At 66.1% G+C, this 459768-nt stretch carries 404 protein-coding genes, 4 tRNA genes and 5 pseudogenes (2 of these 413 only partly in view); 209 read left to right on the forward strand and 204 right to left on the reverse strand.

All coding sequences use genetic code 11. From position 1 onward, the window contains the following. The 4 genes from V6W80_RS12900 to V6W80_RS12915 form a co-directional block, all read right to left on the reverse strand. Window positions 1-337: the 5' portion of a sugar ABC transporter substrate-binding protein gene (locus tag V6W80_RS12900; protein ID WP_338544458.1), read on the reverse strand. 629 nt of this gene lie to the left of the window's left edge; only the first 337 of its 966 coding nucleotides appear in the window; the start codon lies at window positions 335-337; its stop codon lies beyond the left edge, outside the window. 15 nt (window positions 338-352) lie between these two features. After that, the gene (locus tag V6W80_RS12905) at window positions 353-709 is read right to left on the reverse strand and encodes a hypothetical protein (protein ID WP_338544459.1); all 357 of its coding nucleotides are present in this window, start codon (window positions 707-709) and stop codon (window positions 353-355) included. A gap of 4 nt (window positions 710-713) precedes the next feature. Further along, a complete protein-coding gene (locus V6W80_RS12910) occupies window positions 714-1940 on the reverse strand; it encodes an SfnB family sulfur acquisition oxidoreductase (protein ID WP_338544460.1) in 1227 nt (408 codons plus the stop codon). A gap of 239 nt (window positions 1941-2179) precedes the next feature. Then, on the reverse strand, window positions 2180-3166 hold the full coding sequence (locus tag V6W80_RS12915) for a GlxA family transcriptional regulator (RefSeq protein WP_338544461.1): 987 nt from the start codon (window positions 3164-3166) through the stop codon (window positions 2180-2182). Window positions 3167-3273: 107 nt separating this feature from the next. Between V6W80_RS12915 and V6W80_RS12920 the strand changes: the two genes are divergently transcribed. After that, entirely contained in the window at window positions 3274-3822 is a 549-nt protein-coding gene (locus V6W80_RS12920) for a cysteine hydrolase family protein (protein ID WP_160922649.1), read from the forward strand. Here V6W80_RS12920 and V6W80_RS12925 read toward each other — a convergent pair. Continuing rightward, window positions 3807-4454: a transferase gene (locus V6W80_RS12925; RefSeq protein WP_338544462.1), complete on the reverse strand. Its 648-nt coding sequence runs from the start codon at window positions 4452-4454 to the stop codon at window positions 3807-3809. The genes V6W80_RS12920 and V6W80_RS12925 overlap by 16 nt on opposite strands. A 278-nt stretch (window positions 4455-4732) precedes the next feature. On the opposite strand from V6W80_RS12925, the gene V6W80_RS12930 reads away from it, so the two are divergent. Together V6W80_RS12930 and V6W80_RS12935 are read left to right on the forward strand one after the other, a co-directional pair. Continuing rightward, window positions 4733-6178 (forward strand): aldehyde dehydrogenase family protein, encoded by a 1446-nt coding sequence (locus tag V6W80_RS12930; RefSeq protein WP_338544463.1) that lies wholly within the window; start codon window positions 4733-4735, stop codon window positions 6176-6178. Between the two features lie 325 nt (window positions 6179-6503). Then, window positions 6504-7049, forward strand: coding sequence for a ProQ/FinO family protein (locus V6W80_RS12935; protein ID WP_257705880.1), 546 nt, complete (start codon window positions 6504-6506; stop codon window positions 7047-7049). 168 nt (window positions 7050-7217) lie between these two features. On the opposite strand, the gene V6W80_RS12940 is transcribed toward V6W80_RS12935, so the two are convergent. The 8 genes from V6W80_RS12940 to V6W80_RS12975 form a co-directional block, all read right to left on the reverse strand. Beyond that, complete coding sequence (locus tag V6W80_RS12940; protein WP_338544464.1) at window positions 7218-8774, reverse strand: UxaA family hydrolase; 1557 nt, start codon at window positions 8772-8774, stop codon at window positions 7218-7220. Window positions 8775-8787: 13 nt separating this feature from the next. Further along, the gene (locus V6W80_RS12945; protein ID WP_338544465.1) at window positions 8788-9798 is read right to left on the reverse strand and encodes a zinc-binding alcohol dehydrogenase family protein; all 1011 of its coding nucleotides are present in this window, start codon (window positions 9796-9798) and stop codon (window positions 8788-8790) included. Beyond that, window positions 9798-10982, reverse strand: coding sequence for a mannonate dehydratase (gene uxuA / locus V6W80_RS12950; RefSeq protein WP_338544466.1), 1185 nt, complete (start codon window positions 10980-10982; stop codon window positions 9798-9800). The genes V6W80_RS12945 and uxuA overlap by 1 nt, the downstream gene beginning before the upstream one ends. A gap of 1 nt (window position 10983) precedes the next feature. After that, on the reverse strand, window positions 10984-12417 hold the full coding sequence (locus tag V6W80_RS12955) for a mannitol dehydrogenase family protein (RefSeq protein WP_338544467.1): 1434 nt from the start codon (window positions 12415-12417) through the stop codon (window positions 10984-10986). Continuing rightward, window positions 12414-13691 carry an MFS transporter gene (locus V6W80_RS12960; RefSeq protein ID WP_338544468.1) on the reverse strand — a complete coding sequence of 426 codons (1278 nt, stop codon included), beginning with the start codon at window positions 13689-13691 and terminating at the stop codon, window positions 12414-12416. The genes V6W80_RS12955 and V6W80_RS12960 overlap by 4 nt, the downstream gene beginning before the upstream one ends. Window positions 13692-13760: 69 nt before the next feature. Then, window positions 13761-14789, reverse strand: coding sequence for a Zn-dependent oxidoreductase (locus V6W80_RS12965; protein WP_338544469.1), 1029 nt, complete (start codon window positions 14787-14789; stop codon window positions 13761-13763). 14 nt (window positions 14790-14803) lie between these two features. Then, on the reverse strand, window positions 14804-16015 hold the full coding sequence (gene manD, locus V6W80_RS12970; RefSeq protein ID WP_059315154.1) for a D-mannonate dehydratase ManD: 1212 nt from the start codon (window positions 16013-16015) through the stop codon (window positions 14804-14806). A gap of 4 nt (window positions 16016-16019) precedes the next feature. Beyond that, window positions 16020-17003, reverse strand: a complete 984-nt coding sequence (locus V6W80_RS12975; RefSeq protein WP_338544470.1) for a sugar kinase — start codon at window positions 17001-17003, stop codon at window positions 16020-16022. A 300-nt stretch (window positions 17004-17303) separates the two neighbouring features. Between V6W80_RS12975 and kdgR the strand changes: the two genes are divergently transcribed. After that, on the forward strand, window positions 17304-18086 hold the full coding sequence (kdgR, locus tag V6W80_RS12980) for a DNA-binding transcriptional regulator KdgR (RefSeq protein WP_026083874.1): 783 nt from the start codon (window positions 17304-17306) through the stop codon (window positions 18084-18086). Window positions 18087-18565: 479 nt separating this feature from the next. On the opposite strand, the gene V6W80_RS12985 is transcribed toward kdgR, so the two are convergent. The 18 genes from V6W80_RS12985 to leuC all read right to left on the reverse strand — a co-directional run bounded on the left by V6W80_RS12985 (window position 18566) and on the right by leuC (window position 36695). Beyond that, a tRNA-Asp gene (locus V6W80_RS12985) sits at window positions 18566-18642 on the reverse strand. Window positions 18643-18680: 38 nt separating this feature from the next. Next, a tRNA-Val gene (locus tag V6W80_RS12990) sits at window positions 18681-18756 on the reverse strand. Between the two features lie 80 nt (window positions 18757-18836). After that, window positions 18837-19604 (reverse strand): SDR family oxidoreductase, encoded by a 768-nt coding sequence (locus V6W80_RS12995; protein WP_017641286.1) that lies wholly within the window; start codon window positions 19602-19604, stop codon window positions 18837-18839. Next, complete coding sequence (locus V6W80_RS13000; RefSeq protein WP_338544471.1) at window positions 19601-20812, reverse strand: O-succinylhomoserine sulfhydrylase; 1212 nt, start codon at window positions 20810-20812, stop codon at window positions 19601-19603. Before V6W80_RS13000 ends, V6W80_RS12995 begins: the two co-directional genes overlap by 4 nt. Window positions 20813-20822: 10 nt before the next feature. Further along, window positions 20823-22331, reverse strand: a complete 1509-nt coding sequence (purF, locus tag V6W80_RS13005; RefSeq protein WP_017641288.1) for an amidophosphoribosyltransferase — start codon at window positions 22329-22331, stop codon at window positions 20823-20825. Window positions 22332-22413: 82 nt separating this feature from the next. Further along, the gene (locus tag V6W80_RS13010) at window positions 22414-22959 is read right to left on the reverse strand and encodes a CvpA family protein (RefSeq protein WP_017641289.1); all 546 of its coding nucleotides are present in this window, start codon (window positions 22957-22959) and stop codon (window positions 22414-22416) included. A 54-nt stretch (window positions 22960-23013) separates the two neighbouring features. Beyond that, on the reverse strand, window positions 23014-23673 hold the full coding sequence (locus V6W80_RS13015) for an SPOR domain-containing protein (protein WP_338544472.1): 660 nt from the start codon (window positions 23671-23673) through the stop codon (window positions 23014-23016). Window positions 23674-23676: 3 nt separating this feature from the next. Next, the gene (folC, locus tag V6W80_RS13020; RefSeq protein WP_338544473.1) at window positions 23677-24969 is read right to left on the reverse strand and encodes a bifunctional tetrahydrofolate synthase/dihydrofolate synthase; all 1293 of its coding nucleotides are present in this window, start codon (window positions 24967-24969) and stop codon (window positions 23677-23679) included. Continuing rightward, window positions 24969-25838 (reverse strand): acetyl-CoA carboxylase, carboxyltransferase subunit beta, encoded by an 870-nt coding sequence (gene accD / locus V6W80_RS13025; protein ID WP_017641292.1) that lies wholly within the window; start codon window positions 25836-25838, stop codon window positions 24969-24971. Before accD ends, folC begins: the two co-directional genes overlap by 1 nt. Window positions 25839-26049: 211 nt before the next feature. Then, window positions 26050-26679, reverse strand: a complete 630-nt coding sequence (locus V6W80_RS13030) for a phosphoribosylanthranilate isomerase (protein WP_338544474.1) — start codon at window positions 26677-26679, stop codon at window positions 26050-26052. 54 nt (window positions 26680-26733) lie between these two features. Continuing rightward, entirely contained in the window at window positions 26734-27585 is an 852-nt protein-coding gene (truA, locus tag V6W80_RS13035; RefSeq protein ID WP_017641294.1) for a tRNA pseudouridine(38-40) synthase TruA, read from the reverse strand. Window positions 27586-27656: 71 nt separating this feature from the next. Further along, the gene (locus V6W80_RS13040) at window positions 27657-30335 is read right to left on the reverse strand and encodes a FimV/HubP family polar landmark protein (protein ID WP_338544475.1); all 2679 of its coding nucleotides are present in this window, start codon (window positions 30333-30335) and stop codon (window positions 27657-27659) included. A gap of 123 nt (window positions 30336-30458) precedes the next feature. Further along, window positions 30459-31454, reverse strand: a complete 996-nt coding sequence (locus tag V6W80_RS13045) for an aspartate-semialdehyde dehydrogenase (RefSeq protein ID WP_338544476.1) — start codon at window positions 31452-31454, stop codon at window positions 30459-30461. Between the two features lie 78 nt (window positions 31455-31532). Next, window positions 31533-32645, reverse strand: coding sequence for an aspartate-semialdehyde dehydrogenase (asd, locus tag V6W80_RS13050; protein ID WP_007158663.1), 1113 nt, complete (start codon window positions 32643-32645; stop codon window positions 31533-31535). 57 nt (window positions 32646-32702) lie between these two features. Then, window positions 32703-33785 (reverse strand): 3-isopropylmalate dehydrogenase, encoded by a 1083-nt coding sequence (gene leuB, locus V6W80_RS13055; protein ID WP_093251898.1) that lies wholly within the window; start codon window positions 33783-33785, stop codon window positions 32703-32705. Between the two features lie 19 nt (window positions 33786-33804). Further along, complete coding sequence (locus tag V6W80_RS13060; RefSeq protein ID WP_017641298.1) at window positions 33805-34569, reverse strand: class I SAM-dependent methyltransferase; 765 nt, start codon at window positions 34567-34569, stop codon at window positions 33805-33807. Between the two features lie 45 nt (window positions 34570-34614). Beyond that, window positions 34615-35259, reverse strand: coding sequence for a 3-isopropylmalate dehydratase small subunit (gene leuD / locus V6W80_RS13065; protein ID WP_173147769.1), 645 nt, complete (start codon window positions 35257-35259; stop codon window positions 34615-34617). Window positions 35260-35270: 11 nt separating this feature from the next. Next, complete coding sequence (gene leuC, locus V6W80_RS13070; RefSeq protein ID WP_338544477.1) at window positions 35271-36695, reverse strand: 3-isopropylmalate dehydratase large subunit; 1425 nt, start codon at window positions 36693-36695, stop codon at window positions 35271-35273. A 141-nt stretch (window positions 36696-36836) separates the two neighbouring features. On the opposite strand from leuC, the gene V6W80_RS13075 reads away from it, so the two are divergent. Then, entirely contained in the window at window positions 36837-37712 is an 876-nt protein-coding gene (locus V6W80_RS13075) for a LysR family transcriptional regulator (RefSeq protein ID WP_338544478.1), read from the forward strand. Window positions 37713-37944: 232 nt separating this feature from the next. Here V6W80_RS13075 and V6W80_RS13080 read toward each other — a convergent pair whose 3' ends face one another. From V6W80_RS13080 to edd, 12 genes are all read right to left on the reverse strand, one after another. Next, window positions 37945-38118: a DUF1289 domain-containing protein gene (locus tag V6W80_RS13080; RefSeq protein WP_081594595.1), complete on the reverse strand. Its 174-nt coding sequence runs from the start codon at window positions 38116-38118 to the stop codon at window positions 37945-37947. Window positions 38119-38210: 92 nt separating this feature from the next. Beyond that, on the reverse strand, window positions 38211-39611 hold the full coding sequence (locus V6W80_RS13085) for a carbohydrate porin (RefSeq protein WP_338544479.1): 1401 nt from the start codon (window positions 39609-39611) through the stop codon (window positions 38211-38213). A 221-nt stretch (window positions 39612-39832) separates the two neighbouring features. Then, on the reverse strand, window positions 39833-41044 hold the full coding sequence (locus V6W80_RS13090; RefSeq protein ID WP_338544480.1) for an AGE family epimerase/isomerase: 1212 nt from the start codon (window positions 41042-41044) through the stop codon (window positions 39833-39835). A gap of 40 nt (window positions 41045-41084) precedes the next feature. Next, a complete protein-coding gene (locus V6W80_RS13095) occupies window positions 41085-41990 on the reverse strand; it encodes a carbohydrate kinase family protein (RefSeq protein WP_017641305.1) in 906 nt (301 codons plus the stop codon). Window positions 41991-42118: 128 nt separating this feature from the next. Further along, on the reverse strand, window positions 42119-43219 hold the full coding sequence (locus V6W80_RS13100) for an ABC transporter ATP-binding protein (RefSeq protein ID WP_338544481.1): 1101 nt from the start codon (window positions 43217-43219) through the stop codon (window positions 42119-42121). Window positions 43220-43230: 11 nt separating this feature from the next. Beyond that, window positions 43231-44061, reverse strand: coding sequence for a carbohydrate ABC transporter permease (locus V6W80_RS13105; RefSeq protein ID WP_017641307.1), 831 nt, complete (start codon window positions 44059-44061; stop codon window positions 43231-43233). Beyond that, window positions 44054-44971 (reverse strand): carbohydrate ABC transporter permease, encoded by a 918-nt coding sequence (locus tag V6W80_RS13110; RefSeq protein ID WP_338544482.1) that lies wholly within the window; start codon window positions 44969-44971, stop codon window positions 44054-44056. The genes V6W80_RS13105 and V6W80_RS13110 overlap by 8 nt, the downstream gene beginning before the upstream one ends. A 141-nt stretch (window positions 44972-45112) precedes the next feature. Beyond that, entirely contained in the window at window positions 45113-46375 is a 1263-nt protein-coding gene (locus V6W80_RS13115; protein ID WP_338544483.1) for an ABC transporter substrate-binding protein, read from the reverse strand. 123 nt (window positions 46376-46498) lie between these two features. Beyond that, entirely contained in the window at window positions 46499-47947 is a 1449-nt protein-coding gene (locus tag V6W80_RS13120) for an ATP-binding protein (protein WP_338544484.1), read from the reverse strand. Next, window positions 47937-48677, reverse strand: a complete 741-nt coding sequence (locus tag V6W80_RS13125) for a response regulator (RefSeq protein WP_017641311.1) — start codon at window positions 48675-48677, stop codon at window positions 47937-47939. Before V6W80_RS13125 ends, V6W80_RS13120 begins: the two co-directional genes overlap by 11 nt. Before the next feature lie 262 nt (window positions 48678-48939). Then, window positions 48940-49917: a glucokinase gene (locus V6W80_RS13130; protein WP_064309577.1), complete on the reverse strand. Its 978-nt coding sequence runs from the start codon at window positions 49915-49917 to the stop codon at window positions 48940-48942. Then, window positions 49914-51743, reverse strand: coding sequence for a phosphogluconate dehydratase (gene edd / locus V6W80_RS13135; RefSeq protein ID WP_257705863.1), 1830 nt, complete (start codon window positions 51741-51743; stop codon window positions 49914-49916). Before edd ends, V6W80_RS13130 begins: the two co-directional genes overlap by 4 nt. 136 nt (window positions 51744-51879) lie before the next feature. Between edd and gap the strand changes: the two genes are divergently transcribed. Further along, window positions 51880-52884 (forward strand): type I glyceraldehyde-3-phosphate dehydrogenase, encoded by a 1005-nt coding sequence (gap, locus tag V6W80_RS13140; protein ID WP_338544485.1) that lies wholly within the window; start codon window positions 51880-51882, stop codon window positions 52882-52884. A gap of 244 nt (window positions 52885-53128) precedes the next feature. On the opposite strand, the pseudogene scpB reads toward gap, so the two are convergent. Further along, window positions 53129-53869, reverse strand: a pseudogene (scpB, locus tag V6W80_RS13145) (SMC-Scp complex subunit ScpB); the annotation flags it as partial. A 138-nt stretch (window positions 53870-54007) separates the two neighbouring features. On the opposite strand from scpB, the gene V6W80_RS13150 reads away from it, so the two are divergent. Then, window positions 54008-54994, forward strand: coding sequence for a GlxA family transcriptional regulator (locus V6W80_RS13150; protein WP_338544486.1), 987 nt, complete (start codon window positions 54008-54010; stop codon window positions 54992-54994). A 64-nt stretch (window positions 54995-55058) separates the two neighbouring features. Continuing rightward, a complete protein-coding gene (locus V6W80_RS13155) occupies window positions 55059-55208 on the forward strand; it encodes a DUF1272 domain-containing protein (protein ID WP_338547426.1) in 150 nt (49 codons plus the stop codon). A 154-nt stretch (window positions 55209-55362) separates the two neighbouring features. Here the strand turns inward: V6W80_RS13155 and V6W80_RS13160 are convergent, their stop codons facing one another. The 5 genes and pseudogenes from V6W80_RS13160 to V6W80_RS13180 form a co-directional block, all read right to left on the reverse strand. Then, window positions 55363-56274, reverse strand: coding sequence for a bestrophin family protein (locus V6W80_RS13160; protein WP_338544487.1), 912 nt, complete (start codon window positions 56272-56274; stop codon window positions 55363-55365). Beyond that, the gene (locus V6W80_RS13165) at window positions 56271-56753 is read right to left on the reverse strand and encodes a GNAT family N-acetyltransferase (protein ID WP_160922680.1); all 483 of its coding nucleotides are present in this window, start codon (window positions 56751-56753) and stop codon (window positions 56271-56273) included. Before V6W80_RS13165 ends, V6W80_RS13160 begins: the two co-directional genes overlap by 4 nt. A 49-nt stretch (window positions 56754-56802) precedes the next feature. Next, entirely contained in the window at window positions 56803-57327 is a 525-nt protein-coding gene (locus tag V6W80_RS13170) for a chromate transporter (protein WP_184287459.1), read from the reverse strand. Further along, window positions 57324-57875: a chromate transporter gene (locus V6W80_RS13175; protein ID WP_093251952.1), complete on the reverse strand. Its 552-nt coding sequence runs from the start codon at window positions 57873-57875 to the stop codon at window positions 57324-57326. The genes V6W80_RS13170 and V6W80_RS13175 overlap by 4 nt, the downstream gene beginning before the upstream one ends. Window positions 57876-57888: 13 nt before the next feature. Then, window positions 57889-59255, reverse strand: a pseudogene (locus V6W80_RS13180) (gluconate:H+ symporter). A 185-nt stretch (window positions 59256-59440) separates the two neighbouring features. Here V6W80_RS13180 and V6W80_RS13185 point away from each other — a divergent pair. Beyond that, window positions 59441-60073: a cyclodeaminase/cyclohydrolase family protein gene (locus tag V6W80_RS13185; RefSeq protein WP_338544488.1), complete on the forward strand. Its 633-nt coding sequence runs from the start codon at window positions 59441-59443 to the stop codon at window positions 60071-60073. A gap of 6 nt (window positions 60074-60079) precedes the next feature. After that, entirely contained in the window at window positions 60080-61333 is a 1254-nt protein-coding gene (locus V6W80_RS13190; RefSeq protein ID WP_338544489.1) for a DUF2254 domain-containing protein, read from the forward strand. A 10-nt stretch (window positions 61334-61343) separates the two neighbouring features. Here V6W80_RS13190 and V6W80_RS13195 read toward each other — a convergent pair whose 3' ends face one another. Beyond that, window positions 61344-62282, reverse strand: coding sequence for a cation diffusion facilitator family transporter (locus tag V6W80_RS13195; RefSeq protein ID WP_093251969.1), 939 nt, complete (start codon window positions 62280-62282; stop codon window positions 61344-61346). A gap of 228 nt (window positions 62283-62510) precedes the next feature. Between V6W80_RS13195 and V6W80_RS13200 the strand changes: the two genes are divergently transcribed. Both V6W80_RS13200 and V6W80_RS13205 read left to right on the forward strand, forming a co-directional pair. Then, entirely contained in the window at window positions 62511-64217 is a 1707-nt protein-coding gene (locus V6W80_RS13200; RefSeq protein ID WP_338544490.1) for an amidase, read from the forward strand. A gap of 205 nt (window positions 64218-64422) precedes the next feature. Beyond that, entirely contained in the window at window positions 64423-64965 is a 543-nt protein-coding gene (locus V6W80_RS13205) for a nuclear transport factor 2 family protein (protein ID WP_338544491.1), read from the forward strand. 37 nt (window positions 64966-65002) lie between these two features. On the opposite strand, the gene V6W80_RS13210 is transcribed toward V6W80_RS13205, so the two are convergent. After that, window positions 65003-65632: a TetR/AcrR family transcriptional regulator gene (locus tag V6W80_RS13210; RefSeq protein ID WP_338544492.1), complete on the reverse strand. Its 630-nt coding sequence runs from the start codon at window positions 65630-65632 to the stop codon at window positions 65003-65005. 173 nt (window positions 65633-65805) lie between these two features. On the opposite strand from V6W80_RS13210, the gene V6W80_RS13215 reads away from it, so the two are divergent. Beyond that, the gene (locus V6W80_RS13215) at window positions 65806-66951 is read left to right on the forward strand and encodes an MFS transporter (RefSeq protein WP_338547428.1); all 1146 of its coding nucleotides are present in this window, start codon (window positions 65806-65808) and stop codon (window positions 66949-66951) included. Window positions 66952-66981: 30 nt separating this feature from the next. On the opposite strand, the gene V6W80_RS13220 is transcribed toward V6W80_RS13215, so the two are convergent. Genes V6W80_RS13220 through V6W80_RS13240 form a run of 5 tightly spaced genes read right to left on the reverse strand, consistent with a single transcriptional unit; the run spans window position 66982 to window position 73594 of the window. Further along, complete coding sequence (locus V6W80_RS13220; RefSeq protein ID WP_338544493.1) at window positions 66982-68523, reverse strand: APC family permease; 1542 nt, start codon at window positions 68521-68523, stop codon at window positions 66982-66984. 58 nt (window positions 68524-68581) lie between these two features. Continuing rightward, window positions 68582-69328 (reverse strand): gamma-glutamyl-gamma-aminobutyrate hydrolase family protein, encoded by a 747-nt coding sequence (locus V6W80_RS13225; RefSeq protein ID WP_338544494.1) that lies wholly within the window; start codon window positions 69326-69328, stop codon window positions 68582-68584. A gap of 45 nt (window positions 69329-69373) precedes the next feature. Beyond that, window positions 69374-70651 (reverse strand): NAD(P)/FAD-dependent oxidoreductase, encoded by a 1278-nt coding sequence (locus tag V6W80_RS13230; RefSeq protein ID WP_093251988.1) that lies wholly within the window; start codon window positions 70649-70651, stop codon window positions 69374-69376. Between the two features lie 55 nt (window positions 70652-70706). After that, on the reverse strand, window positions 70707-72200 hold the full coding sequence (locus V6W80_RS13235; protein WP_338544495.1) for an aldehyde dehydrogenase: 1494 nt from the start codon (window positions 72198-72200) through the stop codon (window positions 70707-70709). Between the two features lie 11 nt (window positions 72201-72211). Next, on the reverse strand, window positions 72212-73594 hold the full coding sequence (locus tag V6W80_RS13240; protein WP_064309592.1) for a glutamine synthetase family protein: 1383 nt from the start codon (window positions 73592-73594) through the stop codon (window positions 72212-72214). A 203-nt stretch (window positions 73595-73797) separates the two neighbouring features. Between V6W80_RS13240 and V6W80_RS13245 the strand changes: the two genes are divergently transcribed. Together V6W80_RS13245 and V6W80_RS13250 are read left to right on the forward strand one after the other, a co-directional pair. Next, window positions 73798-74685, forward strand: coding sequence for a LysR family transcriptional regulator (locus V6W80_RS13245; RefSeq protein ID WP_338544496.1), 888 nt, complete (start codon window positions 73798-73800; stop codon window positions 74683-74685). Between the two features lie 295 nt (window positions 74686-74980). Further along, a complete protein-coding gene (locus V6W80_RS13250; protein WP_017641334.1) occupies window positions 74981-75193 on the forward strand; it encodes a hypothetical protein in 213 nt (70 codons plus the stop codon). A 201-nt stretch (window positions 75194-75394) separates the two neighbouring features. On the opposite strand, the gene V6W80_RS13255 is transcribed toward V6W80_RS13250, so the two are convergent. The 3 genes from V6W80_RS13255 to V6W80_RS13265 form a co-directional block, all read right to left on the reverse strand. After that, the gene (locus V6W80_RS13255) at window positions 75395-77197 is read right to left on the reverse strand and encodes an ABC transporter ATP-binding protein (RefSeq protein WP_338544497.1); all 1803 of its coding nucleotides are present in this window, start codon (window positions 77195-77197) and stop codon (window positions 75395-75397) included. Window positions 77198-77282: 85 nt separating this feature from the next. After that, complete coding sequence (locus V6W80_RS13260; RefSeq protein WP_338544498.1) at window positions 77283-78590, reverse strand: ATP-binding protein; 1308 nt, start codon at window positions 78588-78590, stop codon at window positions 77283-77285. After that, window positions 78591-78833, reverse strand: a complete 243-nt coding sequence (locus V6W80_RS13265) for a hypothetical protein (RefSeq protein WP_338544499.1) — start codon at window positions 78831-78833, stop codon at window positions 78591-78593. Between the two features lie 249 nt (window positions 78834-79082). Between V6W80_RS13265 and V6W80_RS13270 the strand changes: the two genes are divergently transcribed. The 3 genes from V6W80_RS13270 (at window position 79083) to V6W80_RS13280 (ending at window position 81623) form a co-directional block, all read left to right on the forward strand. After that, window positions 79083-80540 (forward strand): efflux transporter outer membrane subunit, encoded by a 1458-nt coding sequence (locus V6W80_RS13270; RefSeq protein WP_338544500.1) that lies wholly within the window; start codon window positions 79083-79085, stop codon window positions 80538-80540. Window positions 80541-80650: 110 nt separating this feature from the next. Further along, window positions 80651-80866: a hypothetical protein gene (locus V6W80_RS13275; protein ID WP_160922692.1), complete on the forward strand. Its 216-nt coding sequence runs from the start codon at window positions 80651-80653 to the stop codon at window positions 80864-80866. A 340-nt stretch (window positions 80867-81206) separates the two neighbouring features. After that, a complete protein-coding gene (locus V6W80_RS13280; RefSeq protein ID WP_257705846.1) occupies window positions 81207-81623 on the forward strand; it encodes an NUDIX hydrolase in 417 nt (138 codons plus the stop codon). An 86-nt stretch (window positions 81624-81709) separates the two neighbouring features. Here V6W80_RS13280 and V6W80_RS13285 read toward each other — a convergent pair whose 3' ends face one another. Both V6W80_RS13285 and V6W80_RS13290 read right to left on the reverse strand, forming a co-directional pair. Further along, window positions 81710-84157, reverse strand: coding sequence for a YbcC family protein (locus V6W80_RS13285; protein ID WP_338544501.1), 2448 nt, complete (start codon window positions 84155-84157; stop codon window positions 81710-81712). After that, window positions 84154-85680, reverse strand: a complete 1527-nt coding sequence (locus V6W80_RS13290) for an NADH-quinone oxidoreductase subunit L (protein WP_338544502.1) — start codon at window positions 85678-85680, stop codon at window positions 84154-84156. Before V6W80_RS13290 ends, V6W80_RS13285 begins: the two co-directional genes overlap by 4 nt. 103 nt (window positions 85681-85783) lie before the next feature. Here V6W80_RS13290 and V6W80_RS13295 point away from each other — a divergent pair, with 103 nt between their 5' ends. Next, window positions 85784-86650, forward strand: a complete 867-nt coding sequence (locus V6W80_RS13295; RefSeq protein ID WP_257705843.1) for a LysR family transcriptional regulator — start codon at window positions 85784-85786, stop codon at window positions 86648-86650. A 100-nt stretch (window positions 86651-86750) separates the two neighbouring features. Here the strand turns inward: V6W80_RS13295 and V6W80_RS13300 are convergent, their stop codons facing one another. Together V6W80_RS13300 and V6W80_RS13305 are read right to left on the reverse strand one after the other, a co-directional pair. Next, the gene (locus tag V6W80_RS13300; protein WP_093252045.1) at window positions 86751-87620 is read right to left on the reverse strand and encodes an NAD(P)-dependent oxidoreductase; all 870 of its coding nucleotides are present in this window, start codon (window positions 87618-87620) and stop codon (window positions 86751-86753) included. Window positions 87621-87635: 15 nt separating this feature from the next. After that, on the reverse strand, window positions 87636-88256 hold the full coding sequence (locus tag V6W80_RS13305) for an RraA family protein (protein WP_093252049.1): 621 nt from the start codon (window positions 88254-88256) through the stop codon (window positions 87636-87638). Between the two features lie 97 nt (window positions 88257-88353). Here V6W80_RS13305 and V6W80_RS13310 point away from each other — a divergent pair, with 97 nt between their 5' ends. Next, entirely contained in the window at window positions 88354-89253 is a 900-nt protein-coding gene (locus V6W80_RS13310) for a LysR family transcriptional regulator (RefSeq protein ID WP_093252054.1), read from the forward strand. A 73-nt stretch (window positions 89254-89326) separates the two neighbouring features. Here V6W80_RS13310 and V6W80_RS13315 read toward each other — a convergent pair whose 3' ends face one another. Next, on the reverse strand, window positions 89327-90700 hold the full coding sequence (locus tag V6W80_RS13315) for an MFS transporter (RefSeq protein ID WP_338544503.1): 1374 nt from the start codon (window positions 90698-90700) through the stop codon (window positions 89327-89329). Between the two features lie 360 nt (window positions 90701-91060). Between V6W80_RS13315 and V6W80_RS13320 the strand changes: the two genes are divergently transcribed. Then, window positions 91061-93076 carry a peptidase U32 family protein gene (locus V6W80_RS13320; RefSeq protein WP_338544504.1) on the forward strand — a complete coding sequence of 672 codons (2016 nt, stop codon included), beginning with the start codon at window positions 91061-91063 and terminating at the stop codon, window positions 93074-93076. Window positions 93077-93553: 477 nt separating this feature from the next. Further along, window positions 93554-94696: a mechanosensitive ion channel family protein gene (locus tag V6W80_RS13325; protein WP_338544505.1), complete on the forward strand. Its 1143-nt coding sequence runs from the start codon at window positions 93554-93556 to the stop codon at window positions 94694-94696. A gap of 108 nt (window positions 94697-94804) precedes the next feature. On the opposite strand, the gene V6W80_RS13330 is transcribed toward V6W80_RS13325, so the two are convergent. After that, a complete protein-coding gene (locus V6W80_RS13330) occupies window positions 94805-95509 on the reverse strand; it encodes a glutathione S-transferase family protein (protein WP_338544506.1) in 705 nt (234 codons plus the stop codon). 307 nt (window positions 95510-95816) lie between these two features. On the opposite strand from V6W80_RS13330, the gene V6W80_RS13335 reads away from it, so the two are divergent. Both V6W80_RS13335 and V6W80_RS13340 read left to right on the forward strand, forming a co-directional pair. Then, window positions 95817-96449, forward strand: a complete 633-nt coding sequence (locus V6W80_RS13335) for a pyridoxamine 5'-phosphate oxidase family protein (RefSeq protein WP_338544507.1) — start codon at window positions 95817-95819, stop codon at window positions 96447-96449. Window positions 96450-96490: 41 nt separating this feature from the next. Next, a complete protein-coding gene (locus V6W80_RS13340) occupies window positions 96491-97051 on the forward strand; it encodes a DUF1993 domain-containing protein (RefSeq protein ID WP_017641349.1) in 561 nt (186 codons plus the stop codon). An 80-nt stretch (window positions 97052-97131) separates the two neighbouring features. Here V6W80_RS13340 and V6W80_RS13345 read toward each other — a convergent pair whose 3' ends face one another. Beyond that, window positions 97132-97689 (reverse strand): NUDIX domain-containing protein, encoded by a 558-nt coding sequence (locus V6W80_RS13345; protein ID WP_338544508.1) that lies wholly within the window; start codon window positions 97687-97689, stop codon window positions 97132-97134. Window positions 97690-97831: 142 nt separating this feature from the next. Between V6W80_RS13345 and V6W80_RS13350 the strand changes: the two genes are divergently transcribed. Further along, window positions 97832-98584, forward strand: a complete 753-nt coding sequence (locus V6W80_RS13350) for a DeoR/GlpR family DNA-binding transcription regulator (protein WP_064308543.1) — start codon at window positions 97832-97834, stop codon at window positions 98582-98584. A gap of 24 nt (window positions 98585-98608) precedes the next feature. On the opposite strand, the gene feaR (V6W80_RS13355) is transcribed toward V6W80_RS13350, so the two are convergent. The 3 genes from feaR (V6W80_RS13355) to V6W80_RS13365 form a co-directional block, all read right to left on the reverse strand. Continuing rightward, a complete protein-coding gene (gene feaR / locus V6W80_RS13355) occupies window positions 98609-99550 on the reverse strand; it encodes a transcriptional regulator FeaR (protein ID WP_017641352.1) in 942 nt (313 codons plus the stop codon). A 115-nt stretch (window positions 99551-99665) separates the two neighbouring features. Further along, window positions 99666-100241, reverse strand: coding sequence for a DUF3156 family protein (locus V6W80_RS13360; RefSeq protein ID WP_338544509.1), 576 nt, complete (start codon window positions 100239-100241; stop codon window positions 99666-99668). A 1-nt stretch (window position 100242) separates the two neighbouring features. After that, the gene (locus tag V6W80_RS13365; protein WP_017641354.1) at window positions 100243-101742 is read right to left on the reverse strand and encodes an APC family permease; all 1500 of its coding nucleotides are present in this window, start codon (window positions 101740-101742) and stop codon (window positions 100243-100245) included. Window positions 101743-102104: 362 nt separating this feature from the next. On the opposite strand from V6W80_RS13365, the gene V6W80_RS13370 reads away from it, so the two are divergent. The 7 genes from V6W80_RS13370 (at window position 102105) to V6W80_RS13400 (ending at window position 108535) form a co-directional block, all read left to right on the forward strand. Then, window positions 102105-103403 (forward strand): NAD(P)/FAD-dependent oxidoreductase, encoded by a 1299-nt coding sequence (locus V6W80_RS13370; protein WP_338544510.1) that lies wholly within the window; start codon window positions 102105-102107, stop codon window positions 103401-103403. 25 nt (window positions 103404-103428) lie between these two features. After that, the gene (locus V6W80_RS13375) at window positions 103429-103794 is read left to right on the forward strand and encodes a cupin domain-containing protein (protein WP_017641356.1); all 366 of its coding nucleotides are present in this window, start codon (window positions 103429-103431) and stop codon (window positions 103792-103794) included. A gap of 2 nt (window positions 103795-103796) precedes the next feature. Then, a complete protein-coding gene (locus V6W80_RS13380; RefSeq protein ID WP_184287378.1) occupies window positions 103797-104450 on the forward strand; it encodes a LuxR C-terminal-related transcriptional regulator in 654 nt (217 codons plus the stop codon). Between the two features lie 88 nt (window positions 104451-104538). Beyond that, the gene (locus V6W80_RS13385) at window positions 104539-105351 is read left to right on the forward strand and encodes a molybdenum cofactor biosynthesis F family protein (protein WP_338544511.1); all 813 of its coding nucleotides are present in this window, start codon (window positions 104539-104541) and stop codon (window positions 105349-105351) included. Then, window positions 105348-106139, forward strand: coding sequence for an SDR family NAD(P)-dependent oxidoreductase (locus V6W80_RS13390; protein ID WP_017641359.1), 792 nt, complete (start codon window positions 105348-105350; stop codon window positions 106137-106139). Before V6W80_RS13385 ends, V6W80_RS13390 begins: the two co-directional genes overlap by 4 nt. 1 nt (window position 106140) lies before the next feature. After that, window positions 106141-106908: an SDR family oxidoreductase gene (locus V6W80_RS13395; RefSeq protein WP_093252122.1), complete on the forward strand. Its 768-nt coding sequence runs from the start codon at window positions 106141-106143 to the stop codon at window positions 106906-106908. A gap of 130 nt (window positions 106909-107038) precedes the next feature. Then, window positions 107039-108535 carry an aldehyde dehydrogenase family protein gene (locus tag V6W80_RS13400; protein WP_338544512.1) on the forward strand — a complete coding sequence of 499 codons (1497 nt, stop codon included), beginning with the start codon at window positions 107039-107041 and terminating at the stop codon, window positions 108533-108535. Here the strand turns inward: V6W80_RS13400 and feaR (V6W80_RS13405) are convergent. After that, entirely contained in the window at window positions 108532-109482 is a 951-nt protein-coding gene (feaR, locus tag V6W80_RS13405) for a transcriptional regulator FeaR (protein WP_338544513.1), read from the reverse strand. The genes V6W80_RS13400 and feaR (V6W80_RS13405) overlap by 4 nt on opposite strands. A 206-nt stretch (window positions 109483-109688) precedes the next feature. Between feaR (V6W80_RS13405) and hpaB the strand changes: the two genes are divergently transcribed. Together hpaB and hpaC are read left to right on the forward strand one after the other, a co-directional pair. Further along, window positions 109689-111251 (forward strand): 4-hydroxyphenylacetate 3-monooxygenase, oxygenase component, encoded by a 1563-nt coding sequence (hpaB, locus tag V6W80_RS13410; protein ID WP_017641363.1) that lies wholly within the window; start codon window positions 109689-109691, stop codon window positions 111249-111251. Between the two features lie 11 nt (window positions 111252-111262). Further along, a complete protein-coding gene (hpaC, locus tag V6W80_RS13415) occupies window positions 111263-111772 on the forward strand; it encodes a 4-hydroxyphenylacetate 3-monooxygenase, reductase component (RefSeq protein ID WP_017641364.1) in 510 nt (169 codons plus the stop codon). Here the strand turns inward: hpaC and hpaA are convergent. Further along, the gene (hpaA, locus tag V6W80_RS13420) at window positions 111769-112704 is read right to left on the reverse strand and encodes a 4-hydroxyphenylacetate catabolism regulatory protein HpaA (protein WP_017641365.1); all 936 of its coding nucleotides are present in this window, start codon (window positions 112702-112704) and stop codon (window positions 111769-111771) included. The genes hpaC and hpaA overlap by 4 nt on opposite strands. Window positions 112705-112829: 125 nt before the next feature. On the opposite strand from hpaA, the gene V6W80_RS13425 reads away from it, so the two are divergent. From V6W80_RS13425 to hpaI, 8 genes are read left to right on the forward strand one after another with little or no spacing between them, the layout of a single operon-like run. Further along, window positions 112830-113492, forward strand: coding sequence for a fumarylacetoacetate hydrolase family protein (locus V6W80_RS13425; RefSeq protein ID WP_064308553.1), 663 nt, complete (start codon window positions 112830-112832; stop codon window positions 113490-113492). Beyond that, window positions 113489-114277: a fumarylacetoacetate hydrolase family protein gene (locus V6W80_RS13430; RefSeq protein ID WP_338544514.1), complete on the forward strand. Its 789-nt coding sequence runs from the start codon at window positions 113489-113491 to the stop codon at window positions 114275-114277. The genes V6W80_RS13425 and V6W80_RS13430 overlap by 4 nt, the downstream gene beginning before the upstream one ends. A gap of 2 nt (window positions 114278-114279) precedes the next feature. Continuing rightward, complete coding sequence (gene hpaE, locus V6W80_RS13435) at window positions 114280-115740, forward strand: 5-carboxymethyl-2-hydroxymuconate semialdehyde dehydrogenase (protein ID WP_064308555.1); 1461 nt, start codon at window positions 114280-114282, stop codon at window positions 115738-115740. Window positions 115741-115800: 60 nt separating this feature from the next. Further along, entirely contained in the window at window positions 115801-116724 is a 924-nt protein-coding gene (hpaD, locus tag V6W80_RS13440) for a 3,4-dihydroxyphenylacetate 2,3-dioxygenase (protein ID WP_093252146.1), read from the forward strand. A gap of 22 nt (window positions 116725-116746) precedes the next feature. After that, window positions 116747-117148 carry a 5-carboxymethyl-2-hydroxymuconate Delta-isomerase gene (locus V6W80_RS13445; RefSeq protein ID WP_064309040.1) on the forward strand — a complete coding sequence of 134 codons (402 nt, stop codon included), beginning with the start codon at window positions 116747-116749 and terminating at the stop codon, window positions 117146-117148. A 43-nt stretch (window positions 117149-117191) separates the two neighbouring features. Next, complete coding sequence (locus tag V6W80_RS13450) at window positions 117192-118499, forward strand: MFS transporter (RefSeq protein ID WP_064309039.1); 1308 nt, start codon at window positions 117192-117194, stop codon at window positions 118497-118499. Window positions 118500-118502: 3 nt separating this feature from the next. Then, the gene (hpaH, locus tag V6W80_RS13455; protein ID WP_017641372.1) at window positions 118503-119306 is read left to right on the forward strand and encodes a 2-oxo-hept-4-ene-1,7-dioate hydratase; all 804 of its coding nucleotides are present in this window, start codon (window positions 118503-118505) and stop codon (window positions 119304-119306) included. 9 nt (window positions 119307-119315) lie between these two features. Next, the gene (gene hpaI, locus V6W80_RS13460) at window positions 119316-120113 is read left to right on the forward strand and encodes a 4-hydroxy-2-oxoheptanedioate aldolase (protein ID WP_338544515.1); all 798 of its coding nucleotides are present in this window, start codon (window positions 119316-119318) and stop codon (window positions 120111-120113) included. Here hpaI and hpaR read toward each other — a convergent pair. Further along, window positions 120110-120574 (reverse strand): homoprotocatechuate degradation operon regulator HpaR, encoded by a 465-nt coding sequence (gene hpaR, locus V6W80_RS13465; RefSeq protein ID WP_338544516.1) that lies wholly within the window; start codon window positions 120572-120574, stop codon window positions 120110-120112. The genes hpaI and hpaR overlap by 4 nt on opposite strands. Window positions 120575-121263: 689 nt before the next feature. Between hpaR and V6W80_RS13470 the strand changes: the two genes are divergently transcribed. Further along, window positions 121264-122922, forward strand: a complete 1659-nt coding sequence (locus V6W80_RS13470) for a methyl-accepting chemotaxis protein (RefSeq protein WP_017641375.1) — start codon at window positions 121264-121266, stop codon at window positions 122920-122922. 134 nt (window positions 122923-123056) lie between these two features. On the opposite strand, the gene V6W80_RS13475 is transcribed toward V6W80_RS13470, so the two are convergent. Together V6W80_RS13475 and rlmE are read right to left on the reverse strand one after the other, a co-directional pair. Continuing rightward, a complete protein-coding gene (locus V6W80_RS13475; protein ID WP_338544517.1) occupies window positions 123057-123428 on the reverse strand; it encodes a hypothetical protein in 372 nt (123 codons plus the stop codon). A 363-nt stretch (window positions 123429-123791) separates the two neighbouring features. After that, window positions 123792-124412 (reverse strand): 23S rRNA (uridine(2552)-2'-O)-methyltransferase RlmE, encoded by a 621-nt coding sequence (gene rlmE / locus V6W80_RS13480; protein WP_017641377.1) that lies wholly within the window; start codon window positions 124410-124412, stop codon window positions 123792-123794. A 245-nt stretch (window positions 124413-124657) separates the two neighbouring features. On the opposite strand from rlmE, the gene V6W80_RS13485 reads away from it, so the two are divergent. From V6W80_RS13485 to V6W80_RS13500, 4 genes are all read left to right on the forward strand, one after another. After that, window positions 124658-126307, forward strand: coding sequence for an NAD(P)/FAD-dependent oxidoreductase (locus tag V6W80_RS13485; RefSeq protein WP_338544518.1), 1650 nt, complete (start codon window positions 124658-124660; stop codon window positions 126305-126307). Then, window positions 126307-127038, forward strand: a complete 732-nt coding sequence (locus tag V6W80_RS13490; protein ID WP_338544519.1) for a TrmH family RNA methyltransferase — start codon at window positions 126307-126309, stop codon at window positions 127036-127038. The genes V6W80_RS13485 and V6W80_RS13490 overlap by 1 nt, the downstream gene beginning before the upstream one ends. A gap of 111 nt (window positions 127039-127149) precedes the next feature. Next, window positions 127150-127641 (forward strand): DUF4126 domain-containing protein, encoded by a 492-nt coding sequence (locus V6W80_RS13495; RefSeq protein ID WP_160922723.1) that lies wholly within the window; start codon window positions 127150-127152, stop codon window positions 127639-127641. Window positions 127642-127943: 302 nt separating this feature from the next. Next, a complete protein-coding gene (locus V6W80_RS13500; protein ID WP_338544520.1) occupies window positions 127944-128261 on the forward strand; it encodes a hypothetical protein in 318 nt (105 codons plus the stop codon). A gap of 274 nt (window positions 128262-128535) precedes the next feature. On the opposite strand, the gene V6W80_RS13505 is transcribed toward V6W80_RS13500, so the two are convergent. The 5 genes from V6W80_RS13505 to V6W80_RS13525 all read right to left on the reverse strand — a co-directional run bounded on the left by V6W80_RS13505 (window position 128536) and on the right by V6W80_RS13525 (window position 137182). Beyond that, the gene (locus tag V6W80_RS13505; protein ID WP_093252171.1) at window positions 128536-128973 is read right to left on the reverse strand and encodes a hypothetical protein; all 438 of its coding nucleotides are present in this window, start codon (window positions 128971-128973) and stop codon (window positions 128536-128538) included. Window positions 128974-129622: 649 nt separating this feature from the next. Beyond that, the gene (locus V6W80_RS13510) at window positions 129623-130201 is read right to left on the reverse strand and encodes an AraC family transcriptional regulator (RefSeq protein ID WP_173147851.1); all 579 of its coding nucleotides are present in this window, start codon (window positions 130199-130201) and stop codon (window positions 129623-129625) included. 84 nt (window positions 130202-130285) lie between these two features. After that, window positions 130286-135508, reverse strand: a complete 5223-nt coding sequence (locus V6W80_RS13515) for a trifunctional serine/threonine-protein kinase/ATP-binding protein/sensor histidine kinase (RefSeq protein WP_338544521.1) — start codon at window positions 135506-135508, stop codon at window positions 130286-130288. Window positions 135509-135756: 248 nt separating this feature from the next. Beyond that, entirely contained in the window at window positions 135757-136125 is a 369-nt protein-coding gene (locus V6W80_RS13520) for a response regulator transcription factor (RefSeq protein ID WP_017641385.1), read from the reverse strand. Between the two features lie 58 nt (window positions 136126-136183). Further along, window positions 136184-137182 carry a response regulator gene (locus V6W80_RS13525; protein WP_338544522.1) on the reverse strand — a complete coding sequence of 333 codons (999 nt, stop codon included), beginning with the start codon at window positions 137180-137182 and terminating at the stop codon, window positions 136184-136186. A 579-nt stretch (window positions 137183-137761) separates the two neighbouring features. On the opposite strand from V6W80_RS13525, the gene V6W80_RS13530 reads away from it, so the two are divergent. Next, entirely contained in the window at window positions 137762-138763 is a 1002-nt protein-coding gene (locus tag V6W80_RS13530) for a LysR family transcriptional regulator (protein WP_338544523.1), read from the forward strand. Here V6W80_RS13530 and V6W80_RS13535 read toward each other — a convergent pair. After that, window positions 138760-139221 carry a Rid family hydrolase gene (locus V6W80_RS13535; protein ID WP_338547430.1) on the reverse strand — a complete coding sequence of 154 codons (462 nt, stop codon included), beginning with the start codon at window positions 139219-139221 and terminating at the stop codon, window positions 138760-138762. The genes V6W80_RS13530 and V6W80_RS13535 overlap by 4 nt on opposite strands. Window positions 139222-139491: 270 nt before the next feature. Here V6W80_RS13535 and V6W80_RS13540 point away from each other — a divergent pair, with 270 nt between their 5' ends. From V6W80_RS13540 to V6W80_RS13550, 3 genes are all read left to right on the forward strand, one after another. Continuing rightward, entirely contained in the window at window positions 139492-140178 is a 687-nt protein-coding gene (locus V6W80_RS13540) for a hydrolase (RefSeq protein WP_338544524.1), read from the forward strand. 66 nt (window positions 140179-140244) lie between these two features. Further along, window positions 140245-140808 carry an antibiotic biosynthesis monooxygenase gene (locus tag V6W80_RS13545; protein WP_338544525.1) on the forward strand — a complete coding sequence of 188 codons (564 nt, stop codon included), beginning with the start codon at window positions 140245-140247 and terminating at the stop codon, window positions 140806-140808. A 72-nt stretch (window positions 140809-140880) separates the two neighbouring features. After that, window positions 140881-142275 carry an OprD family outer membrane porin gene (locus tag V6W80_RS13550; RefSeq protein WP_338544526.1) on the forward strand — a complete coding sequence of 465 codons (1395 nt, stop codon included), beginning with the start codon at window positions 140881-140883 and terminating at the stop codon, window positions 142273-142275. Window positions 142276-142528: 253 nt separating this feature from the next. Here the strand turns inward: V6W80_RS13550 and V6W80_RS24075 are convergent, their stop codons facing one another. Beyond that, the gene (locus tag V6W80_RS24075) at window positions 142529-142744 is read right to left on the reverse strand and encodes a diguanylate cyclase domain-containing protein (protein WP_430707719.1); all 216 of its coding nucleotides are present in this window, start codon (window positions 142742-142744) and stop codon (window positions 142529-142531) included. 104 nt (window positions 142745-142848) lie between these two features. Here V6W80_RS24075 and V6W80_RS13555 point away from each other — a divergent pair, with 104 nt between their 5' ends. Together V6W80_RS13555 and V6W80_RS13560 are read left to right on the forward strand one after the other, a co-directional pair. After that, window positions 142849-143277, forward strand: coding sequence for a nuclear transport factor 2 family protein (locus V6W80_RS13555; protein WP_064309037.1), 429 nt, complete (start codon window positions 142849-142851; stop codon window positions 143275-143277). Window positions 143278-143947: 670 nt separating this feature from the next. After that, the gene (locus V6W80_RS13560) at window positions 143948-144169 is read left to right on the forward strand and encodes a hypothetical protein (protein WP_093252208.1); all 222 of its coding nucleotides are present in this window, start codon (window positions 143948-143950) and stop codon (window positions 144167-144169) included. 163 nt (window positions 144170-144332) lie between these two features. Here V6W80_RS13560 and V6W80_RS13565 read toward each other — a convergent pair whose 3' ends face one another. From V6W80_RS13565 to V6W80_RS13575, 3 genes are all read right to left on the reverse strand, one after another. Continuing rightward, window positions 144333-144548, reverse strand: coding sequence for a hypothetical protein (locus V6W80_RS13565; protein WP_256204539.1), 216 nt, complete (start codon window positions 144546-144548; stop codon window positions 144333-144335). Between the two features lie 223 nt (window positions 144549-144771). Next, the gene (locus V6W80_RS13570) at window positions 144772-145458 is read right to left on the reverse strand and encodes an LrgB family protein (RefSeq protein WP_338544527.1); all 687 of its coding nucleotides are present in this window, start codon (window positions 145456-145458) and stop codon (window positions 144772-144774) included. Then, window positions 145451-145747, reverse strand: coding sequence for a CidA/LrgA family protein (locus V6W80_RS13575; RefSeq protein ID WP_177323666.1), 297 nt, complete (start codon window positions 145745-145747; stop codon window positions 145451-145453). The genes V6W80_RS13570 and V6W80_RS13575 overlap by 8 nt, the downstream gene beginning before the upstream one ends. Before the next feature lie 386 nt (window positions 145748-146133). Between V6W80_RS13575 and V6W80_RS13580 the strand changes: the two genes are divergently transcribed. Then, the gene (locus tag V6W80_RS13580; protein WP_338544528.1) at window positions 146134-147324 is read left to right on the forward strand and encodes an amino acid aminotransferase; all 1191 of its coding nucleotides are present in this window, start codon (window positions 146134-146136) and stop codon (window positions 147322-147324) included. 18 nt (window positions 147325-147342) lie between these two features. Here the strand turns inward: V6W80_RS13580 and V6W80_RS13585 are convergent, their stop codons facing one another. After that, window positions 147343-147990, reverse strand: a complete 648-nt coding sequence (locus V6W80_RS13585) for a TetR/AcrR family transcriptional regulator (RefSeq protein WP_338544529.1) — start codon at window positions 147988-147990, stop codon at window positions 147343-147345. A 143-nt stretch (window positions 147991-148133) separates the two neighbouring features. Here V6W80_RS13585 and V6W80_RS13590 point away from each other — a divergent pair, with 143 nt between their 5' ends. The 5 genes from V6W80_RS13590 to V6W80_RS13610 all read left to right on the forward strand — a co-directional run bounded on the left by V6W80_RS13590 (window position 148134) and on the right by V6W80_RS13610 (window position 153060). Next, window positions 148134-149396 (forward strand): serine hydrolase domain-containing protein, encoded by a 1263-nt coding sequence (locus V6W80_RS13590; protein WP_430707720.1) that lies wholly within the window; start codon window positions 148134-148136, stop codon window positions 149394-149396. Window positions 149397-149523: 127 nt separating this feature from the next. Further along, on the forward strand, window positions 149524-150858 hold the full coding sequence (locus V6W80_RS13595; protein WP_338544530.1) for an alginate export family protein: 1335 nt from the start codon (window positions 149524-149526) through the stop codon (window positions 150856-150858). Window positions 150859-150896: 38 nt separating this feature from the next. Beyond that, a complete protein-coding gene (locus V6W80_RS13600; RefSeq protein WP_338544531.1) occupies window positions 150897-151385 on the forward strand; it encodes a DUF3237 domain-containing protein in 489 nt (162 codons plus the stop codon). A 77-nt stretch (window positions 151386-151462) separates the two neighbouring features. Then, a complete protein-coding gene (locus V6W80_RS13605; RefSeq protein ID WP_338544532.1) occupies window positions 151463-152635 on the forward strand; it encodes an MFS transporter in 1173 nt (390 codons plus the stop codon). A 170-nt stretch (window positions 152636-152805) separates the two neighbouring features. Next, window positions 152806-153060, forward strand: coding sequence for a DUF2790 domain-containing protein (locus tag V6W80_RS13610; protein WP_064309029.1), 255 nt, complete (start codon window positions 152806-152808; stop codon window positions 153058-153060). A 137-nt stretch (window positions 153061-153197) separates the two neighbouring features. On the opposite strand, the gene V6W80_RS13615 is transcribed toward V6W80_RS13610, so the two are convergent. Continuing rightward, window positions 153198-153392 (reverse strand): hypothetical protein, encoded by a 195-nt coding sequence (locus V6W80_RS13615; protein ID WP_017641404.1) that lies wholly within the window; start codon window positions 153390-153392, stop codon window positions 153198-153200. Between the two features lie 230 nt (window positions 153393-153622). Between V6W80_RS13615 and V6W80_RS13620 the strand changes: the two genes are divergently transcribed. Beyond that, the gene (locus V6W80_RS13620; protein WP_026083883.1) at window positions 153623-154594 is read left to right on the forward strand and encodes an endonuclease; all 972 of its coding nucleotides are present in this window, start codon (window positions 153623-153625) and stop codon (window positions 154592-154594) included. A 56-nt stretch (window positions 154595-154650) separates the two neighbouring features. Here V6W80_RS13620 and V6W80_RS13625 read toward each other — a convergent pair whose 3' ends face one another. The 6 genes from V6W80_RS13625 to V6W80_RS13650 form a co-directional block, all read right to left on the reverse strand. Continuing rightward, window positions 154651-155883, reverse strand: coding sequence for a glutamate carboxypeptidase (locus V6W80_RS13625; RefSeq protein WP_338544533.1), 1233 nt, complete (start codon window positions 155881-155883; stop codon window positions 154651-154653). Window positions 155884-156093: 210 nt separating this feature from the next. Then, on the reverse strand, window positions 156094-157038 hold the full coding sequence (locus V6W80_RS13630; protein WP_338547435.1) for a dienelactone hydrolase family protein: 945 nt from the start codon (window positions 157036-157038) through the stop codon (window positions 156094-156096). Window positions 157039-157385: 347 nt separating this feature from the next. Then, a complete protein-coding gene (locus tag V6W80_RS13635) occupies window positions 157386-159110 on the reverse strand; it encodes a nitrilase-related carbon-nitrogen hydrolase (protein ID WP_338544534.1) in 1725 nt (574 codons plus the stop codon). Between the two features lie 3 nt (window positions 159111-159113). Continuing rightward, window positions 159114-160595, reverse strand: coding sequence for a purine-cytosine permease family protein (locus V6W80_RS13640; protein WP_338544535.1), 1482 nt, complete (start codon window positions 160593-160595; stop codon window positions 159114-159116). A gap of 99 nt (window positions 160596-160694) precedes the next feature. Continuing rightward, window positions 160695-161297 carry an ANTAR domain-containing protein gene (locus V6W80_RS13645; RefSeq protein ID WP_184287290.1) on the reverse strand — a complete coding sequence of 201 codons (603 nt, stop codon included), beginning with the start codon at window positions 161295-161297 and terminating at the stop codon, window positions 160695-160697. Next, window positions 161294-162370, reverse strand: a complete 1077-nt coding sequence (locus tag V6W80_RS13650) for a transporter substrate-binding domain-containing protein (protein ID WP_338544536.1) — start codon at window positions 162368-162370, stop codon at window positions 161294-161296. The genes V6W80_RS13645 and V6W80_RS13650 overlap by 4 nt, the downstream gene beginning before the upstream one ends. A gap of 586 nt (window positions 162371-162956) precedes the next feature. On the opposite strand from V6W80_RS13650, the gene V6W80_RS13655 reads away from it, so the two are divergent. From V6W80_RS13655 to V6W80_RS13680, 6 genes are all read left to right on the forward strand, one after another. Continuing rightward, entirely contained in the window at window positions 162957-163925 is a 969-nt protein-coding gene (locus V6W80_RS13655) for a helix-turn-helix domain-containing protein (RefSeq protein WP_160922740.1), read from the forward strand. 65 nt (window positions 163926-163990) lie between these two features. Further along, window positions 163991-164917 (forward strand): SphA family protein, encoded by a 927-nt coding sequence (locus V6W80_RS13660; RefSeq protein ID WP_338544537.1) that lies wholly within the window; start codon window positions 163991-163993, stop codon window positions 164915-164917. A 10-nt stretch (window positions 164918-164927) separates the two neighbouring features. Continuing rightward, window positions 164928-166145 (forward strand): MFS transporter, encoded by a 1218-nt coding sequence (locus V6W80_RS13665; RefSeq protein WP_093252237.1) that lies wholly within the window; start codon window positions 164928-164930, stop codon window positions 166143-166145. Window positions 166146-166165: 20 nt separating this feature from the next. After that, window positions 166166-167614, forward strand: a complete 1449-nt coding sequence (locus V6W80_RS13670; protein WP_338544538.1) for an amidase — start codon at window positions 166166-166168, stop codon at window positions 167612-167614. Window positions 167615-167852: 238 nt separating this feature from the next. Further along, window positions 167853-170321: a PAS domain-containing protein gene (locus V6W80_RS13675; protein ID WP_338544539.1), complete on the forward strand. Its 2469-nt coding sequence runs from the start codon at window positions 167853-167855 to the stop codon at window positions 170319-170321. A gap of 244 nt (window positions 170322-170565) precedes the next feature. Continuing rightward, entirely contained in the window at window positions 170566-171705 is a 1140-nt protein-coding gene (locus V6W80_RS13680; RefSeq protein WP_178121400.1) for an NAD(P)/FAD-dependent oxidoreductase, read from the forward strand. 35 nt (window positions 171706-171740) lie between these two features. Here the strand turns inward: V6W80_RS13680 and V6W80_RS13685 are convergent, their stop codons facing one another. Then, the gene (locus tag V6W80_RS13685) at window positions 171741-172742 is read right to left on the reverse strand and encodes a membrane dipeptidase (protein WP_338544540.1); all 1002 of its coding nucleotides are present in this window, start codon (window positions 172740-172742) and stop codon (window positions 171741-171743) included. A gap of 65 nt (window positions 172743-172807) precedes the next feature. Next, a complete protein-coding gene (locus V6W80_RS13690) occupies window positions 172808-173068 on the reverse strand; it encodes a hypothetical protein (protein ID WP_160922747.1) in 261 nt (86 codons plus the stop codon). A 259-nt stretch (window positions 173069-173327) separates the two neighbouring features. Here V6W80_RS13690 and cydP point away from each other — a divergent pair, with 259 nt between their 5' ends. The 6 genes from cydP to V6W80_RS13720 all read left to right on the forward strand — a co-directional run bounded on the left by cydP (window position 173328) and on the right by V6W80_RS13720 (window position 178862). After that, a complete protein-coding gene (gene cydP, locus V6W80_RS13695) occupies window positions 173328-173471 on the forward strand; it encodes a cytochrome oxidase putative small subunit CydP (RefSeq protein ID WP_017641416.1) in 144 nt (47 codons plus the stop codon). 33 nt (window positions 173472-173504) lie between these two features. After that, window positions 173505-175118, forward strand: coding sequence for a cytochrome ubiquinol oxidase subunit I (locus V6W80_RS13700; RefSeq protein ID WP_338544541.1), 1614 nt, complete (start codon window positions 173505-173507; stop codon window positions 175116-175118). Between the two features lie 10 nt (window positions 175119-175128). Next, window positions 175129-176268, forward strand: coding sequence for a cytochrome d ubiquinol oxidase subunit II (gene cydB / locus V6W80_RS13705; protein WP_338544542.1), 1140 nt, complete (start codon window positions 175129-175131; stop codon window positions 176266-176268). A 25-nt stretch (window positions 176269-176293) separates the two neighbouring features. Further along, a complete protein-coding gene (gene cydX, locus V6W80_RS13710; protein ID WP_007158843.1) occupies window positions 176294-176410 on the forward strand; it encodes a cytochrome bd-I oxidase subunit CydX in 117 nt (38 codons plus the stop codon). After that, window positions 176397-176693 (forward strand): cyd operon YbgE family protein, encoded by a 297-nt coding sequence (locus V6W80_RS13715; RefSeq protein ID WP_338547437.1) that lies wholly within the window; start codon window positions 176397-176399, stop codon window positions 176691-176693. Before cydX ends, V6W80_RS13715 begins: the two co-directional genes overlap by 14 nt. Window positions 176694-176900: 207 nt before the next feature. Beyond that, entirely contained in the window at window positions 176901-178862 is a 1962-nt protein-coding gene (locus V6W80_RS13720; protein ID WP_338544543.1) for a methyl-accepting chemotaxis protein, read from the forward strand. A gap of 81 nt (window positions 178863-178943) precedes the next feature. On the opposite strand, the gene V6W80_RS13725 is transcribed toward V6W80_RS13720, so the two are convergent. Continuing rightward, window positions 178944-180929 (reverse strand): sigma-54-dependent Fis family transcriptional regulator, encoded by a 1986-nt coding sequence (locus V6W80_RS13725; protein WP_338544544.1) that lies wholly within the window; start codon window positions 180927-180929, stop codon window positions 178944-178946. 232 nt (window positions 180930-181161) lie between these two features. Here V6W80_RS13725 and V6W80_RS13730 point away from each other — a divergent pair, with 232 nt between their 5' ends. The 3 genes and pseudogenes from V6W80_RS13730 (at window position 181162) to V6W80_RS13740 (ending at window position 183894) form a co-directional block, all read left to right on the forward strand. Beyond that, a complete protein-coding gene (locus tag V6W80_RS13730) occupies window positions 181162-182127 on the forward strand; it encodes a Gfo/Idh/MocA family oxidoreductase (protein ID WP_338544545.1) in 966 nt (321 codons plus the stop codon). Window positions 182128-182132: 5 nt separating this feature from the next. Then, on the forward strand, window positions 182133-182921 hold the full coding sequence (locus tag V6W80_RS13735; protein WP_338544546.1) for a TIM barrel protein: 789 nt from the start codon (window positions 182133-182135) through the stop codon (window positions 182919-182921). A gap of 46 nt (window positions 182922-182967) precedes the next feature. Further along, window positions 182968-183894: pseudogene (locus V6W80_RS13740) on the forward strand (sugar ABC transporter substrate-binding protein). Window positions 183895-184086: 192 nt separating this feature from the next. Here V6W80_RS13740 and V6W80_RS13745 read toward each other — a convergent pair. The 7 genes from V6W80_RS13745 to V6W80_RS13775 all read right to left on the reverse strand — a co-directional run bounded on the left by V6W80_RS13745 (window position 184087) and on the right by V6W80_RS13775 (window position 193744). Further along, window positions 184087-184701, reverse strand: a complete 615-nt coding sequence (locus V6W80_RS13745) for a TetR family transcriptional regulator (protein ID WP_173147902.1) — start codon at window positions 184699-184701, stop codon at window positions 184087-184089. Window positions 184702-185039: 338 nt separating this feature from the next. Next, window positions 185040-186326, reverse strand: coding sequence for a beta-ketoacyl-ACP synthase II (gene fabF / locus V6W80_RS13750; RefSeq protein WP_338544547.1), 1287 nt, complete (start codon window positions 186324-186326; stop codon window positions 185040-185042). Window positions 186327-186490: 164 nt separating this feature from the next. Next, window positions 186491-187951 carry a DHA2 family efflux MFS transporter permease subunit gene (locus V6W80_RS13755; protein WP_338544548.1) on the reverse strand — a complete coding sequence of 487 codons (1461 nt, stop codon included), beginning with the start codon at window positions 187949-187951 and terminating at the stop codon, window positions 186491-186493. Between the two features lie 73 nt (window positions 187952-188024). Then, window positions 188025-188831 carry an oxidoreductase gene (locus V6W80_RS13760; protein ID WP_338544549.1) on the reverse strand — a complete coding sequence of 269 codons (807 nt, stop codon included), beginning with the start codon at window positions 188829-188831 and terminating at the stop codon, window positions 188025-188027. Between the two features lie 38 nt (window positions 188832-188869). Next, entirely contained in the window at window positions 188870-191938 is a 3069-nt protein-coding gene (locus tag V6W80_RS13765; RefSeq protein ID WP_338544550.1) for an efflux RND transporter permease subunit, read from the reverse strand. Beyond that, a complete protein-coding gene (locus V6W80_RS13770) occupies window positions 191935-193050 on the reverse strand; it encodes an efflux RND transporter periplasmic adaptor subunit (RefSeq protein ID WP_338544551.1) in 1116 nt (371 codons plus the stop codon). The genes V6W80_RS13765 and V6W80_RS13770 overlap by 4 nt, the downstream gene beginning before the upstream one ends. Before the next feature lie 76 nt (window positions 193051-193126). Continuing rightward, a complete protein-coding gene (locus V6W80_RS13775) occupies window positions 193127-193744 on the reverse strand; it encodes a TetR/AcrR family transcriptional regulator (RefSeq protein ID WP_017641432.1) in 618 nt (205 codons plus the stop codon). 98 nt (window positions 193745-193842) lie between these two features. Between V6W80_RS13775 and V6W80_RS13780 the strand changes: the two genes are divergently transcribed. Continuing rightward, window positions 193843-195294 carry an efflux transporter outer membrane subunit gene (locus V6W80_RS13780; RefSeq protein ID WP_338544552.1) on the forward strand — a complete coding sequence of 484 codons (1452 nt, stop codon included), beginning with the start codon at window positions 193843-193845 and terminating at the stop codon, window positions 195292-195294. 181 nt (window positions 195295-195475) lie between these two features. Beyond that, window positions 195476-196108 carry a LysE family translocator gene (locus tag V6W80_RS13785; RefSeq protein ID WP_338544553.1) on the forward strand — a complete coding sequence of 211 codons (633 nt, stop codon included), beginning with the start codon at window positions 195476-195478 and terminating at the stop codon, window positions 196106-196108. Here V6W80_RS13785 and V6W80_RS13790 read toward each other — a convergent pair. After that, window positions 196105-198672, reverse strand: a complete 2568-nt coding sequence (locus V6W80_RS13790) for a bifunctional diguanylate cyclase/phosphodiesterase (protein WP_338544554.1) — start codon at window positions 198670-198672, stop codon at window positions 196105-196107. The genes V6W80_RS13785 and V6W80_RS13790 overlap by 4 nt on opposite strands. Window positions 198673-198986: 314 nt before the next feature. Between V6W80_RS13790 and xdhA the strand changes: the two genes are divergently transcribed. Genes xdhA through guaD form a run of 4 tightly spaced genes read left to right on the forward strand, consistent with a single transcriptional unit; the run spans window position 198987 to window position 204964 of the window. Continuing rightward, window positions 198987-200426, forward strand: coding sequence for a xanthine dehydrogenase small subunit (gene xdhA, locus V6W80_RS13795; RefSeq protein ID WP_338544555.1), 1440 nt, complete (start codon window positions 198987-198989; stop codon window positions 200424-200426). Beyond that, window positions 200419-202818, forward strand: a complete 2400-nt coding sequence (gene xdhB / locus V6W80_RS13800) for a xanthine dehydrogenase molybdopterin binding subunit (protein ID WP_338544556.1) — start codon at window positions 200419-200421, stop codon at window positions 202816-202818. The genes xdhA and xdhB overlap by 8 nt, the downstream gene beginning before the upstream one ends. Beyond that, complete coding sequence (gene xdhC / locus V6W80_RS13805) at window positions 202815-203639, forward strand: xanthine dehydrogenase accessory protein XdhC (RefSeq protein ID WP_338544557.1); 825 nt, start codon at window positions 202815-202817, stop codon at window positions 203637-203639. Before xdhB ends, xdhC begins: the two co-directional genes overlap by 4 nt. 20 nt (window positions 203640-203659) lie before the next feature. Beyond that, a complete protein-coding gene (gene guaD / locus V6W80_RS13810) occupies window positions 203660-204964 on the forward strand; it encodes a guanine deaminase (protein ID WP_184287212.1) in 1305 nt (434 codons plus the stop codon). Window positions 204965-205119: 155 nt separating this feature from the next. Here the strand turns inward: guaD and V6W80_RS13815 are convergent, their stop codons facing one another. Beyond that, window positions 205120-206217 (reverse strand): NADH:flavin oxidoreductase/NADH oxidase, encoded by a 1098-nt coding sequence (locus V6W80_RS13815; protein WP_064309006.1) that lies wholly within the window; start codon window positions 206215-206217, stop codon window positions 205120-205122. A gap of 92 nt (window positions 206218-206309) precedes the next feature. On the opposite strand from V6W80_RS13815, the gene V6W80_RS13820 reads away from it, so the two are divergent. Beyond that, window positions 206310-206633, forward strand: a complete 324-nt coding sequence (locus tag V6W80_RS13820; protein ID WP_017641441.1) for an ArsR/SmtB family transcription factor — start codon at window positions 206310-206312, stop codon at window positions 206631-206633. Window positions 206634-206811: 178 nt separating this feature from the next. Then, the gene (locus V6W80_RS13825; protein ID WP_184287206.1) at window positions 206812-207858 is read left to right on the forward strand and encodes an SGNH/GDSL hydrolase family protein; all 1047 of its coding nucleotides are present in this window, start codon (window positions 206812-206814) and stop codon (window positions 207856-207858) included. Window positions 207859-207927: 69 nt separating this feature from the next. Here V6W80_RS13825 and uraH read toward each other — a convergent pair whose 3' ends face one another. Next, window positions 207928-208299, reverse strand: coding sequence for a hydroxyisourate hydrolase (gene uraH, locus V6W80_RS13830; protein WP_257705780.1), 372 nt, complete (start codon window positions 208297-208299; stop codon window positions 207928-207930). 214 nt (window positions 208300-208513) lie between these two features. Here uraH and puuE point away from each other — a divergent pair, with 214 nt between their 5' ends. The 4 genes from puuE to V6W80_RS13850 are packed head-to-tail and all read left to right on the forward strand — an operon-like array spanning window position 208514 to window position 211459. After that, entirely contained in the window at window positions 208514-209422 is a 909-nt protein-coding gene (puuE, locus tag V6W80_RS13835; RefSeq protein WP_184287200.1) for an allantoinase PuuE, read from the forward strand. Beyond that, window positions 209419-209931: a 2-oxo-4-hydroxy-4-carboxy-5-ureidoimidazoline decarboxylase gene (gene uraD, locus V6W80_RS13840; protein ID WP_184287197.1), complete on the forward strand. Its 513-nt coding sequence runs from the start codon at window positions 209419-209421 to the stop codon at window positions 209929-209931. Before puuE ends, uraD begins: the two co-directional genes overlap by 4 nt. 23 nt (window positions 209932-209954) lie before the next feature. Further along, a complete protein-coding gene (gene alc, locus V6W80_RS13845; RefSeq protein WP_017641446.1) occupies window positions 209955-210962 on the forward strand; it encodes an allantoicase in 1008 nt (335 codons plus the stop codon). Continuing rightward, on the forward strand, window positions 210959-211459 hold the full coding sequence (locus V6W80_RS13850) for an ureidoglycolate lyase (RefSeq protein ID WP_338544558.1): 501 nt from the start codon (window positions 210959-210961) through the stop codon (window positions 211457-211459). Before alc ends, V6W80_RS13850 begins: the two co-directional genes overlap by 4 nt. On the opposite strand, the gene rarD is transcribed toward V6W80_RS13850, so the two are convergent. From rarD to V6W80_RS13865, 3 genes are all read right to left on the reverse strand, one after another. Continuing rightward, window positions 211456-212364 (reverse strand): EamA family transporter RarD, encoded by a 909-nt coding sequence (gene rarD, locus V6W80_RS13855; protein ID WP_338544559.1) that lies wholly within the window; start codon window positions 212362-212364, stop codon window positions 211456-211458. The two genes, V6W80_RS13850 and rarD, sit on opposite strands and share 4 nt — an antisense overlap. Then, window positions 212361-213212 carry an EamA family transporter gene (locus tag V6W80_RS13860; RefSeq protein WP_064309002.1) on the reverse strand — a complete coding sequence of 284 codons (852 nt, stop codon included), beginning with the start codon at window positions 213210-213212 and terminating at the stop codon, window positions 212361-212363. The genes rarD and V6W80_RS13860 overlap by 4 nt, the downstream gene beginning before the upstream one ends. Before the next feature lie 74 nt (window positions 213213-213286). Then, window positions 213287-213877 (reverse strand): DUF3060 domain-containing protein, encoded by a 591-nt coding sequence (locus V6W80_RS13865; protein ID WP_338544560.1) that lies wholly within the window; start codon window positions 213875-213877, stop codon window positions 213287-213289. Between the two features lie 172 nt (window positions 213878-214049). Between V6W80_RS13865 and V6W80_RS13870 the strand changes: the two genes are divergently transcribed. The 3 genes from V6W80_RS13870 to V6W80_RS13880 all read left to right on the forward strand — a co-directional run bounded on the left by V6W80_RS13870 (window position 214050) and on the right by V6W80_RS13880 (window position 217533). Next, window positions 214050-214940 carry a LysR family transcriptional regulator gene (locus tag V6W80_RS13870; RefSeq protein WP_064309000.1) on the forward strand — a complete coding sequence of 297 codons (891 nt, stop codon included), beginning with the start codon at window positions 214050-214052 and terminating at the stop codon, window positions 214938-214940. A 62-nt stretch (window positions 214941-215002) separates the two neighbouring features. After that, on the forward strand, window positions 215003-215557 hold the full coding sequence (locus V6W80_RS13875) for a peptidylprolyl isomerase (RefSeq protein WP_026083888.1): 555 nt from the start codon (window positions 215003-215005) through the stop codon (window positions 215555-215557). Between the two features lie 104 nt (window positions 215558-215661). Next, a complete protein-coding gene (locus tag V6W80_RS13880; protein ID WP_017641453.1) occupies window positions 215662-217533 on the forward strand; it encodes an ABC transporter ATP-binding protein in 1872 nt (623 codons plus the stop codon). On the opposite strand, the gene V6W80_RS13885 is transcribed toward V6W80_RS13880, so the two are convergent. Continuing rightward, the gene (locus V6W80_RS13885) at window positions 217488-218105 is read right to left on the reverse strand and encodes a hypothetical protein (RefSeq protein ID WP_017641454.1); all 618 of its coding nucleotides are present in this window, start codon (window positions 218103-218105) and stop codon (window positions 217488-217490) included. The two genes, V6W80_RS13880 and V6W80_RS13885, sit on opposite strands and share 46 nt — an antisense overlap. Window positions 218106-218219: 114 nt before the next feature. Here V6W80_RS13885 and V6W80_RS13890 point away from each other — a divergent pair, with 114 nt between their 5' ends. The 3 genes from V6W80_RS13890 (at window position 218220) to V6W80_RS13900 (ending at window position 220631) form a co-directional block, all read left to right on the forward strand. After that, window positions 218220-218477: a hypothetical protein gene (locus V6W80_RS13890; RefSeq protein ID WP_017641455.1), complete on the forward strand. Its 258-nt coding sequence runs from the start codon at window positions 218220-218222 to the stop codon at window positions 218475-218477. Window positions 218478-218583: 106 nt separating this feature from the next. After that, window positions 218584-218940: a 6-carboxytetrahydropterin synthase QueD gene (gene queD, locus V6W80_RS13895; protein WP_017641456.1), complete on the forward strand. Its 357-nt coding sequence runs from the start codon at window positions 218584-218586 to the stop codon at window positions 218938-218940. A 224-nt stretch (window positions 218941-219164) separates the two neighbouring features. After that, a complete protein-coding gene (locus V6W80_RS13900; protein ID WP_017641457.1) occupies window positions 219165-220631 on the forward strand; it encodes an inorganic phosphate transporter in 1467 nt (488 codons plus the stop codon). Between the two features lie 424 nt (window positions 220632-221055). Here the strand turns inward: V6W80_RS13900 and V6W80_RS13905 are convergent, their stop codons facing one another. After that, window positions 221056-221265: a hypothetical protein gene (locus tag V6W80_RS13905; protein ID WP_338544561.1), complete on the reverse strand. Its 210-nt coding sequence runs from the start codon at window positions 221263-221265 to the stop codon at window positions 221056-221058. 423 nt (window positions 221266-221688) lie between these two features. Between V6W80_RS13905 and V6W80_RS13910 the strand changes: the two genes are divergently transcribed. From V6W80_RS13910 to V6W80_RS14060, 31 genes are all read left to right on the forward strand, one after another. Further along, window positions 221689-223920, forward strand: a complete 2232-nt coding sequence (locus V6W80_RS13910) for an NADP-dependent isocitrate dehydrogenase (protein WP_338544562.1) — start codon at window positions 221689-221691, stop codon at window positions 223918-223920. Window positions 223921-224048: 128 nt separating this feature from the next. Beyond that, window positions 224049-224501: an NUDIX hydrolase gene (locus V6W80_RS13915; protein WP_338544563.1), complete on the forward strand. Its 453-nt coding sequence runs from the start codon at window positions 224049-224051 to the stop codon at window positions 224499-224501. Window positions 224502-224529: 28 nt separating this feature from the next. Then, entirely contained in the window at window positions 224530-225612 is a 1083-nt protein-coding gene (mnmA, locus tag V6W80_RS13920; RefSeq protein ID WP_202401791.1) for a tRNA 2-thiouridine(34) synthase MnmA, read from the forward strand. Then, a complete protein-coding gene (gene hflD, locus V6W80_RS13925; RefSeq protein ID WP_338544564.1) occupies window positions 225609-226229 on the forward strand; it encodes a high frequency lysogenization protein HflD in 621 nt (206 codons plus the stop codon). The genes mnmA and hflD overlap by 4 nt, the downstream gene beginning before the upstream one ends. Before the next feature lie 83 nt (window positions 226230-226312). After that, window positions 226313-227683 (forward strand): adenylosuccinate lyase, encoded by a 1371-nt coding sequence (gene purB, locus V6W80_RS13930; protein ID WP_017641462.1) that lies wholly within the window; start codon window positions 226313-226315, stop codon window positions 227681-227683. A gap of 58 nt (window positions 227684-227741) precedes the next feature. Beyond that, window positions 227742-228920: a cupin domain-containing protein gene (locus tag V6W80_RS13935; protein WP_338544565.1), complete on the forward strand. Its 1179-nt coding sequence runs from the start codon at window positions 227742-227744 to the stop codon at window positions 228918-228920. Between the two features lie 12 nt (window positions 228921-228932). Further along, window positions 228933-229463, forward strand: coding sequence for a hypothetical protein (locus V6W80_RS13940; protein ID WP_093252342.1), 531 nt, complete (start codon window positions 228933-228935; stop codon window positions 229461-229463). Next, entirely contained in the window at window positions 229460-230221 is a 762-nt protein-coding gene (locus V6W80_RS13945; protein WP_338544566.1) for a secretin N-terminal domain-containing protein, read from the forward strand. Before V6W80_RS13940 ends, V6W80_RS13945 begins: the two co-directional genes overlap by 4 nt. Before the next feature lie 259 nt (window positions 230222-230480). Continuing rightward, window positions 230481-230894, forward strand: coding sequence for an NADH-quinone oxidoreductase subunit A (locus V6W80_RS13950; RefSeq protein WP_007158885.1), 414 nt, complete (start codon window positions 230481-230483; stop codon window positions 230892-230894). A gap of 10 nt (window positions 230895-230904) precedes the next feature. Further along, window positions 230905-231579: a NuoB/complex I 20 kDa subunit family protein gene (locus V6W80_RS13955; RefSeq protein WP_007158886.1), complete on the forward strand. Its 675-nt coding sequence runs from the start codon at window positions 230905-230907 to the stop codon at window positions 231577-231579. A 51-nt stretch (window positions 231580-231630) separates the two neighbouring features. Then, window positions 231631-233415 carry an NADH-quinone oxidoreductase subunit C/D gene (gene nuoC, locus V6W80_RS13960; protein ID WP_338544567.1) on the forward strand — a complete coding sequence of 595 codons (1785 nt, stop codon included), beginning with the start codon at window positions 231631-231633 and terminating at the stop codon, window positions 233413-233415. Between the two features lie 2 nt (window positions 233416-233417). Continuing rightward, window positions 233418-233918 carry an NADH-quinone oxidoreductase subunit NuoE gene (gene nuoE, locus V6W80_RS13965; RefSeq protein ID WP_017642310.1) on the forward strand — a complete coding sequence of 167 codons (501 nt, stop codon included), beginning with the start codon at window positions 233418-233420 and terminating at the stop codon, window positions 233916-233918. Further along, entirely contained in the window at window positions 233915-235264 is a 1350-nt protein-coding gene (gene nuoF, locus V6W80_RS13970) for an NADH-quinone oxidoreductase subunit NuoF (RefSeq protein ID WP_093252346.1), read from the forward strand. Before nuoE ends, nuoF begins: the two co-directional genes overlap by 4 nt. A gap of 138 nt (window positions 235265-235402) precedes the next feature. Further along, entirely contained in the window at window positions 235403-238120 is a 2718-nt protein-coding gene (gene nuoG, locus V6W80_RS13975) for an NADH-quinone oxidoreductase subunit NuoG (RefSeq protein WP_338544568.1), read from the forward strand. Then, a complete protein-coding gene (nuoH, locus tag V6W80_RS13980; protein ID WP_017642307.1) occupies window positions 238117-239127 on the forward strand; it encodes an NADH-quinone oxidoreductase subunit NuoH in 1011 nt (336 codons plus the stop codon). Before nuoG ends, nuoH begins: the two co-directional genes overlap by 4 nt. A 10-nt stretch (window positions 239128-239137) precedes the next feature. Then, entirely contained in the window at window positions 239138-239686 is a 549-nt protein-coding gene (gene nuoI, locus V6W80_RS13985; protein WP_017642306.1) for an NADH-quinone oxidoreductase subunit NuoI, read from the forward strand. Between the two features lie 9 nt (window positions 239687-239695). Next, entirely contained in the window at window positions 239696-240208 is a 513-nt protein-coding gene (gene nuoJ, locus V6W80_RS13990) for an NADH-quinone oxidoreductase subunit J (protein WP_017642305.1), read from the forward strand. A 25-nt stretch (window positions 240209-240233) separates the two neighbouring features. Beyond that, a complete protein-coding gene (nuoK, locus tag V6W80_RS13995) occupies window positions 240234-240542 on the forward strand; it encodes an NADH-quinone oxidoreductase subunit NuoK (protein ID WP_007158894.1) in 309 nt (102 codons plus the stop codon). Further along, window positions 240539-242386: an NADH-quinone oxidoreductase subunit L gene (nuoL, locus tag V6W80_RS14000; protein ID WP_338544569.1), complete on the forward strand. Its 1848-nt coding sequence runs from the start codon at window positions 240539-240541 to the stop codon at window positions 242384-242386. The genes nuoK and nuoL overlap by 4 nt, the downstream gene beginning before the upstream one ends. A gap of 27 nt (window positions 242387-242413) precedes the next feature. Continuing rightward, window positions 242414-243946, forward strand: coding sequence for an NADH-quinone oxidoreductase subunit M (gene nuoM / locus V6W80_RS14005; RefSeq protein ID WP_338544570.1), 1533 nt, complete (start codon window positions 242414-242416; stop codon window positions 243944-243946). A 7-nt stretch (window positions 243947-243953) separates the two neighbouring features. Continuing rightward, on the forward strand, window positions 243954-245405 hold the full coding sequence (gene nuoN, locus V6W80_RS14010; RefSeq protein WP_017642302.1) for an NADH-quinone oxidoreductase subunit NuoN: 1452 nt from the start codon (window positions 243954-243956) through the stop codon (window positions 245403-245405). A gap of 150 nt (window positions 245406-245555) precedes the next feature. Beyond that, window positions 245556-247589 carry a M13 family metallopeptidase gene (locus V6W80_RS14015; RefSeq protein ID WP_338544571.1) on the forward strand — a complete coding sequence of 678 codons (2034 nt, stop codon included), beginning with the start codon at window positions 245556-245558 and terminating at the stop codon, window positions 247587-247589. Between the two features lie 73 nt (window positions 247590-247662). Then, window positions 247663-249333, forward strand: coding sequence for a bifunctional protein-serine/threonine kinase/phosphatase (locus V6W80_RS14020; protein ID WP_338544572.1), 1671 nt, complete (start codon window positions 247663-247665; stop codon window positions 249331-249333). Between the two features lie 63 nt (window positions 249334-249396). After that, on the forward strand, window positions 249397-250641 hold the full coding sequence (locus tag V6W80_RS14025; protein WP_338544573.1) for a nitrate- and nitrite sensing domain-containing protein: 1245 nt from the start codon (window positions 249397-249399) through the stop codon (window positions 250639-250641). 236 nt (window positions 250642-250877) lie between these two features. Continuing rightward, complete coding sequence (locus tag V6W80_RS14030; protein ID WP_338544574.1) at window positions 250878-252203, forward strand: CmpA/NrtA family ABC transporter substrate-binding protein; 1326 nt, start codon at window positions 250878-250880, stop codon at window positions 252201-252203. Window positions 252204-252235: 32 nt separating this feature from the next. Beyond that, a complete protein-coding gene (gene ntrB / locus V6W80_RS14035; protein ID WP_160924456.1) occupies window positions 252236-253081 on the forward strand; it encodes a nitrate ABC transporter permease in 846 nt (281 codons plus the stop codon). Window positions 253082-253287: 206 nt separating this feature from the next. Next, complete coding sequence (locus V6W80_RS14040; protein ID WP_184287133.1) at window positions 253288-254088, forward strand: ABC transporter ATP-binding protein; 801 nt, start codon at window positions 253288-253290, stop codon at window positions 254086-254088. Between the two features lie 239 nt (window positions 254089-254327). Next, window positions 254328-255074: a uroporphyrinogen-III C-methyltransferase gene (gene cobA / locus V6W80_RS14045; RefSeq protein WP_338544575.1), complete on the forward strand. Its 747-nt coding sequence runs from the start codon at window positions 254328-254330 to the stop codon at window positions 255072-255074. A 61-nt stretch (window positions 255075-255135) separates the two neighbouring features. Beyond that, window positions 255136-256155: a ligase-associated DNA damage response exonuclease gene (locus V6W80_RS14050; protein ID WP_338544576.1), complete on the forward strand. Its 1020-nt coding sequence runs from the start codon at window positions 255136-255138 to the stop codon at window positions 256153-256155. Then, a complete protein-coding gene (locus tag V6W80_RS14055) occupies window positions 256152-257873 on the forward strand; it encodes an ATP-dependent DNA ligase (RefSeq protein ID WP_338544577.1) in 1722 nt (573 codons plus the stop codon). The genes V6W80_RS14050 and V6W80_RS14055 overlap by 4 nt, the downstream gene beginning before the upstream one ends. Before the next feature lie 72 nt (window positions 257874-257945). Then, on the forward strand, window positions 257946-258980 hold the full coding sequence (locus V6W80_RS14060; protein WP_338544578.1) for an FUSC family protein: 1035 nt from the start codon (window positions 257946-257948) through the stop codon (window positions 258978-258980). On the opposite strand, the gene V6W80_RS14065 is transcribed toward V6W80_RS14060, so the two are convergent. Beyond that, a complete protein-coding gene (locus V6W80_RS14065; RefSeq protein ID WP_338544579.1) occupies window positions 258920-259405 on the reverse strand; it encodes a hypothetical protein in 486 nt (161 codons plus the stop codon). The two genes, V6W80_RS14060 and V6W80_RS14065, sit on opposite strands and share 61 nt — an antisense overlap. A 3-nt stretch (window positions 259406-259408) precedes the next feature. After that, complete coding sequence (locus tag V6W80_RS14070; protein ID WP_338544580.1) at window positions 259409-259846, reverse strand: GNAT family N-acetyltransferase; 438 nt, start codon at window positions 259844-259846, stop codon at window positions 259409-259411. Between the two features lie 350 nt (window positions 259847-260196). Here V6W80_RS14070 and V6W80_RS14075 point away from each other — a divergent pair, with 350 nt between their 5' ends. From V6W80_RS14075 to V6W80_RS14095, 5 genes are all read left to right on the forward strand, one after another. Continuing rightward, entirely contained in the window at window positions 260197-260976 is a 780-nt protein-coding gene (locus tag V6W80_RS14075; RefSeq protein ID WP_064308980.1) for an ABC transporter substrate-binding protein, read from the forward strand. A gap of 102 nt (window positions 260977-261078) precedes the next feature. Then, window positions 261079-261819 carry an ABC transporter permease gene (locus V6W80_RS14080; protein ID WP_184287087.1) on the forward strand — a complete coding sequence of 247 codons (741 nt, stop codon included), beginning with the start codon at window positions 261079-261081 and terminating at the stop codon, window positions 261817-261819. Next, a complete protein-coding gene (locus V6W80_RS14085) occupies window positions 261816-262526 on the forward strand; it encodes an ABC transporter permease (protein ID WP_064308978.1) in 711 nt (236 codons plus the stop codon). Before V6W80_RS14080 ends, V6W80_RS14085 begins: the two co-directional genes overlap by 4 nt. Window positions 262527-262563: 37 nt before the next feature. Beyond that, window positions 262564-263676: a succinylglutamate desuccinylase/aspartoacylase family protein gene (locus V6W80_RS14090; RefSeq protein WP_257705749.1), complete on the forward strand. Its 1113-nt coding sequence runs from the start codon at window positions 262564-262566 to the stop codon at window positions 263674-263676. 34 nt (window positions 263677-263710) lie between these two features. After that, window positions 263711-264475: an ABC transporter ATP-binding protein gene (locus V6W80_RS14095; protein WP_160924480.1), complete on the forward strand. Its 765-nt coding sequence runs from the start codon at window positions 263711-263713 to the stop codon at window positions 264473-264475. 81 nt (window positions 264476-264556) lie between these two features. Here the strand turns inward: V6W80_RS14095 and V6W80_RS14100 are convergent, their stop codons facing one another. Continuing rightward, window positions 264557-264688, reverse strand: a complete 132-nt coding sequence (locus tag V6W80_RS14100; RefSeq protein WP_256204554.1) for a hypothetical protein — start codon at window positions 264686-264688, stop codon at window positions 264557-264559. Between the two features lie 465 nt (window positions 264689-265153). Here V6W80_RS14100 and V6W80_RS14105 point away from each other — a divergent pair, with 465 nt between their 5' ends. Then, window positions 265154-265879, forward strand: coding sequence for a TorF family putative porin (locus V6W80_RS14105; protein ID WP_338544581.1), 726 nt, complete (start codon window positions 265154-265156; stop codon window positions 265877-265879). A 16-nt stretch (window positions 265880-265895) separates the two neighbouring features. On the opposite strand, the gene V6W80_RS14110 is transcribed toward V6W80_RS14105, so the two are convergent. Next, entirely contained in the window at window positions 265896-270239 is a 4344-nt protein-coding gene (locus V6W80_RS14110) for a DEAD/DEAH box helicase (protein WP_338544582.1), read from the reverse strand. Between the two features lie 53 nt (window positions 270240-270292). Further along, window positions 270293-271237 (reverse strand): NAD(P)-dependent oxidoreductase, encoded by a 945-nt coding sequence (locus tag V6W80_RS14115; protein ID WP_338544583.1) that lies wholly within the window; start codon window positions 271235-271237, stop codon window positions 270293-270295. A 206-nt stretch (window positions 271238-271443) separates the two neighbouring features. Here V6W80_RS14115 and V6W80_RS14120 point away from each other — a divergent pair, with 206 nt between their 5' ends. The 4 genes from V6W80_RS14120 to V6W80_RS14135 all read left to right on the forward strand — a co-directional run bounded on the left by V6W80_RS14120 (window position 271444) and on the right by V6W80_RS14135 (window position 276964). Then, the gene (locus V6W80_RS14120; protein WP_338544584.1) at window positions 271444-272670 is read left to right on the forward strand and encodes a maltoporin; all 1227 of its coding nucleotides are present in this window, start codon (window positions 271444-271446) and stop codon (window positions 272668-272670) included. Between the two features lie 97 nt (window positions 272671-272767). Next, the gene (egtB, locus tag V6W80_RS14125) at window positions 272768-274051 is read left to right on the forward strand and encodes an ergothioneine biosynthesis protein EgtB (protein WP_338544585.1); all 1284 of its coding nucleotides are present in this window, start codon (window positions 272768-272770) and stop codon (window positions 274049-274051) included. 3 nt (window positions 274052-274054) lie between these two features. Then, a complete protein-coding gene (gene egtD / locus V6W80_RS14130; RefSeq protein ID WP_173147962.1) occupies window positions 274055-275017 on the forward strand; it encodes an L-histidine N(alpha)-methyltransferase in 963 nt (320 codons plus the stop codon). A gap of 114 nt (window positions 275018-275131) precedes the next feature. Beyond that, window positions 275132-276964, forward strand: coding sequence for an EAL domain-containing protein (locus V6W80_RS14135; RefSeq protein ID WP_184287067.1), 1833 nt, complete (start codon window positions 275132-275134; stop codon window positions 276962-276964). A gap of 55 nt (window positions 276965-277019) precedes the next feature. Here V6W80_RS14135 and V6W80_RS14140 read toward each other — a convergent pair whose 3' ends face one another. Next, on the reverse strand, window positions 277020-278339 hold the full coding sequence (locus V6W80_RS14140; protein WP_017642269.1) for a DEAD/DEAH box helicase: 1320 nt from the start codon (window positions 278337-278339) through the stop codon (window positions 277020-277022). Window positions 278340-278389: 50 nt separating this feature from the next. Beyond that, complete coding sequence (gene prmB, locus V6W80_RS14145) at window positions 278390-279304, reverse strand: 50S ribosomal protein L3 N(5)-glutamine methyltransferase (protein WP_338544586.1); 915 nt, start codon at window positions 279302-279304, stop codon at window positions 278390-278392. Between the two features lie 111 nt (window positions 279305-279415). Here prmB and V6W80_RS14150 point away from each other — a divergent pair, with 111 nt between their 5' ends. Together V6W80_RS14150 and V6W80_RS14155 are read left to right on the forward strand one after the other, a co-directional pair. Beyond that, window positions 279416-281182, forward strand: coding sequence for a thiamine pyrophosphate-requiring protein (locus V6W80_RS14150; RefSeq protein ID WP_338544587.1), 1767 nt, complete (start codon window positions 279416-279418; stop codon window positions 281180-281182). Window positions 281183-281251: 69 nt separating this feature from the next. After that, window positions 281252-281575, forward strand: a complete 324-nt coding sequence (locus tag V6W80_RS14155; RefSeq protein WP_160924488.1) for a hypothetical protein — start codon at window positions 281252-281254, stop codon at window positions 281573-281575. On the opposite strand, the gene V6W80_RS14160 is transcribed toward V6W80_RS14155, so the two are convergent. Genes V6W80_RS14160 through V6W80_RS14170 form a run of 3 tightly spaced genes read right to left on the reverse strand, consistent with a single transcriptional unit; the run spans window position 281576 to window position 284285 of the window. Then, entirely contained in the window at window positions 281576-282445 is an 870-nt protein-coding gene (locus tag V6W80_RS14160) for a rhomboid family intramembrane serine protease (protein WP_338544588.1), read from the reverse strand. It abuts the gene before it with no gap. Then, window positions 282442-283401 carry a metallophosphoesterase gene (locus tag V6W80_RS14165; RefSeq protein ID WP_173147978.1) on the reverse strand — a complete coding sequence of 320 codons (960 nt, stop codon included), beginning with the start codon at window positions 283399-283401 and terminating at the stop codon, window positions 282442-282444. Before V6W80_RS14165 ends, V6W80_RS14160 begins: the two co-directional genes overlap by 4 nt. Then, entirely contained in the window at window positions 283401-284285 is an 885-nt protein-coding gene (locus V6W80_RS14170) for an NAD(+) kinase (protein WP_007158929.1), read from the reverse strand. The genes V6W80_RS14165 and V6W80_RS14170 overlap by 1 nt, the downstream gene beginning before the upstream one ends. Before the next feature lie 40 nt (window positions 284286-284325). On the opposite strand from V6W80_RS14170, the gene V6W80_RS14175 reads away from it, so the two are divergent. Beyond that, window positions 284326-285306: a DUF1853 family protein gene (locus V6W80_RS14175; protein WP_338544589.1), complete on the forward strand. Its 981-nt coding sequence runs from the start codon at window positions 284326-284328 to the stop codon at window positions 285304-285306. Here the strand turns inward: V6W80_RS14175 and V6W80_RS14180 are convergent. The 3 genes from V6W80_RS14180 to V6W80_RS14190 form a co-directional block, all read right to left on the reverse strand. After that, window positions 285279-286202: a 1-aminocyclopropane-1-carboxylate deaminase/D-cysteine desulfhydrase gene (locus tag V6W80_RS14180; protein WP_257705739.1), complete on the reverse strand. Its 924-nt coding sequence runs from the start codon at window positions 286200-286202 to the stop codon at window positions 285279-285281. The genes V6W80_RS14175 and V6W80_RS14180 overlap by 28 nt on opposite strands. A gap of 11 nt (window positions 286203-286213) precedes the next feature. After that, window positions 286214-287527 (reverse strand): chromosome partitioning protein ParA, encoded by a 1314-nt coding sequence (locus tag V6W80_RS14185; protein WP_177323674.1) that lies wholly within the window; start codon window positions 287525-287527, stop codon window positions 286214-286216. Window positions 287528-287813: 286 nt separating this feature from the next. Next, window positions 287814-289835, reverse strand: a complete 2022-nt coding sequence (locus V6W80_RS14190) for an NADPH-dependent 2,4-dienoyl-CoA reductase (RefSeq protein ID WP_338547439.1) — start codon at window positions 289833-289835, stop codon at window positions 287814-287816. Window positions 289836-290064: 229 nt separating this feature from the next. On the opposite strand from V6W80_RS14190, the gene V6W80_RS14195 reads away from it, so the two are divergent. Then, window positions 290065-291087 carry a carbon-nitrogen hydrolase family protein gene (locus V6W80_RS14195; RefSeq protein ID WP_338544590.1) on the forward strand — a complete coding sequence of 341 codons (1023 nt, stop codon included), beginning with the start codon at window positions 290065-290067 and terminating at the stop codon, window positions 291085-291087. Next, entirely contained in the window at window positions 291084-292118 is a 1035-nt protein-coding gene (locus tag V6W80_RS14200) for an AraC family transcriptional regulator (RefSeq protein ID WP_338544591.1), read from the forward strand. The genes V6W80_RS14195 and V6W80_RS14200 overlap by 4 nt, the downstream gene beginning before the upstream one ends. Before the next feature lie 34 nt (window positions 292119-292152). On the opposite strand, the gene V6W80_RS14205 is transcribed toward V6W80_RS14200, so the two are convergent. From V6W80_RS14205 to V6W80_RS14215, 3 genes are read right to left on the reverse strand one after another with little or no spacing between them, the layout of a single operon-like run. Further along, on the reverse strand, window positions 292153-292944 hold the full coding sequence (locus V6W80_RS14205) for an ABC transporter ATP-binding protein (RefSeq protein ID WP_338544592.1): 792 nt from the start codon (window positions 292942-292944) through the stop codon (window positions 292153-292155). Beyond that, on the reverse strand, window positions 292938-293930 hold the full coding sequence (locus V6W80_RS14210) for an ABC transporter permease (RefSeq protein ID WP_064308952.1): 993 nt from the start codon (window positions 293928-293930) through the stop codon (window positions 292938-292940). Before V6W80_RS14210 ends, V6W80_RS14205 begins: the two co-directional genes overlap by 7 nt. Then, on the reverse strand, window positions 293911-294996 hold the full coding sequence (locus V6W80_RS14215) for an ABC transporter substrate-binding protein (protein ID WP_338544593.1): 1086 nt from the start codon (window positions 294994-294996) through the stop codon (window positions 293911-293913). Before V6W80_RS14215 ends, V6W80_RS14210 begins: the two co-directional genes overlap by 20 nt. A 472-nt stretch (window positions 294997-295468) precedes the next feature. Between V6W80_RS14215 and V6W80_RS14220 the strand changes: the two genes are divergently transcribed. Further along, window positions 295469-298000 carry a mechanosensitive ion channel domain-containing protein gene (locus tag V6W80_RS14220; RefSeq protein ID WP_338544594.1) on the forward strand — a complete coding sequence of 844 codons (2532 nt, stop codon included), beginning with the start codon at window positions 295469-295471 and terminating at the stop codon, window positions 297998-298000. Window positions 298001-298005: 5 nt separating this feature from the next. Further along, window positions 298006-298746 carry an NUDIX hydrolase gene (locus V6W80_RS14225; RefSeq protein ID WP_338544595.1) on the forward strand — a complete coding sequence of 247 codons (741 nt, stop codon included), beginning with the start codon at window positions 298006-298008 and terminating at the stop codon, window positions 298744-298746. Here V6W80_RS14225 and cysE read toward each other — a convergent pair. From cysE to V6W80_RS14240, 3 genes are read right to left on the reverse strand one after another with little or no spacing between them, the layout of a single operon-like run. Further along, the gene (gene cysE / locus V6W80_RS14230; protein WP_338544596.1) at window positions 298728-299516 is read right to left on the reverse strand and encodes a serine O-acetyltransferase; all 789 of its coding nucleotides are present in this window, start codon (window positions 299514-299516) and stop codon (window positions 298728-298730) included. The genes V6W80_RS14225 and cysE overlap by 19 nt on opposite strands. A 15-nt stretch (window positions 299517-299531) precedes the next feature. After that, window positions 299532-300098, reverse strand: a complete 567-nt coding sequence (locus tag V6W80_RS14235; protein WP_338544597.1) for a GNAT family N-acetyltransferase — start codon at window positions 300096-300098, stop codon at window positions 299532-299534. Window positions 300099-300107: 9 nt separating this feature from the next. Next, window positions 300108-300650: a helix-turn-helix domain-containing protein gene (locus tag V6W80_RS14240; RefSeq protein ID WP_017642250.1), complete on the reverse strand. Its 543-nt coding sequence runs from the start codon at window positions 300648-300650 to the stop codon at window positions 300108-300110. A gap of 644 nt (window positions 300651-301294) precedes the next feature. Here V6W80_RS14240 and V6W80_RS14245 point away from each other — a divergent pair. From V6W80_RS14245 to V6W80_RS14280, 8 genes are all read left to right on the forward strand, one after another. Continuing rightward, window positions 301295-301495, forward strand: coding sequence for a general stress protein (locus V6W80_RS14245; protein WP_017642249.1), 201 nt, complete (start codon window positions 301295-301297; stop codon window positions 301493-301495). Between the two features lie 204 nt (window positions 301496-301699). Further along, window positions 301700-303505, forward strand: a complete 1806-nt coding sequence (locus tag V6W80_RS14250; RefSeq protein ID WP_017642248.1) for a methyl-accepting chemotaxis protein — start codon at window positions 301700-301702, stop codon at window positions 303503-303505. Window positions 303506-303507: 2 nt separating this feature from the next. Beyond that, on the forward strand, window positions 303508-303963 hold the full coding sequence (locus V6W80_RS14255; protein ID WP_017642247.1) for a chemotaxis protein CheW: 456 nt from the start codon (window positions 303508-303510) through the stop codon (window positions 303961-303963). Then, window positions 303960-305207, forward strand: a complete 1248-nt coding sequence (locus V6W80_RS14260; RefSeq protein WP_338544598.1) for a protein-glutamate O-methyltransferase CheR — start codon at window positions 303960-303962, stop codon at window positions 305205-305207. The genes V6W80_RS14255 and V6W80_RS14260 overlap by 4 nt, the downstream gene beginning before the upstream one ends. Continuing rightward, a complete protein-coding gene (locus tag V6W80_RS14265; protein ID WP_338544599.1) occupies window positions 305204-305731 on the forward strand; it encodes a chemotaxis protein CheW in 528 nt (175 codons plus the stop codon). Before V6W80_RS14260 ends, V6W80_RS14265 begins: the two co-directional genes overlap by 4 nt. Beyond that, window positions 305728-307908: a hybrid sensor histidine kinase/response regulator gene (locus tag V6W80_RS14270; RefSeq protein ID WP_338544600.1), complete on the forward strand. Its 2181-nt coding sequence runs from the start codon at window positions 305728-305730 to the stop codon at window positions 307906-307908. The genes V6W80_RS14265 and V6W80_RS14270 overlap by 4 nt, the downstream gene beginning before the upstream one ends. Continuing rightward, the gene (cheB, locus tag V6W80_RS14275; protein WP_338544601.1) at window positions 307905-308942 is read left to right on the forward strand and encodes a chemotaxis-specific protein-glutamate methyltransferase CheB; all 1038 of its coding nucleotides are present in this window, start codon (window positions 307905-307907) and stop codon (window positions 308940-308942) included. The genes V6W80_RS14270 and cheB overlap by 4 nt, the downstream gene beginning before the upstream one ends. A 96-nt stretch (window positions 308943-309038) precedes the next feature. Continuing rightward, the gene (locus V6W80_RS14280) at window positions 309039-310067 is read left to right on the forward strand and encodes a GGDEF domain-containing response regulator (RefSeq protein WP_017642242.1); all 1029 of its coding nucleotides are present in this window, start codon (window positions 309039-309041) and stop codon (window positions 310065-310067) included. An 18-nt stretch (window positions 310068-310085) separates the two neighbouring features. Here the strand turns inward: V6W80_RS14280 and V6W80_RS14285 are convergent, their stop codons facing one another. Together V6W80_RS14285 and V6W80_RS14290 are read right to left on the reverse strand one after the other, a co-directional pair. Continuing rightward, a complete protein-coding gene (locus tag V6W80_RS14285; protein ID WP_338544602.1) occupies window positions 310086-311000 on the reverse strand; it encodes a diguanylate cyclase domain-containing protein in 915 nt (304 codons plus the stop codon). A gap of 6 nt (window positions 311001-311006) precedes the next feature. After that, complete coding sequence (locus tag V6W80_RS14290; RefSeq protein WP_338544603.1) at window positions 311007-317576, reverse strand: response regulator; 6570 nt, start codon at window positions 317574-317576, stop codon at window positions 311007-311009. A gap of 205 nt (window positions 317577-317781) precedes the next feature. Here V6W80_RS14290 and V6W80_RS14295 point away from each other — a divergent pair, with 205 nt between their 5' ends. Next, the gene (locus V6W80_RS14295; RefSeq protein WP_338544604.1) at window positions 317782-319887 is read left to right on the forward strand and encodes an NAD(P)-binding protein; all 2106 of its coding nucleotides are present in this window, start codon (window positions 317782-317784) and stop codon (window positions 319885-319887) included. Here the strand turns inward: V6W80_RS14295 and V6W80_RS14300 are convergent. Genes V6W80_RS14300 through ccmA form a run of 10 tightly spaced genes read right to left on the reverse strand, consistent with a single transcriptional unit; the run spans window position 319813 to window position 327521 of the window. Further along, window positions 319813-320748 (reverse strand): hypothetical protein, encoded by a 936-nt coding sequence (locus tag V6W80_RS14300; protein ID WP_160924506.1) that lies wholly within the window; start codon window positions 320746-320748, stop codon window positions 319813-319815. The genes V6W80_RS14295 and V6W80_RS14300 overlap by 75 nt on opposite strands. Further along, window positions 320745-321929 (reverse strand): c-type cytochrome biogenesis protein CcmI, encoded by a 1185-nt coding sequence (gene ccmI, locus V6W80_RS14305; RefSeq protein ID WP_338544605.1) that lies wholly within the window; start codon window positions 321927-321929, stop codon window positions 320745-320747. The genes V6W80_RS14300 and ccmI overlap by 4 nt, the downstream gene beginning before the upstream one ends. Next, window positions 321929-322378 (reverse strand): cytochrome c-type biogenesis protein, encoded by a 450-nt coding sequence (locus tag V6W80_RS14310; RefSeq protein WP_017642237.1) that lies wholly within the window; start codon window positions 322376-322378, stop codon window positions 321929-321931. Before V6W80_RS14310 ends, ccmI begins: the two co-directional genes overlap by 1 nt. Next, on the reverse strand, window positions 322375-322908 hold the full coding sequence (locus V6W80_RS14315; RefSeq protein ID WP_338544607.1) for a DsbE family thiol:disulfide interchange protein: 534 nt from the start codon (window positions 322906-322908) through the stop codon (window positions 322375-322377). The genes V6W80_RS14310 and V6W80_RS14315 overlap by 4 nt, the downstream gene beginning before the upstream one ends. Further along, window positions 322908-324869, reverse strand: coding sequence for a heme lyase CcmF/NrfE family subunit (locus V6W80_RS14320; RefSeq protein ID WP_338544608.1), 1962 nt, complete (start codon window positions 324867-324869; stop codon window positions 322908-322910). Before V6W80_RS14320 ends, V6W80_RS14315 begins: the two co-directional genes overlap by 1 nt. Further along, a complete protein-coding gene (gene ccmE, locus V6W80_RS14325; protein WP_338544609.1) occupies window positions 324866-325321 on the reverse strand; it encodes a cytochrome c maturation protein CcmE in 456 nt (151 codons plus the stop codon). The genes V6W80_RS14320 and ccmE overlap by 4 nt, the downstream gene beginning before the upstream one ends. Next, a complete protein-coding gene (ccmD, locus tag V6W80_RS14330) occupies window positions 325318-325494 on the reverse strand; it encodes a heme exporter protein CcmD (protein ID WP_338544610.1) in 177 nt (58 codons plus the stop codon). The genes ccmE and ccmD overlap by 4 nt, the downstream gene beginning before the upstream one ends. After that, window positions 325491-326237 (reverse strand): heme ABC transporter permease, encoded by a 747-nt coding sequence (locus V6W80_RS14335; protein WP_338544611.1) that lies wholly within the window; start codon window positions 326235-326237, stop codon window positions 325491-325493. Before V6W80_RS14335 ends, ccmD begins: the two co-directional genes overlap by 4 nt. A gap of 10 nt (window positions 326238-326247) precedes the next feature. After that, window positions 326248-326919 carry a heme exporter protein CcmB gene (gene ccmB, locus V6W80_RS14340; RefSeq protein WP_231354887.1) on the reverse strand — a complete coding sequence of 224 codons (672 nt, stop codon included), beginning with the start codon at window positions 326917-326919 and terminating at the stop codon, window positions 326248-326250. Beyond that, window positions 326916-327521, reverse strand: coding sequence for a cytochrome c biogenesis heme-transporting ATPase CcmA (gene ccmA, locus V6W80_RS14345; RefSeq protein WP_064308937.1), 606 nt, complete (start codon window positions 327519-327521; stop codon window positions 326916-326918). Before ccmA ends, ccmB begins: the two co-directional genes overlap by 4 nt. A 107-nt stretch (window positions 327522-327628) precedes the next feature. Between ccmA and V6W80_RS14350 the strand changes: the two genes are divergently transcribed. Next, on the forward strand, window positions 327629-329203 hold the full coding sequence (locus V6W80_RS14350; RefSeq protein WP_338544612.1) for a flagellar hook-length control protein FliK: 1575 nt from the start codon (window positions 327629-327631) through the stop codon (window positions 329201-329203). After that, window positions 329200-329514 (forward strand): EscU/YscU/HrcU family type III secretion system export apparatus switch protein, encoded by a 315-nt coding sequence (locus tag V6W80_RS14355; protein ID WP_295460947.1) that lies wholly within the window; start codon window positions 329200-329202, stop codon window positions 329512-329514. The genes V6W80_RS14350 and V6W80_RS14355 overlap by 4 nt, the downstream gene beginning before the upstream one ends. 421 nt (window positions 329515-329935) lie before the next feature. On the opposite strand, the gene mazG is transcribed toward V6W80_RS14355, so the two are convergent. The 5 genes from mazG to V6W80_RS14380 all read right to left on the reverse strand — a co-directional run bounded on the left by mazG (window position 329936) and on the right by V6W80_RS14380 (window position 336375). Continuing rightward, window positions 329936-330781, reverse strand: a complete 846-nt coding sequence (gene mazG, locus V6W80_RS14360) for a nucleoside triphosphate pyrophosphohydrolase (RefSeq protein ID WP_338544613.1) — start codon at window positions 330779-330781, stop codon at window positions 329936-329938. Between the two features lie 68 nt (window positions 330782-330849). Beyond that, the gene (gene relA, locus V6W80_RS14365; RefSeq protein ID WP_093252518.1) at window positions 330850-333090 is read right to left on the reverse strand and encodes a GTP diphosphokinase; all 2241 of its coding nucleotides are present in this window, start codon (window positions 333088-333090) and stop codon (window positions 330850-330852) included. 63 nt (window positions 333091-333153) lie between these two features. Beyond that, the gene (gene rlmD, locus V6W80_RS14370) at window positions 333154-334518 is read right to left on the reverse strand and encodes a 23S rRNA (uracil(1939)-C(5))-methyltransferase RlmD (RefSeq protein ID WP_338544614.1); all 1365 of its coding nucleotides are present in this window, start codon (window positions 334516-334518) and stop codon (window positions 333154-333156) included. Beyond that, the gene (gene cysM / locus V6W80_RS14375; RefSeq protein ID WP_017642224.1) at window positions 334505-335404 is read right to left on the reverse strand and encodes a cysteine synthase CysM; all 900 of its coding nucleotides are present in this window, start codon (window positions 335402-335404) and stop codon (window positions 334505-334507) included. The genes rlmD and cysM overlap by 14 nt, the downstream gene beginning before the upstream one ends. Window positions 335405-335484: 80 nt before the next feature. Continuing rightward, a complete protein-coding gene (locus tag V6W80_RS14380) occupies window positions 335485-336375 on the reverse strand; it encodes an alpha/beta hydrolase (RefSeq protein WP_173148021.1) in 891 nt (296 codons plus the stop codon). A 211-nt stretch (window positions 336376-336586) separates the two neighbouring features. Here V6W80_RS14380 and V6W80_RS14385 point away from each other — a divergent pair, with 211 nt between their 5' ends. Then, complete coding sequence (locus tag V6W80_RS14385) at window positions 336587-339355, forward strand: response regulator (protein WP_017642222.1); 2769 nt, start codon at window positions 336587-336589, stop codon at window positions 339353-339355. Between the two features lie 4 nt (window positions 339356-339359). Here V6W80_RS14385 and dinB read toward each other — a convergent pair whose 3' ends face one another. From dinB to V6W80_RS14400, 3 genes are all read right to left on the reverse strand, one after another. Then, on the reverse strand, window positions 339360-340457 hold the full coding sequence (dinB, locus tag V6W80_RS14390; protein ID WP_017642221.1) for a DNA polymerase IV: 1098 nt from the start codon (window positions 340455-340457) through the stop codon (window positions 339360-339362). 93 nt (window positions 340458-340550) lie between these two features. Beyond that, window positions 340551-340784, reverse strand: a complete 234-nt coding sequence (locus V6W80_RS14395) for a hypothetical protein (protein WP_017642220.1) — start codon at window positions 340782-340784, stop codon at window positions 340551-340553. 32 nt (window positions 340785-340816) lie between these two features. Beyond that, window positions 340817-341134, reverse strand: a complete 318-nt coding sequence (locus tag V6W80_RS14400) for a hypothetical protein (RefSeq protein WP_017642219.1) — start codon at window positions 341132-341134, stop codon at window positions 340817-340819. A 173-nt stretch (window positions 341135-341307) separates the two neighbouring features. On the opposite strand from V6W80_RS14400, the gene V6W80_RS14405 reads away from it, so the two are divergent. From V6W80_RS14405 to V6W80_RS14425, 5 genes are all read left to right on the forward strand, one after another. Continuing rightward, the gene (locus V6W80_RS14405) at window positions 341308-341454 is read left to right on the forward strand and encodes a hypothetical protein (RefSeq protein ID WP_017642218.1); all 147 of its coding nucleotides are present in this window, start codon (window positions 341308-341310) and stop codon (window positions 341452-341454) included. 91 nt (window positions 341455-341545) lie between these two features. Beyond that, window positions 341546-341622 (forward strand) — tRNA-Met (locus V6W80_RS14410). Window positions 341623-341812: 190 nt separating this feature from the next. Further along, the gene (gene mprF, locus V6W80_RS14415; RefSeq protein ID WP_064308235.1) at window positions 341813-344470 is read left to right on the forward strand and encodes a bifunctional lysylphosphatidylglycerol flippase/synthetase MprF; all 2658 of its coding nucleotides are present in this window, start codon (window positions 341813-341815) and stop codon (window positions 344468-344470) included. A 7-nt stretch (window positions 344471-344477) separates the two neighbouring features. Next, the gene (locus V6W80_RS14420) at window positions 344478-345752 is read left to right on the forward strand and encodes a virulence factor family protein (protein WP_338544615.1); all 1275 of its coding nucleotides are present in this window, start codon (window positions 344478-344480) and stop codon (window positions 345750-345752) included. 238 nt (window positions 345753-345990) lie between these two features. Continuing rightward, the gene (locus tag V6W80_RS14425) at window positions 345991-346296 is read left to right on the forward strand and encodes a hypothetical protein (protein ID WP_082900435.1); all 306 of its coding nucleotides are present in this window, start codon (window positions 345991-345993) and stop codon (window positions 346294-346296) included. A gap of 46 nt (window positions 346297-346342) precedes the next feature. Here V6W80_RS14425 and V6W80_RS14430 read toward each other — a convergent pair whose 3' ends face one another. Further along, window positions 346343-348184 (reverse strand): potassium transporter Kup, encoded by a 1842-nt coding sequence (locus V6W80_RS14430; protein ID WP_017642214.1) that lies wholly within the window; start codon window positions 348182-348184, stop codon window positions 346343-346345. 306 nt (window positions 348185-348490) lie between these two features. Between V6W80_RS14430 and rimO the strand changes: the two genes are divergently transcribed. After that, entirely contained in the window at window positions 348491-349816 is a 1326-nt protein-coding gene (rimO, locus tag V6W80_RS14435; RefSeq protein ID WP_093252824.1) for a 30S ribosomal protein S12 methylthiotransferase RimO, read from the forward strand. A gap of 7 nt (window positions 349817-349823) precedes the next feature. Here rimO and cadR read toward each other — a convergent pair whose 3' ends face one another. The 3 genes from cadR to V6W80_RS14450 form a co-directional block, all read right to left on the reverse strand. Continuing rightward, window positions 349824-350294 carry a Cd(II)/Pb(II)-responsive transcriptional regulator gene (gene cadR, locus V6W80_RS14440; protein WP_017642212.1) on the reverse strand — a complete coding sequence of 157 codons (471 nt, stop codon included), beginning with the start codon at window positions 350292-350294 and terminating at the stop codon, window positions 349824-349826. 188 nt (window positions 350295-350482) lie between these two features. Next, window positions 350483-350662 (reverse strand): hypothetical protein, encoded by a 180-nt coding sequence (locus V6W80_RS14445; RefSeq protein ID WP_017642211.1) that lies wholly within the window; start codon window positions 350660-350662, stop codon window positions 350483-350485. 169 nt (window positions 350663-350831) lie between these two features. Continuing rightward, window positions 350832-352235: a hypothetical protein gene (locus V6W80_RS14450; protein WP_338544616.1), complete on the reverse strand. Its 1404-nt coding sequence runs from the start codon at window positions 352233-352235 to the stop codon at window positions 350832-350834. Window positions 352236-352371: 136 nt separating this feature from the next. Between V6W80_RS14450 and V6W80_RS14455 the strand changes: the two genes are divergently transcribed. Continuing rightward, window positions 352372-352623: a CsbD family protein gene (locus tag V6W80_RS14455; RefSeq protein ID WP_017642209.1), complete on the forward strand. Its 252-nt coding sequence runs from the start codon at window positions 352372-352374 to the stop codon at window positions 352621-352623. Between the two features lie 80 nt (window positions 352624-352703). Here V6W80_RS14455 and V6W80_RS14460 read toward each other — a convergent pair whose 3' ends face one another. The 3 genes from V6W80_RS14460 to tesB form a co-directional block, all read right to left on the reverse strand. Then, a complete protein-coding gene (locus tag V6W80_RS14460) occupies window positions 352704-353072 on the reverse strand; it encodes a response regulator (RefSeq protein WP_017642208.1) in 369 nt (122 codons plus the stop codon). Window positions 353073-353097: 25 nt separating this feature from the next. Beyond that, entirely contained in the window at window positions 353098-354546 is a 1449-nt protein-coding gene (locus V6W80_RS14465; RefSeq protein WP_338544617.1) for an ATPase domain-containing protein, read from the reverse strand. A gap of 112 nt (window positions 354547-354658) precedes the next feature. Then, window positions 354659-355519: an acyl-CoA thioesterase II gene (gene tesB, locus V6W80_RS14470; protein WP_017642206.1), complete on the reverse strand. Its 861-nt coding sequence runs from the start codon at window positions 355517-355519 to the stop codon at window positions 354659-354661. A gap of 170 nt (window positions 355520-355689) precedes the next feature. On the opposite strand from tesB, the gene V6W80_RS14475 reads away from it, so the two are divergent. The 7 genes from V6W80_RS14475 to V6W80_RS14505 all read left to right on the forward strand — a co-directional run bounded on the left by V6W80_RS14475 (window position 355690) and on the right by V6W80_RS14505 (window position 363565). After that, on the forward strand, window positions 355690-357306 hold the full coding sequence (locus V6W80_RS14475) for a histidine kinase famiy protein (RefSeq protein ID WP_093252545.1): 1617 nt from the start codon (window positions 355690-355692) through the stop codon (window positions 357304-357306). Next, window positions 357303-357935 (forward strand): exopolysaccharide biosynthesis protein, encoded by a 633-nt coding sequence (locus V6W80_RS14480; protein WP_338544618.1) that lies wholly within the window; start codon window positions 357303-357305, stop codon window positions 357933-357935. The genes V6W80_RS14475 and V6W80_RS14480 overlap by 4 nt, the downstream gene beginning before the upstream one ends. Next, window positions 357932-358858 (forward strand): histone deacetylase, encoded by a 927-nt coding sequence (locus V6W80_RS14485; RefSeq protein WP_184286948.1) that lies wholly within the window; start codon window positions 357932-357934, stop codon window positions 358856-358858. The genes V6W80_RS14480 and V6W80_RS14485 overlap by 4 nt, the downstream gene beginning before the upstream one ends. Before the next feature lie 12 nt (window positions 358859-358870). Further along, window positions 358871-359647, forward strand: coding sequence for an NYN domain-containing protein (locus tag V6W80_RS14490; protein ID WP_017642202.1), 777 nt, complete (start codon window positions 358871-358873; stop codon window positions 359645-359647). Between the two features lie 154 nt (window positions 359648-359801). After that, window positions 359802-361043: a zinc-dependent alcohol dehydrogenase gene (locus tag V6W80_RS14495; protein ID WP_160924524.1), complete on the forward strand. Its 1242-nt coding sequence runs from the start codon at window positions 359802-359804 to the stop codon at window positions 361041-361043. Window positions 361044-361096: 53 nt separating this feature from the next. After that, window positions 361097-362341 carry an NAD(P)/FAD-dependent oxidoreductase gene (locus V6W80_RS14500; RefSeq protein ID WP_338544619.1) on the forward strand — a complete coding sequence of 415 codons (1245 nt, stop codon included), beginning with the start codon at window positions 361097-361099 and terminating at the stop codon, window positions 362339-362341. 108 nt (window positions 362342-362449) lie between these two features. Further along, window positions 362450-363565 carry an FUSC family protein gene (locus V6W80_RS14505; protein WP_338544620.1) on the forward strand — a complete coding sequence of 372 codons (1116 nt, stop codon included), beginning with the start codon at window positions 362450-362452 and terminating at the stop codon, window positions 363563-363565. Window positions 363566-363583: 18 nt separating this feature from the next. Here V6W80_RS14505 and V6W80_RS14510 read toward each other — a convergent pair whose 3' ends face one another. Then, window positions 363584-365476 carry an alkaline phosphatase family protein gene (locus V6W80_RS14510; RefSeq protein ID WP_338544621.1) on the reverse strand — a complete coding sequence of 631 codons (1893 nt, stop codon included), beginning with the start codon at window positions 365474-365476 and terminating at the stop codon, window positions 363584-363586. Window positions 365477-365614: 138 nt separating this feature from the next. On the opposite strand from V6W80_RS14510, the gene V6W80_RS14515 reads away from it, so the two are divergent. After that, window positions 365615-366925, forward strand: a complete 1311-nt coding sequence (locus V6W80_RS14515; protein WP_338544622.1) for a DEAD/DEAH box helicase — start codon at window positions 365615-365617, stop codon at window positions 366923-366925. A 456-nt stretch (window positions 366926-367381) separates the two neighbouring features. Here V6W80_RS14515 and cysS read toward each other — a convergent pair whose 3' ends face one another. Both cysS and V6W80_RS14525 read right to left on the reverse strand, forming a co-directional pair. After that, entirely contained in the window at window positions 367382-368767 is a 1386-nt protein-coding gene (cysS, locus tag V6W80_RS14520) for a cysteine--tRNA ligase (protein WP_338547440.1), read from the reverse strand. Then, entirely contained in the window at window positions 368767-370455 is a 1689-nt protein-coding gene (locus tag V6W80_RS14525) for a glutamine--tRNA ligase/YqeY domain fusion protein (protein ID WP_338544623.1), read from the reverse strand. Before V6W80_RS14525 ends, cysS begins: the two co-directional genes overlap by 1 nt. Window positions 370456-370601: 146 nt before the next feature. On the opposite strand from V6W80_RS14525, the gene V6W80_RS14530 reads away from it, so the two are divergent. From V6W80_RS14530 to V6W80_RS14540, 3 genes are all read left to right on the forward strand, one after another. Next, the gene (locus V6W80_RS14530) at window positions 370602-371096 is read left to right on the forward strand and encodes a peptidylprolyl isomerase (protein ID WP_007158996.1); all 495 of its coding nucleotides are present in this window, start codon (window positions 370602-370604) and stop codon (window positions 371094-371096) included. After that, on the forward strand, window positions 371093-371821 hold the full coding sequence (gene lpxH, locus V6W80_RS14535; RefSeq protein ID WP_338544624.1) for a UDP-2,3-diacylglucosamine diphosphatase: 729 nt from the start codon (window positions 371093-371095) through the stop codon (window positions 371819-371821). The genes V6W80_RS14530 and lpxH overlap by 4 nt, the downstream gene beginning before the upstream one ends. A gap of 184 nt (window positions 371822-372005) precedes the next feature. Next, a complete protein-coding gene (locus V6W80_RS14540; protein WP_338544625.1) occupies window positions 372006-372818 on the forward strand; it encodes an HDOD domain-containing protein in 813 nt (270 codons plus the stop codon). Window positions 372819-372892: 74 nt separating this feature from the next. Here the strand turns inward: V6W80_RS14540 and V6W80_RS14545 are convergent. The 13 genes from V6W80_RS14545 to aroC form a co-directional block, all read right to left on the reverse strand. After that, a tRNA-Ser gene (locus V6W80_RS14545) sits at window positions 372893-372982 on the reverse strand. 533 nt (window positions 372983-373515) lie between these two features. Next, a complete protein-coding gene (locus V6W80_RS14550) occupies window positions 373516-374253 on the reverse strand; it encodes a proteasome-type protease (RefSeq protein WP_017642191.1) in 738 nt (245 codons plus the stop codon). Between the two features lie 96 nt (window positions 374254-374349). After that, on the reverse strand, window positions 374350-375150 hold the full coding sequence (locus V6W80_RS14555) for a transglutaminase family protein (protein WP_093252582.1): 801 nt from the start codon (window positions 375148-375150) through the stop codon (window positions 374350-374352). Continuing rightward, entirely contained in the window at window positions 375147-376100 is a 954-nt protein-coding gene (locus tag V6W80_RS14560) for an alpha-E domain-containing protein (RefSeq protein WP_017642189.1), read from the reverse strand. The genes V6W80_RS14555 and V6W80_RS14560 overlap by 4 nt, the downstream gene beginning before the upstream one ends. A 62-nt stretch (window positions 376101-376162) precedes the next feature. After that, window positions 376163-377572, reverse strand: coding sequence for a circularly permuted type 2 ATP-grasp protein (locus V6W80_RS14565; RefSeq protein ID WP_338544626.1), 1410 nt, complete (start codon window positions 377570-377572; stop codon window positions 376163-376165). Between the two features lie 257 nt (window positions 377573-377829). Beyond that, a complete protein-coding gene (locus V6W80_RS14570) occupies window positions 377830-378171 on the reverse strand; it encodes a ribonuclease E inhibitor RraB (RefSeq protein WP_017642187.1) in 342 nt (113 codons plus the stop codon). A 104-nt stretch (window positions 378172-378275) separates the two neighbouring features. After that, window positions 378276-379127: a polyamine aminopropyltransferase gene (speE, locus tag V6W80_RS14575; protein WP_338544627.1), complete on the reverse strand. Its 852-nt coding sequence runs from the start codon at window positions 379125-379127 to the stop codon at window positions 378276-378278. Window positions 379128-379223: 96 nt separating this feature from the next. Then, window positions 379224-379436 carry a PLD nuclease N-terminal domain-containing protein gene (locus V6W80_RS14580; RefSeq protein WP_026083979.1) on the reverse strand — a complete coding sequence of 71 codons (213 nt, stop codon included), beginning with the start codon at window positions 379434-379436 and terminating at the stop codon, window positions 379224-379226. Between the two features lie 105 nt (window positions 379437-379541). Continuing rightward, the gene (gene mtnC, locus V6W80_RS14585; protein ID WP_338544628.1) at window positions 379542-380228 is read right to left on the reverse strand and encodes an acireductone synthase; all 687 of its coding nucleotides are present in this window, start codon (window positions 380226-380228) and stop codon (window positions 379542-379544) included. Further along, complete coding sequence (locus V6W80_RS14590; protein ID WP_017642184.1) at window positions 380225-380776, reverse strand: 1,2-dihydroxy-3-keto-5-methylthiopentene dioxygenase; 552 nt, start codon at window positions 380774-380776, stop codon at window positions 380225-380227. Before V6W80_RS14590 ends, mtnC begins: the two co-directional genes overlap by 4 nt. Continuing rightward, complete coding sequence (locus V6W80_RS14595) at window positions 380773-381387, reverse strand: methylthioribulose 1-phosphate dehydratase (protein ID WP_017642183.1); 615 nt, start codon at window positions 381385-381387, stop codon at window positions 380773-380775. Before V6W80_RS14595 ends, V6W80_RS14590 begins: the two co-directional genes overlap by 4 nt. A 196-nt stretch (window positions 381388-381583) precedes the next feature. After that, the gene (locus V6W80_RS14600) at window positions 381584-382747 is read right to left on the reverse strand and encodes an MFS transporter (protein ID WP_338544629.1); all 1164 of its coding nucleotides are present in this window, start codon (window positions 382745-382747) and stop codon (window positions 381584-381586) included. 14 nt (window positions 382748-382761) lie between these two features. Beyond that, complete coding sequence (gene aroC / locus V6W80_RS14605; RefSeq protein ID WP_160923530.1) at window positions 382762-383853, reverse strand: chorismate synthase; 1092 nt, start codon at window positions 383851-383853, stop codon at window positions 382762-382764. 135 nt (window positions 383854-383988) lie between these two features. On the opposite strand from aroC, the gene V6W80_RS14610 reads away from it, so the two are divergent. From V6W80_RS14610 to V6W80_RS14670, 13 genes are all read left to right on the forward strand, one after another. Continuing rightward, a complete protein-coding gene (locus V6W80_RS14610; protein ID WP_338544630.1) occupies window positions 383989-384957 on the forward strand; it encodes an alpha/beta hydrolase in 969 nt (322 codons plus the stop codon). A gap of 42 nt (window positions 384958-384999) precedes the next feature. Then, the gene (locus V6W80_RS14615) at window positions 385000-385779 is read left to right on the forward strand and encodes a hypothetical protein (protein ID WP_064308257.1); all 780 of its coding nucleotides are present in this window, start codon (window positions 385000-385002) and stop codon (window positions 385777-385779) included. Between the two features lie 125 nt (window positions 385780-385904). Beyond that, window positions 385905-388283, forward strand: a complete 2379-nt coding sequence (locus tag V6W80_RS14620) for a penicillin acylase family protein (RefSeq protein WP_338544631.1) — start codon at window positions 385905-385907, stop codon at window positions 388281-388283. A 244-nt stretch (window positions 388284-388527) separates the two neighbouring features. Then, window positions 388528-389724 (forward strand): CmpA/NrtA family ABC transporter substrate-binding protein, encoded by a 1197-nt coding sequence (locus V6W80_RS14625; protein ID WP_064308259.1) that lies wholly within the window; start codon window positions 388528-388530, stop codon window positions 389722-389724. 11 nt (window positions 389725-389735) lie between these two features. Continuing rightward, window positions 389736-390308, forward strand: coding sequence for an ANTAR domain-containing response regulator (locus tag V6W80_RS14630; RefSeq protein ID WP_017642176.1), 573 nt, complete (start codon window positions 389736-389738; stop codon window positions 390306-390308). A 68-nt stretch (window positions 390309-390376) separates the two neighbouring features. Further along, the gene (locus V6W80_RS14635) at window positions 390377-391624 is read left to right on the forward strand and encodes an acid phosphatase (RefSeq protein ID WP_338544632.1); all 1248 of its coding nucleotides are present in this window, start codon (window positions 390377-390379) and stop codon (window positions 391622-391624) included. A 966-nt stretch (window positions 391625-392590) separates the two neighbouring features. Further along, a complete protein-coding gene (locus V6W80_RS24080) occupies window positions 392591-393157 on the forward strand; it encodes a methyl-accepting chemotaxis protein (RefSeq protein ID WP_430707809.1) in 567 nt (188 codons plus the stop codon). Further along, window positions 393154-393876 carry a hypothetical protein gene (locus tag V6W80_RS14645; protein WP_338544634.1) on the forward strand — a complete coding sequence of 241 codons (723 nt, stop codon included), beginning with the start codon at window positions 393154-393156 and terminating at the stop codon, window positions 393874-393876. The genes V6W80_RS24080 and V6W80_RS14645 overlap by 4 nt, the downstream gene beginning before the upstream one ends. 74 nt (window positions 393877-393950) lie before the next feature. Beyond that, a complete protein-coding gene (gene alaC, locus V6W80_RS14650; protein WP_338544635.1) occupies window positions 393951-395192 on the forward strand; it encodes an alanine transaminase in 1242 nt (413 codons plus the stop codon). Between the two features lie 94 nt (window positions 395193-395286). Then, window positions 395287-395481, forward strand: coding sequence for a hypothetical protein (locus V6W80_RS14655; RefSeq protein ID WP_064308263.1), 195 nt, complete (start codon window positions 395287-395289; stop codon window positions 395479-395481). Next, window positions 395481-396236: a hypothetical protein gene (locus V6W80_RS14660; protein ID WP_338544636.1), complete on the forward strand. Its 756-nt coding sequence runs from the start codon at window positions 395481-395483 to the stop codon at window positions 396234-396236. Before V6W80_RS14655 ends, V6W80_RS14660 begins: the two co-directional genes overlap by 1 nt. 123 nt (window positions 396237-396359) lie before the next feature. Next, the gene (locus V6W80_RS14665; RefSeq protein WP_064308265.1) at window positions 396360-396875 is read left to right on the forward strand and encodes a DUF4142 domain-containing protein; all 516 of its coding nucleotides are present in this window, start codon (window positions 396360-396362) and stop codon (window positions 396873-396875) included. A gap of 388 nt (window positions 396876-397263) precedes the next feature. Further along, window positions 397264-398475, forward strand: coding sequence for an MFS transporter (locus V6W80_RS14670; protein WP_064308266.1), 1212 nt, complete (start codon window positions 397264-397266; stop codon window positions 398473-398475). A 38-nt stretch (window positions 398476-398513) separates the two neighbouring features. On the opposite strand, the gene V6W80_RS14675 is transcribed toward V6W80_RS14670, so the two are convergent. The 6 genes from V6W80_RS14675 to V6W80_RS14700 are packed head-to-tail and all read right to left on the reverse strand — an operon-like array spanning window position 398514 to window position 405927. Beyond that, a complete protein-coding gene (locus V6W80_RS14675) occupies window positions 398514-399086 on the reverse strand; it encodes a GNAT family N-acetyltransferase (protein ID WP_338544637.1) in 573 nt (190 codons plus the stop codon). After that, window positions 399083-399619: a GNAT family N-acetyltransferase gene (locus V6W80_RS14680; protein ID WP_338544638.1), complete on the reverse strand. Its 537-nt coding sequence runs from the start codon at window positions 399617-399619 to the stop codon at window positions 399083-399085. The genes V6W80_RS14675 and V6W80_RS14680 overlap by 4 nt, the downstream gene beginning before the upstream one ends. Beyond that, window positions 399616-401268, reverse strand: a complete 1653-nt coding sequence (locus V6W80_RS14685; protein WP_338544639.1) for an ABC transporter ATP-binding protein — start codon at window positions 401266-401268, stop codon at window positions 399616-399618. Before V6W80_RS14685 ends, V6W80_RS14680 begins: the two co-directional genes overlap by 4 nt. Beyond that, window positions 401265-402722: an ABC transporter permease gene (locus tag V6W80_RS14690; RefSeq protein ID WP_338544640.1), complete on the reverse strand. Its 1458-nt coding sequence runs from the start codon at window positions 402720-402722 to the stop codon at window positions 401265-401267. The genes V6W80_RS14685 and V6W80_RS14690 overlap by 4 nt, the downstream gene beginning before the upstream one ends. A gap of 5 nt (window positions 402723-402727) precedes the next feature. Continuing rightward, the gene (locus V6W80_RS14695) at window positions 402728-403705 is read right to left on the reverse strand and encodes an ABC transporter permease (protein WP_338544641.1); all 978 of its coding nucleotides are present in this window, start codon (window positions 403703-403705) and stop codon (window positions 402728-402730) included. Then, window positions 403702-405927: an ABC transporter substrate-binding protein gene (locus V6W80_RS14700; RefSeq protein WP_338544642.1), complete on the reverse strand. Its 2226-nt coding sequence runs from the start codon at window positions 405925-405927 to the stop codon at window positions 403702-403704. The genes V6W80_RS14695 and V6W80_RS14700 overlap by 4 nt, the downstream gene beginning before the upstream one ends. An 87-nt stretch (window positions 405928-406014) precedes the next feature. Between V6W80_RS14700 and V6W80_RS14705 the strand changes: the two genes are divergently transcribed. Continuing rightward, the gene (locus V6W80_RS14705) at window positions 406015-406521 is read left to right on the forward strand and encodes a cupin domain-containing protein (RefSeq protein ID WP_093252828.1); all 507 of its coding nucleotides are present in this window, start codon (window positions 406015-406017) and stop codon (window positions 406519-406521) included. Between the two features lie 180 nt (window positions 406522-406701). Here the strand turns inward: V6W80_RS14705 and aroQ are convergent, their stop codons facing one another. The 6 genes from aroQ to V6W80_RS14735 are packed head-to-tail and all read right to left on the reverse strand — an operon-like array spanning window position 406702 to window position 411007. Further along, entirely contained in the window at window positions 406702-407145 is a 444-nt protein-coding gene (aroQ, locus tag V6W80_RS14710) for a type II 3-dehydroquinate dehydratase (RefSeq protein WP_173148063.1), read from the reverse strand. Window positions 407146-407153: 8 nt separating this feature from the next. Continuing rightward, a complete protein-coding gene (aroE, locus tag V6W80_RS14715; protein ID WP_338544643.1) occupies window positions 407154-407972 on the reverse strand; it encodes a shikimate dehydrogenase in 819 nt (272 codons plus the stop codon). After that, complete coding sequence (locus tag V6W80_RS14720) at window positions 407969-409201, reverse strand: CaiB/BaiF CoA transferase family protein (RefSeq protein ID WP_338544644.1); 1233 nt, start codon at window positions 409199-409201, stop codon at window positions 407969-407971. The genes aroE and V6W80_RS14720 overlap by 4 nt, the downstream gene beginning before the upstream one ends. Next, the gene (locus V6W80_RS14725) at window positions 409198-409656 is read right to left on the reverse strand and encodes a MaoC family dehydratase (RefSeq protein ID WP_338544645.1); all 459 of its coding nucleotides are present in this window, start codon (window positions 409654-409656) and stop codon (window positions 409198-409200) included. The genes V6W80_RS14720 and V6W80_RS14725 overlap by 4 nt, the downstream gene beginning before the upstream one ends. An 8-nt stretch (window positions 409657-409664) precedes the next feature. Then, on the reverse strand, window positions 409665-410060 hold the full coding sequence (locus tag V6W80_RS14730; RefSeq protein ID WP_338544646.1) for a VOC family protein: 396 nt from the start codon (window positions 410058-410060) through the stop codon (window positions 409665-409667). Continuing rightward, the gene (locus V6W80_RS14735; protein WP_338544647.1) at window positions 410057-411007 is read right to left on the reverse strand and encodes a ketopantoate reductase family protein; all 951 of its coding nucleotides are present in this window, start codon (window positions 411005-411007) and stop codon (window positions 410057-410059) included. Before V6W80_RS14735 ends, V6W80_RS14730 begins: the two co-directional genes overlap by 4 nt. A 93-nt stretch (window positions 411008-411100) precedes the next feature. Between V6W80_RS14735 and V6W80_RS14740 the strand changes: the two genes are divergently transcribed. Continuing rightward, entirely contained in the window at window positions 411101-412009 is a 909-nt protein-coding gene (locus V6W80_RS14740; RefSeq protein WP_338544648.1) for a LysR family transcriptional regulator, read from the forward strand. A gap of 66 nt (window positions 412010-412075) precedes the next feature. Here the strand turns inward: V6W80_RS14740 and V6W80_RS14745 are convergent, their stop codons facing one another. The 4 genes from V6W80_RS14745 to V6W80_RS14760 all read right to left on the reverse strand — a co-directional run bounded on the left by V6W80_RS14745 (window position 412076) and on the right by V6W80_RS14760 (window position 413661). Beyond that, window positions 412076-412522 carry an Hsp20 family protein gene (locus tag V6W80_RS14745; RefSeq protein WP_017642155.1) on the reverse strand — a complete coding sequence of 149 codons (447 nt, stop codon included), beginning with the start codon at window positions 412520-412522 and terminating at the stop codon, window positions 412076-412078. 129 nt (window positions 412523-412651) lie between these two features. Beyond that, complete coding sequence (locus V6W80_RS14750) at window positions 412652-412810, reverse strand: hypothetical protein (protein WP_017642154.1); 159 nt, start codon at window positions 412808-412810, stop codon at window positions 412652-412654. Further along, a complete protein-coding gene (locus V6W80_RS14755; protein ID WP_338544649.1) occupies window positions 412807-413391 on the reverse strand; it encodes an alpha-ketoglutarate-dependent dioxygenase AlkB family protein in 585 nt (194 codons plus the stop codon). The genes V6W80_RS14750 and V6W80_RS14755 overlap by 4 nt, the downstream gene beginning before the upstream one ends. A gap of 3 nt (window positions 413392-413394) precedes the next feature. After that, entirely contained in the window at window positions 413395-413661 is a 267-nt protein-coding gene (locus V6W80_RS14760; RefSeq protein WP_338544650.1) for an aspartate-semialdehyde dehydrogenase, read from the reverse strand. Window positions 413662-413911: 250 nt separating this feature from the next. Between V6W80_RS14760 and rapA the strand changes: the two genes are divergently transcribed. After that, a complete protein-coding gene (gene rapA, locus V6W80_RS14765; RefSeq protein ID WP_338544651.1) occupies window positions 413912-416746 on the forward strand; it encodes an RNA polymerase-associated protein RapA in 2835 nt (944 codons plus the stop codon). Window positions 416747-417014: 268 nt separating this feature from the next. Here the strand turns inward: rapA and dhbA are convergent, their stop codons facing one another. The 4 genes from dhbA to V6W80_RS14785 are packed head-to-tail and all read right to left on the reverse strand — an operon-like array spanning window position 417015 to window position 421462. Then, window positions 417015-417770 carry a 2,3-dihydro-2,3-dihydroxybenzoate dehydrogenase gene (gene dhbA / locus V6W80_RS14770; RefSeq protein ID WP_347344049.1) on the reverse strand — a complete coding sequence of 252 codons (756 nt, stop codon included), beginning with the start codon at window positions 417768-417770 and terminating at the stop codon, window positions 417015-417017. 10 nt (window positions 417771-417780) lie between these two features. Then, window positions 417781-418644, reverse strand: coding sequence for an isochorismatase family protein (locus V6W80_RS14775; protein WP_257705684.1), 864 nt, complete (start codon window positions 418642-418644; stop codon window positions 417781-417783). Window positions 418645-418652: 8 nt separating this feature from the next. Beyond that, window positions 418653-420278, reverse strand: a complete 1626-nt coding sequence (locus V6W80_RS14780; protein ID WP_231354834.1) for a (2,3-dihydroxybenzoyl)adenylate synthase — start codon at window positions 420276-420278, stop codon at window positions 418653-418655. Further along, the gene (locus V6W80_RS14785; protein ID WP_338544652.1) at window positions 420275-421462 is read right to left on the reverse strand and encodes an isochorismate synthase; all 1188 of its coding nucleotides are present in this window, start codon (window positions 421460-421462) and stop codon (window positions 420275-420277) included. Before V6W80_RS14785 ends, V6W80_RS14780 begins: the two co-directional genes overlap by 4 nt. 283 nt (window positions 421463-421745) lie before the next feature. On the opposite strand from V6W80_RS14785, the gene fepB reads away from it, so the two are divergent. Then, the gene (gene fepB, locus V6W80_RS14790) at window positions 421746-422714 is read left to right on the forward strand and encodes a Fe2+-enterobactin ABC transporter substrate-binding protein (RefSeq protein WP_338544653.1); all 969 of its coding nucleotides are present in this window, start codon (window positions 421746-421748) and stop codon (window positions 422712-422714) included. A 216-nt stretch (window positions 422715-422930) separates the two neighbouring features. Here fepB and entS read toward each other — a convergent pair whose 3' ends face one another. Next, the gene (gene entS, locus V6W80_RS14795) at window positions 422931-424160 is read right to left on the reverse strand and encodes an enterobactin transporter EntS (protein ID WP_160923502.1); all 1230 of its coding nucleotides are present in this window, start codon (window positions 424158-424160) and stop codon (window positions 422931-422933) included. A gap of 126 nt (window positions 424161-424286) precedes the next feature. Between entS and fepD the strand changes: the two genes are divergently transcribed. From fepD to V6W80_RS14810, 3 genes are read left to right on the forward strand one after another with little or no spacing between them, the layout of a single operon-like run. Next, complete coding sequence (fepD, locus tag V6W80_RS14800; protein WP_338544654.1) at window positions 424287-425282, forward strand: Fe(3+)-siderophore ABC transporter permease; 996 nt, start codon at window positions 424287-424289, stop codon at window positions 425280-425282. After that, window positions 425279-426277 carry an iron-enterobactin ABC transporter permease gene (fepG, locus tag V6W80_RS14805; protein ID WP_338544655.1) on the forward strand — a complete coding sequence of 333 codons (999 nt, stop codon included), beginning with the start codon at window positions 425279-425281 and terminating at the stop codon, window positions 426275-426277. The genes fepD and fepG overlap by 4 nt, the downstream gene beginning before the upstream one ends. Further along, on the forward strand, window positions 426274-427080 hold the full coding sequence (locus V6W80_RS14810) for an ATP-binding cassette domain-containing protein (RefSeq protein WP_338544656.1): 807 nt from the start codon (window positions 426274-426276) through the stop codon (window positions 427078-427080). The genes fepG and V6W80_RS14810 overlap by 4 nt, the downstream gene beginning before the upstream one ends. Here the strand turns inward: V6W80_RS14810 and V6W80_RS14815 are convergent. From V6W80_RS14815 to V6W80_RS14840, 6 genes are all read right to left on the reverse strand, one after another. Next, a complete protein-coding gene (locus tag V6W80_RS14815; RefSeq protein ID WP_338544657.1) occupies window positions 427077-431015 on the reverse strand; it encodes an enterobactin synthase subunit F in 3939 nt (1312 codons plus the stop codon). The genes V6W80_RS14810 and V6W80_RS14815 overlap by 4 nt on opposite strands. 11 nt (window positions 431016-431026) lie before the next feature. Continuing rightward, entirely contained in the window at window positions 431027-431233 is a 207-nt protein-coding gene (locus tag V6W80_RS14820) for an MbtH family protein (RefSeq protein WP_160923498.1), read from the reverse strand. Window positions 431234-431254: 21 nt separating this feature from the next. After that, entirely contained in the window at window positions 431255-432508 is a 1254-nt protein-coding gene (gene fes / locus V6W80_RS14825; RefSeq protein WP_338544658.1) for an enterochelin esterase, read from the reverse strand. 83 nt (window positions 432509-432591) lie between these two features. Then, a complete protein-coding gene (locus V6W80_RS14830) occupies window positions 432592-434781 on the reverse strand; it encodes a TonB-dependent siderophore receptor (protein ID WP_338544659.1) in 2190 nt (729 codons plus the stop codon). A gap of 288 nt (window positions 434782-435069) precedes the next feature. Further along, on the reverse strand, window positions 435070-435333 hold the full coding sequence (locus V6W80_RS14835) for a hypothetical protein (RefSeq protein WP_173149213.1): 264 nt from the start codon (window positions 435331-435333) through the stop codon (window positions 435070-435072). Window positions 435334-435636: 303 nt separating this feature from the next. Then, window positions 435637-435918, reverse strand: coding sequence for a hypothetical protein (locus V6W80_RS14840; RefSeq protein ID WP_017642136.1), 282 nt, complete (start codon window positions 435916-435918; stop codon window positions 435637-435639). A 1103-nt stretch (window positions 435919-437021) separates the two neighbouring features. Here V6W80_RS14840 and V6W80_RS24085 point away from each other — a divergent pair. The 3 genes and pseudogenes from V6W80_RS24085 to V6W80_RS14850 form a co-directional block, all read left to right on the forward strand. Further along, window positions 437022-437369 (forward strand): annotated as a pseudogene (locus V6W80_RS24085) (methyl-accepting chemotaxis protein); the annotation flags it as partial. Between the two features lie 201 nt (window positions 437370-437570). Continuing rightward, window positions 437571-438275: a methyl-accepting chemotaxis protein gene (locus V6W80_RS24090; RefSeq protein WP_430707810.1), complete on the forward strand. Its 705-nt coding sequence runs from the start codon at window positions 437571-437573 to the stop codon at window positions 438273-438275. A 14-nt stretch (window positions 438276-438289) separates the two neighbouring features. Beyond that, a complete protein-coding gene (locus tag V6W80_RS14850) occupies window positions 438290-439210 on the forward strand; it encodes a substrate-binding domain-containing protein (RefSeq protein ID WP_093252682.1) in 921 nt (306 codons plus the stop codon). A 91-nt stretch (window positions 439211-439301) separates the two neighbouring features. Here V6W80_RS14850 and V6W80_RS14855 read toward each other — a convergent pair whose 3' ends face one another. The 3 genes from V6W80_RS14855 to V6W80_RS14865 all read right to left on the reverse strand — a co-directional run bounded on the left by V6W80_RS14855 (window position 439302) and on the right by V6W80_RS14865 (window position 443580). Then, complete coding sequence (locus V6W80_RS14855) at window positions 439302-442346, reverse strand: autotransporter domain-containing protein (protein WP_430707811.1); 3045 nt, start codon at window positions 442344-442346, stop codon at window positions 439302-439304. Between the two features lie 302 nt (window positions 442347-442648). After that, window positions 442649-443173, reverse strand: coding sequence for a GNAT family N-acetyltransferase (locus V6W80_RS14860; protein WP_338544662.1), 525 nt, complete (start codon window positions 443171-443173; stop codon window positions 442649-442651). 149 nt (window positions 443174-443322) lie between these two features. After that, entirely contained in the window at window positions 443323-443580 is a 258-nt protein-coding gene (locus V6W80_RS14865) for a DUF1654 domain-containing protein (RefSeq protein WP_338544663.1), read from the reverse strand. 634 nt (window positions 443581-444214) lie between these two features. Here V6W80_RS14865 and V6W80_RS24095 point away from each other — a divergent pair. From V6W80_RS24095 to V6W80_RS14875, 3 genes and pseudogenes are all read left to right on the forward strand, one after another. Beyond that, window positions 444215-445144, forward strand: a pseudogene (locus V6W80_RS24095) (methyl-accepting chemotaxis protein); the annotation flags it as partial. Window positions 445145-445345: 201 nt separating this feature from the next. Next, window positions 445346-446050 (forward strand): methyl-accepting chemotaxis protein, encoded by a 705-nt coding sequence (locus V6W80_RS24100; protein ID WP_430707812.1) that lies wholly within the window; start codon window positions 445346-445348, stop codon window positions 446048-446050. Window positions 446051-446224: 174 nt separating this feature from the next. Further along, window positions 446225-448216, forward strand: coding sequence for a putative bifunctional diguanylate cyclase/phosphodiesterase (locus V6W80_RS14875; protein ID WP_338544665.1), 1992 nt, complete (start codon window positions 446225-446227; stop codon window positions 448214-448216). 211 nt (window positions 448217-448427) lie between these two features. On the opposite strand, the gene V6W80_RS14880 is transcribed toward V6W80_RS14875, so the two are convergent. Both V6W80_RS14880 and V6W80_RS14885 read right to left on the reverse strand, forming a co-directional pair. Next, window positions 448428-448826 (reverse strand): hypothetical protein, encoded by a 399-nt coding sequence (locus V6W80_RS14880; RefSeq protein ID WP_160923489.1) that lies wholly within the window; start codon window positions 448824-448826, stop codon window positions 448428-448430. 245 nt (window positions 448827-449071) lie between these two features. Beyond that, a complete protein-coding gene (locus V6W80_RS14885; protein ID WP_338544666.1) occupies window positions 449072-449551 on the reverse strand; it encodes a hypothetical protein in 480 nt (159 codons plus the stop codon). Between the two features lie 372 nt (window positions 449552-449923). On the opposite strand from V6W80_RS14885, the gene V6W80_RS14890 reads away from it, so the two are divergent. From V6W80_RS14890 to V6W80_RS14945, 12 genes are all read left to right on the forward strand, one after another. Further along, on the forward strand, window positions 449924-450808 hold the full coding sequence (locus V6W80_RS14890; protein WP_430707721.1) for a ParA family protein: 885 nt from the start codon (window positions 449924-449926) through the stop codon (window positions 450806-450808). A 1-nt stretch (window position 450809) separates the two neighbouring features. Beyond that, window positions 450810-451511, forward strand: coding sequence for a DUF2786 domain-containing protein (locus tag V6W80_RS14895; RefSeq protein WP_338544667.1), 702 nt, complete (start codon window positions 450810-450812; stop codon window positions 451509-451511). After that, complete coding sequence (gene dnaB / locus V6W80_RS14900) at window positions 451508-452920, forward strand: replicative DNA helicase (RefSeq protein WP_338544668.1); 1413 nt, start codon at window positions 451508-451510, stop codon at window positions 452918-452920. The genes V6W80_RS14895 and dnaB overlap by 4 nt, the downstream gene beginning before the upstream one ends. Next, a complete protein-coding gene (locus V6W80_RS14905; protein WP_338544669.1) occupies window positions 452917-453507 on the forward strand; it encodes a hypothetical protein in 591 nt (196 codons plus the stop codon). Before dnaB ends, V6W80_RS14905 begins: the two co-directional genes overlap by 4 nt. A gap of 364 nt (window positions 453508-453871) precedes the next feature. Then, complete coding sequence (locus tag V6W80_RS14910; protein ID WP_338544670.1) at window positions 453872-454195, forward strand: hypothetical protein; 324 nt, start codon at window positions 453872-453874, stop codon at window positions 454193-454195. A gap of 1 nt (window position 454196) precedes the next feature. Next, entirely contained in the window at window positions 454197-454586 is a 390-nt protein-coding gene (locus V6W80_RS14915) for a hypothetical protein (protein ID WP_338544671.1), read from the forward strand. Further along, window positions 454583-455452, forward strand: a complete 870-nt coding sequence (locus V6W80_RS14920) for a DNA adenine methylase (protein ID WP_338544672.1) — start codon at window positions 454583-454585, stop codon at window positions 455450-455452. The genes V6W80_RS14915 and V6W80_RS14920 overlap by 4 nt, the downstream gene beginning before the upstream one ends. After that, complete coding sequence (locus V6W80_RS14925; protein ID WP_007160909.1) at window positions 455449-455688, forward strand: hypothetical protein; 240 nt, start codon at window positions 455449-455451, stop codon at window positions 455686-455688. The genes V6W80_RS14920 and V6W80_RS14925 overlap by 4 nt, the downstream gene beginning before the upstream one ends. Then, window positions 455685-455963, forward strand: a complete 279-nt coding sequence (locus V6W80_RS14930) for an Arc family DNA-binding protein (RefSeq protein WP_338544673.1) — start codon at window positions 455685-455687, stop codon at window positions 455961-455963. Before V6W80_RS14925 ends, V6W80_RS14930 begins: the two co-directional genes overlap by 4 nt. Then, entirely contained in the window at window positions 455960-457708 is a 1749-nt protein-coding gene (locus tag V6W80_RS14935; protein WP_338544674.1) for a ParB family protein, read from the forward strand. The genes V6W80_RS14930 and V6W80_RS14935 overlap by 4 nt, the downstream gene beginning before the upstream one ends. Window positions 457709-457745: 37 nt before the next feature. Continuing rightward, entirely contained in the window at window positions 457746-458522 is a 777-nt protein-coding gene (locus tag V6W80_RS14940) for an STY4526/YPO1902 family pathogenicity island replication protein (RefSeq protein WP_093256025.1), read from the forward strand. Beyond that, window positions 458519-459768, forward strand: the 5' portion of a protein-coding gene (locus V6W80_RS14945; protein WP_338544675.1) for an STY4528 family pathogenicity island replication protein. The gene runs 46 nt beyond the window's last position; 1250 of the gene's 1296 nt are visible here — the first part of the coding sequence; it begins with the start codon at window positions 458519-458521; the stop codon falls past the right edge of the window. The genes V6W80_RS14940 and V6W80_RS14945 overlap by 4 nt, the downstream gene beginning before the upstream one ends.

Here is a 459768-nt window from a genome sequence, read left to right on the forward strand (position 1 = left end):
CGGCCGCCTGGATGCGTTTCAGCCAGGGGTCTATCACGCTCAGGGTACCGAGGGTCTGGATCACCGCATCCGGTTTCTGGGTCACCAGGGTCTGCAGCTGGGTCACCAGGTTCTTGTCGTTACGGCCGGCGTCCAGGGTAATGGGCGTGCCGCCCAGCCGCTTGACCTCTTCCACCTGGGCCTGGAAGGCCTTGAGATCGAAGTAGTGGCTGGTGCCGGTCATGCTGATGGCGATGCGCTTGCCGGCCAGCGAGGGGACCTCATCCGCAAACGCGAGGGCGGTGGTAGCCAGCAGCGGCAACAGCAGGAGGGTACGGAACAGGGTACGAAGGGCCATGGGAATCCTTTCTTTTCAGTCGCTGATGTTCAGGTGGTGCTCACCCAGGAGGCGCTTGAGGTCACGGGAGGCCGGGCCGGCTGAGCGGTGCGCGACGGTTTCTGCCAGCCATTCCCGCTGTAGGTCGGCGGCTAGCTGGCGGGCACTGTCGGCGGCCAGGCGGGCCTGGATCTGCCGTACCGGTCCGTCCTCGGCGGCGCTGGCACGTTGCAAGGCGCGCGCCGCGGCCAGGCGCACCTGGAGATCGCCGACCGCGGCGATCACCAGCGGGTCCTGGGCGCGCGAATCCTTCGGCAGTTCCTGTCGCAGTTGCTGGAGGAGTTGTTCGGCGAAGGTCAGTTCTTCGTGGGTGACAAGGGCGAGATCGGTCATGGCATCAGTTCCAGGCGTGACGCGGCGGCTCGACGCCGTTGAGCAGATAGTTGCCGATCAGGTGGTACTTCCAGCGCACCGGATCGTGCAGCGTGTGGGTGCGGGCATTGCGCCAGTGGCGGTCATGGCCGAAACGCGCCGAGACGCTGCGGGTGCCGCCCAGTTCGCAGAGGCGATTGGCGGCGGCCAGGGCGATCTCGGTGGAGGCGACCTTGGCCTGTCCCACCACTACCGAAGCCTCGGCGACGCTGGCCGCGGACGGCTCCGCCAGCGCCCGGTCGACGGCCACGCCGGCGTCTTCCAGCAAGGCCTCGGCGGCGGCCAGCCGCCAGCTCAGGTCACCGATCAGCGCCTGGCTCAGTGGGTCTTGCCAGCCATGCGCGAGCCCACTGTCGGTCCAGGGCCGCGCCAGCCGGGCGGCGGCCAGGGCGGCAGCGAAGGCGCCGCGGGCGATGCCGACGTCCACCGCCGCCTGGATGATCTGGGAGACCGGACCATCCGCCGTCGGCCGCTCGAATGCCTTCCAGGCGGGCAATACCGCGCTGCGCCGAACACTGACGCCCTTGAGCTGCACCCGACCGCTGGCGGTGGTGCGCTGGCCGAAGCCGTCCCAGTCGTCGATCACCGTCAGGCCGCCGGCATCGCGCGGCACCAGCGCGAGATGGGCCAGGCCCGCCTCGTCCAGTGCCACCGTGGGAACCACGTGCGCAAAGAGGGCACCGGTGCAATAGGCCTTCTCCCCATCGATCCAGGCGGTATCCCCGGTGAAGCGGATACGCGTCTCGAACTGGGTGACGGTCTTGCTGCGCGCCTCGGAGAAGGCATTGCCGAAGCGATAGCCCTGGAGCACCAGGCCGAGGTAGTGGCGCTGCTGGTCCGGGCTGCCGGTCAGCAGCAGGTTGTTGACCACGCCCAGATGATTCTGCGGTAGCTGGCCCAGAGAGGGATCGGCCGCGGAGATACGGGCGATGACTTCGGCGACGGTGCCGAATCCCACCCCCGCGCCGCCGAACGACCGCGGTACGGTGATGGCCCAGAGACCACTGGCCGAGAAGCGCTCGATCTCGGCCCAGGGCAGGCGTCGCTCCTGGTCACGACTGAGCGCATCGCGAGCGAAATCCTCCGCCAGGGCAGCCGCAGCATCGAGTGCCTCGGCGGCGTCGCGCAAGCGCGTGGCAGGACGTTCGGGGACGGCACGGGGAACGGTATTGTGCGAGGTGGCGACGGCCATGCAGGGACTCCCTTGGAGGTGACCCCCGAGCTGGAGCACAAGCTATGCCATCGGCGAAAATCAAAAATTATCAGTGACTTATATTAAAACCTGGGCATCTGGAAGTCGCTGACCAGACACCTCGGCAGACAACTGTTGCCCGAGGGACAGCCCGAAGGCTGTGGCTGGAACGTCTCTCCTGGATCCAACCAACGAGACCAGACCGAACGCGTCTTTTGGCGGCATGACGCGCCCATACCTCACCGCCCGCCCGCAACACCCCCGAACCGCCGCCGATAATCTCCCGGGCTCAGGCCCACGACGCGGGTGAACACCTTTCTGAAAGCCCCCGGATCGCTGTAGCCCACCTCCCAGGCGACCCGTTCGAGGGGCAGCCGGCTGGTCTGCAGCAATTCCCGGGCGCGCCCGACGCGCAATTGCTGGCCGTAAGCGGTGGTGGTCATGCCGGTGGCCTGCCGAAAGCGGCGCAGCAAGGTGCGCGGTTCGAGTCCGGCGCGCTGGGCCAGGGTGTCCAGGCCGAGGTCCTGGGCGCCGGTTTCCTGCAGCCACTCCTGCACGGCGAGGACGGCGCTGTCGCCATGGCTCAGGCGCGGCGAAAAGGCGCTGTAGTAACGCTGCTGTCGCCCCGGCGGGTCGATGACCAGGATGCGCGCGGTGTCGAGCATGCGCTTGGCGCCCAGGTAGCGATCGACCAGGCGCAGGCCGAGGTCGGTCCAGGCCATGAGACCGCCGGCGGTGACGAGGTCCTCGCCATCGATGAGCAGTTGATCAGCGTCCAGACTCACCCTAGGGAAACGGGCGGCGAAGCGCTCGACATGGAGCCAGTGGGTGGTGGCGGTGCGGCCGTCGAGCAGACCGGTTTCCGCCAGCAGAAAGGCGCCGGCGCAGATCGAGGCCAGACGCACGCCCGCGCCATGCTGCTGGCGCAGCCAGTCACGATAGGGCGCGGCCGCAGCCGGTGTGATCGGCTCCGCCAGACTGGGCGGCAGGATCAGCACGTTGGGTGAGCCGCTCGTTGCGGGCAAGGAGTCGTAGACCCGCCTGGGCGCCGCGTCGCCCTCCTCCAGCCGCCAGTGGCTGACCCGCAAGCGGGGCCGCTCGGCATCCTCCGCGGTGCCCGTGAAGCGCCCGGCGATCTCGAACAGATCGGTGAGGCCGTGCACCGTCGCCAGTTGCACACCCGGATAGAGCAGCAGACCGAGTTCGATCGGCGGTTGATCGTGCATGTGTCGCTGGCACCCCTGAAGTTGTCGGCCGCGCCCCTTCGCCGGCAGGTGGGGCTGGCCAATCATGGCCGGACCTGAAAGCCGAAGCATCTTCCGAGGAGCTGGACATGAGCAAGCACGCCGTTGTCGTCATCGATCTGCAGAATGAATACCTCCCCACCGGCAAATTGCCCCTTACCGGTATCGAGACCGCAGTCGCCAATGCCGCCCGGATCATCGCCCACGCCCGTGACCAGGGCGTTCCGGTGATCCATGTGCAGCATCAATCGCTCAGCGCCGAGGCGCCGATCTTCGTGCCCGGCAGCGACGGCATCGAGATCCAGGCCACCGTCGTGCCCCAGGCCGGCGAGCCGGTGGTGGTGAAGCACTATCCCAACGCCTTTCGCGAAACCAACCTGAAACAACTGCTGGACCAGCGCGGTATCGAGTCCTTGGTGGTGGTGGGTGCCATGAGCCATATGTGTATCGACGCCGGCGTGCGCGCCGCAGCCGACATGGGGTACGCCGTGACCGTGATCCACGACGCCTGCGCCACCCTGGATCTGGAGTTCGGGGGCGTCAGGGTGCCGGCGGCCCAGGTGCATGCCGCCCTGATGGCGGCGCTGGCCTTCGCCTATGCGACCCTGGAAGCCACCGACGCCTATCTCGCCGACTGAGAGGACGCCGCGCCCGCGGCGGCGTCCGGCACCCCATGGTCGATCAGCCCCAGCCGCGCGACTCGGGTGCCTGACGGTAGCAGGGCGCCCGGCGCGATGACCGCATTGGCGCCCAGGCGACAACCGTCGCCGATCAGGGCGCCGAACTTGACCACCCCGGGGTCGATCACCTGGTCACCGTGGCGGATGCGGATGAGCGCGCCGTCACTTTCGTTGCGGTAGTTGGCAACGACGGCACCCGCCTCCAGATTCACCCCACTGCCGATCAGGGAATCCCCGACGAAGTTGAAGTGGGCGAGCTTGCTGCCGTCCAGCAACAGGCTGCTCTTCAGCTCGCAGGCCGGGCCTACCACGCAGTGGCTGCCGAGACGGACGCCCCCGCGCAGATAAGCGCCCGCGGCCACCAGGGTGCCGGGACCGACGATGACCGGCCCCTTGAGCACGGCACCAGGCTCCACCACCGCCGTCTCGTGGATGACGCTATCGCCCTGGCGGCGATAGCCGGGACCGAGCCGTGCCAGCAGCGCCCGGACGTGGTGCTCGCAGGCGCTGGTAATCGTCCAGGGCAGAGCGGGCTCCAGGCCCAGGCTGGGCCAGGCGGCGATAAAGCGACTGATATCCAGGTCAGGCATGACGGCCTCGGCAGTGGCGGGAAGCCCTGGATTCTGAACCAGGCCATGGCCGGATGCCCGCACCGGCCGGCGAAAGATTCAGCCGTCGCGCAGGCGCCCCAGATGATCGCTGAGCATGGCCGCCAGGATGCGGCAGGCTCTGGTTGCAGCGCACCGCGATCAGACCAGCGCCTTGCTGGCCCTGCTCGAACTCGGTGCGGCTGGCGCTGGCCGCGTCCAGGCTGAATACTGCCGTCGTCTCCGAGTCGCTCCCTCCCTGCCCTCTGCGGACTGCTGCCATGAACGCGCCTTTGCCCGATCCCGCTCCCGCCCAGGTCGACATCGACACCCTGCACCTGCTGTTCACCGCCCAGGGACCGCGCGCCCTGGCTCTGCGCGACTCCACCGCCGCCGAGCGCCTGGCTTTGCTGCACCACCTGCACGGCGCCCTGGTGGCCCGGCGCGGGGCGCTCTATGCGGCCTTTCGCCAGGATTTCGGCAAGCCCGAGGTGGAAGTGGAGCTTTCCGAGATCATGCCGGTACTGGAAGAGATCCAGCACGCGCGGCGCCACCTGCGGCGCTGGATGAAGCCACGGCGGGTGCGACCGACCCTGACCTCCCTGGGTTGCCCGGCGCACATCCATAGCCAGCCGCGCGGGCGCTGCCTGATCATCGGCCCCTGGAACTATCCGGTCTCCACCCTGCTCGGCCCGCTGGTGTCGGCGCTGGCGGCCGGCAACACCGTGATGCTCAAGCCCTCGGAATTCACCCCGGCGGTCAATGCGGTGCTGCGCGACCTGCTGGCCGAGGCCTTCACCCCGGACAGCGTGGCCTTTTGCGAAGGTGACGTCGCCACCGCCGAGGCGCTCTTGGCGCTGCCCTTCGATCACTTTTTCTTTACCGGCTCCACGGCCGTGGGCCGCCTGGTGATGCAGGCTGCCGCCCGCCACCTGGCCTCGGTGACCCTGGAACTGGGCGGCAAGTCGCCGGCGATCATCGACGCCAGTGCTGACCTGAACGCCGCCGCCGAGCTGTTGCTCTGGGGCAAATTCCTCAATGCCGGCCAATCCTGCATCGCGCCGGATCATGTCTTCGTCGCCCGCCACCTGCTGCCAGCGTTCGAGGAGCGCTGTCGCGCCCTGCTGGTGCAGCGCTACGGCAGGGACGCCGCCGCCAGCCCCGACTACGCCCGGCTCATTCACGAGCGCCACGCCAGCCAGCTGATCGGGCTGCTCGACCAGGCCCAGGCCGCCGGCGCGCGGTTGATCCACGGCGGCGCGCACGATGCGGCAGGATGCTATCTCGCACCGACCCTGCTGGACTGCTCGACCATCGACAGCCCCCTGGACAGCCAGGAACTCTTCGGTCCGCTCTTGCCGGTGATCGCCTATGACGATCTGGAGGAGGTCCTGCAGCGCATCGATGCCGGCGCCAAGCCCCTGGCACTCTATCTCTGGAGTCGCGATCGCGCGGTGCAGCGGCGGGTCGTCGCGCGCACCAGCTCCGGCAGCGTCGGCCTGAATCTGTGCATGCAGCAGTACACCCAGCTGCACCTGCCCTTTGGCGGTGTCAATCACTCCGGCAGCGGCAGCGCCCATGGCCAGGCGGGTTTTCGCACCTTTTCCCACGAGCGTAGCGTGCTCGCCGCCGGTCCGCTGCTGGCCGTTCGTCTGCTGTTGCCGCCCTATTCGCCGTTCAAGCTGCGGCTGGCGCAATGGGTGTCGCGCCTGACCGGAGGCGGCTAGGTCCAGTACGAGAAGTGCCTGCGCATTGGCGATGCTTCGTTGAAAAACGCTTCGAAATGCTCATTTACCGCACCTAAACTGCGCTTCCTCAGCCTTTTTCGCCTCGCCTCCCCTTCGCTCGGCGACTTTCGTACAGGACCCGGAAAACGCCCAGCAGGGCACACCATCCGCCGGGAATGACGCTTCCAAGGATGCACGAGTGGCGAACCACCCCTTAGAATGACGGACCGCCAGCCTTGGCCGTGCCAATCTGCAATCGGCGCGGTCCAAGCCCGGCATGGGTTACCCTTGCACGTGAATTCTATTTGGAGCGGTGAGCTGAACGATGGGCTTTGAGCAACTAGCTGAACTACGCGACCGCCTGCGGGCCGAAAAAGCGCAGGTAAAGACCGAGAGCAATGAGCGGCCGGCGCGGAGACCTTCACCGAAAGCCAAGCCCCGCGAGCAGAAGCCCCGCGAGCAGGATCCGGTGGTCGAAGGCATCCGCCGGCTGCAGAAGCACTTCCCGCTGGCCTTCCCGGTCAATCCCGCACCCAAGGTGCCGCTCAAGGAAGGCATCCTCAAGGACGCCGAGCAGCACCTGGAGCGCCTGGGCATCACCGGTGACCAGCTCAAGCAGTCGATCGCCACCTGGTGTCGCGGCACCCGCTACTGGGCGGCCATGACCGAAAACGCCCCACGCCTGGATCTGGATGGCCAGCCAGCCGGCACCGTGACCGCCTCTCAGGCGGTCTATGCCAAGCAGCAGGCACGCCGCCAGCGCGCCCAGGCCCGCCGTGAGCAGGCCAAGACCAAGGCGGAAACCGCCGCGCCCGCCGAGGGTGAAGCGGCTGCAGCCGTCGCCGCTCCCGTGGACGACGCCTCGGCCTGACGGCAGCTCCGCGCCTGACCCGGGACACGGCTCCCGACGGCGTGCGACCTGATAGGCGCCCCGGTCAGCAGGACCGGGGCGGCCTTGCTGCCGTTCGCTTGATTGACCTGTGCAGCCCCGAGCCGCACCTGGGTCGCGTCGATGTGACCACCGCCCCACAGGCTGCGCTCAGGTCGTGGCACCCAGTTGCCAAGGCACGAACTCGTTCTGCCCATAGCCATGCAACTCGCTACGGCTACGCTCTCCTGAGGCCAGGGCCAGCAATCGCTCGAAGATGAAGGTGCCACGCTCTTCCAGGGTGGTGCTGCCATCGACCAGGCCGCCGCAATCCACGTCCATATCGTCGCGCTGGCTCTCCCAGAGCCGGGTATTGGTGGCGATCTTGAGCGATGGCGTCGGCGCGCAGCCATAGGCGGAACCGCGTCCGGTGGTGAAGGCGATGAGGTTGGCACCGCCCGCCACCTGGCCGGTGGCCGAGACCGGGTCGTAGCCGGGGGTGTCCATGAAAACCAGACCGGGGCTGCGCACCGGTTCGGCATAGCCGTAGACCGCCATGAGATCGGTGGAGCCGGCCTTGATCACCGCGCCGAGGGATTTCTCCAGGATGGTGGTGAGACCACCCGCCTTGTTGCCCGCCGACGGATTGTTGTCCAGGCTGGCGCCCGCACGGGCGCAATAGTCCTCCCACCAGCGGATGCGCTCCACCAGTCGCTCGCCTACCGCCGGGCTGGCGGCGCGGCGGGTGAGCAGGTGTTCGGCGCCGTAGATCTCCGGGGTTTCCGAAAGGATCGCGGTGCCGCCGGCGGCCACCAGCAGATCCACCGCGCGGCCCAGCGCCGGATTAGCACTGATGCCTGAATAGCCGTCCGATCCGCCGCATTGCAGACCAAGGATCAGATGCCGGGCGCTGACCGGCTCGCGCTCCACCTCGTTGGCCGCAGGCAACAGGGCTTTTACGGCTTCAATGCCGCGAGCAACGGTGGCGGTGGTACCGCCGCTGTCCTGGATGTTGAGGCTGCGCAGCCCCGCATGCTCGGCGAGACCCTGGTCAGCCAGCAGCGTGGGGATCTGGTTGGCCTCGCAGCCCAGGCCGATGAACAGCACGGCGGCGAAATTGGCATGGGCCGCGTAGCCGCCCAGGGTCCGGCGCAGCACCGCCATGCCCTCTCCCTGGGTATCGATGCCGCAACCGACGCCATGGGTCAGGGCTACCACGCCGTCGACATGGGGATAGGGCTGCAGCGCCTCGGGGTGGACGTCGCGTCGAAAGTGGTCGGCCACCGCTCGCGCCACCGTCGCCGAGCAGTTCACCGAGGTGAGGATGCCGATGTAGTTGCGGGTCGCCACCCGACCATCGGCACGGACGATGCCCCGGAAGCTGCGCTCGATCGGCACCGGCGCGCCACGGGCCTCGATGCCGAAGGCATGCTCCCGGGTGAAGTCGCCCATGGCGAGGTTGTGCACGTGGACGTGGCTGCCCGCGGTGATGGCCTCCCGGGCGAAGCCGATGATCTGACCATAGCGTCGTACCGGCTCGCCCACCGCTATAGGGCGCACGGCAACCTTGTGACCGGCAGGCACAGGTTCGCGAACCTGCACCCCCTCCTCCGGCAGTTCCAGGCCCGGCACCAGTGGCTGGCGGGCGATGAGCACATCGTCCTGGGGATGCAGGCGCAGGGTGGCGCGGGTGGCCGCTGCGGCGCCGCTACGGGTGATCAGTTCCATGTCCGTCTCCGCTTCAGCATTCGATGAGGGCCTTGACCACGCCCTCGGCAGGATCGAGCAAGGGTGGGAAAGCCTCGGGCACATCCTCCAGGCGCAGTCGGTGGGTATTCAGTGCCTGGGTGGGCACCAGCCCGCGCCGGAGACAATCGTGCACGTGGCGGAAATCCTCGGCGGTGGCGTTGCGGCTACCGAGCAGGGTCGCCTCGCGCTTGTGAAATTCCGGATCGGCAAAGCTCAGGTTGCCCTGGACGATGGACACCAGCACGTACTTGCCGCCATGGGCAATGAAGGCGAAGCCGCGCTCCATGGCGCGGGGATTACCGGTGGCGTCGAACACCACATCGAAAAAATCACCGCCGGTGAGGTCGCGCAGGCGCGCCTCGTCATCCTCGCCAAGCGCGACCGTGGCCTGCACCCCCAGATGCTCGGCGCAGAAGGCCAGGCGATCGGTACGGCCGTCCAGCACCGTCACCCGCGCCCCGCGCAGGCGGGCGAACCGCGCCACCGCCATGCCGATGGGACCGGCGCCCACCACCAGCACCTGCTGCTGGGCGGCCACCTCACCACGCCGCACCGCATGGGCGCCAATGGCGAGAAACTCCACCATGGCCGCCTGGTCGGCATCCAGGCCATCCGCACGGAACAGTGCGCTGTGAGGCAGGCTCAGGTAGCCGGTCATGGCGCCATCACAATGCACGCCCAGGACCTGGATGCGGGTGCAGCAGTTGGTCTTGCCCTGGCGGCAGGCCACGCAGTCGCCACAGGAAAGATAGGGCATCACATAGACCAGATCGCCCTCGGCGAGGCCCGAGTCGGCTTCGGTCTCGGTCACCGTGGCGGAGATCTCGTGGCCCATGACCCGCGGATAATTCAGGTAGGGCTGATTGCCGGAAAAGATGTGCAGGTCGGTGCCGCACACCCCGACCCGCTCGATGCGCACCAGGGTTTCGCCCGGGCGACGCGAGGGCTTCTCCCGCTGCTCGGCGCGCAGCAGACCAGGCTCCTGACAGACGATGGTCAACATCAGTGTCTCTCCTCTTCCAGGCGCCGCACGGCCTGTTCCACGCCGCGCAATTCGGCCAGGCCCTTGAGCCGGCCGATCAGCGAGTAACCCGGATTGGTCCGTCGGCCCTGATCATCCAGCAGTTGGTGACCGTGATCCGGTCGCATCGGCAGGCGCGCACCGCCTTCGCGTTCGCGGCGACGCTCCTCGCGCACCAACTCGCGGATCACCCCGACCATGTCCACGTCGCCATCCAGATGATGGGCTTCGTGGAAGCTGCGTGGATCTTCCTCACGGCGGGTCGCCCGCAGGTGGACGAAGTGAATGCGCGAGGCGAACTGGCGGGCCATGGCTACCAGGTCGTTGTCGGCGCGCACGCCATAGGAGCCGGTGCAGAAGGTCAGGCCGTTGGCGGGGCTGGGCACCGCCTCCAGCAGCCACTGGGCGTCGGCGGCGGTGGAGACCACGCGGGGCAATCCCAGCAGCGGCCGGGGCGGATCGTCCGGATGCACCCCCAGGCGGATCCCCACCTCTTCCGCCACCGGCACCACGGCCAGCAGGAAGACCGCCAGGTGCTCACGCAGGCGCGCGGCGTCGATCCCGGCATAGGTGGCCAGCAACTGTCGGAGGTCGGCGACCGAATAGCCTTCCTCGGCACCGGGCAGCCCGGCGATCAGCGTGCGTACCAGCTCTTCGCGACCGGCCGCGTCGAGACCGTCGTGATGGCGACGCGCCCGTTCGATCTCCGCGGCGGAGTAGTCCGCTTCGGCCCCGTCCCGCTGCAGGATGCAAAGGTCGAAGGCGGCGAAGGCATCCTGATCGAATCTCAGCGCCCAGCCGCCGTCGGGTAATCGATGGGCCAGCTGGGTGCGGGTCCAGTCCAGCACCGGCATGAAGTTGTAGCAGACCACGTCGATGCCGCACTGGGCGAGGTTGCGCAGGCTCTGCCGGTAGTTGTCCAGGTAGCGCTCGCGCCCCGGCAGGCCACGCTTGATGTCCTCGTGCACCGGGATGCTTTCCACCACCGACCAGCTCAGACCCGCCGCCTCGATCAGCGCCTTGCGCTCGGCGATGGCCGCTACCGGCCAGACCTCGCCATTGGGAATCTCGTGCAGCGCCGTGACGATGCCGGTGGCACCGGTCTGGCGGATATCGGCGAGGGAGATGGGATCGCGCGGGCCGAACCAGCGCCAGGTATGTTCCATGTCAGACTCCTTGATCGGTCAAGTCGGCGATGGCTGCGCCTATGCCCGCCTCGGCGATGCGCCGATGGGCCCGCTGCACCGCTTCGCGGAAGGCGGCCTGCTCGGCCAACGCGGGCGGAAAGACCTCGGCCAGCGCCAGGACGGCATCCACCCGCGCCATGCCCTTGGGCAAGGCGGCCAGGGTGGCGCGCAGGGGATCGTCCAGCGCCGCGCCCTCACCTTCACCAAAGTGAATCCAGGCCGCCACGCCGAGGGCGGTACAGGAGAAATCACCGCCCTGCTCCAGCAGCCGCTGGGCCCCCAGCAGCCAGCGCTGGGGCAGCTTCTGCGAGCCGTCCATGGCGATCTGCCGCAGCCGGTGCTGCAGGGCATCGTTGCGAAAGCGTGCGACCAGGGCTTCGGCATAGGCATCGAGGTCGACACCGTCGGGCATGTCCAGGGTCGGCGTCGCCTCGCGACTCATGTAGCGGTGCACGAGGGCGGCCAACTGGCGGTCGGCCATGGCCTCGGCCACGGTGCCATGGCCGGCCAGACTGCCCACATAGGCCAGTAGCGAATGGCTGCCATTGAGCAGCCGCAGCTTCATGGTCTCGAAGGGACGGACGTCCGCCACCATCTGCACCCCTTCGTGCTCCCAGTCCGGGCGGCCCTGGGGAAAGCGATCCTCGATCACCCACTGGCTGAAAGCCTCGCCCACCACCGCAGCGGGATCGTCACAGCCAAGGTCGCGCAAACGGGCGAAGGCGGCCTCGTCCATGGCCGGCACGATGCGATCGACCATGCTGCAGGGAAAGGCCACCTCGGTGGCGATCCAGGCCGCCAGGTGGGTGTCCTGGGCCTCGGCCAGGGACATCACCGCCTGGCGGGTGCGCTGGCCGTTGTCCGGCATGTTGTCGCAGCAGAGCACGGTGAAGGGAGCGATGCCCGCGGCACGGCGCCGGCGCAGCCCCTCCACCAGCAGGCCGGGCGCCGTACGCGGTGCGCGCGGTTCGGCCAGGTCGTGGACGATGCCCGGATCGTCGCGACGCAAGGCGCCACTGGCCGGGCTCAGGCAATAGCCCTTCTCCGTCACCGTGAGGGTGACGATGCGCACCTCGGGATCGGCCAGGCGCGCCAGCAGGGCTTCGCGGTCGGCTCCGCCGTCACCGGCATAGAGCACTTCGCGCAGGGCGCCGATTTCACGCAGCACCCCCTCGCGTTGGTTACGGTACTCCGCCACATGATAGCGACCGCCGCTGGCCTGCAAGGTCTCCACGAGGGCCCGCCCGGATCTCAGGTTGGCGCTGCACAGGCCCCAGGCGCCGCCACCGTGGCGGGCCAGGTTGCGCTCCAGGTAGACCGCCTGGTGGGCGCGATGGAAGGCGCCCAGGCCCAGGTGGACGATGCCGATGGCCGGCACCGGATAGCGCGAGGGAATGCGTTCGAAATCGCTCATCGGACGCCTCCCGCCGCCAGCTCGGCCGGTGCGTCAGCCGGCCGCTCGGCCAGTGGCTTGACGAAGCGCGCCACGCACAGCGAACCGATCACGGTCAGGGCGCCGGCCAGCAGGAAGGCACTGGTGAAGGCGCCGGTGAATTGCACCAGGTAGCCGGTCACCGCTGGGCCGATGATGCCCGAGGTGTTGGCCAGGAAGTGCATGAAGCCACTCACCCCGCCCACCCGTGCCGCCGGCACCGTGTCCTGGATGATCGCCCAGTAGATGGCGCCGGTCAGGTAGAGGAAGAATACCGAGAGCGCGACCAGAGCCACGGCGGCATAGAGGGTGCTGACCAAGCCGGCCACGGCGATGCACAGGGCACAGGCCAGCAGACAGGTCACCAGCACCACCTTGCGGGAGAACATCAGCCGGCCGGTCTTGCGGAATACCCAGTCGGACAGGTAGCCACCCACCGCCAGGCCAATGAAGCCCAGCACCCATGGAATGACCGTGGCGATGCTCATGTCCTTCACGTTGAGGCCGTAGGCCTGGATCAGGTAGCTGGGGAACCAGGTCAGGAAGAAGAACAGCGTGTAGTTGTAGGCGAAGAATGCCAGGGCGGTGAACAGCACCGTGGGCTGGCGCAGGTAGTACTTGAGCGGCCGCACCTCGGTATCTACCACGGCCACGGCGCGCTCCTCGGCGGCGATGTCGGCGGCCAGCTGGCCGGTCGGCTTGTCCTTGATCCAGAGGTACCAGACCACCGCCCAAACGAAGCCGATCAGCATGATGACGACAAAGGACACCTTCCACCCGTAGGCCACCGCGATCACCCCGACGATGGGGCCGGAGATGGCACCGCCCAGGGGCGTGCCCGACATCGACAGGCCCAGGGTGCGTCCGCGGTTATGAGGCGTGTACCAGTTGTTGACCATCTTGCTGGTGGAAACGCTCAAGGGACCCTCGGCCATGCCGAACAGCACCCGGATCACGATCAGCGCGGCGAAGCCCGAGGCTAGCACCGTGAGGCCGCTGAACGCCGACCAGAGCACCATCGCCAGTAGCAGCGTGGTCTTGGCGCCGTAGCGGTCGGCGGCCCAGCCACCAATGAAGTTGAACGCCGCATAGCCGACGAAGAAGGCGCTGAACAGCAGCCCCATCTCCCCGGCGCCCAGCCCGAAGTCCTTCTGGATCAGCGGCGCTGCTACCGACAGCGCCGAGCGATCCAGATAATTGACGACCCCCGCCAGAAACAGCATGACGAGTACCAGTCCACGACCTTGTCCAGCCATTTGTTACCTCCCGCTCATTGTCTTTATTCGGTAAGGCATCAGAGAACTCCCCGAGGGGGAGCGTGTTTTTCAGGCGTTACCACCCCACTGCACCAGCACCTTGCGCGTCTGCTCGGGGTGCTTTTCGATCAGCTCGATGGCGGCCGGCATCTCCTGGCTGGCCACCTGGTGACTGATCAACGCCGCGGCATCCAGTTTGCCTGCCGCCAACAGCTCGATGACCCGCGGAAAACGCCCGTTGTTGAGCCGCGAACCCACCAGGGTCAATTCCTTCTTGATGATCTCCAGCTGCACCAGCTCGCTGGGCGTGGAGCTGAAACCCAGCAGGCCGATGCGCCCCGCCGGCGAGGCCAGGCGAACGATCTCTGGCAGCAGGGCCGGATGGCAGGCCGCATCGACGATCAGGGGTACGCCCTCGCCACCCGTGGCCTCGCGCAGCGCCGCTTCCACGTCGGTATCGCGGCCGTTGAGGGTCCGCGTCGCCCCCAGGGCGCGGGCGGTGGCCAGGCGATCATCGAGTACGTCGGTGACGGTGATGTCTTCGATACCCAAGGCACGGCCCATCTGCACCAGGGTCAGGCCGATCACACCCGCGCCATAGATCAGCAATGAATCGCCGGGAAAGACCTGCATCCGCTCCAGCACATTCAAGGCGATACTGTAGGGCTCGACCAGCGCGGCCTGCGCCAGCGGCAAACCGGGCGGCAGGCGATGGGCATTGACCGCGGGTACGCAGACCTCCTCGCTGAAGCCGCCATCGCGATGCACACCCAGCACCTGCAGGCGACTGCAGACGTTGGGGCGGCCGATGCGGCAGGGATAGCAGCTGCCGCAGGCGATCACCGGATCGACGCAGACCGGGTCGCCCACCGCCAGGCCGCTGACGCCCTCGCCCACCTCGCGCACCACGCCGGCGAATTCGTGGCCGGTGACACGGGGAAAGCGCACGAAGGCGTTCTGGCCGTGGATGATGTGCATGTCCGAGCCGCAGATGCCGGCATAGGCCACCCCGACCCGGACCTCGCCGGGCGCCAGCGCGGGCACCGCGACCTCTTCGATGCTGAATTCGTGGGGTGCTCTGACCTGAAAGGCTTTCATCCTGGATTCCTCGCTCACCAATGCCACAGGGTGCCGTCCACCAGCCGGTTCACCGGCAGGCTGGCGCGTTTGTAGGGATAACGGGCGGCGAGGTCCTCGTCGATGTCCACGCCGTGGCCGGGCACCTCGCCCGGGGTGAAATGGCCGTCCTCGAAGCGATAGGCATGGGGAAAGACCTCGTCGATGCGCGCCTCGTGGGGCATGTGCTCCTGGATGCCGAAGTTGGGTACCCAGGTGTCGAAGTGCAGCGCCGCACCCATGCACACCGGCGACAGGTCGGTAGCGCCATGGAAGCCGGTGCGCACCTGGTAGAGCGCCGCCAGGTCGGCGATGCGCCTCATGTGGGTGATGCCGCCGGCATGCACCAGGGTGGCGCGGATGTAGTCGATCAGCTGCTCCTGGATCAGCTCGCGGCAGTCGTGGATGGAGTTGAACACCTCGCCCACCGCCAGCGGCGTGGTGGTGTGCTGGCGAATCAGCCGGAAGGCCTCCTGGTTTTCCGCCGGGGTGCAGTCCTCCAGCCAGAACAGGTTGTACTCCTCGACACGCTTGCCCAGCCGGCCCGCCTCGATGGGCGTCAGCCGGTGGTGCACGTCGTGCAGCAGGTGCAGGTCGTCGCCGAAGCGCTCACGTACCGCGGCGAACAGCTTGGGGACATGGTTCAGGTACTTGGCGGTGTCCCAGACGTGCTCCGCCGGCAGGTCGCTGTCGGCGGGTTCGTAGCGCTCGCCCTCGCGCTTGGCGACGCCGTAGGTGGTGGGGATACCCGGTACCCCGCACTGCACCCGTACCGCCCGGTAGCCCTGCTCGACATGGCGCGCCACCTCGTCCAGGCAGCTTTCGATGTCCTTGCCGGTGGCGTGGCCATAGACCATCACCCGCTCGCGGCTCTTGCCGCCAAGCAGCTGGTACAGCGGCAGGTTGGCGGCCTTGGCCTTGAGATCCCAGAGCGCCACGTCTACCGCAGCGATGGCGGTCATGGTGACTGGGCCGCGCCGCCAGTAGGCCCCGCGATAGAGGTACTGCCAGATGTCTTCGATGCGGTGGGCGTCGCGGCCGATCAGGGCCGGCAGCACGTGTTCCTCCAGGTAGGCCACCACCGCCAGCTCGCGGCCATTCAGGGTAGCGTCACCCAGGCCGTAGAGGCCTTCGTCGGTGACGATCTTGAGCGTGACCAGATTGCGGCCGGGACAGGTGACGATGACGCGGGCTTCCGTGATCTTCATGGGTTCAAGCCTGGGCAGTGAGAGAAAGAGACAGGGCCGGCATTGCCGGCATGGCCGCGCGCGGGATGAGCGCGCCAGGATGCTGGATGACCGTGGCGGCAAGGCGATGGCCCCAGCGGGCGGCCACGTCGGGCGTACCACCCTGGAGGCGGCAGGCCAGGTAGGCAGCGCTGAAGGAATCGCCGGCGGCCGTGGTGTCGACCACCCGGGCGACCGCTTCGCCATCCACCTCCTGGCGCCCCTGGCGATCCTGCACCAGGCAGCTGCGCGCGCCCCGCTTGAGCGCGACCTCGGCCACCCCCCACTCGGCGTACTGGGCGAACAGCGCGGCTTCGTCAGCGAAGCCGAACAGCGCGGCGTCGTCCTCCCAGGTCACCAGCGCCAGATCGGTGAGCTGCAGCAGCCGCTGGTAAGCCGTGCGCGCGGCTTGAACGCCTGCCCACAGCCGTGGCCGGTAGTTGTTGTCGAACACAAGGCGGGTACCGGTGGCGCGTGCTTCACGCAGGGCGGCGAACAGCCGCTCGCGCCCGGTATCGGTCAGCACCGCGAGGCTGATGCCACTGAGATAGAGCACCTGATAACCGGCCAGCGCCGCCAGCAGGGGCTGGGCGTCGGCGCCGTCGAAACATTCGCGTGCCGCCGCCTCGCCCCGCCAGTACAGAAAGCGCCGCTCGCCATCGGCGTCGGTCTGGATCAGATAGAGGCCCGGCAGACGTCCGGGCAGCACCCGTACCCGCTCGTCCCCTATGCCCTCCTCACGCCAGCAGGCGCGCATGGCCTGGCTCAGGCTGTCGTCGCCCACCGCGGTGAGGTAATCCACCTGCACCCCGGCGCCCCCCAACAACCGCCGCAGATAGACAGCAGCATTCAGGGTATCGCCGCCAAAGGCCTGGCCCAGCTGGCCATCCATCTGGCTGCGCAACTCGACCATGCATTCACCGATGAGGCCGATGCGGGTGATGGGAGTCGCTAGGAAGGCCGCGCTCATGCGTCCTTGCTCCAGGCCGTAGACGAACTTTGCACCCTGGCGACAGGCGAAGATCCGCACCTGATCAGAGCGCGAAAAGACAAAGAGACAACCAGCGGCTGGCGTACGGGCATCATGACTGTGGACCTGGCTATTGTTCTTGTTCGATCCGGCGACCTGGGCCACCGAAGGGGACGGTCACCGTCGTCGAGCTACTTTCGGGACAGTGTTCCGTTTTGCTGGACCCAGTGTTGCTGGCAATTCCCGCATCCGTCAATCAGAATGGAACACTGTTCCACCAAATAGGCGACCGGCGGTCTCATGGAAAAATCGACTTCTCTCGGCAACGACATGGTCAGTGCGGTCGGACGTACCCTGGCCGTACTGGAAGCCCTCGGCGAACGCGAGGACGACTGCGGCGTCTCGGAGCTGGCGCAGCAGCTGGACCTGTCGAAAAGCACCGTCCACCGCTTCCTGCAGACGCTCAAGGCCCTGGGCTATGTGGTGCAGGATGCCGAGGACCGCTACCGCCTGAGCGTCAAGCTGTTCGAACTGGGCGCCCGCGCCCTGCCGCAGCTGGAACTGGTCCGCGAAGCCGAATCGGGCATGCGCCTGCTCAACGACCTCACCGGCGAGACCGTCCACCTCGGCATCTTCGACGAGGGCGCCATCGTCTATGTGCACAAGCTCGACTCGCGCTACACCCTGCGCATGTATTCGCGCATCGGTCGGCGGGCACCGCTGTATTGCACCGGGATCGGTAAGGTGCTGATGGCCTGGCGGCCGGAGGCCGAGGTACGGCAGATCCTCGCCCAGGAGACCTTTGTCCGTCGCACGCCCAACACCCTCGACAGCCTGGCTGCCTACCTGACGGAACTGGCACGCGTCCGCGCGTTGGGTTTCGCCGAGGACCACGAGGAATTCGAAGACAACATGAGGTGCCTGGCGGCGCCGATCCGCGATCGCTTCGGCCAAGTCATCGCCGGCCTGAGCGTCTCCTTTCCCTGCTTCCGCTTTCGTGAAGACCTCAAGGCCGAATACGTCGAGCAGATGCTCGCCACCACGGCGCGCATCTCGGCCCAGTTGGGTGCCCCGGCGCGCTAGCGCCGTCGGAGAACAGGTCCTGATGGCCGAGGACATCGATCCCGCTAAGGGCGCCAGCCAGCCGTCCAGCGCCAGCAACGAGGTGCCGCGCCGGTCTCAGGTCGGGGGTGGCCGAATTCGCGATCGGCACGAGGCCACCGGCCTGCCCTGTAGCAGCCGCCGAAGCGCCGCCAACGCCGTCGTTCCTCTCCGGCAGTGGACCCTCGACGGTTTCCCGCACCTGGCCAGACAGCCCTCGGCCGGTAGCCCGGTGAGGCGGCAGAGGCTGCGAGAGATTTGCCGGGCCGTGCGGCCTTTTCAGTCGACAGGGAACCGTTCTTGCTGGGGGCTATGACATCCGACGCTCATGCCAAACGCGCTTGCCGCGACGCCTGCTGGCAAACGGTAGGCACGGCTTTTTTCCAGGCACAAAAAAAGCTGCCCTAGGGCAGCTTCTATTGTGTCGTTCGGGCAGTTCAGAGGACCCAAAACAACTCATATGGCGCGGCGGACGGGACTCGAACCCGCGACCCCCGGCGTGACAGGCCGGTATTCTAACCGACTGAACTACCGCCGCGCAGTGCGTGTACCTTGCGGAACACTTCCCGAAGAGTTTGGTGGCTGATGACGGGATCGAACCGCCGACCCCCTGCGTGTGATGCAGGTGCTCTCCCAGCTGAGCTAATCAGCCATCCCCTTCGGGTGACGCGCATTCTCCTCGTAGCCCCTTGATCCGTCAAGGAATTTTCCAATTTTATTTTCTACGAGGCGCTATTCCCGATAGATCATCTTGCGGGTCATGCCGCCGTCCAAGGTGATAGCCTCACCGCTGATGAAACCAGCGTTGCCGCTCAGCAACCAGGCCACGCAGGCCGCGACATCTTCCACCGTCCCTACCCGCCCGACCGGATGCTGCTCATGGTCGGTGGCGGACAGCGGCTCGGCTTCGCGGACATGGGCATCGCGCGCATCGATCCAACCCGGGCAGAGGGCATTCACCCGCACTTCCGGGCCCAGGCTGATGGCGAGGGCATGGGTCAGGGCCAGCAATCCGCCCTTGCTCGCGGCATAGGCCTCGCTGTGGGGCTCGGACTGCCGGGCTCGAGTCGAGGCGATGTTGACGATGGCACCCTGCTGCTCGCGCAGATAGGGCGCGCAATGCTTGGCCATCAGCATGGGACCGTCCAGATTCACGCCGAGCACCTTGCGCCACTCCGCCAGCGCCAGGCTTTCCAGCGGCTGGCCCTGAGCGGTGGCGAGACCGGCATTGTTGACCAGGGCGTCCAGCCGACCGAACTGGCCGATCACCTGGGCGACGGCGGACTCCACCTGACTCTCGTCAGCCACGTCCAGGGCGACGAACAAGGCGCGTTCGCCGAGGGCAGCAGCCACCTTGGCGCCGCGCTCCTGCTCGATGTCGGCCACCACTACCCTCCAGCCTTCGGCTACCAGCCAGGCGGCGATGCCCAGCCCGATCCCCCGCGCCGCACCCGTGACCAGGGCGACGCGCAGTTCTACCGGTGCGAACGTCAGACTCATAGCGCCGCCAGTCCGCGGGCCAGATCCTGCCGCAGGTCACCCAGGTCTTCGAGACCCACGGCGATGCGGATCAGGCTGTCGCTGATCCCGGCGTTGGCGCGCTCGGCGGGCGACAGCCGCCCATGCGAGGTGGTCGCCGGGTGGGCGATGGTGGTCTTGGTATCGCCCAGATTGGTGGTGATGGAAATCATCCGAGTGGCATCGATGAAACGCCAGGCAGCGTCGCGCCCACCGGCCACCTCGAAGCTCACCACAGCGCCAAAGGCCGACTGCTGACGGCAGGCCAGCTCATGCTGCGGATGGCTTTGCAGGCCGGCATAGTGGACCCGCTCGACGCCGGGCTGGCCTTCCAGCCAGCGCGCCAGCTCCAGTGCGGTCTGGCTGTGCGCCTGCATGCGGATCTTCAGCGTCTCCAGGCCCTTGAGGAACAGCCAGGCGTTGAAGGGGCTCAGGGTCGGTCCGGCGGTACGCAGGAAGCCCACCACTTCCTTCATCTGTTCGGCACGGCCAGCGACCACGCCGCCCATGCCGCGGCCCTGGCCATCGATGTACTTGGTCGCCGAATGGATGACGATGTCGGCACCCAGCGCCAGCGGCTTTTGCAGCGCCGGGGTGCAGAAGCAGTTGTCGACCGCCAGCAGCGCGCCCTGGGCATGGGCGATCTCGGCCAGGGCGGCGATGTCCACCAGCTCGGCGAGGGGATTGGACGGGGACTCGACGAAGAACAGCCGGGTATTGGGCTTGCAGGCCGCCTGCCAGGCATCGAGATCGGCCAGCGGCGGATAGTCCACCTCGATACCGAAGCGCTTGAAGTACTTTTCGAACAGGCTGATGGTGGAGCCGAACACGCTGCGCGAGACCAGCACATGGTCGCCGGCGCTGCACAGGCTCATCACCATGGCCAGGATGGCCGACATGCCCGAGGCGGTGGCCACCGCCTGCTCCGTGCCTTCGAGGGCCGCAATGCGGGTCTCGAAGGTACGCACCGTGGGATTGGTGTAGCGCGAGTAGACGTTGCCCGGCACCTCGCCGGCGAAACGCGCCGCGGCATCCGCGGCGGTCCGGAACACATAGCTGCTGGTCAGGAACAGGGCTTCGCCATGCTCGCCTTCCGGCGAGCGCTGCTGCCCTGCCCGCACCGCCAAGGTCTCGAAGGCCGCGCCCTCGAGATCACTGTCCAGGCGTCCGGCATCCCAGTCTTGGCTCATGTGCAGCTCCTTAGTCGTTGTAGAGATCGATGATGGCGCTGACCGCCTTGTGCTTGCCCTTGGCCGCGTCGTTGCGCGCCTGCTCGATCCGATTCAGATAGGCGGCATCGACGTCGCCGGTAATGTACTCGCCATCGAACACCGCGCAGTCGAACTGCTCGACCTTGGGCGCCTTGCGGGTACGCACGGCTTCCTGCAGGTCCTGCAGATCCTGGTAGATCAGCCAGTCGGCGCCGATCAGCTCGCCGACCTCCTCGGTGGTGCGGCCATGGGCGATCAGTTCGTGCACGCTAGGCATGTCGATGCCGTAGACGTTGGGGAAGCGCACCGCCGGGGCCGCCGAGCAGAAGTAGACCTTCTTGGCGCCGGCTTCGCGGGCCATCTGGATGATCTGCTTGCAGGTCGTGCCGCGGACGATGGAGTCATCCACCAGCATCACGTTCTTACCGCGGAATTCCAGCTCGATGGCGTTGAGCTTCTGGCGCACCGACTTCTTGCGCGCGGCCTGGCCGGGCATGATGAAGGTCCGACCAATGTAGCGGTTCTTGACGAAGCCCTCACGGAACTTGACGCCCAGGTGGTTGGCCAGCTCCAGCGCCGCGGTGCGGCTGGTGTCCGGAATCGGGATGACCACGTCGATGTCGTGCTCGGGTCGCTCGCGCTGGATCTTCTCGGCGAGCTTCTCGCCCATGCGCAGGCGGGCCTTGTAGACCGAGATGCCGTCGATGATGGAATCCGGGCGCGCCAGGTAGACGTGCTCGAAGATGCAGGGCGCGTAGTGCGGATTCTGCGCGCACTGGCGGGTGTAGAGACGCCCGTCCTCGGTGATGTACACCGCTTCGCCCGGCTCCAGGTCGCGGATCAGGGTGAAGCCGAGTACGTCGAGGGCGACGCTTTCGGAGGCGATCATGTACTCCACGCCGTATTCGGTGTGGCGCTGACCGAAGACGATGGGGCGGATGGCGTTGGGATCGCGGAAGCCGACGATGCCATAGCCGGTGATCATGGCCACCACGGCGTAACCGCCACGGCAACGCTCATGAACCTCGGAAACCGCGGCGAAGACGTCGTCCTCGGTGGGCTGCAGCTTGTTGCGTACCGCCAGCTCGTGGGCGAAGACGTTGAGCAGCACCTCGGAGTCGGAGGTGGTGTTGACGTGGCGCAGATCGGATTCGTAGATCTCGCGGGACAGTTGCTCAACGTTGGTCAGGTTGCCGTTGTGCGCGAGGGTGATGCCATAGGGCGAATTCACGTAGAACGGCTGCGCCTCGGCGGAGCTGGAGCTACCTGCGGTGGGATAGCGCACATGGCCGATGCCCATGTGGCCGACCAGGTGCTGCATGTGCCGCTGCTGGAAGACATCCCGGACCAGGCCGTTGTCTTTGCGCAGGAAGAGTTTACCGTCCAGGCTGGTGACGATACCGGCGGCATCCTGACCGCGATGTTGAAGGACGGTGAGCGCGTCGTACAACGACTGGTTGACGTTAGTCTTGCCCACGATACCTACGATGCCACACATGTGACGCGACCCCACTGTTTCAAGTGATGCGACGGCGAACCATCGCAGGATGACCCCGGCAGTGCGAGGCCTGGAAAAGCGTTCAAGGAGCCTTGGGCCCCAGCTGCGGCAGCAATTGCAGACTGGGCATGGGCGTCGCGCCCAGCCATTGGCCGGCAAAGCCCAACAGCAGATTCTTCGACCAATCGGCCACTAAAAGAAAATGTGGAACCAGCACCGACTGTTGCCACCAGCCATCCTGCTGGACCGGCCCCAGGCTCAACAGGCCCACGGCCACAGTGATCAACAGCGCACCGCGGGCGGCGCCAAAGGCCATGCCGAGAAAGCGATCGGTGCCCGACAATCCGGTGACGCGGATTAATTCGCCAAGCAAGAAGCTCACCAGGGCACCGACGAGCAGCGTCAGCACGAAGAGAATGACACAGGCGGCGATCACCCGTCCGGAAGGCACCTGAATATAGTCGACCAGGTAGTTGGACAGCGCCCCGCCGAAGACCCAGGCCACGCCACCGGCCACGATCCAGGTGGCCAATGACAACGCTTCCTTGACGAAGCCGCGCCTGAGACTGATCAGGCAGGAAACGATGACGACGGCGACGATCGCCCAGTCCACCCAGGTGAAGCCCACGGCAAGGTCCACTTACAAAAAGGCCCTGCATTCTAGCAGAGCCTTGTGACCGGGTTAACCGCGCTCCGGCTGAAAGCGTACGACGAAACCCTTGACGCCATTCTGCTTGTTGAGCTGATCGCGCAGGCGATCCGCCTCACTGCGCTCTATCACCGGCCCGACGAAGACGCGATTCATGCCATCGGCAGTCCGCACGTAGGCGTTGTAGCCCTGGCTGCGCAGCTTGGCCTGCAGGGCATCGGCGCTGGGCCGGGACGACAGACTGGCGAGCTGCACCGACCAGCTGTTGGGCAGGTTGGCCGCACCTAGGCGCGAGTCCGGCTTGGCCGCCGGCGCCGGGGTAGCCGTCGGTGCCACGGGAGCACTGGCCACGGGCGCAGGGGTGGCAGGCGCCTTGGCGACCGGCGCGGCAGGCTGGGGCGGCGGCGCCGTCACCGGGGCATTCTGCGCCGGCGCCTGACCGGAGGTACCGGCGATGGGCGTCTGCGGCTTGCCGAGCGGCTTGGCCGGCTCGTCCGGCACCACCACCACCGGCGGCGCCTCGGGCGTCTGCACCGGCTGAACCTCGGTACTGGGCACGGTGGGCGAGGCCGGCTGGGGCGGCGCCTCGACCGCTACCTTGCGGGCGTCGTCCTGGCGATTGAAGAGCATGGGTACGAAGATGATGATCAGCGCCAGCAGTACCAGCGCGCCTATGACTCTTTGCTTGAGCATGGGTTATGCCTCCGCGGATTCGGATAGGGAAGAGAGCTGCGCGAGGACCTCGGCGACGCTGTAGAAGGAGCCGAACACCACCACCTCGTCGGCTGCCGAACTGGCCGCCAGCTGGGCTTCGAAGGCCGACAGCAGCGAAGCATGGGCCTCGGCCCGGGCACCCTGCGCCCTCAGGATGGCGGCAACCTCGGCGCCGTCGCGACTGCGCGGCGTCGGCAGACTCGCCACCGCCCAGTCGGCGAACAGCGCCGCCAGGGGCGCCAGGATGCCGTCCAGGTCCTTGTCGGCCAGGACGCCGAACACCGCACGCCGCACGCCGGCGACCGGCTTCATCGCCAGGCGCCGGGCCAGGTACTCGGCGGCGTGGGGATTGTGGGCCACGTCCAGCAGGACATTGAGGGTTTCCCCTGCCCGCTCGACCTGGCGACGATCGATCCGACCGGTCATGCGCGTGGCCTGGAGGGCCACCGCGATCCGCTCCGGCAGCCAGGGCTGGTCGAGCAAGGCGTAGGCCTGCAGGGCCAGAGCGGCATTTTCCATGGGCAGATCCAGCAGCGGCAGGCCCGGCAGCGCCAGGTCATTGCCCTGGGCATCGCGCCCGCGCCAGAACCAGCTGGCGCTCTCGATCTGCAGATCGAAGGCTTCCCCGCGCAGCAGCAAGGGGGCACCCAGGCGTTCGGCGGCTGCGGCCAGCGGCGCGGGCGGCTGCAGATCGCCACAGAGGGCCGGCTTGCCAGCGCGGAAGATCCCGGCCTTTTCCACGGCGACGCTGTCGCGGGTATCGCCCAGCCATTCGGCGTGATCCAGGCCGATGCTGGTGACCAACGCCAGATCGGCGTCGATCAGATTGACCGCATCCAGGCGCCCGCCCAGACCGACTTCGAGAACGGCGACGTCCAGCCGGGCGCGCTCGAACAGCCAGAAGGCGGCCAGGGTACCCACTTCGAAATAGGTCAGGCTGATCTCGCCCCGCGCGGCTTCCACCGCGGCGAAGGCGGTGCAGAGCTCGCTATCGCTGGCGAGGGTGCCGTCCACGTCGACGCGCTCGTTGTAGCGCACCAGATGCGGCGAGGCATAGACGCCCACCCGCTGCCCGCTGGCGCGCAGCAGGCTGGCGAGAAAGGCACAGGTGGAGCCCTTGCCGTTGGTGCCGGTCACGGTCACCACCCGCGGGGCCGGCCGGGTCAGGCCCAGCCGCTGCGCGACCTCGCGCACCCGGTCCAGGCCCATGTCGATCGCCGACGGATGCAGCTGCTCGAGATAGGCCAGCCACTGCGCGAGGCTGCGCGCAGCCATCAGGCCGCCGGAACCGGCTGGTGCTGGAAGGTCGCCAGCAGACGCGCCAGGCGATCACGCAATTCCTTGCGCGACACGATGAGGTCGACGGCGCCATGCTCCAGCAGGAATTCGCTGCGCTGGAAGCCTTCCGGCAGCTTTTCGCGCACGGTCTGCTCGATCACGCGCGGGCCGGCAAAGCCGATCAGCGCCTTGGGCTCGGCGACGATGACGTCACCCAGCATCGCCAGACTGGCGGAGACGCCACCGTAAACCGGATCGGTCAGCACCGAGATGAAGGGGATGCCCTCTTCGCGCAGGCGCGCCAGCACCGCGGAGGTCTTGGCCATCTGCATCAGGGAGATCAGGGCTTCCTGCATCCGCGCACCACCGGAGGCGGAGAAGCAGATCAGCGGGCAGCGCTGTTCCAGGGCCACGTTGGCCGCACGCACGAAACGCTCGCCGACCACGGCGCCCATGGAGCCGCCCATGAAGGAGAATTCGAAGGCGCAGACCGCCACCGGCATGCCCTTGAGGGTGCCACGCATGGAGATCAGGGCGTCTTTCTCGCCGGTTTCCTTCTGCGCCGCAGTGAAGCGATCCTTGTACTTCTTGCTGTCGCGGAATTTCAGCCGGTCCACTGGCTCCAGCTCGGTGCCCAGCTCTTCACGACCTTCGGCGTCGAGGAAGATGTCCAGGCGGCGACGCGCGTTGATACGCATGTGGTGACCGCACTTCAGGCACACGTCCAGGTTCTTTTCCAGCTCCGGACGGTAGAGGACCGCTTCGCAGGCCGGACACTTGTGCCAAAGACCTTCCGGCACCGAACTGCGCTTCACCTCGGACCGCATGATGGAAGGAATCAGTTTGTCGACCAGCCAATTGCTCATGCATCTCTCTCCACTTGCATGGGCTCCCAGCGCGGCCTGGGCCACGCCTTCCTTGAGCATCTGTAATAGGTTCGGCAGCGCCCGCTGTATCCCGGGCCGCTACCCTGTTGTCGCATGCCGGCCCCCTGGGGGCCGGACGGCAGACCCACCAGGGGCGGATCCGCTTGAATATGTCGCAGGTGTGGACGGCGACCACCTGACGAGGGTCACATCAGGCGACCGCGGCACCTCGCACGGCCGCCACGAAACGCGCGATCTCGGCGGCATCCTTGATGCCCTTGGCCTGCTCTACGCCGCCGCTCACGTCCACGCCATAGGGCCGGGACGCGGCGATGGCCGTGGCGACGTTGTCCGCGTCCAGACCGCCCGCCACGATCAGCGGCAGCGAGGGTTCCTGCGGTACCCGCGTCCAGTCGAAGGCCTGACCGGTCCCCCCAGGCACGCCGGCGACATAGGTATCGAGCAGCAAGCCGCGGGCGCCGGCGTAGTCACCGGCGATGGCGGCGAGGTCGATGTCCTCGCGCATGCGCAGAGCCTTGATATAGGGACGGCGGTAACGGGCGCATTGCGCCGGCGTCTCGTCGCCGTGGAATTGCAGGAGATCCAGGGGCACGGCATCCAGCGTCTCCTCGATCTCGCAGGGCGAGGCATCGACGAAGAGCCCGACGGTGGTCACGAAGGGCGGCAGCGCCGCCACGATCTGACGTGCCTGGGCAGCGCTCACCGCGCGCGGGCTGCGCGCATAGAACACCAGACCGATGGCATCGGCGCCGGCAGCCGCGGCGGCCAGCGCATCCTCGACCCGGGTGATCCCGCAGATCTTCACTCGAACGTTAGCCAAACCGGAATGACCTCGTTCCAAATCGATGGATGTTAGCAGACCACCCGCGCAGCGTCAGCCTTGGGGGTCATCCAGCTCGGGGATATGCCCCAGGAACAGCGGCCCCAGCGGCCGCTTGGGCACGGGCGTGCTTTCGGGATATTCGGCGTCCACCAGGTAGAGGCCATAGGGATGGGCGGTAACGCCACCCAACCGTCGCTCCCGCGCCGCCAGAACCTCGCTCACCCACTCCACCGGCCGCTCGCCACAGCCCACCGCCATCAGCACTCCGGCGATATTGCGCACCATGTGGTGCAGGAAGGCATTGGCGCGGATGTCGAGGACGATCAGCCGCCCGCTCTGCCAGAGACGCAGGTGGTGGATGGTCTTGATCGCCGACTTGGCCTGGCAGGCCTTGGCCCGAAAGGAGGTGAAGTCATGAGTACCGAGCAGCACCTGGGCCGCCTCGCGCATGGGCTCGATGCGCAGCGGACGATGATTCCAGGTGACCTCCTCGGCGAGGTGGGCGGGCCGGATCGGGTCGTTGTAGATCACGTAGCGATAACGCCGTGCCATGGCGCTGAAACGGGCGTGGAACTCGTTGCTGACCGGCTTGACCCAGGTGACGCTGATGTCGGACGGCAGATTGGCGTTGGTGCCCATCACCCAGGCCTTGAGCGGCCGCGCGACGGGGGACTCGAAATGCACCACCTGGCCAGTGGCGTGTACCCCACAGTCGGTACGCCCGGCGCAATGCAGCGCGATGGGCGCCGCGGCAACCTCGGACAGGGCGTCTTCCAGGGTCTCCTGAACGGAGCGCACGCCCGGCTGCTGGCGCTGCCAACCGCGATAGCGGGCACCCTTGTACTCCACGCCGAGCGCAATGCGCTGGGGCGGAACGATGATGGTGGGGTCTAGAAAATCCAAGGCGACGGCCAGGCGAAAAAAAGGGGAGGCAGCTTATAGCGCCTCCCCTCCTCTGCCAAGCCCGGCCGCGGTCAGCTGAGCTGGGCGATGATCTCCCGCGCTTCCTGCTGTTGTCCGGCATTGCCCTCGGCCAGCACCTCATCGAGGATGTCGCGGGCACCCTCGGGATCGCCCATGTCGATGTAGGCGCGCGCCAGGTCCAGCTTGGTGGCGGTCTCGTCTTCACCGGAGAGGAAGTCGAAGTCGTCCAGACCGTCGCCACCGCCCGTGCCGCTGGTGGTCTCGGCATCGAACTGGCGCGAGGCCTCCTGCAGGCGGGCGGCGAATTCTTCGTCGCTTTCGCGTTTGGGCGCCGGCTGCTCGTCGTCGAAATCGGACAGGTCGAAACTTGCTGGCAGCTCGGCGTCGGCGGTCCGCGTAGCGGGCGCATCCAGCGGCTCGTCGAAGGCCGAACTAGCGTTCGAACGCTCGAGCGGCTCGTCCTGTACCGGATCGCCCTGCCGCTCGAATTCGCTGAAGTCCAGGGCGAAGTCGTCGTCCTTGGCGGCCGGAGTGGTCGCCGAGGTAGCTGTGGGTTCGGCATCGAAATTGAGATCGAAGTCGAAATCGTCGCGGGAGTCGGCGGCCTTGGCCTGGGCATCGGCGAAGGCTTCGCCAAACAGCGGCTCCTCGGCCGGACCAGCCGGCTGATTCGACTGGGTGTCCTCGCTGCCGAAGTCATCCAGGGACAGATCGAAGTCCTGGCTGTCCTCGGTGGCCGAGAAACCCTGATTGCGGGTCTGCTCCTCGCTCAGTTCGTGGGCGGCGGCCAGGGCAGCCGCCCCGACCGTGGCCGAGGCCACCGCCACGGTGGCCATTGCCGGATAGCGCGACTTCAGGTGCTCGACCGCCGGCTGGGCGCCACCGATCTCCTTGAGTTCGCGCTCCTCGCGCTGGAAGCCATCCTTGTCGCCCATCTCGGCATAGACTTCCATGAGCTTGAGGCGCAGATCGGCGCGATGGGGCTCCTGGTCGCTGGCCTTCTTGAGCACCTCGGCCGCCTGACTGAAGCGACCATAGGCCATGTAGATGTCGGCCTGACCCAGGGCGTCGTCCTGGGCGTCGGCGTCCTGCGCGCCGTCCTGGGTACCCTGCCCCAGTTCCAGGCCGGCGAGTGCGTGGTGGTCGCCAAGTTCGGGATCCGCCTCGAACACCGTATCGTTGCGCGCGGCTTCGGCGTCACGCTCACGCTCGGCTTCCTTCACCGCATTGCGACGCGAGTTGATCATCAGCAGGACCAGCAGCGCCAGCAAGGCGCTGCCGCCGATGATGCCGAGCCACAGCGGGTTGCTGAGGATCTCGTCGAGGAAGCTGTTGGTCGCCTCGGTCGGTTCGGTCGCCGGGGTGCTTGGCGTGACCGGAATGACCTTGGGCTCGCTGGCAGCGGGCGGTGCCGCGCCGGTACCTGCCTCGCTGGCGGGCGGCGTGGTGGTCGGTGCGGGGGTGCCCTCGGCTGGAGTGACCGGGGTCGCCGCCGCCGGCTCCTGAGGCGCCGGCGTGGCGGTGTTCTCGGCCGGCGCGGGCGTGACCGGAGCCGCGGCTTCAGGCGATGCCGGCGGCTGGGCCGGCTGGCCCGCGGCCTGGGGATTGGCCATGTTGGCCTGCATCCGCGCCAGTTGGGCGTCCTTGAGCTGCATGATCTTCTGCAGCTTGTCGAGCTGCGACTGCAGATCGCCGAGGCGGCTCTTGAGTTCTTCGTTCTCGCGGCGGGTAGTGTCCAGGCTCTCCTGGGTCACCGCCAGGCGATCGGCCAGGGCCTGGTCACCGCCCTTGCCACCGGCGGACTCGCCGGCGCGACCGGAGGGCTGACCGGAGAGCAGCTTGAGGTTGTCCTTGGGCGCGGCGGGTGTCGACGTCTCGTTGCCACTCGGCTGGGCCGATGCATCTACCTGCCGGCGTGGCGTCCCCGCGGAGGCGCTGTCGCCACCCTGCTTCCAGGCGCGGGTCTGGCGGGCGATCTCGGCCACCGCCTCACGCTGGGGCCGCGCGCCGGCCTGAGCCTGATCGGGCAGGCGCAGCACCTGACCGCTTTTCATCAGGTTGATGTTGCGATCGATGAAGGCGTCGGGATTCAGGTCCTGGATCGCCAGCATGGTCTGATCGACGGTGACGCTGGACGCCGGGCGATTGCGCGCCGCCACTTCCCAGAGGGTATCGCGCCGCTCGGTGGTGTAGGTGCCAGGCGCCTGGGTCGCGCTCGGCGCCGGCGCGGCAGGGGGCGTGGCCGGACGCGGCGCACTCGGCGAGGTGGTGCGCGCCCGCGGTGCGGCTGGGACCTGAGGTGCGAACGGCGCTGCCGCGGCCTGGGGGGTATAGAGCGGCGGATCCAGCAGCACCGTGTACTCGCGCAGGATCCGGCCACTCGGCCAGTTCACTTCGAGCAGGAAGTTGAGATAGGGCTCGCGCACCGGGCGCGCCGAGGTCACGCGGATGACGGTGCGCCCGTTGCGCACCTCCGGCGTGAACTTGAGATCGTTGAGGAAGAAGGCGCGGTCCACCCCAGCCTTGCCGAAATCCTCGGCGGAGGCCAGATTGGGGCGCAATTCGGCGGCGCCAAGGTCGCGCAGGTCCGACAGATCGATGGTGGCATCGAAGGGCTGATTGAGGGCGGAATTGAGGTGGATCTCCCCCAGGCTGAGGGCCTGGGCCGCGCCAGACATCAAGGCGCTCGCCGCTGCAATTGCCCGCACCAGTTTCTGAACTCGAACCATGACCGTCCCTTTTTAGAAGCTGTCGATCGCGCCACCGTGCGGGCGCCTGTGTCCATCGCTGCGTGCCATGTCCACCGCCCCTTTGCTCAAGCCAAAAGGGCGAAGCATTTCACGAAGTATCTTTTAGGCCGACTGTTTAAGCAACAATTCGGCCAGTTGAACGGCTGTGAGCGCCGATAATCTGACGTTGTCCACCACCAGCCAACACTCCAGTCGTCGAGCATCCCGTGGATGCAATCGGACGCGCCCTACCAACACCTCTTCCCGCCCAAGGGCATCGCCTACCGCGGACGGACAATCGAGCTCTTCGTCGAGCGCCAGGCCTGGCTCGTCCCCCAGGGCTTCCAGCACCTGCTCCAGTTGCCAGGGCGCCCGGGCCCTCAGGCTCAGCGCCAGACTGTCGCCAAAGAACACCGGCGCCTGCAGCGCGGTGACATCCAGTACCGGCAAGGTCTCGCCCAGCACCTGCTCACATTCGTCCAGCAGGCGATGTTCCTGGGCAGTATAGCTATCCGCGGCCGGCGCACCGGTGCGACCGAGCAGATTGAAGGCCAGCTGGCCCTCGAACAGCCGTGCCTCGACCGGCCGGCCATTGAGCAATTCGGTGGCCTGACGCGCCAATTCCTCGACGCCGCCACGGCCAGCGCCGGACGCCGCCAGGCAGGCGGTCAAGGAAGCGTCACCTAGGGTATTGAGGCGGGCCAGCACCGCTGCCACGCTGGCGGCCGCCTGGGTGGCTGCCAGGGGCACCCCAAGCCAGGCGGCGGCAGAGAGATTGTCCAGATGCTCGCCGTTGATCCGGGGCAGTACGGAGCGCGCGGCCGAGGCGCCACTGAGATCCAGCACGGCGCAACCGGCGGCGGTGAGTTGCGGCCTGAGACCTTCCACCACGGTGGCCGGTACGGCGAGGATGACGATGCCGACCTGGGCGAAATCGAAGCCGTCAACGCTGGTGACGCGCAGGTTGCTGCCTCGGAACGGCAGATTCTGACCTGCCGACTCACCACTGGCGAGCAGGTGCAGCCGGCCGAGGGGCACGTCGCGCTCGTCAAGGAGTTCGCGAATGGCTTCGCCATGGGCACTGGTGGCGCCGATGAGGGCGATATCTCTGGCAGTCATGATGGGAACGGTCCGCAACGAAAGAGGGCCGCACTTTACTGGCGGCCCTCCTCCCTAAGCAAACGTTTAACCGTCAGCTCACTGTTCGAGCAGGATTCGCAGCATCCGCCGCAGCGGCTCCGCGGCGCCCCACAGCAGTTGGTCGCCAACGGTGAAGGCGCCCAGGTACTGAGAACCCATGTTCAGCTTGCGCAGCCGGCCGACCGGTACGCTCAGGGTGCCGGTCACGGCAGCCGGCGTCAGATCGCGCATGCTGACGTCGCGGTTGTTCGGCACCAGCTTGACCCAGGGATTGTGCTGGCTGATCAGGCCGTGGATGTCGGACAGCGGCACGTCCTTGTTGAGCTTGATGGTCAACGCCTGGCTGTGGCAGCGCATGGCGCCGATGCGCACGCAGATGCCGTCCACCGGGATGGGATTCTTGAAGCGGCCGAGGATCTTGTTGGTCTCGGCCTGGGCCTTCCATTCCTCGCGGCTCTGGCCGTTGGGCAGTTCCTTGTCGATCCAGGGGATCAGGCTGCCGGCCAGGGGAACGCCGAATTGCTCGGTGGGGAAGGCTTCGCTACGCAGGGTCTCGGCGACCTGGCGGTCGATGTCGAGGATGGCGCTGGCCGGATCGGCCAGGCTGTCGGCGACGGCGGCGTGGGTCGCGCCCATCTGGCGAATCAATTCGCGCATGTTCTGGGCACCGGCGCCGGAGGCCGCCTGGTAGGTCATGGCGCTCATCCAGTCCACCAGACCGGCTTCGAACAGCCCGCCCAGGGCCATCAGCATCAGGCTGACGGTGCAGTTACCGCCGATGAAGTCCTTGCGGCCATCGGCCAGGGCCTGGTCGATGACGCGACGGTTGACCGGGTCCAGCACGATGACGGCGTCATCCTGCATGCGCAGGCTGGAAGCCGCGTCGATCCAGTAGCCTTTCCAACCGGCCTGGCGCAGCTTGGGGAACACCTCGCTGGTGTAGTCGCCGCCCTGGCAGGTGAGGATGACGTCGAGGGTCTTGAGTTCGTCGATGCTGTAGGCATCCTTGAGCGGTGCCACGCCCTTGCCAATGGCCGGGCCTTCGCCGCCGACGTTGGAAGTGGTGAAGAACACGGGCTCGATCAAGTCGAAATCCCGCTCTTCGAGCATGCGCTGCATGAGCACGGAGCCCACCATGCCACGCCAACCGATCAGACCTACACGTTTCATCGCTACTGCACCTTTGTTGTCTTGGAGGACGGCCGCCTCCCCTGGCGGCCGATCAGATTAACGCCTAACGAGCGCCGCTACTACTGCTTCGCCCATCTCGCGGGTACCCACCCGCTGCTTGCCTTCCGACCAGATGTCGCCGGTCCGCAGGCCCTGATCCAGCACCTGGCCCACCGCCGCCTCGATGGCCTCGGCCGCCGCGGCGGCGCCGAAGGTGTATCTGAGCATCATGGCCACCGAGAGGATGGTGGCCAGCGGGTTGGCGACGCCCTGGCCGGCGATGTCGGGCGCCGAGCCGTGGCAGGGTTCGTACATGCCCTTGTTGTGGGCATCCAGGGACGCCGAGGGCAGCATGCCGATGGAGCCGGTCAGCATCGAGGCTTCGTCGGAGAGGATGTCGCCGAACATGTTGTCGGTGACGATGACGTCGAACTGCTTGGGTGCCCGGACCAGCTGCATGGCGGCGTTGTCGACGTACATGTGGCTGAGTTCGACGTCGGGATAGTCCTTGGCCACCTCCTCCACCACTTCGCGCCACAGGCGGCTGGATTCGAGGACGTTGGCCTTGTCCACCGAGCACAGTTTTTTCCCGCGCAGACGGGCCATGTCGAAGCCGACGCGGGCGATGCGGCGGATCTCGCCTTCGCTGTACGGCAGGGTATCGAAGGCCTGGCGCTCGCCGTTCTCCAACACCCGGGTCTCGCGCGGCGAGCCGAAATAGATGCCGCCGGTCAGCTCGCGGACGATGAGGATGTCCAGGCCGGAGACCACTTCCGGCTTGAGGGTCGAGGCCTCGGCCAGTTGCGGATAGAGGATGGCCGGACGCAGGTTGCCGAACAGGCCCAGGGCGGAACGGATCTTCAGCAGACCGCGCTCGGGACGGATGTCGCGCTCGAGCTTGTCCCACTTGGGACCACCCACGGCGCCCAGCAGCACGGCATCGGCGGCGCGGGCACGCGCCAGGGTCTCGTCGGCCAGAGGCACGCCGTAGCGATCGATGGCGGCGCCACCCAGGTCGTCGTGGACCAGCTCGAAGCCGAGGTCATGGTCGCGATTGACCGCTTCCAGCACCTTGACCGCCTCGGCCATGATTTCCGGACCGATGCCGTCGCCCGGCAGGATGAGGATCTGCTTGCTCATTGTCTTTTCCTGTTCCAAATCAGATGGGCTGGGCCCAGAGAACCATGACGTCGACGCTGAAGGAGCCGTCGCGGTCGATTTCGAAATACTGGCGGACTTCCTGACCGATCTTGTTCTGCAGGCTGCGGATGGCCTGGCACTGCGGCTCGGGCGTACGCATGCGCCCGGTCCAGCTGGCGAAGTCCAGGCGCAGGCGCTGGCGGCGGCAGCGGGTCACGCCGAGGCGCGCCATGTCCAGCAGGCGGTGCCACTCGGCCAGGGAGTAGTTACGCACATGGCTGATGTCGCGCAGGATCTCCACCGTCTGAAGGTAGGTGTCCAGGCGCGGGTTGGCCGGCGAGACCACGTCGATGATGGCCATTTCGCCACCGTGTCGCAGCACCCGGCGCACTTCGCGCAGGGCCGCGCCGATGTCGCGCCAGTGGTGCGCCGAATAGCGGCTGAAGACGAAGTCGAAGCTGGCGTCGCCGAAGGGCAGGTGCTCGGCCATGCCGGGCTGGACGCTGATGTTGTCCAGGCCCTGCTCGGCGGCGGTGCGCTTGACCACCGAGAGCATTTCCTCGGCCAGATCCAGGGCGACCACCTGGCCGGCCACAGGCGCCACGTTGTAGCTGACGTGACCGCCACCGCACCCGAGATCCAGCACCTTGGCGCCTTCGCGCTGGGCCACGGCGTCACGCAATTCGGCGAGTTCGGCGCCCTGGGCATGGACGGTACTGGTCAGGTAGGCCTCGGCGGTGGCGCCGAATTGCTGCTGTACGTGTTGCTCGTGGTCACCGCTCATGAAGCCTCCGGAAAGAGCGCCGACCTTGAGGGCCGGCGACTGGGTTCAGGCGCTGGGGAACATCCAGGGACTGCTCTGGCGATAGCGGGCTTCGAAACTCCCGATGGCGTCGGCATCCTGCAGGGTCAGGCCAATGTCGTCCAGGCCGTTGAGCAGGCAGTGCTTGCGAAAGGCATCGATCTCGAAGGACAGCGCCACGCCATCGGGACGGCGCACGGTCTGGCTCTCGAGATCGACCACCAGCTGGTAGCCCTCGCTGGCTTCGACCTGACGGAACAGGTCGTCGACGTCGGCATCGCTGAGGATGATCGGCAAGAGGCCGTTCTTGAAGCTGTTGTTGAAGAAGATGTCAGCGAAGCTGGGCGCGATCACCGAACGGAAGCCGTAGCCATCCAGCGCCCAGGGCGCGTGTTCGCGGCTGGAACCGCAACCGAAGTTTTCCCGGGCCAGCAGGATGCTGGCGCCGGCATAGCGCGGCTGGTTGAGCACGAACTCGGGGTTGAGCGGGCGCTTGCTGTTGTCCTGGCCGGGCTGGCCGACGTCCAGGTAGCGCCACTCGTCGAACAGGTTCGGGCCGAAGCCGGTGCGCTTGATCGACTTCAAGAATTGCTTGGGAATGATCTGGTCGGTATCGACGTTGGCGCGATCCAGGGGTGCGACCAAACCGGTGTGCTGGGTAAAGGCTTGCATGGTCAGGCTCCTCAGGCGGTGGCGAAGTCGCGGACGTCGACGAAACGACCGGCGATGGCAGCGGCGGCGGCCATGGCCGGGCTCACCAGGTGGGTACGGCCACCGGCGCCTTGCCGGCCTTCGAAGTTGCGGTTGGAGGTGGACGCGCAGTGCTCGCCACTCTCCAGGCGGTCGGCGTTCATCGCCAGGCACATGGAGCAGCCCGGCTCGCGCCACTCGAAGCCGGCTTCGATGAACACCTTGTCCAGGCCTTCGCGCTCGGCCTGGGCCTTGACCAGACCGGAGCCTGGCACCACCAGTGCCTGCTTGAGGGTCGCGGCGACCTTGCGGCCCTTGGCCACGGCGGCAGCGGCGCGCAGGTCTTCGATGCGGGAGTTGGTGCAGGAGCCGATGAAGACGCGATCGAGCACGATGTCGGTGATCGGCTGGTTGGCCTTGAGGCCCATGTATTTCAGGGCGCGTTCGATGGAACCGCGCTTGACCGGATCGGCTTCGCGGGTCGGATCCGGCACCTGCTGGTCGACGGCCAGGACCATCTCGGGCGAGGTGCCCCAGCTGACCTGCGGCTTGATCTGGGCGGCGTCGAGCTCGACCACGGTATCGAAGTGGGCATCGGCATCGGATACCAGGCCACGCCACTCGGCCACGGCGGCCTTCCAGACGGCGCCGGTGGGCGCGAAGGGACGACCCTCGACGTAGTCGATGGTGGTCTGGTCCACCGCCACCATGCCCACCCGGGCACCGGCCTCGATGGACATGTTGCAGATGGTCATGCGCCCTTCCATGGACAGGGCGCGGATGGCGCTGCCGGCGAATTCGATGGCATGGCCGTTACCGCCGGCGGTGCCGATCTTGCCGATGATGGCGAGAACGATGTCCTTGGCGGTCACGCCGAAGGGCAAGTCGCCTTCCACCTTCACCAACATGTTCTTCATCTTCTTAGCCACCAGGCACTGGGTGGCGAGCACGTGCTCGACCTCGGAGGTGCCGATGCCATGGGCCAGAGCGGCGAAGGCGCCGTTGGTAGAAGTATGGGAGTCACCGCAGACCACGGTCATGCCGGGCAGCACGGCGCCCTGCTCCGGGCCGATGACGTGAACGATGCCCTGGCGGACGTCGTTCATCTTGAACTGGGTGATACCGAAGTCGTCGCAGTTCTCGTCCAGGGTGCGGACCTGGATGCGCGAGGTCTCGTCCTTGATGGAGTCGAGGCCTTCCTTGCGATCCGGGGTGGTGGGCACGTTGTGGTCGAGGGTCGCGAGGTTGGCGTCGAGGCGCCAGGGTTTGCGGCCGGCCAGACGCAGGCCTTCGAAAGCCTGGGGCGAGGTCACTTCGTGGATGATGTGGCGGTCGATGTAGAGCAGCGCCGAACCGTCGTCGCGCTGCTTGACCAGATGCATATCCCAGAGTTTGTCGTAGAGCGTCTTGCCAGCCATGGGTGGATTCCTCATCAGGCGTGGAACGGCACGGGCCTTTGCATGCCCTTGGTGCTTGTGGGGTCAAAGATACCGCGCTAGGCTCGCATGAAACAAATTCATCTTTTTCATGAAGCGCATAACCAACAGGAATTCGACGTCTTGGACCTCGCCAATCTCAATGCCTTTGTCGCCATTGCCGAAACCGGCGGCTTTTCCGACGCTGGCGAGCGTCTGCACCTGACCCAACCTGCGGTCAGCAAGCGCATCGCCGCGCTGGAGCAGCAACTGGGGCTGCGATTGTTCGACCGCATCGGGCGGGAGGTCAGCCTGACCGAGGCCGGACGCGCCCTGCTCCCCCGCGCCTATCAGATTCTAGGCGTGATCGATGACACCCGACGCGCCCTGACCAATCTCAATGGTGCCATCGGCGGCCGGCTGACGCTGGCGACCAGTCACCACATCGGCCTGCACCGGCTGCCGCCGATCCTTAGACGGTTCACTCGGGAGTATCCCGAGGTCGCCCTCGACATCCGCTTTCTGGATTCGGAAGCGGCCTACGACGAGATCCTGCATGGGCGGGTGGAGCTGGCCATCATCACCCTGGCACCCCAGACCGCGGCGCCGATCAAGGCGGTGCCGGTGTGGAACGATCCCCTGGATTTCGTGGCGGCGCCCGAGCATGCGCTGGCAAACCAGAAGGAGGTCAGCCTGGCCGATGTGGCGCGGCACCCGGCGGTGTTTCCCGGCGGCAATACCTTTACCCGCCTGATCGTCCATGGTCTGTTCGATGCCCAGGGACTGACACCCAACATCGCCATGAGCACCAACTACCTGGAAACCATCAAGATGCTGGTCTCCATTGGCCTGGCCTGGAGCGTCCTGCCGCGGACCCTGCTGGACGATCAGGTACGCCGGCTGCCGCTGCCGGGAATTCAGTTGGAGCGGCGCCTGGGGTACATCCTGCATACCGAGCGCACCCATTCGAATGCGGCGCAGGCGTTCATGGGATTGCTGGATGAGGTGGAGGGGAAGTAACGCGTTCAGCGTATACCTATTGATTAGGCATGCGTTTCCGGCATTGGCAATCGCGGCCATGGGCCGCTCCTACAAGTACGAAGCTAACCTGTAGGAGCGGCCTATCGCCGCGATCAGCGCCGTAGGTTGGGCTGAGACGGCTTTATCGTCGAAGCCCAACAACGCGGAGTCACCCTGGGCAACGTTGGGCTTCGCTGCGCTCAACCCAACCTACGGTGCCGTCAGGAACGCATCAGCCCTTCTTGAGTTTCTTCAGGCGCTTCCTAGACTTGTCGATGACTTCCTTGCGCTCGCGGTCCTTCAGCTCTTTCCATCCCTTGATCTCTGAGCGTTTGCGGCCACATCCCTGGCAGACGTCGTCTTTGATCTTGCACTGGCTGATGCAGGGACTTTCGACCTTACCCACGGCAACCTCGGAAATGAAAAAGGCCCTGCAGTATAACCACTGCAGGGCCCTGTCCAGCGCCATCGGGCAGGATGGCGGGCTATGGGGGCGATTTAGAAAACCGCTTGAACCTTCAGGCCGCCCACCACGGCATTGTCGACCTCACGTACACCACCTGGATTCTTGATGTACTGGAGGTTGGGACGCACGGTCAGCCAGTTGGTCACGTGCACGCCGTAGTAGATCTCGGCGTCGTACTCGTTGTGCTGCAGCGGCGTGAAGGCCGGATCGTTGTAGTCGGTGGCATCGGCGGCCTGGTTGAGGGCGCGCTGATTGTCGCGGAAGTCGCTGTTGGTGCTGATGCGCGCGATGCCGAAGCCGATGTCATCCTTGGGACGACCGTCGAAGGGGCCCTTGTAGACCAGGCCGGCCTGCACGTAGTTGCTGACCTTGTTGACGTCCTTGGCATGGGCGGTGAAGTTGGCGAACACCGACAGGCCACGGCTCGGGTCATCGTTGTGCGCGGTGATCTGCTGGCGCGCCACGACCCAGTAGCCGTGCTTGCTGGAGTGCTCCTTGTAGTCCAGCCCGGTGAGGGCCGCGGAGTTGCCATTGACGTCTTCGTAGACGTCGTTGGCATCGGCAGTGCTGTAGTAGTAGCCGACGCGGTATTCGCCCGGCAGGCCGTTGACCTTGGGCGACCAGACCATTTCCACCGGCAGGACCGCACCCTTGGTGCCGCTGCTGTTGAGCTTGAAGCCGTTGCCGGTTTCCAGCAGCGACGGATTCTGCTCGTAGGCCCCGACCTGGACGAACAACTCGGGGGTCAGGCTGTACTTGACGCGCAGGGCCCACTGACTGACCGGCCAGTTGTACCAGATGCCTTCCCAGTTACCGACCTGGGAACCGCAGAACGCCAGGTTCTGGAAGTCGCACTCGAAGGAGTTGAAGTCCTCGCCTTCGCCGAAGCGACCAGCCTTGATATCCAGGCGACCGTCGAAGAAGCCCTTGGACAGCCACAGCTGGGTCAGACGCCAGGTCTGGCCACGGCCATAGACTTCCTGCACCGAGGAGTAGCCGCCGACGCGCGGATCGGTGATGCGGTCGTCGGTGAGGTTGCGGCCGTCACGGGAGGTGATGGCCAGCTTGAACACCGAGTTTTCCCAACCGGCGATCTTGTTCATGTCGCCCCACAGGCCAAACATGTACTGCGAGCTCCAGCGCCCGGTGCGATCGTCGTCGTAGCCGCCACGCAGGTTGGTCGCGCCCTCGCCCACGTATTCGAGCTTGATGTCCCAGCCCTTGTCGCGCAGGTCCTTGCGCACGCCACCCCAGTCACCGGTCATGGTGTTGCCCAGCGGCTCGAAGGCGGCCTCGGTGTTGTTGACGCCACTGAAGTTGCCACCCGGATTGGCCTGGGGCGCCGCCTGGGCACCCGCGGCGACCGCCAGGGCCAGCAGCGATACCAGGGGCAGTGCGCGCCCCGGACGATTCTTGTGGTTTTGCTTGTTCATTACTGAGATCCCTTTTTATTGAAGTGATGACACCCAGGGCACGAAACCCGCGTCTCTAATACTTAGAACCTATTCAAAGTCTGCTGCGCGTCGGCCAAACGGCGTTGAAAAGGGCCTGGAAGGCCAGCTCCGTCGGAATGCTCATTTACCACTCGTAAACTCCGCTTCCTCAGCCCTTTTCGCCTGGTTTGGCTCTAGCTCGCGAGACTCTGAACAGGCTCTTACGGCAGGACGTTGAGGACTTCGTAACAGGCACCCATGGTGTGGTAGTCGACCTTGCCGGCCGGACTCTTGTCGTCGGAGTACTTGTGGTTCCGACGGTCGAGCAGGCGCCACCACGCGCCGTGCTCGTGATCGATGAAATGCTTCCAGCTGTAGCGCCAGAGCGCCTCATAGTGTTCCCAATAGCGGGCCTCGCCACTGCGCTCGGCCAGCAGCGCCGCGGCGGCCAGGGCCTCGGCCTGCACCCAGAAATACTTGTCCGGATCGCAGGGTGAGCCGTCCGGGGCGAAGCCGTAATAGAGGCCGCCGTGCTCGCCGTCCCAGCTCAGGCGCCAGGAGATATCGAACAGCGCCTGGGCGCGCGGAAGCAGCCAGGACTGGGGGCGATGGCGTTCGAGGATCAGCAGCAGCTTGGCCCATTCGATCTGGTGCCCCGGCTGGAAACCCCAGGGCCGGAACAGGTTGGCCGGATCGTCGCGGTTGTAGTCCCAGTCGATGGACCAGTCGCTGTGGTAGTGCTCCCAGACCAGGCCACCGGGGACCTCGTCGGCCACCCCGCCCTGCCCTTGGGTCAAGGCCGCCTGGCGCTGGGTCATGTTGCGCGCCAGGGTCTCGGCGCGATCCAGGTAGCGCACCTCGCCGCTGGCTTCGAAGGCGGCCAGCAGGGCTTCGCAGGCGTGCATGTTGGCGTTCTGGCCGCGATACGGGGCCACGGTCTGCCAGTCGGCGCTGATCTCGTCGACATAGAGGCCATCGGCTTCACGCCAGAAATGGGTTTCCAGGGATTCCCAGGCTTCGCTCAGCCAGCCACGCGCCTCCTCGATCCCGGCGAGCAGGCCATGGGCATAGGCCAGCACCACGAAAGCCAGGCCGTAGCAGTGATTGGTGCCATCCACCACGGTGTCGCCGTCGAGCAGCCAGGCATAGCCGCCGTTGGCCTGGCGATGCCGCTCGCGCAGGTACCTCAGGCCATGACGGGTCGCATCCAGGTAGGCCGGATCGCCATAGTGCCGGTAGGCCATGGCGAAATCGAAGACGAAGCGGGTACTGGAGACCAGATGGCGGGTCTGGCGGTCGTAGACCGTGCCGTCGTCCTTGAAGAAGTGATAGAAGCCGCCTTGGGGGTCGACACAGCGGGGATGGTAGAACGCCAGGGTGTGGCGGACGTGTTCCAGCAGGGTGTCGCGACGACGAAAATCGGGGAAGTCCATCGGGTTTCCTTGGCGGCTATTGTTGTTGTGGGAAAGCGGTCTAGTGAGGGCTCACCTGCAGCAGGGCTTCGACATCGGCACGGGTCGGCGCATAGGCGCCGGCATGGCGGCAGGACACCGAGGCACTGGCCGCGGCGAATCTCAGGCGCTGCTGCAGGTCGGTCAGGCCCAGCAGGCCCGAGGCCAGCCAGCCGGCCATGGAGGCATCGCCGGCGCCCACGGTATCGACGACGTCCACGGCGATGGCGGGCTGCTGCCATTCGCCGTCCGGGGTATAGAGCACCAGGCCGTGCTCGCCACGGGTGAAGAGAATGCGGGCCTGTGGATTGAGGGCGCGCAATTCGTCCAGCGCGGCGCGCTCGTCCAGGCCCGGATAGATCTGGCGGATATCTTCGTCGGACAGCTTGATGTCGTCGGCCAGGCGCACCAGTTCGGGAAAGGTCTGCTGGCGATAGCGATCGTCCATCAGGTTGCGCCAGTTGGGATCGTAGCTCAGGCGCTTGCCAGCGGCCTTGGCCTGGCGCGCCAGGTTCAGCAGGGTATCGGCCAGCGGATAGCGGGCCAGGCTGATGCAGCTGAAATGGCAGACTTCGGCGGCCTCCAGCCAGCCTTCGGGCAGCAGCGCCGGATCGAACTGAAGATCGGCTTCGCCAGCGAAGAAATAGCGCGGCGGGCGGCTCGACGGCACGATGGCCACCAGCGGGTCGGCGGCGACGCGCTGGAGGAAGCGGGTATCGAGACCGGCGGTTTCCGATTGCCAGGCGATCTCGTCACCCAGGCCATCCTGACTGATGGCACCACCGAAGGCGCTTGTCACGCCCAGCCGGGCCAGGCCACGCGCCACGTTCCAGGGGGCGCCGCCTGGATAACCCCGCCATTCGCCAGGATTACCCTGGACGATGTCGGTGAGGGCTTCGCCAAAGACCACAACGCGGGGTAGTGCCATTCTTGTTCTCCTGTCTGTCACGGCAGCCGGGAGTCGATCCCGAGCCTTTGGTAAGGCCGCAACCCGACCTCAGGCGCGGCGGCGGGCGGACCTTACCACTGCTGTAACGTTTCAGCCATGAACTCCGTTCAAGAAAGTCGGCGACCGCTGGCTGGATCGAACAGCACCGCCCGTCGCGAATCGATCCGCCACAGCACCTGGTCGCCGGCCCGCGGCGCTTCACCCGGCGCGACCCGGCAGCAGACCTTGGTGCCGTTCCATTCGGCGTACAGCAGGGTGTCCGGGCCGGTCGGCTCGACTACCTGGATCCGCGTCAGGATGCCTGGCACCGCGTTGTCCGCCGGATGCGCCGACTGGATCTGCTCCGGACGCACCCCAAGGATAGCCTCTCGGCCAGCCAGCGCCGGATCCAGTTCCGGCAAGTCCACTTGGCTGTCGCCGGTGTCGCCGGTGACCCGCGCGACCACCCTGCCCTCACGGGCTTCGAGACGCACCGGCACGAAGTTCATCGGCGGCGAGCCGATGAAACTGGCGACGAAGAGGTTGGCCGGATCGTTGTAGATCTCTTCAGGGGTACCGAACTGCTGCACCTCGCCATCCTTCATCACCGCGACCCGATCTCCCAGGGTCATGGCTTCGATCTGGTCATGGGTGACGTAGACCGTAGTGGTCTGCAGGCGCTGGTGCATCAGCTTGATCTCGGTGCGCATCTCCACCCGCAGCTTGGCGTCGAGGTTGGACAGCGGCTCGTCGAACAGATAGAGCTTGGGCCGGCGCGCCAGGGCACGGCCCATGGCCACCCGCTGCTGCTGGCCACCGGAGAGCTGCGCCGGCTTGCGCTCCAGCAGGTGCTCGATCTGCAGCAGCTTGGCCACGCGCGCCACCTCGGCGTCGATCTGCTCCTTGGGCGTCTTGCGGATCTTCAGGCCGAAGGCGATGTTCTCGCGCACGGTCATGGTCGGATACAGGGCGTAGGACTGGAACACCATGGCGATATCCCGGTCCTTGGGCTCGACCTGGGTGACGTCCTCGCCGTCCAGGCAGATGGCGCCGCTGCTGATGTCTTCCAGGCCGGCGATGGCGTTCATCAGGGTGGATTTGCCACAGCCGGAGGGGCCCACCAGGATGAGGAACTGACCCGCGTCGATGCGGATGTCGATGCCCTTGAGGGCTTCCTGGGCGGCGTTGCCGTAGGTCTTGCGTACGCTTTTGAGTTCGAGAGCTGCCATGGTGGCCTTCCTTATCCTTTGACCACGCCCGAGGTCAGGCCCCGGACGAAATACTTGCCAGCGAAGATGTAGACCAGCAGCGTCGGCAGCGCGGCGATCATGGCGGCGGCCATGTCGACGTTGTATTCCTTCGCGCCGGTGCTGGTGTTGACCAGGTTGTTCAGGGCCACGGTGATGGGCTGCGACGAGCCGCTGGCGAACACCACGCCGAACAGGAAGTCGTTCCACACCTGGGTGAACTGCCAGATCAGGCTGACCATCACGATGGGCGTGGACAGCGGCAGCAGGATCTTGAAGAAGATGGTGAAGAAGCCCGCTCCGTCCAGCCGCGCTGCCTTGATCAGGGCATCGGGGATGCCCACGTAGTAGTTGCGGAAGAACAGCGTGGTGAAGGCCAGGCCGTAGATCACGTGCACCAGCACCAGGCCGGCGGTGGTGTTGGCCAGGCCCAGCTGGCCGAGGGTGAAGGACATCGGCAGCAGGATCACCTGGAAGGGAATGAAGCAGCCGAACAGCAGCAGGCTGAATAGCAGATTCGAACCGCGGAACTGCCACTTCGACAGGGCGTAGCCGTTGAGCGCGCCGATGAAGGTGGAGATGATCACCGCGGGCACGGTGATCATGAAGGAGTTCCAGAAGTAGCTGTGCACCACGTCCCAGGCCTTGAGCCAGCCGATCACCGTCCAGTCCAGGGGCAGGCTCAGCAGGTTGCCGGTGCGGACATCGTCCGGGGTCTTGAAGCTGGTCAGCAGCATCACCAGCAGCGGTACCAGATAGACCGCGCAGGCGATGATCAGGGTGGCGTGGATGGCCACGCGATTGACGTTCAGAGCCTTAGCCATTTCGCTTGCTCCGCAATTCCGAGTAGAGGTAGGGCACCAGCACCGCTAACACCGCGCCGAGCATCAACACCGCACTGGCCGAACCCAGGCCCATCTGGCCGCGGGTGAAGGTGTGCTGGTACATGAACACCGCCGGCAGGTCCGAGGCGTAGCCGGGACCACCCGCGGTCATGGCCATGACCAGGTCGAAGCTCTTGATGGCGATGTGGGCGAGGATCATCACCGCACTGAAGAACACCGGCCGCAGGCTCGGCAGGACGATGCGCAGGTAGATGATGGGCAACCCTGCCCCGTCGACCTGGGCGGCGCGCAGGATGGAGGAATCCACACCGCGCAGACCAGCGAGAAACATCGCCATGACGAAACCCGAGGCCTGCCAGAGGGCGGCGATCAGCAGGCAGTAGATGACCCGGTCGGGGTCCACCAGCCAGTCGAAGCGAAAGCCTTCCCAACCCCAGTCGCGCAGCAGCTTGTCCAGGCCCATGCCGGGGTTGAGCAACCACTTCCAGGCGGTGCCGGTGACGATCATCGACAGCGCCATGGGATAGAGGTAGATGGTGCGGATGAAGCCTTCGCGGCGGATGCGCTGGTCCAGCAGGATGGCGAAGAAGACGCCGATGGCCAGGCTCAACAGGATGAACAGGCCGCCGAAGATCGCCAGGTTCTTGCAGGCCACCAGCCAGCGGTCGTTTTCCAGCAGCCGTGCGTATTGGGCGAAACCGGCGAAATTGTAGCTGGGCAGGAAGCGCGAATTGGTAAAGGAGATCACCGCCGTCCACAGCATGTAGCCATAGAGGCAGACGACCATGGCGATGGCCGTGGGCGCCAGCACCAGCTTGGGCAGCAGGCGCTGCAGCCGGTCCGGGCGTCGGCTGACCGCCGTCGCGGGAAGAGTTTCGGTAAGAGCCATGGAGGCGTTCTCAGGGGTGGTATTATCTGGGCGTCAGGCATTTGGATGATCGCGGCCATGGGCCGCTCCTACAGCCGACGATTGGCCTGTAGGAGCGGCCTACGGCCGCGATAAACAATCCTTACCGATGGCTGTTTGCGCTTACTTCGCGGCCTGGATGGCGGCGACCAGTTGCTCGGTGGCCTTCTTCGGATCGGCGTTGGCGTCGTTGAAGAAGTTGGTCACCACGTCGAAGATCGCACCCTGCACATAGCTGGTGTTGGCCATGCTGTGCGCCATGCTCGGCTCGGCCTTGCCCTCGGCATTGGCCGCCTGGAAGTCCTTGGCGGACTGCTGGGCGCAGCTGTCGAACTTGGCCAGGTCGATGTCGTTACGCACCGGGATGGAGCCCTTGTTGAGGTTGAAGACCTCCTGGAAGGGCTTGTCGATGACGGTGCGCACCAGATCGTCCTGGGCCTTCTGGTTGTCCTTGTTCTTGATCTTGAACATGGCCAGGGAGTCGATGTTGTAGATGAAGTCGCCCTGGGTGCCTGGCATGACCACGCATTCGTAGTCGACGCCCGGCTTCTTGCCGGCGGCGGTGAATTCGGCCTTGGCCCAGTCGCCCATGATCTGCATGCCGGCCTTGCCCTCGATGACCATGGCGGTGGCCAGGTTCCAGTCGCGACCGGCGGCGTTGGGATCGACGTAGCCCTTGATGCGCTTAAAGGTCTTGAAGACCTCGACCATCTTGTCGCTGCGGATGGTGTCGGCATCGGTCTGCACGAAGACCTTGTCGTAGCCTTCCGGGCCCATGATGGCCATGACCAGGGATTCGAAGATGGTGCCGTCCTGCCAGTTCTGACCACCGTGGGCCAGGGGCACGACGCCAGCGGCCTTCAGCTTGTCGGCGGCTTCGAAGAATTCGTCCAGGGTGGTGGGGACCTTGGCGCCGGCCTTCTTGAAGACGGCGGGGTTGATCCACAGCCAGTTGATGCGGTGGATGCCGGCCGGCACGGCGACGTACTCGCCGTCGTGCTGCATGGTCTGAGCCACGCGCTTGGGCAGGATGGTGTCCCAGTTACCCTGCTTGGCGATGTCGCTGATGTTGGCCAGGAAGCCCATGCTGGCCCACTCCTGGATGTCGGGGCCTTTCAGCTGGGCAGCGGACGGCGGGTTGCCAGAGACGGCGCGGGTCTTGAGCACGGTCATGGCGGCTTCACCGGCGCCACCGGCCACGGCGAAGTCCTTCCAAGTATCGCCCTGCTTCTGCATCAGTTGCTTGAGCACATCGACGGCGCGAGCCTCGCCACCGGAGGTCCACCAGTGCAGCACCTCGACCTCACCGGCATGGGCGGTCAGGGGGGCAGCCAGCGCGGCGCAGGAAAGGGAAACGGCGAGAGCGAGACGATTCAATGCCTTCATGAGGGGTCGTTCCTTGTTGTTTTTTTATTGGAGCTGGGCCGAGTCTAGTCAGACGACTGCGACCGTGGGTAACGAAGGGAAGGCGTTTTGTCACGAGCTGGTGACATAGCGGTAGGGTCCTGCCTAGCTGCGCGGTAGGGTCAGGGTCACCCGCAGACCGCCCTCGCGGCGGTTGCGCAGCTCCACCTCGCCGCCATGGGCGTGGGCCAGGTTGCGGGCGATGCCCAGGCCCAGGCCGTAACCCTGGCGGTCGGTGGCCAGGCGGACATGGGGCTGGAACACCTGCTCCAGCTCCTGCTCGGGCACCCCTGGCCCTTCGTCGTCGACATGCAGGACGAAGGCATGACCGTCGTCCTCCACCTGCAAATGAGCGCGATGGCCATACTTGAGGGCGTTGTCCAGCAGATTGCCGATGCACCGCTTGAGCGCCAGGGGCTTGCCCAGCAGGGTGCCCTGGGCTTCTCCGGTGAGGCATACCCGCGGGGGCTGCTCCTGGGTGAAGGGCTCCACCAGCTGCACCAGCAGCGCCTGCAGGTCGACCGGCTCCAAGTTCTCGTGAATGTCGGTGTCCTTGACGCACTGCAGGGCGCCCTTCACCAACAGATCCAGCTCGTCCAGATCACGCACGAGCTTGGCCTGCATCACCTCGTCGTCCACCAACTCGGCGCGCAGGCGCAGCCGGGTGATGGGGGTACGCAGGTCGTGGGAGATGGCGCTGAACAGCTGGGCGCGCTCGTCCAGGTAACGAGCGATGCGTTCACGCATGGCGTTGAAGGCGCGGGTGACCTCGCGGATTTCCTGGGCACCCTCCTCCCGCACCGGCGGTGTATGCACCTCCAGCGACAGCTCCCGTGCGGCGCGCGACAGGCGTTTGAGTGGGCGACTCTGCCAGCGGATCAGCAGGCCGATGAACAGCAGCAGGAAGGCGCTGCTGAAGACCATGAACAGCAGCTGCTGCAGGGGCAGCCAGGACTCGTCCAGGCTGTAGTAAGGCGCCGGCATCAGGGTCGCCAGATACACCCACTCCCCTTCGCCGATGCGGATCTGGGTCACCAGCACCGGCGGCTCCAGCGGCTCTAGACTCAGGGCATAGTGCGCCCAGGAGCGCGGCAGTTCGTCGAGCGCCACCGCACCGTTGAACAGCCGCAGCTGCTGCGGGCCGATGAATTCCACGTACATGGGCATGGTGGCGCCCAGGCGTTCGCGCAGCACCGCTTCGACCTCCTGCAGCACGGCGCGACGCCCTGGGGTCGCGGGGAGTGCCTGCATGGTCAGCGGCTTTTCGTTGAGCGAGACGAAGAAGCGTGTGCCGCCCATGTTGCGCAGCTGTTCCAGCACCAGCGGCCGATAGGCCGGTGGCAGCAGACTGAAATAACGCACGCTGGCGGCGATGGAATAGCCCAGGCTGCGGGCCGCGGTCTGCAGGCCCTGGTTGCGATCGCTGCGCAATGCGGCCGACCAGAACAGCGCCGAGGCGCCTTGGGCCAGGAGTACCGCCAGCAGGGTCAGGAGCAGCATCCGCGCCAGCAGGGAACGCGGCACCAGCCGCGCGAGCGGACCGCTACACCGCATCGGCGACCAGCCCGCTGACCTCGGCGGCGAGCAAATACCCGGAACCACGCACGGTACGGATCAGCCGCGGCGACTTGCCGGTGTCTCTCAGACGCTGACGCAGGCGACTCACCGCCATGTCGACGATGCGTTCCAGCGGCAGCACCTCGCGGCCCCGGGTGGCATTGGCGATGGTGTCGCGGTCGAGGATTTGCTGAGGATGATCGAGAAACAGCTTGAGCAGGGTGAAATCGGCGCCCGACAGGATGACCTCCTCGCCGTCGCGGTGGAACAGCCGATGACTGACCGGATCCAGGCGCCAGTCGTCGAAGGTCAGCAGACCGGTAGCCACCGGACGCGTTTCGCCAAAGCCGGCCCGGCGCAACAGCGCCTTGATGCGCGCCAGCAGTTCGCGGGGGCTGAAGGGCTTGCCCAGATAGTCGTCGGCGCCCAGCTCCAGGCCAATGACCCGATCCGCCTCGTCGGAACTGGCGGTGAGCATGATGATGGGCACTTGGCGGCAGCTCGACTGCTCGCGCATCCAGCGGCAGAGGGCGAAGCCGTCTTCGCCGGGGAGCATGACGTCGAGGATCAGCAGGTCGGGGACGAAGTCACCCAGCGCCCGGCGCAGCTCGCGGCCATCGCCAACGGCGCGCACCTGATAGCCGGCACGGGTGAGATAGGCGTCGAGAAGCTCACGGATTTCCCCGTCGTCGTCGACGACCAGGAGGGATTTGCCCAGGGTGGACATGGCGATGTTCGCTCTTGTTGTCTTGGCCGGAGGCCAGCTACCGGTAGTGCCGGCAGCATACCGGGGTCGGGCGACCTTGAGTAGTCGCCCACCCCGGGGTGGATCAGAGCCTGTTCAAAGGATCGCGAGCTAGAGCCAAACAAGGCAAAAATGGCTGAGGAAGCGGATCGGACCCGCGCTCGGGTTTACGAATGGTAAATGAGCATTCCGAAGCCATTTTTAACGCAGTTTGGCCGACGCGCAGCAGACTTTGAACAGGCTCTTAGACCTGTCGCGCCTCGGCGATGGTTTGATCCAGGGCGACGCCGGCACCGAACAGCCCCGGATACTCGGCGGTCACCAGCCAGGCCGGGATGTCCTTGAGGTAGGCGCTGCTGGTCTTGCCCTTGTCAGCGAAGGCATGGGCGAAGGCCCCGCTCTGGAAGCGCTCGACGAAGCGCGGCAGGATGCCACCGGCAATGTAAACGCCACCCAGGGCGCCCAGGGTCAGGGCCGCGTTGCCGGCGACCCGCGCCAGCCAGATGAAGAACTGCTCCAGCACGGCATCGGCATAGGGATCGCCCTTGAGCGCCAGCTCGCAGATGTCCGCCGCGCTGTGCAGGGCGGCGGTCCGGCCGTCCAGTTCGCAACTCGCGTGATAGAGGTTGACCAGGCCGCTGCCGGACACCACGCGCTCCGCGGAGACGTGGTTGCCGAACTGGCGCTTGAGGATCTTCCAGATATCGAATTCACGCTGGGTGTTGATCGGCAGGTCGACGTGACCGCCCTCGCTCGGCAGCACGATCCAGCGATCCTTGCCGCTGGGCACCAGGCTGGCGAGACCCAGGCCGGTGCCGGGACCGATCACCAGGCGCGGGCGGGTCGGCAAGGCGATGCCGTCGCGCACCTGGACCGAGTCCGCCGGATCCAGGCGGGCGATCGCCCAGGCCATGGACGTGAAGTCGTTGATCAGCAGCAGATGGGTCAGGCCCAGCTCGCGGCAGAACTGCTCGCGCTTGATCACCCAGTGATTGTTGGTGAAGCGGAAGTCACCCTCGCCCACCGGGCCCGCACAGGCGAGGCACACGGCGGTGATGTCATCCAGCGCCACGCCGGTCTGCGCCAGGTACTTGCGTACCGCGTCTTCCGGACAGGCGTAATCCGCACAGGCGAAGACCTCGATGGCCTCCAGGCGACCGTCACGCCACAGGGCGAAGCGGGCATTGGTGCCCCCGATGTCGCCAACCAAAGCCAAACTCATTTCAGCGCCTCCAGGCTGGAAGTAAATGCACTGGCACCCGATTCAGCCGTGCTCATGGCGCCGCGCATGAAGGCGAACAACTCACGACCACAGCCTACCCCGGTGCCCTGGGGCGCTTCGACCGTCTGGCGGGCCATCCATTCGTCCGCCGGGACCAGAATCCTCAGCTCTCCGGTACGCCCATCGACACGGATGAGATCGCCGTCACAGACCTTGGCCAGCGGACCGCCGTCGATGGCTTCCGGGCAGACATGGATCGCCGCCGGAACCTTGCCCGAAGCGCCGGACATGCGGCCGTCGGTGACCAGAGCCACCTTGAAGCCGCGATCCTGCAGCACGCCGAGGTAGGGGGTGAGCTTGTGCAACTCGGGCATACCCAGGGCCTTGGGTCCCTGGAAGCGTACCACCGCGACGAAGTCGCGCTCCAGTTCGCCGGCCTTGAAGGCGGCCGCCAGTTCGCTCTGGTCATGGAAGACCCGCGCCGGGGCCTCGACCAACTGATGTTTGGGCGCCACGGCCGACACCTTCATCACGCCGCGGCCGAGGTTGCCCTGCATGACGCGCAGGCCGCCCTCTTCGTTGAACGGGCGGCTGGCCGGCCGCAGGATGTCTTCGTCCAGGCTCTCGGCGCGGCCGGTGCGCCACTCCAGCTTGCCGTCCACCAGGAAGGGTTCCTGCAGGTAGCGCGACAGGCCGCGGCCCATGATGGTGTTGACGTCTTCATGCAGCAACCCGGCTTCGAGCAGGGTGTGCACCATGAAGTTGACGCCACCGGCGGCGTGGAAATGGTTCACGTCGGCCTTGCCGTTGGGATAGACCTGCGCCAGGGTCGGGGTCACCGCCGAGATCTCGGCCATGTCGTCCCAGGTCAGCTGGATGCCGGCGGCCTGGGCGATGGCTGGGATGTGCAGGGTATGGTTGGTCGAGCCACCGGTGGCACTCAGGGCGACCACGGAGTTGACGATGGACTTCTCGTCGACGATCTCGCCCAGCGGCATGAAGTTGCCGCCCTGATGGGTGATGCGGGTCACCTGGCGCGCCGCCTCGCGGGTGAGTTCGTCACGCAGCGGGGTGTAGGGATTGACGAAGGAAGAACCCGGCAGGTGCAGGCCCATCACTTCCATCACCACCTGGTTGGTGTTGGCGGTGCCATAGAAGGTGCAGGTGCCGGGGCTGTGGTAGGACTTCATCTCCGATTCCAGCAGCTCTTCGCGGGTCGCCTTGCCCTCGGCGAAGGCCTGGCGCACGCGCGCCTTCTCCTTGTTGGAGATGCCCGACGGCATGGGGCCGCCCGGGACGAAGATCATCGGCAGATGGCCGAAGCGCAGCGCGCCGATCATCAGGCCAGGAATGATCTTGTCGCAGATGCCCAGCAGCAGCGCGGCGTCGAACATGTTGTGCGACAGGGCCACCGCGGTGGACATGGCGATGACTTCGCGACTCGCCAGGCTCAGCTCCATGCCGGCCTCGCCCTGGGTCACGCCGTCGCACATGGCCGGCACGCCGCCGGCGAACTGACCGACGGAGCCGATCTCGCGCAGCGCCTGTTTGATCAGCTCCGGGTAGTGCTCGTAGGGCTGGTGAGCCGACAACATGTCGTTGTAGCTGGAAACGATGGCGACGTTGGCCTGGTCCATCAAACGGAGGCGCTGCTTATCCGTCGAGGATCCACACCCGGCGACGCCATGGGCGAAATTGGCGCATTGCAGCTTGCCGCGCTGCGGACCGTCGCTGGCGGCGGCCCGGATCATGGCGAGGTAACGCTCACGGGTCGGACGACTGCGTTCCACCAACCGCTGTGTGACTTCGAGGACGCGAGGATGCATGGTTTCGATTCTCCACCGGGCTAAATTTGTTGTTATTTAAAACATTCACAGCCAAATTGGCGCTATTATTCCGCTTAGCACGCGTCATGTGTAATGTTTTTTACAACAAAACCCAGCTATCGCGAGGTTTCTCTCAATGAGTATTCGTATTGCCATCAATGGTTTTGGACGCATCGGCCGCAACGTGCTGCGGGCGCTGTATACCGAGGGCTATCGCCAGGACCTGGAGGTCGTCGCGATCAACGACCTGGGCGACGCCGCCATCAATGCGCATCTCCTACAGTATGACAGCGTTCATGACCGCTTCCCTGCCGAGGTGTCCGTCGAGGGCGACAAGCTGGTGGTCAATGGCGACCGCATCGCCGTGACGGCCATCCGCAACCCGGCCGAGCTGCCGTGGAAGGACCTGAAGATCGACGTGGTGTTCGAATGCACTGGCCTCTTCACCAGCCGCGACAAGGCCGCTGCCCACCTGGAAGCCGGCGCCTCCAAGGTGATCATCTCGGCACCGGGCAAGGACGTGGACGCCACCATCGTCTATGGCGTCAATGACAACATCCTGCGTCAGTCGCACCAGATCATCTCCAACGCCTCTTGCACCACCAACTGCCTGGCGCCGGTCGCCCAGGTGCTGCAGCGCGAACTGGGTATCGAGAACGGTCTGATGACCACCATCCATGCCTACACCAACGACCAGAACCTGTCGGACGTCTACCACTCCGACCCCTTCCGGGCGCGTTCGGCCACCCAGTCGATGATCCCGACCAAGACCGGTGCCGCCGAGGCCGTGGGCCTGGTTCTGCCGGAGCTGCAAGGCAAGTTTAGCGGCATGGCGGTGCGGGTGCCGACCATCAACGTGTCGCTGGTCGATTTGACCATCCTGACCGCCAAGGAAACCGACGCCAAGACCATCAACGCCTTCATGAAGGCGGCGGCCGAAGCTTCGCCGGTGCTGGGCTACAACGACAAGCCGCTGGTCTCCATCGACTTCAACCACAACCGCCTGTCGTCGATCTTCGACGCCAACCACACCAAGGTGAGCGGCAAGCTGGTGAAGATCATGGCCTGGTACGACAACGAGTGGGGCTTCTCCAACCGTATGCTCGATACCTGCAAGGCGCTGGTCAACGCACCGGCCTGAGGTCTGTAGGTCTGGGTTGGAAGAAAGCGCCTTCGGGCGCTTTTTTCGTTTTGGCGAGAGTGTTGGGCTTCGCTATGCGAAGCGCCAACCTATTCGAATATCGCGGCCATGGGCCGCTCCTACAGTTAAATCGGAGCCTGGACCAGTCGCTACGGCGCACCGGCATGGCCGCGATACGGATCAACCACTGGGGAGGCTTATGTAGGTTGGGCTGAGCGCAGCGAAGCCCAACAGGGCTGACTCAACCCTCGTCTTCTTCGTCCGCCGCCTGGCGCAGGTCGTCGAAATCGGTCTTGAGGCCGGTCTCCATGGCGTCCAGCTCGGTGAGCAGGGTGCGGAAGCTGGTGCGCTCGGGGATCACCAGGGTGTCCTCTTCTTGCTCCGGCTCCCCTACCCCCAGTGCCGCCAGACTCAACTCGGGGTCTTCCAGCACCGACGCCGGTTCGGGTTCCAACTGGCGGACCTCGGCCAGGGGCGGCAGTTGGTCGAGACTGCGCAGGTCGAAGTAGTCGAGAAAGGCCTTGGTGGTGGCGAACATGGCCGGGCGGCCGGGGACGTCGCGATAGCCCACCACGCGGATCCAGTCGCGTTCCAACAGCGTCTTGACGATCTGGCTGTTGACCGCCACGCCGCGCACCTCCTCGATCTCGCCACGGGTGATCGGCTGGCGATAGGCGATCAGCGCCAGGGTCTCCAGCATGGCGCGGGAATAGCGCGGCGGGCGCTCTTCCCAGAGTCGCCCGACCCAGGGCGCGTACTTTTCGCGCACCTGCAGGCGATAGCCGGACGCCACCTCCTTGAGCTCGAAGCCGCGCTTGCGACAGGAGCCACCGAGCACGGCGAGACCGGCGCGCAGGTGGGCGGGCTCGGGGCGCTCGTATTCTTCGAAGAGTTCGGCCAGACGCTCCAGGGTCAGGGGGCGGCCGGCAGCGAGCAGGATGGCTTCCAGCAAGGGTGCCAGTTGCTTGGGATCGGTGTAGTTCATGGGCGGCGATGATAAGGCCGGGCGCGGGTCACGCCAAATCCAACCTGCCACCCGGATGGCGAGATCTGTGGGGTCTTTGACCTTGTCGCCTATATGGACGCCAAGGCATGCTCACCAGATCGCTACGGAGAGCCACCCATGCTGCTGATCGCTGCGCTGCTTTACCCCGACGTCATGAGCCTGGACGTCACCGGCCCGCTGCAGGTATTCGCCTCGGCCAACCTGGAACGGGAACGTCAGGGCCTGCCCGCCTACTATCAGCTGCGCCTGCTGGGCGCCGCCGAAGGCTTGGTCAGGACGTCAGCCGGCATCGGCATCCAGGCCGAACAGAGCTGGTACGACCTCGACGTAGATGAGGTGGACACCCTGCTGATCCCTGGCGGCATAGGCATCGAGACGCTACGCCAGGATGCCGGCCTGCAGGCCTGGCTGCGCGATCTGGAGCCCCGGGTTCGGCGTCTTGGCTCGGTGTGTTCCGGCGCCTTGATGCTGCCCAGCGCCGGCCTGCTCGACGCCCGCCGGGCCACCACCCACTGGGCCTATGTCGACGAACTAGCAGCCTTTCCGGACATCGAGGTCCAGGGCGACCGCCTGCATACCTATGATCCACTGGGGCGCGATGGCGATCCCCATGTCTTTACCTCGGCCGGCGTCACCGCCGGCATCGACCTGGCCCTGGCGCTGGTGGAAGCCGATCTCGGACGTCCGCTGGCGCTGGCGGTGGCGCGCCGGCTGGTGATGTTCCTGCGCCGTCCCGGCGGCCAGGCGCAATTCAGCGCCTGTCTGGCGCCCGATCCGGGACGGACGCCACGACTGGCCGCCCTGCTCGACTGGATTCCCGGTCACCTGGGGGAAGACCTGGGACTGGAGCGCCTGGCCGAGCGTGCCCACATGGCGCCCCGTACGCTGTCGCGGCTGTTCAGTCGCGAGGTGGGCATGGGTCCGGGTCGCTATGTCGAGCAGGTCCGGCTGGAGACGGCGCGAGTACTGCTGCAGGATGGCCAGGCCTCCATCGGCACCGTTTCGCGCCTGTGCGGCTTTGGCCATCCGGAAAATCTGCGACGCACCTTTCACAAGCACCTGGCGGTCAGCCCCCAGGACTACGCAGCGCGCTTCGGCGCCTGATCAGGGAGCGACAGCCATGCTGGAAATGCGGACTTCGTGTGAGCACTGCGCCAAGGCGTTGCCGATGGAGAGCAAGGAGGCGGTGATCTGCTCCTATGAATGCACCTTTTGCACGGAATGCGCGGCGGGGCCGCTGCAGGAGCGGTGTCCGAACTGTCGCGGGGAGCTGGTCAGGCGTCCGCGGCGGGTAGCGAAAGAAGCTCAAGACACCTGACAGCAAGGCACGGCACGGCACGGCCATGGCGATCCGCCGATGTGACCGCTCTGAGGCAGACTGCTGATCGCGGCCATGGGCCGCTCCTACAGATACACCTCTGCTGTAGGAGCGGCCCATGGCCGCGATCGCATCAACGCGAATCATCACGCCATCACCGCAACAACCCCGCCTCCGCACGGATCGGCTCCGGGGTGGGTTCGCCCAGCAGATCCAGCACGGCGATTTCCAGCCCACGACTGAGGGCGTCCAGCGGCAGGTGGTTGGGCTGGGTGCCGAAAGGGTCGGCGATCTGGTCGCCCAGGGCGTCCAGGCCGAAGAAGGTGTAGGCGAGCACCAGCACCGCCAGCGGCGTGAACCAGCCCAGGCTGTCCACCAGGCAGAACGGCAGCAGGAAGCAATAGACGTGCACCACCCGGTGCAGCATCAGGATGTAGGGATAGGGAATGGGGGTCTGGCGGATGCGCTCGCAGCCGCTGAGCACCGTGGTCAGCCGGTCCAGCTGGTTATCGACGTTGGCGATCAGCGGGTCACCGAGCCCTTCCTGTCGTGCCCGGGCAACCAGCGTCGTGCCCAGCCGACGGATCAGCGCACTGGGTCGGTGAGGGGCCGCGAGCAGGGTTTCCTCCCCCGCCAGCACGCGCTGCAGATCGGCAGACGGCGCTTCCCGGCGCAGGTGATCACGCAGCGCATAACCAAAGGCCAACAGCGGGGTCAGCAGCTGGCGGCGCTCGACCGCATTCAGGCTGGGCAACAGGGTCTCGACCTGGCGCGCCAGGTTGCGTCCGGCGATCAGCAGTTCGCCCCACAGACCACGCGCCTCCCAGAAGCGCTGGTAGGCGGTAGTGTTGCGAAAGCCGAGAAAGATCGCCAGGGTCAGGCCCCAGAGGGTCAGCGGGGTGGTGGTCAGGCCGAAGTCGAAGCTCAGGATGACGCCATGGCTGAGGGTTACCGCCAGGCTCAGCAGCATCACATAGAGCAGCTTGCGCCAGATCGCCTGGACGATGGACCCGCGTACCGTGAACAGCAGTTCGCGCAGCGAGGGATTCTGGGGGCGGGTGATCACCGGTAAGGCCGAGGCAGTCTGAGATGAATCAGCGCCACCCGCTCACCGGCCACCGAACGTCGCTCTTCGATGGCATAGGGGGTGAAGCCCAAGGCTTGGTAGAGCAGTAGCCCCACCACGTTTGCGTTGAAACAGGAAAGGACCACTTCACGAGCGCCGTGTGTCTCGAACGCGCGCCCTATCATCATCTTCAGCAGGTAACGTCCGACCCCCTGCCCCCGGTAGGCGGGATCAACGACGGCATTGCCAATCGCATACACCTCATCCGCCCACCTGCAGAAGTTGGAAAATCCCACCACTCGCCCATCCGCCACCACGACGCGATTGTCGCGACGCTCCGCGATGGCGGCCTGCAATTGAACTGGGGTGAGCGGGAATTGGGCACGGGGAAACCAGAACATCAGCTCCGTGGGGTTTTTGGAGAATTCACATAGGGCGGGCAGGTCACTGTCCTGGACCGGCCGATGGCTTAGCTGCAAGGTGAGGTCCTCGGGTCGATGGCTGGACGATCTTGCCCAGCTTTTTGGCTTAGCTACCAAACACTATCCCGACCAGTGTCCCGCCGGCCAGCAGCCACAGCGGATGCCAGCGGGTAAATAGCGAGCCCAAAGCACCCGCCGCCAGGATCAGCACCCACAGCGGCGCGGTGGCCACACTCGCGCCCACCAGCCAGGCGCTGGCCGCCACCAGGCCGACGGTGACCGGCACCAGTCCCGCCTGCAGATGACGGCGCCAGGGGCGGTCGGCGAAGCGTTGCCAGAGGTGCAGCACGCCGAGGGTCAACAGCGAGGACGGTACGAACTTGGCCAGGGAGGTCACCAGCAGCCCCGGCCAGCCGGCCACGTGCCAGCCGATCAGCGGGACGATCATCAGGTTGGGACCAGGCGCCGCCTGGGCCAGGGCGAACAGGGCGGCGAAGTCGGCGGCGCTCATCCAGCCGTGCACCGTCACCACCTGGCGCTGCATCTCCGGCAGCACCGAATTGCCACCGCCAAAGGCCAGCAGCGAGAGCTGGGTGAAGATCAGTGCCAGGGCCAGCAGGGTCGCGCTCATAGGCCCTGCCGATAGCTGAGCAGGACGCTGATCGGGGTGAGCACCAGCATGGTCCAGAGCAGCGGCAGCTTGAACAGCGCCAGGGCGAGAAAGGCCAGGCAGGCGATGCCCAAAGCCAGCCAGCGACCGCGCAAGGGCTGAATGAGCTTGACCGCCATGGCTACCAGCAGGCCGGCGGCCGCGGCCGCGAGACCGGCGAAGGCGCGGCCCACCAGGGGGTCGTCATGGTAGCGGTCGTAGAGCACGCCCAGGCCGACCACCACCAGGGTCGGCCCCACCAGCAACCCGGCGGCAGCGGCCAGGGCGCCGCTCCAGCCGGCGAATCTCATGCCCACCGCCACCGAGAGGTTGATGATGTTGCCGCCCGGCAAGAACTGGCAGAGGCCGAGCAATTCGGTGAATTCCTCCGCCGACAGCCAGCGCCGCTTCTCCACCAGGTAGCGCCGCGCCAGCGGCAGCACCCCACCGAAGGCCGTGATGCCCAGGCCGAAGAAACCGAGGAAGAGATCGCGGCGCCGCGGCCGGTGCAGGGTGGAGTCGTTGTCCATGGGCAGGGGTTCGTCAGATCCAGAGTGACAACAATAGCGTACCGGCAAGACCAGTGACGGAAACCAGGGTCTGCAGCACCGACCAGACCCACAGCGTCTGCTTGAGCTCCAGGCCGAAATACTCGCGCACCATCCAGAAGCCGGCATCGTTGACGTGGCAGAAGAACACCGAGCCGGCGCCGATGGCCAGGGCGATCAGCGAGGCCTGGGGCCCGGCCAGCCCGGCCACAACCGGCGCCAGGATACCGGCCGTGGTGGTGGTCGCGACCGTCGCCGAACCGGTCGCCTGGCGCAGCGCCACGGCGATCAGCCAGGCCAGCAGGATGTAGGGCAGATGGGCGCCCTCGGCGACCTTGGCCACGGTGTGGCTGACCCCGGCGTCGAGCAGGGTCTGCTTGAGGCCACCGCCGGCGCCGATGGTGAGCAGCAGCGCGGCGATGGGCGCCAGGCTCTTGCGCAGCACGCCACCGACGCGCTCGCGCGGCATGCCACTGCCCCAGCCGAGCAGCACGATGGCCGCCAGCACGGCGAGCCCCAGGGCGATCAGGGGTTCGCCAAGGAACTTCAGCCCCTCCGCCAGACCGCTGTGCGGGTCGAGGGCGACCTTGGCGAAGGTGCTGCCCAGCATCAGCAGCACCGGCAACAGGATCACCAGCAACGACAGACCGAAACCCGGCTGGCGCGCGCCCTGATCCCGGGCGCTGAACAACTCGCCCAGCTCCGCCGGCGGCTGGATCGTCATGCGCTGCGACAGCCAGCCGCCGTACAGGGGACCGGCCAGGATCACCGCAGGGATGGCGATCACCAGGCCCAGGAGCATGGTCAGGCCAAGGTCAGCGTGCAATGCACCGACCGCGATCAGCGGACCGGGGTGCGGCGGCAGCAACGCGTGCAGGGTGGTCATCCCGGCCAGGGCCGGAATGGCGATGCGCAGCAACGGCTGCCCGGAGCGCTGCGCCATGACGAAGATGATGGGCACCATCAGTACCAGGCCGACCTCGAAGAACAGCGGCAGGCCGATCACCATGGCCACCAGGGCCATGACCCAGGGCAGGCTGCGACCCTCGCCCAGGCCCAGCAGGGTGCTGGCGATGCGATCGGCGGCGCCGGATTCGGCCATCAGCGCACCGAGCATGGAGCCCAGGGCGATGATGATGCCGGCCTCGCCAAGGATGCCACCCGCGCCCTTGCTGAAGGCCTTGGCCACGGCTTCGGCGGGCAGCCCGGCCCCCAGGCCGGCGATGAAGGTGCCGATGAGAATGGCCAGGAAGGGTGGCAGCCGGGTGACGCCAATCAGCAGGACGATGGCCAGGATGGCGGCCAGGCAGCAAGAGATCAGCGGGTGTCGTGGGCGACCCAGGCGAGCGCAGCAGGATCCACAGGTGACTCCTTGTAACTTATTGTTTCAGGATCACCTTAACCGAAACAAGGTCCGAGGTACGACGTAAATCGAAATAACCCCTTTCGCTTATTGCACTTAGCTTGCGAACCTCAGCCGTTTCGCACGATCCAAACTGCGTTCGGTCATGACCGAATCCCTTACCCTTTGCTCGCAGGCGGTTGGCATGAACGAAACCTCTACTCTCTGGCAGCAGACCCTCGCCCAGTTCCGCGACGGTACCGGTTCCACCCTGCCCACCCCGGGCAGTGGCGCGGCGGCTAGCGTGGCGGCCTGCCTGGGCGTCGCACTGGTCCTCAAGGGCTTGAAGCTCAGCCAGCAGCGCCAGCCGGTGACCCGCCACGCCGAGCTGATCACCCTGGGCGAGCGCCTGCAGGAAGCCCTGAGCACCTGTGCCGATGCCGATGTCCAGGCCTTCGCCAACTACCTGGAAGCCGATCGTCAGGCCAGTGGCGCCGGGGCCGAGGGCGAACGTCGCCAGCAGGCGCTCAACCTGGCCGCGGCCAACGCCGTGCAGATCCCCATCGCTACCGCTCAGCTGTGCCTGGAAGCCCTGGATCTCGCCGTGATCGCCACGCCGCTCACCGTCGAACCGCTGCGCAGCGACACCCTGGCCGGCGGTCGTCTGGTGCATGGTGCCCTCGGTGCGGTGCTGACCACCGTGGATGCCGACCGCAATGGCCTGAAATCCGGCGACGCCCGGGAAGCCGCGCGGCAGATGCGCGACAAGCTCCAGCAGCAGGCCGATCAGCGTCTTGCCCAGCTGAGCGCCACCCCCGTTCCGCCGGCCATGGGCTGACGGCCGGTGCTGGCCCGCCTGGGCTGGGTCCTGCGCGGACTCCAGCGACGCCTGTGGTTCCGCGCCACCCTGTTCTCGGTCGCCGGGGTGGCGACCGCCCTCCTCGCCCTGCTCCTGCGTGACCACATCCCGGCCAGTCTGCCGGCCAAGGTCGGCGCCGATGCCGTCGACAAGATCCTCACCATTATCGCCAGCAGCATGCTGGCGGTAACCACCTTTTCCCTCAGCACCATGGTGACGGCCTACAACGCCGCCGCCAGCAGCGTGACGCCCCGGGCCTATCCATTGCTGTTGGAAGACAGCACCACCCAGAACGCCCTGGCCACCTTTCTCGGCTCCTTCCTGTTCAGCCTGGTCGGCATCATCGCCCTGAGCACCGGCCTCTACGGCGACAACGGCCGCGTGGTGCTCTTCGCCGTCACCCTGGTGGTGATCCTGCTGATCGTCTTCACCCTGCTGCGTTGGATCGACCACCTCTCCCGGCTGGGGCAGCTGGATGCCACCAGCGACAGCATCGAAGACGCCGCCCGGCATAGCCTGCAGCGCTGGTTGACCCATCCTTACCTGGGTGGGGTGGCGGCGCCGGTCGATGAACCCGCCAACGGCCGCCCGGTCCTGGCGGACCGCACCGGTTATCTGCAACGGGTAGACATGCCGCTGCTGGCGGACCTCTGCGGCGACCGCGGTCGCCTGCGCCTGGCCGCCATGCCCGGCGCCTTTCTCGATCCGGCGCAGCCGCTGCTCTGGGTGGAAGGCCTACCGCCGGAAAAGGACGCGCGCCTGCGTGCCGCCTTCACCCTGGATGCGCGCCGGGTGCACGACCAGGATCCGCGCTTCGGCCTGACGGTGCTGGGCGAGATCGCCACCGGGGCGCTGGTGCCTTCGCGCAGCGATTCGGGCACCGCCATCGCCATCCTCGGTCGCGCCCAACGGCTGCTCACCGAACTCACCGAAAGGCGCGAGCCCGTCGAGCCTCGCTATCCGCGGATCGAGGTGCCGGAGCTGTCGCTGGACGATCTCTTCGACGACTTCTTTCTGCCGGTGGGCCGCGACGCGGCGCCCCTGGTGGAGGTGGGCATGCGGCTGCAGAAATCCCTGGCGCGCCTGGCGGTCCAGGGCGATGCGCGGATCAGGCGCGAGTGCCTGCGGCATTCCCGCCTGGCGCTGGCCCGGGCCGAAGCCACCCTGGGCCAGGCCGAAGACCGCGTCATCCTCCAGCAACTGGCTGCGGACGTCGAACACCTCTGCGCCTCCCGCTAGCCCGGCAAGGCTAGCGCGACCAGGCCGGGTCGGTGGTGAAGGCGATGGTCAGCCAGCGGTCCGGGCCCTCGCCGCCAATGGCCTCGCCGATCTCGTCGCGGATGGCGTCCCATTCGTCCAGGGTCTTGGCCGGCCAGCCCAGCGGCACGATGAAGTACAGCTCGATCTGCCGGGCCCGGCCGACCTTGGCCACATAGGCACGATAGTCGAGAAAGCCGAAGCGCGAAACCATGCCCTGGGCGACCTCATCGACCTGCTGCTTGAGTTGCGGCGGGGTCACCATGAGGATTTCCGTGAAGGCCTGCCAGACCAGCTTCAGCGGTATGGGAATGATGAGTACGCAGATGATCGCCAGCACCAGGGGATCGATGTACGGCGTGATCCAGGCATAGGCCGTGCCTTCGGCCAGGGCGCCAACCAGGAAGGCCAGTACCAGGGCGGCCGAAATGCTGCCCGACATGATCCAGCTCTTGATGTCGAGCTTGAGAAAGTCCGACTGGATGTCCCGGTTCAAGCGATGCACGAGGGCGGCGAAGCCAAAGCAGCATACCGCAGCGACCAGTGCATAGAGCAGCGCCATGCCGAACGCCAGCGCCTTGCCGCCGCTCATCAGACTGATGATCGAGTTGACCAGCGCGTAACAGGCCACGATGCACAGCACGCTGCCGTTGAGGGCGAGCACCATGGGTTCCAGGTGCCAGAACCCCATGTTGAAGCGCTCGGCCAGTCGCCGGTCGCCCTCCGCCTCCTGGCCGTGTCTATGGATCAACATGGCCACCAGCAGCGCCACGCCACTCATGAAGGCGTCGGTCAGCGAATAGAAGCCGTCGAAGACGATGGCATAGGAACCCGACAGCACCCCGAAGGCGATGCCCACGACCGCCAGGACCACCGTGACGACGATGGAGAAGCGCAGCACCGTGCGCTCGTTGCCTAGGCGTTTCAGCATGATTCACTCCAGCCACGGGATCGCCGCCAAGGGCGGCGAACAGGTTCAATTCAGGCCAATCATAGAGGTCGGCAGGCTAGCCTGCATGGGCAGTTCGGCAAGGCTTCCATGCACGGACGCAATCAAAAGCCGGCAGGCTTCGGGTGTACACTGCACCGGTGCTTCTTTCCTTCAAGGCCTCTGACAGCAGCCTCTTCCGTATCCCAGAATCCTCAACGGCGACCCACCATGATCGAAGTTACCGAACGTTCCATCGCCGAGTTGCGTCGCGCACTCGAAACCGGCCAGACCACTGCGGTGCAGCTGGTCGAGGCCTACCTGGCCCGTATCGATGCCTACGACCCGCCCGCCAGCGCCACCGCGCTCAATGCCGTGGTGGTGCGCAATCCCGAGGCCCTGGCCGAAGCGGCCGAGTCCGATCGCCGTCGCGCCCGGGGCGAGACCCTGGGGCCGCTGGATGGCATCCCCTACACCGCCAAGGACAGCTATCTGGTCAAGGGGCTGACCGCCGCCTCCGGTAGTCCGGCGTTCAAGGACCTGGTCGCCCAGCGCGATGCCTTCACCATCGAACGGCTGCGCGCCGCCGGTGCCATCTGCCTGGGCAAGACCAACATGCCGCCCATGGCCAACGGTGGCATGCAGCGTGGTGTCTATGGCCGCGCGGAAAGCCCCTACAACGCTGGCTATCTCACTGCGCCCTTCGCCTCCGGGTCCTCCAACGGCGCCGGCACCGCCACCGCGGCCAGCTTCGCCGCCTTCGGCCTGGCCGAGGAAACCTGGTCCAGCGGGCGCGGCCCGGCGTCCAACAACGGGCTCTGCGCCTACACCCCCTCGCGCGGGGTCATCTCGGTGCGTGGCAACTGGCCGCTGACGCCGACCATGGACGTGGTGGTGCCCTATGCCCGCACCATGGCCGATCTGCTGGAAGTGCTCGACGTGGTGGTGGCGGACGATCCCGACACCTCCGGCGACCTCTGGCGCCTGCAGCCCTGGGTGCCACTGCCCAAGGCCTCGGAGGTCCGCCCGGCCCGCTATAGCGACCTGGCCGTCGACGCGAACGCCCTGGCTGGCACGCGCCTCGGCGTGCCGCGCATGTTCATCAACCAGGACCCGGAGGCCGGCACCAGCGACAATCCCGGCATCGGGGGCCCCACCGGCCAGCGCATCCATACCCGGCCCTCGGTCATCGCCCTCTGGGAACAGGCCCGCGCCGCCCTGGAAGCGGCCGGCGCCACCGTGGTGGAGGTGGACTTCCCGCTGGTGTCCAATTGCGAAGGCGACCGCCCCGGCGCGCCCACGGTGTTCAACCGCGGCATCGTCTCCCAGGCCTTTCTCCACGACGAACTCTGGGACCTGTCCGCCTGGGGCTTCGACACCTTCCTGCGCGACAACAACGATCCCAACCTGAACCGGCTGGTGGACGTCGAAGGCGAGCTGATCTTTCCCCACGAACCCGGCACCCTGCCCAACCGTGAAGGCGACCTGGCCGCCGGCATGGCCGAATACGTGCGCATGGCCGAGCGGGGGCTCAAGACCCTGGACGAGATCACCACCCTCCCCGACGGCCTGCGCGGCCTGGAACACACGCGCAAGATCGACCTGGAAGACTGGCTGCAGGCCCAGGGCCTGGACGCGGTGCTCTTTCCCACCGTGGCCGACGTGGCGCCGGCGGATGCCGAGATCAATCCCGCCTCGGCCGACATCGCCTGGAGCAACGGCGTCTGGGTCGCCAACGGTAACCTCGCCATCCGCCACCTGGGCGTGCCGACCGTCACCGTACCGATGGGCGTGATGGCCGACATCGGCATGCCGGTGGGCCTGACCTTCGCCGGGCGGGCCTATGACGACTCGAATCTGCTCAGGCTCGCCGCCGCCTACGAGGCGACCGGTTCCAAACGCCAGGTACCGCCGCGGACGCCGCCGCTGGTGGGTTGAGGGTAGACGGCGTGGACGCTGGCCGCCGCGCTTCATCCGGCGGTCAGCAGCGGATCGCGACGTTTGGCGGTTAGGCGCGCTAACCGACGTGTCCAGTCGGGTGCGGGTTATCCGGACGCCGCCAGCGGCCTAAGGTGGGTTCCAGGCGGGTGCCGTTTGCCGGCGCCGCCGCCCATCTCATTCCGTCCTGCGCGAGGGTACCGCCATGCAGCATCCATCGAATCGTCTGACCGGGCGCGCGCTGCTGTCGCTCGTCCTGCTGAGTAGTCCCTGGAGCGGCGTCGCCGCAGCCGAATCCACCACGGAACGCAACCAGCGCCTGGTCGAACGGGCCTTCGCGAACTGGAGCGCGGGCCGTGGCAGTCTCTTCGACGACCTGCTCTCGCCCACGGTGGTCTGGACTATCCAGGGCAGCGGTCCGGCGGCGGGCACCTACCACGGCCGCGAGGACTTCCTGGAGCGCGCCGTGCGTCCCTTCGCTCAGCGCCTGGCCACGCCCATTGTGCCCCGGGTACAGGCCATCTGGGCGCGCGAGGACCAGGTCGTGGTGCGCTGGAATGGCACGGCCACCGCGCGCGATGGCGCGCCCTATCGCAATGAATACGTCTGGATCTTCAAGCTGGACGGGACGCGTGCGACCCAGGTCGAGGCCTTTCTCGATCTCGTCCCCTACCAGGACGTCATCGACCGTATCGCCTTGGCAGACTCCTCGTCCGCCAGGCCCACCGGGGCACGGCAGGCGCCATGACGCCCCGCCGTTGCACGCGTGGCCCAAGACGCCCGGCTCAGACGACGCTTCGGCCGGGCGCCTGGTGACCATCCCAGAGCGTCAGCGCCAGGGCGATGGCGCCCTCGATGACCGGTAACTCCACCCTGTCCCGCGCCATGGGTGAAATGCCCAGCAACAGGCCTTCGAACACTGTCGCCAGGGCGCGAGCGTCGGTGTCTTCGGCGAGGTCGCCACGGGCGATACCGCGGCTGACGCACGCCAACAGGCCCTGGCGGATCCGGGCGCGGGCTTCGCGCAGCGGCAGTGGAATGCTGGAGTCTTCTTCCGCATAGGAGCCCAGGGTGCCGAGCGCCACCAGGCAGCCCTTGGGCAACTGCTCGTCACACTGCATCCGCGCGGAACGCCCGAGAGCCGAGGCGATCGCCTCCCGGGGCGCCAGGGCCTCGTCGAACAGGGGATCGTTCACCCGGCCATGAGTTTCCATGTAGCGGGCGACCACCTCCTTGAACAGCGCCTCCTTCGAACCGAAGGCCGCATAGAAGCTGGGCGCGGTGATGCCGCCGCCGATGGCCGCCTTGAGCCGACTCAGGGAGGTCGCCTCATAGCCATACCGCCAGAACAGCAGCAGCGCGTCATCGATTGCCTGGGTACGGTCAAACGACCGGGGACGTCCTACCTGAGCCACAGCGGATCTCCTCGCCAGAATCGATTTTTATACTAGACGATACAGAATTCATTGACCAGTCAGGCGGCCGGCTGCTTAGATATATACCGATCGATACATATCTAAGGAGCATTGCCGTGACCGCGACACCCGATCCCGAACGCCTGCCCGTGGCCGCGCTATTGGCGCTGGCGATGACCGGTTTCATCTGCATCATGACCGAGACCCTGCCCGCTGGCCTGCTTCCCGAGATCGCCCAGGGGCTCACGGCCTCCCCGGCCCTGGCCGGCCAGACGGTGACCGCCTATGCCGCCGGCTCGTTGATTGCCGCGATTCCCCTCACCCTGGCGACGGCGCGCTGGCGGCGGCGCCGGGTGCTGCTGGCGACCATCCTGGGCTTCTTGCTGTTCAACACCCTGACCGCGCTCTCCTCCAGCTATGCGCTGACGCTGATCGCCCGCTTCGCCGCCGGAGCCGCGGCCGGCCTGGCCTGGAGTCTGCTGGCCGGCTATGCCCGGCGTCTGGTAGTGCCACGCCTGCAAGGGCGGGCGATGGCCATTGCCATGATCGGTACCCCGGTCGCCCTGTCCCTGGGCGTGCCCCTGGGAACCTGGCTAGGCGGCCTGCTGGGTTGGCGGCTGGCGTTCGCGGCCATGTCCGCTCTCACCCTGGGCCTGATCGTCTGGGTCCTGGCCAAGGTGCCCGACTATCCGGGACAGACCGAGGGCCAGCGCCTGCCGCTGCGCCAGGTGTTCGCCACACCCGGCATTCGCGCCATCCTCGGCGTGGTCTTTACCTGGATGCTGGCGCACAACCTGCTCTACACCTATATCGCGCCCTTCGTCGCCCAGGCCGGGCTGGGCGACCAGGTCGACCGGGTGCTGCTGAGCTTCGGGGCGGCGTCCTTGCTGGGGATCTGGATCACGGGGCGGATCGTCGACCACAGCCTGCGGCGGGCGGTGCTGCTGAGTCTCCTCGGCTTCGCCGCGATCGGGCTGCTGCTGGGCCTCGACCCTGACTCGGCGCCGCTGCAGTACCTGGGCGTCTTCGGCTGGGGCCTGACCTTTGGCGGCGCGGCCACCCTGCTACAGACCGCCCTGGCGGATACCGCGGGCAGCGGCGCCGATGCGGCCCTGGCGATGAACGTGGTGACCTGGAACAGCGCCATCGCCGGGGGTGGCATCCTGGGCGGCCTGTTGCTGGAAGGCGTCGGCCCCCAGGCCCTGAGCTGGGCCGTGGTGGCCTTGTCGCTGGGCGCCCTGGCCATCGCGACGGCTGCCCGGCACCACGGCTTTCCGGCGGGCACCCGGGCGAGCGTCTTACCCGTCCTGGGCCACTGACCGTCCGCGCGGGCACCCGGCCCGCGCCCGTCAGCCCTGGTGCGGGACCGCCTCCAGCGTCTCGCCCTGGAAGAAGGCCGGCGCACGCCAGCGGGCGAACAGCATCAGCACCAGACCCAGGGCCAGGATCACCACGGCGATGATGAACACCAGGCCGATACCGCCCAGGTGCGAGCCGCTGCCGAAGTCCGGCGACAGGCTGGCGATGGCGGTCTGCCAGAAGATCACCGAGAGGATGATGGCACCGAGCAGCGGGCAGAGGCCCCGCAGCAGCGCATGGCGCAGGCTGTCGAACAGGCTGCGGCGGAAATACCAGACGCAGGCATAGGCGGTCAGCGAGTAGTAGAAGCAGATCATCATGCCCAGGGCGGTGATGGTGTCCGCCAGGACGTTGTCGCTGAGGGTGCGCATGACCACATAGAAACCGCCCGTGGCGATACCGGCGGCGATGGTGGCATAGCGCGGCGTGCGCGAGCGCGGGCAGATGTGGGCGAAGCGGCGCGACACTGCACCGTAGTACCCCATCGCCAGCAGGGTGCGCGCCGGGGAGATGAAGGTGGATTGCAGAGAGGCGGCGGTACTGGCCAGCACCGCGATGGACATCAGGATCGCCAGCGGCCCCATCACCGGTCCCGCCAGGTGGGCGAAGACGTTTTCCTGGATCTCGGGATTGCCCAGCCCCAGGCCGGCGTCGCCAATGCCGGCAAATTGCAGGGTGGCCGCGGCGGTGAAGAGGTACAGCAGCAGGATTAGCAGCACCGTGACCGTCGCCGCGCGCCCCGGCACCTTCTGGCTGCCCACCGACTCCTCGCTCACCGTCAGGCAGACATCCCAACCCCAGAAGATGAAGATCGACAGCGACAGCCCGGCGGCGAAGGCGGAAAAGGATTCGACGTTGAAGGGGTTGAACCACTCGGGGTGGAAGACCACCGGCGCCGCCGCTGGCGCGGCGTTGAAGGCCGCCAGCGAGAAGCCGACCAGCACCAGCAGTTGCAGGGCGACCAGCCCGTACTGGACGCTCATGGTCATGCCGATGCCGCGGCAGCTGATCCAGACCGCGATGGCGATGAACACGCAGCAGGTGACGATGTTCACCAGCAGGTGCTGCGACAGCGCCGCCAGCTCCGCCCGGCCGCTGAGCTGGGCGAGAAAGAGATAGAAGAAGTCCACCGCCACCCCGGCGAGGTTGGACAGCACGATGGTGGTGGCCGTCACCAGGCCCCAGCCACCAATCCAGCCGATCATGGGACCGAAGGCGCGGGTCGACCAGGTGAAGGAGGTGCCGCTATCCGGATCCACGGCGTTCAGCTCGCGATACCCCAGGGCCACCAGCAGCATCGGCAGGAAGCCGACGATGAAGACCGCGGGCAGGTAGACGCCCACCTCGCGCACGGTCGGACCCAGGGCGCCGGTCAGGGTGTAGACGGGGGCGATGGTGGAAATGCCCAGCACCACGCAGGCGAGTAGCCCCAGGGAGCCGGCGGCCAGGCCCTTGGCGGACGGATCGGCCAGGGCTTCCGGCCCGGCGTTGGCCGGAGCGCCTGCAGGTGCGCCCTTGCTCTGTTCAGTCATAGGTCTCTGCCCTGCTGTTGGTATTGTTGTTCAGAGTCCAGCGTGCGCGGCAAGGTGCCTAACGCGATGCGGCATGGCGCTGGCAGGCGTCCCGAAAGGCGTCTAACAGCGTCAGGGATTCGGGGCTCTCGCGGAAATTCCACTCGGGATGCCACTGCACCCCGACGACGAAGCCGGGGGAGTCGGCCAGGGACACCCCTTCCACCAGACCATCCGGCGCCAGGGCTTCGATGCGCAGCCCCTGCGCCAGGCGGTCGATACCCTGGCTGTGCAGGGAATTCACCTGGAAGCTGGCCGGCAGGCCGAGGCGCTCGAACATCCCACCCGGTGGCACCTGGACCGGATGGGTGGGCGCGTACTGCTCGGCCAGCAATTCGCTCTGGGGCTCGCGGTGATCGGCATGCCCGGGCAACTCCTGCACCCGCTGGTGCAGGCTGCCACCGAGGGCCACGTTGAGCTCCTGAAAGCCGCGGCAGATGCAGAACACCGGAATGCCGCGATCGATGGCCAGCCGTAGCAGCGGCAAGGTGTAGGCGTCGCGGGCGGCATCGTGCTGGGTGCCGGCGAGACTTTCCGGCCCCTGGTAGTGATGAGGCTCGACATTGGAGGGCGAGCCGGTGAACAGCAGGCCGTCCAGATGCGCCAGCAGCGCCTGGGGATCGCTCGGCACGCTGCGCGCCGGCAGCACCACCGGCAGGCCGGCGTGACCCGCGGCCTCGACGTACTTGTCGCCGACGGTATGGGAATCGTACTTGCCGAGCGTCTGCCGGCACGCCGTCACGCCGATCAGGGGCATAGGGGACATGGCTATTCTCCAGAGTGCCCGCCTGGATCAGGCGGGCGGACAGGGTCAGATACCGAGGCGATCGCGCAGCTGGTAGTAGGTCGCGCCCAGCGCGGTGAAGGGCACGCGCAGGAGTTGCCCGCCCGGGAAGGGATAGTGCGGCAGGCCGGCGAAGGCATCGAAGCGCTCGGCCTGGCCGCGCAGGGCCTCGGCCAGCACCTTGCCGGCGAGGTGGGTATAGGTGACGCCGTGGCCACTGCAGCCCTGGGAGTAGTAGATGTTGTCGCCGAGGCGGCCCACCTGGGGCAGGCGCGACAGCGTCAGCAGGAAGTTGCCGGTCCAGGTGAAGTCGATCTTCACGTCCTTGAGCTGCGGGAAGGTCTGCAGCATCTTCGGCCGGATGATCGCCTCAATGTCGGCCGGATCCCGGGCGCCATAGACCACGCCGCCGCCATAGATCAGCCGGCGATCGGCGCTGAGGCGGAAGTAGTCGAGCAGGTAGTTGCAGTCCTCCACGCAATAGTCCTGGGGCAGCAGGCTGCGCGCCATGTCCTCGGACAGCGGCTCGGTGGTGAGCACCTGGGTGCCGCAGGGCATGGACTTGGCAGCCAGTTCCGGCACCAGCCCGCCCAGGTAGGCGTTGCCGGCCACCACCACGAAGCGCGCCTTCACCTGGCCATTGGCGGTATGCACCACGGGGTTGGCACCGCGGTCGATACGGGTGGCGGCGCTCTGCTCATAGAGCTTGCCGCCCAGGGAGGCCACCGCCGCCGCCTCGCCCAGGGCCAGGTTGAGCGGATGGATATGGCCGCCGCTCATGTCCAGCAGGCCGCCCAGATAGCGATCGGTGCCGACCACCTCGCCGATGCCGGCCTTGTCGAGCAGGTGCAGCTGGGTATGGCCATAGCGCTCCCAGAGCTTCTTCTGGGCTTCCAGGTGGCCGAGCTGCTTACCGGTCAGGGCGGCGAAGACGCCGCCGTCCTTGAGATCGCACTGGATGTCGTAGCGGGCGATGCGCTCGCGAATGATGCGCCCGCCTTCGAAAGCCATCTCGCCCAGCAGTTGCGCCTGCTTGGGCGGCAACTGGCGCTCGATGGCATCGATGTCGCGACTGTAGCTGTTGACGATCTGACCGCCGTTGCGCCCCGAGGCACCGAAGCCGACCCGCGCCGCCTCCAGCACCGTCACGCTGAAGCCGTGCTCCAGCAGGAACAGCGCAGTGGAAAGCCCGGTGTAACCGGCGCCGATGACGCAGACATCGGTCTCGACACTGCCGTGCAGCGCCGGGTATTCGGTGTGGAGGTTACGCGAAGCCGCGTAGTAGCTGCCGACATGTTGTTGCATGGTGAGATTCCTCTGCTTGCGAATCCGGCGCCTGCGCCGGAATCGCCGCGCCTGCTCAGAGCTTGATCCAGGTCGCCTTGAGTTCGGTGTATTTGTCGAAGGCGTGCAGCGACTTGTCGCGTCCGTTGCCGGATTGCTTGAAGCCGCCGAAGGGCGCCGTCATGTCGCCGCCATCATACTGGTTGACCCAGACGCTACCCGCACGCAAGGCCCGCGCCACGCGATGGGCACGGGAGATATCCCGCGTCCAGACGGCCGCGGCCAGGCCATAGGGGGTGTCGTTGGCGATGCGCACGGCCTCTTCTTCATCCTCGAATTCGATCACCGCCAGCACCGGGCCGAAAATCTCTTCCCGGGCGATGCGCATGGCATTGTCCACCCCTTCGAAGATCGTCGGGGTCACGTAGCTGCCACCGGTCTCGGTCAGGGCGCGCGCGCCGCCGCTCACCAGCCGGGCACCCTCGGCACGGCCCGCTTCGATGAACCCCAGCACGGTGCGCAGATGGCCTTCGTCCACCAGGGCGCCGACGCGGGTGCTAGGGTCCAGCGCATGGCCGGGCGCCCAAGCCCGCAACGCCTCCGCCACCAAGGCCAGGAAACGCTCCTTGATCGAGCGCTCGACCAGCAGCCGCGAGCCGGCCACACAGACCTCGCCCTGGTTGAAGGCGATGGCCGCCGCGGCCGCTTCGGCAGCGGCCACCAGATCCGGGGCATCGGCGAAGACGATGTTGGGACTCTTGCCGCCCGCCTCCAGCCAGACCCGCTTCATGTTCGATTCGCCGGCATAGACCAAGAGTTGCTTGGCGATGCGGGTGGAGCCGGTAAAGACCAGGGTGTCGACATCCGCATGCAGCGCCAGCGCCTGGCCGACGGTATGGCCATAGCCGGGCAGCACGTTGAACACCCCTGCCGGGATGCCGGCTTCCAGCGCCAGCCCCGCGATGCGGATGGCGGTCAGCGGCGACTTCTCGGAAGGCTTGAGGATCACCGAGTTGCCGGTCGCCAACGCCGGGCCCAGCTTCCAGCAGGCCATCATCAAGGGGAAATTCCAGGGCACGATGGCCGCGACCACCCCCACCGGTTCGCGGGTCACCAGGCCGAGCTGGTCGCGCGGCGTGGGCGCCACCTCGTCGTAGACCTTGTCGATGGCCTCGGCGCTCCAGCGGATGGCATTGGCCGCCGCCGGGACGTCGATACCCAGGGCATCGCCGATGGGCTTGCCCATGTCCAGGGTTTCCAGCAGGGCCAGCTCCTCGGCATTCGCCAGCAACAGCTCGGCGAAGGCGATGAGTACCCGCTTGCGCTGCGCCGGCGCCTGATGCGCCCAGTCACCCCGCACGAAGCTGGCCCGTGCGGCCTGTACAGCCACTTCGGCATCCTCGGCCATGCAACTGGCCACCCGCGCCAGGTGACGACCATCCACCGGGCTCAGGTCGTCGAAGACGGCGCCGCCCAGGGCGGCCTGATAGCGGCCGTCGATGAAGGCGCGGGATTCGACGGTCAATGCCTGGGCGCGCCGCTCCCAGTCCTGTCGTGTCAGCACGGTCATGATTGCGCCTCCTAGACGGTATGCAGATACCAGTTGTATTCGAGATCGGAGATGGTGGTCTCGAACTCCTCCAGCTCGGCTTCCTTGCAGGCGACGAAGATGTCGATGTACTCGGGGCTGATGTACTGGTTCATCACCGCGCTGTCGTCCAGGCGGCGCAGGGCGTCGCGCAGGTTGTTCGGCAGGCTCTGTTCGAGCTGCTCGTAGGAGTTGCCACTGACCGGCGCGCAGGGTTCGAGTTGCTGGGTCATGCCGTGATGAATGCCGGCCAGGATCGAGGCCATCATCAGATAGGGATTGGCGTCGGCCCCGGCGACCCGGTGTTCGATGCGGATCGCCTCGCTGCTGCCGGTGGGTACGCGCACCGCCACGGTACGGTTATCCAGGCCCCAGCTCGGGGCGTTGGGCACATAGAACTGGGCGCCGAAGCGGCGATAGGAATTGACGTTTGGACAGAGGAAGGCCATGGACGCCGGCAGGGTTTCCAGGATGCCGGCGATGGCATGGCGCAGGGGCGCGTGGTGCTCGGGATCATCGGTGGCGAAGATGTTCTGTCCGGTCTGCTTGTCCAGCAGCGAGATGTGTACGTGCAGGCCGTTGCCGGCCTGGCCGGGATAGGGCTTGGCCATGAAGGTGGAATCCATCTCATGGTCGTAGGCGATGTTCTTGATCAGCCGCTTGAGCAGCACCGCGTAGTCGCAAGCCTTGATGGCGTCCTCGACGTGATGCAGGTTGACCTCGAATTGTGCCGGCGCGGATTCCTTGACGATGGCATCGGCCGGCAGTCCCTGCTCCTTGGCGCCTTCGAGCATGTCCTGCAGGCAATCCACGTATTCGTCCAGGTCGTCGATCAGATAGACCTGGGTGGAGACCGGTCGCTTGCCGGAGATCGGCGAGCGCGGCGGCTGCGGCCGGCCGTTCACGTTCTCCTGGTCGATCAGGTAGAACTCCAGCTCGAAGGCGGCGCAGATGGTCAGCCCCAGGTCATCGAATTTCTTCACCACCCGGCGCAGCACCTCGCGCGGATCGGCGAAGAACGGCGAGCCGTCCTGCTCGTGCATGGTCATCAGCAACTGCGCGGTAGGGCGCTTCTGCCAGGGCTCGTAGCTCAGGGTGCCGGGGATGGGAAAGCAGGTGCGGTCGGCATCGCCGATGTGCAGCCCCAGGCCGGTGCTTTCCACCGTGGAACCGTTGATGTCCAGGGCGAACAGCGAGGCCGGCAGATTGATGCCGCGCTCATAGACCTTGGACAGGCTGGCCCGCTCGACACGCTTGCCCCGGATGACGCCGTTCATGTCGGTGATCAACAGATCGACGTACTGGATCTCGGGGTGCTCCTTGAGAAAGCCGTTGGCTTCGGTGAGCTGGACGACGCGGGGGGATATCGAATTCATGGGAGGCATCCTTGACGCTGGCCCGCTTCGTTATGCTTGCTCGTGCGGGTCTGGCAGCGTGGCTGTGGGCGGTGGTCGCTGCAGGCGCCGACCCCGTCTGCCAAGGTCCGCCCTTCCACCTGATTGCCCTCGCGGGGCTGGGCCAGTATAAATTGGCATGAGCGCAACCCATATCGGCGAATTGGCAAAGGAAGAATGCACGGATGCAATATCAAATAGGCCATGCCGATCTCAAGCTGATCCTCGCCCTGGTGCGTGGCCGGACCCTGGCCCGAGCGGCCGAGCAGCTGCAGGTGGATGTCTCCACGGTGTTTCGCGCCATCCGCAAGCTCGAAGCCAATCTGCAGGTCGCGCTGTTCGACAAGACCCGCCGCGGCTACACCCCCACCCAGAGCGCCAAGGCGCTCGCCGAACAGGCCGAGCGCGCCGAACAGGCCCTCGAAGCGGCGCGGATCGCCCTCACCCAGGGCGAGAACGTCATCAGTGGCACCGTCCGCCTGACCTGCACCGACGCCGTGCTGCGCAGCCTGCTCTTGCCGGGCCTGGCCGAACTCATGCCGCGCTATCCGGCGGTCGCCCTGGAAGTGGCCACCTCCAACACCTTCGCCAGCCTGAGTCGGCGGGATGCAGATATCGCTCTGCGCCTGTCGAACGCCCCGCCCGAACACCTGATCGGCCGGCGGCTCGGTCGCAGCTCCTACTTCGTTTGCGGCCATGAGCGCTATCGCAGAGGCTATGGCCCGTTGGCCACTGAATTGCCCTGGATCGCCCCGGACGACTCCCTGGCCGATCACGTCTCGGTCACCTGGTTGCGGCAGGCCTATCCCAGCCTCACCCCGCGCTATCGCTGCAGCAGCATGTCCTCGGTCGGCAGCCTGGTAGGTGCCGGTCTTGGCGTGGCCGCCCTCCCCGACTTCATGATCAGCAGCCTGGACGGCGTCGAACGCCTAGGTCCGGCGCTGCCAGGCTGCGACACCGATATCTGGCTGCTGACCCGCCCGGACAATCTGTCGCTGCGCTCGGTGCAGATCCTCTTCGATGAGCTGGCGAATCTGTTGAAAACCCGGATAGCGGATGTTTGCCAGGCCTGAAACGAAGCGCTCGTTCGTCGGCTTTAATGGCAACTTACCGGTAACTTTCCCAGTACCGCGTTCCACCCGAACACCCTTAAACAGAAGTTTTAACGAATTTTTCACGCCTTCTTGACGAGCTTTTTGAAGTTAAGGTCATCAACGCGACCTAACGCTTTCAAGTGCTCTGCAGACACGCGGAGTCAAGTACGAAAAGTACTGTTTCCAGGTAGGCCGTCGGCGACGAATTGCCTTAAAAAACAAGCCGGTTAGGCGATATCGAGAGTCATGGTGGTCAACTTCCACGGAGACAACGATGAGCAGCCGCTTCGCCATACCCGATAACCCCGACCGTGATTGTCTGTTGAACATTCACCGGCTTCTCACCTTGAGAATCGATCAACTGCGCAATGTCGATATGGGCAGCTCGCAACTGCAGGAGATTCTCTTCCAGTTCGAAGCCCTGACGGCAGAAACCATCCAACTGGTCGAGGAAGTCGCCGTGAGACTGGCGACCGAGGCGCATTAGCGGCCAGCGGCCGCAGCGTTCCGGGGCAGTGAAGTGTCCGGCGCGATACCGCATTCGCCACCACCTGCTCTGCTCGGAAGCGCGCTGGCTGGAGGGATTTGCGTCCAGCGAGGAGTGAGGACCGCAGGTCGGGATGCACCTGCGGGAAGCCTGTCGGGCGATAGATTGCAGGCAGCTCCTCCGCCCAGGGCATTCAGGCATTCAGGCATTCAGGGCCATGGCCGCATACAGGCCATCCTGCCTGACCAGTTCCTCATGAGTGCCCTGCTCCACCAGTTGCCCAGCCTGGATGACCAGAATCCGATCCGCCTGCCTGACGGTGCTGAGGCGGTGGGCGATGGAGATCAGGGTCCGCGGCCTTTGCAACGAAGCCAGGGCCGCGGCCATCGCCGCCTGGGTGCTGCTGTCCAGGGCGCTGGTCGCTTCATCCAGGAGGATGATCGGCGGATCGCGCAGCAGCATGCGGGCGAGGGACAGACGTTGGCGCTCGCCGCCGGACAGTTGATAGCCCCGGTCACCGACCCCGGCCCCCAGCCCCTCGGGAAGCCCGCGCACCGTGGCATCCAGCTGCGCCCTTTCCAGCGCCCACCAGAGTTCCGCCTCGCTCGCGTCGGGCTTGGCGAAGCGCAGGTTGGCCTCGATGCTGGCGTTGAGCAGGAAGGTATCCTGGGTCACGATGCCGACCAGGCTGGCCAGCGTCGCGAAGCTCAGCTCGCGGATATCGATGCCGTCGTAGCGGATACGCCCCTGATCGGCGTCGTACAGGCGCGCGAGGAGATAGGAGATGGTGGTCTTGCCAGAGCCGGTGGGGCCAACCAGCGCCGTGTGCTTTCCGGCCGGTATCTCGAACGTCAGATCCTTGAGTACGGCGCGATCGCCATAGGCGAAGCTGACGTTCTCGAAACGGATGCCCTGCTGGAAATCCTGCCGCGCAAGAGTCGTCGGTGAGCTCGCCTCGACGACCGTCGCCGGCGTATCCAGGTAGCTGAACACCCGCGCCAGCAAGGCGCGCCCCTTGGCGAATTCGATCCGCGTTTCAAAGATCTCCAGCAGCGGCCAGAGCAATTGCTCCTGCAAGGCGATAAAGGCCACCAGGGTGCCAATGGACACCTGCATCCCCAGGCCGATGAACAGACCGCCGCCCAGGAAGGTCAGCGCCGGCAGGAGATCCAGCGCCAGGAAGACGAGCGCGAATTCCCATTGTCCCGCGGTGCTGGCCTGGGTTTCCAGGCGCGCCAGCTGCGCGGAGTCACGCTGAAAGCGCTGCACGAGATAGTGCACGCGGCCCAGGGTACGCGACAGGATGATGCCGCCGGCCGACAGGGACTCGGCGATGTTGGCGGAAAGGTCAGCCACCTGTTCCTGTTGCCGGTAGGTCACCCGCTCCCGCAGCTGGGCGACGCGGCCATTGATCCAGACCAGCAAGGGAATGACGGCGAAGGAGACACACGCCAGGCGCCAGTCCAGCAGCAGCATCGCCACCAGGGTCGCCGCCACGACGCTCAGGTGCTTCGCCAGATCCGTGGCAGAGTGGGTCAACAGGGTCTGCAGACCGGCGATGTCGCTGGACAGGCGCGCCTGTACTTCGCCCGCGCGGGTACCGGCGAAAAACGCCAGCGAGAGGCTCTGCAGGTGGCCGTACAGGCGGGTCCGCAGATCGTGCATGACGCTCTGGCCCACCCGAATCGCGACATAGGTCTGGGTCAGGTTGGCGATGGCATTGAACAGCGCCACCCCGACCAGACCCGCGGCCAGATAGACCAGCAGCGTCAGGTCCTTCGCCGGCAAGGCATCGTCGACGATGCTGCGGATCAGGAAGGGACTGATCACGCCGCTGATCCCGGCGACTGCGATCAGCAACACCACCAGCACCAGTGCGGCCCGATGTGGAGCCAGTAGCTCGAGAATCCGTGCGAAGGTGACATGCCGCCTGGCCAGGTCGCCATAGTCGTCGAGGGTCTCGGTTTCAGCCGGCGATGGTGGGGAAGAAGAGGAACTGGACATTTGCGTGCTTTCAGGTCGGTCAGAGGAAGGAGCGGACTCGGGTCCGCGTCATTGGGTGCCAAGGAAGCCTTGGGCTGTCTAGGGGTTAGGACGCGAGGGCGTCGGTCAGCCGGATGTCAAAGCGCGCGCCGCCTCTCTCGCTTTGCGTCAGCGCCAGCTGCCCGCCCTGCTTTTCTATGGCGCGACGGCTGATCGACAGCCCTAGGCCAAAGCCTCCAGTGGCGCGATCCCGACTGCGATCCAGGCGATAGAAGGGCTCGAACACCCGCTCCCGCTCGCCCGGCGGAATACCCTCGCCATCGTCCTCGACGGTGATCAGCAGGGTGTCGGCGTCGCGGCCAACGGTCAGCCAGACCCCACGCTGGCAATAGCGCAGGGCATTGCCAATCAGGTTCTGCAACGCGCGGGCCGTGAGTCTTGGTGCCAAGAGGGCTTGCTCGGGCGCAGTGGCCATGTCCAGGCTCAAGGTGACGCCACGCATCTCCTGTTCCTCGCTGAAATCCGCCAGGACACTGTCCAGGAAGGCACCGAGCGTGAGTGCTTGACGCTCGGGTGGCTGCTGACTGGACTGCAACCGCGCGTAGGAAAGCAGCTCGTTCACCAGCGCATCCAGTTCGCGCACGTGGCGAATCTGCTGCTCCAGCTGTCGCTGTGTTTCAGCGGGCAGCGGGTCGGCCTGCAACAGGGCCAGGCCGAATTCCAGACGGGACAGGGGCGTGCGCAGCTCATGGGAGACCGCATTGAGCAGGTCGCGCTGCTGGACGATCAGGGTTTCGAGGTCCTGGGCCATGTCATCGAAGGCCCGCGCCAGTTGGCCGATGTCCGAGCGCGGCGAGATCGCGGTACGCTCCTGCAGATGCCCCTTGCCCAGACGCGCCGCCGTGCGCCTGAGCCGCTCCAGATCGCGCCAGTGCGGCCGTAGCCAGACATACAGACAGATGAGCAGCGCCGCACCGATCAGGGCGTTCATGGCCCAATAGGTCAGGGCTATGTCGGTCGGAACCTCGGCGAAGCCGACCCAGAGCACGTGCCCGTCCGGCAGGGGGATCAGGGCGACGCTGGGATCGCCATCGTCGGTCAGGCGGACGCGCCGCTCGCCTTTGGCCAAACGGTGGCGCTCGGCGCTCGTCAACCGAGGATCGGTCTGCAGCCCCAGCTGCAAGGTGACGGGCGCAATGTCGGCGTTCAGCTCAGCCAGCAGCGCCGGCCAACGAAAGATCGGCGTCTCCACGAAGGTCCGCTCCACCAGTTTCAGTGGGCCATGCATCTGCTCCAGACTGACGCGACTATAGCGATCACTGAACATCTGCTGCAGGGCTTCCGGGACCAGATAGCTGGCTGCGCCATAGGTCACCAGCAGCACGCAATAGAGCCTTATCAGGATCTTGAACATCTAGGCGGACTCGACGCCGCGGCGCGGTCGTCCCTGCTGCGAGACCCATCCGGCCCGTTTTGCCAGCCTGAACGACGGCCAGCGCGAACGGTAGGCGGCGCCTTCCTGGCGCTGCCCAGGCAGGATCACGAGGGTGCTTTGGCGACGCTGATCGGTGGCCATCGGCGCGGCCGAGGCGGCGACGGTTTCGACGCGAAAAAAGGGTTTCACAGGTAGGTCCCAGGGCAAGCAGGCGGCGAGCATAACGGAGCGCCAAGCCCTCAAGGGCAGCCCTTAACACTCTTTCACAAGAGACCTACAGACCTTTACAAGGCAGCCCGGGCGCGCCCTCTACCATGGCGTTCTCCACGAGGACGCCCGATGTTTCACTACCCACTCTTTCCTTCTTGCCAACCCAGAAAAAAGCGGATCCTGATGCCATCACGCACCTTGGGTCGGCCCCGCTGCCTATCCCTGTCCCTGGGCAAACAGCTCGCGGCAGGCAGGCTCGTCATGACAGGAGTGACCGTCCTGGCGCTGAGTGTCCTGCTCGCGGGTTGCTCCCTGACACCCCGCCATGAACGACCGCAGGCGCCGGTCCCGGAGCGCTATCCCGTGCCGACGGCGTCCTCGGACCTGTCACCGGACCGCCAGGGTCTGTTCGCCGACCCGCACCTGCGCGCCTTGATCGATCAGGCCCTGGAGGGAAACCGGGATCTGCGGCTGGTCGCACTGGATATCCAGGAAGCGCGCGCCCGCTATCGCATCAGTCGTGCCGACCTCATGTTCGAACTGGGCGCCACCGCCAGCCGGACGCGGGAACGGACTCAGAGCCTGGATAGCGCCTCGCGTACCGACCAGGAGCGAAGCGGCAGCCAGACGGCCAACCGATACAGCGTCGGGTTGGGTACCAACGCCTACGAACTGGACCTGTTCGGCAGGCTGAGAAACCTGCGTGATGCCACTCTGGACGAGTACCTGGCCCAACGCGAGACGCGCAGCGCGGTGGAGCTGTCACTGATCGCCGAGGTGGCGACGGCCTATCTGAATCAGCGCGCCCTGGATGAACGACTGCTCGTGAGTCGCGATACCCTGGAAAGTCGCCAACGAGGCCTCGCCCTGGTCGAACAGCGCCATGCCGCCGGCCTGAGTTCGGCGCTGGACCTGGCCCAGGCTCAAACGGCGCTAGAGACCACCGAAGCCGATCTCGCCGTCCTGGAACGGAGTCGGGCACAGGCGGACAACAGCCTGCGCCTGCTGCTCGGCGGAGAGCCGCGCAGCGACCTGCCCGCGCCCTTGCCGCTTGCGCGCCAGGGTCTCGACCTGCCCGTCCCGGCGGGCTTGCCCTCTGACCTGCTGCAACGCCGTCCGGACATTCGCGCGGCCGAGTACCGCCTGCGTGCGGCCAACGCCAATATCGGCGCCGCTCGGGCTGCCTTCTTCCCGCGCATCACCCTGACGGCCAGCGCCGGCTACCTGAGTTCCGATCTGAACGGCCTGTTCAACCTCGGCAATCAGGTATGGAGCTTCGTCCCCCAATTGCAGGTACCGCTGTTCGACGGCGGTCGCAACCGCGCCAACCTGGACCTGGCGGAGGTGCGGCGCGATCAGGATATCGCTCGCTACGAGAAGAGCATCCAGGTCGCCTTTCGCGAGGTGGCCGATCAACTCGTCGCCGAGGCGCCCTTGAGACGGCAGCTCGCGGCCCAGCAGCGCCTGCATGACATCACCGCGCGCAGTGTCGAACTGGCGAGCGAGCGCTATCAGCAAGGGCTGGACAACTACCTGAATCTGCTCGACAGCCAGCGCAGCCTCTACCAGGCCGATAACGCGCTGATCGAAACCCGGCTGCAGCTGATGATCGCCCACGTCGACCTGTTCCGGGCACTGGGCGGCGCGTGGGAGCGGAGCGGCGAAGCGGATCTAGCCGCTTCACCCGCTGCGACCCCGTCGCCCATGGCCTCGCGTTAACACTTGTTTACCGGCCTTCATGAGGTTTTACACGGGCCCTTCTGCAGCTCGATATCCTGAATTTCAGGCGCCCATCTATCGGATGCGCGTTCGCACAAAAGGAGACGCCAGTGAGGCACGTCGTAAAAAGCATCGGCTTCATCGCCATGATACTGGGCGGGGTGGCCGTACTCGTGGGGTGGCTCATAGACCCCACCGTCGCCTTGAACAACGGCATCAAGCTGGTTTCGATAAAGCGCGAGTTCCTGCAAACCGACTTCTTTCTCTGGGGCGCCATGTTGTTCGCCGCCGGCTTCAACGGCTATTCCCTGCATACCGATCTGTGAGGCCGACGCGACCTTTCCTTTCGTCGATCCACGGGAACACGTCTCCGCTCCCAGGACATTTCATGAGCCTTGGCTAATGCGCGCTTTCGGCGTCTCTATGACTCTGCTGCTGGCCTGCCTCTCCGCCATGCTCGGCCTGATCGATCTCGACGAGCCCGACGTGATACCTGCCCATGAGCCTGTTGCCCACAGGCGAGCCGTTCAAGATCCTGTTCGATGCCCTTGACCTCTGACAGCCACCACAGGCCCTCGCGGGCAGGCTGAGCCAGGATCGCCGCCGGTTGCCTTTCCGCCCGTCTCCCGGCACGGTGACCCGCCCACCTAGTCCGGAACGCTCACCTTGACCCCTACCCTGCACATCGCCGCCGCCATCCTCCTGAACGACCGCCAGCAGGTGCTGCTGGTGCGCAAGCGGGGCACCACCGCCTTCATGCAACCGGGCGGCAAGGTGGATCCGGGGGAGCAACCCCTGGAGGCCCTGATCCGCGAACTGGAAGAAGAGCTTGGCCTGGTCATCACGCCGGACGCCGCGACCTTTCTTGGCAACTACCAGGCGCCGGCCGCCAATGAACCCGGCTTCAGGGTAGATTGCGCGCTGTATCAGGTAACCATGGGCGCGCAAGATCAGCCGCTGCCGGCCGCCGAAATCGAAGAGGCGCTATGGGTAGCGGTAGACGAGCCCGGCGCTCTGCCGCTGGCGCCCCTGACCGGCGAGGTGATCTGGCCCTTGCTGCAGCGGCAGCTGCTGAGCCACTAGCGATCGACCTCGGTCAGGCCCGACCGTGCTGCAACCGCCCTGCCGGAGTAGCCTGAGGCATCAGGCCGCTCTGGCAGCGATAGGCGTCAGACCTCCGGTAACGGCCGCCACCCTCCCGCCGTACGCAGCTCGAGGCAGGCCGGCTGCCCATCCAGGCGCAACAGGTGCAGCCAGCCATTGCGCACCAGATCGCGTACTACGGCATGGTTGGCGATCACCTGATCGATCATGGCGCGCGGCGCCTCGATCACCACGTGCAGCCGTAGCGGACGATGCATCCACTGCTGACCGTCGTGCAGCGACTGGCGCGCCAGGCCGATGCGCAGGTCGCCGCCGTTGCCCTCGAACACCCCGATATGGCCACCCACCACGTTGTGCAGCAGCTTGTTGCCACTGCCGAAGCGCAGGTTGTCGGTGGTCGAGGTGAAGTACTGCAGGTTGATCCAGTGGGCCACCACCATGGGTGCGGTCATGATCAGCTCCAGTACCTTGCCCCCTGCGTCCTGGCGCCAGTCGTAGTCGTGCAGGAAGGCGCGGCCCTGCAGATCCACCGCGCGGGTGCGTGCCCGCGGCGCGGCGATGAAGGCGGCGTTGCCGGCCAGTCCCCATTCCGGCCGGGTCTGCGCCCAGTCGCGGGCGCGCCGCCGCAGCCGTCCGAGCAACTTGGCCGGCTGCTCCTGCAGCGGCGCAAGGCCCAGGGTGCTGGCCCGTTGCCGACGCACCTCGGCGCTCGCTCCGTCCAGGGCTGCCCGCAGGCGTTGCCAGCTGGGCTGGAGCGCAGCAGGAAGCGCCGCATGACCAAAGACCTGCACCTCATCCGTCGTGGTGTTGTGCAGCCCGGCCAGTACCTGGCAGTGCGGCGGCAGGTCGAGGCCGCGCACCCGTAGCCCGATGCGGACCTCGGGATCGTTGAGCAGGCCGGCCAGCAGTCGCGCATTGATCTCGCCGCTCTGACCACAGCAGGCGCCGCAGTCCAGGCCTGCCGCCTGAGGATTGTTGGCGCTCTGGCTGCCATGACCGACCAGTACCAGCAGAGGCGGCAGTTGTCCGCTGAGCCCCATGGCCTTGAGGATGCGCTCGGCCAGGTCGACCTGCTGGAGCCGCGACAGGGCCGGCAGCCGTGGTTGCAGCTGCTGCCGCTCGCGGCGGCGCCAGGCACTGAGTTCTGGCGACGGCGCGCCACCGGCCAGGCCATAGGTCCGCCCCAGCAGCGCCCCGGCATAGCCCAGCCCCACGCTTTCGACCAGGGTGAAGGTCGAGGCCGGCAACCGCTCGAACAGCCGCCAGCGGCCCTGACGGGCCAGGCGCTCCTGACGCAGCTCTGCCAGTTGCCGATCCCGCTCGGCATCGCCACTGCCGTCGTTCACCTGCAGCTGCGACGCGAGCAGGCCCGGCAATTGCGGGCGCGTGGCCTGGGTACCCAGCGGGGTATAGGCGATGGGCAGGCCGAAGAAGCCGGCGAAACCGCCGGTCTCCAGCTCCGGGCACGTTTGCTCCAGGGCGCGTCTGAGCGGCTCGGAACGCACGTCGATGCAGAAGAACAGCTTGGCCAGCGGTGCCGTGGGTGCGGCGGTGGGAGTGCTCTGGCACAGGGCCCGCTGCAGTTGCTCCTGCCAGGCCAGTTCGTCGGCGCGCTGCCACAGCTGCAGCGCCCGCCAATTGGCCGAGGGCGCCTGCTGCGAGCGCTCCTGCCAGGCCGCCCGCCAGCTGTGCCAGCGGCTCCCGGCATCGCGCCGGCGATCATCCACCAGCCACTCCCAGGCCGCGCGGATGGCCAGCAGCTCCAGCAGCGTCTGGTCGTCCTCGCCCTGCAACCGGGCCTGCCAGCGCCGATAGGCGCACCAGGAGGCCCAGCCCAGGTTGCGCAACAGCAGGCAGTCGAACCAGAGGGCCCAGTCTTCCGCCGGTAGACCCAGCTGCTCGACCGCCGCCTCCAGGGCCGCCTCGGGTTGCATTGGCAACTCGGCAATGCGCGGGTGCAGGTCGCGACAGGCGCTGAGCACGCTCAGACCCCGGTCGGCCAACAGACTGGCGCGCCAGGCCTGGTACAGCCCGGCGCTGTCCGCCGGCCGCCAATCGGCCTGTTCGTGATCGAACCAGGCCGCGCAGCTCTGGCCGATCTGCTGGGTGATCAGCGCCGGCCAGCCCGGAAGCGGCACGCCTGGCTCCGCCAGGTCTTCCAGCAGCGGCAGCCCCTGGCCGACCTCCGTAGGGGCGTTTAGTACCTCCAGCAGCCGTACCGGCGTGCAGGACGCCCCCTGCTCGGCCAGCGCCTGCTGCAGATGGCGCTCGGCGATGCGGCCGTCCTGCCAGGCCTGGCGATAGTCGGCGGTGTCCAGAGTCAGGCGGCTGCCGGCGCGTTGCCAGAGTTGCGCGGCGACTGTCTGCCAGGCCTGATCGCGCCGCTCCCACAGGGGACTGACGGCGATCATGCGATCCAGCGGCCAGGTCGGCGCGATGCGCGCACAGGCCTGCCGGGCGGCCTCGTGCAGAGCTTGGTGCTTGAGGCTGGGAAGCGCTTCGAAGGCAGTCATGAGTGGTCTCCAAGGGTGGCGCTCAGGGGCTGGGGCGCATGCGCCGGCCAGAGGCGGAAGGTCAGGCGGGTGAAGTGCTCGTCCAGGTAGAAGCCGGCAAAGGCCAGCGGGTAGAGGCGTTGCGCCAGAGCGCCGCGCGGCCGAGCCAGCAGCAGGCCCTGCAGCAGGTAGAGACCGACCAGCAGGCCCATCGCCAGCAGGGCCAGCGGCAGCGGCGCCTCGGCGAGGTGCTGGTCGAGGATCCAGCCGGCCGCCTGATGCCACAGCAGATAGGCGCCCAGCAGCAGGCCGAACATCAGCAGTCCGTGCGCCCACTGGCCGCGGCGCAGGCACCAGGGCGCCAAGCCGATCGCCAGCAGCGTCAGGGCCACCAGAGGCAGCTCATGGCCGGGCAGCAGCCAGGCCCAGAGCCCTTGCAGCAGGATCAGCATCAGGGCGGCCACCAGCAGCGCGCGCAGCAGGCCGGCTAGGTCGAGCGCAGGTGCCTGGGGTTGCAGCGCCTGTTGCCGGGCATGGGCCACCGTCTCGCCGGCGGCCAGGAAGGCATGGGCCTTGTACAGCGAATGGGCGAGCAGGTGCACCAGCGCCACTTCGTACAGCCCCAGCCCGCATTCCAGCAGCATCAGGCCCATCTGCGCGCAGGTCGACCAGGCCAGGCGGACCTTGATGCTGATGCGGGTCATCATCACCAGGGCCGCGAGGACCGCGGTCAGCCCACCCACCACCACCAGCAGGCTCTGCGCCGGTACGGCAGCGGAAAACAGCGGGGCGAAGCGCAGCAGCACGAAGCCGCCGAGATTGACCACCCCGGCATGCAGCAGGGCCGAAACCGGCGTGGGGGCCTCCATCACCTGGATCAGCCAGCCATGCACCGGCAATTGTGCCGACTTTAGGATCACCGTCAGCGCCAGCAGCAGCGCCGCGCCCTGCAATTCCCAGCCGAGCGGACCACCCGCCTGCACCTGGGCCTCCACGGCGGCGAGGATCAGTGAGAGCTGGCTGCTACCGCCCGCCTGTACCAATAGCAGGATCGCCAGCAGCAGGCTGACATCGGCCAGGCGGCTGGCGATGAATTTCTTGTGGGCCGCCACCACGGCCTGGGGGCGCTCGCGGTAGAAGGTCAACAGCTGGTGCAGGCACAGGCTGGACAGGATCCAGGCACCCGCCAGCAGCAAGAGGTTGCCGCTGGTGACCACCGTGGCCACCGCCGCCAGGGTGGCCAGCAGGGCGAGCACATAGCGCCGCTGTCCTGGCTCTCCTTCCAGATAGCGTTGGGAGTACTCGATGATCACCAGCGCCAGCAGGCTGACGAGTCCGGCCATCGCCAGGCCGAGGCGGTCGGGGTGCTGGGTTTCGAAGACCGCCTGTAGCCAGGCGGCAAGAACCAGCAAGACGCCCAGATAGCCGGCGACACGAGCAGGCCGCCAGAATTGGCCAGGTGAAGCGAGAAAGGCCGCCGGCAGCAGCGGCAGGGCATAGACCCAGGGCAACAGTGGAGCCAGGGGAAACAGCGGGCTAGACATCGTGCACACTCCTTGAACACCAGAGAGCACCAGTTTCAGGATGTGTACGGATTATTTAAAATAGATTGATCAGAACCTAACGTTCACTTTTGAAGAACGAAACATGCGCCGCCTCAATTTCCATCACCTGCACTACTTCTGGGCCGTGGCCAAGGAAGGCAATCTCACCCGCGCCGCCGAGGCGCTGCATGTCTCCCAATCCGCCCTCTCCACCCAGATCCGCGTGCTGGAAGACCAGCTCGGCCATCCCCTGTTCCTCCGCTCCGGACGCAGCCTGCGGCTGACCGAAGCCGGACAGCTGGTGCTGGACTATGCCGAAACCATCTTCGCCCTGGGAAGCGAGTTGCAGAACACCCTGCAGAACGCCCAGGAGGCGAACCAGAGGCTGCGCATCGGCTCCGTCGCGACCCTGTCGCGCAACTTCCAGGAAAACCTGCTGCGCCCCTTCCTTGGCCGGGAAGACCTGGTGCTCACCCTGGAATCCGGCAGCGTGGACGAATTGCTCGAGCGCCTGGCCCTGCACAAGCTCGACGTGGTGCTGACCAACCAGGCGGTGAGCGCCGACAGCCAGCGCACCTGGCAGTGCCGCCTGCTCCATCGCCAGCCGGTGTGCCTGATCGGTCCACCACGCCAGGACCGCCGCCCCTTCGATCTCCACCGCGACCTGCAACAGGCCCGCCTGATCGTGCCCGGGCGCAGCAGCGACGTGCGCAGCCAGTTCGAGGTCTATTGCAGCGGCCAGGGACTGACGCCGCGCATCTGCGCCGAGGTCGACGACATGGCCCTATTGCGCCTGCTCGCCCGCGACTCCGGCGACATGGCCCTGCTGCCCGCCGTGGTGGTGCAGGACGAACTGCGCAGCGGTGCACTGCAGCTCTATGCCGAGGTGCCGGAGATCGCCGAGCGGTTCTATGCGGTGACCCTGCAGCGGCAGTTCAGGTTGAGTATCTTGGAGGAGTTGCTGGGGTAGCCGGCGATGCTGGATGCGACCTCGGGGCCAGAGACGCCTTGACCTCAGGTAATGAAAGCACCGAGCGGCAATAGCCGCTCGGTGCTTAATCAAGTACCCGCTACCTCACCACGCCATTGGCCTTGAACAGCCAATCGAACGCCTGGTCCAGGGTCGGCGATGCCGTGTCGATAGGCTCGCGTGCGAGCTGAGCGGATGTCCGCGCAAACACCTCCCTCACCCCGGGCAGCACCGCGACCGGTAGCTCGGCAGCCCGCAGTTGGCGTTCGGCCTCTTCCACTTCCTTGAGACGGCGCGGAGCATGGACCACATGCGTCCTGATCAGGGCGCCGAGAAAGTCCCTGAGCGAGGCCTGGTCGATATCGCTAAGGGCATCGTGGAGCTTTTCCGTGACGCCCTGCTTCTCGGCCGCCATGAAGCACTCGATGGTCAGGGCTTCCAGTCCCTTGGTGAACACGCTGCGCAGGATTTTCAGGGCGGCGGCATCGCCCGCGGCACCTCCCTCGACGGGCTTGAGCGGTGCGCCGGCTTCCGCAAAGAGGACGACCGCGCGCTCCAGGCCAATGCCGGCGCCCAGCAGATTGGTTTTCGCGTGCGTCAACGCGATGGCCCCCAGGATGGCCACGTCCACATAGGGGATCGAGCGCTCGTCCGCGATGGCCGCGGCTCGCCTGATCTGCTCCGGATCCGCGGTGGTCATGTCGATGAACAGCGCACCCGCCTGCATAAGGGCAAGCGCCTGCTCGGCGACCGGGAGCGAGACGGTGCCGAAAACGCAGGAGACGACGACGTCACAAGCGGTCACCGCGTCTTCTATCGAGGTGACGAGTGCCAGGTCATGTTCTTTCGCGAAGGCCTGGGCTCTGGGTGAGGGCTTGAGGTCACACAGGAGGATCTCGTGGCCCGCTGCCACCCAGGGGTGCGCATAGGTAAGACCCACCTCGCCTGCGCCGATAATCGCTAGCTTCATTTGCTTCTTCCGTAATCAATGGGCAGCGTAGGCGCCCCGGTAGGTTCCAGCGGCAATCTGCGCGAGCATCTCCGCTTCCTTGCGCTCGGTCGCCAGACAACGGTCGAGCAGCTCCGCCGCCTGGGCGATGGGAAAGGCGACAATGCCGTCATGGTCACCCACGACGAGGTCTCCTGGTGACACGATCATGTCGCCAATGCTCACCGGCACGTTGATCTCGCCCGGGCCGTTCTTGTAGGGACCCCGGTGATAGCCCCCACGCGCGAAGATGGGAAAGCTGCCCTTGCTGATGGTCGCCAGGTCGCGGATCGCCCCATCGACGACGACCCCCGCGGCACCGCGCTTTTCCGCGATAGCCGCCATGATATCGCCCATCAGGGCGCGACTCAGGTCACCGCCGCCATCGACCACCAGCACCTGGCCAGGGACGAGGAACTCCAGCGCCTGGTGGATCGCCCGATTGTCGCCGGCGGGTACTTTGACGGTGAGGGCAAGGCCCGCCATGGTGCCTTCGATCCGATGGAAAGGCCGCAGCCGAGCGCCTGGAAGTCGGTCGAGACAGTCGCTGATGATCGAGGTGGAGGTGCGGGCGAAGGCTTCGACCAGCAAGGTCGGACTGGAAGCGTTGACGTTCATGAAGGCTCCTCTTGTTGGATAACGTCGAGGATAGGCCGGTGGCCAAATAGAAAAAGCGATATTAAGGTATGGTCAATCATGCCCTAGAGGAATGCTAATGGTTACGCTACGCCAGTTGTTGGCGCTGCATTGGATCGAACGTCTGGGTACCTTCGAAAAGGCCGCCGAGCATCTCAACACCACTCAATCAGCCATCTCGAAACGGGTGCAGGAGCTGGAGTCTTCCACCGGCCTGCAGCTGTTCGATCGCTCGCAGCGGGGTGCCCGCTTCACCGCCGAGGGCGAGGAGCTGCTGGTCATCGCGCGAGAAATGCTCGATCTGAGCGAGCGCATCACCTCGCTCAAGGACGGCAAGCACGTCACCACGCGCCGCCTGCGACTGGGCGTTACCGAACTCACCGCCTGGACCTGGCTACCGCGCCTGGTCACGCGACTGGTCGAGGACTTTCCCGGGCTGACCGTGGAGCCGGAAGTCGACATGAGTCGCAACCTGCATGAGCGCCTGATGGACGACCTGGTCGACCTCATCGTGATCCCGGACACCTTCACCGCCCCCGAGGTCACCAGCGTGCCTCTGGCGACCGTGGAGAATGCCTGGATGGCCGCGCCGGGACTGGTAGGGAATTCAGGCGTGGTGAGCCTGGCCGAGCTGGCCAAGTATCCCATGCTGATGCAGGGCAAGAAGTCAGGATCCGGCTTGTTCGTGAACCGCTGGCTGCATGCACGCGGAATAGAGCTACCCAGGATCCTCTCCTCCGACAGCCTTACCGCCATGCTCGGCCTGGCCTCGGCGGGCCTGGGCGTCACCTATCTGCCGCGCGAATGTTTCCGCCCGCTGGTGGACGAAGGCAAGCTCGTCATCGTCGAGACCGATCCCGAGCTGCCACCGGTTCCCTACATGGCGATGTACCGCAACGATCGGCCCTCGACCTTCGTCACCGAGATCGCCGCGCTGGCGACGCAACTCTGCGACTTCACGAAACAGTTGCAGCGTTAGTCAGGGACAGCTGCATCACCCCGCGTAACTTTTGCGGGGCAACGGTCAAGACCTTGCGGGGTCACTCGACCCGCTAGGCACCCGACTCGCCGATCGGCGCGGTAGCCGGTTCGGAAATGGTCAGCACGAAAGCCAGCGCAGCCAAGGAGCAGACGCCGAGGAAGATGAACACCGCCGTCCAGCTGTAGCTGTCCAGCAGGAAGCCGGTGATCAGCGGCGCCATGGCACCCCCTGCCTGGCCCGCGCTGTTGACCACGGATGCAGCCACCGGATAGGTCGTTCTGGTCGTCAGTCCCATCGAGTAGACCGAGAACGACGAGTAGCCGATATTGAGCAGAAAGCCGGTACCGAACAGCAACAGACTGACCGCGAGCAGCCCGTTGGGCGCGTAAACCAGCGCGACCATCATCACGCAGGTCGCTACCGCGCTGATCATCATGGTCGGTTTGCGACGGCGGTCCAGAACTCGATCCGACAGCCAACCGCCGACGATATTGCCAAGCACCCCGCCAACGAAGGGCAAGGACGCCACGAAGCCGACCTGCATCAGTTCGAAGTGCTTTACTTCACCCAGGTACTTGGGGAGCCAGGCCAGGAGCACGTTCACCACACCGGTCATCAGCAGGTAGCCCAGACCACAGCCCCAGATGTTCCAAGATCTGAACACGGAGCGGGACGTATCCAGGAGGGCGGTGCGCTCATAGCGCAGCGCGCGGTCGAGCCTGCCGAAATCCCGGTGCTTACGGACCGACTCGCTGTGCGCAGTCGTCTGGTCTTCGATGTGCTCGGCTTCGGCGTCACTGACCTGCTTGCAGGCCCGCGGGTCATTGGGGACTAGCCACCACCACAGCAAGGCCAGCAGCACGCCTGGCAGGGCGAAGGCGATGAACATGGTGCGCCAGCCATCGAGCAGAATCAGCGCCGCCCCCAGTGGCGGTGCGATCACCGCACCCATCTTCGCGGCGGACAGGAACGCCCCGGTAGCCGTGCCCTTTTCCCGCGGCGGAAACCAGCGGTTGATGGTGCTCAGCATCGACAACGGCAAGGCAGCTTCTGCCACGCCCAGGGCCGAGCGATAGAGCTTGAGCATGCCGATGCTGTGGGAGGTGCCGATCAGCAGCGTCACGAGCGACGTCAGGCCAATCGCCGCAGGGGCGACCACGCGCACGCTGACCTTGCTCAATAGAAAGCCTGCCGGTATCTGACCCAGCGAGTAGAACAGGAAGAAGGCACTGACCAGCAGACCCACCTCGGCATTGGTCGCGCCGAACTCTTTCTGAATATAGGGCAAGGCGATGCCGATATTGGCCCGATCGGCTGCAGCGAGCATGTACACGACCACGATGACCGCCAGCACCACCCAGCGATAGCGGGTCCTGGACCGCGTCTGTAGCACAGCCCGTTCCGCCACTGCCGGTGCCGGCTTTGAAGCTAGGGATTCGGTCATGAGTCCTCCGTTTTTTATGTTTATTAAAGGTGACGGAAGTTTTACGACGACCCATTAATTGAAAAAGCGATAAATAGGCACAGGCATTCATTCCCCTTTGGAATGCCAATAATTCATATACAGTTAGATATCGATGGTTGAGCCCTTTACGGTCGCCGCTCACTTCGCGGCAGCGGCCCTCTGATCAAGGCCGTACAGGCTGGAAACGCGGACTGATGTCTATTGGGCCGTCAGGCGTGTGTCCCCTGCCCCCAGACGATCCGCATGCCTCAACCACCCAGCACCCCAGGCGTGCCCTCCTCCCCCTCGCCCGCTACAATGCGCGCCTTGCCGTGCCACGCCTGATCGAGAAGAATCGCCATGTCCCTGCCCAAGCACCATCTGGAATTGCTCAGCCCTGCCCGCGATGTCGGTATCGCGCGAGAGGCCATCCTGCATGGGGCCGATGCCATCTATATTGGCGGGCCGAGCTTCGGGGCGCGGCACAATGCCTGCAACGAGGTCAGCGAGATCGCCGAGCTGGTGAAATTCGCCCGGCGCTATCACGCGCGGGTGTTCACCACCATCAACACCATCCTGCATGACGACGAGCTGGAGCCGGCGCGCAAGCTGATCCATCAGCTGTACGACGCCGGCGTGGATGCGCTGATCGTGCAGGACCTGGGCGTGCTTGAATTGGACATCCCGCCGATCGAGCTGCATGCCAGCACCCAGACCGACATCCGCACCCTGGCGCGGGCCAGGTTTCTCGATCAGGCCGGCTTCTCGCAGCTGGTATTGGCGCGTGAGCTGAATCTGCAGGAGATCTCGGCCATCGCCGCCGAGACCGACGCGGCCATCGAATTCTTCATCCATGGCGCCCTGTGCGTGGCCTTCTCCGGCCAGTGCAACATCTCCCACGCCCAGACCGGCCGCAGCGCCAACCGGGGTGACTGCTCCCAGGCCTGCCGCCTGCCCTACACCTTGAAGGATGACCAGGGTCGGGTGGTGGCTTTCGAGAAGCACCTGCTGTCGATGAAGGACAACAACCAGAGCGCCAATCTGCGTGCTCTGGTCGAGGCCGGCGTGCGTTCCTTCAAGATCGAGGGGCGCTACAAGGACATGGGCTACGTGAAGAACATCACCGCCTACTACCGCCAATTGCTCGACGAGATCCTCGAAGATCGCACCGACCTGGCCCGTGCCTCCAGCGGCCGTACCGCGCACTTCTTCGTGCCCGATCCGGACAAGACCTTTCACCGCGGCAGCACCGACTACTTCGTCACCGACCGCAAGGTGGACATCGGCGCCTTCGACTCGCCGACCTTTACCGGTCTGCCGGTGGGTCAGGTGGAAAAGGTCAGCAAGCGCGACTTCATCGCCGTGACCGAGGAGCCGCTGTCCAACGGCGACGGCCTCAATGTGCTGGTCAAGCGCGAGGTGGTGGGCTTCCGCGCCAACGTCGCCGAGCTCAAGGGCGAATTCGAGGAAGACGGTGCGAAGCGTTACCGCTATCGCGTCGAACCCAATGAGATGCCCGAGGGGCTGTATCGCCTACGGCCGAATCACCCGCTGTCGCGCAACCTGGACCACAACTGGCAGCAGGCCCTGCTCAAGACCAGTGCCGAGCGTCGTATCGGCGTACGTTGGCAGGTCGAGCTGCGCGAGCAACGGCTCCAGCTGACCGCCACCAGCGAGGAAGGCGTCAGCGCCCGTGTCACTCTGGACGGTCCCTTCGGCGTGGCCAACAAGCCGGAACAGGCGCTGGACGGCCTGCGCGATCTGCTGACCCAGTTGGGCACCACCGAGTACCACGCCCTGGACGTGACGCTGGATGCGCCCCAGGCCTTCTTCATCCCCAACTCGCAACTCAAGGCACTGCGCCGCGAGGCCATCGAACAGCTGACCGCCGTGCGCGTCGCCGCTCACCCGCGCGGTCGCCGCAAGGCCGAGACCAGCCCGCCGCCGGTGTACCCCGAGTCGCACCTCTCGTTTCTCTACAACGTCTATAACCAGAAGGCCCGCGACTTCTACCATCGTCATGGCGTGCAACTGATCGACGCGGCCTACGAGGCCCATGAAGAGCCTGGCGAGGTGCCGGTGATGATCACCAAGCACTGCCTGCGCTTCTCCTTCAACCTCTGTCCCAAGCAGGCCAAGGGCGTCACCGGCGTGCGCACCAAGGTCGCGCCCATGCAGCTGGTCCACGGCGACGAGGTGCTGACCCTGAAGTTCGACTGCAAGCCCTGCGAGATGCACGTGGTAGGCAAGATGAAGGGCCATATCCTCGACCTGCCGCTGCCGGGCAGCCAGGCCGCGGCCAAGGCGCTCGCCAGCATCAGCCCGGAAGACCTGCTCAAGACCATCCGCCACAAGCCGACCGGCTACAGTCACTGAGCCCGAGTGGGCTCCCTGGGTCGATCTGGTCTCGCCCGCCAGATCATCGCCCCGGGAGCCCGGCCGGTCGACGTGCTGTCGGCCCGCTCGCGAAATCGCCATTCCCCGGTCACTCGAGCGCGAATCTCCTCGCTGCTCATCGCCTCCAGCACGGCCTGGCAAACGGTGGGTGAACCGACTTTTTATCGAGTCGGCAGCGCCTGCCGTAACGCCTGGGCGAGAGGCGCTCGCCGTCGCTAGCAGTGCTGTCACCACGAGTCGAATCGCGCCCGCCCGTGAAAAAAAGTGCACGGCACCAGCTCAAAGAACTCAAACCTGGCTGATGCCATCCGTGGGCTCCTGGCTGAATGGCCGAGCTGGCGGACGGTGTCCTGTGTTCCAGTTGACCAAGAGCGCGCTGGGATAAAACGAGTCGCGACCGCGCCTGAGCGGCCGAGTCGTGGCGATTTCTGAACCGGCTAGAAGACCCCCTGCTTTATGGATCTCGGATTTTTCAACACCCTGCTATCGACCAGTCTGCTCGGCATCTCGCTGGCCAACTGGCTCGCCATGCTGTGCCTCATCCTGCTCAGCTTCACCCTCGCCCGCACCGTCATCGGTTTCGTCCTGAGAAATCTGCGGACCCGCGCGGAAAAGCCGGGCGCTCATGTCAGCCAGATCGCCATCCAGGTGCTCTCCAGCACGAGCAATACCCTGCTGCTGCTGGCCGCCATTCTGATCGGCGTGGGGATACTGGATCTGCCCGAGCGCTGGCTGACGCGGGTCAGCAGCCTCTGGTTCGTGGTAGCGGCCTTGCAGGTCGGGCTGTGGGCCAACCGAGCGGTGGCCTTGGCGGTGCATCATTACTTCGTCAAGCACAGCCAGGCCGACGTCTATCAGGGCAGCGCTCTGGCCACCTTGTCGCTCTGGGGCGCCAAGGTGCTGCTCTGGGCCGTGGTCAGCCTGGCCATGCTGTCCAATCTGGGGGTGAACATCACCGCCTTCGTCGCCAGCCTTGGCGTGGGCGGCATCGCCATCGCCCTGGCCGTGCAGAACATTCTGGGCGATGTGTTCGCATCCCTGTCCATCGCGGTGGACAAACCCTTCGAGGTGGGTGACTTCATCGTCGTGGGCTCGCTGGCAGGCACCGTCGAACATGTGGGCCTGAAGACGACGCGGATCAGAAGCCTGGGCGGCGAGCAGATCGTCATGGCGAACGCCGAGATGATCGGCAGCACCATCCAGAACTACAAGAAGCTGCAGGAGCGTCGCATCGTCTTCAAATTCGGGCTGACCTATGCCAGCCAGCCAAGCCAGATCAAACAGGTCACCGCTGCCCTGAAGGAAATCATTCAACGGCAGGACAAGACGCGCTTCGACCGCGCCCACCTGCTGACCTTCGGTGACAGTTCGCTGGAATTCGAAGTCGTCTATATCGTGCTAGATGCCAGCTACAACGTGTACATGGACATCCAGCAGGCGATCAATATCGAGATGATGGAAGCCTTCGCCAAGATCGGCGTGCGTTTCGCCCTTTCCAGCCGCAGTCTCTATGTCGAAACCCTGCCCGCGGATTTCCTCGCCGAACAGGATCGACAAGATGCTCAGTCGGTTGCCCAGCGCCAGCCGGTGATGCAGTAGGACCCTGCCAGGAAAAGAGAGCTGCCGATGCTGGCCACTGGGGCGTTTGTCTCCGCAGACGTCCCACTGGCGTGCAAGGACGGACCAATGGCTTAGCGTCGCAGTGAATTACCGCTCGGCTGCCGTTGGCGCCTGGCGGGCCAGCCCGTTGTAGGCGTCGAGCATGCGTTCGCACCAGGCGGTGAGCGGATCGTCCTCGGCCAATAGCGATTGCGCACTGACGACCCGGGCCCATTGGAAGGCGCCGAAGACGATGTGATCGGCGTAGGCCGGGGCTGCACCGGCCAGGTAATCCTGCACGGCCAGGGTACTGCGCAGGGGCTTCAGGACCTCGTGAAATGCTTGCAGCGAGCGCTCGCGCTGGGCGGCCAGGGCATCCAGCGACACGCCGAACGCCGCCTCCCGGGTCCGCTTGAAATAGTCTTTGTCGGCTTCATCCAGCACCGCATGGACGTCGGGCAGGATCAAGCGCGCCAGCGCCGGATGGACACTGTCGGCAACCCATTGATTGACGAAGCGCGTCAGCGCCTTGAGCGAGGCATCGCCCAGCAGCGAGGGCCGATCAGGGTACTGGTGATCCAGATACTCGGCGATGGCCCAGCTGTCGGTCACACAGCGTTCGCCGTCGACCAGCACCGGCACCTTGCCCTGCTTGGAAAAGGCGATGGCCTCCTTCTCGTGGAAGCGCCAGGCAACGGTCTCGACTGGTAGACCCTTGTGGGCCAGCGCCAGCCGTATGCGCCAGCAATAGGGGCTGAAGCGGCAACTGTCGTCGGCACCGGTCAGTTCGTACAGGCGTAGCGGAAGGGTCATCAGGAGATTCCTCTTGGTCAACCAATGGGAGGTTCGCGGGCGACTGTCGGGGCAGGTACAGGCGCCGATCAGGTCTTCTGGGACAGCGGCAAACCGCTATAAGTACCCGACCGCTTGCGCTTTCTTTGGGTCGCTATGGCGAAGGTCCCTGGCCAGGCGACGCTCGCGGGAACCTGCCCACAGACTGGGCTCTCCTCCACCGTATCGGCTACAGTTCAGCCAACCCTTTGCCTGTCGCGAAGGCTTGGCACCAGAAGAGCCACGCGTTAGCCAAGGCGCGCAGAGCACCACACGCCAGGAGTCACGCATGGAGCAGGACAATCAGCAACAGGACTACCTCACCACCCTGGAGTCGCTGGAAACCCTCTACGGTGAGGTCGCGGCACCCTCGATCCTCAAGGAAATCGATCATATCCACCCCGCGTACCAGCCCTTCATCGAGGCGGCATCCTTCGTGGTCCTGGCCTCGTCAGGACCTCAGGGGCTCGATGCCTCTCCCCGCGGCGATGCGCCGGGCTTCGTGCAGGTCGAGGACGCCAGGACGCTCTACCTGCCGGACCGCCGGGGCAACAACCGCCTGGATACGCTGCGTAATATCCTCCAGGATCCCCGGGTAGCGCTGCTGTTCCTGATCCCTGGTATCGGCGAAACCCTGCGCGTCAACGGCACCGCCCGCATAGCGGTCGATCCGACCTTGCTGGCCCGCTTCGAGGTCAAGGGCCAGCGCCCGCGAACGGTGCTGGAAATCAGGGTCACCAGCGTCTACTTCCAGTGCAGCCGCGCGGTGATCCGGGCCGGCCTGTGGGATCCTGCCAGGCACCTGGCGCGCAGCGCGCTGCCTTCTCCCGGCACCATCCTCAAGCAGCTCTGCCCGACTCAGGTGGACGGCGACGCCTACGACCAGGCCCTGCCGCAGCGCATCGCCAGCACGCTCTACTAGGGCTGCCCGGCACTGCCTCCAGCCCCCATCAAGGACCCGCCATGACCTTCGCCGATATCCTCGTCCCCACCTACACCAACCTGCTGGGCGCTCTCTCGGCCTGGCTTACCAAGGCCGAAGCCCAGCGGTCGGACGGTGCGACCGAGGCGCTACTGGTCGCCCGCCTGGCGCCTGACATGTTTCCCCTCGCCACCCAGGTCCGCTTCGCCTGCGTCCAGGCCCAGGAAGGCCTGCTGCGCCTGTACGGCCAGAGCTTTCCACCCGAGTTGAAGGTTCTGCTCGACGAAGGGCGCAACGCGGCCGAACAGCCGGGCACGCTGGCCCAGGCACAGACCTGCATCCGCGAAACCCTGGAGCGGGTACAGGCCCTCTCGGCCCAAGGGTCTGCCGTCGCGGAGGGAGAACCCATCGCCCACGAACTGCCCCAGGGGCTGGTCTTCGATTTCACCGCCGAACAGTACGTCCGCGACTGGGCGCTGCCGCAGTTCTACTTTCACGTGATGACCGCCTACGCCATCCTCCGCGCGCAAGGCGTCGAGCTGGGCAAGGCCGACTACGTCGCCCATGTACTGCCCCTCCTGAGGCCCGGCGCGTCGTCCTAGCCGCCAGGCGGCCAGCGCCGGAAGCCGCGTCTCCGGGATCCGAGACAGGCCGCTGGAGCCCTGGTCGTCAGCCTTGGAGATCAGCTGACCGCCAGGTGTGGTATGAGCTTCAGGGCCGCGTACTGCAGGAGCATGATGGTCTTGCCGTCGCGAATGGTCCCGGCATCGATCATCGCCAGCGCCTCGTCCAGGTCGACCTCGAGCACGGCGATGTCCTCGCCTTCCGCGGCATTGCCACCCCCGGCCGACTTGCGATCGCCCGGGGCGTACTCGCCGACGAAGAAATGCAGCCGCTCGGTCACCGAACCGGGACTCATGAAGGCATCGAACACCTGCCGCACTTCCCGTACCTGAAAGCCCGTCTCCTCCTCGACCTCGGCGCGGATTCGCACCTCGGGTTCGGCGGAGTCGAGCAGGCCGGCGGGCGCCTCGATCAGCAGGTCGTCGTGCCCATTGACGAAAGCCGGATAGCGCAGCTGGCGCGTCAGCACCACGGTGCGCCGCCGGGGATCGTAGAGCAGGATGGTCGCGCCATTGCCGCGATCGTAGGTCTCTCGCGATTGCCGCTGCCAGGTGCCGTCACTGCGCAGGAAGGCGAAGGTGGTCTTCTTCAGGATGAACCAGTCGTCAGACAACACCTTGACCTCTTCGACAGAATACGCGGGGCGATGCTCATAGGCGATCCTCTGGGTTGGCGAGCGGTATTTACCACTCTAGGGCTTCGCGCTAGAATTCGTGCAATTTCGTGCAACGTCAAGAATTTTCGTGCAGGAGTCCCCGATGCTGACCCGTGAACGCAAGGCGCTTATCCAGCAGGTGCTGCGCCGGGAAGGCCGGCTGGTGGCCAAGACCTTCAGCCAGCAATTGGGGGTCTCGGAAGACACCATTCGCCGTGATCTGCGGGAGCTGGCAGCGGAAGGCGTGCTGCAACGCGTGCATGGCGGCGCCTTGCCGGCTTCGGCTGCCGTCGCGGACTACGCCAGGCGCGAAGAGGCGTCCATGGCCAGCAAGGTAACGCTCGGCCAGGCGGGCATCCGCCTGATCCAACCGGGACAGATCATCTTTATCGATGGCGGCACGACCAATGTCCAACTCGTCCGCCACCTGCCCAAGGAGCTTGAGATCACCGTGGTCACCCATAGCCCGAACATCGCGGTAGAGCTGGTCGAGCATCCGCTGATTGAGGTCGAACTCATCGGTGGCCGCCTGTTCAAGCATTCCATCGTGACCCTTGGCACAGCCTGTGCGGAGGCCATCGCTCGGGTACGAGTCGACAGCTACTTCATGGGCGTGACCGGGCTGCATCCCGAGACGGGCGCCACCACCGGCAATGCCGAGGAAGCCGCGATCAAGCGCATCATCAGCCGTCAAGCGGCGGAGACCTTTGTGCTGGCAACGCGGGAAAAACTCGGCGCGGCCTCGCCCTACGGCATCATCCCGCTGGCCGATGTCAGCACCCTGGTGACGGATGCGGCGCCTGACGACGAGGCGCTCGGGGCGCTGAGCGCCGCAGTATCCGTGATCCATGCCTAGCTGCCGCCTTTCGGTCGCGCGTAGTCATCCCGCTAACGTCTGCCGCCGATAATCCTTGGGCGTGCAGGCGAATCGCTTGCGAAAGGCACGGCTGAAATGGGCCGAATCGGTGAAGCCCCAGCGGTAGGCGATTTCGGTGATGGAGGCGCGCTGGAGCATGGGGCTGCTGAGGTCGGCGGCGCTGCGCTCCAGGCGGGCGCGCATGATGGACTGGCAGATGCTGTCGCCGTCCTCGAAGGCCCTATAGAGATTGCGCACCGAGACGCCCAGCTCCTGGGCCAGCCAGTTGGGTGACAGCAGCGGCTGCCCCAGCGAGGCGTCGATCAGGGCCAGGGCGTTGCGCTTGAGGCCGGTCAGCGCCTGGTGTTCGCCGCTCTCCAGCGGCAGATCGTGCCGCTGATCGAGCGCTGGAATCAGCAGCGCGTGCAGGGCTTCGCTCAACGCCGCGCCCTCTTCCGGGGTAGCGGCTTGCGCATCGAGATGGGTGACCTGGCTCACCAGGGAGCGCAGCAGCAGGGTGGTCAGACCCGCGGTCGGCAGTTTGCCGAAGCGCGGATCACCGCCGGCCAGCCGCCGTCCGAGCGCCTGACGATCCAGGTGGAAGGAGGTATGGCGGATCAGTCCGCAGGGCAGGATGTCGCAATCGAATTCAGGGCACATCAGCGCCATGTCGCCAGGGCGCAACTCCACCGCTTCGCCCTGGTGGCGCAGCACCGAGTGCCCCGCCTCCTGGACGATGAGAAAGCAGGTGCGGTCATCCACCTGATCACCCGGCGGACGCTCGCAGGCGATACGCCCGGCATTGGTGCTGATGGTGGTGTATGCGAAGCCACCGATGTCATGGTGCAGGATCTCGCCGATGAACAGCGAGTGCTCGGGCGCCAGCCAGGATTGGAAGCGGCCGCATACCGACCGCAGGGCCTGGGTCCAGTTGGCGAAATCCTGCATCAGGGCCTGTTGGGTCATGTCGATCTCCTCTGTTCAGGGTGCGCTCGGGTTGCCTGAGGTCCCGGCGTTACCCGCGGTAACCTGACTGTTCGGCACGCAATAAGCACACCGGCGCACTAGCCGTTTTCGGCACTCAGTGCGGCGCCACCTCGGGGGCGATCCAGGCCTGCAGGCGCGCGAGAACCTGCAAGGCGGCCTGGGCCTGGTCCGGCGGTAGCCGCAGGTAGCGGCGATAGGCCGGAAAGCGGCTGACCACCTCGCTGGCCGCATAGGGCTCCAGCACGAGGCGCCACTGCCCTTGCCGGCGTTCCAGCTCCAGCTCCCGGAAATCCAGCACCTGCAGCGCCTCGATCAGCGCCGGATCCCGCACCAGGTCGGCGCACCAACGCTCCAGCGCGGGATCGCGCCCTGCGAGGATGCGGAAGGCCAGCCCCGTGCGCCGCCACCAGCCGCTGTGCCGCAGCCGGATACGCACCGGCGTGCCGGCACAGGTTGGCCGCTGCCACTGGAAGCGACAGGTCACCAGGTGCATGAGAAACAGCGCCTGGGACCGCTCCCGGATTTCGAAGGTCCAGCCCTGGCCCTCCTGACCGACCTGCAGGTGGTCGACGGCCAGTGCCGTCACCTGCAGACCCGGCAGATCTCGCACCAGGCGCGCCAGCGTCGCGCCGGGGCGATAGCCCGCCGGCTGCTTCCAGAACGACCACATCTCAGACCGCGCCGCGCAGCACGGGCTCGATGGCGGGCAACTGCAGGCCGACCTCGCGGTTGAACTCCTTTTCCAGCGCCTCTTCCACCGGCACCGGGCGGAACGGGTGGACGCGTTGGACCACCAGCGTCCAGAACAGCGCGAAGGCGGCCGTCAGGCCGAGCATGGCACCGAAGGGACGATAGATGTCCGCCGCGTTCATGCCGGGTGGGGTGATGAAATACATGCCCAGCAGCAGGCCGGCACTGGCGATGATCTGCGGCAGCGGGAACAGCGGTGAGCGATAGGCGCGCGGCAGGTCGGGCCGGCGCAGGCGCAGCAGCACCACCGACAGATTGACCAGCAGGTAGGCGGTACTCCAGGCGCAGACCGCGGCGAGGATCAGCGGCACGATCCGGTCCGCGTTGCCGCCCAGCCACCAGGCGTGGAGGCAGGGAATGGCGGCGACCACGGCGATGCACACCACCGGTGTCTTGAAGCGCGGATGCAGGTAGGTGAAGACGCGTGGCAAGGCGCCATCCACCGCCATGCCATAGAGGATGCGCGGCACGCCCGCCATCAGGGTATTGATGGTGGCCGCCCCGGCGAACAGCAGGCCGATGCCCAGCCAGATCCGGCCGAAAGGCCCCATCACCTGCTCGGCGAAGTGGGGAATGGCCATGGGCGTATCCAGCAGGTGGACATTGGCCGCCGGATCGATCAGGACATTCTCCACCTGCCGGCGCATGGCGGCGCCATAGATGAACATGCAGCCGGCCACGCCCAGCAGCCCGAGCAGCATGGCGCGCGGCAGGGTCCGCGCGGCATTGCGTACCTCGGGCGCCAGGGGCGTGACGAATTCGCAACCGACGAACATGAACATCGCCATGCCGATCAGCGACAGCAGCGTGGTCAGGTCATCGCCCACCAGGGAGGCGCCGAAGGGGCCGTCCAGGGCCACCGCGGGCGCCTTGAGCAGACCGGCGATGCCAAAGATCATCAGGGTGGTCCACATGCCGAAGGTCAGGATGACCTCGGCCTTGCCGAACACCGTCACACCCAGCACGTTGAGCACGGCGAAGCCCAGCACCAGGCCGACCCCGACCAGCCAGGCCTGGCCACCCGGTTCGGTCAGGACATTCAGGGATTCGAAATTGACCAGCGCCATGGTGCCGCTGAGGATGGTTTCCGCCGTGCCGGCGAAGACATGCACGATCAGGTAGGCGGACAGCGTGCCGGTGATAGCGAAGAAGCGACCCAGGCCGCAGGCCAGGTAGTCGTAGACCGAGCCGTTGGTGGGCAACAGGCAGGCGGCTTCGGCGAAGCTGGTGGATTGCGCCAGCATCATGACCAGGGCGATGCCCATGGCCAGGGCGAACAGCCCGCCGCCCAGGCCGAAGCCGGTGGTGGCCGTAAGGATCACCGGGCTGGCCATGATCAGGCCGACGGCGCTGGCGAGGGCGGTCGGAAAACCGACCACCCCCTGGTGCAGGTGCTGGGACAAACGTTGCTGCAAGGTCATGTCAGAAGCCCTCTGGTTGTTATTGCTCTAGGCAGGGCAAGGTCCGGTTACCCGGACGGGTGCTATGAATTGTCAGGGGCGTCTTCGTCGGGGACGCCGCGAATCCCAGCTTAAAGAAGGCCTCGGGCGGCGGCCTTGCCCAGGCGTGCCAGCGCAGTTGCCTCTCGCTGCCAAGGGCGGCGGACCGGGCAGGCGCCGTGGACGATCGACGCCGGGATTCGCGCGGGAGCGGCGCCGGCAGCCAGGATCAAAAGCGCTGGCAGGCAAAGACAATAGCTTCGCCAGGGGTTGTTGCCTTAATAGCGCCATGAGCGGATGCCCCCGGCATCTCCCCTTCCAGTCTGGCAGTACGGCACGCGCAGATGATCACTCTCGAAACCCCGACCTACTACACGGCCACCAAGAAATACGACCTGAGCTTTCCTTCGCTGGCGGACGATATCGAAGCCGACGTCGTCGTCATCGGCGGGGGCTTCTCCGGGATCAACACCGCGCTGGAGCTGGCCGAAAAGGGCATCACCAACATCGTGGTGCTGGAAGCCCGCCACCTCGGCTTTGGCGGTACCGGTCGCAACGGCGGCCAGATCATGGCCGGCATCGGTCACGACCTGGAGAAGATCAAGAAGGAGGTGGGCGAAGACGGCCTGCGGCAGATCTTCGAGATCAGCGACCTCGGCGCCGACATCATCAAGGCGCGCATCGCCCGCTACGACATCGACGCCGACTTCTGTCACGGCTACGGCTACATGGGCTTCAACGAGCGGCAGGCGAAGACCCTGCGCACCTGGGAGAAGGAATTCAAGTCCACCGGCACTCCGCACGAGATCCGCTTCCTGGCCGGCCGCGAGGTGCGCGAGATCATCGGCTCGGACGCCTACAGCTGCGCCCTCCTGCATCGTGGCGGCGGCCATGTGCATTCGCTGAACCTGCTGCTGGGCGAAGCCAAGGCGGCCGCCAGCCTGGGGGTGCGCATCTTCGAATTCAGCCCGGTGCTGGACGTCAGCTACGGCGAGCGCATCAAGGTGCGCACCGGCCGCGGCACCGTCACGGCCAGCAAGCTGCTCTGGGCCTGCGACAGCTTCCTCAACAAGCTGGAACCCGAGCTGCACCGCACCACCATCAACACCTACGCCTTCCAGATCGTCACCGAACCCCTGGCGGATGAGCTCATCCAGCGCATCAGCCCGATTCGCGGGGCCTACAGCGACATCCGTCCGGTGATCGACTACTACCGGGTGACCAACGAGAACCGCTTGCTGTTCGGCTCGGCCACGTCCCTGGTCGAGCATATCCCCAAGGATCTCAAGGCCTGGAATCGCAAGCTCATGCTGAAGATCTTCCCCTACCTCGCCGAGGTGAAGATCGATCTGGCCTGGGGGGGCCCCATGGCGGTGAGTCCCAATCTGTTTCCGCAGATCGGCACCCTGCCCGGCCGGCCCAACGCCTTTTTCGTCCAGGGTTACTCGGGCTTCGGCGTCACCCCCAGCCACATCATCTGCAAGGTGCTGGCCGAGGGCATGAGCGAAGGCTCGGCGCGCTATGACCTGATCAGCTCCATCCGGCGCATCGAGGTCACCGGCAAGGATATCTTCGGGCCACTGCTCCTCACCGGCGGCAAGACCTGGCATCAGGTGTCCGGCTACTGGAATGGTCGTCGCTAACCCTTTTTCCCAACAGGAGTCCACCATGTCGCTGCATCCCATCACCCGCCACATCACCCTCGACCAGCTCGATCCCTGGGGCACCGTGGCCGATCTCGGCTCGGAGCTTCTTGCCGGCGACGGCAAGGCCTACGGCAAGATGACCGCCGGTGCGCCCACCGACGCCGTCAGCGCGGCCTATTTCGGCGTCAGCAAGAGCACCTTTCGCATGACCTATCCCTTCAACGAACAGGCCACGGTGGTCACCGGCGAGGTGCTGCTGACGGACGAATCCACCGGCGAGACCACCCGCTTCGGCGTGGGCGATACCTGGTACGTGGAAAAAGGCACCCCGGTGCGCTGGGAGATCCTCAGCGACAGCTTCGTCAAGCACTACCACGCCGTGGCCTGACCATGGGCGACGCCCTGGCCCGGCAATGTCTGCTGGCCTGTGCCAGGGCGGGCGGCGCCTCCCTGGCGGCGCTCTATCGCATCGACCACCAGGCGCGCCCGGCGGATTTCCAGCTGCTGGGCCTCGCCACGCCCATGCACCAGAGCTACCTGGAGCGCTATCAGGGCAGCGATCCGCTGCATCCGCGCCACTGCCAGAACCTCGCCATCGATCTCGTTCCCTTGCGCCTCGGCCAGGCGGCCCAGGCGGCGGGCAGCCGCGAACGCTATGCCGGCTTTCTCGCCCGCCACGGCATCTGCGATGTGGTGGAGATCTTCGCCCGCCAGGCCGGGCAGGCGGTGCTGGGGCTATCCCTGCTGCGGCGGGAGGCCGAAGGCGCCTTCAGTGCCGGGGAGCTCGAACGGCTGCAGGGTCTGCAGGCCATGCTCGCGCTGGCGCTGCCCCGTCTCGCCACCCACTCCGCCTCCGTGGGTCTGACCGCCCTCACCCCCCGCGAGCGCGAACTCGCTGAGCTGTTGCGCGCCGGCCACGGCAACAAGCGCCTGGCGCAGTTGCTGGGGATCGGCCTGCCCACGGTGAAGACCCACCTCATCAATCTCTACCGCAAGGTGGGAGTAGCCAATCGCACCGAACTGGTCACGGCGCTCTTTCTCTGAGCGGCGCCCGCCTCAACCATCCGGTTGATGGGCAAGGCGCCGGGCACCGCTGAACATGACGACTCCCTTCCTGCACTGGAGTCGCATCATGAGTTCAACGTCCGACTGGATCACCGTAGGCGCCCTGGCCGATGGCTTCGCTCCCGAGGGCTTCGTGTTGCCGGCCAACGCCGCGCTGCAAGGCCGCCACCTCACCCTGCATTTCGCCAACGGTTGGCGCATCGAACATCGTTTCACCGCGGAGCGACTGGAATGGCACCTGGAGAACGGCGGCGGCGAGGCGAGCTATCGGGCCACCACCCTGAGGCCAGAGGTCTTTTTGGTGGACTTCATCAAGCGCGAGAACGACCAGGACTGGTCGGTGACCCTGGTGCTGGACCTGCCCAACCAGGCCTTCACCGCTGTGCTCGGTCGGCTACCTACCCTCGCCGCCACCCGTGAAGGCCTCTATGCCCGGGCCCTGGCGGGTCAGTCGCTGACCGGCGTCGAGGTGGAGATTCTGCACGGCAGCCTGGATCGACCCTGGCAGGACGGTGCCTGCCCGCACGCGCCGACCCGGGAGCTGGTCGGGCTGCGCAATCTCTATCGCTACAGCCCAACCGAGGTCTATGAACACCTTTACCTCAACGAGAACTTCTATACCTGGCAATGCCTGCAGGGCGTGGAAGGCGGCCTGACCGACACCGATCGCTGCCACTACTACCGCATCGCCGAGCGCCTCTATCTGTTCGTCTGGCGCGAGAAGATCGTACCCACCCTCGGCGTGCTGCTGATCGACCTCGACCAGCACCGTAGTGATGGCAAGATCTGGGGCTATAGCGATGCCGACTGCCAGGCCTGGAGCAACTTCCCGGTCGCGTCCCATTGCCAGGTGCTCAACCGCACCGAGTACCCGGCATGAGCGGCCGGGTGGTGGTCATCACCGGTGCCGGTACCGGCATCGGCGCCGCCTGCGCCCGGCGCTTCGCCAGCCAGGGCGATCGGGTGGTGCTGATCGGTCGGCGCCGCGAACCCCTGGAGCGCCTGGCGGGCGAGATCGGCGGGCTGGCCTTGAGCGGTGACGCCGCCGACCCCGACGCCTGGCTCGGGCTGACCGCCGACATCCAGCGGCAGCTTGGCGGAATCGACGTATTGATCGCCAACGCCGGCGGCCATGGCCTGGGCAGCGCCATCGATACCTCCCCGGAAAATTGGGCGGCCGCGCTGCGCAGCAACCTCGACAGCGCCTTCTTCAGCGCCCGCGCCTGTCTGCCAGCGCTCATCGAGCGGCGCGGCAACCTGGTGCTGGTGGCGTCCATCGCGGCCCTGGTCGCCGGCCCCGAGGTATGCGGCTATACCACCGCCAAGCACGCCCTGCTCGGCCTGACCCGCTCCCTGGCGCGGGACTACGGCCCCCTGGGGGTGCGTGCCAACGCCGTCTGTCCGGGCTGGGTACGCACGCCCATGGCCGATGCCGAGATGCAGCCGCTGATGCAGGCCCACGGCGAGGATCTGGACGCCGCCTATGCCCGGGTCTGCGCCGACGTCCCCCTGCGTCGCCCTGCCGCGCCCGAGGAGATCGCCAGCGTCTGCGCCTTTCTCGCCTCCGCGGAAGCCGCCATGGTCACCGGCACCCTGCTGGTGGCCGATGGCGGCGCCTCCTGCGTCGACCTGCCGACCCTCGCCTTCACCCGCCTGGGAGACGCCTGACATGAGCCTTTTCGATTTCCGCGAGCGCCAGGTGCTGGTCACCGGCGGCGCCCAGGGCATCGGTCGGGCGCTGGTCGAGGGCTTCGCCCGGGCCGGCGCGCAGGTCCGGATCGCCGATCTGCAGGCGCAGACGGCGGCGGCCCTGGCCGCCGACTTGACCGCCCAGGGCCTGGCCGTGGAGGCAGCCGGCGCCACCGATCTCGCCGTACCGGACAGCGCCGCGGCGCTGCTGGCCGGTCTCGACCGGCTGGACGTTGTGGTGCACAACGCGGCCTTCTTCCCCCTCACCGATTTCGCCGCCATCACCCCGGCGCTGCTGGAGCGCACCCTGGCGGTCAATCTCGCCGCCTGCTTCTGGCTGGCCCAGGCCGCCACGCCGCTGATGCGGCGCCAGGGCGGTGGCAGCCTGCTGATTACCTCCTCGGTGACCGGCCCGCGCTTCGCCTATCCCGGTCTCGCCCACTACGCCGCCTCCAAGGCCGGGGTGAACGGCTTCATCCGCGCGGCGGCCCTGGAACTGGCGGCGGACCAGATCCGCGTCAACGGCGTGGAACCCGGGATGATCCGGACGCCGGCGCTGGACAACCTGGGGGACGACGCCAATGCCGCCCATATCGCGAGCGGCGTCCCGCTCGGGCGCCTGGGCGAGCCGCAGGACATCGCTGCCGCCATGCTCTTCCTGGCCTCCGATGCCGCACGCTACATCACCGGCCAGACCCTGGTGGTGGATGGCGGCGCCGGTCTGGCGGAGGTACGACCGGCCCCCTGATCCACACACCCGTCGCTGGCAGAGCGCGTCAAGGCAGGCGGCAGTCAGAGGCAAGCCCGCGCCGAGCCGGCCTGCCTAAGCTGCCCCATCGCCGCTCGACCGGCTCGATGACAACTACAAGGACCTTGCCATGCCTACCACTGCCCTCCTCGCTCCGCTCGACCGCGTCACGGCCTTTCTCGATCAGGTCCATGGCAGCTTCATCGACGGCCAGACCGTCACCGGCGCGAACGACCTATTCGAGGTGCTCGACCCGGCCACCGCCCAGCCCATCTCCCGCACCCATCTGGCCGATGGCGCCACCGTGGACCGCTGCGTAGCCGCGGCCCGGGCGGCCTTCGACAGCGGCAGCTGGAGTCGCCTGCGGCCGGCCGATCGCGAGCGCATCCTGCTCAGGTTCGCCGACCTCGTCGAGCAGCACGGCGAGGAACTGGCCCAGCTGGAGACCCTGGAACAGGGCAAGTCCATCCATATCGCCCGCGCCATCGAGGTCGGCGGCAGTGTCGAATACATGAGGTACATGGCGGGCTGGGCGACCAAGCTGGAAGGCCAGACCCTGGACGTCTCCATCCCGGTACCGGCTGGCGCCCGCTACAACGCCTACACCCGCCGCGAGGCCGTAGGCGTGGTGGCCGGCATCGTGCCGTGGAATTTCCCGCTGATGATCGCCCTGTGGAAGGTCATGCCGGCCCTGGCGGCGGGCAATTCCATCATCATCAAGCCCGCCGACGAGACCCCGTTGACCGTGCTGCGGGTCGCGGCCCTGGCCATCGAGGCCGGGATACCGGCGGGGGTGTTCAACGTCCTCATCGGTCGCGGCGCCGAGGCCGGGGCGGCGCTGGTCGCCCACCCCGGTGTCAACAAGGTGTCCTTTACCGGCTCCACCGCCGTGGGCAAGCAGGTGGGCATGGCCGCCCTGCAGAACATGACCCGCTTCTCTCTCGAACTGGGCGGCAAGAATCCCATGCTGCTGCTGGACGACGCCGACCTGGAGAAGGCCGTGGGCGGCGCCCTCATGGGTGGACTGCTCAACCAGGGGCAGGTCTGCGCCGCGGCGTCGCGCTTCTTCGTGCCGCGCCGACTGCACGCGGCCTTCCTCGAAGCCCTGAGCGCCGCCGTGGGCGGCATGACCCTGGGCGCGGGTCTGGATCCCAACGCCCAGATCAATCCGCTGGTCTCGCGCAAGCAGCAGCGTAGCGTGCTGGATCATCTGCAGCAGGCCCGGCAGCAAGGGGCGAAGGTCACTGTGGGAGGCGCTGCGCCAGACCTGCCCGGCTTCTTCGTGCAACCGACGGTGCTGGAGGTGAACGCGGAGATGAGCGTGGCCCAGGAAGAGGTGTTCGGCCCGGTACTGTCGGTGCTGGCCTACGATGATCTGGACGAGGCCCTGCGGCAGATCAACGCCAGCCGCTATGGCCTGACCGCGAGCATCTGGAGCAACGACCTCAGCCGCACCCTGGACCTGATCCCGCGCATCGAGGCCGGCACGGTCTGGGTCAACAGCCACGTCCCGGTGGATCCCAACCTGCCCTTCGGTGGCTACAAGCAGTCCGGCATCGGGCGCGAATTCGGCCGCGGCGCGGTGGAAGCCTTCACCGAACTCAAGTCGGTCTGCATCGCCTACTAGGCGACCAGCACGCGGGCGCCGCGATAATCCCGCGGCGCCACGCCGAATTGCTGCTTGAAGGCGCGACTGAAATGCGCCGCATCGCTGAAGCCCCAACGAAAGGCGATCTCGGTGATGGGCAGATGATCCTGACTGCCATCGCGCAGATCGGCGGCGCAGCGCGCCAGGCGGCGATGGCGAATCCACTCGCTGATGCCCATGGCATCTTCCGCGAACAGCCGGTACAGCTGCCGCAGGGACACGCCGATGCCCTCGGCCACCTGGGCCGGCGACAGGCTGGCTTCGTGCAACCGCTCCAGGATGAAGGCTTCGGCGCCACGGCGTTGCAGGGCCGCTGGCTGCAGGGCCAGCCCCTTAGCCGCCGACTCAGCGGTCAGCGCCGGCCCGAGCAGTGCCAGGATCACTTCCTGCAGTGCGCTCTGCTCGTCCGCGCGTACCGGCACGGCACCCTCGATCGCCAGCAGTTCCCGGTAGAAGGACAGTAGCGTTCGGCCACTCAGGGTATGTCGCGCCACCTTGCCAAAGGTCAGTTGGTCGCCCGTCAGATGGGCCAGCACCTCGCGGCGCGGCAGGTGCAGCGACAGGTGTTCCATCAGCCCCTGGGGCTCGACCTCGAAGTCAGCCGCCGAGTCGACCAGCGCCAGGTCGCCCGGCTCCAGGGCCAGGGTACGGTCGAACTGATGGACGAGGGAGCGACCGCTCCCCTGCAGCACCAGGAAGCAATGGCGGTCGCCATCCTGGGCGCCTGCGGGGAGGCGCCGCGCGATGCGGGTGGCGTTGGTGCGAATCTGCACCTGCTCCAGTCCGGCCAGGCAACCCGGCCTTACCTGGCCGATGAACAGCGCGCCGCCGAGGCCGCGCTCGGCCTGGAAGCGCGCGCCACAGGCGCCGTGCAGGCTGTGCAGCCAGCCATCGAAGGTATCGCCAGAAGCCGTGCCTGTGTCCATGCCGGGTCTCCCAAGAGCGTCATGCGGCCTAACTAGTTAACATATTATCGATCTGATCCCAAGGGCCAATCCTGGCCGCCCATCCGCTATGAAAAGTACAAGGCGTGGTGCGGAAAAGCCATTCAGTCGCGGCAGGCGGCCGGCGATGCTGGGGTCAGTCGCCTGGAGCGAACCCACAACAACAAAGAGACGGAGTCCTGCCCGCCATGAAACCCGAAGACTATCGCGCCGAAGCCAATCGTCCCCTGACCGGCGCCGAATACCTCGCCAGCCTCAGGGACGACCGCGAGATCTACATCTACGGCGATCGCGTCAAGGACGTGACCACCCACCCGGCCTTTCGCAACGCCGCGGCCTCCATGGCCAAACTCTACGACGCCCTGCACGACCCGGCCACCAAGGAGAAGCTGTGCTGGGAGACCGATACCGGCAACGGCGGCTACACCCACAAGTTCTTTCGCTTCGCCCGTTCCCCCAGCGACCTGCGCGAGCAGCGCGACGCCATCGCCGAATGGTCGCGACTGACCTACGGCTGGATGGGCCGCACCCCGGACTACAAGGCCGCCTTCGGCAGCGCCCTGGGTGCCAACCCGGAGTTTTACGGGCGCTTCGAGCAGAACGCCCGTACCTGGTACCAGCGCATCCAGGAATCCTGCCTCTATCTCAACCACGCCATCGTCAACCCGCCCATCGACCGCGACAAGCCGGTGGATCAGGTCAAGGACGTGTTCATCTCGGTGGACGAGGAAGTCGAGGGCGGCATCATCGTCAGCGGCGCCAAGGTGGTGGCCACCAACTCCGCCCTCACCCACTACAACTTCGTCGGCCAGGGCTCGGCGCAGTTGCTGGGCGACAACACCGACTTCGCGCTGATGTTCATCGCCCCGATGAACACCTCCGGCATGAAGCTGATCTGCCGGCCCTCCTACGAGCTGGTGGCCGGCATGACCGGCGCACCCTTCGACTATCCGCTGTCCAGCCGCTTCGACGAGAACGACGCCATCCTGATCATGGACCGGGTGTTCATCCCCTGGGAGAACGTGCTGATCTACCGCGACTTCGAGCGCTGCCGGCAGTGGTTTCCCCAGGGGGGGTTCGGTCGGCTGTTCCCCATGCAGGGCTGCACTCGGCTGGCGGTCAAGCTGGACTTCATCACCGGCGCCCTGTTCAAAGCCCTGCAATGCACCGGCTCCCTGGAATTCCGCGGCGTCCAGGCCGCCATGGGCGAGGTGGTCGCCTGGCGCAACCTGTTCTGGTCGCTGACCGACGCCATGCACGGCAACGCCAGCGAGTGGAAGAGCGGTGCCTGGCTGCCTAGCGCCCAAGCCCTGCAGGCCTATCGGGTGCTGGCGCCCCAGGCCTATCCGGAGATCAAGAAGGTCATCGAGCAGGTGGTGGCCAGCGGCCTGATCTATCTGCCCAGCGGCTCGCGGGACCTCAAGGACCCGATGCTGGACAAGTATCTCGCCACCTACTGCCGCGGCTCGGCCGGCATGGGTCACCAGGAACGCATCAAGATCCTCAAGCTGCTGTGGGATGCCATAGGCACCGAATTCGGCGGGCGTCACGAGTTGTACGAGATCAACTACGCCGGCAGCCAGGACGAGATCCGCATGCAGGCGCTGCGCCACGCCCAGGGCACCGGGGCGATGAAGCAGATGACCGACCTGGTGGAGCGCTGCATGGCCGACTACGACCTCGACGGCTGGACCGTGCCGCATCTCACCAATCCCGACGACATCAACATGCTCGATCGCATCCGTCAGTGAGGAGCTCGCCCATGAACGCGCTCACCCCCGTGCAACAGGCCTTTCGCAACGCCATGGCGGCGCTGTCCGCTGCGGTCAACGTCATCACTACCGATGGTCCAGGAGGGCGCTGCGGCATCACCGCCACGGCGGTCTGCTCGGTCACCGACAGCCCACCCACCCTGCTGGTCTGCGTCAACCGCAGCAGTGCCATGAATGCCGTGTTCAAGACCAATGCGCGGCTGTGCGTCAACGTCCTGGCCGGCGAGCACGAAGAGGTGGCGCGCCACTTCGCCGGCATGACCGGGGTGGACATGGACGAGCGCTTCGCCCGCCACACCTGGGGCCAGAGCGCCCAGGGGCTGCCGCTGCTGGAGGATGCCCTGGCCAGCCTGCAGGGCCGCATCGTCGAGACCCAGGAGGTGGGCACCCATTCGGTGTTCCTGGTGGAACTCGACGAGATCGCCACCCGTGAACACTGCACCGGCCTCGTCTACTTCGGCCGCCACTTCCACCAATTGCAGCCGGTGTCGGCGGCCTAGCAAGAACGCCGGCCGTCCGCTACCGCCGCGCGATGCCGCTGGCGGTAGTCGCCCGGAGTGGCCCCGGCCTGGCGGAGGAAGAAGCGACTGAAGTAGGCCGGGTCCTTGAAGCCGAGGCCGTAGCAGATCTCGTTGGCCGAGGCGCCGGTGAACACCAGCAGGCGCTTGGCCTCCTGCATCAACCGGTCATGGATCAGCCGCTTGGACGGCAATCCGCCAATGCGGCGACAGCTGTCGTTAAGGCGCGCCTCGGTCACTCCGAGTCGCTCGGCATAGCGCGCCAGCGGCCAATGCTCGGTGTAGTGGGTTTCGATGAGCTCGTTGAAACGACGAAAGACCAGGAGGTCTTCATGACGAACGGATTGGGCAGCGCGCGAGCGCGGCGCCAGGCGCAACAGGCTGATGAACAACAGCCGCGCCAGGGCTCTCAGGCTGCTCGGCTGGGCCGGGCGCGGCGCCTGGGTCTCCAGCCGCAAGAGCTCGAACAGCGCGGCGAGGCGGTCGGCCTCCTCGCGATCGAGGCCGGTCAGGTCGCCCAGGGGCACGCACAGCGGCTGGAACGGCGTCCCCGGCGACAGCTCGGGCGCCTCGTCCAGCAGCGTCCAGACCAGTTGCTGGCGCACCGTGAGCACATGGCCGTCGCTACCTTCTTCCGTGGTGAAGGCATGGGGCACCGGCGGCGGCGTCAGGAAGAACAGCGGTCCCTCCTCCTCGTAATGCTGGTCATCGAGAAAGACCCGCACCCGCCCACTGGCGACGTAGTGCACCTGGAAGAAACGGTCGTGGCGATGGGCGCGCATGTTGCGGCCAAAGAACTCGGCGAGGTTACCCAGGGCGTCGTAATGCACCTCGGCGTCAGCGTAGCGCTGATCGTAGACCTCGCCGATATGGATGTTGGGAATGGGCAACAGCTGCGGCGTGGCGCGGGGCATGGCAGGCCTTCTTGTGGTTGTTCGGAAAGCTTAGCGGAGCCACCGACCCTTGACGATCATTAACATCTTAACTATATCATTAACATATTAATAAATACGGCCAGCAAAACCGTTCGGGAGAGACCATGACCCCAGCCCTACCCACCCCCAGCGGCACCCTGTTCGGTGTCGCGCTCAACTACCGGGGCCTGCTCGACAGTCGCCTCGCCGAATTCGGTGACAAGCCCTACCTCAAACCGCCGCAGCGTCCGGTGCTGTTCATCAAGACGCCCAATACCCGCAACGGCCATGAGGGTTCGGTGACGGCGCCGGCCGGCGAACGTCTGCAACCCGGTCCGGCGCTGGGGGTGGTGATCGGTCGCCGCGCCAGCCGCGTCCAGCCCGCCGACGCTCTGGACCACATCGCCGGTTACCTGGTGGTCAACGAATTCAGCCTGCCCGAAGACAGCTACTACCGCCCGGCGGTAAAGGCCAAGTGCCGCGACGGCTTCTGTGCCCTGGGTGACCAGCTGGTGCCACGCGACGCCGTGGCTGCGGTCGAGGACCTCACCCTGCGCCTGCTGGTGAACGGTGAGGTGCGCCAGGAAAACACCACCGCCAACTGGGTCCGCGGCCTGCCGCAACTGTTGGCGGAGATCACCGAGTTCATGACCCTGGACGTCGGCGACGTCCTGATCACCGGTACCCCGGAAGGCCGGGTGGACGTGGTCCCGGGGGATCGGGTGGAGGTGGTCATCGACGGCATCGGCCGGCTGGCCAACACCGTGGTCGCGGAGGTGCGTCCATGAAACACGCGCGCATCCGCCACCAGGGCGTCGTCCTCCAGGTCACCCTGGACGACGAACTGAACATCCGCCTGCCCAATGGCGAACGCCTGTCCGCCGGTGCCGTGGAGTGGCTGCCGCCGGCTACCGGCACCATGTTCGCCCTCGGCCTCAACTATGCCGACCACGCCCGCGAACTGGCCTTCACGCCGCCGACCGAACCGCTGGCCTTCATCAAGTCGGCCGGCACCTACACCGGCCATAACCAGGTGACCTGGCGCCCGGATGGTGTCGACTACATGCACTACGAGTGCGAACTGGTGGCGGTGATCGGCAAGCCGGCGCGCCACGTCAAGCGCGGGGACGCCCTGGACTACCTGGTCGGCTACACCGTCTGCAACGACTACGCCATCCGCGACTACCTGGAGAACTACTACCGGCCCAACCTGCGCGTAAAGAACCGCGACGCCACCACCCCGGTCGGCCCCTGGATCGTCGACGTCGCCGACGTGCCGGACCCGGGCAATCTGCGGCTGCGCACCTGGATCAACGGCACCCTCACCCAGGAGGGCACCACCGCCGACATGATCTTCGACATCCCCTACCTCATCGAATACTTCTCCAGCTTCATGACCCTGCAACCGGGCGACATGATCGCCACCGGCACGCCCGAGGGCCTGGCCGACGTGGTGCCGGGGGATGAGGTGGTGGTGGAAGTGGAAGGCGTGGGCCGCCTGGTCAACCGCATCGTCAGCGAAGCCGCTTTCTTTGCCAACCCGGCTTCGACCAAGCACACCAAGGGAGTCTGAACATGATCAAGCACTGGATCGACGGCCGCGAAGTCGAGAGCGCCGAGTCCTTCACCAACTACAACCCGGCCACTGGCGAAGCCCTGGGCGAGGTCGCCAGCGGCGGCCCGCGCGAGATCGACCAGGCGGTGGCCGCGGCCAAGGCAGCCTTCCCCAAGTGGGCCGCCACCCCGGCCAAGGAACGCGCTCGGTTGATGCGCAAGCTGGGCCAACTGATCGACCAGAACGTGCCCAACCTGGCCGAGCTGGAAACCCTGGATACCGGTCTGCCGATCCACCAGACCAAGAACGTGCTGATCCCCCGCGCCTCGCACAACTTCGAGTTCTTCGCCGAGGTCTGCACCCGCATGGACGGCCACAGCTATCCGGTGGACGACCAGATGCTCAACTACACCCTGCACCAGCCGGTGGGGGTCTGTGGCCTGGTCTCGCCGTGGAACGTACCGTTCATGACCGCCACCTGGAAGACCGCGCCCTGCCTGGCGTTGGGCAATACCGCGGTACTCAAGATGAGCGAACTCTCGCCGCTCACCGCCAATGAACTGGGCCGCCTGGCCCTGGAAGCCGGCATTCCGCCGGGCGTGCTCAACGTGGTCCAGGGTTACGGCGCCACCGCTGGCGACGCCCTGGTGCGTCACCCGGACGTGCGCGCCATCTCCTTCACCGGCGGCACCGCCACCGGCCGCAAGATCATGCAGACGGCGGGGCTGAAGAAGTACTCCATGGAGCTGGGCGGCAAGAGCCCGGTGCTGATCTTCGCCGATGCCGACCTGGACCGCGCCTTGGACGCCGCGCTGTTCACCATCTTCTCGCTCAATGGCGAGCGCTGCACCGCCGGCAGCCGCATCTTCATCCAGGAAGACGTCTACGACCAGTTCGTCGCCGAGTTCGCCGCGCGCGCCAAGCGCCTGCTGGTGGGCGATCCTCAGGATCCCAAGACCCAGGTCGGCTCCATGATCACCCAGGCGCACTACGACAAGGTCACCGGCTACATCCGCATCGGCCTCGAAGAAGGCGCCAATCTGCTGGCCGGCGGCCTGGAGCGTCCGGCCAATCTGCCCGCGCATCTGGCCAAGGGGCAGTTCATCCAGCCCACGGTGTTCGCCGACGTCGACAACCGCATGCGCATCGCCCAGGAGGAGATCTTCGGTCCGGTGGTCTGCCTGCTCACGTTCAAGGACGAAGCCGAGGCGCTGCGCCTGGCCAACGACACCGACTATGGCCTGGCTTCCTATGTCTGGACCCAGGACATCGGCAAGGCCCACCGCCTGGCCCAGGGCATCGAGGCCGGCATGGTGTTCATCAACAGCCAGAACGTGCGCGACCTCCGCCAGCCCTTCGGCGGCGTCAAGGGCTCGGGCACCGGCCGTGAAGGCGGCGAATACAGCTTCGAGGTCTTCACCGAGGTGAAGAACGTCTGCATCTCCATGGGCAACCATCACATCCCCCGCTGGGGCCTTTGATCGCCATCCCCACCGGCCAACCACCACCGGGGCGCGCGCCGCCCCGGTCAGGAGAACACCATGGGCACCCTCGCACTCGCGGCCAAGATCACCCACGTCCCTTCCATGTACCTGAGCGAACTGGACGGCCCGCGCAAGGGCTTTCGCCAAGCCGCCATCGATGGCCACCGGGAGATCAGCCGCCGCTGCCGCGAACTGGGCGTCGACACCCTGGTGGTGTTCGATACCCACTGGCTGGTCAATGCCAACTACCACATCAATTGCGGTCCGCACTTCAAGGGGCTGTACACCAGCAATGAGCTGCCGCACTTCATCGCCAACATGGACTACGAGTTTCCCGGCAATCCGGCGCTGGGCAAGCTGCTGGCGGGGAGCGCCAACGCTCTGGGCGTGGAGACCATGGCCCACGACGCCACCACCCTGGCACCGGAGTACGGCACCCTGGTGCCGATGCGCTACATGAACGCCGACCAGCACTTCAAGGTGATCTCGGTCTCGTCGCTGTGCACCTCCCATTACCTGCACGACAGCGCCCGCCTGGGCTGGGCACTGCGGCGCGCGGTGGAAGACCACTACGACGGAACCGTCGCCTTTCTCGCCAGCGGCTCGCTGTCCCATCGCTTCGCCCAGAACGGCCAGGCACCGGAATTCGCCACCAGGATCTGGAGCCCCTTCCTGGAAACCCTGGACGAGCGCGTGGTGCGCATGTGGCAGGACGGCGACTGGGCGGAATTCTGCGGCATGCTTCCGGAATACGCCGCCAAGGGCCATGGCGAAGGCTTCATGCACGACACCGCCATGTTGCTCGGCGCCCTCGGCTGGAGCGACTACGACGGCCAGGTCGAGGTGCTGACGCCCTACTTCGCCGCCTCCGGGACCGGGCAGATCAACGCCCTCTTCCCGGTCACCGCGCAGACCGGCGCCGCCATTCCCCGCCCCCAGGCCAGCGCCCCCGCCAACGTCCCCAACAGCAGCCGCCTGTGACGGCGGCGCGGAGCCTTTCGCCATGCCCCATCTGACCCTGCTCTACAGCCCCGACCTCGACGGCGACGCCGAGCTGCCCACGCTCTGCCGGGCGCTGGCCGACACCTTGCTCGCCCAGCGCGATTCGGCCGGCAAGGCCATCTTTCCCACCGGCGGCGTGCGGGTGCTGGCCTATCCGGCGGCCCACGCGGCCATCGCCGATGGCCAGGGCGATTACGGCTTCCTTTACGCCAATCTACGCATGGGCGCTGGGCGCGCATCAGCGCTGCACCGTCAGGTCGGCGACGCCCTGCTCGCCACCCTGGAGCAGCACCTGAGCGCCCTGCTGGAACGGCGACCGGTCGGCATCACCCTGCAGATCGATGAAAGCCCCGGCCAGGTCTACGACGGCAAGCGCAGCAGCCTGCACCCGCTGTTTCGCTAACCCACCGAGCACGTCCTACAACAACAATAACGCGAGGTTTCCCATGCCCCAGGCGCTGGATATTCCCGCCTCCGCCGCCCAGGCGACGACGCCCTATCGCCGTATCGCCTGGCGGCTGATGCCGCTGCTGTTGGTCTGCTATCTCTTCGCCCACCTGGATCGCATCAACATCGGCTTCGCCAAGGCGCAGATGAGCGCCGATCTACACTTCAGCGATACCGTCTACGGCTTCGGCGCCGGACTGTTCTTCATCGCCTACGCGCTGTGCGGCGTGCCCAGCAACCTGGCACTGGAGCGGGTCGGGCCACGGCGCTGGATCGCCCTGCTGATGGTGGTCTGGGGCCTGCTCTCGGCCGGCATGTTCCTGGTGCAGACGCCAGTGGCCTTCTACACCCTGAGATTTCTGCTCGGCGCCGCCGAAGCCGGCTTCTTTCCCGGCATCCTGGTCTATCTGGCGCGCTGGTTCCCGGCCCGGCGACGCGGCAGCGTCACCGCGCTGTTCGCCCTGGCGGTGCCCCTTGCCGGGGTACTCGGTGGCCCCCTGTCCGGCGCCCTGCTCGACGCCTTTCGCCAAGGGCCGCTGCTGCGCGGCTGGCAGTGGATGTTCCTGCTCGAAGGCCTGCCGGTGGTCCTGCTCGGCCTGCTGGTACTGCGCGCCCTGCCCGATGGCTACCAGAGCGTCGGTTGGCTGGACGAGCGCCAGAAGGCCCGGCTGCACGAGGACTTCGCCCAGGAAGAAGCCGGCAAACCGGTGACCTCCACCGCCGGCCTGCTGCGCAGCGGTCATCTCTGGTTGCTGGTGGCCAGCTATTGCGCGGTGATGCTGGCGGTCAACACCCTGGCCTTCTGGATGCCGGCGCTGATCCACGGCGCCGGCATCGGCAGCGACGGTCAGGTCGGCCTGCTCAGCGCCCTGCCGTACCTGGCGGGATGCCTGTTCATGCTCGCCGCCGGCCGCTCCTCCGACCGCCACCGCGAGCGCCGCTGGCACCTGGCCGTGCCGTTGCTCATGGCCGCGCTGGGCCTGGCCCTGGCCAGCCTGCTGCCCCAGGCGCCCTGGCCGGTGATGCTCGGCCTGGTGCTCGCCGGCATGGGCGCCAGCGCCGCCCTGCCGCAATTCTGGCAACTGCCCCCGGCCTTTCTCGGCCAACGGACCTTGGCCGCCGGCATCGGCCTGATCAGCTCCCTGGGCAGCATCGCCTCCTTCGGCGCGCCCTTCTTCATCGGCTGGATGCGCGACACCACCCAGAGCAGCGCCCTGGCGCTGCAGGTGCTCGCCGTGCTCATCGCGCTCGGCGCCCTGCTGGTGCTGCGCACCCCCGCCCATCTCGTCAATCCTCAAGGACACTAAGCCATGCTCGACACCGCCTTCCTCCACGCCGCCGCGCGTCGCCTCGACCAGGCCGAGCGCTCCCGCGAACAGATCGGCCAGCTCTCCCTGGAGCGACCCGAGATCACCCTCGACGACGCCTACGCCATCCAGCGTGCCTGGGTCGAGCAGAAGCTCGCCGATGGCCGCAAGCTGGTGGGCCACAAGATCGGTCTGACCTCGCGCGCCATGCAAGTCTCGTCCAACATCAGCGAACCCGACTACGGTGCGCTGCTGGACGACATGTTCTTCGACGAGGGCACCGACATCCCCTTCCAGCGCTTCATCGTGCCGCGGGTGGAGGTGGAGCTGGCCTTCATCCTCGGCAAGCCGCTACGTGGCCCCAACTGCACCCTGTTCGACGTGCTGGCCGCCACCGACTACGTGATCCCCGCGCTGGAAATCATCGACGCGCGCATCCAGCAGGTCGATCCCCAGACCCAGGCCACGCGCAAGGTGTTCGACACCATCTCCGACAACGCCGCCAACGCGGGGGTAGTCCTGGGCGGCAAGGCCGTGCGCCCCCACGACCTGGACCTGCGCCGGGTACCGGCCATCCTCTATCGCAACGGCGTCATCGAGGAATCCGGCGTCTCCGCCGCGGTACTCAACCATCCGGCCAAGGGCGTGGCCTGGCTGGCCAACAAGCTGGCCGCCCACGACGTGACCCTGGAAGCGGGCCAGATCATCCTTGGTGGCTCCTTCACCCGTCCGGTGGCGGCGCGGCCCGGCGATACCTTCCACGTCGACTACGACCAGCTCGGCAGCATCGCCTGCCGCTTCGTCTGAGGAGCGCCCATGGACCTGCCACTGAACACCTTCAAGCAACGCCTCAAGGGCGGCGAGCCGCTGATCGGCCTCTGGGTCGGCCTGGCCGACGCCTATGCCGCCGAACTGGCCGCGACCCTCGGCTACGACTGGCTACTGCTCGACGGCGAGCACGCGCCCAACGATCTGCGCGGTCTGCTCGGCCAATTGCAGGCGGTAGCGCCCTATCGCAGCCAGCCCATCGTGCGCCCACCGATAGGCGATGCGGTGCTGATCAAGCAGTTGCTCGACATCGGCGCCCAGACCCTGCTGGTGCCCATGGTGGAATCCGCCACCCAGGCGCGCGAGCTGGTGCGGGCCATGCGCTACCCGCCCGAGGGCATTCGCGGCGTCGGCAGCGCCCTCGCCCGGGCCTCGCGCTGGAACACCGTGCCCGACTACCTGAGTCGCGCCGAGGAGCAACTCTGCCTGCTGGTGCAGGTGGAGAACCGCGCGGGCCTTGCCGCCCTGCCGGAGATCCTGGCGGTCGAGGGCGTCGACGGCGTCTTCATCGGCCCCGCCGACCTCAGCGCGGCCCTGGGCCATAGAGGCAATCCAGGGCATCCCGAGGTGCAGGCCGCCATCGAGACGGCCATCGGCCAGATCGTCGCCAGCGGCAAGGCCGCCGGCATTCTCAGCGCCGACCAAGGCCTCGCTCGGCGCTACCTGGAACTGGGCGCGACCTTCGTCGCCGTGGGCGTTGACACCAGCGTGCTGGTCAAGGGGCTGCAGACCCTGCTGGCAGCCTTCAAGGACGTGCAGCCCGTGGCAGGCGGCGGCGTCTACTAGAGGTCCTGCGCGGATTCGGCGGGCGGCGCCGCCCCGCCTTCCGGCTCGATCCGCTTGAGTTCTTCGAGCAGACCGATCAGCGTCCCGAGCTTTTCTTCGCCGAATTGTTCGAGGATGCGCTGATAGTTCGCCTCCATGCCGCCGGCCATGGCGGCAAAGCAGGCCTCGCCCTGGGCGGTCAGCTTGACGTGTACCCGTCGGGCATCCCGGGCGTTGCGATAGCGCTCCACATAACCCGTCTGCTCCATCCGCACCAGCACCCCGGACATGCTCGGCTTGAGGATGCAGGCCTGATTGGCCAGTTCGTGCATTTCCGTATCGCCACGCTGCTTGAGCAAGCGGATGACCCGCCACTGCTGCTCGGTAAGGCCATGCTGATTGAGCAATGGCCGGAAAAAGGCCATGGCGGCTTCGCGTGCTTGCAGCAGGGTCAGAGTCAGGGAAACGCGGGGGGTCAACATCGATGGGCTCGGCGGCGAAAGAGGCTCAATCGTACACGCTGCGCGAGCGCCGGACCCAAGGGGTTTTGCCAGGCCTTGAGCACAGTCGACTCTCATCGTTGCAATTGGCCTTGAAAAGGGTCGCTCCTGGAATCGCTCTGGCCGCGCAATCGACTCGGTTGCCAAGCGTCGAACAAGCGGACATGGCCTTTTCACCAAGCCCCTGCGGGACCCTGAGGTCTTCGCGGATGGATGATACAGGCCTCCGATACCGCGCTTACTTCCTTACCATCAAGACGAGGATCCGGTCCGCGAGCGGCAATACTTCTGATCAAGAATAAGTAGCGATACTTTCTCAAATACCGCATTCGCTCCGTACGAATGGAATGACGAAGAATGGATGCTGATCGAGTCGCCATCACCCTAGCTACCGCAGAACGCCTGGATCCTGCCATAACAGACACTTCACCAGTCATTCGAAGAATCGCTAGCGGGGGTTTATCACGTAACCAGGCATTCAAATACGCATCGCAAAAACCTTTACTGGAGCAACTTAGCCTTATTCCGCTAAGTTCCAGTTAATCGTCACCACGGCACTAGGCCACTATAAATTTAATATCTGTCCATCCGAAAGACTGATCATTGACGTCATTAACCCGTCATTGGTCCTCGCTAGCGTCGCACGCTAGCTTCTTCGCAGGAGCTTGCAGATGTTCAAGAATTTTCGCATTGGCACTCGCCTCATCGTGTCCTTCATCGCCGTGGCGTCCATCAGCCTGCTGGTGGGATTGGCGGGTCTGAGCAACAGCAGCCAGATCAACGATCTGGCGACCCAGCTTTATCAAAACGAATTGCTCGGGCTTTCGTACATCAAGGAGGCCAACCTGAATCTCGTTTTCATCGGTCGCGCACGCAGCAACTACCTGCTGGCGACCAGTGATGAAGACCGCCGTCGCGCCCAGGCGGAGGTCAAGCTGGGCCTCGCCAACGTCAGAGACAACCTCGCCAAGGCCCGACCGCTGTTCAGCAGCGAGGCCTCGGCGACCAACTTCCGGCAGATCGACGAATTGCTCGGCAGCTACACCTCGCAGCTGGACCAGGCGATGACGATCGCGGGCACCAGGGCGCTGCGTGACGCCGACCCGGAGCTGGACAACCAACTGGCCAGCGTCCGCCGTTATGGCGATCAGGTCGGCGTGCTGATGACCGAGCTGTCCAAGCGCAAGGAGCAGAACGCCAGCGACGCCAACGACCTCACCGACCAGATCTATGCCCGCAGTCGAGTCATGCTGATCGGCCTCATCGCGGTCGGTGTGGCCTTTGGCATCCTGCTCGGCTTCCTGATGAGCCGCAGCATCACCCGCCCCCTGCGCGCCGCGGTCGCGATCGCCGATCGCCTGGCCGCCGGCGACCTCACCCAGCGCATCGAGGCCGAGGGCCGTGACGAGACCGCGGCCCTGCTCCGCGCCATGGGCGGCATGAACCAGCGCCTGGGGCAGATCATCAGTGACGTCCGCAGTGCCTCCGATGGCCTGGCCAGCGCCTCGGAAGAGATCTCCGCCACCGCCCAGAGCATCAGCCAGGCCAGCACCGAGCAGGCCGCTTCGGTCGAGGAGACCAGCGCCAGCGTCGAGCAGATGTCGGCCTCCATCGCCCAGAACACCGAGAACGCTAAGGTCACCGACGGCATGGCCGGCAAGGCCAACCGCGAGGCGAACGAAGGCGGTCAGGCCGTGAGAGACACCCTGGTGGCCATGAAGACCATCGCCGCCAAGATCGGCATCATCGACGACATCGCCTACCAGACCAATCTGCTGGCACTCAACGCGGCCATCGAAGCGGCGCGCGCCGGTGAGCATGGCAAGGGCTTCGCGGTGGTGGCCTCCGAGGTGCGCAAGCTGGCGGAACGCAGCCAGGTGGCGGCCCAGGAGATCAGCAATGTCGCCCAGGGCAGCGTGGCCCTGGCCGAACGCGCCGGCTCGCTGCTGGACGACATGGTGCCCTCCATCAGCAAGACCTCCGACCTGGTGCAGGAGATCACCGCCGCTTCGGAAGAACAGAGCGCTGGCGTCGACCAGATCAACAGCGCCATGCTGCAACTGAGCCAGGTGACCCAGCAGAACGCCTCGGCCTCCGAGGAACTGGCCGCCACCGCCGAAGAGATGAGCAGCCAGGCCGAGCAGTTGCAGCAACTGATGGAGTTCTTCGTCCTGAACGGCGCCTCGTCCACGCAACGCTTGGCGCACCCCGCTACCAAGGGGTCGGAACCGGGCCTGGCCAAGCGAGCCGCAGCGCTGGTCGACAGCTCCCGGCACACGACCCAAGGTCGCGTACCCACTGGCTATGCGCTTTTCGAGGAGCCTGCCTGATAGCGAGCCGACCCTGGCGAAGGTGTTCACCCCGGGTGAGCATCTTCAGCTGCAGGACGCTCCGCGGAAGCTGTCAAGCCTGCCCTATCATCCCTGCACTGCAGGGATCGGCGAAGGGGTACGCCTGCAAAACATCAGCGGCGTAGGCCGAGAAACTCCTGCAGTCGCAGCGCTATCAGTCTGACCTCCGCCTTTTCGGAGAAACCGACCCGTGGCCAGTCATAGCGGCTGTCACATTCGGTGGCATGGCCGCTGTCGGCTTTCAGCTGCTTGAAGAAGTGTCTGGTTTCAACGATCCCTCGACCTGCCCTTCTGGCATGGGATTCGACGTCGAAGGCAATCTCGCCCAGATTGCCCTCCGCCAGACCCGCAGCGGGCCGGTACAGGAAGAGCTGGCCACGTTCGGCCTTTACACAGCGAAAGCCCTGCCCGTTTTCCATTTCGTACAAGGCGCCGTAGATATCCGTGAGCAATCTTCTGGCCGTCTCGAACACATACCCATCCATCTATCCAGCTCCCTGCTTTTCGGCAAAAGATCGCGGCAACACCGGTATGGGCGCGGATCAATAGAGAACCCTAGCAGTCGTTCAGGAATTAACTCCCGACGGAAACATCGCCTCACAGTTGCCAGACATGGATAGATAGGCGAATCAGATCCTGGCCACGCGGTTTCCCGGCCCACAGGGGCCAAGGAACGTCTTGACGAAGGACACGACGATGCGCCGTACCTGTCTCAGGATCCTGTGCAGACCTCGACAAGTCGCGGTAGGAATTAATGATCAGCCAGGCTTTCGCCGTGGACGCCACCGCGTGGCGGACAGTCATCTCAGCGGGCCATCGACAGGCCCGCGCCTGATGCCGGAGCGGACCTAGCCCTTGAAACCCTTGCCCACCAGATAGACCTCACGCGAGCGGGGACGCGAGGCTTCGGGCTTGCGGATCGATACCTTCTCGAAGGAGGTGCGTACGTCCTTCAGGAAGACATCGGAGCCTTCGCCCTGGAACACCTTGACCACATAGTTGCCGCCCGGCTTGAGCACCTGGCGCACCATGTCGAGGGTCAGCTCCACCAGGTACATCGCCGCCGCTTGGTCGGCCGCCGCGACGCCGCTGATGTTGGGCGCGATGTCGGAGACGATCAGATCGGGCTGCCGGCCATCGAGCACGCCGAGGATCTTCTGGAAGACGGCATCGTCGGTGAAGTCGCCCTGGACGAAGTCGACGTTGTCGAGGGCTCCCATCGGCAAGATGTCGGTGGCCACCACGCGGCCCTTTTCGCCGACGATGCCCCCGGCCACCTGCGACCAGCCACCCGGGGCCGAGCCCAGGTCCATGACCAGCATGCCCGGGCGGATCAGCTTGTCCTTTTCGTTGAGCTCGATCAGCTTGTAGCTGGAGCGCGAGCGCAGGCCGTCTTTCTGAGCGCGTTTGACGAAGGGATCGTTGACGTGTTCATCCAGCCAGCGACGGCTGCTTTTGGATCTTTTCATGTTGGAGCTACCACGGGAAAGCGGGTGAGAAGCGGACGCACGCCAGGTCTGGCCGGCCGCGAAGTGGCGGCGATTATAAGCCGATAACGCCCCGGGACGAATCAGGGATCGCCCGGGTGACCGCCAGACCGCCCAGAGGCGCGCCCATCGTCCCAGCCTGACAGCGCCGGGGCCGCCGGGTACAATCGCCGCCCCACCCCTTCTCGTCCCTTCCTTTGCCGGAGTCACCGGCCAGGATTATTGTCATGATTCGCATCAACGAACTGTCGCTGCCGCTTGATCACACCCCCGCCGAACTGCGCCAGGCCATCCTCGGCCGCCTGAACCTGCGCGACGCCGATCTCCTGAATTTCACCGTGTTCAAGCGCAGCTACGATGCGCGCAAGAAGAACAGCGTCATCCTGTTCATCTATATCATCGACCTGGAAGTGCGCGACGAGGCGACGGTGCTGGCGCGCTTCGCCAATGACCTGCACGTACGACCCGCACCGGACACCGGCTACTACCCGGTCGGCCAGGCACCGGCGAACCTGACCGAGCGCCCGCTGGTGGTGGGCTTCGGCCCGTGCGGCCTGTTCGCTGCCCTGCTGCTGGCCCAGATGGGCTTCAAGCCCATCGTGCTGGAGCGCGGCAAGGAGGTGCGCAGCCGCACCAAGGACACCTGGGCGCTGTGGCGCAAGAAGGTGTTGACGCCCGAATCCAACGTGCAATTCGGTGAAGGCGGCGCCGGCCTGTTTTCCGATGGCAAGCTCTACAGCCAGATCAAGGATCCGAAGTTCTACGCCCGCAAGGTGATGCACGAATTCGTTCGCGCCGGCGCGCCGGAGGAGATCCTCTACGTCAGCAAACCGCATATCGGCACCTTCCGCCTGACCGGCGTCGTGGCAGCCATGCGCGAGGAAATCATCGCCCTCGGCGGCGAAGTCCGCTTCGAAACCAAGGTGACCGATCTGGTGATCAACGACGGTCAGCTCGAAGGCGTGGTGCTGGCCAATGGCGAGACCCTGCACAGCCGCCACGTGGTCCTCGCCCTGGGCCACAGCTCCCGCGACACCTTCCGCATGCTGCATCGCCAGGGTGTGTTCATCGAGGCCAAGCCCTTCGCCATCGGCTTCCGTATCGAACATCCCCAGGGCATGATCGACGAGGCCCGCCTGGGTAAATACGCCGGCCACCCCGAGCTGGGCGCCGCCGACTACAAAGTGGTGCATCACGCCAAGAATGGCCGCGCCGTGTACAGCTTCTGCATGTGCCCCGGCGGCACCGTGGTGGCCGCCACCTCCGAGCCGGGCCGCGTGGTCACCAACGGCATGAGCCAGTACTCGCGCAACGAACGCAATGCCAACTCCGGCATCGTGGTGGGGATCAATCCCGAGCAGGATTTCCCCGGCGATCCGCTGGCCGGCGTCGAGTTGCAGGAGCGCCTGGAATCCCGCGCCTACGAACTGGGCGGCAGCGACTATTTCGCGCCCGGCCAGCTGGTTGGCGACTTCATTCGCGGCGTGCCCTCCACCGAATTCGGTGAAGTGGAACCCTCCTACAAGCCGGGCGTGCGCCTGGGCGATCTGGCGCCGTCGCTGCCGGCCTATGCCATCGAGGCCATCCGCGAGGCGCTGCCCGCCTTCGGCAAGCAGATCCGCGGCTTCGATCGCCCTGACGCCATCCTCACGGGCATCGAGACCCGTACTTCCTCGCCGGTGCGTATCACCCGGGATAACGACAACCTGCAGAGTCTGAATCTGCGCGGCCTCTACCCGGCCGGTGAAGGCGCCGGCTATGCCGGTGGCATCCTGTCCGCAGGCGTGGATGGCATCAAGGTGGCCGAGGCCCTGGCCAGATCCATGCTGTCGCAAGGCGATGAGCAGGACGTCCCGCTGGTCCGGGCCGCTGGCTGATGAAGCTCGACGACCTCAAGAAGCTCCACCAGAAGAAGTACCGCGCCGAATTCGGCCACTTCCTGGTGGAGGGCGAGCACCTGGTGCTGGAGCTGCAAAAGGCCGCGCTGCAGAATCCCCCGCTGCAGCGCGCCGAGCTCTATGTGACGACTGCCTATGAGCACTGGCAGAGTCCGTTCCGGACGCACCTGATCAGCGATCGGCAGATGGCGCAGCTGGCCGATACCAAGACCCCGCAAGGGATTCTGGCGGTGGTGCCGATGCCCGCCGCCCTGACGGCCGCACCGGCAGCCGTCGAGGGCGAGCGCGCGGTCTATCTGCACGAGATCCAGGACCCGGGTAATCTGGGCACCATCCTGCGCACCCTGGCTTGGTTCGGGGGCTTTCGCTGCCTGCTCAGCCCTGGCAGCGTCGACCCCTACAACCCCAAAGTGGTCCGCGCCAGCATGGGCGCCATCTTCCACACGCCGCTGGAGCTGGATGTCGCACTCGACAGCCTGCAGGAGCGCTTCCCGCGCCTCGCCTGTCTCGATATGCAAGGCACGCCGGTGCAGTCAGCCCAGTTCAAGGCCTTCGATTGCTACCTGTTCGGCAACGAGGCCCGCGGCGTTCCCCGCGAGCAACTCACGGCCCTGAATGCCCAGCCCTTCACCATCGGCGGCGCGGGCGCCATCGAGTCGCTAAATCTGGCGGCGACGGTGAACATGTGCGCCTATGAGTTGAGTCGGTAGCGGCATCGTTCACTTTGGATTACGAAAGCGCGCGCGATTTGCGGCTCCATCGAGCTGAACAGTCCCGCGCGCACCCGGTCCGTATGGGAACGACCACCGGGAGAATCGACGATGACGACAACCAGCAACCTCTTGTGGGGCGCCTTGGCTATTGGCGTGGTGACAGGCATGCGCAGCATGCTGGCGCCGACCATGGTCAGCCAGGCGCTGGCCGAGCGTGCGGACATAGAGGGCGCGGGCGAACCTGCACGTACCCTAGCGTCGCGTCAGGTACGGCGCTACGTGATGCCCCTGGCCGCCGGTGAGCTGTTGGGCGACAAGATGCCCTTCGCCCCGGATCGCACCATTGCGCCATCGCTGCTGGTCCGTGCCCTATCCGGCGGCATCAGTGCGGCAGCGCTCGCAGGTGCGCGGCGACAACCGATACTGCTGCCCGCATTGATCGGCTCCAGCGCCGCCTGTCTTGCCGCCAAGGTGGCGATCGATCTACGCAAGCGCTACGGCACCAACGCCTGGGTCAATGCGGGTCTTGGCCTGGCCGAGGACTGCTTGGCCGTGTCGCTGGGCAACGCCGGGTTGCGTCGAGCCCTGCAGGATCGCTAGGACAGAAGTCGCACGCCGCTCGCCCTTCACGCTACCCGGCAGGCCGCGTACGCCCTATCTACCTCAACATGAGCGAGTGCGAACATCGCCGGGCATGAATCGTCCAGAACCCCGCCGGAACTCCTATTAGACATCGCGATCAGAGTTAGCATGAGTGCTCCAACCCTCATTGACTTCAGCCCTGCCAGAGAGCGGGGCTTTTTTTGCCTGTCGTCCAAGGGGTGAGCAAGGCTGTCGAGTGCCACCTATGAGGGTGCCGGCACGGCATGGTAAGACACCTCTTTCACCACGAGAAAATCGCCATGCGCCATCTGTTGCTACCGCTACTCCTAGCACCCGCGATTCTGCTTAGCAGCCCCGCCTTCGGCCAGCAGGCGCTGGAAACGGATAGCGACTACCTCCAGCACCGGGCAGCCTCGTTGAGTGAGCGGATAAACCTTGCCGTCAAGGGTCACCAGGTGTCCAAGCAACAGGCAGCACGTTTGCAAATGGCCGTAGGCCAGGTGCAGACACGTGCGGGGCATCTACAGGCTCGCGACGGAACGATCAGCCGGCCGGATGCCGATGCCATGAACCAGAAGCTTACCGACGTTGAAAGAACGCTTACCCATCAGCCGTGATGGATAAGGCAGATACATGTTCTCCCAAGACAGATCTCCAATGTTCCTCAGCAGCCTCCATGGCCGCCGCTGAGGTGACGTTGTTGGCGCCCTTACCGCTGCGTACATCAGTCCGGTAGGGTCCCTAGACTTTCGAGAGCGAGCATCTGTCCATCTTCAGAGCTTCGTACTGTCTGGCGGCAGCTCGTCTGGCTAGTCAGGATCGTGCTCTTCGTCGAGATGCCGCCGGTGAGCGACTAGCGACTAGCTGCGGTGATTATCATGTTTTGGTAATTCAACTGGGACGCGAATGCAGCACAGCGAGGCTGATCTGCACCAAAAGCATCTCGGGGCCGGCTTCTGATCGATGACTGATCAACTCTTCTCCCTTCTCGGTTTGTGCCTCCCCGGCCCTCGTGATCATGAAACGATAAAGCTCGATAGGTTCGTTGGTTACCGCGTTTCGGATCAAGACAATGCAGGCAATCTTTCCCTCGTCATCGTGGGACAGCGGGTGAGTAATGATTTCGAAGAATCGGCCAAGCACAACGGCCTTGAAACGATCTTCAGTTGCCTGAATGTGCGTCCAGACTTCAGCGACGTCTTCACCGCCCGCAAGATCGGCCATGATGTCGAAATACCTGGCCGTATGTGCCTTGGCCCGCCTGAGGTCCTTTCCGAACGATGCAAGCATCTGGACGCCAGCGATGTAGTCTTTGCCTACCGATTCCATGGACAAGCTCCTGGTTGTGAAAGAGGAAGCTGGGACGGGTATAGAGACAGTGGGTCGAATGTTCTTCTTTCGGACCTGCTACGCACGGAGAAGACTCCCTGTCCCCTTTGCACCGACAGGTGCCTGCCACCTCGAGAACACGCCTGGAAAGCACCGGAAAACCGCGACCCGGACAATGTGCAGGGCCAGCGATCCCGCGTTGCGACGCCATGTTGCATGCAGGTACCGCGGATCAGACGCAACGGGGGCGGGATCGGGGTCATTACCCGCTCTCCATCGGCTCGACCTGAGCCTGGATGTGAAGCGCGTCCGTCCCAGCCAACCACCGCTCTGACCGCTCTGCTGGAGCGGTCGGCTATTCGCCCACGCCGTTCGCAACGCGGCGTCGAACGCCATTGGCCATCGAACTACCTCGTGACTCGTCTCCGCGACTCGAACAAATCGCCCTGCAGATAGGCTGAAGCGAACTGCGCAGCGTCGGCGAGACCTTTCGGCAGCAGGGTGCCGTAGTGCCTGGAACCTGTCGGAAAGCGCTGTAGTCATGACGTCGCATGGCAGAACGGCCGGGTCGTCTGTCGCCCGGAGTGCGCGCCCGGCGTGGCCGCTGCCCGGTGCCGTCCCTGCATGCTTTCCACTTGCACCAATAACATCAACTAGCCGTACGGATAGTATCCGCAGGGATATCACTTGCGTCGTGCATCACGTCCTGCCGCATGGATCGCCAACGGCGCGGGGTATGACCGGCAAACCTTGCGAAGGTCCGACAGAAGTGGGACTGGTCGGAAAAGCCGCATTCCAGAGCCACGTAGGCAACGGAAAGATCTGTCTCCACCAGCAGACCCTTGGCTTTGTCGATTCGGCAGGCCAGGGCCCACTCCTGAGGGGATACGCCCGTGGCTTTCTTAAAGGCGCGGGAGAAGTGACTACGCGAGAGCGAGCAGCTTTTCGCGACTTCCGCGACCATCAGCCGGCTGCTGTCGCCCTGGTCCTTGCCCAGTAGCTCCTTCGCCTTTCGTTCCTGCCAGGGTGCCAGCGCGATACGTGCCTGTGGCTCACCTTCAGGCCGCGCGTAGTGCTGCAAGAGGTGACCGCACAGCTCTCGCCCGGCTTCCAGCAGGCGCCGCGTCTCCACTGCGCAGGCATTCTCCAGGGCGTCCTTGAGCAAGTCGACCAGTTGGTAGGTCTCGGCGTCCAGGGCACGGGCGTGAGGCAAGTAAGAGCTGGGCATGAGATCTCTCCTGAAACTGGTGGAGAGAGCGTGCCGGACATCGCGCGGCGCTGCCCTTTAGTCGATGTGAAACGTTCTTAAAGGTCATTTAAGCGCGGCTGCAGGAAGTTGGGCGATCCCCTCCCCCATGCGCGGCAGCGTGAAGAAAAACAGACTTTCCCCGCGCCGACCGCGGGTACAGCGCAGCGAGCCACCGTGGGCACTGATGATTGACCAGCAGATGGCCAGGCCCATTCCCATCCCGGTGGGCTTGTCGGTGTAGAACGCCTGAAACACGCGATCTTCGCAGCCGGGCGCAACGCCAGGCCCGCTATCCTGCACGATCACCAGGATGTCTTCACGCACCGGACGGGCCGAAATGTACAGCCGTCGCCGCAAAGGCGGCAGATCCTGCATCGCCTCAACCGCATTTATGATCAGGTTGCGCACCACCTGCTGGATCTGAGTAGCATCGCCCAAAGCATAGGCATGAGGGGCAATGTCGATGACCAGCCCCACGTTCTGGTCCTGAATATCGGCCCGGGTGACGGACAGCACCCGATTGATGACGCCATCTACCGCGATCGGCTGGCGCTGCGGAGGCGCCTGGCGCGCCAGGGAGCGCATGGCATTGACGATGTCCGCCGCTCGCTGACCCTCGGACAGAATATCGCGAATCCCCTCCAGGGCATCTTCCACTGCGGGGACCGCCCGATCCAGCCAACGCACGCTCGCACCGGCATTGGACAGGATGGAAGCCAGCGGCTGATTGATCTCGTGGGCGATGGATGCTGCCAGCTCGCCCAGCACGCTCGCCTGGGAAGTCCGCTCCAGTTCACCGCGGGCGGCACGTAGCGCGATGTCGGTCTGGCTGCGTTCGGTGATATCCAGCAGTACGCCGATGAAGCCATTGCCCGTGTCGTCCGGCTCCCCGGCCAGTTCCAGAAAATGGTGATTGCCGTCGAGTGCCACCGTCCGGAACTTGAGACGAAAGGCATCGTGGCTGTGGACACCCTGGCGCAACTGCTCGCCGAACGTTTCTCGATCGTCCGGATGGACCAGCAGCGCCGCGTCGTGCAGGTAGCCGGCATCACCCGGGGCAGGCAAGCCAAGCTGATCGAGCAGCTGGCGCGACCACAGCGAGGCGGATGCCTGGGGCTTCCAGGAGAAGGTTGCATAGCGACTCACCGCCTGGCCCAGCGCCAGCAGGGCCTGCGTCCGCCGCAAGGTGCTTTCGCTGGCTCGCCGCCGCTCGTTCTCGGCGCTGAGGTCACTGTAGAGCTGGGCGTTGCTCAGCGAAATGGCAGCCTGGGCAGCGATCAGCTCCAGGACGTCCACGCGCGCCGGCTCGAAGATTCCTGGAATGAGGGCGTTCTCCAGATAGAGCACGCCGATGACCCCGTTCTGCTTGAGCAGGGGAATGCAGCCCACCGAGCCGCGTTCGAGCTCCAACAGGTGCGGGTCCTGGGTGAAACGGCGCAGGGCTTCGGTGCCATTGATGGCGAGCGGCTCGCGATGTTCGAGCACATGCCGGACCAGACAACGAGGTATTGGCAGGTCACGGGGCAGCTCGCCTCGAAGCCTTACCTCCACGCCACTGGCTTGGGCGACGCCGATGGCCTCGACCTCCAGGTCATCCTCGGCGCCTAGCAACAGCGCGGTGAAGGTCGCACCGGCGTGGGTGGTCGCGTTGGCCAACAGCGTCTTGATCAGGGCTTCCGGCTCGATCTCCCGTGAGAGCGCCTGGCAGGCCCTGGTGATGGCGAGAACGTCGAGCTCATGCTTGCCCGGAAGCGCGAGGCTGGGCGCCAAGGCGGGCGCTTCCCGCAAATCGGGATGGGTCAATTCAAGGCGTTCGGCCAGGCGCTTGGCGCCCCACCGGCACCAGGCGTCACGTCCCAGTCGCAGGTGTACCCGAGCCCCGTAATGCATGCTGACCAGGGCCAGGCAGCGACTTTCCAGCTCGTGGCCCAGCCCCTGAATGTGGATCGCCCCGCAGGCGGTGGCCTTGTCGATCGCGTCCTCGTAGTGCAGCAGGGCCTGCAGATGATTACCTTCGATGCGCTGGATCTCGGCTTCGGCCAGCGCCAGGCGGTCGCCGAAATAGCGCGGGTTCAGCTCCGCTGCGGATCTCAGGCACTGGAGCGGGCGACTGAAATCCTCGGTGGTGCCGGTTTGGGTCTGTAGAGCGGCGCGGGTGAGCACCGTGAACAGCGCCAGATCTACCAGATGGACATGCACAGGGGCTGCCCAAGCCAGCGCCCAGGCCCGATCCAGATGCCCCGCCGCTCGAGTGAGACTGCCGTCCAGAAACAGATACAGCCCCTCGAACAGCTCCCACAGGAAGTGCAGCTCACCCATCTGCGAGCGGGCGACACGCTGCGCAAGCTCCGCATGATCGGGAATGGGGATGGACTTGCCGATGTCACCGGCCAGCCGCCGAATGTAGAGCGCCTGGATGAAAAGGATGCTCTGGGCATCGGCTAATTCGAGGTGCCGCGCGTACTGCAGACCGGTATCGATCTGCCGGAGCATGCGTTCGATCGGCGCCCCCAGCACGATCAGGTCGGAAATGATGTGGTTGTTCGCATAGCAGGCGAAGCTAGGACTGCCTTTTGACACCAGAAACCGGTAGGCGGACTCGGCACACGCCACCGAATAGGGCAATGGTCTGGTCCAGACGCTCACCCGCTCGAGTGCGATCAGGGCCGCGCCGCGCGCCTTGGTGAAGCGCGGCTCGGCACTGAGTTCGGAGGCGACTTCGGCGTAGCGGAAGGCATCGCCATGCCGTCCCAGATGATGGGCTGTCGCCACGCCAAACCAGGCAAGCCCCTCGACGCCGGCGACGCTGAGTCCATGCGCGAGCGTCAGCCGAAGGATCTGGCTGGCGGCCACCCACATCAGGTTGGGTTCGACGAAGGCACCTGGGACGATGGCTGCGCGCAGCAGGTCGACGCTCGCCCTGATGCGCTCGTCCGTCAAGGGCGCCAGCTGACCGAAGGCAGCTGCCGGGTCGGTACCGAGCGATTCGGCGACGCTCCGGCCCAAGGCTTCGGCAGCATGATCCGACAGTAGCAGGTCGATGTCAGGCGCCAGGTGGGCGAGGCCCTGCGCCAGGGTTTGGAGCGCCCCCCGGTAGTCCCCCTGCAGCGAAAATATTTCGCAGCGCAGCCGGTACAATTCGGCGCGATGGTCGGCGCGGCGAGTTGCCTGCAGCTGCGTGTCGATGTAGTCCTTGGCCACCTCGTAGGACGCATTGAGGATGAGGCATTGTCCGTAGAGGACCCTGACCTGGGAGGCTGGCTCCTCATCGCCGACGGCGAGCGCGGGATTCAGTCGCTCGGCATAGTGCAGATAATCCAGGGCGACCGCTGGTGCCACCAGGCCACGCGCTTGTTGCGCGCCGTCCACCAGCAGGGCTACCAGGGCCGCCGTCTGTTCCGCGGGAAAGGCATCGGCAGGCACCTCGAGCACATGGGACGCCGCACGGTGGACCAGGCTGGGCTGGTCGCCGGAGGCCACCGCGGCGGTAAGGCGCAGGGCGAAGTCCTGATGCATCGCCTGCCGGGCACCGGGTGCCAGCCGTGCTGCCAGTGCTTCCCAGATGGAATCATGGACGAACGACAATCCGGCGCGGTGCTCGACGATCAGGCCCGCCACGAACGCCGGCTTGAGCCAGCGAATGACAGATGCCGGGTCCAGGTCCGCAATCAGCGCCAACTCCGCCACGGCGGTTTCATTGCCCAGCAGCGCGAGCTTTTCCATCAGCTCGCGCGTACGCATCGGCAGCTTTTCGACGCGCAGGTCCACCAGCGAGGACATGCCACCGGAAGGGATGTCGGCGCCCATGGCATTTTCGCGAAACGCGGCCACGGCCTGGCGGAAGTACAGCGGATTCACGCTGCCGTCCTGCCCGATCTTCGCCTTCAGGAACGCCCGTTCGGCGTCGGTGAGGAAGGTCTCCTGCACCAGGAGCTCGGTCAGCGCCTGGTCATCCAGCGGTGCCAGCGGCACCTCCTTGACCCGGCACCTCAGTGAGCGGCAATGCGCCAGGAAGGCCGCCGCGGCCGCCTCGGGACGCAAGGCACCGGCCCGATAGGCGACCGCCAGCAACAGGTGCCGGAATTGCCCGGGCTCGAGTTCGCGCAGGAATGTCAGGGACTCGGCATCGGCCCGGTGCACATCATCCAGAAACAGCACCAGGGGATGATCGGGCGTGGCTACGGCCTGCAGCAGCTGCTGCAGGGTGCCATGCAGGTGACGGCGTGCCTCGCTCATGTTGGGCGTCACGCTGAGGCGCGCAGGTCCTACGAGTTGCTCCAGTTCCGGCACCAGCCGCGTGACGGCGCTGCCGAATTCACCGATCGCCACCTTAAGTCGCGACGCCCAGTATTCGCCGCTCTGGCGTGGATCGTCGCGCAGCGACTTGCATAGCGAGGAGAGCGCATTGGCGAGCAAACCATAGGGGCTGGCATGTCCCAGCGCCCTGCCCTTGCCCATCGCATACAGCTGTCGTCCGGGCGCATTCGCGAAGAATCCGGTCACCAGCGCCGTCTTACCCAGCCCGGCTTCGCCACTCACGAGCACGAGCCCCCCCTGCTCCGCCAGCAGGTCATCCAGGGCATCCTGCAGTAGCCCAAGGTCCTGCGTCCTGCCGATCAAGGCGCGTGGGGACGCCTCCGCCACCTGTATCGATACGTCAGAGGCGTCCCGACTCGGGCGACTGGCCTCCTGCCAATCGGCATGGCAGCGCCGGAGTTCGGCCTCGAGCTCCAGTGCCGAGGCGTAGCGTAAACCCGGCTGCTTGGATAGCAGGCGAGCGATGAGCGGATCCAGACAGCTGGGCAGGTCACTTCGCCGCGACGTCACCGAGGGTGGTTCGACCGCCAGGTGAGTGTGCAGCCAGCTGGGCGCATCGACCGCTTCGAAGGGTCGGTCACCTGTGGCGAGTTCGAACAGCGTGATACCCAGGGCGTAGAGATCGCTGCGGACCGTGGCCGCCGCCTGTCCGCCGTTGGCGAGTTCGGGTGCCAGATACGCCAGGTTCGACGAGCCGATGTCGCTTCCCGCGCCTGGCACGCGTTCGGTCTCGGCGGCATAGGCGAAACCAGTGATACGCACCGAATCCCCGGCACCGCAGAAAAGATTCCCGGGTTGGAGGTCCCGATGCAGGATACCCGCCTGGTGTACGTCGTTCAGCGCGGCAGTCGCGGCGATGGCCAGCCGGAAGAAGCGATCGATGGGTAGATCGACGGCCCTCAGGGCTGACAGCGGTACGCCGTCCGCATCGTCCAGAACCAGCACCGGTCCATTGGCGGTATTGAGCAAGGCACGTGGCAGTACCGCCCAGGCCGCGGCCAGGCGCGGCGTCAGCGCATATTCGCGATCCAGCCGTGGATCGTTGACCTGGGCGGAGGCCGAAGTGATCAACAACCAGGGTCGTTGGGTACGCTCGTCATAGGTACGCCAGCGGTGCAGGCCGTCCACCTCGTCGATCGCGATCCAGGTCGCCTTGCTCGGCCATTCATCGCTGAAATCCAGGCGATCACACCAGGGACGATCGAATCCTCCTGCCATCAGGACTCCCAGGGCGCCGTGGCCCGAGCCAGCGTGGCGAGCAGCGCTTCCGCGGTAAAGGGCTTGGCGAGGAACTGAACGCTGGTATCCAGGCGCACCGCTTCGACATCCACCCCCTCGGCCTCGGCCGACATGTAGACGATGGGAATGCGGTAGCCCGCGATGCACAGCTGCCCATAGGTCTCCCGGCCTGACAGACCTGGCATGTTCAGATCCATGAGCAGGCAGGAGGCCCGCGCCTTCCATTCGGAATTCAGCAGGCTTTCTCCCGACGGGAAGGACACCGCCTGATAGCCTTCCGACTTGAGCAGATTCACCACCGCCTTGCGGACGGATAGTTCATCATCAACGACACAGACGGCGTCCATGGGCAGCCTTGAGCGGAGGATACGAAGTGCCGAACGGTGCGCCGAATCCAGTGCCTGTTCAGGCGGATTGGATGTCGAGCGTCGCGCTATCAGGCAGCCTTCCCGCCATTCTACCCAGCAGTACCAGCTCCACTAGGGTGCGTGTGCTCAGTTTTGTCATGATGTGCTTTTTATGCAGCTTGACGGTAACCTCCTGGAGTCCCAGCGCCAGCGCGATGTCCTTGTTGCGTCGGCCCTGGACCAGCAGACCGAAAACCTCCTGTTCGCGCGGCGACAGGGTGGCGAAGCGCGCGCGGATCGCATCTTCGCGTCGCGCCTGCACATGCAGTCGATGCGCCGTTTCCAGGGCTTCCTGCAGGCTGTCGAACAGCGCCGACTCGTCGAAGGGCTTGGTGATGAAGCCGACCGCTCCCGCCTTCATGGCCCGTACCGACAGGTCGATGGTGCCGAAGCCCGTCATGAAGACGATCGGCACCTTGATACCACGCTGGGCAAGCTCCGCCTGCAGATCCAGACCGCTGCTCTGACTCAGGCGCACGTCCAGCAGCAGACAGCCGGGATCCTCGAAGGAGCAGGTCGACAGGTAGGCCTCGGCGGAGGCGTAGGCGAGCGCGCTGAACCCCGCCGATCTAAGCTGGCGAACCAGGCCGTTACGTACCGTCGATTCATCGTCGACGATATGCACGGTAGCCAGGCCTCTCCAGTCGGGCGATCGGTCATCCGCCTTGGCGACCGCTGGCGGATGGTCCTTGGCGGAGGCGAGCTGTGCGACGGGCAGATTCAGTCGATAACCACGGCCGGCCACGGTTTCGAGCAGATCGCGATCCAGCGCCAGCTGCTTGCGTAACGAAGACATCTGGACATGGAGATTGTTTTCCTCGACCACCGTATCCGGCCATACCGCTTCGATGAGTTCGTCCTTGGTAAGCAACCGCTGAGGCGCTGCCAGCAAACATTCGAGCAGGTCAAAGGCGCGGCTGCCAAGCCGAACCGGCTGGTCGTGGCGAAACGCCTCACGGCGCTCGATCGATACCCACACATCTCCTAGACGAATCATAAGCTCCTAGCCGGCTCGGTAGTGGCTGACGATCAAAGTATGACGTCAGTTATCTATCGATAGTATTACTATTGAAATTGGCATTAACGCGTCGGTCCCGTGGTTCAAGGCTACGGCGCTATCCGCCAACGCGCGGACCGGCAAGCCTGAATGTTCCGTCCATCGGTACGCGCCATTGGTGCGCGCCGTCGAATCGGCTGCCGCGTACGACACCGTCGCAACAATCGTCCAGCTGGGGCGCTGTTGCAGTGCACAAGCAAATGGACGGACACGCTGGCGAGCAGATTAAACGGGGGAGATGTCGCCTGAGCGTTAATTAACGTTAATCCAGCACATTTACGTTAATTAACGTCTTGGTCCTTTGGAGAAGAAGCCCGGCTGATCGAACCAGGACGAGCGCTAATCGGGACGTTCGAAGCTGCAGAAGCGCGCGGCAACCCGCGTAGATGCCGAATGCTGGATGGCCCCACGCGTAGGGCCTGATCCTTTGTTGGAAGATCTACCCCCTTGGTTGTCACCTTGGTTCCGCAGCACCCTTTTTCGTATGATGCCCGTCAACAGCAGACGGAAACCTCCGGTGTGGACGCTTCAGCAAAACCGGCTTCTCCAAGCCAACCTGATCAGGCTGCAGCGCGCTGGGATGTAGGGGCGGCGGTCAACCAGCTGTCCTGGGACGACCTGCGCATCATCAAGGCGCTCAGCGAGTCCGGCAACCGTGCGGCTACCGCCAAGAAACTGGGCATCAACGTCTCAACCGTTTCCCGGCGAGTGGCGCAGGTGGAGAAAACCCTAGGCGTCGCGTTGTTCGACCACCGTCGCTCCGGCTATCAGCTGACGGTCGAAGGCGAGGAACTGCGTGCCTTGGGCGAGCGGGTCGAACTGGATATCGTCAGCGTCGCACGACGTGTCTCCCGCGCTGCACAGGGTCCACTGGGCAAACTGCGGATCACCACCAGCGACTCGCTGCTGCTGTACTTCCTGACCCCGATCATCGCCGACTTCAAGGCGGCGAACGATGGCATGACCATCGAGGTGCTGGTGGGGAATCAGACCTTGAGTCTGGCACGGGACGAGTCCGACATCGCGATCCGGGCCACCAGAAAGCCCGCCGACAGTCTGGTCGGTCGCAGGCTGGCCACCATTGCCTGGGCCGCCTATGGCAGTCGCAACAGGGTGCGGCAGGAGGATCCCTATGCGGCCGGCCAGGCCTGGGTGTCCTACGCCTCCGCCCTGGCCAACCTCAAGGCGGCTGCCTACCTGGAATGCCGAGTTGCCCCTGAGGACGTCTCCTACCGGACTGATTCGGTCGCCGCCGCCAGTGCGGCCATCGTGGCAGGGCTGGGTTTCGGCTTTCTGCCCTGCATGCTGGGCGACAGCACGCCCGGTCTGGTGCGCGTGGGGCCGGTGGTGCCAGAGCTCAACGACGAACTCTGGCTGCTGACTCATCAGGACATCCGCAAGTCCTGGCGGGTAAAGGCCTTCATGGCGTTCTGTGCGGCGGCGGTAGCCGAGCAGAAGGCGCTGCTGGAAGGTCAGCGCCCGTTTGCCACTGCGCTCGAAGACAGCGAAGCCTCTACCTAGCGCGCGCGACTGCCAATCACCGCCCGGCAGGCGATCTCGATCAGCTGCGGGCGCTGAGCCAGCCTCGAAACACCAACGATATTGCTGGCGCAGCGCGGCGCCTCACAACCGTAGGCCGCCTTGCGCACCTTACCGACGACGGCAAAGGCGGCGTCCATGTCCAGCACATAGAGAGTCTCCTCGACCACGTCTTCCAGGCTTGCGCCATAGAGCGCGAGCAGCTTGGCGATGTTGTCGTAGGCGGTGCGCATCTGCTCGCCCATGGTGGAAAAATCGCTGGGGCGACCCTCGCTGTCCAGCGGTGCGGGCGCTACCAGATTGCCGTCTGCGTCGTGATTGAACTGCCCCGAGACGAAGATTTCGTCACCCACCCTACGGGCCTGCGGATAGCCGTAGGCCTGCTCCCACGGTACGCCCCAGTACGCCGTGTCCTTGTCCTTCAAGTGTGCTGCTGCCATTGCCTGTTCCTCGCGGAAAGTGGATTCGCGATGCGGAATCCGGGTGATTGGAAGGCCAAACCCTAGCAGCGCGCTGACGATTTTCATGGCGCAAATTTGCGCTTTCAAAGGTGCAAAAGTGCACAAGCACAGCCTCGATTGATCCCTTACCTTGGATACCAGTTCCGGTCACAACCGCTGCGAACGAGGCCGTCGCCCCCCTTGAAGGCGAGCCGCCGAGATCGCCGCACGGCGCACAGCCCAAACCACACTCAATCGATAGGTGAAGCCATGAACAACTCCAAAACCGAAGTCCTAACTCCCCTGAACAGCCAGCTGATCTTCATCGACCAGCAACCGCAAATGGCCTTCGGCGTCCAGAGCATCGATCGCCAGACGCTGAAGAACAACACCGTCGGCCTGGCCAAGGCCGCCAAGATCTTCAACGTGCCCACCACCTTCACGACGGTCGAAACCGAAAGCTTCTCCGGCCACACCTATCCCGAATTGCTCGCCGTGTTCCCTGAGGCGCCGCTGCTCGAGCGCACCTCGATGAACTCCTGGGACGACCAGAAGGTGCGCGATGCGCTCAAGCGTAATGGCCGCAACAAGATCATCGTCTCCGGCCTCTGGACGGAGGTGTGCAACACCACCTTCGCCCTCTCCGCCATGCATGACGCGGGCTACGAGATCTACATGGTCGCCGACGCCTCGGGCGGCACCACCCAGGCCGCTCACGACTACGCCATGCAGCGCATGATCCAGGCCGGCGTGATCCCGGTGACCTGGCAGCAGGTCCTGCTGGAATGGCAGCGCGACTGGAAGAACCGCGATACCTATGACGCCGTCATGGCGCTGGTCAGGGAGCATTCCGGTGCCTACGGCATGGGTGTCGACTATGCCTACACCCTGGTGCACAAGGCCCCCGAGCGTGTCGCTCACGGCCCCACCCTGGCGCCGGTCGCCGCGGCCGTCTGAGCCACTGCCAGCCCCACCGTCTCGGGCGGTGCTGGCACTTCCATTGCCCAGGCAGGAGTCCTACTCATGAATCCCTCTTCCACTACCGCGACCCTGGTCGTGCGCCACCAGGTCCACCCGCAGCACGAACAGCGCTACGAAACCTGGCTGCACCAGACCATCGAGGCCGCCAGTCAATTCCCAGGCCACCTGGGGGTGGACGTAGGCCGCGAACGCCATGGAGATGTCCTTGATTTCACCTCGGTGTTGCGCTTCGACGAGATGCAGCACCTGCAGCTATGGCTCGAATCCTCTGCCCGTCAGTGGCTCGTCAGTCAGGCACGCCCGTGGCTGCAGGATGGCGACAACACCGAAATCCAGCTCGGCAAGGACTTCTGGTTCGCGCCCCGGGAGGCCGACCAGGCACCTGCACACTGGAAACAGGTGGTCGTCAGCGTCCTGGTCATTCTGCCCCTGAGTCTGCTGGTACCCGTCCTCTGGCGGCCCGTATTCGGCCTCGCCCCCTGGCTCGCCGGCTACCTGATGAGCAACCTGCTGATCACTCTGAGCATCGTGGTGCTGGTGGTGTACCTCTTCATGCCGCTGGCCACCCGCGCGCTGAATCCCTGGCTCAGCGCTGACACCCCATAGCGCGCCAGTCCTTCCGCCGCCCTCCTCCCCTTCGTCCGCTATAGCCCTTCCGTTCGTTCATAAGGAATACCCATGAGCGCCGCCGCAACCTTGCTCGACCGCCACCTGCACACGGCAGACCTGCCGTCAGCCCCCTCCACCGCAGTGGCGACCGGTAGTCGAGTGCTCGGGCATCGTTACCTGGGAAAGCGCTGGCAGGGTTCGGTCCTGCGAGGCTGGCCGCTGGGTCTGTTGCTGGCAACGGCCACTGGCCAGTCCGCCACCGCGGCCGAAACACCCGCTCCCGCAAGCTGGGATGTCTTGCTGCGCAACTACTTCCTGCACAGCGACCTGCGCGACAAGGTCGGTCCCGGCCAGCAGAGCTATCAGCAGGAATGGGCGCAGGGCGTCATCGGCGAGCTGCGCTCCGGCTACACCGACGGGGTGCTTGGCGTGGGTTTCGATGTACACGGTTTCCTTGGACTGAAGCTCGATGGCGGCCGCGGCCACACGGGTACTGGACTGCTGCCGGTCGATGGCAAAGGGCGTAGTGGGAATTACGCGTCCGCTGGTGGAGCCTTGAAAGTCCGAATGGGGACCTATCAACTTCGCTATGGCGAAATGATGGTCGAGACGCCCGTTTTCGATACGGCTGACAAGCGCCTGCAACCGGAATACGCCACCGGATGGATGCTCGAGGGTACGCCACGACCCGACATGCAGCTGCAACTTGGACACTTCACAGGCTTCAAGAATCAGGCTGGTCGCTCTTCTCATGACGATCTGGAAGGAGCAGGAGTCTCTACCCGCGGCAGTGCCATCAGCCTCGTCGGCGCGCGCTTCGCCGTCACCCGAACGTTCAGCGCTGCCCTTTACGCCGCACAGTTGGATGACCGTTGGCGGCAGGACTATCTCAACCTCAGGATGAGCGATGCCCGCTGGACGCTGGAGGCCAACGCCTACCGTACGCGGGACCAGGGATCTGCCACCGCTGGCGCGATCGATACGCTCGCTTACAGCCTGCTAGGCAGCCATCGCATCGGTGCTCAGACGTTCACCCTGGCTTACCAACGGGTCGAAGGACGGACCCCTTTCGACTTCGTGGGTGGCGACTCTATCTACCTGGCGAACTCGGTCAAATACGCCGATTTCAACGGCGCCGGCGAGCGGTCCTGGCAGGCGCGGTACGATCTGGATCTCGCGGTATTCGGTCATCCCGGCTTGAGTGTGATGGCGCGGTACGTCAGCGGTCGGGGCATCGACAGTACCCATACCAGTCCTGACAGCGCCTATGCCCGTTCACTGGAGGCGGGCGGACGCCACTGGGAGCGAGATCTCGACCTGCGTTACCGGGTCCAGCAGGGCGCGGCCAAGGATCTGCGGGTGACGCTTTCCCACGTGAGTCACCGAGGCAACGACGCCCAGGGCGGGCGAGACCTCGATCGGCTGTATCTCATCGTCGAGTACCCGCTGCGTGGCTTCATTTGAGGGCACGCGCCATGAGTCGCGGCTTGGCGATGAAACCGTCCGACCGTTCGGCGTGCAGGTTCGTGCTGGCGGCTCGGCTCATGCCATGGACCGCAGGACGTCACTCGACCGAAGCGCAAACGCAGGCGCCGGTCAGTCGATGGAGTCCGTCGCCCGATCGTGAACCTCGTACGATCCGTTACGCTCCCTCGGCTTGATACGTCGCTCGATCGGCACGCTCGAACACCACCCTGGCTGTTGCCGCCCCTGGCTCCTAGCGGCTTATGCCAATCGACGCGGCGACCCGCACATCCGCGCCGTGGTTGTCGAAAGGCGCCTTCGGGCTATCGAGCAGACGTTGGATAATGGCCGCTGCGTCGGTGCGATCGCTGCACGTCGAAGCGACAGCGAACTCATCTTCACCCATGCGCCCTATCACATCACCGCCCACCCCGGGATGGTGAGTTACGCAAGTTACGAGCGGTTGCATTCACGCCTGTCAGGCAGGCAGAATTAATTTAGTTGTACGATGACGGACAAACTCATCGGCGACGCCTCGCTTCGTTCCAATAACTACAACAAAGGAATCTCGACATGAAAAAGCTGACGCTCTTGGTAGGCTTCCTCTGCCTGTTCACCGGTTATGTCGCCGCCGCTCCCCATGATGAAAGTGACGTAGCTGCTGCCGTGGACAAGCTGACCCAAGCGATGTGGCACAAGGACATAGCGCAACTCAAGGCACTGACCGCTGACAACCTGACGTATGGGCATTCAAGCGGCAACATTCAGGACAAGCAGGCATTCATCGCCGACATCGAGACGGGGAAGAGCGCGTTCAACGAACTGAAGATGCTAAACCAGAAGATCACCCTGTCGGGGGATGTCGCGCTGGTTCGCAATCACTTCTCGGCCCAGGCTGTAAACAGCGGAAAAGTCGTGCCAACTGAAATCGAGAATTTTCAGATCTGGCAGAAGCAGAATGGCCAGTGGCTATTGATCGGTCGTCAGGCATTTCGCTTCTGATAAACCCTTCGACAGAGGCTGCGTCGATCGCCATGGAAGGTCGTAGAAGATCGACGCTCTCGGTCCCCCCTACCGCTGCCACATTATGAACTGCCGCCTCGCTGGCCTTGGGTCTTCTGCAAGCCGCCGGCATCGGTATTGATCCCTTAGACAGTCCTGTCACGCTGCACCGGGCCATCGACGTCCCTAAGCTGGGCTGGCGAATCTCCGCCAGCAGGTCAGTCGATCTTGGCCCGCTTGCGTGTCCGCATCGGCAGTTGGCCTTCGAAATCAATCTGACTGTTCCTGAGCTGACCGCGGCTCAGAGTTTACCGGTACCTGACCGCTTGCCACTTGCGTCGTAGCGCATCCTCGGAGAGCAAGACAGCCATATTGAAGAAAGCTGGCTTCCTTCATCGGCCAGCGCGGCGCCTGACATCAGATCGGCTGGAGAACAGCACCGCGCTGTCACTGCGGCCCGACGTCACGATTGGACGCTTTCACCAGGCGTGTGAGTCGTCAGTCCTATCCTTCGGCACGTCAAGCCAGGGGCCACCAGGCTGTGAAGATCGTGGCGCGCCAGCCACTCGTCGAAATCCAGCGACATCGCCCAAATGATTATTGCGATATTCGAACAGGCGAATCATAGTGGCCTGGTGCCATTTACCTGATCGATGTTCGAGACCTGATCATGCACCCCGATCCCCAAGGCCAAGCCCGCGAAGCGCTACTTGGCCTTCATCGCCAACTCCAGGAAAACGCCAGCCAGCTGAGCCAGGTCGACTGCGATGACCCGGACGTCCGAGCCGTGCTGCAGGCAGTACATGATCTCAATCAGAGAGTTGCCGACCTGGTGGCGGAAACCGCCTTGCTGGCGCCCTTGGAACTGGACTCGGTCACCAACGGCAGCTAATGCGACGGTACCCGCCAATCCTGACTCACCGCCCCTGTCGACTCGACCGCTCACCGGGTTCCGGGCGAGGAGCCGGCGAAACGCCGTGACAGACTTCCCGAGCTGCATTGCCAGACCAAGATGCACGGGCGCGAGTGGAATGACAGGCGCTGTTTGAAGCCGCCTATCCGCCAGCGTCTTTACCCGGCCGCCGTTGGTAGGCACGCGCCCATTCGAGCAGGCTGTTTTCTTCGTCGGTACGATCATCGACACCGCACTCTTCCAGTACGGTCACCACTCGACTCATGAAGTCTCGATCGATGCGAGCCTGCTCCATGAGCCTGGTCAGATTCAGCTGACCCAGCCGCTGGAGCGGGGTCTGAGATTCGTTGTCTTCCATGCCCATCACGTCTGTCCCTGTAAGCACGGCTGCCGAACACCGACTGGCCTATCGCCATCATCTTCCGGACAAGGTCTGGGCTTGCAATGGTTATTGCACGAAGTGTCGAGAATGATGACTGAGCGGCAGTTGCTGGCTCGACCAGGGCGGTCGGCTTCGCCCTGATCGTTCTCCACCACGAGGCGACTCTGGCGAGCTGTCCCACTCACTCAGGCGCTGTCGCTCAGAAGCCCAGCACCAGAGGCAGCACCAGCGCGGTGACGATGCCCAACAGAATCATGCCCAGCGCCGAGAAGGCTGCCGTTTCCTGGCCCTCGCGCAAGGCATGGGCCGTGCCGATGGCATGGCCGTTCATGCCCAGGGTCAAGCCGCGAGCCGCGGGATCTTCCACCTTGAAGACCTTGAGCAGCGGCAGCGCCAGCGTGGTGCTGATGACGCCGGTCAGCATCACGATCACGGCGGTCAAGGGCGCGATGCCACCGAAATGATCCGCCAGCGGCAAGGCGATCGGCATGGTGACCGACTTCGGCACCAGGCTCATCAGCAGGGTCTCCGACAAGCCAAACAGCCAGCCCAACGCCAGGGTCAGGGAAACGCCCACGACGCCCCCTACCGTGAGGGTTATCAGCAGCGGCTTGCAGAGTGCCACCACCCGCGGGAAGTTCTTGTAGAGCGGAACGGCCAGGCCTACGGTGGTGGGCCCGAGCAGCATCGAGAGCATCCCGCTGGCGCCGCGATACGTCTCGTAGTGAATCCCCCCGACCCAGAGCACGGTGGCGACGATCGCCGTGGTGATCAGCACGGGTTGCAGCATGATCAGGCGCAGGCGCTGTTGCAGCACGAGCGCCAACTGATAGGCCGCGAGCGTCAGGGACAAGGCCAGCAGGGGCGCCAGGGCTTGATCAGACATGGTCTTTGTTTCTACCGATCAGGTACTGCAGCAGCCAGCCGCACAAGGGAACGGTGACCAGCAGAGACAGGGCGATGACCAGCACCAGGCGTAACCAGACCGAGGCCTCGATACCGCTGAAATCGACGATTCCCACCGCGGGCACCACGAGCATCAAAGGCAGGTACCTGAGCAGATTGCCCGCCATGGTCTCCACGCCTTCCGGCACCCTGCGCAAGAGCATCAACAGGGTGAACAGAACGATGATCCCCAGGACACTGGCCGGAATGCCCCCTATGACGTTCGTCATCCCAGAGCCCAGCAGATAGCAACCTACAAGCGTCAAAAAACCCGAGATATTCATAACCACCCTGAGTGATAGCTTTCTTGTTGAATAGCCTTCAATAACGGCGTGCGCGGCAACGTCCAACACGGAAGACTCGCATCGAGCTGCGGACCTGCGCCCCGCCGGAAAGCATGGAAATCGCCCTGATATGGCCTTTCTGCGGCTCACCTGCTACGGCTGGCGTGAGCGGGCCCATGCTAGCCTTTTCACTATAGGCACAGCTGAAAATGCCTGTGCAAATCCATGCTGAGATCGGCGAAAGGTACCCGGTGCGTTCGGCTCGATGCCGTGAATAGCGCCTCGATCCAGGTCGCCTTACCCTGCCCTGCCAATCGGATATCCGTACAACCATGTTCGAACACCTAGCCGAGTACCCGGGCGACCCGATACTGTCGCTGATCAAGACCTATCAGGACGACACCCGACCCGAAAAGGTAAATCTGGGTGTCGGGGTCTATCTGGATGCGCAGGGCAGGTTACCGGTGCTGCAGGCGGTGGCGGCGGCCGAACAGCAGCTGAGGAAAGCAGCGCCGGCACCTTCGATGTATCTTCCCATGGCGGGTCACGACGCTTATCGCCTGAACGCTCAGCGCCTGCAGTTCGGTGACCAGAGCCAGGCGCTGGCGGAGGGGCGGATCGCGACCATCCAGACCCTGGGCGGATCGGGCGCCCTGCGGACCGGTGCCGACTTCCTGCGTCAATGGTTTCCGGATTCAGGGGTCTGGGTGAGCGACCCGACCTGGGACAATCACCTCGCCCTCTTCGCCGGGTCCGGCTTCACCGTCGGCACCTACCCCTATTGCCGGCCGGCCTCAGCCGAGCTCGCCTTCGAGGCCATGCTCGGCACCCTCAGCACCCTCCCCCGGCACAGCATCGTCCTGCTCCATCCCTGCTGTCACAATCCCACCGGCCTGGATCTGACCAACGCCCAGTGGCTGGCGGTCATCCAGGTACTGGCCGAACACGAACTCATCGCCTTCGTCGACTGTGCCTACCAGGGTTTCGGCGAAGGACTGGAAGCGGACGTCTTCGCCATCAGGGAAATGGAGCGCGCAGGTCTGAGCTTCCTGGTGAGCTATTCCTTCTCGAAAAACTTTTCGCTGTACGGCGAGCGGGTGGGCACCCTGTCGGTCGTCTGCTCTTCTGCGCCACTGGCGACCAAGGCCCTGGGCCAGTTGCAAGCCACGGTGAGACGGCATTACTCGAGTCCGCCGCAGCATGGCGCTCTGCTGGTGGACCTGGTCCTGGGCAGCGAACTGGCCGATCTCTGGCGGACCGAGGTGGACGCCATGCGCACCCGCATCGCCGCCATGCGCGAGTTGCTGGCACAGGCGTTGGTCGAGGCGGGCCTGCCACTCGGCGAGCGCATCCGTCGCCACCGGGGCCTGTTTTCCTATACGCATCTCACCCGGGCGCAGGTGCTGCGGCTCCGTCAGGATCATGGGATCTATCTGGTCGACAATGGCCGCCTGTGCTTGGCGGGCCTGACCGAGGAAAAGCTCGCCTACGTGTCTGCGGCGATCGCGGACGTTATCCGCTGAACCGCTGGCGCCACCCGTCTAACCCTGATTCAAGTCGCTGGCGCTGCAACCCGGCACCGCACGCATGCCCTCGAAGATCAGGCGCGTGGTGTTGCGCACGTTGGCGGCATGTCCCTCCCGATCCATCTCGTCACTGGCCGTCAGGCGCAGCAGTTGCAGGTGCGAGTAATCGTTGAGCAGAAAGGCCGCCAGCTCTACGTCCAGATCGGCGCGCAGCTTGCCGGCGGCCTGCAGCTCGTGCAGCACACTGGCGATCTCGCCCTGCAGGCCGCGGTTCATCTGCCGGTAGGCCTGGGGCAGACCGCTGGCGCCCCCCACCAGCACCAGCGGCAGCAGTTCGCGCCAGAGCGCGGCGGGCAGCACCTCCAGTGCGTAGCTGACGAGGAGGTGCTCCAGATGGCAGAGCGCCTCGACGGGATCCGCGAAGTCGCGGATGTGCCGGCGCACGTCGATCAGGGCGCGGCGATCGGACTCCTTGATCATCTCCAGGATGATCTCGTGCTTGCTGCCGAAATACTTGAACACCGTGGGCGCGGAGACCCCGGCCTCGCGGGCGATCTGCTCGACCGTGGTCTCGCGAAAGCCCTGGCGCTGGAACAGCATGACCGCCGCGGCCGAGATGGCCGCGCGGCGTAATTCCTTCTGACGTTCGCGTAGGCCGCTCACCGTCGCTCCTGCTTGCTGGTTGTGGCCGAAAGGATAGCGGGCTTGCCTTGACCACGAAAAATATTTTATTGACTAAAGAAATTAACAGGGTTAATTATTTTCCCGTACCTGCTCTACGCAGGGCAATTGCCAGGATGAGTCTGATGAACCAGATCCTCGACCGCTCCCTGGTTTCCCGGAATCGGGAAGTCAGCGAGATGTACGACCAACAAGAACAAGAGCCCGTACTGATGCAGGGTTTTCCTGCCGAGCCGGACCAGCGCGTGACCTGGGCCAACTGGATGTCGCCGCCGTTCAACCGCTGGGGCTTCCGCAACCTGGCACGCCTGCGCCCCACCATCGAGGTAGCCGCCGGATCGCGCCCGGACGCGGTGCTGGCCCAGGCACCCGTGGCGCTCGAAACGTTCGGCTTCGAAAGCAGCTGCGGCCGCCGCGTCAGCGCCCTCGACCATCTGCGCGCCAGCAAGACCGACGGCTTTCTGGTGCTGCACCAGGGCCGCGTGGTGTACGAGCGCTACTTCAACGGCCAGGTCGCCACGGACCGCCACATCATGTTCTCGGTCACCAAGTCGCTGATCGGGGTGCTCGGTGAGCAACTCATCCATGACGGCGTGCTCGATGCCCAGGCACTGACCCAGCACTATGTGCCGGAACTGGCCGGCAGCGCCTTCGGCGACGCCACCGTCCGCCAGTTGCTCGACATGGCCGTCGGCGTTCACTACACCGAGCTGTACGACGATCCCGCCTCGAAGAGTTCCCAGTACGGCTACGCCTGTGGCTTCAAGCCGGCCCTGCCCGAGTACGCCCAGTACGAATCCCTGTACCAATACCTGCCGTCGCTGCGCAAAAGATGCGAGCACGGCGGCCTCTTCCATTACGTGACCGCCACCACCGAGGTGCTGGCCTGGGTGATGGAGCGTTCCAGCGGCCTGGGCTGCGCCGAGCAGCTGCAGCGGATCTGGCAGCAACTCGGCTGCGAACGCGACGGCTACTTCATGGCCGACCCCTGGGGTCGCAGCGTCGCCGGTGCCGGCTTCAACGCCACCCTGCGCGACATGGGCCGCTTCGGCCTGATGTTGGCCAACGGCGGTGTGGTCGATGGCCAGCAGGTCATCGACCCGGCGGTGATCGAGGCCATCGCCGCCGGCGGGGACCCGGGGATCTATGGCGTGCACAAGGACTTCTCCGAATGGACCCCGGGCGCCTCCTACCGCAGCCAGTGGTACGTCTTCAACGACCACAGTCCGGCCATCATGGCCAGTGGCATCCATGGCCAGTACCTGTTCGTCGATTTCGCCTCCGAGGTGGTGATCGTCAAGCAGTCGTCGCTGCCCGAGGCGGTCACCGAACTGGACATCGATACCGTACGCCTGCTGCGCGCCATCGCTGCCCAGCTGCACGGCTGATCCATCCCTAACAAGATCGACGAGCGCCGGCTTGCCCGCGCGCTCACCTGCTACGACAGGTATCCGGTGTCCATCCTGGCCACCCTTCACTGCCCTGTAATACAAGAAAAATAGTCAGGAGCTTCATATGTGCACAACCAAGCGCCTTCCCGGCGTGCTGCTGGCGCTCGGCCTGCCGCTGGCCAGCCAGCCGGCCCTGGCGGGCTATCCCTTCGAATACGAGAACCTCAAAGGCGACGTCAACCTGACGGTGGGCGCCGGCTCCCTCTCCACCCGGGGCGTCAATTTCGGCGCCGGTCGCGTGGATGCACGCAGTGGCAAGAACGACGGCCGCCGCAGCGCCTGGCAGGAGTTCTACGTCAAACCCGGCGTCACTCTCGACTACTCCCTCAGCGACAGGGTCCACCTGCTCGCCGGTGGCTCGGTGGTCGGCGCCACCACCCTTGGCGACGGTGATGCCGGTGGCTTCACCCGCGGCTCAGACGGCCGCTTCGCCCCCGAAGAGCTCTATGCCGGAGTGCAGGCGGGCGACTGGAAATTCACCGCCGGCCGCCAGAACTTCATGGTCGGTACCGGCTTCATCGTCATGGACGGCAACCTCGACCTGTTCGGCGATGGCGCCTACTGGCTCGGTCCGCGCACCGCCTTCCGCGACTCGGCGATCCTGGCGTGGGGGCATGGCCCGGTCCAGGCACAGGCCTTCACCCTGCGCACCGACGATCACTATGGCGATTTCCGCCTGAGCGGTGCCAACCTGGATTACGACCTCGACGGCCAGGTGACCCTCGGTGCCATGGCCCTCACGGTCGATACCCTGGCCAGCAGAGACAGCAACGCGGCGCGCCGCGACGGCATGCGGGTCTACAACCTGCGGGCCCTGCGTGGCCACCTGCCGGGCCTGCCGAACCTGACCCTGAATGGCGAATACGCGGTGCAGCGCGGCGGTGACGGCGCCCTCACCTATGACGCCAAGGCCTGGTATGCCCAGGTCGACTACCAGTTCCAGGACCTGCCCTTCACCCCCACCCTCGGGTACCGCTACGCCGTCTTCTCCGGTGACGACAACCCTACCGACAACCGCCAGCAAGCCTGGGATCCGCTGAGCAAGGGCTTCATCGACTGGAGCACCTGGCTGGTGGGCGACGTGGTGGGCAACTACCTGCTGTTCAACAGCAACGAGCGCGTCCAGCAGTTCTCGCTCAAGAACCGCCTCAGCGACACTCTCACCCTGGGCGTCATCCACTACCAGTTCTGGCTCGACCAGGCCAACTTCCGCGGCGCCGCGGTCAATGACCGGCGTTTCGCCGACGAGACCGCGGTGTACCTCGACTGGACGCCCAATCGGCAGTTCTACAGCTCGCTCTCGTACAACTGGGTGCAGGCCAAGTCCGCCGCCCGGCAGGCGTTCGGCGACAACGAGCGCTTCAGCGCCCTCGAGCTCTACTTCACCTATCGCTACTGACCAGCCACCACAGCCCCCGTGGGGCACAGGAGGGCGTGATGACCACCAAGACACCAACCGAGATCGCCGTACCAACGCTGGAGTGGGTGCTGAGCCTGCATGTCCTTATCGAGCCCGCCGATGACCTGGGCGCCTGCACGGATGGCCAGCGAAGCAACTATCGAATCACCGGCGGGCATTTCGAAGGCTTGAATGTGCGTGGCGACGTGTTGGCCGGTGGCGCGGATTTCTATCTGCAGCGCAGCGACGGCGTGGGTGAGCTGGACGCTCGCTATAGCCTGCGCAGTGATCAGGGCGAGTGGATCAACATCCACAACCTTGGTCTGATCACCCTTAGCGAGCGAGGCCGCACGCAGGTTGCCCAGGGCCTCTGGCCCATCGCCGAAGAGGACTACCACTGCAGTTGCACGCCGCGCTTCCAGGTGGCCAGCGGCAGGCTCGACTGGCTGACCCGCAGCGTGATGATCGGCAAGGTGAGCTATCCCGCCGTCGATAGGGTCACCATCCACTGCTATCGCCTCAGCTGACCGGCAACCCTTATAGCAGCCAGGCTTTTCACTGAAGCGGCAGGCCCGTCCGTGGCCGAGCCGGCAGGTAATAGACCATGACCATCGCCAACCAAACCCTGGTGCGCGCCGCGTGCATCGCCATCGCCGCCGCTTCGATCCTCGTCATCGGCGTGCAGCCGATCTTCATTGGTCTGCTGACCGAACGCCTGGGCCTGACCCTGGCGCAGCAGAGCTGGAACATGTCGGTGGAAATGTGCGGCTCCATCGTCGGGACACTGCTGTACCTGCCAATGATCCGCTTCCTCGGTCCGCGCACCATCGCCCTGGGCACGGCCTTGCTGTTGCTGTTCGCCAACGCCGCGACGGCCAGCGTCAACACCCTCGATCCGCTGTTGGCCTTGCGCGGTCTCTCGGGCCTCTGCTCGGGCGTGCTCTACTCCTATGCCATCTACTGGCTGGGCAGCATGCCGGGGCAGGACAGGTCCTTCGGCATCCTGCTGTTCGTGCAGACCGCCCTGTTCGCCAGCAGCGCGGTGCTCATGCCGATGATCGCCGCGTGGCAAGGCTTCGCCGGGGCGATCTATTACCTGGCGGCCTGGTTCGCCCTGGTCTGCCTGCTGAGCGGCTGCCTGCCGGCCAGGCAGAGCCCGGAAGAACAACGGCTCGCCCACACGCCGCTGCGGGCGGGCCTGACGGTGATCGGCGTCTGTTCGCTGCTCGGCATGCTGTTCCTGCAACTGTCGATTTACTCGCTGTGGGGCTTCGTCGACGGCATCGCCAGCGACGCTGGCGTGGCGCCGGTGGACATCGGTTGGGCGATCAGCATCGGGCTGCTCGGCGGCCTGCCCGGTGCGGCCCTGCCCAGCGTGGCCGGGCGGCACCTGGGCCGCGTACCGATGATCCTCACCGGCTCCCTGGCCGTGCTCGGCGCCATCTACATGCTGGCCACGCGCATCCACACCGCCGTGGATCTGCTGCTCGCGGTGTTCTTGATGAACTTCGGCTGGAACTTGGCGCTGTCCTACTACATGTCCTCGGTCGTAACCCACGACCCGAGCGGTCGCCTGACCAAGCTGGTCGGCGTGGTACAGGTCGCCTCCGCCGCCGCGGCCCCGACCCTGCTGAGCCTGATCATCCAAGGCAACGACCGGCGCAGCCTCTTCGTGCTGTCCGCGGGCGCCATCCTGATCGGCTGCCTGCTGGTGATCGTCATGCTGGCCTGCGGGCGGCGCGGCGTGCAGGGCAAGGGACTGGACTGCTCGGTCTGAGCGTTGGCCGTAGGCTAGGGGGGTGCCGCGCGAACATCACGGCCTTCCGCGCAGCCAGGCGACAACCTCTATGACCGATTTGTCATCACCCGGTCAGCCTGGCGTCCCCCCTGTCCTCCTAGAGTGGCCCGGTCAGCGACTCGCTACCTACCCCTTCAAGAGGACTCTCCATGAAAGCGCTCCTGCTCGGTCTTTTCGGTCTGCTCGCCACCGGCTCCGCCCTGGCTGCTCCCGACCATCCCGCTCCGATCCATGACAAGCCCGGTTTCTTCGTCCCCCTCGACGTCGACAAGGTCGTCAGCCAGACCGACCTGAGCGCCCAGTGCGGAATCGTGCCGGCCCACCTCGACTATCTGGATCACGCCGGCCGGGAACATGAGCTGGACTATCTGGTGTCTGGCAATGGCTGCTACAACCAGAATTGAGGCGTCTTTCGACCCGGTACCGAAGCGCGGCGGTCGCCGCTGTGCTGGCCAAGGGGGCGCCTGTAACGGCCCCTTCCGCCACCAGAATCCAAGGCTACCGGGCTAGTAGCGCACGCCACGGGTCGGCATGCGGACCGTTAGAAAAACCGATAGGCCTTGGCCAGGGCCCGCTCCAGTACGGCGATGCAGGCGTGGTCGTCCGCATAGGACAGGAACTGGCGCTGCGCATCGGCCTGGGCCTCGGCCAGACGCGTCTTGCGCTCGGCCAGCTCATCTTCCAGCACCGAGGTGCTCATGCCGCCCAGATCACAGCAGGGGTTGGGGCCATTCATAGAAAACTCCGGACAGAAGTGCAGACTGCGTCATCAGACAAGGTTTTGAGATTTGGTTCACAAATCTTAGCGAATCTCATTGTTACTGAAAGCTGAGTTTCGACCCGGTGCTGTACCGCCCCCCGCGCTAGAGCGTCTCCCCGAGACTTCCGTACCCTGCACCCGCTATCAGCGAGGCAAAAGCTATACAATTCGGCACCCTAATCGAGCTGTGAAGATACATGCGCCTTTTGCTTTCGCTTCTCCTGGCCACACTGGTGGCCTCCTCCGCGCTCGCCGCGGCGCCCGATACCTTTGTCGAGGCCAAGGTAATCGCCAGACAAAAAGTCTATTTCGATCAGAACACCAGCGCCCAGGGCGACCTCTATTGCGGCTGCAAGTGGGAGTGGGTCGGCAAATCCGGAGGACGGGTCGATGCCGCCTCCTGCGGTTTCCAGGCGCGCAAGCAGGAAACCCGCGGCGAACGCACCGAGTGGGAGCACATCGTGCCGGCCTGGACCTTCGGTCATCAGCGCCAATGCTGGCAGAACGGCGGCCGCGAACACTGCGTGGCGGATGACCCGGTGTTCCGCGCCATGGAGGCCGACCTCTTCAACCTCTACCCCGCCGTGGGCGAGGTGAATGGGGACCGGGCCAATTTCAACTACGGCATGGCCCAGGGCGTGCAGCCGCAATACGGCCGGTGCACGACGAAGATCGACTTCCAGGAACGCGCCGCCGAACCGCGCGACGAGGTCAAGGGTCTGGTCGCCCGGGTTACCTTCTATATGTTCGATCGCTACGGCCTGAACATGTCGCGCCAGCAACAGCAACTGCTCATGGCCTGGGACAAGCAGCAACCGGTCACCGCTTGGGAGCGCGAACGGGATAGTCGCATCGCCGCGGTGATGGGCCATGGCAACCCCTTCGTGTCCGGCGAGCGGCACTGGACGCTGGGCTACCAGCCGGTTGGTGACGGCATCGTCAGTCCTCTGCCGGCGGCCAAGCCAGCGCCGTCAACGCCCTCAGCACCGGCCAAGACCGATAGCCCCGCCGCGGCCAGCCAGGGCGCGATCATCGGCAACCGCAACAGTCACGTCTATCACCTGCCGCAAGGCTGCCCGAGCTACGCCCAGGTGTCGCCGAAGAACCAGGTCAAGTTCGCCTCCGAAGCCGAGGCGAAGGCGGCAGGCTTCACCAAGGCGGGCAACTGCGCGCCCTGATCGCCAGCCCCAGGCGCTGACCTGCAGCACCCAGGGGTCCTGAGCCGCTTCGGCAGTTACTGCCCCTTGGACAGCTCCACCAGCATCCGCGTGAGCAGATAGATGCGCGGTGTCACGCTGTCCAGCTCCACGTATTCCTCGGGGGTATGCAGCTTGCCGCCGACGATGCCGAAGCCGTCCAGGGTCGGTACGCCGGCACCTGCCGCGATGCTGGCATCCGCGGCGCCGCCACTGCCCTCGACGGTCAGGGTGCGGCCCAGCTCGCCATAGATGCCCTGGGCCATGGCCAGCAGCCGATCGCTCGCCGCGGTCTGCGGCATCGGCGGCAGGCCACGTTCCAGCCGCGTGGTCACCTCGGTATCAGGAATCTGCTTGTTGGCAGAGATCCGCGCCAGGTCCTTTTCCACCCGGTCGAATTCTTCGGGCAGCGCGGCGCGGACATCGGCCTTGGCGACGGCATGATCGGGAATCACATTGATGCGGTCACCCGCCTCGATCACCGTGAAATTGACCGAAGTCTTCTTCTCCGCGTCGCCCAGGTTGCCCAGTTGCAGCACCTGGTGCGCCACCTCGGTGGCGGCGTTACGCCCTAGTTCCGGGGAAACGCCGGCATGGGACGACTTGCCCTTGACCTCCACCACGGCGGTGGCGCTGCCCTTGCGCCACACTACCAGGCCATCGGCCGGCCGCCCCGGCTCCAGATTCAGCACCACGTCGTGCTGTTTGGCGGTGCTGGCGATCAGCTCGGTAGCGGCCTGGGAGCCGGTCTCTTCGCTGGCATCCAGCAACAGGGTGATCTGCCCGTAGTCCTTGAAGTCGAGGGCCTTGAGAATCTGCAGCGCCGCCAGGGCGACCACGATGCCACCCTTGTCGTCGGACACGCCCGGGCCATAGGCGCGTTTTTCATCGGTACGATACGGCCGGGCCTTGGCCGTGCCTTCCTTGAACACCGTATCCATGTGTGCCAGCAAGAGGATCTTGGCCTTGCCGCTGCCCTTGAGCGTCGCCACCAGGTGCTGGCTTTTGTCCGGCGCGGTGTTGGGCACCTCTTGCACCGTGGCGCCGAGTTTCTGCAATTCCGCGCTGACGAGCTTGCCCACCTCGGTCAGGCCGGGCGCGTAGCCGGACCCCGAGTCGATGTTCACTAACCGCTCCAGCAACGTGAGCGTCGGCGCCTTGGCCTGCTCCGCGGCGGTCTGGATGCGCGCGTCGAGCGCGGCACTGGCGGGCAAGGCGATGCAGCAAGTGAGAACGGCAGCGAGGGTGGTACGCAAGAACGGAGCGGACATCGGACTTTCCTTGTTGGCCTTATTGGATTAGTCAGACAACTGTAGTCGCAACAAGGACATAGGGGAAATGAGGCTGCCAGCTGTTTGGCGCAGGCCTGCAATCATCCCAGGACCATCGCTCCCAGCAGCCGCCAGCCATTGACGGCGTGCTGCTCCGCCGCACCTGGATGGGCACCCTCTGGCGAGACCAGGGCTGGTCAGGGGTCAGCCCTAGTTCACGAGGGCCTTTAGCGCCTCCAGGACATCCCGGGTGGCCTGCCGGGTCGCCGCCGCATCAGGCCCGACCTTGGGGCCCAGCACGACGCAGCTGTCCTTATAGGAAAAGACCTTGCCAGTCTGCTGATTGATCAACTCACCCTTGGCGTTCTCGGCGATCCGGCAGTCACGCACGGTCTGGCTGTCCTTCGCGACCACCACCGGACTCCAGACATAGGGATTGTCGAAGCCATGCTCGGCGTGGGGATAGGTATGAACCCGGAGATCGGCGCCCTGCTGCTTGAGCGTCGCGAAATAGCCCTCGCAACGGGAATAGGGATCGTAGTTGTCGGCCAGTCCGTGGTACACGCGCAGCGGCTTGGCGACGACCCTGTCCTGCTCGCGAAAGGTGATCGAGCAGTCGGGATAGAACGACAGGTAGCCGACGAACTGGAAATCCTGGCTTTTCCAGAGCTTGTCGAAGCGCGCCATGGCCGCATAGAGCGAGGCCTGCCCACCGCGGGAAAAGCCCATGAGGATGATCTTGCCTGGATCGATTCGCGCGTGCCGCGCGAGCAGGGCGCCGGCGCGATAGTCATCCAGAACGAAATTGAGCCGCCCCAGCTGGGCCTGGTCGGTGGCGGTACTGGTGATGCCCCGGCCCGAGAAGCCATCCACGGCGAAGGTGGCGATGCCGACCTGATTGAACCGCCGCTGCCAATAGGTGATGTTGGCGCCCAGGCCTCCCGAACCATGCTGGAGGATCACCACCGGGACCTTGCCCGCGCCTGGAGGCAGCGACAGCACGCCACCGAGCAGGACCTCGGTACCGCCTTTGTCCCCCGTCAGGAATTGCTGATCGCTAAGGGTCAGCGAGGTGAAGGTCAGCACCTCTTGCCGAGCGGGGATATCGGTTGCCGGCGAGGTGGCGGCGAAGGCCGTGGCACGGGTGAGGCACACCAAGGCGACAAGCAAACCTGAGGCGGAGCGAAGGCGAGACGTGTTGACCAGGTAGCACATCGGGTTCAGTCCTTTCTATTGGGCGATAGGAATCACCGCTGCTCTCGCATGGCGGGGCACACTTCAAGGTAGGCGACGGCACTAAAAAGCGCCTGCAAGACACCCGGGACGTAACGCTATGGGCTGCCGGCTTGGCTGAGTGACCAGATCCGCTCTGAACCTTGCAGGTCAGGTGGTAAACGACCCGAGGCCGTACGACAGGTGCGAGAGGTCTGGTAGCAACGAGATGGCACCTCTAACAGCAGTGCCCAGATGTCTTGGCAGGACAACCTAGGCACCGCTGGAGACTAGCGGGTCGACTCGCCGCCTGGAGCGACGTGGTTCACTGCCAGCAGCGGTCGATAGTGCTGCGGCAATCGCATTCGCACCAGATCCTTGGCGCGCACGGTACTGGTGGGGTAATCGCTGGCCAGATTGGCCGTGCTTACTGGTGCCACCACTACACCCTCCTCGTCGGTCAGCAGCCGTTCCTGGCGAGGAAAGGCGAAGGTGTCAGGGCCGAACACTCCGCTAGGTATGCCACCCCCGCCGTTGGCAAAAGCCAGGTAGAGGTTGTTCTCGCCAGCTCGCACGCGCGCCAGGTGCCAATGATAGAGGTCTGCGCCTGTGGGAATGGCACCCGGATGGCGTACGTCGGTGCCAAGGTGGCTGCCGGCAGAGGGACTTGCCAGCAGCGCTGGGCAACCGATCAGGTCACAGCCCTGCAAGGCCAACACCCGGGCAGCTTCTGGCACCAGGCAGTCTTCCCCTATCAGCAGCCCGAGGCGACCGAATGGAAGATCGAAACAGGCCCAGCTGTCGCCCGCACGGGCCCAGGCACGGTCGGTACTGCTCAGATGCTGCTTGCGGTACACCCCCACCAAACCTTCGGGGCCGAGCAACAGGGCGCTGTTGTAGCAACCTTCCTGAGCCTGCTCCGCAAAGCCCACGACCAGGTGCAGTCGCAGCTGAGCGGCAAGCCGCATAAGCGCCTTGACTGGTGCGCTGGCCAAACTCAGGGCCTTGGCCGCGCCTGGTCCTGTGAGAGCCAACTCCGGGCACACCAGCAACTCGGCACCCTCCTCCCGCGCCTGACGGGCGAGGACTTCCAGCGCCAACAGATTACCGTTCACGTCGTTGTCCACTTTCGGCCGGCAGATTGCGATTAGCGAAGCCTTGCCCGGCGGCAGGCTCTGTAAGCCGTACAGGCCAAAGAACGCCAGGGGATTCCAGGCATAGCTGTGCATGGCGAGGATCTTGTATTGCTCTGGACGGCGCAGGGCCAGGCGTTCAGCCTGCGTCTGACGGGCAAGCTGTAGATCAAGGTCGGCCAGCAGGATACCGTCGCCGCTGTCCAGCATTGCCTGGACGTTCCCTTCCGGATCAATCACACAACTCCCGCCGCTGAACTGCACCCCTCGCTCCAGACCCCAGCGATTGCTTTCGATCAGATAACACCCGTTTTCATAAGCCCTATTGATCCAGTAAGGCGCTGGCGTACGTTCGGCCAACCAGTTGCTTAGATGGCAGATCACTTCCGCACCGGCGACCCCGGCAAGGCGCGCGGTTTCGATGAAGTGGATATCCATGCAAATTAAAAGCGCGATGCGGCCGATGGGCGTATCGAAAACGCTATGCCCATCCCCTGCCGCCGCCCAGCGCGGCTCCGAGATGTAGGGGTGGCTTTTACGGTGAACGCCGATCAAACCGTCCGGGCCGATGAGGACGGCTGAGTTGTAGTAGAGCTCATCGAGCGGATCGACCTCAGGCATCCCGATGACTACGTAGCATTGGTATTCGCGTGCCACCTCGGCGAATCGCTCTACGGTCGGACCCGGCACAGGCTCGACATAGGGAGACACCTCTTCGCGGCTGGCCCAGCAGTAGCCCGTGGTAGCCATTTCCGGAGTGACGATCAGGCGTGCGCCGGCAAGGGCAGCTTCACGCACCAGAGACTCGAGGCGCTGCAGGTTGCCGTGGTGGTCGAACTGAGTGGGCTCGAACTGGATGGTAGCGATCTTCAGGGTCGTCATGGTTCAGACTCCGGGCGCACGGATTGCAGGACGCGGGCCTTCGTAGCGTGCTGCGGGGCGCCAGGAAGTAGGGGTATCGGCGGGAAAGTCCGAGAAGTAATAGCGACCACGACTCGCCAGGCTGAACGCCACATGCAGTACCGGACCGACAAGCATGGCAATGAACGAGGCGTAATACATGGGGTACAGGCCCAGGATGCCCGCTGCCCCTATGGCCACCGCGATCAACAAGCTGCCTACACCGCACGGATTCCATCGGCGAAGGTGCTCCCGGCGAAACTCGACGAAATCGCTCGGCGCCAATTTGAACACCCGGCGGCAAATGAAGTAATCGGCGAGGATGATGAACACCCAGGTATTGGTGAGGATGCCGGTGATGGCTAGAAAGGTGCCGGTGTACTGAAGAATGTTGCACAGGTAGAACAATACCCCCAGGGCCCAGACCGTGAGCATCCACCACTGCCGACCGGGGCGATAGTCGAGCGCCATATCCATGGTGTTGGACAGCGCGATCGAACCCGAATAGAGATTCATCACATTGATACGGATCTGGGTTATCACGGTGAAGAGCACGCCAATGGCAGCGATCACGGTGGGAAAGACAAAGCCGGGATCCATGGCCAGGGCGAATGCATCCCCCTTGGCTATGTGAGGCATGAGGGTGTAGGCCAGCAAGGCACCGCACAGCATGACCGCAACGATGGGTACCAGCATGCCAAGCATGATGGTTGCAGTCCCCCTATGACTGATATCGGGTTTGGCGAAGCGTCCGTAGTCAGTTCCCAGCAACCCCTGAAAGACGATCTGCCCATTGGCCATGTTCATCACCACCCACAGGGCACTGGCACTGCCCGCGTCGCGAGGCAACCATCCGCTCGGCCCCACCACCTCATAATTCTGGTGGAGCTGATACAGGCAAAAGGCGAACAGCCCAATGAAGATCGGCACGCCCCAGGTCTGCAGGAACTGCATCGACGACATGCCCTTCCAGGCAAACCAGATGGTTACCGCACCAATACCAGCAAAGATCGCTACACCGCTCAGGGATCCCACCTCGATGCCGGCATAATGGGCAATTGCGTGGGAAACGATGGTGCCTTCAAACAGGAAATAGAAGATGAAGTTCACCGCGTAGATGAGCGAGGTGAACGCCGAACCCATGTAGCCAAAACCCAGCCCTCGCGTGAGCAGACTCAGCGACAAACCTTCCTTGGCGGCGATCTTCATCACGCAGGCACCGATCACCGTAGCCAGAACCACCATATAGAGAATGGGCCAGAGCATGCTCGGCCAGCCCACCTGGAAACTCATGTCAGCGCCCAGACTGAACCAGAACATTGCGGTGGAATTGCCCAGCAGCACCAGGATGATGGCCGGGATCGGCCAGCGGTAGCGGCTGGGTACCCGCCCTACCGCGTAATCCTCGATAGCCTCGGCTTCAGAGATGTCTTGCGGTCCTTGGAACCATTTTTTCAACAGGCTCATAGCGAACGTCTCCTTTTGCGGGGCATGCAGAGGCCCCTCACGGCAAAAATGCCGTGACCTGAACGGGTTAGCGTTAAGTGGAACGGAAGGGGTGTGCGGTCAGGGTGGACCGCGTGGGACGGGTTCATGCTCGATGATGGCGCGCGCCACGACTTCCACCGAGCTGCGCTGCGCCATGGCTTGCCGCTGGATGCGCTTGTGCGCTTCGTCCTCGCTGATGCCATGGCGGGCGATCAGCAGCATCTTTGCCATGGCTACCCGGCCGACCGCCGACTGTCGGACCTCGAGTTTGCGCAGCTGCTTAAGCAGCTCCATACGGCGTCGCCAGGTGGCACGGGCCATGATCAATTGAGTGAGCAGGCCGAAGGGTTTCAGCGGACGCTCGATCACGGCCGCCGGCTGGGCGCTAAGCACCAGTTCGAGCATGCTCGGGCTTTCATAGCCGACAATGGCAATCACCGGCGGCGCCTGCTCGTCGAGGCCAGCAACCAGCGCATCGATAGCGGCGCGCTGATCCAGCTCGATCGACAACAAGACCACATCAGTCTCACCAGGAAGCGCCGTCGGCACTGGCCAGACCTGTTTGACCTTGCAACCTATGCGCTGCAGCTGCCCGACCACCAGCCGCGCTTCGGCATCCTGCGGGTGCAATACCAGCACCCGCAGATCCTTGAGTTCACCCAGAAGCGAAGCAGCTGTCATAAGCAGCCCTGCAAGTCATAGTCGAGCAGATAGGGACAAGGACGTAGCGCTTGGGCCGTCCCCTCGACGATGACGAAACGGCCTTGGCTATCAAGTTTCGCTACCCGCGGCCATAGCCAGCAGTGCTGGGTTTCCCCGTCGAGGTGTACCTGCCCCTGAGGCGCCTCTATCCGCACCTGGGTCAGGGCCTCGCGCAGGGCACCCGGTTCGCTGCTACCAGCCACCTCTACCGCCTTGGCATAGAGGTGCACCTGAAAGTACGCCGCTTCAGCCGCGGCGGTGATAGGCGCGTTGGCACCATGGCGCGCCCGATAGGCACCCACGAACGCCAGACTGGCAGGGGTTTGCACCGTATCGAACCAGGGTGCGGCACAGAGGTGCCCGGCAGCGTGGGCGGGCGGCATCTGCGCGACCTCTGCCTCGTTGGTCGACAGGCTGATGATGGGCATCCGCGCCGGATCCAGTCCGGCCTGGTAGTAAGCGCCGTAAAGCGTGGGAATGTCGGCACCCACCACCGTGGAATAGATAGCGTCCGGTGCGAGTGCGACGACTCGGTCCATGACCTGCTGATAGTGCTCGGCGGAGGCACCGAACGGCAGATAGATTTCGTCGAGCACCTCACCACCGGCCTGCTGAAACAATTCGCGCATCACCCGGTTCGATTCCACCGGATAGATGTAGGGCACTCCAACGAACAGTACGCGCTTGCCGTACTGGGCCATCACATAGCGGGCAAGGGCAAAGGCGTTCTGATTCGGTGTCGCTCCGGTATACCAGCACAGTGGCGAAAACTCGAAGCCCTCATAGAGCGTGGGATAGAACAGCGGAACCCGGCGGCTTTCGATGACCGGCAGCACCGCCTTACGGGTGCTCGACATGTGAGTGCCGAACAGCGCCTGTACGGAGTGGTCGTCACAGAGCCGCAAGGCTGCCAAACGGTAATGGTCAGGACTTGCCCCGATGTCGGGCAGCAGCGCGGAGATCGGCTGTCCCAGAATCCCACCCTGTTGATTGATCTCGTCAATGGCTAGAACGCTGGCCTTGGCCTGCGTCGTCTCGACGGCTGCGGTCATGCTATGACGTGAGAACAAAAGGCCAATGTTATGGCCGTGTGTCTGGGTAACAATGGGCATAACTGTGCTCCGGATACCGCAATCGTCCGCCTCTCAGGCAGCGTAAGGGGTACAGGACAGAACGTCGCTGGGGCGAGGTCCGAGCCGGCAGCACTGGCGGCGGAAACGATAGGGCGGTGTCGGCGGAACCGCTTGCATCTTTGGAAGCGGGGCCGGCGCAGAGGCGTTACACCTGTCAGGAGCAAAGCAAATTGTACGCCAGCATTTGTCGGCCTGGTTTTGCGAGGGTTGCAGCGGCGACTTCGCGCCAACTTGGTGCAAACACCGGAGGTAGTTGCACATTATACGTTCGCTCAAGCCGGCATCGAAGCCTTTGGCATCCTGGCTTTGCCCGCACCTCCAGGAAAAGCGCGATAGCCGACTGCCGGATCGACGACCAGCCCTCGCAAGGACTCTTCCACAGCACGGATGGAACGGCGGTCTGCCACTAGCCAAATTTGGCACCTTTGTCGCGTAAACCGGCCTTGAGGTACGAAACTTGTAGCTCCCGCGCCAACGGCCCTTTGCGACCCAAAAGGTTTCCCAAATGCACCAAGATGGCTCCCTCGCGTTACCGCCGCGTGTCCGGCATCGGTATACCGGTGACATCGACGAGCACGCGCTCTGCGTCGAGGGCTGGCGCATGCAGTACGATCAGCTGTCCGCGGGCCGCTTCCAGGGCGAACTCAGCGACCTCTGGCTGGACGACATCAGCCTGCTACGGGACAGATCCAACCAGGCCATGCTCAAGAGCGGCGAGGCCCAGGGAGAAACCCTGACCTTCAGCCTGCCCATCCGCAACGCTGGCGCCCTGCACTGCGCCGGTCATACCCTCCACGAGGCCCAGTTGCTGGTGGCACGCGGGGACAACCTGCCGGAGTTGCGTACCCCGGCCAATCTCGAATTGCTCTGCATCAACCTGCAGGAAGCCGAGATGGCGCGACTGCTGGCCTGCCAGCACAGCACCCTGGGCGTGCGCGACCTGCCCGGCTGCTATCGGCTACCGGCAGGGGGTGCCTATCTGGAGTTGGCACGGCTGGCCCAAGAGCTCTTCACCCCCGAGGCGCAGATCCTGACCTGGCTGGCGCAGCCGCGCGCGCGTGCCATGCTGCGCGACACCGTGCTGATGCACCTGCTCGATCTGCTCGACACCGGCGAGCCCCACGAACTGGCGCCGAGCGCTCGACTGCGGGTGATCCGGCGGGCACGAGAGTACGCCCTGGCCCATCCGGATCAGCCGCCCAGCATCCTCGAACTGTGCAATAGAGTCGGCGCCAGTCGCCGCAAGCTGCAGTACTGCTTCCAGGAGACCCTGGGCATCAATCCGCTGGCCTATCTGCGTACCCTGCGCCTCAATGCGGCACATCGTGCCCTGCGCCGGGGCGCAGGCGAGTCGGTGCAGGACGTCGCCGCCCAGTGGGGCTTCTGCCATCTCAGCCGCTTCGCCCGCGACTACCAGGCGCTGTTCGGGCAACTGCCCTCCACCACCCTCAAGGCCGCCGGGCAAAAGTGCTGAATCTGGCTAACGGCGGGTAACGGCTTTCCCTCAGGCTGGACTGGCCAATAAGAAGAGGGAACTCCATGAACGTTACCCATCCGTTTCACCTCCTCGCCGTCGGCTTCGCCGCCCTGGGGATGACCGCAGCAAGCCACGCCACCGAGAACGGCTCACCCACCACCGCCTTCGGGGTCTACAACTTCGGCGCCGGCTTCACCCCGCCGCCCACGCCCCACGGCACCCTCGGGCTGCGTGCCAACTACTACCGCGCCACCTCCGTCCGCGACAGCCATGGCCGCGACAACGGCAACGATTTTTCCATCGATGTGCTGTCCCTGGGCCTGGCCTATCTGAAGATGACCGATAACCGGGTGCTGGGCGCCCGCTACGGTTTCGGCGGGGTGGCACCCTTCTTCAAGATGGACGCGGACCTCACCGTCAAGGCCAACGGCGTGCCGGTGTTCTCCGACAGCGCCGACCTTTTCCGCCAGGCCGACTTCCAGGTGATTCCGCTGATCCTGCAGTGGGAGCCCTCGCGCAACCTGGGGGTGAACTTCTGGTTCCAGGTGCAGGCGCCCACCGGTGACTACGACAAGAATCGGCTGGTCAATCCAGGCACCAACCACTGGACCGTCTCGCCGATGCTCAACCTGAGCTACATCACCGACGCGGGCTTCGAGGTGTCGTCCAGCTTCCAGACCGATTTCAACAGCCGCAACCACGCCACCGACTACCGCAGCGGCACCGAATACCGCCACGAATTCGCCGTGGGCCAGCACATCGGCCCCTGGACCCTAGGCCTGGGCGGCTACTACTACCGCCAGCTCACCGACGACGACGCCCCCGGCCTCAGCCGTGGCAATCGTGCCCGGGTACTGGCGCTGGGCCCGGCGCTGAGCTTCTTCCAGCCGGGTCTGCCGCCGGTCTGGGTGCATTTCTACAAGGACATCGACGCCCGCAACCGCGCCGAGGGCTATACCCTCGCCGTGCGGCTCTCCCACAGCTTCTGAGGATCCGCCCATGACACTCAAAGCCTCCTCCAGCCCCTTGGCCGGTCGGCGCCAGGGCGCCGTGCTCCTGCTCGGCAGCAGCCTGACCATCATGGGTTCGGTGATGGTCGCCCCGATCATTCCCAAGCTGGGTGCCGAATTCGGCCCGGTCGAACCTCGTGCCGATCTGCTGATCCCCCTGGCGATGACCGGCCCCGCCCTGGCCATCGCCCTCTTCGCGCCCCTGGCCGGCTGGCTGGCCGACCGCCTGGGGCGCAAGCGCCTGCTGGTCCTGGCGACGCTGTGCTACGCCGTGCTCGGCATGCTGCCAGCACTGTTGCAGTCGCTGCCGGCCATCACCCTCACCCGCCTGGTCTTCGGCCTGGCCGAGGCGGCGGTGATGACCTGCTGCGTGACCCTGATCGCCGACTACTGGCAGGGCAGCAAGCGCCTGGCCTATGTCAATGGCCAGGTCATCACCATCAGCCTGGTGGGCTCGCTGTTCTTCGTGGTCGGTGGCGCGCTCGGCGAGCATTCCTGGCGCACGCCCTTCTATCTCTATCTGCTGCCGCTGCTGTTGGTGCCCTTCATGTTGCGGCTGCTGTGGGAGCCCAGCCGCACCAGCGCCCAGAGCCACGTCGATGAAGGCCCCCAGCACAGCGCGCCGCTGCCGCTGACCGTCAACTATCTGCTGGTCTTCGCCGGCATGGTGCTCAGCGTGGTGGTGCCCATCCAGAGTCCGCTGCTGCTGGTGCAACTGGGCGTGACCTCCAGCACCCTGATCGGCGCCTCAGCGGGCCTGGGCCTGCTGGCGACCCTGGGCGGGCCGCTGCTGTGGCCACTGCTGCGCCGCTGGTGGGGCCTGGCCGGCTGCAATGCCGTGCTGTTGGCCTGCATGGGCATCGGGCTCTGGCTGCTGGTGAACGCCCGCAGTTACGAAGCCGTGCTGGTGGCGGTGACCATCCATGGCCTTGGTGTCGGCATGCTGGTGCCCAACACTATGGCACCGGTGATGGGCGCCCTGAGTGCCCGAGCCCGGGGTCGCGGCATGGGCGGCTATACCGGCTGCCTCTATTTCGGCCAATTCGCCAGTCCCCTGGTGGTGGCCGCGGTCCTGCCCTTCGCCGGCGATCTGCACCTGGCCATCCGCGCCCTGGCCAGCGCCGCCCTGGTCGCTGCCCTCGCCTGGGCCGCCGTCGGCCTGCTGCGACGCAAGACCGCCCTGCCGACCCCGTCGCGCTCTTCCTGACTTCTGCTCGAGGATCTTCCATGCATAGCCTGCAACCCCTGCTGGACACCCAAGACGGCCACGGCCTGGCGACGCTGCTGCGGCAGCGCGAGATCACGGCGAGCGAGCTGCTCGAAGCGGTCATCGAACGCCTGGACACCGTGGAACCCGGCCTCAATGCCGTGAGCGAACGGCTGTACGACCAGGCCCGCGCGGCGGCCAAGGCACCGCTCGACGTCGATGCGCCCTTCGCTGGCGTCCCGACCCTGGTCAAGGACCTCTTCACCCCGCTGGCCGGGGCCCGCATGACCAATGGCTCCCTGGCCCTGGGCGAGGCGCGGCCGGATTTCGATTGCGAACTGGTGACCCGCCTGCGTCGGGCCGGTTGCCTGTTCGTCGGTACCACCACCTCGCCGGAATTCGGTACCTCCTACAGCACCGAGTCCCGCCGCTTCGGCGCCACCGCCAATCCCTGGAATCCCGCCCACAGCGCCGGCGGCTCCAGCGGCGGCGCGGCCGCCCTGGTCGCCGCGCGAGTGGTGCCCTTCGCCCATGGCAACGACGGTGGCGGCTCGCTGCGAGTGCCGGCGTCCTGCTGCGGGATCTTCGGTCTCAAGCCCAGTCGTGGCCGGATGCCTTCCGGGCCCATGGTCGGTGAAGGCTGGGCCGGCATGGGCACGCCCCATGCCATGAGCCTGTCGGTGCGCGACAACGCCCTGCTGCTGGATGCCACCGCCGGTGCCGATCTGGGCGCGCCCTATGCGGCTCCGGCCCACGCCGTCCCCTTCGCCAGCCTGCTGGAGCGCGATCCGAAACCGCTGCGCATCGCCCTGGTCGAGCACCTGGCGCCCTGGCCGAGCGGCCCCGAGGCCCTGGCCGCGGTGCGCCACACCGCCCGGCTGTGCGAAAGCCTTGGCCATCACGTAGAACCGGCGACCCTGCCGGTGGACCTGCCACGCTTTCTCGACCAGGTGTTCGACATCATCGGTCCCAGCACCCGTCACTACCTGCAGGTGCTGGGCACCCTGCGCGGTGCCCCGGTCAGCGAAGAGGAGCTGGATGCGCGGACCCGGGTGATCCTGCGCGAGCGGGGCGACATCCCCGCCCATCGCTACGCCGCCGCGGTGGAAGGCCTGCACGCCCTGGGTCGCACCCTGGCCGGTTTCCTCACCGACCATGACCTCATCCTCACCCCGACCCTGACCCGCGAGCCGCCACGCCTGGGCGAGTTGGACGGCGAGCACGAGGAACGCCCACTGGCCGAGGCCATCGCCGCCTTCCACAGCTATTCGCCCTTCACCGCCCTGTTCAATGCCAGCGGCCAGCCGGCCATGTCGGTGCCGCTCTGGTGGACCGGTAATGGCCTGCCGCTGGGCAGTCACTTCGCCGCGCGTTTCGGCGAGGAAGGGACCCTGCTGGCGCTGGCTGCCCAGCTGGAACGCGCCCAGCCCTGGGCGGACCGGCGGCCGCCGCTGGCGGAAATCCGCTGACCGTCGGCGCTCGACCCGCCACCCCGGCCGCACGGCAACGCCGACGGCGGCCGCAGGCCAAAGACGGAGATGCCCCTCGCAACTTAGCGGGCATCCCGTCCCCCGCTTCGCTTGGATGCTCGCTATACTGGCCGCGCACGGCCTGTGACGAATCCCTCTGGCATCGGTGCTGGAGGCTTCAGTTTGTCGCTCGCCATCTTCCCTGCGTGCCCGGGTAGGGCACCGTACGAGCGACCCGATGAGCAGCCTCCCCTCGACTCCAGTCCCCTCGTACGCCCTGACCCAGGACCTCGAGCTCATCGCCGAGATCGCTGCGGTGCCCAAGATCCTGGACGTGGTCTGCCGGATGACCGGCATGGGCTTCGCCGCCGTCGCCCGGGTGACCGACCACCACTGGATCGCCTGCAGCACCCTCGATCTCATCGGTTTCGGCCTCCAGCCCGGGGGCGAGCTGGAACTCAAATCGACCATCTGCGACGAGATCCGCGACCATCGCCAGCCGGTGGTGATCGACGACGTCGCGCAGGACGACCGCTACCGTCACCATCACACGCCCCGGCGCTACGGCCTGCGCAGCTATATTTCGGTCCCCATCGTGCTGGACGATGGCAGCTTCTTCGGCACCCTCTGCGCCATCGATCCGCGACCGGCCACGCCGAGCAGCCCCGAGATACTGGCCGCCTTCGAACTCTTCGCCGGCATGATCGCGCTGGAGATCGGCGCCCAGCGCCGCTTCCTCGCCGCCCGCAACGTCCTGCACAGCGAGGGCTTTTCCCGCAGCCTGCTCCAGGCCAGCCTGGATTGCGTGAAGGTGCTCTCCGCCGGCGGGCATATCGAGTTCATGAACACCCAGGGCCTGGAGCTGAACCAGCTGCAGTCCGTCAATCAGGTGATGGGCCGCGAGTACGCGGCGCTCTGGCCGGACGAGGAAGTCGAGAAGATCCGCCACGCCGTCAAGCGTGCCGTCGACGGCCAGACCACCCGGGTCGAGGGCTTCTGCCCCACCGCCCGTGGCGAGCCACGCTGGTGGGAGGTGTCCTGCTCGCCTTTCGCGGTGGCCGGCACCGGCGAGGTGAAGATCGTCTGCATCTCCCGCGACATCAGCAGCCGCATCCTCGCCCAGCAGGCGCAGCAGGCCCGAGCCGAAGCCATCGCCGCGCTCAACAGCGAGCTGGAGCAGCGCATCTCGGAGCGCACCGCCGAGCGCGATCAGATCTGGAACTGTTCGACCGATCCACTGTGCGTGGCGGACCTCGAGGGCTTCTTCGTCAACCTCAATCCGGCCTGGCAGCTGACCCTGGGCTGGTCGCTCGAAGAACTCAGGGCCCAGCCATTCCTGGCCTTTGTCCATACCGACGACCTCGTTGCCACGCGTCAGGCGTTCCGCGACGTCACGCAGGGCATTGCGCTGGTCGGCTTCGAAAATCGCTACCGCCATCGCGACGGTTCCCACCGCTGGTTTTCCTGGAATGCCACGCGCAGTGGCGAACTGATCTACGCCACCGTGCGCGACGTGACCCAGCAACGCCAGCAGACGCTGAATCTCGCGGCTGCCGAGGAGGCCCTGCGCCAGGCGCAGAAGATGGAAGCCATCGGCCAGCTCACCGGCGGCGTCGCCCATGACTTCAACAACCTGCTCACGGTCGCCCGTACCTCCTGCGACCTGCTCAAGCGCCCGAACCTCAGCGAAGCCCGCCGCGAGCGCTACCTGGAGGCGATCTCCACCACCGTGGATCGCGCCGCCAGATTGACCGGCCAGCTGCTGGCCTTCGCCCGCCGCCAGACGCTGGCACCCGAGGTATTTTCCGCCCGGGAGAATGTGCTGGCCATGAGCGACATGCTGGAAACCCTGCTCGGCTCGCACGTCGGCATCGAACTCGACCTGAGCGACGATCCCTGCCTGGTCTATGCCGACCCCAGCCAGTTCGATACCGCCCTGGTGAACATCGCAGTGAACGCCCGCGACGCCATGAGCGGTGCCGGCCGCCTGACCGTCAGCGTCAGCACCGTCGCCTGCATTCCGGCCAGCGCGGCGCAGCCCGAACTCGCCCTGCCGGCGGTGGCCATCGCCCTGACGGACAACGGCAGCGGCATCGCCCGGGAGCACCTGGAGCAGATCTTCGAGCCCTTCTTCACCACCAAGCGAGTGGGCCAGGGCACCGGTCTCGGCCTGAGCCAGGTGTTCGGTTTCATCAAGCAGTCCGGTGGCGAGGTACGGGTCACGAGCGAGATCGGCCGCGGGACGACCTTCCACCTCTATCTGCCGGTCGCCCCAACGACCGGGCAGCCGTCATCCCTCAATGACGCCACGGCAACGGCCGACGGCGGCGGGATCACCGTCCTGGTGGTCGAGGACAATCTCGAGGTCGGTACCTTCGCCGTCGACCTGCTGAGCGATCTCGGCTACCACGCCGTGCTGGCCGTAACTGCCGAGAGCGCCCTCGCCTTGCTCGCCGACCAGCCAGGCCAGTTCGACGTGGTCTTCTCGGATGTCGTCATGCCCGGCATGAGCGGACTCGAACTGGCCATCGAGATCAGACGCCTCTATCGCGACCTGCCGATCCTGCTGACCTCCGGCTACAGCCAGGTGCTGGCGACCCATGGCGCCCAGGGCTTCGAGTTGCTCCACAAGCCCTACTCGGCGGAAGCCTTGTCGCGCCGCCTGCAGGGGATCCTGGCCGAGCCCGAGACGCATCTGGCGACCTAGCGCGGTCCCGGCAACGCTGAGGCACTGGCCCACGCTCAGGTGACGACCGCCCTGCGCCGCGCGCAGCGACCGCGCAGGAGCGGGCGCGACGGAGTACCAGAGCGGGCCGACAGCGGCCACCCCTGCAGCGCGGGCGATCAGGTAACATGCGCCGCCGCGGGCCGGTGGCCCCCTATCTGCAGGCAAGGAGTCAAGAGTGTTCGATACCCAGGTCATCATCATCGGGGCCGGCGCGGCCGGTTTGATGTGCGCCCTGAGCGCCGCGGCGCGCGGGCGCCAGGTGCTGGTACTCGATCACGCCAACAAGGCGGGCAAGAAGATCCTCATGTCCGGGGGCGGCCGCTGCAACTTCACCAACCTCTATTGCGAGCCGGCCAACTTCCTCTCGCAGAATGCACATTTCTGCAAATCGGCTCTGGCGCGTTTCACCCAGTGGGATTTCATCGCCCTGGTGGCCAAGCATGGCGTGCCCTACCACGAGAAGAAGCTCGGCCAGCTGTTCTGCGACAACAAGGCCAGCGACATCCTCGCCCTGCTGCTGGACGAGTGCGAACAGGGCGGCGTCGACATCCGCCTCGATACCTCGGTGCAGGAGATCACCCGCCTCGACCCAGGCGGCTATCAGTTGCAGACCAGCCTGGGCCCGGTGCGCGGCGAATCCCTGGTGATCGCCACCGGCGGCCTGTCGATCCCGACCCTGGGCGCCACCGGCTTCGGCTATCAGGTCGCCCGCCAGTTCGGCCACCAGCTGCTGCCGACCCGCGCCGGCCTGGTGCCCTTCACCATCACCGATCCCCAGCTGAAGGAATTCTGCAGCGCCCTGTCCGGCACGGCGGTGGAAGACTGCCGGATCAGCTGCAATGGCCAGAGTTTCGTCGAGAATCTGCTGTTCACCCACCGTGGCCTGAGCGGTCCGGCGATCCTGCAGATCTCCTCCTACTGGCAACCGGGCGACACCCTCAGCATCGACCTGCTGCCCCACCTCGACCTGGTGCAATGGCTCGCCGAGCAGCGCCAGGCGCGCCCCAACAGCGAACTCAAGACGCTGCTGGGCGAGCTGTTCACCAAGAAGATGGCTACCCTGCTCGCCGACAGCTGGTTCCAGTCCAAGCCCTTGAAGCAGTACACCCCCGACGAACTCAAGGCCATCGCGGCGCGGCTGCACGACTGGCAACTGATCCCGGCGGGCACCGAAGGCTATCGCACCGCCGAGGTCACCCTGGGCGGCGTCGACACTCGCGAGGTCTCGTCCAAGACCCTGGAGTCGCTCAAGTCACCAGGCCTGTACTTCATCGGCGAGGTACTGGACGTCACCGGCCATCTAGGCGGCTTCAATTTCCAGTGGGCCTGGGCTTCGGGCTACGCGGCGGCGCAGTACGTCTAGGCCAAGAGACCTGGGACAGCGCCCTGCACCAGGACTCAGGTAACCGCAGACGGCCAGGTCTGGCTCGCGATGCGCAAGAAATTCCCGCCCAGAATGGCGTCGATGTCAGCGGCGGCGTAGCCCCGACCCGCCAGTTGGCGTACCAGTTCAGGGAGCGCCTCGGGTTGCAACTGGGTATGACCGTGAGGCTGTCCATAATGACGCGTCGGCCACCAGTCTTCCGCGTCGACGCCCGCAGGAAGGTCATGGTCGGCAGCGCACAACTCGGTATCCAGTCCAATGCCGATATGCCGGGTTCCGACTCGTTCCGCCAGGTAGTCGATCTGGTGGATATAGCTGGCCACCGACGCCTCGGGATCACCCAGAAAGATGCCTAGCCCGGTCAGGCCGATCACGCCATCCTGTTCCGCGCAGGCGCGGATCTGCCGATCGCTGATCGTCCGGGGATGATCATGGAGCGCCTTGATGTTGGTGTGGGAGAAGACCACCGGCCGGGTCGAGACCGCCATGATCTCTAGGCTGGCACGCTCGCTGGCATGGGAACAGTCGAGGGTGATGCCCGCGGCATTGCCGGCCGCCACCACCGCGCGACCCAGCGTCGTCAGACCGCCGCCCTCACCATGGCAACCCCCGGCGCAGGCGTTGTCGCGGTTGTAGGCGAGCAGCATCTGGCGTACCCCGAGGGCGGCATAGAGCCCGACCATCGCCGGGTCGTCGAGCAGCATGGTCGAGCCTTCGAGATCGAAGGAAACGGCCAGTTTGCCCTGTTCGTGCGCCCGGTGGAGGTCGGCCACCTCGCCGACGAGACGGAAGTGCGCGTCATGCCGGGCCAGCCAGGCACGGAAGCCGGCGAGGGTTTGCAGCACCGTCGTGAAAGGCGTCATGTCCATGCCGACATTGATCGACACATGATGGAAGCCGGCGTCGCGATAGCGACTCAAGCTAGACATGTCCTGTCCCGGCACCAGGGGCAGACAGGCATGCGCCTCCCAGCGCAGCGGCTTGAGGCCTGTTGCCATGGCCGCGACAGTCTGCATCTTCGTCCCCCTCCACACGTCTCGAGGGGTTCAACATAGCATGCAGACTGGGGCCGGCCTCGGCGCTAGCCGACGTTCACGCCTCGCAGCAACGCCGGATCCACGGCCCGCGCCTGATAGCGCACCGCGGCCTGGCCATAGGCCTGGGGATCGAGCACCTGGTCCCAGCGTGCCGATGCCTGCTGCTGAACCGCCACGACCTCGGCGTGCGCCGCCTTGGGTTGCAGCGCCGCCTGGGCGCGTCTTTCATTGATCTCGGCGGCCATGGCGGTATAGCTGGCGGTGCTGAGCAGGGCGAGTGCGGCCATCTTGTTGAAGACGTTCATGGTGGATTCTCCGGTCTTGAACATGGGGGCTGGCGTCACCGCGGAAGCGGTCCGGCGTCAGTCACGGTGCTACCTTGCGCCCTGGCGTCTTAACGCTGTCTTAACGCCTCTGAACCCGACCTGAACGGCTGCGACAACCTGCCCCAGGCGATGGCCACTGGCCAATTGATCTGGATCAGTTTTGCCCAGGGCCAGCAGGCGCATCCTGCATGCAGCCGCCACTCCGCCCTGGAGGGGCGCCACGGCTCGCGAGGTCGCCATGAACGGACGCCTGGTCAAAGAACTCTTGGTCATCCTGCTGATCAAGCTGGCGCTGCTGATGGTGATCAAGAGCCTCTGGTTCAGCGCCCCCACGGTCCCGCCCGACGCCACCCAGGCGGTCAGCGCCCACCTGCTGGACTAGTACCCCTTCCCTTCGCTTGAGGAGATTGCCGGGATGATCTCGGAATCCGTCGTGGACCTGTCACGCCTGCAATTCGGCATGACCGCGCTGTATCACTTCATCTTCGTGCCCCTGACCCTGGGGCTGGTGGTGATCCTGGGGATCATGGAGTCGGTCTATGTGATGACCGGCAAACAGGTCTACAAGGACATGACCCAGTTCTGGGGCAAGCTGTTCGGCATCAACTTCGCCCTGGGCGTCACCACCGGCCTGACCATGGAGTTCCAGTTCGGCACCAACTGGGCCTACTACTCCCACTATGTCGGCGACATCTTTGGCGCGCCCCTGGCCATCGAGGGCCTGATGGCCTTCTTCCTGGAGTCGACCCTGATCGGGCTGTTCTTCTTTGGCTGGGAGCGGCTGTCGAAAGGGCAGCACCTGCTGGTGACCTGGCTGGTGGCCCTGGGCTCGAATCTCTCCGCGCTGTGGATCCTGGTGGCCAATGGCTGGATGCAGAATCCGGTCGGCGCCGAATTCAACTACGTGACCATGCGCATGGAGCTGGCCGACTTCGGCGCCCTGCTGCTCAATCCCGTGGCCCAGGTGAAGTTCGTCCACACCGTGGCCTCGGGTTACGTCACCGGCGCCATCTTCGTGCTGGCCATCTCCAGCTACTACCTGCTCAAGGGCCGCGACATCGGCTTCGCCCGGCGCTCCTTCGCCGTGGCCGCCGCCTTCGGTACTGCCGCGGTCATCTCGGTGATCGTGCTGGGCGACGAATCCGGCTATCGCGTGGGCGAGGTACAGAAGGTCAAGCTGGCCGCCATCGAAGCCGAGTGGAACACCGAGGCAGCCCCGGCCTCCTTCACCCTGTTCGGCATCCCCAATCAACAGGAGATGCGCACCGACTACGCGGTGAAGATCCCCTATCTGATGGGTCTGATCGCCACCCGCTCCACCACCGAACAGGTGACTGGCATCAAGGATCTGGTCAGCCAATACGAGGCCCGCGTCCGCAATGGCGCCCAGGCCTACGCCCTGCTGGAGCGACTGCGCGCCGGCGACGACTCCGCCGCCACCCGCGCCGCCTTCGACGCCCACAAGCAGGACCTGGGCTATGGCCTGCTGTTGAAGAAATACGTCAACGATCCCGCCACGGCCACTCCCGAGCAGGTCCGGCAGGCCGCGCGGGACACCATCCCTGGGGTCGCCAGCCTGTTCTGGACCTTCCGCATCATGGTCGCCAGTGGCGTGCTGATGCTGGCGCTGTTCATCTGCGCCTTCTGGGCCTCGACCCAGCGCAACGAGCTCAAGAAGCCCTGGCTGCTGAAGTGGGCCCTGTTCAGCCTGCCGCTGCCCTGGATCGCCACCCAGACCGGCTGGTGGGTGGCCGAGCACGGTCGCCAGCCCTGGACCATCAGCGAGGTCCTGCCCACCCACCTGTCGGCCTCGACCCTGGCCCCGGCCGATCTGTGGGGCTCCATCGGCGCCCTGGTGACCTTCTACACCCTGCTGCTGATCGTGGAGATGTACCTGATGATCCGCTTCGCCCGCCTCGGCCCGAGCAGCCTGCACACCGGCCGCTACTTCCACGAACGGGCTGCCCAGGTCGGCGACGCCCTGCGCCAGGCCGCCACCGCCAAGCCCGTCGCACCGGCCAACGCCTAAGGAGACTGCCATGTTCGACTACGAAGTGCTCAAGCTCACCTGGTGGGTGCTGATCGGCGTCCTGCTGATCGGCTTCGCCCTCACCGACGGCTTCGACATGGGCGCCATGATCCTGATGCCCCTGATCGGCAAGACCGACAAGGAACGCCGCGCCGCCATTAACAGCATCGCGCCGCACTGGGACGGCAACCAGGTCTGGTTCATCACCGCCGGCGGCGCCCTCTTCGCCGCCTGGCCGATGGTCTATGCCACCGCCTTCTCCGGGCTCTATTGGGCACTGCTACTGGTGCTCTTCGCCCTGTTCCTGCGTCCGGTGGGCTTCGACTACCGCAGCAAGCTCGACAACACCCGCTGGCGCAATGCCTGGGACTGGGGCCTGTTCACCGGTAGCCTGGTGCCGGCCCTGGTATTCGGCGTGGCCTTCGGCAATCTCTTCCAGGGCGTACCCTTCCAGCTCGACGACACCCTGAGATCCACCTACAGCGGCAGCTTCTTCGCCCTGCTCAACCCCTTCGCCCTGCTCAGCGGCCTGGTCAGCCTGGCCATGCTCTGCGCCCATGGCGGCAGCTGGCTGATGCTGCGCACCCACCACGCCCTGGGCGAGCGCGCCCGCCGGGCCACCGGCCTGTGCGCCCTGCTCCATCTCGTCACCTTCGGCCTGGCCGGTGTCTGGCTGGCCTACGGCTTCGACGGCTACGTGCTGGTCAGCCAGGGCGATCCAGGCAGCGCCCTGAATCCGCTGCACAAGGTGGTGACCGCCGGCAATCCGGGCTGGCTGGCCAACTACCATACCCAGCCGCTGACCCTGCTCGCCCCGGTGCTGGCCGCGCTCGGCAGCGTCCTGGCGCTGCTCGGCAGCAGCTGGCGTCAGGCCGGCCTGGCCTTCACCGGCACCTCCCTGGCCATCGTTGGCACCCTCGCTACCGCCGGCTGCGCGCTGTTTCCCTTCGTGCTGCCGTCGAGCCTGGACCCAGCCTCGAGCCTGACCATCTGGGACGCCGTCTCCAGCCACAAGACGCTGGGCATCATGTTCGCCGCCGCGGCCATTTTCGTGCCGCTCATCCTGGCCTACACCCTGTGGAGCTACGTGCGCATGTGGGGCAAGGTCGACGACCGCTTCATCGACGCCAACCCCCACGGCCTCTACTGATCAGCCCCCCTCAAGGAGACATGCCATGTGGTACTTCACCTGGATCCTCGGTGTCCTGCTCGCCGCGAGCTTCGGCATCATCAACGCCCTCTGGCTGGAAAGCACCCGGGAGCTCGATGTCCATGACGATGCCGAGTGCTGACCCCCTGCCCCGCGTCCACCCACTGGGGCGGACGCTGTCCCTGCTGCTGGCGGCGCCCCTGGCGCTGCTGCTGTTGATCCACCCGGGGCTGATGCTCGACGCCAGCGGCCACTACAGCCATCCGTTGCTGATGGCGGTGATGCTCGGCGTCTCGGCTGGGCTGGTCCACGGCGTGGGCTTCATGCCGCGCCTGTGGCTGTGGCGCCTGGTGTTCGGGCCAGTGGTGGGCTGGCCGCTGCTGGTGTTGGGCTACGCCCTGCTCATCAGGGCACAGCTGGGCTGATTGAAGTCTGACGATAGCGTCCGGCATTCCCGGACGCAGCTCAGACCACCAGGTTTATCGCCTGGCAGTGCATCTCACCCCCACGCTCGCACCAAAAATAATCTGACGATAAAGGTTCGTCTGCAGGTGCCGACATATTCGGAATCGACTCGCCGGCTCCTCACCTTGTCGTCGGCGCACCCGCTGACCGCCTCGGAGACTTTCACGATGCTCAGGAACGCCCCCCTCAGTACCAAACTCCTGCTGATCCTGCTCCTGCCCCTGGCCGGCTTCCTGGTGATCTCGGGCCTCTACACCGCCGATCGCTACGAAACGCTCAAGAACATGGAGCACACCGTGACCGCCAGTGCCACGGCCGAGCGCGTCAGTGCCTTGGTCACCAGCCTGCAGCGCGAGCGCGGTGCCAGCGGCGTGTTCCTCGGCAGTGGTGGCAAGTCGATGCAGGACAAGCTCAAGACCTTCCGCGAAGATAGCGATAAGGCACAGAACAACCTACGTGCGTTGGCCACCGGTAACGACGCCGCCATCCAGACCGCCATGCGCGCCTTGGACACCCTGCGTGACCTGCGCGGCAAGGTCGATGGCCTGGCGCTCAACAGCACCCAGTCCGGCGCGGCCTACACCGACCTGATCAAGGCGCTGATCGGCTACACCCATGCCCTCGAAGCGGGTGTTGATGATCCTGAAATCCTGCGCGCCCTGGGCGCCCTCAATCTCTTCGTCGAGATGAAGGAACGCGCCGGCCGCGAGCGCGTACTGCTGGGCTTGGCCTTCAACCAGAATCGCTTCGACGCCGGTCTGCTGTCGCGCTTCGCCCGCAACCTGGGCGAATTCTCCGCCTACGCCGACGCCTTCCAGCGCAAGGCCACGCCTGAATTCATCCGCCAGCTCGACGACACCTTCAAGCAGCCCAGCGCCCTGGAAGTCACCCGCCTGCAACAGCTGGCCTTTACCGTGCCGCTGGGCGATGCCCTGGGCGTCAAGCCGGAGGACTGGTTCAACCTGGCCACCCAACGTATCGACCTGATGGGCCAGGTGGAAGCGGACCTGGGTGCCAGCGTCGGCGCCCAGGCCGAACAGGCCCGTGCGGGCGCCAGTCGCGATCTCTGGACCACCCTCGGCCTGGTGCTGCTGGTGCTGGTGGCCGTCTCGGCGCTGGCCTGGGTGATCATTCGCAACATCAAGCAGGCGGTCGAACAGGTCAACGGCACCCTCACCCGCCTGGCCACCCGGGACCTCACCGCCCGCTGCGCCTACCAGGGCAAGGACGAGTTCGGCACCATCACCGGCAACCTCAACCTGATGAGCCAGGAGCTCGGCCAGGTCATCCAGGAGATCGGCGCCGCCACCGTGCAGGTCGCCACCGCCGCCGAAGAGGCGTCGGCGGTCGCCATCCAGACCAGCCAGAACGTCGCCCAGCAGCGTCTGGGGACCGACCAGGTGGCTACCGCCATCGCCGAGATGAGCGCCACGGTCAAGGACGTCGCCCGCAGTACCACCGAGGCGGCCGAAGGCTCGCGTCAGGTCGAGGGCAACACCAGCCAGGGCCGCCGCGAATTGCAAGCCACCATCGGCCTGGTTCAGGGGCTGTCGGTGCAGGCCGAACGGACCTCGGAGATCATCGCCGAACTCAAGCAGGAGAGCGATGCCATCTCCTCGGTGCTGGACGTGATCCGCGGCATCGCCGAGCAGACCAACCTGCTGGCCCTCAACGCCGCCATCGAGGCCGCGCGCGCCGGCGAAGCCGGGCGTGGCTTCGCCGTGGTGGCCGACGAGGTACGCTCCCTGGCCCAGAAGACCCAGCAATCCACCGGCAGCATCCAGCAGATGATCAGCCACCTACAAAGCGGCTCCGACCGTGCCACCCAGGCCATGCAGGAGACCCTGAGCCAGGTGCAGACCGGCGCCAGCAACGTGGTCCGCGCCGGCGAGCTGCTCGGCGAGATCGCCGAGGGCGTGACCCTGATCAACGACCGCAACATCCAGGTGGCCTCGGCCGCCGAACAGCAGAGCCAGGTCGCCGAAGAGATCAGCCGCAACGTCAACGACATCAACGACCTGGTGATCCAGGTCAGCGCCGGCGCCGAACAGACCGCCGTCACCAGTCGCGAACTGGCCCGTCTGGCCGAACAGCAACAAGCGCTGGTCGGCCGTTTCCGGGTGGCCTGAAGCTGCCGGGGCTGCCAGCGAGCGGCAGGCCAGGACGCGCTCGCCAGAACGTGGCTCGCTGCAGTTTGGCGCTGCCGGATTTCAGCGTCCTGGCCGGAAATCCGCCGGATTCAAGGCGTAGCGGCGCAGCTTCACATAAAGCCCGGCGCGCGAGATCCCGAGCCGGGTCGCGGTTTGACGAAGGTTGCCGCGGGTCTGCTGCAAGGTGGCACGGATCAGGTCCCGCTGCCCCGCTTCAAGGGGGGTGAGGCGCTCGCCCTCGGTATCCGTGGACAGCGTGTTGGCGACCATCGAAGGTGGCAGGTCTCCCGGCTGTATGAGCGGCCCCTGGGCCAGATTGACCGCCCGCTCGATGACGTTCTCCAGCTCCCGCACGTTGCCGGGCCAGCTATGGGCCAGCAGCAACGTCAGCGCTTCGTCCGCGATGGCCGGCGGTGGCCGTTCCAGGTGACGGCTCAGCGCCTTGAGCAGAGTAGCCACCAGCAGCGGAATGTCTTCGCGACGCTCCCGCAATGGCGGTACCTGCAGGGGAAGCACGTTGAGGCGATAGAAGACATCCCCACGGAAGCTCCCGCCGGTCACGGCTTGGGCCAGATCGCGATGGGTGGCCGCGATGACGCGGACGTCCACCGCCTGGGCCTTCTTGGCACCGATCCGGGTCACCTCGCCCTCCTGCAGCACCCGGAGCAGGCTCGCCTGGGCCTCAAGGGGCATGTCGCCGATCTCGTCGAGAAACAGCGTGCCGCCATCGGCCAGCTCGAACTTTCCCGCCGCACCGCCACGAGCAGCCCCGGTGAAGGCCCCCTCGACGTGGCCGAACAGCTCGCTCTGCACCAGGTCGCGCGGGATGGCGCCGCAATTCACCGCGACGAAGGGCCCATGCCGCCGGGCGCTGGCGTTATGGATCGCCTGGGCGAACAGCTCCTTGCCTACCCCGCTTTCTCCCAGTACCAGCACCGTGGCTTCGCTGTGGCTGGCTGCTTGAGCCACGCGCAAGGCGTTCTGCAAGGCTGGCGAGCGACCCTGGATATCGCTGAAGCTGTAACGCGCCCGGGTGCCCAGCAGCTGGCGGGTGATCTCGCGGATGCGGCGGTTCTCTCGCAGCGACAGCACCCAGCCGCCCTGGGCGATGGGCGCGGCGGAGGCCAGGCACGGCAAACCGCTGCCGTCTGGTAGCAACAGGGTGAGGTCGCGGTCCTGGCGTTCCCAGCGACGATCCAGCCAGAGGTCGAGGTCGGTGTCCTGGGTGATGAGGCTGGCGAAGGGGCGCCCCCGCTGTGGATCGTCGAGCTGCAGCAGGCGCCGCGCATAGCCGTTCAGGCTACGGATGCAGCGGTCGTCGTCGAGCAGGATGACGCCTTCGTTGAGGACCTCCAGCACCCGCTGCTGCTCGTCCAGCAGCGCGGTGAGCGCCAGCTGGCGGGAGATCGCATCGGCCGCGGCCTGGACCGTGCCCAGGGTATGGCAGTGGAAGTTGCCCACCGCCGCGGTGAGGGTCAGGGCGCCGAGCAGCCGTCCCTGGGTGTCGCGGACCGGTGCCGAGGCGCAGTGCATCCGCCGTTCGCGCAGCTCGCGCTTGAAATTCTCGCCCGCTAGGACGAACACCAGCCGCTGCTCGCGCAGGGCCAGGCCGGTGCAGTTGGTGCCCTGCACCGACTCCAGCAGGCGACTGCCCAGCGGGGTGAGATCCAGCCCGCAGGCGGCCAGGGTCACGCCCTCGGCATCCGCCAGGTTGAGGTGCCCGTCCGGGTTGTAGCGCAACAGCTCGGCCATGACCGGCGCGGCGATGTCCAGCAGCTCGCGCTGCCGCTGCAGCCGGCGGGCCAGTTCCTGCGACTCGACGAACTCGTAGTGGAATTCCTCCGCGACGATGCCCGCCGCGCGGCTGCGCAGCCAGGACGCCCGGATCACCGGCCGCACCGCGACCAGTTCAGTGGCCCCTGCCAGGCAGTCCGTCCAGGCGGCATCCAGCTCGCGCTGGACACCTTCGGCGACCGGCGGCCGCTGCAGCTCGCTGACGAATCGCAATTCCCGCGTCAGTTCGATGGGGGCTACCTGCTCCTGCATCTTCGGCTCCTCGTCCACCCTTTGGACATGTCCAGCTGGACATGTCTTTTTTATAGACATCAAAGCGGACTGGCAAGTCCTGCAGCCCGCGACCTGGCTGCCTTTCCTGCCCTGGCATGGCGGTTGCTCCCTCCCTGTCGGGCGCATCGCCCACGCCTATAACAACCACACGAGAACGCCTCATGCCCCAGACGACCCCCCCCTCGCCCTCGGCCTCATCGGTACCGGTCGCATGGGTACCTTCCATGCCACCGCCCTCGCCCGGCACCTGCATGGCGCGCGGCTGGTCGCCCTGGCCGATCCGGCGCCCGGTGCCGCTGCCCGGCTTGGCGAGACCCTGGATGTCGCCCATATCCACAGCGACCCCCAGGCGTTGATCGAGGATCCCGCCGTCGAGGCCGTGGTCATCGTCGCCCCGGCCCGCAGCCATGCCGAACTGGTGGTGGCCGCCGCCCGCGCCGGCAAGCCGGTGTTCTGCGAAAAACCCATGGCCGTGACCCTGGAAGAGGCCGACCGGGCCATCGCCGCCTGCGCGGAGGCTGGCGTTGCCCTTCAGGTGGGCTTCAACCGGCGATTCGCCACCAGCTTCCGCAACGCACGGGAGCTGATCGTCCAGGGGCGGATCGGCACACCGCAACTGCTGCGCTCCCTCACCCGCGATCCGGCGCTGCACGATCCGGCGGCGGTGAAACCCTGGACCATCTTCCTCGAGACCCTGATCCACGACTTCGACACCCTCAACTTCTTCAATCCGGGCGCCCGCGCCGTGCAGGTCTACGCAGTGGCCGACGCCCTGGTGCGCCCCGATTTCCGTGACCGCGGCCTACTGGACACCGCCGTGGTGACCATTCGCTACGACAACGGCGCCATCGCCACCGCCGAGGCCAGCTTCCAGGCGGTGTACGGCTACGACGTGCGCGGCGAGGTGTTCGGCAGCGCGGGCATGCTGACCGCCGGGGACGCCCGGACCAGCGAGTTGGTCTGCTACGGCGCCGAAGGCATCAGCCAGACCACCCAGCGCTCCGACGCCGAATTGCTGCGCGACGCCTACCTGGCCGAGCTGCGCGCCTTCGTCGATGCCGTGCGCGAAGGCACCCCGGTGCCGGTGGGCGGCCACGATGCCCGGGCGGCGCTGGCCATCGCCCTGGCCGCCATCGAATCGGTGCAGACCGGCCAGCCGGTCGCCGTCGCGGAGTGAAGCCCATGACCTCATCGCCCTTCATCCTGGCCGTCAGCGCCGAAATGGTCTTTCTCGACCTGCCCTTCGTCGAGCGGGTCCGCCGCCTGCACGCCCTGGGCTTCGCCGTGGAGATCTGGGACTGGACGCGCCACGACATCGACGCCCTGGCGGCCACCGGCGCGCGCTTCACCTCCATGACCGGCTATGTCTCAGGCGACCTGGTGAGCGCCGAAGGCCGTGCCGCCCTGCTGGCCAGTGCCCGGGAATCCCTGGCCGTGGCCGAGCGCCTGGCCTGCCCTTCGCTCAATCTGCATGGCACCGGCCTGGACCCACGCGGCCTGCCGGTCAAGCCGCTGGCCGAGGTGAGCGGCCATCACTGGCTGGCGGCGCGTGACGCCCTCGCCGAGATCGCCCGCCTGGGCGAGTCCGCCGGCCGGGTCTTCCTGCTGGAGAACCTCAATACCGCGGTGGACCATCCCGGCGTGCCCTTCGCCCGCGCCGAAGACACCCTGGCCCTGATCGAGGCGGTGGCCAGTCCCTACCTGCGGCTCAACCTGGACCTCTACCATGCCCAGATCGGCGAAGGGAACCTGATCGAGCTGATCCGTCGGGCCGGGTCGGCCATTGGCGAGATCCAGGTAGCCGATGTCCCGGGGCGCTGCGAGCCGGGGACCGGCGAGATTCACTACCCGGCCATTGCCCGGGCCCTCGCCAGGCTCGGCTATCGCGGTGTGGTCGGCCTCGAAGGCTGGGCTGCCGAAGGTGATACCGAGCGTGCGTTGGAGCGCTTCAGAACGGCCTTCACCCTGTAGTCCCCGCTAGATGTTTCCGCTCGCATAACAACAAGAGGAACTGAACATGCTGCTTCGCAACCTGCTGTGCGCCGCCTTCGCCTTCGCCCTGACGCCCCTGGCCCTCGCCGACTACCGTATCGGGGTCAGCATCGCCAAGGTCGACGACAACTTCATGACCTATGTCCGCCGCAATCTGGAAGAGGCGGGCAAGGCGGAAAAGATCAGCCTGCAATTCGAGGATGCCCAGGGCGACGTCGTTCGCCAGCTGAACCAGGTGCAGAGCTTCCTGGCGCAGAACGTGGACGCCGTGATCGTGCTGCCGGTGGACACCGCCGCCACCGTCAACATTACCCGCGCCGCCACCACGGCCAAGGTTCCACTGGTGTACGTCAACCGGCGCCCGGACGATCCCAAGCTGCCCGCTGGGGTGGTCGCCGTGGCCTCGGACGACCTGCAGGCCGGACAGTTGCAGGGGCAGTTCATCGCCAAGCAGCTGAACGGCAAGGGCAACATCGCCCTGATCATGGGCGAGCTGACCCAGAACGCCACCCGCGGCCGCTCCGAAGGTCTCAAGGAAGCGCTCAAGGCCTATCCCGGCATCAAGGTGATCGCCCAGCAGAACGCGGACTGGGACCGCAGCAAGGGCATGGACCTGACCAGCAACTGGCTGACTGCCGGGACCCATTTCGACGCCATCGTCGCCAACAACGACGAGATGGCCATCGGCGCCGCCATGGCGCTGCAACAGGCCGGAATGGGCAAGGGTCAGGTTCCGGTGGTGGGGGTGGATGGTCTGCCCGATGGTCAGGCGGCCATCAAGCGCGGACTGCTGGCAGCCTCGGTGTTCCAGGACCCCCGCGGCCAGGCCGTATAGGCGGTGCAATCCGCGCTCAGGATGATCCGCAAGGAACCGGTCCAGGCGGATGTCTGGGTGCCGTACGAGCTGATCACGCCCGGCAACCTGGCGGATTACACCGCTCGTTTTAAGTAGCGACCGGGAGCGCACCGGCCTGAACGGCGTAGCGTCCCGAAATTGTGCGGGTCGCTGCCGGAAAAGAGCGATCGCCCTGCAGGAGCGCCCCTGAAGGCTGAAAACCGACGCCCGGGACAGCTCAGTACCGCGTCCAGTGGGAGCAAGGCGTCAGTGCCGGTCCCTTGCGCCACTGGCGCCGCTCGCCCACCTTCAGGGCCAGTCTTTCACCAGCGACCTGAAGTAGAGGGTGAAGATCAGCCGTACATCCATGAGCGGCGCGAAGATGTCCTGGTCACGAAGGATGCCAGCCAGCGTGCCGCAAAACAGGCTATGCAGCTGTAGGCTGGCACTTCTCGGCGTCACCGCGACCTGCAGGCGCTGCCGTTGGCCATCGAAGAGGCGCTCGACGAGCGCCACGAATTCACGGGTCAGGGCATTTTCCCGCTGTTCGACTTCCTGCAGTTCCTGAGTGAATTCGCAACGGTGCATCAGGATGGTCATGACACGACGCTCCCGTCCCGGCTGAACGAATTTCTCCATGCACTCGACGCACAGTTCGTACAGCCTCATCAGGCAATCGCCCTCCCCATCCATACTCAGCTGCTGGGTGACTTCGTCAAGCGGAATGCGGATGCGATTGAGCATCTCGTGGACCAGCTGCGCCTTGTCCCTGAAATGCCAATACACCGCTCCTCGCGTGAGCCCGCACTCTCTGGCGATCATTTCGAGGCTGGTGCGTGAAACACCATTGGTGAGAAACAACGCCTCGGCTGCATCCAGAATGGTCTGGCGTGTCTGCTCAGCGTCTTCTTTTGTACGGCGCATCGCTATCTCGTTTCAAAGGCGTCTGTTTTGGCAGTCTAACGTTTCGCCGGCCTTTTACAAACATTCTTGCATGTATGCTTACCTAGCGCATCTCTTCGGCACTTACATCGATGCGCACTCGTCATTCCTGGGAGCTACGTGGGTGCCGGCTGCCCAGTCAGGTTTTGGACAGCGGCTGGAGAAAAACAGGAAGAGAGCCTTCTCTTCCTGGTGGACTCATTTCTTATCTGAAACGACGCAGGGAAACGCCGTTCCTACCGCTACGCGAGTCCAAAAATCATGTGCACCGCCGCGCGCGTGGCCGGCCGGGCCACCCGTGCAAGCACGTTCAGCAACTATCAGCTCCCCATCCAACGCCTGAACAGCACGCTGGCGTTCACCCCACCGAAACCGAATCCATTCGACAGCGCGTACTCAATCGGTATCTGCCGTGCCTGCAGGGCAACGAGGTTCAGGCCTTCGGCAGCCGGATCCGGATGGTGCAGATTCAGCGTCGGCGGCACGACCTGGTCACGCAGGGCGAGCACGGTGAAGATGGCCTCGATGCCGCCCGCGGCGCCCAACAGATGCCCGGTGCTCGACTTGGTCGAGGTGATGGCGACTGAGGACGCGTCGCCAAACACCGCACGGATGGCCGCCAGCTCGCCCTTGTCGCCCACCTGGGTGGAGGTGGCGTGGGCGTTGATGTGCTGGACCTGGGTCGCGTCGATACCGGCCTGGCGCAGCGCCTGCGTCATGGCGCGGCGGGCACCGCTGCCATCCTCCGGGCCGGCGGTGAGGTGGTAGGCATCGGCACTGGTGCCATAGCCCACCAACTCGGCCAGGGGTGTGGCGCCCCGTGCCAAGGCATGCTCCAACGTCTCGATCACCAACAACCCCGCGCCCTCGGCCATGACGAAGCCGTCGCGATCACTGTCGAAGGGACGCGAAGCCTCCTGCGGACGCTCGTTGAATCCCGTGGACAGGGCGCGGGCTACGGCGAAGCTGCCCAGGCTCACACGATTGATCGCCGCCTCCGCCCCGCCGCAGAGGGCGATGTCGGCCTCGCCGCTGCGGATCAGCCGGGCGGCGTCGCCGATGGCCTGGACACCGGCGGCGCAGGCGGTGATCGGCGCGCCCAGCGGACCGCGGAAGCCGTACTGGATGGAAACGTTGCCTGCCGCCATATTGGCCAGGAACGAGGGTGCGGTGAACGGCGAGAGCCGCCGTGGGCCGCGCGCATCAGTGGTCCGTACCGCCTCGGCGATGGCACCGAAACCGCCGACCCCGGACGCGATGATGGTCGCCGTCCGCTCCCGTTGCACCTCGCTGATCGGCTGCCAGCCGGCCTGGTCGAGCGCTTCCTTGGCCGCCACCAGAGCAAACTCGATGAAGCAATCCATCTTCTTCAGGTCCTTGGCGGCGATGGCCACCAGGGGGTCGTAGCCCGCTTCCGGATCTTCGGCGCGGCTCGGTACCTGACCGGCGATGAGACTGCCCACCCCGTCGCTGACCTCGGCCGGCAACAGGCTCAGTCCCGAGCGACCGGCCAGCAGCCGCGCCCAGACGGCCTCGGTACCGCATCCCAGTGGACTGACGGTACCCACGCCGGTGACCACGATGCGTGTTCTGTCGTTGCCTTGCATTGCATTACCTCTTCTCTCGATGGACGAAGCGCCTGCGGGCGGCCTCGTGTCTTGTTCGCGCCCGATCAAGGCGCGTATGCCCGATGCTCCTGTTAGGGAGATGACAGCTGAAGGTCTCCGAGGCGGTATCTGAATGCCTTTCGCACGATCCACCTCCAGGTTACCTAGCGCTTATCTGGATTGCGGACAGGTGCGGCCGCAGGCAGCGTGTTGACCGGGATACAGAGAGCTGCAGTGAGTAGCGCCAAACCGATATGGCACAGATAAACGGAATCGAAGTCAGCGCGTTGCAGGTTGGGACTGCCGAGGAGCAGGACGGTCAAGGCCACGCCCATGACCGATCCGATCTGGCGGATGGCCTGGTTGATGGCACCGCCCACGGCGTAGTGATCGGCGGCCAGGCGACTGACCGCTGCGCCCGCCAGCGAGGGCAGCACCAGGCCGACGCCCACGCCACTGAGCACCATGCCCGGCAGCCACTGTGTCAGATAGGCGGGTTCGAGCCCTGGAACCAGGAGGAACCACAGGCCGCTCATGGCATAGACCAGGCACCCGATCAACAGCAGCGGGCGGTGGCCATAACGGCTCGCTACCCGGCCCGACAGTGCAGCGGTGGGTACCACCAACAGCGGTCCCGGCATCATGGCCAGACCGGCCAGGGGCAGCGGGTACTTCCAGATCGCGCTCATGTAGAAGAAGAAGGCGAAGAACATCATAGAAAACGCGATGCCGAAGCTCAGGGTCGCGAGATTGACGTAGCTGTAGGTGCGGTTGTGAAAGAGGCGCAGATCCACCAAAGGGGCGGCGGTGAAGCGCGCCCAGACCACGAATCCGATCAGGCACGCCAGCCCGATGCCCAGTGCGCCCAGCAGCGCCTGCCGTGACCAGGCCGGAGAGTCGGACTGCACGAGGGATAACGCCAGGGCACCGATGCCCACCACCAGCAAGCCCATGCCCACCAGGTCCAGCGGTCGCCCCTCGGTCTGTTGCTTCGTCTCCGTCAGCATCCTCGCTCCGCGCCAGAGCGCGAAGAGGCCCAGGGGTACATTCAGGTAGAACGCCCACTGCCAACCGAGCGAGGCAACGACGAAGGAGCCCAGGTTGGGACCGACAGCCGCGGCCAGGCCCCCCACCGCCCCCCATAGGCTTACCGCCACCGCGCGTTTGGTGACCGGAAAGGCAGCCAGCACCAGCGACAGCGACGCGGGCGTGAGCAAGGCAGCGCCCATGGCTTGCAGCACCCTTGCCGCCACCAGCCACTCCACGCTCCCTGACAAGCCGCACGCAACGGACGCTCCCACGAACAGCCAGACCCCGGCAAGGAATACCTTCTTGCGTCCATGCCGGTCCGCCAAGCCACCGGACGGAATGAGCATGGCCGCGTAGACCACCGTGTAGGCGTTGAGTACCCAGGAAAGATCTGCCGGCGTCGCGTCCGCGAACCCGGCCCGCAGGGCGCTGAACGCCGCGAACAGCATGGTGCCATCCATGGCTACGAGAAATACCGCGATGGCGGCTACCCAGAACACCGGCCAGGGTGACGGCGTACCGGCCGCCACACCTGTCGATGCATTTTCGCCGGGGGCCGGTGGCACGTCGGTACGGGTGCTGTCCAGGTGGGTCATGGGATGTCTTCGCTCATTGGACTCAAGGGCGTGTCCTGCAAGGGAGGTGGCCCGCAGGTTGGCGCGTATCCGGTCAGGCCAGCCCGAAGGTCTTTCGCAAGCCCTTCTCGACGGGACCGGCTGGCATGAAGCGACGCAGCCTGGACAGGAGCGTTGCCTCTCCTTTGGGGGTGTTCCGCATCTTCCAAGCGCCCAGCGCGGCATCGACGATCGTGCCGGCTACACCATCGGGATCGGGTGCCTTCTGCACATTCTTTTGGATGGCGTGGGCGATCAATTCAAACTGTTGTTGGTACTCCGGGATCTTGACGGCGGTCTGGGGCGCGTTGAGATCCAGGTTCGTCCGGGTAAACGAGGGCTCGACCAGGGCCACGCGAATCCCGAACTGGCGAACCTCGTGGTCCAGCGTTTCGGAGAGCCCTTCCACCGCATGCTTGGAGGCCGCATAGAGCGCCATGTACGGCGCCGGCAGGAAGCCCAGCACGGAGCTGACATTGACGATGCGGCCGGCGCCTTGCGCACGCATGTGCGGCAGCACCGCCTGGATCGTACGCAGGAGGCCGAAGACGTTGGTGTCGAACAGGCTCCGGGCTTCGCCGATCGACGTCTCTTCCAGCGCGCCGAGCAATGTCCCCCCGGCACTGTTGATAAGGACATCGATCCGTCCGGCCCGCGCGATGATGGCGGCGGTGCCGCGCCGTACCGAGTCTTCATCGCGGACGTCCATTTCGACGAGTTCCACACCCGGGATGGCCTGGGCGGCTTGCTGGTTACGAACCGTTCCGAACACCCGGCACCCGCGCGCTGCCAATCGGATGGCGGTAGCGCGTCCGATGCCAGACGACACCCCGGTGATGAGGACAACTTCTGCTTTCGACATGTCGGTGCCTTTGAGTGGAATGAAGGGGACGGAAGTGATCAGCCGTGCTCAGGAGATGGCTTGATCCTGAACCAGATGGCATACATCGCCGGCAGGAACACCAGGGTAAGCACGGTACCCGCGAGGGTGCCGCCGATGAGGGTATAGGCCAGGGTGCCCCAGAACACCGAATGGGTAAGGGGGATGAAGGCCAGCACCGCCGCCAGCGCCGTGAGGATCACCGGTCTTGCGCGCTGCACGGTCGCCTCGACCACCGCCTGGAAGGGCGGCAGGCCGTCCTGTTCGTTCTGGTGGATCTGGCCGATCAGGATCAGGGTGTTGCGCATCAGGATGCCCGACAGCGCGATCAGCCCGACCAGGGCATTGATGCCGAAGGGTTGCTGAAACAGGATCAGGGTCGGTACCACCCCGATCAGCCCCAAAGGGCTGGTCATGAAGACCATGATCATCGCGGCCATGGAACGCACCTGCAGGATGATGATGAGCAGCGTCAAGGCGATCATCAGCGGGAAGATCGGCAGCATCGCCGCCATCGCCTTGCCCGACTCCTCGATGGCGCCCGCCTGTACGATCCGATAGCCCGCCGGCAAACGCTGGATGATCGGCTGCAGCTGCTGGAGCACGGCGGTGGAAACGTCCGGCGGTTGCAGCTCTTCGGCGATATCGCCGCGCACGGTGATCGTCGGCACCCGATCGCGTCGCCGCATGAGGGGCTCTTCCAGCTGCACCTCCAGGTCGCCGACCTGCGACAGCGGAATGCGCTGGCCCTGGGCGCCGACCAGGGTGAGATCGCCCAACCGCGCCGGATCGAGGCGAACATCGCCCGCCGCGCGCGCCACCACCTGGACGGTACGGATGTCTTCGCGCACCGCCGTAACCGGCACGCCGCTGAGCAGGAATTGCAGCTGCTGCGCGACGGCGCTGGAGCTCAGGCCCATGGCCTGCAGGCGATCCTGCTGCAACCTGAAGCGCAGCACCGGCGTACGGGTGCCCCAGTCGGTGTTGACGGTGCGCATCAGCGGACTTGCACGCATCACCTGCTCCACCTCCCCTGCCACCCGACGCAGCACCTGCGGATCAGGGCCGCTGACCCGGTAGGCGACCGGGAACGGTGAATAGGGCCCAAACACCAGCTGAGTGACCCGCAGTCGTGCTTCGGGCGCAAGCCCAGCGGCAATTGCCTCGCGCAGGCGCAACTTGAGCGATTCGCGTGCCTCCGGGTTGTCGGTGCGGATGATGATCTTGGCGAAGGACGGATCCGGCAGTTCCGGGCTCATCGCCAGGAAGAAGCGCGGTGCGCCCTGCCCGATGTACGAGGTCACGATTCGGGCATCGTCCTGCTGGGCGAGCCAGGCCTCGACCTTGGCGGTCGCCCGTTCGGTCTCGCTGATCGAGGTGCCATAGGGCATCTGCACCTCCACCATCACCTCGGGGCGATCGGAGATGGGAAAGAACTGCTTCTTGACGACAGCCATGCCCAGGATGGCGGCCACGAACAGGCCGATCACCAGCAGCGCGACCAGCCACTTGCGCGCAATCACCTGGCCGAGAACGCGGCGGAAGCGGTGGTAGCGCGGCGTGTCGTAAAGCGCGGTGTGGCCACCCTCGACGGTCTTGGTTTCCGGCAGCAGCTTGACGCCCAGGTAGGGCGTGAAGACCACCGCCACGACCCAGGAGGTGACCAGCGCGATGCCGACGATCCAGAACATGTTGCTGGTGTATTCACCCGCCGCAGACTGAGCGAAGCCATTGGGCATGAAGCCCACGGCCGTTACCAGGGTGCCGGCCAGCATGGGGGCGGCGGTGTGGCTCCAGGCATAGGCCGACGCCTTGATCCGGCTATAGCCCTCCTCCATCTTCACCACCATCATCTCGATGGCGATGATGGCATCGTCCACCAGGAGCCCCAGGGCCAGGATCAGCGAGCCCAGGGTAATGCGATCGAAATTCTTGCCGGTGGCGGCCATAATCAGGAAGACAGCGGCCAGCGTCAGGGGTACCGCAGCGGCCACGACGATGCCCACCCGCCAGCCCATGCTGACGAAGCACACCACCATGACCACCAGCAGGGCGACAAAGAACTTGACCATGAACTCATCGACCGACGAGGCGATGTTGACCGCCTGATCGGTCACCTTGGTCAGGCTCATGCCCAAAGGCATCTCAGCGTTTATGGCGCCGACTTCGCTTTCGAGTGACTTGCCGAGATCCAGGCCATTCCAGCCGTCGCGCATGACGATGCCCAGCAGCAGCGCCGGCTCGCCACCGCTGCGGATGACGAAGGTGGCGGGGTCCTCATAGCCACGCGTCACCGTCGCGACGTCGGCCAGTTTGAAGGTGCGGCCCTTGACGCTCACCGGGGTGTCGCGGATGGCATCGAGCTGCTCGAAGGCGCCATCCAGACGGACGAAGACCTCGGGGGCCCGGGTTTCGATGGAGCCCGCGGGCGTCAGGACATTCTGGGCATTGAGCGCGGCGAAGATGTCCTGCGGTGCCACGCCCAGGGTCGCCAGGCGATCATGAGAAAACTCCACATAGATGCGTTCGGTCTGCTCACCCAGGATATTGACCTTCTTGACCCCCGGTACATGCAGCAGACGCTGGCGCAGCGTTTCCGCCTCGCGTGCCAGCAGCCGTTGCGGCTCGCCCCGGGCCTTGAGTGCGAAGAGCGCGAAGGTGACGTCGGCGTATTCATCGTTGACCATTGGCCCGATCACCCCGGCGGGCAAGGTCTTGGCTTCGTCACTGATCTTCTTGCGCGCCTGGTAGAATTCCTCCGGTACCTCGGCCGGCGGCGTGCTGTCGAGCAGCGTCAAGGTGGTAAAGGCCAACCCCGGACGGGTATAGGTTTCCGAGCGGTCGTACCAGCGCAATTCCTGCAAGCGCTTCTCCAGCTTCTCGGCCACCTGATCCTGCATCTCCTGCGCCGTGGCACCCGGCCAGGCCGTGATGATGGTCATGACCTTGACCGTGAAGGCCGGATCTTCCGCCCGGCCCAGCTTGAAGAACGACAGCACCCCGCCGACCGAGATCAGCAGGATCAGGAACAGGGTGATGGAGCGCTCGCGGACGGCCAGCGCCGACAGATTGAATCGGCTGTCGCTCACGGCTGCTTACCTTCCAGGGCACTGTTGGCAGCTGTGGCCAAGCGGATCGTCTGGCCTTCGTGGAGCAGATGAACGCCGAGGGCTACGATCCGGTCACCCCGCTGCAGCGGCCCCTCCACCAAGGCAGTGTCATCCGATACCTGACGAATCTGCACGGGTACCCAGGCGACCTGCTCGGGCGAGCCCTGGATACGCCAGACCCCCGCGCCTTTGCCCGCGTCGTACAGGGCGCCCAACGGCACCTGCAAGGCATTCGCCCGCGGCACGGACTCTTCCGGAATACGCAGTCTCACGGTGGTGCCCAGGGGCGCACTGGCCAGCGTCCCTTCGAGCACATAGCGCGCCTCGAAGGTACGCGTCTCGCGGTCGGTGCTATCGGATAACTGCCGCAGCCGTGCCGGTCCCGGCTGTTCCGTAGCGCCCAGACGGCTGGCTTGGGCCAGGGAGCCAAGCGTCGGACGCAAGGTCTCCGGCAGCTGGACGACGACCTCCCGGGCGCCCGCACGAGCCAGGCGCACCACGCTCTGTCCAGCGGCTACGACCTGCCCGGGCTCGGCCAGGGTATCGACCACGGTGCCATCCGCATCGGCCACCAGGACGGTATAACGGCTGGCGTTGAGGGCGACTTCCGCCTGGGCTTCGGCAGCCTTGAGCTGGGCCCTGGCCGTATCCGCCGCAGCCTTGATCTGATCGTAGCCGGAGACCGAGACCGCCCCCGTGCCCCGTAGATCCCGGTAGCGCGCCTCATCGTCCGCCGCCTGGCGGGCCCGCGCCTGGGCAGCGGCCACGATCTCGCGCTGCGCCTGCAGGGCCAGTTGCAGATCGATGGGATCAAGCTTCAGCAGCGGCTGCCCGCGCTTGACGGTTTCACCGATGTCCACCAGCCGTTCGGCGACCTTGCCTGTCACGCGGAAGCCCAGATCGCTCTGGATCCGCGCGGCGACGATACCGGTAAAGGTACGACCAGCGCTCTCGGCGGGCTCCGCCACCGCAGCTCGCACCAAAGGCGCCTGCGTGCGGGGATCGCCCTGGGAAGGGGCGTTGCAACCGCCAAGGGACAGCGAAAGGACGGTAGCCCCCACAGCGGTGGAAAGCAGACGGCGCGCGAACATGGAAGCTCCGAGAGGATGCCAGCAGAGCGCGCAATTTGATACTAGTGACCATTTTAGTCAATAGTCACTAAACAATTTAGGGCGAGAGGCTACGCAGCACCAGGTTGGACAGCTGGGTAAGAGCGACATCGAAATGCTCGAAGCTGTGCTGGAGCATCAGCGGATTCAGATAGGGTCGCAACACGAGATAGGTCGCCATCGTCACGTCGTCGATCGGCGTCTTGCGCTCGAACTGTCCTTCCCCGCGGCCCTGCACCAGGATCTCCTTGAGGAGCTCCTGCATCCGCGCTTCGTAGCTGATCGTGGCCGGCCAGCGGCCCGACGCCGCAGAAATGGCGATTTCGTAAAGCTTTCGATCGTCTGAAAACAGCCGCAGGGTTGCCGCCGGAAGGCTCTGAAAAAGCCTTCTCAACTTTTCGGGGGCTTGGGTAGCCGAGGCCACCGCGGCCCTGGCCTCTGCCTCGATTCCGCTCAGGCAATCCGCACAGATGGCCTCGCCAATCGCCTGCTTCGAATCGAAGAACTTGTAAATGTAGGCCTTGGAAAACCCGATGCTCCGGGCGAGTTCGGACACCGTGGTTTTCTCGTAGCCGTAGTGGCTGAAGTGGTCTTTCGCTGCCACCATGATCTGGTGGCGAACGTCGTGCTCGGCCGGTCCACGAGCTTGGCCAGGAGAAACGGATTCGGTAGTCATGAGGTTGGGTGTTCCGGCAGTTGCAAAATGATGCGGAAGGTGACCAATATACACTTTAGTCACCAAAACCGTTCAGGCGTTGCTCAGGATAAAAGCCCATGCGTTCCAGACTCCAGATTATTCTGCTCGCCAGCGCCACCCTGGCGAGCGGCTGTACGGTGGGGCCTGACTACCGCGCCCCTGAAGTTGCGCTTCCAGCAAACTTCCAGCGGGAGCCGATGCCAGCGCCCCTGGCCGATCAGGCGCTGGCTGGCTGGTGGGACCGTTTCAACGATCCGCTCCTGAGCCGCCTGGTAAACCAGGCCCTCGCGCAGAATCTCGATCTGGCGCAAGCCAGCGCACGCATTACCCAGGCTCGCGCTGGCCTTAGGGCAGCCGATGCCGCGCTATTGCCGGCAGGCGATCTTGGTGGCCAAGCCGGTCGTGCCTATCAGTCGCTGGAAACACCGCTTGGACGGGTGCTCGATTCAGCGCCCGGCTACGCCAGGAGCGGTTCTTCCTATGAGGCCAATCTTGACTCAAGCTGGGAGCTTGATGTGTTTGGCGGTCTGCGCCGAAGTAGTGAAGCCGCCCAGGCCGACTACCAGGCCAGCGTGGCGGGTGCCCGTGCCGTGCGCCTTGCCGTGGCTGCCCAGACCGCCGATCTCTATGTCGACATCCGCGGACTGCAGACACGCCTGGCGATCGCTCGCCATCAGGTGGACACCCAGCAGGGCTTGCTGTCGATGGTCAGGCTACTGAACGGCAAGGACCTGGCGACCGACCGAGAGCTACGCCAGGCCGAAGGAGGCTTGGCCGAGGTCCAGGCCTCGATACCCGGCCTGGAGTTCTCGCTGGAGCGGGCCATGAATGCACTGGACGTGATGCTGGCGGCGCCACCTGGCACCTGGCGTACCCAACTGGCTGGCGCCGCGTCCATTCCCGACGCCCCCCGCCTCGAAACGGCAGGCACGCCCGCCGACCTGCTCCGTCGACGTCCGGACCTGATCGCGGCCGAGCGCCGCCTGGCCGCCGCCAATGCCCGGATCGGCGCCGCAATGGCCGAGTACTATCCCAAGATCTCCCTGAGCGCTCTGCTCGGCAGCGCCACCACGATTTCCAGTGGCAATCTCTTCAGCCACGACGCCAATCAGGCGCTCGTTGCCCTGGGCGTACGCTGGCGGCTGTTCGACTTCGGCCGGATCGATGCGCAGATCCAGGCGGCCGAGGGACAGCGCGCAGAATCGCTGGCGGCCTATCGGCTGGCGGCATTGCGCGCCACCGAAGACGTGGAAGATGCCCTGACCGGCCAGTTGAAGCGCGAAGACCAGGTCACTCTGCTGACGGCGGGCGAGGCCTCGCTCAGCCAAGCCCGCCAGGCCGCCGCCCTCGCCTACCAGAAGGGCGTGCTGCCCCTGGTCGATGTTCTGCAGGCCGATGAACGCCTGCTACGCACGGCCGATGCGCGTGCCCAGGCGCAAACGGCAGCCGCACAGGCGGCAATAAGCACCTTCAAGGCGTTGGGCGGAGGCTGGCAATCCGCTTCCCCCGCCGCCCTGAGCCTAAGATAGAAGAAGACGGCACCTGCTGCACCTGGCCAGCCCGAGCGGCTGTCCGGTACAAAAGCCGGGATTCTGCATCGCGACCCCTGCAAGCCGGCCGGCCATACTGGATACCCATGGCCGGCACCGGTCAGCTCCCTAGGTAGACAGCCATTCCGGTCGTCCCATGCCAGCAGGTTAAGACACGTCAATGCAACACTTCGCCCTCTACCTCCTGCTGTGCGGCCTCACCATCGCCAGCCCCGGCCCGGGCGTACTGCTCACGATCACCAATGCGCTGCAGCTGCGGCTGCGCGGCGCCCTGCCGGGCATCCTCAGGGTGGTGCTGGGCATACTGCTGGTGGCCATCCTGGCCAGCACCGCGCTCGGCGCCCTGGTGAGCAGCTCGCCAAGGACCCTGCAGGGGTTGCAGCTGGTCGGCGCGCTCTACCTGGGTTGGCTGGGGCTGCGGCGTCTGCGCAGTCCCGCGACCCAAGGCCGGCAGCCTGCCGCCACTCGGCCTTCGGTCTGCGGTGGCAGACACCTCCTGCAGGGCTTGCTGGTGTCCCTCACCAACCCCAAGCTGATCCTCTTCTTCCTGGCGCTGTTTCCACCCTTCATCCAGGTGGATCGCCCGGTGTTGCCGCAGCTGGTGCTGCTGGTGGCGACTTTCTGCCTGATGAGCTTCATCATCCATTGCAGCTACGCCTGGGCGGCGACAGTCCTGAGTGCCCGCCTGACCTCGGATACCGCCCTCGCCCGGCTGCAGCGGGCGGCTGGCGCGCTCTTTCTGGTGTTCTCACCGCTGTTGCTGGGAGCGGCCCTGGGGTCCCCTGGCGCCTAGTACGTGACCGGGGTCCGACTGGCGTCGTTCGACGCTTCCCGCGGCTGTGACTGCTCCCGCAAGGCCGCGAAACGGGCCTGGGACAGCGGCCGCTGCAGATGGAAGCCCTGGGCCTGGTCGCACTTGAGATCGGCGATGCGCGCCAGCTGGCCGGCGGTCTCGATCCCCTCGGCCACCACCGTCAGCGACAGTGCCCGTCCCATGCTGACGATGGCCTCGACGATGGCCGCGTTGCTCTCGCTCACCTCGATGTTGGAGACGAAGCTGCGGTCGATCTTCAGGCAGTCGAAGGGATAGGTGCGCAGATAGCTCAGCGAGGAATAGCCGGTGCCGAAGTCGTCCATCGACAGCCGCACGCCCAGCGCCTTGAGTTTCTTCATCAACTCCAGGGCACCCGCCGCGTCATCCAGCAAGACGTTCTCGGTCAGCTCCAGCTCGACCCGTGCCGGGTCGATGCCGGTGCGCTCGAGCACCTTGTGGATCCGGGCGACCAGATCGTCGCGCTGGAACTCCAGCGGTGACAGGTTGATGGACACGATCAACTCCGGCGACCAGTCCATCGCCTGGCTGCAAGCCTCCTGCAACACCCAGTCGCTCAGGCCCAGGATCAGCCCGGTCTCCTCCGCCACCCCGATGAACTCGGCAGGCGCCAGGCGGCCACGGATGGGATGATTCCAGCGCACCAGGGCTTCGGCGCCCAGCAGGCGCTGGCTGCTGGCGTCGAAACGCGGCTGGAAATCCAGCTCGAACTCCAGCCGCTGCAATCCCAGGCGCAACTCGGTCTCCAGCTGACGCCGCGCGAGGATGCGCTGGTTCATGGTGGGCTCATAGAATCTCAGGGTGTTACGCCCCGCCGCCTTGGCTTCGTACAGGGCGATGTCGGCATAGCGCAGCAGATCCTCGGCACTGTGGCCATCCTGGGGTGCCTGGGCGATGCCGACGCTCGCACCGATGTTGATGTCGTGCTCGTCGATGCGCATGGTCCGGCCGATGCCCTCCAACATCCGGTTGCAGAGCAGGCTCACCTGCTCTGCGCTCAGGCAGCCATTCACCGCGATGACGAATTCATCGCCGCCGATACGGGCCACCAGATCGCCCTCGCGCACGCTGGCGCGCAGCTCTCGGGCGACCTGACAGAGCACCTGATCGCCGGCGCCATGGCCGAGGGAATCGTTGACCGGCTTGAAGCGGTCCAGGTCCAGGGCCAACAGGTGCAGCGGCTGACTGGCACTGACGCCCTCGGCGAAGCGCTGCGCCAGGTAGCGGTGCAACTGGTGACGGTTGGCCAGTCCGGTGAGGGCATCGTGCTGGCTGATGTGTTCGATGCGCGCCTTGGCCTCGATCTCCTCGGTCACATCGCACACGGTGCCGCGAAAGCCGGCCAGCAGGCCACCGCTGATGATGGGCTGAGCCGAGAGCTGGCAGTACCTGAGCTTGGCCTGGGCGTCGCGCATCTCGCAAGGCAGCGGACGGCGACTGCGTCCGGCCGCCAGCGGTGTCCTGGCTACCTCCTCGACCTGGCTCGGCGGATAGCCGAGCAGCTCGTGCAACGGGCGACCCAGCCAGGCTTCCCGGCTGAAGCCGGTGACGGCCACGAAACGCTCCGAAAGATAGGCCAGCCGCTGCTCGGCGTCGCTCTCCCAAATCCAGTCGGACGACGCCTCGGACACGGTGCGGAAGCGCTGCTCGCTATGCCTCAGGGCATCTTCGGCCACATCCGTCTGCCGCGCCGCCAGCGCGATCCGCCGACGCAGGTACCAGACCAGCAGCAAGGCCAGACCACACATCGTCGCCAGCAATGGCAGGAACTGCGCCAGCAGGCGCTGCCCCATGCCATGCACCAGCCAGTGAAAGGTCACCGCGATACCCGGGTCGGACCTCACCACCAGCGTGGGACGCTCCGCCAGGGCGGGCAGCGCCCCGGGCTGCGCGGTCAGCCCATGCAGGTCGAAGAGCTGGCCGAGCTGGGCGAGCTTGTCCGGCGTGAGGATATCGACGAACACCATGTAGGAAAGCCGCTTGAAGTCCTGGTAGGTGGCATCCGGGCGGATGACCGCGACCATTACGCTGGCCGGCTTGCCCTCGATCAGGAAATAGCCCTGGGCGTGGCCATCCTTGAGCGAACGCTCCCTGGCCTGGGCCAGCAGGGTCGCCTGGTCGTCACCCAGCCAGGTATCCAGCTGCATCTTGCTGCGTCCGCCGCCGACCACGGCGTAGCGCGTGACGCCGTTGGGCGCCAGGATGAAGGCGCCATTCACGCCATAGTCGCTGTAAAGGGAGGGTCCGACGTTGTCTTCCTCATAGGCCCAATTCACGTCGACCTTCTTGCTGGTCCGTGCATAGGCTTCCATCCAGAACGAATAGTCAGTCAAGACCCGGCCAAGCCTGTCCAGCCGCGTTTCTAACGCGCGCTGGGCGTCCGCCTCGCTGTGGTGGCGTTGCTGCTCGTCAATGCGCGCGCACAGGTCGAACAGCATCCACCCGGCCAGGGTAAAGATGAGGGTGACCAAGGCGAAGAAACCAAGGGAAGCCTGACGGGCGACACGGTTAAGTTGGGTAGGCACGGTAGCGACCTGTTGCAACGGGTTGTACGAGGGTGCTGACGACAGGCGACCAGGCCGTAATCGTCTGCCTATATATCGGCACCGGCCTGAGCGCCTTGAAGCGTCCGAATGGATATTCCGCAGAAACACGGGTTAGAGCGGCTGGTTTTGCACCATCCGCGGGCAAAGGAGCGCTGGGCGCGCCAAGACGGAGCAGCCTTGCCCAGGCCTCTTGCCCAAAAACGACAGAGGTAGGCCACTTGCCCGGGCAAATGTTGACCTATCGGTCAGCTTTACCCACCATCAAGGCATTCGAGAGCAGGTGGAGAGCGGCCGTGATCAGGTTTCTGCTGGACCAGGAGCTGCGCGTCGAAGAGCAGCTCGATCCCAACCTTACCGTGCTGCAGTACCTGCGCGAGCACTGCGGCAAGACCGGCACCAAGGAAGGCTGCGCCTCGGGCGACTGTGGCGCCTGCACCGTGGTGCTGGCCGAGCCCGACGGCGAGCGGCTGCGCTATCGCACGGTCAACAGTTGCCTGACCTTCGTCGCGGCGCTGGATGGCCGGCAACTGATCAGTGTGGAGGACCTCAAGCATCAGCGCCGCCTGCACAGTGTGCAGCAGGCCATGGTCGACTGCCATGGCTCCCAGTGTGGCTACTGCACGCCGGGCTTCGTCATGTCGCTGTTCGCTTTGCAAAAGAACGTCGCCGCGCCCGATAACGCTGCCACCCACGAGGCCCTGGCCGGCAATCTCTGCCGCTGCACCGGCTACCGGCCAATCCTGGCCGCCGCCGAACAGGCCTGCACCCAGCGCCAGCCGGACCAGTTCGATGCCCGGGAGCAGCAGACCCTGGAGCGCCTCAAGGCCCTGGCGCCGGCGCCGCACACACGCCTGGAAGGCGCCAACCGGCGCTGCCACAGCCCCACCACACTGAACGAACTGGCCAGCCTCTACCAGGCGCAGCCCGCGGCGCGCCTGCTGGCCGGCGGTACCGACTTGGCCCTGGAAGTCACTCAGCAGCATCGCCGCCTGGAGACCCTCATCTACCTGGGCAACCTGGCCGAGCTGCATGGCGTGACCGTCAGCGAGGAATGTATCGAGATCGGCGCCGCCACCCCGCTGGCCGACTGCGCCGCCGCCCTGGCCGCCGACTACCCGGATTTCGGTGCGCTGCTGCAGCGTTTCGCCTCTTTGCAGATCCGCAACCAGGGCACCCTCGGCGGCAACATCGGCAATGCCTCGCCCATCGGTGACAGCCCACCCCTGCTCCTGGCGCTCGGGGCCAACGTGCTGCTGCGCCAGGGCGAACGCCTGCGCGAACTGGCCCTGGACGATTTCTTCCTCGACTATCGCCAGACCGCTCTGGAGCCGGGCGAATTCATCCAAGCGGTACGGGTACCGCGGTCACGCGAGGGCCTGGTGTTCCGTGCCTTCAAGGTGTCCAAGCGCCTGGACGACGACATCTCTGCGGTCTGCGCCGCCTTCGCCCTGAAACTGGAGCAGGACCGCGTCGCCAGCGTGCGCATCGCCTATGGCGGCATGGCGGCCACGCCTAGACGCGCCGCCCGCTGCGAACAGGCGCTGCTCGGCCAGCCTTGGAACGCCGCATCTATCGAGCGCGCCGTCCAGGCCCTGGCCGAGGATTTCGCCCCGCTGTCGGATTTCCGCGCCAGTCGCGAGTACCGCCTACTGACGGCGCAGAATCTGCTGCGCAAATGTCATCTGGAGACCACCCAGCCCGCGCTCGCCACGAGGGTCACCGCCCATGTCTAGCACCCTGCCCGCCCGCACCCCGGAGGAAATGGCCGCTGCCTTTGCTGCCGGCCTGGCCACCGGCGTCGGCAAGCCGCTCAAGCACGAGAGCGCCGACAAGCATGTCAGCGGCGAAGCCCTCTACATCGACGACCGCCTGGAATTTCCCAATCAGCTGCACGTCTATGCGCGGATGAGCGAGCACGCCCATGCGCGTATCACGCACATCGATCTCTTACCCTGCTACCAGATCCCCGGTGTGGCCCTGGCCATCACCGCCGCCGACGTACCCGGCCAGCTCGACATTGGCGCCGTGCTGCCGGGGGATCCGCTGCTGGCCGATGGCGAGGTCCAGTATCTGGGCCAGCCGGTACTCGCGGTGGCCGCCACCAGCCTGGACGCCGCCCGCCGCGCCGCCCAGGCTGCTATCGTCAAATACGAGCCGCTGGAGGCCATCCTCGACGTCAAGGAAGCGCTCAGGCGCGAGCACTTCATCTCGCCCAGCCACAGCCACCGGATCGGTGACGCGGCCGCCGCCCTGGCCGCCGCGCCCCACCGTCTGCAGGGCGAACTGGCCATTGGCGGCCAGGAGCACTTCTACCTGGAAACCCAGGTGGCCTCGGTGATGCCCACCGAAGACGGCGGCATGCTGGTCTATTCCTCCACCCAGAATCCTACCGAGGTGCAGAAGCAGGTGGCCGAGGTGCTGGGCGTCGCCATGAACAAGGTCACCGTCGACATGAGACGCATGGGCGGCGGCTTCGGCGGCAAGGAAAGCCAGGCCGGGATGCCGGCGGCGCTCTGCGCGGTGTTCGCCCATCTCACCGGGCGCCCGGTGAAGATGCGCCTGCCGCGCTTCGAAGACATGCACATGACCGGCAAGCGCCATCCCTTCCACGTCGAGTACGACGTCGGCTTCGACGACGATGGCCGACTGCTAGGCATCCGCTTCGAGCTGGCGGGCAACTGCGGCTACTCACCGGACCTGTCCAACGCCATCATCGACCGCGCCATGTTCCATGCCGACAACGCCTACTTCCTCGGCAACGCCCAGATCACCGGCCACCGCTGCAAGACCCATTTGGCCTCCAACACCGCCTACCGCGGTTTCGGCGGCCCCCAGGGCATGCTGGCCATCGAGAACGTCATGGACGCCATCGCCCGCCATCGCGGTCTCGATCCGCTGGAGGTGCGGCGGCGCAACTACTATGGCAAGGAGACGCGCAACCTCACCCACTATCACCAGGTGGTGGAAGACAACCTGCTTGACGAGACGACCACGGACCTGGCGGCCAGCAGCGACTACCAGGCCCGCCGCGAGGCCATCCGTGACTTCAACCGGAACAGTCCGGTACTGAAGAAGGGCCTGGCGCTGACCCCGGTGAAATTCGGCATTTCCTTCACCTCCTCCTTCCTCAACCAGGGCGGCGCCCTGGTCAATGTCTACACCGACGGCAGCATCCACCTGAACCACGGCGGCACCGAGATGGGCCAGGGGCTCAACACCAAGGTCGCCCAGGTGGTGGCCGAGGTCTTCCAGGTCGACATGGCCCGCATCCAGATCACCGCCACCAATACCGACAAGGTGCCCAACACCTCGCCCACCGCGGCCTCCAGCGGTACCGACCTCAACGGCAAGGCCGCGCAGAACGCCGCCCAGACCATCAAGGACCGGCTGATCGACTTCGCCAGCCGCCACTTCCACGTCGGCTCCGAAGAGGTCGACTTCCGCAACGGCCACGTCAGGGTCCGCGAGCGGCTATTGAGCTTCGAGGAGCTGATCCAGCTGGCCTACGTCGGCCAGGTATCGCTTTCCAGTACTGGCTACTACCGCACGCCCAAGATCCACTACGACCGCGACCAGGCCCGTGGCCGGCCCTTCTACTACTACGCGTTCGGCGCCGCCTGCTCCGAGGTGGTGATCGACACCCTCACCGGTGAATACCGGCTGCTGCGCACCGATATCCTCCACGACGTCGGCGCCTCCCTGAATCCGGCCATCGACATCGGCCAGGTGGAAGGCGGTTTCGTCCAGGGCCTGGGCTGGCTGACCATGGAAGAACTGGTGTGGAGCGACGCCGGCAAGCTGCTCACCGCCGGCCCTTCCACCTACAAGATCCCGGCGGTGAGCGACGTACCTCCGGTTCTGCGCGTGCGCCTGGTGGAGAATAGACAGAATCCCGAGGCCACGGTGTTCCACTCCAAGGCCGTGGGCGAACCGCCCTTCATGCTCGGCATCTCGGTGTGGTGCGCCCTGCAGGACGCCGTGGCCAGCGTGGCCGACTACCGTTTCCACCCGGCGCTGGACGCCCCCGCCACCCCGGAACGGGTACTCTGGGGCGTGGAGCGCATGCGCCGCCTGGCCGCCGAAGCCCAGGCCGCCCCGCTTCCTGTCACGGAGGAATCCGCATGAACAGCAAACGCGGCTGGCTAGCCCTGCTGGCCGACTTCGAGGCGCGCGGCGAACCCTGCGTGCTGATCACCGTGGCCGACGAGCAGGGTTCCACCCCTCGCGACGCCGGGACCAAGATGCTGGTGGGCCGCGAAGAGCAGCACCTGACCATCGGTGGCGGCCACCTGGAATACCGCGCGGTGGAGATCGCCCGGGAAATGCTCGCCGCCGGTACCCGCCAGCCGCGCCTGGAGCGTTTCTCCCTGGCCGCCAGCCTCGGCCAGTGCTGTGGCGGCGTCACCACCCTGCTGTTCGAGCCTCAACTGGTCCAGGATCTGCCGGTGATCGTCTTCGGCGCCGGCCATGTCGCCCGCGCCCTGGTGCCGCTGCTGGCCGGTTTGCCCTGCGCGGTGCGCTGGGTCGATTCGCGGCCCCAGGAATTTCCCGATCCGCTGCCCGCTGGCGTCGCAAGGATCGTCACCGAAGAGCCGGTCGACGAGATCGCCCGCATGCCGGCGGGTGCCTACTACATCGTCATGACCCATAATCACCCCCTGGACCTGGAGTTGACCGACGCCATCCTCGCCCGCGGCGACCATGGCTACTTCGGGTTGATCGGCTCCCGGACCAAGTGGGCCAAGTTCCGCCACCGTCTCGCGGCGCGTGGCCACGGTGCCGACCGCTTGGCCACGGTGCGCTGCCCCCTGGGCCTGCCCGAGGTCCAGGGCAAGCTGCCGCTGGAGATCGCCATCGCGGTGGCCGGCGAGGTCATCGCCCACTACGGTCGCCAAGCCGAGCAGGCGGATCTGCCGCTGCGCCTGGTCACCGCCAGCCCAAGTTAGCTTTGCAATCAGAGAACCCTATGACCGCCATCGCCCATCGCGCCGCCCTGCTCCACAGCCTTGCCGACCCGGCCGAGGTGGGGCTGGACGCCTCCTACGAATACCACGCCGACGGCCTGCTGCTGGTCGAGGACGGTCGCATCCAGGCCATGGGGCCGGCCGCCGAACTGCTGCCCACCCTACCCACCGGCACCCCGGTGATCGAACACCCCCACGCCCTGATCACCCCCGGCTTCATCGACACTCATATCCACTATCCGCAGACCGGCATGATCGCCAGCTACGCCGAGCAGCTGCTGGACTGGCTGGACACCTACACCTTCCCCACCGAGGGTGCCTTCGCCGATCCGGCCAAAGCCGCCGAGGTGGCCCAGGTTTTCGTCGGGGAGCTGCTGCGCAATGGCACCACCACCGCCCTGGTGTTCGGCAGTGTCCATCCGCAGTCGGTGGATGCCTTCTTCGAGGTCGCCGAGCGCCTCGATCTGCGCATGATCGCCGGCAAGGTGCTGATGGATCGTAATGCCCCTGACTATCTGCAGGACACGGCCGCGTCCGCCTATACCGACAGCAAGGCCCTGATCCAGCGCTGGCACGGCAAGGGTCGCCTGCATTACGCGGTCACCCCGCGCTTCGCGCCGACCAGCACCCCCGAGCAATTGGAAGCGGCCGGGCGCCTGTTGGCCGAGCACCCGGACGTCTACCTGCACACCCACCTCTCCGAGAACCTCAAGGAGATCGACTGGGTGAAGGCACTGTTCCCGGAGCGCGCCAACTATCTGGATGTCTACGACCACTTCCAGCTGCTCGGCCCGCGCTCGGTGTTCGCCCATGGCATCCACCTCTGCGATGCCGAATGCCAGCGCCTGCACGAGACCGGCTCGGCCGTGGCCCACTGCCCTACCTCCAACCTCTTCCTCGGCAGCGGCCTGTTCGACCTCGAGCGGATGGAAGCCTTCAAGGTCAATGTCGGCCTGGGTACCGACGTCGGCGCCGGCACCAGCTTCTCGCTGCTGCAGACCCTGGGCGAGGCCTACAAGGTGCAGCAACTGCGCGGCCATCGCCTGCACCCCTTCAAGTCGCTGTACCTGGCCACCCTCGGCGGCGCCCGCGCCCTGCGCCTGGACGAGCGCATCGGCAGCCTGGCCCCCGGCCACGACGCCGACTTCGTGGTGCTCGACCTCAAGGCCACCCCGCTGCTGGACTTCCGCCTGCAGCAGGCCAAGAGCCTGGAAGAAACCCTCTTCGTCCTCACCACCCTGGGCGACGACCGCGTAGTGCGCGAGACCCATGCCGCGGGTCGCCTGGTACACAGTCGCGACGCCTGAACCTGTTGGGCTTCGGCGATGGAGCCACCTCACCCAACCTACCCATCACCGTAGGTTGGGCTGAGCGCAACGAAGCCCAACAAAACCCACCCCCATCCCATACGTACAAAAAAGCCGCCCCAAGGGGCGGCTTTCGCGTTTCAGCCTAGGCCGACTCAACTGGTGCGATAGCGCTCCAGCCAGTGGGCGTAGGGCGCCGGCAGCACCCAGGACGGCTGATCGACGCCCAGGGCCTTGGCTGCATAGTAGGGCCAGTGCGGATCGGCCAGGTGAGCGCGGCCTACCATCACCAGATCCAATTGCCCGTCGGCCACTACCTGGTTGGCCAAAACCGGGGTATCGATGTTCCAGGCCGAGGCGACCTTCAGGCCGGTGGCCTTGCGTACCTGCTCGGTGATGGGCGCCAGCAGACCCGAGCCCCAGGGGATGTTGGCGGTCGGGGTGGAGAAACCGATGCTGACGCTCAGCAGGTCCAGGCCTTCGCGCTTGAAGCCCTGGGCCAGCTCGATGGATTCGGCCAGGGTCTCTTCGTCGCGGCCGTCGTATTCGATCACGCCGAAACGGGCGGTCAGCGGCAGGTGCTCCGGCCAGACCTTACGTACCTCGGCCAGGGTTTCCAGCAGGAAGCGACTGCGGCCGGCGAGGTCGCCACCGTACTGGTCGTCACGCTGGTTGGAGTGCACCGAGAAGAAGCTCTGCGCCAGGTAGCCGTGGGCGAAGTGCAGCTCCAGCCACTCGAAGCCGGCTTCGTAGGCACGCTTGGCGGCATCGACGAAGTCCTGACGGACACGGGCGATGTCGTCCAGGGTCATGGCCTTGGGCACCTTGGGCAGGTTGGCACCAAAGGCCACCGCGGACGGGGCGATGGTGTCCCAGCCACGGGCGTCGTCGGCGGCAATGTGGTCGTCGCCTTCCCAGGGACGATTGGCACTGGCCTTGCGGCCGGCATGGGCGATCTGGATACCCGGCACCGAACCGGCGGCCTTGATCGCCTGGACCACCGGCACGAAGGCCTGAGCCTGGGCGTCCGACCAGATACCGGCGCAGCCGGGGGTGATGCGGCCTTCCGGCGAGACCGCCGTGGCCTCGACGACGACCAGGCCAGCACCACCACGGGCCAGGCCGGCATAGTGCACCTGATGCCAGTCATTGATGACGCCATCGACGGCGCTGTACTGGCACATGGGCGGGATGGCGATGCGGTTGCGCAGCGTCACGTCCTTGAGGGTGAAGGGTTGGAACAATGCGGACATCTGAGCGGTCTCCCATAGGACAGATATTGGTTCGTTATTTCGATATTAATCGAACATAACATAATCGCCAACCCCCGGTGTATGATTGGCTCATGCGCCCTTTCAAACATCCCAGTCCTGACGAATTCTCCCTCGAGCGTCTATTCCATGCGCTCAGCGATCCGGTGCGTCTGGATATCGTCCGTTATCTGGCGCGGGTCACCGAGGCCACCTGTGGCGAACTCGACGGTGGCCGCCCCAAGTCCAGCATGTCGCATCACTTTCGCGTCCTGCGTGACGCCGGGCTGGTGCATACCCGCAACGCGGGCACCACGCACATGAACCAGTTGCGCCGTGAAGACCTGGATCAGCGTTTCCCCGGTCTGATGGCAGCCATCCTGGCGCAATCCTCCGATCCCGTGGCAAAGCCCGACTAGCTCAGTGGGCGTGCAGCACCACCAGGCGCTGCCCGGCGTCGTGCTGGTCGTCGCCTGCCGTCTCGGCTGGTCCGGGCGCCGGGAACTCTGAGCGACGTTCTTCGCTCTTCCCGGTATGAAGGTTGCAAAAGAATAGCTATGGGCAGCACAGGCGCTGGACGCTGCCGGGAGGTAGAGGATGGGCAAGCACTGGGGATTGGCGACCGCACTCGCAGGTGTCGCCGCGCTGCTCGCCCTCGTACCCAGTCCTGAGCCCATCGCCGAGGCGCGCGGTATCCAGCGGGTGATCGCCTTTGGCGACAGCCTGATGGACTGCGGCACCTTCGGCCATATCTATGCCACCAATCCAGGGCGTACCTATCCTCAGGAAATCGCCGACGCCTACGGTATCGAGCTGGGCCCCAATCGGCAGGTGGAAGGCTATGGCCAGGAGGGACCGAGCGATCCCGATGGTCTTTGCTACGCCGAGGGCGGCGCCGTGACCGGGAGCTTCACCGAGCCGGGCTTCGATCACAACGAAGCGCCGCTGGCCTTTTCCCAACAGATCCGCAATTTCGAGATGCAGCATGGCCGCTTCCGCCAGCAGGACCTGGTCCTGGTGCAGATCGGCGGCAACGACATCATCGGGCCCTTCTATGACAAGACGCTCAAGGCCGCGCTGATGGCCGACGCCCCCCTGCCCCCGGCGATCCGCGAGCAGGTCGAGGCGCGGATCCGCCATACGGCCCTGAACGAGGTCAAGCTGCTGCGCCATTTGCTGAGTCTGGGTGCCCAGCGCCTGGTGGTGCTCAACAACACCGACTATGGCAAGGCGCCCTATCTCGAACCCTGGACACCCGCCCTGGCCGAGCGTAACCACGAGCTGGTGCGCCTCTATAACGACACCCTGCAGGCCAACTTGCCAGCCAGTGATCGTCTGCTGCTGGTGGATGCCTATCGGGTGATGGAAGAGGTCTTCGCCCACTACGGCAACTACGGCTTCACCCATGCCGAAGGTGATGCCTGCCTGCCCGGTCGCGAGTTCTGCGATCCGGACAGCTACGTCGAACCGGGCGCCGATCAGGCCTACATCTTTGGCGCCCGTGGTCATTTCGCCAGTCGGACCCACAGCATGCTGGCCCAGGTGGTGCTGGAACGCATCGCCCAGACCTGGCCCGGCAGTGCCGTACCGGATCGACCGCTGCTCGCTACCGCGCGATCGAACACCGAACCGACCATCCACTAACGCCGCTGGACCCGCGCCCTACCCTGGTGCCGGCCCGGGCGAAAGCGCACCGCGGCGGCGCAATCTCACCTAGCTGCCGCGATAGGTCGAATAGCTATAGGGCGAGACCAACAATGGCACATGGTAATGCGCCCTCTCGTCGGCGAGGCCGAAGCGCAAGACCACGGTATCGAGAAAGGCCGGTTCCTCCAGCGCCACGTCGCGCCGCCGGTAGTAATCGCCCACGTCGAACTCCAGTTCGTAGACCCCCGCCGTGAAATGCTCGCCCTGCAACAGCGGCGTGTCGCTGCGACCATCGGCATTGGTCCGCATCTCACCCAGCGCCTGCCGCGCCGCCCCCTCCAGCCGGTACAGCCGGACAGCGATATCCGCACCTGGGCGGCCACCGGTGGTGTCCAGCACATGGGTCGTCAGGTAACCGCCAGCGGATGGAGTGGACATGGGAAAGCTCCTGCAGAGGGGTGCGCCAGCCTAGCAGCTTTTCACCTGCCGATTGTATACAGCCCAGCCCCAGCCCGATCCACGGGACCGCTGCCCTCCAGCGCGAGAAAGTCTTCAGACCGGTCAGACCAGTTAGGCAGGATTCTTGCTGGGACTCGGCAAAGGTCTCCAAACATTGTATACAAAACATCTCGACTGCCAGGATGCCCCTTCCATGACCTATCCCCGCGATCTGATCGGCTATGGCGCTCAGCCGCCCCACCCCCGCTGGCCGGGTGATGCCCGCATCGCCCTGTCCTTCGTGCTGAACTACGAAGAAGGCGGCGAACGCAACATCCTGCACGGCGACAAGGAATCCGAGGCCTTCCTGTCCGAGATGGTCGCCGCCCAGCCCCTGCAGGGGGTGCGCAACATGTCGATGGAGTCCCTCTACGAATACGGCAGCCGCGCCGGCGTCTGGCGCATCCTGGAGCTGTTCGCCAAACACCAGGTGCCGCTGACCGTCTTTGCCGTGGCCATGGCCGCCGAACGCCACCCCGAGGTCATCCGCGCCATGGTCCAGGCCGGCCATGAGATCTGCAGCCACGGCTATCGCTGGATCGACTACCAGTACCTGGACGAAGCCGAGGAGCGCGCCCATCTACAGCGCGCCATCGAGATCCTCACCGAGCTGACCGGTGAACGCCCGCTGGGCTGGTACACCGGGCGTACTGGGCCCAACACTCGGCGCCTGGTGATGGAGGAAGGCGGCTTTCTCTATGACAGCGACACCTACGACGACGACCTGCCCTACTGGGAACCCAACAACCCGACCGGCAAGCCGCACCTGGTGATCCCCTACACCCTGGACACCAACGACATGAGATTCACCCAGGTCCAGGGCTTCCACACCGCCGAGCAATTCTTCCAATACCTCAAGGACGCTTTCGACACCCTCTACGCAGAAGGTGCCACCGCGCCCAAGATGCTCTCCATCGGCCTGCACTGCCGCTTGATCGGCCGCCCCGGTCGCCTGGTGGGCCTGAAGCGCTTCCTGGAGTACGCCCAGAGCCACGAACGGGTCTGGTTCGCCCGCCGGGTGGACATCGCTCGCCACTGGCACCGGGAGCATCCGCCGGCATGAGCGCCTTCCAGACCGTCACACCCAGCCAGCTGGATCGCGCCGCCTTCGTGGCGGCCTTCGGCGGCATCTACGAGCACTCCGCCTGGGTCGCCGAGCGTGCCTTCGACGAGGGCCAGCCGCTGCCGGATAGCGTCGACGCCCTGCATCAGCGTCTCGCCGCGCAGGTCGCCCGGGCCAGCCAAGCCGAGCAGCTGGCGCTGATCCAGGCGCACCCCGACCTTGCCGGTCGCGCCGCTCTGGCCGGCGAGCTGACCGCCGCCAGCAGTGGCGAACAGGCCGGTGCTGGCCTTGATCAATGCACCCCGGACGAGCTGGCCCGCTTCACCCGCCACAACGAGGCCTACCGCGCCAAGTTCGGCTTCCCCTTCATCATGGCGGTGAAGGGCAGCAACCGTCACCTGATCCTTGCGGCCTTCGAGGAGCGCCTGCCCAACACCCCGGAGCAGGAATTCCAGCGCGCCCTGGCCGAGATCGACCGCATCGCCCTCTTCCGCCTGCAGACCCTCTGACCCTTTCCCGACAAGAGCACCCCATGAAACGCACCTACGCCGCGCCCTTCGAGAAGTACCTCAACCTCGCCGATGCCCGCCTCGGCACCCGCGTCATCAGCGTCACCGACGACTGGTTCGCCGCCGCCGACCGCATGCTCCAGCCCCACGAGCCGGAGTGGAAGGAAGGCGTCTATGACGACAATGGCAAGTGGATGGACGGCTGGGAATCGCGGCGCAAGAGGTTCGAAGGCTACGACCATGCGGTGATCCGCCTGGGCGTACCGGGCTCGATCAAGGGCGTCGACATCGACACCCGCTGGTTCACCGGCAACTATCCGCCCTCCGCCTCCCTGGAAGCCTGCTTCTGTGCCGAGGGCGATCCGGCCGAAGACGCTGCCTGGACCGAAGTGCTGCCGGCCATCGAGATGCAGGGCAATAGCCACCACTACCATGCCATCGCCGATGACCGCCCCTGGACCCACCTGCGGCTGAACATCTATCCCGATGGCGGCGTGGCCCGCCTGCGGGTCTACGGCATTCCCCATCGCGACTGGTCGACCCAGGCCGAAGACGAGGTGCTGGACCTAGCCGCCGCCCTCAACGGCGGACGCGCCCTGGCCTGCAACGATGAGCACTACGGCCGCATGAGCAACATCCTCAATCCGGGTCGCGCCGACAGCATGGCCGACGGCTGGGAAACCGCGCGCCGCCGCACTCCTGGCAACGACTGGGTGATCATCGCCCTGGGCCATGCCGGCATCGTGGAGGAAATCCTGGTGGACACCCTGCACTTCAAGGGCAACTATCCGGACAGCTGCCAGATCCAGGGCGCCTATGTGCGCGGCGGTACCGACGGCCAGATCGAGACCCAGAGCCTGTTCTGGAAGGAGCTGCTGCCGCCGCAAAAGCTGCAGATGCACCAGGAGCACAGCTTCCGCGAGCAGGTGCGCGACCTCGGCCCCATCACCCACGTGCGCCTGAACATCTTCCCCGACGGCGGTGTCAGCCGCCTGCGGCTATTCGGCAAGGTCGCCCGGGGCCAGGCATGAGCCGGCCACTGCGCATCGAGCCGCTGACCGCCGAGGGCTTCGCGCCCTTCGGCGAAGTCATCGAGACGGCGGGCCGGGATTGGTTTCCCATTAACAATGGCTCGACCCAGAGATACCACGCCCTGGCCCGGGTCGAGACAGGGCCGGCGGACGGCACGGCGATCATCAGCATCTTTCGCGCCCGGCGCCTGGGCTATCCGCTGACCATCGCCATGCTCGAACGCCATCCCCACGGCAGCCAGGCCTTCGTCCCGCTACGCGGCGAACCCTTTCTGGTGGTGGTAGCGCCGCCCGCGGCGCAGCCGGATGCCGACGCCATCCGCGTCTTTCGCACCGATGGCCGCCAGGGCATCAACTACCACGCCGGGGTCTGGCATCACCCGGTGCTGGCCCTGCGCGACGAGGACGAATTCCTCATCGTCGATCGCGCCGGCACCCTGCCCAACTGCGACGAGTTCTTTTTCGCCGCGGCCGAGCGCCCCACTCTGGCGCTCTAAGGACTGGCGGGCGCGCGCCTGAGTTGCTTGCGCAGCAGGCGCGCACTGTCCAGGCAGACCCAGGCCACCGCCAGCCAGATGGGACCATAGGTCCAGATCGCGCCCTCCGGCAGCTGCTCACCGAGCACATAGAGCGCGACGAAGACCAGCAGCGCCGGCTCCACATAGCTGAGGATGCCAAACAGACTCAGCGGCAGCATGCGGCTGGAGGCCAGCATGGCGGCGAAGGCGATGGCACTGAGCAGACCCAACCCCGGCAGCAGTGCCCACAGCCAGGGTGTCTGCTGCAGGATCAGGCTGGGCGAAAACCAGTGCAGCGCAAGCAGCGCGAAGGGCAGCAGGCAGCACATCTCCAGGACGAAGCCGGACAGCGCATCCACCGCCATCCAGCGGCGCAGGACGAAATACGGCGGATAGCCCAGCACCGGCAGCAGGCTGACCCAGGACAGCGCCCCGGTCACCCAGACCTCGTTGATCACCCCCAGCAGCGCACAGGCCACTGCCAGGCGCTGCAGCGGTCGCAGGCGCTCGCCATAGACCAGCCGCCCGGTCAGCACGATGGCCAGGGGCAGCAGGAAATAGCCCAGCGACATCGCCATGGCCTCGCCATTCATGGTCGCCCAGACGAACACCCACCACTGGATGCCCATCAGCAGCGCCGCCGCCGGGATGGCCAGGCACAGTCGGGGCTCGCGCACCAGCCGCTTGAGCGTGGCCAACAGGGCCTTGCCCTCGCGCAGGACCACCACCAGCAGGAGCACCATCGGTAGCGACCAGACCACCCGCAGGGCCACCACCTGCAGGCCGTCCAGCGGCGCCAGCCAGACGAAGTACACCGGCATCAGCGCGAACAGCACCGACGACAGCACCGAAAGGCCCAGGCCCTTGCCGGACAGCACGTTCATGACTGACGCCCCAGACGGTTGATGAACAGCGACAGCAGGATGATGCCGCCGCCCAGCAACAGCCTCGGCAGATCGGCCGGGTGCTGCCAGATCAGCAGGCTGACCAGCAGACCGGCCGGCACATGGGCCTCGTTCATGATCGCCAGGGTGCCACCGTTGACCCGCAGCGAGCCCAGCGTCCACCAGTAGAGGCCGAGCGCCGTGGCGAACACGCCCATCCACACCAGCACGCCCCATTGCAGGCCCGTGCTGGGCAGCCGCGCCGGATTGCCGAACAACAGAAAGGACAGCGCCGCCACCAGCAGGGCGCCGAGAAAGAACAGCCCGAAGTAGCGATGCAGCGCACCCTGCCCGGCATAGGCGTGCCCCAGGTGCTTGCACAGCACCTGGCCGGCGGCGAAGGTCAGGTTGGCCACCTGCAGCAAGAGAAAGCCCAGCAGGTAGTCACCGGTCAGCGGCTGGAAGCGGATCAGCGCCGCACCCCCGACCGCCACCACGGCGGCCAGCAGCGACCAGAGGCGGAAGCGGCGCTGCCAGGCATCGTCGAGCAGGGTCACATAGATTGGCGTGAGCACGGTGAACAGCAGCACCTCCGGCACCGTCAGCACGGCGAAACTGCGATACAGGCACAGATAGGTGATGCCGAACTGCAGGGCGCCTGCCGCCATCAGCCCCAGGGCGAAGCGCCCCGGCACCCCGCGCCAGCGGGTGAAGGGCAGGAACAGCACGAAGGCGATGGCCACGCGGACCAGCACGGCGAAATCGCTGTCGACCCGACCGGCGAGGTACTCGCCGATCAGGCTGAAGGAAAACGCCCAGATGAGGGTGACGAGCAGAAGGTAGGGCATGGCGGCGACGCACGAAAAAGGTGCGCGACCTTAACGCGCCCGTTGCCGGAGGGAAACCCCCGGCTTCTCGCTGGCTAGCGGGTGGCGTTCAGGCCCGAAGGTTCGGCACCGGTAAGCGCCGCCACCGACTGATTGGCCTGCAGCACGTTGTCGGCGCCCGAGACCAGGGTCTTGGGCTCGGCCACGCCGGCCGCGCGGGACCAGTAGACCTGCTGATTGGAACCGCCCACGGCGATGTCGGCCTGGCTGAGCAGGGTCAGCCGTGCCTTGGCGCCGTAGCCATAGGCATCGACCTTGGCGATGCCGTCGCTGCCGCGTACCTTGGCCTGCACCTGCTGATAGCCACCGCCGATGCTCAGACTGGCCACCGCGCCCCTGACCGTGGTGACGCTGCCCAGGCCATGGATGTTCAGCACCTGGGCGCCGTCGAGCACCAGCCGATGATGACTGCCGTAGACGGTCACGGTGCCGCACTGACCTTTCAACGTCAGGGTATTGCCCTCACCGGACAGGGACACGTCTCGCCCCTCGCAGTCGAGGGTCCGGCTGATGTTCATGCCGTCGATATCGATGGACTCGACGGCCGCCGCGACGGATTCCTCGGCCTGGACCAGCAGCGGCGCGATGACCAGACAACAACCCAGCAACGCCTTGAATGACGACATGGAGACTCCTTGTCTTGCCTAGAGGGGGACACTCATCGGCTGGCTTGGAGGGCAGCGCCGGCGGGACATTTGACCCGGCGTCCGACATTTTTTCAGGCCGTGATGGCCGCCGCGTTTTCCCATCACCCCCGCAGGCACTAACATGCGCCCTTTCGTGGCCCCAGAGCGCTCGATGAAGACTCCTCGCGTTTCCCTCGATCAGTGGCGGACCCTGCAGGCTGTGGTGGATCACGGCGGCTATGCCCAGGCCGCCGAGGTGCTGCATCGCTCCCAGTCGTCGGTCAGCTATACCGTCGCCCGCATGCAGGAGCAGCTCGGCGTGCCGCTGCTGCGCCTGGAGGGCCGCCGCGCCGTGCTGACCGATGCCGGCGCCGTGCTCTTGCGCCGTTCGCGGCGCCTGGTGCAGCAGGCCAGCCAGTTGGAGGAACTGGCCTATCACATGGAGCAGGGCTGGGAGTCCGAGGTGCGGCTGGTGGTGGATGCCGCCTATCCCACCCGCCCCCTGCTGCTGTGCCTGCGCGAATTCATGCCGCAGAGTCGTGGCTGCCGGGTACGGCTGCGCGAAGAGGTCCTGTCCGGGGTGGAAGAGGCCCTGCTCGACGGCTCGGCGGACCTGGCGATCACCGGCCTGGTGATCGCCGCTCATCTGGGCGCCTCCCTGGGCACCGTGGAGTTCGTCGCCGTCGCCCATCCCGAGCATCCGCTGCATCAATTGCAGCGCACCCTGGTGACCGCCGATCTGGAAGAGCAGCTGCAGATCGTCATCCGCGACAGTGGCCGCGCCCAGCCGCGGGATGCCGGCTGGCTGGCCGCCGAACAGCGCTGGACGGTAGGCAGCATCAGTACCGCCGCCACCTTCCTGCGTGACGGCCTGGGCTTCGCCTGGCTGCCCCGGGACGCCATCCAGACCGATCTCGACGCCGGCCTGCTCAAGCCGCTGCCGCTGGAACAGGGCGCCCAGCGCTTCCATCCCTTCCAGCTCTACAAGACGCGCCAGCACGAGCTGGGCCCGGCCTCACAGATCCTCATGAACCTGTTGCGCAAACATGCCCTGCCACGCTGACCATGGCGGGGTGCCAGCCGGGTTGCTATCGTTCGCCAGTCGTCTCCGCCACTCAAGGATCCATCATGTTCAAAGCCCTGCTTGCCGCCTGCGCCCTGTTCGTCGCCTCCACCGCCTGGGCCGCGGACAATCCGCACGTGCTCATCAGCACCAACAAGGGTGACATCGAGGTCGAGCTGGATGCGGCCAAGGCACCGGTCAGCACCGAGAACTTCCTGGGCTACGTCGACAGCGGCTTCTACAAGGGCACCCTGTTCCATCGCGTCATCCCCGGCTTCATGATCCAGGGCGGTGGCTACACCCGCGACATGCAGGAAAAACGCACCAAGGCGCCGATCAAGAACGAAGCCGACAACGGCCTGAAGAATCTGCGCGGCACCCTGGCCATGGCGCGCACCTCGGACGTCAACTCCGCCACCAGTCAATTCTTCATCAACGTCGAGAACAATGCCTTCCTCGACCACGGTTCGCGCGACTTCGGCTACGCCGTATTCGGCAAGGTCGTGCGCGGCATGGAAGTCGTCGACCAGATCGCCGGCGTCCAGACCACCCGCCAGGGCATGCTGCGCGACATTCCCCGTGAACCGGTCATGATTCTCGCTGCCAAACGGCTGTAAGCCGACCCGTCCGGCTGGATGCCGCGCGCCGGTCATCCAGTCCCAACGGCGAGGTCCCCCTTCCGGCGACGCGATACGCTGTCTCCTCTCTACAAGGACCCCGCATGATCTTTCGCCGCTTCGAACGCATCATCGATGCGTTCCGGGAAGCCCCCGATGAAATGCCGCCCACTGGGGTTGGCGCCTTCTATCTCCACTTCCTCAAGCAAGCCTGGCCGGCCTTCGCCCTGCTGTTGGTGGTCGGCCTGATCGGCGCCCTCATCGAGGTCGCCCTCTTCAATTTCATCGGCCAACTGGTCGACCTGGCCGGCAGCGCGCCCAACAGCACGGTGTTCTTCCAGGAGCACGGCGGCACCCTGATCTGGATGGCGGTGGTCACCCTGGTCATCCGCCCCTTGTTCATCAGCCTGCACGATCTGCTGGTGCACCAGACCATCACCCCCAGCCTCACCACCCTCATCCGCTGGCAGAACCATCGCTACGTGCTCAAGCAGAGCCTGGGCTTCTTCCACAGCGACTTCGCCGGGCGCATCTCCAACCGCATCATGCAGACCGGCGTCTCCCTGCGCGATTCGGCGGTGCAGGCGGTGGACGCCATCTGGCACGTGCTGATCTTCGCCGTCACCTCGCTGATCCTGTTCGCCCAGGCCGACGTCTGGCTGATGGTCCCGCTGGTCCTCTGGATCATCGGCTACGTCATCGCCCTCTGGTATTTCGTGCCCCAGACCAAGGAGCGCTCGGCCATCGCCTCGGAATCCCGCTCGCAGCTTTCCGGGCGCATCGTCGACGGCTACACCAACATCTCCACCCTCAAGCTCTTTTCCCACTCGGCCCAGGAGGAGCAATACGCCCGCCAGGCCATGGAAGAGCAGACCGAGAAAGCCGAGAGCGCCGCCCGCCTGATCACCGCCATGGGCGTGACCATCGCCATTCTCAGCGGCTTCCTCATCGCTGGCACCACAGGCCTGGCCCTCTGGCTCTGGCACCAGGGCGTCATCAGCGTCGGCGCCATCGCCCTGGCCACCGGTCTGGTGATCCGCATCAACAGCATGTCCGGCTGGATCATGTGGGTGGTCAACGGCATCTTCGAGAACATCGGCATGGTGCAGGACGGCATGAGCACCATCGCCAAGCCGCGCCAGGTCGGTGACGCCCCGGACGCCAAGCCGCTGCAGGTGACCCGTGGCGCGGTGCTGTTCGAAGACATCGCCTTCCACTACGGCAAGGGCGCCGGCATCATCGAAGGCCTGACCCTGGACGTGGCCCCGGGCGAGAAGATTGGCCTGGTCGGCCCCTCGGGCGCCGGCAAGTCCACGCTGATCAACGTGCTGCTGCGCCTCTATGACCTGGAAGGCGGTCGCATCCTGGTCGACGGCCAGGACATCGCCCATGTCACCCAGGAAAGCCTGAGATGCCAGATCGGCGTGGTCACGCAGGACACCTCGCTGCTGCACCGCTCGATTCGCGAGAATCTGCTCTATGGCCGTCCCGAGGCCACTGATGAAGAACTGCACGCCGCCCTGCGCAAGGCCAAGGCCGATGACTTCATCGCCCGCATCACCGACGCCCATGGTCGTACCGGGCTGGATGCCCAGGTGGGTGAACGCGGCGTCAAGCTTTCCGGCGGTCAGCGCCAGCGCATCGCCATCGCCCGCACCCTGCTCAAGGACGCGCCCATCCTGCTGCTGGACGAAGCCACCTCCGCCCTCGACTCCGAGGTGGAGGCCGCGATCCAGGAGAGTCTGGAAACCTTGATGGAAGGCAAGACGGTGATCGCCATCGCCCACCGGCTGTCGACCATCTCGCGCATGGACCGCCTGGTGGTCATGGAACGTGGCCAGATCGTCGAGATGGGTTCCCACGACGAACTGATCGCCTACAACGGCCTCTATGCCCGCCTATGGCGTCACCAGACCGGCGGTTTCGTCGGTCACGGCGTGCCGGGCAGGCAACGGGTACGCAGCAGCTCCAGCTGACGTTCCTGGTCCAGGCCTGGGTAGAAGCCTTCGATCTTCTGCAGGCCACCCAGCCAGCTGCGCCGCTCCACTACGCACTCGAACACCGGGCAGGCCGCCTGCCCGGTATCGCCGCAGTCGCGGTAGTAGGTCAGTCGCTGGCTCTTTTGCGCCGTGCCCTGGAAGGGACCGGGGCGATCCTGCAGGACATAGAAGTCGATCTCCGCCGCGCTGCGATGATTCTCCCACTGGAATGCCAGGGTGCTGGGATAGAAAAGCACCAGCAGGCCCGCCAGCAGCACCCAGAGAATGCCCGCCGTCACCGGCAGGGGCAGCCGCGAACGAAAGCGGCGCCCGCCCCGGATGATCAGCGCCGTCACCACGGTGACCAGCGCCAGAGCGATGCACAGGGACGGCAGGCCGGTGATGACCTGACCGGCCACGCCGATGTCCAGCCCGCTGGGCGACGGTACCGTTCGATAGCCGATCTCCAACCGCTCCCAGCCCACTCGATTGCCGATCAGGCCGGCGAGACCAAAGGCGGCGGCCAGGCCGACCAGAGCCCAGAAGGTACGAGGATTGCTGCTGCGCATGGGGAATCGTCCAGACAAAGACCGGGAGACTGCCTAAGCCCGCCGGTGAAGGCAAATCCGAATTTCTCCTGACCCTGGCCCTCTATTGAAAGCCACTTGCCGAGGAGTCCGCCCATGTCCATCGATCTCGCCCGTGCCGTCCACATCGTCGAAAAGGCCTTTCTACCCCTGCGCGGCGACGTCCGCGAAGATCCCAGCGACGCCAGCTTTTCCCTTGAGGTGACCGACGGCGCCCGGGTACTGGCCTCGATCGCCCATGTCGCGCGCAGTCAATACAGCCATGCCGGCCACCTCGCCGCCCTGATCGAGCAGACTCGCCTGGAGCTGGCACGCGACGGCTACCTGCTGGAGCCCTGGTCGATGCCGGGTTAGACCGCCGCCCCTGGTCGGCGACCGCGAGGTTCGGCAAGGCGGTGTCGAGCTGATAGACTGCCGCCCCGCAGCCGCCACACCCCGTGGCCCAACGCGAGTGGTTATCGTGGAAATTTTCAAAGAATTCATTTTCGAAGCCGCGCACTTCCTGCCCAATGTTCCGGCAGGCCACAAGTGCGGACGTCTCCATGGGCATTCCTTCAAGGTAGGCCTGCACATCGAAGGTGCTGTCGATCCCCATACCGGCTGGGTCCGAGATTTCGCCGATATCAAGGCCGCCTTCAAACCCCTGTACGAGCGTCTCGACCACCATTATCTGAACGACATCCCGGGTCTCGAGAACCCTACCAGCGAAGTGCTCGCGCGCTGGATCTGGCAACAGCTCAAGCCCCTGCTCCCCGAACTCAGCCAGGTTCGCGTCCATGAGACCTGCACCTGTGGCTGCATCTACCGCGGCGACTAGGCTTGTCGGAAACGCGCCTGCGCTCGGCCATACTGCGTTGAAAATCATCCCGGAATGCTCATTTACCCCTCGTAAACTCCGCTTCCTCGCTGATTTTCGCCTTGCCTGACCTTCGCTCGGCTGCTGTTCAGACAAACCTTAATTTTTCCCTCCCATTCAAGGTGCCGATGGCGGCAGTCATTTTTCTGCCATAATTCGCGCCTGCCAACTGTCGACGTATCCCCATGTTCGAACTTTTCAGCGGACTCCACGCCTGGGTCGCCATCAGCCTCGTCTTGGCCCTGGCCTTTGTGCTGGCCTTTGAATTCATCAACGGCTTTCACGACACCGCCAACGCCGTCGCCACGGTGATCTACACCAAGGCGATGCCCCCGCACCTCGCGGTGTTCTTTTCCGGCATCTTCAACTTCCTCGGCGTGCTGCTCGGTGGCGTCGGCGTCGCCTACGCCATCGTCCACCTCTTGCCGGTGGAGCTGCTGATCAACGTCAACACCGGCCACGGCCTGGCCATGGTGTTTTCGCTGCTCGCCGCCGCCATCACCTGGAACCTGGGCACCTGGTACTTCGGTATCCCCGCCTCCAGCTCCCACACCCTGATCGGCTCCATCCTTGGCGTCGGCGTGACCAACGCCCTGTTGACCGGCATCCCGGTGAGCGAAGGGGTGAACTGGCAGAAGGCGATCGACATCGGCCTGTCGCTGATCTTCTCGCCACTGGCCGGCTTCGCCGTCGCCGGCCTGCTGCTGCTCGCGCTCAAGCGCTGGCGACCGCTGTCGAAGATGCACAAGACCCCGGAACAGCGCCGCGAACTGGATGCCAAGAAGCACCCACCCTTCTGGAATCGCCTGATGCTGGTCCTCTCGGCCATGGGCATGAGTTTCGTGCATGGATCCAACGACGGCCAGAAAGGCATCGGCCTGATCATGCTGGTGCTCATCGGTATCGTCCCGGCCAAGTTCGTGCTGGATCTGGACAGCACCACCTACCAGATCGAACGGACCCGTGACGCCGCCATCCACCTGGGCCAGTTCTATGAGCGCCAGGGCGACAACCTCAAGGACTTCCTCGCAGAAGTACCCGGCAATCGCGACCTGCCCCAGGAATTCCGCTGCGCCCCGCACATGACCGTACCAACGCTGCAGGCGCTGCTGGCCGACCTGGAAGGCGTCACCGACTACCGTGCCATGAGCGACGACCATCGCCAGCAGGTGCGCCGCTACCTGCTGTGCCTGGACGACACCGCCAAGAAGGTGAGCAAGCTGCCGGTGCTGACCGCGCGCGATCGCGACGATCTCAGCCGCCTGCGCAAGGACCTCACCAGCACCACCGAATACGCCCCCTTCTGGGTCATCATCGCCGTCGCCCTGGCCCTGGGCATCGGCACCATGGTCGGCTGGCGCCGCGTGGTGCTCACCGTGGGCGAGAAGATCGGCCGCCAGGGCATGACCTATGCCCAGGGCGTCAGCGCCCAGGTGACGGCGGTGGCGGCCATCGGCATGGCCAACGTCTTCGCCCTGCCCGTCTCCACCACCCACGTGCTGTCCTCGGGCGTGGCCGGCACCATGGTCGCCAACCGCAGCGGCCTGCAGGGCAGCACGGTGCGCAACATCCTCATGGCCTGGGTCCTGACCCTGCCGGCCTCCATGGCCCTCTCCGCCGGCCTGTTCTGGCTGGCGCACCTGTTCCTGTGATCCCCATCCACCGGGCTCCGCGCGAGCGGTGCCCGGTTGGACCCCTCGTCGGGAAAGCCTGAACAGGATAGCTATTGACGAGTCTAGAGAAATGTGTCCCAGCAAAGACACCTTTCCGAGACAGCCGTACGGTGAACGTCAATGACTCCTGCGACCTACATCCTTCTTCTGATACTTGGCTGGCTAGCCCTGTCGCTGGCCATACTCTGGGCCATGCTGCGCCTGGCGCGGCGCGCCCGCCCCGTGGCGATGCCCTCGCCCAGGGTGCTGCCAAAGGCAACCCCCACCGTCCCCGTGAGTCCAGGCAAACACCTGGTCTGCTAGTGCTCTGGACGTGACGAAGCCACCTCGACACCTAGACGGTGCGCGGGAAAAAAGGAAGGATTCTTATTGTTCGAGAGGAAGGGATTCGAGCGAAAGCGAATCAGGTGAGCAGGGTGTTTTCCTGAGCGCTGCGGCTCATCTGCTCGAGAATCTGGTCTTGCTGTTGCGGGGTCAGGGTGTCCCAGCAGTGGTGCTTGATGAACAGCCCGGTGCCGAAGGCGACGTACAGCGACAGGGCGACGATGACGAGCGTTTCCAGCCCGACAATAGCCCAGGAACGACTCTTGGACGCATTGTCCTTGGTTTTCATAACGACCTCGTGAAATTTAGAGGGGCAATAGTTTAGTCCCTTAAGCAACTTCCGTGCAGCGCCAGTCGTCGATTGGTCAAGTTCATTGACCTGACACCGCGACGAACTTGCCCAAGTTCGACGGCCCTTCCGGGGCGGCGACTTCCCCCCACAGCCAAGCTGCAGTGGCACGAATGCACGCCAGGCGCCGCGCTGGTATACTCCGCCGACTGACGGGTCGCTGCAGGCCCTGCCGGTTCCGCTGGCTGTATCGGCCGATCCTGCAACTTCCGCAGCGACGCTTTGTCGCATCGCACGTCCATCGCCGCCGCGCCTGTCGCGCGGTCCGATAACGCCTTCTTGGGGCGTCTATCGACTCAAGGGTCGATCCTCGCTCGCCCGGCTTCGCGCCACAGCTGTGATAAAGAGGAGTTAAAGCAAGACATGTCCACCACGTCGAAGATCATCTACACCCTGACCGACGAAGCGCCCGCCCTGGCGACCTATTCGCTGCTCCCCATCGTCGAGGCCATCACCGCCTCCTCCGGCGTCGCCCTCGAAACCCGTGACATTTCCCTTGCCGGCCGCATCATCGCCCTCTTCCCCGAGTACCTGAAGGAAGAGCAGCGCATCTCCGACCACCTCGCCGAACTCGGCGAACTGGCCACCACTCCCGAAGCCAACATCATCAAGCTGCCCAACATCAGCGCCTCGGTGCCGCAGCTCAAGGCCGCGATCAAGGAACTGCAGGGTCAGGGTTACGCCCTGCCGGACTATCCGGACGAGCCCAAGGACGACCAGGAAAAGGACGTCAAGGCGCGCTACGACAAGGTCAAGGGCAGCGCCGTGAACCCGGTCCTGCGCGAAGGCAACTCCGACCGCCGCGCGCCGCTGTCGGTCAAGAACTACGCCCGCAAGCATCCCCATCGCATGGGCGCCTGGAGTGCCGACTCCAAGTCCCACGTCGCCCACATGGACGCCCATGACTTCTATGGCAGCGAGCGCTCGGCCACCGTCGAGAACGCCGGCAGCCTGAAGATCGAACTGATCGGCAAGGACGGCAGCAGCAAGGTCCTCAAAGAGAAGACCGCGGTCAAGGCGGGCGAGATCGTCGATGCCTCGACCATGAGCCGCAAGGCCCTGCAGAGCTTCATCGCCGCCCAGATCGAAGACGCCAAGGCCCAGGGCGTGCTGTTCTCCGTGCACCTGAAGGCCACCATGATGAAGGTCTCCGACCCCATCATGTTCGGCATCATCGTCGGCGAGTTCTACAAGGACGTGCTGACCAAGCACGAAGCCGCCTTGAAGGAAGCCGGCTTCGATCGCAACAACGGCATCGGCGACCTCTATGCCCGCCTGTCCAGCCTGCCGGAAGCCACCCAGGCCGCCATTAAGGCCGACTTCGACGCCCAGTACGCCCAGCGCCCGGCACTGGCCATGGTCAACTCCGACAAGGGCATCACCAACCTGCACGTACCGAGCGACGTCATCGTCGACGCCTCCATGCCGGCCATGATCCGTGACTCCGGCAAGATGTGGAACGCCGAAGGCAACCTGCAGGACACCAAGGCCATCATCCCCGACCGCTGCTATGCCGGCGTCTACCAGGTGGTGATCGAGGACTGCAAGCAGAACGGCGCCTTCAATCCCAGCACCATGGGCAGCGTACCCAACGTTGGCCTGATGGCGCAGAAGGCCGAGGAATACGGTTCCCACGACAAGACCTTCCAGATCCCCACCGACGGTACCGTGCGCGTGACCGACGACCAGGGCAAGGTGGTCTTCGAGCATCCGGTCGAGGCCGGTGACATCTGGCGCATGTGCCAGACCAAGGACGCGCCGATTCAGGACTGGGTAAAGCTGGCCGTCAATCGTGCCCGCGCCAGCGGCACTCCGGCGATCTTCTGGCTGGACCAGAACCGCGCCCACGACGCCCAGGTCATCGCCAAGGTCGAGCGCTACCTCAAGGATCACGACACCAACGGTCTGGACATCCGCGTCCTGGCGCCCGAGGAAGCCACCCGCGTGTCCCTGGAGCGCATCCGCAAGGGCGAGGACACCATCTCGGTGACCGGCAACGTCCTGCGCGACTACCTGACCGACCTCTTCCCCATCATGGAACTGGGCACCAGCGCCAAGATGCTGTCCATCGTCCCGCTGATGAACGGCGGCGGCCTGTTCGAGACCGGTGCCGGCGGCTCCGCGCCCAAGCACGTCCAGCAGTTCGTGCAGGAAAACCACCTGCGCTGGGACTCCCTGGGCGAGTTCCTGGCCCTGGCCGAGTCCCTCAACCACCTGGGCGAGACCACCGGTAACGCCAAGGCCAAGATCCTGGCCAAGACCCTGGACCAGGCCAACGGCCAGTTCCTCGACAGCAACAAGTCGCCGTCGCGCAAGGCCGGTGAACTGGACAACCGCGGCAGCCACTTCTACCTGGCGCTGTACTGGATCCAGGCTCTGGCCGAGCAGAGCGACGACGCCCAGCTCAAGGCCCAGTTCGAGCCGGTGGCCAAGTCGCTGACCGCCGACGAAGCCAAGGTGGTCGCCGAGTTGAACGGCGTCCAGGGCCAAGCCGTGGACATCGGTGGCTACTACCACCCCGACCAGGCCAAGACCCGCCAGGCCATGCGTCCGAGCGCCACGCTCAACGCCGCCTTGGAACAGCTCAAGGGCTGAACCTGAGGGCTGCGCCCGCAGCCTGATAGGTTGATTCAGCGAACCCCGGCCCTGGCCGGGGTTTTCTGCATTTGGGACCGACAAAACTTAAGGCGTATACTGCGCGATTACCGATAGCGGAGTCCGAGATGGATTGGCACGCCCACGTCACCGTGGCCACCGTGGTGGAAGACGCCGGTCGCTTCCTGCTGGTGGAAGAAGAGAAGCAGGGTCGCCTGGTGCTTAACCAGCCGGCCGGCCACCTGGAGCCGGGCGAGAGCCTGATCGAGGCGGCACGCCGCGAGACCCTGGAAGAAACCGCCTGGCAGGTGGAGATCCAGGGCGTGATCGGCATCGGCCTCTATGTCGCGCCGGGCAATGGCGTCACCTACTACCGCACCGCCTTCCATGCCCGCCCCCTGGCCCACGAGCCCGAGCGCGTCCTGGACGCCGACATCACCCGCGCGGTCTGGCTCACCCTCGACGAGATCCGCGCCGAGCAGGCACGGCTGCGCAGCCCCCTGGTCCTGGACGCCATCGAGAAATACCTGGACGGACACCGCTATCCCCTGTCGATGATCGTAGATATGAGAGGTTTTTGAAGTGAACGGCACCCGCGTCATCGTCGGCATGTCCGGCGGAGTGGATTCCTCGGTCTCGGCCCTCTTGCTCAAGGAGCAGGGCTATCAGGTCGAGGGCCTGTTCATGAAGAACTGGGACGAGGATGACGGCACCGAGTACTGCACCGCCAAGGAAGACCTGGCCGACGCCCAGGCGGTCTGCGACCGCATCGGCATCACGCTGCACACGGCCAACTTCGCCGCCGAGTACTGGGATCACGTCTTCGAGCACTTCCTCGCCGAATACAAGGCCGGTCGCACGCCGAATCCGGACATCCTCTGCAACCGCGAGATCAAGTTCAAGGCCTTCCTCGACTACGCCCTGGCCCTGGGCGCCGACCTGATCGCCACCGGTCACTATGTGCGCCGTCGCGACGTCGACGGCCAGACCCTGCTGCTCAAGGGCCTCGACACCAACAAGGACCAGAGCTACTTCCTCCACGCTGTGGGCGGCGAGCAACTGGCGCGCACCCTCTTCCCGGTGGGCGAACTGGAAAAGCCCGAGGTCCGCGCCATCGCCGAGCTGCATGGCCTGGCCACCGCGCGCAAGAAGGACTCCACCGGCATCTGCTTCATCGGCGAACGCCGCTTCAGCGACTTCCTCAAGCAGTACCTGCCGGCCCAGCCGGGTGACATCGAGACCACCACCGGCGAGGTCATCGGCCGCCACCACGGCCTGATGTACCACACCATTGGCCAGCGCCAGGGCCTGGGCATCGGCGGCATGAAGGATGCCGGTGACGATCCCTGGTACGTGCTGAGCAAGGACCTGACCCGCAACGTGCTGATCGTCGGTCAGGGCAACGCCCACCCCTGGCTGTTCGCCGAGGCCCTGACCGTCAGCGAGATGTTCTGGGTCAACGACCTGGACCTCACCCAGCCGCGCCGTCTCACCGCCAAGGTCCGCTATCGCCAGCAGGACCAGCCCTGCCGGATCGAACGCCAGGGCAGCGGCTACCGGGTGGTCTTCGACGAGCCCCAACGCGCCGTGACCCCGGGTCAATCGGTGGTCTTCTATGACGGCGATGTCTGCCTGGGCGGTGGCGTGATCGAACACTATCAACCTGCCTGCGCCGAGGCGCCCGCCGCATGAATCGCACCCAGGAACAACTCATCGCCCTGGGCGGCGTCTTCCAGGCTGCCGTGCTGGTGGACCAGTTGGCGCGCACCGGCCAGGTGCCCGAAGAACCCCTGGCCTGCCTGCTCGGCAGCCTGCTGGTCCGGGATCCGGGCAGCACCCTGGAGGTCTATGGCGGCAGCGTCGCGCCGCTGCGCGAGGGCCTGGGCGCCCTGTCCAGCACCCTGGAGCGCAATCCCAACAGCCTGCAGCGGGAGCCCCTGCGCTATGCCCTGGCGATGACCGCGCTGGAACGCAAGCTTGAGAAGCGCGGCGACCTGCTCGACCTCATCGGCCGGCGCCTCACCCAGATCCAGTCCCAGGTCGAGCACTTCGGTGTGGCCCACGAGAACGTCATCGCCGCCTGCGGTGGTCTCTACGAGGACACCCTGAGCACCTTCAAGCAGCGCATCCAGGTGCACGGCGAGATGCGCTACCTGCAGCAATCCGCCACCGCCTCGCGGGTACGCGCCCTGCTGCTGGCCGGGATTCGCTCGGCGCGCCTCTGGCGCCAGCTCGGCGGCCATCGCTGGCAGCTAGTGCTCAATCGCCGCAAGCTGCTCGACAACCTCTATCCCCTGCGCAACGGCTGATCCCAGGCCGGCGGCGGTACTACAGCCCCGGCCTTTGCGTGTAGAATTCCGCCCCTTTCTCCCCCGCTACCAAGAGAATGCCCATGCAGCTCTCCTCGCTCACCGCCGTATCGCCCATCGACGGCCGTTACGCCGGCAAGACCGCCGCCCTGCGCCCCATCTTCAGCGAATTCGGCCTGATCCGTTTCCGCGCCCAGGTCGAGGTCCGCTGGCTGCAGCGCCTGGCCGCCCACGCGGGCATTCCCGAGGTCGCACCCTTCTCCGCCGAGGCCAATGCCCTGCTGGACAAGCTGGCCACCGCGTTCAGCGTCGAGCAGGCGCAGCGGGTCAAGGACATCGAGCGCACCACCAACCACGACGTCAAGGCCATCGAGTACCTGCTCAAGGAAGAGGTCGCCAACCTGCCGGAACTGGCTGCGGTGAGCGAATTCATCCACTTCGCCTGCACCTCCGAGGACATCAACAACCTGTCCCACGCCCTGATGCTGCGCGAAGGCCGTGACCAGGTGCTGCTGCCGCTGATGCGCCAGATCGCCGGCGAGATCCGCGTGCTGGCCCATCGCTTCGCCGACGTGCCCATGCTGTCGCGGACCCACGGCCAGCCCGCCTCCCCTACCAGCCTGGGCAAGGAACTGGCCAACGTGGTCTATCGCCTGGAACGCCAGATCGAGCAGATCGCCGCCATCCGCCCGCTGGGCAAGATCAACGGCGCCGTGGGCAACTACAACGCCCACCTGTCCGCCTACCCCGACGTCGACTGGGAAGCCAATGCGCGTACCTTCATCGAAGACGACCTCGGCCTGACCCTGAATCCCTACACCACCCAGATCGAGCCGCACGACTACATCGCCGAGCTGTTCGATGCCATCGCCCGCTTCAACACCATCCTGATCGATTTCGACCGGGACATCTGGGGCTACATCTCCCTCGGCTACTTCAAGCAGAAGACCGTGGCCGGCGAGATCGGCTCCTCGACCATGCCGCACAAGGTCAACCCCATCGACTTCGAGAACTCCGAAGGCAACCTGGGTATCGCCAACGCCATCCTCCAGCACCTGGCCAGCAAGCTGCCGATCTCCCGCTGGCAGCGCGACCTGACCGACTCCACGGTGCTGCGCAACCTGGGCACCGGCCTGGCCCACGGCGTGATTGCCTACGAAGCCACCCTCAAGGGCATCGGCAAGCTGGAACTCAACGCCGCGCGGATCGCCGAAGACCTGGACGCCTGCTGGGAAGTCCTGGCCGAGCCGGTGCAGACCGTGATGCGCCGCTATGGCGTGGCCAACCCCTACGAGAAGCTCAAGGAATTGACCCGCGGCAAGGGCATCAGCGCCAGCGCCTTGCAGGACTTCATCGACGGCCTGGAAATTCCCGAGGCCGCCAAGGCCGAGCTGCGCCAGCTGACTCCGGCCGGCTATATCGGCAACGCTGCCGAACAGGCCCGTCGGGTCTGAAGATCATCCTTTTCCTACGCCCGGCCTCGCCGGGCGTTTTTCATTGCGCGAGGTGTGCATGAACCCGGATCAACCCCTGCAACTGCTCGGCGGCCTGACCGCCCGTGAATTCCTGCGCGACTACTGGCAGCGCAAACCCCTGCTGATCCGCCAGGCCCTCCCGGACTTCCAGAATCCCCTGGAGCCCGACGAACTGGCCGGCCTGTCGCTGGAAGAGGAAATCGAATCCCGCCTGATCATCGGCCAGGACCGTACCTGGGAACTGCGCCGCGGCCCCCTGCCGGAAGACACCTTCGCCAGCCTGCCCGAGCGGGACTGGACCCTGCTGGTGCAATCGGTCGACCAGTTCGTGCCCGAGGTGGCCGAGGTGCTGGAGTCCTTCCGCTTCCTGCCCAACTGGCGCGTCGACGACATCATGGTCAGCTATGCCGCCCCCGGTGGCGGTGTCGGCCCCCACTACGATCACTATGACGTCTTCCTGCTGCAGGGCCATGGTCGCCGCCGCTGGCGCATCGGCCAGCAATGCACCGCCGACAGCCCGCTGATCGACGGCCTGGAGTTGAAGATCCTCGCCGACTTCCAGCAGACCGACGAATGGGTCCTGGAACCGGGTGACATGCTCTACCTGCCGCCGGGTCTGGCCCACGACGGCATCGCCGAAGACGAGTGCATGACCTACTCCATCGGCTTCCGCGCCCCCAGTGCCAGCGAGGTGCTCACCCACTTCACCGACTTCCTCGCCCAGTTCATCCCCGAGGACGAGCGCTACAGCGACGCCGGCTGCGCCCCGGCTAGCGAGCATCCGGCCGAGATCCCGCCCGAGGCCATCGAGCGCCTGCGCGGCCTGATGAAACGCCACCTGAGCGACGATCGCCTGCTGTTGGCCTGGTTCGGCCAGCACATGACCGAGCCGCGCTATCCGGAGCGGGTCGCCGGCGAAAACCTCAGCGCCAAGCAGCTGCGCAAGGAACTCGACGAAGGCGCCCTGCTGATGCGCAATCCCAGTGGCCGCATCGCCTGGAGTCGCCTGGAAGACGAGGTGATGGTCTTCGCCAGCGGCCAGAGCCGCCTGCTGCCCATGCGACTGCAACCGCTGCTCGACCTGCTATGCTCGGCGGAGGTCCTGCACGAGGCCAATCTCGCGCCCTGGCTGCAGGACGAAGATGCCATGCGCCTGATCCGCGAACTGCTCCAGCAGGGCAGCCTGATCTTCGCCGGAGAAGACGACGACGAGTGAGAGGGAGCCGCCGTGGACGAGTCCTTTGCCGATCTGACCCTGGACGCCCTGCCCGAACCTCAGCTCGGCCAGGATCTCGCCCTGCGCCTCGAAGGCCTGGACGCCCTGCGTGAGCACAGCGTCCGCCTCATCGCTCAAGCCAGCCGCCAGCTGTGTATCCAGACGCCTGACCTGGAAGCGCCCCTCTACGACAACCGGGACGTCGAGACGGCGATCAAGCGCCTGCTGCTGGGCCATCCACGGCATCAGGTACGTCTCCTGATCAACGACAGCGCCCTCGCGATGCGCCAGGGCCATCGCCTCATCGCCCTGGCGCAGCGCCTGACCAGCAACCTGCTGATTCGGCGACCACCGGCCGACCAGCAACCGGAAGGCGCCTGCCTGATCGTCGACGACCAGGCCCTGCTGCGCCGCACGGGCAGCGCACCCACCGGCTTCGTCCGTTATGGCGACCGCGCTGCGGTCAAGGTGCAACAACAGGTCTTCGATCGCCTCTGGGCCATCAGCCAACCGGATCAGGAATTGCGGAGGATGCTGCTGTGAAAGGCCTGCTGGCGCTCTTGCTGCTGTTGACGGCCACCGTCTGGGCCGCCCCCCGCACCGAAGTCATTCCCCTGCAATACCGCACCGCCGACGACCTGCTGCCTACCCTGCAAGCCGTCCTCGGCGGCGAAGGCAAGGTCAACGTCTATGGCAATCAGCTGATCGTCAACGCCGAGCCGGCCAAGCTGGCCGAGGTCAAGAATCTGCTGGCCCAGCTGGATACCCAACCGCGGCGCCTGCTCATCACCCTGGCTACCCGCGCCGGCAGTTCGGGCGCCAGTCAGGGCTATTCGGTAAACGGCGATGTGCGCTCGCCCCAGGTGCGCATCATCGAGGACAGCACCGACCAGAAGGAGGATGGCGCCCAGCGCGTCCAGGTCACCGAGGGCTATCCCGCCTTCATCCGCTTCGGCGCAGACGTGCCGGTGACCACCTACCAGACCTCGCCCTATGGCCAGAGCTACGCCCAGACCGATTACCGCCGGCTCGAACGCGGCTTTCAGGTCACCGCCCGTCTGAGCGGCAACCTGGTCCATCTCGACATCAACAGCGTGGATGATCGCGCCGCGGCCATGCGCCCGGGCACGGTGCAGACCCAGAGCGCCGCCACTCGCATCAGCGGCCCGCTGGGGCAATGGCTGGATCTGGGCGGCTTTCGCCAACAGGTCGAGAGCGGCCAGGACGGCCTCACCCGCTACTACTCGACCGAGGGTCGTGACGACCGTCAACTGAGCATTCGCGCCGACCTCATCGACTAGCGAATCGGCGAACGGCAGAACTCTGGCGGCAACTGGCAATCTAGGACACAGGAAGCAAAAGAAACTTATTTGAGAATAATTCTTATATTCATTCTCAAATAAACCTGAAGTTCTGTTTAGTTTGATTCAAAGCAGTCCAATAGAATCTTTTTAAGCCAATAAATTTACAGAATGAATCGATAGAGCATAAAATCTGTCTGTGTTGCGACACCGTGTCGCACTGATAGCGCCTGATACCCAATAATTAAGGATTCAAAGCATGTCTGAGTCGATCAGCCTACTGACCCACAACTGGAGCTTCGCGGTATTTCTCCTGGGCGTGGTCGGTCTGATCGCCTTCATGCTCGGAGTCTCGAGCCTGCTCGGCAGCAAAGCCGTGGGCCGTAGCAAGAACGATCCCTTCGAGTCCGGCATCGTCCCCACCGGGGGTGCTCGTCTCCGTCTCTCTGCCAAGTTCTATCTGGTCGCGATGCTCTTCGTGATCTTCGATGTCGAAGCCCTCTTTCTCTTCGCCTGGTCGGTTTCCATCCGTGAATCGGGATGGGCCGGCTTCGTGGAAGCCTCCATTTTCATAGCAATTCTGTTGGCGGGTCTTGTCTACCTGTGGCGAATCGGAGCGCTCGATTGGGCGCCTGCGAGCCGTCGCGAGCGGCAGGCGAAGTCGAAACAATGAGGCTTTGGCAATGCAATACAATCTCACCCGGATCGATCCCGATGCGGCAGTAGACCGCTATCCGGCCGGCCAGCGGGAAACCGTGGCCGACCCCGTCGAAAGTCAGGTCAACCGCAGCATCTTCATGGGCAAGCTCGAAGATGTCCTGCGGGGCGCGGTCAATTGGGGACGCAAGAACTCCCTTTGGCCGTACAACTTCGGCCTGTCCTGCTGCTATGTGGAAATGACCACCGCCTTCACGGCGCCCCACGACATCGCCCGCTTCGGCGCCGAAGTCATCCGGGCCTCGCCGCGTCAGGCCGACTTCATGGTCATCGCCGGCACCCCCTTCATGAAGATGGCCCCGGTCATCCAGCGCCTGTACGAGCAGATGCTGGAACCCAAGTGGGTGATCTCCATGGGCGCCTGCGCCAACTCCGGCGGTATGTACGACATCTACTCGGTCGTTCAGGGCGTGGACAAGTTCCTGCCCGTCGACGTCTATGTGCCCGGCTGCCCGCCTCGTCCCGAAGCCTTCCTCCAGGGCCTGATGCTCCTGCAGGACTCCATCGGTGAAGAGCGCCGCCCCCTTTCCTGGGTGGTGGGCGACCAGGGCATCTACCGCGCCGAGATGCCTTCGCAGCGCGAGCAGAACCGCGAGCGCCGCATCCAGGTCACCAACCTGCGCAGCCCAGACGAAGTGTAAGTCCCCCTCGGGACCTGCACGCTGACGACGATCGATTAGCGACGGAACATCATGACCGCAGACACCGCTCTGTCCGCCTCTGCGCTCGCCCCTGCCGGCGAAGCGTCGGTGGTTGGCGAACTCCAGGGCCAATTCGGCGCCGACGCCCTGACCCTGCAAGACACCCGTACCGGCATGCCGGTGATCTGGGTGGCACGCGAACGAATCATCGAAGTACTGCGCTTCCTGCGCAACCTGCCACGCCCCTACGTCATGCTCTATGACCTGCATGGCGTGGACGAGCGCCTGCGGACTCACCGCCGTGGCCTGCCCAACGCGGACTTCACCGTTTTCTACCACCTGCTGTCCATCGACCGTAACAGCGATGTGATGCTCAAGGTGGCCCTGTCCGCCAACGACCTGCGCCTGCCCACCGCCACCAGCATCTTCCCCAATGCCAACTGGTACGAGCGGGAAGTGCTGGACATGTACGGCATCCACTTCGACGGTCACCCGCTGCCCAAGCGCATGCTGATGGCCGACAACTGGCAGGGTCATCCGCTACGCAAGGACTATCCGGCGCGTGCCACCGAGTTCGATCCCTATGCGCTGAATGCCGCCAAGCAGGATCTCGAACAGGAAACCCTGAGATTCAAGCCCGAGGAATGGGGCATGAAGGAGCATGCGGAGAATTCCGACTTCATGTTCCTCAACCTGGGTCCGAACCACCCCTCCGCCCACGGTGCCTTCCGCATCATCCTGCAGCTGGACGGCGAAGAAATCGTCGACTGCGTGCCGGAGATCGGCTACCACCACCGCGGCGCCGAGAAGATGGCCGAGCGCCAGTCCTGGCACAGCTACATCCCCTACACCGACCGGATCGACTACCTGGGCGGGGTGATGAACAACCTGCCCTACGTCCTCTCGGTGGAAAAGCTCGCCGGCATCAAGGTGCCGTCGCGGGTCGACTTCATCCGCGTGATGATGGCCGAGTTCTTTCGCATCAACAGCCACCTGCTGTACCTGGGTACCTATATCCAGGACGTCGGCGCCATGACCCCGGTGTTCTTTACCTTCACCGACCGTCAGCGCGCCTACAAGGTGATCGAGGCCATCACCGGCTTCCGCATGCACCCCGCCTGGTTCCGCATCGGCGGCGTCGCCCATGACCTGCCGCGTGGCTGGGACAAGCTGGTCCGCGAATTCCTCGACTGGATGCCCAAGCGTCTGGACGAGTACGAAAAGGCCGCGATGAAGAACAGCATCCTCATCGGCCGGACCAAGAACGTCGCCGTCTACAACACCAAGGAAGCCCTCGAGTGGGGCGTCACCGGTCCCAACCTGCGCGCGACCGGTCTGGACTTCGACCTGCGCAAGGCCCGCCCCTACTCCGGCTACGAGAACTTCGAATTCGAGGTGCCCATTGCCCACAACGGCGACTGCTACGACCGCGGCATGTTGCGCGTCGAGGAGATGCGCCAGAGCCTGCGCATCATCGAGCAGTGCCTGCAGCACATGCCCGAAGGCCCGTACAAGGCGGATCACCCGCTCACTACGCCGCCGCCCAAGGAGCGCACCCTGCAGCACATCGAGACCCTGATCACCCACTTCCTGCAAGTGTCCTGGGGTCCGGTGATGCCGGCGGGCGAAGCCTTCCAGATGATCGAGGCGACCAAGGGCGCCAACAGCTATTACCTGACGAGCGATGGCAGCACCATGAGCTACCGCACCCGCATCCGGACGCCGAGTTTCCCGCATCTGCAGCAGATCCCGGCCGTCATCCGCGGCAGCATGGTGTCCGACCTGATTGCCTACCTGGGCAGTATCGACTTCGTCATGGCCGACGTGGACCGCTGAGCATGAGCACCGAAACCCTGATCCAAACCGACCGCTTCGTCCTGAGCGACACCGAGCGCTCGGCCATCGAACACGAGATGCATCACTACGAGGACCCGCGCGCGGCGTCCATCGAAGCCCTGAAGATCGTCCAGAAGGAACGTGGCTGGGTGCCGGACGGCGCCATCTACGCCATCGGCGAGGTGCTGGGCATTCCCGCCAGCGACGTCGAGGGCGTGGCGACCTTCTACAGCCAGATCTTCCGCGTGCCGGTCGGTCGCCACATCATCCGCGTGTGCGACAGCATGACCTGCTACATCGGCGGCCACGAATCCGTGGTCGGCGAGATCCAGCGTCAGCTGGGCATCGGCCTGGGCCAGACTACCACCGACAGCCGCTTTACCCTGCTGCCGGTCTGCTGCCTGGGCAATTGCGACAAGGCCCCGGCGCTGATGATCGACGACGACACCCACGGCGATGTCCAACCTGCGGGCGTGGCCAAATTGCTGGAGGGATACGCATGAGACTGACCTCCTTCGGGCCTGCCAACAGCATCGCCCGTACTCCCGAGACCCATCCCCTGACCTGGCGCCTGCGTGAAGACGGCGCCCCGGTCTGGCTGGAGGAATACCAGGCGAAGGACGGCTACGCCGCGGCGCGCAAGGCGCTGACCGAGCTGGCGCCGGACGCCATCGTCCAGGAAGTTAAGGACTCCGGCCTCAAGGGCCGCGGCGGTGCGGGCTTCCCCACTGGCGTGAAGTGGGGCCTGATGCCCAAGGACGAATCCCTCGATATCCGCTACCTGCTGTGCAACGCGGACGAGATGGAGCCCAACACCTGGAAGGACCGCCTGCTCATGGAGCAGCTGCCGCACCTGCTGGTGGAAGGCATGCTGATCAGCGCCCGGGCGCTCAAGGCCTACCGTGGCTACATCTTCCTGCGTGGCGAATACGTCGACGCCGCCGCCAACCTGCGGCGGGCGGTGGAAGAAGCCAAGGCCGCCGGTCTGCTCGGCAAGAACATCCTGGGCAGCGGCTTCGACTTCGAGCTGTTCGTCCACACCGGCGCCGGTCGCTACATCTGTGGCGAAGAGACCGCGCTGATCAACTCCCTGGAAGGCCGCCGCGCCAACCCGCGCTCCAAGCCGCCCTTCCCCGCCGCCGTCGGCGTCTGGGGCAAGCCAACCTGCGTCAACAACGTCGAGACCCTGTGCAACGTGCCGGGCATCGTCGCGGGTGGCGTGGACTGGTACAAGAGCCTGGCCCGCGAAGGCAGTGAAGACATGGGCACCAAGCTCATGGGCTTCTCCGGCAAGGTGAAGAATCCGGGCGTCTGGGAACTGCCCTTCGGCATCACCGCCCAGGAGCTGTTCGAGGACTATGCGGGCGGCATGCGCGATGGCTTCAAGCTGAAATGCTGGCAGCCCGGTGGCGCCGGTACCGGCTTCCTGCTGCCCGAGCACCTCTCGGCGCAGATGTACGCCGGCGGCATCGGCAAGGTCGGCACCCGCATGGGCACCGGTCTGGCCCTGGCCGTGGATGACAGCGTCAACATGGTTTCGCTGCTGCGCAACATGGAAGAGTTCTTCGCTCGCGAATCCTGTGGCTGGTGCACCCCCTGCCGCGACGGCCTGCCCTGGAGCGTCAAGCTCCTGCGCAGCCTGGAGAAAGGCGAAGGCCAGCAGGGCGATCTCGATACCCTGCTGCAGCTGGTCAACTTCCTCGGCCCGGGCAAGACCTTCTGTGCCCACGCACCAGGCGCCGTCGAGCCTCTGGGTAGTGCCATCAAGTATTTCCGCGAGGAGTTCGAGGCCGGTGTGCGCAAGGCGCCCAGCGAACCTCGTCCGACTGCTTCCGCGACCGTGATCTGAGGACCGGCCCCTCGGGGCCGCTCCCATCGCTTTCTGGCCGGGCTCGACCCGGCCGGCGCTGCCACTGGCGACCGCCAGGGCGGCGCGAACGTTTTCCCATTAGCCAGACCCGCCCTGCGCGGGTGAGAAGAAAACCCTATGGCCACTATCCATGTAGACGGCAAGACGTACGAGGTCGACGGGGCGGACAACCTCCTCGAAGCCTGCCTGTCCCTGGGGCTCGACATCCCCTATTTCTGCTGGCACCCGGCGCTGGGCAGCGTCGGCGCCTGCCGCCAGTGTGCGGTCAAGCAGTTCGCCGACGAGAATGACACCCGCGGGCGCCTGGTCATGTCCTGCATGACCCCGTCCAGCGACAAGACCTATATCTCCATCGAAGACGCCGAAGCCAAGGAATTCCGCAGCTCCGTCATCGAATGGCTGATGACCAACCATCCCCACGACTGTCCGGTCTGCGAAGAAGGCGGCCACTGCCACCTGCAGGACATGACGGTGATGACCGGCCACAACAAACGTCGTTATCGCTTCACCAAGCGTACCCACCAGAATCAGGACCTCGGCCCGTTCGTCGCTCACGAGATGAACCGCTGCATCGCCTGCTATCGCTGCGTGCGCTACTACAAGGACTACGCCGGCGGTACCGACCTGGGCGTCTACGGTGCCCACGACAACGTCTACTTCGGCCGCGTCGAGGACGGTACCCTGGAGAGCGAATTCTCCGGCAACCTGACCGAGGTCTGCCCCACCGGGGTGTTCACCGACAAGACCCACTCCGAGCGCTACAACCGCAAGTGGGACATGCAGTTCGCCCCGAGCATCTGCCATGGCTGCTCCTCCGGCTGCAACATCAGCCCCGGCGAGCGCTATGGCGAATTGCGCCGCATCGAGAACCGCTTCAACGGCTCGGTGAACCAGTATTTCCTCTGCGACCGTGGCCGCTTCGGCTATGGCTATGTCAATCGCAAGGATCGTCCGCGTCAGGCCCTGCTGAAGGACGGCAGCCTGGAAACCGGCATCGACGCCGCCCTGGATCGCGCTGCCCTGCTGCTGCGCGGCAAGAAGGTGATCGGTATCGGTTCGCCCCGCGCCAGCCTGGAAAGCAACCACGCCCTGCGCGAACTGGTCGGCGCCGAGAATTTCTCCAGCGGCATGAGCGCCCGTGACCTGGCTAACGTGCGCCTGGTGCTGCAGGTCCTCAAGGACAGCCCCCTGCCCGTCCCGACCCTGCGCGCCATGGAGAAGCACGATGCCGTCTTTGTCCTCGGCGAGGATCTGACCCAGACCGCCGCCCGCCTGGCGCTGTCCCTGCGGCAGTCCGTCAAGGGCAAGCCCGAGGCCATGGCCGCGGCGCAGAAGATCCAGCCCTGGCTGAACGCCGCCGTGCAGAACATCGGCCAGAGCGAGCGCAATCCGCTGTTCATCGCCAGCGTGGCCGCCACCCGCCTGGACGACGTCGCCGACGCCCGTCTGCATGGCTCGCCGCTGGAACTGGCCCGTTTCGGCCACGCCGTGGCCCACGCCATCGACGCCAGCGCCCCGGCCGTCGACGGTCTGAGCAGCGAAGTCGCCGAGCAGGCGCGTCTGCTGGCCGAAACCCTGCTGGCCGCCGAACGTCCGCTGGTGGTGTCCGGCACCTCCTTGGGCGAGCCGGCGCTGATCGAAGCCGCCGCCAACCTGGCCAAGGCCCTGGCCGCCAAGGGCAAGGCCGGCTCCCTGAGTCTGGTGGTGCCCGAAGCCAACAGCCTGGGCCTGGCGCTCTACGGCGGCGAGTCCGTCGAAGACGCCTTCGCCGCCCTGGAAAATGGCCAGGCCGATGCCCTGGTAGTGCTGGAGAACGACCTCTATCGCCGTGCCCCGGCCCAGCGGGTGGATCAGGCCCTGGCCCGCGCCCAGGTGCTGGTGGTGCTGGATCATCAGCGTACCGCCACCGCCCAGCGCGCCGACCTGGTGCTGCCGGCGGCGAGCTTCGCCGAAGGCGACGGTACCCTGGTCAGCCAGGAAGGTCGCGCCCAGCGCTTCTTCCAGGTCTACGAACCGAGCTATTACGATCCCTCCAGCCTGGTCCGCGAGGGCTGGCGCTGGCTGCATGCCCTGCGCAACACCCTGGGCAACCGCCCGGTGGACTGGACCCAACTGGACCATGTCACTGACGCCGTGGCCACCGCCGCACCGCAGCTGGACGGCATCCGCGATGCCGCGCCCAACGCCAGCTTCCGGGTGAAGGGCCTCAAGCTCGCTCGTGAACCGCACCGCTACAGTGGCCGTACCTCCATGCGTGCCAACCTCAGCGTGCACGAGCCGCGTGCGCCCCAGGACGCTGACACCGCCTTTGCCTTTTCCATGGAAGGCTATGCCGGCAGCGCCGAGCCGCGTCAGCAGATCCCCTTCGCCTGGTCGCCGGGCTGGAACTCGCCCCAGGCCTGGAACAAGTTCCAGGACGAGGTGGGTGGTCACCTGCGCGCTGGCGATCCGGGCGTACGCCTGATCGAGTCCCAGGGCGATCGCCTGAGCTGGTTCGCCGTGCCGACCGCTGCCGTGCGCGGCGCCGAGTCCGGCTTCCAGGCCGTACCGCTGTACCACCTGTTCGGCAGCGAAGAGACCACTTCCCGCGCCGAGCCGGTGCGTGAGCGCATCCCGGCGGCCTACGTGGCCCTGGCCAAGGCCGATGCCGACCGCCTGGGCGTCAACGAAGGTGCCCTGCTGCGCCTGCAAGTCGCCGGTCAGGAACTGCGCCTGCCACTGCAGATCAAGGCCGAGCTGTCCGCTGGCCTGGTCGGCCTGCCCGCCGGCTTCGAAGGGATTCCGGTGGACTTCGCCGGCCTCACCGTGGAAGGACTGCAGGAGGCCGCGGCATGACCTGGCTCACCCCTACCCTCATCGCCGTGGTGATCGGCGTCCTCAAGGCCATCGTCATCCTCCTGGCGGTGGTCATCTGCGGGGCGCTGCTGAGCTTTGTCGAACGGCGCCTGCTGGGTCTCTGGCAGGACCGTCATGGTCCCAACCGGGTCGGCCCCTTCGGTGCCTTCCAACTCGGCGCCGACATGCTGAAGATGTTCTTTAAGGAGGACTGGACGCCGCCGTTCGCCGACAAGATGATCTTCGCCCTGGCACCGGTGATCGCCATGGGCTCGCTGCTGGTGGCCTTCTCGGTCATCCCGATCACCCCCACCTGGGGCGTGGCGGACCTGAACGTCGGTCTGCTGTTCTTCTTCGCCATGGCCGGCGTCAACGTCTATGCCGTGCTCTTCGCCGGCTGGGCGAGCAACAACAAGTTCTCGCTGCTGGGCGCCATGCGCGCCTCAGCCCAGACGCTCTCCTACGAGGTGTTCATGGGCCTGTCGGTGATGGGCATCGTGGCCGTGACCGGTTCCTTCAACATGAGGGATATCGTCGAGGCGCAGCACCAGGGCTGGTGGTTCATCGTTCCCCAGTTCTTCGGCTTCTGCACCTTCTTCATCGCCGGCATCGCCGTGACCCACCGTCATCCCTTCGATCAGCCGGAAGCCGAGCAGGAGCTCGCCGACGGTTATCACATCGAATACGCGGGCATGAAGTGGGGCATGTTCTTCGTCGGCGAATACATCGGCATCGTGCTGATCTCGGCGCTGCTGGTGACACTGTTCTTCGGCGGCTGGCACGGTCCCTTCCTGGACACCCTACCCTGGCTGTCGTTCTTCTGGTTCGCCCTGAAGACCGCCTTCTTCATCATGATCTTCATCCTGCTGCGCGCGTCCATCCCGCGTCCGCGCTACGACCAGGTAATGGCCTTCAGCTGGAAGTTCTGCCTGCCCCTGACCCTGATCAACCTGCTGGTGACCGGCGCGGTGGTGCTTTACACCGCCACGCCGGCCATCGGCCAGTGAGGTATCCGTCATGATCAAGGAAATCCTGCACGTCCTGCATGGCACCTACACCCAGTTGCGCAGCATCGTGATGGTCTTCGGCCACGCCTTCCGCAAGCGCGACACCCTGCAATACCCCGAGGAGCCGGTGTACCTGCCGCCGCGTTACCGTGGCCGCATCGTGCTCACCCGCGACCCCGACGGCCAGGAGCGCTGCGTGGCGTGCAACCTGTGCGCCGTGGCCTGCCCGGTCGGCTGCATCTCCCTGCAGAAGACCGAAGCCGAAGACGGTCGCTGGTACCCGGAGTTCTTCCGCATCAACTTCTCGCGCTGCATCTTCTGCGGCATGTGCGAGGAGGCCTGCCCCACCACCGCCATCCAGCTGACCCCGGACTTCGAGATGTCCGAGTTCAAGCGCCAGGAGCTGGTGTACGAGAAGCAGGACCTGCTGATCTCGGGTCCGGGCAAGTATCCGGAATACAACTTCTACCGTGTGGCCGGCATGGCCATCGCGGGCAAGCCCAAGGGTGCCGCGCAGAGCGAGGCAGAGCCGATCAACGTGAAGAGCCTGCTGCCCTAAGGAGCTGTCGTGGAATTCGCCTTCTATTTCTCCGCTGGGGTGGCCGTGCTGGCCACCTTCCGGGTGATCACCAACACCAATCCGGTGCATGCGCTGCTGTACCTGATCATCTCGCTGCTGGCCGTGTCCATGGTGTTCTTCGCCCTGGGCGCGCCCTTCGCCGGGGCCCTGGAGATCATCGTCTACGCCGGCGCCATCATGGTGCTGTTCGTCTTCGTGGTGATGATGCTCAACCTCGGGCCGGTTGTCGCCGACCAGGAACGCAAGTGGCTGACCCCCAAGGTCTGGATCGGTCCCTCGATCCTCGCCGGTGCCCTGCTGGTGGAACTGCTGGTGGTGCTGGCACGCACCCCGGGCGGCGCCACCATCGGTCACACCTCGGTAGAGGCCAAGGCCGTGGGTATCAGTCTGTTCGGACCCTATCTGCTGGCGGTCGAACTGGCCTCCATGCTGCTCTTGGGTGCCCTGGTCGCGGCCTACCACCTGGGCCGCAGCGACGTCAAAGACGGGATCGGCGAGTGAGTCGCCAAGGACTGGAGAACAGCCAATGAACGCCATACCTCTGGAACACGGCCTGGCCCTCGCCGGCGCCCTGTTCGCCCTTGGCCTGGTGGGCCTGATGGTCCGCCGCAACATCCTCTTCGTGCTCATGAGTCTGGAAATCATGATGAACGCCGCCGCCCTGGCCTTCGTGGTCGCGGGTAGCCGTTGGGGCGCTCCCGACGGCCAGGTGATGTTCATCCTGGTGCTGAGTCTGGCCGCCGCCGAGGCCAGTATCGGCCTGGCGATCCTGCTGCAGCTCTATCGCCGCTTCCACACCCTCGACGTCGATGCCGCCAGCGAGATGCACGGATGAACCTGCTACCCCTCACCTTCGCCTTTCCCCTGGTCGGCTACTTCCTGCTGGCCTTCTCCCGCGGTCGGCTGTCGGAGAATCTCTCCGCGCTGATCGGCGTGGGTTCGGTAGGCCTGGCGGCGCTGGTCGCCGCCTGGGTCGGCTGGAACTTCCACGTCGCACCGCCCGCTGACGGCCACCTGACCATCGTCCTCTGGCAGTGGATGAACGTGGAGGGCTTCGCGCCCAACATGGCGCTCTACCTGGACGGCCTGTCGCTGACCATGCTCGGCGTGGTCACCGGCGTCGGCTTCCTGATCCACCTGTTCGCCTCCTGGTACATGCGCGGTGAAGAGGGCTATTCGCGCTTCTTCGCCTACACCAACCTGTTCATCTTCAGCATGTTGCTGCTGGTTCTCGGCGACAACCTGCTGCTGCTGTACTTCGGTTGGGAAGGCGTGGGCCTGTGCAGCTACCTGCTGATCGGCTTCTACTATAGCGAGCGCGCCAACGGCAACGCAGCGCTGAAGGCCTTCATCGTCACCCGCGTCGGCGACGTCTTCATGGCCTTCGGTCTGTTCATCCTGTTCATGACCCTGGGCACCTTGGACATCCAGGAGCTGCTGCAGAAGGCCCCTGACGTCTTCGCCAGCGGCGATCCGCTGATCGTACTGGCCACCCTGGCGCTGCTCGGCGGTGCCGTCGGCAAGTCGGCCCAGCTGCCGCTGCAGACCTGGCTGGCGGACGCCATGGCCGGTCCGACCCCGGTCTCGGCGTTGATCCACGCGGCGACCATGGTGACCGCGGGCGTCTACCTGATCGCCCGGACCCACGGCCTGTTCCTGCTGGCGCCGGAGATCCTGCACCTAGTCGGCATCGTCGGTGCCGTGACCCTGGTGCTGGCTGGTTTCGCCGCCCTGGTCCAGACCGACATCAAGCGCATCCTGGCCTATTCGACCATGAGCCAGATCGGCTACATGTTCCTGGCCCTGGGTGTAGGCGCCTGGCAGCCGGCGATCTTCCACCTGATGATCCACGCCTTCTTCAAGGCGCTGCTGTTCCTTGCCTCGGGTTCGGTGATCCTGGCCTGCCACCACGAGCAGAACATCTTCAAGATGGGCGGCCTGTGGAAGAAGATTCCCCTGGCCTACGCCAGCTTCGTGGTGGGCGGTTCGGCCCTGGCGGCACTGCCGCTGGTAACCGCCGGCTTCTACTCCAAGGACGAGATCCTCTGGGAAGCCATGGCCAGCGGTCACACCTACCTGCTCTATGCAGGCCTGGCCGGTGCTTTCCTGACCTCGATCTACACCTTCCGCCTGATCTTCATCACCTTCCATGGCGAGGCGCACACCGAGGCTCATGCCGGCCACGGTATCGCCCACAACCTGCCGCTGGCGGTACTGCTGGTGCTTTCGACCTTCGTCGGCGCGATGATCGTGCCGCCGCTGGCCGGTGTGCTGCCGGAATCCGTCGGCCATGCCGGTGGCGAAGCCAAGCACTCGCTGGAGATCACCTCGGGGGCCATCGCCATCGCCGGCATCCTCCTGGCCGCCCTGCTCTTCCTCGGCAAGCGGTCCTTCGTGAACGGTCTGGCCAAGAGCGCGCCGGGCCGCTTCTTCGGGACCTGGTGGTATCACGCCTGGGGCTTCGACTGGCTGTACGACCTGATCTTCGTCAAGCCGTACCTGCTGCTGACCCGCCTACTGCGTCGCGATCCCTTCGACCAGGCCATCGGCCTGATCCCGATGCTGGCACGCGGTGGCAACCTGGCACTGAGCATCACCGAGAACGGCCGTCTGCGCTGGTACGCGGCTTCCATCGTGGGAGGCGCCGTGCTGTTGCTCGGCGCGCTGCTGCTGGCCTGACCCCCTGACTAAGGATAAGTACACGTCATGCTTCTGCCCTGGCTAATCCTGATCCCCTTCATCGGCGGCCTGCTCTGTTTCCTCACGGAAAAGACCGGCCCGCTGGTGCCCCGCTGGATCGCTCTGTTCACCATGCTGCTGGAGCTGGCGCTCGGCCTCTGGCTGTGGGCCCACGGCGACTACAGCCTGGCGCCGGCCCCTGGTGCCGAAACCGCCTGGACCGCGGAATTCCAGATGGACTGGATTCCGCGCTTCGGCATCAGCCTGCACTTCGGCCTCGACGGCCTGTCGCTGCTGATGATCCTGCTCACCGGCCTGCTCGGTGTGCTGGCGGTGACCTGCTCCTGGCGCGAAGTGCAGCGCCACGTCGGCTTCTTCCACCTCAACCTGCTGTGGATCATCGGCGGCGTGGTGGGGGTGTTCCTGGCGCTGGACCTGTTCCTGTTCTTCTTCTTCTGGGAAATGATGCTGGTGCCGATGTACTTCCTGATCGCGCTGTGGGGCCATAGCTCCGCGGACGGCAAGAAGAGCCGCATCACCGCCGCCACCAAATTCTTCATCTTCACCCAGGCCAGCGGCCTGATCATGCTGGTGGCGATCATCGCCCTGGTACTGGTGAACTACGGTGCGACCGGCGTCCTGACCTTCGACTACGAAGACCTGCTGCAGCTGCAGCTGGACCCCACGCTGGAGTACCTGCTGATGCTGGGCTTCTTCATCGCCTTCGCGGTGAAGCTGCCGGTGGTGCCGCTGCACTCCTGGCTGCCCGATGCCCACGCCCAGGCGCCAACCGCCGGTTCCGTCGACCTCGCCGGTATCCTGCTCAAGACCGCCGCCTACGGCCTGCTGCGCTTCGCCATCCCGCTGTTCCCCAACGCCTCGGCGGAATTCGCGCCGATCGCCATGTGGCTGGGCATCATCGGCATCTTCTACGGCGCCATCCTGTCGTTCGCCCAGACCGACATCAAGCGCCTGGTGGCCTACTCCAGCGTCTCGCACATGGGCTTCGTGCTGATCGGCATCTACTCCGGCAGCCCCCAGGCGCTGCAGGGCGTGGTGGTGCAGATGATCGCCCACGGTCTTTCCGCCGCCGGCCTGTTCATCCTCTGCGGCCAGCTCTACGAGCGCATGCATACCCGTGACATGCGCGAGATGGGCGGTCTCTGGGCACGCCTGCCCTACCTGCCGGCCCTGAGTCTGTTCTTCGCCTCGGCGTCCCTGGGTCTGCCCGGTACCGGTAACTTCGTCGGCGAGTTCCTGATCCTGCTGGGCGCCTTCCCGGTGGTACCGATGATCACCGTCATCGCCACCTTCGGCCTGGTGTTCGCCTCGGTCTATTCGCTGATCATGATCCACCGTGCCTACTTCGGCCCAGCCAAGGCCGAGGGTGCCCTGCCGGGTCTGAATGCACGGGAACTGTCGATGCTGCTGTTGCTTGGCGTGCTGCTGGTGCTGCTCGGCGTCTACCCGCAGCCGGTGCTGGATACCTCGGCCGCGAGCATGGCCGGTGTCCAGCAGTGGCTCGGCGAAGCCTTCTCCTCTCTCGTTTCCGCCCGGTAAGAGCGCCATGACCTTTACCTACGAACACTTCATCGCCCTCCTGCCGATCATCATCACCGGCCTCACCGCCGTGGTGGTGATGCTGGGCATCGCCTGGCGGCGGGATCACACCATCATCCCGACCCTGGGCGTGATCGGTCTCAACCTGGCCCTGCTGTCCTGCATCCCGGCCCTGGGCGTCGGCGCCATCGACGTCACCCCGCTGCTGCGCATCGACGGCTTCAGCTGCTTCTACATGGCGCTGATCCTGATCGCCACCCTGGCCTGCATGACCCTGTCGCACGCCTACATGGAAGGCTATCCGGGCAACCGTGAAGAGCTGTACCTGCTGCTGCTGATCTCCGCCACCGGCGGTCTGGTGCTGGTGGCGGCGCAGAACGTCGCCGGCCTGTTCATCGGCCTGGAACTGCTGTCGGTACCGGTCTACGGCCTGGTGGCCTACAGCTACTTCAATCGCCGTTCCCTGGAAGCCGGCATGAAGTATCTGGTGCTGTCCGCCGCCGGCTCGGCCATCCTGCTGTTCGGCATGGCCCTGCTCTACGCCCAGTCCGGCAGCCTGAACTTCGCTGACATCGGGATGCAGATGGACGCTCCGGCCAGCACCGGCCTGCTGATGGAAATCGGCCTTGGCATGCTGATCGTCGGCCTCGGCTTCAAGCTGTCCCTGGTGCCCTTCCATCTCTGGACTCCGGACGTCTACGAGGGCTCGCCGGCTCCGGTCGGCGCCTTCCTGGCCACCGCCAGCAAGGTCGCCGTCTTCGCCGTGCTGGTACGGGTGTTCCAGACCATGCCCATGGCCACCGAAGACGGCTGGCTGCACGATGCCATCGCCTTCATCGCCATCGCCTCCATGCTGGTGGGCAACCTGCTGGCGCTGATGCAGAGCAACCTCAAGCGGCTGCTGGGTTACTCCTCCATCTCCCACTTCGGTTACCTGCTGGTGGCGGTGGCCTCGGGCGAAGGCCTGTCGATGGAAGCCGTGGCGGTCTACCTGGTGACCTATGTCTTCACCAGCCTGGGCGCCTTCGGCGTGATCACCCTGATGTCCAGCCCGAGCAACGGTCAACGTGACGCCGATGCCCTGTTCGAGTACCGCGGCCTGTTCTGGCGCCGTCCGTACCTGACCGCGGCGCTGACGGTGATGATGCTGTCCCTGGCCGGCATCCCGCTCACCGCCGGCTTCATCGGCAAGTTCTACGTCATCACCGTGGGCGTGGAAGCGGGCATGTGGTGGCAGACCGCGGCCATCGTGCTGGGCAGCGCCATCGGCCTGTTCTACTACCTGCGCGTGATGGTCACCCTGTACCTGACCGAGCAGGGCCTGCAGCGCCACGATGCGCCGATGAACTGGGGTCAGCGCGCCGGTGGCGTGATGCTGATCGCCATTTCCATCGCGACCTTCGTGCTGGGTGTCTATCCGCAGCCGCTGCTGCAACTGGCGCAGCTGACGGTGTTCTGATCCCAGACGCCGCCCACGATCCCCGCTTCGGCGGGGATCGTCGTTTCTGGCCCCGGTGAAACACCCGCCCTTGGCAGGGTCGCACCGTGACCGCTACCCTCGACCCCTACTCTGCCTTCTTCTGCCCTTTTCTGGAGACCGCTTTCTCCCATGCCTGCGTTGAAACCCCTCGCCCTGACCATCGGCCTGCTGCTTGGCAGCCAGGCTTTCGCCGCCCCTGTCTTCGACGTCACCGAACTGGGTGACCCGGCAACCGCCTGTACCGACCTCGACACCTTCGTCAATGCCAAGTGGGTGGCGGCCAACCCCATCCCGCCGGACAAGTCGCGCTGGGGTTCCTTCATGGCCCTGGGGGAAAAATCACTCAACGATCAGCACGCCATCCTGCAACGTGCCGCGCGCTCGGCGGATCGCGCGGAAGCGGGTTCGGTAGAACAGAAGATCGGCTGGCTGTATCGCTCGGGCATGGACGAAGCCGCCATCGAGCGCGCCGGCTATCAGCCGATCCAGGCGCAACTGGCCGCCATCGATGAGCTACGCACCACGGCCGACGTGGTGAAGTACCTGCAACAGAGCTTCGCCCGCGGCGACATGCAGGTGTTCTCCTTCGGTTCCGGCGCCGACTACCAGAATGCCAAGCAGCAGATCGCCTATGCCTACCAGGGCGGCCTGGGCCTGCCCACCCCCGATTACTACACCGAGGCCGACTACGCCAAGCTGCGCCAGGCCTATCTGGGTCACATCGCCCGACTGCTGGTCCTGACCGGGGTACCCAAAGCCCAGGCGGCCGCCCAGGCCGAGCTCGTACTGGCCTTCGAGAGTCGCCTGGCGCGCGCCTCGGTCAAGCCGGTGGAGCTGCGCAATCCGGAGAACCAGTATCATTACCTGAGCTTCGCCGAAGCCAACAAGGTCACGCCGCATTTCGACTGGCAAGCCTTCTTCGCCAGCCAGGGCGTCACTGGCCAGCAGGGCTTTTCGCTGTCCCAGCCCGGCTTCTTCGCCGAATTCGACCGGATGCTGGCCGAGACCCCCATCGAGCAATGGCAGGCCTATCTGCGCGCCCATGTGATCGACGATGCGGCGCCGCTGCTGTCCAAACCCTTCCAGCAGGAGAGCTTCGACTTCAACCAGAAGACCCTGAGCGGCCAGCAGCAACAGAGCGAACGCTGGAAGCGGGTGCTGCGCGCGGTCAACGGTGCCATGGGCGAAGGCCTTGGCCAGCTCTATGTGCAGGAGCACTTCTCGCCCCAGGCCAAGGCCCGCGCCCAGGAGCTGGTGGACAACGTGATGCTGGCGCTCAAGGCGCGCATCGAGCGGCTCGACTGGATGAGCCCCGAGACCAAGCAGAAGGCGCTGGCCAAGTGGGACAGCTTCCTGCCCAAGATCGGCTATCCCAAGCGCTGGCGCGACTGGAGCGGCCTGACCCTCAAGCCCCAGGGCTTCTACGCCAACCTGGAAGCCGCCTCGCGCTTCAACTATCGCCATGACCTGGACAAGATCGGCAAGCCCACCGACCGCCAGGAATGGGGCATGTACCCGCAGACGGTCAATGCCTACTACAGCCCCACCGACAACACCATCAACTTCCCCGCCGCCATCCTGCAGCCGCCGTTCTTCTATCCGGACGGCGACGATGCCATCAACTACGGCGGTATCGGCGCAGTGATCGGTCACGAGGCCAGCCATGGTTTCGACGACCAGGGCAGCAAGTTCGACGGCGCCGGCAACCAGGTGGACTGGTGGACCCCGGCCGATCGCAAGGCCTTCGAGGCCCGCACCGGGAAGCTGGTTGAGCAATTCGACAACTATCGTCCGCTGCCGGACCACCCGGACCTGCACGTCAACGGCAAGCTCACCCTGGGCGAGAACATCGGTGATCTCGGCGGCATCAATGCAGCCTACGACGCCCTGCAACTGGCGCTGGCGAAGAAGCCGGAGGAAGCCAGCCGCACCATCGACGGCTACACCCAGCAGCAGCGCTTCTTCCTCAACTGGGCACGGGTCTGGCGCAGCTCCGTGCGTGAGGAACAGCTACGCCTCTCGCTCAACACCGATCCCCATGCGCCCATGAGATTCCGCGCCATCGGCGCGCCGTCCAACATGCCGTCCTTTGCCCAGGCGTTCAGCTGCAAGGTGGGCGATGCCATGGTCCGACCGGACGAGAAACGCGTGGAAATCTGGTGAGGGGCCGGGGGCGTCCGGTGAACGGGTATCGCTTTTGCATCGGCTGTCGCCCCTCCCTGCCGGCGCCCCTTCCATGCCCCTAGAACTCGCCTTTGCCGAAGCTACCGCGACCGGTCCGCGCAAGGAAAACCAGGACGCCTTGCGTAGCGTCCAGCCCAGTGCGGCCCTGGCGGCGACCAAGGGACATCTGTTCGCCCTGGCCGATGGCGTCAGCGGCTGTCTGGACGGTGGCCTGGCCGCGCGCGCGACCCTCCAGGCCCTGGCCCAGGACTACTACTCCACGCCGGAGACCTGGCCGGTGGCCCAGGCCCTCGAACGGCTGCTGCTGGCGCAGAATCGCTGGCTGCAGGCCGCCGGCAATGGCCAGCCACTGCTGACGACCCTTACCGCCCTGGTGATCCGCGGGCGGCGCTACACCCTGGCCCATGTCGGCGACTGCCGTGCCTATCGCTGGCATGGCGGTCGGCTGACCTGTCTCACCGTCGACCACGTCTGGCAGCAGGCCGGCATGCAGCATGTGCTGACTCGGGCCCTGGGGCTGGAGAACCACCTGGTGGTGGATTTTCGCGAGGGCGAGCTGGACGCCGGCGAAACCCTGCTGCTGGTGAGTGACGGCGTCTGGGCGGCACTGGGCGAAGACAGCATGAGGCATATCCTGGTCGATGGCGTCATGGATCTGGATGCTACGGCCCAGGCTCTGGTCGCCGGCGCCCTGCATGCCGGCGGCCAGGATAACGCCAGCGCCCTGCTGGTGCGGGTCGACCGCCTGCCCGACATCTCCCTGGCCGACACCCTGGCCAATGCCGATACCTGGCCGCCGCTGCCCGCCTTGAAGCCCGGCCAGGCCTTCGAAGGCTGGACGGTGGTGGAGCGTCTGGCCGAATCGCGGCAATCGCTGCTCTATAGGGTCAGGGACGAAGCTGGCCGCCCCTGGCTGCTCAAGACCCTGCCGGCGGCGCTGCAATTCGACACCCTGGCTGGTCATGCCCTGCTCATGGAGGAATGGTTCCTGCGCCGCGTCGCCGGTCGCGCCTTCGTCGAGGTGCATCCGCTGCCCCGGCGCGCCCATCTCTATTTCGTGCAGCGCGAGTATCCCGGGCGCACCCTGGCACAACAGCTGGCCAGCGACGGACCCCTGGCGCTGGCCGACTGGCTGGACGTCGCCTCGCGCCTGTTGCGTGCCCTCGGCCAGCTGCACCGACGCAACATCCTCCATCGTGACATCAAGCCGGACAATCTGCATCGCGGCCAGGACGGTGAGCTGCGCCTGCTGGATTTCGGCCTGGCCTATTGCCCGCAACTGTCCCAGGATCTGCAGGACAGCCCGGGCACCCCCAGCTACCGCGCTCCGGAGTCCTTCGAGGGCGCTGCGCCGAGTCCGGCCCAGGATCTCTATGCCGCTGGCGTGACCCTCTACCAGCTGCTGACCGGCGGCTATCCCTACGGCGAGGTAGAACCCTTCCAGCGCCCACGCTTCGGCGCGCCTGCCAGCGTCCTGCGCCGGCGCCCGGATGCGCCGGCCTGGCTGGAAGACTGGCTGCAACGCGCCGTGGCGGTAGAGCCGGGCGATCGCTTCGAAACCGCCGAAGAAGCCTTGCTGCTATTGGAACAAGGCGAACGCCAACCCCTGGCCCGCCCCCTGCCGCTGCTGCAGCGCGATCCCCTGCGCACCTGGCAGGTCGTGGCGGCCTGTTCGCTGACGCTGAATCTGTTGCTGATACTGCTCTGGCTCTATCGGCACTGATCGCGCGACGAAGTGGAGCAGCTTTTGCAGGCCACTGGCCAGCACCCTGTCCGAGCCCGCGCCATGTCCGATCACCAGATGCCCCCCGCCCTGCGCTTCATGCTCGCGGCGCGGCGCTGCGAATTGCAGCAGCTGGAAGGGCTCGCCCTGACGTGCGAGCTGGTGGAACGCGCCAGTGAACTGGTGCATGACCTGCAGCGCGAGCGAGGTTTCAGCAATGTTCTGCTGGGTACCGGCAACGATCGCTACCGCACCGCGCTGGAGCAGCATTCGACGACCGCGCGTCACAGCGAGGCCAGGCTGCGCGCCTGCCTGGAGGCCCTCGATGCCAGGGTGACCCAGGAACGGCCCCGGCTGCTCAATCGCATCGCCTGTGTCCTGCACCTGCTCGATGGCCTGAGCGGCCTGAGACGCGCCATCGTCGAACGCCGGGTGCAGATGCAGCAGGCCACGGGTACCTTCTCGCACCTCATCGGCAGCCTGCTGGCGGTCATCTTCGAGGCGGCGGACACGGCCAGCGATCCAGGTTTGAGCCGCGCGCTGGTCGCCCTGTTCAACTTCATGCAGGGCAAGGAACTGGCGGGCCAGGCCCGGGCGGTGGGCGTCGTCGGCTTCGCCCAGGGCTACTTCGACCAGGATCTGCTGGCGCGCCTGGATGAACTGGACGGAGGCCAGCTGCGCTGCTTCGCCGGCTTCCTCGACCACGCCGACGCCCGGGCAGTTGCCATCTGGGACGAGGTCCAGGGCTGCGCCTCACGGCAGCAGATCGAACAGCTGCGCACCATGGCCCGGCGCACCTCACCGACCACGCCGGTGGAGGGGGTCCTCGCCGAGCTCTGGTTCGAACTCAATACCCGTCGTCTGGATGCCATGCAGGCAGTGGCCCAGCATCTGGTGGCGGCCTTGCGGACCCGGTGCGCGGCCAGCATCAGGGACGCCCAGGCCGATCTCGACAGCCATCGCAAACTGTCGCGGCGGCTGGCCGAACTCGACCGCGAACCGGGTCAGCCGCTGCTGTTCGGCCTGGCGGCCAATCCGGTGAGCGACGCTGGGCCGGGCGAGGCGCCTGCCGGCATCCTCGACCTGCTGCAGGCCCAGACCCGGCGGCTGCACGAGGTCGAGGCGGAATTGCAGGAGACTCGCCAAGCGCTGGCCGAACGCAAGCTGCTGGAGCGCGCCAAGCAGCGTCTCATGGAGCAGTTGGCGCTGCCCGAAGCCGAGGCTCATCAGCATCTGCAGCGCCTGGCGATGCGCAGCGGCGTGGCCTTGGCCGAGGTGGTCCGCCGGATCCTGGCGCAGCCCGGCTGATACCGCAGCGTGCGCCCGGACGGCGCACATCGGCAGGGATTCGCCCCGCCACTGTGCGCCAGACGGCACCTCATCTCCAGCAAAGCCGCCATTCGGCGCTTGGCACGGTCTCTGCAATCACCCTCCTGAGCGAGTTTCGCTCCCACAGCATCTCCCGGACGACGGCGTCCACCCTCGCAGCCACGGCTGCCGAGCGTGGGCGCCGTTTTTTTATGCCCGCGCATTAAGGACAGACGATGGACGACAACTCCCGTAACGATGACCAGGCCGGTCGTGGACTCCCCCGCCGCAGTTTCCTCAAGCAGTCGCTCGGTATGCTGGGCGCGGGCGCGGCCCTCAGTCTGCTGCCGCCCGGTCTGAAATCCGCCGCCTGGGCAGCGGGCAGCGATACCGTGGAGACGACCAAGGCCAAGCTCGGCTTCATCGCCCTCACCGATGCCGCCCCGCTGTTCGTCGCCGATGAGCTGGGACTGTTCGCCAAGTACGGCATGACCGAGGTGGAGGTGCTCAAGCAGTCCTCCTGGGGCACCACCCGCGACAACCTGGTGCTGGGCTCGGCGGCCAACGGTATCGACGGCGCCCATATCCTCACGCCCATGGTCTATCAGCTGGCCGCCGGCAAGATCACCCCCAATGGCCAGCCGTTGCCCATGGCGCTGTTGGCCCGCCTGAACGTCGACGGCCAGGGTATCTCCTTGTCCAACGACTACCGGGAGCAGAAGATCGGCCTCGACGCCAGCGGCTTCAAGAGCGCCCTGGCCGCCCGCCAGGCCGCCGGCAAGAAAACCTCGGCGGCCATGACCTTTCCCGGCGGTACCCACGATCTCTGGATCCGCTACTGGCTGGCGGCCAATGGCATAGATCCGAATCGGGACATCACCACTTTGGTAGTGCCCCCGGCGCAGATGGTGGCCAACATGAAGGTGGGCAACATGGACACCTTCTGCGTCGGCGAGCCCTGGAACGCCCAGCTGATCAAGCAGAACATCGGCTACAGCGCCCTGACCACCGGCGAACTCTGGGCCAACCACCCAGAGAAGGCCCTGGCCCTGCGCGCCGACTACGTCCAGGCCAATCCCCGGGCCACCCTGGCACTGCTCAAGGCGGTACTGGAGGCTCAGCAGTATTGCGACGTGGCGGCCAACAAGGCCAAGGTCGCCGAGATCTGTGCCAAGCGCCGCTGGATTGGCGCCCCCGCCGAGGACGTGGTCGGCCGCCTGCAGGGCACCTTCGACTACGGCACTGGCCGGGTCGTGCAGAACAGCCCGCACGTGATGAAGTTCTGGAACGAGCACGCCTCATTCCCCTATCAGAGCCACGATCTCTGGTTCATCACCGAGAACCAGCGCTGGGGCTATCTGCCCGGCGATCTGGATGCCCAGGGGCTGATCGCCAAGGTCAACCGCGCCGATCTCTGGCGCGAAGCGGCGGCGGCCATCGGCGTGCCGACCGGCGACATCCCCAGCGGCAACTCGCGCGGCACGGAAACCTTCTTCGACGGCAAGGTGTTCGATCCCGCCGATCCCAAGGCCTATCTCGCCAGCCTGACGCTCAAGGTCTGACGTCCCCCCCTTTTGCCAGAGGAGTTTCGCCCATGAACGCCCACACCCGGCCACCCAAGGCCCTCGCCACCTTTCGCCCGCAAACCCGCCTGCGTCGGCTTGGCCAGCAGGTGCTACGCAATGGCCTGCCCCCGCTGGTGGTGGGCGCCCTGCTACTGATTGTCTGGCAGCTGCTGTGCAGCCGTCCCGGCGCGGCCTTGCCGCCGCCGAGCCAGGTGGTCAGCGACACCTGGGAGCTGATCACCCAGCCCTTCTACGACAACGGCGGCAATGACGTGGGCATGGCCTGGCAACTGCTGGCCAGCCTCGAGCGCGTCGCCTACGGCTACCTGCTGGCCGCGGTGGCGGGCATCGCCCTGGGCGTGCTGGTGGGCCAGTCGGTCTGGGCCATGCGCGGCCTCGATCCGTTGTTCCAGGTGCTGCGCACCGTGCCACCGCTGGCCTGGCTGCCGCTGTCCCTGGCCGGCTTCAAGGACAGCCACCCCTCGGCCCTGTTCGTCATCTTCATCACCGCCATCTGGCCGATCATCATCAATACCTCGGTGGGCATCCGCAACATTCCCGAGGACTACCGCAACGTGGCGCGGGTGCTGCGCCTCAATGGCTGGGAGTACTTCCAGAAGATCATGCTGCCGGCGGCGGCGCCCTACATCTTCTCCGGCCTGCGCATCGGTGTCGGCCTGTCCTGGCTGGCCATCATCGCCGCCGAGATGCTGATCGGCGGCGTCGGCATCGGCTTCTTCATCTGGGATGCCTGGAACGCCTCGCGCATCAGCGACATCATCCTGGCGCTGGTCTACGTCGGCGTCATCGGCTTCCTGCTCGACCGGCTGGTGGCCTTCATCGGTCGCCTGGTCACCCGCGGCACCGCGAACTAGTGCGGTGTTTCAGAAGTTATCTACCCAATTTTGGCAGCGCTTTTTGCCCGCAGCGGCGGACCGCCCCGGGCGGCGTTGCCACTCCTCGCCATAGCCCTGCTATGACTCGTCGCGGCGCCTAGCCCGCTCGGGGCGCCGAACCGAACAAAAATCCCTCGCCAATTCTTGCGCGAACGTCTGAAGCACCACACTAGAGGATTCCCATCATGGCCCAGCCCTATCTGAGCATCGAGCATATCGACAAGAGCTTCACCCGCAACGGCCTCACCTCCACGGTGCTGCGCGACGTCAATCTCAAGATCGAACGCGGCGAGTACATCTCCATCATCGGCCACTCCGGCTGCGGCAAGTCCACGGTGCTCAACATCGTCGCCGGCCTGATCGAGCCGACCTCCGGCTCGATCCTGCTGGAGAATCGCGAGGTCCGCGGTCCGGGTCCCGAGCGCAGCCTGGTGTTCCAGAACCATTCGCTGCTGCCCTGGCTGACCGTCTACGAGAATGTCGCCCTGGCGGTGGACAAGGTGTTCAAGGGCACCAAGAGCAAGGCCGAACGCCACGCCTGGACGCTGCACAACCTGGAAATGGTCAACATGGGCCATGCCCTGCACAAAAGGCCCAGCGAAATCTCCGGCGGTATGAAGCAGCGGGTCGGCATCGCCCGCGCCCTGGCCATGCAGCCCAAGGTGCTCTTGCTAGACGAACCCTTCGGCGCCCTGGATGCCCTCACCCGGGCGCATCTGCAGGACGAAGTGATGCGCATCCAGAGCGAATTGCGCAATACGGTGATGATGATCACCCACGACGTGGACGAGGCGGTACTGCTCTCGGATCGCATCGTCATGATGACCAACGGCCCGGCGGCCACCATCGGCGAAATCCTCACCATCGACCTGCCGCGGCCTCGCGATCGCATCACCCTGGTGGACGATCCGCGCTACAACGGCTATCGCCACGCGGTGCTGAGCTTTCTCTATGAAAAGCACAGCCACCCCGGCGCGGTGGCCTGATCGCGCCCCCTTTCGAGGCACACCGCCTCGAAAGGGGGCAGCCGTCGGTGGCTATCGGCTCGGATCACCGCAGAATGCGGGCAGGCGGCAGCTGGCATGAAGCGTGCACCCTGCTAGCTATCAGCGGTCTTTCTTCAACGGCGAGGAAAGACCCTCCGGACAAAGGCGTCCCAGCTGCTTGCAGCGGGACGCCTTTTTTTTGCGTTACAGTCGCCACCCTGACTACGAGAGGTCACTACATGAGCGGGAAAGTCTGGTTGATCGGCGCCGGCCCCGGCGATCCCGAGTTACTGACTCTCAAGGCGGTACGCGCCCTGGGCGAGGCCGAGGTGGTGATGATCGATGACCTGGTCAATCCGGCGGTGCTCGAACACTGCCCGACCGCCCGGGTGATCCGCGTCGGCAAGCGCGGCGGCTGCCGCTCCACGCCACAGGCCTTCATCCACCGGCTGATGCTGCGCTACGCCCGCCAGGGCCGTTGCGTGGCCCGGCTCAAGGGTGGCGATCCCTGTATCTTCGGGCGTGCTGGCGAGGAAGCCGAATGGCTGGCCGCCCGCGGCGTCAGCAGCGAGATCGTCAATGGCATCACTGCCGGCCTGGCCGGCGCCACCGCCTGCGGCATCTCCCTGACCCTGAGGGGCGTGGCCCGCGGCGTTACCCTGGTCACCGCCCACACCCAGGACGACAGCGCGCCCAACTGGCCCGCCCTGGCGGCCACTGGCACTACCCTGGTGGTCTACATGGGCGTGGCGCGTCTGGCCGAGATTCAGCAGGGTCTGCTGGATGGTGGTCTCGCGCTGACCACCCCCGTGGCCATGATCGAGAACGCCTCCCTGCCCAGCCAACGCGAGTGCCGCTCGACCCTGCAGGACCTGCAGGTGGACGCCGCCCTCTTCCAGTTGCGCAGTCCGGCGATCCTGGTGATCGGCGAGGTGGTGGGCCAGGCGGCTCTGCAACAGGCGCTGAGCTTCGCCGCCCAGGCCTGAGCGGCGAACTCAGGCACCCCGCCGCCGTTCCTATGGGTAATCCCCCAGCAGAGCGGCGCCCATGGACCTCGTCATCGCCCGCCCGGACGGCCTCTATTGCCCGCCCGGCGACTTCTACATCGATCCCTGGCATCCGGTGGAGCGCTCGGTCATCACCCATGGCCACGGCGACCATGCCCGGGTAGGCAACGGTCACTATCTCGCCACCTCGGGCAGTGCCGGCATCCTGCGCGCCCGGCTGGGGGCCGACATCAACCTCCAGACCCTGGAATACGGCGAGGTCATCGACCACCACGGGGTCAAACTGAGCTTCCATCCGGCCGGCCATGTGCTGGGCTCGGCGCAGGTGCGCCTGGAGTATCGCGGGGAGGTCTGGGTGGCCTCGGGCGACTACAAGGTCGAGCCCGATGGCACCTGCACCCCTTTCGAGCCGGTGCGCTGCCATACCTTCATCACCGAATCCACCTTTGGCTTGCCGATCTATCGCTGGCGACCCCAGGCGGAGATCTTCGCCGAGGTCAATGAATGGTGGCGCGCCAACCAGGCCCGGGGACTGGCCAGCGTCCTCTACAGCTATGCCTTCGGCAAGGCGCAGCGGCTTCTGCACGGCCTGGATCCGGAGATCGGCCCGATCCTCGCCCATGGCGCGGTGGAACCCCTGAACCGGGTCTATCGCGAGGCCGGTATCCGCATCCCCGAGACCCACTATGCCGGCGACTTCAAGAAGAGCGACCCCACGTTGCGCCAGGCGCTGATCATCGCCCCGCCCTCGGCCGGTGGCAGCACCTGGATCCGCCGCTTCGGCGAGCACAGCGATGCCTTCGCCAGCGGCTGGATGATGCTGCGCGGCACCCGCCGCAGGCGCGGCGTGGATCGCGGCTTCGTGCTCTCCGACCACGCTGACTGGCCGGGCCTGCTGTGGGCCATTGAGCAGACCGGCGCCGAGCGGGTGATGGTCACCCATGGTTCGGTGGCCACCCTGGTGCGCTATCTGCGCGATCAGGGCCTGGACGCCCAGGGCTTCACCACCGAATACGGTGAGGAAGACGACACCCCCGTCGCCACAGAGGCCCAGGCATGAAGGCCTTCGCCGAACTCTATGGCCGTCTCGACGCCACCACCTCCAGCAACGCCAAGCTGGCCGCCCTGGTGGACTACTTCGGCAGCGCCCCGGCCGCGGATGCCGCCTGGGCGGTGTACTTCCTCGCCGGCGGCCGCCCCCGGCGCCTGGTGCCGACGCGCCAGCTGCGTGAGCTGACCATGGCCCTCTCCGGCCTACCCGAGTGGCTGTTCGAGGAGAGCTATCAGGCGGTAGGTGACCTGGCCGAAACCATGGCGCTGCTGATTCCCACCGCCGATGCCGCCAATGCCGAAGGCTTGGCCTTCTGGCTGGAGGAATACCTGCTGCCCCTGCGCGGGCTGCCGCCGGAAGAGCTGGCCGAGCGCCTGCCGCCGCTCTGGGGCGAGCTGGATCGCCAGAGTCTGATGGTCTGCATCAAGCTGATCACCGGCGAATTCCGCGTCGGTGTCTCCAAGCTGCTGGTGACCCGCGCCCTGGCCACCCTGGCGGACCTGGATCCCAAGCGCGTCGCCCAGCGCCTGGTGGGCTATACCGATCTCTCCCATCGCCCCACCGCCGAGGGCTATGCCCGCCTGGTCGCTCCGGAAAGCCCGGATGAGCATGCCCAGCGGGGTGGTCAACCCTATCCGTTCTTTCTCGCCCACGCCCTGCAACTGCCGGTGGACCAGTTCGAGGCGCAACTGGGCCCGGCCGAAGACTGGCAGGTGGAATGGAAGTGGGACGGCATCCGCGCCCAGTTGGTCAAGCGTGACGGTCGGCTGTGGATCTGGTCGCGAGGCGAAGACCTGGTCACTGATCGCTTTCCCGAACTGCATCCCCTCGCGGAATCGCTGCCCGACGGTACCGTCATCGACGGCGAGATCGTGGTCTGGAAGGAAGACGCCGCCCCCGACACCCTGCTCAGCAGCGAGGAGGTCAGCGAGCACCAGGATGACCAGGATCCGGCCGCGCCCATCCCCTTCGGCGTGCAGCCCTTCGCCCTGCTGCAGCAACGCATCGGCCGCAAGACCCTAGGCAAGAAGATCCTCGAAGACGTACCGGTCATCCTGCTCGCCTACGACCTGCTCGAATGGCAGGGCCACGACCTGCGCAGCCAGCCGCAACGTCAGCGCCGCGCCGAGCTGGAACGGGTGGTGGCGCGCTGCGCCAGTCCGCTGCTGCGCCCCTCGCCGCTGCTGCACGGCAAAGACTGGCAGGATCTCGCCCGCCAGCGCGAGGCCTCACGCACCCTGGGGGTCGAAGGCATGATGCTCAAGGCCCAGGATTCGCTCTATGGCGTCGGTCGTACCAAGGACATGGGCACCTGGTGGAAATGGAAGGTCGATCCCTTCTCGGTGGATGCGGTGCTCATCTATGCCCAGCGCGGCCATGGGCGGCGTGCCAGTCTCTATTCCGACTACACCTTCGCCGTCTGGGACGGTCCGCCGGAGAGCAGCGAACGTACCCTGGTGCCCTTCGCCAAGGCCTATTCGGGGCTTACCGACGAGGAGATGCGCAAGGTGGATGCCATCGTCCGCCGCACCACGGTGGAGAAGTTCGGCCCGGTACGCAGTGTCGAGCCGACCCTGGTGTTCGAGCTGGGTTTCGAGGGCATCGCCCTGTCCAAGCGCCACAAGAGCGGCGTCGCCGTGCGCTTTCCGCGGATGCTGCGCTGGCGCCACGACAAGCCGGTGGCCGAAGCCGATACCCTCGACATCCTGCAGCAGCTGCTGGCCTAGCGGATGACCGGCCAGGCACCGCCACCGGTAGCCGATGGTGCGATAGGCGCGCCGCAGGAACCCCGCTGGGCCTTGGCGCTCGCTTGCCTCCCGGCCTTGGCGGCGATCCTGCTTGCCGGCTGGTGGACGGAGGCTTGGCTGCCTTGCGTGGTAGCCCTGGGTGGCGCCTATACCGTCGGCTTCGGCGCCTACAAGAGCTTTGCCGCCGAGCCGCTGGCACCCATGCTGGTGGCCGCTCTGGGCATGGCCTTTTCCGCCGTGGTCGGCTCGCTGCTCGGTCACCAGTTGCCAGCCCTGGTAATGGCCGGGGCGCTGTGGGCAGCCTGCTGCGCCTGGCTGTTCGCCGTCGGCAACGGCCCCTGGTGGATCACCCAGCAGTGGACGGTGGCCCTGCTGGTCGCTGGTGGCTTTCCCGGTGATCTGCAGCAAGCCTTGCTGCGGGGCGGCCTGGTACTCGGCGGTGGGCTGCTGCAACTGCTGCTTTTCGCCCTGGTGCAAAAGGCCCTCTACCGCTCCCAGTGGCGGCTGCGCACCGGCTCCCTCAAGGCCCATCTCTGGGAAGTGGTAGCCCTGTTCGCCGACAGGTTACGGCTCGGCCGCTACGGCTTCTATGCGGCCGCCGTGGTCGCCCTCTGCCAGACCCTGACCGGCCTGCTCGACTACGGCCACGGCTACTGGGCGCCCATGACCGCCCTGCTGGTGCTCAAGCCGCGACTGGGCGACACCTGGCGGCGCGGCCTGGGTCGGCTGGGCGGCACCCTGGCCGGCTGCCTGCTGGCGGGCGCGGTGGTCTGGCTCGACGATACGCCCGCCGTCCTGGCCGGTGCCTGCCTGCTCTGCGCGGCGGGTGCCTATCTGCTGCAGGACGGGCGCTACTCGCTGCAGACGCTGTTCATCACCGGCACCACGGTGCTGATGGTGGCCCTGGCCGGCGCCCCCGAGGCGAGCATCGCCCGGGAACGGATCGGCAGCACCCTGCTGGGCGGTGCGGTCGCCCTGCTGTTCCTGGCGCTGGAAGCGGGCGTCGAACGAGGACTCGCCCGCCTTCAGCGACGCCGCCGGTTGCGCCAGGCGAACACCAGCAATCCTAGCAAGGCGCCCAGGTAGCTGCCATCGTGCATCCAGGCCGCCAGCAGGAAGCCACGGCTGTCCTGCACGCAGGCAGGAACCCGCTGCACGCTGCCCAGCTCCAGGACGAGCCAGCCCAGGCCCAGGCCTAGCACGGCGCAACCCAGCGCTCCGAGCAGGACGGCCACGCTACCGCGCCAGAGATAGCGCTCCGTGAGCGGACGTCCGCGCGCCAGCCAGAGCAGCGCCAGACCCAGCGGCAGGCCTGCCACCGCGCCGGCCTGCAGGCCGACCCTCGCCGCTCGCCAGCGCGGCGCCACATCGGTGTCGAGCAAACCGAACTGCGGAAATTTCAGGCAGTGGAAGTAGTCCGGACCTATGCGGTAGCTGAGCTGGTCATGCAGCGCCCCATAGAGCGCGGCCAGGGCGATCAGCGCCAATAGCCTGCCCAGGCCTCGCGCCACCGGCTAGCCCAGGGCCTTGTGGTAGCTGTGCAACCCCGTTCCCAGCGGTCGCGGCAGAAAGCCGCAGTGTTGGTAGCCACACCGCTCATAGAAGGCTGCCGCCTGGGCAGTGCGCAGATACGCGACCTGAGCACCCTGGGCGCGTGCCTTAACTTCCGCCTGCTGCAGGAGTTGCCGACCCAATCCACGCTGGCGATGCCCCTCATCCACCCAGAGCACCTCAATCTCCAGACCCTGCCAGAACACTCGCCCCAAGAGGCCGGCAATGACTCGGGAATCCTCGATGATGACCAACTGTAGCGGGACGTCGGCCGACTCATCGGCCAACTGCGGGTGCTGAGCGCTGACAAACGCCTGGAAACCCTGGGCCACCGCTGCCGCCTGATCAACGCTCGCCTGATGAACCCTGGCCAGCTGTACAGCCTTGCCCCGAACAGCCATTGTTTTCGCTCCCGTTTCCTTTACACCCAGCCACGGCGGATGATTGCTACCGAACCGATACGACCGCTTATCGAATCGGCTCTTCTGCTACCTTTCTGCCCACCTTTGGCACAGGCGTATCTTTTTAGACCCAAAGCGGTGCGTTCGTCCGCCCTGGGCAGGAAAGCCGCGCCTTTCCGGTGCATAATGCGCGCCGCTCGGCTGGGTCGGCTGCGACAGGATGTAACCAACGCGGCAACCGCGTACAGATTTGGGACGATCTTCGCCGACTGGTAAGCTTATTGCTCCCGCGAGGGCACGGGCGTCGTACTGGCGCCATGATTTCATCCACATTCGCACTAGGATCCGACATGAAAAAAAGCTGGCTGACTCTCTCTGCGCTCGCCCTGTGTCTGGCCGCCGGTTCGGCGATGGCCAAGGAATGGAAAGAGATCCGCTTCGGTGTGGACACCACCTACCCGCCTTTCGAATCCCAGGCCGCCGATGGCAGCTTCGTCGGCTTCGACATCGAACTGGGCAACGCCATCTGCGAAAAGCTGGAAGTGAAGTGCAAGTGGGTGGTGAGTGACTTCGACGGCCTGATCCCCGGCCTGCGGGCGCGCAAGTTCGACGGCATCCTATCCTCGCTGACCAAGACCCCGGCCCGTGCCGAACAGATCGACTTCTCCGACCTGCTGTGGTCGGGTCCCTCCTCCATGGTCGTCAAGGAAGGCTCCAATCTGCAGGCCACTCCGGAAAGCCTGAAGGGCAAGACCGTCGGCGTGCAGCAGGGCACCATCCAGGAAACCTTCGCCAAGCAGAAGCTGGCGCCCAACGGCGTCAACGTCCAGAGCTACCAGAACCAGGATCAGGTCTATGCCGACCTGGTGTCGGGCCGTATCGACGTCGCCATGCAGGACATGCTGCAGGCCGAGGGTGGCTTCATGAAGTCGCCCCAGGGCAAGGGCTACGTCAACACCGCCATCCACGACGAGCTGCTGCCGGCCGATACCGCCGTCGGTATCCGCAAGGGCAACGACGAGTTCAAGACCTTCGTCAACAAGGGCATCGCGGCCATCCACGCCGACGGCACCTACGACAAGATCCAGAAGAAGTACTTCGGCGACCTGAACCTCTACGATCCCAAGTAAGGTTCGCTCGGCAGACGCCCCCGGTGCCACCGGGGGCGTTTTACGTATGACCGTTGGCGCTCACCGTGCTCGCGGCCTCACCAGGCGATTCTCCCAAGACGCATGCAGCAGAATTCCTTCGACTCCTTCTTGCAGTCCATCGGACTGGGCACGCTCAGCCTGCATGGCTACGGCCCGCTGATCCTGGAAGGCACCCTGACGACCCTCAAGCTCGCCGGCTTCGCGCTGGTGGTGGCGGTCATCCTCGGCCTGCTCGGCGCCTCGGCCAAGCTGTCGCGCCTCGCGCCCCTGCGCTTCATTGCCCAGAGTTACACCACCCTGATCCGTGGCGTGCCCGATCTGGTGCTGATGCTGCTGATCTTCTACAGCCTGCAGAACTGGCTGGGCGCCCTCACCGACTACATGGGTTGGGATTACATCGACATCGATCCCATGGCCGCCGGTATCGCCACCCTCGGTTTCATCTACGGCGCCTACTTCACCGAGACGTTTCGCGGCGCCATCCTCGCCGTGCCGCGCGGTCAGGGCGAGGCTGCCGTGGCCTATGGCCTGACCCGCTGGCAGACCTTCACCCTTATCACCTTTCCGCAGATGATGAGATTCGCCCTGCCCGGTATCGGCAACAACTGGCAGGTGCTGCTCAAGGCCACCGCGCTGGTCTCCATCATCGGCCTGGCCGATCTGGTCCGCGCCTCCCAGGAAGCCGGCAAGGGCACCTTCAAGCTGTTCTACTTCCTGATCGTCGCCGGCGTCATCTATCTGCTCATCACCGCCGTGACCAACGCCATCCTCGGGGCCCTGGAACGGCGCTATCACGTCGGCGTGCGGGAGGCCAAGCGATGATCGAACTCCTCCAGCAATACTGGAAGCCTCTGCTGTGGACCGATGGCTACCACATCACCGGCCTGGCCATGACCCTCTGGCTGCTGGTGGCCTCGGTGGTGATCGGCTTCGTCGTTTCGGTGCCCCTGTCGGTGGCCCGGGTGTCCGAGCGCCGCTGGCTGCGCTGGCCGATCGGCTTCTACACCTACGTCTTTCGTGGCACCCCGCTCTATCTGCAGCTGCTGATCTGCTACACCGGCATCTACAGCCTGGGCTTCGTGCGTGACCAGCCCATGCTGGGCAGCTTCTTCCGTGACGGCCTGAACTGCACCATCCTGGCCTTCGCCCTGAACACCTGCGCCTACACCACGGAGATCTTCGCCGGGGCCATCCGCAACACGCCCCATGGCGAGGTCGAGGCGGCCAAGGCCTATGGCCTGGACGGCTGGCGGCTGTACGTGCACGTGATCCTGCCTTCGGCGCTGCGCCGCTCGCTGCCCTTCTACAGCAACGAAGTCATCATGATGCTGCACTCCACCACCCTGGCCTTTACCGCCACGGTACCGGACCTGCTCAAGATCGCCCGCGATGCCAACACCGCCACCTTCCTGACCTTCCAGGCCTTCGGCCTGGCCGCGTTGCTGTACCTGGCGGTGTCCTTCATCCTGATCGGCCTGTTCCGCCTGGCGGAGCGCCGCTGGCTGGCCTTCCTCGGCCCGACCCACTGACCCAAGCGGCCGCGCCTGGCGCGGCCCCGGAGTTGTCATGCGCCATCTCACCCATCCGCTGGTCGCCCCGGTCCCGGGCACCGAGCGCTGCATCCACAGCTTCCACTTCGGCCCCGCCGAGAGTGGCCGCAAGGTCTATATTCAGGCCTCGCTGCATGCCGACGAATTGCCCGGCATGCTCACCGCCTGGCACCTCAAGCAGCGTCTCCGGGCGCTGGAAGCCGCCGATGAGCTGCTGGCGGAGGTGGTGCTGGTGCCGGTGGCCAACCCCATCGGCCAGGACCAGCAGGTCGCCGACGTGCACCTGGGTCGCTACGAGCTGGAAACGGGCCAGAACTTCAACCGCCGCTTCCGCGACATGACCGCCCAGGTCGAAGCCGCCATCGCCGAGCGCCTGGGTGACGACGTGGCCGCCAACCAGGCCCTGGTACGCGAGGCCTTCCGCACGGCCCTGGCCGCCGAAACCGCCAGCACCCAGCTCGACAGCCAGCGCCTGACCCTGCAGCGCCTGGCCTGCGACGCCGAGGTGGTGCTCGACCTGCATTGCGATTTCGACGCCGTCGCCCACCTCTACACCACGCCGGAAGCCTGGCCCCAGGTGGAGCCGCTGGCGCGTTACTTCGGTTCCGAGGCCAGCCTGCTCGCCACCGACTCGGGCGGCCAGTCCTTCGACGAATGCTTCACCCTGCTCTGGTGGAATCTCCATCAGCGCTTCGGCGAGCGGCTGCCGCTGGGCAGCCTGTCGGTGACCCTGGAACTGCGCGGCCAGCTGGACGTGCGCGACGAACTCGCCGCGGCGGACGCCGAGGCCATCGTCAACTACCTACGTCATCAGGGCTTCCTGAGCGGCGTCGCCGCACCGCTGCCGCCCCTGCTGCAACCGGCCACGCCCCTGGCGGCGGTCGAGCCCGTGGCGAGCTCCCAGGGGGGCGTGCTGGTACTCAAGGCCCAGGTAGGCGAGCGCATCGAGGTCGGTCAGGTGCTGGCGCAGGTCATCGACCCCATCAGCGATCGCGTGGAGGAGGTCCGCAGCGCCGTCGCTGGCATCCTCTATGCGCGCTCCAATCGCCGCATGGCCACGGCTGGCATGGTGATCGCCCACGTGGCGGGCACCGAGGCCTATCGCAGCGGCTACCTGCTCTCGCCGTGACCCCTACCCCTTTTCAGCTGTGGAATCCCTATCCATGTACAAACTGACCGTCGAAGGCCTGCACAAGCGTTATGGCGACCACGAAGTGCTCAAAGGCGTCTCGCTCAAGGCCAAGACCGGCGATGTGGTCAGCCTGATCGGCGCCAGCGGCTCGGGCAAGAGCACCTTCCTGCGCTGCATCAACTTCCTCGAGCAGCCCAACGCCGTGACCATGACCCTGGACGGCGAGCCCATCCGCATGGCCGAGGATCGCGGCGCCGTCCGGGTGGCCGATGCCGCCCAGTTGCAGAATCTGCGCACGCGCCTGGCCATGGTCTTCCAGCATTTCAATCTCTGGAGTCACCTGAGCGTGCTGGACAACATCACCCTGGCCCCGCGCAAGGCCCTGGGTGTGGGCAAGGCGGAAGCCGAGGACCGTGCACGCACCTATCTGGAGAAGGTCGGTCTACCGGCACGCGTGGCTGACCAATATCCAGCCTTCCTCTCCGGAGGTCAGCAGCAGCGGGTCGCCATCGCCCGCGCCCTGGCGATGGAACCGGAGATCATGTTGTTCGATGAACCCACCTCGGCACTCGACCCGGAATTGGTTGGCGAGGTGCTCAAGGTCATTCGCGCCCTGGCGGAAGAAGGCCGCACCATGCTCATGGTGACCCACGAGATGGCCTTTGCCCGCGAGGTGTCTTCCCAGGTGCTGTTCCTGCACCAGGGGGTGGTGGAGGAAGAAGGGCCGCCAAGCGAAGTACTGGCGAGTCCGCGGAGCGAACGTCTGCGCCAGTTCCTCAGCGGCAATCTCAAGTAGGCCTCGGGTCCCTGCCTGGGACCCCATGCGAACCAGGCGGCGCCAGCCACCCAGGTTCGCACCCGCCGCTGCCGAGGTCGCTTAGCGACGCTGCTGCGCGCGACGCCGTTGGGCGGCCAACTGCTCGCGCTCGCGACTGGGAATCGGGATGGCCTTCACCAGGCCGAGTCGGGCGAGCAGGTCCAGCATCAGAGCTTGTATACGGTCGTTCATGGAAACTCCTCGAGCCAGCGCTCAGTCAGGGACAGCTACAGCGGGCAGGGCGTGCTGCCCTCCTCCACAATATTGAGTCTTCACCGACCGATTCAATCCACAGGGCTGCGGTTGTTCGTCGCAACAAGGCTGAGCTTTGTCAGAAAGTATGTCTCTAGGCTGCCTGCCAGAGATGTCAGCTAGCAGACGTCACTGATTGGCCAGATGCCGATTGTTATTGGAACCCATAACAAATCTGTCTGTCTTGATCTGCGTGGCGAGTTCAATCCACCTCTCGAAACCTGACGAATGGTGAAAAAACGCTGCCTTCGTTGGTTATCATCCCAGAGTGATAACGGGTTAGCCGCGGTTCCTCATCCAATAACAACGATGTCATCAGGGTGTCCGCACTCCGATGTTTTCCCTGCTTGTTGTTATCTCCATTACTTCTATCAGGCGCGTCACCAGCACAGCGGGAGTGCTTCCATGAACAGATCCTTACCTCTATTTCTCGTCCTCGGACTCCTGGGCAGCCCGGTGATGGCGGCCAGCTGGGGCATGCAGCGCGAGGTGGGGGATTTCGCTCTGAAGATGAGCACGGCGCCGTCCCGCAGCATGGCTCAGGGCCTGGTCGCGCCGAACTCCGCCGGCATGGGCGGCGGCTTCGATCTCACCCATGACAGCGGTCTGTACTTCGGCCAGTGGACGACCAACAATGCCTCGTCCGCAGAAGCGCCCCTGCTGGAGATGGATACCTATGCGGGCTACAAGCATCGCTTCGCGCCCGGCTACGGCTACGAACTGGGTGTGATCAATTACAGCAACCTGATCCAGAACGTCGATCCCAGCCGCGAGTTGTATTCCGGCATGACCGTCTATGGCAAGCGCCTGGGCGCGGCCTTTGCCAATGACCCCGGACGCCAGAACGCTTCGCTCTACGCCGACCTAGGTACCCTGCCGCTGATCAGGACCGGGGTCTCGCTCAAGTACACCAACTATGTGCTGGACATGCCCACCACCCTCGACAGCGGCGGCATGGTGCGCAGCTTCAATGACTGGTCGGTGAATCTGAGTCGCAAATGGGTGAACACCCTGTTCAACCTGACCTACAGCGGCACCAGCCTGAGAGGCGCCGACTGCTCGGTGTATTCGGGTCACAACACCTATTGCGACAGCGCCCTGATGCTCAAGGCCTCGCACCCCTTCTTCTAAACACCACAGCTGTCCGCTACTGCCGCAACAGACTGCGCCCAAGCCCCACCTGGGAACGTTCCCGCCCCAGTTGCTGCAGGGCCTGCCGCGCCCGCACCTGTTCCCCGGCCTCCAGCTCGACCAGCCAATTGATCTTCGCCCCTATCCGGGTGGCGATGGGTACGCCATCGCGATAGAGCAGGCGATTGCCGGCCACGGCAGGCACCTTGGCGCCCGGCAGCAAGGTGCCGACCAGATTGAGCGGATCCAGCGCCGACACGCATACCCACAGATCCTCCGGCGGCCGCTGGCGCCATTCCCGCAAGGGTGCGATGGCGGCCGGATCGGCGAACTGCTCGCCGGACAGGCCGGCGATGAAGCGACCGCCCCGGATCTCGCCACGAGCCTCCAGACGATGGCAGGCGCGCAAGAGATCGCGCCAGGGGGGCAACACCTCGCTCTCACGCTGCAGCAGTTGCCAGCAGAGCACGCCATAGCGGCGCAGCAACAGCCCGACCAGCCGCTCCAGCAGGGCATCCGGCAACCGCTCCTCAGTAGGGACCTCGGCCAGTCGCAAGGCCGCCCAGCGCCCGGCGTCGTCCATGCCGCCATAGAGAGGCATTCGCCCGCGGCGCAGCCCGGTGCGGCTGCCGCGCTTGGCTGCTGGTAGCAACAGGGCGCGCAGACCGGCGAAGCTGTCGGCGTTGACCGCGCCCCTACCAACCAGCTCGCCCAGGGCCGCTTCCAGCTCGCTGCGCAACAGGCGCGCCTCGCCGAGCAACTCGTCGAAGAAGGAGGCACCGCGACGCGTCAGCACCTCCAGCACCCGCTGCCCCTTGGGCGACAGGGCCTCGGCCAGGGGTGGCGCGGAGAGGCTGTTCCAGTCGGCCAGGTGGCGCCGGGGCAGCAGGACGATGGGTGAACCCTTGACCGGGCCGCCGCCACCGCGTCCGGGTTGCGGCAGGCGCAGCCATACGATCCGGCCAGCGCGGCAGAGATCATCGAGGTGGGTAAACTGATAATCCGGCAGTCGACTGGGCAGGACCTCCCCTTCCCAGCCGGCGGCGGCGACCTCGAAGCCCTCCAGCAGGCCGATGACCTGCTCAAGGCCCTCGTTGCCTCTCAGGGTCGCCGGACCGACCAGATGGTGGTGCTCCAGGAGGAATCTCAGGTAGTCGGCCAGGGGCACCGGCTCGATGGCCTTGCGCAGTCGCCCCAGGGTATAGCGATGGATCCGCGCCAGCAGGTGGCGCTCGCACCACTCCACGGCGCTGCCTGCCTCGGTGAAGCGCCCCTGCAGCACATAGCCTTCGCCCTGCAGGGCCAGCAGGGCCGGGGTGAGACGCTCCGGCGGGAGCCCGAGGCTGGCGGCCAGCTGGTGCTGGTCCACCGGACCGAGGGCGGTCAGGCGCGCGCGCAGGAGTTCCACCAGCGCCCCCTCAGGATCCACCGGCGCCTTGAATCCGGGCGGAGGACTGAGCAGCGGCTCCGTGGGGGTATCGGGAAACAGCACCTGAAAGAGCGGCAGGCGCTCGGCCGCGATCCACAGGGTGAGCTCCGGCAGCCGCAGCCGCCCGGCTCGGCCGGCTTTGACCAGCTGGCGGGCCTGGGTCTGGTGCGGTGCCAACTCGGCCTCGGTGAGAAAGCCGACGCCCAACAGGGCTTCATGCAGGTCGTCGGCACTTTCCAGCCGTGGCCAGGCTTCTTCGCGCACTAGAGCGATCGCGGCGGGATCCAGGGCGCCCAACTCGTCGGGCTCGGCGCCGCCGAAGCGGCGATTCTGCACCGCGAGCGTCCGCCGCTCCTCGACCGGGGCATCGTCCAGATAGGCATAGGGCTTGGCCGTGAGCACCTCGGCGGCCAGTGGTGACGGCCCGGGCAGGTCGCGGGTGAGCAGGGTCAGCTGGCCAGAGGCGATGCGCGCCAGCAGCGCCAGCCAGCCACGGCTGTCGAGGGACTCGTGGAGGCAGTCGTCGAGGGTCTGGCGGACCAGCGGGTGATCAGGTACCTGGCGCTCGCCGGCGAGATTCTCCAGGCAGGCGACCTGGTCGGGAAAGACCGTAGCCAGGAGGTCTTCGCTGCGCATGCGCTGCACCTGGGTCGCCACCTTGCGCCCGGCGCTGAAGCGCGGCAGGGCCAGGGCCGTGGTGGCATTCCAGCGCCAGCGCACGGCGAACAAGGGGGCGTCGAGCAGCGCCTGGATCAGCACGGTTTCGCCGGTGGCCGGATGCAGGTAGCGCCAGACCTCGTCGAGGACGAAGCTGTGGCTCGTCGCCAGCGAGAGGATCAGGGCATTCTCCGTGGCCGCCGCCTGCAGCTCAACATTGAAGTTGCGGCAGAATCGCTTGCGCAGGGCCAGGCCCCAGGCGCGGTTGATGCGGCTGCCGAAGGGCGCATGGATGATCAGCTGCATCCCGCCGGCCTGGTCGAAGAAGCGCTCCATTACCAGGGTCTGTTGGGTCGGCAAGGCGCCCAGCGCCTGGCGCGCCCGACCCAGATAGTCCACCAGTTGACGGGCCGCGCCCTCCTCCAGCGCATAGGCCGCGCCGATGCGGACGATGGCCGGTTCCGGCGGCTCTTCGGCACCGGGCAGCAGCGGTTCGAGCTCCGCCCGCAGCCGCGCCAGGCCTGCAGACAATTCATCGCTACGTCCTGGGGCCTCGCCGTGCCAGAAAGGGATGTTGGGCGGCTGCCCCTGGGCATCCTCCACCCGCACCTTGCTGCCTTCGATCTTGACGATGCGATACGCGGTGTTACCCAGCTGGAAGACGTCGCCCACCAGGCTTTCGAAGGCGAAATCCTCGTTGACGCTGCCGACGGTATGGCCCTGGGGTTCGAGCAGCACACTGAAGTCGCCGCTCTCCGGGATGGTGCCGCCGCTCATCACCGCAGTCGCTTTGCCGCCCCGGCGGCCGCGCAGAAGCCCATTGACCGCATCCCGATGGACGTAGGCCGCCCGCGGACCGCGGCGATCCGTATAGCCCTGGCTAAGCATCTCCACCACGGCTCGGTAGTCGGCTTCGCTCAGCCCGGCATAGGACTCGGCCTGGCGCAGCACGGCCAGCAGGCCGGCTTCGGACCACTCCTGGCAGGCCACCTCGGCCACCAGCTGCTGCGCCAGTACATCCAGCGGCGCCACCGGGATGTGCAGGGTATCCAGGTCACCACGGCGCACGCAGTCGAGCAGCGCCACGCACTCGACCAGGTCGTCCCGCGAGGTGGGAAACAGCCGGCCCTTGGGCAGGCCACCGACCTGGTGGTTGGCGCGCCCGACCCGTTGCAGAAAGGCGGCGATGGAGCCCGGCGAGCCGATCTGGCAGACCAGATCTACATCGCCGATGTCGATGCCCAGTTCCAGGGAGGCGGTCGCCAGCAGCAGGCGCAATTCGCCGCACTTGAGGCGCTGTTCGGCGTCCAGTCGCTGTTCCTTGGCCAGGCTGCCGTGGTGGGCGGCGACCTGGGCGTTGCCGAGGCGATCCGAGAGCTGGCGCGCCATGCGCTCGGCCAGGCGGCGGGTGTTGACGAACACCAGGGTGGTGCGGTGTGCCTCGGCCAGTTCGGCCAGGCGGTCGTAGACCAGCTCCCAGGCCTGGGTGGACAGCATCGCCTCCAGGGGAATGGGTGGCACTTCCAGGGCCAGATCGCGGGCGCGCTGGTGGCCGATGTCGATCACCGTACAGGGCCGGGCCTGCCCCTGGGCATCGCGGCCGACCAGAAAGGCAGCCACCGCGGCCAGCGGCTTCTGGGTGGCGGACAGGCCGATGCGTTGCAGCGGACGCCCGGTGAGGGTCTCCAGTCGCGCCAGGCTTAGGGTCAGGTGACTGCCGCGCTTGACGTCGGCGATGGCATGGATCTCGTCGACGATGACGCCACGCACGCTGGCCAGCATCCGCCGCCCGGAGTCCGAACCCAGCAGCACATAGAGGGATTCTGGGGTGGTGACCAACAGATGCGGCGGCCTCCGGCGCATGGCGGCCCGCTCCTTTTGTGGCGTGTCTCCGGTGCGCACCGCCGTGCGTAACGCCAGGGGCGGTAGGTTTTGCGCCTCCAGCGCCGCGCTGATGCCAGCCAGGGGGTCTTCGAGATTGAGGCGGATGTCGTTGGACAGGGCCTTGAGCGGTGACACATAGAGCCAGAGGCAAGCCTCGGGCAGGCCACCCTCCTGCAATGCCTCCTGCACCAGGCCATCCAGCACCGCAAAGAAGGCGGTCAGGGTCTTGCCCGAACCGGTGGGGGCCGCCACCAGTACCGAGGCGCCGGCGCGAATGGCCGGCCAGGCCTGCCGTTGCGCCTCGGTCGGGGCGGGAAAGCGCGTCGTGAACCAGCTGCGCGGCGCGTCGTGAAAGTCCGCCAGGACGGCGGCAGGCGAGTTCGAGGTCATGCGCTCAATATGGGAGTGGCCACCGGGGGCCACAACCCAAGCCGACCGGCGGCTCAGGCGATGCGATTGCGCAATTCGCCTCCCTGCACCATCGCTTCGAGGTTAGCCAGCATCACCTGTTGCTGGGCCTGTTGGGCCGAAGCCGCATTGGCCGCGACATGGGGGCTGAGCACCAGGTTGGGCTGCTGGCGCAGGCGTTCGGGCACCTCGGGTTCGCGGGCGAAGACATCCAGCGCCGCACCGGCGATGACCTGCTGCTCCAGGGCCGCCGCCAGGGCCTCTTCGTCGACCACGCTGCCACGGGAGATGTTGACCAGATGGCCCTCCTCTCCAAGTGCGGCCAGGACCTCGGCATCCACCGCGCCCACGGTTTCGGCGCTGGCGCGTACCGCTACCACCAGCACATCGCTCCAGCGCGCCAGCTCCAATAGGCTGCCGTGGTAGAGGTAGTCCAGTTCCGCACGGGGCGAGCGATTGAAGTAGCCGATCTCCATGTCGAAAGCCTCGCCACGCCGGGCGATGCGCCGACCGATCTCGCCCAGGCCATAGATGCCCAGTCGGCGCCCGGCCAGGCCCGGCACCTGGGGCATGCGCTCGACGGCGTTGCCCTGCCAGCGGCCGCTGCGGACGAAGGCATCGCCCTGCAACAGGCAACGCGCGCTGGCCAGGATCAGGCCAAAGGTAAATTCCGCCACGGCGGTGGCATTGGCATCGCCGGCGGTGGTCACCGCGATGCCGCGCTCGCGACAGGCGGCCAGCTCCACGCCTTCGTAGCCGGTGCCGTAGCAGGCCACCAGGCGCAGCGCCGGCAGAGCGTCCAGCAGGGCGGCACGGGTCGGCAGGCCACCAATGGTCAGCAGCGCAACCGCCTCCTCGGCACCGACGGGCAGCGCCGTAGGATCGTTCGGCGAAAAGGGCCCGAGTACCCGGTAATGAGCTTCTAGCTGGGTTACCAGACCCTGGGGCAATTGCGGGGCCATCAGCAGCGTCGGTTTCATCTTGTAATACTTTCCTTGGCCAAAAAACCCAGCGTCGCCAGCGGAGGGCATGGTCGTCAACCATTCTCTTTAGGCCGCCGCTTGCGCCCCCCTTCACCGTGGCGGTGGAACCGACCCAAGCCCTTGAATGGCTTGGGTTTTCACGCAACTTGTGGACCTGATGCCAGGTCCGATCGGCGTCCGCCAACCACACAGGGATTTTTGGGATGAGTAGAGTTCTCCGCCAGGCCGGTACCGCGTCCTGCCTTGCCTTGCTGGCCGGTCTGCCGCTGAGCGCCGCGGCACTGGAATTCAGTGGCTACGGCCGGGTAGGTGTCGGCGGCGCCGCGGAAGGTGGCAAGCAGAGCTGCTTCCAGCTGCCCGGCGCACCGGCCAAGTACCGCCTGGGTAACGAATGCGAGACCTACTGGGAACTCGAATTGCACCAGACGCTGTACAAGGGCGTCGACGGCACCGAACTCAAGGTGCACGGCATGGCCAGCCTCTACAACGTCTACGACCAGACGCCGACCTTCAGCGGCGACAATGGCAACGTGCGCCTGCCGCAGATCTGGACCAGCCTCAGCCTGCCGGCACTCAATGGTGGCGGTCTCTGGGCCGGCCGCCGCTACTACAAGCGTCACGACATCCATATCAACGACTTCTACTACTGGAATCCGAGCGGTACCGGCTTCGGCGTGGAGGACTATGGCCTGGGCGACAGCGGTATGCGGCTGAGCTATGCCTTCAGTCGCGAGGACAACATCGACCAGCCGGACAAGGCCAACCGTCATGACCTCAACCTCGGCGGCATCAAGACCAATCCCGGCGGCGAGATCGAACTGGGGCTGTCCTATATCCAGCGCGCCGGCCAGGTGCAGAACGCCCACAGCGGCTGGTCGGCTACCGCCGAGCACAAGCAGGCGCAGTTCTTCGGCGGGGTCAATGTCTTCACCGTGCAGTACGGTCGCGGCCCGGGCACCGGACTGGGCGCCACCGGCAGCCTGACCGCCGACCAGGATTACGAAAGCCTGCGCGTGCTCGAATCGCCGCGCTGGCAGCTCACCCCGCGCTTCGGCGGCCAGTTGCTGGCGCTCTACCAGCGCGACTGGGCGCCGGGCGATGGTGGCCAGACCTGGTATTCCTTCGGGGTGCGGCCCAGTTACGCCTTCACCCGGCTGTTCAAGCTGCAGGTGGAATTCGGCCACGACCAGATCCACCCCGACAGCGGGGCCACCCGTAAGCTGAACAAGGTCACCGTGGCGCCGACGCTGGCGCTGGGCGGCATGGGGCTGATGGACCGCCCGGAGATCCGCCTCTACTGGACCTACGCCAGCTGGAACCACGGCGCCCAGGACGCTGCGGTGGCCGGCACGGCGCTGTCCGACAGCGGCGCCTTCGGCGATGCCCGCCACGGCAACAACTTCGGCGTGCAGCTGGAAACCTGGTGGTAGAGAGCGGCAAGCGAGACCGCCCGTCCTGAGCGGGCGAACTAAACCCCTGGCGCCCGGTCGGTTTCCTGACAACCAAAGGCCGACCAGGGAGAACGCCATGAATCCTCTCGCCCGCGCGCTGCCCGCAGCGAGTGACACCGCCACCACCCTGCTCGACCGCTACCAGCGCGTGCGCCGGGCCAGCGAGGCGCTCTGCGCCCCGCTCACCGTCGAGGATTACGTGATCCAGAGTATGGCCGACGTCAGTCCGCCGAAATGGCACCTGGCCCACGTCACCTGGTTCTTCGAGGCGTTCATCCTCAAACCCTTCCTCAAGGGTTACCAGACGCCCAATCCGGCCTACGACTACCTGTTCAACTCCTATTACGAGACCCACGGCAAGCCCTTTCCGCGGGCGGCCCGCGGGCACCTGTCACGGCCCGGCGTGGACGACGTCTATCGTTTCCGGGCGGCGGTGGACGCGGCCATGGCCGAGCTGCTCAGCGCCCCGCCGGCCGAGCACGCCGCCGAGATCGCCCGACGCCTGGAGCTGGGCCTGCACCACGAGCAGCAGCACCAGGAATTGCTGCTCATGGACATCAAGCACATCCTGGCGCAGAACCCTCTGCATCCGGTCTATCGCGCCGACCTGGTCAAGGGCGCCGCAGCTCCGGTGGCGCCCCTGGGCTGGGAAAGCCATCCAGGCGGCGTCCGTCACGTCGGCCATGGTGGCGAAGGCTTCGCCTTCGATTGCGAGACCCCGGTCCATCGGCAATTCGTCGACGACTTCCAGCTGGCCGATCGCCTGATCACCAATGGCGAATACCTGGCCTTCATCGAAGACAACGGCTATGGCCGCAGCGATCTCTGGCTGTCCGACGGCGCCGCCGCCATCCGCAGCCTCGGCTGGCAGGCGCCGCTGTACTGGCAGAAGCTCGATGGCGTCTGGCATCACTTCACCCTGGGCGGCCTGACCCCGGTGGATCCGGCGGCACCGGTCTGTCATCTGAGCTTCTATGAAGCCGATGCCTACGCCAGCTGGGCCGGCGCCCGGCTGCCCACCGAGGCGGAATGGGAAACCGTGGCGGGGCGCCAGCCGATCCAGGGCAACTTCGTCGAGCAGGATCACCTGCAACCGGTCGCCGGCGAAGGTCAGGGCATGCGCCAGCTGTTCGGCGATGTCTGGGAGTGGACCGGCAGCGCCTTCCGTCCCTACCCCGGTTTCAAGCCGCTGCCGGGCAGTCTGGGCGAGTACAACGGCAAGTTCATGTCCGGGCAGATGGTCCTGCGCGGTGGCTGTTGCGCCACGCCCCAGGACCATGTGCGCGCCACCTATCGCAACTTCTTCTATCCCACCATGCGCTGGCAGTTCTCCGGTCTGCGCCTGGCCAGAGAGGTCTGACCCATGGCTCTAGCGGTGCGCTTCTTCGATCAGCAACCGGTGACCGTCGCCGACAGCTCGCTGCGGGACGACGTGCTCCAGGGCTTTGCCCAGACCCCCAAGGCGCTGTCGCCCAAGTACTTCTACGATCAGCGCGGCTCCGAGTTGTTCGAGGCCATCACCCGCCAGCCCGAGTACTACCCCACCTGCACCGAAGAAGCCATCCTCGCCAAGGCTGCGGCCGAGATCGCTCGCCTGGCCGGCCGTGATGCCGCCCTGGTCGAACTGGGCAGCGGCGCCAGTCGCAAGGTGCGTCTGCTGCTGGAGGCGATGCATCCGGCCGGCTACCTGGGCATCGACATCTCCCGGGAATTCCTGCTCAGCAGCACCCAGCGCCTGGCAGCCGACTACCCCTGGCTGGACGTCAGCGCCGCCTGCGCCGACTTCAGTCGACCCATGACCCTGCCCGACAGTCTCGATGGCTTGCGGCCCATCGCCTTCTTTCCAGGTTCGAGCATCGGCAATTTCACGCCCGAGGAGGCGAGCGTCTTCCTGCGCAATCTGCACCGGATGCTGCCAGCGACCGGTGGCCTGCTGATCGGGGTCGACCTGATCAAGGATCGGGCGCGGCTGGATGCGGCCTACAACGATGCCGCCGGGGTGACCGCCGCCTTCAATCTCAACCTGCTCGAACGCATCCGCCGCGAGCTGGATACCGATCTGGATCCGCAGCGCTTCCAGCACCTGGCCTTCTTCAACGAAGAACAGGCGCGCATCGAGATGCACCTGGTCAGCACCCGCGACCAGACCGTACGTCTCGAAGGCCGCCGATTCACCTTCCATGAAGGCGAACGCCTGCATACCGAGAATTCCTACAAGTACAGCCTGGAGAGTTTTCGCGCGCTGGCCGAAGACGCCGGTTTCAAACAGGTACGGGTGTGGACCGACCCCAAGGCGCTGTTTGCCGTCTTCTACTTCGCGGCCTGAGCCTTTCGACAGATAAATGACGACTGGCAGAGTGTGAGGCGGGTGGTGAGGGAACTCTCGACCCGATCACGCTCTAAGTAGCAATCTGCTACTACAGCGCATCGAGACGTTGCTATGGAGCCTGCTCCACTCACTGCGGCCAATGAACGCCAGCGTCTTGCACTGCTGCGCGATCTCGCCTTGATCGACCGTCCTTCCGACCGTGCCTTTCAGGACCTCACCGCCCTTTGCGCACGGCTGTTCGATGTCCCTTACGCCATGATCTGCTTTCTTGACGGCCAGCAGGTCCATTGCCGGGCCACGGTGGGCTGTGAGCCCTTCACCGTGCCGCGTTCGCAGTCGTTCTGCCAGCATCTGCAGGAGACCGCTCTGCCGCTGCAGGTGGAAGACGCTCGCCACGACGTGCGCTTCGCTGGCCTGAGGGTAGTAAAGGGCGAGCCCAATATCCGCTACTATCTGGGCGCACCGCTGCGTACGGCCGAGGGGCTGATGCTTGGCAGTCTGTGCCTGTTCGATTCGGCGCCGCGGGCCGCCCTGTCGCAAGACCGGCTGCTGGGCCTGCAGCAGCTGGCGGCCCTCGCCAGCCAGCACATCGAACTGCTGCGTACCGAGGCGTTCTGGGATCCGGTCACCCAGTTGCCCAATGGCCAGCGTTTCATCGAAGACGCCGAAGGCCTGATCCGCGCCGGCACCCCGGTGGTGGCCGTGGCGGCCGACCTGTTCGCCCAGAGCTATCTCAACGACTTCATCAAGGCCATGGGCCAGGCCCATTTCGATGGCCTGCAACGCGCCATCAAGCAACACCTGCGCCGCCTGCTGCCGGCTGAACAACCGCTGTATCGCCTGGGGCCGGCACGCTTCGGCTTTCTCTTGCACGATACCGACGAAGCCGCGCAACAGGCGCTGCTCGAACGCCTGCAGCAGGAGTTGACCGGGGTGCTCGACTACAATGGCATTCCCATCCAGACCCGCCTGGGCCTGGGGGTGATGTCCCTGACCGACGATCATCCCACCGACTGGCTACGCGCCCTGATCGCCACCGCCGACGATGCCCGCGCCGAGATGCGCGGCTGCCGGCATTTCGATCCGCAGCACGACGCCGCCTACCGCCGCGCCTTTGCCCTGCTCAGCGCCCTGCCCCAGGCGCTGCGCGCCGACGACCAACTCAGCCTGGTCTACCAGCCGCGTATCGACCTGGCCACAGGTCGCTGTCATAGCGTCGAGGCGCTGCTGCGCTGGCAGCATCCGCACCTGGGCCCGATCGGTCCGGCGGAATTCATTCCGCTGGCGGAAAAGACCGCGCTGATCACCGCCCTGAGTCGTTGGGTGATGCAGCAAGCCATCGGCCAGGCCTATGCCTGGCAACGCGAAGGAAGAGGGCTGGGGGTAGCGATCAACATCTCGGCCCATGATCTGAACGATCCGGACTTCACCGAGCACACCACCGACCTGCTGCAGCGCTATCCGGTCAATCCCCGGCGCCTGGAACTGGAGGTCACCGAGAATGCCCTGCTGGGCGATGTGGCCCTGATCCATCGGCAGCTGGCGGCGCTACGCGAGCTGGGCATCGGCATCGCCATCGACGACTTCGGCACCGGCTACAACAACCTCTCGCACCTGCGCGAATTGCCGGCCGACACCATCAAGATCGACCGCAGCTTCGTCCGCGAGCTGACCCATCGCACCAAGGATCGGCTGATCGTCAGCTCGCTGATCGAACTGTCCCATCAGCTGGGCTTTCGCATCACCGCCGAGGGCATCGAGACCGCCGAGGCTTTGGCCAGCCTGCTGGCCATGGGCTGTGACGAAGGCCAGGGCTTCTGGATCGGCAAGCCCATGGCGGAACCGGAATTGCAGGCCTGGCTGCTGGTCCAGCAACCGGATCTGCAGCGCTCGACCCGCCGCGCCCCGGTCTTCCAGCTGTTCGACAACACCGCCAAGCACTGAGCCCGCCCTTCCCCGCGGTCTCGCCGCGGGTTGGCGGCTCAGGCCCGCCGCGGGATCACTCCTGGGTGCGCTTGCGCGGCGGCGCGAAGCCGTCGGCCGAGGTCGGCACCAGGGCACCGGGGCGACGCTCGGACTTGGCTTTGGCCTTGGTCTTGGCCTTGCCGTCCTTCTTGCCCTCGGTCTTTTTCTTCTTGACGCCCGCCGCCTTGCCGGACGCCTTGAGCTTTTTCGGACCGTTGTAGCTGGCCTTGAGACCCGGCAGGTGACGGCGCTCGAATCTCAGCTTGAGATAGCGCTCGATGCTGGACATCAGATTCCAGTCGCCATGGGTGACGAAGGAGATCGCCGTGCCCGCCTCGCCGGCGCGACCGGTACGGCCGATACGGTGGACGTATTCGTCACCACTGCGCGGCAGGTCGTAGTTGATCACCAGGTCGAGGCCTTCGACGTCCAGGCCACGGGCGGCCACGTCGGTGGCGATCAGCACCTTGACCGCGCCACTCTGCAGGCGCTCCACGGCCAGCTTGCGATCCTTGGTGTCCTTGTCGCCGTGCAGGACGAAGACCTTGAGACCTTCGGCCACCAGGCGGCCGGTCAGGCGATCGGCCTGCACCTTGGTGTTGGTGAAGACGATGGCCTTACGATAGGTCTCGTTGGCCAGCAGCCACTGCAGCAGGCGCTCCTTGTGCGGCGGCTCGTCGGCCAGGATCACCTGCTGCACCACGGCTTCGTTGAGTTCGCCGGTACGGTCCAGCATGAGATTCTGCGGCTCGCGCAGGACCTGCTCGACCACCTGACGCAGGCTGTTGCCACCGCTGGTGGCGGAGAACAGCAGGGTCTGACGACCCTCGCGCTCGCAGCTCGCGGCGATCTGCAACACGTCCTCGGAGAAGCCCATGTCGAGCATGCGGTCGGCTTCGTCCAGCACCAGCATCTCGATGTCCTTGAGATCCACGTTGCCGGCGTTGCGCTGCTCCAGCAGCCGCCCCGGGGTGGCCACCAGGATCTCCGGGTTCTTGCGCAGGCCGGCGGCCTGGACGCGGAAGTCCTCGCCACCGATCACCAGGCCGGCCTTGAGAAAGGTGAACTGGCCGAAGCGTTCGATTTCCTTGGCGGTCTGCTGGGCCAACTCGCGGGTCGGCAGCAGAATCAGGGCGCGAGCGCCGGAGCGGGGCTTGGGATCCTTGAGCAGGCGATCCAGCAGCGGCAACAGAAAGGCGGCGGTCTTGCCGCTGCCGGTCCGGGCGGTGACCCGCAGGTCATGGCCTTCCAGGGCCGGGCCCACGGCAGCGGCCTGGACCGGGGTGGGCGTCTTGAAGCCCAGGGTATCGAGGGCCTTGAGCAGGCGCTCGTGCAGAGCGAGTTCGGTAAACACGGGTAGACCTCGGTAAAGAAAGGGCGGCCGCCGCGGGCGACCGCGAGTGATCAGGGGACCAGACGGCTGCGGAACAGCGCCTGGTGCTCGCGGCACTGGGCGGCGGCGAGCAGGAAGACGCCATGGCCGCCACGCTCGAATTCGAGCCAGGTGAAATCGACTTCCGGATAGAGCGCCTCGACGTGGACCTGGCTGTTGCCCACCTCCACGATGAGGATGCCCTGCTCGGTGAGGTGATCGGCGGCCTCGGCCAGCATACGCCGCACCAGATCCAGGCCGTCCTCGCCACAGGCCAGGCCCAGAGCCGGTTCGTGCTGGTATTCGGCCGGCATGTCGGCGAAGTCCTCGGCATCCACATAGGGCGGATTGCTGACGATCAGGTCGAAGCGCTGCCCCGGCAGACCGGCGAAGCCATCGCCCTGCACGGTATAGACGCGCTCCTCCAGTCCGTGCCGCTCGATGTTCTGCCAGGCCACTTCCAGGGCGTCGTAGGACAGATCACCCAGGGCCACCTCGGCCTCGGGGAAGGCATAGGCGCAGGCGATGCCGATGCAGCCCGAGCCGGTGCAGAGATCGAGGATGCGCGCCGGCGTGGCCGGCAGCCAGGGCGCGAATTGCGCTTCGATCAGCTCGCCGATGGGCGAGCGCGGCACCAGCACCCGCTCGTCGACGGTGAACGGCAAGCCGCAGAACCAGGCCTCGCCAAGCAGATAGGCGGTGGGCACGCGCTCCTGGATGCGCTTGTGCAGCAGCACGCCCAGTTCGTAGCGCTCGTCGTCTTCCAGGGCGCAGTCCAGGTAGCGGTCGGCGGTGTCCCAGGGCAGGTGCACGGCGCCCAGCACCAGGGCGCGGGCCTCGTCCCAGGCGTTGTCATGGCCATGGCCGAAGAACAGCTCTTCGGCATGGAAGCGGCTGACGGCCCAGCGGATGTGGTCGCGCAAGGTGCGCAGGCGGGATTCGCTCATGAAAAGCTCCGGATGATCAGCCGCGCATTCTAACCCGCGCCCGGTCCGGCTGCAGGAACTTAACGTCCGAGCCCTTCTTCCTAAGCCTAGACCTTCAACGAGGAGAACATCATGAGCAAGACCGTAGCCGACCATCTCTGGGAGCGACTCGGCCAGTGGAACGTCGAGCGCATCTTCGGTTATCCCGGCGATGGCATCAACGGCATCATGGGCGCCCTGGGTCGGGTGGCCGACCAGTTCGACTACGTGCGGGTACGCCATGAGGAGATGGCCGCCTTCATGGCCTGCGCCCATGCCAAGTTCACCGGCGAGGTGGGCGTCTGCCTGGCCACCTCCGGGCCCGGCGCCATCCACCTGCTCAACGGCCTGTACGACGCCAAGATGGACCATATGCCGGTGGTCGCCTTGGTGGGCCAGCAGGCGGCCTCCTCGCTTGGCAGCGACTACCAGCAGGAAGTCGACCTGCACACCCTGTTCAAGGACGTCTCCGCCTACGTGGAGACGGTGGTGCATCCGGCACAGCTGCGCCATGTCATCGACCGTGCCTTTCGCGTGGCCATCGCCGAACGCCAGGTGGCCACGGTGATCATTCCCAACGACATCCAGCAACTGCCGGCGGTGGAAAGTCCGCCGCACCAACACGCCAATGTCCTCTCCGGTGCCGGTGCCATTCCGCCGCGCCCCTATGCCCAGGAAGACGACCTCCAGGCCGCCGCCGACATCCTCAATGCCGGCAAGAAGGTGGCCCTGCTGGTGGGCGCCGGCGCCCTGCAGGCGCGTAGCGAGGTCATGGCGGTGGCGGAAAAGCTCAGCGCCGGGGTGGCCAAGGCGCTGCTGGGCAAGGGCGTGGTCTCCGACGAGCTACCCTATGTCACCGGCTCCATCGGCCTGCTCGGCACCGAAGCCAGCGATCTGCTGATGAAGGAATGCGACACCCTGCTGATCGTCGGCTCGACCTTTCCCTACACCGAATTCCTGCCCCAGGAGGGCCAGGCGCGGGCCGTGCAGATCGACCTGCACGCGCGCAACATCAGCATGAGGTATCCCATCGAGCAGCCGCTGCTGGGCGATGCCGCCGAGACCCTGAGGCGCCTGCTGCCGCTGCTGGAGAGCAAACCCCATGACAGGTGGCGGGCGCGCATCGAAAAGAGCGTGGTCGACTCCTGGCACTCCATCGAGCAGCGCGCCCTGGCGCCCGCCGAGCCGATCAATCCGCAGCGGGTGTTCCATGAACTCTCCAGCCAGCTGCCGCAGGATGCGATCCTCTGCGGCGACAGCGGCTCCCATACCAACTGGTATGCCCGCGACATCCGCATGAGCGGCCAGATGCTGGGTTCGCTGTCGGGCAAGCTGGCGACCATGGGCTGTGGCATTCCCTATGCCATCGCCGCCAAGTTCGCCCATCCGGATCGCCCGGTAATCGCCCTGGTGGGTGACGGCGCCATGCAGATGAACGGCAACGCCGAGCTGGTCACCCTCCAGCAGTACTGGAAGAGATTCAGCAACCCGACCTTCATCGTCATGGTGCTCAACAATGGCGACCTCAACCAGGTGACCTGGGAGCAGCGCGCCCTGGCCGGCGATCCCAAGTTCGCCCCGGCTCAGGATGTGCTCGACTTTCCCTATGCCCGCTATGGCGAGTTGTTGGGCTTCAAGGGCCTGCGCATCCATCGCCCGGACGAGGTGGCCGATGCCTGGCAGCAGGCCTTCGAGGCGGATCGCCCGGTGGTGCTGGAGTTCGTCACCGACCCCAGCGTGCCTCCCTTGCCGCCCCATATCAGCTTCGAGCAGGCCAGGGCGTTCCTCGGCGCCATCGCCAGCGGTGACCCGAACCGCTGGGACATGCTCAAGCAGGGAGCCCGCCAGCTGCTGCGCTAGCCCGCGCGTCTCAGGCTCGCCAATAGCCGCCGAGGCGTATAACCTCGGCGGCCTGACCAAGCCTGGGGTATGAGCATGCAGTTGCCCGAGCACGACCGTTTCGATCCGCCGCCGCTGCGCTTGCGGCGACCCTTCCTGACTACCCTGACCGCCGGCCTAGGGATCTTTTCCGTCCTGATCGGCCTGGCCGCACTGCTGGTCGGCGCCGCCGCCTGGTTGCAGCCGCCACAGCTGGCGCCTTATCTGACGACGGCACGCGAGACTGCCCAGGGCTTCCTGGCTGGCGGTGCCCTGCTGTTACTGTGCGGGCTCTGGCTGCGCCGCCGCAGCCAGCGGCGCTGGCGCTATCGCAATGCCCTGAGTCTGGCGCCCGAGCTCAAGCGGCGGCGCTGATCAGGACCGCCGCAGCCGCGCCAGGCCACCACCCAGCAGACCGGTGAGGCAGCCCAGTACCAGGCCGCCGACATGGGCGCCATTGGCGATGGAGCCGAAGCCGAGCAGATCGAAGACGCCGGTCAGGCAGATCACCAGCCAGATCAGCATCATGGCTACCACGCCACGGGGCATGCGATAGGCCGGATTGGGCGCCAGCCACTGGAACAGCCAGCAATGGCCGAGCAGGCCATAGAGCACCCCGGACAGACCGCCGAACAGCGCCGGTCCGGTCCAGGCGTACTGCACCAGGTTGGAGCCGGCAGCGAAGGCCAGGGTCAGGAGCAGCAGCATCACACCGCCCTGGCGGAATTCGACGCGGCGACCCAGCTCCCAGTACCAGAGGGCGTTCATCGCCAGGTGCAGCAGGCCGAAGTGCAAGAAGATCGGGGTGACCAGCCGCCACCATTCGCCACGGGACAGGCTGATATCGAGATCGAGAAAGGCGATGTGCTCGGCGTCGATCAGGCGGAATTCCTGCAGCGTCAGGTAGTGGATCAACGCCAGGTTGTCGCCCAGTTCGGTGGCCAGGCCCAGCAGCAGGGTAACGGCGAGAAAGACGGCGCTGACCGGACTGGCCTTGAGTTGCGCCAGCAGGCCGAAACCCCGCGGGCTACGGGTAGCCTGGACCTCGCCGCGCGGATCGCCGTCGGGATAGCGTTCATAGAGCATGCGGGTCTCTTCGACCCGCGCCGGGTCCAGCACCCAGAGCACCTGGCTGTCGCCCTCCTCCACCACCCGATGGCGGATCTGCAGGCGCCGCAGCAGGCGGGTGAAGGCCAGCAGGTCGCGGCCCAGGGGCACGCGCAGCACGGGTTGCGGCTGGTTCATCGGCCCTCCTCGCGCTGGACATCGATCCAGACGAACTTGGCCGGGTCGATCTGGCGTTCGTCGTCGAGGCGGTAGGCCACCAGCTTGCCGTACTTGACCGCGCTGTAGTCCAGGCAGGCCAGGTTGGGTCGCAGGGGTTCGGGATGGCCATCGCGCCAGTAGTGGCCGACGAACAGCAGCGGCTCGCTTTCGCCATAGCAGAGCAACCCGGCCTTCTCCTCATCGCTCAGGCGTTCGCAGGCGATTTCCGCCGGCAGGGCATCGGGTTGGAAGACCACGTCGCCATAGGTCTGGGGATCGCGCTCCCAGAACTTGGTGCGAAAGCGCGCCCGCACATAGCCATCGCTGCCGGTGAGGCGCAGGCCATGGGGCAAGGGCAGCGACACGCCATTGAGCAGGCGCGAGGCGACCCGGCTGGCCAGGCTGCCACCGACGATGGACTGGCGGACGAAGTCCTCGTCGATGCAGGCATCCGGATAATGGTGGAGGAATTCGTCGATCAGCCGCTGATCCCAGCAGGCGTGGACGATGCGGAAGTGGCCGAAGTCCTTGCACAGCGGCAAGGTGTACAGCCAGCGCAGGTGATCCTGCCACTCCTGGTGATGATCGGCGAAGGCCGCCAGGGTCTCCTGGATCAGCTGACGGTGGCGCGGCGTATGCTCGCGCACCCAGGTCTGGCCGGTACCGGGTAGCGCCGGGGTGTGCCAGGCCAGGGCGTTGAGTTCGTGATTGCCGAGGATGCAGTGGGCGTGACCGCCCTCGACCATAGCGCGCACGCGGCGCAGCGAACCGCGGATACGCGGCCCGCGGTCGACCAGGTCACCGAGAAAGATCGCCTGGCGCTCGGGGTGCTGCCAGACGCCATCCACCTGTTGATAGTCGAGGCGCTCCAGCAGCAGGTCCAGGGTATGGGCGCAGCCGTGGAGGTCGCCGATCAGATCGTAGCCCAGGGGCATCAGTCGTCTCCCAGGCGACTGCCCCAGCCGAGCTTGGTCCGGCAGATCTCGTAGTAGTTGTGATCCAGCGGATGGATCAGCCTGAGCTTGTGGGGCTTCTTCTGAATGGTCACGGTATCGCCGGGTGCGCAGGTGAAATGATTCTGGCCATCACATGAGACCTGCGGATAGATCGTCATGTTCGGCGATACCAGGATCGACAGGGTGCTGTCGCCGGACACCACGATGGGTCGGCTGGACAGGGTATGGGGATACATGGGCACCACCACGATGGCATCCAGCTTGGGATGCATGATGGGGCCGCCGGCCGACAGCGAGTAGGCGGTGGAGCCGGTGGGGGTGGCGACGATCAGGCCGTCGGCGCGCTGGCTGCAGACGAACTGGCCATCGATGTAAAGCTCGAACTCGATCATCCGGGTGGACTTGCCGGGGTGCAGCACCACGTCGTTGAGGGCATCGCCCTGGCCGATCATCTCGCCGCCGCGCTCGACGAAGGCATCGAGCAGAAAGCGCGTCTCCATCAGGTACTGGCCGTCGAGCACCTCGGCGACCTTGGTTTCCAGCTCGTCGGGACGGATGTCGGTGAGAAAGCCCAGCTTGCCGCGGTTGATGCCCAGCACCGGCACCCGTGGCCGCACCAGAGCGCGGGCGGCGCCGAGCAGGCTGCCGTCACCGCCGACCACGATCACCAGGTCGCAGATCTCGCCCATGAGCTTGCGCGACACCGTCTGCAGGCCGTGCCCGGGCAACACCTCGGCAATGGTGTTTTCCAGGATGACGTTGCGCCCGCGTTGCAGCAGGAAGGTCTTGAGCCGGCGGATGGTGTCCAGCACCTGGGTGCTGCCGAGTCGACCGATGATGCCGATGTTACGAAAGGAGTCCATGACGCGCCGGCGGCCCCGTTGGCTGGAAAGTGCGGAAAGTATGGGCGAAAGCCCGTGGCAGCGGCAAACCGCCCTCATCCGACCACGGGTCGCCGCCGGCGATCCGCAGCGGCCCGGCTTGGCCTATGCTGGCACCATGACGCCCTTTGCCGAGCTGCACGCCCTACCCCGCCGCCTGAGCCAGCCCCAGGTGCGCGACCTTGCCTGGACCCTGGTCGCCCCGCCGCTGCTGACTGCCGCCGATACCCGCCACCCCCTGGCCGCCAGCGACTGGGCGGGCCACCCCGCAAGACTGGCCGACTGGCTGCGGCAACAGGACGCGGCACCCGCTGAATTGGCCGCGTGGCTTGCCCAGGGCAGCGACCGCCGCCTGGGCCGGCAGTACGAAAGACTCTGGCAATTCGCCCTGGCCCGAGCACCGGGCGTACGGCTGCGCGCTGCCAACCTGCCCCTGCGCGAGGGCGAGCGTACCCTGGGTGAGCTGGACCTGCTGGTAGAGGACGCCGAAGGCGTCCATCACCTGGAACTGGCGGTGAAGTTCTACCTGGGCGAAGGACCAGCGCAGGCACCACGCTGGCTGGGTCCCGGCGGCGAGGATCAGCTGGCGCGCAAGCTCGCCCATCTGCGCCAGCGCCAGCTGCCGCTGTCGGCCACGCCCCTGGCCCGGGCCACTCTAGCCGCGCTGAACATCGCTCCGCCGCAGGCGGCGCTGTGGCTGGGCGGCTATCTGTTCCAGCCCCTCGACCGCCCCCTGCCCTGGCCGACCGGTACCTTGCCGCCCCGGCAACCCCAGCTGTGGTGCGAGCGCGGACAGCTACCGGACGGCCCCTGGGAGGTGCTGCCCAAGGGCCACTGGCTGGCGCCCGCGGTCGCCGACACGCCCTGCCTGCCCTTGCCGGACGGCGAGCCGATCTGGCCGCAGTTGCTGGTGCGTCGCGACGCCCAAGGCGACGAGGACGCCCGACTGTTTCTGGTGCCGTGCGGTTGGCCGATTCAGCCCGCGGCCAACGCCGCCAGCTGAGCCTCCAGGGCGCGGCGGCCCTGCAGGCCGCCGCTGTGGATCAGCACCAGGCGACTACCCGGTGGCAGTGCGCCGCCTTCGATCTCCTGGCGCAAGGCCAGCCAGAGCTTGCCGGTATAGAGCGGCTCCAGGGCGATCCCGGTCTGCGCCTCGAAGTCCGCCATGGCCCGGGCCAGCTCGGCATCGATGCGCCCGAAGCCACCGCGGCTGGCGTCCAGCAAGCGCCAATTCGGGTTGGTGTGCTGCGCGAGCAGCCGGTCCAGGTTGGCTTCGACGCCATGCCCGGGCGGCACCGCCAGCCCACCCACCACCTGCCAGGCGGGATCGGCGGCGCGGATCACGCCGGCCAGAGTGGTGCCAGTGCCGGCGGCCAGCCAGAGTTGCTGGCAATCGGGCCAGCCCAGGGCGGCGAGTCCCTCGCGCAGCTCGGTAACGATCGCCATGCAGGTCGCGGCGGCCGACTCGTCGCAGCCGCCTTCGGGAACCGGCAGCAGCCCGGGATAACGGGCCTGCCAGGGTTGCCAGAAGTCGGCGTCATGGCGGCGGCGATAGCCGCCATAGCCCAGCCAGTGCAGGGTCATGCCATTGGCCTGCACGTCCTCGACGGTGGGCGTCAGGCAGGGCTCGCCACGCAGGAGGCCGACGGTGGCGAAGCCTTCCTCCCGGCCCAGGGCGGCCAGCGCGTGCAGATGATTGGAGTGGGCGCCGCCAAGGCTGATGAGCCCACGGCCCGCGCCCCGGGCCAGGCGTTCGCGCCAGGGCTGCAGCTTGTAGCCCTTGTTGCCGTTATGGGCGGCGGGACGCTGATCCAGGCGTAGCACCGCCAGGCGCAGGCCGCGTGCGGCCAGAGCGGCGAGCCGCACCTCCTGGAGTGCGGCGGGGGTGGGAAACGTCATCAGCCAGGGGCTCAGAGATTGGCGACGTCACCATCGCTGTCATCGCCGCGGTGCTCGGCGCACAGCGTCGAGTGCTGAGGATCGAACTGGGCCGGATGCTCCACTCGCACCACCGGTCGGCCGCAGCGTTCGCCGTCCACCTCGGCCAGGCACACCGGCTGCTGGTGATGCTCCAGCCAGCGCTGGTACTGATCGCGACTGACCTTGCAGTGCTCGGCGACATACCCTAGCGGATCGGCGCTGAAACGCGGGACATCCTGGCGACTGAGGATCAGATGACCGGCGCCAGGCTGGAAGGTGACGAACAGGATGCCCTGGCGCGCCAGGCGCTCCAACTGGCCTTCGTTGCTGTCGCCGATCAGCTGGGCGCAGCGCTCGCGCAGCTGGCGGATGTCTTCCTGCAACTGTCCGTCCAGCTCGTCGCGGTACTTGAGTTCCACCTCGCGGATGGTCAGCTGATTCTTCAGCTCACCCACCGCCGCGGCTACCCGGGCCTCGCTTTCGGCTTCGGACTGGATGCGCAGCGCCTCGATCTTGTAGAGGGCGTTGCGTTCCAGGGTGCGCATCTGTTCGTTGAGTTCTTCACGCTCCTGGCGGGCCAGGTCGTGCTGCTGCTCCAGGTGCTGGGCCAGGGCGGCATAGCGCACCTCCAGCTCGGCCTTGGCCGTACGCAATTCGTCGGCATCGCGCTGCAGGCGCGCCAGGTCTTCCTGATGCTGGCGGGTCAGGGTCAGCAGCCGGGTGCGCTGGCCGGCGATCAGCTTGTCCAGCGCCTCCTGGTGTTCCTGGGCGAGGATGCGGCGGACCCGTTCGAGACGGGCCTCGACGTCGATGCCATCGGCGGCGCTGGGATGGTATTCCCCGGCCAGCTCCACCTCGCCATCGCGCGGTGCGACCAGCCCCAGGCAATCGCGGATCGCCTGCCAGTCGTCGTGCTCGGCATCGCTGCGCGGATCCCAGAGATCGCCCTGGTGCCAGGAGATTGGACAATGGCTGCGACTGGCCAGGCGGATCGGCCCGGCGCCCAGGTCGGGACCGACCCCGCCGCGCTCGGCCAGCTCCACCAGCGGCAGGTCCCATTCCGGCAGCGGACTGCCCTGGGCATCGAAGGCCAGCAGGAAAAACACCGTGGCCTTGACCCGGCGATGGTCGTCCAGCAGCAGATAGACGAAGCGATGGCGCCGTCCGGCGCAGTCGAGCAGCGTCTGGTCGCCCTGCCAGAGCGCCTGAAAATCGGGAAACAGCAAGGCGCGATTCACACCCTGGTCGCCGAACCCCAGCACCACCGGGGTCAGTACCGCCTCTTCGTTCAACGTCTCTGCCATCTCTCGCCGCGTGCTCTGTCGATCCCACATGAATTCCGAGGCCGGCGTCTCGCCACCGGGCGACCGGACGTGCATCCGCGCCCGACCTCTGGCGGCGACGCCTGTATCTCGCGTCTCCGCCCGACTGCTCCGATGCGCCAGGCCCCCACCCGACGCATCAGGACGGCAGCTTAGCCAATCCTGGTCGGCGGGATGGAACAGAGGCCAGACATTGGGACGAGGGTCGGTCCGGATCGGATGTTATGCGGAGTGGATCACAGAAATCATCCCTGATTGCAACGAAGAGTTACAGCTCCGCGGCCAGCCGGGTGGCTTGATCGATGGCGCGCTTGGCGTCGAGTTCGGCGGCGACATCCGCTCCGCCCACCCGATGCACCGCCACGCCGGCGCCGAGCAGCTCGGCTTCCAGTTCGCGCAGGGACTCCTGGCCCGCGCAGAGCACCACGTTGTCCACGTCCAGCACCTGCTCGGCGCCATCGGGCAGGCGCAGGTGCAGGCCGGCATCGTCGATGCGCAGGTATTCCACCCCACCGAGCGCCTTGACGCCACGCTGCTGCAGGCGCGCACGGTGGATCCAGCCGGTGGTCTTGCCGAGGCCCTTGCCGGGCTTGCCCGGCTTGCGCTGCAGCAACCAGACCTCGCGCGGCACCGCCGGCAGCGCGGCCGGTGCCAGCCCGCCGCGGTTGCTGAAACTGGGGTCTATGCCCCACTCGCGGTAGAAGGCGGTGACGGGCTCCGCCTCTTGGTGGCTATGGGTGAGGAAATCCGCCACGTCGAAACCGATGCCGCCGGCTCCGATCAGCGCCACCCGCCGCCCCACCGGCTGGCGCTCCAGCAGCACGTCCAGGTAGCCCAGCACCTTGGGATGGTCGATACCGGGAATCGGCGGGACCCGCGGCGTCACCCCGGTAGCCAGGATCACCGCGGCGAAGCCCTCGGCCTGCAATTCGGCGGCGCTGACGCGATGATTGAGGCGGACATCCACCGCCAGTCGCTCCAGGCGACGCTGGAAGTACCTCAGGGTCTCGCCGAATTCTTCCTTGCCGGGAATGCGCCGGGCCACATTGAACTGGCCACCGATGCGCTCGCTGGCCTCGAACAGCACCACCTGGTGACCGCGCTCGGCCAGGGTGCAGGCGGCGGCCAGGCCCGCCGGTCCGGCACCGACCACGGCAAAGCGGCGTGATTCGGCGGCGGGCAGGATCTGCAACTCGGTCTCGTGGCAGGCGCGCGGATTGACCAGGCAGCTGGTCAGCTTGCCGGCGAAGGTGTGATCCAGGCAGGCCTGGTTGCAGGCGATGCAGGTATTGATCTCGTCGGCGCGGCCGGCGGCGGCCTTGGCGACGAAATCCGCGTCAGCCAGCAACGGTCGGGCCATGGACACCAGGTCGGCCTGGCCAGCGGCGAGGATGGCTTCCGCCACCTCGGGGGTATTGATGCGGTTGGTGGCGATCAGCGGCACCCGCACCCGGCCCTTGAGCTGTGCGGTGACGGCGGCGAAGGCGCCGCGCGGCACCAGGGTGGCGATGGTGGGGATGCGCGCCTCGTGCCAGCCGATGCCGGTGTTGATCAGGCTGACCCCGGCGTCTTCCAGCCAGAGCGCCAGCTGCAGGCATTCCTCGGGGGTGCTGCCCTGCTCCACCAGATCCAGCAGCGAGAGCCGAAAGATGATCAGGAAGTCCGGGCCGGTCGCGGCGCGGATGCCCGCGACGATGGCCAGCGGCAAGCGGCAGCGCTCGGCGAAGTCGCCGCCCCAACGATCCGTGCGGTGGTTGGTCCGTGCGGCGATGAACTGGTTGATGAAGTAGCCCTCGGACCCCATCACCTCGACGCCGTCGTAGCCGGCCTGTTGCGCCAGCGTGGCGCAGCGGATGAAGGCGGCGATCTGCCCCTCCACCTCGGCCTCGTCCAGTTCGCGCGGGGTGAAGGGATTGATCGGTGCCTGCAGCGCCGAGGGCGCCACCAGCTGGGGGTTATAGGCATAGCGACCGGCGTGCAGGATCTGCAGGCAGATACGCCCGCCGGCGGCATGCACCGCCTCGGTCACCGGCCGGTGGTGCTCGGCTTCCTCGGGCGTGGTCAACTTGGCCGCGCCCTTGGCCACCGCGCCCTCTTCGTTCGGCGCGATGCCGCCAGTGACGATCAGGCCGACCCCACCCCGCGCCCGCTCGGCGAAGAAGGCAGCCATCCGCGCGAAACCGCCCGGCCGTTCTTCCAGCCCCGTATGCATGGACCCCATCACCACACGATTGCGCAAGGTGATCGACCCCATGGGCAGGGGTTCGAGCAGATGCGGATAGCTATTCATAGGGGTGGTATTACTGGGGGCAAACTCGATCATGGCGGTCTCCGATGGTTGGCCTTTCTGGGAAAGCCTGGCGCCACGATAGGAGCGGCGCGCCCCGGCCTCAATCACCAGAAATGACAACCTCTTTACCCAAATGCACAGCCACCCCTTGGCAGTGGCGGTCTGGTCTCCTACCCTGAGCACCTTTATCTCACCCGGCCACAGGGGCCGGGACCGCTCTGGAGTGCCGATGCGCAAGCTCGTGTTCCTGGTGCTGATCGCCTTGTTCGCCGTGCTGGCGGGCTGGGTGGCCCAGCGGCCAGCCTTCCATTATCTGTCGGACCTACGCAGCAGCCTGGCGGTGGACCTGACCACCACGCCAGCCGCGGCCACCACCGGCAATCTATTGGGGATCGAGCCCGAGCTGATCGCCCTGGACTACGGCAATCCCGAGCGGCTGCGCCTCAAGCTCGACGCCTCTCTGGCCAACGCCCGCCGGCTGGGGCTGATCGGCACCCAGACCATCGTGGTGCTGCCCGAACACCTGGGAACGCCCCTGGCGCTGATGGGCGAGAAGCCCGAGGTCTATGCCGCGGCCCGCAGCGAAGAAGCCATCCAATGGCTGCTGCTGGGCAATCCGCTGCGCGTGGCCCGCGCCTGGTTCCAGACCGAGGGCGACCGGCGCCTGGCCGACAGCCTGTTGCGCATGAAGGCCTGGGACATGGCCAGCGCCTATCAGCAGCTTTTCGCCGGACTCGCCCGCCAGTACGGCGTCACCCTGGTGGCCGGCTCCATCGTTCTGCCCGGCCCGACCCTGGTCGACGGCGAGTTGCGGGTGGGCAGCGGACCGCTGCGCAACGTCACCTTGGTCTTTGGTCCTGACGGCAAGCCCCTGGGCCAGCCCCTGGTGCGACCGCTGACGACCCAGGCGCACGGCGATGATCTCAGTCCGCCCCTGCTGCGGCTGGAGACGCCCCTGGGCCGTCTGGGCGTCATCCAGGGCAGCGACACCGGTCGCGTCGGCGTGCTGGACGATCCCCAGGTGGACCTGCTGGCGATCCCTGCCCTCGCCTCGGGCACCACCCCCGCACCGGCGCCCTTCGATGTGCAGCGCCTGCGCGCCGCCGGCATTCGCGCCGCCTTGGAAGTGCAGCTGCGCGGCCGTCTCTGGGAATGGCAGGCCGCTGGCGGCAGCCAGGCCTTTACCCCGGATGCGGCAGCGGCCACCGATCCCGCCCGGGCCGGCAGCAAGCTGATCAATCTGCGGCTATGAGTGCGCCGGCGCTGCGCCTGGGCGATCTCTCCACCGGTTTCGTGCTGGCGTTGGCGGCTGCCGTCAGCCAGCGGGGGACCGATGCCGCCACCCTGCTGGCCCGCTTCGGCCTGACCGCGGCGCGGCTGGCCGAACCCGGCGGACGGCTGTCGATCCCTCACTACATGCGCCTGGGCCATGCCGCCTTGGAGTTGACCGGTGATCCGGCGCTGGGCCTGGCCATGGGCCAGGCGATGCGCCCGGCCTTGCTCGGCCTTGCCGGCATCACCGTGGGCCAGGCGCCGGACGTGCGGCATGCCGCCGAGACGCTGCTGACCCTGGAGCCGCTCTATGGCCGCAACTACCGGGGCCGGTCGCGCTATGCGGCCCAGGGCCGCGACGCCTGGCTGCACTTCTATAGCATCAGCCCCTACAACGGCTACAACCGCTTCGTGGTGGACGTGGTGCTCAGCGCCTGGTTGGCGCTGCTGGGCACGGTGGCCGGGCAGGCGCTGCAACCGCGTCGCGTGCTCATCGAATACCCCGCGCCGGCGGATCCGGCACCCTACGCGGCCGCCTTCGGTTGCCCGGTGGAATTCGGCGCCGCCGAGAATGCCCTGCTGCTCGATGCCGCCAGCCTCAGCCTACCCGGCCCCGAACACTGCCCGGCCACCTGGCGCCAGCTGCTGGCCCTGAGCGAAGCCGAGCACGGCCGCCTGACCCGGACCCGCGGCCTCACCGAGCGGGTGGTCGAGGTCATGGGGCCACTGCTGCGCCATGGCGAGCCGACCCTGGAGCAGATCGCCGGTCGACTGCGCCTGCCCCCTTGGACGCTGAGGCGCAAGCTGGCCGAGGAAGGTACCCAGTACCGCACCCTGCTCAACCTGACCCGTCGCGACCTGGCACTCGCCTATATCCGCGACACCGAGGCCAGTTTCGGCGAGATCGCCTACCTGCTCGGTTTCGCCTCTCCCGCGGCCTTCCAGCGCGCCTTCAAGCGCTGGACCGAACAGACGCCCGGCGACTGGCGACGGACCGCGCGCCTGGCCTGACCTGCGCGGTCCCCCGCCACGTGCGACCCAGGCGCTACCAGTCGCTGCCCTGCCCAAGCAGCTCCAGGGCGTGGTGGCGCAATTCCAGTAGCCGGGGATCATCGCGCCGTCGGGGATAGGAGCGATCGACGACGATCTCGGCCAGCACCCGAGCCGGTCGCGCCGAGAACACCAGTACCCGGTCGCACAGCAGCAGGGCCTCTTCGACGTCATGGGTGACCAGCAAGGCGCTGTAGCGCTGGTGCTGCCAGAGACGAATCAGCTCGCTCTGCATGGCGATGCGGGTCAGGGAATCCAGCTTGCCCAGAGGCTCGTCGAGCAGCAGCAGCCCTGGCTCGTTGACCAGTGCCCGCGCCAGAGCCGCACGCTGCGCCATGCCCCCGGACAGCTGTCGCGGATAGGCGTTGCGAAACTCCAGCAGCCCGACCCGGCGCAGGGCCTCGTCCACCCGTTCGCGCTGGGTGGCGAGCAGGCCACGCGCCTGCAGACCGAGGGCGACGTTGTCCCAGACGCGGCGCCAGGGATAAAGGGTGGGATCCTGGAACATCAGGACCCGGGAGTGATGCGGCCCCGAAATGGCGGCGCCATCGGCCAGCAGACTGCCACTCTGCACAGGCTCCAGGCCCGCCACCAGCCGCAGCAGGGTCGACTTGCCACAGCCCGAGGGGCCCAGCAACCCCAGGCTCTCGCCGGCCGCCAGTTGCAGATCCACTCGGTCCAGCACGGGCAGCGGGCCATCCGCCAACTCGAAGGCGTGACTCAGACCGCGCACCGCAATGACCATCCCCTTGGTTTCCGGGACTATCGAAGTTGCTGCACTCACCATTTCATCGTCCCCTTCTGCCAGGCCAACACCCGGTCGCGGATAGCGAACAGCAGGGTGATCAACCCCGAACAGAGCAGCGCCATCACCAGCAGTGCCGCATACATGTTGGCGTAGGCTGCCCAGCCCTGGGCCCATTGCAGATACCAGCCGAGACCGGCCTTGACCCCCATCATCTCGGCCACCACCAGCACCGAGAAGGAGGCTCCCAGTCCCATGAACAGCCCGACGAATACCTGTGGCAAGGCCGCCGGGATGGCGACCCGCAGGATCAGGAAGGCATTGCTCGCGCCCAGGGTCCGTGCCACCTCGTAATAGGCGCGATCGACACTGGCGACGCCGGACCAGGTCAGTACGGTGACCGGGAACCAGGTGGCCAGGGCGATAAGAAAGACGCTCGCGCTCCAACTGGTGGGAAAGAAGAAGAAGCAGATTGGCAATAGCGCGGTGGACGGGATGGGACCGAGCAGGCGCAGCACCGGATGCACCCAGTAGCCGATGCGCTGGGACCAACCGATGGCGAGACCAGCGAGAAACCCGCAGAAGGCGCCGGCGGCGACCCCGTTGAGCAACAGCCACAACGAGTGCGCCAGACTCAAGCCCAGCCGCGGCCAGTCGTCGACGAACACCTCGACCAGTGCCTGGGGCGGGGCGAAGAAGGGGACCGGCAGCAGCCGCAGCTTGGCGGTCGCCAGGGTCCAAAGCCCCAGTAGCAGGGGTAGCGCGATCAGCCAGGGCCCCGCACGCCGCAGCCTCGCCAGCAGCCGTTCGCTACGCCCGGGCAGCAGTGCCAGCAAGGCCAGGAGTCCGGCGACCACCGTGGCCGCTACGGCCAGTTCGCGGGTGAAAGGCCAGGGCCGCCCGTGCTCGGGATAGAACGGCAGGAACACCGCCAGGGCCAGCCAGGCCGCCGCGGCGAGCAGACCACCCCGCCAGGTGAGAGCGGTCGCCGGGACCGAGTGGATGCGCTCAAGCGAAGACGTCGGCATGGATGCTCTCCGCGAAGGCGAGGGGGTCGGTCCGCGGCCGCAGCACCTCGATCTGCTTGAGGTCACGGGCGTAGACGGCAATCTCCCTGACGAAGGCCTCGCCCACCGAGTAGTGAGCGTGGGTGTGTTCCCGCAGGATGGCCAGCAACTCCTCGTGGGAGCTGTTCACCGTGAGTGGCAGGAAGCGCTCGGCCACCACTTCGGGATGCTGCGCCGCCCAGGCGTGGGCCTGCAGGATGGCATGGGAGATGGCCGCTGCCACCGGCTTGTCCTGGCGCGCCAGGGTGCCGCTGACCCCGATCACGCAGCAGCTGAGGTTGGCGTAGTCCTCCACCAAGTTGTTGGACAGTTCGACGATGCCAGGCCGCTGCTTGACCCGGTACATCATGGGGTCCGAGCCGCTGGCCGCCTGGATCTCGCCCTTGTCCAGCGCCGGGCCGAGCAGGTCCACCGGATACACCCGCCAGGTGATGTCGCGGCTGGGGTCGACGCCATGGCGTTTGAGCATCAGGGCGAAGAAGTTCTTGTCCGCCGCGGCCATGTCGGTGACGCCGATGGTGGCCCCCTTGAGCGCCGCCAGGTCGCCGGGGCCGCCCTCCCGCGCCAGCAGTCGCAGGCAACCGCCGTGGGTGCCGCCAGTGAGCTGGACGTCGAAGCCCTGCTCCAGCGCCTTGAGCCAGCGCAACGCCATGCCCACTGCGGCGTCGGCCTTGCCGGTGGCCATGGATTCCAGCAGTACTTCAGTGGAGTTGCCGAAGTTGACGAACTCCACGTCCAGGTTGTGCTGTTTGAAGATGCCCTGGGTATCGGCGACGGTCACCGGTGCCAGGCAGACGGCATTGAGATTGACCGCCAGCCGCACCTTGCGCGGCTCCGGCAAGGCCCAGCGCGCGGTGTCCTGCAGGAAATCCACCGGACTGGCCGCAGGGGCCACCCCATGGCCGGCATGCCCTGCATGGACATCGCCCGCCTCGGCAGCGAAGCCCAGCCGGCCGACCAGCGCTGCAGCGGTAGCGGCACCCGCCATGCCGAGCAGGCGGCGGCGATTGAAGGTATGGATGGTCATGAAGCCTCCTGAACGTATCCGGGCAGGCTCCACAGCGTCGGGTGGCGTGCCGATGAAGATGTAAAGAACGGATGAACCGACTTGCGACGGCCGCGGCGAGCCGTCTCCCGTCATGCCCGAGAGGAGTGAATCCACGTGGGGCGCGCATTAGCGCTAAGGCCGGACCAGCGCGATCGAGCCGATTCCGAGTCAGGTACCAGGCGCCCGCTCGCTCCCCCTGCTGCGGACGCTGAGCCTGACCGGGAACCGACGTCAGATACGCCGCGGCGATCCAATAGCGCGACGGTAAAACACCGGCGGATCATTGGTAAAATTCAATTTAGAACTAATCTAATATGCAAAATTTACATTTAAGACCGATTGAATGCAGGACAGGCCATTTCTTGGCGTCGTCATTCGCCAGGGAGTCATCGCGCTGCCTGACGAGTCTATGAGGCCAGACTCGTCTTCCGGTACTGCTCAGGTCTTAACCATGTTCAAAGCCTTGCTCGCCCTGTTGCTGTTGTGCCTGGCATTGCCCCTGCGCGCCGCCGAACCCCCTGCCCAGGCAGCGGCCGGCCTCGACCCCCAGCAGGCGCGCCAGGTCGCCGCCCTGCTGCAGGATCCGCAACGCCGCCAGGAGCTGATCCTGACCTTGCAGGCCATCGCCAGCCAGCCGACGAGCACTACCGGGACGCAGGCGGCGCCGGCCCCTACGGCGCCCGCGGCCGCCACCGCGCCCAGTGCGGCCACCCCCCCGGCGGCAGGCGAAGAAAAGGCGCTGGTACCGCTGGAGGCCAATGGCCTGATCGCCCAGACCCTCAGTCGCGTCGGGCGCTGGGCGGACAACCTGGGCAGCGAGCTGAACCAGATACAGCGGGCCGTGCGTACCCTGCCGGACTGGTCGCGCGCTAGCTTCACCTCCGCAGCGGGTCGCCATGCCCTGTTGCAAGCCCTGCTGACCCTGGCCACCCTCTTTGCCGCCGGCCTGGTGGGCGAGTGGCTGATCCATCGGGCGCTCCGGCGCCCGCGGCAACGACTGCAGCGCCATGCCGATCTCGCCGACAGTCGCGCCCGGCGCCAAGCCCAGCAGACGGCGGCCCAGCAGCCTCCGCCTGAAGCCTCGGCGACCACGACCGAAGACACGGCTACCCGCCCCACGGAACCTGCTGTGGCGCTGGTCAAGACCCAGATCGATGGGGTGGATCGGCTCGAAGAGGTGCCCATCGCCCCGTCCGACAGCGCGGCGCCCGCACCAGCCGCGCCGGCGACCGAGTCCGCCGCCACCGATCCCACACCCGCCAACCGCGCCCGACCCAGCGCCGAGGAGCACTGGACCACCCTGCGGCACCTGCCCTTCGCCCTGGGACTGCTGTTGCTGGAAGTGCTGCCACTGCTGGCCTTCTGGGCCACGGCGGCGCTGCTGATCCACTATCTGGTGGGGTCGGATGCCAATCAGCGCGAGCTGGTCGGTGGCTTCCTCGGGGCCTATCTCACCACCCGCCTGGCGCTGATCGTCATCCGCCTGCTGATCGATCCTGCCGCCCACGGCATCCGCCTGCTCAAGGTCAAGACGGCCCTCGCCTGCACCCTGTTGCGCTGGCTGCACGCCTTCGTTGCCCTGGTCACCTTCGGCCTGGCGCTGGCCCAGGCCGCGGACATCCTGGGGGCCAACGAAGAGGGCCGTGAAGCCATCGTCAAGCTGGTCTCGCTGCTGGCCCATCTGCTGGTGGTAGGGCTGATCTTCCACATGCGTCGACCGGTGGCCGCGCGGATCGCCGGGCGCCAGGACGGCAATGGTGCCCTGACCGTGCTGCGCGCCTGGCTGGGTCAGGTCTGGGCCGTATTCGCCGCCGTGTTCGTCATGGGTGGCTGGACCATGTGGGCGCTGGACATCGAGAACGGGCTGCCGCGGCTGATGAATTTCGTCGCCCTCTCCGCCGGTATCGTCATCCTCGGACGCCTGGCGGCGGTGTTCCTGCTCGGCTTGCTGGGTCGGCTGTTCCAGCCGGCCACCACCGAAGGCGCCAGCGGCACCGAGCTGCACCTGCAGCGCTACTATCCGCTGGCGCGCTGGCTGGTGGGGGTGATCGTCACCCTGATCACCGTCCTGGCGCTGTTCCAGTCCTGGGGCTGGAGCGTGCTGGACTGGTTCGGCACGGGCAGCATCGGGCGCAGCCTGCTGTCCGCCTTTCTCACCATCCTCATCGCCGCCGTCATCGCCGTAGTGGTCTGGGAAGGCGCCAACACCACGGTAAATCGTCGGCTGAGCAGCTGGAACGAACGCGGCGACACGGTGCGGGCCGCTCGCTTGCGCACCCTGTTGCCCATGCTGCGCACCGGGCTGTTCATCCTGGTCGCGCTGATCGTCGGCCTGACCGCCCTGAGCGAACTGGGCATTAACACCACGCCGCTCCTGGCCAGCGCCAGCATCATCGGGGTGGCCCTCGGCTTCGGCTCGCAGAAGCTGGTGCAGGACTTCATCACCGGTATCTTCCTGCTGCTGGAAAACGCCATGCAGGTAGGCGACTGGGTCACCGTGGCCGGGGTCTCGGGCACCGTGGAATACCTGTCGATCCGCACCGTGCGCCTGCGCGCCGGCGATGGCTCGCTGCACATCGTGCCCTTCAGCTCGGTGTCGGCGGTCAACAACATCAACCGCGGGCTGGGCAATGCCGCCCTGCGCATCAGCGTGGGCTACGGCGAAGACATCGAGCGCGTCATCGCCGAACTCAAGGACATCGGCGCAGGCATGCGTGCCGACGAGGCCTTCAAGGACCTGATCCTCGCCGATCTGGAGATCTGGGGCGTAGATGCCGTCGACGGCGCCATGGTGACCATCGCCGGGCAGATGAGATGCCTAGACAAGGGCCGCTGGGGCGTGCAGCGCGAACTCAACCGACGTATCCTCGAACGCTTCCGCGAGCGCGGCATCGAGATCGCCAATCCGCGCGCCAGTCTGCTGCTGCCTAGCGAAGCCGGTATCGTGCCCTCCTCGCCCATCCAGCCACGGCCTGCGGAGTGAACCCCGTGCAGTATCGCCAAGACGCCTTCAACGGCCTGATCATCGATGCCGCCTCGCTGCCCGCCACCCGCGAGGCCTTCGCCCCGGCGCTGGCCGAGTTGCTCGACAGCGCCCGGCGCGACGGACGCAATCTGATCTGGCTGACCCTGCCGCTGGCCCTTGGCGAGCTGGTCGGGGTGGCCACCCGCGCCGGTTTCGTCTTTCACAACTGCCTGGAACAGGAACTCACACTAGTCTGGCGCGGTACGCCCACCGCCTTCGCGCCCTTCGTCCCGACCCACAGCCTGGGTGTCGGCGGCCTGGTGCTGAACAGCCATGGCGAACTTCTGGTGATCCGCGAACGCGGCAGCCAGGGCTACAAGCTGCCGGGCGGCCATGTCGAGCTGGGGGAGGACCTGGGTCCTGCGGTGATCCGCGAGGTCTGGGAGGAAACCGGTATCCGCAGCGCCTTGCGCGGCGTGGTCGGGCTGGTGACCACCCACCCCTATCGCTTCGGCAAGTCCAATCTCTATGTGGTCTGCCGCCTCGACCCCCTGAGTGCGGAGATCGCCATCCAGGATCCGGACGAGATCGAGGATGCCCGCTGGCTGGCGCTGCCCGACTACCTGGCGGACCCGGGCAACAGCGCCTTCAATCGCGAGCTGGTGCGCAGCCTGGCCCATGCCGAGGGGCTGGCATCCAGCGCCTTGAACAGCGAGCGCTATCCCAAGGCCGAAGTCTTTCTCGCTCAGCCGTCGAAGGATTGATCCATGCTCTCGGCCGGATGGGCGTCGCGCGGACGGCCCACCGGGCGGGCGGGAATGCCCACCACCGTGGTGTGGGGCGCCACCGGGTGCAGGACCACGCTGTTGGCGCCGATCTTGGCGCCCTCGCCGATCTCCAGATTGCCGAGAATCTTGACCCCGGCGCCGATCATCACCCCGCGACGCACCTTAGGATGGCGATCGCCCTGCTCCTTGCCGGTACCGCCCAGGGTCACCTGTTGCAGGATGGAGACGTCGTCTTCCACCACCGCGGTCTCGCCGATGACGATGCCGGTGCCGTGGTCGAGCATGATGCCGCGCCCCAGCCGCGCGGCCGGATGAATGTCGATGGCCAGCAGGCGATTGCAGCGCGCCTGCAGGTGCAGGGCCAGCAGGCGCTCGCCGTTGCGCCAGAGGGCATGGCTCAGGCGCTGGGTCTGCAGCGCCAGGAAGCCCTTGGAGAACAGGAAGATCTCCAGCAGGCTGGCATAGGCCGGATCCCGTGCCAGCACCGCTTCCAGGTCCGCGCAGGCCGCCAGGGTCAGCGCCGGCCACTCGGCGTGCAGGGCAGCGAAGCGTTCGCCGAGTGCCTCGGCCTGCCCTGGATCCTCCGCCAGGGCCTCGGCGCAGCGCCGGACCAGGGCGGCGGTCAGATCGACCGGCTGCAGCAGCGCTCGCGTCAGCCCCTCGGCCAGGGCCGAGGCGTCGCGGCGCCCGGCCTCGGCCTGGGCGCGCAGGAGTTGCCAGAGTTCGGGAGCGGAGCGAGGCGGCATGGCGGGACAGGGTCCTTAACTAGGGGCGCCCAGCTTAGCGGGCGGGGCCGGTAACGTCTTGTACATCAGGGTGGTGCTGTCACGACGTTCGGGTTGGCGGGCATCCAGGGCATAGCCGGGAATCCGGCCGACCACCTGATAGCCCAGGGACAGATAGAGCGGCTCGGCATGGTCGTCGCTGCGGGTGTCCAGGGTCAGCAATTCCCGCCCCTGTGCCTGGGCGGCCGCTTCCACCGCCTGCATCAGCCGACGCGCCAGCCCCTGGCGACGGCAGTCGGGATGCACCAGCAACTTGACCACCTCGGCGCGGTGCGGCTGATTGGCTGGGGTCTCCAGCACCAGTTGCACGCTGCCGACCACCCGGTCGCCCTGCAGCGCGGCGAACAGCAGCCGGGTGCCCTGGGCCAGGCCCGGGGCCACGGCTTCGGTCCAGAAGCGCCGATTCACGGCGTCACCCAGCGGCAGGATGAAACCGATACTGGCACCCCGCGCGACACAGGCAGCCAACAATTGCTGGAAGTCATCTAGGTGGCTCGTGAAGGCGGCGGCGTCGAGCCGCTCGATACGCAAGGAAGCAGTCATGGACGTACCTCAGATCATGAACAGGAGATAACGGGCGCCCGCCGGGCCGCTCAGGAAGCGACTGCTACCCCAGAGGCGATAGCGCAGGCAGTCGCCGACGCCCAGCCGATAGGGCTGCTCTTCGATCCACAGCTGCAACTCGCCTTCGAGCAGGAGCAGATGGTGTTCGAGGCCTGGCCGGGGCGCTGCCTGATAGCGGATGTCCACGCCCGGCCCCAGCTGGCTCTCGATGACTTCACCCGCCAGGGCCTGGGCGGGCGGCGAGACCGAGCGGCGGGTAAAAGCCTGCTCGGGATCGGCCCAGATCTGCTGCGCCTGGCGCTCGACCTGGGCCGGATAGGCGCTTTCCACGCTATGCAGCAGGCGCGTCAGGGTCAGGCCGTAGGCCGAACAGAGCTGCCCGAGAACCGCCGTGGTCGGGCTGACCTCGGCATTTTCCAGCCGCGACAGCGTGGCGCGACTGACCCCACTGAGGGCCGCCAGTTGGTCCAGCGACAGCCCGCGCTCCAGGCGCAGGGCCCTGAGCCTGGATGCCAAACGTTCATCGAGCATGACCACCTCCCATATTGGGGATTTTTTCTCACAAAAGAGAAAACAGCACAAGCGTCTCGTAGTGGGAGAGCCCCTTGCTTCTAACTTTCGCCCTGACTATCGCCTTAATCTTTATCGGAAAAATTATTAGCTTTTAAATATTGATGACTACAGACATTATCGTCTGCCAACTTTACAAAAGGCTCTGGAAGACACCTTTGCCGAGCTCTTGCAGATCACTGAAAGAACGACCCGTAACAATTACCGCTCAGAAAAAAGCGCCTTGCCAGCGATGATTTCGGCCGTGCAAAAGAACCAGCGTCGAGAAAAATCGTCTCAGCCTCCAGCAGCAAAAAAATCAGCGATGACGCACCCTGCGACAAAATATTTCAAAAGATCTCACTCTTTTCAGCTGTGCGTAAGAAATTCTGCTAGCGAACCTTCCGGATTCTTTTACAACTCCTGTACAGCCTTTTTACCAAGGGCTCTGGCACGATCATGGTCATCATCAACCTTGTATCCAACTTGAAGTCCGTCGAATAAAACCACCCTCTATCACCACATTCGAACCGCCCTTACAAAACCCTACTCTTAATAGTCGAGCCGCTTGGCCTTTGCGGGTACGGCGTTCGCTTCATCAATAACCGTAATTGGGAGAAGTCCTCATGGCTAACAAGAGCAGCAACCCAGGCAACTTCGCCAATAATCGCGACCGCGCCGCCGAGGCCGGACGCAAGGGTGGGCGTGCCAGTGGTGGCAATTTCGCCAACAATCCCGCTCGTGCCTCCGAAGCCGGGCGCAAGGGTGGCCAGAACAGTCATGGCACCCGGCGCACAGAAGCAGAGAGCGAAGCGGCCGCGACCTGAAATCCACCGTTTTGCCGGCAGCCTCCTGTCCTCCACGCCAGAAGGCTGCCTCTGTATCCCTGCCAGACCAGTACCCCTCTCCTATTGCGCCTTCCCAAGTGAGCCCCAACTCACATAAATGCATGGCCGTGCTACCGTTATCGGACAGCCCGAGTGGCCCTTAGGGCTCACTCCTTTCGCCCTCGTCCGCCTGCACCGGTGCCCATGCTCAACAACATTCGCATCCAGAACAAACTCTTCGCCGGCTTCGCCGCCATCATCGCCCTGGTGGTCCTGTTGCTCTGGCTGACCTATGCCGCCTTGCAGAGCCTGGTCGACGCCAATCGCTGGGACAGGCACACCGCCGAGGTACTGCTGTCGGTCACGGCGCTGGACAACAACCTGCTCGAAACCCGCGCCAAGTTGCGTACCTACTGGTATTCCGGGACCGCCACCGATGCGGAGACCGCGCGCCAGGCCCTGCCGTCGCTGGCCGCAGCCCTGCGTGTGCCCCAGCAACTGACCCAGGACAATGTCAGTCAGCAACAACGCTTCGCGCGCCTGATCGCCGAGCTCGATAGCTGGCGACAGAACACCTTCGAACCGCTGCTGCGCCTGCGTGCCACGGGTAATCTCAGCGCGGTCCAACTGGCCAACGAGCCGCTGATCGACAACCTCACCAGCCAGGTCGCGGCGATGCGCCAGGAGATCCAGGCTATCGCCGATGAAGAGCGACGCCTGTCCGCGCAACGCGCCGGTCATACCGAGGAGGTACGCAACCAGCTGACTTGGACCCTGGTTGCCGGCGGTGCCCTCTGCGTGCTGCTGGCCGCGCTCATCGCCTGGCTGCTCTCCCGTCATCTGCTGCGCTCGATCCGCCGCCTGACCGCTACCGTGGCGCGCATCTCCGCGGGCGAAAGCGGCGCCCGCGTGGACGTGCAGGGCCGAGACGAACTCGCCCAGGTGGGGCTGGCCTTCAACCAGATGGCCCAACAGATCCAGGACGACCATGCCCGCGAGCAGGTCCTGATGCAGCGCCTGCGCGCCGATGTCGACGATCTGCTGAGCGTGGTCAACCGGGCTGCCGCCGGTGATCTCACCGGACGCACCGCGGTCAGCGGCGATGACGCCATCGGCCAGCTGGCCCGTGGCCTGGGCAAGATGATCGAAGACCTGCGCGGGATGATCGCCAAGGTGCAGCGCGCCGGCATCCAGGTGACCTCCTCCACTACCGAGATCGCCGCCTCGTCGCGCCAGCAGGAAGCCACCAGCATCGAACAGGCACAGACCAGCGTGGAAGTGCTGAGCACCACCCGGGAAATCGCCGCCAACGCCAATGCCCTGGTGCGCACCATGGAGGAAGCCGTGCAGGTGGCGGACGAGACCACCCAGGGCGCGGTGCAGGCGCGCAGCAACCTGGCGAGCATGGACAGCACGATGCAGCGCATGGTGGCGGCGACCGACTCGATCAATGCCAAGCTCGCCGCCCTGTCGGAGAAGTCCAGTCATATCAACAAGGTGCTGACCACCATCACCAAGGTCGCCGACCAGACCAATCTGTTGTCGCTCAACGCCGCCATCGAGGCGGAAAAGGCTGGCGAGGCGGGCCGCGGCTTCTCGGTGGTGGCCACCGAGATCCGCCGGCTGTCGGACCAGACCACCGCCGCCACCGACGACATCGAGCAGATGCTCAAGGACATGAATTCCGCGGTATCCGCCAGCGTCATGGGCATGGACAAGTTCTCCGAAGAGATCCGTCGCAGCGTGCAGGAGGTGGCCAGCGTCAGCGATCAGTTGGCCGGAGTGATCGAGGACGTGCAGAAATTGCCGGCACGCTTCGATATAGTCCTGGAAGGCATGCAGTCCCAGGCGGTTGGCGCCGGCCAGATCGCCGAGACCATCACCCAGCTCAACGACAGCACCCAGCAGACCACCGAGGCGCTCAAGGCCACCAGCGAAGCGGTGCAGTATCTGCAGCAGGCGGCCCAGGACCTGCAGAGCAGCGTCGCCACCTTCTCGGTCACCCGTTGACCATGCAGATCCTGGTCTTCCAGTTGGCCGACGCTGCCGCGGCCCTGCCCACGACGGCGATCCGCCAGGTGCTGCCCTTTCTGCAGCTGACACGGTTTCCCGCCGCGCCACCCGGAGTGGCCGGGCTGATGAATCTGCACGGCGCGGCCATCCCGGTGGTGGACATCACCGCCATGAGCGGCGGACCGGCCGCCCAAGCGCGCCAGGACACCCGCATCCTGCTGGTCGACCATGCCCTGCCCGATGGCACCCGTCGCCCGCTCGGCCTGGTGGTGGAAGGCGTCGCCGGCGTGCGGCGGATCAGCGCCGCCACGCCTCGCCCCGCGGGCATCCGGCTGCCTGACTATCCCTGGCTCGGCGAGGTGCTGGAGACGCCAGAAGGCCTCTGGCTGTGGCTCGATCAGGATCGTTTGCTGTCACCTGCCCTGGCCGCCCTGCTGTTCCAGGAGGCCGCGTGAAGCTCGATCCCCGGCTGGCGCCCCTGGTGCGGGCGCGCACCGGCCTGGCCATCGCCGACGACATGCTCGGCCGCGCCATTCGCCAGCGCCTACGCGAGCGCCAGGAGAGCGATGCCGAGGTCTATATGGCGCGCATCCTCGACGACGAAAGCGAATTCGCCGATCTGCTGGACCTGCTGGTCATTCCCGAGACCTGGTTCTTTCGCGACCCCCAGGCCATCGCCCATGCCGCGCGCTTCGCCCAGGAGCGCCATGCCCGCAGCGGCGCGCCGGTACGCCTGCTCAGCCTGCCCTGCTCCACCGGTGAAGAACCCTACACCCTGGCCATGGCGCTGTTCGATACCGGCCTGCCGGCCCAGGCGTTCCAGGTCACCGCGGTGGACATCAACGAGCCGTCCCTGGAGCGCGCCCGCCGCGGCCTCTATGGGCGCAACTCCTTTCGCGCTCGCGACCTGGCCTTTCGCGAGCGCTATTTCCAGCCCGAAGGCGATCGCCAGCGTCTGACCGAACGGGTGCGCAACCAGGTGCGCTTTCGTCAGGGCAACATCCTGCAGCTGGGCAGCCTGCGCGACGGCGCCCCCTTCGACGTGGTGCTCTGCCGCAACCTGCTGATCTATTTCGACGACCAGACCCAGGGCCGAGCCCTCAGCCACCTGGCCGCGCTCATGCACGACGACGGCCTGCTCTGCGTCGGCAGCTCGGAGATGGTCAGCGCCATGCGCCATGGTTTCGCCAGCCTGGGCGTCGCGCACGCCTCGGCGTTGATCAAGCGCCAGGCGAACACCGCCGATCCGCTACGGCCGCCACCGCCTGCGGCGCCCCGGCGCAAGGCCGCGGTGCGCCCGCCGCCCCCGGCGACGACGCTCCCCACCCGCCTGCGCGCCAGAAGTGCTCCCGCACCGCTACCGACCGCGCCCATCCCGGCCGCCTGCCCGCCTCTGGAAGAAGCCCAGCGGCTGGCCGATGCCGGACGAGGCGCCGAAGCCGAGACACTGTTGCGCACCCTGCTCGATACGGATCGCAGCCAGGCCGGTGCCCATTTCCTGCTGGCGCTCATCCTGCCCGATGCCCGCGCCGCCGAGGCCGAGCGGGCGCTACGCCAGGCGCTCTATCTGGAGCCGGAGCACTATCCGGCCCTGTGCCGCCTGGCGCTGATCTGCGAAAGAGCCGGCCGACTCGACGAAGCCGGACGCCTGCGCGACCGCGCCGCGCGCATCCAGACCCGTGCCGGTGACGACGCATGAGCCTGAACCGCGAACTCAGCGCCCTGGAGCGTGCCGACTGGGCCGAGCGCTATGCCGAACCCCTGGACGATCGCCAGGTGCAGTCGGCCAGTTCGCTGGTCTTTCGCCTCGGCGCGGAATGGCTGGGCTTGCCCGGCGGCTGCCTGGTCACGGCCACCGAACCCACCGCCGTCCATCGGGTGCCCCACCGGCGTTCGCCGCTGCTGCGCGGTATCGTCCCGGTACGGGGTCAGTTGCAGCCCTGCATCGCTCTGCAGCTGCTGCTGGCGGTGGCCCCGGGCGAGCAGACCGGCGGTTTTCCGCGATTGCTGCTACTGCATATCGGTCGCCGTGACTGGGCCGTGCAGGTGGACGAGGTGCTAGGACTGCAGCGCTATGCCCCCAGCGAGGTGCAACCGCCGCCCGCGACCCTGGGCGGCGAGTTGCTCAGCTACCTGAGTGGCGTCTATCGCGAAGGCGCGCATCAGGTCGGGTTGCTCGATCTGCCGCGCCTGGAGCGGGCCCTGGAAGAGGCGCTGCGATGAGTCAGCCACCGCGCGATGTGCGCGAGATGTCCCTCTACGATCTTTTCGCCAGCGAGGTGCAGAGCCATCTGCAGGCGCTGGACAGCGGCTTGTTGCGCCTGGAGCGCGATCCCCACGACACCGGGGTGATCGAACCGATGATGCGGGCGGCCCATTCCATCAAGGGCGCGGCACGCATCGTCGACCTCGACGGCCTGGTCGAGCTGGCCCACGCCATGGAGGATTGCCTGGTCGCCGTCCAGGCCGGTCGCCGCCAGCTCGGTCCGGCGGACATCGATCAGCTGTTTCGCTGCGTCGACGTCCTCGGTGAGGTCAGCCGCCTGGACGAAGCCGCCAGCCAGCGCTGGCAGAGCGAACAGCGGGATGCCCAGCGGGCGCTGGCACAGGCGCTGAGCGCTGGCGCCGCTGCCCCTGCCCCGATGGCGCCGGCGCCAGCCCGGGAGCTGGCGTCCGCCGTGGCGGAAGACCCGGCCCCCGAAGCCGAGCGCAGTCGTGATCCGCTACGGGTGGACAGCGGCCGCTTCAATCAGATTCTCGCCCTCACCAGCGAGGCCCGGGTGATGGGCCTCGGTCTGCACGGCCTGGTTCAGGGCTTCCAGGGCTATCGCGCGGAATTGCAGGGGCTGTTCGGTCAGGCCAAGGCGGTCAGCAGCGACGTGCGCCAGCGCCAGGAAGGCCTGCTCGATCGCTACCAGCAGCAGCTCCAGGCGCTGGAAGCCTACGAACGGCGCCTGCTCGGCGTCTGCCAGGGGCTGCTGGACGAGGTGCTCGGGGTGCGCATGCGGCCACTGCGCGATGCCGTCCAGGGCTTTCCACGGCTGGTGCGTGACCTGGCCAGGGGGCTGGACAAGGAGGCCGTGCTGCAGGTCGAAGGCGCCGACACCCTGATCGACCGCGAGGTGCTGGCGCGGCTGGAAAGTCCGCTCAATCACCTGCTGCGCAACGCCGTGGACCATGGCCTGGAAACCCCGGCCGAACGCCGCGCCCTGGGCAAGCCCGAGTGCGGCCAGATCCGCCTCGAAGCCCGGCATGTCGCCGGGCGCCTGCAGGTCAGCCTGCACGACGACGGCCGCGGCCTGGACCTGGAACGCATCCGCGCCGCGGTCATCGCCCGCCGCCTGAGTCCGCCGCCGGTGGCCGCCGAACTGAGCGCGGCCGAGTTGCTGGAATTCCTGCTGCTGCCCGGCTTCAGTCTCAAGGAGACGGTGACCGAGTTGTCCGGTCGTGGGGTGGGCCTGGACGTGGTGGCCGATGCCATCCGCGCCCTGGATGGCGAAGTCCGCCTGGAAACCCGCCCTGGCCTGGGCTTCACTACCCACCTGCTGGTACCGGTCAGTCGCTCCATCGTCCGCGCCCTGATCGTCGACATCGCCGGCGAGGCCTATGCCCTGCCGGTCAACCGCATCGAACGGGTACTGCGCCTGGATCCCGCCGAGGTCCACGCGCTGGAGGGCAAGGCCTTCTTCCTGCTCGGCGAGGATCGCCTGGGCCTGGTCGCCGCCCATCAGTTGCTGGAGCTGGAAGGCGCGCCGCCCAGCGGCGACCTGGCGGTGCTGGTGATCGGCAGCGGGGCGCGCCGCTATGGGCTGGTGGTGGATCGCCTGCGCGGCGAGCAGGGCCTGGCGCTCAAGCCGCTGGACGAGATCTTCGGCAAGCTACGTTCGGTCACCGCCGGGGCCCTGCTCGACGACGGCAGCCCGGTGCTGCTGCTGGACGTCGCCGATCTGCTCACCGGTATCGAGCGCCTGCTCGGCGAGGGGCAGCTGCGTCAGGTGCAGGGCGGTGCCGCCGTCGCCACCCGACGGGTCAAGCGCATCCTGGTGGTGGACGACTCCCTCACCGTGCGCGAAATGGAGCGCAAGCTCCTGGAAGGCCAGGGCTATCAGGTGGAGGTCGCGGTGGATGGCATGGACGGCTGGAACGCGGTGCGCGGCGGCGAATTCGACATGCTGCTGTCGGACATCGACATGCCGCGCATGAATGGCATCGAACTGGTGGAACTGGTGCGCCGCGATCCGCGTCTGCATGCCCTGCCGGTGATGATCGTGTCCTACAAGGATCGCCCCGAAGACCGCCTCAAGGGCATGCAGGCCGGCGCCGACTACTATCTAACCAAGGGCAGCTTCCACGACGATGCCCTCATCACCGCCGTACAGGACCTCATCGGAGCGCCATGAGAATCGCCATCGTCAACGATCTGCTACTGGCCACCGAAGCCCTGCGCCGCCTGCTGGCCAGCGATGGGCGCCATACGGTCGCCTGGATCGCCCACGACGGCGAGGAAGCGGTGGCCCGTTGCGCCGAGGACCGCCCCGACCTGATTCTCATGGACCTGCAGATGCCGCGGCTGGACGGCATCGAGGCGACGCGCCGGATCATGGCGCAGTCGCCCTGCGCCATCCTCATGGTCACCGCCACCCCCGACGATTGCGAGGGGGTGTTTCGGGCCATGGGCGCCGGTGCCCTGGACGTGACCGCCACCCCGGCACTCAGCGGCGGTGCCGATGGCGGTGCCCTGCTGCGCAAGATCGCCCGCATCGAGCCCCTGGTGCGCCTGCCGGAACGCGCCGCCCGCCCGCAGCTGGTCAGTGCCACCGCACCGACCGAGGACGCTCAAGCGACGCCGGACACCCTGGTCGCCATCGGCGCCTCCACCGGTGGGCCGGCGGCCCTGGTGAGTCTGTTCGAAACCTGGACGCCGACCCCCGAGGCGAGCGTGGTGCTGGTGCAGCACATCGATCGGCGTTTCGCCCCTAGTTTCATCGGCTGGCTCGGGACCCAGATCGCCTGGCCGGTCACGGCGGCCATGCCCGGCGCCCTGCCGCAGCCCGGTCAGGTCTCGGTGGCCCTGGGCGACGATCACCTGCTGCTGGATGCACGTGGCCGCTTCGCCTATACCGTCGAGCCGGCCGATTATCCCTATCGTCCCTCGGTGGACGTGTTCTTCGCCAACCTCGCCAGCCACCCGCGCCGGGTCGGCAAGGCGCTGGGCATCCTGCTGACCGGCATGGGACGGGACGGCGCCAGTGGCCTCTACGCCCTGCGCCAGAGCGGTTGCCCCACCCTGGCCCAGGACGAGGCCAGTTGTGCCGTATACGGCATGCCCGCTGCTGCGGTTAGAATGGGCGCCGCGGAACGTGTTCTCAGCCCCACGCAGATCGGTGCCTGGCTGCAACGGCGCTTCGGCAACAGCTCGCGTAGCATGACATGACCGGTCGCCAACAGGAGCGTTGGACGGCGCAGTGGCAGGGATTGGCCAAGGTGAGACGCGGGATGCCTGACCCCGCCCGCACAAGGACTCGCAGTAATGGCCACGAATGAGGGCAGCACTCTGGACAGCCTGACCGCACCCAAGGTACGCCTGCTGCTGGTAGACGATCAGTTGATCATCATCGAAGCCCTGCGGCGGATGATCGCGGATCAGCCCGATATCGAGCTGCATTACTGCCTGGATGCCCACCAGGCGGTCAACATGGCCCTGCAACTCAAGCCCACGGTGGTCTTGCAGGACCTGATCATGCCCGAGATCGACGGCCTGGAAACGGTCCGACGGTTCCGTGCCGAGCCGGGGCTGCGCGACGTGCCCATCGTGGTGCTTTCCTCCAAGGAAGATCCCCAGGTCAAGGCGCAGAGTTTCGCCACCGGCGCCAACGACTATCTGGTCAAGCTGCCCGACAAGCTGGAGCTGTTGGCGCGGGTGCGCTACCACTCCGAGGCCCATGTCCTGCGCGCCCAGCGCGACGAAGCCTTTCGCTTCCTGCGCGAGAGCCAGCGCCAGCTCGCCGAGGCCAATATCCAGCTGCAGAAGCTGGTGGCCATCGACAGCCTCACCGGCATCAACAACCGGCGTCATTTCGACCAGACCTACGAAGGCGAATGGCTGCGTGCCCGGCGCAATCGCCAGCCGCTCGCCCTGCTGCTGTGCGACGTCGACCACTTCAAGCGCTACAACGACACCTATGGTCATCTCAGCGGCGATCTCTGCCTGAAGAAGGTGGCGGCGGTGCTCACCGAACAGCTCAAGCGCCCGGCCGACCTGGTGGCCCGCTACGGTGGCGAAGAATTCGCCATGGTATTGCCGGAAACCGATGCCGAAGGCGCGCGCAAGGTCGCCGAAGGCTGTCGCGCAGGGGTCGAGCGGCTACAGGTCGCCCACTCCGGCAGCGACCTGGGCTTCGTCACCATCTCCATTGGCGTCGGCAGCATCCAGCCGCAAAGCGGCGACGATCATGAAGCCTTTATCGAACGCACCGACCAGGCGCTGTACCAGGCCAAGGCCGAAGGCCGCAACCGGGTGCATCTGGTCGAGGGCAGCGGCAAGGACCTTCCAGCCTAGGGACGCGGCGGCACCGACCTAGAAGCTGCGACTGACCAGGCGATCACGCCCCTCTGCCTTGGCCTGATAGAGCAGGTCGTCGGCGGCCTTGAGTAGACCGTTCGGGGTCTGCTCGGGGGTCGGATTGCAGCAGGCCAGGCCCATGCTCATGGTCAACCAGAGGCGATCCTCGGCCAGCGGATGGGCGATGCGCAGTTCGGCGATGCCCTGCCGACAGCGTTCCAGCACCGCTTCCGCGGCCGTGCGCGAGGCGCCGGGTAGCAAGAGCACGAATTCCTCGCCGCCGTAGCGCGCCAGGCAATCGCGCTCGCGGATGCGCCGCTCCAGCACCTGGGCGACCCGCGCCAGGGCCTGATCCCCGGCGCCATGGCCATGGGTATCGTTGTACTGCTTGAAATAGTCGATATCGAGCATGGCGATGGCCAGGGCGCCGCGCCGGCTGACCGCCAGCTGCCACTCGATGGTCAGCTGCTCGTCGAAGCGGCGGCGATTGCCCACGGCGGTCAGCGGATCCATGTGCGCCAGCTGTTCGAGCAGCCGCCGCTGGCGGGCCAGTTGCAGGTGCAGCCGCACCCGCGCCAGCACCGCCAGCGGATTGAAGGGTTTCTGGATGAAGTCGCTGGCGCCCAGTTCGAAACACTCCACCTCGCGATGCAGGTCGTTGGCCGCGGTGATGAAGATCACCGGGATGGCGCTGGTCTCGGCGCGGCGCTTGAACAGCTGGATCAGCTGCAGGCCGTCGATGCCGGGCATCACCACGTCCAGCAGGATCAGATCGGGGTGTTCGCGGGCGGCCTTGGTCAGGGCCTGGACCCCGCTCTTGGCCAGCATGATGCGCGCCTCATCGCGCAGCAGGTCGCCGAGGACACGCAGGTTGCTCTTCTGATCGTCGACGATGAGGATCAATGGCAGGTCGGGACGACGCCCCTCCATGGGCAGTTATCCCGACCGTTGTCCGGCCTGCCTCACCCGCCGCAGCAGATCCGCGGTGGCATCGGCGGCATGCTCGAACTCGACGTCATTGACCCACTCACGGATGCGCACCAGATCGGCGCTGTGGGGGGTGCTCACGCAGGCGCGCAGCAAGAGGTCGAGCAGTTCCTCGGCGGCGAAGTCCGACGTCTGCAGCAGTCCGACCAGGCGTTCGAGCAGGGCCTCCAGTTCCTCGACGGTGGCTTCCTCGTCACCCGCGACCTCGACCAGGATCTCGTCGAGGGACGCCAGGCAGCGCTCGGCTTCGGCGTGCAGGCGGCGCACGTCCTCGCCGATGGGCTGGGCGAGGCGGATCCGGTTGGTCAGGCGTTGCGCTGCTTCCTGCAGGGCGATGGCACCGACATAGGCGGCGGTGGCCTGCAGGCCATGGGCGCACTCGAACAACGCGGTGACATCGTCCGCTGCCCGCCAGGCAGCGATCCGCCCCGGCAGTTCGGCCTGTTGCACGCGGAAATCCCGCATCAATTGCTCATAGAGTTCGGCGCTGCCACGCAGCAGGCGCAACGCCGACTCGGGTTCGAGCGCCGCACTGGCACGGGCACGCGCCAGCACGCCGGCCTCCTTGATCTCGACCACCTCCTCCACCGCCTTGCGCTCGGCGCGCTGCAGCTGTTCGAGGTTGGCCCAGGCGGCGATGATGCGAAACAGCTCGGCGGGATCGAGCGGCTTCACCAGGTGATCGTTCATGCCGGCCTCCAGGCAGCGCTCCCGATCGCCCGGCAGGCCGTTGGCGGTCATGGCGATGACCGGCAGCCCGGCCAGCGCCGGGCGGGTGCGCAATTCGCGGGTGGCCGACAGGCCGTCCAGGCGCGGCATATGGACGTCCATCAGCACCAGGTCATAGCGCTGCCGTTCCAGCTGGTCCAGCGCGGCCTGGCCGTCTTCAGCCACCTCGATGAGGATGCCGCTGCCCTGCAGGAAGCCGATGACCACCTGGCGATTGATGGCGTTGTCGTCCACCAGCAGCAGGCGAATGCCCTGCAGATCCACCACGCTCTGGCCCACCGTCGGGGCGGCGACCGGCGCCAATCCCAGACCGGCCAGCAACCGCTGTACCGCGGGACCGGTGACGGGCTTGTCGAGGAGTTCCAGGCCGCCCAGGTCTTCGCCCAGGCTACGCACCTCTTCCGCCTCATAGGGCGAGGCCAGCAGGGTCAACGCCAGCTCCGGCTGCCGGGCCCGCAGCTGACGCGCCAAGGCCAGACCGTCTTCGGCGCCCAGGCGCCAGTCGACGATGGCCAGCTCGAAGACCGACGTGGCCATGGCCGCCAGGGCCTGCTGGGTGGATTCCGCTTCCACCACCTGCATGCCCAGTTCGCGCAGGCGCTGCCCCAGGGTCCGCCGGGCCAGGCCGTGGTCGTCCACCAGCAGGACCTGCCGGGAGGTCTGGCTGAGCGGCCGCTCGGGCTCGCCCACCACCGGCAGGGTCAGGCGCAGGGTGAAACAGGAGCCCCGCCCGGCTTCGCTGTGGACCTCCAGGGTGCCACCCATGAGCTCGGTGAGCTGGCGGGAGATCGCCAGGCCCAGGCCGGTACCGCCATAGCGGCGGCTGATGGAGCCATCCGCCTGGGTGAAGGGTTGGAAGAGTTGCGCCTGCTGGGCTTCGGTCAGACCGATGCCGGTGTCTTCCACCGCCAGGCTGAAATGGGCGCGACCGGCTTCGCAGACGGCGCCGACGCGAACCAGCACATGGCCTCGCTCGGTGAACTTGACCGCATTGCTCAGCAGATTGACCAACACCTGCTGCAGGCGCAGCGGATCGCCTTCCAGCGCCAGGGGAATGTCCGGACCGCAATCCAGCACCAGCTCTACGCCCTTCTCGTGGGCCTTGAGCGCACAGAGGTTGAGGGTACGTTCGAGCACCTTGGCCAGGTTGAAGCCCAGCTGTTCGAGTTGGGTACCGCCGGCCTCGTTGCGCGAATAGTCGAGGACGTCATTGATCACGCCCAGCAGGGTCTCGCCGGAGTCGAGGATCTTGCCGACGTGACCACGCTGTTCGCTGGACAGCCGCGTGCCCAGGGTCAGGCGACTGAGGCCGATCACCGCGTTGAGCGGGGTGCGGATCTCGTGGCTCATGGTCGCCAGGAACAGCGACTTGGCCGCCGCCGCCTCCTCGGCGCGAATGCGCGCCTGGTCCAGCTCACGGGTGCGTTCGCCGACGCGCTGCTCCAGGGTCTCGTAGATCTGCGCGTGCTCCAGGGAGATCGCCGCCTGGGTGGCCAGGATCCCCAGCACCTGCAGGCGACCCGGGGTGAAGGCCTGGGCCAGCAGGTTGTTTTCCAGATAGAGGATGCCGATCAGGCGACCCTGGCGCAGGATCGGCAGGCAGCAGACCGAACGCGGCCGGCGCGCGCGGATATAGGCGTCGCGGACGAAGCGGCCGGCGCGGGCGGCGTCATCGAGAATCACCGGTTCGCGCTGCCGGATCACCTGGGACACCAGGGTCAGGGGCACCAGGCTTTCGCCGGACTCCTGTTCGTTCAGGGACAGCGGCAGGCTCTGCAATACCTGAGGCTCGGCCGCGCCGCTGCAGACCGAGGCCTGCACCAGCCAGCGACCGCCTTCGGGCAACAGCAGCAAACCGTGCTGGGCACCGCCCTCCTCCAGGATGATGCGCATCATCCGCGCCAGCAGCTGGTCCAGCGCCAGTTCGTTGGAGATGGTCTGCAGCGACTTGAGCACCGACAGCCAGTCCAGCCGCATCATCTCGCTGGTGGATTGGCCCTGGGTGCGCTGCACGGTCAGGGCATTGGTCTCGGCGGCGCGCAGCCAATGCGGGAATTCGTTTTCCAGCGCCTGGGCCTTGGCCACGGCGCCCCAGTGCAGATAGCTGCGCTGGGCATCCTGCAGGTAGGTCCGGGCGATCCGCGGACGCTGTTGTTCCAGCCAGAACCGCCCATAGAGTTCCTCGACCAGCGCCGCGCCCTGGCGGAAGCCATGCAGCCGCGCGGATTCCAGGGCCTGCTCGTAGAGGTCCATGGCGGCCTCGACGCGGCCCTCGCGGCGCGCCCGCTCGGCCGCCACCAGATCGCGCTTGTGGGCGAAATTTTCCGGGCAGTGCGCCGCCCAGCCGCTCAACCGCTCCTGGGCGGCCTCGATCTTGGCCAGCGCCTCGCCCGCCAGTTCGCCCTCGGCGAGCAGGATCAACGCCTGGTAGAAGGCGTGCTCGGCGATGCTGAACCAGCCAAAGCTCGCCGCCAGCGAAGCCTCCATGGCCTCGGCGTGCTGCCGTGCCTGGGGCAGTCGGCGAAACAGCAGCGCCGCCTGCATCTTGTTGAAGTCGTAGTAGTTCAGACAGAGGACATGACCGCTGTCCTGCATCTGCCGCACCAACGCCGCTTCGTCCTGGCCCTCCTCGTCCCAGGTCGCCTGACCCGGGGTGAGGCCCTGCAGCAGGCGCAGCGACTGGCGCAGGATGGTGAAGATCTCCAGGGTATTGGGATCGCCGACCCCCAACAGGATCCGCTCGATCTCCGCGGTTTCCCCCAGGATGTCGTCGAGCGGCGCGCCGGCGTGCTGCAGGTGCTTGAGAATGTGGAAGGCGCTGTAGGCGGTGAAGATGACGTCGCCGGTACGCTGACCGGCCGCCAGGGCCTCGCGCAGCAGGGCGACATTGTCCGCGATGGGGGTCGACCAGGGACTGTTGGTCACCGCGAACATGGTGTAGACCTTGCACTTGAGCGGCAGATTGCCGGTGCGATCCACCAGGTCGACGGCCAGCCGCCCGACCTGGTAACCCAGTTCGTAGCGGCCATGGAAGGCTGACAGCAACGAGCCGTAGTTGGCGTAGCCGAAGGGCGAGAGATCGCCATTGCCGTACCGGATCGACAGCTTGACGATACGCATGACCGCCAGCAGGCTCATGGGCAGGTCGACGTTGATCGCCGGGCCCCAGAGCAGGCCCAACAGGCGGATCAGCAACTGGGCACGCGGGTCTTCCATGCGCGGCAGGTCGAGCAGCGCCACGGGATGGCGCTCGGCGAGCCAGGCCTCGACCTCGGCGCTGTCGCTGCCGATGGCCTGATTGATATCGTCCGGTGCCTCTGGCCAGGGCTCGCCCAGCACCTGGATGCCGGCCTTGGCCACGGCCAGGGCTTCGGTGAAACGCCCGAGGCCGCTGTAGAGGTCGATCTGCAGGGCGCGGACCCCGGCTTCTTCGAAGGTGGTACGGGCGCGTGGCAGCAGCAGTTCGCAGATGCGCAGGGCTTCGTTGGCATCGCCACAAAGGTGCGCGACCTCGGCCCATTCCCGATGCAGCTGGAACAGCAGCACATGGCGGGCCTCCCAGGCGCCGGCGTCGATCAGGGCGACCGCCGTGCGCAAAAAGGCCTGGGCGGCCGGATAGGCGTTGGCCTGGCGCGCCTTGCGCGCGGCGTCCAGATTGAGCTCCAGCAGCTGCAGCCGCTCGGCGGCCGTCTCGATCAGCGCCAGGGCCAGATTGAGGTGACTGACCGCGTCCAGCCGCGCGGTGCTGCCTTCGGCGAGGTACAGCTGACCGGCGCGCAGGTGGACCCGCTCGCGCTCGGCAGGCGCCAGCAACGAGTGGGCGGCATGGCGCACCTGATCGTGCAGGAAGCTGTAGTGCGTGGGCGTGTGCTCGCCCACCTGGCCGCCTTCGGGTTCGGTGAGCAGCCCCTCCTGTACCAGCGCCTGGCAGAGTCGGCGGATATCCGCCGGGGATTCCGCCATCAGCGCGGCGAGGCGGTCGCTGGAGAAATGAGTGCCCAGGCAGGCTGCCCATTGCAGCAACTGCGAGGTGGCGGTCGGCAGGTCCTTGAGCTTGCCGACCATGAAATCGACGACGTTGTCGTAGACGTCCAGTGCCTGGAGCCGGGCCAGCTCCCAATGCCACTGGCCGGTCTCGCCGTCGAATTCCAGCAGGCCTTCCTGTTGCAGACTGCGCAGCAGCTGTTCGATGAAGAAGGGATTGCCGAGGGTCTTGTCCAGACAGAGCCCGGCCAGGGCCGCCTGGTCCGCGGCCGGCGCCGGCAGCAGTTCGGCGATCAGCCGCTCGATCTCCACCCGCGACAGGGGACCCAGCGACAGGGTGCGGATCAGGGCCGCGCCCAGCAGCCGCTCCAGGCCGCTGCCGGACAGTTGCTCTTCCCGCAGGGTCGCCACCAGCAGCAACGGACCCTGGTCGGCCCGGGCCAGCAGGCGCTCGATCAGTCGCAGCGACGCACTGTCGGCCCATTGCAGATCGTCCAGCCACAGCAGCAGCGGACGGGTATCCGCGGCAAAGGCCAGCAGCAGCGCGATCACGGCTTCGTCGAAGCGCTGCTCGGCCTGCTGCGGCGGCAATTCGGCCACTGGCGGCTGGGGACCGAGCCAGGCGGCCAGCTCCGGGGACACTTCGGTCAGCACCCCGGCGTTGCCGCCCAGGGCCTCGACCAGGCGAGCGGCGAAGGGCTCCCCCAGGGTCTGGCCGATTTCCACCAGTTCGCGCAGCGCCTGGCGCAGGGCGCCATAGGGCACGCCGCTGCCAAGGGTCTCGAACTTGCCATGGGCGAGCAGCACCCGCTCGCCCTGGCGGCGGACGAAGGCCTGCACCAGCGCCGACTTGCCCACCCCAGAAGGGCCGCTGACGAAGACGGCTTCGATCCGGCCCAGGGTCGCCCGCGCCAGCGCCTCTTCCAGCAGCCGCAGGGGGGCTCCGCGGCCCTGTAGGGTGCGTACCGGTACCAGTCGCGCGGGCGGATCCTGCTCGCCCAGGGCGAAGGGGCTGCGTTCACCGGCCTGATGGGCCGCCTGGCAGCGCTGCAGATCGCGCAGGATGCCGAAGCAGCCCTGATAGCGCTCTTCGGCGGCCTTGGCCATGAGCTTGTCCACCAGCGCCGCCAGCATGGGCGGTACCGTCGGCACCCGCTCGACCAGCGAGGGCGCGCGCATCGCCAGGTGCGCGTGCACCAGTTCCAGGGGGTCCTGGGCGCGAAACGGCGGCTCGCCCGCGAGCATCTCGTAGAAGGTCACGCCCAGGGCATAGAAGTCGCTGCGATAGTCCTGGTGACGCCCGGTCCGGCCGCTCTGCTCCGGCGCCAGATAGGTCAGCGAGCCCTCCAGGCGGGCGTCGCCGCCCTTGACGCCACCAAAGACGGTGGCGATGCCCAGATCGGTCAGGCGCAGACTGCCCGTGGTGCAGTTGCAGACGATGTTGCGCGGATTGAGGTCGTTGTGGGCGATGCGCAGCCGGTGCAGCCGGGCCAGGGCGCGGACGATGGCCAGCGCCCAGTCGAAGAAGTCGTCCAGCGCTAGCGGCCCGGCGGCGAGCAGCTCGGCCAGGTCGGTACCGCCGATGTCTTCGAGTACCAGCACCTGGCGGCCCTGGAATTCCAGCAGTTCCAGGGCCGCGCTCACCGCGCCGCTGGCGCTGGCGCGCCGGGTCAGCTCGAATTCGTGGCGCAACCCGGCCTGGGCCTGGGGCGTCGGATAGTCGGCGGCCAGCTGCTTGAGGATCACCGGCTGACCATCGGCCAGGCGCGTGCCGCGGTAGATCAGGGCATGGCGACTTTCGCTCACCTGCGTCTTGCAGCTATAGCCTGGAATCCTCAACACCGCGCTCGCCTCGATCCTCGGCCAACCGGGCACACCGGGTCAGCACCTCAACTATTTCCGTTGCCTTGCTAAAGTCCCAAGGGAACTTTTCGATAAAGTGATATTACCTTAGCCATCACTTGGCATTCGTCCACTGGTGCAACAATTTGCACACTTCGGAGCAATAGGCATGGAAGCTCTCCCTTCTGTCCGCAAGATCGCTATTTTGGGTGGCGGCGTGTCCGCCGTCACCGCCGCCTTTCGTATTACGAGCGAGCCCAACTGGCAGGAACGCTATCAGCTCACCCTCTACCAGCAGGGCTGGCGACTCGGCGGCAAGGGCGCCAGCGGGCGCAACGCCGAAGACCACCAGCGCATCGAGGAACACGGCATCCATGTCTGGTTCGGCTTCTACTACAACGCCTTCCATAGCCTGAGGCAGTGTTACGAGGAGCTGGACCGCCCTGCCGGCGCGCCCCTGGCGACCCTCGACCAGGCCTTCTTCCCGCATTCCCATACCGCCTTCGCCGACGACTTCCAAGATCAATGGACCACCTGGCCCATCGACACCCTGGCCCTGCCCGGCAAGCCCGGCGAAGGCTGGAACCCCAAGCCGTTCATGGGCGCCCTCGGCGATCTGCTGGAGTGGCTGCTGCGCCTGGGCGAGGTGGACGATACCCCGCCGACCGCCGCGCCGACCGGCCTGTTCGCCCGCCTGCGTGCGCACTGCCGCGAGGAATTGCAGGAGCTGGCCCTGGACGAAGCCGAGCGGCACCTGCAGCGCGCACGCACGGAATTGCCCGACGGCGTCGATCATCCGTTGCTGCTGTGGCTCCTGCGCAAGGCACGCAGCCTCCTAGGCGAGATCCTGCACGAACGCAGCCAGACCCAGGTCGGCGCTCACCGGTTGTGGCTGCTGATGGATTTCGGCCTGACGGTACTTATCGGCATGCTCGCCGACGAGGTCTATTCCAAGGGCTTCGAGATGCTCAACGCGGAAACCTTCCAGGCCTGGCTGAGCCGCCATGGCGCTAGCGCCGCGACCCTGGACGGCGCCGTGCTCAAGTCGCTGCATGGCGGCATCTTCGCCTATCGCGACGGCGATCTCGCCCAACCCGATGTCGAGGCCGGCACCGTGCTGCGGGCGGCGCTGCTGGCCCTGACCACGTCGAAGGGCTCCTTCATCTGGCGCATGCAGGCAGGCATGGGCGACGTGGTCTTCGCGCCCTACTACGAGGTGCTGGCCAAGCGAGGCGTGAACTTCAAGTTCTTCCATCAGGTGACCGGTATCGAGGCCGCCGACGAGGGCCAGGGACCGCGGGTGACCCGCCTGCAGATCCAGCGCCAGGTATCGCTCAAGCAGGAGCCCTACCAGCCCCTGGTGGACGTCAAGGGCCTGCCCTGCTGGCCTTCGGCGCCGCTGTACGCGCAGATCTCCGACGACGTCGCCCAGCGGTTGCAGGAGCAGCACATCAATCTGGAGTCCAACTGGAGCGGCTGGTCGGGCGTTGAACAACTGGAACTGCAGGTCGACCGCGACTTCGACGAGGTGATCCTGGGTATTTCCGTCGCCGGTCTGGCCGCTCTCTCCCCCAGCCTCTGCGCCCTGGATCCGGCCTTCGTCCAGATGACCCGGGCCGTCGCTACCGTGGCTACCCAGGCGGTGCAGCTCTGGCAGGATCGCGACGTCTGGCAACTGGGCTGGACCGGCTCGCCCCAAGGCGGCCAGGCGCCGGAACTGCTCGGCTTCGCCGCCCAGGCGATGGATTCCTGGGCCGACGTCAGCTATCTGGTGGCGCGCGAAGACTGGTCGAGCGGCACCCCGCCCCAGGACATCAGCTACTTCTGCGGCGTCTTCGCTGCCGACGCCGCGCCGCCCATCGGCACGCAGAACGACTATCCCGCGCGCCAGGCGGCCCGGGTGCACCAGGCCTTCATCGACTTCATGAACGGCAACCTGCGCGACTACTGGCCGGACGCCGGGACCGACCAGGGCTATCACTGGGAATACCTGCTGGCTCCCGCCACGGTCAGCGGCGTGGCGCGCTTCGACTATCAATACTGGCGCGCCAACGTCGACCCCAGCGAACGCTATGTGCAGAGCGTGGCCGGCAGCAGTCGCTATCGCCTGGCGACCGACGGCAGCGTCTGCCGCAACCTCTATCTGACCGGTGACTGGATCCACAACGGCTTCAACATGGGCTGCGTGGAATCGGCGACCCTATCCGGCCTGCAGACCGCTCGTGCCGTCCTCGGCCACCGCGAGATCCTGCCCGGCGAGGACGCCTTCCAGTGACGCCACCGCCTGGGCCGTCGCGTAGACAGCGCAGCGGTCCACGGCGGGCGGATAGGCGGGTTGGTCGCCATCCAGGTAGTTCAACAGCTCGGGGGCCTGATTCCACTCGGCGGCCTCCCGGTACAGCTTGCGCAATTCCAGGCGAATCCAGCCATCCATGAGACGCACGCCCAGCTCCTCGATGCCCAGGCCATGTCCTTCGATCACCTCGCGATCGGCCTCGGTGAGGGGATAGTGCGGCGGATAGAAGTCAGCCAGGCTGACCAGCAACTTGACCGAGAAGCCACGCGGATCGGCCAGCAGCGCGCCCAGCTCGGCGAACAGTGTCGCCTCCTCCACCAGCGCCTGGGCGAACATCAGCCGATACAGGGTGATGTTGAGAAACAGCTGACCCACCGCGTTTTCCGCGCGGGCGTCCTCCTGATGCAGGGCGAAACCGGCCAGGATGGAGGCATTGTGCGCCCGGTACCAATGGCGCGGCGTGGGATCGGCGATAAAGGTCAACCAGCAGCGCGTCGGATAGGGCGCCTGGTCGCCTGGCAGCTGGTGAGTCGCCAGGCAGCCCGCCAACTCGGACAGGTAGATGAAGTGCAGATTGACGTTGCGCCACCAGGCGCTGCCCGTCACCGGATCCAGGACGCCAGCCTGGATTTCCCAGTCGAGAAAGGCCAGTTCCGAGTCGCCATAACTCAGACCATCGTTATCGGCGTCGCCGAAGCTCCTGTAGAAATCTTCACGGACCGCCCGCCGCCTGGCGGGCAGATTCTCGATCTGGCTACAGAGTTCGGTGGTCGCGGCGACGGCGTCTTCGTAGGTATACATGGCGTCCTTGCTCTGATTGTCGACATCCTGCGCGATCATGGCGTAATGGCATCGTCGGCTTCCACGCGCAATAGGCTGAACGCACTAGAAGAGCGTTCCAGCGGACGCCCCTCCAGACGCCAGTCCCCCTTGAGCGGATCACCGCTGCGGGCGATGACCACCACCGGTCGCACCTGGCGATAGTCGGACAGTTTGCGTTGGGGCAGCATGGCGTCGCCGTCATCCAGCCGCACCCGGCGGGGCAGATCGGCGACCCGCAGCCGCCGTACCGCCAGCGGCGGGCCGGGCTGATCCACCGCCAGCGCCAGCACGAAGACACTGTCCTCGGGCCGCACCCGCTGCGCCACCGCGGGCGCCAGACTGACCTCCACCTCCAGCCCCGGCGTGGTCGGCACCTGACCGGCGGCCCGCGCCGCGCGCTCCGCCCGGGCGACCCCTTCGGCCAGGGTGCCGCGCAGGGGATCGGCCGGCGGCAGCACGGCGACCAGGCGCTGCCAGTAGCCTGCCGCATCGGCGTAGGCGCCCCGCTCGTAGGCGGCCATGCCCAGCAGTCCCAGGGTGGTGGGCTCGCCGGGATTGGCGGCCAGGGCTTCGTCGGCCAGCGCCTGGGTGCGGGCATCCAGCGTGCGGCCCGCGGCGAAGAAACGGGCCTGGGCCAGTTGGCCGAGGACCTCCGCGCGCCGGCCATCACGCGAGATGACCTGTTCGAAGGCCGCTACCGCCGCCTGGTAGTGGCCCAGGCCGGCATAGGCACGCGCCAGCAGATACCAGTTGTCGGCCGCCTGGGGTTGCAGGCGCGTCGCCGCTTCCAGATCGGCCAGCAGCGCCTGGGGCGACGCTGGCGGCGTAGCGAGGCGCTGGCTCAGCTGCAGCGCCGGCCAGGCGCCAAGCAGCAGATAGAGCCCCAGGGCCAGGACCGGGCCGCCCAGGGCGACCGCGACACCCAGGCGCCGGCCCTGGCGCAGCGGCGAAGAACCCTCGGCAGGACTGTCGGCGAGCAGGCTGCGGCCCGCCTCGGCTTCGGCCAGCGCCAGGGCCTGGATGTCCAGCTCCCCCCGTGCGGCCCGCGCCCGGGCATCGGCCAGGCGTCCCTGATAGAGGGTACGATTGAGCACCGCCCGCTGATCCGCCATGACACGTCCACCGCGCAGCAGCGGCACCAGCAGGATCAGCACCGCCAGGATCAGCAGCAATCCCGCCAGCCCCCAGAAGGTCGGCATCACGGCTCCTCCTCCGCCTGCAGCTGCGCCAGTCGCTGGCGTTCGGCGTCACTCAGCGTCTGCTCCGGGCGGCGGCGCCGCGTCAGGACCAACAACAGCCCGGCCCCAGCCAGCAGTGCCAAGCCCGGCAGCAGCCAGAGCAGCAGGGTGCGGCCCTCGAAGGGCGGCCGGTAGCGGATGAATTCGCCGTAGCGCTGCTCCAAGTGGGCGATGATCTCCTCATCGCTCCGCCCGGCCGCCATCAGGCGCTGGATCTCGCGACGCAGATCGCCGGCGATGGGCGCATTGGAATCGGCCAGGTCCTGGTTCTGGCACTTGGGACAGCGCAGTTCGCGGGTCAGCGCCTGGAAGCGCGCGCGTTCGGCGTCGTCGCGAAAGCCATAGGGGTCGATGGCCGCCTGGCTCAGGGTCGACCAGACCAGCAACAGGAGCAGCCAGCCGACCCTCATGGCGTCGCCACCAGGGCTCGGTAGCGCGGCCCGAGGTCTGCGTCCCAGACGCGCTGATCGACCACCCCGACATGGCGATAGCGCACCACACCGCGGGCATCGATGAGAAAGGTCTCCGGCGCGCCATAGACACCCAGGTCCAGCCCCAGCCGGCCTTCGTCGTCACGTATATCGAGCTGGTAGGGATCGTGGAATTCCGCCAGCCAGCGGCGGGCGCTGACCTGATCGTCCTTGTAGTTGATGCCATGGATCACCACGCCCTCGGCCTTGAGTCGAGTGAGCACCGGATGCTCTTCCCGGCAGGCCACGCACCAGGTGCCCCAGACATTGACCAGCGCCGGGCGGCCGAGCAGATCCTGCCGGGTGAACAGCCGCGCGTCCTGCACGCCCGGCAAGGAAAACGCCGGAAAGGGCTGGCCGACCAGCGCCGAAGGCAGCGCCTGGGGATCGCGATGGAGCCCGCGAAAGAGCAAGCCGGCCAGCACCAGAAAGGCCAACAGTGGCAGGCAGAGCAACAGGCGACGGCGCATCAGGCGGACTCCGTGGCAGCGACAGGGGAAGACGAGCGCCGACGGCGATAGCGCGGATCGGCCAGGGCCAGCAGGCCACCCAAGGCGGTGAGCAGGCCGCCGAGCCAGATCAGCCGGACGAAGGGCTTGATCTGCAGGCGCACGGCCCAGGCGCCCTGCCCCAGCGGCTCGCCGAGGGCCACATAGAGATCGCGGGTCAGGCCGGCATCGATGGCCGCTTCGGTCATGACCGCGCCACTGGCCAGATAGCGGCGCTTCTCCGGGGTCAGCAGGGCGATCACCCGCCCCTCACGCTCGACCTGCAGCAGCGCACGCTCGGCGGTGAAGTTCGGCCCTTGGTAATGCTGGGTGCCGGCGAAGCCGAAGCGATAGCCCTGCAGCTCGACATGCTCGCCCGGCGCCAGGCGCAGATCGCGTTGCACATCCAGCTGGCTGGCCAGCACCACGCCCAGGGCCAGCACCGCCAGGCCCAGGTGCGCCAGGTGCATGCCCCAGTAGCTGCGCGGCTGGCTGCGCAGGCCACGGCGCCAGCCCAGCGCCAGCACCTTGCCCAGCACATCGCGTAGCGCGGTCAGCAGGATCCAGGCCGCCAGCGCCAGCACCGCCAGGATTCCCGCCCTGGGCTGGTCCAGCCACCAACCGGCGAGTCCGGCGAGCACGGCGCAAGCCAGCAGGATGGGCGCCAGCAGGCGGGCCATCCAGCGCCCCGGGCTGCTTTTCCAGCGCACCAGCACCCCGACGCCCAGCGCCAGCATCAGCAGCGCCATCAGCGGCACGAACAGCAGGTCGAAATAGGGCGGCCCCACCGACAGCTTGGCACCCGTCAGGCTGTCGATGATCAGCGGATAGAGGGTGCCGAGCAGCACCATGGCAGCGGCGGTCACCAGGATCAGGTTGTTGATCAACAGCAAGGCCTCACGGGAGGCCAGGCCAAAGGACGCCGAGCCGCCGAGCGCCGGTGCGCGCCAGGCGAACAGCGCCAGGGAGCCGCCGACCACCAGCAGCAGGAAGGCCAGGATGAAGACGCCGCGAGTGGGATCGCTGGCGAAGGCATGGACCGAGGTCAGCACCCCCGAGCGCACCAGAAAGGTCCCCAGCAGGCTAAGGGAAAAGGCAGCGATGGCCAGGAGCACCGTCCAGCCCTTGAACAGGCCGCGCTTCTCGGTCACCGCCAGGGAATGCAGGAGCGCCGTCCCTACCAGCCAGGGCATGAAGGAGGCGTTTTCCACCGGATCCCAGAACCACCAGCCTCCCCAGCCCAGTTCGTAATAGGCCCACCAGGAGCCCAACACGATGCCGCAGCTGAGAAAGGCCCAGGCCAGCAGCGTCCAGGGCCTGGCCCAGCGCGCCCAGGCAGCGTCCAGCCGACCTTCCAGCAGCGCTGCCACGGCGAAGGCGAAGGCCACCGAAAAGCCCACATAACCCATGTAGAGCAGGGGCGGATGCAGGATGAGACCCGGGTCCTGCAACAGCGGATTGAGATCGTTGCCCTCCCGCGGAAATTGCGGCAGCAGGCGCGCGAAGGGGTTGGAGGTGGCTACCAGGAAGGTCAGGAACCCCGTGGCCACCAGTCCGAGGATACCCAGCACCCGCGCCAGCAGGGCCTGGGGCAACTGGCGCGAGCAGACGGCCACCGCCAGGCTCCAGCCCGCCAGGATCAGCGCCCAGAGCAGCAGTGAGCCCTCGTGGGCGCCCCAGGTGGCGCTGACCTTGTAGTACCAGGGCAGGCGACTGTTGGAGTTGGCCGCCACATAGGCCACCGAGAAGTCGTCCTGGAGAAAGGCCCAGATCAGGGCCGCAAAGGCCAGCGCCAGGAACAGCCCCTGGCCAAAGGCGGCCGGGCGCGCCAGCCGCATCCAGTCGACCTGACCGCGCCAGGCGCCCAGCAGCGGCAAGGTGCCCTGCACCAGGGCCATGGCCAGCGCCAGCAGCAGACAGAGTTGCCCCAGTTCCGGGATCATGGCGCCGGCCTCGCGTCGTCCAGTGGCCGCCCGGCCTGGCGCAGTGCCTGGCTCACTTCGGGCGGCATGTATTTCTCGTCGTGCTTGGCGAGGATCTGGTCGGCCACCAGGCGGCCTTGGTCGTCGAGTCGGCCCAGGGCCACCACGCCCTGACCTTCGCGGAACAGATCCGGCAGGATGCCGGCATAGCTCACCCGCACCTCGCGCTGGAAGTCGGTGATGACGAAGCTCACCGCGAGGGAATCCGCGGCGCGCACCAGGCTGCCCTGCTCCACCATGCCGCCGGCACGGATGCGGGTGTCCCGCGGTGCCTCACCCTGGGCGATCTGGCTCGGGGTATAGAAGAGGTTGATGTTCTGCTGCAGGGCGCTGAGGGCCAGCGTCACTGCGCCCCCCACCCCCAGCAACAGCAGCAGGATCCACAGCAGCCGGCGACGACGAAGCGGATTCATGGCCGCCGCTCCCGTAGCCAGCGCTGGCGCAGATCCCGCTGCAGCCGGCGACGCGCCCGCCAGCCGTGCAGCAGCAGGCCGCCGAGGATGACCAGGGTCAGGCCGAAGGCCGGCCAGACATAGAGGCCATGACGCCCCATGCCAAAAGTTTGCGCCCAGTCCACGCCGCTCACGCGCCCTCCTCGCCCAACTCCAGGCGCACCCAGCGACTGCGCCATTCGCGCCTGAGCACCTCCAGGCGCATGCGCTGCAGCAACACGCCGGCAAAGAACAGATAGAACGCCAGCACCATCACCAGCAGCGGCAGCCACATGGCCGGTGGCATCGGCGGGCGCTCCACCAGGCTGAAGGTGGCCGGCTGATGCAGGGTGCTCCACCACTCCACCGAATACTTGATGATCGGCAGATTGACCGAGCCCACCAGCGCCAGGATGGCGCAGGCCCGGGCGGCGCTCTCGCGATGGTCGATGGCCTGCCCCAGGGCGATCACGCCCAGATAGAGAAACAGCAGCACCAGCATCGAGGTGAGCCGGGCGTCCCAGATCCACCAGGTGCCCCAGGTGGGAATGCCCCACAGCGACCCGGTAGCCAGGGCGATCACCGTCATCCAGGCGCCGATCGGCGCGGCCGCGCGCAGGGCCACGTCGGCCAGCTTGAGGCGCCAGACCAGGCCGACGGCTCCGGCGACCGCCAGCAGCAGATAGCAGGACTGCGCCAGAAAGGCGGCCGGCACATGCACATAGAGGATGCGAAAGCTGTCGCCCTGCTGGTAGTCCGGCGGCGCCAGGAACAGCCCCCACACCAGACCGACGGCCAGCAGCAGTCCGGCCAGCGCCAGGCAGGGCCGCTGCAGCCGACCGGCCAGGCGATAGAAGATGGCGGGAGAGCCCAGGCGGTGCAGCCAGGTCCAGTTCATGTCGTCCTCGTCATTGGGCCGCGCCGATGCGCAAGCCGGCGGCGACCGCCAGGGGCGCCAGGGTCAGGGCCAGCAGGGTCAGGCAGCCCAGCCAGAGCAGCAAGCCGGTCACCGGCAGACCCAGGCGCGCCGCGTCCAGGGTGCTGGCGCCCAGGATCAGCACCGGGATCTGCAGCGGCAGGTTGAGCAGCGCCAGCAGCAGCCCGCCACGAGCCAGGCCCACGGTCAGGGCCGCGCCGATGGCGCCGATCAGCGTGAGGGCCAGACTGCCCAGGGTCAGGGCCGCCAGGGTCGCCGGCAGGGCCGCGGCGGGCAGCCCCAGCATCAGCGCCAGCAGCGGCGTCAGGGCCACCAGGCCAAGGCCGGCGAAGCACCAGTGCACCAGCAGCTTGAGCAGTACCAGCAGCGGCAAGGGCTGGGGCGCCAGCAGCCAGAGTTCCAGGGAGCCGTCCTGCCATTCGCTGCGAAACAAGGCCTCCTGGCCCAGCAGCAAGGCCAGCAGCAAGGCGATCCACAGCAGTCCCGGCGCCAGGGCGGCCAGCTGCTGGCTATCGGGACCCAGCGCCAGGGGAAACAGGGTCACCACCAGGGCATGGAAGGCCAGGGGCGTGAGCCACAGCGCCGGACGGCGACAGGCCAGGCGCCCTTCGCGCCCGAGGATGGCCAGCCAGGCGCCGCTCATCGGCCACCGTCCAGCCAGAGCAGGCGATGCCCCTCGGGCAGGACCTCCAGCTCGCGATGACTGGTCAGCACCAGGGCGCCACCCGCGGCGCAATGCGCGCGCAAGCGCTCTTCCAGCTGGGTGCAGCTGGCGGCGTCGAGGGCGGTGAAGGGTTCGTCCAGCAACCAGAGTCGCGGCGGCGCGGGCAGGTGGAGACGGGCCAGGGCGACGCGGCGGCGCTGACCGGCCGAGAGCTGCCTGCAGGGCTCATCCGCCCAGTCGGCCAGACCCAGCGCCGCGAGGGCAGCCAGGCAGGCGGCCGGCGTGGTCGGGCGCCAGAGATTGGCCAGGCTGTAGAGATTTTCCAGCGCGGTCAGCCCCTCGGCGATCCCGGGTGCATGACCCAGCCAGAGCAGTTCCGCCGCCGCGGGTCGGCGCACCTCGCCCGCATCCGCCGGCAACAGTCCCGCCAGGATGCGCAGCAGGCTGGTCTTGCCGCTGCCGTTGACGCCACCGATCTGCAGCGACTCGCCTGCCGCCAGGCCTAGGCTCAGGTCGTCGAACAGCAGGCGACCGCCCCGTTCGCAACGGAGCGCGACGGCGTCGAGCAGGGGCTGATTCAAGACAGGCGATCTCACGGCACTAAAGTCGGTCGGGCGCTGGCCGTTAACCCGGCACACGCCCTTGAAGGCGCACCATTATACACAGGCGATTCCACCGGACCTGCCCGATGCCCCCCATCTCCGCGATCCCACCCAGCGTCGGCGTCACGCCCGCCCTGCCCGTCCGGGCCGCGGCGGCGCAGGCGTCGGATGCCGGCGCGCAGATCCTGCAGGCCCTGCAATCCCTCGATGACCTGATACCGCCCGGCAGCACGGCCACCGCCGAGGTGCTCGCCACCCGGCCAGCCGGCCAGAATTTCCAGTTCCTGCTGCAGCTGCAGCTGGCCCAGGGCGGCAGCGTCCTGCTCACCACCCAGAGTCCGACCAATAACCTGCCGGTGGGCAGCCAGCTGCTGGTGAGCACCCTGGGTTCCACCCAGCTGGCGGTGCTGCTGCAGAGCCTGGAAGGCGACGCCCCGCCACCACCGCTGCAGCAACTGGACCTGCGCCAGCTGCCGGTGGGGACCACCCTGCAGTTACGGGTGCTGAGCAGCCTGCTGCAACAGCAGCCCGGCGCAGCACCCACCTACGAGGTGATCGCCAAGGCCCTGAGCTCCAACCTCGAAGGCCGCCAGCTCAAGCTGGAATCGCCCCGTCCGGTACCGGTGGGCAGCCTGCTGACCGTGGTGATCAAGGACCGCCAGGAGGTCACGGTGCTGCCCATGGCGCAGCGCCTCGACCAGCTCGACATCGACCGCCAGCTGCAGGGCCAGGGCCAACGCCAGCTGTCGATGAACGCCCTGCTGCAATGGCTGGAGGACGTTCCCGAAGCAGACCTGCCGCCCTCGGTGGGCGCCGCGCTCAAGGCGCTGCTGGCCAATCTGGAGCACACCGAGGCGCTTACCACGGCCCAGGGCTGGACCCGCGCCCTGGCCCGTAGCGGCCTGCAACTGGAGCAGCAACTGCTGGAGCGCGGCGGTCCCGATCTCCAGGAAGACTTCAAGGCCAACCTGCTGCGCCTGGTGGATCGACTGCTGGCCAGCGTACCGGGCGATGCCCTGCGCAATCCCCAGGTCGCGGCCCAGGCCGCCCAGCAGAATCTCCCCGACGCCCTGCGCCGGGCCCTGGGCGGCGCCGCCACTGCCAGTCGCCAACCCACCGCCCTGGACTTTCCCCTGGGCGAACGCGACGGTCGCGGCCTCAGCGCCGCCAACGCCGAACTCGACGAATTGCTGCAACTGGCCACCGGCGTCATCGCCCGCCTGCAGACCCACCAGCTCGCCAGCCTGGCCCAGACCCAGGTCCTGCCGGACGGCTACTACCTCTCCACCTGGCAGACCGAGATTCCCTGGCGCGATGGCGAGCGCCTCGGTGCGGTGCAGGTACGCTTCCAGGAGGAACGACCGCCGCCGGATACCCGCGGCGAAGCCCGCGACAGCCTGTGGAAGGTGGAACTGGCCTTCGACCTGGCACCGCTCGGCCCGCTGCAGGTCAGGGCACAGCTGGCCAGCGGCCGGCTGTCGAGCGAGTTCTGGGCGGAAAAAGGCGCCACCGCGACGCTGATCGATACCGAATTGCCCCATCTGCGCGACCGCCTGCTGGCCGCCGGCTTCGTGGTCGGCGACCTCAGCAGCCGCCAGGGCCGCCCTGCGCGCCATCCGCGCACCTCTCTCGAACAACGTTGGATCGACGATACCGCATGAGCACGTCCGCCCCCCGCCAGGCCATCGCGTTGTCCTATGACGGCAGCAGTGCACCCATCCTGTCTGCCAAGGGCGACGCCGAACTGGCCGAACTCATCCTGGCCACGGCCCGCGAGCATGAGGTGCCCATCTACGAGAACGCCGACCTGGTGCGCATCCTGGCACGCCTGGAGCTGGGCGCGGAAATCCCCGAGGCGCTCTATCGCACCCTGGCGGAAATCATCGCCTTCGCCTGGCACCTCAAGGGCAAGTGCCCAGCGCATCTGGCCGACCAACCGGATCTGTCGCCGGGTTGGGAAAGGATGCCGTAGGAATCGGTCCTCACGGTCATGGCGGTCCGCCGATGCGGCCTGGCCTGTAGGAGCGGCCCATGGCCGCGATCTGCCGTGTAGCCTGGATAACGGCGCAGCCTTATCCACCCTTCGAGACGGCCTGCCCGTGGAAAACGCTATGCGGTTTTCCACGCTACGGCTGATCGCGATCTTGCCGCGGCTGATGGAGATGAACGCCCACTCGGACAGCCCCCTCTCCCTCCGGGAGAGGGTTGGGGTGAGGGTGCCCCCGGCAGTCACTCCCAGCGAAAACGCTGCGCGGCTTTCCACGCGACGACACTACGAATCGTTTTATCGCGGCCATGGGCCGCTCCTACGGGGAATGATGCGCTTGCAAGAGCGCCCACATCGGCGGACCGCCATGGCCACGATCAAGCAATCCAGCCAGGCAGATTCTGGCCTACCCCCGCCGTAACGAATGCCCGACGACGCCCTTCTCATCCACCTTGGCGGCGTCCCAGAACGCGTCCATCTCCTCCAGGCTGGCTTCCTGCGGCGTGCGCCCCTGGGCTTTCAGCGCCTCTTCTATATAGCGGAAGCGTCGCTCGAACTTGGCGTTAGCCTGGCGCAGGGCGTCTTCCGCATCGACCTGCAGGTGCCTCGCCAGATTGACCATGACGAATAGCAGATCGCCCACCTCTTCCGCCACCTGGGTGGCCTGGCCGTTGGCCATGGCCTCGCGCACCTCATCCAGTTCCTCCTGGATCTTGGCCACCACCGGCGTGGCATCGGCCCAGTCAAAGCCGACATTGGCGGCGCGCTTCTGCAGCTTGGCCGCCCGACTCAGAGCCGGCAGCGCGGCCGGAACGTCGTCCAGCAGCGACAGCTGCTCGGGCACCGCGGCCTTCTCCGCACGCTCCTCGGCCTTGATCTCTTCCCAGCGCCGCTTGATGGTCGCCTCGTCCAGCCGTGGCAAGTCCAGGGGGCCATGCAGGTCGCCATCGGGAAAGACATGGGGATGACGCCGCACCAGCTTGCGGGTGATGCCGTCCACCACCTGGGCAAAGTCGAAATGGCCATCCTCACGCCCCAACTGGCTGTAGTAGACGACCTGGAACAGCAGATCGCCCAACTCGTCGCGCAGCTGGGGAAAATCCCGCTTGGCGATGGCGTCGGCGACCTCGTAGGCCTCTTCCAGGGTGTGGGGCACAATGCTGGCGTAGTCCTGGCGCAAATCCCAGGGGCAGCCGTGCCGGGGATCGCGCAACCGGGCCATGAGGTGCAGCAGGTCGTCGAGCTGGTACATGAGTGAATCCTATCGCTGGAAAAAGCACGAGGCGCCAGAGGCGCCTCGTGGGGTCGTCGCCACACCGCTCAGGCAGTGCGATTACGCCGGGCTTCGATGATATTGGGCAGCTGGGAAATGCGCCCGAGCAGGCGGCCGAGGGCGTCCAGGCCGGGGATCTCGATGGTCAGCAGCATGTTGGCGGTGTTTTCCTCGCGATTGGAGCGGGTGTTCACCGCCAGCACGTTGATCCGCTCGTTGAGCAGGATCTGCGAGACGTCGCGCAGCAGACCGGAGCGGTCGAAGGCCTTGATCACGATATCGACCGGATAGGTCTGCACCGGCACCGGGCCCCAGCTCACCTGGATGGTCCGCTCCGGCTCGCGACTGGCCAGCTGCAGGGCATTGGCGCAATCCTGCCGGTGGATAGTCACGCCGCGGCCGAGGGTGATGTAGCCGACGATGGCGTCACCCGGTACCGGCTGGCAGCACCCAGCGATCTGGGTCAGCAGATTGCCCACCCCCTGGATCTGTACATCGCCGCGCTTGCCCGGCTTGTTGGTGGGCTTGCGCGGGAGGAGATCGAGGGTATCGAGGCCCTTGTCCGGCTCCACCAGCTGCTGAGCGGCGTGCATCACATGGGCCAGGCGCAGATCGCCGGCGCCCAGGGCCGCGAGCATGTCCTCGGCGCCCTTGTAGTTGACCTTCTCGGCCAGGGTGTTGAAGTCCACCGGCGGCAACGCCAGGCGCGACAGCTCGCGCTCGACCATGGCCTTGCCGGCGGCGACGTTCTGGTCACGCGCCTGGAACTTGAACCAGTGGACGATCTTGGCCCGGGCCCGCGAGGTGTTGACGTAGCCGAGGTTGGGGTTGAGCCAGTCGCGGCTGGGCGAACCCTGCTTGCCGGTGATGATCTCCACCTGCTCGCCGGTCTGCAGCTGGTAGTTCAGCGGCACGATACGGCCGTTGATCTTGGCGCCGCGGCAGTTGTGGCCGATCTCGGTGTGCACCCGATAGGCGAAGTCCAGCGGCGTTGCGCCCTTGGGCAGGTCGATGGCGTGGCCGTCGGGGGTGAAGACGTAGACCCGGTCCGGCTCGATGTCGACTCGTAGCTGATCGGCCAGGCCGCCGATGTCGCCCAGCTCCTCGTGCCATTCCAGCACCTGACGCAGCCAGGAGATCTTTTCTTCGTAGTGGTTGGAGGCCGATTTGACGTCGGTACCCTTGTAGCGCCAGTGCGCGCAGACCCCCAGCTCCGCCTCTTCATGCATGGCATGGGTACGGATCTGCACCTCCAGCACCTTGCCTTCCGGGCCGATCACCGCGGTATGCAGGGAACGGTAGCCGTTCTCCTTGGGATTGGCGATATAGTCGTCGAACTCGCGGGGAATGTGCCGCCAGAGGGTATGCACGATACCCAGCGCGGTATAGCAGTCACGCATCTCGGGCACCAGTACCCGCACCGCCCGCACGTCGTAGATCTGGCTGAACTCCAGACCCTTGCGCTGCATCTTCCGCCAGATGGAATAGATGTGCTTGGCCCGACCGCTGAGGTCGGACTTGATGCCGGTGGCGGTGAGTTCGTCCCGCAGCTGCTGCATGACGTCGGCGATGTACTGCTCGCGATCCAGCCGCCGTTCGTGCAGCAGGGTCGCGATCTGCTTGTACTGCTGCGGCTCCAGATAACGGAAGGACAGGTCCTCCAGCTCCCACTTGATATGGCCGATGCCCAGGCGATGGGCCAGGGGCGCATAGATGTCGGCCACCTCGCGAGCCACCCGGTTGCGGCGCTCTTCGGTGGCGTTCTTGACCGCGCGGATGGCACAGGTGCGCTCGGCCAGCTTGATCAGGGCCACGCGGACGTCGTCGACCATGGCCACCAGCATGCGCCGCAGGTTGTCGACCTGGGTCTGACTGCCCAGCACCATGGACTTGCGCGGATTGAGACTCTCGCTGATCGCCGCCATGCGCAGCACGCCTTCGATCAGCTTGGCCACCACCGGACCGAAATGCTCGGTCGCCGATTCCAGGGTCGCCTTGCCCTCGCGCACCGCCCGATAGACGATGGCCGCGATCAGGCTGTCCTGATCCAGCTTGAGGTCGGCCAGGATCTCGGCCATCTCCAGCCCGGTGTGGAAGCTGGAGGTACCCTCCGCCCAGGTGTGCTCGACCTGGCCAGAATTCTCTTCCGCCGTGCGGGCGAAGCCGCAGGCATCCAGCAAGGCCTCGCGATCGAGATTCGGATCCACGCTCTGGATATGATCCAGCCAGGCGTGGAGGTTGATGCTGCCATCGACGTTGACTGGCTGATGCGCTCTGACCTGTACCATCTACCCCTTCCTCACGGCGTAGCCTTCTCGCCGGATTGGCTCGCATCGGTTGGCGAGCCGTCGTTACCCGGGCATCCTGCCCGCTTCGAACAGCACCATGGCTTCCACATGGGCAGTCTGCGGGAACATGTCGAGAATGCCCGCCCTTGTCATGCGATAGCCCTGTCGGACCAGCTCTCCCGCATCCCGCGCCAGGGTGGCCGGATTGCAGGAAACATAGACCAGTCGCCCGATGCCGAGCCCCCGGAGCTGCCGGACCACCTCCAGCGCACCGTCGCGTGGCGGATCCAGCAAGGCCAGCGAATGGCTGCCCAGATCGGCGGGTAGCGGGTTCGACAGGTCCACCTGTAGAAAGTGCGCGTTGCCGATGCCGTTGTCACGCGCATTTTGTATTGCCCGGGATGTCATCGCCGCGACCCCTTCGATCCCGATGACCGCCGCTGCCTGCCGCGCCAGTGGCAGGGCGAAATTGCCCAGGCCGGAGAAGAGATCGAGCACCCGGTCGTCAGCGGTGGGCGCCAGCCAGTCCAGCGCCTGGGCGACCATGGCCTCGTTGATGGCGGCGTTGACCTGGACGAAATCGCCCGGCTGATAGGCCAGCGTCAGGTCCCAGGGCGCCAATCGATAGCCCAGCCTGGCGTAGGTCTGATCCGGCTGCGGCTCGCCCTTGCCCTGCCACCAGAGCTGGACGCCAGCGGCCGCGCAGAAGTCGCGCAGACGGGCCTGGTCGCCTGGCAGCAGCGCCTGGGTATGGCGCACCAGCAGGGCCGTGGCCGTACCCTGGAAGAGCTCGACATGACCGATCGCCTGGGGGCGCTCCAGCCCGCTCAGCACGTGAGGTAGCGCCCGCAGCAGCGGCTGCAGTTCCGGTACCAGTACCAGGCAGTCGTCGGGGGTGACGATGTCCTGGCTGGCCTCGGCGCGAAAACCCACCTCCAGGCGCCCTTGGCGTTCGTCCCAGCGCACCGCGACGCGGGCGCGCCGGCGATAGCCGAATTCGGGACCGACCATGGGCGCGGCCCAGGCCAGCGGTTGCACCCCGGCCAGCCGGCGGAATTGCTCGGCGAGGGCGTCTTGCTTGAGGGTCAGTTGATCGGCATGGGGCAGGTGCTGCAGGGTGCAACCACCGCAGCGGTCGGCCACGCTGCAGGGCGGTGTGCGCCGCAGCGGATTGGCTTCCAGCACCCTGAGGGTACGGGCCTCGACCACCTGGCTACGAGCACCGAGCACCCGCGCCTCGACCTGCTCGCCCGGCAGGGCACCGGCGACGAACCAGGTCCGCCCGCCTTCGCGGGCGACGCCGCGGCCGTCATGGGACAGCCGCTCGATGGCCAGCAGCTGCCGCTTGCCGGTCGGCACCGCCGCCGCCCGGGCGCCACCGGCGGGTTGGAAGCGCAGCCCGCCGCCGCCTCGCTTAGCGCGGGTCATAGACGCCGGTCGACAGGTAGCGATCGCCTCGGTCACAGATGATCGCGACGATCACCGCATTGTCCACTTCCCGGGCGATGCGCAGGGCGCCCGCCACCGAACCGCCGGACGACACACCGCAGAAGATGCCTTCTTCCCGGGCCAGGCGGCGCATGGTGTCCTCGGCTTCCTGCTGGCCCATGTCGATGATGCGATCCACGCGACTGGATTCGTAGATCTTCGGCAGGTAGGCCTCCGGCCAGCGGCGGATACCGGGAATGGCCGCGCCCTCCTCCGGTTGCAGACCCACGATCTGCACCTTGGGATTCTGCTCCTTGAGGTAGCGCGAGGTACCCATGATGGTCCCGGTGGTCCCCATGGAACTGACGAAATGGGTGATGCTGCCGTGGGTCTGGCGCCAGATTTCCGGACCGGTGCCCAGGTAGTGGGCGACCGGGTTGTCGCCATTGCCGAACTGGTCGAGCACCTTGCCGCGGCCCTCGGCCTGCATGCGGGTGGCCAGATCCCGCGCGCCTTCCATGCCCTCTTCCTTGCTGACCAGGATCAGCTCGGCGCCGTAGGCGGTCATGGCCGCCTTGCGTTCGGCGCTGGAATTGTCGGGCATGATCAGGATCATGCGATAGCCCATGATCGCGGCGGCCATGGCCAGGGCGATCCCGGTGTTGCCGGAGGTGGCCTCGATCAGGGTATCCCCGGGCAGGATGTCGCCACGGGCCTCGGCCTGGCGGATCATCGACAGCGCCGGGCGGTCCTTGACCGAACCCGCCGGGTTGTTGCCTTCCAGCTTGAGCAGCACGGTACTGCGGGTGTCGCCGGCCAGGCGCTGCAGGCGCACCAGCGGCGTGTTACCGATGCAATCGGCGATGGTGGGATAGTGCAGACTCATGAATCAGCTCGTTCCGCCAGGGGTGAAAGCCTTCCATGATACTCCCAAAGCACCGCTGACCCTACCCATCCGGCGCCTGGCTAAGGCCGCGGCGTGGCGGCACCGTCGCTGGCCACCTCCAGGGCGGCGGGCAGGCTCAGCGACAGGATGCCCTCCGGCCCCAGGTTGGGCCGCACCTGCGGCGTCACCTGCAGCCCCGGCAGCCCGGCCAGCCGTTCGGCCAGCCGCTTGGCAGCCTCGGGCGCGACCTTGCGGGTGAGGTCCTCGGTACCCGAGTACAGCCAAAGCTGCACCGGACGGGCACCCCCCACGCCCTGGAATTCCTGCGCCCGCTTGAGGATGAAACCCTGCTGCCAGCCAAAGGCGACATCGCTCGCCACATAGCGCTGGAACGCCTGGGGCTGCCGATAAAGGGTATCGAGCACGAACAGCCCGCCGTAGCCATGGCCCCAGAGGGTCTGGCGGTTGGGGTCCACCGGTACGCTCTGGGTCAGCAGCGGCTTGATGCGTTGTTCGATCAGATCGAGAAACGCCCGCGAGCCCCCTGCCGGCCAGTCCTTGCGCACGTCGTCATGATTGCGCCCACTGCCGATCGCCGGGGTGTAGTCGTAGGTGCGTTCCTGCATGGCGTCCGCGGCATCGGCGTACCCGATGGCCACCAGCACCGGCGGACTCTTCAGTTTATGGGGGGACAGCCAGACATCCTGCAGCTGTGCCAGGGCGGCATCGCCATCGAGCAGAAAGAGCGCGGGATAGCCCATCATCGGCGCCGGTTGCTTGGGGATGCCGATATAGACCCGATAGCGGCGCTTGCCATCCGCCGAGTCGAGCAGGTGCGTCTCGAAGCTGTAGTACATCGACCCCCGCTCCACCAGGGTGGTCTTCTTGGGCTCCTGGGCCTGGGTCGGCACCATCCAGCCGGTCCCCAGCAACAGGGCACCCGCCAGCATCAGACTGCAACTCTTCTTCAAAGGATCTCCTCGAACGCAACCGTACCGGAACGACCGGCAGTCCCTACCAGACCGCCGACGGGGTCAATGGTTGTGCACCTCGGCCAGAAGCCGTGGCAGCCTTCGCGGATTTTCTCGAATCAGCGCGCCAAGGGGTGCGACCCCTTTCGCAAAGACTCTCTTTACATTTGGTAAAGGGGTTAGACTCGCCAATTTCCTCGGGGGACGTGCAGTGCTGGACGAATTGGGACTCAAGGGACGCATCCTGCTGTTGAGCGTCCTCCCGACCTGCTGCATGGCGGCTCTGCTGGGGGTCTATTTCAGCTGGGTGCAGCTGTCCGACATGCGCAACCAGCTCATCGAGCACGGTCAGCTGGTGGCCCAGCAGATGGCCCCGCTCATTGCCCCGGCCATGCGTACCGGTGACAACGACCAGCTCAACCGTATCGCCCAGCGCGCCCTCGACCAGGCCGATGTCCGGGCCATCACCTTCCTGGATGACGACGGCAACGTCCTCGCCCATGCGGGCCCCTCGATGACGGTGGCACTCACCGGGCGGGACTACCAGACCATCAGCATGAGGTCTGGCCTCGACATCACCCACTTCAATCTGCCGGTGCAGACCCACGACCTGCGCCTGACCCGCAGCGACGGCAACCCGGCCACGCCCCAGACCCTGGGCTGGATCCAGCTCGAACTCTCCCATCACGCCACCCTGCTGCGCGGCTATCGCAACCTGGTGGCCGGCCTCCTGCTGATCCTGCTCGGCCTGGCCTTCACCGCCTTCATCGCCGTGCGCATGGGCCGGCGCATCAACCGGCCGCTGCAAGTGATCGCCCAGGGGGTCAGCCAACTGCAGGAGGGGCGCCTGGAGACGCGCCTGCCGACCCAACTCGGCAGCCCCGAATTCGACGAACTGGCCACCGGCATCAACCGCATGGCCGAAGCCATGGAAAATGCCCAGTTCGAGATGCAGAACAACATCGACCAGGCTACCGAGGACGTGCGCCAGAACCTGGAAACCATCGAGATCCAGAACATCGAGCTGGATCTGGCGCGCAAGGCGGCGCTGGAGGCCAGCCGCATCAAGTCGGAATTCCTGGCCAACATGAGCCACGAGATCCGCACCCCGCTCAACGGCATCATCGGCTTCACCAATCTGATGCAGAAGAGCGAGCTGACCCCGCGCCAGCAGGATTACCTGAGCACCATCCAGAATTCCGCCGAGAGCCTCCTGGGCATCATCAACGAGATCCTCGACTTCTCGAAGATCGAAGCCGGCAAGCTGGTGCTGGAGAATCTGCCGTTCAACCTGCGCGACATGATCCAGGACACCCTGACCATCCTGGCGCCGTCGGCCCATGAAAAGCACCTGGAACTGGTCTGCCTGGTCTATCGCGACACCCCGACCCACCTGGTCGGCGATCCGCAGCGCCTGCGCCAGGTGCTCACCAACCTGGTGAGCAATGCCATCAAGTTCACCCACTCCGGCACCATCGCCGTGCGCGCCATGGTCGAGGAAGAGACCGACGACCACGCCCAGTTGCGCATCAGCGTCCAGGACACCGGGGTCGGCCTGACCGACGAAGACCGCCAGATGCTGTTCCAGGCCTTCTCCCAGGCCGACAACTCCCTGACCCGCCAGGCCGGCGGAACCGGGCTCGGCCTGGTCATTTCCAAGCGCCTGATCGAGCAGATGGGTGGCGAGATCGGCCTGGAGAGCATTCCCGGCGAGGGCTCGGAATTCTGGATCACCCTCAACCTGCCCAAGGCCCACGGCAGCGTCGAGAGCCACAAGCGCATCGCCCTGGCCGGCCGTCGCGTCGGCCTGGTGGAGCCCCACCCCCTCACCCGCCAGGCGCTGCAGCATCAGCTGGAAGAATGTGGCCTGAGCGTGGAGCCGTTCGAGACCCTGGAACAGCTCAGCGAAGCCGTCGCCCATCCGGCCTCCGGCAAACTACCGGTCAGCCTGGCGGTGCTGGGCGTCAGCGCGCGCAGCATTCCGCCGGACCTGCTCACCGAACGCATCTGGGAACTGGGTCGCCAGGACTGCAATACCCTGGTCTACTGCCCCACCACCGACCAGGCGGTGTTCCATGCCTCGCTGCCTGACGTCCATTGCCAACTGCACTCCAAGCCGGCCTGCAGCCGCAAGCTGGAACAGGCCGTGGCGGAATTGCTCAACCAGCGTCCGCAACGCAATGAAAGTGGCGGCCTGGGCATCACCGACAGACCACCGCGCCTGCTCTGCGTCGACGACAATCCGGCCAACCTGCTGCTGGTGGAGACCCTGCTGACCGATCTCGGCGCCCAGGTCACCGCGGTGGAGAGCGGCTATGCGGCGGTGGAAGCCGTCCAGCAGGAGCGCTTCGACCTGGTGTTCATGGACGTGCAGATGCCCGGCATGGATGGCCGCCAGGCCACCGAGGCGATCCGTGACTGGGAAGCCAGCGAAGGCGGCACCCCAGTGCCCATCGTCGCCCTTACCGCCCACGCCATGGCCAACGAGAAACGCGCCCTGCTGCAAAGCGGCATGGACGACTACCTCACCAAGCCCATCAGCGATCGGCAACTGGCCCAGGTCATTCTCAAATGGACCGGCCTGCGCCTGCTGCACAGCTCGGCGCCCGAGGTCACCAGCCTCAACAGCGGCGGCCAGGACATTTCCACGCTGGCGGTGATGGATGCGGACGAAGGCCTGCGCCTGGCGGCCAACAAGCCGGATCTGGCCAAGGATTTGCTGAGCATGCTGCTCGCCTCCCTGGCCGCGGACCGTCAGGCCATTCGCCAGGCCCGCGAAGACGGTGACCGCATCGCCCTCATCGAGCGCGTCCACCGCCTGCATGGCGCTACCCGCTATTGCGGCGTGCCCCAGCTGCGCGCTGCCTGCCAGCACAGCGAAACCCTGCTCAAGCAGGGCGCCCCGACCTCCAGCCCGGCGCTGGAAGAACTGGACGCGGCCATCGTCAATCTGTCCACCCAGGCCAAGAGCCCGCTCTAGCGGGCTAGTCCTCGAACAGCCGCAACTGTAGCGCCGCCTCGCGCAGATCGGTCAGACGCACGCCCACGCCGAGCAGGCGCACCGGTCGATTGCCCCGCCGATAGGCCTGCTCCAGCAGCCGCCGATAGCTGTCGAGATCGCGTCCGGCGCCCTGCTGTTCCAGGGTGGTCTGGGTGAAGTCGTGGAACTTGACCTTGATGAAGGGCCGCTCCGGGCGATAGCGGTCGGCCAGGCGCGTCAACCGCTCTTCGAGCTTGGCCAGCAACTCGGGCAACTCCTTGGCACAGGCGGCGGCATCGGGCAGGTCGCGGTCATAGGTGCGCTCGACGCTGGCCGATTGCCGCTGGCTGTCCACCTTGACCTGGCGCTCGTCGATACCATGGGCCAGTGCCCAGAGGCGCTCGCCGAAGCTGCCGAATTCACGCAGCAGATCGAAGCGCGACCAGGTCTGCAGATCGCTGCACAGGACGATGCCACGGCGCTTGAGCTTGTCGGCGGTGACCTTGCCGACGCCATGCAGTTTGGCCACCGGCAGCACGGCGACGAAGTCGTCCACCTCGTGGGGCGCGATGACGAACAAGCCGTTGGGCTTTTTCCAGTCGCTGGCGATCTTGGCGAGAAACTTGTTCGGCGCGACGCCCGCCGACACCGTGATGTTCAGCTCTTGCCAGACCCGACGGCGGATGTCGCGGGCGATTAGGGTGGCGCTGCCATTGAACAGCTCGCACTGGGTGACATCCAGGTAGGCCTCGTCGAGGGACAGCGGCTCGATCAGCTCGGTGTAGTCCTGGAAGATGGCGTGGATCTGCCGCGACACCTCCTTGTAGACGTCGAAGCGCGGCTTGACGAAGACCAGGTCGGGACAGAGCTTTTGCGCCTGATGGGACGACATGGCGGAACGCACGCCAAAGGCCCGCGCCTCGTAGTTGCAGGTGGCGACCACCCCACGACGATCAGGGGTTCCGCCTACCGCCAGCGGCTTGTTGCCCAGGCGCGGATCATCGCGCATCTCGATGGACGCATAGAAGCAGTCACAGTCGACATGGATGATCTTGCGCTGACGCTTGGGTGGGAGCTGGGCGGGGGAATTGTCCGGAGCCATGGAGAAAGATGCCGGGCCGGGCACTGCGGCTGATTATCCGTACAGTAAGCCAAGGCCGCCCGGATTTGTCCATGGCGGACGACGAATCGCCGGTTAACCGACGTCCTGCAGCAGGCGCTGCCGATGCACGACCTCTTCGCGCAGCTCGTCGACCACCGCCTTGAGATCATGGGCATGGTGCAACTGATCGTAATAGAGGTGGCGCTCGGCGATGACCCCATCCGGGGTGGTGATCATCAGGCGCGCGAAATGCTCACTACGCTCGAAGAACTCGATACGCCCCAGACCCTGGAGATGCTGAAGCAAGGTTTCCAGCAGGAGATTCATGGCGACCCCTTGGACTTTCCTGGTCAAACGGTTCAGTCGCGTTGCCCATCGTCGAAAGGTGCACTCTCGTCGTCGGCGATGACGATCCGCTCTTCGAAATGGCCGGATCGAACATGGCGGGACGTGGTGTCCAGCAGCGCCTGCGCGGAAACGCGCAGCGTCTTCATGTCGTCGACGAGCAATTCGACTTTTTCCACGACTTGAAGTGCCATATCGGCGGCGCCATTGGCACTACTGCCGGTCAGCGCTAGCGAAAGATTGCACAACTGGGCGACGAGCGTCGCGATGTCGTGCTCCATCACGCGCATGATGCGCTGGTCCAGACCACTCGAATCCTGAGAAGGGTGCATGAGGTTCTCCATAACACCCAGCGAGGATAGCACATGGCCACCACCCGCCTGAGCGACCAAGCGGCGTTTTGCTATCACCGTCTCACTTGTCAGCGCGGTGGACTCTCATCGGCTTTTCGGACTCTTTGCCATCCTCATAGGTCGACTGAGGACGTATATCTAGGAGACCACCCATGAAACGCCCTCTATTGTTATCCTCCGCCCTGCTCGTCACCCTGGCGCTCGGCGGCTGCTTCGATCGCGATCAGTCTGATCAGCAGAATCGCTCCAGTGGTGAAAAGGCCTCGGTCCAGATGCAGAAGAGCGACGGCGACAAGTGACCTCGACCCTGCCTGACTAAATAAGCCTTTGAAGAATATTAAATTTTTCCTTGACGAATTTTTTCTTGGCCCTATACTGAGCCACATCGGACGCGGGATGGAGCAGTCTGGTAGCTCGTCGGGCTCATAACCCGAAGGTCGTTGGTTCAAATCCAGCTCCCGCAACCAAATTCGAAAAAACCACTCTCTTGAGTGGTTTTTTTTTGCGCTGAATTTGACCGGGGTCAGATCACAGCGGTGCGAACTCTGTAGCTACGCGAGCTACAAAGGTTGGTATAGAGCTTTTTTATCTGTACAAGGCTTGGCAAACCGCGCGCGACCAGTAATCTGACGCGCGTTCCTGTCTAGAGGAGTTTGCATGACTGCACCTGATCCAGCCAAAGAGGTCTCCTCGAAGCCGGCATCCCCTGCGGACCATCCTGTTTCGCCCCCTCAAGCGCTGCCCTGGCGCCTGCTGGAGCGGTTGACGGCCTATCGACAACCCATCGAATTGGGTGTGACCCTGGTGTTGTTCGCCGCCGCGCTGGTGGTCTGCTGGCATCTGCTGAGCAGCATCGATGGCGAGGCGCTCCATGATGCCCTTCACGATATCCCACATTCATCCCTGATCGGCGCCCTGATCGCCGCCGCGGCCGGCTTCACCATCCTGCTCGGTTACGAGTGGTCGGCCATGCGCTTCGCCGACGTCAAGCTGCCGGCCCGCGCCTGGACCATGGGCGGCCTCACCGCCTTCGCCATCGGCAACGCGGTCGGGCTCTCCATGTTGTCCGGCGGCTCGGTACGCTATCGCCTCTATGCCCGCCAGGGACTCAGCGCCCTGGAAGTGGCGCGGATGACGGTGTTTTCCAGTCTGGCGCTGGGCACCGCCCTGCCGCCACTGGCCGCCATCGCCGCGTTGACCAACCTGCCCGCCTCCACCCAGGCCCTGCGCGTACCGGAAGCGGTGATCGTTACCGCGTCCGCCGTGATCCTGATCGGCTATGCGATCGGCATCCTGGCGCTGCGTCGCTGGCGAGCACCTGAGCAGCCCTGCGCCCATGCCCTGCATTTCCGCATCGGCAAACGCGCCCTGCGCCTGCCGACCCTGCGGCTGTCCGCGCTGCAACTGGTGATCACCATCCTCGACGTGACCGCCGCGTCGATGGTGCTCTATCTGCTGCTGCCGACGGCTCCGCCCTTCGGTGCCTTCCTGCTGGTCTATCTGCTGGCGCTGGCCGCGGGCGTGCTCAGCCACGTCCCGGGCGGCGTCGGCGTGTTCGAAGCGGTGCTGCTGGCAGCCTTCGCCAACGAACTGGGTGCCGCTCAGCTCGCCGCGGCGCTGGTGGTCTACCGGCTGTTCTATGTGCTGCTGCCGTTCGTGATCGCCTGTTTGGTGCTGCTGTTCAGCGAAGGCCGGCGCCTGCTGTCGAACAGTCCTGCGGTACGGGTCGCCTCGGGACTCGCGGCACCCATCCTCGCCATCCTGGTTTTTTTTTCTGGGGTGGTCCTGCTTTTTTCTGGGGTCACCCCTGAAATAGACACCCGTCTGGAGGGCATGGATTTCCTGCTGCCCCAGCGGTTGATCGATGCCTCCCACCTGGGCGCGAGCCTGATCGGCGTCGTCTGTCTATTGCTGGCGCAGGGATTGCGCCGGCGCCTGTCCGCGGCTTGGGCGGTGACCTTGGTCTTGCTGCTGCTCGGTTCCCTGCTGTCCCTGTTGAAAGGTTTCGACTGGGAGGAAGCCTCCATCCTGGCGCTGACGGCGGCGCTGCTCGCCACCTTCCGCAAATCCTTCTATCGCCGCAGCCGGCTGATGGAGCAACCCTTCTCGCCGCTGTACGTGACCGCCAGCATCTGCGTGGTCGCCGCCTCGGTATGGTTGCTGCTGTTCGCCTATCAGGACGTGCCCTACGATACCCGCCTCTGGTGGCAATTCGCCCTGGACGCCGATGCGCCACGCGGCCTGCGTGCCGCCCTGGGCAGTTCGGTCCTGCTGCTGATCATCGCCCTGGGCTGGCTGCTGCGCGCCGCGCCGCCCCCCATCGAAGCCCCGACCAGCGCCGAGCTCGAGCGCGCCTTCGGCATCGTGCGCAAATCCAGTCAGCCGGATGGCGGTCTGGTGATGACCGGCGACAAGGCCCTGCTCTTCCATGAAAGCGACGATGCCTTCCTGATGTACGGCCGGCGTGGGCGCAGCCTGATCGCCCTCTTCGACCCCATCGGTCGCTCCCAGCCACGCGCCGAGCTGATCTGGAAGTTTCGTGATCTCTGCGACCTGCACCATGCCCGACCGGTGTTCTATCAGGTACGCGCCGAAAATCTACCCTTCTATATGGACATCGGACTCACCGCGCTCAAGCTCGGCGAAGAGGCGCGCGTGGACCTGCACGCCTTCGATCTCGACAGCAAGGGCAAGAAGGACCTGAGATACACTTGGAATCGTGGCCAGCGCGACGGCCTGGCCATCGAATTCCATGCCCCGGGCGAAGCGCCACTGGACGAACTCAAGGCGATCTCCGACGTCTGGCTGGAAAGCAAGCAGGTGCGCGAGAAAGGCTTTTCCCTGGGTCGTTTCGACCCCGCCTATCTCCAGCACTTCCGCATCGCCGTGGTGCGCTTCCAGGGCAAGGCGGTGGCCTTCGCCAACCTGCTGGAAACCGAGCGCCCGGATCTGGCCAGCATCGACCTGATGCGGGTCACCGCGGATGCGCCCAAGCAGACCATGGAATTCCTCATGCTCGGGCTGATCCTGCACTTCAAGGCTGCCGGCTTCGCCCGCTTCTCGCTGGGCATGGTCCCGCTGGCCGGCCTGCATCCCCGCCGCGGTGCACCCATCACCCAGCGCCTGGGCGCCATGGTGTTCAGACGTGGCGAACAGTTCTATAACTTCCAGGGACTGCGTCGCTTCAAGGACAAGTTCGATCCGGAATGGGAGCCGCGCTACATGGCGGTGCCCGCCGGCCTGGATCCCCTGGTCGCCTTCGCCGACACCGCCGCCCTAATCGCCGGGGGTTACACCGGCCTGGTCAAACGTTGAGACTCCTATGCTGAAACGTGCACTCGCAGTACTGCTCGTCATCCTGCTGATCGCGGGGGCCTTGGGCTGGTGGTGGCTCCATCGTTGGCCGTCGGCGCCCCAGGTCAAGGTCCTGGAGCAGCCGGATGGTCGGCTGCTAACCATGGCCGCGCCCAAGGGCGAGCCCCATGCCCGCGTGGTGCTGGCCACGCCGTCGGACCTGCAGCTGGCGGATGCCGATCTGCTGGGCCTGGCCACCAACACCGGCGCCGAGATCGTCCAGTACGAGGTCAAGGTATCCAATGGCTGCCAGGCGCAGAGCGATGACTTCGCCAACGCGGCCAAGCAGCTGAGTGGCGCGCCGACCTTCGTCGGCGGCATCGGCCCAGGCGCCGCCCGCGCCTGGCGCTGGCTGACCATCCAGGACAATCCGAAGGCCGCGGCCCTGAGCGTCGGCTTCAACCTGGAAACCCTGGATTGCCCGGACGCCCTGCCGGCCAAGGCAGCCGCGGGTCAATGGCACATCGCCTGGAACGATCATCCGACCGACGATTCGGCCATCTTCGTGCGCCAGCAGAGCAACGCCGATCTGACCATCGCCGACTACGGCACCGCCCTGCCGGTGGTCCTGCGCACCCAGCTCAAGAATCGTCTGCTGGGCCAGCACAACGACATCCCGACCATCGAGATGCCGGCCGATCCGGACGTCAAGCCCGGCCACCCCGACGTGGTGACCATCTTCTATTCTGGTGACGGTGGCTGGCGCGACATCGACCGTCTCTCGGCCCAGGCCATGAACGAAGCGGGTTATCCGGTCGTGGGCGTGGATTCCCTACGTTACTTCTGGCAGCACAAGAGTCCCGAGCAGGTCGCCGCCGATCTCGCCAACCTGATGCAGGAATACCGCGAGAAGTGGAACGCCAAGCACTTCGTCCTGGCCGGCTACTCCTTTGGCGCCGACATTCTCCCGGCGGTCTACAACCGGCTGCCCAAGGCGGATCAGGACCAGGTGACCTCGCTGCTGTTGCTGGCCTTCAGCCGCAAGAGCAATTTCGAGATCGCCGTGGAAGGCTGGCTCGGCAAACCGGGCGATGAGGCCGATACCCTGCCGGAAACCAGCAGGATTCCCCCCGCCAAGCTGTTCTGCGTCTATGGCGAGGAAGAGAAGGACGACAGTGGTTGCACCCAGCCGGGTCAACTGGGTGAGAAGCTGGCCCGCCCGGGCGGTCATCACTTCGACGAGAACTACGACAAGCTGGCCGACTTCATGGTCAAGGCCATCGAGGCCCGTACGCCGCAATAGCCACCAGATAGACCGGGCTTGAAGCCTGTTCAAAGTCTAGCGAGCTAGAGCTAAGCAAGGCGAAGATGGCTGAGGAAGCGGAGTTTACGATTGGTAAATGAGCATTCCGAAGCCATCTTCAACGCCGCTTAGCCGACGCGCAGCAGACTTTGGACTGGCTTGGGTCCCGGACGAACGGCCGGAACAAGGGACCGGTCTCCAACGGTCTATGGCTGCAACAGCCACGGAGACCTCTGTCATGAGCACACCGCTTTCCGCCGACGCCGCCAGCAAGATCCTGGTGGATGCCTTCCAACCCCTCGGCTGCGTGGTATCGTCCGGCGCGGATGGCCATGACTTGGCGCTGGGCGTGGTGGATGCCCAGGGCAAGACGCTCTACACCGAAGAACAACTCAGCGAGACGGACTACAGCGATCCGCTGCGCCTGGCTGGCTACATAGGCACGGTGCGCAGCGAGCTGGAAGGCCGCGGCCAGACCCTCGACAGCTGGCAGATGCCCTTCATCACCGATCCTGACGCCCTACCGCCGCCGGTATTCAACTAGGCAAAGAAAAGGCCCCTGCTGGGGCCTTTGTTCTTTCTGCGCTCGGCTAGATCTCGACCTGGGTGCCCAACTCGATCACCCGGTTCACCGGTAGCTTGAAGAATCTCAGGTTGCCGTTGGCGTTCTTCATCAGGAAGACGAAGAGATTCTCGCGCCAGGGCGCCATGCCGAGGCGCTTGGAGGCGATCACCGTTTCCCGGCTGAGGAAGTAGGTGGTGCGCATCGGGGTGAAATCCAGGCCTGGATAAGGGCAGTGGCTCAAGGCCAGGGGGATGTCCGGCTCGTCCATGAAGCCGTAGTGCAGCACCACGCGATAGAAGCCGTCGCCGAAGTCCTCGACCTCCATGCGCTCGCCACGCGATACCCGCGGGCGATCCTCGTAGCGCACCGTGAGCAGCACCACCTGCTCGTGCAGAACCTGGTTGTGCAGCAGGTTGTGCAGCATGGCATGGGGGACCACGTCGGTCCGGGCGGTGAGGAACACTGCGGTGCCCTTGGCGCGGAACGGCGGTTGTGCACGGATGCTGCTGATAAAGATCGGCAACGGCAGCGCGCCGTCGTCCAGGCGCTCCACCACCAGTTGCCGGCCCCGCTTCCAGGTGGTCAGCAGGATGAAGATGACGATACCGGCGATCACCGGGAAGGAGCCGCCGGAAAAGATCTTCGGCGCATTGGCCGAGAAGTACAGGACGTCCACCAGCAGGAAGCCGATCAGCAACGGCACCATGATCCAGCGCGGCCATTTCCACAGCAAGAGGATCACCGCCGACACCAGGCAGCTGGTGATCAGCATGGTGCCGGTCACGGCCACGCCATAGGCCTCGGCCAGGTTGGCCGAAGACTGGAAGGTCAGGATCAGGAAGATCACCCCCAGCATCAGCGCCCAGTTCATCAGCGGGATGTAGATCTGCCCTTGCTCCTGGCTGGAGGTGTGCTGGATCTGCATGCGCGGAATATAGCCCAGCTGGATGGCCTGGCGGGTCATGGAGAAGGCGCCGGTGATCACCGCCTGGGAGGCGATGACGGTGGCCAGGGTCGACAGCCCGATCATCGGCAGCAGCAGCCATTCCGGGGCCAGCAGATAGAAGGGATTACGGACCGCCGAGGGATCGGCGAGCAGCAGTGCGCCCTGACCGAAGTAGTTGAGCACCAGCCCCGGCAGCACCAGCAGCAGCCAGGCCCGGGCGATGGGTTTGCGCCCGAAGTGGCCCATGTCGGCATAGAGTGCCTCGGCCCCGGTCAGGGCCAGCACGGCCGCGCCCAGGACGATGAAACCCTTCACCGGATTGGCGGCAAAGAACTCCACTGCCCAATAGGGATTGAAGGCCTTGAGCACCTCGGGCTGCTGAACGATGCCATAGACGCCCAGGGCGCCCAGGGTGGTGAACCAGAGCACCATCACCGGGCCGAAGAACTTGCCGATGGTGGCGGTGCCGCGCTTCTGGATGGCGAAGATGCCGACCAGGATCACCAGGGCGATGGGCACGACCCAGGCTTCCAGACCGTCGAAGGCCAGCTCCAGCCCCTCCACCGCCGACAACACCGAGACCGCCGGGGTGATCATGCTGTCGCCATAGAAGAGCGCGGCGCCGAACAGGCCGAGCAACACCAGGGTGGTGGCGAGGCGCGGCGAGCCCTGGGCGGCGCGACGGGCCAGGGCGGTGAGCGCCATGATGCCGCCCTCGCCCTGGTTGTCGGCGCGCATGACGAAGGTGATGTACTTGAGGGTAACGACCCAGATGAGCGACCAGAAGATCAGCGACAGGATGCCTAGCACGCTGTCGTGGTTCAGCGCCAGGCCATAGTGCGGCGAGAAGACTTCCTTGAGGGTATAGAGAGGACTGGTACCGATGTCGCCGTATACCACGCCGGTGGCGAGCACGATCATTCCCAAGGCCGAAGGGGCTTTACCACCGTGCTCGTGTTCCGGACGGCTCATGCAGGGCTCCTAGAGTCTAAAATCGGCGCATCCTGCGCCGAAGCGGCGTCAGGATCAAGTTGAAAAGGCCGGTAGCGTGGCGCGAGCAACCTCTCGGCGCAGCGCTTCAAGGACCATAGACTCTCTGGTCGGCAAAAAGCTCTGTGCGGTCGCCAGGACCGGCGTACCCCTTCCAAGCAGCGGCAGAGATGGCTAGAATCGCGCGTTTTTTGATCAAGGCGCCTCCTGAGCGCCCGCCGAGGTTAGCCCATGTCCATCCAAACGTCCGCCCCCAAGGTCGGTTTCGTCAGCCTCGGCTGTCCCAAGGCCACCGTCGACTCCGAACGCATCCTTACCCAGCTGCGCATGGAAGGCTACGAGATCGTGCCGACCTATGAAGACGCCGACGTGGTGGTGGTCAACACCTGCGGTTTCATCGACAGCGCCAAGGCCGAGTCCCTGGACGCCATCGGCGAGGCCATCGCCGAGAACGGCAAGGTGATCGTCACCGGGTGCATGGGCGTCGACGAGGGCAACATCCGCGGCGTGCACCCCAGCGTGCTGGCGGTGACCGGTCCGCAGCAGTACGAGCAGGTGGTCAGCGCCGTCCACGAGGTGGTGCCGCCGCAGTTGGAGCACAATCCGCTGATCGACCTGGTCCCGCCCCAGGGCATCAAGCTGACCCCGCGCCACTATGCCTATCTGAAGATTTCCGAGGGCTGCAACCACAGCTGCAGCTTCTGCATCATCCCCTCCATGCGCGGCAGGCTGGTCAGCCGCCCGGTGGGTGACGTGCTGTCCGAGGCCGAGCGGCTGGTCAAGGCGGGCGTGAAGGAGCTGCTGGTGATCTCCCAGGACACCAGCGCCTACGGCGTCGACCTCAAGTACAAACTGGACTTCTGGAACGGCCAACCGGTCAAGACGCGCATGCTGGAACTCTGCGAGGCGCTGTCGGGCATGGGGGTCTGGGTGCGCCTGCACTATGTCTACCCCTACCCCAACGTCGACGACGTCATTCCGCTGATGGCCGCCGGCAAGCTGCTGCCCTATCTGGACATCCCCTTCCAGCACGCCAGCCCCAAGGTGCTCAAGTCCATGAAGCGCCCGGCGTTCGAGGACAAGACCCTGGCGCGCATCAAGCGCTGGCGGGAGATCTGCCCGGAGCTGACCATCCGCTCCACCTTCATCGTCGGCTTCCCCGGCGAGACCGAGGAAGACTTCCAGTACCTGCTGGACTGGCTCACCGAAGCCCAGTTGGATCGCGTCGGCTGCTTCCAGTATTCGCCGGTCGAGGGCGCGCCGGCCAACGAGCTGGGTCTGGAAGCCGTTCCGGACGAGGTCAAGCAGGAGCGTTGGGAGCGTTTCATGGCGCACCAACAGGCCATCTCCGCGGCGCGCCTGCAGCTCAAGATCGGTCGCGAGATCGAGGTGCTGATCGACGAGGTGGACGAGCAAGGCGCCATTGGCCGCTCCTACGCCGATGCCCCGGAAATCGACGGCAACGTCTATGTCGACAGCGCCAATCCCCTCAAGCCAGGCGACAAGGTCTGGGTGCGGGTCACCGACGCCGACGAGTACGACCTCTGGGCAGAGGCGCTCTGATCCCTAGCTAGTCATGCAGGCGGTGGGTGCCGGGCACATGGGCGTGCCCGGCCGCACTGCAGCTGGCGGTGGTCGCCGATGGCGCCGCCGGCTGACCGAGTTCGCGCAGGATGCCGCAACGGTCGCCCTCGCCTTCCCCCTGGCACTGCCGTCTCAGGGTCACCAGCTGTTCGCGCAGCTGATTCAACTCGCGAATGCGCACCTCGACATGATGCAGATGGGCGCCGATCAGGGCGTCCACCTGGGCGCACCCCGGCGTGGCGGTATCCCGTAGCGCCAGCAGCGCCCGGATCTCTTCCAGGGTCATGTCCAGGGAACGGCAATGACGCACGAAGATCAGGCGCTCGACCTGATCCTCGTCATAGCTGCGGTAGTTGCTGCTGCTACGCGCCGCCGGACGCAGCAGGCCTTCACGCTCGTAGTAGCGGATGGTCTCGACCGCGCAGTCGGTGCGCCGGGCCAATTCGCCAATCTTCATCGTGCCTTTCTCGCTCCGCTGACATCCGGACAGCCTGCCGCGCTCGCGGCCTTGGGGCAAGGGTTCCGGAACTACCGGCAGGCGGTGGGAAGAGACGTTGGCGACGCTCAGCCGGTGCGGACGTGCAGGAAGACAAAACGACGCCCCAGCGATGAGTGGATCGCCGGGGCGTCGCGACAAACATCAGACTAGTTGGCGTTGTTCTGGTACAGCGCGGAAGCACGGGCGGGATGTTCCGACTGGAATTGCGCTTGGGCATTGGCCCGGATCGATTTGCTGGACAGGTCGCGACTGGCCGCGGATGCGGTACCCGACAGCAGGCCCATGAACAGGACGGCGACGAGCGCTTGGATACCCAGGACTTTCATAGCGAATACCTCTTGGTTGTGCTGTTTCGATAGACACAGCGTACTCCCAGTACTAATCCGCCAAAAAGTCGCGTTTCCGTGAGTGATATTTACCTATTAGGCAAATATCACCAGGGAACGTCTTGATACTGTCTCGGACATTCGCTCATCGGCCAGGCGCGGTGCCCACCTATTGCAACTCGCTCAGCTGTTTTTCCAGGCCCATGGCCTGGCCTGCCCCGACACTGGTCAGGTGGAACAAGCCATAGGCCTCCAGATAGGTCCAGCGACTCAAAGGACCATTGCCTGAGATGCCATGTCGGCATTCGAGAGTCTTGGCCCTGCCACTGAGAGTACCCAGCACCTTGCGCGCCTCACCCTCGCCCACCACCTTGCAGGACAGCTTGATCTCCCGCCGCTCCGCGCCCTTCAGATTGCCGGTCAGGGTCTGCCGGGCCTGGTAGCCGACCTGGCTGCCCACCGCGAGCCTCCGCCAGTCGCCGCTGAAGCTCAGTCGATCCAGGCTGGCGAGTTCTTCCACCGGCAGATTGCCGTTGTCGAGGCGGGTGCGGCGTACCAGGTCGATCAGCCCGCGCCAATTGAGCGAGTCGACCCTTGCCGCCCTGCCCTGGGCGCTGAAGCGCAGCAAGCCTGGCTGCGCGCCAGGGCTGACCCGGACCTCTTCGCGATAGGCCTGGGTCTGGCCTTCGTAACGGCTCTCGCCCGCCTCCACGAAGCGCTGCACGGCCATGGCTGGCGGGGGCAGTGCCAGCGCCTTGAGCGCCTGCAGAGGCTGAGCCTGGGCCGCGGGCAACTCGCCAGCGGGCGACGGTGCAGCCGGCGTTGTCGCGGCGGCCTTGATCCCGCCCAGGCGTGGCGTGGCCAGTAAGGCATCCCGGCGGTCACAGGCGGCTTCCAGCAGGGTGCGCCGCTCGACGGGAGCGGCAGCGAAGGTCTCTTGCCCCTGGGCGCCTGGCTGGCTGTCAGTTATCCGCCCGGCGTCGTCCAGGCCGTAACGCGCCAGCAGCAGATAACGGCGCGCGGTACAGTCGGCGGCCAGGGATTCGCGCCACTGGCGCACCGGAGCGCCATAGCGCGGCGTCTGCAGCTGGACGGGCAACTGTTGGCCTCCCCAGAAGCGGCGCACCCCGTTGGCGTCCACCAGGCTGTTGCGGTCGATGACCAGGGTGTCGCCACCGGCGCCGCTGGCGAGGACACGCCAATCCGCACTGGCCGGCTGGGCGCAGAGCGCAGCCACGTCTGGACGCTGCTTGAGCGCCTCGACCTTGGCGGCGCTCAGCGCCAGGGACGCGGCATAGCCATTCACCCGTCCGGGATAGACGCGCTGATCGCCCTCCAGAAAGAGCAATTCGGCCTGTTCATCCACGCAATCCAAGGCCACCAACGCGGCGCCGCCATCCGCCAGGGCCAGCGCCAGTTGCAGGCGAGAGCCCTGGCGCAGGACGCTTTCAGCCATAACGGGCCGGGTGAAGAGCTCCTCGGCATTGGTCACCGGTTCGGCAGGCGGCTGCTGGGTGCTGCAACCCGCCAGCAGCGACAGCAGGCAGAAGGCGTAAATACGGTTGGAGATCATGGTTCCTCTCGGCTGAAAACCGCGATGGATGTCGCGAACAGCAAATTGACCTGAACGAAATGCGTCTGGCGCGGATCAATAAGGGAAGCATGCCGCTTGGCATGACCTCTCCCGTTTCCCAACACGAGGTGCATTCATGAATACCGATCAGATCATAGGCAATGCCAAGGACGCTACCGGCAAGGTCCAGGACAGCTTCGGCGCCGCGACCGGCAATGCCGACTGGCAAGCCGAGGGCAAGGCCCGTCAACTGGAAGGCAAGCTGCAGGAGCAATATGGCCAGGCCATCGACTGCGCACGCAACGTGACCGCCGACAAACCCTTCACTGCCCTGGCCATCGCCGGCGGTGTCGGTTTCGTTCTGGGCGTACTGCTGTCGCGCTCCTGATCGGAGACGCGGGGCTGGCCGATGCGCCAGCCCCAAAACGAAAAGGCCTGCTCAGACAGGCCCTTTTTTTTGGGACTCGCTCAGGATTCCAGGGCAACGAGGTGCTTGCGCACCGTGTCCACGATATCGCCGATGTTGAAGGGCTTCTGGAACACGGCATCGAACAGCTCAGCGCTTTCCTGGGCCAGGTGCGCCTGGGCACCGCTCATCAGGATGATGGGCAGGTGTTGCAGGCCCTGGCGTTCGCGCAGGGCCTCCGCCAATTCGCGGCCATTCATCACCGGCATCATGAAGTCGGTGATGACCAGCGACGGTAGTTCTCGATCGAAGACATCAAGCGCTCGGCGGCCGTTGCTCGCCTTGACCACCATGTAGCCTTCGTCTTCAAGAGCGAAGGCCAGGATGTCCGCTATCAGAAATTCGTCATCGACTACCAGTATCGTCGTCATGTGGAGACTCTCCCAGCCGACGCGATCATGGTTGTATTGAGGGCATGGCTGAACCGGAAAGCACCTTCACCATGTCTTTGAACGCCTTTTTCAGTTCGATTCCCGAGTTGTCTATCACCATCTCGCGTAGCGAGGGGTCATAAAGGCTATCCCGCACCTTGAGGATGGACAGAACTCTTTTGATCTCCGCCTCGGCCTCGACGAATCGCAGCAAAATCAGATTGTCCACCATGCTGGAAAGTTCGGGAGCCGGCGCTGCTATATCCGCGCCAAACATGTCCCGTAGTTCCCAGGTAGCTAGAACTGTGACGCCCTGGGTACGCAGCTCGTTCAGTAATGCACTGAAGTATTCGATGAGCCGCCCCTGGGGCAAGGCGAAGCGGGCAATGGCGCCCAGACTGTCGATCACCAGCCGTTTAATGCCGTGCTGCTGGACCAGCGCCAGCAGCTTCAGACCCACTTCATCAAGGCGCAACTCGGTCGTGGGCTGCCAGTGCATGTGCAGCGCGCCCTGATCGATACGGCCGGCCAGATCGAGCCCTAGGGCGCCGGCCTTGAGCTGCAGCCGCTCCGGCGGTTCATAGAAGCTGAACATCAGACCGGGGGCCTCGGACGTGCAGGCGGCCAGGAAATTCAGCGAGATGGACGTCTTGCCGACACCCGAAGGCCCCATGAGCAAGGTGGTCGAGCTTTCCGGTAGCCCGTTCTCGATCATCGCATCCAGCGAAGCCACGCCGCTGGTTACGCGCTGGTGCCCAAAGCGGTAGGTCGCGCCCACCGAGGGATCGCGATAGAGAGTTTCCAACCGTGGAAACACGGTGATGCCGGCATCGGAGATGGTGAATTCGTGGAAGCCCGGCAACGCGCCGCTACCGCGAGTCTTGCGCAGTGCCAGACGGCGGATGGTGCGACTGCCGATCTCTTCCTCGTGCAGATCCAGCACGCCATCGACCATGGTGTGCTCCGGGCTACCGTCTTCGAGACGCGCGCTGGTGAGAAAGATCACCGTGCAACCGGCAAAGGCCGCATGCCCCTGCAACTCGGCGATGAACTTCTTGGTGTCAATGGGCGTTTCCGCACGCGACCGAGCGTTCAGCAGACCATCCACCACCAGCAGACTGGCCTTTTGCCGGCTGATTTCCCGCCGCAGGAGACGCACGACCTCATCCAGCCCCTCGCCTTCCATGGTATCGAAGGCGCTCAGGTACTGGACCTGATCCCCGATGCAGGAGCGGTCGAAGAAATCCAGCGTGGAAAAGAACTGGAACATCCGCTCATGGGTTTCCGACAGCATGGTTGCGAACAGCACCCGGCCACCGCCGCGCACATGGTTGAAGGCGATCTGATTGGCCATGATCGATTTGCCGGAGCCCGGACGGCCCTGGATGACATAGGACGCGCCTGCAACCAGGCCTCCCTTCAAGATCTCATCCAGCCCCTGGATACCGGTTACGACGCGCTCGAGTCGATTCAAGAACGATGCCTCAAACTAATGATGTGTCTGGGACGCCTAACTAGGCGCCCGGTGCTTCGCAGGCAAGAGCCTATAAGGGTGCTACCGAAATAGCCAGCTAGAGGGCTTGGTCTCAGCCGCGTTTGCGAATCAGTCCTTCCTGGGCCACCGAGGCCACCAGCTGCCCCGCGCGGTTGTAGATGCTGCCACGGCACAAACCGCGAGCCCCGCCGGCCCAGGGACTGTCGATGGCGTAGAGCAACCAGTCGTCCAGGCGGAAATCGCGGTGGAACCAGACCGCATGGTCGAGGCTGGCGATCTGCAGCGAGCGATCCCAGAAACTGGTGCCGTGGGGCAGCAGCGAGCTGGGCAGCAGGTTGAAATCCGAGGCATAGGCCAGCAGATAGCGATGCAGCGCCGGCTGGTCCGGCAGATCGCCGGTGGCGCGGAACCAGACGTGGCGAACCGGCTCGGTGGGCTCCGGCTTGAAGGGGTCGGTAAAGACCACCGGGCGCATCTCGATCGGCCGCGGCCCGAGCAGCTTGTCGCGCAAGGGCGCAGGAATCAGCTCGGCGTACTTCTGCGCGTGGGCGATCTCCGATTGCAGCGTCTCGGGCGCGGGCACGTCCGGCATGGTGGTCTGGTGCTCGAAGCCCGGCTCTTCGATATGGAAGGAAGCGCTGCAGAAAAAGATCGGCTGTTCACCCTGGAAGGCAGTGACCCGGCGGGTGGAAAAGCTACCCCCGTCGCGGATGCGATCCACCTGGTAGGTCACCGCCTCCACGGCCGAACCGGCGCGCAGGAAATAGCCATGCAGGGAGTGCACCTGGCGCGCCTCGGGCACGGTCTGGCTGGCCGCTGACAGCGCCTGCCCCAGCACCTGCCCACCAAAGAGCTGGGGAAAGCCGAGATCCTGGCTGCCGCCGCGATACAGATCGGGGGCCAGGGATTCGAGGGTCAGCAGTTCGACCAGGTTGTCCAGCACCTTGCTCATGGGAAGGGTTCCTTGACAGAGAGCGATCATCATACGCAAACCGGTCAAATCCTGTACGTTCGCCGTCCTTCCAGACACATTACTCATCGTATGACGATAACTGGTGGAGCTTGTGGCCCCATAAGCGGTCACAATGAGGGTACCGCTGTCCGCTCGCAGGCTTCCTCCCCATGACCGAAACCGCCAACGCCTCGTCTCCCCATCCGTCCGCGGCCAAGATCGCGGAGCTGGGCAAGGGTCTCGGGCACGACGACATCTTCTTTGCCGCCGTGAAAAAGACCCGGATGCCGATGATCGTGACGGATCCGCACCAGCCGGATAATCCGATCATCTTCGCCAACGAGTCCTTCCTGCGCACCACGGGCTACGCGCTGGACGAGGTCATGGGCCGTAACTGCCGCTTCCTGCAGGGGCCGGACACGCGCCCGGAACACATCGCTGAAATCCGCAGCGCGCTACGCGAGCAACGGGATTGCGACATTGAATTGCTGAACTACCGCAAGGATGGTTCGACCTTCTGGAATGCGCTGTTCATCTCCCCGGTGCTCGATCCCCAGGGCCAGCTGCTCTACTACTTCGCCTCGCAGCTGGACGTCTCCCGCCGCCGCGACGCCGAGGACGCCCTGCGGCAGGCGCAGAAGATGGAAGCCCTCGGCCAGCTCACCGGGGGCATCGCCCACGACTTCAACAACCTGCTGCAGGTGATGGTCGGCTACCTGGACATCCTGAGGATCAATCTGGATCGTCCGGAACTGGACAAGGACAAGGCCAAGCGCCATGTCGACAACACCCGCGATGCGGTGAATCGGGCAGCCACCCTGACCCAGCAGCTGCTGGCCTTTGCCCGCAAGCAGCGCCTGACCGGGCGCGCGGTGGACCTGAACAAACTCATCGAGGCCCGTCAGGGGCGCCTGTCCCAGGCGCTGGGCGGGCCCTTCCGCTTCATCTTCCGGCCGGCACCGGCCTTGTGGAATTGCCGGCTCGATCCGATCCAGCTGGAGACGGCGCTGCTCAATATCGTCGATAACGCCCGCCTGGCCATGCAGGAGCGAGGTACCGGCACCCTGACCCTGGAGACCCTCAACGTCGAGGTCAATGGCCAGGATCTGGCCCACGGCGGCCTGGCCCAGGGGCACTATGTCTGCATCGCCCTGACCGACACCGGCTGCGGCATGTCCACCGACGTACTCGGTCGGGCCCTGGATCCTTTCTTCACTACCCGTGACGAAGGTCAGGGCAGCGGCTTGGGCCTGTCCATGGTCTATGGCTTTCTCAAGCAGTCGGGCGGCCTGGTGAGGCTCTATTCGGAAGTCGGCATAGGCACCTCGGTGCGTCTCTACTTCCCGGTCTCCGAAGAGGAGGCGCGCGACCATCCGGCGCCCCTGCCAACCCCCCACGAGGACGGCGGCGGTTCCGAGACCATCCTGGTGGTGGACGATCGCCCGGACGTGGCGGCCCTGGCCCAAGCCATTCTGGAAGAGACCGGCTACCAGGTGCTGGTCGCCCACAATGGCCAGCAGGCGCTGGACATCCTCGCCCGCGAACCCGCCATCGACCTACTGTTTAGCGACCTGATCATGCCCGGCGGCATGAATGGCGTGATGTTGGCCAAGGAGGCGCAGCGGCGCCAACCCGAGCTGCGCATCCTGCTCACCACGGGCTATGCCAACAACGCCTTGGAACTGGAGGAAGGCAATGGCGAGCGCTTCCCCATTCTCAACAAGCCCTATGGCCGCCAGGATTTGACCCGCTGGATCCGCCGCATGTTGGATAGCGCCCAGCCATGAAGGACGAAGCCCTGGAGCGCGAGCCCGCCAGCTGCGACACCGGGCAGGATGGCCCGGTGGACCTCCAGAGCTTTCTGGCCTGTCTGGAGCGGGTTGGCAACAGCCCCAGCCAGGTCTCGGTGCAGCACCTGATCGATGCCATCGGCAGTCGCTCCTTTGGTCCCATGATCCTCTTGCCAGGGATACTGGCGATCTCGCCGCTGACCGGCATTCCCGGCATCGCTACCGCCATCGCCGTCTTCGTCATGCTGGTGAGCGGCCAGTTGCTGATGGGGCGTGACCACTTCTGGCTGCCGCGCTGGGTGCTGCAGCGCTCGGTCTCGCGCGGCAAATTGCGCAAGTCGCTGCGCCTGCTGCAGCGGCCGGCGCGCTGGGTGGACAAGGTGGTCAAGTCGCGCCTGCGGGTACTCACCTCGCGGCCCGCGCACTTCGTCACCGCCCTGCTCTGCATTCTCATCGCCGCGACCATGCCGGTGCTGGATCTGGTGCCCTTCGCCAACACCACGGCGGGCCTGGCGCTGACCTCTTTCGCCCTGTCGCTGATCGCCCGCGACGGTCTGCTGTTCCTCCTGGCGCTGGGTTTCTGCACCGGTATCCTCTGGTTCATCCTGGAGCTCCTGGTGTTTTGAGCGCCCGCCTGCCGCTGGTCTACCACGAGGACTACAGTCCGCCCTTCCCTGCCGGCCATCGCTTTCCGATGGAAAAATTCCGCCTGCTGCACGAGCACCTCAGCGCCAGTGGCGTCCTGGGCGCCGACAACTGGCAGCGCCCCGATCTCTGTCCGGACGAGTTGCTGGCGCTGGCCCATGCGCCGGACTACATCCGCGCCTTCCAGGCCGGTGAACTGGCACCGCCGCTGCAGCGCCAGCTGGGCCTGCCCTGGAGCGAAGCCCTGGTGCGCCGGACCATCCGCGCGGTGGGCGGCTCCTTGCTCACCCTGGAGCTGGCGCTGCGCCATGGTCTGGCCTGTCACCTCGCCGGAGGGACCCACCACGCCCACCATGACTATCCGGCCGGCTTCTGCATCTTCAACGACCTGGCGATCCTGGCGCTGTCGCTGCTGGAAAGCGGTCGCGCCGGGCGGGTGCTGATCCTGGATTGCGATGTGCACCAGGGCGACGGCACGGCGCGCATCCTCGCCGAGGTCCCTGACGCCATCACCGTCTCCCTGCACTGCGCCACCAACTATCCAGCGCGCAAGGCGCAAAGCGACTGGGACATCCCCTTGCCCCGCGGTCTGGACGACGCCGGCTACCTGCGGGTGCTCGACGACGCCCTGGGCTATCTGCTACCCCTCTATCAGCCCGACGTGGTGCTCTACGATGCCGGAGTGGACGTCCATCGCGATGACGCACTGGGCTATCTGGACCTTACCGATGCCGGTCTCGCCGCCCGCGACGGCTTGGTCTTGCGGCGTTGCCTGGCGGCGGATATACCGGTCGTAGGGGTGATCGGTGGCGGCTATTCGGCCGATCGCCTGGCGCTGGCCCGCCGGCACGGCATCCTCCATCACACCGCGACCCAGGTCTGGCAGGAGCTGGGTCTGAACTGAACGGGAGCTTCAATGAGCAAGACCGCCAAGACCTCCGAATCCAGCCAGGCGCGCCTGGCGGTGCTGATCGATGCGGACAACGCACCGGCCGCCATCGTCGACGGCCTCATGGCCGAGATCGCCCGCTTCGGCGTGGCCAGCGTCAAGCGCATCTATGGCGACTGGACCCAGCCGCAACTGAACAGCTGGAAGAAGGTGCTGCTCGACCACTCCATCCAGCCGGTGCAGCAATTCGGCTACACCAAGGGCAAGAACGCCACCGACAGCGCTCTGATCATCGACGCCATGGACCTGCTCTACACCCGCCGCTTCGACGGCTTCTGCCTGGTCTCCAGCGACAGCGACTTCACCCGCCTGGCGGCGCGGCTGCGCGAGGAAGGCCTGACGGTCTACGGCTTCGGCGAGGAGAAGACGCCGGATCCCTTCGTCTCGGCCTGCGACAGATTCATCTACACCGAGATCCTCAGGTCGAAGCCACGCGAAGAGGCTCGCGAAACCACCAGCGCCACCGACAAGCCCGCGACCACCAACCGTGGCAAGCCCAAGTTGAACACCATTCTCAAGCTCATCGAACAGGCCGTGGAAGACGCCTCCGACGAAGGCGGCTGGGCCAACCTGGGCATGGTCGGGGCCAACCTGGGCAAGGTGCGTCCGGACTTCGATGCCCGCCTCTATGGGCATCGCAAATTCAGTGGCCTGGTGAAGGCCCATGGCGACAGGTTCGAGGTGCAGGAACGCGATCCTGCTGATGGCAGCGCGGGTAAGGCCGTGTACATCCGCAACCGCTGACACCGCTGCGCCTGCCCGGCTCTGGCCCGGGCAATAGCGGCGAAAAGTCGCGAACTGTCGCTATCAGATCGCCATACCATCGGTCCGACCTCGCGGAACCGCTCGGCTTGCGGCGGCCTCCACCCTAGGTGCTTACCGCCCTACGGAGACCGCCATGCGAGCCTTGACCTACCACGGTGCCCACGATGTCCGCGTCGATACCGTTCCCGATCCGACCATCCAGGACGCCGACGACATCGTCCTGCGGGTGACCGCCACGGCCATCTGCGGCTCGGACCTGCACCTCTACCGCGGCAAGATCCCCACCGTCGAGCACGGGGATATCTTCGGCCACGAATTCATGGGCGTCGTCGAAGAGACCGGCCCAGCGGTCACCGCCGTACAGAAGGGCGACCGGGTGGTGATTCCCTTCGTCATCGCCTGCGGCAGCTGCTTCTTCTGCAACCAGGATCTCTACGCGGCCTGTGAGACCACCAACACCGGCCGCGGCGCCATCCTCAACAAGAAGCAGATCCCGCCGGGCGCGGCCTTGTTCGGCTTCAGCCATCTCTACGGTGGCGTACCGGGCGGCCAAGCCGAATACGTGCGCGTACCCAAGGCCAATACCGGCCCCTTCAAGGTGCCCGGCACCCTGGCTGACGAAAAGGTGCTGTTCCTTTCCGACATCCTGCCCACCGCCTGGCAGGCCGTGCTCAACACCGGCATCGGCCAGGGTTCGAGCATCGCCATTTATGGCGCCGGACCGGTTGGCCTGCTGTCGGCCGCCTGCGCGCGGATGCTGGGTGCCGAGCGTATCTTCATGGTCGATCACCACCCCTATCGCCTGGCCTATGCCCAGCAGACCTATGGCGTCATCCCGATCAACTTCGACGAGGACGACGATCCGGCGGCCACCATCATCGAGCAGACGCCCGGCAAGCGGGGCGTGGATGGAGTCGTGGATGCCGTGGGCTTCGAGGCCAAGGGCAGCACCACCGAGACCATCCTCGCCAACCTCAAGCTGGAAGGCAGCAGCGGCAAGGCTCTGCGCCAGTGCATCGCGGCCGTGCGGCGCGGTGGCACCGTGAGCGTGCCCGGGGTCTATGCCGGTTTCATCCACGGCTTCCTGTTCGGTGATGCCTTCGACAAGGGCCTGACCTTCAAGATGGGCCAAACCCACGTGCAGCGCTATCTGCCGGAACTGCTGGAACACATCGAGCGTGGCGACCTGGCGCCGGAGGCCATCATCACCCACCGGATGTCCCTGGAGCAGGCGGTCGAAGGCTACAAGATCTTCGACAAGAAGCAGGAGGACTGCCGCAAGGTCATCCTGACGCCGGGGCGCACCGAACCGCTGATTCCCGAGCGGCTGGAAGAACCCCTGGCGGCGCCCCTGGGTCAGGCTGGCGTGGTCTAAGAACCTAGCACCTCGCGTACAATGGCGGTTTTCCATAGCTCCTGGATGCCGCCATGTCTCTCTCCCCCGCCGCCCCTGCCGTCGCTGTCATCGGGGGCGGCCCCGCCGGGCTGATGGCGGCCGAGACCCTGGCCGCCGCCGGCATCCCGGTGGATCTCTTCGATGCCATGCCTTCCGTGGGTCGCAAGTTCCTACTGGCCGGCGTGGGCGGCATGAACATCACCCATGCCGAAGAGCAGGCCACCTTCCGCCAGCGCTATCGCGAGCGCGAGGGCGACGTCAGCTCCTGGCTCGATGCCTTCGACAGCGATGCCCTGCGCGCCTGGATTCATGAGCTGGGCATAGAGACCTTTGTCGGCACCTCGGGACGAGTGTTTCCCGCCGACATGAAGGCCGCGCCGCTACTGCGTGCCTGGCTGCATCGCCTACGCGACCAAGGCGTGCGCATCCACACCCGCAGTCGTTGGTTGGGCTGGGACGCCGAGGGTCGGCTGCGGCTGGCGACTCCGGACGGCGAGCGACTCCTGCAGTCCCAGGCCTGTGTATTGTCGTTGGGCGGCGGCAGTTGGCCGCGCCTGGGTTCGGATGGCGCCTGGCAGGCCTTGCTGGCCGAACGTGGCGTCACACTGCGACCGCTGGAACCGGCCAACTGCGGCTTCGAGGTCACTGGCTGGAGCGACTTTCTCAAGACCCGCCATGTCGGCGCGCCGATCAAGCCGGCCGCTCTCGCCCTGCCCGGCCAACCGCCGCGCCAGGGCGAATTCGTCCTTACCGACACTGGGATCGAGGGGAGCCTGGTCTATGCGCTCTCCGCTGAGATCCGCACGGCCATCGAACGCGATGGCCAGGCGATCCTGAGCCTGGATCTGGCGCCCCAGCGCGACCTGGCCGAACTGGGGCGCGCCCTGGCCAAGTCGCGCGGCAGCCAGTCCCTCGCCAATCACCTGCGGCGCCACGCCGGGATCGACGGCGCCCGCGCCGCCCTGCTCCGAGAACTGGCGCCACCCGAGGCCTTTCAGGACATGGCCCGGCTGGCCCAGGCCTGCAAGGCCGTGCCGCTCACCGTGGTCCGGCCGCGCCCCCTGGCGGAAGCCATCAGCAGCGCCGGCGGCGTGCCTCTGGAGGCGTTGGACGATGGCCTGATGCTCCGGCAATTGCCTGGCGTCTTCTGCGCGGGTGAGATGCTCGACTGGGAAGCTCCCACCGGCGGCTATTTGCTCACCGCCTGCTTCGCCAGCGGGCGTGCGGCGGGCCAGGGCGTGCTGCGCTGGCTGGCCGCTGGCGGCAGATCGGCCTGAGCAGTCCCGGCGCGATGCCGCTCTACCGCTCGCGGCCGGCCCCGGTGATGCCAGACAGCGACCGGGCGCGGTAGCATAGGCAGCGACCACGGCGATCATCATGGATCCATGCCCCTTTCCCAGGCGTTGTCGGAATTCAGGCGGTTGTTGCGCGATCTGGCGGGAGATCTCCGCCAGTTCGGCCGCGACCGTCGCCGCCTGGTCGACGAACTGGAAACCCTGACCTCGGTCTTGCTGGCGATCCTGCTCGGCCATTTGGCCGGGGTTCAGCATGTCGGTTGGGCGGCTTTCAGCGGCTATATCGTGATGAGGTCAGATGTCCGCGACAGCTGCGCACGCGGCTGCCTGCGAGTGCTGGGTACCTGTATCGGCGCCGCAGGTGCCCTGCTCGTCTTGCGCCACCTGCAGCTGAACCCCTACGAGCAGGCTGGACTGCTGGGCACCGTGGGCAGCATCACCCTCTATCTGACCCTGGTGGGCCGCTATGGCTACGCCTGGTTGCTGGGCGGCCTCACCTACGCCATGGTGGTCCTGGCGAGCCTCCAGGCGCCCGATCAGCTTGAGCAATACGCCCTGTCGCGCCTGTTGGAGGTGGCGCTCGGCACCTCGGCTTGCGTACTGGTGAGCGCGCTTTCCACCTACGGCGTCCGTGCCCGCCTATGGCCCAGGGTACCGACCACGGTAGCCTCAGCGCCGCGAACCCTGGGTGTTTGGCAACCCTTGGCATTGCGCCATGCGCTGCAGGGGGGTCTAGCCCTGGCCCTGCTGGCGTTGGGCGCGACGGGGAAGATCGAGGTGGATATCAGCCAGGCCGCCATCACCATCCTGGCGGTCATGGTCGTTCCCTTCAACGGCCTGAGCAGCGCCGGCAAGGCAGTCTCCAGAAGGCTGCTGCATCGAATGCTCGGTTGCCTGCTCGGCGGCGGCCTGGCGGCCATTCTGCTGCTGGTCAGCCAGGAAAGTCTCTGGCTGACGCTGGCGGGCGTCGCGCTCGGCGTACTGATCGGCAGACACCTCGAGAACGGCCCGCTCGGTATCGGCTATCTCGGCATGCAGTTCGCGCTGGCGTTTCTGGTGGTGATGGTGCCTGACCACTATGACCATATCGACCCGGTGGCAGGCATGGCGCGGCTGGGCGGTATCCTGCTGGGTTTTTTGGTGCTGGAGCCGGTGTACTGGATCTCGACCTGGCTGATCAGGCGCCTGTCCCCCTCGAGAACCTAGCAAGCGGCCGCGCTGACCTCAGGCCGGGCGTTCGACGAACTCGGTGGCCGGCGAGCCATCGGCATTGTGCTGGCGAATCACCGCTGGGCGCCCTTCCTCATCAAGCAGGACCTGGCCGATGCCGGCACCGTTCCATAGACGCTCGCCGGCCTCGCGGCGATCCGGCAGCCGCGGCTGCAGCTCCCAGCGGCGGCGCTTGGTGAAGCCGTTGAGCGGCGACCAGGGCGCATAGAGCCAGCGATTGAGTCGATCCAGGGTCGCCAGCAGGCGCGGGGGAAATTCGTTCTTGATGCCGCTGCTGGTGATCTGCCAGAGCCGCGGCTCGCCGCGCTTGTCGCGGATGCGGATGTCGTAGACGAAGGAATAGTGCACGTCGCCGGAGAGCACCACGTAATTGCCCGGGGTGCGCCGGTGGCGAAAGATGTTGAGCATGGTCTTGGCCGCGCCGGGGTGGGCCATCCAGTTCTCGGCATCCACCATCAGCGGCTGGCCGAACCAGGTGAAGATGCGCTGCACCGCCTCGATCAGCTTGACGCCGAACATGGGCGCGGCCGAAACGATCACCGCCGACGGATGATCCAGCAGGTCCTGCTGCAACTCGCAAAGGGCCTCCCAGTCCATCAGGCCCGACGGGTGCTCCAGGCGGCGTTCGCTGCGCCAACGGCGCGTACGGGTGTCCAGCACGATCAGCGGCGGGCTGGTCTTGAGCACATAGTGCCAACCCTGGAACCGCAGCAGATCGTCGATGCACTGATTTTGCGCCGCACAGTCCAGCTTGCCGTCGTCTCCCGCGGTGGCCAACAGGCAGGCGGTGGCGGCCAACGGCTCGGCGACCGATTCCGGCGCGTTGCCCCAGGCCTGGCAGAGCAGATAGGCCAGCAGGGCATTGCCGAGGATGCGCCGGGAGAAGGGATGCCCATAGGCCGTCTCCTCCCAGCGGGCGGATAGATTCCAGTCGTCGGTGACGTCATGGTCGTCGAAGATCATCAACGTGGGTACCCAGGCCAGGGCCCGCGCAGCCTGGGGCAGGGTCGCCACGAAGCCTTCGATGCAGCGCGACTCGGCGGCGTAACGCTCACGGTCCTTATCGTCGAGCGCCGGTGGCACGACCTCGATCAGGCTCCAGGGCGTGGGGGACCAGCAGAGCAGATAGAGCGCCAGCACCTCGCTCAGGGTCACCAGGTGATTGTGGGCATTGGTGGAGGTGAAGATCGGCTTTTCCACCCCGCCAAAGAATTTCTCGCGCAGCGCCCGATTGGACTTGAAGGCCGGCAGCAGGTCTTCGCGGTGATAGAGGTTGGCGGCATGGGCCATCAGCGCGTCGCTGTCCGCCACCACCGCGCCTTCGAGAAACTCGCCATGGAGTCCGAGGCGACGGATCAGCGCCTGCACCGCCAGCAGCATGGGCCCCGCGACGTCGTCGGCATAGACCTGATCACCGGTAAGCAACAGGGCCGCGGGCCGCTCCTCGGGGGTCGCACTGGCCTGCAGCAGGCGATCCACCGCGATCAGGCCATCGGCCGAGGCATGATGGGGCTTGCGACAGGAGCCATGGAGCAGATGATCGAAGCGTGCGCGCAGCACCAGGCATGGCAGGTCCCCGTCGGCCGAGAGCAGGTGTGGGGCCCAATCGCGGATGCCGCCCGCGGTCAGCTGCAGGTCGTAGTGGATGAAGGTATCGGTCGGCAACTCGACCTTAGGCCTGACCTCCAGCAGCTGCAGGTAGGCTTGTGCGCCCAGGCGCAGGCACTGGACCTCGCTCTGAGCCTCCCACTCGGCTTCACCCTGCCAGAGTCGCGGCACAGGCGCCTCGGCGGTGGTGGTCACCAGCCAGAGCAGCAACCGCGAAGACTCGACCCGGCGCAACAGCGGACCGGCCAGTACCGGGGGCAAGGTAGAGGTATCGCTCATGGGCTCTCCTGTAGACGCAGAACTGACCACTATGCCGCGTCGGGATTCAGCCCGCAGCCGCCGCCTGGCTACAAAGTTTGAGCGCGCATCACAGTCGGCCTAGAATTCGCTCCCTTTTCGTCGCCATCCGGGCCTGTCATGACCTTTGCCGACCTCGGCCTCATCGATCCGCTGCTGCAGGCGCTCGCCGCCCTGGAGCACAGCTCCCCTACCCCCATCCAGCGTCAGGCTATCCCCGCGGTGCTGGCGGGTCGCGACCTGCTGGCCGCCGCCCAGACCGGCACCGGCAAGACCGGCGCCTTCGGCCTGCCGCTGCTGCAGCGACTGGTGCAGGAAGGCCCGGCGGTGGCGCCCAACCATATCCGCGCGCTGATCCTCACGCCCACCCGCGAGCTGGCCGAACAGGTCCATGCCAGCCTGCGCGACTATGCCCAGCACCTGCCCCTGCGCACCGCGGTGGCCTATGGTGGCGTGAGCATCAATCCGCAGATGATGAAACTGCGTAAAGGTGTGGATGTGCTGGTGGCGACCCCAGGTCGCCTCCTCGATCTGTTCAGCCAGAACGCCGTGCGCTTCGACCAGGTGCAGCTGCTGGTGCTGGACGAAGCCGATCGCATGCTCGACCTGGGCTTTTCCCGGCAACTGGGCGAGCTGTTCGTCATGCTGCCGCGCAAGCGCCAGACCCTGCTGTTCTCGGCGACCTTCTCCGACGCCGTGCGCCAACTGGCCGCCCCGGTGCTGCGCGATCCCCAGACCCTCGACGTCAGCCCGCGCAACACGGCCGCCGTCACCGTCAAGCAGTGGGTCGTGCCGGTTGACAAGAAGCGCAAGACCGAACTCTTCCTGCACCTCTATCGCAGCGGTCGCCACGGCCAGGTGCTGGTGTTCGCCAAGACGCGCAAGGGTGTGGAGCAACTGGTGGAAGCCTTGCAGGCCGAGGATCTGGCGGCGGAATCCATCCATGGCGACAAGCCCCAGCCGGCGCGGCTGCGCGCCCTCGCCCGCTTCAAGGCCGGCGAGGCGGACATCCTGGTCGCTACCGATGTGGCTGCCCGCGGCCTGGACATCCAGGACCTGCCGCTGGTGGTCAACCTGGACCTGCCCATCGTCGCCGAAGATTACGTGCACCGCATCGGCCGCACCGGGCGCGCGGGCAACCAGGGCCAGGCGGTTTCACTGGTCTGCGCCGATGAAGTCGAGCAACTAGCGGCCATCGAGACGCTGATCGGCCAGATCCTCATGCGCCGCGACGAGCCGGATTTCATCCCCGACCACCGCGTTCCCCAGACCGGTCCGGGCGGACTGGTCATGAAGAAGCCCAAGAAGCCGAAGAAACCCAAGGCGGGTGGACTGGTATCCGACAAGCCCCTGGGTCGCTGGGTGGAAGACGGCAAACCCAAGGTCAAGTCGGTGCGCAAGTCGCCCGGCTTCGGCAAGCCACGCAAGTAACCGTAAGGCTTAGAGCGGTGGCATGGCGGTAGACGGGTGATCGCGGCCATGACCGTAATAGACCCTAGGTTGGGCTGAGCGTAGCGAAGCCCAACAGGTCTTGCTCGGAGCTGGTTGTTGGGCTTCGACATTAAAGCCGTCTCAACCCACCTACGAAAACAGCGCCAGCCCGTAGGAACGGCCGTAGGTTGGGTTGCGCGCAGCGAAGCCAACGGGTCTTGCCCAGAGCTCGCACTGTTGGGCTTCGACGATGGAGCCGTCTCAACCCAACCTACGAAAACAGCGCCAGCCCGTAGGAACGGCCGTAGGTTGGGTTGTGCGCAGCGAAGCCAAACGGGTCTTGCCCAGAGCTCGCACTGTTGGGCCTCGACGATGGAGCCGTCTCAATCCAACCTACGTCCCCGTAGGAGCGGCCGCATCGGCGGACCGCCATGGCCGCGCTATGCTGGGCGTCGTTTACTCCGCCAGGCGCCAGGTGGTGCCGCCCTTGCCGTCTTCCAGCACCACGCCCAGGGCGGTGAGCTGGTCGCGGATGCGGTCGGATTCCGCCCAGTTCTTTTCGGCGCGCGCGGTGAGCCGGGCCTGGATCAGCGCCTCGACCTCGGCGGCATCCACCCGCCCCGCAGCATCGGCGCGCAGGAAGGCTTCCGGCTCCAGCTGCAGCACGCCCAGCACCTCACCCAGTTCGCGCAGACGCCCGGCCAGTCCAGCCGCCGCGGCAGGATCGCTCTCGCGCAGGCGGTTGATCTCGCGGGCCAGCTCGAACAGCACGCCGCAGGCACCGGCGGTGTTGAAGTCGTCGTCCATGCACTGGGCGAAGCGCTCGGCGTAGCTTTCGCCGCCTTGCGCCGGTGCCTGGGGCAAGCCCTTGAGCGAGTGGTAGAAGCGCTCCAGGGCGCCCTTGGCTTCGCGCAGGTTGTCTTCCGAGTAATTGATCGGGCTGCGGTAGTGGCTGGCGATCAGCAGGTAGCGCACCACTTCCGGGTGATACTTCTCCAGCACCTCGCGCAGGGTGAAGAAGTTGCCCAGGGACTTGGACATCTTCTCGCCATTGATGGTGATCATCCCGCAGTGCAGCCAGGCGTTGGCGTAGGGCTTGCCAGTGGCCGCCTCGCTCTGGGCGATCTCGTTCTCGTGGTGCGGGAATTCCAGGTCGTTGCCGCCACCGTGGATGTCGAAGGTGTCGCCCAGGCAGCAGGTGGACATCACCGAGCACTCGATGTGCCAGCCCGGACGCCCGGTGCCCCAGGGCGACGGCCAGCTCGGTTCACCCGGCTTGGCAGCCTTCCACAGGACGAAGTCCAGGGGATCTTCCTTGGCCTCGCCCGGCTCGATGCGGGCGCCGATGCGCAGGTCCTCGACGCGCCGCCGCGACAGCTTGCCGTAGCCGGCGAAGCGGTTGACCCGGTAGTAGACATCGCCATTGCCCGGGGCATAGGCATAGCCCTTGTCGATCAGGGTCTGGATCATGGCGTGCATGCCATCGATGTGATCGGTGGCGCGCGGCTCCTGGTCCGGCTTCTTGATATTCAGCCGTGCCTCGTCCTCGTGCATCGCCTCGATCATCCGCGCCACCAGGTCGGTGAAGGGCTCATCGTTGGCGTTGGCGCGGTTGATGATCTTATCGTCGATGTCGGTGATGTTGCGCACGTAGGTCAGGTCGTAGCCGCTATGGCGCAGCCAGCGGGTGATGACGTCGAAGGCCACCATGCTGCGACCATGCCCCAGGTGGCAGTAGTCGTAGACGGTCATGCCGCAGACGTACATACGCACCTGGCCCGGCACCAGCGGCGTGAAGGCTTCCTTGGTCTTGGTCAGGGTGTTGTAGAGGTGCAGCGCCATCATTGCCCCCAGGAATCGCGCAGGGTCACGGTACGATTGAACACCGGCTTGCCGGGTGCCGAATCCTTCAGATCGACGCAGAAGTAACCTTCGCGCTCGAACTGGAAGCGGTCTTCCGCCTGAGCCTGGGCCAGCGACGGCTCGGCACGGCAGCCCTTGAGCACCACCAGGGATTCGGGATTGATGTTGTCGAGGAAGCTGCCACCCTCCTCGCTCTTCTCCGGCTGCGCCGAACGGAACAGGCGATCGTAGAGGCGCACCTCGCACTCCACGCTGCCTGCGGCCGGCACCCAGTGGATCACGCCCTTGACCTTGCGACCCTCGGGATTCTTGCCCAGGGTGTCCGGGTCGTAGCTGCAACGCAGTTCGACCACATTGCCGTCGGCATCCTTGATGGCCTCATCGGCACGGATCACGTAGCTGCCGCGCAGGCGCACCTCGCCACCCGGCTCCAGGCGCTTGTAGCCCTTGGGCGGATTCTCTTCGTAGTCGCCCTGGTCGATGTACAGCTCGCGGGTGAAGGGCAGCTGGCGCACGCCCAGATCCTGCTTGGGATGCCGTGCCAGCTCCAGGTTCTCTACCTGGCCCTCGGGGTAGTTGGTGATCACCACCTTGAGGGGCCTCAGCACGCACATGGCGCGCGGAGCGTTCTGGTCCAGGTCCTCGCGGATGGCGAATTCCAGCATGGCCACGTCGACCACGCCATTGGAACGGGTCACGCCGATCATCTCGCAGAAGTTGCGGATGGCGGCCGGGGTGTAGCCACGGCGGCGATAGCCCGACAGGGTCGACATGCGCGGGTCGTCCCAGCCGTGCACATGAGCCTCGTCCACCAGTTGCTTGAGCTTGCGCTTGCTGGTGACGGTGTAGTTCAGGTTGAGGCGGGCGAATTCGTACTGGCGTGGCTGGGCCGGCACCGGCAGCTTGGCCAGGAACCACTCGTACAGCGGACGATGGTCCTCGAACTCCAGGGTGCAGATGGAGTGGGTCACGCCTTCCAGGGCATCGGACTGGCCATGGGTGAAGTCATAGCTCGGATAGATGCACCAGGCATCGCCGGTCTGATGGTGATGGGCGTGACGGATGCGATAGAGGATGGGATCGCGCAGGTTCATGTTGGGCGAGGCCATGTCGATCTTGGCGCGCAGCACCTTTTCGCCATCCTTGAATTCGCCGGCCTTCATGCGGGCGAAGAGGTCCAGGTTCTCGGCCACCGAACGGTCGCGGAAGGGGCTGTTGCGACCCGGTTCGGTGAGGCTGCCGCGGTATTCGCGAGCCTGCTCGGGCGTCAGGTCGCAGACGTAGGCCAGGCCCTGCTCGATCAGGTTCACCGCCCAGGCATAGAGCTGGTCGAAATAGCTGGAGGCGTAGCGCACCTCGCCGGCCCAGTCGAAGCCCAGCCAGTGCACGTCGCTCTTGATGGCGTCGATGTATTCCTGGTCTTCCTTGGCCGGGTTGGTGTCGTCGAAGCGCAGATGGCAGTCGCCGCCGAATTCCTTGGCCAGGCCGAAGTTCACGCAGATCGACTTGGCGTGGCCGATGTGCAGGTAGCCATTGGGCTCCGGGGGAAAACGGGTGACGATCTTGGCCTGCTTGCCGGCGTCCAGGTCAGCCTGGACGATCTGCCGCAGGAAATGCGCGGGGGCGGCTTTGGCGGCGGTGGACGAGTCGGAAGTCGGCTTGCTCATGGGATCCTTAACTGGGCAGACGCACGGCCAGGGTAGGCCGGGCAAAGGTAAACCCGTATCATAGCCCAACCCGTCAAGTCCCGGCGAAACCCTTGAGGCCCTCGCCGGGTCTGGATGCTGTCCCCCTTAGCTACGGATTCGCTGCCATGATCAAGCTGCACACCAACCACGGCGTCATCACCCTGGAACTCTTCGAGGACAAGGCGCCGGAAACCGCGGCCAACTTCAAGGAATACGTCAAGAGCGGTCACTACGACGGCACCATCTTCCACCGCGTGATCAGCAACTTCATGGTCCAGGGCGGTGGTTTCGAGCCGGGCATGAAGCAGAAGCCGACCCGCGCCCCGATCAAGAACGAAGCCAATAACGGCGTCTCCAACGCGATCGGCACCGTCGCCATGGCCCGCACCATGGATCCGCACTCCGCCTCGGCGCAGTTCTTCATCAACGTCTCCGACAACACCTTCCTCAACCACACCGCGCCCACCAGCCAGGGCTGGGGCTATGCGGTGTTCGGCAAGGTGGTCGAGGGCATGGACGTGGTCAACGCCATCAAAGGCGTCGCCACTACCAGCAAGGCCGGTCATCAGGACGTGCCGAGCGAAGACGTGATCATCGAGAAGGCCGAGATCGTCGAGTGATTCTACTGGTCTCCGACCTGCATCTCGAACCGCAACGCCCGGACCTGGTCCGGGCGTTTTTGCATTTCCTCGAAACCCGTGCCCGCGGTGCCGAGGCGCTGTACATCCTTGGGGATCTGTTCGAAGCCTGGATCGGCGATGACGCCATGGGGCCCTTCGAGCAGGAGATTGCCACCGCCCTGCGCCAGCTGGCCGACAGCGGCACGGCCGTCTATCTGATGCATGGCAATCGCGACTTCCTCATCGGCAAGGCCTTCTGCCGCCAGGCGGGTTGCCGCTTGCTGCCGGATCGCCATATCGCCGACTTCCCGGATCGCCGCGTGCTGCTCATGCATGGCGATACCCTCTGCACCCGCGACGAGGGCTACCAGAAGCTGCGTCGCATCCTGCGCCATCCCCTCACCCTCTTCGTCCTGCGCCACCTGCCGCTGGCCAGCCGCCAGAAGCTGGCGCGCAAGCTGCGCAGCGAGAGTCGCCAGCAGACCCGCGCCAAGGCCATGGACATCACCGATGTCACTGAGGCCGAAGTCGAGCGCGAACTGCGCGCCGCCCGGGTGACGACGCTGATCCACGGTCATACCCACAGACCCGCCCACCATGAGCTGCTGCTCGATGGCCAGCCGGTCGAGCGTATCGTTTTGGGGGACTGGGACCGCCGTGGCTGGGTGTTGGAAGCCAGCGAAGCGGGCCTGACCCAAATCGATTTCGCTCTCGACGAACGGTAATAGCGCGGCCAGGCATGCCTGGCTTTCTTGCAGCAATTACCTGATCAGCAAAGCAATTTTGCTTGGCTACCCGGTCGCGACCACTCCGGCTGCGACCGATCGTCACATGACCGCTACAGAAATCCGCGCAGGCGACCGATGACGAGGGTGTAAGGAGATGTAACCCTTTTCCGCGGAGACGCCCATGCAACTCGACACCCTCTTTGCCCAGCTGCACAACCTGCCCAACGTCCCCGAAGTGGCGCAGGTCCTGATCCAGCAGTTCGACGACCCCAACACCAGCATCGAAACCCTGTCGCGCACCGTGGCGCGCGATCCGGTCATCGCCGCCAAGGTATTGCGCCTGGCCAACTCGGCGCGCTTCCGCGGCGCCCGTGAATCCACCAGCATCGAAGACGCCGCCCTGCGCCTGGGCTTCAACACCCTGCGCACCCTGGTACTGGCCTCGGCCTTCGCCAGCGGCTTCAAGGCCGCGCCCGGCTTCGATCTGCAGGCCTTCTGGTACAACAGCTTTCTGGTCGCCAGCCTGTGCAAGCCACTGGCCAAGCAGGCCGGCCTGGACCAGGAAACCGCCTTTACCTGCGGCATGCTCCACGACATCGGCGAATTGCTGATCCAGAGCGGCGCCCCCGAACTGGCGCCGAGCCTGGCCGGTCGCGCCACCGCCAGCAGCCATCGCGCCGCCGACGAGACCCTGCAACTGGGCTTCGGCTATCCGGAAGTGGGTGCCGAACTGGCCCGCCGCTGGCAGCTGCCCCAGGTCCTGCGCGACGCCATTGGCTACCAGGCCCGCCCGCTGCAGGCACCGGAAGGCAACGGCTATGCGCTGATCGTGGCCCAGGCGGTCGCCGTGGCCGAGGTGCTGCAGGAGAATGTCGGTGACAGCAAGGTGCAGGACCTGAGCGGTCCGCTGTTCGCCAGCATCGACCTGGAACAGCTGACGGCCGTGCTGCCCAACGCGCGGGACACCGCCGCGACCTTCGCCCAGGCCGCCTGATTCCTGGATGGGCTGGCCGAATCGCAGGCAAGAAAAAACCCCTGGAGCTGGGCTCTCAGGGGTTCTCTCAGATCTGGCGGTGAGGGAGGGATTCGAACCCTCGATAAGATTTCTCCTATACACACTTTCCAGGCGTGCTCCTTCAACCGCTCGGACACCTCACCAGATTTGCTCGGCGGCTGCATCTGCATCACCGAGGCGCGCAACTATAGGCAAAGGCGATTTCGATGGCAAGCTTTTTCTTCAATCGATTCATACATTTGCACGCAGGGCTGGGAAAGTCCGCTGCTCTGCGCCGTTCACGGGATGACCGGTCAGTCGCCTCTCTGCCCTGCGTTACCTTCTATACCTCCGACCAACGGTAGCGTCGCAAGCATTTTTCCAATTGCCTGAAAGCAAAGAAGAAATCGTCTAGTGCGACATTTTTGATAACCGGCTGGCCGGTCATCACCACAAAACTGAAATTTATGTTCTATAGCTACTGGATAGTGCTCAAGCCTGTGGGTATCAGTAACTGCATGCCGCTGTCGCGCAAGCGCTTCCCGCTGAAGACGTAAAGGCTTCAAACAGCTAACAATAAAGGCCCCGAGTCATGTTCAAGAATCCCGTCCCCAAGTGGCGTCAGGCGAGTTTCGTGCTCATCGTCACCACCGTCGTACTGGTCATCCCCAATCTTTCCCGGTTCTTTGGCTGATCCCTAGCGCCAATAATCCGCTGGTGCTGCCGGCAAGGCTGCCAGCAGGTCACGCAGCCCCTCTCCCCAGCCTTTACGCAAGGCCTGGAAGTAGGGATCGTGCTCGTCGATCCGATGGCTGCTGACCTGCGCCAGCGCATCGCGCGGATAGACCACCAGATCCAGCGGCAGCCCCACCGATAGATTGCTGCGAATGGTGGCGTCGTAGGACAGCAGCGCGCAGCGCAGGGCTTCTTCCAGCGGCGTCGCGAAGGTCAGCGCCCGATCCAGGATGGGCTTGCCGTACTTGCTCTCGCCGATCTGGAAATAGGGCGTGTCCTCGGTGGCACCGATGAAATTGCCGTGGGGATAGAGGTTGAACAACTCCGGCTCCGCGCCGCGGATCTGCCCGCCCAGGAGAAAGGAACAGCTCAGATCCAGGCCATGACCGCTGGGGGCATCCTCGGCATCGCGCTGCAGGACCTCGCGCAAGGTCTGCCCTAGCAAGCGGGCGGCCTCATACAGAGTGGGCACTCCGTGCAAGTTGTCCTGCTCGCTGTCCAGGCGCTGCCGCAACAGGCTGATGACTGCCTGGGAGGTAGCCAGGTTGCCCGCCGACTGGATGGCGATCAGGCGCTCGCCCGGAATCCGGAACAGATGCAGTTTGCGAAAGGTGGCGATGTTGTCGACTCCGGCATTGGTGCGGGAATCGGCGACGAACACCAGGCCGTCGTGCAGTTTCATGGCGACGCAATAGGTCATGCGAACCTCGGGTATCGAGACGGCTTTTTGCCGCAGCGGCGAGGAAAAGAAAAGACGGCCCCTGGCCGTCTCTTCGTGCGCTGCCGGCAGCGCTGATTATTGCTGTTGCTGCACCTGCTGCAACGGCTCGACCAGCACCTTGGCCTCCATGTGCTCCACCCCACCACCGCGGCGCATGCCGCGTACCGGGCAGGCATCCAGGTAGTCCAGGCCGATGGCCAGCCGCAGGTGGCGCTCCGGTCGGGTCAGGCGATTGGTTACGTCGTAGCTGTACCAGGCGCCGTCATGCCAGGCTTCCGCCCAGGCATGGCTGGAGAGGTGCGCGCTGTCGTCGGTGCACAGATAGCCGGACACGTAGCGCGCCGGGATGCCCAGGCTGCGGGCGCAGGCCAGGAAGGCATGGGCATGATCCTGGCAGACCCCGGCGCCCTTGGCGAAGGCCTGGGCGGCATTGCCGTCCACCTCGGTGGAGCCGGGTACATAGATCATGCGCTCGTGCAGGCGCTCCATCAGCTGGATCAGGCTGTCGCGATCCTGGCGCCCGTCGCAGACCTCGCGGGCGAAGGCGGTCAACGCCTCGTCGGCCTCGGTCAGGCGGGTCTGACGCAGGAAGGGAAAGGGTGAGGCCTGGCAGGGCTCGGATTCGAAGCCCTCGTCGATTTCCACCTGACCACTGGCGGTGATGGTGATGGCGTCATGCGGGGTGTCCAGGGTCAGCACATGGAGGATGTTGCCGAAGGGATCGCGTTGCGCCCGCGCCGGCCGTGGCAAGGCCAGCTCCCAGCCAAGGATCTTCTGGCGTGCATCGTCCTGGGGCGTGAGGCGCAGGTACTGGATGCTGGCGCGGACCTGATCGGCATAGCGATAGAGCGTTTCGTGATGGATCGCGAGCCTCATACGGCCTCCAGGTAAGCGGTGTTGATGGCGCTGGCGAGCTGGCGGACATGGACGATGAAATCACCGATCCAGGCGTGCAGGCCTTCGTCCAGCACCTCGTCGATGCTGGTGTAGCGCAGCCGCGCCTCGAGACCCGCGGCCAGACGCTTGGCCTCGCGGCCGTTCTCCCCGGGCAGACTGGCCAGCACCCGGTGCAGCTCGATCACGCAGGCCAGCAGCGAGCGTGGCAGGTCTTCCTGCAACAGCAGCAACTCGGCGCCGTTGCGCACGTTGAGGGCATCCCGGTAGAGCTCGGTGTAGGCCTCGAAGGCACTCAGGGCGCGCAGCAGGGCACTCCACTGATAGAAGCCGCGGGCGGAGGCGTCACTGATGGCTTCCGCCTCCTCTTCCCCCAGCACCTGATAGCGGGCGTCGAGCATGCGCAGGGTGTTGTCGGCGCGTTCGACGAAGGTACCCAGGCGGATGAAGCGATAGGCGTCGTTTCTCATGATGGTGCCGACGGTGGCACCGCGGAACAGGTGGGAACGCTCCTTGACCCATTCGCAGAAGCGACTGATGCCGAAGCGGATCAGGCCGGTGACGGCGATCTCGCGCATCTCCAGCCAGGTGGCGTTGACGTTCTCCCACATGTCGGCGGTGATGCGCCCACGCACCGCATGGGCATTGCTGCGCGCGGCTTGCAGGCAGCAATAGATGCTGCCGGGGTTGCGCTCGTCCAGGGCGAAGAAGTGCAGCAGGCGCTCGGGGTGCAGGGCGCCGTGCTTTTCCCGGTAGTCATCCAGGGTGCCGGTGATGAGCAATGGCATGGCCAGCTCGTCCAGGCCTCCGCCCTGCCCGCTCTGCGGCATCATCGACAGCGAATAGCTGACGTCCAGCATCCGCGCGAGATTCTCGGCGCGCTCCAGGTTGCGGGACATCCAGTACAGATCGGCAGCGGTACGACTCAGCATGGTGGGGTCGCCTTTCAAAGGTCCTTGCGAGGCCGCCGTGGCGGCCACTGTTTCTTGGCGATCTAGTCCTGGACCACCCAGGTGTCCTTGGTGCCGCCGCCCTGGGAGGAATTCACCACCAGCGAGCCTTCGCGCAGGGCGACCCGGGTCAGGCCACCGGGCACCAGACGCGTCTTGCGCCCGGACAGCACGAAGGGCCGCAGATCGATGTGCCGCGGCGCGATACCGCTCTCGACGAAGGTCGGGCAGGTGGACAGCGACAGGGTCGGCTGGGCGATGTAGGCGCTGGGATTGGCCTTGAGCCGCGCGCGGAAGGCTTCGATCTCCAGGCTACTGGCAGTGGGGCCGACCAGCATGCCGTAGCCGCCGGAGCCATGGACCTCCTTGACCACCAGCTCGGGCAGATTGGCCAGCACATGGGACAGCTCGTCCGGCTTGCGGCACTGCCAGGTGGGTACGTTGTAGAGGATGGGTTCTTCGCTGAGGTAGAAGCGGATCATCTCCGGCACATAGGGATAGATCGACTTGTCGTCGGCCACCCCGGTGCCGATGGCGTTGGCCAGGATGATGTTACCGGCGCGATAGGCGGCCAGCAGGCCGGGCACGCCCAGCAGGGAGTCCGGATTGAAGGCCAGGGGATCGAGGAAGGCGTCGTCGAGACGGCGGTAGATGACATCGACCTTGCGGAAGCCCGAGGTGGTGCGCATGAACACCTGTTCGTCGCGCACCAGCAGGTCGGCCCCCTCCACCAGTTCCACGCCCATTTCCCGCGCCAGGAAGGCGTGCTCGAAGTAGGCGCTGTTGAACCGCCCTGGGGTGAGCACCACCACCGTGGGGTTGTTGACCGGGGTGGAGCTGCGCAGGGTATCGAGCAGGATGTTCGGGTAGTGGTCGATGGGCGCGATGCGCTCCAGGGTGAACAGCTCGGGAAACAACCGCATCATCATCTTGCGGTTCTCGAGCATGTAGGACACCCCGCTGGGAGTGCGCAGGTTGTCTTCCAGTACGTAGTAGGCGCCGTCGCCATCGCGCACCAGGTCGACCCCGGCGATGTGCGCATAGATGCCATTGGGCAGGTCCAGCCCCTGCATGGCCAGCTGGTACTGGTCATTGGCCAGCACCTGCTCGGCGGGTATGACCCCGGCCTTGATGATACGCTGGTCGTGATAGAGGTCGTGCAGAAAGAGATTCAGCGCCTGGACGCGCTGAATGCAGCCGCGCTCGATGATCTGCCATTCGCTGGCGGGGATGGCTCGCGGCAGGGCGTCGAAGGGAATCAGGCGCTCCGTGCCCTGCTCGTCGCCATAGAGGGTGAAGGTGATACCGGCGCGATGGAACAGCAGGTCGGCTTCGCGACGACGCTGTGCCAGGAGTTCCGGGGGTGTCTCGCTCAGCCATTGCGCATAGCGACCGTAGTGCGGTCGACAGTGCGCCTGGGCGTCATACATCTCGTTATACAGTTGGCGGCTCATGCCGATCTCCTTGTCACCCACGGTGCAGCTTCGCAAGCCGCGTGCCAGTGCCAGAGCCTTGTGGATCAAGCTCTTGCGAGGCGGCGGGTCGCGCGGTGCACCAAAGCCAGGCACGTAAGCGTGCGCATGCACCGCAACGTTTCCGTCATGAGCCTAAGACGGTGCGCCTGGCGGAAAGTGCGATGATTGAGCGGCGGAGTGATTACAGAGAATGAGACAGGCATCCCCTTCGGGATGCCGCCTCGACAGGCCAGGGATCAGGCGGAGCTGCGGCTGACTTCCTGGGTGACGCCCCAGCCATCGAGTTGGCCGCCCAGAGGCACCACCACCGCCTCGAGATCGCTTTCGAAATCGTCGATGGTGGCGTGGGTGGCGAACATCACCTTGCTGACCTGCAGATGCCAGCCCCCCTCTTCGTGGGGCATCACCTGGGTGTTGAGGGACTCGCCGTGAAACTGGTCCGCAGCGATGCGGGCCTTGCCTTCGTCGGCGAAGATGGCGAAGAAGTCGATGGGATGGAAGCGGGCGAAGTCGAAGCCGCCCTCCTTCATCCGCTGCAGCAGGTTCAAGCTCACATCATCGGCAAACGACAAGGACATAGGACAACCCTCCTCTGGTTCGGATGATCTTCTCGCCGAGCCGTCGCTACCGACGCCCGGCGAGTTGCGGCTGAGCACTCGAACGGTGCCGCGACCGTCAGGGCTTACGCCTTGCCGATGGCCTCCAGCACGTATCGAGGTAGAGCAAAGGCGGCGGCATGCAGCTCCGGGGTGTAGTAACGGGTCTGGATGCCGGTATCACTGTAGCGTTGCGCCAGGGTTTCGGCACCTTGCCGACGCAAGGTCACGTCCTTGCTGCCCCAGGCCAGGGTCATCACGCCCCCTATGTAGGTAGGCACCGCTGACAGATAAAAGTGCCAGTCGGCGAACAGCCCGGACATCCGGCTGGCGGTGGTCTTGACCTCGTCCAGCTGCAGGAAGGGGGTGCCATTCTGGGCCACCATCACGCCGCCGTCGTTCAGGCAACGATGGCAGGCCTGGTAGAAGTTCTCCGAGAACAGCACCTCGGCCGGACCGATGGGATCGGTGGAGTCGGAGATGATGACGTCATAGCGCTCGGTGGTGTTGGCGACGAAATTCATGCCGTCGTCGATCACCAGATTCAGCCGCGGATCCTCGAAGGCGCCAGCCGAATGACCGGGAAAGTGCTCCTTGCACATCTCCACCACCGAACCGTCGATCTCGACCATGGTGATGTGCTCGACACCCCGGTGCTTGGCCACTTCCCGCAGGATACCGCCGTCGCCACCGCCGATGATGAGCACCCGCTTCGGCGCCGGATGGGCGAGCAGCGGCACCTGGGTGAGCATCTCGTGATAGATGAATTCGTCGGCCTCGGTGGTCTGGATGACGCCATCCAGGGCCATTACCTTGCCCAGCACGGCGTTCTGGAAGATCACCAGGTGCTGATGCTCGGTACGCACCTCGTGGAGCAGGCGCTCGACGATGAATCTCTGGCCATAGCCGTCGTAGAGGGTTTCCAGGTAGTCGCTCATGTCGATCTCCGCAGGTGGCGGGCCGAGACAGACAATGCCCGGCCAAAAGCCGGGCATTGTAAGAGCTGGATGTGACAGGCTCCAGCGTTGTGCTGGTTAGCCTTTATGGGTAGGCGCGGTGGCCGAGCGATTGCCGCGCGGACCGGCGGCGGCCCAGGCGATCAGACCGATCACCGGCAGCACGATGATGAGCACGGTCCAGCCGATCTTGGCATTGCTGGTGCTGTCACTGCGGATGACGTTGACGATGGCCCAGATGTCGAGCAGGAAGACGATGAAGCCCAGTACACCGCCGATGGTGGAATTGATCATGTCGCGACTCCCGTTGCGAGGACACAGGTCTCGTCACTTGGGACTGGCGATGAGGGCGTGGAGTTCGGCCGGCTCGCTTGGCAGCGCCGCCGGCCATGGGCCTCAACCGAAGGCGGTGAGATCGATGTCAGCAAAGGACGCCACGCACGGATGGTCGCCAAGCTGGCCACCGGCACGCACCAGGCCGCAGGTCGGCAGACCGGCCTGGCGCGCGGCATCCAGCTCTTCCACCACATCGGAAAGGAACAGCAGTTCCGCCGGCGCGTGGGTGGTCGCCGAAGCGATGCGGGCATAGGAGGCGGCCTCGCGCTTGCCGCCGGTCAGGGTATCGAAATACCCGGAAAACAAAGGCGTGAGATCGCCATGCTCGGAGCAGCCGAAGATCAGCTTCTGCGCCTGCACCGAGCCCGAGGAATAGACGTACAGCGGCAGTCCGGCGGCATGCCACTGGCGCAGGGCCTGGACGGCGTCGGGATAGACGTGCCCCCGGAGGGTGCCGGCGCGATAGCCCTGCTCCCACACCTGTCCCTGCAGCGCCTTGAGCGGCGTGGCCTTGCGGTCGGTGGCGATCCACTCCAGCAGGATGGCGATCACCCGCTCCACGTCGGCGTCCAGCTCGCCGGCTTCGGCACGCACGGCATCGAGTTGCTCGGCCACCGCCGGCTCTCCGGCATGGGCGCGCACATGGGCCGGCAGGTGCGCGCGGGCATAGGGGAAGAGCACGTCGAAGACGAAGCTGACGGCGCTGGTGGTGCCTTCGATATCGGTGAGGATGGCCTTGATCGTCACGCCTCGACCTCCAGGCGTGGAAAGCGCTGGGCGATGTCCACGCCGGTGAAGTGGGCCACCCAGCCGTCGGGATTGTCGAACAGGCGGATGGCGACGAAGGACGGCGACTCGCTCATGTCGAACCAGTGCGGCGTACCGGCCGGCACCGAGATGAGGTCGTCCTTCTCGCAGAGCACGGCATAGACCTGGTCGTCGATGTGCAGGGTGAAGAGGCCCTGGCCGGCGACGAAGAAGCGCACCTCGTCTTCATTGTGGCGATGCTCTTCGAGGAACTTGGCGCGCAGCGCCTCCTTCTGCGGATGCTCGGGATGCATGCTGATGACGTCGACGGTCTGGTAGCCGCGCTCCTGGATGAGGCGATCGATCTCCGGTCGGTAGGCGGCGATCACCTCCTCCTGGCTGGCGCCGGGCGCCACCGGGGCGGTGGCCTGCCAGCGCTCGAAACGCACCCCGACCTCGGCCAGGGTGGCGGCGATGTGCTCGCCATCGCTGATCACCTTCAGCGGCTGGCGGGGTTCGGCATCGTGGTAGACGGTCAGTCGGCTCATGGACGCAGGCTCCGGGTCTTGAGTTCGCATTCGAAGAGGAATTCGAAGGCTTCCACGTGGCGCAAGGCATCGGCCATGCGCGGGCCCCAAGTATAGAGGCCGTGCCCGCGGATCAGGTACCCCACGCAGTCGGGATGCACGTTCAGCCAGGTCTGCACCTTGTCGGCCAGGCGCGGGATGTCCTGGTCGTTGTCGAACACCGGGATCTCCACCCGCACGTCGTGGGTGGTGACGCCATGCAGGGCCTTCTGCAACTCGTAGCCGTCCAGCACCAGGCGATCGCCTTCGAGCTGGCGCGAGAGCACCGTCGAGTTCACCGAGTGGGTGTGCAGCACGGCGCCGATCTCCGGCTGCCAGCGATAGAGCTGGGTGTGCAGCGCGGTCTCCGCGGAAGGCTTCTTGGCCTCCAGCGGGGTGCCGTCGAGGTCGGTGGCGAGGATGTCGTCCAGCTCCAGCTGACCTTTGTGCTTGCCGGAGACGGTCAGCAGCAAGCGACTGTCGGACAGCCGTACCGAATAGTTGCTGCTGGTGGCCGGCGACCAGCCGCGGCCATAGAGGAAGCGACCGGCGTCGATGATTTCCCGGGCCAGTTGCTCACGCTGCTGGATCATGGAGGGTTCTCCTTGGTTCTGTACGAAAAGTCGCCGAGCGACGGTCAGGCGAGGCGCAACGACCAACGGGAGTAACAGCCAACGGCTGGCCCAGAGGGTGAGCGCCAGCGAATCAAAACGCTGAGGAAGCGGAGTTTACGAGAGGTAAATGAGCATTGCGACCGGGCTGGCGATCCAGGTGTTTTTCAACGAAGCCTCACCGAGCGCAGGCACTTTTCGTACTGGACCTAACGGACAAGAGGATTAGGAAGGCCCCCGCCAGCGCCGCCAGGGAGGCGCCGGCAAAGGCGGCAAGGGCACCGGACACCTGCCAGGCATAGCCAGCATACAGCGCGCCCAGCGCCCCGCCAGCCCCGGAAAGTGCCGCGTAGAGCGATTGGGCCTGGCCCTGGCGGCGGCGGTCGAAATGGGATTGGACGAACTGGATGGCGGCGGCATGGAAGCAGCCGAAGGTGGCGGCGTGCAGCAATTGGGCGAACAGCAGCACCGCGAGGTGATCGGCCAGGGCGCCCAGCAGCCACCAGCGCCCGGCGGCGATGAGAAAGGCGGCGACCAGCAGGGTGTTGAGCGACAGCCGCGCCAGCAGTTGTGGCATCACCAGGAAGATCAATACCTCGGCGACCACCCCCAGCGACCAGAGCTGACCGATGACGCCGCGGCCATAACCCAGTGCTTCCAGATGCAGGGTGAAGACCGTGTAGTAAGGGCCGTGGGACAGCTGCATCAGCGCCGCGGCAGCGAAGAAGGCCAGCACCCGCGGCTGGCGCAGGGTCGTCAGGAAGGGCTCGGCCGGCGCCTCGGGCCGCTGGCCTGGATCGACCTTGACCCCTGGCACCGCCAGCGAGGCCAGCAGGATGATCGCCATCACCAGCAGCAGATAGGCCGGATAGAGATCCAGGCTGACGTACTCGAAGGCCCAGCCCAGCCCCGCCACCGCGGCGATGAAGCCGATCGAGCCCCAGAGGCGGATGCGCGCATAGCGCTGCGGCTGATCGCGCAGATGAGCCAGGGTGATGGCTTCGAACTGGGGCAGCACCGCGTGCCAGAAGAAGGCATGACCGGCCATGATCAGCGCCAGCCAGGCGAAGCCCTGGCCGAGGTAGATGCCGGAGAAGCACAGCAGGGTGCAGGCGGCGCCGAGGCGGACGATGCTCAGCCGGCGGCCGGTGCGATCGGCCAGCCAGCCCCAGAGGTTGGGTGCCAGCACCCTCATCAGCATGGGGATGGCCACCAGCTGACCGATGGCTGTACCAGAAAAGCCCAGGTGGTGGAAGTACAGCCCCAGGTAGGGCGCCGTGGCCCCCAGCAGCGCGAAGTAGGCGAAATAGAAGCCCGACAGGCGCCAATAGGGAACCGGCATCGTCCGTCCGCGGATCAGAGCTGGGGCAGGACGGGCGTGTGCACTTTCACCTCGGCGTTCTGCGCGCGGTGGCGCAGGAGGTGATCCATCAGCACCAGAGCCATCATGGCTTCGGCGATGGGGGTGGCGCGGATGCCCACGCAGGGATCGTGGCGACCCTTGGTGATGATATCCACCGGATTACCGTGGACGTCGATGGAGCGACCCGGAGTGGTGATGCTGGAGGTAGCTTTCAGTGCCAGGTGGGCGACGATGGGCTGGCCAGAGGAGATGCCGCCCAGCACACCACCGGCGTTGTTGGACAGAAAGCCCTCCGGGGTCAGCTCGTCGCGGTGCTCGGTGCCGCGCTGAGCGACGCTGGCGAAGCCGGCGCCGATCTCGACGCCCTTGACCGCATTGACGCTCATCAGCGCATAGGCCAGTTCGGCGTCGAGGCGGTCGAAGATGGGCTCGCCCAGCCCCGGCGGTACGCCGTCAGCCACCACGGTGATACGCGCGCCCACCGAATCCTGATCGCGGCGCAGCTGATCCATGTAGGCCTCCAGCTCCGGCACCCGGTCCGGATCGGGGCTGAAGAAGGCGTTCTCCTCCACGCTGTCCCAGGTCTTGAAGGGGATCTCGATGGGGCCCAGCTGACTCATGTAGCCGCGCACCCGGATGCCCTGGGTCGCCAGGTACTTCTTGGCGATGGCACCGGCCGCCACGCGCATGGCGGTTTCCCGCGCCGAGCTGCGACCGCCGCCGCGGTAGTCCCGCAGGCCGTACTTGTGGTGATAGGCGTAGTCGGCATGGGCCGGGCGGAACAGGTCCTTGATCGCCGAGTAGTCCTTGGACTTCTGGTCGGTGTTGCGGATCAGCAGGCCGATGGGGGTACCGGTGGTGACGCCTTCGAAGACCCCGGAGAGGATCTCGACCTCGTCCGCTTCCTGGCGCTGGGTGGTATGGCGGCTGGTGCCGGGCTTGCGCCGATCCAGGTCGCGCTGCAGGTCGGCGATGTCCAGGGGCAGTCCGGGCGGGCAACCGTCGACGATGGCGACCAGCGCCGGGCCATGGCTTTCGCCGGCGGTGGTGACGGTGAACAGCGTGCCGAGGGTATTGCCGGACATGCGAGGGCTCCGCGCTACGGGTGAAAGGTATGGATGCAAAATGGGAATGGGCGATTTTACACGCGCCGTGGTCTTTTACACGGATTGTGTGCGGGATAGGCCCCCACACCCCAGCCCTCCGGTGCCCTCTTCGTTATGCGTCTGCTGTTCTCCCTGCTGCTGTGCCTCGCCCTGCCCGCCCTCGCCACCGCGGCCGACCCCGTGCTCTATCGCCCCGTCCAGCTCGACACCGGCAGCGGCGTGCTCAAGGGCAGCCTGATCCTGCCGCGCAGCGAGCGGCCGCAACCCGTGGTGCTCTTCGTCTCCGGCTCCGGGCCCCTTGACCGCAACGGCAACGGACCCGGCGCGCGCAACGCGGCCTTGCAGCGACTGGCCGAGGCCCTGGGCCGGCAGCGGATCGCCAGCGTGCGTTTCGACAAGCGCGGCGTGGCCGAGAGCCGTAGCGCCGAACCGGACGAGAGCCACCTCAGCGTGGAGCGCTATGTCGACGACCTGGTCGGCTGGATCCGGCTGCTGCGCGCCGATCCACGCTTTTCCAAGGTGATCCTGCTCGGTCACAGCGAAGGCGCCCTGATCGCCAGCCTGGCCGCCGACCGGGTGCCGGTCGCCGGCGTGGTGACCCTGGCCGGCAGCGGCCGTCCCATCGACGTGGTGCTGCGCGAGCAACTGGCCGGCAAGCTGTCGCCCGCCGGTCTGGCCAGCGCCCAGTGGATCATCGACCAGTTGCTGCGCGGCACGCCGGTGCCCGAGGTGCCGAAGGAGTTGCTGGTGCTGTTCCGCCCCAGCGTCCAGCCCTATCTCATCTCGCTGTTCCGCCAGGATCCGGCCAGGGCCTTCGCCGGCATCCACGCCCCGGCGCTGATCATCCAGGGCACCCATGACGTCCAGGTGGAGGTGGACGATGCCCGCGCCCTGCAGCGCGCTAAGCCGGATGCGGAACTGGCCATCATTGCCGGCATGAACCATGTGCTACGCATCGCCCCGGCGGACTTCCAGGCGCAACTGCCCACCTACGACAACCCTAACCTGCCCCTGGCCCGTGAGCTGATCGAGCGGGTGGCGGCCTTCGTCGCGCGCTCAGGTTCCCCGTCCACTGGCCGATAAGCCGGCAAAGGCGCCCAGGAGGCGCACAGCTGGAGCCTGCCCGTGGAAACCCCTGACCAAGCATCGCCGGCCGTCGAAGCCGCGCCCCATGAACCCCATCCCTGGGCCAGCCTGCCGCCCGAGCGCTTTCAGCTGCTGCGACTGATGCCCCAGCCCGCGGATCGACGGGTCGGGGCGCGCCCCCTGCGCTTCGTGCAACTCGGCCTGGTCGAGCGCCATGGCGACGAGGAAAGTCTGCTGCGACTGACGGTGCAGATACCCGGCCAGCTGCTGCACCGCGAGGTGAACGTGCTGGAGGTCTGGGTCGACCATCGCCAGGGCCAGATCCGCCTGGGGCCCGAACGCGGCTTGCAGATCGAGCCGGAAGAACGTGGCCTGGGACGCTTCCTGCTGGCCCGGGCCGCCGCCTGGGCGCGCCTGCGCTGGAGCCACTACGGGGTGCAGGACCTGCCCCTGGCGCGCCGCGACGCCCTCGACGAAGACAGCCGCAAACGCCGCGACCACGTGCTCGGCGCCCAGGGTTTCACCATCGAAACCGCAACGGACGACGAACGTCAGCAGCTCTGCCGGGCAGCGCGGGTCAGCCAGCTGCGCGAGGACTGGAACGCCGACAAGGTCCAGCTGCTGTCGCTGCTGGACGGCGCCACCCTGCTGGAGCAGTGCGACCGGGTGATCGACGAGCGCGATGCCAGTCTGCGCCAGCTGGAGGACCGCATCGCCCTCTATCGTCGTGACGACATCTCGCTGCGTTTCGCCATCGGCTGCCTGGCGGTGTTCTGCCTGTTCCAGGCCGCCCTGCTGATCTGGATGGCGCTGCGCTAGACGTCACTGCAGACGACCTGTCGGCAGCGCCCAGGCGCCACCCCTCGCCCGAGGCTTGCTCCCCTGGCGGACCCTGCTAACGTAGCCACCCGTTCGCATCCATCCGCCCGGAGTGTCCGCTGTTCATGGTCTCGCCTCTGCTGTTTCGCCCGCGTGCGCCCCTGCGCCTCGCTACCCTCGGCCTGCTGACCGCCCTTGCCGGCTGCCAGTATTTCGGCGAAGAGCAGCCGACTCGCAATCAGCCGCAACTCAAGGGCAGCCTGCCGCTGCGTGGTTTGGCGCAGACCGCTTCGGTGCGCCGTAATGCCGACGGCCAGCCGCTGATCGAGACCACCACCTTCCACGATGCCCTCTTCGCCCTCGGCTATGTCCACGCCAGCGAGCGCCTGGCGCAGATGGTCGAGCTGCGCCTGCTGGCCCAGGGTCGATTGGCCGAGGCCTACGGTGACAGCCGCCTGGACAGCGACCGTTTCATGCGCGCCGTGGATCTGCGCAAGGCTGCCCAGGTTGCCTACGGCAATGCCTCGCCGCGCCTGAAGACCTTCTTCGAAGTCTATGCCCGGGGCGTCAACGCCTATCTCTATCGCGCCGGCGAGCGAGTCGAGCTGGATGGCCACGACTACCGCGCCGAATACTGGAAAGCCGAAGACAGCGCCCTGCTCTTCGAGCTGCTGAACTTCGCCCAGGCGGTGGACCTGCGCAAGGAGACCGCGGCGCTGGCCCTGGCCGCTCAAGTCGGCCCCGAGCGCCTGGCCTGGCTCTTGCCCACCTACCCGGACGAACCCCTGCCGGAAGAGGAGACCGCCAAGCTGCGCGGCCTGAATCTGCGTGGCCAGTTGCCCGGCCTCGACGCCCTGCTGGACGTCCAGCGCCAGCTGGCTCAGCTCGCCCCCTTCGGCGGCCCCACCGGCACCGCCTGGGCGGCGACACCGGGTCATACCCGCAGCGGCCGCAGCCTGCTCGCGGTGGACAAGGTCAGTGCCGTCGGCCAGTCGCCCTTTACCCTGGTGACCCTGAGGGCGCCGCGCTTCGAGGCCGTGGGTACCACCCTGCCCGGCCTGCCGCTGCTGCTCGACGGCTACAACGGCAAACTGGCTTGGGGCGCCGCGACCCTGATGGGCGACAGCCAGGACCTCTACCTCGAGCGTCTGCAACGCCAGGGCGGTCGTCTCCAGGTGCAGAGCGGCGATCAGTGGCAACCCGCCGGCGAGCGGGTGGAAACCTTTTTCGTCCGCGGTGAAAAACCGCGCCGCGAGACCCTTTACACCAGCCCGCGCGGCCCTCTGCTGAACCTGGCCCTGGCGCCGGGCGCCAACGGCTATGGCCTGGCCCTGCGCAGCAGCCGCCTGGAAGCCGACAAGAGCCTGGACGCCCTCTTCGACCTCACCCGCGCCAAGGACGTGGAGCGCGCCTTCGAACTGGCCCGCGAGCTGCGCGCCAGTGACTGGAATCTGGTGTTCGCCGATGCCGAGCACGTCGGCTGGCAGGTGACCGGGCGCTATCCCAATCGCCGCAGCGGTCTGGGGCTGCTGCCCTCGCCCGGTTGGGACGAGCGCTACGCCTGGGATGGCTACGCCGATCCCATGCTGCACCCTTACGACCAGGATCCGGCCCAGGGCTGGCTGGGCGCCGCCAACCAGCGCGTGGTACCGCGCGGCTACGGCATGCAGCTGTCCAGCAACTGGTCGGGCCCCGAGCGCCAGGAGCGCCTGGCGCAACTGGTCGGGCGCTCCACGCGCCTCGATACCCGCGATGCCATGGCCCTGCAGCAGGACCAGACCACCACCCTGGCGGCCAAGCTCAAGACGCAGCTCGACGCCCCCGGCTTCGCCGCGCCACTGCGCCAGGCCATCGCCGCCCTGCCGGCCACCCAGCGCCAGCAGGCGGAAGAAGCCCTGCGCCGCCTGCAGGGCTTCGACGGTCGCCTGGCCGCCGACTCCGCGGATGCGGCGCTCTACGAGGCCTTCCTGCAGGCCCTGGCCGAAAAGACCTTCGCCGATGAATTGGGAGGCACCCGGAGCCCGGCCTGGCAGGCCTTCACCACCCTCAGCGATACCGGCTACAACGCCATCGTCGATCATCTCCTGGCCCGTGACGACAGCCCCTATTGGGATGACGTCAGCACGCCTACCCGTGAAGACAAGCCGGCGATCTTCGCCCGCACGCTGGCCGGAGCCGTCGAAACCTGCGAGGCCAACCTGGGCAGCAATCGCGCCGCCTGGCAGTGGGGCCGCTTGCATCGCCTGGACGGCCAGGCGAGCGGTGGCGACGGCTCGACCCTGGACCTGACCGCCAGCCACTGGGGCGGCAACGATCAGGTCTGGCTGGCGCCGGCGCTGCACCTGGTGGTGGACTTCGGCCTGGCCGAGCCCCTGCAGGCGAGTCAGGCCGGCACTCCGGGCAAGGGCCGGGCGAAGGGGCAGTACCAGAGTCTGCCGCTGCAGCCGCAGAATCTGGAGCGCGTCTATGGGCGCGACCGCCTGCTGCTGATTCCGCAACGGTAGCCTTCTCCGCTGGCAGCCCGCGACTTGGCGCGGGTTTTGCCGGTCTCCTGGCAAACCTTAGCCGGGCTGCCTCTTTAGGCCGTGTTGCGGACCGCTGCAGAAGCGCTTTCCCGCAGGCGCCCTGACCACGAAGGCGCCCGGTGATGGTGCCGTGTCTGTCACCATAATGGTGCAGGCCCCAGTCGAGACGTCCATGGCGGTGCACAGAGAGGTGCCCTGGCGTCCGTTAGTTGCCGGAGACTCCATGCCTGCCCTGTCTTCCCCTCATGCCGCGAATCTTTGGGTCGCGGGTTCGGATGCCCCGGAAAAGCCCGAACTCAATCTGGGCTTCCTGCCCCTGAGCGACGCCGCCTCGCTGATCGTGGCGGCGACTCAGGGTTTCGGCGAACCCCATGGCCTGACGCTGAATCTGCATCGCCAGCCCTCCTGGTCGGCCCTGCGCGACAACCTGCTCAATGGCCAGCTCGATGCCGCCCATTGTCTCTATGGCCTGGTCTATGGCGCGCATCTGGGCCTGGGCGGCACCGCCGCTACGCCGATGGCGGTGCTCATGGGGCTGGCGCAAAACGGCCAGAGCCTCAATCTGGCGCGCAGCCTGGCCCGGGAAGGCGTGCAGGATACCGCCTCCCTGGTCGAGCGGATCCGCCAACCGGACGCCAGGCCCTTGACATTGGCGCACACCTTTCCTACCGGCACCCATATCTTCTGGCTCTACTACTGGCTGGCCGCCCAGGGCATCCATCCCCTGCGCGATGTGCGCACCGCCCTGGTGCCGCCCCCGCAGATGCCCGAGCACCTGGCCGCCGGCCGGGTTGACGGTTTCTGTGTCGGCGAACCCTGGGGCGCTGCTGCCGTGGCCCGCGGCCAGGGCTTCACCCTGACCACCACCCAGGCCATCTGGCCGGACCACCCGGAAAAGGTGCTGGCCTGCACCGGTCGCTTCGCCGAGCGCTATCCCAACACCGCCCGGGCGCTGATCCGCACCCTGCTCGACGCCAGTCGTTTCATCGAGGAGAGTCGCGAGAATCGTCTGGGCACCGCGCAACTGATCAGCGGCGCCGACTATGTGAACACCGACCCGGCGCTGCTCGCCCAGCGCTTTCTCGGTCACTACGAAGACGGCCGCGATGGCCGCTGGGAAGACCAGCACCCGCTGGCCTTCCATCGCCAGGGTGAGGTCAATCCGCCCTATCTGTCCGACGGCCTCTGGTTTCTCACCCAGTTCCGTCGTTGGGGCTTGCTGCGCGAGGATCCGGATTACCTGGACATCGCCGAGGCGGTGCAGTGCACCGAGCTGTACCGGCAGGCGGCCATCGACGCCGGCCTGGCGATTCCGCCCACCCGGCGCAGCAGCACCCTGTTCGACGGGCGCACCTGGGACGGCAGCGACCCAGCCGGCTATGTCCGCAGCTTCGCCATCCACGCGCTCAGCGATCACTAGGGAGAACGACCTTGCGCATTCTGCTCATCGACGACACCCCCAAGCAGGTCGGCCGCCTCAAGGCCGCGCTGATCGAGGCCGGTTTCGAAGTCATCGAGGAATCCGGCCTGACCATCGACCTGCCCGCACGCATCGAGGCGCTGCGCCCGGACGTCATCCTGTTCGACACCCAATCACCCGGACGCGACGTCATGGAGCAGGTCTGCCTGGTGACCCGCGATCTGCCGCGCCCCATCGTCATGTTCACCGACGAGCACGACCCGGCGGTGATGCGCCGGGCCATCCAGTCGGGGGTCAGCGCCTACATCGTCGAGGGCATCCAGACCAGTCGCCTGCAGGCCATCATCGACGTCGCCCGCGCCCGCTTCGAGACCGACCAGGCGCTACGCGCCGAACTCCAGGCCCGTGAGCAGCAGTTGCTGGAGCGCAAGAAGGTCGACCAGGCCAAGGGTCTGCTGATGAAGATGCGTGGCTGCAGCGAAGACGAGGCCTACACCCTGATGCGCCGCCAGGCCATGAGCAAGCAACAGAAGCTGATCCAGGTAGCCGACCAGATCATCGCCATGAGCGAATTGCTGGGCTGACACACCTTGTAACATTCTTGCAATTGGGACAGCCGAAACTGGAGCTCAACCTTTCCGAGAGCTCTAGCATGCGCCTTACCCTACTACCCCTCGTTTGTGGACTCCTGCTCACCCCCCTGGCCCAGGCGGCCAGCACTCAGCCACAGGCCTTTCTCGCCAACCTGGAACAGGCGGGCGAGCAAGGTGCCTTCGCCCAACTGGAACAACGCCAGCGGGAATTGCTGGTGCAGCGCCTGCGCCAGTCCGCCCAGCCCTTCGATCAGCCGGGTATCGAACGGGTCAAGCAGGGTACGCCCCTGGCCGACCAGGCCTGGCTGACCGCCCAGCACTACGACTTCACCAAGGAAGGCTTGCAGCAGGCCGATATCCAGGTCCTCGAAGGCTTCCGCCAATTGCCCGCCAGCCTGCTGACCGCGAGTACCGCCACCGTCGCCCGGATCAACCACGACGCCTCACCGGCCTTGCAGGATCGCGCGCTGCTCGATGCCGAGGGGATCGCCTTCCTGTATTTCACCGCCGATGCCCTGGGCCCGCGCCTGGGCCAAGCGTTTCTCGACGCCTACGAAAGAGGTGAATTGGGCAAGGCGGCCGCCCTGATCAAGGCCTCGGAAGTCAGCACGGCACCGGCGAAGAAACACTTCGACTATCCCCGGCCCTTCCTGCGCCCCGAGCACCCGGTGACCCTGGTCCAGGACCGGGTCGTGCTCGGCAACCACCAGCCCTACCTGGCCTCGGCGGGCGCCTTCCCCAGCGGCCATAGCACCGTGGGTTACACCGACACCCTGCTGCTCGCCGCCATGCTGCCCGAGCGCGCCACGGCGATCCTGGCGCGCGGTGCCGGCTATGGCTACTCGCGCCAGGTACTGGGGGTGCACTACCCGCTGGACGTCATCGGCGGCCGGATGATCGCCCAGTACAACGTCGCCCACTACCTGGCCGATCCGGCCTATCGCCGCCTGTTCGACGAGGCGCGCGAGCAGTTGCGCACGGCGCTGACCAAGGTCTGTGGGATGGCGCTGGCCCAGTGCGCGGCAGGTAGCGCCGCTGACCAGGACCCCTGGAACAGTCAGGCGGCGGTGGCCTTCCAGCACTACACCCTGAGTTATGGCCTACCTGCTGTCGCGGGTTCCGCCGGGCGGCCGGTCCAGGTCCCGGAAGGGGCGCCAGCGCTGCTCCAGGCCATGGCCCCCACGCTATCCCTTGCGACGGCCCAGACCCGTCTGGCCAAGTCCCATGGCGTCGCCGAACTGGGCCTGGACCCCGCCCATGAGCAGTGGCAACGCCTGGATCTGCTGGATGCCATCCGTCAGCCCTGAGTGACCTGAACGCGGCGCGGCAACCCGCCGGCTGGGACGCCGGTTCGCCCTGGGATGGCGCGGGAAGCAGTGGCCACCCGGATCGTACCGGCGCGGCCATCCCTGCTGGCACTCCGGGTCGGCAACGGTCCATGGTGGGTGCCAGCCAATACCGGCGCTGGCGCCAGCGGCACAGTTGGATGCAGCCGCCACCTGGCGGATCGCGGTGCGGTACAGCGCCCCGCCGTGGAGCACCTCGATCGAAGCTGGTGCAGCGCGCGGCGGCGGCGATCACGAGAGAGACGGACTGGCCGCGTTCCTGGCCCTCTGGCAAAGGTATTGCTTGGTCGAGGAACCCGCTCAACCGCTCTAGCGCGGTCGCCCCTGGATGCTGCCCCTACTGGAGTCGTCATGACCGCACCCTCCTTCGCCAGCGCCTCGTCCACCGCCCTCGATCGGCGTCCACCCTCCGTTACCGCCCTGCCTTCAAGGCTCGCCATGGGCCTGGGGGGTGGCATGCTGTTGGCGATCCTGGCGACCCTGCTGGCAGGCAACGCGCAGACCAGCGCCGCGGTCGGCAGCCTCGGGCTGTTGCTGCTGCTGGCTTGGCGCTTCCACCTGGCGCTGCACCAGCATCACCGTCAACAGTGCTTCTGGCACGCCGAACTTGCCCGGCTGCTCGAGGCACCGGCCGACATCGATCCTGCCGCCCTGCTGGTCGCCGCGGCCGAACGGCTGGAACGTAGCGAGCGCATCCGCAGCGAGACGGACTACGCCGGTCAGGCCCTGGGCCAGCTGAGCGAAGAGTCCCGCCGCCAGGGCGACGAGCAGGCGCGCGGCATCGCCATGATCGCCGCCGCGGCCGAGGAAATCGAACGTACCCTGGCCAGCATCCGCGGCCTCGCCGAGGCCGCCGGCGAGGCCTTCGCTGACAGCCACGGACAAAGCCTCGCCGGCCATGCCAGTGCCGGCCAGTTGGGTGAGGGCATGGCCTCCATCCGCCACAGCCTGGACGCCACCGCGACCACCGTAGGCACCCTGCTCAGCGGCACCCAGCACGTGGAACAGGCCGTGGTGGCCATCCAGCAACTGGCCCGGCAAACCCAGTTGCTGGCGCTCAATGCCTCCATCGAGGCGGCACGGGCGGGCGAGCAGGGCCGCGGCTTCGCGGTGGTCGCCGAGGAGGTGCGGCATCTCGCCCAGGCCACCGATCAGGCGACCCGCAGCATCACCGACGTCACCGGCACCATCGTCGCCGCCATTCGCCAGGTCGCCAGCCAGGTCGACGAGCACGAGGGTCTGCTGGGCCAACAGCAGCACCGCTGCGCAGGTCTGGCCAAGGAGCTGGATGCCATTGCCCAGCGCAGTCACCGTAATCTCGAACAACTGGGCCAGATGCGCCAGGCGCTGGCCGAACATGGCCAGGCCAACCATGCGCTGAGCGAACAATTGCACCAGCTGCATCTCGGCGCCCAGGCCTACGCCGAACAGCGCGAAGCCCTGCATGGCCTCACCGCCTATCTGCGCAAGCTGACCAGGCGAGTGCAGCCATGACGATGCTGGGTACGCTGCTCACCGCTGCCACTCTGTCCGCCGGATGGGTGGTCGGCTGGAACCTGCTCGAACGCTGGCGAGACCAGGACGCCAGCCAGGAATTGATTCTGGGTCTGCAGGTAGGCCTTGATCTGCTGCAGGGCATCCAGCAACACCGCGGACTTGGGGGCCAGACCAGCCGTGAGGCGCAGCAGCGCCGCACGGCCCTGCACCAGCGCCTGGAGCCGCTGTGGCAGCTATGGGACGACGACGGTCAGTACCGGCGCTGGCAGGAGGTGCGTCAGGCACCGACCGATCTGGAGGCCCACTGCCAACTGATCGAAAACCTGCTGCAGCGCTGGCGGCTGCTGGAACTGCGCCTGAGAGCGCTGCATCCCCAGCGGCCGTCACTGGTCGAGCACTGCCAGGCCATCGAGAATCTGGGGCTGATCCGCGGCATCGGCGTAAGAGCGGCCGGGCATTCGCGCTGCCCCCTGGAGTTGCGGGTACGCCTGCAATACCTCTGCGAGCAATTACTCGACGGCCCGCTGGAACCCGCGCTGGCCCAGGCCCTGGAGCGCCTGAACAAGGAGGTGCTGGACACGCCCCAGGTCAGGCTCAGCCCGGAAGGCTGCTATGCCCTGCTCACACCCCTGATCGACGCCCGGCTGGAGGCGCTGCGGCCCCTGGTGCGTCTGGAGCGGACAAAGTCCTCGACAAGCGCAGCGGCCTGCGGCTAATGTCCGCTGCAGGTCACCTCCTGTGACCCACGTCGCTCGGACGGTTCCGGGCGCTTACGTACTTCGAGGAACGCATGACTGATTCCAGTCCCGTGCGCCGCTTTGCGCGCATCGATCGCCTGCCCCCCTACGTCTTCAACATCACCGCCGAACTCAAGATGGCCGCGCGCCGTCGGGGCGAGGACATCATCGACCTGTCCATGGGCAATCCCGACGGCCCTACCCCACCGCACATCGTCGAGAAGCTCTGCCAGGTCGCCCAGCGCGAAGACACCCACGGCTATTCCAGCTCCAAGGGCATTCCCCGCCTGCGTCGCGCCATCTCCCACTGGTATCGCGACCGTTACCAGGTGGAAATCGATGCCGACAGCGAAGCCATCGTCACCATTGGCTCCAAGGAAGGCCTGGCGCACCTGATGCTGGCCACACTGGATGCCGGCGACACCGTGCTGGTACCCAACCCCAGCTACCCGATCCACATCTATGGCGCGGTGATCGCCGGCGCCCAGGTGCGCTCGGTGCCCCTGGTGCAGGGCATGGATTTCTTCGCCGAGCTGGAGCGGGCCATTCGCGAGAGCATTCCCAAGCCGAAGATGATGATCCTCGGCTTTCCTTCCAACCCCACCGCCCAGTGCGTGGAGCTGGACTTCTTCGAGCGTGTGGTGGAACTGGCCAAGCGCTACAACGTGCTGGTGGTGCACGACCTGGCCTATGCCGACATCGTCTTCGACGGCTGGCAGGCGCCTTCCATCATGCAGGTGCCCGGGGCCAAGGACATCGCGGTGGAGTTCTTCACCCTGTCCAAGAGCTACAACATGGCCGGCTGGCGGATCGGCTTCATGGTCGGCAACCCCGAGCTGGTCGCCGCCCTGGCGCGCATCAAGAGCTATCACGACTACGGCACCTTCACCCCGCTGCAGGTGGCGGCCATCGCCGCCCTGGAAGGCGACCAGCAGTGCGTGCGCGACATCGCTCAGCAATACCAGCAGCGCCGCGATGTCCTGGTGCGCGGCCTGCACGAGGCCGGTTGGATGGTGGAGAATCCCAAGGCCTCCATGTATGTCTGGGCCAAGATTCCCGAGCCCTACGCCCAGCTGGGTTCGCTGGAGTTCGCCAAGAAGCTCCTCGCCGAGGCCAAGGTCTGCGTCTCGCCGGGCCTGGGCTTTGGCGACTATGGCGACGACCATGTGCGCTTCGCCCTGATCGAGAACCAGGACCGCATCCGCCAGGCGGTGCGCGGCATCAAGCAGATGTTCCGCGCCGACGGCCTGCTGCCCAAGGCAGCCGCGCGTAGTACCGGGGTCGAACCGGCCTGAGCCCGCGCCGCGCCGTCGACCGGCGGCGCGGCGAATCCTTGCCGGTTCTGGTGTTCCAAGCTATAAGCGCCTAGTGCACCCTCGGGATATCGTCATGCTGAAAGGCCTGTTCAACCTGCTCAAATCGCCCTCCGCGGACGATCTCAAGCTGGCCGCGAGCATCAACAACTCCTACAAGTCCATGCGCGTGGTCGGCCGCGGCACCCTGCGCATCGATCCGGCGGAGGTCTTCGACTCCCCCGAATTCAAGGAAGACCTGGACCGCGCCCGGCGGCTCATCACCCGCTGATGTTCCTGCTGCTGCTCCTGCCGATCCTGGTCAGCGGATTTCTCGTCTGTCACAAGCATCCGTTGTACTTCTATCGCCTGCACCGCTACGAGGGCCAGTACCTCTATCTGCAGAGCGCCCGCTTCGGTCTGTTCTGCACCCTGCTCGCCGTGGTCCTGCACCTGGGCATCGCCCAATTGCTGCAGGGACGTAGCTGGTCGCTGGGCAGGTGGACCTTCTCCCTCGACTACTTCACCGGTCTCGCCGAGCTGTTGCGCCGCACCGGTACCCTGGATGATCCGCTGCAGGCCGCCTGGATCCTGCTGGTAACGGTGACGGCCCTGCTCATCCCCACGGCCTGGGCCGCACTGGCGCGCTGGACCATCAAGCGCAAGTACGGCCTCACCGAGGATAACTACCGCACCTTCATCCTGGCCGGCATCCTCAAGGACAGTCCGCTGGACGATCTGCTGATGACCGCCTCGATCAATCGGGAGACGCTGATGCTGACCCTGGAAGAGCGCAAGGTGTACGTCGGCCGCATCACCACCCTGGGCGAACCGAGCGAAACGCAAGGGGCCGACCAGGATGTCTGCATCAAGCCGATCATGAGCGGCTACCGCGACAAGGACAAACTCTGGGTGACCTTCACCACCCACTATGCGGACAAGGGTAAGGACATCTACCTGACCTTGAAACAGAGCCAGATCGTCTCGGCGACGCGCTTCGATTTCGACGCCTACGAAGCGTTTCGCTCAAGCGTAAGCCGCACCTGATGTGGCTTCGCAGCGTTTTCCAGGGAACGTATGACTTTTTAGGCAGGTCCCATTTTGCAGGCGCCTTCACTGCCCTGCGGTGATGCCCTTCCCTAACTGCCCAAGAAAATCAGGAGCACGTCCATGACGCCCATGCTGAAGAAAGCCTCCAGCCTGTCCCTCGCCATCCTGCTGGCTGCCGGTGCCGGTCTGGCCCAGGCCGCTGACAAGCTGTCTCCGGCCGAATTCGTCGACGACGCCTCGGCCAAGGGCATCGCCGAGATCGAAGCAGGCAAGCTGGCCCTGGAAAAGAGCAAGTCCCAGGACATCAAGACCTTCGCCCAGAGCATGATCGACGACCACACCAAGGCCAACGAGCAACTCAAGAGTCTGGCCCAGGAGAAGAAGCTGAAGGTCTCCACCGACGCCGAGCTGATGGACAAGGCCAAGGCCATGATCCTGCAGGTGCGTGACGACTCCTTCGATCGCTCCTACGCCAACAATCAGGTCGTGGCCCACGAGCAGACCATCGAGATCTTCCGTAACGAAGCCAAGACCGGCGATGACGCCGCGCTCAAGGCCTTCGCCGAGAAGACCCTGCCGAAGCTGGAGCACCACCTCCAGGAAGCCAAGGCGCTGCAGACCAAGTACGCGAAGTAACAGCGGCGGATCGTAGGTTGGGTTGAGACGACGCTATCGTCGAAGCCCAACAGTGCCATGAGCCAGCGGCACTGTTGAGCTTCGCGCCGCTCAACCCAACCTACATCGACGGTCGCGACCATGGCACGGCGTGTAGAGCGCCAATAAAGGGCGAAGGTCTGGAGCAACGCCCAATCTTTGGGCGGCAACCTACCCCTGATACCCACCCCCGATCCTCCCAGGCGCGATCTGGCCAGGGCTCGGACGACTTGGCTTCGCTCTTGCAAAGACCCGGATAGCGGTGGCCAACGGCGGTCACCTTACCGACAAAGGCGTCAGTTCACCTCCCGGCAACGGGCAAGGGGGACTGGCGCCTTTTTCATGCCCGTGACGTGCCCGAGGTGCCTCCATGAGTCCCAGTTTCTGGAAAGCCGGCCATGCGCCGACCCTGTTCGCCGCCTTCCTCTACTTCGACCTGAGCTTCATGGTCTGGTACGTGCTCGGCCCCATGGCCGTGCAGATCGCCACCGATCTGCAACTGACCACCCAGCAGCGCAGCATGATGGTTGCCACCCCCATCCTCGCGGGCGCGGTCCTGCGGCTGATCCTGGGCTTCGTCGCCGATCGGCTGTCGCCCAAGACCGCCGGCATCATCGGCCAGGTGGTGGTGATTCTCGCCCTGCTGGTGGCCTGGCTGCACGGCGTGCACAGTTATGAGCAGACCCTGCTGCTGGGGCTGTTCCTCGGTTTCGCCGGGGCCTCCTTCGCCGTGGCCCTGCCGCTGGCGTCGCAGTGGTATCCGCCGCAGCATCAGGGCAAGGCGCTGGGCATCGCCGGTGCCGGCAACTCCGGCACGGTGTTCGCCGCCCTTTTCGCCCCGGCGCTGGCCAAGGCCTTTGGCTGGACCAACGTGTTCGGCTTCGCGCTGATCCCGTTGATCCTGACCCTGGTGGTCTTCGTGCTCTGCGCCCGCAACGCACCGGAACGTCCGGCGCCGAAGAAGCTGGCGGACTACGGTCGCGCTCTGAACGACCGGGACAGCTGGTGGTTCATGTTCTTCTACAGCGTGACCTTTGGTGGCTTCCTCGGCCTCGCCAGCACCCTGCCCGGCTATTTCCATGACCAGTACAGTCTGGATCCGCTGATGGCTGGCTACTACACCGCCGCCTGCGTCTTCGGTGGCAGCCTGATGCGGCCCCTGGGCGGCGCCCTGGCCGACCGTATCGGCGGTATCCGCGCCCTGCTCGGCATGTACACCGTGGCGGCCATCTGCATCGCCGCGGTGGGCTTCCACCTGCCCAGCGCCATGGCCGCCCTGGCCCTGTTCGTGGTGGCCATGCTCAGCCTGGGCGCCGGCAACGGCGCGGTATTCCAACTGGTGCCCCAGCGCTTCCGCAAGGAAATCGGCGTCATGACCGGGCTGATCGGCATGGCTGGCGGCATCGGTGGCTTCGCCCTCACCGCCGGCCTGGGCGCGGTCAAGCAGGCCACCGGCGACTATCAGCTGGGCCTCTGGCTGTTCGCCGCCCTCGGCGTACTCGCCTGGTTCGGCCTGCTCAGCGTCAAGCGCCGCTGGCGCACCACCTGGGGCTCGGCGGCGGTCACCGCGGCACGCGTCTGAACCAGGACCCGGCGGATCGATCCGCCGGGTTTCGTCGTTCAGGGGGCGGGACGCACATAGCTGGTCAGCACGTGATCCCGCCAGACCCCGTCGATCTCCAGGTAGCGCCGCGCCAGGCCTTCGCGCTCGAAGCCAAGGCTCTGGAGCAGATGAGCGCTGCGCAGGTTGTCCGGCAGATGGTTGGCCATGATGCGATTCAGGCCCAGCTCGGCGATGACGAAATCGCGGCCCAGGCGGACGGCATTGCGCATCAGCCCGCGTCCCTGCCAGGCTTCATCCAGGCCGTAGCCCAGGTAGCAGGCCTGGAAACCACCCCGGAATATCTGACTGAAATTAACCGTACCGATGACCAGCGGCCCTGCCCGCAGGACCAGGCGCAAATCGCTCAGGCCCGGTCCACCGGCACGATAGGCGGCCGCCTGGCCCTGCCACTGGGCCAGGGTATAGAAGCCATCGGAGCGCCGTGGCATAGACAGCGCCAGGTGCTGGCGATTGCGCCGATAGTAGTCGGCTACCGCGGCGGGATCGGCGAGGGTCAGGTCGATCAGCTCCACCGCCTCGGTCACGGTGAAGCGGGGTGGATACTGCAGCGGAATGCTCAGAGCGGTCATCGCTTCGTCTCCGGCGGCAATTCGTAGACCCAGGTGGCGCAGCGCTGCCCGTCCGGGCCTTCCCGATCATTTTCCAGCACCCGGACGCGCCGGAAACCCACCCGTTCGGCGAGGCGTTGGCTGGAGTCGTTGGCGGCCGAGGTGGTGAGATAGAGCCCCGCGGCGCCGCGCCCTTCGACGAAGTGGCGCAGCGCGGTGGTCATCAGGCCCTGGCCGGTATGCAGAGTGTGCAGCCAGTAGCCGACTTCATAGCGCCGCCCGCCGTCCAGCGGGGTAAGTCCCAGGCAACCGAGCAGCTCGTCACCGCGCACCAGGAAGTAGCGCTTCTCGCCCTGGGCCAGGGTGAAGGCGCCGCGGGCGGCGAGCAGGCTGTCGCGGGCCTGGGCGACCGTGGTGTGCTCCCGGGCCCAGCCGAGAAAGCGGCGATGCTCGGCATAGCTCCAGTTCAGCGCCTCGGCGAAGGCCGCGGCCAGGCGCGGTTGCGGCCAGACCAGCGCGAAGTCGGCCAGGGCGATGCGCGGTGGAAAATTCATGGCGAGGTCCCGAAATCCAGGCGGGGCACGGCGGCCAGCAGGCGCTGGGTCATGGCGTGAGCCGGGGCGCGCAGCACCTGCTCGGCACTGCCTTGTTCGACGATACGTCCGCCGTCCATGACTGCGATGCGATCGGCCAGGTATTCGACCACGCCGAAGTTATGGGTGATGAACAGATAGGCCAGCCCTCTCTCCGCCTGGAGTTCGCGCAGCAGGTCGAGGATCTGCGCCTGTACCGAGACATCCAGTGCCGAGGTGGGTTCGTCGCAGACCAGCACCTGCGGCTCGACGATCAGCGCCCGGGCGATGGCGATGCGCTGGCGCTGGCCACCGGAAAATTCATGGGGAAAGCGCTGCAGGGTATCGCCGGGCAGGCCGACGCGCTCCACCAGGGCCGCGGCGCGGCGCTGGCGCTCGGCGGCGTCCAGCTCGGAGCGCAACGCCAGCAAGCCCTGCTCCAGGGTGGCGCCGATGCGCATGCGCGGATCCAGGGAGGCGAAGGGATCCTGGAAGACGATCTGGATCCGCCGGCGCAGGCGCTGCAGGGTACGGCGGTCGGCCGTGAGCAGTTCCTCGCCGCCGAGGCGCGCGCTGCCGCCGATGTGCGGGCCATCCAGCAGCCGCAGCAGGGCCTTGCCGGTGGTGGTCTTGCCGCAGCCGGATTCGCCCAGCAGCGCCAAGGTCTCGCCGGCGTGCAGGTCGAAGCTCACGCCGTCCACCGCCTTGACCCAGTCGCGGGTCCGGCCCCAGGCGCCGCGGCGGAGCGGATAGTGCACGGCCAGGTCGCGCACCTCCAGCAAGCGGTCGCCCGGCTGGCGCTCGGGCAGGGTGCGTGGGCTACCGGCCAGGGTCTGGCCGCGTTTGGCGAAGGTGGGAATGGCGGCGAACAGCTCGCGGGCATAGGGATGCCGGGGCGCCTGGAAGAATTCCGCCGCCGGGGCGCTCTCGACGATCGCGCCATGGCGCATCAGGGCCACATGATCGGCCACCTGGCGTACCACCGCCAGGTCATGGGTGATCAGCAGGATGGCCATGCCCAGCTCGCGCTGGATGTCGGCCAGCAGGGTCAGGATCTGCGCCTGGACGGTGACGTCCAGCGCCGTGGTGGGCTCGTCGGCGATCAGCAGGTCCGGCTCGGCGGCCAGCGCCAGGGCGATCATGATGCGCTGCTTCTGGCCACCGGAGAACTGGAAGGGATAGTCGTCGATACGCCGCTCCGGCTCGGGAATGCCGACCCGGCGCAGCCAATCCACCACCCGGGCTCTCGCGGCGGCACCGCGCAGCGGGGTATGGGCGCGCAGGGTCTCTTCGATCTGCTCGCCGATGCGCATGACCGGATTCAAGCTGGTGGCGGGTTCCTGGAAGATGGTGCCGACGCGCCCCCCGCGCAATTCGCGCAGGCGCCGCTCCGGCAGCCGATGCAGATCGGTGCCGGCCAGCAGCGCCACGCCGCGGGTGATGCCCAGCGAGGGTGGCAACAGGCGCAGCAGGGACAGCGCGGTGACGCTCTTGCCGCTGCCCGATTCTCCGACCAGGGCGAAGGTCTCGCCGCGGGCGATGGCCAATCCCAGCCGGCTGACCGCCTGGCGCGTGCCCTCCTCGCCTTCGACCAGGATCTCCAGGTCGCGGATTTCCAGCACCGGCGTCATGGCTGCACCTCGCCCTGGCCGGGTCGGCGTCTGCGCCAGGCGGACCTCAGCCGGCGACTGCGTGGATCGAAGGCGTCGCGCACGGCATCGGCGAACAGATTGGCGGCCAGCACCAGGGCCAGCATGAAGGCGAAGGCGCTGAGCAGATTCCACCAGATCATGGGGGTACGGGACATCTCGGTGCGGGCGTCGTTGATCATGGAGCCAAAGGAATTCATGGTCGGGTCCACGCCGATCCCCAGGTAGGACAGCACCGCTTCGTAGAGCACCAGGCTGGAGAATTCCAGGGTCAGGGTGATGAGCACCAGGTAGAAGACATTGGGCAGCAGGTGCCGACGCAGGATGGTGAAATGGGAGACGCCGAAGGCGCGCGCCGCCTGGACGTATTCCAGCTCGCGTAGCTTGAGCGCCTCGGCGCGCAGCAGCCGACAGAGCCCGGCCCAACCGGTGAGGCCGAGGATCAGGCAGAGCATGAACAACCGGAGGTCGGCGCGCGCCGCACCGGTGTCGAACAGCTCCGGGTGGCGGTCGATGAACACCTGCATCATCAGCACACAGGCCGCCACCAGCAGCACCCCGGGAATGGAGGTCAGCGTGGTATAGAGATAGGTGATGACGTCGTCCACCCGGCCCTTGAAGTAGCCGGCGGCCAGGCCGAAAACGATCGCCGGCGGCAGCATGGCCAGGGTGGTCAGGCTGCCGATGACGAAGGCGGTGCGGATGCTCTTGAGCGACTGGTAGAGGACGTCGTTACCGGTACTGTCGGTCCCCAGCACGTGATAGCCGCTGGCCAGGGCGATCACGCTGCCGGCCACCAGGCAGACGCCCAGCCAGGTCAGCAGGATGGCGCACCAGGGCGTGGCGGTATGGCCGCGCAGGATGAGTCCGGTACGCGCGGCGAAACTGCCCCCTTCGCGCAGCCGCGCCGTCACCAGGGCCGCGGTAGCCAGGGCCAACACCAGACCACCGAGCAGGCCCAGCCCCAGGCGCCGGAGCACGTCGCCACGCCATTCGCGGGCGGGATCGCCCAGGGTGGTGCCGGCGTGCTTGAGACGCGGGAAGTCGCGCAGCGGCTGGCCATCGGCGCTGGTGCCCAGGGTTTCCTTGGTGAACTGGTGGGTGGCCAGGGGCGCGGAATAGGTCTTTTCGCGCTGGGTCAGGCTGGTGTCGGCCAGCAGGCCATCGAGGGCGGAGAGCACCGTGGGCGAATAGATCGGCGCCGTGGCACCGGGCGCGGCCGGCAACTGCGGCCGGTAGTGCACCGAATCCAGCAGGGCAATGGCGACGAAGCTGGCCACCACCACGGCCGCGCTCATCGCCGGGGCATCCTGCAGCACCCGTCGCCAACTGGCGCGCAGCGCCGGCTGGCAACGCGCACGCCAGGCATAGAACAGGCTGCCGGCCACCAGCAGGTAAAGGGCGAGGTCGGTCCAGAGCAAGACGAATTTCGGCATGGCGGCTACCTGAAGCGAACGCGCGGATCGGCGAGGGTGTAGGACAGGTCCGCCAGGATCAGGCCGACGATGTAGAGCACCGACCCCAGGAACACCATGGTGCGGACCACGGCGAAATCCTGGCCGTTGATGGCGTCGATGGTGTAGCTGCCCAGGCCTGGGATGCCAAAGAAGGATTCGGCGATCAGGCTGCCCATGATCAGCAGCGGAATGGCCGAGACCACCCCGGTAAGGATCGGCAGCGCCGCATTGCGCAGCACATGGCGCAGGAGCACCTGGCGCTCGGCCAGGCCCTTGGCGCGGGCGGTGCGCACATAGTCCTTGCCGATCTCTTCGAGAAACAGCGCGCGATAGAAGCGCGCCTGGCTGCCCAGGCCGGAAATCACCGCCACCACCACCGGCAGCGCCAGGAAGCGCAACAGATTCCAGCCTTCTTCGTAGCCCGAATAGGGCACCAACCGCAGGATCTTCGCGAACAGCCACTGGCCAGCGATGATGTAGAACAGCGAGGAGATCGACAGCAGCACCACACAGAGCACCACGCCCCAGAAGTCCAGCCGGGTGGCGCGAAAGAACACCAGCAGCAGGGCGAAACCGACGCTGGCCAGCAGACCGAGGACAAAGGTCGGCAGCGCCAGCGCCAGACTCGGTCCGGCGCGCTCGGCGATCTCCCGGCCGATGTCGCGTCCGTTGTCGGCGGTGCCGAAATCGAACACCAGCAGACTGACCGACCGTTTGAAGAAGAGCGTATCGGTGAATCGCTCGACGCCTTCACGGGTGGTATTAATCAGCAGTGGCTTGTCGTAGCCGTGCTCCGCCTTCCAGTCCTCGATGGCATCGGCGGTGACGTACTTGCCGCCGATGGCCAGGCGCGCCATGTCGTCCGGAGTATTGACGGTGAAGAACAGCACGAAGGTCAGCAGATTCACCCCGATGAGGATCAGCACGCCATAGGCCAGGCGGCGCAGCAGATAGCCGATCATGGCCGCTCCTCCCCTGCCGAGTCGCCAAAGGCGGTCTGCCGCTCGCGGCGCTTGAGGATGCGCCAGGCCGGCCAGACCAGCAGCAGGGCCATGCCCAGCAGCAACCACAGCGGCCAGAGCACCGGCTGGTTCCACTCCAGCACCTTGCGCTCGCGCAGGGCCGGGTCCAGGCGCAGGTAGCGCAGCTGGTCACGCACCATCTGGGTCGGCTTGGCGTTGTAGACCCACTGGTGGTAGGCGCCACCAGACAGGGGATTCCAGCCGAACAGCCAGGGCGCGTCCTGTTGCACGATGGCGACCATGCGCCGGATCAACGCCACCTTTTCCGGGCCGTCGTCGAGACTCTTCATCTGCTCGAACAGCCGGTCGAATTCGGGATTGCTGTAGTTGCCGGCATTCTCGCCCCCATGCTTGGCCTTGCCCTGGGGGCCGTAGAAGAGAAAGAGGAAGTTCTCGGCGTCGGGATAGTCGGCGTTCCAGCCCCAGAAGAAGATCTGCGCCGCACCCTTGCGCATCTTGTCCTGGAATCTGTTGTAGTCCGAGCCGCGTAGCTCCAGCTGGATGCCCAGCTTGGCGGTCTGCTGGCGCATCCAGTCGAACATGGCGCTGTCGCCACTGGTCTGGGCATCGTATTGCAGGATCAGCGGTCGCCCGCTCTGGACGTCGCGACCGTCGGGGTAGCCGGCTTCGGCGAGCAACCGCTTGGCTTCCTCGATGGGACGCCGCTCGGACTTGCCGTCCACCAACCGATAGACCACGGGGTTGGTGCCGGCCGGCGGCGGCTCATAGCCCAGCACGCCCGGCGGCAGCGGGCCGTTAGCGACCAGGCCGTTACCGTTGAGAAAGACGGTGATGTAGCTCTCCCAGTCGAAGGCGATGGACAGCGCCTGGCGCAACTTGCGATTGCGCGCCTGCTGCTCGGGCGTGGCGCCCTGCCCCACCACCGGATCCAGCCAGTTGAAACCCAGGTACCAGTTGGAGGCCTCCACCGCGGTGGGCAACTTTAGGCCACGTTCGCGATAGAGCTCGGCGGAGTCGAGCGAGTCGCCGGCGCGGGTGCGCAAGGCCACGCCGTATTCGCCGCGCTCGATCTGCGGCGCGTCGTAATAGCCCTGGATGAACTTGCCCATCAGCGGCACCCCTTCCTTTTCCAGGCTGAACACCGCCCGATCGATCAGTGGCATGGGCTTGCCGCAGTCGTCCAGCCGGCCCTGCTCGCGATCCTCGGCCTCGCCCTCGCAGGGATAGGGATCGGCGCGGTAGTTGGGATTGCGCTCCAGCACATGGCGGCGATTGGGGATGGATTCGGCGAGGCGATAGGGCCCGCTGCCCACCGGCCAACTGTTCAGGCTGAGATTGTGTTCGGCCATACCCGACTGGCTGTAGAAGCGCTCCGCCTCCCAGGGCACCGGCGCGGCGAAGGTCATGGCCAGCCAGTAGTTGAACTGGGGGTACTTGCCGATCACCCGTAGGCGCAGGGTGTGGTCGTCCAGCACCTCCACGCCGGGCAGCTCGCCCTGACGCAGGTCGAGCCAGGGTAGCGGTGCGCCCTTGGGCAGGCTGGCGCGCAGGGCCTTGTCGGCGGCGCGCAGGCCATCGCCAAAGGCCTGCATCCCTACCAGGTGCTCGGCGAAGATGGCGTAGCTGGGTGACACCAGCCGCGGACTGGCCAGGCGGCGCAGGCCATAGGCGTAGTCGGCGGCGGTGACGGCGCGGCTGCCGGTCTCGGGAAAGTCGGGAATCTGGTAGCGGTCGGCCAGGTCCTCGGGCGTGATCGGGAAATAGCGGTAGTGGCCCTGGGCATCGCGGGCAAAGGCCGGATGGGGCGCATAGCGGGCGTCGCGGCGGATGGGGATGTCATAGACGCTCTGAGCGATCTGCGCCGGCGGCGCATCGTCCGGCAGGCGTCGGCCCTGGGCGTCCAGGTAATAGGGTGCGACCACCCGCTCCGCGCCGCGGGGGATCAACTCATAGGGCCGCTTGAAATAGTGATAGCCATAGAGCGGCTCATAGATGTTGTAGGTGAAATTGGTCTCGTCGCCGGAATAGGAGCTGGCCGGATCCAAGTATTTCGGCGAGCGGGTGGTAAAGGCGGTATAGAGGGTATTCTGGCCCTCCGCACCGGCGCGATAGGGGCTGTTGATCGGCGTATCAGCGGGTGAGCAACCCCCAAGCAGCACGAGGGTCGACAGCGCGAGAAGGTGTCTGGACAGTCTGGGCATCGCGTTCCGCTACCGAAAGAGATCTGGGCGGTGATGTCCGCCTAAACGACCAAGCTTGAGCTATTTTCCCGCGAGGCGCAGCACCCCATGCAATCCCGGAAAGATTTCGACAAGATCGTCCACTGGTCCCAGCTCCAGGCCCCCGACGGCCCGGGCTATCCCGACAGTGACGAGCGCTTTTCCCTGGGCGCCGCCTTCGGCCGCCACTTCGGCTTCGCCCGCCTGGGCATCCACCATGAATGGCTGCCACCCGGCCGCCGCACCTCGAGGCCCCATGCCGAGGCCACCGAGGACGAATTCATCTATGTGATCGCCGGCCACCCCACCGCCTGGATCGACGGTCACGCCCACCGGCTCAAGCCGGGGGACGGCGTGGGCTTCAAGGCCGGCGACGGCGTCGCCCATACCTTCATCAACGAGACCGCGGAGCCGGTGGAGTTGCTGGTGGTGGGTGATACCAGCCGGGCGGACAATCGGCTGCATTATCCGCTGCATCCGGAATTCACCGCGAGTCTTGGGGATAAGCAGTGGCGGGACTGCCCTGAGCGGGAGCTGGGGCCGCATTTGGGTAGGGCGCAGGCGTCCGATGAATAGCGGCACCCGTTGGCGGCCTGTTTTCGTAGGTTGGGCTGAGCGCAGCGAAGCCCAACACGGCCTGCTCCCAAACACCTGGGTGTCGATGGTTATCCACGCCTGTTGGGCTTCGGCGATAGAACCGCCTCAGCCCAATCTACGGGAGCTCCCCTCTACTCGAGGAAGAGGGCCAGGGGTTCACTACCGCCTGGCCTGGGCCGCGCTCACCGCCGCGCGTAGCGCCAGCAGGTAGCTGTCCACGCCGAAGCCGGCAATCTGCCCCAGGACGATCTCGGCGAATACCGAGTGATGCCGGAAGCCTTCCCGCGCATGGATGTTGGACATGTGCAGCTCCACCACCGGCACGGTGAGGATCGCCAGGGCGTCGCGGATGCCGTAGCTGTAGTGGGTCCAGGCGCCGGCGTTGATCAGTACCGCGTCGACGCCCTCCTCATAGCCCCGATGGATGCGCTCCACCATCGCCCCTTCGTGGTTGCTCTGGAAGCTTTCCACCTCGACGCCCAGTTCAGCACCCAGGGCCGTTAGCCTGGCGTCGATCTCCGTCAGGGTCACGGTGCCGTACTGCAGCGGATCGCGCTTGCCGAACATGTTGTGGTTGATACCGTGCAGCATCAGGATCTTCATGGGTCCGCTCAGGTCAGGGGAAGGGTCAGCTGGTCGATGACCGGCCGGGTCTCGGGGCGCACGCCGCGCCACCAGGCGAAGGCTTCGGCAGCCTGTTCCACCAGCATGCCCACGCCGTCCGCCAGCTGCGCCACGCCTTGCTCGCGGGCGAGACGCAGGAAAGGCGTCAGCCCCTTGCCATAGGCCAGCTCGTAGGCCAGCGCGGCCTGGGCGAAGACGCCGGCCGGCACCGGCGGCAGTTCGCCGACCAGACTGGCCGAGGTGGCATTGATCACCAGATCGAAGGTCTCCCCTTCCAAAGCCGCGTAGCTCCGCACGCTCAGCAGCGGGTGCCCGATCTCCTGGGCTAGCTCAGCCGCCTTCCGCCCATCGCGATTGGCCATCACCAATTCGGTCGGTCCGGCGGCGAGAAAGGGCAACAGGGCGCCACGCACCGCACCACCGGCGCCCAGCAACAGCACCCGCTTGCCAGCCAGGGGCTGGCCGAGGTTGACCTCGATGTCGCGCAGCAGGCCGATGCCATCGAAGTTCTCCGCCACCACCTGCTCGCCCTCGAACTTCAGCGCATTGGCCGCCCGGGCCAGACGTGCCCTCTCGCTGGACTCGGTGGCCAGCTGGAAGGCCTGCAGCTTGAACGGCGCGGTCACGTTCAGGCCCTGCCCGCCCTGGGCGCGAAAGCGCTGCACGTCGCCGGCGAAGTCCTCCGGCGAGCCCTCGATGGCGCCGTATTCCAGGTCTTGCCCGGTGGTGGCGGCGAACAGGCCATGGATCAGCGGCGACTTGGTGTGGTTGATCGGGCGGCCGATCACCGCGTAGTGGTCGGTCATGCGCAGGGCTCCTGGCTGAACAGCACGCCATCGGCCTGCAGCCGGGCGATCTCTTCCGCGCTGTAGCCCAGGCTCTGGGCGACGGCAGCGTTGTGCTCGCCGAGATCCGGCGCGACCTGCTGGATGGTGGTGTCACAGTCGGAAAAGCGGAATGGCAGATTGGGCATGCGCAGGGTGCCGAAGCGCGGGTGCTGCTGTTCCTGGATCATGCCGCGCGCCTTGATCTGGGGATCCTCGATCACCTCGTCGATGCGCTGCACCTTGGCACAGGGCACGTCGATCTCGTCGAGCAGGGCCAGCAGTCGCGCCACCGGATTGGCCGCCACCCAGGCCTTGACGATGGGCAGGATGGCTTCGCGATGAGCATTGCGGCCGGTGGAGGTGTGGAAGCGCAGGTCGCTGCCGAAACCGGGCTGGCCCGCGTCCTGCTCGACCAGGGCGGCGAAGCGCTTCCAGGATTCGTCCACCTGGGCGGCGATGACCAGGTCGCCGTCCTGGGCGCGAAACACGCCATAGAGGGTCGAGGTGGGCATGTCATGACCTGTCTGCTGCGGCAGGATCTCGCCGCCGGACAGGGTGTAGCACTGCACCGCGTATTCGTGCATCGATACCAGGGTGTCGTACAGCGCCATGTCGATGTGCTGGCCGCGCCCGCTGGTGACCCGTCCCAGCAGCGCCGCGTTGATGGCGGCCACCGCATGGGCGCCGGTGTACATGTCGCCCAGGGAGATGCGCAGCAGCGGCGGCGCCTCGCCCGGCGTGCCGACCATCTGCATGATGCCACTCTTGGCCTCGGCGATCAGGCCGAAGCCGGCGCGATGGGCGTCGGGACCGGTGTGGCCATAGGCGGAAATCGAGCAATACACCAGTCGCGGATTGCGCGCAGACAACTCCGCATAGCCCAGGCCGAGCCTGTCCAGGGCGCCGGGCCGGTAGTTCTCGATGAAGACGTCGGCGCTGTCGCACAGCTGCTGCATGAAGGCCTTGCCGCGCGGGTCCTTCATATTGACGCTGACGCCCTGCTTGCCCATGTTGAGTTGCAGGAAGTAGCCGCTCTGCTGGTCATCCAGGACGAAGGCGTGCTGGCGACCGGCATCGCCGCTGCCGGGCCGCTCCACCTTGATCACCTCGGCGCCCAAGGCCGCCAGGCAGCGCCCCACATAGGGGCCGGCGAGGAAGTGGCTGTAATCGATGACCCTCAGGCCTTGCAGCGGCAGTGGCTGGTTCATAGCACCCCCTCCCGCCGCGGCACCATCAGCCGGTGCTCGCCGCGCTGGACCACCTCGCCCTTCTGGTTGATCAGCTCCGAGGGCAGCACCACGATGCCCCAGCCCGGCTTGCTCTTGCTCGGGCGCATGGACCCCACGCGTAACCTGACGTGCAATTCGTCGCCGACGCGGATCGGCAGCAGGAAGTCCCAGGTCCAGCCCAGCGACATCCCTGGCAGGAAGCGGTAGTCGCACTGGGTCTTGAGGCCGTCGGCGATGGACAATCCCATCAGCCCGTGGGCAACCAGGCCGCCGAAGTGACTGGCATTGGCATAGGCCTCGTCGACGTGGACCGGGGTGTGGTCGCCGGTGAGGTCGGCATAGGCCAGGATGCGCTCCTTGGTGACCTGGTAAGTCGGCGTGATCGCCTCGTCACCTTCGCAGGCATCCTCGAAGTATTTTTCTTGTACGGTCATGGTCGCTGTCACTCGGCTTGACGGGCGTTGACGGCCAGGGCGTCGTGCACGGCGCGGGCCGGCACGGCCTGGATGAATTCCAGCGCCAGGCCATCGGGCAGGCGCAACCAGTTGGGGCCCTGGGGCAACTGCTCCACCCCCTCGAAGCGCCGGGCGGCGGCCAGGGCGGCGTCGAGGTCCTCGCACATCAGCCCCAGGTGGCCCAGGCGCCCTTCCGGGCCTTCGAAGTCCGGCTTGCTCATGAACTGCATGCCACCCAGCGTCCAGTACTGGCTGGGCTCCTCGACCGTGCCCTGCACCTCGCGCAGGGTCATGCCGAACACCTCGTGGAAGAAGCGGATGTGCCAGTGGATGTCCTTGACCCAGATGGCCACGTGTTCCAGATAGGCCTTGGGAATGCTCATGCTGTCGCGTCCTCTCGTTGTCGGTCGGCCAGGGCGCGCTCGATGCCCTTGATGCAGGCGACCAGGGTGGCGTTGACCGGTGTGGGCACGCGGTACTGCTGGCCGAGCCGCACCACCGCGCCGTTGATGAAGTCGATTTCGGTGATGGAGCCCTTCTGCAAGCTCTGCAGCAGGGAGGTCTTGAACGACGGCGGCAACCCTTCGCGTGCCAGCTCCCAGGCAGCCTGCGGCTCCCGCAGGCCGAGCTCGACGCCGGCCGCGCGCGCCACCGCGATGGCCTCGGCGACCGCCTGCAAGGCGGTGTCGCGCAGCTGCGGCTCGCTGTAGAGCTGGCCATAGGTGAGTTGGGTGATGCCGGTGAGGGCACCGGTGGCGACGTTGACCAGCAACTTGTCCCAGAGGGTGCCGCGGATGTTGCTGCTGACCGTGGTGGCCAGCCCGGCGTCCTCGAAGACGGCGGCAACGTCCTGGACGCGTGCCGAGAGCTGACCGTCGAGTTCGCCGATGAGCGTGCGCTTGCCCGCCACCCCGCTACGGATCCGCCCGGGGCCGAGCAGCACGCCGCCGACATAGGTCTTGCCGGCGATCACCCGCTCCTGGCCGACGATCTCGGCCAACAATTCTTCATGGCCGAGGCCGTTCTGCAGCGACAGCACCAGGGTGTGGGGACCGACCAGCGCCTGGGCCTGGCTCATGGCCGCGGTGGTGGCGAAGGACTTGACCAGCACCACCACCAGATCCACTACCCCGACCGCCTCGGCACTGACCGCTGCCCGAACCTGAACCCGGCGCCTGCCAGCGGCGGTCTCGATGTCCAGGCCGTCGCGGATGACCGTCTCGATATGGGCATTGGGGCGGTTGAGCAGCCAGGTCTCATGCCCCGCCTCGCTCAACCAGGCACCAAAGGTGCTGCCCAGCGCGCCGGCCCCGAGGATGCAGATCTTCATGGGAGAGGACTCCTTGTTTTCGCCCTAACCCTAGGCCCACGGCCCCTATTGAGCTATACAAAGACCTTAATCCACCCATCAGGAATTCTGATAATGCTGCCTACGGACGGCCTGCCCGAACCCAAGCTGTTGATGCTGTTCGAGGTGCTCTATCGCACCGGCAGCGTGACCCGGGCCGCCGAGCAACTGGGCCAGAGCCAGCCCACCATCAGCCTTTGGCTCGGCAAGCTGCGGCAGCAATTGCGTGATCCGCTGTTCGTGCGCACACCGGGCGGCATGAAGCCCACGCCGCAAGCCGAGGCCCTGATCACGCCCTGTCGGGAAGTGCTCGAATCCCTGCGCCGGCTGGTGGCTTGGGAGGTCGCCTTCGAGCCCGCCACCGCCCAGCGGCTGTTTCGCCTCTGCCTGAGCGATGCCAGCCACATCACCCTGCTGCCACGGATACTGGCGCACCTGCGCGAGGTGGCGCCCGGCGTACGCCTGGAGGTCGCGCGGATCGATGGCAATACCGAACAGGCGCTGGAGATCGGCGAAGCCGACCTGGCGATCGGCTTCATTCCCTGGCTGGGCGGCAGCCTCTATCAGCAACTGCTGTTTCCCCAGGACTGGGTCTGTCTGGTCAGCGCCCGCCATTCACGCCTCGGCGAGCGCTTGACGGCCACGGCCTACGCCGAGGAGGGCCATGTGCTGGTCAGTGCCGGCACCGGGCAGAAGCTGCTGGAAGCAGGCCTGGTCAAAGCCGGAGTGCAGCGCCGCATCGTGCTGGAGCTACCGGGCTTTCTGGGGGTTGGCGCGGTGGTGGGTAGCTCCGACCTCATCGTCACCCTGCCCCGGCATATCGGCACCACTCTGGCGGCCACCTACGGTCTCAAGGTCCATGAGTGCCCGGTGCCGATCGAGGGTTTCGCGGTCAGGCAGCACTGGCATGCGCGCTATCACCAGGAGGCCGGCAATCGCTGGTTGCGTGGGGTGCTGCTGGAGCTCTTCGGTCACAGCCGCTAGCGCAGCGGCCAGAAACGAAAAAGCCCCAGCTCAGGGCTGGGGCTTTAGGGCAGGACGCCTGGACGATCAGTTGTCCAGGGCCGGGCGCTGGCCGGAGATGGCGATGCGCTTGGGCTTGGCTTCTTCCGGGATCACCCGCACCAGCTCGATGCTCAGCAGGCCGTGCTTGAGATCGGCACCCTTCACCTCGATATGGTCGGCGAGGCGGAAGGAAAGCTTGAAGGCGCGCTGGGCGATGCCCTGATGCAGGAAGGTCACGCTCTCGGCGCTGTTTTCGCGCCGGCCACCCTTGACGGTGAGCACGCCACGCTCGACTTCGATGTCCAGGTCATCTTCCTGGAGACCGGCGGCGGCGATCACGATGCGATACTGGTCGTCACCGTGCTTCTCGACGTTGTAGGGCGGATAGGAGCTGCCAGCGTCGTTGCGCAGAGCGGATTCGAACAGGTCGTTGAACCGGTCGAAGCCAACGGAATGACGGAACAGCGGGGCCAGGGACAGTACATTGCTCATGGTGAATCTCCTGATAGGTTCAGCAAGTTTCGTTGTTGCCTGCGGGACCCGACTTCGGCATCCCGCACGAACCTAGATAGGAATTCCCCAAAAAACTTCAAGGGCCAATCCCGACGAACGGTAGTGCCGCTATTTCTTCTTCGGCTTGCGCTTTTTCTTCTTTGCGGCGGCCAGCGGCAGGGCCTGCTCGAAGGCCGAGCGCACCTCCTGCAGGCGACGCTCCTTGAGGTCGTGGATGCGCTTGCCGCGCTCGGTGGTAAAGTCGATGAGATTGCTGTCGTCGCTCATGGGGCTATCCGGCGAAAGGTGAGATTCAGCCGCACCCCACTGGCTTTGCGGGTCTTGGCGATCTGGTGCTGCCAATGATGCTGGGTCGCGCCGCCCATGACCAGCAGGCTGCCGTGACCGAGTTCCAGGGAATGGCCGATGCGGCTGGTGCCCTTGCGACGGAAATCGAAGCGCCGCGCGGCCCCTAGATTGAGCGAGGCGATCAGCGGATTGGCGCCGAGACTGGCTTCGTCGTCGCTGTGCCAGCCCATGGAATCCTGGCCGTCGCGATAGCGATTGAGCAGCACGCCGTTGAAGGCCTGACCACAGGCCGCCGCGACGGCGTCGCGAATCCGCTGCAACAGCGGCGTCCAGGGCAAAGCGGCATGATCCAGGCCCGCATAGCCGTAGACCACGCCGGGATCGGCGTACCAGGCCACCTGCCGCGGCACCGGGTGCCAGCGCCCGAAGACCCGCACCTGCGGCTGGCTCCAGGAGGTTTCGTCCTCCAGCTGCTGCAACCAGGCGTCGGCTTGTTCCAGAGGTAGCCACTGCGGGTAGAAGGCCAGCTCGGCGTCTTCCAGCTCCAGGTGCTCGACCATGGGTTAGATCCGCAGATCCACCTGGACGCCCACCTGCTCCGGCTCTTCCAGGGCCTGGGCACGTTCGGCGCCGAGGCCCTGGCGTAGGGCCTCGCGCTGCCGGCGACGACGACGCGCCTCGCGATCCAGGGTGGCTTCGTCCTCCAGGGGCGCATGGGCCGTCTCGGCCGCCGGTTCCACGGGCGCCACCGGGGCCACGGGTGGGCGTACCGGGGCCGGGTCCAATTGGTTCGGCGGGGTCACGCCAAGGGGTGGAATGATGGGGATCATGACAAGCACCTCGAATTTAGCGAACTGAGAGCCTGTTCAAAATCTGCTGCGCGTCGGCCAAACCGCGTTGAAAATGCCTTCGGAATGCTCATTTACCACTCGTAAACTCCGCTTCCTCAGGCCTTTTCGCCTTGTTTGGCTCTAGCTCGCGAGATTTTGAACAGGCTCTGCGTCAAAACAGCAGGTTGGGCTTATGACTCCGCTTTGGCTAAAATAGCCGGCTTTTTGATAGCAGGGGAGAGGCTTCTACATGGCGTCACATCAACCGGGACAACGCTGGATCAGTGACAGCGAGGCCGAACTGGGCCTGGGAACCATCCTGGCCCTGGACGGCCGCCTGCTCACGGTGCTCTATCCAGCCACCGGTGAGACGCGCCAGTATGCTCAGCGCAATGCGCCCTTGACCCGGGTGCGCTTCGCCCCGGGCGACGAGGTGACCCATTTCGAGGGCTGGAAGCTCACCGTGCGCGAGGTCTCCGAAGCGGACGGCCTGCTGACCTACCACGGCTTCACCGCGGAGCGCGAGGCACGCAGCGTGCCCGAGGCACAGCTGTCGAACTTCATCCAGTTCCGTCTGGCCAGCGACCGCCTGTTCGCCGGGCAGATCGATCCCCTGCCCTGGTTCGGCCTGCGCTACCACACCCACGAGCACCGCAACCGTCTGTTGCAGTCCAGCCTCTGGGGCCTCGGCGGCACCCGCGCCCAGCCGATCCCGCACCAGCTGCACATCGCCCGCAGCGTGGCCGACCGCGTCGCGCCGCGCGTCCTGCTGGCCGACGAGGTGGGCCTGGGCAAGACCATCGAAGCCGGCCTGGTGATCCATCGCCAGCTGCTCAGCGGTCGCGCCAGCCGCGTGCTGATCCTGGTTCCGGAAAATCTCCAGCACCAGTGGCTGGTGGAGATGCGCCGCCGCTTCAACCTGGAAGTCGCGCTGTTCGACGCCGAGCGCTTCATGGCCAGCGAAGACGGCAATCCGTTCGAGGATGCCCAGCTCGCCCTGGTCTCCCTGGACTGGCTGGTGCGCGACGAAAAGGCCCAGGATGCCGCCTTCGCCGCCGGCTGGGACCTGCTGGTGGTCGACGAAGCTCATCACCTGGTCTGGCACCCCGAGGGCGCCAGCCGCGAATACAGCCTGGTCGAACAACTGGGCGAGGTCATTCCCGGCGTGCTGCTGCTGACCGCGACCCCCGAACAACTGGGCCAGGACAGCCACTTCGCCCGTCTACGCCTGCTCGACCCCAGCCGCTTCCATGACTTCGCCGCCTTCCAGCAGGAGTCCCAGCACTACCGCCCGGTGGCCGAAGCGGTACAGGAACTGCTCGATGCCGGCGCCCTGAGCCCGGCGGCCCAGGACGCCATCGGTGGCTTCCTCGGCCAGGAAGGCGAGACCCTGCTGGGGGCGGCCGCCGCCGGCGATGCCGAGGCCCGCGCCCGCCTGGTGCGCGAACTGCTGGATCGCCACGGCACCGGTCGCGTGCTGTTCCGCAACACCCGCGCCGCGGTCAAGGGCTTCCCCGAGCGCGAGCTGCACGCCCATGCCCTGCCCTTCCCGGATGCCTACCTGGACGAGGGCGTCATGCCCGGCCAGTCGCTGCAACCGGAAACCGAATTCGCCCCGGAGGACGATAACGATCGCTGGTGGCGCCACGACGGCCGCGTCGAGTGGCTGATCGATACCCTCAAGGCGCTCAAGCCGCACAAGGTGCTGGTCATCTGCGCGCGCATGGAAACCGCCCTGGATCTGGAAGATGCCCTGCGCCTCAAGTCCGGCATCCCGACCACGGTGTTCCACGAGGGCATGAGCATCCTCGAACGCGACCGCGCCGCCGCCTACTTCGCCGACGAGGAATTCGGTGCCCAGGTGCTGATCTGCTCCGAGATCGGCAGTGAAGGCCGCAACTTCCAGTTCGCCCATCACCTGGTGCTGTTCGACCTGCCGGCCCACCCGGACCTGTTGGAGCAGCGCATCGGCCGACTGGACCGGATCGGCCAGCGCCAAACCATCCAGCTGCACGTGCCCTACCTCGAAGGCAGCCGCCAGGAACGCCAGTTCCAGTGGTACCACCAGGCACTGAACGCCTTCCTGGCCACCTCGCCCACCGGCAGCGCCCTGCAGGCGCGCTTCGCCAGCGAACTGGAAGAGCAATTGGCCGGCGGCGATGACGCCACCTGGCAGGCGCTGCTGGAACAGGGCGCCCAGGCGCGCGCGGCGCTGGAAACCGAGCTGCACAATGGTCGTGACCGCCTGCTGGAGCTCAATTCCTCCGGCGCCGGTGCCGGCGAGCAGCTGGTCGAGGACATCCTCGAGCAGGACGATCAGTTCGCCCTGCCCATGTACATGGAAGAGCTGTTCAACGCCTTCGGCATCGACAGCGAGGACCACTCCGATAACGCCCTGATCCTCAAACCCAGCGAGAAGATGCTTGACGCCGGCTTCCCCCTGGGCGACGACGAAGGCGTGACCATCACCTACGATCGCAATGTGGCCCTGGTTCGCGAGGACATGCAATTCCTGACCTGGGAACACCCCATGGCCCAGGGCGGCATGGACCTGGTGATGTCCGGCTCCATGGGCAACACCGCCGTGGCGCTGATCAAGAACAAGGCGCTCAAGCCGGGCACCGTGCTGCTGGAACTGATCTACATCAGCGAAGCGGTGGCGCCGCGCGCCCTGCAACTGGGTCGCTACCTGCCGCCGCTGGCGATCCGCTGCCTGCTGGACGCCAATGGTAACGACCTGGCCGCCCGGGTGGCCTTCGAGACCCTCAACGATCAGTTGGAAAGCGTGCCACGCACCAGCGCCAACAAGTTCGTCCAGGCCCAGCGCGACTCCCTGGCCAAGCTGATCGGCGGCGGCGAAGGCAAGGCCCTGCCGCGCCACGAGGAACGCGTGGCCAAGGCACGCCAGGCGTACCTCTCGGGCATGGACGAGGAAATCGCCCGCTTGGAAGCCCTGCGCGCGGTCAACTCCAGTGTCCGCCAGGACGAGATCGACCGCCTGCGCCAGCAGCGCGAAGAAGGCCTGACCTACCTGGACAAGGCCTCGCTGCGGCTGGAAGCCATTCGGGTGCTGGTGGCGGGTTGAGTGGAAGGGCTTCGTTAACGAAGCCTTTAGCGATACCTATCGCGGCCATGGGCCGCTCCTACAGAACCGTAGGAGCGGCCCATGGCCGCGATTCGTTTGATAGGGATGTTGGGCTTCGCTCACGCTCAACCCAACCTACGGGCCTACCGGTTCGGCGTCATCCCGTAGATTGGGCTGAGACAGCTCTGCCGTAGAAGCCCAACACAGGCGGTCGCCGGACAACGCCTGTTGGGCTTCGCTAGCGCCCAACCCAACCTACGAAAAGCCCTCACGCTGCCAGGGTCGCGCCGCCGTCCACCACGATATCCTGCATGGTGATATGGCTGGCCAGGTCCGAGGCAAGGAACAGCACGGTGTTGGCGATCTCGTCGGGCTGGGCGATCTTGCGCAGCGGGATGCCCAGCTTGAAGTTTTCCGGCAGGCCGTCCACCAGGCGCTGATAGCCCTCGGGCGAGCCAAGCATGCCGGCCAGCATGGGGGTCGCCGTGGAACCCGGTGAGACCACGTTGCAGCGCACGCCCGAGCCCGCCAGTTCCAGGGCCACGCAGTGGCTCAGGGACACCAGCGCCGCCTTGGAGGTGCAGTAGCCGGCCATCTGCAGGCGCGGCACATGGGCGGCGTTGGAAGCGATGTTGACGATGGCGCCCTGGCCCTGGGCCTTGAACAGCGGCACCAGCTGGCGGAACAGATAGAAGGGCCCGGAGACGTTGACGTCCAGCAGTGCCTGCCAGTCGTCCAGGCTCAGACTGTCGCTGGTGCCCAGGCGCAGCACGCCGGCGCCATTGACCAGCACGTCCAGCCGGCGTTCTTCCGCCAGCAGCGCCTGGCAGACTTCCTCCACCTGGGCCGCGTCGGCGACATCCAGCAGCTGAATGCGAAAAGGATAGCTGCTCTCGGCGAAGTGCCGGTCGAGGCCGACCACCTCGGCGCCCGCTGCCTGGAAGCGCCGCGCCACCTGCAAGCCGATGCCCTGCCCGGCGCCGGTCACCCAGACGCGCTTGCCGGTGAAATCCAGTTGCGTCATCAGAGGCTCCCTAGGCGCGCGCGCGCAGCAGATCCAGCCAGCCCTGCAGGGTCGGCTGGGCGGCGAGATCGGCGAAGGTGACCGGCAGGCCGCGCTTCTGCCATTCCCCCACCAGGGTCATGACCTGCACCGAATCCAGACCGAAATCGGTCAGATTGTCGTCCAGCGCCGGCTCCTCATCGTCGGCATCCAGCAGCGGCTGGACCTGGGCGCGCAGCCAGGCTTCGTCGAGCACGACCGCGCCTGCGCCGGTGACCTGGGCGGTGCTGAGGGTGCTGCCACAGCGAGTGGCCACGTAGCGCAGCGCCATGCGGTGCTCTTCTTCGCTGAAGTCGGCCACGGCGTCGCCGATCAGGAAGGCCTGGATGTCTCTCATGAAGGCGTCGGTACAGGTGGTCAGGCAGCCGATGTGGGCATAGACGCCGCAGACGATCAGCTGGTCGCGCCGCCACTCGGTCATCAGGTCCTGCAGGTTGGAGCGGTGGAAGGCGCTGTAACGCCACTTGGTCAGCACCACGTCACCGTCCTTGGGTGCCAGTTCGTCCACCACCTGCTGCAGTGCGGGATCGGCCTGGGTCAGACCCGGACCCCACATGTCGTTGAGCAGAGCGCGATCGGCCGGCGGCTGGTCGGTGGGCTGGGCGGTATAGACCACCGGCACGCCCTGGGCGTCGGCCCAGGCGCGCAGGGCGGCGATGTTGGCCACCACCTGGTCGATCAGCGGGCTGCTGTCGCCATAGAACTCGACGAAATAGCGCTGCATGTCGTGGATCAGCAGCACGGCGCGGTCGGCCACGGGCGTCCAGGCGACCTTGTTGGCGGGAAAGCCATCGGGCTGGGGCAAGGGATAGGAGGCAAGACGGGGAATAGCCATGGGAAACCTTAGAGACGCTCGGTGGAAGGGGTCTGCAGCTGCTCGCGCAGGCGGCGCTTGTCGATCTTGCCGACGGCGGTGAGCGGCAGCTGGTCGAGGAACTGGAAACGGTCGGGCAACTTGTATTCGGCCACGCCCTGCTCGCGCAGATAGCGGCGCAGGGCCACCGGCTTGAGCGCCGGATCGCTAACCACCAGGCAGGCACAGCTCTTCTCGCCCATCAGCTCGTCGGCGATGGCCACCAGGGCCGCGTGAGTGATACCAGGATGGCGCAGCAGCAGGCCCTCGATCTCGGCCGCGGCGATCTTCTCGCCCCCGCGGTTGATCTGGTCCTTCACCCGGCCGACCACCTTGAGGTAACCGGCGGCATCGCGCTGGACCACGTCGCCGGAGAAGTAGAAACCCTCGGCATCGAACACCTGGGCATTGTGCTCGGGGCTGCGGTAGTAGCCGCGGAAGGTGTAGGGGCCCCGGGTGGACAGCAGACCAGGTTGGCCATCGGGCACCGGCTGGCCGTCTTCGTCGGTGATGCGCACCTCGTCATCCGGACTCATGGGCCGGCCCTGGGTGGTGAAGAGACGCTCGGGTTCGTCGTCCAGGCGGGTGTAGTTGACCAGGCCCTCGGCCATGCCGAACACCTGCTGCAGCTGGCAACCCAGTTCGGTGGGCACCCGCCGGGCCTGGGCCTCGGCGAAGCTGGCGCCGCCCACCTGCACCATGCGCAGGCTGGCCAGTCGCGCGCGTTGCTCAGGCGCCGCCGCGGCCTGCAACCAGAGCGCCACCGCCGGCGGCACCAGGGCCACCCAGTCCACCTGATGGCGCTCGATCAGCGCGAAGCAGCGCAGCGGCTCGGGATCGCGGGCCATAACCACGCAGCCGCCGGCGATGAAGACGCCCAGGGCGCCGGGCGAGCTGAGGGTGTAGTTGTGCCCTGCCGGCAGGGCGCAGAGAAAGCGCGTCGCCGGGGTCAGCTGACAGATCTCGACGCTGCGCCTGAGGCTGTAGTAGTAGTCGTTGTGGGTGCGCGGGATCAGCTTGGGCGTACCGGTGCTGCCACCGGAAAGCTGGAAGAAGGCCACCTCGCCACCTGCGGTGGGCGTCAGTTGATAACCCTCCAGGGGGGTATCCAGGCGCTGCTGCAGGCTGCGTGCATCCTGCGCGCCGTCCAGCAGCACCTCGCTCAGCCCGGGCGCCACGTCACGCAACTCGGCGACAAAGGTATCGTCACGGAACAGGTTGTGCTCGGTGGAAGCGATCAACAGCCGCGGCTGGATCTGCTGCGCATAGGCCAGCAGCTCCAGCTTCTGGTGACTGAACAGCGCATTGACCGGGGCGATGCCGGCCTTGAGCAGGGCAAAGAACACCACATAGAACTCGGCCACGTTGGGCAGCTGCACCAGCGCCGTGTCGTGGCGGCGCAGACCGGCGGCCTGCAGGTGGGCGGCCAGGCGGCTGGAGCGCTCGTCCAGCTCGGCATAGCTCAGCTGGCGCTCGCCACAGAGGATCGCCGGGGCGTCCGGCAGGGCCGCACGACTGCGGGCCAGGATCTCGGTCATCGGCAGGTCGGACCAGTAGCCGAGGGCGCGATAGCGGGCGGCCAGGTCTTCCGGCCAGGGGGTGAATTCCAGACTCACGTGGGGTTCTCCTCGTCGAGCAAGCCACAGGCGGCGCGCATGGTGCCCAGTTTGGCGGTGACCTCGGCCCATTCCGCCGCGGGGTCGGAGGCTTCGACGATGCCGGCGCCGGCGAACAGCCGCAGCCAGTCGCCCTGCACCGTGCCACAGCGGATGGTGACCACCCACTCGCCGTTGCCCTGGGCATCGCACCAGCCGACCATGCCGGTGAACAGGCCACGGTCGAAGGGCTCGATGCGCTCGATCAGCTGGCGCGCGGCCACCGTCGGAAAGCCGCAGACCGCCGGGGTCGGGTGCAGCCGGCAGGCCAGTTGCAGCGCCGAGGTGCGGCTGTCGGCCAGTTCGCCGTCGATGGCGGTGGACAGGTGCCACATGGCGTTGGTGCTGAGTAGCGACGGCGTCTCGGGCACGTCCAGGCGGCTGCACAGCGGCGCCAGCTGCTGGCGGATGTCCTCGATCACCAGGCGGTGCTCGTAATGGTCCTTGCTGGACTCCAGCAGTTCGCGGGCGACGCGCTGATCTTCCCGGGGGTCGGCGTGACGCTTGGCCGAACCGGCCAGGGGATTGGTATGGACGAGCGCGCCCTGCTTGCGCACCAGCAACTCGGGGCTGACCCCGACCAGCTCGCCGCCCTCGGCGGTAGGGATGCGGAATTGATAGCCGGTGGGATTCTGCCGCGCCAGATTGGCGAGGATGGCCTCCACGTCGGCGGGCTCGGCCAGCTGGATTTCCTGGATGCGCGACAGCACCGCCTTGCTCAGCTCGCCGCGGCGGAAGGCCTCGATGGCCTCCTCCACCGCCAGGCAGAAGCCGTCCGCGCTGGGCAGGTTGCGCACCTCGCGCACCTGCGCCGGGGTCACCGGTGCGCTGCTGACCGGTGCCGGGCGCGCCATCCAGGCATGCTCGCGGGGCACATAGAGGCAGGAGGGCTTGGTGGTATCGAAGGGAATGGCGCCCATGATCACCGGCTCGGCGATGCCGGCCTGACGGGCACGAGCGAAGGCCTCTTCCACGGCATGCAAAAACAGACTGTCCCGGTGCGCGCCGCCGCTGGCTGGCGTCTCGACCCGGGCACAGATGCCGCGTCCGCGCAGGACACGGTCACCCGACTGGAACAGGAAGGCGGCCTGTTCCTGCTGCTCGGTGGCGATCTGCCCGACCACGTCAGCCCTTTTACTCGACATTGCTACGGACCTCTACACAAATGATAATGCTTATCAATAAGCAGAAATTAACTTTTGTATCAGCGGAAGTCAATTCGTTAGCTGCCAAACGGTTTCCCTCTACAGCACGCACCCCTCTGATCTGTTCGGCAAATCGCCACTGGGCAGAACATCGGCAAGCCTGTCGGACCGCTCTGGCCTTCCGCTTTGCGCGCGCTCGCCCCTGGCCGCCATCGACAGCCCTTGCTGTAGCGAGGTGCATCTTTGAAAATGAGAGTGATTATCTTACAACCGGAAGGCGTCCATGTTCAGCTCGTCGTCAGTGTTTCGCATTCTCACCCCGCTGATCCTCGCCATTCTGGCGCTGGGTGGTACCGCCCGCGCGGCGGACTGGCCCCGACAGATCAGCGCCGACGGCAATCAGGTGACCCTGCCGGCCAAGCCGCAACGCATCGTTTCCACCAGCGTCACCCTCACCGGCTCCCTGCTCGCCATCGGCGCGCCGGTGGTGGCCAGCGGCGCCACCTCGCCCAACAACAGATTCGCCGATGACCAGGGGTTCCTGCGCCAGTGGGGGCAGGTCGCCAAGCAACACGAGGTGAAGCGGCTGTACATCGGCGAGGCCAATGCCGAGGCGGTGGCCGCCGAGGCGCCGGACCTGATCCTGGTCAGTGCCGCCGGTAACGACTCGGCGCTGCGCCTGGTCGATCAGCTCAAGGCCATCGCCCCGGTGCTGGTGGTGGGCTACGACAATCGCAGCTGGCAACAGGTGGTGGAGCTGCTCGGCCAGGCCACCGGTCGCGAGGACGCTGCTGCCAAGGTAGTCGCCGATTTCGACCGGCGGGTCTCCGACCTCAAGGCGCGCCTGCAGCTACCGCCGCAACCGGTGTCCGCCTTCGTCTACAACCCGGCGACGCGCCAGGCCAATCTCTGGACCGCGGCCTCGTCCCAGGGCCAGTTGCTGGAAAGCCTGGGCTTCACCCTGGCGACGCTGCCGGCCGGGCTGACCACGGGACACAGCCAGGGCCAGCGCCACGACATCCTGCAGCTGGCCGGCGAAAACGTCGCCACCGGCCTCACCGGCCAGACCTTTCTGCTGTTCGCCGCGGAGGCCAAGGAAGCCGAAGCGGTACGCGGCAATCCGCTGCTGGCGCACCTGCCGGCGGTCAAGGACAACCGCGTGGAAGCCCTGGGCGCCGAGACCTTCCGCCTCGATCCCTACAGCGCCAACCTGCTGCTGGATCGCCTGGAACAGCGCTACGCCAAGCCCTGAGCCCGGCAGTCGTGGCCATGGCGGTCCGCCGATGCAACTGCTCCTTCGGAACTCCGGTATTTTGTTGATCGCGGCCATGGGCCGCTCCTACGCTTACATTGGCGCCTGTAGGAGCGGCCCATGGCCGCGATCAGTCTTGCCCATCGCTGATCGCCGTAAGCCTCAGCGAAAAACGCTGCGCGGTTTTCCACGCTACGCCGAGTGAACCAGAGCGGATCAGGCACCCAGGCTTTCCGCCCGCCGTAGCCCGCTGGCCAGCGCCCAGCACAGGGCAGCCACCAGCATGGCGACCAGACCAAAGACGAACGCTGCCTGCGCTGGCAACATCAGGCTGGCCAAGCCGCCGAACAGCGCCGCGCCGATGGCCTCGCCGCCGATGTTCTGCGCCGTCCACAGCGCATTGATGCGCCCCAGCAGGCGATCCGGCGTCAGGCGCTGGATCAACGCGTACTGCACCAGGGAATTGAGCGCACCCAGATAGCCGAACAGCACCAGGCACAGCGCTGATAGCCAGAAGCCGGGCAGCAGCGCGAAGACCGCCACGGCCAGAAAGGTGGCCACCGCACTCATCAGCAGGGTACGTCCGGGGCGTGGCGCCTGGTTCAGGCGGCCACTGGTGAGGGCGCCGATGGCCGCGCCCAGGGGCGCGGCGGCATAGAGCCAGCCCAGGTGGCCGGTATCCAGCCCCCAGTGTTCACCCAGCGACGGATAGAGCACCCGCACCGCATTGGCCATGGTCACCAGAGCGCCGACCAGGGCGACCGCGCCCAGCAGGCGATTCTCGAAGAGGAAGGCGATGCCGCCTCCCAGGGCCTGCCAGGGCGTTTCGCGCGGCTGTTCCGGCGGGGGCAGCGGCGGCAGGCGCAGCAGCACCAGTAGGGTGATGAGGGTGCCGCCGGCGGTCAGCATGTAGTTCCAGGCCACGCCGCTCTGGGCGATCAGCAAGGTGCCCAACGGCGGCGCGACGATGGCCGCCACCCGCACGCTGAGCATATTCAGCGCGCCGGCCTGCACCATGGACTCCCGACCGACCAGGATCGGCGTCACCGCCAGCAACGCGGTGACGCCCAGGGCACCGAAGAAGCCATCCCACAGCGCCAGCAGGTAGATGGCCGTCAGCGATGGCTCGGGCAGGCTGGCGTTGACCGCCAGGCCGATGAAGCCCAGGCCGCAGATGGAGCGGGCGGCGAGGATCAGCCGGCGCCGCTCCAGGCGATCGGCCAGCACCCCGCCGGTGAGCAGGCCGACGAACATGCCGATGCCGGCCATGCTCAGCGCCAGGCCCACCTTGAGCGGCGAGTCGGTCAGGGCCTGGACCTGGATAGGTATCGCCACCGCCAAGAGGCCAAGGGACAGCACGGACACCAGACGGGCGATGAACAGGGTACGAAAGGCGGCGTGGGACCTGAGCAGGCCGAAGTCGAGCAGAAAGGACGTCTTGGACATGAATCACCGGAAAAACACAGGGGACGCTATCGAGCCGCCGCGGCAAGGCTGTTAGCATGTAATACAGACTATCATGTGTTAATACGCCTTGTTCTCATCCACTCCCCTTCCTGTCGGTCGTCCCGGATGACCAGGCGCCGCCTCTTCATCCTCGGCTGCGCCGCCCTCCTGCTGCTGCTGGTGATGGCTGCCAGCCTGGCGCTCGGCTCCACCGCCATACCGCTGGCCGACGTCTGGCAGGCGCTGGGCCACGGTTGCAGCGATCCGGCCTGTCTGATCGTGCGCGAGGCACGGCTGCCACGGACCCTCGCCGGTCTGCTCGCCGGCGCGGCCCTGGGCGTGGCCGGCACCCTGATGCAGGCGCTGACGCGCAATCCCCTCGCCGATCCGGGCATTCTCGGCGTCAACGCCGGTGCCAGCTTCGCCGTGGTGCTGGGCATCGCCCTGTTCGGCGCCAGCGGTCCCGAGCACTACCTGGGCTATGCCTTCGCTGGCGCCCTGCTCGCCAGCCTGGTGGTGCTGCTGGCCGGTATCGCCGGTGGCGGCGGCTTCAATCCCATGCGTCTGGTGCTGGTGGGGGTGGCCCTGGGGGCCATGCTCGAAGGTGTCAGCTCGGGCATCGCCCTGCTCGATCCCCAGGTCTACGATCAGCTGCGATTCTGGCAATTCGGCTCGCTGGACGTGCGTCAGCTGGAGCTGCTGCGCAGCGCCAGCCCGCCGGTACTGGGCGGGGTGGCTATCGCCCTGCTGCTGGCTCCGGCACTGAATGCCCTGAGCCTGGGCGCCGACCTGGCCGTGGCCCTCGGCACCCGGGTCCGTCAGACCCAGTTGCTCGGCCTGCTGGCCATCACCCTGCTCTGTGGCGCCGCTGCCGCGGCGGTCGGACCCATCGCCTTCGTCGGTCTGATGGTGCCGCACCTGGGCCGCTGGGCCATCGGCGAGGACCATCGCTGGCTGCTGCCCTTCGTGCTGCTGTTCACCCCCAGCCTGCTCCTCACCGCCGACATCGTCGGCCGCCTGCTGGTCACCAACGAGCTGCGCGTCTCGGTGGTGACCGCCTTCCTTGGCGCACCCCTGCTGATCTGGCTGGCGCGCCGTCAGCGCCAGGGAGGTCGAGCATGAACCGTCCCGGTCGCCTGCGCCTACCCGCCGTGCTGCTGGCCCTGCTCGGCGGCGCGCTGCTGCTGGCGGTGTTCGCCCTGGGTAGCGGCAGCCTGGCCCTGAGCCCTGCCCAGGTAGTGGCCGCCCTGCTCGGCGAGGCGCCGCGCGGTATCGAACTGGTGGTCACCCAGTGGCGGCTGCCGCGGGTGGCCCTGGCACTGCTGATCGGCGCCGCCCTGGGCCTGAGCGGCGCGCTGTTCCAGTCGCTGCTGCGCAATCCCCTGGGCAGCCCGGACATCATGGGCTTCAACACCGGCGCCTACAGCGGGGTGCTGGTCGCGCTGGTGCTGTTCCAGGCCAGCATCCTCTGGAGCACCACCGCCGCCCTGATCGGTGGCCTGGCCAGCGCCGCCCTGGTCTATGCCCTCACCTGGCGCGGCAGTGGCGTGGATACCCTGAGACTCATCATCGTCGGCATCGGCGTGCGCGCCCTGCTGATGGCGCTCAACACCTGGCTGATCGTGCATGCCTCTCTGGAAGCCGCCTTCAGCGCCGGCCTGTGGAGTGCCGGCTCGCTCAACGGTATCACCTGGACCAAGGCCTGGCCGGCGGTGGTCTTCATCCTGCTGGCGGGTGCGGCCAGCCTGGCGCTGAGTCGCCGACTGTTCCTGCTGGAGATGGGTGACGACACCGCCTGCGCCCTGGGTGTGCCGGTGGAACGCACCCGGCTGTCGCTGCTGGGCCTGGGCGTGGTGCTCACCGCCGCCGGCACCGCGGTGGCCGGGCCGATCTCCTTCATCGCCCTGGCCGCACCGCAGATCGCCCGCCGCCTGACCGGCACTCAGCGTCTGGCGCTGCCCGCCGCCGCCCTCACCGGCGCGGTCCTGCTGCTGGGCGCGGATCTCATCGCCCAGCGCCTGTTCCTGCCCTATGTCCTGCCGGTGGGCCTGGTCACGGTGAGCCTGGGCGGGCTCTACCTGATCGGCCTGCTCATCTGGGAGTCCCGCCGCTCATGAACGACGCCCCTTCCTCGCGCCTGCACGCCGAGCGCCTGACCCTGGGCTACGGCCGCAAGCTGATCGCCGAGGACCTCTCGCTGACCATTCCCGATGGCGAACTGACGGTCATCATCGGCCCCAACGGCTGCGGCAAGTCGACCCTGCTGCGCACCCTGAGCCGGCTGCTGGCGCCCAGCCAGGGCCAGGTCTGGCTCGACGGCCAGGCGATCCAGAGCTATCGCACCAAGGAGGTGGCCCGCCGTCTGGGCCTGCTGCCGCAGAGCTCTCAGGCCCCGGGCGATATCTCGGTGCGCGATCTGGTGGCCCGCGGACGCTATCCGCACCAGACCCTGTTCGGCGGCGTGCGCTCCGACGACGAGCGCGCGGTGACCCACGCCATGCAGGCCACCGGCGTCTTCGAACTGGCCGACCGGGCGGTGGACACCCTCTCCGGCGGCCAACGCCAGCGGGTATGGATCGCCATGGCCCTGGCCCAGGAAACACCCCTGCTGCTGCTGGACGAACCCACGACCTGGCTCGATATCACCCACCAGATCGACCTGCTGGAATTGCTGGAAGACCTCAATCGCCAGCAGGGCCATACCTTGGTGATGGTGCTGCACGACCTCAACCACGCCTGCCGCTATGCCACCCACCTGGTGGCCATGCGCGGCGGCAAGGTACTGGCCACCGGCCGCCCGCGCGACGTGGTCACCCCCGAATTGATCAAGGCGGTCTACGACCTGGACTGCCTGATCATCGACGACCCGGTGGCCGGGACACCCATGGTGGTGCCCCTGGCACGGCGCTCGGCTGGCTAGAGTCCTTTCAGCGCCCGATTCAGCACCGGACCGATCTGCGCCAGCTGGGCCGGGGCGATGATGTCGACATGGGCGCAATCCACCTCATGGGCCTGCAGGCGGGTGATCCAGGGCGCCCAGGTGGCCTTGACGTCCATTCCCGCCGGCAGGGTGCGGCGGGCGACGAACATCAGCGCCTCGCCGTCGAAGCGAGCGCTGCGCGCCGTGGCCAGCAGCCGCACCGAATCGGCGTAGTTGCCCTCGATGGTGGCGAACAGCTGCGCCCCCTCCCCCAGCGCCGGATCGGCCAGCCCCTGCTGGGCGGCGAGAAAGGCCTCGCGTTCGCGATTCACCTCGGCCAGCACCTCCGGATCCAGCTCGCGCTGGCCCCCGCGCTCCTGCCAGTTCTGGGTTTCCGGCGGATAGGTATCGAGCAGGCCGAGGAAGGCGACCTCTTCTCCTGCCGCCTGCAGTCGCGCCGCCAGGCCCTGGGCCAGGGTACCGCCCAGGGAATAGCCGAGCAGATGATAGGGGCCCTGCGGCTGCACCTCGCGCAGGGTGCGCAGATGGCGCTGAATGACGGCTTCCAGATCGGCGCCCTGGGCCAGGGGGCCGTCCGGACGCGGCGACTGGATACCGAGCAACGACCAGCGCGGATCCAGGTGCCGAGCCAGCACGCTGAATTGCCAGGCGAAGCCCGAGGCCGGATGGAAACAGAACAGCGTGGGACCGTCGCCCGGGCGCAGCGGCAGCAGGGTCTCGAAGCCGGCACGGGTCTCGCGGGCCGCGTCCTGCTCCAGCTGGCGCGCCAGGCGGGCGACACTGGAGGCCACCATGATCTGGCCAATGGACACCGGCTGCCCCAGCCGCCGCCGCAGATTGGCCGCCAGGGTCATGGCCAGCAACGAATGACCGCCCAGGGCGAAGAATTCATCGTCCGCGCCACCGATGGCGCAGCCGAGCACCTCGGAAAAGGCCGCCGCCAATTCACTCTCCAGCCCCGGCGCCAGGGGTCGGCTCGCGGCCTTGGCCACGCCCTGGGGCGCCGGCAGAGCCTTGCGATCCAGCTTGCCGGTGGCCCCCAGAGGCAGGGTGTCCAGCTCCACCAGGGCCACTGGCACCAGATGCGGCGGCAGGCTTTCGCCCAGGCGCGTGCGCAGGCGCTCCAGGTCCAGTGCGGCGCCCGGCTGGGCGATCAGATAACCCACCAGTTGGCGGGCATCGCCACCTGCGCTGTTGGCCGCCTCGCCCAGCACCCGGGCATGGGTGACCGCCTGGGCCACGCCTGGCAGCGCCAGCAGGGCATGGTCGATTTCCGCCAGTTCGATGCGCTGCCCGCGCAGCTTGACCTGGTCGTCGCTGCGTCCGAGGTACTCGACGACGCCCTCCGGCAGCCAGCGCGCCACGTCGCCGGTGCGATACAGCCGCTCGCCCTGCCCGTCCGGCGCGGCGATGAAGCGTGCGGCGGTCAGCTCCGGTCGGCCCAGGTAGCCATCGGCGAGTTGCACCCCGCTCAGATAGAGCTCCCCCGCCACACCCGGCGGCACTGGCCGCAGGCGTTCATCGAGGATGTGCAGCCCGGTGTTCCACACCGGCTTGCCGACGGGCACGCTGCTGCCGGTGACGGCCGCCAGGGCGGCGCCATGGGCCGGATGGTAGGAGACGTCCACCGCGGCCTCGGTGGGGCCATAGAGATTGTGCAGGGGCGCGCCGACCCGGCGCTCCCAGGTACGGGCCAGCTCGGTGGGCAGGGCTTCGCCGCTGCAGAACACCTGACGCAGGCTGGCGCAGCGGGCCACCGCGGCCGGCTCGTCCAGGCTGGCGACGAAGGCCGCCAGCATCGACGGCACGAAGTGCACCGTGGTCACCCGCTCGCGAGCGAACAGCTCCTGCAGCGCCGCGGGATCGCGATGGGCCTCGGGCGGCGCCAGGTACAGCCGGGCGCCCACCAGCAGCGGCCAGAAGAACTCCCAGACCGAGACATCGAAACTGCTCGGTGTCTTCTGCAGGACAGTGTCGCCGGCGCCGATGGGATAGCTGTCCTGCATCCACAGCAGGCGATTGACGATGGCGGCATGGCCGACCACCACGCCCTTGGGGCGACCGGTGGAGCCGGAGGTATAGAGCAGATAGGCCGGATCGCCGGGGCGCGGCCCTTCGAACACCGGATCCTGGTCCACCCCCTCCAGGGGCGCATCCAGGATCAGCACCTGGCTATCGTCCAACCCCGGGAAACGCCCGCGCTGGCTGGCATCGGTCACCAGCACCCGTGGCCGGGCGTCGTCGAGCATCAGTTGCAGGCGCTCGTTGGGATAGCCGCTGTCCAGCGGCAGGTAGGCGGCGCCCAGTTCGATCGTGGCCAGCAGCGCCAGGGACAGTAACACCGAACGCGGCAGGGCCACGGCAACGATATCGCCCCGCCCTACCCCGGCCACGCTCAGCCGTTGGGCCAGGGCCAGCACCTGCTGGCGCGTTTCCCGATAGCTGAAGGCGTGTTGCAGATCGGCCAGCGCCGGAGCCTCGGGGGTGCGCGCCGCCTGGTCGGCCAACAGGGTCGCCAGGGTGGTCGCCGGTAGCGCGCGCTTAGTGGCGTTGATCGCGGCCAGCCAGTTCCGGTCTGCCGGGGCCAACAGGTCTGCCTCACCCAGGGTAAGGCCAGGGTGATCGGCGAATTGCTCCGCCAGCAGCCCGAAGCGCGCGGCGTGTCCCTGCAGCAGCTCGGCGGCATAGCGCTCGGCATTGCCCAGCAGCTTGATGTCCAGGGCACCGCTCGCCTCCAGGTAGAGGGCGATCTCCAGGTCGCGCACCGGCCCCGAGGCCAGTTCGTGGGTGATGCCCGGCACCCCGGCGAAATCCAGGGCGAAATCGAACAGCTTGAGGTTGATGACCGGTCCGGTCAGCGGCTCGGCATCGCCCGGCCGGCCGAGATCGCGGGCGATCTGCTCGGCGTCGTAACGCTGGTGGCGACGCACCTTCTTGAGCTCGGCGGCCAACCCGGCAGCCAGCTCCGGCAGCCTCTGGGTCGAGTCGGTACGCACGCCCAGCGGTAGGACGTTGAGGGTCGCGCCACCGGATTTGAGCGCCACCGAACCCATGCGTCTCATGAAGATGAAGCCGGCGCTGAAGGCCGGTTGCCCGCTGAGACGGGCGAACCAGGTGGCGGCCAGGGCCACGGCCAGATCCGCTGGCGTCACCCCTTGGGCCTTGCCCTGCTCGGCCAGCCTGGCGAAGACCTCGGCAGGTACCCGGGCGCGCGCCTCCACCACCCGCGGCGTGGGCACCTGTCCCGACAGGCCACCCGGCGCCAGGGAGGCCGCCGGCGGCAAGGCCGCGCCGCGTTCGCGCCAGAAGGCTTCGTCGCGCTCGCGGACGGCCGACTGCTGATAGTCCTGATACTCGCGCACCACCTCGGCGAAGGAGACGAAGGGCGAGGCCTCGGCCGTCTCGCCCCGCACCGCGGCGCTGTACAGGGCGGCCACCCGCTTGGCCAGGGCGGCGAAGCCATAGCCGTCGATCAGCAGGTGGTGATAACGCTGGTACCAGAACAGGTGATTGTCGCCCAGCTGGTAGATCCGGTTGAGCCACAGCGGACCGCCACTGGTGGCCCGCAGGTCGCCGTCGAGATCGGCGCGGATGGCCGTTCGCGCCGCATGCTCGGGATCCGCCGCATCGCGCAGATCCAGCCACTCGGGCCCAGTGATCACCGCATCGCTGTCGATCCACTGCATTAGTTCGCCCTCACGCTCGGCGAACCTGAGCTGGAGGCTGTCCAGTTCGCCGAGGCCCTGGACGATGGCCACCAGCAGCGCCTGGGCGTCGAGCGGCCCGCGCAACTCGACCAGATGGGCCACGGCGAAGGCATTGGCATGGGGCGACAGCTGATCGGCCATCCAGATACCGGGCTGGGCGGCGACCAGGGGCAGCTCGGGAAAGACGCAAGAGGGCGTAGAGGACACAGGAACTCCAGTCAGGAAAGCAGAGAGGCGGCCGGGCGGATATCGCGCCAGTGGCTGGCCAGCCAGTCGTCGCAGGCCGCGCGCGGTGCGGGCCCGAACACCGGCGCCCAGCCGGCGGGAACGGCCATGGTCTCCGGCCAGAGGCTGCACTGGCCCCGGGCATTGCGCAGGATCAGCAGCACCTGCGCGGGATCGTCGAAGGGATTGAGAGCGTCCATCGGACCTCCTGGCAGTAGGGATTAGCGGTGGGCGTCGGCGGCGACCAGGGGTTGCCAGAGCCAGACCAGGCCGTCGAGCAGGCCCCCGCGCCACCAGAGGGCATCATGGCCCCCATCGATCTCGCGATAGTCGAGCGCGTGGCCCTGCTCGCGCAGGCGCGGGACCAAGGCCCGGGAGGCTTCGAGGATGGCCGGCTCGCGCAGCCCCGCCTCGATGAACAGCCGCAAGGGATGCCCCCTCCCCTGCCCGCTTTCCAGCGCCTCGAACAGTCGACCTGGTTTGCCGCGTTGCGGCCACCAGAAGGAACCGGACTGGCTCAGCGCGCAGCCGAAGCGCTCCGGCCAGTGCAAGGCGGCATAGAGCGCCGCCAACCCGCCAAAGCTCTGCCCGGCGACCACGGTCGAGGTGGCCGACTGGGCATGGGGCGCCCAGTCGCGCACCTGGGGTAGCAGCTCTTCCTGCAGCGCCAGCCAGAACTCGGGATTGCAGGGCAACTCGCTGCCACGCAGGGCGCGATCGCTGTGGTCGATCAGCAGATAGACCGCTTCCGGCAACTGGCCGGCATCCGTGAGCTCTTGCAACGGCACGCCGATGGGCATCGTCTGGGCCCAGAATTGCCCATCCAGCAGAATGGCCAACGGCCGTTCCATACGGGTGGTATTACCGGTAGCGAAGAGCCACACCGGGCGGCTGTTGCCCAGTCTGGCGCTGTCCCACTGGAACTGCTGCAGGCTCGGCCATGCCGCGGAAGACAGGGTGCGATCGGTGTCGAAGGCCGCCCAGGCCGGTTGCGCAGGCGCATCCGGCAGATGCACGCCCGACACCGCCAACCCGCGGCCACCCTGCCAGGCGCGGCGGGGATTGAGCCGGTCGGCCTGGGCCAGGGGAAAGACGCTGCGCCACCAGAGGCGGATGCCCTGCAGATCAGGCTGGGCTTCGCCTTCGAAGGGCGCCGGCTCCCCGCTGGGGATCAGGCAGTAGCTGCCCCGCCAGCGACCCTCCAGCTCGGTCTCCCAGGTCCAGACATCGGTGCCTGGCAGACGCCGCAGGCTCTGCGGCAGGCCCGGTTGGTGGTGGTCGGTGACCCCGGTGATATTGAGCCAGACCCGCTGGGTACTGGAGCTCTCGGCCAAACCCTCGGGATCGCGCCAGACAAAGGTCAGGCGATAGCGCCCGGCCACAGTGGGTTCGATCAGCGGCGTGCCGCGGCAGGCGACGGCCTGCCACCAGGACTCGCTGCCCACATCGTCCCGCTGGAAGAGTGAATCTTTCATCGCATCTCAGTGCATCGTGGAAGAGATCGTCATGGCCTGTATCGCGCCGACCGACCCGAGCCTGGCCCGGGTCGGCCTGGACCTCAGAAGTCGTAACGCGCGCCGACCATCACGCTACGCGAGGGGCCCTGGAAGTTGAAGGTGGAGACCGAACCTACGCGCGACCAGTATTCCTTGTCGAGAAGGTTGTTCACGTCCAGGGTCGCGGTGAGTTGCTTGGTGACCGGATAGGAGAACTTGGCATCCACGGTGGCATAGCCGGGGGCGGACACGGTGACCCCGGAGGTCTGGTTGGTCTGGGAGAAATCGCTCATCGCGGTCACCCCGCCGCCGATGCTCAGACCGGTCAGCGGACCGCCCGCCAGGGTGTACTTGGTCCACAGCGAGGCCATGTGCTTGGGCATGGCTTCGAACAGGGTATTGCCATCGCCGCTGAGGTTCTGGGTATCCATGTAGGTGTAGCCGGCGAGCATCTCCCACTGCTCGGTGAGCTTGCCGCTGACCTCGATCTCGGCGCCCTTCACCCGGGTCTTGCCGGAGCTGTCGGAATAGGTGGTGATGGCCACGCCGTTGGCGTCGAAGGGCCGGGCCGCCCGGTTCTCGTCGGTCAGCTGGAAGATCGACAGCCGTGCATTCATATCGCCGTTGAAATAGCTGCCCTTGATCCCGACCTCGTACTGGTCACCCTCGCGCGGATCCAGCGCCTTGCCCTGGCCATCCAGCTCGCTCTGCGGCTTGTAGACCTTGGAGTAGCTGGCGTAGAGGGAATGGTAGTCGTCCAGGTCGTAGACGGTGCCCAGATAGGGGGTGACGAAGCCACTGTGCTTCTGGCTTTCCCCCGCCTCGGCGCCGCTGGCCAGGGTGGTAGTGTAGGCCTCGCCCCGGTACCAGGAAACGCGGGCGCCGCCGATCAGCGCCAGGCGCTCGATGGGCCGGAAGGTCACCTTGGAATAGAGGCCGAACTCGCGATCCTCACTATTGAAGTCGGTCTGGTAGGCGCGCGCCGGCTTGGCGAAGCGGGTCGGCGAATAGCTGTTCACATTGACCGTACCCAGGACGCTGTTGCCATTCTGGTAATCGGTGTCGTAGTGCTTGTAGTCGGTACCCACGACGAATTCGCTGACCTGCCCCAGCGCCTCGAACGGCTGGCTGTAGCTGGCATCGAGGGAATAGGCGTCCTGCTCGAAGTCCCGGGTGCTGGCGCGGATGCTGGTGTTGCCATTGGCCTGCACCGCCCCGCCGGTGAAGGCATAGAGGTAATCCGCCTCCCGGTGCGACGCCCGCGCGGCGATGCGCCCATAGCCGCCGTTATCGAACCTGTGGGTCAGCTCGAAGATGCCGTCGGTGGTCTTGCCGTCGAAGTAGTTCCAGTCCGCTCCCAGGAAGCGCGACTGGCTGAAATCCAGCAGATTGCCCTGGGTATCGGTGGGATAGCCGTTGTGCGGGGTGAGGTTCTTGACCTGATGGATCAGGCCGAAGGAGATCTGGGTGGCATCGGACAGGTCGATGTCCAGGTCGCCGTAGTAGCTCTGGTCGGTGTTGGCGTTGTAGTCCACTTCGCCATTGGTGTCGGCGCGGGAGGCGACGAAGCGACCGCGGACATTCTTGCTTTCGCTGAGCGGACCGGCCAGGTCGATCTCCTGGTAGTTGGTGTCCCAGGAGCCGTAGCGCCCGGTGATATGCCCCTGGAACTCGTCGGTGCCGCGCTTGCGCACCATGTTGACGATGCCGCCCAGTTCGCTGGTGCTGTTGAACAGCCCGGAGGGGCCGCGCATGATCTCGACCCGGTCGAAGGGCGAGAGGATGGGCACGGTGCCGAAGATGCTGGTCATGGGCGCCGGCAGGCCGTCGATGTTGTATTCGTCGTACTCGTAGCCACGCGAATAGATGGAGGAACGCCCGCTGTCGTTGGTCAGCACCCGCAATCCGGCCGTGGACTTGGCCAGCTCGTCCAGGGTGTTGAAGTTGCGATCCTTGATGTACTCGCTGGTATAGGAGGTGATCGACTGGGGAATGTCGCGCAGGGCGGCCGGCGTCTTGGTGCCCACGGTCGCCGAATCCACGGTATAGCCGCCGGTCTGTTCCGAGGGTGCCATATCGTAGAGGCGATTGCCTTCGATGGTCAGGGTGTCCAGTTCCGTGGCGTTCTGCTCGGCCACCGTGGCGGCCAGGGCCGTCAGCGGAAAGGGAATCAGCGCGCCGATCAGGAGCAACTGACGAAGGGCCGCGCGAGGAAGGCGGATGGGCTGGCAGAGGGTTCCTTGGGTGTTCATGGTGATCCTTGTGACCGTGGCGTTGCAGCCGACGCCGTGCACTTGAAGGCTGCTCTTCGCGGCATCGCGCGAGGGCCAGCACTTTAAATGATAAAAACTCTCATTATCAAATGTTACGTTAAGTAATAGCTGTTTGCATTGCGGCGAACAGGCAGCCGTGATCCACGCCTGGTACTGCGGGCGCAATGGAGAAGAAAGGAGGGAGAAAGCCGCGGTCGGACGTGCACGGTCCGACCGGAGGGGAATCAGGCCTGGCTTGAGCAGGCCCCAGAGAAGCCGGCGAAGTCGTTAGAGACCGGACACCGCGGGGGTCTTGGCCGCCACCTGACCGATCACCGGGCTGGGCAGCCGGCAAACGATCTCACCGATGGCATTCATGCGTGCCAGACCACCATCGCCCTTGCAGGCGTGATAGTCGGCAAGGTGTTCGGAAGGCGAGTTGCGCAGCCCCTGATCGAGCGCAACCACCAGAGCGATGACGCCCAGCCCCAGGACGACAAGTTCGAGCGTGCTGCGGGCACGATACCAGTGGATCGGTCGCGAAGGGCTCATGGCGGCTCCAGGGAGAGGCAAGTGATGGCGAAGTGGCTTCCTACTCTAATCCTCCTGGCCCGGATGTAAACAGCCGTTGCTCGCCTGGGCGATAGCGGTCATCTGCTCGCCCAGGGGTGTTGTCCTGCGCCCGGGCAAGGCCTTGCCATGGCCTTCTTACCTCATCCCCTGGGCACTCCGACTCGCGAGGCGCCAGGAGCGGCCCCCGCGATCAGTGACAGCAGCCGCTGTGCCCGCCCGTATCGCGCTCACCTCCCCTCCTCTGCTACCGGTCCGAAACCGACAGCGGACCGAGGACGAGACTCAGGGATTTTCCTTGCTGGGCGTCTTGATGTAGCCGGGCACGGCGGAATCGGGAGGCGAGTGGCGCCCTTCGCTGGCTGCGGCGTCATTGGCCTGGGCACGGTCTTCCTGGGCCTTGGTCTGCTCCTGGGCAGCCCGGTCGACCTTGCCTTCGGCAGCCTTTTCCTCGGCCTTCTGGCTATGGACCTGAGCCTCCCGGGCATGGTCTTCGGAAGTCTTGTCGCACGCCGCCAGGGTTGCGGCAGTAGCCAGTACGAGGGAGCACAGCAGAACTTTCGACATCGGGTATTCCTGTGAAAAGAGACCTTTGAGAGACCTGGAAAAGCACGGGTTGGTTTCTGACCCGCCGCACCGGCTTTGCGACCTGAGGTGTCCGTCGCACGGTGGGCGTGGCGGAACCCGCATGCCTGCCCAGCGAGCTGATAGTCGTCGAGCGCCTGAACCGCACCGCCAGGCTCTAGCGCGCGTATCTGATCATTATCGACAACAGCTGGTCGCCCCGCGAAGGCCGCACGTCCGCAGACGATGCGGAAAGGTCGGGTGATACGACTAGGCTGCGGAGCTGTTGGCCATGGACAGGCATCGAGACGCGCCATGACGTCTGCCGCCGTTGGCCTCCTGCCTCAACATCGCCAATAAAGCAGGGAACAACCATGACGCTTCTTCAACGGGTAGTCGGCGGCATCGCTCTCCTGGTGTTTCTGCTGCTGGGCATTGTCGCCGTGAGCTTCAACAGTACCCAGTCCATCCATGAACGGCTGACGGTCATCACCGAGCAGTCCGCCCCGCTCGGCCAGGCGGTCGGCGAAATCAACGTGCAGCTGCTGAGCGCCAACCAGGCCCTGCTCGGTCTGCTGGCCGAGTCCGATACCGCCCAGATCGCCACGCGCGAACAACAATTCCACCAGCAATTCGCCAACTACCTGCAGCTGCACCAGCGCCTGCCGGCGCTGTTGCGCGACCACGAGCAACTGGTCCAGGCACTCGATCAAGAGCAGAAACTGGGCAATGCCTACGGCCAGCAGGCGAAAATCCTCATCGACAGCTACCGCCAGCTGGTCACCGTGCGCCGTGAAACCCGGACCCTGCAGGGCTATGCCACGCCCGAGGCCAATCGACTGTCCAGCTACCTGCAGGCCTACAGCGCACAACGGAAGGCGGAAGGCGCCACTTTGGCGGTCCGCGCCGCCCAGTTGCTGCTGATCGAAACGGACAAGACCTACGCCGCCTTCGCCGCCCAGGCGGCACGCGTGGATCTGCCGAGCCTGGCCGTGGCGCTCAACCAGCAGCAGGATGTCATCACCGACCGGCTGCGCGATCTGGCCGCCCTCGACGAGCGCAACGCGCGTATCGTGGGCGTGATGGTCACGCGCCTGCTGCACGAGATGACCGCGCCCGATGGGCTGCGCCAGGCCTACGAGCGGCAGGCCGCGGCCGAAGCCCAGTTCGACGACCAACGCCAGCGTACCAGCACGGCGCTGCAGGCGACCCTGGATGCCCTGCGCACCCTCAGCGGCGGGGCCGTCGCCGTGGCGCAGCAAGCCAAGAACGATACCGATGCCAGCGTGGCCACCAGTCGCCAGGTACTCTTCATCGTCGCCCTGCTGGCGATCTGCGCCGCCGTGCTCATCGGCCTGTGGGTCGCGCGCGGCCTGCGGCGTCCGCTGCAGGCGTTCCGCGAATCGCTGCGCCAGGTCACGGCTGGCGATCTGCGGGTCCAGTTCGATGTGAGTCGCAAAGACGAATTCAGCGAGCTGGGCGGCTATCTCAACGAACTGATCCGCTCGCTGCAAACCACGGTGACAACCCTTACCCAGTCGGCCGACGACCTCCGTCGTACCGCCCAGGCCAATGCCGACATCAGCGCCAGCACCACCCGCGCCGTGGAGGAGCAGACCGAACGCCTCGGGTCCGCCGCCTCGGCGATGACCCAGATGGAAAGCACCGTGGCCGAGGTGGCCCAGCGCGCGCTCGACACCAAGGATGCCGTGGACCACACCTTCGAGCTGAGCACCGCGACCGGCACCACCGTCGCCGAGACCATCGACAGCATCCAGCGTCAGGCCCAGCAGATCCAGGTCGCCGCCCAGGCCACCGATGAACTGCAGGGCTATGGCCAGAGCATCGACGGCATCGTCGATGCCATCCGCAATATCGCCGAGCAGACCAACCTGCTGGCGCTCAATGCCGCCATCGAAGCCGCCCGCGCCGGTGAACAGGGGCGCGGCTTCGCCGTGGTCGCCGACGAGGTACGCTCCCTCGCCAGTCGCACCCAGAGCTCCACCAGCGAGATCCAGCAGCAGATCGAACAGATGCAGCAGAAGATCCACTCGGTGGTGGACATCATGGGGGTGAGTCGCGCCCAGTCCGGGGAGTGCGTGCAACTGGCCTCCTCCACCCGCGAAGCCCTGCAGAACATGAGCCAGGCGGTCGGCACCATCCGCGAGATGAACACCCAGATTGCCGCCGCGACCGAAGAGCAGAGCGCCACCGTGCAGCAAACCAGCCGCATGATGGTGCAGATCAACGACGCCGCGCTCCGGGCTGCAGAAGGCGCCGAGCGCGCCGCGCACAGCAGCGAGGACCTTTCGCTCATGGCCAGCCGGCAGCGCGAGCTGCTGCAACGTTTCAGTGTCTGATCGGGGATCGACTCATGTTCAAGCCAACGCTTCGTCTCCTCGCCGGTTTCATGCTGGCCGCCACCTGCGTCAACGTGGCCCAGGCCAGTGCCCCGCTAATCGGCGTTTTGACCTCCAAGCGCGACAACTTCCGTACCGCGCTGATCAATAATGTCGAGGAACGCGCCCGTACCCTGGACGCCGATCTGTTCCTGGAAAACGCCAGTAGCGACAGCGCCTTGCAGCTACGCCAGTACCGCAACCTGATCGCCGCCCGGGTCGATGCGGTCATCGTCAATCTCATCGATGACAGCAACACCCAGGAGATGCTGTCCCTGGCGATGAGCAGCAAGGTGCCGCTGGTGTTCATCAACTATCGCCCCAATGTCTCGCCGTTGCCGGCCTATGCGGGCTTCGTCGGTTCGGACGAGGTGGAAGCCGCGACGATGCAGATGGAGGAGCTGGCCCGCCGCGCCGGCTACAAGGGCAAGGTGGCGATCCTGATGGGCGAATCGCACCACCCGGCGACCAAGCTGCGTACCGAAAGCGTCGAGAAGGTGGTGGCCAAGTACCCGGACATGCAGGTCGTGGTTAAGGCCTCGGCCAACTGGCAGCGCAGCGAGGCTACCGATCTCGTCATGCAGTGGGTCAACAAGGGCGTGGCCTTCGACATCGTCGCCGCCAACAACGACGAGATGGCCATCGGTGCGATCCGGGGGCTGGAAAAGGCCGGCAAGCCGCTGGCGCAATACCTGGTGGGCGGCATCGACGGCACCCCCGACGGGTTGCAGGAAATGCGCGCGGGCAAGCTGGCGGTCAGCGTCCTGCAGGATGCCAAGGGCCAGGGCGAAGGCGCGGTGGACATGGCGCTGCGCCTGGCCAATGGCCCCACCAGCAACACGCTCACCCAGGTGCCCTTTCAGCTGATCACCCCGGACAACCTGGCGTCTTTCTAGCCCCTGGCCGCAGCGGGGCCGTCCTTCTTCGGCGGCCTCGCCTCGCGCTTAACTGCGCGCCCTGCCCGTTCCGGCACTTGGCACGCCCCGTTCAGAATCGCCAGCTGAGTCGAGCCTTGAGGTCCTGGTCCTTGGTCCGGCCACTTAGTTGCCCGTCATAGCCCAGGCCTAGCGACACCGTCTCGCTCAGCGCCATGTCCAGCGCGCCCTGCATCACGGCGGACTCACGCGCGATGGGCGCCCCCATCAGTTTGAAATCCGGCCCACCGGCGAAGGCCGCCTCGTGCTCGGGCGTGGTATCACCAAAGGCATGGCGCCAGCCCAGGGTGGCGCTCGGCACCACCTTCCAGTCACCTAGCGGTTTGCTCGCCAGGCGCAGACCGAGGGTGCTGAAGGTCACGTCGGTGTTCTGCCGCGGATTGTCCAGCGCCAAGGCACCACTGCGCTCGTGGAAGCCGTCGGTCCGCAGGTGCACCTGGGCCAGGTTGGCGAAGGGCGAGAGGTTCAGGCTGCCCGCGTCGATCCGATAGGCCAGTTCGCCAAAGGCCTGGGTGGTGTCGGCGTCATAGTCCGGCGCCAGGTGCTGATTGCTGCCGAGGACCGCCAGGTCGCGCTGCGCCGCCACCGAATGCCAGCTGTGGGCCAGGCCCAGCTTGAGACTGAAGGCATCCCAATGCTGGCCGGCATAGAGCCCCAGGTGGTAGTTGGTGCTGTCGAGCGAGCCGGATTCGTCGCGCAGATCCAGATCGGTATGACCCAAGCCCACCAGCCCCCCGACGCGCCAGCCGTTGTCCAGCGGGATGTCACCGCCAATCAGCAAGCCATGGCTGTGGCTGTCCAGGCTGCTGGCGTCGCGACTGCCGTCGTTGCGGCCCCAGGCACCGAGCGCCTGGGTCCAGACCAAGCCGCGCTCGGGGCTGCCGGCCAGGCCCTGGATGCCGGAACCGGACGGAGCGTCGTCCTGGGCGTCGTGCAGACGCTCGGCCATGGCGTTGCGTACCAGACGGCTGTCCTCCACCAACACCGTCTTAGTCGAGGCATGCAGTTCGTTGCCCAGGCTCTGGAAGGTCGAGCGAGCACCAGTGGCGTTGGTCGCGACGACCTGACTCCACAGCGCATTGCCGGCGCCGGCCTTATCCAGCCCCTCTGCAGCGGACCGGGCATTGCGGCCATCGGCCAGGTCGGCGAAGCCCACGCCATTGCGTGGCAGGCTTAGGATCGCCTGGTTGGCGCTATAGCTCAGCGTCGGGGTGAGGAAGGCGAAATCGGATTGGATCTGCCCGAAGCGACCGCTCAGGCGGTTACCGGCGCTAAGTAGCTGATAGCTGTCCAGGGGCTGCCAGTAGGGGCTGGAAACCAGTGCCAGGGTGGCGCCGTTGACGGCGATGCTGCCCGTGGCGACCAGGCGATCGGCGCGGTTGCTGGCATCGGTCTCGACCTGATAGATCGAGCCTTGGTCGAGGGTGGCGTTGCCGTTGACGTCGAGCTGCCCTACCGAGTTGCCGGGGGCGAGAATGCCGCCCTGGGCCACGTGAAGACTGGCCAGACTGCCGTTACCGCCCAGGGTGGCGCCGGTATTGACGGTGACCGCCGAGTTGCCGAGGTTGCCATTGATGGCCAGGCGACCCTGATCGATGCGGGTGGTACCGGCGAAATCGCTATTGCCGGTCAAGCTCAGGGAGCCGACCCCGGTCTTCACCAGGCTGCCAGTGCCATGCAGTCTGTTGGCTAGGCTGTCGTTGACCGACTGCTCCAGTATCAGGGTGGCGTTGTCGGTGATGTCGCCGCTGCCGAAGGCCTGGGCGTGGCCACGCAGGGTACCGCCATTGATCAGCGTGCCACCGCTGTAGGTGTTGAGACCAGTGAGGGTGAGTTCGCCACTGCCATTCTTGGTCAGGCTGCCGCTGCCACCGATGTTGTTGCGCCAGGCATCGAGGACGTTGAAGCCACCCTGGCTCGCATCCATGTTGACGCTGACGTTGCCGTTAAAGGCGCCGTAGCCATCGGCCGCAGCCATCAGGTTGAGCCGACCGTAGCCGTTGGATTCGTCGATGACCACATAGCCCGAGGACAACTCGGTGCTAGCCAGGATGTCGCGGCGCTGGCTGGCGCTGAGATAAGGGAAGCGCGTTTCCAGCAACACCTCGGCATTGACCGGTACCACCGGCGCCAGATTGGTCGGGCCAACGGGGGCGAAGCCGTAGGTCATGCGGGCGGTGTACAGCGCCCGGTCCCGCGCGTGCTGCGACTGCTGGTCGGTAGCCGGATCGACTTGAGCCACGCAGTTGTTGATGTCGCCGCCACACTGCTGAGCGAAGTAGGCCTGGGCCTGGGCGAAGGCATCGCTGCGCAACTGGGCGTTGTTGACCAGGTTGTCGATGGCGAAATAGGTAGCGGTGATGCGCCCACCGATCACGTCCAGCGGCGAGTGCATGCCGGCGACGATGCGATTGTTGCCCAGCTCAGAGGCGCGGAAGAGTTCCTCTCCCAGGCGCTGAGGCACGGCGTAGCCGTAGCCGATGCCGGCCAGATAGGCCGCATTGGTATGGCCGCTGGGAAAGCCGCCATCGCTCGCGGGCGTTTGGCTGCGCGCCGGACGCAGGGACGGCGCCACGATGTCTTCGCTGGTTTGCCTCCAGGGCCGAGGATACTGATAGAAGTTCTTCGCCGAACTGGTGGAGGCGTCGTCGCGAATCGCCTTGACCAGTTGGGCGACCTTGCCCAGGCGCGAATGGATGTCGCCCGAGCCATTGCCCTGGTCTTCGTACTTGACCGTCTGGGTCGAGGCGTCGAATTGGGGAATGGTGGTGAAGGCTCCCGCGCCGACTCGATAGGCCTCGGCCAAGGGACCCAGGCCACTGATCAGGCTGTAGCTCTGGTCACGACGGTCGTCGTAATAGGCGGCCACTTCCTGGTCGTGGGTACGGGTGTGGGACAGATCGATCACATACTGCACGTTACGCTGCAGGATGGGCGCGCCCAGGGCGATCGGGGATCCAGTATTCCAGGTGGCGCCCGGCGTCCAGAGCTTACTGTATCCCGACAGCAGATCGACCCCATTGGTGGCATTGCTACCCGAGCGGCTAGCGGCCTGCACCGACACCGCCAGCAGTGATGCCGTGAACACGGCCGTGATTACCGCGGGTTTATTGCCTGAACGTTTCACCGACTCTTCCCCTTAGCCTCTTTGATACAACTTGTTACAAGTTGTCTGGGGCGGCGAGCCTAGAGGGCAGATGTGACGCTATGACGATTCTTTCGAGGCGGTTTTACGACATCTTATAGAGTACAGAACGGCGACCCAGGGTCGAGGCAGGAAAGGCATGCCCCGGGTCGCTGCCGATAGTGCCGCTGGCTGAAAGCCCTGAGCCTGACCCGGTCCCGGTCCCGGTCCCGGTCCCGGTCCCGGTCCCGGTCACGCGGTCCAGCGCCTGAGCGCTAGCGGCGCCTCAGGGTGTCCAGATCACACCAGAGGTGCAGCTTGGTAACAAAGGTATTGCCCACAGCGACTGCCAGCGGCTCGCGGCCAAAGACCGTGAAGCCCGCCTGTTCATAGAGCGCCTGAGCGGCATGGTTGCCTTCGGTGACCGTGAGCTGAATGACCCTGAGCCTGGATAGCTCCTGCGCATGGGCCAGCAGCTCGTCCAGCAAAGCCTTCGCTATGCCCAGGCGCCGGTACCGGATGGGCACGTACATCCCGAACAGGGTCGCCTTGTGCCGGCCCTTTTCCCGCGTCTCGAGGCCAAGGCCGACAACGCCCAGCAGATCCGCGCCCTGGGTCGCACCCCAGACCCGCTCGCGCGCCTGGGCGCCTTCCTGCAGACGACCCTCCCACCAACTGAGCGGCAGACTTTCCCGCTCCTGCGGGCTCGAAGTGAAGGCCTCCGGATGTGCGGTGTAAGCCTCCAACATCAGCTGCCGATAGGCAGGAGCCCAGGCCGTTCCCAAGCGCTGGATGTCCATCCTGATCTCCTTCCAAGCGACGATCCCTGAAATGGCATCTAAGCCAGCCCTACTGCACGGCCGTGACGTTGCCAGCTCTCGACCTGCGACAAGGTCACGATCCGGCACGTCGTGCGACGCCTGTCCGGCGCTGTCGGCCGCGCCGTCGCTCAGTAGTCGTCGTAGCTGACCCTCCAGAACAGGTCGATGCTACCGTCATCGCGATGGGCCACGATCAGGCCTTCGGTCTCGCCAAAGGCTTCCAGCAACAGTGCCCAGTCCTCACTGCTCGCCGCCAGACGCTCCACGTGCACGTGCTTGTCGAGGACCCCGCGCGCATTGTTGACCAGCCGCGACACTCGCATCGTCAGGCGCTCATAGGAGGTCGGCTGGGGCGGCTGGCTATGAGCCATGGGCATATGAGCCATGGGCACAGGCTCCATAACTGTCTATTTACACAGTAGCCCTCGATCCAGGCGACTGGCAAGTTTCCGGACACCAGCAGAACCGGTGGTGCGAGCAGAGGTGCCCAGCGCCGAACGGCTATCGCCTAGCAAGCACCCCTACCCTGACGCCAGACGAACGCTCTAAGCCAAGCGCCTCGATTCGCTGGTGGCCCAGAGTCAAGGTCATGGCTCCAACTCCGCCTGCGTTCGGCTGATCAGCCCCGAGCCATCACCCATGATGGCAATAAGCCGTCTATCCAGGGATAACCGCCAGCCATCCCCCCAAAAGATGTGACCTGGATCACTTTTTAACTTCTAAGGTCAGACTAACTCGCAACATTCAGGCTGTCCGTAAAGACGTCCGCCGCCGGGCTGACCGCCGCCACAGATCTGGTGAGCGGCTGGTAGCAAAAGATCACACTCCATCGCGCTAGCTATTCCAGGTGCCCTCTTACACCGATGGGTATTGCGATAACAAAAAAATGTATGTCTGGCTGAGGTTCACTCAACCCCGCCCCCTATCCAGGTAGTCACCATGCAGCACAATGGCTGGAATCTCCTCAGCAACATCAGCGTTCGGGCCAAGCTGACGCTTGGTTTCTCCCTACTCATTGGCATGATCCTGCTGGTGGCCTATACCGGATGGCAGGCCACGGACGCCCTGCGCGACCGCAGTGAAAGGATCAGCGATATCTCCGGATTCAGTACCCTGGCGCGCGACATGCGCATCGAGCGGCTCGTCTATATCGTCAAGGCCGACGATACCCAGGCGGCCAAATGGCTGGCCGCGCTCGACAAGATCGAGGTTCAGTTGCAGAACGTCACGCCCAACTTCAATTCGAAGGCCAACGAAGCCCTGCTGAGCGAAGCCAAGGCCGCCCTCAAGCGCTATCGGGACTTCTACAACCAGGTGGTGACGGCAACCCGCGAACGCGCGGCCGTCCAGCAGGCTGCCACCGCCACGGCGGAAGCGGCCAACACCTATCTGCTGGCCCTGGCCACAGCAGCCAATGCCCAGGAGGGGCGTTTCGAAGACCGCCAGCAGGTGGCGGCCCTCTTCATCGATTTGCAGCAGATGCGCATTGCCCTGCGTAGCTATGCCACCACGCCCAGCAAGGAAAACGAGAGCGCTGCCCACCGCGCCTTGGATGAGATTCAGGCAAAGGTCAAGCTGCTCGGCACGACCAGCGGCCTGCCGACCGAGGCCTTGCAGACACTTGGCAATGAAATCGCGGGCTACCAGCAGCGCCTGCAGCAACTGATCACCACCCAGGTACAGGTGGATCAGGGCCAGGCCGGTATCACCACGACCATCACGTCGCTGCTGTCGATTGCCGACAAGCTCACCGCGATCCAGAAGGAATTGCAGCTGACGGATGTAAGCGGTGCACGTCAGCTGTTGCTGGTATGGCTGGCCATCGCGATCGCCCTGGGCCTCATCGGCGCCTGGCTGATCACCCGGTCCATCGTCCACCCTCTGAAGGACACCGTCCTCCTGGCGCAAACGGTCGCCAACGGCGATTTCACCCGTCAGTTGGAAGTGACCCGCAAGGACGAACTGGGCGCGCTACAGATCAGCATGCAGCAGATGACCACCAACCTGCGTGGGCTGATCGGCGAGATGAAGGACGGCGTCGTCCAGGTTGCCAGTGCCGCCGAACAGCTCTCGGCGGTTACCGAACAGACCAGCGCCGGCGTGCAATCCCAGAAGAGCGAAACCGATCAGATCGCCACCGCGATGCAGGAAATGACGGCGACTACCCACGAGGTGGCGCGCAATGCCGGGGCAGCCGCTCGCTCGGCGCTGGAAGCCAGTCAGCAGGCTCAGCAGGGCGACCAGGCCGTCAGCAAGGCCGTCGCCCAGATCGAGCTGCTGGCTAGCGAGATGGCGTCGACCAAGATCGCCATGACCACCTTGCGCGGCCACGCCGACAGCATTGGCGGCGTGCTCGACGTGATCAAGGCCGTGGCCGAACAGACCAATCTGCTGGCGCTCAATGCCGCCATCGAAGCCGCCCGCGCAGGCGAGGCGGGACGCGGCTTCGCCGTGGTCGCCGACGAGGTCCGCGGTCTGGCCCAGCGTACCCGCTCCTCGACCGACGAGATCGCCCAGCTCATCACCGGTCTGCACCAGAGCACCGACCGCATGGCGACGGTGCTCGACCATAACGTGCAGTTGACCGACAGCAGCGTCGGCCTGTCCCGCGAGGCGGGCGAGATGCTCAAGCGGATCACCCAGTCGGTCAAGGACATCGAGTCGAAGAACGGCCAGATCGCCTGCGCCGCGGAACAGCAGGGTGCGGCGGGCGAAGAGATCAGCCGCAGCGTGACCACTGTCCGCGACATCTCCGAACAGACCGCTGCGGCCAGTGAAGAGACGGCTTCGTCGAGCCTGGAACTGGCACGTATCGGGGTACGGCTGCAGGAGACAACCGCGCGCTTCAAGGTCTGAAAAGACCCTAGCCTCCTCCGCGGTGCGGAGGGGGCAAGCCGTCAGGTTCTCCAACTCAACCGCCGGTCATGTGGGCTGAATCTCTAACCGAGAGGCCGGTCACAAAGTGCCATCATATTGCCACCAAACGTCAGCCTTCGGACCTTGCTATTCACCCTGTCAGCCGGACCCCCTATGAAAACCTCTCCAGAGCTTGGTCGGCTTGTCGATCAGACGCTTGCCGTGCCCGTGGGGCCCTTTTCCTTCGCGCCGGTGCTGGAGCGCTTGTTTCATCAGGACATCCATGAACAGCGTAGCCGCCATCTCACGCGCTGCCTCCTCATCGGGACCCTGAGCTACAACAGCTTCCTGCTCTGGTGGTGGCTGCTGATGGAAGATGCCCTGCCGTGGGCAGCCGGCCAGATGCTGGGAATAGCCACCCCCTTCACACTGCTAGTCATCTGCCTGCTGCGGGTAGTCCCCGTTCGTTGGCGTGAAGCTCTGGCCTTGCTACCGTTCTACGTCGGTCTGCTGGTGGTCTACAACTTGGTGATCAATGGCCCGGCCGGCAAGGAAGTGAACCAGACGCTGTTCATTTTCACCTGGCCGCTGATGCTCACCTTCGTCAACACCTGCATGAAGAGCGCTCTGCCGCCTGCCCTTGCGTTCAACGGCTTCGCGCTAACCGTCATCTGCATCGCCGTTCACGAAGCCCCCGTATCGGCCATCGTGGGCGGCTTGATGATCACCAATGCCGTCGTGATGGCGTTCTTTTCCCTCCTGGCCAGTTACTGGCTCAATGTCGAGGGTCGTCGCACCTATCTGTACAAGTTGCGCGAAGAAGTCCGTCTGGCGTCCTTGAATTCGGCCAACCAGGACCTGCAGATCCTCTCGGAAACGGATTCGCTCACCGGCCTCGCCAATCGCCGTCAGTTGCGTCCGCTGCTAGAAGCCTTCTGGCAATCGCGCCTGGCAGGTGAGCAAGGCGCCGTGCTCCTGATCGACGTGGATCATTTCAAGCGCTACAACGATCACTATGGCCACCTCGCCGGCGACGAATGCCTACGCACCGTGGCTACCACCCTGGCAGTCGGCCTGGGCGCTGGCGACCTGGTTGGCCGTTACGGGGGCGAAGAGTTTGTCGTCATCCTCAGGCACGTCGGTCCGGCTCAGGCACTCGCTGCGGCGGAAACCATCCTGCAACGCATTCGTGACCTGCAGATTCCGCATCAGGGGCGTCAAGACGACAAGACCTATGTCACCGTCAGCATAGGCATCGCGCGTAGCGGCATTGTCGGCTTGAGTACTGCGTACGATCTGCTGGATTGTGCGGATCGAGCCCTCTACCGCGCCAAACGCGATGGCCGTGATCGGGTGTTCGAAGGTGGTGTCGAGGCGGTCCTGGGTGCGCCTCTGGAGCATGCGGCATTGCTCACGCCTGACGATGTCCGCAAGGGACTCGCCAGTAATGAATTCCTGCTGCACTACCAACCCATCTATCGCGTTCAGCCGCAGCAGGTGATCGGCTACGAGGCGCTGCTGCGCTGGAACCACCCCACCCTCGGCATGGTATCGCCGGACATCTTCATTCCGCTGGCCGAACAGGGCAACTTCATCATCGCCTTGGGCGAATGGGTAGTGAAGGAGGCCTGCCTGGCAGCCAGCCAGTGGCCGCCTCACCTGAGCGTTTCCATCAATCTTTCACCGCTGCAGTTCGCCGACCCCATGCTGCACGAACGGGTATCCGCGGCGCTCAGGCTCTCCCGTCTCGCCCCCAGTCGGCTGGTCCTGGAAGTCACCGAAGGCGTGGAACTGGTCATAGATACCAAGACCCGTCAGTCCTTCGCCCTCCTCCAGTTGCTGGGCATCCGCATGGCCCTGGATGATTTCGGCAGTGGCTATGCTGGATTGGGCCCCATCCTGGAGCTGCCCTTTCAGCTGATCAAACTTGATCGCCGGATTCTGGCGATCAAGGATGAAGAACAGCGCGGCCAGGTCCTGACTTCCCTGCTGTTGCTCGGCGAGGCCATGAAACTGGAAGTGCTCTGCGAGGGCGTGGAAACTGCTGATCAGTTGGCGCAGCTGCGACACCTGGGCGTGCGGCTCGCCCAGGGCTATCTGCTGGGCAGACCCGAGGCAGATCCGGATGGCCAGGAGCGGCAGCTTACGGCGTCTCTGGAAGCCTGACGCGCAAGAACCAGCCACTGCCCTCGCCTCGTTCCGAGCGGCGACGACGACGCCCCACCACAGACTGCCTAGGTTTTGTACGAAAAATGCCTACGCTCGGTGACGCTTCGTTGAAACAGGCTTCGGAATGCTCATTTACCGCTCGTAAACTCCGCTTCCTCAGCCTTTTTCGCCTCGCCTGACCTTCGCTCGGCGATTTTTCTTACAGAACCTAGAAGATCGCCATTCCGTCCAGCACCGCCGTGTAGAGCGCGGTTCCGTAGGTCACCACACCGAGAGGCACCCCGACGGCAGCGCCCAGGATCAGTGTGCAAACCAGCAGCGCCAGCAATGGGATTCCGAACACTGGCTGCGCGAGGAAAGAGCCATGACTGCCCTGCTCCACCGTCTTCGCCTGGGGCGTACCGGTCGGGCTGTCGGCTGCGGAACGGGAGCGCTTGGAAGGGTCAGGTTGCTGCCGCCCAGGCCTGGCCTTGCCCTCCATCTCGATAAGATCGGCGATATCGGCGAGCGTGCCGCTGTTGCGGGTGATCTGCTCGTGGGCAGCGCGGAGCGAATCGGGCTTGGCGGTGCGGCCCGCGCCGCGGGGAGGTCTTCGTGAGGCAGTCATACGTACGAGAAAAGGCTGAGAAGGTACTAAGGATGACACAGGTCGATGTTAAGGTTATTAACCTTACCTGTCGGAGTAGCCAATTGCCACTACGTCCTTTTTTGCAGCGGGACTTCGTTGGGTACGCCATTCGCTCAATGCCTGCCGGACAGTCAGGCGCTCCTGGCTCCGTTGCCAATCCTCCGCAGGGTGTGAGGACCTACCATCTTGGCTAAAGGCTGATCAAGGCAGCTTTACGAGAACCCTTAGCGCTTGGACCTGGGAGGCAGCCCCTGGTAACTCGCTCCGCTAGCCTCCTCATCAGCTGCGAGCTCCGCCATGGCCAGGCGCGTGGCTTCAATCAGATCTTCTTCGGAGTAATCCGCGAACTCCTCCTCCGGCAGATCCAGTCGCTGCTCATGCTCATCGAACGGATGCAATTCAAGGCCTTCGGCGCGACCCTCTTCAAGATGCCGAATCAGCGTATCCATAGCGCCTTCCTCATTCGCTCCGGCAAGGCAAATGGTCTTGTTCATGCACGCCTGGGGCAAGGAGTCGTAGGCAAGGGTCTGCTCATAAACAGGTACCGCTTCCCCACTGCCCTCGGCGTTGAGGGTCAGCGAAGCCATATCACGCACCAGTTCAAGGGTGTCCACTTCACCAGTTCGGTAAAGCTTCAACAACCGGGCATCTGCGTACCCTAGCAGGAGGAAACCCTCTGTCACTTCGCTGCTATCTGGGCTCATTGCCGTGCTCCGTGATGGTGTGAAGAAAGTGCACCCTGAGGTGGCGGGTCGGTTAAGTAGAACGCACCCAGATCGTAAGATCTTGCGGTATGCAAGCCTTCTTCTCGACTCATGGCCTGACACGGCAAGGATCGTCACGCCTCTGCCACATCATTCAGTGGGCAAGCGACAGTGTAACCAGGGATCAAACGTACCGATCGCGGCCTTTCAAACACCCTGAAACGCAAAAACCCTCCTTGCGGAGGGTTTCTGGTGAAGATGGTGGGTCGTGTGGGATTCGAACCTACGACCAATTGGTTAAAAGCCAATTGCTTTTGATCCGCCGCTGCCCCTAGACGCAAGGCGTCCTGGTACGAAAACAAGCGGCCTCTAATGAACCCATTAGAGGCTGCGAATTTGAAAACCACATCTGCGATTTCGACCAAGGGCGGTACAGGTAAAACCACCAAGACCGCCAACCTAGGCGCTTTCTGTGCCGATGCAGGGCTACGAACCCTGCTGATTGATCTGGATCCTGTCCAGCCTTCCCTCTCGTCCTACTACGATCTCGTCGAGCCCGCCCCCTGCGGCGTCTTCGAGCTGATCGCCAGCAACGAGACCCGCCTCGATCGCATCGTCTCCAAGACCAACATCCAGAACTTGTCGCTGATCTATTCCAACGACCCGCACAATCACCTGATCAACCTCCTCCTGCAGGCGCCCGATGGCCGGCTTCGCCTGGCTCATCTCAAGGACATCTTTCAGAACGACTTCGACCTGGTGCTGATCGACACGCAGGGCGCCCGTACCGTGCTCCTAGAGATGGTGATGCTCGCTTCGGATCTCGCCGTTTCCCCCCTCCCCCCTGAAATGCTGTCCGCCCGCGAATTTAACCGCGGCACATTGCAGATGCTGGACGGACTCAGACCCTATGCCCGCCTTGGGCTGCCGGTTCCGCCCATCAAGGCTGTAGTGAATGGTCTGGATCTCACCTCGGACGCTCGCCAGCTGGACGCGACGATCCGCGAGACCTTCAGCGGTCATGCTGACATCCAAGTTACAAGCACCATCATGCCCAAAGCGGTCGTCTACCGAGAATCCGCGACCCGTGGCATCCCAGCTCATCGCCTTGAATACCGACAGCCTTCTGACCGGAAGGCCCCAGCGGCCCTGCAGGTCATACGTGACCTCGCCATCGAACTCTTCCCAGAGTGGACTGAGCGCTTCATGGCCTTGAACGAATCGGCCGTGCATGCCCTGGTGAGAGAGGGCAAGTGAGATGGACGCCAACAAGCAGAAGATCCTGGAGCGCGTCGCCAAGTGCTTCGCTCTGGCCAAGGACGCCGGCGCCGCGCCGAACGAAGCTGAGATCGCGCTGCGTCAAGCACGCAAGCTCATGCAGCAGCACAACCTCATGGATGCTGACGTCCAGGCAGTGCTGGCCAGCGAAGCAGTCGTTGCCACCGGCACACGCAAAGCGCCCGCCCATTGGCTTCACCAGCTCGCATTGGCGTGCGCCCAGGCATTCGATTGCGATCCCCTGGCCTTTCGCGATCAGCGCCTGGGGTGGGCCTTCAAGTTCGTCGGCATCGGTATCGGGCCTGAGATGGCCAGCTACGCCTATTCCGCACTCCACCAGCAACTCCTGGCCGCTCGCAAGGTGTTCGTCCGCAGTCAAACTCGCTGCAAGCTGGCCACCAAACGCCGCCGTGGCCAGGTCTTCGCCGAAGGCTGGATCGAAGCAGTTAGCGTCAAGGTCCACCAGTTCGCCAAGGGCAAACCAGACGAGACCCAGCGCGTCATCGATGCCTACCTGGCCGTTCACCATCCTGACCTGACCACCGTAGAGCTCGAGCACCTTGAGGCCAAAGGCCACGACGTGCGCGCGCGCTACCAAGGCTTTCAGCTTGGAGCTCACGCACAGCTTCACCGTTGCGTAGGCGAGCGGCATGACCGAGTTACACCGGGAGGTCAGCCATGAGCGTCATTCAGCTCCTGGAAGCCCCCGCCAACGATCACTCCACCTATGTCTCAGACGCAGAACGCGTAGCAGCCGGCTTGGTCCCGCCTCACTCCCAAGAGGCCGAACAGTCCGTCCTAGGCGGACTGATGCTCGACAACAGCACCTGGGACCTTATCGCTGACGTGCTACTGGAGGAAGACTTCTTCTTCCGCCACCACCAGCTCATCTTTCGGCGAATCGCCACGCTCGCCTCGCAGTCGCGGCCCTTCGATGTCGTGACCCTCGCGGAGGTGATGCCCGACGTCGATGAGGTGGGCGGCCTGGCCTATCTGGGGACCTTGGCCAAGGACACCCCCTCGGTGGCCAACATCGTCGCGTACGCGGAGATCGTCGCCCAGCGAGCGCACCTGCGCCGCCTGATCCTGCTGGGCTTTGCCAGCAGCCGCGAGGCGTCAGCTCCGGGTGCCAATGCCGCCGAAGTGCAGGAGCAGACCGAGCAACGACTGTTCGCGCTCGGGCAAGATCGTAAGGGCGCCGAGTTCTGCAACGTCACGGCAACGTTGAGCAAGCTGATAGACACCATCGACGAGCGCTTCAACAACCCGATGCCGGTGACGGGTGTTCCCTCGGGCCTAAACGACCTGGACACCCTCACTTCGGGATGGCAGGACACCGACCTAATCATCGTCGGTGCCCGCCCAGCCATGGGCAAAACCGCCTTCTTGCTCAACTGCATTACCAGTGCGCTCCAGCATGCGCAGAACAAATCGGTACAGGTCTACAGCCTGGAGATGCCGGCGGAGCAGCTGATGCTCAGGCTAGTGGCGATCATAGGTCGTATCGATGCCACGAAGCTCAAGAGCGGGCAACTCGAGGATGAGGACTGGCCGAAGTTGACCATGGCCGTCAACACCATCAACAGCTTTGGCGATCGCCTAGTCATCGACGACCAGGCCGGTCTGTCCCCCACGATGCTACGGGCCCGTGCTCGTCGGGCGGCGCGACGTTTCGGCCCGCCTGCCCTGATCCTGGTCGACTACCTGCAGATGATGCGATGCGAAGGTCAGGAGAACCGCGCCAACGAGATCGCCGAGATCTCCCGCTCGCTCAAGGCACTCGCCAAAGAGATGAAGTGCCCGGTCATCGCGCTCTCCCAGCTCAACCGGGGACTGGAGTCTCGACCGAACAAGCGGCCTGGCCTTGCCGATCTGCGTGAGTCCGGCGCCATCGAGCAGGACGCGGACGTGATCATGTTCCTGTACCGCGACGAGTACTACGACCCGGAAACCGAGTTCAAGGGCATTGCTGAGCTGATCGTTGGCAAACACCGCAACGGCGAAGTCGGCACGGTCCGCGCCGCCTTCATCGCCAAGCAGACGCGCTTCGAGAACCTGAGCGCGCAGGCCTGGCAGGAGATGAGCGCATGATCCCGCTGATCGATTTCACCACCGAGTCGCTGATCCCGCTGCTGCAAAAGCTCGCCATTGAGGGTTTGGAAAAATCACCCTGCCCCTCTGCGTGGTGGATGGAAGACAGCTTGTGGATCGAGGACGCCTGGCTTGCCGCGGGCCTGAACATCGAGCTGAATCACCTACCTCAGCAGTTGAAACCCAACGACTGGGCAAACCTGCTGGTCACGCAGGGGCTGGTATCGCGGCCGCAACGCTATGTACTCCACTACGACTCGAAGTTCGGAGGTCGCGCGCGCTGGCGTCATCTCGTGCGGGTCACCCAGGACGTGCTTTCCATCAACGTCATCGAGGCGGCCTACCCATGGCATCTCTACGAGATTCAGGACCATCCATTCATGGAATGGGGAATCCCCGGGGATACGCATGCCACACGTCCTCTGACGAGCCTCTGGCGTTTAGGTCTGCTGCTTCCCGATCCCGCCACGCTTGATTCGTATCGTCGGCCGTCTTCAGTCCTGCCAGTTCCTCATGCAGTGATAGCCACTTATCACGCGGCGATAGTTGCCGGATCTGATCGGGCAGCCAGGAGTGACGACGAATGAGCGCGTACTCGATGGCTTCCAGACCTGCCAACGTCCAACCTTGGGCTAGAGCTAACGCATCACCCAATGCGCAAAGGCAGAAGGTCTGCTCGTACCACTCACGCGCGGCGATGTGCTCATCCTGGCCAAAGCGTGCCTCGGCCTCTGCCCATATCGCTTCGGCCAATTCGCTGTACGTCTGTACCTCTTTAAGTTTCATGCCGGACCTCCTGTGGTCTGGGTGGGTTTGGGTCGCACCGCCGACCTTACCACCGGATGCGTCCGGCACCCTTTCGCGCTCGGTGGCCACCGCCACCAGGCCGGTGCTTCTTCCCTGCCCTCCCCTCCTATCTGTCGCCGGCGGGAGCCGGCAAGGAGCTGCTCGATGAGCCCGCAAGCCATGTTGTCTGGGGTTACCCACCAGTGCCGCAATTGCGGCCATCACCTCTGCCGCCGCCCCCTTACCGCTGATGAGTTCATAGCCTGCAGCGTCTGCCATTCGCTCGACGTGGAGCCCCTGCAGCTCGTCGAGCAGCCCGCACCTGGTCCCTTCCACGACACCACCGTTGTCTTCCGCGTCGCCGGCTCCCGGAATGACGCGGCAGGACTGATCAAAACCCTGGACCTGCTGTTCAAGGACGATGGTCTGGCCGAGATCGTTGCCATTGAGTCGGGCAACCAGCTCCAGCAACGGGCGGGAGGCCAATGACATGCTCCCCTATCACACCCCTGAGCAGGATCTCCCCTCTCATAACGGTCGCGAACGTGACCGGCAAAGGCTGAGTGCAGCGCTGAACGAATTCCTAGCCCAGGGTGGCCAAGTCGTCGAAGTGAAGCCGACCGAGCGCGCCGCCAGCGGCCCGAGCTTTGTCATCAGCGCACAGCGCGAGGAGCTGCGTCTGCTGGCCGAGTCGAAGCCGGCAACCGAAGTTTCTGATGAGGACCTGGTGCGGCTCCTTCGAGCCCGCGCCTTGCTCGGGGACACCCTGCGCACCGCATCCAAGCGCCTGCAGCAGCCCCTAGAGCGCTGCCATGCCCTTGCCCGGGCGCATCGCTTGCCTTTCAAAGTGGGGTACGTCAAGGGAGGTAGTCGAGCATGAAAGCAATCGACATTTCCTCTCCCGTTATCCGCTATCACGGCGGCAAATTCAGACTGGCGACCTGGATCATCAAGCACTTTCCAGCCCATACCTGCTATGTGGAGCCGTTCGGCGGAGCCGCGGGTGTCCTCATGCGAAAGCCTCGGAGCTACGCGGAGGTCTACAACGACATTGATGGACAGGTAGTTAACCTGTTCCGGGTGATCAGGAACGACAGCCAGCTGGAAGCTCTTATCAGCAGACTCTCGTTTACGCCCTACGCCCGTGCTGAGTTTGAGTTGGCGTGGGAGCCCTGCGATGACCCTATTGAGATGGCCGCGCGCTTAATCGTACGGGCGCAGATGGGCTTTTCTAGTGCGGGAGCCACCTGTGGCCTAACAGGTTTTCGCACTGACACACGTCGCAGCTACGGCACTGCGCAACACCTTTGGACGCGCTTCCCCAATAGCCTTAGAGCGGTTGGAGAAAGGCTCGCAGGTGTTCTGGTCGAGAATCGTCCTGGGCTGGACGTGATGGCCGCTCACGATATGCCTACCACGCTGCACTACGTCGACCCGCCTTATCTCCATCAGACGCGCGTCCGAGGCCAACAGCCTGATCGCTACTACGCCCATGAAATGAGCGATGAGCAGCACATGGAGCTGCTCTGTGGCCTCAAAAGCCTGAAAGGCATGGTCGTGCTATCCGGCTATCGGAGCGAGCTCTACCAAAGCAGCTTGGCTGATTGGACGCTGATTTTAACGAAAGCTCTGGCCTCCGGCCAAAGCGGTAATGGGGAGCGTGAAGAGTGTCTCTGGCTGAACCCCGCCTGTAGCCACAACCTCACGCAACTACGCCTTCCGCTGGAATGGGGGGTGCCTGCATGACGACCCCCGCCCATGCGCTACGTGGTGCCAACAAGAACCTGCAGGACCTGGTCGCGTTCGCCCTGGACGAGGGCTGGATCGTCGCCCGTACCAAGGGCGGCCACGTCAAGTTCTTGAAGGTTGGCTACTGCCCCATTTTCACGTCTTTCACGCCCAGCGATCGCCGCGCCGGCCTCAATGCCCGCGCCCAGCTGCGCCGTGCCCAGCCTATGAACGAATTGGACCAGACCCTATGACTACCGCAACCAAGCGCAAGCCATCCGTACGGAAATCTGCAACAGAGGATGAGAAGTTCGTCGTCCGCTTTCCCAAAGGACTGCGTCCTCAAATCGCTGAGGCGGCCAAGCAGGCCCATCGCTCGATGAACGCCGAGATCATCAGCCACATGGGCCGCACGCTCGAGCTCGAGGATGAGGTCTTTCGTCTGCAGCGCGTGATCGACCAACTGCTGGCCGCCAATGATGAGCCCAGCCGGCCGGCAGCTCGTGCTGCTCAGGAGATCCACGCATGAGCAAGCCCAGCAACGAAGCGGTCACTCAACGTCTGTTGGCCGGTGGCTTCCCTGGATCGAGCGCTCCTGTGGCACGCCTGGCGGATCCGATCAAGGAAACGCCCATGGTCCTCACGCTGGATGAGTTGGCCCCTTACAACCGCAACCCCCGAACCACCCGAAACCCGCTGCACGATGAGATCAAAGCATCCATCCAGGCCCGGGGGTTGGACACGCCTCCGCCAGTCACCAGACGGCCTGGTGAAGAGCACTTCATCATTCGTACCGGCGGCAACACCCGCCTGGCCATCCTCAATGAGCTGTGGAAGGAAACGCGGGACGAGCGCTACTTTCGGATCAATTGCCTATTCCGCCCGTGGTCTGACCGCGGCGAGATCGTCTCGCTGACCGGCCACCTCGCAGAGAATGATCTGCGGGGCAACCTCATGTTCGTCGAGCGTGCGGTCAGTATCGATGCTGCCCGTGAGCTCTATGCCCAGGAAGCCGGCCGAGAGATCTCTCAGCGGGAGCTTGTAAGGAAGCTGGCTGAGGATGGCTATCGCATATCCCAGTCCCATATCAGCAGGATGCAGGAGACCTTGCGCACTTTGGTACCCGCTATTCCAGCATTGCTTTACTCAGGCTTGGGCAAGCCTCAGATCGAAAAGCTACTAAACCTGCGCAGCGCAGCGCTCAAGGCCTGGGTAGGCTTTAACGCTCAGGAGACAGACTTCGAGTTGCTGTACCAGGAAGTACTCAACGGCTTCGATGGTCACACCGACAACTTCGTCTTCGAGACTATCCAAGACGAGCTAATCGGCCAGATCCGTAGAGCGCTGAATGTCAGCTACGAAGAAGTCCTCAAGGCGATCCTCGATCATCAGGACAGTAGCCGCCGCTCGCAGCTCGTCGGGGTGCAGGTACCCGATGGCCAGATTCCTCAGGTTCCTGCTACCGGTGCTCTACCTCCCGCGCCTGGCAACAGCCTTACGCTGGAAAAGTCTTCTGGAACGCCCAGCAAGCAGAAGCAGGGAGATGTCTCCCCTTCCACACCACCGCCACTACCGGAGCGTACCGGTGGCTCCGGCGCAGTCGACACCACTCCGCCGCAGCACACCCCGCCGGATCCTGAGCAGCTCTCTGAAGAAGAGCGCGCCGCTCGCCTGAACGGCCACATCGTCACGCCCGATGGCATTGGTCAGAAGGTAAGGGACGTTCAGCGCCGCATCGCAGCCGAGCACGGCGAGACCCTGCCTGACTTCAACAGTGATGCCCTGCGTGCGATCCCGGTCCAAGCCGGCGGCCTGCATGCCATCTCGGATGTCTGGTACATCGAGCGTAACACCGACACTCCTGAGGAGTTGCGCAAGGTCCTGCGAACGCTGGTCTTCGAAATTGCCCAGCTGTGCGACGTTCCTGGTGAGCTGCTCAAGCCCACCGATTTCGCACTCGGCTTCACGCTTTCTACCCCTCAGTCAGAGCTGACCGCACGCGGAACAACGTCTTGGCAATTCCTGCAGTCGTTGACCGGCATGTACAGCTACGTGGTGTCGCGTGATCCAGACACTGCCGAGGAGCTCAAGGCAAGCATCGCGGAAGAGAACGCGACCTTTGCCATGAACCTGGGCCAATTGCTCCTTGGCGATCCCCTTTTCGATAGCAAGCCAGCCAGCACCGAAGGCCGCATGACCGATGCCGCCGTCGTGAAGTTGTTCCGGGTGATCCGTCTCGCCCGCCGGCTGATCGAACTCGAGGCCGGGCAGTAGCCCGGTCACCTTCTGGACCTGCATTAGGAAGTCGCATATGTCCACGAAGTACAACCCCATGAACCAGGCGCTGATGGATTTGATCCTCCATCACTTGCGCAACGGCCAGGTCCAGCGCTGCCTGGACATTGGCCTGGACGTTGAAGTCTTGAACCTGCTGCGTCAGCCCCAGGCGCACAGCATCCTGAAAAATGCCCCAGCGCGCTGGTGCAAGATCCAGATCGATCTCGACATGGTCAAGAAGCTCTTGGAGAACTGCGAACGCGATGAGCGCGAGACCCGCCTCGTGCATCGCGCCATCCAGCTGGGTGCCACCAACGGCATGATCCGCGAGTTCTTCGGCATGGCCCCCAGCGAGATCAGCGTGGTGCGCCAGCTTCTGAACGTTCCCGGTCGCTCCGGCCGGGTGGCAGGGCTCAACGATACCGATCAGGTCTGGTATCGCTTTCTGGACCTGATGAGCGCTCATGAGGTGGATCACAAGGACGCAATCGCTCTGCTCGACATCTGCATGATGATCACCGAAGAGCTCAACGGCCCCTTCGAGTCCATCAAGGACAAGCACGATCAGATCACCCTCGGCCTCATCTGGAATCTTGTACAGACCTGGCTCAACGAAGGCCTATACCCGCCCAAGATTGCCCGGGCACCGCTCTTGCTGATTTCAGATGCTCGGAAGCGGCGTGATCGGCAGCTTGGTGATGAGCAAGCCGCTGGCGATGCCCTGCCCCAGGTACAAGAAGAGGATCAGTCCGCTGCCCTGGGGCAGATGAGCTTGATCGAGCTGGATTCGGCAGAAGGCGACAATAGGTGAAAACCACTGCTCCACGCGGCTCCCATCTACTCGGTCGCGCCCTAGACGTTGCAGCGTCACACCTGAACGTCCATGTCCAAGCACAGCGCGACTACAAGCAGAAAACCGGCGAAGACCTACCCAAGGAATTCGCCGGCATCGTTTTCAGCGGTAACCCTCACGAGACCGTTCCTCGCCGACTGCTGCTCGATGATCGCCTCTCGCCCCTTGAGCGCAATGCCTGGCAGGTGTTTCGCCTGCTCATGAATGGTGATGGGGTCACTGCATTCCCAACCTACGATCAGCTGCGTCCCCACCTAGGCAATAACCCAGGCCGTCCTGCTTCGCGTGAGACCGTGGCCAAGGCTCTGACCGTACTGCGCCTGACTCGCTGGCTGAGCCTCGGCCGCCGTGTTCGCGACGCGATTACCGGCCAGGTCCAAGGCAACATCTACATCCTGCACGACGAGCCGGTGGCCTACTCCGAGGCCATACAACTCGATCACGACTTCCTGCCACTCGTGGCTAACGGCCTGGAGCACACCAACACCTCAGTCCGCGAGATCGCCGGCCTGACCTTTGACGAGATGCTGGTCAGCGAGACCCAGGACCTGCCCACCCGCGTGGAAGTGTTCAGAGAGCGCTTCCGCGCCCAGGGGCTTGAAGATCCGGCGCGTACGGCGGCGGCGCCCGCTGAGTTCGGATTCCGAACTCCGGTCTTGGCAGCTATGAATCACCTGAGTTCGGATTCCGAACTCAGTCAAAAAAGCCCTGTTGATCAGGTCCTGAGCCTCAGTTCGGATTCCGAAATCAGTGCAAATCAGGGGGTTTCGCCCTTAGTTCGGAATCCGAACTCATCTAGTACGTATACGAATACAAATACTGATGTATCTAAAAGCTCTGTACTGCGCGAGCAGGCAGACGCGGACCTTGTGTGGCCGAGCGCCTATCAACGGATGACGTTGGAGCAGCAGCAGCGGGCCCAGCTCGCGATCCTGGCCGTTTCCGCTGACATTCGAGCTGCCCTGGTCAAGCAATGGGGCGTTCGCTGCGCCTCGGGCGGGGTAGCGAAGCCTCTGGCCTACCTGATGAAACTCATCCAGAAGGCCCAGACCGGTGACTTCAACGCCGATTGGCACCCAGCCGCAGTTAAAACCGCCGCTCCAGCCACGCCAACCCAACCTCCTTCGTTGCCGGCAGTTCCGCGGTTTGAGCCAGCGCCGATTCAACCCAGAGCCGTAGGTGACGCTCAGACCGGCCGTGATGC

The organism is Pseudomonas benzopyrenica (assembly GCF_036884265.1).
GTDB lineage: Bacteria > Pseudomonadota > Gammaproteobacteria > Pseudomonadales > Pseudomonadaceae > Chryseomonas > Chryseomonas benzopyrenica.

Coding starts and splice junctions, on each gene's coding strand:
- V6W80_RS14675 (WP_338544637.1), bottom strand. CDS start 399,086: ATGACCGCTCTGAGCATTCCGCTGCAGTATCCACCCCGCTTCACCGTG.
- ntrB (WP_160924456.1), top strand. CDS start 252,236: ATGAACGCCCACACCCGGCCACCCAAGGCCCTCGCCACCTTTCGCCCG.
- V6W80_RS14160 (WP_338544588.1), bottom strand. CDS start 282,445: ATGAACCAGCCGCAACCCGTGCTGCGCGTGCCCCTGGGCCGCGACCTG.
- nuoM (WP_338544570.1), top strand. CDS start 242,414: ATGCTTCTGCCCTGGCTAATCCTGATCCCCTTCATCGGCGGCCTGCTC.
- V6W80_RS14560 (WP_017642189.1), bottom strand. CDS start 376,100: ATGCTGAGTCGTACCGCTGCCGATCTGTACTGGATGTCCCGCAACCTG.
- V6W80_RS14775 (WP_257705684.1), bottom strand. CDS start 418,644: ATGGCTATTCCCCGTCTTGCCTCCTATCCCTTGCCCCAGCCCGATGGC.
- V6W80_RS14170 (WP_007158929.1), bottom strand. CDS start 284,285: ATGGACTCCTTTCGTAACATCGGCATCATCGGTCGACTCGGCAGCACC.
- V6W80_RS13335 (WP_338544507.1), top strand. CDS start 95,817: ATGGAGCAGGACAATCAGCAACAGGACTACCTCACCACCCTGGAGTCG.
- hpaD (WP_093252146.1), top strand. CDS start 115,801: ATGGGCACCCTCGCACTCGCGGCCAAGATCACCCACGTCCCTTCCATG.
- V6W80_RS14645 (WP_338544634.1), top strand. CDS start 393,154: ATGACGATGCTGGGTACGCTGCTCACCGCTGCCACTCTGTCCGCCGGA.
- nuoH (WP_017642307.1), top strand. CDS start 238,117: ATGACCTGGCTCACCCCTACCCTCATCGCCGTGGTGATCGGCGTCCTC.
- V6W80_RS13635 (WP_338544534.1), bottom strand. CDS start 159,110: ATGACGACCCTGAAGATCGCTACCATCCAGTTCGAGCCCACTCAGTTC.
- rlmE (WP_017641377.1), bottom strand. CDS start 124,412: ATGAAAAGATCCAAAAGCAGCCGTCGCTGGCTGGATGAACACGTCAAC.
- V6W80_RS14745 (WP_017642155.1), bottom strand. CDS start 412,522: ATGAGCAATGTACTGTCCCTGGCCCCGCTGTTCCGTCATTCCGTTGGC.
- purF (WP_017641288.1), bottom strand. CDS start 22,331: ATGTGTGGCATCGTAGGTATCGTGGGCAAGACTAACGTCAACCAGTCG.
- V6W80_RS14080 (WP_184287087.1), top strand. CDS start 261,079: ATGCAGCAGAATTCCTTCGACTCCTTCTTGCAGTCCATCGGACTGGGC.
- V6W80_RS14475 (WP_093252545.1), top strand. CDS start 355,690: ATGACCGAAACCGCCAACGCCTCGTCTCCCCATCCGTCCGCGGCCAAG.
- V6W80_RS13545 (WP_338544525.1), top strand. CDS start 140,245: ATGAATCCCTCTTCCACTACCGCGACCCTGGTCGTGCGCCACCAGGTC.
- V6W80_RS14310 (WP_017642237.1), bottom strand. CDS start 322,378: ATGAGGGTCGGCTGGCTGCTCCTGTTGCTGGTCTGGTCGACCCTGAGC.
- V6W80_RS13785 (WP_338544553.1), top strand. CDS start 195,476: ATGCAACACTTCGCCCTCTACCTCCTGCTGTGCGGCCTCACCATCGCC.
- V6W80_RS14680 (WP_338544638.1), bottom strand. CDS start 399,619: ATGAATTTTCCACCGCGCATCGCCCTGGCCGACTTCGCGCTGGTCTGG.
- V6W80_RS14420 (WP_338544615.1), top strand. CDS start 344,478: ATGCTGAAACGTGCACTCGCAGTACTGCTCGTCATCCTGCTGATCGCG.
- nuoG (WP_338544568.1), top strand. CDS start 235,403: ATGGCCACTATCCATGTAGACGGCAAGACGTACGAGGTCGACGGGGCG.
- V6W80_RS14120 (WP_338544584.1), top strand. CDS start 271,444: ATGAGTAGAGTTCTCCGCCAGGCCGGTACCGCGTCCTGCCTTGCCTTG.
- V6W80_RS13450 (WP_064309039.1), top strand. CDS start 117,192: ATGCCCCAGGCGCTGGATATTCCCGCCTCCGCCGCCCAGGCGACGACG.
- V6W80_RS13430 (WP_338544514.1), top strand. CDS start 113,489: ATGAAACACGCGCGCATCCGCCACCAGGGCGTCGTCCTCCAGGTCACC.
- hpaI (WP_338544515.1), top strand. CDS start 119,316: ATGGACCTGCCACTGAACACCTTCAAGCAACGCCTCAAGGGCGGCGAG.
- V6W80_RS14090 (WP_257705749.1), top strand. CDS start 262,564: ATGCGCCATCTCACCCATCCGCTGGTCGCCCCGGTCCCGGGCACCGAG.
- V6W80_RS13235 (WP_338544495.1), bottom strand. CDS start 72,200: ATGACCGTGCTGACACGACAGGACTGGGAGCGGCGCGCCCAGGCATTG.
- V6W80_RS13575 (WP_177323666.1), bottom strand. CDS start 145,747: ATGACGAACGTCATAGGGGGCATTCCGGCCAGTGTCCTGGGGATCATC.
- cadR (WP_017642212.1), bottom strand. CDS start 350,294: ATGAAGATTGGCGAATTGGCCCGGCGCACCGACTGCGCGGTCGAGACC.
- asd (WP_007158663.1), bottom strand. CDS start 32,645: ATGAAACGTGTAGGTCTGATCGGTTGGCGTGGCATGGTGGGCTCCGTG.
- nuoN (WP_017642302.1), top strand. CDS start 243,954: ATGACCTTTACCTACGAACACTTCATCGCCCTCCTGCCGATCATCATC.
- uraD (WP_184287197.1), top strand. CDS start 209,419: ATGAGCGCCTTCCAGACCGTCACACCCAGCCAGCTGGATCGCGCCGCC.
- V6W80_RS13215 (WP_338547428.1), top strand. CDS start 65,806: ATGACCGGTTTCATCTGCATCATGACCGAGACCCTGCCCGCTGGCCTG.
- V6W80_RS13885 (WP_017641454.1), bottom strand. CDS start 218,105: ATGCGCAGCAGCAATCCTCGTACCTTCTGGGCTCTGGTCGGCCTGGCC.
- V6W80_RS12975 (WP_338544470.1), bottom strand. CDS start 17,003: ATGAGCGCGGCCTTCCTAGCGACTCCCATCACCCGCATCGGCCTCATC.
- puuE (WP_184287200.1), top strand. CDS start 208,514: ATGACCTATCCCCGCGATCTGATCGGCTATGGCGCTCAGCCGCCCCAC.
- V6W80_RS12915 (WP_338544461.1), bottom strand. CDS start 3,166: ATGCACGATCAACCGCCGATCGAACTCGGTCTGCTGCTCTATCCGGGT.
- V6W80_RS14180 (WP_257705739.1), bottom strand. CDS start 286,202: ATGACGTTTCCCACCCCCGCCGCACTCCAGGAGGTGCGGCTCGCCGCT.
- V6W80_RS13155 (WP_338547426.1), top strand. CDS start 55,059: ATGGAGAGCAAGGAGGCGGTGATCTGCTCCTATGAATGCACCTTTTGC.
- cydB (WP_338544542.1), top strand. CDS start 175,129: ATGTTCGACTACGAAGTGCTCAAGCTCACCTGGTGGGTGCTGATCGGC.
- V6W80_RS13445 (WP_064309040.1), top strand. CDS start 116,747: ATGCCCCATCTGACCCTGCTCTACAGCCCCGACCTCGACGGCGACGCC.
- uxuA (WP_338544466.1), bottom strand. CDS start 10,982: ATGGAACATACCTGGCGCTGGTTCGGCCCGCGCGATCCCATCTCCCTC.
- cysM (WP_017642224.1), bottom strand. CDS start 335,404: ATGAGTCTGCACTATCCCACCATCGCCGATTGCATCGGTAACACGCCG.
- hpaB (WP_017641363.1), top strand. CDS start 109,689: ATGAAACCCGAAGACTATCGCGCCGAAGCCAATCGTCCCCTGACCGGC.
- V6W80_RS13650 (WP_338544536.1), bottom strand. CDS start 162,370: ATGACCGCAGCCGTCGAGACGACGCAGGCCAAGGCCAGCGTTCTAGCC.
- folC (WP_338544473.1), bottom strand. CDS start 24,969: ATGGCTGCGCGCAGCCTCGCGCAGTGGCTGGCCTATCTCGAGCAGCTG.
- V6W80_RS13580 (WP_338544528.1), top strand. CDS start 146,134: ATGTTCGAACACCTAGCCGAGTACCCGGGCGACCCGATACTGTCGCTG.
- ccmE (WP_338544609.1), bottom strand. CDS start 325,321: ATGAATCCGCTTCGTCGTCGCCGGCTGCTGTGGATCCTGCTGCTGTTG.
- V6W80_RS14215 (WP_338544593.1), bottom strand. CDS start 294,996: ATGACCATCCATACCTTCAATCGCCGCCGCCTGCTCGGCATGGCGGGT.
- V6W80_RS14670 (WP_064308266.1), top strand. CDS start 397,264: ATGAGTCCCAGTTTCTGGAAAGCCGGCCATGCGCCGACCCTGTTCGCC.
- V6W80_RS13915 (WP_338544563.1), top strand. CDS start 224,049: ATGGATTGGCACGCCCACGTCACCGTGGCCACCGTGGTGGAAGACGCC.
- V6W80_RS14220 (WP_338544594.1), top strand. CDS start 295,469: ATGTTCAAAGCCTTGCTCGCCCTGTTGCTGTTGTGCCTGGCATTGCCC.
- V6W80_RS13470 (WP_017641375.1), top strand. CDS start 121,264: ATGTTCAAGAATTTTCGCATTGGCACTCGCCTCATCGTGTCCTTCATC.
- V6W80_RS13380 (WP_184287378.1), top strand. CDS start 103,797: ATGGGCGACGCCCTGGCCCGGCAATGTCTGCTGGCCTGTGCCAGGGCG.
- V6W80_RS14295 (WP_338544604.1), top strand. CDS start 317,782: ATGGAAGCTCTCCCTTCTGTCCGCAAGATCGCTATTTTGGGTGGCGGC.
- V6W80_RS14085 (WP_064308978.1), top strand. CDS start 261,816: ATGATCGAACTCCTCCAGCAATACTGGAAGCCTCTGCTGTGGACCGAT.
- V6W80_RS14820 (WP_160923498.1), bottom strand. CDS start 431,233: ATGGACGCTCTCAATCCCTTCGACGATCCCGCGCAGGTGCTGCTGATC.
- V6W80_RS14690 (WP_338544640.1), bottom strand. CDS start 402,722: ATGCCGAAATTCGTCTTGCTCTGGACCGACCTCGCCCTTTACCTGCTG.
- V6W80_RS13550 (WP_338544526.1), top strand. CDS start 140,881: ATGAGCGCCGCCGCAACCTTGCTCGACCGCCACCTGCACACGGCAGAC.
- V6W80_RS14205 (WP_338544592.1), bottom strand. CDS start 292,944: ATGGTGAGTGCAGCAACTTCGATAGTCCCGGAAACCAAGGGGATGGTC.
- V6W80_RS13000 (WP_338544471.1), bottom strand. CDS start 20,812: ATGAGCCAAGACTGGGATGCCGGACGCCTGGACAGTGATCTCGAGGGC.
- V6W80_RS14875 (WP_338544665.1), top strand. CDS start 446,225: ATGAAAACCTCTCCAGAGCTTGGTCGGCTTGTCGATCAGACGCTTGCC.
- V6W80_RS13120 (WP_338544484.1), bottom strand. CDS start 47,947: ATGCGGTGTAGCGGTCCGCTCGCGCGGCTGGTGCCGCGTTCCCTGCTG.
- V6W80_RS14455 (WP_017642209.1), top strand. CDS start 352,372: ATGAATACCGATCAGATCATAGGCAATGCCAAGGACGCTACCGGCAAG.
- V6W80_RS14200 (WP_338544591.1), top strand. CDS start 291,084: ATGAGTGCGCCGGCGCTGCGCCTGGGCGATCTCTCCACCGGTTTCGTG.
- V6W80_RS14600 (WP_338544629.1), bottom strand. CDS start 382,747: ATGCCGGTTCCCTATTGGCGCCTGTCGGGCTTCTATTTCGCCTACTTC.
- V6W80_RS13100 (WP_338544481.1), bottom strand. CDS start 43,219: ATGGCAGCTCTCGAACTCAAAAGCGTACGCAAGACCTACGGCAACGCC.
- V6W80_RS14075 (WP_064308980.1), top strand. CDS start 260,197: ATGAAAAAAAGCTGGCTGACTCTCTCTGCGCTCGCCCTGTGTCTGGCC.
- relA (WP_093252518.1), bottom strand. CDS start 333,090: ATGGTACAGGTCAGAGCGCATCAGCCAGTCAACGTCGATGGCAGCATC.
- V6W80_RS14700 (WP_338544642.1), bottom strand. CDS start 405,927: ATGCCCAGACTGTCCAGACACCTTCTCGCGCTGTCGACCCTCGTGCTG.
- V6W80_RS14660 (WP_338544636.1), top strand. CDS start 395,481: ATGTTCCTGCTGCTGCTCCTGCCGATCCTGGTCAGCGGATTTCTCGTC.
- V6W80_RS13680 (WP_178121400.1), top strand. CDS start 170,566: ATGTGCGCCCTGAGCGCCGCGGCGCGCGGGCGCCAGGTGCTGGTACTC.
- V6W80_RS13675 (WP_338544539.1), top strand. CDS start 167,853: ATGAGCAGCCTCCCCTCGACTCCAGTCCCCTCGTACGCCCTGACCCAG.
- V6W80_RS13715 (WP_338547437.1), top strand. CDS start 176,397: ATGCCGAGTGCTGACCCCCTGCCCCGCGTCCACCCACTGGGGCGGACG.
- V6W80_RS14240 (WP_017642250.1), bottom strand. CDS start 300,650: ATGCTCGATGAACGTTTGGCATCCAGGCTCAGGGCCCTGCGCCTGGAG.
- V6W80_RS13245 (WP_338544496.1), top strand. CDS start 73,798: ATGCAATATCAAATAGGCCATGCCGATCTCAAGCTGATCCTCGCCCTG.
- V6W80_RS14655 (WP_064308263.1), top strand. CDS start 395,287: ATGCTGAAAGGCCTGTTCAACCTGCTCAAATCGCCCTCCGCGGACGAT.
- V6W80_RS13230 (WP_093251988.1), bottom strand. CDS start 70,651: ATGCAACAACATGTCGGCAGCTACTACGCGGCTTCGCGTAACCTCCAC.
- V6W80_RS12955 (WP_338544467.1), bottom strand. CDS start 12,417: ATGAGCGATTTCGAACGCATTCCCTCGCGCTATCCGGTGCCGGCCATC.
- V6W80_RS12965 (WP_338544469.1), bottom strand. CDS start 14,789: ATGAAAGCCTTTCAGGTCAGAGCACCCCACGAATTCAGCATCGAAGAG.
- nuoI (WP_017642306.1), top strand. CDS start 239,138: ATGATCAAGGAAATCCTGCACGTCCTGCATGGCACCTACACCCAGTTG.
- V6W80_RS13250 (WP_017641334.1), top strand. CDS start 74,981: ATGAGCAGCCGCTTCGCCATACCCGATAACCCCGACCGTGATTGTCTG.
- V6W80_RS13310 (WP_093252054.1), top strand. CDS start 88,354: ATGGTTACGCTACGCCAGTTGTTGGCGCTGCATTGGATCGAACGTCTG.
- V6W80_RS13150 (WP_338544486.1), top strand. CDS start 54,008: ATGCTGCTGATCGCTGCGCTGCTTTACCCCGACGTCATGAGCCTGGAC.
- V6W80_RS13085 (WP_338544479.1), bottom strand. CDS start 39,611: ATGAACAAGCAAAACCACAAGAATCGTCCGGGGCGCGCACTGCCCCTG.
- speE (WP_338544627.1), bottom strand. CDS start 379,127: ATGAGCGACTACCTGGAAACCCTCTACGACGGCTATGGCCAGAGATTC.
- ccmI (WP_338544605.1), bottom strand. CDS start 321,929: ATGCCGACCTTCTGGGGGCTGGCGGGATTGCTGCTGATCCTGGCGGTG.
- V6W80_RS13295 (WP_257705843.1), top strand. CDS start 85,784: ATGCGCCGCCTCAATTTCCATCACCTGCACTACTTCTGGGCCGTGGCC.
- V6W80_RS14040 (WP_184287133.1), top strand. CDS start 253,288: ATGGCCCAGCCCTATCTGAGCATCGAGCATATCGACAAGAGCTTCACC.
- mazG (WP_338544613.1), bottom strand. CDS start 330,781: ATGTACCAGCTCGACGACCTGCTGCACCTCATGGCCCGGTTGCGCGAT.
- V6W80_RS14280 (WP_017642242.1), top strand. CDS start 309,039: ATGGCCACGAATGAGGGCAGCACTCTGGACAGCCTGACCGCACCCAAG.
- V6W80_RS13900 (WP_017641457.1), top strand. CDS start 219,165: ATGTTCGAACTTTTCAGCGGACTCCACGCCTGGGTCGCCATCAGCCTC.
- V6W80_RS14910 (WP_338544670.1), top strand. CDS start 453,872: ATGAGCCCGCAAGCCATGTTGTCTGGGGTTACCCACCAGTGCCGCAAT.
- V6W80_RS13490 (WP_338544519.1), top strand. CDS start 126,307: ATGAAGCTCGACGACCTCAAGAAGCTCCACCAGAAGAAGTACCGCGCC.
- dhbA (WP_347344049.1), bottom strand. CDS start 417,770: ATGACGCAACTGGATTTCACCGGCAAGCGCGTCTGGGTGACCGGCGCC.
- V6W80_RS13015 (WP_338544472.1), bottom strand. CDS start 23,673: ATGCTCAAGCAAAGAGTCATAGGCGCGCTGGTACTGCTGGCGCTGATC.
- rarD (WP_338544559.1), bottom strand. CDS start 212,364: ATGAACGTGCTGTCCGGCAAGGGCCTGGGCCTTTCGGTGCTGTCGTCG.
- V6W80_RS14105 (WP_338544581.1), top strand. CDS start 265,154: ATGAACAGATCCTTACCTCTATTTCTCGTCCTCGGACTCCTGGGCAGC.
- V6W80_RS14190 (WP_338547439.1), bottom strand. CDS start 289,835: ATGAATAGCTATCCGCATCTGCTCGAACCCCTGCCCATGGGGTCGATC.
- V6W80_RS13225 (WP_338544494.1), bottom strand. CDS start 69,328: ATGTCCCCTATGCCCCTGATCGGCGTGACGGCGTGCCGGCAGACGCTC.
- accD (WP_017641292.1), bottom strand. CDS start 25,838: ATGAGCAATTGGCTGGTCGACAAACTGATTCCTTCCATCATGCGGTCC.
- V6W80_RS13720 (WP_338544543.1), top strand. CDS start 176,901: ATGCTCAGGAACGCCCCCCTCAGTACCAAACTCCTGCTGATCCTGCTC.
- tesB (WP_017642206.1), bottom strand. CDS start 355,519: ATGAGCAAGGTGCTGGACAACCTGGTCGAACTGCTGACCCTCGAATCC.
- cydX (WP_007158843.1), top strand. CDS start 176,294: ATGTGGTACTTCACCTGGATCCTCGGTGTCCTGCTCGCCGCGAGCTTC.
- V6W80_RS14525 (WP_338544623.1), bottom strand. CDS start 370,455: ATGAGCAAGCCGACTTCCGACTCGTCCACCGCCGCCAAAGCCGCCCCC.
- V6W80_RS13600 (WP_338544531.1), top strand. CDS start 150,897: ATGACCACCAAGACACCAACCGAGATCGCCGTACCAACGCTGGAGTGG.
- V6W80_RS13950 (WP_007158885.1), top strand. CDS start 230,481: ATGTCTGAGTCGATCAGCCTACTGACCCACAACTGGAGCTTCGCGGTA.
- nuoF (WP_093252346.1), top strand. CDS start 233,915: ATGAGACTGACCTCCTTCGGGCCTGCCAACAGCATCGCCCGTACTCCC.
- V6W80_RS14665 (WP_064308265.1), top strand. CDS start 396,360: ATGACGCCCATGCTGAAGAAAGCCTCCAGCCTGTCCCTCGCCATCCTG.
- V6W80_RS14720 (WP_338544644.1), bottom strand. CDS start 409,201: ATGAACCAGCCACTGCCGCTGCAAGGCCTGAGGGTCATCGATTACAGC.
- V6W80_RS14315 (WP_338544607.1), bottom strand. CDS start 322,908: ATGCGCCGTCGCCTGTTGCTCTGCCTGCCACTGTTGGCCTTTCTGGTG.
- V6W80_RS13340 (WP_017641349.1), top strand. CDS start 96,491: ATGACCTTCGCCGATATCCTCGTCCCCACCTACACCAACCTGCTGGGC.
- V6W80_RS13770 (WP_338544551.1), bottom strand. CDS start 193,050: ATGTTCGCGCGCCGTCTGCTTTCCACCGCTGTGGGGGCTACCGTCCTT.
- V6W80_RS13320 (WP_338544504.1), top strand. CDS start 91,061: ATGTCCCTGCCCAAGCACCATCTGGAATTGCTCAGCCCTGCCCGCGAT.
- V6W80_RS13745 (WP_173147902.1), bottom strand. CDS start 184,701: ATGCGCCGTACAAAAGAAGACGCTGAGCAGACACGCCAGACCATTCTG.
- nuoE (WP_017642310.1), top strand. CDS start 233,418: ATGAGCACCGAAACCCTGATCCAAACCGACCGCTTCGTCCTGAGCGAC.
- fepD (WP_338544654.1), top strand. CDS start 424,287: ATGACCAGGCGCCGCCTCTTCATCCTCGGCTGCGCCGCCCTCCTGCTG.
- V6W80_RS13130 (WP_064309577.1), bottom strand. CDS start 49,917: ATGAGTTTGGCTTTGGTTGGCGACATCGGGGGCACCAATGCCCGCTTC.
- V6W80_RS14550 (WP_017642191.1), bottom strand. CDS start 374,253: ATGACCTATTGCGTCGCCATGAAACTGCACGACGGCCTGGTGTTCGTC.
- V6W80_RS13570 (WP_338544527.1), bottom strand. CDS start 145,458: ATGTCTGATCAAGCCCTGGCGCCCCTGCTGGCCTTGTCCCTGACGCTC.
- V6W80_RS12940 (WP_338544464.1), bottom strand. CDS start 8,774: ATGGAACTGATCACCCGTAGCGGCGCCGCAGCGGCCACCCGCGCCACC.
- V6W80_RS13400 (WP_338544512.1), top strand. CDS start 107,039: ATGCCTACCACTGCCCTCCTCGCTCCGCTCGACCGCGTCACGGCCTTT.
- V6W80_RS13265 (WP_338544499.1), bottom strand. CDS start 78,833: ATGCTCGCCGCCTGCTTGCCCTGGGACCTACCTGTGAAACCCTTTTTT.
- V6W80_RS14725 (WP_338544645.1), bottom strand. CDS start 409,656: ATGACCGTACAAGAAAAATACTTCGAGGATGCCTGCGAAGGTGACGAG.
- V6W80_RS14905 (WP_338544669.1), top strand. CDS start 452,917: ATGATCCCGCTGATCGATTTCACCACCGAGTCGCTGATCCCGCTGCTG.
- V6W80_RS13760 (WP_338544549.1), bottom strand. CDS start 188,831: ATGTCGAAAGCAGAAGTTGTCCTCATCACCGGGGTGTCGTCTGGCATC.
- feaR (WP_017641352.1), bottom strand. CDS start 99,550: ATGACCCAACAGGCCCTGATGCAGGATTTCGCCAACTGGACCCAGGCC.
- V6W80_RS14590 (WP_017642184.1), bottom strand. CDS start 380,776: ATGAGCCGACTGACCGTCTACCACGATGCCGAACCCCGCCAGCCGCTG.
- cobA (WP_338544575.1), top strand. CDS start 254,328: ATGAGCGGGAAAGTCTGGTTGATCGGCGCCGGCCCCGGCGATCCCGAG.
- V6W80_RS14930 (WP_338544673.1), top strand. CDS start 455,685: ATGACTACCGCAACCAAGCGCAAGCCATCCGTACGGAAATCTGCAACA.
- V6W80_RS14705 (WP_093252828.1), top strand. CDS start 406,015: ATGCAATCCCGGAAAGATTTCGACAAGATCGTCCACTGGTCCCAGCTC.
- hpaC (WP_017641364.1), top strand. CDS start 111,263: ATGAACGCGCTCACCCCCGTGCAACAGGCCTTTCGCAACGCCATGGCG.
- V6W80_RS13655 (WP_160922740.1), top strand. CDS start 162,957: ATGCACCAAGATGGCTCCCTCGCGTTACCGCCGCGTGTCCGGCATCGG.
- V6W80_RS13205 (WP_338544491.1), top strand. CDS start 64,423: ATGCAGCATCCATCGAATCGTCTGACCGGGCGCGCGCTGCTGTCGCTC.
- V6W80_RS14810 (WP_338544656.1), top strand. CDS start 426,274: ATGAACGACGCCCCTTCCTCGCGCCTGCACGCCGAGCGCCTGACCCTG.
- V6W80_RS14880 (WP_160923489.1), bottom strand. CDS start 448,826: ATGACTGCCTCACGAAGACCTCCCCGCGGCGCGGGCCGCACCGCCAAG.
- dinB (WP_017642221.1), bottom strand. CDS start 340,457: ATGGCTCCGGACAATTCCCCCGCCCAGCTCCCACCCAAGCGTCAGCGC.
- V6W80_RS14195 (WP_338544590.1), top strand. CDS start 290,065: ATGCGCAAGCTCGTGTTCCTGGTGCTGATCGCCTTGTTCGCCGTGCTG.
- V6W80_RS14515 (WP_338544622.1), top strand. CDS start 365,615: ATGACCTTTGCCGACCTCGGCCTCATCGATCCGCTGCTGCAGGCGCTC.
- hpaE (WP_064308555.1), top strand. CDS start 114,280: ATGATCAAGCACTGGATCGACGGCCGCGAAGTCGAGAGCGCCGAGTCC.
- V6W80_RS14165 (WP_173147978.1), bottom strand. CDS start 283,401: ATGCCCCTGGGCTACGATCTGATCGGCGACCTCCACGGCTGCGCCCAT.
- V6W80_RS14830 (WP_338544659.1), bottom strand. CDS start 434,781: ATGAACACCCAAGGAACCCTCTGCCAGCCCATCCGCCTTCCTCGCGCG.
- purB (WP_017641462.1), top strand. CDS start 226,313: ATGCAGCTCTCCTCGCTCACCGCCGTATCGCCCATCGACGGCCGTTAC.
- rapA (WP_338544651.1), top strand. CDS start 413,912: ATGGCGTCACATCAACCGGGACAACGCTGGATCAGTGACAGCGAGGCC.
- V6W80_RS14050 (WP_338544576.1), top strand. CDS start 255,136: ATGGACCTCGTCATCGCCCGCCCGGACGGCCTCTATTGCCCGCCCGGC.
- ccmB (WP_231354887.1), bottom strand. CDS start 326,919: ATGAGCGGCGCCTGGCTGGCCATCCTCGGGCGCGAAGGGCGCCTGGCC.
- V6W80_RS13060 (WP_017641298.1), bottom strand. CDS start 34,569: ATGAGCGGTGACCACGAGCAACACGTACAGCAGCAATTCGGCGCCACC.
- V6W80_RS13330 (WP_338544506.1), bottom strand. CDS start 95,509: ATGACCCTTCCGCTACGCCTGTACGAACTGACCGGTGCCGACGACAGT.
- V6W80_RS14555 (WP_093252582.1), bottom strand. CDS start 375,150: ATGAGGCTCGCGATCCATCACGAAACGCTCTATCGCTATGCCGATCAG.
- uraH (WP_257705780.1), bottom strand. CDS start 208,299: ATGTCCACTCCATCCGCTGGCGGTTACCTGACGACCCATGTGCTGGAC.
- V6W80_RS14570 (WP_017642187.1), bottom strand. CDS start 378,171: ATGTCCTTGTCGTTTGCCGATGATGTGAGCTTGAACCTGCTGCAGCGG.
- V6W80_RS13270 (WP_338544500.1), top strand. CDS start 79,083: ATGACAGGAGTGACCGTCCTGGCGCTGAGTGTCCTGCTCGCGGGTTGC.
- nuoK (WP_007158894.1), top strand. CDS start 240,234: ATGAACGCCATACCTCTGGAACACGGCCTGGCCCTCGCCGGCGCCCTG.
- V6W80_RS13360 (WP_338544509.1), bottom strand. CDS start 100,241: ATGTGGTCGTTCTGGAAGCAGCCGGCGGGCTATCGCCCCGGCGCGACG.
- V6W80_RS14405 (WP_017642218.1), top strand. CDS start 341,308: ATGAAACGCCCTCTATTGTTATCCTCCGCCCTGCTCGTCACCCTGGCG.
- V6W80_RS12995 (WP_017641286.1), bottom strand. CDS start 19,604: ATGAGTCTGACGTTCGCACCGGTAGAACTGCGCGTCGCCCTGGTCACG.
- V6W80_RS14055 (WP_338544577.1), top strand. CDS start 256,152: ATGAAGGCCTTCGCCGAACTCTATGGCCGTCTCGACGCCACCACCTCC.
- alaC (WP_338544635.1), top strand. CDS start 393,951: ATGACTGATTCCAGTCCCGTGCGCCGCTTTGCGCGCATCGATCGCCTG.
- V6W80_RS14480 (WP_338544618.1), top strand. CDS start 357,303: ATGAAGGACGAAGCCCTGGAGCGCGAGCCCGCCAGCTGCGACACCGGG.
- V6W80_RS13880 (WP_017641453.1), top strand. CDS start 215,662: ATGATCTTTCGCCGCTTCGAACGCATCATCGATGCGTTCCGGGAAGCC.
- V6W80_RS14860 (WP_338544662.1), bottom strand. CDS start 443,173: ATGGACATCCAGCGCTTGGGAACGGCCTGGGCTCCTGCCTATCGGCAG.
- V6W80_RS14175 (WP_338544589.1), top strand. CDS start 284,326: ATGGGCGAAAGCCCGTGGCAGCGGCAAACCGCCCTCATCCGACCACGG.
- V6W80_RS13255 (WP_338544497.1), bottom strand. CDS start 77,197: ATGTCCAGTTCCTCTTCTTCCCCACCATCGCCGGCTGAAACCGAGACC.
- V6W80_RS14155 (WP_160924488.1), top strand. CDS start 281,252: ATGAGCATGCAGTTGCCCGAGCACGACCGTTTCGATCCGCCGCCGCTG.
- V6W80_RS14685 (WP_338544639.1), bottom strand. CDS start 401,268: ATGACGCCGGTGCTGGAAATCCGCGACCTGGAGATCCTGGTCGAAGGC.
- V6W80_RS14920 (WP_338544672.1), top strand. CDS start 454,583: ATGAAAGCAATCGACATTTCCTCTCCCGTTATCCGCTATCACGGCGGC.
- V6W80_RS13890 (WP_017641455.1), top strand. CDS start 218,220: ATGTCCATCGATCTCGCCCGTGCCGTCCACATCGTCGAAAAGGCCTTT.
- V6W80_RS13040 (WP_338544475.1), bottom strand. CDS start 30,335: ATGGTTCGAGTTCAGAAACTGGTGCGGGCAATTGCAGCGGCGAGCGCC.
- V6W80_RS24075 (WP_430707719.1), bottom strand. CDS start 142,744: ATGCAACCGCTCGTAACTTGCGTAACTCACCATCCCGGGGTGGGCGGT.
- V6W80_RS13540 (WP_338544524.1), top strand. CDS start 139,492: ATGAACAACTCCAAAACCGAAGTCCTAACTCCCCTGAACAGCCAGCTG.
- V6W80_RS14020 (WP_338544572.1), top strand. CDS start 247,663: ATGCCCCTAGAACTCGCCTTTGCCGAAGCTACCGCGACCGGTCCGCGC.
- V6W80_RS13185 (WP_338544488.1), top strand. CDS start 59,441: ATGAACGAAACCTCTACTCTCTGGCAGCAGACCCTCGCCCAGTTCCGC.
- V6W80_RS13170 (WP_184287459.1), bottom strand. CDS start 57,327: ATGAGCGCGACCCTGCTGGCCCTGGCACTGATCTTCACCCAGCTCTCG.
- leuD (WP_173147769.1), bottom strand. CDS start 35,259: ATGCAAGCCTTTACCCAGCACACCGGTTTGGTCGCACCCCTGGATCGC.
- V6W80_RS14395 (WP_017642220.1), bottom strand. CDS start 340,784: ATGAATCTCCTGCTGGAAACCTTGCTTCAGCATCTCCAGGGTCTGGGG.
- V6W80_RS14450 (WP_338544616.1), bottom strand. CDS start 352,235: ATGATCTCCAACCGTATTTACGCCTTCTGCCTGCTGTCGCTGCTGGCG.
- aroQ (WP_173148063.1), bottom strand. CDS start 407,145: ATGAAGATCCTGATGCTGCACGGTATCAACCACAACATGTTCGGCAAG.
- V6W80_RS13315 (WP_338544503.1), bottom strand. CDS start 90,700: ATGACCGAATCCCTAGCTTCAAAGCCGGCACCGGCAGTGGCGGAACGG.
- V6W80_RS13735 (WP_338544546.1), top strand. CDS start 182,133: ATGACCTCATCGCCCTTCATCCTGGCCGTCAGCGCCGAAATGGTCTTT.
- V6W80_RS13510 (WP_173147851.1), bottom strand. CDS start 130,201: ATGCCCAGCTCTTACTTGCCTCACGCCCGTGCCCTGGACGCCGAGACC.
- kdgR (WP_026083874.1), top strand. CDS start 17,304: ATGGAAAAATCGACTTCTCTCGGCAACGACATGGTCAGTGCGGTCGGA.
- V6W80_RS14760 (WP_338544650.1), bottom strand. CDS start 413,661: ATGATCCCCATCATTCCACCCCTTGGCGTGACCCCGCCGAACCAATTG.
- V6W80_RS14635 (WP_338544632.1), top strand. CDS start 390,377: ATGCGCCTTACCCTACTACCCCTCGTTTGTGGACTCCTGCTCACCCCC.
- V6W80_RS24100 (WP_430707812.1), top strand. CDS start 445,346: ATGACGGCGACTACCCACGAGGTGGCGCGCAATGCCGGGGCAGCCGCT.
- V6W80_RS14270 (WP_338544600.1), top strand. CDS start 305,728: ATGAGTCAGCCACCGCGCGATGTGCGCGAGATGTCCCTCTACGATCTT.
- V6W80_RS14070 (WP_338544580.1), bottom strand. CDS start 259,846: ATGGCTGTTCGGGGCAAGGCTGTACAGCTGGCCAGGGTTCATCAGGCG.
- V6W80_RS13195 (WP_093251969.1), bottom strand. CDS start 62,282: ATGCTGAAACGCCTAGGCAACGAGCGCACGGTGCTGCGCTTCTCCATC.
- V6W80_RS13610 (WP_064309029.1), top strand. CDS start 152,806: ATGAAAGCGCTCCTGCTCGGTCTTTTCGGTCTGCTCGCCACCGGCTCC.
- V6W80_RS14285 (WP_338544602.1), bottom strand. CDS start 311,000: ATGGAGGGGCGTCGTCCCGACCTGCCATTGATCCTCATCGTCGACGAT.
- fepB (WP_338544653.1), top strand. CDS start 421,746: ATGTTCAGCTCGTCGTCAGTGTTTCGCATTCTCACCCCGCTGATCCTC.
- V6W80_RS13365 (WP_017641354.1), bottom strand. CDS start 101,742: ATGACCTTGCAGCAACGTTTGTCCCAGCACCTGCACCAGGGGGTGGTC.
- dnaB (WP_338544668.1), top strand. CDS start 451,508: ATGAGCGTCATTCAGCTCCTGGAAGCCCCCGCCAACGATCACTCCACC.
- V6W80_RS13240 (WP_064309592.1), bottom strand. CDS start 73,594: ATGAATTCGATATCCCCCCGCGTCGTCCAGCTCACCGAAGCCAACGGC.
- V6W80_RS13755 (WP_338544548.1), bottom strand. CDS start 187,951: ATGACCCACCTGGACAGCACCCGTACCGACGTGCCACCGGCCCCCGGC.
- fes (WP_338544658.1), bottom strand. CDS start 432,508: ATGAAAGATTCACTCTTCCAGCGGGACGATGTGGGCAGCGAGTCCTGG.
- V6W80_RS12945 (WP_338544465.1), bottom strand. CDS start 9,798: ATGTTGACCATCGTCTGTCAGGAGCCTGGTCTGCTGCGCGCCGAGCAG.
- V6W80_RS13520 (WP_017641385.1), bottom strand. CDS start 136,125: ATGGACGCCGTCTGTGTCGTTGATGATGAACTATCCGTCCGCAAGGCG.
- hpaR (WP_338544516.1), bottom strand. CDS start 120,574: ATGTTGACCCCCCGCGTTTCCCTGACTCTGACCCTGCTGCAAGCACGC.
- aroE (WP_338544643.1), bottom strand. CDS start 407,972: ATGACCGACCACTACGCGGTGATCGGCCGCCCGATCAACCACACCAAG.
- mprF (WP_064308235.1), top strand. CDS start 341,813: ATGACTGCACCTGATCCAGCCAAAGAGGTCTCCTCGAAGCCGGCATCC.
- V6W80_RS13905 (WP_338544561.1), bottom strand. CDS start 221,265: ATGAAAACCAAGGACAATGCGTCCAAGAGTCGTTCCTGGGCTATTGTC.
- V6W80_RS13870 (WP_064309000.1), top strand. CDS start 214,050: ATGAAGACTCCTCGCGTTTCCCTCGATCAGTGGCGGACCCTGCAGGCT.
- V6W80_RS13305 (WP_093252049.1), bottom strand. CDS start 88,256: ATGAACGTCAACGCTTCCAGTCCGACCTTGCTGGTCGAAGCCTTCGCC.
- V6W80_RS13325 (WP_338544505.1), top strand. CDS start 93,554: ATGGATCTCGGATTTTTCAACACCCTGCTATCGACCAGTCTGCTCGGC.
- V6W80_RS13605 (WP_338544532.1), top strand. CDS start 151,463: ATGACCATCGCCAACCAAACCCTGGTGCGCGCCGCGTGCATCGCCATC.
- V6W80_RS14695 (WP_338544641.1), bottom strand. CDS start 403,705: ATGATCGGCTATCTGCTGCGCCGCCTGGCCTATGGCGTGCTGATCCTC.
- V6W80_RS14785 (WP_338544652.1), bottom strand. CDS start 421,462: ATGTCGAGTAAAAGGGCTGACGTGGTCGGGCAGATCGCCACCGAGCAG.
- V6W80_RS24090 (WP_430707810.1), top strand. CDS start 437,571: ATGGAAAGCACCGTGGCCGAGGTGGCCCAGCGCGCGCTCGACACCAAG.
- V6W80_RS13260 (WP_338544498.1), bottom strand. CDS start 78,590: ATGTTCAAGATCCTGATAAGGCTCTATTGCGTGCTGCTGGTGACCTAT.
- V6W80_RS13860 (WP_064309002.1), bottom strand. CDS start 213,212: ATGCCCTACCTTCTGCTCGTCACCCTCATCTGGGCGTTTTCCTTCAGC.
- V6W80_RS13290 (WP_338544502.1), bottom strand. CDS start 85,680: ATGTCTAGCCCGCTGTTTCCCCTGGCTCCACTGTTGCCCTGGGTCTAT.
- edd (WP_257705863.1), bottom strand. CDS start 51,743: ATGCATCCTCGCGTCCTCGAAGTCACACAGCGGTTGGTGGAACGCAGT.
- V6W80_RS14265 (WP_338544599.1), top strand. CDS start 305,204: ATGAGCCTGAACCGCGAACTCAGCGCCCTGGAGCGTGCCGACTGGGCC.
- V6W80_RS13690 (WP_160922747.1), bottom strand. CDS start 173,068: ATGAACGTCTTCAACAAGATGGCCGCACTCGCCCTGCTCAGCACCGCC.
- V6W80_RS14235 (WP_338544597.1), bottom strand. CDS start 300,098: ATGACTGCTTCCTTGCGTATCGAGCGGCTCGACGCCGCCGCCTTCACG.
- V6W80_RS13125 (WP_017641311.1), bottom strand. CDS start 48,677: ATGTCCACCCTGGGCAAATCCCTCCTGGTCGTCGACGACGACGGGGAA.
- V6W80_RS14445 (WP_017642211.1), bottom strand. CDS start 350,662: ATGAAAGTCCTGGGTATCCAAGCGCTCGTCGCCGTCCTGTTCATGGGC.
- aroC (WP_160923530.1), bottom strand. CDS start 383,853: ATGTCCGGCAATACCCTCGGCACGCTGTTCACCGTCACCACCGCCGGC.
- V6W80_RS13595 (WP_338544530.1), top strand. CDS start 149,524: ATGTGCACAACCAAGCGCCTTCCCGGCGTGCTGCTGGCGCTCGGCCTG.
- V6W80_RS13640 (WP_338544535.1), bottom strand. CDS start 160,595: ATGAGCCTGTTGAAAAAATGGTTCCAAGGACCGCAAGACATCTCTGAA.
- V6W80_RS13105 (WP_017641307.1), bottom strand. CDS start 44,061: ATGGCTAAGGCTCTGAACGTCAATCGCGTGGCCATCCACGCCACCCTG.
- V6W80_RS14510 (WP_338544621.1), bottom strand. CDS start 365,476: ATGAGCGATACCTCTACCTTGCCCCCGGTACTGGCCGGTCCGCTGTTG.
- V6W80_RS14100 (WP_256204554.1), bottom strand. CDS start 264,688: ATGAACGACCGTATACAAGCTCTGATGCTGGACCTGCTCGCCCGACTC.
- xdhB (WP_338544556.1), top strand. CDS start 200,419: ATGTCTAGCACCCTGCCCGCCCGCACCCCGGAGGAAATGGCCGCTGCC.
- V6W80_RS14750 (WP_017642154.1), bottom strand. CDS start 412,810: ATGAGCGACGACAGCAATCTCATCGACTTTACCACCGAGCGCGGCAAG.
- V6W80_RS14425 (WP_082900435.1), top strand. CDS start 345,991: ATGAGCACACCGCTTTCCGCCGACGCCGCCAGCAAGATCCTGGTGGAT.
- V6W80_RS14335 (WP_338544611.1), bottom strand. CDS start 326,237: ATGAACTGGACCTGGCTGCACCGCCTGGGCTCTCCCGCCATCTTCTAT.
- V6W80_RS13625 (WP_338544533.1), bottom strand. CDS start 155,883: ATGTCCGCTCCGTTCTTGCGTACCACCCTCGCTGCCGTTCTCACTTGC.
- V6W80_RS14095 (WP_160924480.1), top strand. CDS start 263,711: ATGTACAAACTGACCGTCGAAGGCCTGCACAAGCGTTATGGCGACCAC.
- V6W80_RS13775 (WP_017641432.1), bottom strand. CDS start 193,744: ATGACTACCGAATCCGTTTCTCCTGGCCAAGCTCGTGGACCGGCCGAG.
- V6W80_RS14135 (WP_184287067.1), top strand. CDS start 275,132: ATGGAGCCTGCTCCACTCACTGCGGCCAATGAACGCCAGCGTCTTGCA.
- V6W80_RS14150 (WP_338544587.1), top strand. CDS start 279,416: ATGAGCAAGACCGTAGCCGACCATCTCTGGGAGCGACTCGGCCAGTGG.
- V6W80_RS14460 (WP_017642208.1), bottom strand. CDS start 353,072: ATGACGACGATACTGGTAGTCGATGACGAATTTCTGATAGCGGACATC.
- V6W80_RS14850 (WP_093252682.1), top strand. CDS start 438,290: ATGTTCAAGCCAACGCTTCGTCTCCTCGCCGGTTTCATGCTGGCCGCC.
- V6W80_RS13700 (WP_338544541.1), top strand. CDS start 173,505: ATGATCTCGGAATCCGTCGTGGACCTGTCACGCCTGCAATTCGGCATG.
- V6W80_RS14505 (WP_338544620.1), top strand. CDS start 362,450: ATGCCCCTTTCCCAGGCGTTGTCGGAATTCAGGCGGTTGTTGCGCGAT.
- V6W80_RS14835 (WP_173149213.1), bottom strand. CDS start 435,333: ATGAGCCCTTCGCGACCGATCCACTGGTATCGTGCCCGCAGCACGCTC.
- V6W80_RS24080 (WP_430707809.1), top strand. CDS start 392,591: ATGGCCTCCATCCGCCACAGCCTGGACGCCACCGCGACCACCGTAGGC.
- gap (WP_338544485.1), top strand. CDS start 51,880: ATGAGTATTCGTATTGCCATCAATGGTTTTGGACGCATCGGCCGCAAC.
- guaD (WP_184287212.1), top strand. CDS start 203,660: ATGACCGCCATCGCCCATCGCGCCGCCCTGCTCCACAGCCTTGCCGAC.
- V6W80_RS13425 (WP_064308553.1), top strand. CDS start 112,830: ATGACCCCAGCCCTACCCACCCCCAGCGGCACCCTGTTCGGTGTCGCG.
- V6W80_RS13815 (WP_064309006.1), bottom strand. CDS start 206,217: ATGTCCGCATTGTTCCAACCCTTCACCCTCAAGGACGTGACGCTGCGC.
- V6W80_RS13485 (WP_338544518.1), top strand. CDS start 124,658: ATGATTCGCATCAACGAACTGTCGCTGCCGCTTGATCACACCCCCGCC.
- V6W80_RS14740 (WP_338544648.1), top strand. CDS start 411,101: ATGCTGCCTACGGACGGCCTGCCCGAACCCAAGCTGTTGATGCTGTTC.
- V6W80_RS14430 (WP_017642214.1), bottom strand. CDS start 348,184: ATGATCGTGCTCGCCACCGGCGTGGTATACGGCGACATCGGTACCAGT.
- V6W80_RS13095 (WP_017641305.1), bottom strand. CDS start 41,990: ATGGCACTACCCCGCGTTGTGGTCTTTGGCGAAGCCCTCACCGACATC.
- V6W80_RS13505 (WP_093252171.1), bottom strand. CDS start 128,973: ATGGAATCGGTAGGCAAAGACTACATCGCTGGCGTCCAGATGCTTGCA.
- V6W80_RS14400 (WP_017642219.1), bottom strand. CDS start 341,134: ATGCACCCTTCTCAGGATTCGAGTGGTCTGGACCAGCGCATCATGCGC.
- V6W80_RS13115 (WP_338544483.1), bottom strand. CDS start 46,375: ATGAAGGCATTGAATCGTCTCGCTCTCGCCGTTTCCCTTTCCTGCGCC.
- V6W80_RS14490 (WP_017642202.1), top strand. CDS start 358,871: ATGAGCAAGACCGCCAAGACCTCCGAATCCAGCCAGGCGCGCCTGGCG.
- hpaH (WP_017641372.1), top strand. CDS start 118,503: ATGCTCGACACCGCCTTCCTCCACGCCGCCGCGCGTCGCCTCGACCAG.
- V6W80_RS13175 (WP_093251952.1), bottom strand. CDS start 57,875: ATGGACAACGACTCCACCCTGCACCGGCCGCGGCGCCGCGATCTCTTC.
- mnmA (WP_202401791.1), top strand. CDS start 224,530: ATGTCCGGCGGAGTGGATTCCTCGGTCTCGGCCCTCTTGCTCAAGGAG.
- V6W80_RS14895 (WP_338544667.1), top strand. CDS start 450,810: ATGGACGCCAACAAGCAGAAGATCCTGGAGCGCGTCGCCAAGTGCTTC.
- egtD (WP_173147962.1), top strand. CDS start 274,055: ATGGCTCTAGCGGTGCGCTTCTTCGATCAGCAACCGGTGACCGTCGCC.
- V6W80_RS14935 (WP_338544674.1), top strand. CDS start 455,960: ATGAGCAAGCCCAGCAACGAAGCGGTCACTCAACGTCTGTTGGCCGGT.
- entS (WP_160923502.1), bottom strand. CDS start 424,160: ATGTCCAAGACGTCCTTTCTGCTCGACTTCGGCCTGCTCAGGTCCCAC.
- V6W80_RS13110 (WP_338544482.1), bottom strand. CDS start 44,971: ATGGCTCTTACCGAAACTCTTCCCGCGACGGCGGTCAGCCGACGCCCG.
- V6W80_RS14565 (WP_338544626.1), bottom strand. CDS start 377,572: ATGAGCCGCCAACTGTATAACGAGATGTATGACGCCCAGGCGCACTGT.
- V6W80_RS13385 (WP_338544511.1), top strand. CDS start 104,539: ATGAGTTCAACGTCCGACTGGATCACCGTAGGCGCCCTGGCCGATGGC.
- V6W80_RS13090 (WP_338544480.1), bottom strand. CDS start 41,044: ATGGACTTCCCCGATTTTCGTCGTCGCGACACCCTGCTGGAACACGTC.
- V6W80_RS13615 (WP_017641404.1), bottom strand. CDS start 153,392: ATGAATGGCCCCAACCCCTGCTGTGATCTGGGCGGCATGAGCACCTCG.
- V6W80_RS12920 (WP_160922649.1), top strand. CDS start 3,274: ATGAGCAAGCACGCCGTTGTCGTCATCGATCTGCAGAATGAATACCTC.
- V6W80_RS14840 (WP_017642136.1), bottom strand. CDS start 435,918: ATGTCGAAAGTTCTGCTGTGCTCCCTCGTACTGGCTACTGCCGCAACC.
- V6W80_RS14610 (WP_338544630.1), top strand. CDS start 383,989: ATGCGTCTGCTGTTCTCCCTGCTGCTGTGCCTCGCCCTGCCCGCCCTC.
- V6W80_RS14255 (WP_017642247.1), top strand. CDS start 303,508: ATGCAGATCCTGGTCTTCCAGTTGGCCGACGCTGCCGCGGCCCTGCCC.
- V6W80_RS14890 (WP_430707721.1), top strand. CDS start 449,924: ATGAACCCATTAGAGGCTGCGAATTTGAAAACCACATCTGCGATTTCG.
- V6W80_RS14025 (WP_338544573.1), top strand. CDS start 249,397: ATGTCCGATCACCAGATGCCCCCCGCCCTGCGCTTCATGCTCGCGGCG.
- V6W80_RS12910 (WP_338544460.1), bottom strand. CDS start 1,940: ATGGCCGTCGCCACCTCGCACAATACCGTTCCCCGTGCCGTCCCCGAA.
- V6W80_RS13375 (WP_017641356.1), top strand. CDS start 103,429: ATGTCGCTGCATCCCATCACCCGCCACATCACCCTCGACCAGCTCGAT.
- V6W80_RS14500 (WP_338544619.1), top strand. CDS start 361,097: ATGTCTCTCTCCCCCGCCGCCCCTGCCGTCGCTGTCATCGGGGGCGGC.
- V6W80_RS14110 (WP_338544582.1), bottom strand. CDS start 270,239: ATGACCTCGAACTCGCCTGCCGCCGTCCTGGCGGACTTTCACGACGCG.
- V6W80_RS14915 (WP_338544671.1), top strand. CDS start 454,197: ATGCTCCCCTATCACACCCCTGAGCAGGATCTCCCCTCTCATAACGGT.
- V6W80_RS13590 (WP_430707720.1), top strand. CDS start 148,134: ATGAACCAGATCCTCGACCGCTCCCTGGTTTCCCGGAATCGGGAAGTC.
- V6W80_RS14940 (WP_093256025.1), top strand. CDS start 457,746: ATGTCCACGAAGTACAACCCCATGAACCAGGCGCTGATGGATTTGATC.
- V6W80_RS14320 (WP_338544608.1), bottom strand. CDS start 324,869: ATGATCCCGGAACTGGGGCAACTCTGTCTGCTGCTGGCGCTGGCCATG.
- V6W80_RS14865 (WP_338544663.1), bottom strand. CDS start 443,580: ATGGCTCATATGCCCATGGCTCATAGCCAGCCGCCCCAGCCGACCTCC.
- prmB (WP_338544586.1), bottom strand. CDS start 279,304: ATGAGCGAATCCCGCCTGCGCACCTTGCGCGACCACATCCGCTGGGCC.
- V6W80_RS12935 (WP_257705880.1), top strand. CDS start 6,504: ATGGGCTTTGAGCAACTAGCTGAACTACGCGACCGCCTGCGGGCCGAA.
- V6W80_RS13660 (WP_338544537.1), top strand. CDS start 163,991: ATGAACGTTACCCATCCGTTTCACCTCCTCGCCGTCGGCTTCGCCGCC.
- V6W80_RS13350 (WP_064308543.1), top strand. CDS start 97,832: ATGCTGACCCGTGAACGCAAGGCGCTTATCCAGCAGGTGCTGCGCCGG.
- V6W80_RS13955 (WP_007158886.1), top strand. CDS start 230,905: ATGCAATACAATCTCACCCGGATCGATCCCGATGCGGCAGTAGACCGC.
- cydP (WP_017641416.1), top strand. CDS start 173,328: ATGAACGGACGCCTGGTCAAAGAACTCTTGGTCATCCTGCTGATCAAG.
- V6W80_RS14245 (WP_017642249.1), top strand. CDS start 301,295: ATGGCTAACAAGAGCAGCAACCCAGGCAACTTCGCCAATAATCGCGAC.
- xdhC (WP_338544557.1), top strand. CDS start 202,815: ATGAACAGCAAACGCGGCTGGCTAGCCCTGCTGGCCGACTTCGAGGCG.
- V6W80_RS13725 (WP_338544544.1), bottom strand. CDS start 180,929: ATGCAGGAGCAGGTAGCCCCCATCGAACTGACGCGGGAATTGCGATTC.
- V6W80_RS13935 (WP_338544565.1), top strand. CDS start 227,742: ATGAACCCGGATCAACCCCTGCAACTGCTCGGCGGCCTGACCGCCCGT.
- V6W80_RS13820 (WP_017641441.1), top strand. CDS start 206,310: ATGCGCCCTTTCAAACATCCCAGTCCTGACGAATTCTCCCTCGAGCGT.
- egtB (WP_338544585.1), top strand. CDS start 272,768: ATGAATCCTCTCGCCCGCGCGCTGCCCGCAGCGAGTGACACCGCCACC.
- hpaA (WP_017641365.1), bottom strand. CDS start 112,704: ATGCCCCGCGCCACGCCGCAGCTGTTGCCCATTCCCAACATCCATATC.
- V6W80_RS14925 (WP_007160909.1), top strand. CDS start 455,449: ATGACGACCCCCGCCCATGCGCTACGTGGTGCCAACAAGAACCTGCAG.
- fabF (WP_338544547.1), bottom strand. CDS start 186,326: ATGCAAGGCAACGACAGAACACGCATCGTGGTCACCGGCGTGGGTACC.
- V6W80_RS13500 (WP_338544520.1), top strand. CDS start 127,944: ATGCGCCATCTGTTGCTACCGCTACTCCTAGCACCCGCGATTCTGCTT.
- V6W80_RS14530 (WP_007158996.1), top strand. CDS start 370,602: ATGATCAAGCTGCACACCAACCACGGCGTCATCACCCTGGAACTCTTC.
- V6W80_RS14625 (WP_064308259.1), top strand. CDS start 388,528: ATGCCTGCCCTGTCTTCCCCTCATGCCGCGAATCTTTGGGTCGCGGGT.
- V6W80_RS14540 (WP_338544625.1), top strand. CDS start 372,006: ATGCAACTCGACACCCTCTTTGCCCAGCTGCACAACCTGCCCAACGTC.
- V6W80_RS13645 (WP_184287290.1), bottom strand. CDS start 161,297: ATGACAGCTGCTTCGCTTCTGGGTGAACTCAAGGATCTGCGGGTGCTG.
- V6W80_RS13200 (WP_338544490.1), top strand. CDS start 62,511: ATGATCGAAGTTACCGAACGTTCCATCGCCGAGTTGCGTCGCGCACTC.
- V6W80_RS13910 (WP_338544562.1), top strand. CDS start 221,689: ATGTCCACCACGTCGAAGATCATCTACACCCTGACCGACGAAGCGCCC.
- V6W80_RS13565 (WP_256204539.1), bottom strand. CDS start 144,548: ATGGAAGACAACGAATCTCAGACCCCGCTCCAGCGGCTGGGTCAGCTG.
- V6W80_RS14755 (WP_338544649.1), bottom strand. CDS start 413,391: ATGGTCGAGCACCTGGAGCTGGAAGACGCCGAGCTGGCCTTCTACCCG.
- leuB (WP_093251898.1), bottom strand. CDS start 33,785: ATGAGCAAGCAGATCCTCATCCTGCCGGGCGACGGCATCGGTCCGGAA.
- cysE (WP_338544596.1), bottom strand. CDS start 299,516: ATGCCGCCTCGCTCCGCTCCCGAACTCTGGCAACTCCTGCGCGCCCAG.
- V6W80_RS13525 (WP_338544522.1), bottom strand. CDS start 137,182: ATGATTCGTCTAGGAGATGTGTGGGTATCGATCGAGCGCCGTGAGGCG.
- V6W80_RS14250 (WP_017642248.1), top strand. CDS start 301,700: ATGCTCAACAACATTCGCATCCAGAACAAACTCTTCGCCGGCTTCGCC.
- hflD (WP_338544564.1), top strand. CDS start 225,609: ATGAATCGCACCCAGGAACAACTCATCGCCCTGGGCGGCGTCTTCCAG.
- V6W80_RS13390 (WP_017641359.1), top strand. CDS start 105,348: ATGAGCGGCCGGGTGGTGGTCATCACCGGTGCCGGTACCGGCATCGGC.
- V6W80_RS14355 (WP_295460947.1), top strand. CDS start 329,200: ATGAGCACGTCCGCCCCCCGCCAGGCCATCGCGTTGTCCTATGACGGC.
- V6W80_RS13555 (WP_064309037.1), top strand. CDS start 142,849: ATGAAAAAGCTGACGCTCTTGGTAGGCTTCCTCTGCCTGTTCACCGGT.
- V6W80_RS13475 (WP_338544517.1), bottom strand. CDS start 123,428: ATGGATGGGTATGTGTTCGAGACGGCCAGAAGATTGCTCACGGATATC.
- rlmD (WP_338544614.1), bottom strand. CDS start 334,518: ATGACCCGCGCTAAGCGAGGCGGCGGCGGGCTGCGCTTCCAACCCGCC.
- V6W80_RS12925 (WP_338544462.1), bottom strand. CDS start 4,454: ATGCCTGACCTGGATATCAGTCGCTTTATCGCCGCCTGGCCCAGCCTG.
- V6W80_RS14030 (WP_338544574.1), top strand. CDS start 250,878: ATGGACGACAACTCCCGTAACGATGACCAGGCCGGTCGTGGACTCCCC.
- feaR (WP_338544513.1), bottom strand. CDS start 109,482: ATGGACACAGGCACGGCTTCTGGCGATACCTTCGATGGCTGGCTGCAC.
- V6W80_RS13670 (WP_338544538.1), top strand. CDS start 166,166: ATGCATAGCCTGCAACCCCTGCTGGACACCCAAGACGGCCACGGCCTG.
- V6W80_RS13685 (WP_338544540.1), bottom strand. CDS start 172,742: ATGCAGACTGTCGCGGCCATGGCAACAGGCCTCAAGCCGCTGCGCTGG.
- V6W80_RS14350 (WP_338544612.1), top strand. CDS start 327,629: ATGCCCCCCATCTCCGCGATCCCACCCAGCGTCGGCGTCACGCCCGCC.
- V6W80_RS14185 (WP_177323674.1), bottom strand. CDS start 287,527: ATGGCAGAGACGTTGAACGAAGAGGCGGTACTGACCCCGGTGGTGCTG.
- V6W80_RS13220 (WP_338544493.1), bottom strand. CDS start 68,523: ATGACTGAACAGAGCAAGGGCGCACCTGCAGGCGCTCCGGCCAACGCC.
- V6W80_RS13535 (WP_338547430.1), bottom strand. CDS start 139,221: ATGGCAGCAGCACACTTGAAGGACAAGGACACGGCGTACTGGGGCGTA.
- nuoL (WP_338544569.1), top strand. CDS start 240,539: ATGAACCTGCTACCCCTCACCTTCGCCTTTCCCCTGGTCGGCTACTTC.
- cheB (WP_338544601.1), top strand. CDS start 307,905: ATGAGAATCGCCATCGTCAACGATCTGCTACTGGCCACCGAAGCCCTG.
- V6W80_RS13045 (WP_338544476.1), bottom strand. CDS start 31,454: ATGACTGCCAGAGATATCGCCCTCATCGGCGCCACCAGTGCCCATGGC.
- fepG (WP_338544655.1), top strand. CDS start 425,279: ATGAACCGTCCCGGTCGCCTGCGCCTACCCGCCGTGCTGCTGGCCCTG.
- V6W80_RS12905 (WP_338544459.1), bottom strand. CDS start 709: ATGACCGATCTCGCCCTTGTCACCCACGAAGAACTGACCTTCGCCGAA.
- V6W80_RS13730 (WP_338544545.1), top strand. CDS start 181,162: ATGGGTACCTTCCATGCCACCGCCCTCGCCCGGCACCTGCATGGCGCG.
- cysS (WP_338547440.1), bottom strand. CDS start 368,767: ATGGCGCTGCACCTCTACAACACCCTGACCAAGACCAAGGAAGCCTTC.
- V6W80_RS14495 (WP_160924524.1), top strand. CDS start 359,802: ATGCGAGCCTTGACCTACCACGGTGCCCACGATGTCCGCGTCGATACC.
- V6W80_RS12930 (WP_338544463.1), top strand. CDS start 4,733: ATGAACGCGCCTTTGCCCGATCCCGCTCCCGCCCAGGTCGACATCGAC.
- V6W80_RS14735 (WP_338544647.1), bottom strand. CDS start 411,007: ATGAAGATCTGCATCCTCGGGGCCGGCGCGCTGGGCAGCACCTTTGGT.
- V6W80_RS13850 (WP_338544558.1), top strand. CDS start 210,959: ATGAGCCGGCCACTGCGCATCGAGCCGCTGACCGCCGAGGGCTTCGCG.
- nuoC (WP_338544567.1), top strand. CDS start 231,631: ATGACCGCAGACACCGCTCTGTCCGCCTCTGCGCTCGCCCCTGCCGGC.
- V6W80_RS12960 (WP_338544468.1), bottom strand. CDS start 13,691: ATGGCTGGACAAGGTCGTGGACTGGTACTCGTCATGCTGTTTCTGGCG.
- V6W80_RS13300 (WP_093252045.1), bottom strand. CDS start 87,620: ATGAAGCTAGCGATTATCGGCGCAGGCGAGGTGGGTCTTACCTATGCG.
- V6W80_RS13780 (WP_338544552.1), top strand. CDS start 193,843: ATGCGTTCCAGACTCCAGATTATTCTGCTCGCCAGCGCCACCCTGGCG.
- alc (WP_017641446.1), top strand. CDS start 209,955: ATGAAACGCACCTACGCCGCGCCCTTCGAGAAGTACCTCAACCTCGCC.
- V6W80_RS13370 (WP_338544510.1), top strand. CDS start 102,105: ATGATCACTCTCGAAACCCCGACCTACTACACGGCCACCAAGAAATAC.
- V6W80_RS13825 (WP_184287206.1), top strand. CDS start 206,812: ATGGGCAAGCACTGGGGATTGGCGACCGCACTCGCAGGTGTCGCCGCG.
- V6W80_RS14300 (WP_160924506.1), bottom strand. CDS start 320,748: ATGATCGCGCAGGATGTCGACAATCAGAGCAAGGACGCCATGTATACC.
- manD (WP_059315154.1), bottom strand. CDS start 16,015: ATGAAGATCACGGAAGCCCGCGTCATCGTCACCTGTCCCGGCCGCAAT.
- V6W80_RS14595 (WP_017642183.1), bottom strand. CDS start 381,387: ATGATCCAGCAGCGTGAGCAACTGGCCCGGGAAATCATCGACGCCGGT.
- V6W80_RS14885 (WP_338544666.1), bottom strand. CDS start 449,551: ATGAGCCCAGATAGCAGCGAAGTGACAGAGGGTTTCCTCCTGCTAGGG.
- V6W80_RS13665 (WP_093252237.1), top strand. CDS start 164,928: ATGACACTCAAAGCCTCCTCCAGCCCCTTGGCCGGTCGGCGCCAGGGC.
- V6W80_RS14115 (WP_338544583.1), bottom strand. CDS start 271,237: ATGAAACCGACGCTGCTGATGGCCCCGCAATTGCCCCAGGGTCTGGTA.
- V6W80_RS13395 (WP_093252122.1), top strand. CDS start 106,141: ATGAGCCTTTTCGATTTCCGCGAGCGCCAGGTGCTGGTCACCGGCGGC.
- V6W80_RS13560 (WP_093252208.1), top strand. CDS start 143,948: ATGCACCCCGATCCCCAAGGCCAAGCCCGCGAAGCGCTACTTGGCCTT.
- leuC (WP_338544477.1), bottom strand. CDS start 36,695: ATGGCTGGCAAGACGCTCTACGACAAACTCTGGGATATGCATCTGGTC.
- V6W80_RS14730 (WP_338544646.1), bottom strand. CDS start 410,060: ATGAGCATTCCCAAGGCCTATCTGGAACACGTGGCCATCTGGGTCAAG.
- V6W80_RS14015 (WP_338544571.1), top strand. CDS start 245,556: ATGCCTGCGTTGAAACCCCTCGCCCTGACCATCGGCCTGCTGCTTGGC.
- V6W80_RS14620 (WP_338544631.1), top strand. CDS start 385,905: ATGGTCTCGCCTCTGCTGTTTCGCCCGCGTGCGCCCCTGCGCCTCGCT.
- V6W80_RS13495 (WP_160922723.1), top strand. CDS start 127,150: ATGACGACAACCAGCAACCTCTTGTGGGGCGCCTTGGCTATTGGCGTG.
- V6W80_RS14210 (WP_064308952.1), bottom strand. CDS start 293,930: ATGCCGACGTCTTCGCTTGAGCGCATCCACTCGGTCCCGGCGACCGCT.
- V6W80_RS13285 (WP_338544501.1), bottom strand. CDS start 84,157: ATGACTGCCTTCGAAGCGCTTCCCAGCCTCAAGCACCAAGCTCTGCAC.
- V6W80_RS13865 (WP_338544560.1), bottom strand. CDS start 213,877: ATGTCGTCATTCAAGGCGTTGCTGGGTTGTTGTCTGGTCATCGCGCCG.